At 53.2% G+C, this 455,048-nt stretch carries 442 protein-coding genes, 4 tRNA genes, 2 pseudogenes and 2 riboswitches (1 of these 450 running past the window's edge); of the genes and pseudogenes, 198 read left to right on the top strand and 250 right to left on the bottom strand.

What is annotated here, in order from left to right:
• Nucleotides 1–1,126: 1,126 nt before the first annotated feature.
• Nucleotides 1,127–3,121: a methyl-accepting chemotaxis protein gene (locus G549_RS21515; RefSeq protein ID WP_051213863.1), complete on the bottom strand. Its 1,995-nt coding sequence runs from the start codon at nt 3,119–3,121 to the stop codon at nt 1,127–1,129.
• A 289-nt stretch (nt 3,122–3,410) separates the two neighbouring features.
• Between G549_RS21515 and G549_RS0113910 the strand changes: the two genes are divergently transcribed.
• The 3 genes from G549_RS0113910 (at nt 3,411) to G549_RS0113920 (ending at nt 6,553) form a co-directional block, all read left to right on the top strand.
• Nucleotides 3,411–4,385 carry a tripartite tricarboxylate transporter substrate binding protein gene (locus G549_RS0113910; RefSeq protein ID WP_051213865.1) on the top strand — a complete coding sequence of 325 codons (975 nt, stop codon included), beginning with the start codon at nt 3,411–3,413 and terminating at the stop codon, nt 4,383–4,385.
• Nucleotides 4,386–4,551: 166 nt separating this feature from the next.
• Complete coding sequence (locus G549_RS0113915) at nt 4,552–5,010, top strand: tripartite tricarboxylate transporter TctB family protein (protein WP_027835527.1); 459 nt, start codon at nt 4,552–4,554, stop codon at nt 5,008–5,010.
• Nucleotides 5,011–5,014: 4 nt separating this feature from the next.
• Nucleotides 5,015–6,553, top strand: a complete 1,539-nt coding sequence (locus G549_RS0113920; protein WP_027835528.1) for a tripartite tricarboxylate transporter permease — start codon at nt 5,015–5,017, stop codon at nt 6,551–6,553.
• Nucleotides 6,554–6,654: 101 nt separating this feature from the next.
• Here the strand turns inward: G549_RS0113920 and G549_RS0113925 are convergent, their stop codons facing one another.
• From G549_RS0113925 to eutB, 7 genes are all read right to left on the bottom strand, one after another.
• On the bottom strand, nt 6,655–8,028 hold the full coding sequence (locus tag G549_RS0113925) for an aspartate aminotransferase family protein (protein WP_027835529.1): 1,374 nt from the start codon (nt 8,026–8,028) through the stop codon (nt 6,655–6,657).
• Between the two features lie 17 nt (nt 8,029–8,045).
• Nucleotides 8,046–8,780 (bottom strand): NAD(P)H-dependent oxidoreductase, encoded by a 735-nt coding sequence (locus G549_RS0113930; RefSeq protein ID WP_027835530.1) that lies wholly within the window; start codon nt 8,778–8,780, stop codon nt 8,046–8,048.
• A gap of 12 nt (nt 8,781–8,792) precedes the next feature.
• Nucleotides 8,793–10,289, bottom strand: coding sequence for an NAD-dependent succinate-semialdehyde dehydrogenase (locus tag G549_RS0113935; RefSeq protein WP_036222936.1), 1,497 nt, complete (start codon nt 10,287–10,289; stop codon nt 8,793–8,795).
• A gap of 124 nt (nt 10,290–10,413) precedes the next feature.
• On the bottom strand, nt 10,414–10,893 hold the full coding sequence (locus G549_RS0113940) for an Lrp/AsnC family transcriptional regulator (RefSeq protein WP_210162434.1): 480 nt from the start codon (nt 10,891–10,893) through the stop codon (nt 10,414–10,416).
• 21 nt (nt 10,894–10,914) lie between these two features.
• Nucleotides 10,915–11,913 (bottom strand): cyclodeaminase, encoded by a 999-nt coding sequence (locus tag G549_RS0113945; protein ID WP_027835533.1) that lies wholly within the window; start codon nt 11,911–11,913, stop codon nt 10,915–10,917.
• Nucleotides 11,914–11,924: 11 nt separating this feature from the next.
• The gene (locus G549_RS0113950) at nt 11,925–12,491 is read right to left on the bottom strand and encodes a flavodoxin family protein (RefSeq protein ID WP_027835534.1); all 567 of its coding nucleotides are present in this window, start codon (nt 12,489–12,491) and stop codon (nt 11,925–11,927) included.
• A complete protein-coding gene (gene eutB, locus G549_RS0113955; RefSeq protein ID WP_027835535.1) occupies nt 12,478–13,482 on the bottom strand; it encodes a hydroxyectoine utilization dehydratase EutB in 1,005 nt (334 codons plus the stop codon). Before eutB ends, G549_RS0113950 begins: the two co-directional genes overlap by 14 nt.
• 175 nt (nt 13,483–13,657) lie before the next feature.
• Between eutB and G549_RS0113960 the strand changes: the two genes are divergently transcribed.
• From G549_RS0113960 to G549_RS0113980, 4 genes are all read left to right on the top strand, one after another.
• On the top strand, nt 13,658–14,842 hold the full coding sequence (locus tag G549_RS0113960; RefSeq protein WP_027835536.1) for a M24 family metallopeptidase: 1,185 nt from the start codon (nt 13,658–13,660) through the stop codon (nt 14,840–14,842).
• A 7-nt stretch (nt 14,843–14,849) separates the two neighbouring features.
• Nucleotides 14,850–16,007 carry an acetylornithine deacetylase gene (argE, locus tag G549_RS0113965; RefSeq protein WP_027835537.1) on the top strand — a complete coding sequence of 386 codons (1,158 nt, stop codon included), beginning with the start codon at nt 14,850–14,852 and terminating at the stop codon, nt 16,005–16,007.
• Nucleotides 16,008–16,016: 9 nt separating this feature from the next.
• A complete protein-coding gene (locus G549_RS0113970; RefSeq protein ID WP_084634190.1) occupies nt 16,017–16,724 on the top strand; it encodes a GntR family transcriptional regulator in 708 nt (235 codons plus the stop codon).
• A 257-nt stretch (nt 16,725–16,981) separates the two neighbouring features.
• Entirely contained in the window at nt 16,982–18,019 is a 1,038-nt protein-coding gene (locus tag G549_RS0113980; RefSeq protein WP_027835540.1) for a Leu/Phe/Val dehydrogenase, read from the top strand.
• Between the two features lie 36 nt (nt 18,020–18,055).
• On the opposite strand, the gene mscL is transcribed toward G549_RS0113980, so the two are convergent.
• Complete coding sequence (gene mscL / locus G549_RS0113985) at nt 18,056–18,481, bottom strand: large conductance mechanosensitive channel protein MscL (protein WP_027835541.1); 426 nt, start codon at nt 18,479–18,481, stop codon at nt 18,056–18,058.
• 232 nt (nt 18,482–18,713) lie between these two features.
• Here mscL and G549_RS0113995 point away from each other — a divergent pair, with 232 nt between their 5' ends.
• The 4 genes from G549_RS0113995 to lptB are packed head-to-tail and all read left to right on the top strand — an operon-like array spanning nt 18,714 to nt 21,198.
• Nucleotides 18,714–19,328 (top strand): ribonuclease D, encoded by a 615-nt coding sequence (locus tag G549_RS0113995; protein WP_027835542.1) that lies wholly within the window; start codon nt 18,714–18,716, stop codon nt 19,326–19,328.
• A 2-nt stretch (nt 19,329–19,330) separates the two neighbouring features.
• Complete coding sequence (locus tag G549_RS21935) at nt 19,331–19,972, top strand: hypothetical protein (protein WP_027835543.1); 642 nt, start codon at nt 19,331–19,333, stop codon at nt 19,970–19,972.
• Nucleotides 19,965–20,444, top strand: coding sequence for an LptA/OstA family protein (locus tag G549_RS0114005; RefSeq protein WP_036222939.1), 480 nt, complete (start codon nt 19,965–19,967; stop codon nt 20,442–20,444). The genes G549_RS21935 and G549_RS0114005 overlap by 8 nt, the downstream gene beginning before the upstream one ends.
• On the top strand, nt 20,434–21,198 hold the full coding sequence (gene lptB, locus G549_RS20435) for an LPS export ABC transporter ATP-binding protein (protein ID WP_036222944.1): 765 nt from the start codon (nt 20,434–20,436) through the stop codon (nt 21,196–21,198). The genes G549_RS0114005 and lptB overlap by 11 nt, the downstream gene beginning before the upstream one ends.
• Here lptB and G549_RS22100 read toward each other — a convergent pair.
• Nucleotides 21,188–21,319 (bottom strand): hypothetical protein, encoded by a 132-nt coding sequence (locus tag G549_RS22100; protein ID WP_281491781.1) that lies wholly within the window; start codon nt 21,317–21,319, stop codon nt 21,188–21,190. The two genes, lptB and G549_RS22100, sit on opposite strands and share 11 nt — an antisense overlap.
• A 93-nt stretch (nt 21,320–21,412) precedes the next feature.
• On the opposite strand from G549_RS22100, the gene rpoN reads away from it, so the two are divergent.
• Nucleotides 21,413–22,912 (top strand): RNA polymerase factor sigma-54, encoded by a 1,500-nt coding sequence (gene rpoN / locus G549_RS0114015; RefSeq protein ID WP_027835545.1) that lies wholly within the window; start codon nt 21,413–21,415, stop codon nt 22,910–22,912.
• Nucleotides 22,913–22,921: 9 nt separating this feature from the next.
• On the opposite strand, the gene G549_RS0114020 is transcribed toward rpoN, so the two are convergent.
• Complete coding sequence (locus tag G549_RS0114020; RefSeq protein ID WP_027835546.1) at nt 22,922–23,860, bottom strand: glutaminase; 939 nt, start codon at nt 23,858–23,860, stop codon at nt 22,922–22,924.
• 447 nt (nt 23,861–24,307) lie between these two features.
• Between G549_RS0114020 and hpf the strand changes: the two genes are divergently transcribed.
• Both hpf and G549_RS0114030 read left to right on the top strand, forming a co-directional pair.
• On the top strand, nt 24,308–24,877 hold the full coding sequence (gene hpf / locus G549_RS0114025; protein WP_084634192.1) for a ribosome hibernation-promoting factor, HPF/YfiA family: 570 nt from the start codon (nt 24,308–24,310) through the stop codon (nt 24,875–24,877).
• A gap of 40 nt (nt 24,878–24,917) precedes the next feature.
• Nucleotides 24,918–25,385: a PTS sugar transporter subunit IIA gene (locus G549_RS0114030; RefSeq protein WP_027835548.1), complete on the top strand. Its 468-nt coding sequence runs from the start codon at nt 24,918–24,920 to the stop codon at nt 25,383–25,385.
• Between the two features lie 98 nt (nt 25,386–25,483).
• Here the strand turns inward: G549_RS0114030 and G549_RS0114035 are convergent, their stop codons facing one another.
• Together G549_RS0114035 and G549_RS0114040 are read right to left on the bottom strand one after the other, a co-directional pair.
• Nucleotides 25,484–25,750: a DUF1150 family protein gene (locus G549_RS0114035; protein WP_027835549.1), complete on the bottom strand. Its 267-nt coding sequence runs from the start codon at nt 25,748–25,750 to the stop codon at nt 25,484–25,486.
• 45 nt (nt 25,751–25,795) lie between these two features.
• Nucleotides 25,796–26,218: an Hsp20 family protein gene (locus tag G549_RS0114040; protein ID WP_027835550.1), complete on the bottom strand. Its 423-nt coding sequence runs from the start codon at nt 26,216–26,218 to the stop codon at nt 25,796–25,798.
• Nucleotides 26,219–26,446: 228 nt separating this feature from the next.
• Here G549_RS0114040 and G549_RS21520 point away from each other — a divergent pair, with 228 nt between their 5' ends.
• The 6 genes from G549_RS21520 to G549_RS0114070 all read left to right on the top strand — a co-directional run bounded on the left by G549_RS21520 (nt 26,447) and on the right by G549_RS0114070 (nt 33,018).
• Nucleotides 26,447–27,292, top strand: a complete 846-nt coding sequence (locus tag G549_RS21520; RefSeq protein ID WP_027835551.1) for a glycosyltransferase family 2 protein — start codon at nt 26,447–26,449, stop codon at nt 27,290–27,292.
• A 437-nt stretch (nt 27,293–27,729) separates the two neighbouring features.
• The gene (locus G549_RS0114050) at nt 27,730–29,325 is read left to right on the top strand and encodes an ABC transporter substrate-binding protein (RefSeq protein WP_027835552.1); all 1,596 of its coding nucleotides are present in this window, start codon (nt 27,730–27,732) and stop codon (nt 29,323–29,325) included.
• 64 nt (nt 29,326–29,389) lie between these two features.
• Nucleotides 29,390–30,397, top strand: a complete 1,008-nt coding sequence (locus G549_RS0114055; protein ID WP_027835553.1) for an ABC transporter permease subunit — start codon at nt 29,390–29,392, stop codon at nt 30,395–30,397.
• 10 nt (nt 30,398–30,407) lie between these two features.
• Entirely contained in the window at nt 30,408–31,334 is a 927-nt protein-coding gene (locus tag G549_RS0114060; protein WP_027835554.1) for an ABC transporter permease subunit, read from the top strand.
• Between the two features lie 11 nt (nt 31,335–31,345).
• A complete protein-coding gene (locus tag G549_RS20445; RefSeq protein ID WP_084634225.1) occupies nt 31,346–32,194 on the top strand; it encodes an ABC transporter ATP-binding protein in 849 nt (282 codons plus the stop codon).
• Nucleotides 32,191–33,018: a dipeptide ABC transporter ATP-binding protein gene (locus G549_RS0114070; RefSeq protein WP_027835555.1), complete on the top strand. Its 828-nt coding sequence runs from the start codon at nt 32,191–32,193 to the stop codon at nt 33,016–33,018. Before G549_RS20445 ends, G549_RS0114070 begins: the two co-directional genes overlap by 4 nt.
• A 55-nt stretch (nt 33,019–33,073) precedes the next feature.
• Here the strand turns inward: G549_RS0114070 and G549_RS0114075 are convergent, their stop codons facing one another.
• Nucleotides 33,074–34,318 (bottom strand): FAD-dependent oxidoreductase, encoded by a 1,245-nt coding sequence (locus G549_RS0114075; protein ID WP_027835556.1) that lies wholly within the window; start codon nt 34,316–34,318, stop codon nt 33,074–33,076.
• 52 nt (nt 34,319–34,370) lie between these two features.
• On the opposite strand from G549_RS0114075, the gene G549_RS0114080 reads away from it, so the two are divergent.
• Together G549_RS0114080 and G549_RS0114085 are read left to right on the top strand one after the other, a co-directional pair.
• On the top strand, nt 34,371–35,873 hold the full coding sequence (locus G549_RS0114080) for a protein adenylyltransferase SelO (RefSeq protein ID WP_425528543.1): 1,503 nt from the start codon (nt 34,371–34,373) through the stop codon (nt 35,871–35,873).
• A 62-nt stretch (nt 35,874–35,935) separates the two neighbouring features.
• The gene (locus G549_RS0114085; RefSeq protein ID WP_036222949.1) at nt 35,936–37,159 is read left to right on the top strand and encodes an APC family permease; all 1,224 of its coding nucleotides are present in this window, start codon (nt 35,936–35,938) and stop codon (nt 37,157–37,159) included.
• A gap of 46 nt (nt 37,160–37,205) precedes the next feature.
• On the opposite strand, the gene G549_RS0114090 is transcribed toward G549_RS0114085, so the two are convergent.
• The 6 genes from G549_RS0114090 to G549_RS20455 form a co-directional block, all read right to left on the bottom strand.
• Complete coding sequence (locus G549_RS0114090) at nt 37,206–38,825, bottom strand: TRAP transporter large permease (RefSeq protein ID WP_027835559.1); 1,620 nt, start codon at nt 38,823–38,825, stop codon at nt 37,206–37,208.
• The gene (locus G549_RS0114095) at nt 38,825–39,514 is read right to left on the bottom strand and encodes a TRAP transporter small permease (RefSeq protein ID WP_027835560.1); all 690 of its coding nucleotides are present in this window, start codon (nt 39,512–39,514) and stop codon (nt 38,825–38,827) included. The genes G549_RS0114090 and G549_RS0114095 overlap by 1 nt, the downstream gene beginning before the upstream one ends.
• A gap of 82 nt (nt 39,515–39,596) precedes the next feature.
• Nucleotides 39,597–40,592 carry a DctP family TRAP transporter solute-binding subunit gene (locus G549_RS0114100; RefSeq protein WP_027835561.1) on the bottom strand — a complete coding sequence of 332 codons (996 nt, stop codon included), beginning with the start codon at nt 40,590–40,592 and terminating at the stop codon, nt 39,597–39,599.
• Nucleotides 40,593–40,780: 188 nt separating this feature from the next.
• Entirely contained in the window at nt 40,781–42,145 is a 1,365-nt protein-coding gene (locus G549_RS0114105; protein ID WP_027835562.1) for a sigma-54-dependent transcriptional regulator, read from the bottom strand.
• Complete coding sequence (locus tag G549_RS21525) at nt 42,142–43,905, bottom strand: sensor histidine kinase (RefSeq protein ID WP_156905565.1); 1,764 nt, start codon at nt 43,903–43,905, stop codon at nt 42,142–42,144. The genes G549_RS0114105 and G549_RS21525 overlap by 4 nt, the downstream gene beginning before the upstream one ends.
• 173 nt (nt 43,906–44,078) lie before the next feature.
• Nucleotides 44,079–44,564 (bottom strand): MgtC/SapB family protein, encoded by a 486-nt coding sequence (locus tag G549_RS20455; protein WP_051213871.1) that lies wholly within the window; start codon nt 44,562–44,564, stop codon nt 44,079–44,081.
• Between the two features lie 161 nt (nt 44,565–44,725).
• On the opposite strand from G549_RS20455, the gene G549_RS0114120 reads away from it, so the two are divergent.
• The 4 genes from G549_RS0114120 to G549_RS0114135 all read left to right on the top strand — a co-directional run bounded on the left by G549_RS0114120 (nt 44,726) and on the right by G549_RS0114135 (nt 49,008).
• Complete coding sequence (locus G549_RS0114120) at nt 44,726–45,382, top strand: YqiJ family protein (RefSeq protein ID WP_027835563.1); 657 nt, start codon at nt 44,726–44,728, stop codon at nt 45,380–45,382.
• Nucleotides 45,383–45,408: 26 nt separating this feature from the next.
• Entirely contained in the window at nt 45,409–47,280 is a 1,872-nt protein-coding gene (locus tag G549_RS20460; RefSeq protein WP_084634193.1) for a flotillin family protein, read from the top strand.
• Between the two features lie 102 nt (nt 47,281–47,382).
• Nucleotides 47,383–48,147 carry a MauE/DoxX family redox-associated membrane protein gene (locus G549_RS0114130; protein ID WP_425528544.1) on the top strand — a complete coding sequence of 255 codons (765 nt, stop codon included), beginning with the start codon at nt 47,383–47,385 and terminating at the stop codon, nt 48,145–48,147.
• 147 nt (nt 48,148–48,294) lie between these two features.
• Nucleotides 48,295–48,383: riboswitch (yybP-ykoY riboswitch) on the top strand.
• A gap of 100 nt (nt 48,384–48,483) precedes the next feature.
• Entirely contained in the window at nt 48,484–49,008 is a 525-nt protein-coding gene (locus G549_RS0114135; RefSeq protein ID WP_245985771.1) for a manganese efflux pump MntP, read from the top strand.
• Here G549_RS0114135 and G549_RS0114140 read toward each other — a convergent pair.
• The 3 genes from G549_RS0114140 to G549_RS0114155 all read right to left on the bottom strand — a co-directional run bounded on the left by G549_RS0114140 (nt 49,001) and on the right by G549_RS0114155 (nt 50,144).
• Entirely contained in the window at nt 49,001–49,477 is a 477-nt protein-coding gene (locus G549_RS0114140) for a GNAT family N-acetyltransferase (protein ID WP_051213873.1), read from the bottom strand. The genes G549_RS0114135 and G549_RS0114140 overlap by 8 nt on opposite strands.
• Nucleotides 49,478–49,560: 83 nt before the next feature.
• A tRNA-Ala gene (locus G549_RS0114145) sits at nt 49,561–49,636 on the bottom strand.
• A gap of 100 nt (nt 49,637–49,736) precedes the next feature.
• Nucleotides 49,737–50,144, bottom strand: a complete 408-nt coding sequence (locus tag G549_RS0114155) for a TIGR02300 family protein (RefSeq protein ID WP_051213875.1) — start codon at nt 50,142–50,144, stop codon at nt 49,737–49,739.
• 169 nt (nt 50,145–50,313) lie between these two features.
• Here G549_RS0114155 and aroA point away from each other — a divergent pair, with 169 nt between their 5' ends.
• The 11 genes from aroA (at nt 50,314) to G549_RS0114210 (ending at nt 61,275) form a co-directional block, all read left to right on the top strand.
• Entirely contained in the window at nt 50,314–51,666 is a 1,353-nt protein-coding gene (gene aroA / locus G549_RS0114160; RefSeq protein WP_027835568.1) for a 3-phosphoshikimate 1-carboxyvinyltransferase, read from the top strand.
• A 12-nt stretch (nt 51,667–51,678) separates the two neighbouring features.
• On the top strand, nt 51,679–52,320 hold the full coding sequence (cmk, locus tag G549_RS0114165) for a (d)CMP kinase (RefSeq protein ID WP_027835569.1): 642 nt from the start codon (nt 51,679–51,681) through the stop codon (nt 52,318–52,320).
• A gap of 197 nt (nt 52,321–52,517) precedes the next feature.
• Nucleotides 52,518–54,212 carry a 30S ribosomal protein S1 gene (rpsA, locus tag G549_RS0114170; protein ID WP_027835570.1) on the top strand — a complete coding sequence of 565 codons (1,695 nt, stop codon included), beginning with the start codon at nt 52,518–52,520 and terminating at the stop codon, nt 54,210–54,212.
• A 155-nt stretch (nt 54,213–54,367) separates the two neighbouring features.
• Nucleotides 54,368–55,321 carry a signal peptide peptidase SppA gene (gene sppA / locus G549_RS0114175; RefSeq protein ID WP_027835571.1) on the top strand — a complete coding sequence of 318 codons (954 nt, stop codon included), beginning with the start codon at nt 54,368–54,370 and terminating at the stop codon, nt 55,319–55,321.
• A gap of 69 nt (nt 55,322–55,390) precedes the next feature.
• Entirely contained in the window at nt 55,391–55,669 is a 279-nt protein-coding gene (locus G549_RS0114180; RefSeq protein ID WP_027835572.1) for an integration host factor subunit beta, read from the top strand.
• A 56-nt stretch (nt 55,670–55,725) separates the two neighbouring features.
• Complete coding sequence (locus G549_RS20465; RefSeq protein ID WP_051213877.1) at nt 55,726–56,070, top strand: LapA family protein; 345 nt, start codon at nt 55,726–55,728, stop codon at nt 56,068–56,070.
• 36 nt (nt 56,071–56,106) lie between these two features.
• A complete protein-coding gene (locus G549_RS0114190; protein ID WP_027835573.1) occupies nt 56,107–56,739 on the top strand; it encodes a phosphoribosylanthranilate isomerase in 633 nt (210 codons plus the stop codon).
• A gap of 30 nt (nt 56,740–56,769) precedes the next feature.
• On the top strand, nt 56,770–57,990 hold the full coding sequence (gene trpB / locus G549_RS0114195) for a tryptophan synthase subunit beta (protein WP_027835574.1): 1,221 nt from the start codon (nt 56,770–56,772) through the stop codon (nt 57,988–57,990).
• A gap of 19 nt (nt 57,991–58,009) precedes the next feature.
• Nucleotides 58,010–58,831 carry a tryptophan synthase subunit alpha gene (gene trpA, locus G549_RS0114200; RefSeq protein ID WP_027835575.1) on the top strand — a complete coding sequence of 274 codons (822 nt, stop codon included), beginning with the start codon at nt 58,010–58,012 and terminating at the stop codon, nt 58,829–58,831.
• Nucleotides 58,832–58,965: 134 nt separating this feature from the next.
• Nucleotides 58,966–59,961, top strand: a complete 996-nt coding sequence (accD, locus tag G549_RS0114205) for an acetyl-CoA carboxylase, carboxyltransferase subunit beta (RefSeq protein WP_027835576.1) — start codon at nt 58,966–58,968, stop codon at nt 59,959–59,961.
• Nucleotides 59,962–59,970: 9 nt separating this feature from the next.
• Nucleotides 59,971–61,275: a bifunctional folylpolyglutamate synthase/dihydrofolate synthase gene (locus G549_RS0114210; protein WP_027835577.1), complete on the top strand. Its 1,305-nt coding sequence runs from the start codon at nt 59,971–59,973 to the stop codon at nt 61,273–61,275.
• A gap of 41 nt (nt 61,276–61,316) precedes the next feature.
• On the opposite strand, the gene trxA (G549_RS0114215) is transcribed toward G549_RS0114210, so the two are convergent.
• The 12 genes from trxA (G549_RS0114215) to G549_RS0114270 form a co-directional block, all read right to left on the bottom strand.
• Nucleotides 61,317–61,640: a thioredoxin gene (gene trxA / locus G549_RS0114215; protein ID WP_027835578.1), complete on the bottom strand. Its 324-nt coding sequence runs from the start codon at nt 61,638–61,640 to the stop codon at nt 61,317–61,319.
• 111 nt (nt 61,641–61,751) lie between these two features.
• Entirely contained in the window at nt 61,752–65,129 is a 3,378-nt protein-coding gene (gene addA, locus G549_RS0114220) for a double-strand break repair helicase AddA (RefSeq protein WP_027835579.1), read from the bottom strand.
• Complete coding sequence (addB, locus tag G549_RS0114225) at nt 65,129–68,155, bottom strand: double-strand break repair protein AddB (RefSeq protein ID WP_169449657.1); 3,027 nt, start codon at nt 68,153–68,155, stop codon at nt 65,129–65,131. The genes addA and addB overlap by 1 nt, the downstream gene beginning before the upstream one ends.
• An 8-nt stretch (nt 68,156–68,163) precedes the next feature.
• Complete coding sequence (gene tsaE / locus G549_RS20470) at nt 68,164–68,670, bottom strand: tRNA (adenosine(37)-N6)-threonylcarbamoyltransferase complex ATPase subunit type 1 TsaE (RefSeq protein WP_051213879.1); 507 nt, start codon at nt 68,668–68,670, stop codon at nt 68,164–68,166.
• On the bottom strand, nt 68,671–71,073 hold the full coding sequence (locus G549_RS20475; protein WP_051213881.1) for a sensor histidine kinase: 2,403 nt from the start codon (nt 71,071–71,073) through the stop codon (nt 68,671–68,673).
• A 214-nt stretch (nt 71,074–71,287) separates the two neighbouring features.
• A complete protein-coding gene (gene ahcY / locus G549_RS0114240) occupies nt 71,288–72,691 on the bottom strand; it encodes an adenosylhomocysteinase (protein WP_027835581.1) in 1,404 nt (467 codons plus the stop codon).
• A gap of 91 nt (nt 72,692–72,782) precedes the next feature.
• On the bottom strand, nt 72,783–73,292 hold the full coding sequence (locus G549_RS20480) for a DUF2937 family protein (RefSeq protein ID WP_051213883.1): 510 nt from the start codon (nt 73,290–73,292) through the stop codon (nt 72,783–72,785).
• A gap of 68 nt (nt 73,293–73,360) precedes the next feature.
• Nucleotides 73,361–73,681: an HPr family phosphocarrier protein gene (locus tag G549_RS0114250; protein ID WP_051213885.1), complete on the bottom strand. Its 321-nt coding sequence runs from the start codon at nt 73,679–73,681 to the stop codon at nt 73,361–73,363.
• Between the two features lie 9 nt (nt 73,682–73,690).
• The gene (locus G549_RS0114255; RefSeq protein ID WP_027835584.1) at nt 73,691–74,092 is read right to left on the bottom strand and encodes a PTS sugar transporter subunit IIA; all 402 of its coding nucleotides are present in this window, start codon (nt 74,090–74,092) and stop codon (nt 73,691–73,693) included.
• A 90-nt stretch (nt 74,093–74,182) separates the two neighbouring features.
• On the bottom strand, nt 74,183–74,650 hold the full coding sequence (locus G549_RS0114260; RefSeq protein WP_027835585.1) for an HPr kinase/phosphorylase: 468 nt from the start codon (nt 74,648–74,650) through the stop codon (nt 74,183–74,185).
• Between the two features lie 11 nt (nt 74,651–74,661).
• A complete protein-coding gene (locus tag G549_RS20485; protein ID WP_246778383.1) occupies nt 74,662–76,470 on the bottom strand; it encodes a stimulus-sensing domain-containing protein in 1,809 nt (602 codons plus the stop codon).
• 5 nt (nt 76,471–76,475) lie between these two features.
• A complete protein-coding gene (locus G549_RS0114270) occupies nt 76,476–77,192 on the bottom strand; it encodes a response regulator transcription factor (RefSeq protein ID WP_027835586.1) in 717 nt (238 codons plus the stop codon).
• 374 nt (nt 77,193–77,566) lie between these two features.
• Between G549_RS0114270 and G549_RS0114275 the strand changes: the two genes are divergently transcribed.
• Nucleotides 77,567–79,159, top strand: coding sequence for a phosphoenolpyruvate carboxykinase (locus G549_RS0114275; protein ID WP_051213887.1), 1,593 nt, complete (start codon nt 77,567–77,569; stop codon nt 79,157–79,159).
• Between the two features lie 120 nt (nt 79,160–79,279).
• The gene (locus G549_RS0114280; protein ID WP_027835588.1) at nt 79,280–80,074 is read left to right on the top strand and encodes a MerR family transcriptional regulator; all 795 of its coding nucleotides are present in this window, start codon (nt 79,280–79,282) and stop codon (nt 80,072–80,074) included.
• A 21-nt stretch (nt 80,075–80,095) separates the two neighbouring features.
• Here the strand turns inward: G549_RS0114280 and G549_RS0114285 are convergent, their stop codons facing one another.
• Nucleotides 80,096–80,848: a GNAT family N-acetyltransferase gene (locus G549_RS0114285; RefSeq protein ID WP_027835589.1), complete on the bottom strand. Its 753-nt coding sequence runs from the start codon at nt 80,846–80,848 to the stop codon at nt 80,096–80,098.
• Between the two features lie 8 nt (nt 80,849–80,856).
• Nucleotides 80,857–81,405 (bottom strand): cell wall hydrolase, encoded by a 549-nt coding sequence (locus G549_RS20490; RefSeq protein ID WP_162889067.1) that lies wholly within the window; start codon nt 81,403–81,405, stop codon nt 80,857–80,859.
• Nucleotides 81,406–81,667: 262 nt separating this feature from the next.
• On the opposite strand from G549_RS20490, the gene G549_RS0114295 reads away from it, so the two are divergent.
• Nucleotides 81,668–82,942, top strand: coding sequence for an MFS transporter (locus G549_RS0114295; RefSeq protein WP_036222958.1), 1,275 nt, complete (start codon nt 81,668–81,670; stop codon nt 82,940–82,942).
• Here the strand turns inward: G549_RS0114295 and G549_RS0114300 are convergent.
• Nucleotides 82,939–83,748: a hypothetical protein gene (locus G549_RS0114300; protein ID WP_036222960.1), complete on the bottom strand. Its 810-nt coding sequence runs from the start codon at nt 83,746–83,748 to the stop codon at nt 82,939–82,941. The genes G549_RS0114295 and G549_RS0114300 overlap by 4 nt on opposite strands.
• Nucleotides 83,749–83,857: 109 nt before the next feature.
• On the opposite strand from G549_RS0114300, the gene G549_RS20495 reads away from it, so the two are divergent.
• Complete coding sequence (locus G549_RS20495) at nt 83,858–84,277, top strand: GNAT family N-acetyltransferase (protein WP_051213890.1); 420 nt, start codon at nt 83,858–83,860, stop codon at nt 84,275–84,277.
• Nucleotides 84,278–84,430: 153 nt separating this feature from the next.
• On the opposite strand, the gene G549_RS0114310 is transcribed toward G549_RS20495, so the two are convergent.
• Nucleotides 84,431–84,637 (bottom strand): DUF3955 domain-containing protein, encoded by a 207-nt coding sequence (locus tag G549_RS0114310; RefSeq protein ID WP_169449658.1) that lies wholly within the window; start codon nt 84,635–84,637, stop codon nt 84,431–84,433.
• A 67-nt stretch (nt 84,638–84,704) separates the two neighbouring features.
• Nucleotides 84,705–87,557: a DNA polymerase I gene (gene polA / locus G549_RS0114315; protein ID WP_051213892.1), complete on the bottom strand. Its 2,853-nt coding sequence runs from the start codon at nt 87,555–87,557 to the stop codon at nt 84,705–84,707.
• A gap of 222 nt (nt 87,558–87,779) precedes the next feature.
• On the opposite strand from polA, the gene G549_RS0114320 reads away from it, so the two are divergent.
• From G549_RS0114320 to G549_RS0114345, 7 genes are all read left to right on the top strand, one after another.
• Nucleotides 87,780–87,856 (top strand) — tRNA-Arg (locus G549_RS0114320).
• Nucleotides 87,842–88,120 (top strand): DUF6538 domain-containing protein, encoded by a 279-nt coding sequence (locus G549_RS22155; RefSeq protein WP_425528545.1) that lies wholly within the window; start codon nt 87,842–87,844, stop codon nt 88,118–88,120. Before G549_RS0114320 ends, G549_RS22155 begins: the two co-directional genes overlap by 15 nt.
• Before the next feature lie 69 nt (nt 88,121–88,189).
• Complete coding sequence (locus G549_RS0114325; protein WP_027835594.1) at nt 88,190–88,441, top strand: hypothetical protein; 252 nt, start codon at nt 88,190–88,192, stop codon at nt 88,439–88,441.
• A 292-nt stretch (nt 88,442–88,733) separates the two neighbouring features.
• The gene (locus tag G549_RS0114330; protein ID WP_027835595.1) at nt 88,734–90,158 is read left to right on the top strand and encodes a circularly permuted type 2 ATP-grasp protein; all 1,425 of its coding nucleotides are present in this window, start codon (nt 88,734–88,736) and stop codon (nt 90,156–90,158) included.
• A gap of 1 nt (nt 90,159) precedes the next feature.
• Nucleotides 90,160–91,101, top strand: coding sequence for an alpha-E domain-containing protein (locus tag G549_RS0114335; protein WP_027835596.1), 942 nt, complete (start codon nt 90,160–90,162; stop codon nt 91,099–91,101).
• Nucleotides 91,102–91,899, top strand: coding sequence for a transglutaminase family protein (locus G549_RS0114340; RefSeq protein ID WP_027835597.1), 798 nt, complete (start codon nt 91,102–91,104; stop codon nt 91,897–91,899). It abuts the gene before it with no gap.
• A gap of 33 nt (nt 91,900–91,932) precedes the next feature.
• Nucleotides 91,933–92,664 carry a proteasome-type protease gene (locus G549_RS0114345; protein ID WP_027835598.1) on the top strand — a complete coding sequence of 244 codons (732 nt, stop codon included), beginning with the start codon at nt 91,933–91,935 and terminating at the stop codon, nt 92,662–92,664.
• A 280-nt stretch (nt 92,665–92,944) separates the two neighbouring features.
• Here the strand turns inward: G549_RS0114345 and G549_RS0114355 are convergent, their stop codons facing one another.
• Genes G549_RS0114355 through G549_RS0114390 form a run of 8 tightly spaced genes read right to left on the bottom strand, consistent with a single transcriptional unit; the run spans nt 92,945 to nt 100,417 of the window.
• Nucleotides 92,945–94,477 (bottom strand): trimethylamine methyltransferase family protein, encoded by a 1,533-nt coding sequence (locus tag G549_RS0114355; RefSeq protein WP_027835599.1) that lies wholly within the window; start codon nt 94,475–94,477, stop codon nt 92,945–92,947.
• 4 nt (nt 94,478–94,481) lie between these two features.
• A complete protein-coding gene (locus G549_RS20500) occupies nt 94,482–94,979 on the bottom strand; it encodes a GFA family protein (protein ID WP_084634198.1) in 498 nt (165 codons plus the stop codon).
• Nucleotides 94,930–95,832, bottom strand: a complete 903-nt coding sequence (locus tag G549_RS0114365) for a methyltetrahydrofolate--corrinoid methyltransferase (protein WP_027835600.1) — start codon at nt 95,830–95,832, stop codon at nt 94,930–94,932. The genes G549_RS20500 and G549_RS0114365 overlap by 50 nt, the downstream gene beginning before the upstream one ends.
• Before the next feature lie 11 nt (nt 95,833–95,843).
• On the bottom strand, nt 95,844–96,917 hold the full coding sequence (locus tag G549_RS20505; protein ID WP_084634199.1) for a methylenetetrahydrofolate reductase: 1,074 nt from the start codon (nt 96,915–96,917) through the stop codon (nt 95,844–95,846).
• Nucleotides 96,910–97,350, bottom strand: coding sequence for a methylenetetrahydrofolate reductase C-terminal domain-containing protein (locus G549_RS0114375; protein WP_027835601.1), 441 nt, complete (start codon nt 97,348–97,350; stop codon nt 96,910–96,912). The genes G549_RS20505 and G549_RS0114375 overlap by 8 nt, the downstream gene beginning before the upstream one ends.
• Nucleotides 97,337–97,999: a DUF1638 domain-containing protein gene (locus G549_RS0114380; RefSeq protein WP_027835602.1), complete on the bottom strand. Its 663-nt coding sequence runs from the start codon at nt 97,997–97,999 to the stop codon at nt 97,337–97,339. The genes G549_RS0114375 and G549_RS0114380 overlap by 14 nt, the downstream gene beginning before the upstream one ends.
• Nucleotide 98,000: 1 nt before the next feature.
• A complete protein-coding gene (locus G549_RS0114385; RefSeq protein ID WP_027835603.1) occupies nt 98,001–98,684 on the bottom strand; it encodes a corrinoid protein in 684 nt (227 codons plus the stop codon).
• A 17-nt stretch (nt 98,685–98,701) separates the two neighbouring features.
• Nucleotides 98,702–100,417, bottom strand: coding sequence for a formate--tetrahydrofolate ligase (locus tag G549_RS0114390; RefSeq protein WP_036222965.1), 1,716 nt, complete (start codon nt 100,415–100,417; stop codon nt 98,702–98,704).
• 305 nt (nt 100,418–100,722) lie between these two features.
• Between G549_RS0114390 and G549_RS20510 the strand changes: the two genes are divergently transcribed.
• Nucleotides 100,723–101,724 (top strand): GlxA family transcriptional regulator, encoded by a 1,002-nt coding sequence (locus G549_RS20510; protein WP_036222973.1) that lies wholly within the window; start codon nt 100,723–100,725, stop codon nt 101,722–101,724.
• Between the two features lie 9 nt (nt 101,725–101,733).
• Here the strand turns inward: G549_RS20510 and G549_RS0114400 are convergent, their stop codons facing one another.
• The 15 genes from G549_RS0114400 to G549_RS0114470 all read right to left on the bottom strand — a co-directional run bounded on the left by G549_RS0114400 (nt 101,734) and on the right by G549_RS0114470 (nt 121,671).
• Nucleotides 101,734–102,309, bottom strand: a complete 576-nt coding sequence (locus G549_RS0114400) for a sarcosine oxidase subunit gamma (RefSeq protein WP_051213896.1) — start codon at nt 102,307–102,309, stop codon at nt 101,734–101,736.
• The gene (locus tag G549_RS0114405) at nt 102,299–105,274 is read right to left on the bottom strand and encodes a sarcosine oxidase subunit alpha (RefSeq protein ID WP_036222976.1); all 2,976 of its coding nucleotides are present in this window, start codon (nt 105,272–105,274) and stop codon (nt 102,299–102,301) included. Before G549_RS0114405 ends, G549_RS0114400 begins: the two co-directional genes overlap by 11 nt.
• Nucleotides 105,271–105,573 carry a sarcosine oxidase subunit delta gene (locus G549_RS0114410; RefSeq protein ID WP_027835607.1) on the bottom strand — a complete coding sequence of 101 codons (303 nt, stop codon included), beginning with the start codon at nt 105,571–105,573 and terminating at the stop codon, nt 105,271–105,273. Before G549_RS0114410 ends, G549_RS0114405 begins: the two co-directional genes overlap by 4 nt.
• Before the next feature lie 12 nt (nt 105,574–105,585).
• Nucleotides 105,586–106,839: a sarcosine oxidase subunit beta family protein gene (locus tag G549_RS0114415; RefSeq protein WP_027835608.1), complete on the bottom strand. Its 1,254-nt coding sequence runs from the start codon at nt 106,837–106,839 to the stop codon at nt 105,586–105,588.
• Complete coding sequence (locus G549_RS0114420) at nt 106,836–109,271, bottom strand: GcvT family protein (RefSeq protein WP_027835609.1); 2,436 nt, start codon at nt 109,269–109,271, stop codon at nt 106,836–106,838. Before G549_RS0114420 ends, G549_RS0114415 begins: the two co-directional genes overlap by 4 nt.
• A gap of 10 nt (nt 109,272–109,281) precedes the next feature.
• On the bottom strand, nt 109,282–109,998 hold the full coding sequence (locus G549_RS20515; protein WP_036222978.1) for a TetR family transcriptional regulator: 717 nt from the start codon (nt 109,996–109,998) through the stop codon (nt 109,282–109,284).
• Between the two features lie 230 nt (nt 109,999–110,228).
• Nucleotides 110,229–113,615, bottom strand: coding sequence for an error-prone DNA polymerase (locus G549_RS0114430; RefSeq protein WP_027835610.1), 3,387 nt, complete (start codon nt 113,613–113,615; stop codon nt 110,229–110,231).
• Nucleotides 113,612–115,204, bottom strand: coding sequence for a Y-family DNA polymerase (locus tag G549_RS0114435; protein ID WP_169449660.1), 1,593 nt, complete (start codon nt 115,202–115,204; stop codon nt 113,612–113,614). The genes G549_RS0114430 and G549_RS0114435 overlap by 4 nt, the downstream gene beginning before the upstream one ends.
• On the bottom strand, nt 115,086–115,979 hold the full coding sequence (locus G549_RS21940) for an ImuA family protein (RefSeq protein ID WP_169449661.1): 894 nt from the start codon (nt 115,977–115,979) through the stop codon (nt 115,086–115,088). Before G549_RS21940 ends, G549_RS0114435 begins: the two co-directional genes overlap by 119 nt.
• A gap of 265 nt (nt 115,980–116,244) precedes the next feature.
• Complete coding sequence (gene hpaI / locus G549_RS20520; protein WP_036222989.1) at nt 116,245–117,018, bottom strand: 4-hydroxy-2-oxoheptanedioate aldolase; 774 nt, start codon at nt 117,016–117,018, stop codon at nt 116,245–116,247.
• A gap of 10 nt (nt 117,019–117,028) precedes the next feature.
• Nucleotides 117,029–117,832, bottom strand: a complete 804-nt coding sequence (gene hpaH, locus G549_RS0114450; protein WP_027835613.1) for a 2-oxo-hept-4-ene-1,7-dioate hydratase — start codon at nt 117,830–117,832, stop codon at nt 117,029–117,031.
• 1 nt (nt 117,833) lies between these two features.
• Complete coding sequence (locus tag G549_RS0114455) at nt 117,834–118,706, bottom strand: fumarylacetoacetate hydrolase family protein (protein WP_036222992.1); 873 nt, start codon at nt 118,704–118,706, stop codon at nt 117,834–117,836.
• Between the two features lie 13 nt (nt 118,707–118,719).
• Entirely contained in the window at nt 118,720–119,700 is a 981-nt protein-coding gene (gene hpaD, locus G549_RS0114460; protein WP_027835615.1) for a 3,4-dihydroxyphenylacetate 2,3-dioxygenase, read from the bottom strand.
• A 61-nt stretch (nt 119,701–119,761) separates the two neighbouring features.
• A complete protein-coding gene (gene hpaE, locus G549_RS0114465; protein WP_027835616.1) occupies nt 119,762–121,276 on the bottom strand; it encodes a 5-carboxymethyl-2-hydroxymuconate semialdehyde dehydrogenase in 1,515 nt (504 codons plus the stop codon).
• Nucleotides 121,273–121,671, bottom strand: coding sequence for a 5-carboxymethyl-2-hydroxymuconate Delta-isomerase (locus tag G549_RS0114470; RefSeq protein WP_027835617.1), 399 nt, complete (start codon nt 121,669–121,671; stop codon nt 121,273–121,275). Before G549_RS0114470 ends, hpaE begins: the two co-directional genes overlap by 4 nt.
• Before the next feature lie 138 nt (nt 121,672–121,809).
• Between G549_RS0114470 and hpaR the strand changes: the two genes are divergently transcribed.
• Nucleotides 121,810–122,232 carry a homoprotocatechuate degradation operon regulator HpaR gene (gene hpaR, locus G549_RS0114475; protein ID WP_027835618.1) on the top strand — a complete coding sequence of 141 codons (423 nt, stop codon included), beginning with the start codon at nt 121,810–121,812 and terminating at the stop codon, nt 122,230–122,232.
• Here the strand turns inward: hpaR and G549_RS0114480 are convergent.
• The 9 genes from G549_RS0114480 to G549_RS0114520 form a co-directional block, all read right to left on the bottom strand.
• Nucleotides 122,229–122,663, bottom strand: a complete 435-nt coding sequence (locus tag G549_RS0114480; protein ID WP_027835619.1) for a MaoC family dehydratase — start codon at nt 122,661–122,663, stop codon at nt 122,229–122,231. The genes hpaR and G549_RS0114480 overlap by 4 nt on opposite strands.
• Entirely contained in the window at nt 122,660–123,796 is a 1,137-nt protein-coding gene (locus G549_RS0114485; protein ID WP_027835620.1) for a thiolase family protein, read from the bottom strand. Before G549_RS0114485 ends, G549_RS0114480 begins: the two co-directional genes overlap by 4 nt.
• Nucleotides 123,793–125,187, bottom strand: coding sequence for an AMP-binding protein (locus G549_RS0114490; RefSeq protein WP_027835621.1), 1,395 nt, complete (start codon nt 125,185–125,187; stop codon nt 123,793–123,795). The genes G549_RS0114485 and G549_RS0114490 overlap by 4 nt, the downstream gene beginning before the upstream one ends.
• Nucleotides 125,184–125,612 carry a DUF1284 domain-containing protein gene (locus tag G549_RS0114495; RefSeq protein WP_027835622.1) on the bottom strand — a complete coding sequence of 143 codons (429 nt, stop codon included), beginning with the start codon at nt 125,610–125,612 and terminating at the stop codon, nt 125,184–125,186. The genes G549_RS0114490 and G549_RS0114495 overlap by 4 nt, the downstream gene beginning before the upstream one ends.
• Nucleotides 125,605–126,231: an energy-coupling factor transporter transmembrane component T family protein gene (locus G549_RS0114500; protein WP_027835623.1), complete on the bottom strand. Its 627-nt coding sequence runs from the start codon at nt 126,229–126,231 to the stop codon at nt 125,605–125,607. The genes G549_RS0114495 and G549_RS0114500 overlap by 8 nt, the downstream gene beginning before the upstream one ends.
• Nucleotides 126,232–126,234: 3 nt before the next feature.
• Nucleotides 126,235–126,897 carry an energy-coupling factor ABC transporter ATP-binding protein gene (locus G549_RS21945; protein ID WP_027835624.1) on the bottom strand — a complete coding sequence of 221 codons (663 nt, stop codon included), beginning with the start codon at nt 126,895–126,897 and terminating at the stop codon, nt 126,235–126,237.
• Between the two features lie 15 nt (nt 126,898–126,912).
• Entirely contained in the window at nt 126,913–127,455 is a 543-nt protein-coding gene (locus G549_RS21950) for a biotin transporter BioY (protein WP_027835625.1), read from the bottom strand.
• Between the two features lie 165 nt (nt 127,456–127,620).
• Nucleotides 127,621–127,806, bottom strand: coding sequence for a DUF3008 family protein (locus G549_RS0114515; protein WP_027835626.1), 186 nt, complete (start codon nt 127,804–127,806; stop codon nt 127,621–127,623).
• A 59-nt stretch (nt 127,807–127,865) separates the two neighbouring features.
• Nucleotides 127,866–128,234 carry a PRC-barrel domain-containing protein gene (locus G549_RS0114520; protein WP_027835627.1) on the bottom strand — a complete coding sequence of 123 codons (369 nt, stop codon included), beginning with the start codon at nt 128,232–128,234 and terminating at the stop codon, nt 127,866–127,868.
• A 139-nt stretch (nt 128,235–128,373) separates the two neighbouring features.
• On the opposite strand from G549_RS0114520, the gene G549_RS0114525 reads away from it, so the two are divergent.
• Nucleotides 128,374–128,586, top strand: coding sequence for a hypothetical protein (locus tag G549_RS0114525; protein WP_162889074.1), 213 nt, complete (start codon nt 128,374–128,376; stop codon nt 128,584–128,586).
• Between the two features lie 103 nt (nt 128,587–128,689).
• On the opposite strand, the gene G549_RS0114530 is transcribed toward G549_RS0114525, so the two are convergent.
• From G549_RS0114530 to G549_RS0114550, 4 genes are all read right to left on the bottom strand, one after another.
• Nucleotides 128,690–129,907: a TsoY family (seleno)protein gene (locus G549_RS0114530; RefSeq protein ID WP_036222996.1), complete on the bottom strand. Its 1,218-nt coding sequence runs from the start codon at nt 129,905–129,907 to the stop codon at nt 128,690–128,692.
• Nucleotides 129,908–130,318: 411 nt separating this feature from the next.
• Nucleotides 130,319–130,834, bottom strand: a complete 516-nt coding sequence (locus tag G549_RS0114535) for a fasciclin domain-containing protein (RefSeq protein ID WP_027835630.1) — start codon at nt 130,832–130,834, stop codon at nt 130,319–130,321.
• A 366-nt stretch (nt 130,835–131,200) separates the two neighbouring features.
• Nucleotides 131,201–131,653 carry a MaoC/PaaZ C-terminal domain-containing protein gene (locus G549_RS20525; protein ID WP_051213898.1) on the bottom strand — a complete coding sequence of 151 codons (453 nt, stop codon included), beginning with the start codon at nt 131,651–131,653 and terminating at the stop codon, nt 131,201–131,203.
• Nucleotides 131,650–132,540 carry a LysR family transcriptional regulator gene (locus G549_RS0114550; RefSeq protein ID WP_027835632.1) on the bottom strand — a complete coding sequence of 297 codons (891 nt, stop codon included), beginning with the start codon at nt 132,538–132,540 and terminating at the stop codon, nt 131,650–131,652. The genes G549_RS20525 and G549_RS0114550 overlap by 4 nt, the downstream gene beginning before the upstream one ends.
• A 190-nt stretch (nt 132,541–132,730) precedes the next feature.
• On the opposite strand from G549_RS0114550, the gene G549_RS0114555 reads away from it, so the two are divergent.
• From G549_RS0114555 to G549_RS0114600, 10 genes are read left to right on the top strand one after another with little or no spacing between them, the layout of a single operon-like run.
• Entirely contained in the window at nt 132,731–134,230 is a 1,500-nt protein-coding gene (locus G549_RS0114555) for a CoA-acylating methylmalonate-semialdehyde dehydrogenase (protein ID WP_027835633.1), read from the top strand.
• A gap of 6 nt (nt 134,231–134,236) precedes the next feature.
• Nucleotides 134,237–135,379, top strand: coding sequence for an acyl-CoA dehydrogenase family protein (locus G549_RS0114560; protein ID WP_027835634.1), 1,143 nt, complete (start codon nt 134,237–134,239; stop codon nt 135,377–135,379).
• Nucleotides 135,376–136,416 (top strand): enoyl-CoA hydratase/isomerase family protein, encoded by a 1,041-nt coding sequence (locus G549_RS0114565; RefSeq protein ID WP_027835635.1) that lies wholly within the window; start codon nt 135,376–135,378, stop codon nt 136,414–136,416. The genes G549_RS0114560 and G549_RS0114565 overlap by 4 nt, the downstream gene beginning before the upstream one ends.
• Nucleotides 136,417–136,448: 32 nt before the next feature.
• The gene (gene mmsB / locus G549_RS0114570; RefSeq protein WP_027835636.1) at nt 136,449–137,333 is read left to right on the top strand and encodes a 3-hydroxyisobutyrate dehydrogenase; all 885 of its coding nucleotides are present in this window, start codon (nt 136,449–136,451) and stop codon (nt 137,331–137,333) included.
• A gap of 39 nt (nt 137,334–137,372) precedes the next feature.
• The gene (locus tag G549_RS0114575; protein ID WP_246778392.1) at nt 137,373–138,146 is read left to right on the top strand and encodes an enoyl-CoA hydratase-related protein; all 774 of its coding nucleotides are present in this window, start codon (nt 137,373–137,375) and stop codon (nt 138,144–138,146) included.
• Nucleotides 138,147–138,148: 2 nt separating this feature from the next.
• Nucleotides 138,149–138,919, top strand: coding sequence for an SDR family NAD(P)-dependent oxidoreductase (locus G549_RS0114580; RefSeq protein ID WP_027835638.1), 771 nt, complete (start codon nt 138,149–138,151; stop codon nt 138,917–138,919).
• Between the two features lie 9 nt (nt 138,920–138,928).
• On the top strand, nt 138,929–140,113 hold the full coding sequence (locus tag G549_RS0114585) for an acetyl-CoA C-acyltransferase (RefSeq protein WP_027835639.1): 1,185 nt from the start codon (nt 138,929–138,931) through the stop codon (nt 140,111–140,113).
• A 17-nt stretch (nt 140,114–140,130) separates the two neighbouring features.
• A complete protein-coding gene (locus G549_RS0114590) occupies nt 140,131–140,880 on the top strand; it encodes an electron transfer flavoprotein subunit beta/FixA family protein (protein WP_027835640.1) in 750 nt (249 codons plus the stop codon).
• Entirely contained in the window at nt 140,880–141,812 is a 933-nt protein-coding gene (locus tag G549_RS0114595) for an electron transfer flavoprotein subunit alpha/FixB family protein (RefSeq protein WP_027835641.1), read from the top strand. The genes G549_RS0114590 and G549_RS0114595 overlap by 1 nt, the downstream gene beginning before the upstream one ends.
• 1 nt (nt 141,813) lies before the next feature.
• Complete coding sequence (locus G549_RS0114600) at nt 141,814–142,608, top strand: enoyl-CoA hydratase-related protein (RefSeq protein ID WP_027835642.1); 795 nt, start codon at nt 141,814–141,816, stop codon at nt 142,606–142,608.
• A 13-nt stretch (nt 142,609–142,621) separates the two neighbouring features.
• Here G549_RS0114600 and G549_RS0114605 read toward each other — a convergent pair whose 3' ends face one another.
• Nucleotides 142,622–143,524, bottom strand: a complete 903-nt coding sequence (locus tag G549_RS0114605) for a LysR substrate-binding domain-containing protein (protein WP_027835643.1) — start codon at nt 143,522–143,524, stop codon at nt 142,622–142,624.
• A 73-nt stretch (nt 143,525–143,597) separates the two neighbouring features.
• Here G549_RS0114605 and G549_RS21955 point away from each other — a divergent pair, with 73 nt between their 5' ends.
• From G549_RS21955 to mauJ, 3 genes are all read left to right on the top strand, one after another.
• Nucleotides 143,598–143,777 carry a hypothetical protein gene (locus G549_RS21955; RefSeq protein ID WP_169449662.1) on the top strand — a complete coding sequence of 60 codons (180 nt, stop codon included), beginning with the start codon at nt 143,598–143,600 and terminating at the stop codon, nt 143,775–143,777.
• 73 nt (nt 143,778–143,850) lie between these two features.
• On the top strand, nt 143,851–144,603 hold the full coding sequence (locus G549_RS0114615) for a DUF1028 domain-containing protein (protein WP_027835645.1): 753 nt from the start codon (nt 143,851–143,853) through the stop codon (nt 144,601–144,603).
• A gap of 110 nt (nt 144,604–144,713) precedes the next feature.
• On the top strand, nt 144,714–145,535 hold the full coding sequence (gene mauJ / locus G549_RS0114620; protein WP_027835646.1) for a methylamine utilization protein MauJ: 822 nt from the start codon (nt 144,714–144,716) through the stop codon (nt 145,533–145,535).
• Between the two features lie 56 nt (nt 145,536–145,591).
• Here mauJ and G549_RS0114625 read toward each other — a convergent pair whose 3' ends face one another.
• From G549_RS0114625 to G549_RS0114660, 8 genes are read right to left on the bottom strand one after another with little or no spacing between them, the layout of a single operon-like run.
• Entirely contained in the window at nt 145,592–146,380 is a 789-nt protein-coding gene (locus G549_RS0114625) for a crotonase/enoyl-CoA hydratase family protein (RefSeq protein WP_027835647.1), read from the bottom strand.
• A 2-nt stretch (nt 146,381–146,382) separates the two neighbouring features.
• Nucleotides 146,383–147,438 carry a S66 family peptidase gene (locus G549_RS0114630; protein WP_027835648.1) on the bottom strand — a complete coding sequence of 352 codons (1,056 nt, stop codon included), beginning with the start codon at nt 147,436–147,438 and terminating at the stop codon, nt 146,383–146,385.
• Between the two features lies 1 nt (nt 147,439).
• The gene (locus G549_RS0114635; protein ID WP_210162436.1) at nt 147,440–148,294 is read right to left on the bottom strand and encodes a hydroxymethylglutaryl-CoA lyase; all 855 of its coding nucleotides are present in this window, start codon (nt 148,292–148,294) and stop codon (nt 147,440–147,442) included.
• Nucleotides 148,281–150,254, bottom strand: a complete 1,974-nt coding sequence (locus G549_RS0114640; protein ID WP_027835650.1) for an acetyl/propionyl/methylcrotonyl-CoA carboxylase subunit alpha — start codon at nt 150,252–150,254, stop codon at nt 148,281–148,283. Before G549_RS0114640 ends, G549_RS0114635 begins: the two co-directional genes overlap by 14 nt.
• A gap of 9 nt (nt 150,255–150,263) precedes the next feature.
• Nucleotides 150,264–151,868, bottom strand: coding sequence for a carboxyl transferase domain-containing protein (locus G549_RS0114645; RefSeq protein WP_027835651.1), 1,605 nt, complete (start codon nt 151,866–151,868; stop codon nt 150,264–150,266).
• On the bottom strand, nt 151,865–152,614 hold the full coding sequence (locus G549_RS0114650; protein WP_036223004.1) for a flavodoxin family protein: 750 nt from the start codon (nt 152,612–152,614) through the stop codon (nt 151,865–151,867). The genes G549_RS0114645 and G549_RS0114650 overlap by 4 nt, the downstream gene beginning before the upstream one ends.
• Before the next feature lie 39 nt (nt 152,615–152,653).
• On the bottom strand, nt 152,654–153,802 hold the full coding sequence (locus G549_RS0114655) for an isovaleryl-CoA dehydrogenase (RefSeq protein WP_486187548.1): 1,149 nt from the start codon (nt 153,800–153,802) through the stop codon (nt 152,654–152,656).
• Between the two features lie 16 nt (nt 153,803–153,818).
• Nucleotides 153,819–154,424, bottom strand: a complete 606-nt coding sequence (locus G549_RS0114660) for a TetR/AcrR family transcriptional regulator (protein WP_027835654.1) — start codon at nt 154,422–154,424, stop codon at nt 153,819–153,821.
• 198 nt (nt 154,425–154,622) lie between these two features.
• On the opposite strand from G549_RS0114660, the gene G549_RS22120 reads away from it, so the two are divergent.
• Nucleotides 154,623–154,988: a DUF6693 family protein gene (locus tag G549_RS22120; protein ID WP_051214026.1), complete on the top strand. Its 366-nt coding sequence runs from the start codon at nt 154,623–154,625 to the stop codon at nt 154,986–154,988.
• 52 nt (nt 154,989–155,040) lie between these two features.
• Nucleotides 155,041–155,474: pseudogene (rpiB, locus tag G549_RS20530) on the top strand (ribose 5-phosphate isomerase B).
• Between the two features lie 233 nt (nt 155,475–155,707).
• Here the strand turns inward: rpiB and G549_RS0114680 are convergent.
• The 9 genes from G549_RS0114680 to G549_RS0114720 form a co-directional block, all read right to left on the bottom strand.
• Nucleotides 155,708–157,534 carry a hypothetical protein gene (locus G549_RS0114680; protein WP_156905567.1) on the bottom strand — a complete coding sequence of 609 codons (1,827 nt, stop codon included), beginning with the start codon at nt 157,532–157,534 and terminating at the stop codon, nt 155,708–155,710.
• Nucleotides 157,535–157,695: 161 nt separating this feature from the next.
• Complete coding sequence (locus tag G549_RS20535) at nt 157,696–158,769, bottom strand: DUF2332 domain-containing protein (RefSeq protein ID WP_036223006.1); 1,074 nt, start codon at nt 158,767–158,769, stop codon at nt 157,696–157,698.
• A 136-nt stretch (nt 158,770–158,905) separates the two neighbouring features.
• On the bottom strand, nt 158,906–160,153 hold the full coding sequence (locus tag G549_RS0114690; protein WP_027835657.1) for a phenylacetate--CoA ligase family protein: 1,248 nt from the start codon (nt 160,151–160,153) through the stop codon (nt 158,906–158,908).
• A gap of 11 nt (nt 160,154–160,164) precedes the next feature.
• The gene (locus G549_RS0114695) at nt 160,165–160,992 is read right to left on the bottom strand and encodes an ABC transporter ATP-binding protein (RefSeq protein ID WP_051213902.1); all 828 of its coding nucleotides are present in this window, start codon (nt 160,990–160,992) and stop codon (nt 160,165–160,167) included.
• A gap of 30 nt (nt 160,993–161,022) precedes the next feature.
• Nucleotides 161,023–162,255 carry an ABC transporter substrate-binding protein gene (locus G549_RS0114700; protein WP_245985777.1) on the bottom strand — a complete coding sequence of 411 codons (1,233 nt, stop codon included), beginning with the start codon at nt 162,253–162,255 and terminating at the stop codon, nt 161,023–161,025.
• A gap of 84 nt (nt 162,256–162,339) precedes the next feature.
• On the bottom strand, nt 162,340–163,404 hold the full coding sequence (locus G549_RS0114705; RefSeq protein ID WP_027835660.1) for a branched-chain amino acid ABC transporter permease: 1,065 nt from the start codon (nt 163,402–163,404) through the stop codon (nt 162,340–162,342).
• Nucleotides 163,405–163,416: 12 nt separating this feature from the next.
• Complete coding sequence (locus G549_RS0114710) at nt 163,417–164,313, bottom strand: branched-chain amino acid ABC transporter permease (protein ID WP_027835661.1); 897 nt, start codon at nt 164,311–164,313, stop codon at nt 163,417–163,419.
• Nucleotides 164,310–166,298 carry an AMP-binding protein gene (locus G549_RS0114715; protein WP_036223008.1) on the bottom strand — a complete coding sequence of 663 codons (1,989 nt, stop codon included), beginning with the start codon at nt 166,296–166,298 and terminating at the stop codon, nt 164,310–164,312. The genes G549_RS0114710 and G549_RS0114715 overlap by 4 nt, the downstream gene beginning before the upstream one ends.
• 2 nt (nt 166,299–166,300) lie before the next feature.
• Nucleotides 166,301–167,092, bottom strand: coding sequence for an ABC transporter ATP-binding protein (locus G549_RS0114720; RefSeq protein WP_051213904.1), 792 nt, complete (start codon nt 167,090–167,092; stop codon nt 166,301–166,303).
• Between the two features lie 190 nt (nt 167,093–167,282).
• Between G549_RS0114720 and G549_RS20540 the strand changes: the two genes are divergently transcribed.
• On the top strand, nt 167,283–169,241 hold the full coding sequence (locus G549_RS20540) for a hybrid sensor histidine kinase/response regulator (protein ID WP_051213907.1): 1,959 nt from the start codon (nt 167,283–167,285) through the stop codon (nt 169,239–169,241).
• Complete coding sequence (locus tag G549_RS0114730) at nt 169,238–169,957, top strand: winged helix-turn-helix domain-containing protein (protein ID WP_036223010.1); 720 nt, start codon at nt 169,238–169,240, stop codon at nt 169,955–169,957. Before G549_RS20540 ends, G549_RS0114730 begins: the two co-directional genes overlap by 4 nt.
• Here the strand turns inward: G549_RS0114730 and G549_RS0114735 are convergent.
• Together G549_RS0114735 and G549_RS0114740 are read right to left on the bottom strand one after the other, a co-directional pair.
• Complete coding sequence (locus G549_RS0114735; protein ID WP_027835665.1) at nt 169,954–171,471, bottom strand: alpha/beta hydrolase family protein; 1,518 nt, start codon at nt 171,469–171,471, stop codon at nt 169,954–169,956. The two genes, G549_RS0114730 and G549_RS0114735, sit on opposite strands and share 4 nt — an antisense overlap.
• 108 nt (nt 171,472–171,579) lie before the next feature.
• Complete coding sequence (locus G549_RS0114740; RefSeq protein ID WP_027835666.1) at nt 171,580–172,044, bottom strand: Lrp/AsnC family transcriptional regulator; 465 nt, start codon at nt 172,042–172,044, stop codon at nt 171,580–171,582.
• A 231-nt stretch (nt 172,045–172,275) separates the two neighbouring features.
• Here G549_RS0114740 and G549_RS0114745 point away from each other — a divergent pair, with 231 nt between their 5' ends.
• The 9 genes from G549_RS0114745 to ade all read left to right on the top strand — a co-directional run bounded on the left by G549_RS0114745 (nt 172,276) and on the right by ade (nt 184,356).
• Entirely contained in the window at nt 172,276–173,538 is a 1,263-nt protein-coding gene (locus tag G549_RS0114745) for a 3-methyl-2-oxobutanoate dehydrogenase (2-methylpropanoyl-transferring) subunit alpha (RefSeq protein WP_169449663.1), read from the top strand.
• A 3-nt stretch (nt 173,539–173,541) separates the two neighbouring features.
• The gene (locus tag G549_RS0114750) at nt 173,542–174,558 is read left to right on the top strand and encodes an alpha-ketoacid dehydrogenase subunit beta (RefSeq protein WP_027835668.1); all 1,017 of its coding nucleotides are present in this window, start codon (nt 173,542–173,544) and stop codon (nt 174,556–174,558) included.
• Nucleotides 174,558–176,186, top strand: coding sequence for a 2-oxo acid dehydrogenase subunit E2 (locus G549_RS0114755; protein ID WP_084634203.1), 1,629 nt, complete (start codon nt 174,558–174,560; stop codon nt 176,184–176,186). The genes G549_RS0114750 and G549_RS0114755 overlap by 1 nt, the downstream gene beginning before the upstream one ends.
• Before the next feature lie 154 nt (nt 176,187–176,340).
• A complete protein-coding gene (locus G549_RS20545) occupies nt 176,341–177,750 on the top strand; it encodes a methyl-accepting chemotaxis protein (RefSeq protein ID WP_169449664.1) in 1,410 nt (469 codons plus the stop codon).
• Nucleotides 177,751–177,867: 117 nt separating this feature from the next.
• Nucleotides 177,868–179,406, top strand: coding sequence for an ABC transporter ATP-binding protein (locus G549_RS0114765; protein ID WP_027835670.1), 1,539 nt, complete (start codon nt 177,868–177,870; stop codon nt 179,404–179,406).
• Nucleotides 179,406–180,491: an ABC transporter permease gene (locus G549_RS0114770; RefSeq protein WP_027835671.1), complete on the top strand. Its 1,086-nt coding sequence runs from the start codon at nt 179,406–179,408 to the stop codon at nt 180,489–180,491. The genes G549_RS0114765 and G549_RS0114770 overlap by 1 nt, the downstream gene beginning before the upstream one ends.
• Nucleotides 180,491–181,411, top strand: coding sequence for an ABC transporter permease (locus G549_RS0114775; RefSeq protein ID WP_027835672.1), 921 nt, complete (start codon nt 180,491–180,493; stop codon nt 181,409–181,411). Before G549_RS0114770 ends, G549_RS0114775 begins: the two co-directional genes overlap by 1 nt.
• Before the next feature lie 46 nt (nt 181,412–181,457).
• Nucleotides 181,458–182,531: a BMP family ABC transporter substrate-binding protein gene (locus tag G549_RS0114780; protein ID WP_027835673.1), complete on the top strand. Its 1,074-nt coding sequence runs from the start codon at nt 181,458–181,460 to the stop codon at nt 182,529–182,531.
• 118 nt (nt 182,532–182,649) lie between these two features.
• The gene (gene ade / locus G549_RS0114785; protein WP_210162437.1) at nt 182,650–184,356 is read left to right on the top strand and encodes an adenine deaminase; all 1,707 of its coding nucleotides are present in this window, start codon (nt 182,650–182,652) and stop codon (nt 184,354–184,356) included.
• 237 nt (nt 184,357–184,593) lie between these two features.
• Here ade and guaD read toward each other — a convergent pair whose 3' ends face one another.
• The 6 genes from guaD to uraH are packed head-to-tail and all read right to left on the bottom strand — an operon-like array spanning nt 184,594 to nt 192,117.
• Nucleotides 184,594–185,907 carry a guanine deaminase gene (guaD, locus tag G549_RS0114790; RefSeq protein WP_027835675.1) on the bottom strand — a complete coding sequence of 438 codons (1,314 nt, stop codon included), beginning with the start codon at nt 185,905–185,907 and terminating at the stop codon, nt 184,594–184,596.
• A gap of 11 nt (nt 185,908–185,918) precedes the next feature.
• The gene (locus G549_RS0114795) at nt 185,919–187,142 is read right to left on the bottom strand and encodes a urate hydroxylase PuuD (protein ID WP_027835676.1); all 1,224 of its coding nucleotides are present in this window, start codon (nt 187,140–187,142) and stop codon (nt 185,919–185,921) included.
• Nucleotides 187,132–187,974, bottom strand: a complete 843-nt coding sequence (gene xdhC, locus G549_RS0114800; protein WP_084634205.1) for a xanthine dehydrogenase accessory protein XdhC — start codon at nt 187,972–187,974, stop codon at nt 187,132–187,134. The genes G549_RS0114795 and xdhC overlap by 11 nt, the downstream gene beginning before the upstream one ends.
• Nucleotides 187,974–190,280, bottom strand: coding sequence for a xanthine dehydrogenase molybdopterin binding subunit (gene xdhB, locus G549_RS0114805; RefSeq protein WP_036223015.1), 2,307 nt, complete (start codon nt 190,278–190,280; stop codon nt 187,974–187,976). The genes xdhC and xdhB overlap by 1 nt, the downstream gene beginning before the upstream one ends.
• Entirely contained in the window at nt 190,280–191,761 is a 1,482-nt protein-coding gene (gene xdhA, locus G549_RS0114810; RefSeq protein WP_425528547.1) for a xanthine dehydrogenase small subunit, read from the bottom strand. Before xdhA ends, xdhB begins: the two co-directional genes overlap by 1 nt.
• Entirely contained in the window at nt 191,761–192,117 is a 357-nt protein-coding gene (gene uraH, locus G549_RS0114815) for a hydroxyisourate hydrolase (protein ID WP_036223017.1), read from the bottom strand. The genes xdhA and uraH overlap by 1 nt, the downstream gene beginning before the upstream one ends.
• Nucleotides 192,118–192,305: 188 nt before the next feature.
• Here uraH and puuE point away from each other — a divergent pair, with 188 nt between their 5' ends.
• The 3 genes from puuE to G549_RS0114830 are packed head-to-tail and all read left to right on the top strand — an operon-like array spanning nt 192,306 to nt 195,077.
• Nucleotides 192,306–193,751 (top strand): allantoinase PuuE, encoded by a 1,446-nt coding sequence (gene puuE / locus G549_RS0114820; RefSeq protein WP_036223022.1) that lies wholly within the window; start codon nt 192,306–192,308, stop codon nt 193,749–193,751.
• Nucleotides 193,752–194,576, top strand: a complete 825-nt coding sequence (locus G549_RS0114825) for a bifunctional allantoicase/(S)-ureidoglycine aminohydrolase (protein WP_027835682.1) — start codon at nt 193,752–193,754, stop codon at nt 194,574–194,576.
• On the top strand, nt 194,577–195,077 hold the full coding sequence (locus tag G549_RS0114830) for an ureidoglycolate lyase (RefSeq protein WP_027835683.1): 501 nt from the start codon (nt 194,577–194,579) through the stop codon (nt 195,075–195,077).
• Nucleotides 195,078–195,286: 209 nt separating this feature from the next.
• On the opposite strand, the gene G549_RS0114835 is transcribed toward G549_RS0114830, so the two are convergent.
• Nucleotides 195,287–195,730, bottom strand: a complete 444-nt coding sequence (locus tag G549_RS0114835) for an Lrp/AsnC family transcriptional regulator (RefSeq protein WP_036223023.1) — start codon at nt 195,728–195,730, stop codon at nt 195,287–195,289.
• A gap of 242 nt (nt 195,731–195,972) precedes the next feature.
• On the opposite strand from G549_RS0114835, the gene G549_RS0114840 reads away from it, so the two are divergent.
• From G549_RS0114840 to G549_RS0114870, 5 genes are all read left to right on the top strand, one after another.
• Nucleotides 195,973–197,088 carry a saccharopine dehydrogenase family protein gene (locus tag G549_RS0114840; RefSeq protein ID WP_027835685.1) on the top strand — a complete coding sequence of 372 codons (1,116 nt, stop codon included), beginning with the start codon at nt 195,973–195,975 and terminating at the stop codon, nt 197,086–197,088.
• 484 nt (nt 197,089–197,572) lie between these two features.
• Nucleotides 197,573–198,352: an ABC transporter ATP-binding protein gene (locus G549_RS0114855; RefSeq protein ID WP_027835687.1), complete on the top strand. Its 780-nt coding sequence runs from the start codon at nt 197,573–197,575 to the stop codon at nt 198,350–198,352.
• Nucleotides 198,353–198,400: 48 nt separating this feature from the next.
• Nucleotides 198,401–199,123: a transporter substrate-binding domain-containing protein gene (locus tag G549_RS0114860; RefSeq protein ID WP_027835688.1), complete on the top strand. Its 723-nt coding sequence runs from the start codon at nt 198,401–198,403 to the stop codon at nt 199,121–199,123.
• A gap of 134 nt (nt 199,124–199,257) precedes the next feature.
• Nucleotides 199,258–200,061 carry an ABC transporter permease gene (locus tag G549_RS0114865; protein WP_205468053.1) on the top strand — a complete coding sequence of 268 codons (804 nt, stop codon included), beginning with the start codon at nt 199,258–199,260 and terminating at the stop codon, nt 200,059–200,061.
• Nucleotides 200,058–200,897 (top strand): ABC transporter permease, encoded by an 840-nt coding sequence (locus G549_RS0114870; protein WP_027835690.1) that lies wholly within the window; start codon nt 200,058–200,060, stop codon nt 200,895–200,897. The genes G549_RS0114865 and G549_RS0114870 overlap by 4 nt, the downstream gene beginning before the upstream one ends.
• A gap of 11 nt (nt 200,898–200,908) precedes the next feature.
• Here the strand turns inward: G549_RS0114870 and G549_RS0114875 are convergent, their stop codons facing one another.
• The 3 genes from G549_RS0114875 to amaB form a co-directional block, all read right to left on the bottom strand.
• Nucleotides 200,909–201,763, bottom strand: coding sequence for an SMP-30/gluconolactonase/LRE family protein (locus G549_RS0114875; protein WP_027835691.1), 855 nt, complete (start codon nt 201,761–201,763; stop codon nt 200,909–200,911).
• Nucleotides 201,764–201,923: 160 nt separating this feature from the next.
• Nucleotides 201,924–203,153 carry a pyridoxal phosphate-dependent aminotransferase gene (locus G549_RS0114880; protein ID WP_027835692.1) on the bottom strand — a complete coding sequence of 410 codons (1,230 nt, stop codon included), beginning with the start codon at nt 203,151–203,153 and terminating at the stop codon, nt 201,924–201,926.
• 93 nt (nt 203,154–203,246) lie between these two features.
• Nucleotides 203,247–204,767: an L-piperidine-6-carboxylate dehydrogenase gene (amaB, locus tag G549_RS0114885; RefSeq protein WP_027835693.1), complete on the bottom strand. Its 1,521-nt coding sequence runs from the start codon at nt 204,765–204,767 to the stop codon at nt 203,247–203,249.
• Nucleotides 204,768–204,939: 172 nt separating this feature from the next.
• Here amaB and G549_RS20550 point away from each other — a divergent pair, with 172 nt between their 5' ends.
• On the top strand, nt 204,940–205,878 hold the full coding sequence (locus tag G549_RS20550; RefSeq protein ID WP_051213910.1) for a LysR family transcriptional regulator: 939 nt from the start codon (nt 204,940–204,942) through the stop codon (nt 205,876–205,878).
• Nucleotides 205,879–205,904: 26 nt separating this feature from the next.
• Here the strand turns inward: G549_RS20550 and G549_RS0114900 are convergent, their stop codons facing one another.
• Together G549_RS0114900 and G549_RS0114905 are read right to left on the bottom strand one after the other, a co-directional pair.
• Entirely contained in the window at nt 205,905–206,273 is a 369-nt protein-coding gene (locus tag G549_RS0114900; RefSeq protein WP_027835694.1) for a hypothetical protein, read from the bottom strand.
• Between the two features lie 79 nt (nt 206,274–206,352).
• Nucleotides 206,353–206,934: a PAS and helix-turn-helix domain-containing protein gene (locus G549_RS0114905; RefSeq protein ID WP_084634206.1), complete on the bottom strand. Its 582-nt coding sequence runs from the start codon at nt 206,932–206,934 to the stop codon at nt 206,353–206,355.
• 161 nt (nt 206,935–207,095) lie between these two features.
• On the opposite strand from G549_RS0114905, the gene G549_RS0114910 reads away from it, so the two are divergent.
• Nucleotides 207,096–209,039: an acetoacetate--CoA ligase gene (locus G549_RS0114910; RefSeq protein ID WP_027835696.1), complete on the top strand. Its 1,944-nt coding sequence runs from the start codon at nt 207,096–207,098 to the stop codon at nt 209,037–209,039.
• 27 nt (nt 209,040–209,066) lie between these two features.
• On the opposite strand, the gene G549_RS0114915 is transcribed toward G549_RS0114910, so the two are convergent.
• On the bottom strand, nt 209,067–210,167 hold the full coding sequence (locus G549_RS0114915; protein WP_084634207.1) for a M24 family metallopeptidase: 1,101 nt from the start codon (nt 210,165–210,167) through the stop codon (nt 209,067–209,069).
• 179 nt (nt 210,168–210,346) lie between these two features.
• Between G549_RS0114915 and G549_RS0114925 the strand changes: the two genes are divergently transcribed.
• Entirely contained in the window at nt 210,347–210,529 is a 183-nt protein-coding gene (locus G549_RS0114925) for a hypothetical protein (protein WP_027835698.1), read from the top strand.
• Between the two features lie 17 nt (nt 210,530–210,546).
• On the opposite strand, the gene G549_RS0114930 is transcribed toward G549_RS0114925, so the two are convergent.
• The 5 genes from G549_RS0114930 to hutI all read right to left on the bottom strand — a co-directional run bounded on the left by G549_RS0114930 (nt 210,547) and on the right by hutI (nt 218,316).
• Entirely contained in the window at nt 210,547–212,979 is a 2,433-nt protein-coding gene (locus tag G549_RS0114930) for a hypothetical protein (protein WP_036223027.1), read from the bottom strand.
• A 110-nt stretch (nt 212,980–213,089) separates the two neighbouring features.
• On the bottom strand, nt 213,090–214,760 hold the full coding sequence (gene hutU, locus G549_RS0114935) for a urocanate hydratase (protein WP_027835700.1): 1,671 nt from the start codon (nt 214,758–214,760) through the stop codon (nt 213,090–213,092).
• Nucleotides 214,757–215,572 carry an N-formylglutamate deformylase gene (gene hutG, locus G549_RS0114940; protein WP_027835701.1) on the bottom strand — a complete coding sequence of 272 codons (816 nt, stop codon included), beginning with the start codon at nt 215,570–215,572 and terminating at the stop codon, nt 214,757–214,759. Before hutG ends, hutU begins: the two co-directional genes overlap by 4 nt.
• Entirely contained in the window at nt 215,573–217,102 is a 1,530-nt protein-coding gene (gene hutH / locus G549_RS0114945) for a histidine ammonia-lyase (RefSeq protein ID WP_027835702.1), read from the bottom strand. It abuts the gene before it with no gap.
• Nucleotides 217,099–218,316 (bottom strand): imidazolonepropionase, encoded by a 1,218-nt coding sequence (gene hutI, locus G549_RS0114950; RefSeq protein WP_027835703.1) that lies wholly within the window; start codon nt 218,314–218,316, stop codon nt 217,099–217,101. The genes hutH and hutI overlap by 4 nt, the downstream gene beginning before the upstream one ends.
• A gap of 90 nt (nt 218,317–218,406) precedes the next feature.
• Between hutI and G549_RS0114955 the strand changes: the two genes are divergently transcribed.
• The 5 genes from G549_RS0114955 (at nt 218,407) to G549_RS0114975 (ending at nt 224,009) form a co-directional block, all read left to right on the top strand.
• Entirely contained in the window at nt 218,407–219,777 is a 1,371-nt protein-coding gene (locus G549_RS0114955; RefSeq protein ID WP_027835704.1) for a formimidoylglutamate deiminase, read from the top strand.
• Between the two features lie 8 nt (nt 219,778–219,785).
• Entirely contained in the window at nt 219,786–220,514 is a 729-nt protein-coding gene (locus G549_RS20555; RefSeq protein ID WP_051213914.1) for a histidine utilization transcriptional repressor HutC, read from the top strand.
• A 67-nt stretch (nt 220,515–220,581) separates the two neighbouring features.
• Entirely contained in the window at nt 220,582–221,181 is a 600-nt protein-coding gene (locus G549_RS0114965; RefSeq protein WP_027835705.1) for a response regulator, read from the top strand.
• Nucleotides 221,182–221,276: 95 nt separating this feature from the next.
• Nucleotides 221,277–223,430, top strand: a complete 2,154-nt coding sequence (locus tag G549_RS0114970; protein WP_027835706.1) for a methyl-accepting chemotaxis protein — start codon at nt 221,277–221,279, stop codon at nt 223,428–223,430.
• A 111-nt stretch (nt 223,431–223,541) separates the two neighbouring features.
• The gene (locus tag G549_RS0114975) at nt 223,542–224,009 is read left to right on the top strand and encodes an MmcB family DNA repair protein (RefSeq protein WP_246778384.1); all 468 of its coding nucleotides are present in this window, start codon (nt 223,542–223,544) and stop codon (nt 224,007–224,009) included.
• Here the strand turns inward: G549_RS0114975 and G549_RS0114980 are convergent.
• From G549_RS0114980 to G549_RS0114990, 3 genes are all read right to left on the bottom strand, one after another.
• Nucleotides 224,006–225,595, bottom strand: a complete 1,590-nt coding sequence (locus G549_RS0114980; RefSeq protein ID WP_027835708.1) for an MBL fold metallo-hydrolase — start codon at nt 225,593–225,595, stop codon at nt 224,006–224,008. The two genes, G549_RS0114975 and G549_RS0114980, sit on opposite strands and share 4 nt — an antisense overlap.
• Nucleotides 225,596–225,696: 101 nt before the next feature.
• Nucleotides 225,697–226,251 (bottom strand): ActR/PrrA/RegA family redox response regulator transcription factor, encoded by a 555-nt coding sequence (locus tag G549_RS0114985; RefSeq protein WP_027835709.1) that lies wholly within the window; start codon nt 226,249–226,251, stop codon nt 225,697–225,699.
• Between the two features lie 78 nt (nt 226,252–226,329).
• Complete coding sequence (locus G549_RS0114990; protein WP_084634208.1) at nt 226,330–227,643, bottom strand: ActS/PrrB/RegB family redox-sensitive histidine kinase; 1,314 nt, start codon at nt 227,641–227,643, stop codon at nt 226,330–226,332.
• A 174-nt stretch (nt 227,644–227,817) separates the two neighbouring features.
• On the opposite strand from G549_RS0114990, the gene G549_RS0114995 reads away from it, so the two are divergent.
• The 4 genes from G549_RS0114995 (at nt 227,818) to G549_RS0115015 (ending at nt 230,484) form a co-directional block, all read left to right on the top strand.
• Nucleotides 227,818–228,273 carry a DUF2852 domain-containing protein gene (locus G549_RS0114995; RefSeq protein ID WP_027835711.1) on the top strand — a complete coding sequence of 152 codons (456 nt, stop codon included), beginning with the start codon at nt 227,818–227,820 and terminating at the stop codon, nt 228,271–228,273.
• A gap of 163 nt (nt 228,274–228,436) precedes the next feature.
• The gene (locus G549_RS0115005; protein ID WP_027835712.1) at nt 228,437–229,168 is read left to right on the top strand and encodes a M48 family metallopeptidase; all 732 of its coding nucleotides are present in this window, start codon (nt 228,437–228,439) and stop codon (nt 229,166–229,168) included.
• A 105-nt stretch (nt 229,169–229,273) separates the two neighbouring features.
• On the top strand, nt 229,274–229,783 hold the full coding sequence (locus tag G549_RS21530; RefSeq protein WP_027835713.1) for a TetR/AcrR family transcriptional regulator: 510 nt from the start codon (nt 229,274–229,276) through the stop codon (nt 229,781–229,783).
• 11 nt (nt 229,784–229,794) lie between these two features.
• A complete protein-coding gene (locus tag G549_RS0115015) occupies nt 229,795–230,484 on the top strand; it encodes a DUF1295 domain-containing protein (RefSeq protein WP_027835714.1) in 690 nt (229 codons plus the stop codon).
• On the opposite strand, the gene G549_RS0115020 is transcribed toward G549_RS0115015, so the two are convergent.
• Complete coding sequence (locus G549_RS0115020; protein WP_027835715.1) at nt 230,478–231,368, bottom strand: LysR family transcriptional regulator; 891 nt, start codon at nt 231,366–231,368, stop codon at nt 230,478–230,480. The genes G549_RS0115015 and G549_RS0115020 overlap by 7 nt on opposite strands.
• Nucleotides 231,369–231,507: 139 nt before the next feature.
• Between G549_RS0115020 and G549_RS0115025 the strand changes: the two genes are divergently transcribed.
• From G549_RS0115025 to G549_RS0115035, 3 genes are read left to right on the top strand one after another with little or no spacing between them, the layout of a single operon-like run.
• Nucleotides 231,508–232,071 carry an ester cyclase gene (locus G549_RS0115025; protein ID WP_027835716.1) on the top strand — a complete coding sequence of 188 codons (564 nt, stop codon included), beginning with the start codon at nt 231,508–231,510 and terminating at the stop codon, nt 232,069–232,071.
• Complete coding sequence (locus tag G549_RS0115030; protein WP_425528546.1) at nt 232,068–232,736, top strand: NADPH-dependent F420 reductase; 669 nt, start codon at nt 232,068–232,070, stop codon at nt 232,734–232,736. Before G549_RS0115025 ends, G549_RS0115030 begins: the two co-directional genes overlap by 4 nt.
• Before the next feature lie 50 nt (nt 232,737–232,786).
• Nucleotides 232,787–233,764, top strand: a complete 978-nt coding sequence (locus tag G549_RS0115035) for a glutathione S-transferase family protein (RefSeq protein ID WP_027835718.1) — start codon at nt 232,787–232,789, stop codon at nt 233,762–233,764.
• Here the strand turns inward: G549_RS0115035 and G549_RS20565 are convergent.
• The gene (locus G549_RS20565; RefSeq protein ID WP_051213916.1) at nt 233,761–235,824 is read right to left on the bottom strand and encodes a transglycosylase domain-containing protein; all 2,064 of its coding nucleotides are present in this window, start codon (nt 235,822–235,824) and stop codon (nt 233,761–233,763) included. The two genes, G549_RS0115035 and G549_RS20565, sit on opposite strands and share 4 nt — an antisense overlap.
• A 163-nt stretch (nt 235,825–235,987) precedes the next feature.
• Between G549_RS20565 and G549_RS0115045 the strand changes: the two genes are divergently transcribed.
• A complete protein-coding gene (locus G549_RS0115045) occupies nt 235,988–236,470 on the top strand; it encodes a GNAT family N-acetyltransferase (protein WP_036223031.1) in 483 nt (160 codons plus the stop codon).
• Nucleotides 236,471–236,519: 49 nt separating this feature from the next.
• Here G549_RS0115045 and gyrB read toward each other — a convergent pair whose 3' ends face one another.
• From gyrB to mutM, 6 genes are all read right to left on the bottom strand, one after another.
• The gene (gyrB, locus tag G549_RS0115050; protein WP_027835720.1) at nt 236,520–238,949 is read right to left on the bottom strand and encodes a DNA topoisomerase (ATP-hydrolyzing) subunit B; all 2,430 of its coding nucleotides are present in this window, start codon (nt 238,947–238,949) and stop codon (nt 236,520–236,522) included.
• Between the two features lie 147 nt (nt 238,950–239,096).
• Nucleotides 239,097–240,230 carry a DNA replication/repair protein RecF gene (recF, locus tag G549_RS0115055; RefSeq protein ID WP_027835721.1) on the bottom strand — a complete coding sequence of 378 codons (1,134 nt, stop codon included), beginning with the start codon at nt 240,228–240,230 and terminating at the stop codon, nt 239,097–239,099.
• Between the two features lie 37 nt (nt 240,231–240,267).
• A complete protein-coding gene (gene dnaN, locus G549_RS0115060) occupies nt 240,268–241,392 on the bottom strand; it encodes a DNA polymerase III subunit beta (protein ID WP_027835722.1) in 1,125 nt (374 codons plus the stop codon).
• 194 nt (nt 241,393–241,586) lie between these two features.
• Nucleotides 241,587–243,023 (bottom strand): chromosomal replication initiator protein DnaA, encoded by a 1,437-nt coding sequence (dnaA, locus tag G549_RS0115070; RefSeq protein ID WP_027835723.1) that lies wholly within the window; start codon nt 243,021–243,023, stop codon nt 241,587–241,589.
• Between the two features lie 901 nt (nt 243,024–243,924).
• On the bottom strand, nt 243,925–244,191 hold the full coding sequence (gene rpsT, locus G549_RS0115080; protein ID WP_027835724.1) for a 30S ribosomal protein S20: 267 nt from the start codon (nt 244,189–244,191) through the stop codon (nt 243,925–243,927).
• 165 nt (nt 244,192–244,356) lie between these two features.
• The gene (mutM, locus tag G549_RS0115090; RefSeq protein ID WP_027835725.1) at nt 244,357–245,238 is read right to left on the bottom strand and encodes a bifunctional DNA-formamidopyrimidine glycosylase/DNA-(apurinic or apyrimidinic site) lyase; all 882 of its coding nucleotides are present in this window, start codon (nt 245,236–245,238) and stop codon (nt 244,357–244,359) included.
• Between the two features lie 134 nt (nt 245,239–245,372).
• On the opposite strand from mutM, the gene ubiE reads away from it, so the two are divergent.
• The 8 genes from ubiE to G549_RS0115130 all read left to right on the top strand — a co-directional run bounded on the left by ubiE (nt 245,373) and on the right by G549_RS0115130 (nt 252,390).
• Entirely contained in the window at nt 245,373–246,140 is a 768-nt protein-coding gene (gene ubiE, locus G549_RS0115095) for a bifunctional demethylmenaquinone methyltransferase/2-methoxy-6-polyprenyl-1,4-benzoquinol methylase UbiE (protein WP_027835726.1), read from the top strand.
• Nucleotides 246,125–247,684, top strand: coding sequence for a 2-polyprenylphenol 6-hydroxylase (gene ubiB, locus G549_RS0115100; protein ID WP_246778385.1), 1,560 nt, complete (start codon nt 246,125–246,127; stop codon nt 247,682–247,684). The genes ubiE and ubiB overlap by 16 nt, the downstream gene beginning before the upstream one ends.
• A 37-nt stretch (nt 247,685–247,721) precedes the next feature.
• Entirely contained in the window at nt 247,722–248,930 is a 1,209-nt protein-coding gene (gene coaBC / locus G549_RS0115105; protein WP_027835728.1) for a bifunctional phosphopantothenoylcysteine decarboxylase/phosphopantothenate--cysteine ligase CoaBC, read from the top strand.
• Nucleotides 248,930–249,385, top strand: a complete 456-nt coding sequence (dut, locus tag G549_RS0115110) for a dUTP diphosphatase (RefSeq protein WP_027835729.1) — start codon at nt 248,930–248,932, stop codon at nt 249,383–249,385. The genes coaBC and dut overlap by 1 nt, the downstream gene beginning before the upstream one ends.
• Nucleotides 249,386–249,413: 28 nt before the next feature.
• Nucleotides 249,414–250,148 carry a DUF2259 domain-containing protein gene (locus tag G549_RS0115115; protein WP_051213918.1) on the top strand — a complete coding sequence of 245 codons (735 nt, stop codon included), beginning with the start codon at nt 249,414–249,416 and terminating at the stop codon, nt 250,146–250,148.
• Nucleotides 250,149–250,151: 3 nt separating this feature from the next.
• Entirely contained in the window at nt 250,152–250,892 is a 741-nt protein-coding gene (gene moeB, locus G549_RS0115120; protein ID WP_027835731.1) for a molybdopterin-synthase adenylyltransferase MoeB, read from the top strand.
• Nucleotides 250,893–250,921: 29 nt separating this feature from the next.
• Entirely contained in the window at nt 250,922–251,884 is a 963-nt protein-coding gene (locus G549_RS0115125) for a Gfo/Idh/MocA family protein (protein WP_027835732.1), read from the top strand.
• A 92-nt stretch (nt 251,885–251,976) separates the two neighbouring features.
• Nucleotides 251,977–252,390 carry a VOC family protein gene (locus tag G549_RS0115130; protein ID WP_027835733.1) on the top strand — a complete coding sequence of 138 codons (414 nt, stop codon included), beginning with the start codon at nt 251,977–251,979 and terminating at the stop codon, nt 252,388–252,390.
• Between the two features lie 23 nt (nt 252,391–252,413).
• Here the strand turns inward: G549_RS0115130 and G549_RS0115135 are convergent, their stop codons facing one another.
• The 3 genes from G549_RS0115135 to fabA all read right to left on the bottom strand — a co-directional run bounded on the left by G549_RS0115135 (nt 252,414) and on the right by fabA (nt 255,098).
• Nucleotides 252,414–253,142, bottom strand: coding sequence for a metallophosphoesterase family protein (locus G549_RS0115135; protein WP_027835734.1), 729 nt, complete (start codon nt 253,140–253,142; stop codon nt 252,414–252,416).
• A gap of 176 nt (nt 253,143–253,318) precedes the next feature.
• Nucleotides 253,319–254,545 (bottom strand): beta-ketoacyl-ACP synthase I, encoded by a 1,227-nt coding sequence (gene fabB / locus G549_RS0115140; RefSeq protein WP_027835735.1) that lies wholly within the window; start codon nt 254,543–254,545, stop codon nt 253,319–253,321.
• A gap of 40 nt (nt 254,546–254,585) precedes the next feature.
• Nucleotides 254,586–255,098, bottom strand: coding sequence for a bifunctional 3-hydroxydecanoyl-ACP dehydratase/trans-2-decenoyl-ACP isomerase (gene fabA / locus G549_RS0115145; protein WP_027835736.1), 513 nt, complete (start codon nt 255,096–255,098; stop codon nt 254,586–254,588).
• A gap of 269 nt (nt 255,099–255,367) precedes the next feature.
• On the opposite strand from fabA, the gene G549_RS0115160 reads away from it, so the two are divergent.
• Both G549_RS0115160 and irrA read left to right on the top strand, forming a co-directional pair.
• Nucleotides 255,368–256,171 carry a PhzF family phenazine biosynthesis protein gene (locus G549_RS0115160; RefSeq protein WP_027835737.1) on the top strand — a complete coding sequence of 268 codons (804 nt, stop codon included), beginning with the start codon at nt 255,368–255,370 and terminating at the stop codon, nt 256,169–256,171.
• A 118-nt stretch (nt 256,172–256,289) separates the two neighbouring features.
• A complete protein-coding gene (gene irrA / locus G549_RS0115165; RefSeq protein ID WP_084634209.1) occupies nt 256,290–256,736 on the top strand; it encodes an iron response transcriptional regulator IrrA in 447 nt (148 codons plus the stop codon).
• On the opposite strand, the gene G549_RS20575 is transcribed toward irrA, so the two are convergent.
• Nucleotides 256,733–257,302, bottom strand: coding sequence for an SH3 domain-containing protein (locus G549_RS20575; RefSeq protein WP_051213922.1), 570 nt, complete (start codon nt 257,300–257,302; stop codon nt 256,733–256,735). The two genes, irrA and G549_RS20575, sit on opposite strands and share 4 nt — an antisense overlap.
• Nucleotides 257,303–257,446: 144 nt before the next feature.
• Here G549_RS20575 and G549_RS0115175 point away from each other — a divergent pair, with 144 nt between their 5' ends.
• The gene (locus G549_RS0115175) at nt 257,447–258,448 is read left to right on the top strand and encodes a 2-hydroxyacid dehydrogenase (protein WP_027835739.1); all 1,002 of its coding nucleotides are present in this window, start codon (nt 257,447–257,449) and stop codon (nt 258,446–258,448) included.
• A 162-nt stretch (nt 258,449–258,610) separates the two neighbouring features.
• Here G549_RS0115175 and pnp read toward each other — a convergent pair whose 3' ends face one another.
• From pnp to rimP, 9 genes are all read right to left on the bottom strand, one after another.
• Entirely contained in the window at nt 258,611–260,740 is a 2,130-nt protein-coding gene (gene pnp, locus G549_RS0115180) for a polyribonucleotide nucleotidyltransferase (protein ID WP_027835740.1), read from the bottom strand.
• Between the two features lie 236 nt (nt 260,741–260,976).
• Nucleotides 260,977–261,246 (bottom strand): 30S ribosomal protein S15, encoded by a 270-nt coding sequence (gene rpsO, locus G549_RS0115185; RefSeq protein ID WP_027835741.1) that lies wholly within the window; start codon nt 261,244–261,246, stop codon nt 260,977–260,979.
• Nucleotides 261,247–261,375: 129 nt separating this feature from the next.
• The gene (gene truB / locus G549_RS0115190; RefSeq protein WP_027835742.1) at nt 261,376–262,302 is read right to left on the bottom strand and encodes a tRNA pseudouridine(55) synthase TruB; all 927 of its coding nucleotides are present in this window, start codon (nt 262,300–262,302) and stop codon (nt 261,376–261,378) included.
• Nucleotides 262,303–262,317: 15 nt separating this feature from the next.
• The gene (gene rbfA / locus G549_RS0115195) at nt 262,318–262,719 is read right to left on the bottom strand and encodes a 30S ribosome-binding factor RbfA (RefSeq protein ID WP_027835743.1); all 402 of its coding nucleotides are present in this window, start codon (nt 262,717–262,719) and stop codon (nt 262,318–262,320) included.
• A 39-nt stretch (nt 262,720–262,758) separates the two neighbouring features.
• Nucleotides 262,759–263,304 carry a hypothetical protein gene (locus G549_RS0115200; protein ID WP_027835744.1) on the bottom strand — a complete coding sequence of 182 codons (546 nt, stop codon included), beginning with the start codon at nt 263,302–263,304 and terminating at the stop codon, nt 262,759–262,761.
• A 101-nt stretch (nt 263,305–263,405) separates the two neighbouring features.
• Nucleotides 263,406–266,036 carry a translation initiation factor IF-2 gene (infB, locus tag G549_RS0115205; RefSeq protein WP_027835745.1) on the bottom strand — a complete coding sequence of 877 codons (2,631 nt, stop codon included), beginning with the start codon at nt 266,034–266,036 and terminating at the stop codon, nt 263,406–263,408.
• An 11-nt stretch (nt 266,037–266,047) separates the two neighbouring features.
• Nucleotides 266,048–266,761, bottom strand: a complete 714-nt coding sequence (locus G549_RS20580) for an RNA-binding protein (RefSeq protein ID WP_084634210.1) — start codon at nt 266,759–266,761, stop codon at nt 266,048–266,050.
• On the bottom strand, nt 266,694–268,316 hold the full coding sequence (gene nusA / locus G549_RS0115215) for a transcription termination factor NusA (RefSeq protein WP_027835746.1): 1,623 nt from the start codon (nt 268,314–268,316) through the stop codon (nt 266,694–266,696). Before nusA ends, G549_RS20580 begins: the two co-directional genes overlap by 68 nt.
• Before the next feature lie 27 nt (nt 268,317–268,343).
• Nucleotides 268,344–268,973: a ribosome maturation factor RimP gene (gene rimP, locus G549_RS20585; RefSeq protein WP_051213924.1), complete on the bottom strand. Its 630-nt coding sequence runs from the start codon at nt 268,971–268,973 to the stop codon at nt 268,344–268,346.
• Nucleotides 268,974–269,191: 218 nt separating this feature from the next.
• Here rimP and G549_RS20590 point away from each other — a divergent pair, with 218 nt between their 5' ends.
• Nucleotides 269,192–270,049, top strand: coding sequence for a DUF6544 family protein (locus G549_RS20590; protein WP_036223037.1), 858 nt, complete (start codon nt 269,192–269,194; stop codon nt 270,047–270,049).
• Between the two features lie 3 nt (nt 270,050–270,052).
• Here the strand turns inward: G549_RS20590 and trmB are convergent, their stop codons facing one another.
• From trmB to G549_RS0115340, 20 genes are all read right to left on the bottom strand, one after another.
• The gene (gene trmB / locus G549_RS0115240) at nt 270,053–270,766 is read right to left on the bottom strand and encodes a tRNA (guanosine(46)-N7)-methyltransferase TrmB (protein WP_027835748.1); all 714 of its coding nucleotides are present in this window, start codon (nt 270,764–270,766) and stop codon (nt 270,053–270,055) included.
• A gap of 19 nt (nt 270,767–270,785) precedes the next feature.
• Entirely contained in the window at nt 270,786–271,955 is a 1,170-nt protein-coding gene (gene metK / locus G549_RS0115245) for a methionine adenosyltransferase (RefSeq protein ID WP_027835749.1), read from the bottom strand.
• A gap of 141 nt (nt 271,956–272,096) precedes the next feature.
• Complete coding sequence (locus G549_RS21535; RefSeq protein WP_051213926.1) at nt 272,097–272,528, bottom strand: helix-turn-helix domain-containing protein; 432 nt, start codon at nt 272,526–272,528, stop codon at nt 272,097–272,099.
• Nucleotides 272,529–274,148 carry an apolipoprotein N-acyltransferase gene (gene lnt, locus G549_RS0115255; RefSeq protein ID WP_027835750.1) on the bottom strand — a complete coding sequence of 540 codons (1,620 nt, stop codon included), beginning with the start codon at nt 274,146–274,148 and terminating at the stop codon, nt 272,529–272,531.
• A 115-nt stretch (nt 274,149–274,263) separates the two neighbouring features.
• Complete coding sequence (locus tag G549_RS20600; RefSeq protein WP_051213930.1) at nt 274,264–275,382, bottom strand: hemolysin family protein; 1,119 nt, start codon at nt 275,380–275,382, stop codon at nt 274,264–274,266.
• Between the two features lie 62 nt (nt 275,383–275,444).
• Complete coding sequence (ybeY, locus tag G549_RS0115270; protein ID WP_027835751.1) at nt 275,445–275,930, bottom strand: rRNA maturation RNase YbeY; 486 nt, start codon at nt 275,928–275,930, stop codon at nt 275,445–275,447.
• Nucleotides 275,931–275,936: 6 nt separating this feature from the next.
• Nucleotides 275,937–276,953 carry a PhoH family protein gene (locus G549_RS0115275; RefSeq protein WP_027835752.1) on the bottom strand — a complete coding sequence of 339 codons (1,017 nt, stop codon included), beginning with the start codon at nt 276,951–276,953 and terminating at the stop codon, nt 275,937–275,939.
• A gap of 60 nt (nt 276,954–277,013) precedes the next feature.
• The gene (gene miaB, locus G549_RS0115280; protein WP_036223041.1) at nt 277,014–278,351 is read right to left on the bottom strand and encodes a tRNA (N6-isopentenyl adenosine(37)-C2)-methylthiotransferase MiaB; all 1,338 of its coding nucleotides are present in this window, start codon (nt 278,349–278,351) and stop codon (nt 277,014–277,016) included.
• A 110-nt stretch (nt 278,352–278,461) separates the two neighbouring features.
• Nucleotides 278,462–279,262, bottom strand: a complete 801-nt coding sequence (locus G549_RS0115285) for a lysophospholipid acyltransferase family protein (protein ID WP_027835754.1) — start codon at nt 279,260–279,262, stop codon at nt 278,462–278,464.
• Nucleotides 279,263–279,276: 14 nt separating this feature from the next.
• Nucleotides 279,277–279,738 carry a Fur family transcriptional regulator gene (locus G549_RS0115290; protein ID WP_027835755.1) on the bottom strand — a complete coding sequence of 154 codons (462 nt, stop codon included), beginning with the start codon at nt 279,736–279,738 and terminating at the stop codon, nt 279,277–279,279.
• 28 nt (nt 279,739–279,766) lie between these two features.
• Nucleotides 279,767–280,252 carry a ribosomal protein S18-alanine N-acetyltransferase gene (gene rimI, locus G549_RS20605; RefSeq protein WP_051213934.1) on the bottom strand — a complete coding sequence of 162 codons (486 nt, stop codon included), beginning with the start codon at nt 280,250–280,252 and terminating at the stop codon, nt 279,767–279,769.
• The gene (tsaB, locus tag G549_RS0115300) at nt 280,249–280,944 is read right to left on the bottom strand and encodes a tRNA (adenosine(37)-N6)-threonylcarbamoyltransferase complex dimerization subunit type 1 TsaB (protein ID WP_027835756.1); all 696 of its coding nucleotides are present in this window, start codon (nt 280,942–280,944) and stop codon (nt 280,249–280,251) included. Before tsaB ends, rimI begins: the two co-directional genes overlap by 4 nt.
• A 78-nt stretch (nt 280,945–281,022) precedes the next feature.
• Nucleotides 281,023–281,586 carry a NifU family protein gene (locus tag G549_RS0115305; protein ID WP_027835757.1) on the bottom strand — a complete coding sequence of 188 codons (564 nt, stop codon included), beginning with the start codon at nt 281,584–281,586 and terminating at the stop codon, nt 281,023–281,025.
• Nucleotides 281,587–281,708: 122 nt separating this feature from the next.
• A complete protein-coding gene (locus G549_RS0115310) occupies nt 281,709–282,215 on the bottom strand; it encodes a universal stress protein (protein ID WP_245985779.1) in 507 nt (168 codons plus the stop codon).
• A 57-nt stretch (nt 282,216–282,272) separates the two neighbouring features.
• Nucleotides 282,273–283,310, bottom strand: a complete 1,038-nt coding sequence (gene trpS, locus G549_RS0115315; protein ID WP_027835759.1) for a tryptophan--tRNA ligase — start codon at nt 283,308–283,310, stop codon at nt 282,273–282,275.
• 101 nt (nt 283,311–283,411) lie between these two features.
• Nucleotides 283,412–284,977, bottom strand: a complete 1,566-nt coding sequence (murJ, locus tag G549_RS0115320) for a murein biosynthesis integral membrane protein MurJ (protein WP_027835760.1) — start codon at nt 284,975–284,977, stop codon at nt 283,412–283,414.
• Nucleotides 284,977–287,808: a [protein-PII] uridylyltransferase gene (locus G549_RS20610; protein WP_051213936.1), complete on the bottom strand. Its 2,832-nt coding sequence runs from the start codon at nt 287,806–287,808 to the stop codon at nt 284,977–284,979. Before G549_RS20610 ends, murJ begins: the two co-directional genes overlap by 1 nt.
• Nucleotides 287,801–290,611, bottom strand: coding sequence for a DNA mismatch repair protein MutS (gene mutS / locus G549_RS20615; protein WP_246778387.1), 2,811 nt, complete (start codon nt 290,609–290,611; stop codon nt 287,801–287,803). Before mutS ends, G549_RS20610 begins: the two co-directional genes overlap by 8 nt.
• An 88-nt stretch (nt 290,612–290,699) precedes the next feature.
• Nucleotides 290,700–291,506 carry a l-ornithine N(alpha)-acyltransferase gene (gene olsB / locus G549_RS20620; protein WP_205468055.1) on the bottom strand — a complete coding sequence of 269 codons (807 nt, stop codon included), beginning with the start codon at nt 291,504–291,506 and terminating at the stop codon, nt 290,700–290,702.
• Nucleotides 291,507–291,801: 295 nt separating this feature from the next.
• The gene (locus G549_RS0115340; protein ID WP_027835761.1) at nt 291,802–293,217 is read right to left on the bottom strand and encodes a helix-turn-helix domain-containing protein; all 1,416 of its coding nucleotides are present in this window, start codon (nt 293,215–293,217) and stop codon (nt 291,802–291,804) included.
• A gap of 162 nt (nt 293,218–293,379) precedes the next feature.
• Here G549_RS0115340 and G549_RS0115345 point away from each other — a divergent pair, with 162 nt between their 5' ends.
• Complete coding sequence (locus G549_RS0115345) at nt 293,380–293,631, top strand: hypothetical protein (RefSeq protein ID WP_027835762.1); 252 nt, start codon at nt 293,380–293,382, stop codon at nt 293,629–293,631.
• Between the two features lie 111 nt (nt 293,632–293,742).
• Entirely contained in the window at nt 293,743–295,032 is a 1,290-nt protein-coding gene (gene aceA / locus G549_RS0115350; protein WP_027835763.1) for an isocitrate lyase, read from the top strand.
• 98 nt (nt 295,033–295,130) lie between these two features.
• Here aceA and G549_RS20625 read toward each other — a convergent pair whose 3' ends face one another.
• Entirely contained in the window at nt 295,131–297,209 is a 2,079-nt protein-coding gene (locus tag G549_RS20625; protein ID WP_210162438.1) for a S9 family peptidase, read from the bottom strand.
• 186 nt (nt 297,210–297,395) lie between these two features.
• Complete coding sequence (locus tag G549_RS0115370; protein WP_027835764.1) at nt 297,396–298,301, bottom strand: LysR family transcriptional regulator; 906 nt, start codon at nt 298,299–298,301, stop codon at nt 297,396–297,398.
• Nucleotides 298,302–298,449: 148 nt separating this feature from the next.
• Here G549_RS0115370 and G549_RS0115375 point away from each other — a divergent pair, with 148 nt between their 5' ends.
• Complete coding sequence (locus tag G549_RS0115375) at nt 298,450–299,427, top strand: zinc-dependent alcohol dehydrogenase family protein (protein ID WP_027835765.1); 978 nt, start codon at nt 298,450–298,452, stop codon at nt 299,425–299,427.
• 100 nt (nt 299,428–299,527) lie between these two features.
• Here the strand turns inward: G549_RS0115375 and G549_RS0115380 are convergent, their stop codons facing one another.
• Nucleotides 299,528–299,950, bottom strand: a complete 423-nt coding sequence (locus G549_RS0115380) for a GNAT family N-acetyltransferase (protein ID WP_036223050.1) — start codon at nt 299,948–299,950, stop codon at nt 299,528–299,530.
• 56 nt (nt 299,951–300,006) lie between these two features.
• Between G549_RS0115380 and G549_RS0115385 the strand changes: the two genes are divergently transcribed.
• The gene (locus G549_RS0115385; RefSeq protein ID WP_036223053.1) at nt 300,007–300,573 is read left to right on the top strand and encodes a hypothetical protein; all 567 of its coding nucleotides are present in this window, start codon (nt 300,007–300,009) and stop codon (nt 300,571–300,573) included.
• A gap of 6 nt (nt 300,574–300,579) precedes the next feature.
• Here G549_RS0115385 and G549_RS0115390 read toward each other — a convergent pair whose 3' ends face one another.
• The 3 genes from G549_RS0115390 to G549_RS0115400 form a co-directional block, all read right to left on the bottom strand.
• Nucleotides 300,580–301,125: a DinB family protein gene (locus G549_RS0115390; protein ID WP_027835768.1), complete on the bottom strand. Its 546-nt coding sequence runs from the start codon at nt 301,123–301,125 to the stop codon at nt 300,580–300,582.
• A 6-nt stretch (nt 301,126–301,131) separates the two neighbouring features.
• Nucleotides 301,132–302,652 carry a YifB family Mg chelatase-like AAA ATPase gene (locus tag G549_RS0115395; protein WP_027835769.1) on the bottom strand — a complete coding sequence of 507 codons (1,521 nt, stop codon included), beginning with the start codon at nt 302,650–302,652 and terminating at the stop codon, nt 301,132–301,134.
• A 68-nt stretch (nt 302,653–302,720) separates the two neighbouring features.
• Nucleotides 302,721–302,912 carry a hypothetical protein gene (locus G549_RS0115400; RefSeq protein ID WP_027835770.1) on the bottom strand — a complete coding sequence of 64 codons (192 nt, stop codon included), beginning with the start codon at nt 302,910–302,912 and terminating at the stop codon, nt 302,721–302,723.
• Nucleotides 302,913–303,010: 98 nt separating this feature from the next.
• On the opposite strand from G549_RS0115400, the gene G549_RS0115405 reads away from it, so the two are divergent.
• The gene (locus tag G549_RS0115405) at nt 303,011–303,919 is read left to right on the top strand and encodes a LysR family transcriptional regulator (protein WP_027835771.1); all 909 of its coding nucleotides are present in this window, start codon (nt 303,011–303,013) and stop codon (nt 303,917–303,919) included.
• Here G549_RS0115405 and G549_RS20630 read toward each other — a convergent pair.
• From G549_RS20630 to rsmI, 7 genes are all read right to left on the bottom strand, one after another.
• Entirely contained in the window at nt 303,916–304,554 is a 639-nt protein-coding gene (locus G549_RS20630; RefSeq protein WP_051213943.1) for a hypothetical protein, read from the bottom strand. The two genes, G549_RS0115405 and G549_RS20630, sit on opposite strands and share 4 nt — an antisense overlap.
• A 622-nt stretch (nt 304,555–305,176) precedes the next feature.
• Nucleotides 305,177–306,016 carry an S-formylglutathione hydrolase gene (fghA, locus tag G549_RS0115415; protein WP_036223245.1) on the bottom strand — a complete coding sequence of 280 codons (840 nt, stop codon included), beginning with the start codon at nt 306,014–306,016 and terminating at the stop codon, nt 305,177–305,179.
• A 229-nt stretch (nt 306,017–306,245) separates the two neighbouring features.
• On the bottom strand, nt 306,246–307,355 hold the full coding sequence (locus tag G549_RS0115420; RefSeq protein ID WP_027835773.1) for an S-(hydroxymethyl)glutathione dehydrogenase/class III alcohol dehydrogenase: 1,110 nt from the start codon (nt 307,353–307,355) through the stop codon (nt 306,246–306,248).
• Between the two features lie 61 nt (nt 307,356–307,416).
• Nucleotides 307,417–308,061 (bottom strand): MarC family protein, encoded by a 645-nt coding sequence (locus G549_RS0115425; protein WP_036223062.1) that lies wholly within the window; start codon nt 308,059–308,061, stop codon nt 307,417–307,419.
• A gap of 47 nt (nt 308,062–308,108) precedes the next feature.
• Complete coding sequence (gene gshB, locus G549_RS0115430) at nt 308,109–309,056, bottom strand: glutathione synthase (RefSeq protein ID WP_027835775.1); 948 nt, start codon at nt 309,054–309,056, stop codon at nt 308,109–308,111.
• Nucleotides 309,057–309,066: 10 nt separating this feature from the next.
• A complete protein-coding gene (locus G549_RS0115435) occupies nt 309,067–309,444 on the bottom strand; it encodes a YraN family protein (protein WP_027835776.1) in 378 nt (125 codons plus the stop codon).
• The gene (gene rsmI / locus G549_RS0115440; RefSeq protein WP_027835777.1) at nt 309,441–310,331 is read right to left on the bottom strand and encodes a 16S rRNA (cytidine(1402)-2'-O)-methyltransferase; all 891 of its coding nucleotides are present in this window, start codon (nt 310,329–310,331) and stop codon (nt 309,441–309,443) included. The genes G549_RS0115435 and rsmI overlap by 4 nt, the downstream gene beginning before the upstream one ends.
• A gap of 183 nt (nt 310,332–310,514) precedes the next feature.
• On the opposite strand from rsmI, the gene G549_RS20635 reads away from it, so the two are divergent.
• Together G549_RS20635 and G549_RS0115450 are read left to right on the top strand one after the other, a co-directional pair.
• A complete protein-coding gene (locus tag G549_RS20635) occupies nt 310,515–311,795 on the top strand; it encodes a penicillin-binding protein activator (RefSeq protein WP_169449665.1) in 1,281 nt (426 codons plus the stop codon).
• Between the two features lie 21 nt (nt 311,796–311,816).
• The gene (locus tag G549_RS0115450) at nt 311,817–312,314 is read left to right on the top strand and encodes a P-loop NTPase family protein (protein WP_246778388.1); all 498 of its coding nucleotides are present in this window, start codon (nt 311,817–311,819) and stop codon (nt 312,312–312,314) included.
• Between the two features lie 263 nt (nt 312,315–312,577).
• Here the strand turns inward: G549_RS0115450 and hemW are convergent, their stop codons facing one another.
• Genes hemW through rph form a run of 3 tightly spaced genes read right to left on the bottom strand, consistent with a single transcriptional unit; the run spans nt 312,578 to nt 315,098 of the window.
• Nucleotides 312,578–313,741 carry a radical SAM family heme chaperone HemW gene (gene hemW / locus G549_RS0115455; RefSeq protein WP_027835779.1) on the bottom strand — a complete coding sequence of 388 codons (1,164 nt, stop codon included), beginning with the start codon at nt 313,739–313,741 and terminating at the stop codon, nt 312,578–312,580.
• Entirely contained in the window at nt 313,734–314,372 is a 639-nt protein-coding gene (gene rdgB / locus G549_RS0115460) for an RdgB/HAM1 family non-canonical purine NTP pyrophosphatase (RefSeq protein WP_027835780.1), read from the bottom strand. The genes hemW and rdgB overlap by 8 nt, the downstream gene beginning before the upstream one ends.
• Complete coding sequence (gene rph, locus G549_RS0115465; protein ID WP_027835781.1) at nt 314,373–315,098, bottom strand: ribonuclease PH; 726 nt, start codon at nt 315,096–315,098, stop codon at nt 314,373–314,375.
• A gap of 297 nt (nt 315,099–315,395) precedes the next feature.
• Between rph and hrcA the strand changes: the two genes are divergently transcribed.
• The gene (gene hrcA / locus G549_RS0115470; protein WP_036223064.1) at nt 315,396–316,469 is read left to right on the top strand and encodes a heat-inducible transcriptional repressor HrcA; all 1,074 of its coding nucleotides are present in this window, start codon (nt 315,396–315,398) and stop codon (nt 316,467–316,469) included.
• Between the two features lie 84 nt (nt 316,470–316,553).
• Nucleotides 316,554–317,171 (top strand): nucleotide exchange factor GrpE, encoded by a 618-nt coding sequence (gene grpE / locus G549_RS0115475; protein WP_027835783.1) that lies wholly within the window; start codon nt 316,554–316,556, stop codon nt 317,169–317,171.
• A 50-nt stretch (nt 317,172–317,221) separates the two neighbouring features.
• Here the strand turns inward: grpE and G549_RS0115480 are convergent, their stop codons facing one another.
• On the bottom strand, nt 317,222–317,641 hold the full coding sequence (locus tag G549_RS0115480; RefSeq protein ID WP_027835784.1) for a GFA family protein: 420 nt from the start codon (nt 317,639–317,641) through the stop codon (nt 317,222–317,224).
• 210 nt (nt 317,642–317,851) lie between these two features.
• Between G549_RS0115480 and G549_RS21540 the strand changes: the two genes are divergently transcribed.
• The gene (locus G549_RS21540) at nt 317,852–319,834 is read left to right on the top strand and encodes a putative bifunctional diguanylate cyclase/phosphodiesterase (protein ID WP_169449667.1); all 1,983 of its coding nucleotides are present in this window, start codon (nt 317,852–317,854) and stop codon (nt 319,832–319,834) included.
• Nucleotides 319,835–319,843: 9 nt separating this feature from the next.
• On the opposite strand, the gene G549_RS0115490 is transcribed toward G549_RS21540, so the two are convergent.
• Nucleotides 319,844–320,458, bottom strand: a complete 615-nt coding sequence (locus G549_RS0115490; RefSeq protein WP_027835785.1) for an alpha-ketoglutarate-dependent dioxygenase AlkB family protein — start codon at nt 320,456–320,458, stop codon at nt 319,844–319,846.
• Nucleotides 320,459–320,747: 289 nt separating this feature from the next.
• Between G549_RS0115490 and dnaK the strand changes: the two genes are divergently transcribed.
• From dnaK to G549_RS0115525, 8 genes and pseudogenes are all read left to right on the top strand, one after another.
• Nucleotides 320,748–322,661, top strand: a complete 1,914-nt coding sequence (gene dnaK / locus G549_RS0115495) for a molecular chaperone DnaK (protein WP_027835786.1) — start codon at nt 320,748–320,750, stop codon at nt 322,659–322,661.
• A gap of 71 nt (nt 322,662–322,732) precedes the next feature.
• A complete protein-coding gene (dnaJ, locus tag G549_RS0115500; protein ID WP_027835787.1) occupies nt 322,733–323,881 on the top strand; it encodes a molecular chaperone DnaJ in 1,149 nt (382 codons plus the stop codon).
• Nucleotides 323,882–323,960: 79 nt separating this feature from the next.
• Nucleotides 323,961–324,506, top strand: a complete 546-nt coding sequence (locus G549_RS0115505; RefSeq protein ID WP_027835788.1) for an NADPH-dependent FMN reductase — start codon at nt 323,961–323,963, stop codon at nt 324,504–324,506.
• A gap of 48 nt (nt 324,507–324,554) precedes the next feature.
• Nucleotides 324,555–325,088 (top strand): histidine phosphatase family protein, encoded by a 534-nt coding sequence (locus G549_RS20645; RefSeq protein ID WP_246778389.1) that lies wholly within the window; start codon nt 324,555–324,557, stop codon nt 325,086–325,088.
• 318 nt (nt 325,089–325,406) lie between these two features.
• A pseudogene (gene pyrF, locus G549_RS22055) lies at nt 325,407–326,102 on the top strand (orotidine-5'-phosphate decarboxylase); the annotation flags it as partial.
• Between the two features lie 90 nt (nt 326,103–326,192).
• Nucleotides 326,193–326,624, top strand: coding sequence for a GNAT family N-acetyltransferase (locus G549_RS22060; RefSeq protein WP_246778393.1), 432 nt, complete (start codon nt 326,193–326,195; stop codon nt 326,622–326,624).
• A 65-nt stretch (nt 326,625–326,689) separates the two neighbouring features.
• Complete coding sequence (gene dapB, locus G549_RS0115520) at nt 326,690–327,496, top strand: 4-hydroxy-tetrahydrodipicolinate reductase (RefSeq protein ID WP_027835789.1); 807 nt, start codon at nt 326,690–326,692, stop codon at nt 327,494–327,496.
• 3 nt (nt 327,497–327,499) lie between these two features.
• Nucleotides 327,500–328,114, top strand: coding sequence for a 2,3-bisphosphoglycerate-dependent phosphoglycerate mutase (locus G549_RS0115525; protein ID WP_027835790.1), 615 nt, complete (start codon nt 327,500–327,502; stop codon nt 328,112–328,114).
• A gap of 386 nt (nt 328,115–328,500) precedes the next feature.
• On the opposite strand, the gene G549_RS0115530 is transcribed toward G549_RS0115525, so the two are convergent.
• Both G549_RS0115530 and G549_RS20655 read right to left on the bottom strand, forming a co-directional pair.
• On the bottom strand, nt 328,501–329,376 hold the full coding sequence (locus tag G549_RS0115530) for a bifunctional helix-turn-helix domain-containing protein/methylated-DNA--[protein]-cysteine S-methyltransferase (protein ID WP_051213951.1): 876 nt from the start codon (nt 329,374–329,376) through the stop codon (nt 328,501–328,503).
• A gap of 269 nt (nt 329,377–329,645) precedes the next feature.
• Nucleotides 329,646–330,140, bottom strand: coding sequence for a DUF2244 domain-containing protein (locus G549_RS20655; RefSeq protein WP_051213953.1), 495 nt, complete (start codon nt 330,138–330,140; stop codon nt 329,646–329,648).
• Between the two features lie 59 nt (nt 330,141–330,199).
• Here G549_RS20655 and nth point away from each other — a divergent pair, with 59 nt between their 5' ends.
• Nucleotides 330,200–330,865 carry an endonuclease III gene (nth, locus tag G549_RS0115540; protein WP_036223067.1) on the top strand — a complete coding sequence of 222 codons (666 nt, stop codon included), beginning with the start codon at nt 330,200–330,202 and terminating at the stop codon, nt 330,863–330,865.
• 423 nt (nt 330,866–331,288) lie between these two features.
• Here the strand turns inward: nth and coaA are convergent, their stop codons facing one another.
• From coaA to hisB, 8 genes are read right to left on the bottom strand one after another with little or no spacing between them, the layout of a single operon-like run.
• Nucleotides 331,289–332,245, bottom strand: a complete 957-nt coding sequence (gene coaA / locus G549_RS0115545) for a type I pantothenate kinase (protein WP_027835793.1) — start codon at nt 332,243–332,245, stop codon at nt 331,289–331,291.
• 11 nt (nt 332,246–332,256) lie between these two features.
• The gene (locus G549_RS0115550) at nt 332,257–332,574 is read right to left on the bottom strand and encodes a phosphoribosyl-ATP diphosphatase (RefSeq protein ID WP_027835794.1); all 318 of its coding nucleotides are present in this window, start codon (nt 332,572–332,574) and stop codon (nt 332,257–332,259) included.
• A complete protein-coding gene (gene hisF / locus G549_RS0115555) occupies nt 332,575–333,351 on the bottom strand; it encodes an imidazole glycerol phosphate synthase subunit HisF (RefSeq protein ID WP_027835795.1) in 777 nt (258 codons plus the stop codon).
• Nucleotides 333,344–333,673 carry a hypothetical protein gene (locus tag G549_RS0115560; RefSeq protein ID WP_036223073.1) on the bottom strand — a complete coding sequence of 110 codons (330 nt, stop codon included), beginning with the start codon at nt 333,671–333,673 and terminating at the stop codon, nt 333,344–333,346. The genes hisF and G549_RS0115560 overlap by 8 nt, the downstream gene beginning before the upstream one ends.
• Nucleotides 333,674–333,678: 5 nt before the next feature.
• Complete coding sequence (gene hisA / locus G549_RS0115565) at nt 333,679–334,407, bottom strand: 1-(5-phosphoribosyl)-5-[(5-phosphoribosylamino)methylideneamino]imidazole-4-carboxamide isomerase (protein WP_027835797.1); 729 nt, start codon at nt 334,405–334,407, stop codon at nt 333,679–333,681.
• Between the two features lie 12 nt (nt 334,408–334,419).
• A complete protein-coding gene (hisH, locus tag G549_RS0115570; protein ID WP_036223080.1) occupies nt 334,420–335,067 on the bottom strand; it encodes an imidazole glycerol phosphate synthase subunit HisH in 648 nt (215 codons plus the stop codon).
• The gene (locus G549_RS0115575; protein ID WP_027835799.1) at nt 335,064–335,492 is read right to left on the bottom strand and encodes a DUF2628 domain-containing protein; all 429 of its coding nucleotides are present in this window, start codon (nt 335,490–335,492) and stop codon (nt 335,064–335,066) included. Before G549_RS0115575 ends, hisH begins: the two co-directional genes overlap by 4 nt.
• Nucleotides 335,493–335,501: 9 nt before the next feature.
• Nucleotides 335,502–336,089, bottom strand: coding sequence for an imidazoleglycerol-phosphate dehydratase HisB (hisB, locus tag G549_RS0115580; protein WP_027835800.1), 588 nt, complete (start codon nt 336,087–336,089; stop codon nt 335,502–335,504).
• Nucleotides 336,090–336,288: 199 nt separating this feature from the next.
• Between hisB and hslV the strand changes: the two genes are divergently transcribed.
• Genes hslV through hslU form a run of 3 tightly spaced genes read left to right on the top strand, consistent with a single transcriptional unit; the run spans nt 336,289 to nt 338,673 of the window.
• Nucleotides 336,289–336,852: an ATP-dependent protease subunit HslV gene (gene hslV, locus G549_RS0115585; RefSeq protein ID WP_027835801.1), complete on the top strand. Its 564-nt coding sequence runs from the start codon at nt 336,289–336,291 to the stop codon at nt 336,850–336,852.
• Entirely contained in the window at nt 336,852–337,343 is a 492-nt protein-coding gene (locus G549_RS0115590; protein ID WP_027835802.1) for a GNAT family N-acetyltransferase, read from the top strand. The genes hslV and G549_RS0115590 overlap by 1 nt, the downstream gene beginning before the upstream one ends.
• 19 nt (nt 337,344–337,362) lie before the next feature.
• On the top strand, nt 337,363–338,673 hold the full coding sequence (gene hslU / locus G549_RS0115595) for an ATP-dependent protease ATPase subunit HslU (RefSeq protein ID WP_027835803.1): 1,311 nt from the start codon (nt 337,363–337,365) through the stop codon (nt 338,671–338,673).
• A 136-nt stretch (nt 338,674–338,809) separates the two neighbouring features.
• On the opposite strand, the gene G549_RS0115600 is transcribed toward hslU, so the two are convergent.
• The 8 genes from G549_RS0115600 to G549_RS0115645 form a co-directional block, all read right to left on the bottom strand.
• Complete coding sequence (locus G549_RS0115600) at nt 338,810–339,352, bottom strand: fasciclin domain-containing protein (RefSeq protein WP_117394700.1); 543 nt, start codon at nt 339,350–339,352, stop codon at nt 338,810–338,812.
• A gap of 321 nt (nt 339,353–339,673) precedes the next feature.
• Entirely contained in the window at nt 339,674–340,189 is a 516-nt protein-coding gene (msrB, locus tag G549_RS0115610; RefSeq protein ID WP_036223270.1) for a peptide-methionine (R)-S-oxide reductase MsrB, read from the bottom strand.
• 87 nt (nt 340,190–340,276) lie between these two features.
• Entirely contained in the window at nt 340,277–340,849 is a 573-nt protein-coding gene (locus tag G549_RS0115615) for a fasciclin domain-containing protein (protein WP_051213954.1), read from the bottom strand.
• A gap of 249 nt (nt 340,850–341,098) precedes the next feature.
• Nucleotides 341,099–341,836 carry an anti-sigma factor gene (locus tag G549_RS0115625; protein ID WP_027835808.1) on the bottom strand — a complete coding sequence of 246 codons (738 nt, stop codon included), beginning with the start codon at nt 341,834–341,836 and terminating at the stop codon, nt 341,099–341,101.
• A complete protein-coding gene (locus G549_RS0115630; protein ID WP_051213956.1) occupies nt 341,826–342,392 on the bottom strand; it encodes a sigma-70 family RNA polymerase sigma factor in 567 nt (188 codons plus the stop codon). The genes G549_RS0115625 and G549_RS0115630 overlap by 11 nt, the downstream gene beginning before the upstream one ends.
• An 83-nt stretch (nt 342,393–342,475) precedes the next feature.
• On the bottom strand, nt 342,476–342,853 hold the full coding sequence (locus G549_RS0115635; RefSeq protein ID WP_027835810.1) for a helix-turn-helix domain-containing protein: 378 nt from the start codon (nt 342,851–342,853) through the stop codon (nt 342,476–342,478).
• Nucleotides 342,850–343,392, bottom strand: coding sequence for a Smr/MutS family protein (locus G549_RS0115640; RefSeq protein ID WP_162889088.1), 543 nt, complete (start codon nt 343,390–343,392; stop codon nt 342,850–342,852). The genes G549_RS0115635 and G549_RS0115640 overlap by 4 nt, the downstream gene beginning before the upstream one ends.
• A 99-nt stretch (nt 343,393–343,491) precedes the next feature.
• Complete coding sequence (locus G549_RS0115645; protein WP_027835812.1) at nt 343,492–344,241, bottom strand: Tim44/TimA family putative adaptor protein; 750 nt, start codon at nt 344,239–344,241, stop codon at nt 343,492–343,494.
• A 146-nt stretch (nt 344,242–344,387) separates the two neighbouring features.
• Here G549_RS0115645 and G549_RS20660 point away from each other — a divergent pair, with 146 nt between their 5' ends.
• Entirely contained in the window at nt 344,388–344,861 is a 474-nt protein-coding gene (locus tag G549_RS20660; RefSeq protein WP_036223081.1) for an FxsA family protein, read from the top strand.
• A gap of 97 nt (nt 344,862–344,958) precedes the next feature.
• Nucleotides 344,959–345,453 (top strand): protein-export chaperone SecB, encoded by a 495-nt coding sequence (gene secB / locus G549_RS0115655; protein ID WP_027835813.1) that lies wholly within the window; start codon nt 344,959–344,961, stop codon nt 345,451–345,453.
• Between the two features lie 6 nt (nt 345,454–345,459).
• Here the strand turns inward: secB and dnaQ are convergent, their stop codons facing one another.
• Genes dnaQ through G549_RS0115675 form a run of 4 tightly spaced genes read right to left on the bottom strand, consistent with a single transcriptional unit; the run spans nt 345,460 to nt 348,234 of the window.
• Nucleotides 345,460–346,158 carry a DNA polymerase III subunit epsilon gene (gene dnaQ, locus G549_RS0115660; protein ID WP_036223082.1) on the bottom strand — a complete coding sequence of 233 codons (699 nt, stop codon included), beginning with the start codon at nt 346,156–346,158 and terminating at the stop codon, nt 345,460–345,462.
• 38 nt (nt 346,159–346,196) lie between these two features.
• Entirely contained in the window at nt 346,197–346,808 is a 612-nt protein-coding gene (gene coaE, locus G549_RS0115665; RefSeq protein WP_036223083.1) for a dephospho-CoA kinase, read from the bottom strand.
• Nucleotides 346,795–347,640: a shikimate dehydrogenase gene (locus G549_RS0115670; protein ID WP_027835816.1), complete on the bottom strand. Its 846-nt coding sequence runs from the start codon at nt 347,638–347,640 to the stop codon at nt 346,795–346,797. Before G549_RS0115670 ends, coaE begins: the two co-directional genes overlap by 14 nt.
• Nucleotides 347,641–348,234 carry a Maf family nucleotide pyrophosphatase gene (locus G549_RS0115675; protein ID WP_027835817.1) on the bottom strand — a complete coding sequence of 198 codons (594 nt, stop codon included), beginning with the start codon at nt 348,232–348,234 and terminating at the stop codon, nt 347,641–347,643. It abuts the gene before it with no gap.
• A 438-nt stretch (nt 348,235–348,672) separates the two neighbouring features.
• Here G549_RS0115675 and hemE point away from each other — a divergent pair, with 438 nt between their 5' ends.
• From hemE to G549_RS0115720, 8 genes are all read left to right on the top strand, one after another.
• Entirely contained in the window at nt 348,673–349,707 is a 1,035-nt protein-coding gene (hemE, locus tag G549_RS0115685) for a uroporphyrinogen decarboxylase (RefSeq protein WP_343251116.1), read from the top strand.
• A gap of 4 nt (nt 349,708–349,711) precedes the next feature.
• Nucleotides 349,712–350,137, top strand: coding sequence for a protoporphyrinogen oxidase HemJ (hemJ, locus tag G549_RS0115690; RefSeq protein ID WP_036223084.1), 426 nt, complete (start codon nt 349,712–349,714; stop codon nt 350,135–350,137).
• Nucleotides 350,138–350,287: 150 nt separating this feature from the next.
• Entirely contained in the window at nt 350,288–351,553 is a 1,266-nt protein-coding gene (gene rho, locus G549_RS0115695) for a transcription termination factor Rho (RefSeq protein ID WP_027835820.1), read from the top strand.
• An 18-nt stretch (nt 351,554–351,571) separates the two neighbouring features.
• Nucleotides 351,572–352,873: a tRNA uridine-5-carboxymethylaminomethyl(34) synthesis GTPase MnmE gene (gene mnmE / locus G549_RS0115700; protein ID WP_027835821.1), complete on the top strand. Its 1,302-nt coding sequence runs from the start codon at nt 351,572–351,574 to the stop codon at nt 352,871–352,873.
• 54 nt (nt 352,874–352,927) lie between these two features.
• Complete coding sequence (mnmG, locus tag G549_RS0115705; RefSeq protein WP_027835822.1) at nt 352,928–354,808, top strand: tRNA uridine-5-carboxymethylaminomethyl(34) synthesis enzyme MnmG; 1,881 nt, start codon at nt 352,928–352,930, stop codon at nt 354,806–354,808.
• A gap of 56 nt (nt 354,809–354,864) precedes the next feature.
• Nucleotides 354,865–355,467 (top strand): 16S rRNA (guanine(527)-N(7))-methyltransferase RsmG, encoded by a 603-nt coding sequence (gene rsmG, locus G549_RS0115710; RefSeq protein WP_027835823.1) that lies wholly within the window; start codon nt 354,865–354,867, stop codon nt 355,465–355,467.
• Between the two features lie 24 nt (nt 355,468–355,491).
• Nucleotides 355,492–356,292, top strand: a complete 801-nt coding sequence (locus tag G549_RS0115715) for a ParA family protein (protein ID WP_027835824.1) — start codon at nt 355,492–355,494, stop codon at nt 356,290–356,292.
• 11 nt (nt 356,293–356,303) lie between these two features.
• Entirely contained in the window at nt 356,304–357,197 is an 894-nt protein-coding gene (locus G549_RS0115720) for a ParB/RepB/Spo0J family partition protein (protein WP_027835825.1), read from the top strand.
• 24 nt (nt 357,198–357,221) lie between these two features.
• On the opposite strand, the gene G549_RS0115725 is transcribed toward G549_RS0115720, so the two are convergent.
• The gene (locus G549_RS0115725) at nt 357,222–358,100 is read right to left on the bottom strand and encodes a LysR family transcriptional regulator (protein WP_027835826.1); all 879 of its coding nucleotides are present in this window, start codon (nt 358,098–358,100) and stop codon (nt 357,222–357,224) included.
• A gap of 163 nt (nt 358,101–358,263) precedes the next feature.
• On the opposite strand from G549_RS0115725, the gene G549_RS22160 reads away from it, so the two are divergent.
• A complete protein-coding gene (locus tag G549_RS22160) occupies nt 358,264–358,383 on the top strand; it encodes a YjiS-like domain-containing protein (protein WP_425528548.1) in 120 nt (39 codons plus the stop codon).
• 152 nt (nt 358,384–358,535) lie between these two features.
• Here G549_RS22160 and holA read toward each other — a convergent pair whose 3' ends face one another.
• Genes holA through leuS form a run of 3 tightly spaced genes read right to left on the bottom strand, consistent with a single transcriptional unit; the run spans nt 358,536 to nt 362,663 of the window.
• Nucleotides 358,536–359,558 (bottom strand): DNA polymerase III subunit delta, encoded by a 1,023-nt coding sequence (gene holA / locus G549_RS0115735; RefSeq protein ID WP_027835827.1) that lies wholly within the window; start codon nt 359,556–359,558, stop codon nt 358,536–358,538.
• Complete coding sequence (locus tag G549_RS21545; protein WP_027835828.1) at nt 359,555–360,058, bottom strand: hypothetical protein; 504 nt, start codon at nt 360,056–360,058, stop codon at nt 359,555–359,557. Before G549_RS21545 ends, holA begins: the two co-directional genes overlap by 4 nt.
• Complete coding sequence (gene leuS / locus G549_RS0115745) at nt 360,045–362,663, bottom strand: leucine--tRNA ligase (protein WP_027835829.1); 2,619 nt, start codon at nt 362,661–362,663, stop codon at nt 360,045–360,047. The genes G549_RS21545 and leuS overlap by 14 nt, the downstream gene beginning before the upstream one ends.
• A 159-nt stretch (nt 362,664–362,822) precedes the next feature.
• On the opposite strand from leuS, the gene G549_RS0115750 reads away from it, so the two are divergent.
• The 3 genes from G549_RS0115750 to G549_RS0115760 all read left to right on the top strand — a co-directional run bounded on the left by G549_RS0115750 (nt 362,823) and on the right by G549_RS0115760 (nt 364,781).
• On the top strand, nt 362,823–363,491 hold the full coding sequence (locus tag G549_RS0115750; RefSeq protein WP_027835830.1) for a YggS family pyridoxal phosphate-dependent enzyme: 669 nt from the start codon (nt 362,823–362,825) through the stop codon (nt 363,489–363,491).
• Between the two features lie 119 nt (nt 363,492–363,610).
• Nucleotides 363,611–364,294 carry a response regulator transcription factor gene (locus G549_RS0115755; protein WP_027835831.1) on the top strand — a complete coding sequence of 228 codons (684 nt, stop codon included), beginning with the start codon at nt 363,611–363,613 and terminating at the stop codon, nt 364,292–364,294.
• Nucleotides 364,295–364,325: 31 nt separating this feature from the next.
• On the top strand, nt 364,326–364,781 hold the full coding sequence (locus G549_RS0115760; protein ID WP_027835832.1) for a cyclic nucleotide-binding domain-containing protein: 456 nt from the start codon (nt 364,326–364,328) through the stop codon (nt 364,779–364,781).
• 3 nt (nt 364,782–364,784) lie between these two features.
• On the opposite strand, the gene G549_RS0115765 is transcribed toward G549_RS0115760, so the two are convergent.
• The 5 genes from G549_RS0115765 to G549_RS0115785 form a co-directional block, all read right to left on the bottom strand.
• A complete protein-coding gene (locus G549_RS0115765; protein WP_027835833.1) occupies nt 364,785–365,588 on the bottom strand; it encodes an exodeoxyribonuclease III in 804 nt (267 codons plus the stop codon).
• Nucleotides 365,589–365,728: 140 nt separating this feature from the next.
• On the bottom strand, nt 365,729–366,352 hold the full coding sequence (locus G549_RS0115770; protein WP_027835834.1) for a LolA family protein: 624 nt from the start codon (nt 366,350–366,352) through the stop codon (nt 365,729–365,731).
• 90 nt (nt 366,353–366,442) lie between these two features.
• On the bottom strand, nt 366,443–369,040 hold the full coding sequence (locus G549_RS0115775; RefSeq protein WP_084634216.1) for an FtsK/SpoIIIE family DNA translocase: 2,598 nt from the start codon (nt 369,038–369,040) through the stop codon (nt 366,443–366,445).
• Nucleotides 369,041–369,202: 162 nt separating this feature from the next.
• Nucleotides 369,203–370,507, bottom strand: coding sequence for an ammonium transporter family protein (locus G549_RS0115780; protein ID WP_027835836.1), 1,305 nt, complete (start codon nt 370,505–370,507; stop codon nt 369,203–369,205).
• A 28-nt stretch (nt 370,508–370,535) separates the two neighbouring features.
• Nucleotides 370,536–370,874, bottom strand: coding sequence for a P-II family nitrogen regulator (locus G549_RS0115785; protein ID WP_027835837.1), 339 nt, complete (start codon nt 370,872–370,874; stop codon nt 370,536–370,538).
• Nucleotides 370,875–371,149: 275 nt separating this feature from the next.
• On the opposite strand from G549_RS0115785, the gene G549_RS0115790 reads away from it, so the two are divergent.
• Nucleotides 371,150–372,385 (top strand): FAD-dependent monooxygenase, encoded by a 1,236-nt coding sequence (locus G549_RS0115790; RefSeq protein ID WP_036223087.1) that lies wholly within the window; start codon nt 371,150–371,152, stop codon nt 372,383–372,385.
• Nucleotides 372,386–372,437: 52 nt separating this feature from the next.
• Here the strand turns inward: G549_RS0115790 and G549_RS0115795 are convergent, their stop codons facing one another.
• The 3 genes from G549_RS0115795 to trxA (G549_RS0115805) are packed head-to-tail and all read right to left on the bottom strand — an operon-like array spanning nt 372,438 to nt 374,211.
• Complete coding sequence (locus G549_RS0115795; protein WP_036223089.1) at nt 372,438–372,632, bottom strand: Trm112 family protein; 195 nt, start codon at nt 372,630–372,632, stop codon at nt 372,438–372,440.
• Nucleotides 372,632–373,258: an LON peptidase substrate-binding domain-containing protein gene (locus G549_RS0115800; protein ID WP_027835840.1), complete on the bottom strand. Its 627-nt coding sequence runs from the start codon at nt 373,256–373,258 to the stop codon at nt 372,632–372,634. Before G549_RS0115800 ends, G549_RS0115795 begins: the two co-directional genes overlap by 1 nt.
• 11 nt (nt 373,259–373,269) lie before the next feature.
• Nucleotides 373,270–374,211: a thioredoxin gene (trxA, locus tag G549_RS0115805; RefSeq protein ID WP_246778390.1), complete on the bottom strand. Its 942-nt coding sequence runs from the start codon at nt 374,209–374,211 to the stop codon at nt 373,270–373,272.
• A gap of 232 nt (nt 374,212–374,443) precedes the next feature.
• On the opposite strand from trxA (G549_RS0115805), the gene G549_RS0115815 reads away from it, so the two are divergent.
• Nucleotides 374,444–374,518, top strand: a tRNA-Gly gene (locus G549_RS0115815).
• 94 nt (nt 374,519–374,612) lie between these two features.
• Here G549_RS0115815 and G549_RS0115820 read toward each other — a convergent pair.
• The 4 genes from G549_RS0115820 to G549_RS0115835 all read right to left on the bottom strand — a co-directional run bounded on the left by G549_RS0115820 (nt 374,613) and on the right by G549_RS0115835 (nt 378,072).
• The gene (locus G549_RS0115820; protein WP_027835842.1) at nt 374,613–374,810 is read right to left on the bottom strand and encodes a DUF2783 domain-containing protein; all 198 of its coding nucleotides are present in this window, start codon (nt 374,808–374,810) and stop codon (nt 374,613–374,615) included.
• 11 nt (nt 374,811–374,821) lie between these two features.
• Nucleotides 374,822–376,435, bottom strand: a complete 1,614-nt coding sequence (locus G549_RS0115825) for an FAD-dependent oxidoreductase (RefSeq protein ID WP_027835843.1) — start codon at nt 376,433–376,435, stop codon at nt 374,822–374,824.
• A 24-nt stretch (nt 376,436–376,459) separates the two neighbouring features.
• Nucleotides 376,460–377,410 (bottom strand): MBL fold metallo-hydrolase, encoded by a 951-nt coding sequence (locus G549_RS0115830; RefSeq protein WP_027835844.1) that lies wholly within the window; start codon nt 377,408–377,410, stop codon nt 376,460–376,462.
• Between the two features lie 230 nt (nt 377,411–377,640).
• A complete protein-coding gene (locus tag G549_RS0115835) occupies nt 377,641–378,072 on the bottom strand; it encodes an Lrp/AsnC family transcriptional regulator (protein WP_027835845.1) in 432 nt (143 codons plus the stop codon).
• A gap of 150 nt (nt 378,073–378,222) precedes the next feature.
• Between G549_RS0115835 and rocF the strand changes: the two genes are divergently transcribed.
• Nucleotides 378,223–379,149: an arginase gene (gene rocF / locus G549_RS0115845; protein ID WP_027835846.1), complete on the top strand. Its 927-nt coding sequence runs from the start codon at nt 378,223–378,225 to the stop codon at nt 379,147–379,149.
• 47 nt (nt 379,150–379,196) lie between these two features.
• On the opposite strand, the gene G549_RS0115850 is transcribed toward rocF, so the two are convergent.
• Nucleotides 379,197–379,634 carry an Lrp/AsnC family transcriptional regulator gene (locus G549_RS0115850; protein WP_027835847.1) on the bottom strand — a complete coding sequence of 146 codons (438 nt, stop codon included), beginning with the start codon at nt 379,632–379,634 and terminating at the stop codon, nt 379,197–379,199.
• 149 nt (nt 379,635–379,783) lie between these two features.
• Between G549_RS0115850 and putA the strand changes: the two genes are divergently transcribed.
• Entirely contained in the window at nt 379,784–383,347 is a 3,564-nt protein-coding gene (gene putA, locus G549_RS0115855; protein ID WP_036223093.1) for a bifunctional proline dehydrogenase/L-glutamate gamma-semialdehyde dehydrogenase PutA, read from the top strand.
• Between the two features lie 414 nt (nt 383,348–383,761).
• On the opposite strand, the gene rplS is transcribed toward putA, so the two are convergent.
• From rplS to ffh, 6 genes are all read right to left on the bottom strand, one after another.
• The gene (gene rplS / locus G549_RS0115860; RefSeq protein WP_027835849.1) at nt 383,762–384,277 is read right to left on the bottom strand and encodes a 50S ribosomal protein L19; all 516 of its coding nucleotides are present in this window, start codon (nt 384,275–384,277) and stop codon (nt 383,762–383,764) included.
• Nucleotides 384,278–384,460: 183 nt separating this feature from the next.
• Entirely contained in the window at nt 384,461–385,156 is a 696-nt protein-coding gene (gene trmD / locus G549_RS0115865) for a tRNA (guanosine(37)-N1)-methyltransferase TrmD (protein WP_027835850.1), read from the bottom strand.
• On the bottom strand, nt 385,156–385,698 hold the full coding sequence (gene rimM, locus G549_RS0115870) for a ribosome maturation factor RimM (RefSeq protein ID WP_027835851.1): 543 nt from the start codon (nt 385,696–385,698) through the stop codon (nt 385,156–385,158). The genes trmD and rimM overlap by 1 nt, the downstream gene beginning before the upstream one ends.
• Before the next feature lie 44 nt (nt 385,699–385,742).
• On the bottom strand, nt 385,743–386,141 hold the full coding sequence (rpsP, locus tag G549_RS0115875; RefSeq protein WP_027835852.1) for a 30S ribosomal protein S16: 399 nt from the start codon (nt 386,139–386,141) through the stop codon (nt 385,743–385,745).
• A gap of 48 nt (nt 386,142–386,189) precedes the next feature.
• A complete protein-coding gene (locus tag G549_RS0115880; RefSeq protein ID WP_051213963.1) occupies nt 386,190–386,711 on the bottom strand; it encodes a GNAT family N-acetyltransferase in 522 nt (173 codons plus the stop codon).
• Complete coding sequence (gene ffh, locus G549_RS0115885; RefSeq protein ID WP_027835854.1) at nt 386,711–388,282, bottom strand: signal recognition particle protein; 1,572 nt, start codon at nt 388,280–388,282, stop codon at nt 386,711–386,713. Before ffh ends, G549_RS0115880 begins: the two co-directional genes overlap by 1 nt.
• A 313-nt stretch (nt 388,283–388,595) precedes the next feature.
• On the opposite strand from ffh, the gene dapF reads away from it, so the two are divergent.
• Genes dapF through G549_RS0115910 form a run of 5 tightly spaced genes read left to right on the top strand, consistent with a single transcriptional unit; the run spans nt 388,596 to nt 393,906 of the window.
• Nucleotides 388,596–389,462, top strand: a complete 867-nt coding sequence (gene dapF, locus G549_RS0115890) for a diaminopimelate epimerase (protein WP_027835855.1) — start codon at nt 388,596–388,598, stop codon at nt 389,460–389,462.
• Nucleotides 389,459–390,721: a tRNA (N(6)-L-threonylcarbamoyladenosine(37)-C(2))-methylthiotransferase MtaB gene (mtaB, locus tag G549_RS0115895; RefSeq protein ID WP_027835856.1), complete on the top strand. Its 1,263-nt coding sequence runs from the start codon at nt 389,459–389,461 to the stop codon at nt 390,719–390,721. Before dapF ends, mtaB begins: the two co-directional genes overlap by 4 nt.
• 9 nt (nt 390,722–390,730) lie before the next feature.
• Nucleotides 390,731–392,212, top strand: coding sequence for a signal recognition particle-docking protein FtsY (gene ftsY / locus G549_RS20670; protein ID WP_051213965.1), 1,482 nt, complete (start codon nt 390,731–390,733; stop codon nt 392,210–392,212).
• Complete coding sequence (locus G549_RS20675; protein ID WP_051213967.1) at nt 392,212–393,306, top strand: threonine aldolase family protein; 1,095 nt, start codon at nt 392,212–392,214, stop codon at nt 393,304–393,306. Before ftsY ends, G549_RS20675 begins: the two co-directional genes overlap by 1 nt.
• Nucleotides 393,307–393,906, top strand: a complete 600-nt coding sequence (locus G549_RS0115910) for a septation protein A (RefSeq protein WP_027835857.1) — start codon at nt 393,307–393,309, stop codon at nt 393,904–393,906.
• Here G549_RS0115910 and G549_RS0115915 read toward each other — a convergent pair.
• The 5 genes from G549_RS0115915 to ccmA are packed head-to-tail and all read right to left on the bottom strand — an operon-like array spanning nt 393,903 to nt 396,705.
• Nucleotides 393,903–394,454: a DsbE family thiol:disulfide interchange protein gene (locus G549_RS0115915; RefSeq protein ID WP_027835858.1), complete on the bottom strand. Its 552-nt coding sequence runs from the start codon at nt 394,452–394,454 to the stop codon at nt 393,903–393,905. The two genes, G549_RS0115910 and G549_RS0115915, sit on opposite strands and share 4 nt — an antisense overlap.
• Before the next feature lie 6 nt (nt 394,455–394,460).
• Nucleotides 394,461–394,643 (bottom strand): heme exporter protein CcmD, encoded by a 183-nt coding sequence (gene ccmD / locus G549_RS0115920; RefSeq protein WP_027835859.1) that lies wholly within the window; start codon nt 394,641–394,643, stop codon nt 394,461–394,463.
• The gene (locus tag G549_RS0115925) at nt 394,640–395,425 is read right to left on the bottom strand and encodes a heme ABC transporter permease (protein WP_051213969.1); all 786 of its coding nucleotides are present in this window, start codon (nt 395,423–395,425) and stop codon (nt 394,640–394,642) included. The genes ccmD and G549_RS0115925 overlap by 4 nt, the downstream gene beginning before the upstream one ends.
• Before the next feature lie 3 nt (nt 395,426–395,428).
• Nucleotides 395,429–396,094, bottom strand: a complete 666-nt coding sequence (ccmB, locus tag G549_RS0115930) for a heme exporter protein CcmB (RefSeq protein ID WP_027835861.1) — start codon at nt 396,092–396,094, stop codon at nt 395,429–395,431.
• Entirely contained in the window at nt 396,091–396,705 is a 615-nt protein-coding gene (ccmA, locus tag G549_RS20680) for a heme ABC exporter ATP-binding protein CcmA (protein WP_169449668.1), read from the bottom strand. Before ccmA ends, ccmB begins: the two co-directional genes overlap by 4 nt.
• 221 nt (nt 396,706–396,926) lie before the next feature.
• Between ccmA and acnA the strand changes: the two genes are divergently transcribed.
• Nucleotides 396,927–399,602 carry an aconitate hydratase AcnA gene (gene acnA, locus G549_RS0115940; protein ID WP_027835862.1) on the top strand — a complete coding sequence of 892 codons (2,676 nt, stop codon included), beginning with the start codon at nt 396,927–396,929 and terminating at the stop codon, nt 399,600–399,602.
• A gap of 55 nt (nt 399,603–399,657) precedes the next feature.
• On the opposite strand, the gene G549_RS0115945 is transcribed toward acnA, so the two are convergent.
• Nucleotides 399,658–400,257, bottom strand: coding sequence for an NAD(P)H-dependent oxidoreductase (locus tag G549_RS0115945; protein WP_027835863.1), 600 nt, complete (start codon nt 400,255–400,257; stop codon nt 399,658–399,660).
• Between the two features lie 81 nt (nt 400,258–400,338).
• Here G549_RS0115945 and G549_RS0115950 point away from each other — a divergent pair, with 81 nt between their 5' ends.
• The 3 genes from G549_RS0115950 to G549_RS0115960 all read left to right on the top strand — a co-directional run bounded on the left by G549_RS0115950 (nt 400,339) and on the right by G549_RS0115960 (nt 402,334).
• Nucleotides 400,339–400,902 carry a TetR/AcrR family transcriptional regulator gene (locus G549_RS0115950; RefSeq protein ID WP_027835864.1) on the top strand — a complete coding sequence of 188 codons (564 nt, stop codon included), beginning with the start codon at nt 400,339–400,341 and terminating at the stop codon, nt 400,900–400,902.
• A 54-nt stretch (nt 400,903–400,956) separates the two neighbouring features.
• Complete coding sequence (locus G549_RS0115955) at nt 400,957–401,691, top strand: DUF1223 domain-containing protein (RefSeq protein ID WP_027835865.1); 735 nt, start codon at nt 400,957–400,959, stop codon at nt 401,689–401,691.
• Nucleotides 401,692–401,986: 295 nt separating this feature from the next.
• On the top strand, nt 401,987–402,334 hold the full coding sequence (locus tag G549_RS0115960) for a DUF2794 domain-containing protein (RefSeq protein WP_051214034.1): 348 nt from the start codon (nt 401,987–401,989) through the stop codon (nt 402,332–402,334).
• Nucleotides 402,335–402,694: 360 nt separating this feature from the next.
• Here the strand turns inward: G549_RS0115960 and G549_RS0115965 are convergent, their stop codons facing one another.
• Complete coding sequence (locus G549_RS0115965) at nt 402,695–403,462, bottom strand: Bax inhibitor-1/YccA family protein (RefSeq protein WP_027835867.1); 768 nt, start codon at nt 403,460–403,462, stop codon at nt 402,695–402,697.
• A gap of 221 nt (nt 403,463–403,683) precedes the next feature.
• Between G549_RS0115965 and thpR the strand changes: the two genes are divergently transcribed.
• On the top strand, nt 403,684–404,223 hold the full coding sequence (gene thpR, locus G549_RS0115970; RefSeq protein WP_027835868.1) for an RNA 2',3'-cyclic phosphodiesterase: 540 nt from the start codon (nt 403,684–403,686) through the stop codon (nt 404,221–404,223).
• Between the two features lie 404 nt (nt 404,224–404,627).
• On the opposite strand, the gene G549_RS0115980 is transcribed toward thpR, so the two are convergent.
• Nucleotides 404,628–405,095, bottom strand: coding sequence for a low molecular weight protein-tyrosine-phosphatase (locus G549_RS0115980; RefSeq protein ID WP_027835869.1), 468 nt, complete (start codon nt 405,093–405,095; stop codon nt 404,628–404,630).
• Between the two features lie 223 nt (nt 405,096–405,318).
• Between G549_RS0115980 and G549_RS0115985 the strand changes: the two genes are divergently transcribed.
• The 3 genes from G549_RS0115985 (at nt 405,319) to rlmN (ending at nt 407,780) form a co-directional block, all read left to right on the top strand.
• A complete protein-coding gene (locus G549_RS0115985) occupies nt 405,319–405,834 on the top strand; it encodes an invasion associated locus B family protein (RefSeq protein WP_169449669.1) in 516 nt (171 codons plus the stop codon).
• Nucleotides 405,835–405,965: 131 nt separating this feature from the next.
• Nucleotides 405,966–406,505: an invasion associated locus B family protein gene (locus G549_RS0115990; RefSeq protein WP_027835871.1), complete on the top strand. Its 540-nt coding sequence runs from the start codon at nt 405,966–405,968 to the stop codon at nt 406,503–406,505.
• Between the two features lie 78 nt (nt 406,506–406,583).
• Entirely contained in the window at nt 406,584–407,780 is a 1,197-nt protein-coding gene (rlmN, locus tag G549_RS0115995; protein WP_027835872.1) for a dual-specificity RNA methyltransferase RlmN, read from the top strand.
• A gap of 1 nt (nt 407,781) precedes the next feature.
• On the opposite strand, the gene G549_RS0116000 is transcribed toward rlmN, so the two are convergent.
• From G549_RS0116000 to G549_RS0116010, 3 genes are all read right to left on the bottom strand, one after another.
• On the bottom strand, nt 407,782–408,795 hold the full coding sequence (locus G549_RS0116000) for a GlxA family transcriptional regulator (protein ID WP_051213976.1): 1,014 nt from the start codon (nt 408,793–408,795) through the stop codon (nt 407,782–407,784).
• Nucleotide 408,796: 1 nt separating this feature from the next.
• On the bottom strand, nt 408,797–409,351 hold the full coding sequence (locus tag G549_RS0116005; protein WP_027835874.1) for a cysteine hydrolase family protein: 555 nt from the start codon (nt 409,349–409,351) through the stop codon (nt 408,797–408,799).
• A gap of 134 nt (nt 409,352–409,485) precedes the next feature.
• The gene (locus G549_RS0116010; protein WP_084634231.1) at nt 409,486–410,160 is read right to left on the bottom strand and encodes a LysE family translocator; all 675 of its coding nucleotides are present in this window, start codon (nt 410,158–410,160) and stop codon (nt 409,486–409,488) included.
• Nucleotides 410,161–410,323: 163 nt separating this feature from the next.
• Here G549_RS0116010 and G549_RS0116015 point away from each other — a divergent pair, with 163 nt between their 5' ends.
• Both G549_RS0116015 and G549_RS20685 read left to right on the top strand, forming a co-directional pair.
• Nucleotides 410,324–411,544 (top strand): argininosuccinate synthase, encoded by a 1,221-nt coding sequence (locus G549_RS0116015; protein WP_027835876.1) that lies wholly within the window; start codon nt 410,324–410,326, stop codon nt 411,542–411,544.
• Nucleotides 411,541–412,143: a VOC family protein gene (locus G549_RS20685; RefSeq protein WP_051213978.1), complete on the top strand. Its 603-nt coding sequence runs from the start codon at nt 411,541–411,543 to the stop codon at nt 412,141–412,143. Before G549_RS0116015 ends, G549_RS20685 begins: the two co-directional genes overlap by 4 nt.
• A gap of 187 nt (nt 412,144–412,330) precedes the next feature.
• Here the strand turns inward: G549_RS20685 and G549_RS0116030 are convergent, their stop codons facing one another.
• On the bottom strand, nt 412,331–413,530 hold the full coding sequence (locus G549_RS0116030) for a benzoate/H(+) symporter BenE family transporter (protein WP_027835877.1): 1,200 nt from the start codon (nt 413,528–413,530) through the stop codon (nt 412,331–412,333).
• Nucleotides 413,531–413,719: 189 nt separating this feature from the next.
• On the opposite strand from G549_RS0116030, the gene G549_RS0116035 reads away from it, so the two are divergent.
• Nucleotides 413,720–414,310, top strand: a complete 591-nt coding sequence (locus tag G549_RS0116035) for a carboxymuconolactone decarboxylase family protein (protein ID WP_027835878.1) — start codon at nt 413,720–413,722, stop codon at nt 414,308–414,310.
• Between the two features lie 175 nt (nt 414,311–414,485).
• Nucleotides 414,486–416,303 (top strand): translational GTPase TypA, encoded by a 1,818-nt coding sequence (gene typA / locus G549_RS0116040; protein ID WP_027835879.1) that lies wholly within the window; start codon nt 414,486–414,488, stop codon nt 416,301–416,303.
• Between the two features lie 22 nt (nt 416,304–416,325).
• Here the strand turns inward: typA and G549_RS20690 are convergent, their stop codons facing one another.
• Entirely contained in the window at nt 416,326–416,820 is a 495-nt protein-coding gene (locus G549_RS20690; protein ID WP_051213980.1) for a hemerythrin domain-containing protein, read from the bottom strand.
• Nucleotides 416,821–417,002: 182 nt separating this feature from the next.
• Between G549_RS20690 and ccoN the strand changes: the two genes are divergently transcribed.
• Genes ccoN through ccoP form a run of 4 tightly spaced genes read left to right on the top strand, consistent with a single transcriptional unit; the run spans nt 417,003 to nt 420,411 of the window.
• Nucleotides 417,003–418,619, top strand: a complete 1,617-nt coding sequence (gene ccoN / locus G549_RS0116050) for a cytochrome-c oxidase, cbb3-type subunit I (protein WP_027835880.1) — start codon at nt 417,003–417,005, stop codon at nt 418,617–418,619.
• A gap of 11 nt (nt 418,620–418,630) precedes the next feature.
• On the top strand, nt 418,631–419,359 hold the full coding sequence (gene ccoO, locus G549_RS0116055) for a cytochrome-c oxidase, cbb3-type subunit II (protein WP_027835881.1): 729 nt from the start codon (nt 418,631–418,633) through the stop codon (nt 419,357–419,359).
• 13 nt (nt 419,360–419,372) lie between these two features.
• A complete protein-coding gene (locus tag G549_RS21550; protein ID WP_051213982.1) occupies nt 419,373–419,543 on the top strand; it encodes a cbb3-type cytochrome c oxidase subunit 3 in 171 nt (56 codons plus the stop codon).
• 4 nt (nt 419,544–419,547) lie between these two features.
• Nucleotides 419,548–420,411, top strand: a complete 864-nt coding sequence (gene ccoP, locus G549_RS0116065) for a cytochrome-c oxidase, cbb3-type subunit III (protein ID WP_027835882.1) — start codon at nt 419,548–419,550, stop codon at nt 420,409–420,411.
• 88 nt (nt 420,412–420,499) lie between these two features.
• Here ccoP and G549_RS0116070 read toward each other — a convergent pair whose 3' ends face one another.
• Nucleotides 420,500–421,081 (bottom strand): flavodoxin family protein, encoded by a 582-nt coding sequence (locus G549_RS0116070; protein WP_027835883.1) that lies wholly within the window; start codon nt 421,079–421,081, stop codon nt 420,500–420,502.
• Between the two features lie 246 nt (nt 421,082–421,327).
• Here G549_RS0116070 and G549_RS20695 point away from each other — a divergent pair, with 246 nt between their 5' ends.
• On the top strand, nt 421,328–421,687 hold the full coding sequence (locus G549_RS20695) for a winged helix-turn-helix transcriptional regulator (protein ID WP_051214035.1): 360 nt from the start codon (nt 421,328–421,330) through the stop codon (nt 421,685–421,687).
• A gap of 1 nt (nt 421,688) precedes the next feature.
• Here G549_RS20695 and G549_RS20700 read toward each other — a convergent pair whose 3' ends face one another.
• The gene (locus G549_RS20700; protein ID WP_051213984.1) at nt 421,689–422,582 is read right to left on the bottom strand and encodes a LysR family transcriptional regulator; all 894 of its coding nucleotides are present in this window, start codon (nt 422,580–422,582) and stop codon (nt 421,689–421,691) included.
• A gap of 90 nt (nt 422,583–422,672) precedes the next feature.
• Here G549_RS20700 and G549_RS0116090 point away from each other — a divergent pair, with 90 nt between their 5' ends.
• A complete protein-coding gene (locus tag G549_RS0116090) occupies nt 422,673–423,431 on the top strand; it encodes an SDR family oxidoreductase (protein WP_027835884.1) in 759 nt (252 codons plus the stop codon).
• 27 nt (nt 423,432–423,458) lie between these two features.
• Here G549_RS0116090 and G549_RS0116095 read toward each other — a convergent pair whose 3' ends face one another.
• The 4 genes from G549_RS0116095 to msrB (G549_RS0116110) all read right to left on the bottom strand — a co-directional run bounded on the left by G549_RS0116095 (nt 423,459) and on the right by msrB (G549_RS0116110) (nt 426,166).
• Nucleotides 423,459–424,058, bottom strand: a complete 600-nt coding sequence (locus tag G549_RS0116095; RefSeq protein WP_027835885.1) for a GNAT family N-acetyltransferase — start codon at nt 424,056–424,058, stop codon at nt 423,459–423,461.
• Nucleotides 424,055–425,278, bottom strand: coding sequence for a cation:proton antiporter (locus G549_RS20705; RefSeq protein ID WP_036223097.1), 1,224 nt, complete (start codon nt 425,276–425,278; stop codon nt 424,055–424,057). The genes G549_RS0116095 and G549_RS20705 overlap by 4 nt, the downstream gene beginning before the upstream one ends.
• A 68-nt stretch (nt 425,279–425,346) precedes the next feature.
• The gene (locus G549_RS0116105) at nt 425,347–425,703 is read right to left on the bottom strand and encodes a cupin domain-containing protein (RefSeq protein WP_027835886.1); all 357 of its coding nucleotides are present in this window, start codon (nt 425,701–425,703) and stop codon (nt 425,347–425,349) included.
• A gap of 10 nt (nt 425,704–425,713) precedes the next feature.
• Nucleotides 425,714–426,166, bottom strand: a complete 453-nt coding sequence (gene msrB / locus G549_RS0116110; RefSeq protein ID WP_027835887.1) for a peptide-methionine (R)-S-oxide reductase MsrB — start codon at nt 426,164–426,166, stop codon at nt 425,714–425,716.
• Nucleotides 426,167–426,360: 194 nt separating this feature from the next.
• On the opposite strand from msrB (G549_RS0116110), the gene ccoG reads away from it, so the two are divergent.
• From ccoG to G549_RS0116135, 5 genes are read left to right on the top strand one after another with little or no spacing between them, the layout of a single operon-like run.
• On the top strand, nt 426,361–427,929 hold the full coding sequence (gene ccoG, locus G549_RS20710; RefSeq protein ID WP_051213986.1) for a cytochrome c oxidase accessory protein CcoG: 1,569 nt from the start codon (nt 426,361–426,363) through the stop codon (nt 427,927–427,929).
• 17 nt (nt 427,930–427,946) lie between these two features.
• Complete coding sequence (locus G549_RS0116120; RefSeq protein ID WP_036223302.1) at nt 427,947–428,426, top strand: FixH family protein; 480 nt, start codon at nt 427,947–427,949, stop codon at nt 428,424–428,426.
• Between the two features lie 4 nt (nt 428,427–428,430).
• Nucleotides 428,431–430,719, top strand: coding sequence for a heavy metal translocating P-type ATPase (locus G549_RS20715; RefSeq protein WP_051213987.1), 2,289 nt, complete (start codon nt 428,431–428,433; stop codon nt 430,717–430,719).
• Entirely contained in the window at nt 430,716–430,889 is a 174-nt protein-coding gene (ccoS, locus tag G549_RS0116130; protein WP_027835889.1) for a cbb3-type cytochrome oxidase assembly protein CcoS, read from the top strand. The genes G549_RS20715 and ccoS overlap by 4 nt, the downstream gene beginning before the upstream one ends.
• Nucleotides 430,890–430,897: 8 nt before the next feature.
• A complete protein-coding gene (locus G549_RS0116135; protein ID WP_027835890.1) occupies nt 430,898–431,185 on the top strand; it encodes a 4a-hydroxytetrahydrobiopterin dehydratase in 288 nt (95 codons plus the stop codon).
• Between the two features lie 3 nt (nt 431,186–431,188).
• Here the strand turns inward: G549_RS0116135 and G549_RS0116140 are convergent, their stop codons facing one another.
• Nucleotides 431,189–431,713 (bottom strand): hypothetical protein, encoded by a 525-nt coding sequence (locus tag G549_RS0116140; RefSeq protein WP_027835891.1) that lies wholly within the window; start codon nt 431,711–431,713, stop codon nt 431,189–431,191.
• A 110-nt stretch (nt 431,714–431,823) separates the two neighbouring features.
• On the opposite strand from G549_RS0116140, the gene G549_RS0116145 reads away from it, so the two are divergent.
• The 3 genes from G549_RS0116145 to G549_RS20720 all read left to right on the top strand — a co-directional run bounded on the left by G549_RS0116145 (nt 431,824) and on the right by G549_RS20720 (nt 433,270).
• Entirely contained in the window at nt 431,824–432,270 is a 447-nt protein-coding gene (locus G549_RS0116145) for a tellurite resistance TerB family protein (RefSeq protein ID WP_027835892.1), read from the top strand.
• Between the two features lie 367 nt (nt 432,271–432,637).
• Nucleotides 432,638–432,928 carry a YggT family protein gene (locus G549_RS0116150; protein WP_027835893.1) on the top strand — a complete coding sequence of 97 codons (291 nt, stop codon included), beginning with the start codon at nt 432,638–432,640 and terminating at the stop codon, nt 432,926–432,928.
• A gap of 9 nt (nt 432,929–432,937) precedes the next feature.
• Complete coding sequence (locus G549_RS20720) at nt 432,938–433,270, top strand: DUF167 domain-containing protein (RefSeq protein WP_051213990.1); 333 nt, start codon at nt 432,938–432,940, stop codon at nt 433,268–433,270.
• 16 nt (nt 433,271–433,286) lie between these two features.
• On the opposite strand, the gene G549_RS0116160 is transcribed toward G549_RS20720, so the two are convergent.
• Nucleotides 433,287–434,015 carry a Crp/Fnr family transcriptional regulator gene (locus G549_RS0116160; RefSeq protein ID WP_027835894.1) on the bottom strand — a complete coding sequence of 243 codons (729 nt, stop codon included), beginning with the start codon at nt 434,013–434,015 and terminating at the stop codon, nt 433,287–433,289.
• A gap of 300 nt (nt 434,016–434,315) precedes the next feature.
• Between G549_RS0116160 and G549_RS0116165 the strand changes: the two genes are divergently transcribed.
• From G549_RS0116165 to G549_RS0116185, 5 genes are all read left to right on the top strand, one after another.
• Nucleotides 434,316–434,888, top strand: a complete 573-nt coding sequence (locus tag G549_RS0116165; protein ID WP_027835895.1) for a helix-turn-helix domain-containing protein — start codon at nt 434,316–434,318, stop codon at nt 434,886–434,888.
• Nucleotides 434,889–434,974: 86 nt separating this feature from the next.
• Entirely contained in the window at nt 434,975–436,174 is a 1,200-nt protein-coding gene (locus G549_RS0116170; RefSeq protein WP_027835896.1) for a glycine C-acetyltransferase, read from the top strand.
• Nucleotides 436,174–437,202: an L-threonine 3-dehydrogenase gene (gene tdh / locus G549_RS0116175; protein WP_027835897.1), complete on the top strand. Its 1,029-nt coding sequence runs from the start codon at nt 436,174–436,176 to the stop codon at nt 437,200–437,202. The genes G549_RS0116170 and tdh overlap by 1 nt, the downstream gene beginning before the upstream one ends.
• A gap of 24 nt (nt 437,203–437,226) precedes the next feature.
• Nucleotides 437,227–437,973, top strand: a complete 747-nt coding sequence (locus G549_RS0116180; protein ID WP_027835898.1) for an SDR family oxidoreductase — start codon at nt 437,227–437,229, stop codon at nt 437,971–437,973.
• A 76-nt stretch (nt 437,974–438,049) separates the two neighbouring features.
• Nucleotides 438,050–438,286, top strand: a complete 237-nt coding sequence (locus G549_RS0116185; protein ID WP_342773369.1) for a DUF1858 domain-containing protein — start codon at nt 438,050–438,052, stop codon at nt 438,284–438,286.
• 10 nt (nt 438,287–438,296) lie between these two features.
• On the opposite strand, the gene G549_RS0116190 is transcribed toward G549_RS0116185, so the two are convergent.
• Entirely contained in the window at nt 438,297–439,001 is a 705-nt protein-coding gene (locus G549_RS0116190) for a Crp/Fnr family transcriptional regulator (RefSeq protein ID WP_027835900.1), read from the bottom strand.
• A gap of 95 nt (nt 439,002–439,096) precedes the next feature.
• Between G549_RS0116190 and G549_RS0116195 the strand changes: the two genes are divergently transcribed.
• Nucleotides 439,097–439,546, top strand: a complete 450-nt coding sequence (locus G549_RS0116195) for a pseudoazurin (RefSeq protein ID WP_156905570.1) — start codon at nt 439,097–439,099, stop codon at nt 439,544–439,546.
• Nucleotides 439,547–439,614: 68 nt separating this feature from the next.
• Nucleotides 439,615–440,820, top strand: coding sequence for an NnrS family protein (locus tag G549_RS0116200; protein ID WP_027835902.1), 1,206 nt, complete (start codon nt 439,615–439,617; stop codon nt 440,818–440,820).
• A gap of 14 nt (nt 440,821–440,834) precedes the next feature.
• Here G549_RS0116200 and G549_RS20725 read toward each other — a convergent pair whose 3' ends face one another.
• The 3 genes from G549_RS20725 to G549_RS0116215 form a co-directional block, all read right to left on the bottom strand.
• On the bottom strand, nt 440,835–441,752 hold the full coding sequence (locus G549_RS20725; protein ID WP_051213994.1) for a formylglycine-generating enzyme family protein: 918 nt from the start codon (nt 441,750–441,752) through the stop codon (nt 440,835–440,837).
• Nucleotides 441,753–441,827: 75 nt separating this feature from the next.
• Entirely contained in the window at nt 441,828–442,934 is a 1,107-nt protein-coding gene (gene nirK / locus G549_RS0116210; protein WP_027835903.1) for a copper-containing nitrite reductase, read from the bottom strand.
• Between the two features lie 198 nt (nt 442,935–443,132).
• Nucleotides 443,133–444,059 carry a DMT family transporter gene (locus tag G549_RS0116215; protein WP_027835904.1) on the bottom strand — a complete coding sequence of 309 codons (927 nt, stop codon included), beginning with the start codon at nt 444,057–444,059 and terminating at the stop codon, nt 443,133–443,135.
• Between the two features lie 106 nt (nt 444,060–444,165).
• Nucleotides 444,166–444,316: riboswitch (FMN riboswitch) on the bottom strand.
• Between the two features lie 160 nt (nt 444,317–444,476).
• Here G549_RS0116215 and G549_RS0116220 point away from each other — a divergent pair.
• The 3 genes from G549_RS0116220 (at nt 444,477) to G549_RS0116230 (ending at nt 447,487) form a co-directional block, all read left to right on the top strand.
• Entirely contained in the window at nt 444,477–445,295 is an 819-nt protein-coding gene (locus tag G549_RS0116220) for a hypothetical protein (protein WP_027835905.1), read from the top strand.
• 99 nt (nt 445,296–445,394) lie between these two features.
• Nucleotides 445,395–446,576, top strand: a complete 1,182-nt coding sequence (locus tag G549_RS0116225) for a BaiN/RdsA family NAD(P)/FAD-dependent oxidoreductase (RefSeq protein WP_036223098.1) — start codon at nt 445,395–445,397, stop codon at nt 446,574–446,576.
• 125 nt (nt 446,577–446,701) lie between these two features.
• The gene (locus tag G549_RS0116230; protein WP_027835907.1) at nt 446,702–447,487 is read left to right on the top strand and encodes a DUF2189 domain-containing protein; all 786 of its coding nucleotides are present in this window, start codon (nt 446,702–446,704) and stop codon (nt 447,485–447,487) included.
• 1 nt (nt 447,488) lies between these two features.
• Here the strand turns inward: G549_RS0116230 and G549_RS20730 are convergent, their stop codons facing one another.
• A complete protein-coding gene (locus tag G549_RS20730) occupies nt 447,489–447,962 on the bottom strand; it encodes a GNAT family N-acetyltransferase (RefSeq protein ID WP_051213997.1) in 474 nt (157 codons plus the stop codon).
• 106 nt (nt 447,963–448,068) lie between these two features.
• On the opposite strand from G549_RS20730, the gene G549_RS20735 reads away from it, so the two are divergent.
• A complete protein-coding gene (locus G549_RS20735; protein WP_051213999.1) occupies nt 448,069–448,959 on the top strand; it encodes an alpha/beta hydrolase in 891 nt (296 codons plus the stop codon).
• Between the two features lie 127 nt (nt 448,960–449,086).
• Nucleotides 449,087–451,633: an autotransporter domain-containing protein gene (locus tag G549_RS0116245; protein ID WP_084634219.1), complete on the top strand. Its 2,547-nt coding sequence runs from the start codon at nt 449,087–449,089 to the stop codon at nt 451,631–451,633.
• 28 nt (nt 451,634–451,661) lie between these two features.
• Here G549_RS0116245 and G549_RS0116250 read toward each other — a convergent pair whose 3' ends face one another.
• Complete coding sequence (locus tag G549_RS0116250) at nt 451,662–452,222, bottom strand: dienelactone hydrolase family protein (RefSeq protein WP_027835909.1); 561 nt, start codon at nt 452,220–452,222, stop codon at nt 451,662–451,664.
• A 25-nt stretch (nt 452,223–452,247) separates the two neighbouring features.
• Nucleotides 452,248–452,323: transfer RNA gene (locus tag G549_RS0116255), tRNA-Thr, on the bottom strand.
• A 364-nt stretch (nt 452,324–452,687) separates the two neighbouring features.
• Between G549_RS0116255 and G549_RS20740 the strand changes: the two genes are divergently transcribed.
• Both G549_RS20740 and G549_RS0116270 read left to right on the top strand, forming a co-directional pair.
• Nucleotides 452,688–453,125 carry a MarR family winged helix-turn-helix transcriptional regulator gene (locus G549_RS20740; protein WP_051214001.1) on the top strand — a complete coding sequence of 146 codons (438 nt, stop codon included), beginning with the start codon at nt 452,688–452,690 and terminating at the stop codon, nt 453,123–453,125.
• A 24-nt stretch (nt 453,126–453,149) separates the two neighbouring features.
• Nucleotides 453,150–453,866, top strand: coding sequence for a deiodinase-like protein (locus G549_RS0116270; RefSeq protein WP_027835911.1), 717 nt, complete (start codon nt 453,150–453,152; stop codon nt 453,864–453,866).
• A gap of 5 nt (nt 453,867–453,871) precedes the next feature.
• Here G549_RS0116270 and G549_RS0116275 read toward each other — a convergent pair whose 3' ends face one another.
• A protein-coding gene (locus tag G549_RS0116275) for a heme biosynthesis protein HemY (RefSeq protein WP_027835912.1) crosses the window boundary here: on the bottom strand, nt 453,872–455,048 show its 3' portion. Its footprint extends 215 nt past the window's final position; 1,177 of the gene's 1,392 nt are visible here — the last part of the coding sequence; the start codon falls outside the window, past its right edge — the gene reads right to left on this strand; its stop codon occupies nt 453,872–453,874.

The raw sequence follows: 455,048 nt of genomic DNA on the forward strand, positions 1-455,048 counted from the left end.
CTTAGGAGTCAGACATAAAAAGGTGGGGTTTCCCCTTAGAGATTCTATAGGAAGACGAAGGCCCACCTTTATGAGATCATGATGCGACATGAGAGGCATGATGATACCCTAAGGGGTCTCACTCGATCACTTGTAGTAAATCTAGCTTAGGACAAATCCAGTCTTATGAGATGTCTTAGTTGTAGACCTCTCTAGGATATCTATGGGTATGTGACAGTTCCTAATTGAAGATTTAATCAATGTACTGGTGTACTCTTAGGTTTATCACTGTGTCTCTCTATCTTAATGTCTTGTTGTGTTGCTTCTAGGTGTTCTGGGAGGGCTTTAAGTTCTCCGGGCACCTTAAAGAGGACACTTCATCTGTATGGGTTGCTGGCGTGTCGCAGCTAAACGCAAGTTGTTTGAGCTGAATGGTATTTAGAGGCTCGCTGAGGACTCAAGAAGGGCGATCCTCCTGGGTTTAGTGTCTGTCTCAGAGGCATCCCGAGGCGGCTCTGGCAAGGCCTCTATGGCCGATTAGTTCCTTATGTCTGCCTTGAGGGTTCTCGGCATTTTGTACATTGGCTCCACGAGACAAATAAATGGCCTTAGAGAGTCCATTCAGCTTGTTCGGTACCCCCGTTGCCGCACACACGCTAAGAAAGCAGCTGAGGGAGTCTCTGAGAGCCACCTGGAGGATACGGAGAAGATGCCAGACCTGTCAAAAAATGTGGGAGAACACACAAAGGGAAATCAGAAAAAATCTGAAGCCCCAATCGTATTGATTAGCTTTTGTATCTTCCCCCGGTGGGGGTGAGGTACCCTGAGAAATCCATCCTATACCGCGCGACAATCTCGAGGGTCCCCAGCGATTAATCAAGGGGCCTTTAGGGTAGACCAAATGGTAGACCAAAAATGCCCCTTTACATCGAACTGCGTCTTAGCTAACTTATTGAAATCGTTGGATATCAGTTATTTTGAGATGCCTGTGATGAGAAACTAACTTCTCCAGGGCACCAATTCTCTAATCGCATTGTTATTCTTTCAGCACCCAGCTGCTGAAATGCGAAAGGCTGCAGGCCACTTCTGGTCGCCTACAGCCTTTGTTGATTGGATCTGTTGCGGCCGACAAGTGGCCGCAATGAGTTTAAAACTCAGACCATTCTTCTTGAAGAGCCGCATTGCCCTGAGTGGCCAGGGCTGGCTTCGCAGTGGGCTTTGCCGCTTGCATGCTCTGGCCAGCATTGGCATTGCCCACCAATTTGAACACTTCAACGATGCGATCAAGCTCGGAGGCTTGGGCTTCGGTTTGCTCAATCGCTGCGTTGGTTTCTTCAACCAGTGCGGCGTTGTGTTGGGTCATCTCGTCCATTTGATGCACAGCGGTGCTCACTTCACCAATCGCTGAAGATTGATCGTTTGAAGCTTGCGCGATATCGGCCATCAATTGCGCATTGTCCCGCACAGCAACCAACATGTCTTCGAGTTTGCTTGAGGCGTCGGTGACCAGCTTGCTGCCGTCCGACACTTCATGTGCGCTTTGCTCAATCAACTGCTTAACTTCGCCCGATGCCTCTGCCGCACTTTGGGCCAAACGCCGCACTTCAATCGCCACAACAGCAAAGCCTTTGCCCGCCTCGCCAGCACGCGCGGCCTCGACCGATGCGTTCAATGCCAGCAAATTGGTTTGGAACGCAATGTCATCAATTAGGCCAATAATATTCGAGATTTTGGCGGAAGAAGAAGTGATGCGCTCCATCGCTTTGGTTGCCTCAGTCATGGCATCGCCACCTTCTGAAGCCAACCGCGAAGCATGCGCGGTTTTTTCCGTTGCTTCTTGTGCCTTTTTCGCGTTGTCAGCAACAGTGCCTGACAATTGTTCCATGGCGGCTGAGGTTTCCTCGATGGTTGCGGCCTGACGCGTTGAGCGCTCGCTCAAATCGTTTGCCCCTTCAAGGATTTCACTGGTTGCCGTTTTCAGGCCGCCTGATGTTGTCCGCAATTGTGAAACAATTTCGGTCAATCTGTCCGCCACTTCATTGGTGTCGCGTTTTAGCTTTTCAAAGGCGCCATCATATTGCCCGGTCACCCGTTGGGTCAGGTCAGTTTTGGCCAGCGACGCCAACACAGAACCGGTCTCGTCCAATCCGCGCTCGACGGTTTCCACCAATCGGTTCACGCTTTCACCCAACGCATTCAGTTCTTTATCGGGGAATTGCAAATCAACACGATTTGTAAAGTCACCATGGGTTGCAGCATCCACAACTTCGCCGAAGGCTGCTTGCAGCTCTTGCATCATTTGGGCGCGTTCTTGCTGTGCCTTTTCTTGGCGCTCAAGTTCTTCGTTGCTCAAATTGGCAACGCGTGCGCCATTTTCGCGGAACACTTCAACAGCGCGCGCCATTTCGCCGATTTCATCGGTCCGGTCTGTGCCATCCACATCAACATCATGCTCGCCAGCCGCAATCGTACCCATCACATTGGTCAGGCGGGTGACGGGCTTCGTGATAGAACGGGCGATGAAGAAGGCCACCAGAAACAGAATGCCCGCAATTGCAGCTGTGATGCCAAGTTGGCTGAGCAATGTTTGCTGGTTGGCTGCGCGCAAATCGTCGATATAGATACCGGTGCCCACAATCAGGCCCCAAGGCTCGAAATAGTGCACATAGCTGTTCTTATCGACGGGCGTTTTTTCCGCGCCGCGTGGCCACACATATTGAAGATAGCCTGCGCCCTCTTTGGTCGCCAGATCAATCATATCTCGGAAGATCTCTTTGCCATTGGCATCTTTCATTTCCAATTGATTGCCACCCACCAATGCCTTGGCAAATGGGTGCATCACCATCACACCCTCTGTGTCGACCACAAACATATATTCATTGCCACGATATCGGATGTCTTCAATGGCGCGCAGCGCAGCCGTAAGGGCCGCTTCTTTTTCCACTTCGCCAGCTTCAACACGATCATAGCTGCCTTGCAAAATGCCAACGGCTGAATCCGTGATCGAACTCAACTCTTGAGCGCGCAGATTTGTGCGGGTTTCGATGATGTTGGAAATGCCGACATAGGCAAGGACACCAGCGGTCAACAAGGAGAGCGCGACCAAAGCGTAGATGCGCGCTGATATTTTTAGCTTAAGCATGTTTGTCTCCGAGACAAATAGTTACAAAGCTTGGCGAATAAAGGTTCAACAAACTGTTCTTCACTAATTTTGCCGCACTCGAGTAAATCAAATATAAATAAATTCGAATTTGATGATGTGCTTTGTTTTCATTGATGAAATCGATGTCGTGGCGGGTGCAATGTCGATTGCAAATTGGTGATCGGCACGAATAACCCTTAAAATTCGAGCGTATGTCAGGTTCATGTCAGTGCGCTTTGCTATGGCTTTTCTCGTATCAGTTCGTTTTGAACTTTTCGGGAGGAAAAGAATGTTCAAACAATTCAAAGCTGCATTGGCAGCAACCGCTTTAACTTTTGGTGTGGCTGGCGCTGCAATGGCAGATGGCCACCAAAAGGTTGAAGACATCCACTTCTTGATTCCTGGTGGCGCCGGCGGCGGCTGGGACGGCACAGCACGTGGCACAGGCGAAGCCCTGACCAAATCAGGCATTGTGGGACAAGCAACTTATGAAAACATGTCTGGCGGCGGCGGCGGCAAGGCCATCGCGCATCTGATCGAAACGGGTGATTCCGGCACATTGATGGTCAACTCAACACCAATCGTGATCCGGTCATTGCAAGGGGTGTTCCCACAGTCGTTCCGCGATCTGACCCCGATTGCCGGCACGATTGGTGACTATGGCGCGATGGTGGTGCACAAGGATTCTCAGTTTGAGGATATGCAAGCTCTACTTGCGGCCTATGCAAATGATCCATCCTCAATGGCCATCGGTGGCGGCTCGGTTGCCGGTTCAATGGACCATTTGATCGCCGCGTTGGTGATGAAAAATGCTGGCGCCAACCCAATGGATGTAAAATACATTCCATATGATGCTGGTGGTAAAGCCATGGCTGGTTTGCTTTCTGGTGAAATCGCTGCATTGACCACCGGTTTTGGCGAAGCCATCGAGCTGGCTCGTCAGGGTGAGGTGAACATTTTGTGTGTGACCTCAACCGAGCGATTGGACACAGCACCAGATACGCCAACTTGCGATGAAGCTGGCTCTAAAGGCACCGAGTTTGTGAACTGGCGTGGGTTCTTTGCCGCACCAGGCTTGGATGAAGACACCAAAGCCCAATATATCAGCGCGCTCAATGCGATGTATGACACTGAAGAGTGGGCCACGGTACGTGACCGCAATGGTTGGGTCGACATCTACAATGCAGATTCTGATTTCGTTGCCTTCTTGGAAAAGCAAGAAGAAGAAATTGCAGGTCTGATGCGCGAACTTGGCTTCCTTTAAGCGCAAGGTTAAACTGTCGCTGCTCTTATAGAGCAGCGGCGAGTTTACGGCGAATAAAGCCAGAAAATGCGCCTGCCTGTCAGGCGCATTTTTCTCGAGGGCTGATCTGATCACCGCGAATAGCCGACAAGATCAGCGCCTTATCAACTTCCTTGGGAGGGGTTATATGTTTTTCACCAAACGCAGAATCGGCGCTTTCCTGCTGCTCGGCTTTTGCATCACATATGCAGTGCTTTCGCAGCGTATTCCCTTGCTGCCGTTCCAACAGGATTCAGCCTTTCACGCACGTACAATGCCTGAGATTTTGTCCGTATTGGCCATCGGCATTTGCATTTTGATCATCGCTCTGCCCTCACCTGCCGAATATGTCGAGCTCAAAGGCAAAAACTGGATTGTTGGCTTTGCCTTTTTGGTGCTGATGTCCATTTATGGCCTCACCATTCGACCCTTCGGTTTTATTTTGGCGTCCACCATGCTGCTCGGCGTTGGCTATTGGCTGCTCGGGGAGCGCAAATTGTGGCTCCTTGCGATCACGTCAATTCCTGTCGCTGTTGCCTTTTGGGCGCTCATGTCAATTGGTCTTGGGGTGTTTATCGAACCCCTGCCGTGGTTTTTAAGAGGGTAGATGAATGCTTGATGGTATTATGATCGGGCTGACGACAGCCCTAAATCCAACAAATCTCCTTTTCGTGGTTTGCGGCTGCTTGGTGGGCACCTTTATCGGCATGCTGCCGGGGTTGGGGCCCATGTCCGCGATTGCGTTGATGATCCCCATTGCCGCCAGCCTCGACCCGTCTGCGGGCATCATTTTGATGGCGGCCGTTTATTATGGCGCAATTTTTGGCGGCTCCACGTCCTCCATCTTGATCAATGCGCCGGGCGTGGCCAGCACCGTGGCCACCTCATTTGATGGGTATCCAATGGCCAAGAAAGGCAAAGCTGGCAAGGCGTTGGCGATTGCTGCCTATTCATCATTTTCCGGGGGCGTTATTGGTGCGATCCTCTTGCTCATTGCGGCCCCTTCATTGGCCAAAGTGTCGCTCTCGTTCCATTCCACTGACTATTTTGCGTTGATGGTATTGGGCTTGACGGCGGTGGCTGCATTTTCCGGCCAAGGCAATATGCTCAAAGCCATGTTGATGACGGTGGTGGGGTTGATGCTTTCAACCGTGGGCACCGACCAGACCCAAGGCATCCAGCGCTTTACGCTTGGCATGATCGATTTGCTGGACGGCATCTCCTTCCTGTTGCTGGTGATGGCCACGTTCGCGCTGTCGGAAGCGCTAATGGCTATTTTGCGGCCGGCAGGCAGCGATGAGGACCGAAAACGCGAGCAGGAAGCCCATAGTAATCTAGGCTCGATGAAGGTCAGTAAAGAGGAAGTGAAAGAACTAGCCCCCGTTGTCGGGCGCTCTTCAATCCTTGGCTTTTTGGTGGGCGTATTGCCCGGCGCCGGGGCAACCATTGCCAGCTTCTTGGCCTATGGCACGGAGCAACGTTTGGCCGGACCAAAGAAGGGCAAATTGTTTGGCACTGGCTCGATCCGCGGTCTTTCAGCGCCTGAAACCGCCAACAATGCGGCGGCCACAGGTTCATTCGTGCCGTTGCTCACCTTGGGTATTCCCGGCTCGGGCACAACGGCGATCATGTTGGGGGCGTTGATTGGGTATGGCATTCAGCCCGGCCCACGGCTCTATATCGACCAGCCGGATGTGTTCTGGTCGGTGATTGTGTCCATGTGGATTGGCAATATCATCTTGCTGGTGCTGAACCTGCCGCTGATCCCATACATCGCCAAGATTTTGGCGATCCCGGCCCGGTTCTTGTTGCCGCTGATCCTGTTCTTCTCTTTGATCGGGGTTTATTTTGTCAGCTTCAACACGTTTGATATTCAGTTGATGATCATCTTTGCGGTCGCCGCGGTGACACTCAGATTGCTCGACTTTCCGCTCGCCCCGATGATCCTTGGGTTCATTTTGGGCGGCATGATGGAAGAGAATCTACGTCGTGCACTGTTGATCAACAATGATAGCTGGTCATTCCTTTGGGAACGGGGGCTCACCCTCACAATCCTTTCGATTGCTGTTCTCACCCTTATCGTCCCGATGCTGCTGCCCTATTTCCAGAAATGGCGCAAAGATGCAGATCGCGCAGGCGAAGGCGGTTAGGCTCTCCTCCCTAGCTTCCAAAAGGAAAGGGCGCCATTGCGGCGCCCTTTTTTGCTCATCCGTGAGGATAGTGGATGAGCGTGGGTCTGGTTGTTTGTGGCTTATGAAAAGTCCATCGTATTGACCACATCAGCGGTTTTTGACACCACTTCGTCTGCCTCTTGCTTGGTGAGGCAGAATGGCGGTGCAAAGCCCAAAATATCGCCTTGTGGCATGGCCCGACCAATGACTTTCTTCTGTCCCAACGCGCCCGCAATTTGCGGCCCGATTTTCTGGCTGGGGTCGAAGAAGGTGCGGCTGTCTTTGTCTTTCACAAATTCCACCGCACACAGCATGCCTTCGCCGCGGATATTGCCCACATGCGGGTGATCATCCAAGGCAGCGTGCATTTGCGCGTTCAGATAGCTCCCGACTTCGCCTGCATTTTGCACCAGGTTCAGATCGTCAATCAGCTTCAAGTTCGCGATGCCTGCCGCTGCGCCGATCGGGTGCGCTGAGTACGTCCAGCCATGGCCGATGGGGCCATATTCGTCGGTACCTTGCTCGAACACTTTCCACATTTTGTCGCCCACAATGGAGCCAGACAATGGTGCGTAAGCTGAGGTGAGACCTTTGGCGATGGTGATCAGGTCCGGCTCAATATCATAATGGTCAGAGCCCATCATGGTGCCCAAACGGCCAAAGCCTGTGACCACCTCATCTGCCACCAACAAAATATCATGCTTTTTCAGCACTTTTTGGATTGCTGCCCAATAGCCTTCTGGTGGCGGCACAATGCCACCGGTGCCCAAAATGGGTTCACCGATAAAGGCCGCGATGGTGTCCGCGCCTTCGCGCTCGATCAATTCTTCCAGCTTGGCCACACAATGCTCAACAAACTGCTCTTCAGTTTGGTCAAGATTGTCGCGACGATAATAATAAGGCGCTTCAGTGTGCAGCACTTGGGCGAGTGGCAGATCGAACTTTTTGTGGAACAGTTCGAGGCCTGTCAAAGACCCTGTCATTAGGCCCGAGCCGTGATAGCCGCGCCAGCGTGAAATGATCTTTTTCTTTTCCGGGCGGCCCAAAATATTGTTGTAATACCAGATGAGTTTGACGTTGGTTTCGTTGGCGTCAGAGCCGCCCAAGCCAAAGTAAACTTTGGACATGTTTTTTGGCGCGCGATCCAAAATCATTTTCGACAGGGTGATTGACGCTTCTGTACCGTGGCCGACATAGGCGTGGTAATAGGCCAATTCTTTGGCTTGCGCGGCAATGGCATCGGCGATTTCTGGACGGCCATAGCCCACATTCACACAGTAAAGCCCAGCAAATGCGTCGAGCAATTTGTTGCCGTCGCGATCTTCAATATGGGCGCCGGAGCCGCCGGTCACAATCCGGTTTGGGCTTTCGCCACGGGCGTGTTGCGCCAAGTGAGTTGAGGGGTGGAAGAAATTCTCCCGATCCCACTGGTCGAGCTGATCATTTTTAAGCATATTCTGGCTCCCTTTTCTTAGGCATTTGCCATTTTTGGTTGTCCGAGGTCGTCCCAATCATCCCATCCGGGGTAGGCCATCGGCGTGTCAGATTGGATTGAGCTTAACCGTTCAATCCAGTTTTGTTTGAGTGTCGCAAACTGCTTTTCGAACGCATCGTCCGCGACGTAGGAATATCCATGGCCCGATACACCAAATGACGCGTGGGGCGGCAGTACATCAAAGCCCATATAGTAAAGCGAGAATTGCATGGACCAGAGGATCTGGTCCAACTCGCCACCGCGTCCGCCGGCCACAAAGGCCTCCCCCGGTGCGCCAGATGTGACAGAGCACATGGCGCGTTTGCCGCGGAAATAGCCGTTGTCATACCGCATCTTGCTGGTGTAGAGCCCACCGCTGACAAACACGCGGTCGCACCACCCTTTCAACATTGCCGGCACCGAATGCCACCAGATTGGGAACTGGAAAATCACCAGATCAGCACGCTCGAGCATTTCGATTTGCTGTTGGATTTCTGGCGCCAATATCCCTTCCTTATAGGCGTGGCGCTGTTCGGCTAATGGGGCAAACTCCTTTTCATTTATACGATCTGGGTAGTTTGCGGCCTTCTCCACCGGATCAAAATCCAACGCATAAAGGTCGCTTACTTCCACATGGTGGCCTTGGGCTTCAAAATGGTCTTTGCCTGTGGCGACCAACTGGCCGTTAAAAGATGTTGGTTCCGGGTGGGCCAGAACGAACAGGATATTCATAAAAACTCCAACTTATGCCCAATCGCGGCATACATATTTGATTTCAGTGTAGGCTTCCATGCCCTGACGCGCGCCTTCACGTGCCAAACCAGATTGTTTGTAGCCACCGAAAGGAATCGGCGCACCAGTCACCTTGGTACGGTTGACCGCGACCATGCCAAATTGCAAGGCCCGGCTCATCCGGTAGATCCGCTTCGGATCAGCCGTATGCAGATAGGCCACCAAGCCATATTCCGTATCATTGGCCTTTTGGGTCACGTCCTGTTCGTCGCTGAACTTTTGGATCGCGGCCACGGGGCCAAAGGTTTCTTCGCTCATGATTTTGGCGCTGTCGGGCACATCGGCCAAAACGGTTGGCTGGAAGAACAATGCGCCCATTTCGTGCCCCTCACCACCGGTGAGCACTTTGGCGCCTTTCTCTACAGCGTCATTGACATGTTCGATTTGCTTGTCGACAGCGTTCTGGTTCATCAATGGCCCGATCATCGGGTCGTCCATGCCAAAACCAACGCTTAATTTGGCTGTCGCGGCAGCAAATTTCTTGCAGAACTCATCGTAGATTTTGTCGTGAATATAGAAGCGGTTTGCGCCCAAACAATCCTGACCTGATGTGGCGAATTTGGCCTTGATGGCTTCCGCCACCACATAGTCGACATCGCAATCATCAAAGGCGATGAAAGGAGCATGGCCGCCCAGTTCGAGCACCAGCTTTTTCACTGTGTCGGCGCTTTGGCGATAGAGCAAGCGACCAATTTCGGTGGACCCGGTGAAGGACAAAGCCCGCACGCGGCTATCTTTGGTCCACGGCTCAACCACCACTGACGCGCGGCCCGTGATCACGTTGAAAACGCCTGGCTCCAGCCCTGCCCGTTCGGCCAACTCGGCCAGCGCCAAGGCAGAATATGGCGTTTCGTGGGAAGGGTGCGCTACAACGGTGCAGCCGGCTGCAATCGCTGCAGCGGCTTTGCGGGTCAGCATGGCGGCAGGGAAGTTCCACGGGGTGATCATGGCGGCGACGCCAATCGGCTCACGCCAAAGTTCCACTTCCGCGTCCACAAGGTGCGAGGTCACCCCTTCAATATTCGGGCGCTTTGTCTCTTCGGCATAGAATTCAACAAAGGACGCTGCATAATCGATTTCACCCATGGCTTCAGACAAGGGCTTGCCCTGCTCCAGCACCATGATGCGGGCCAAATCTTCTTTATTTTCAATGATCAAGTCAAACCAACGGCGCAGGCAGGCCGCGCGATGTTGCGGCAGGCTCATCGACCAAACGCCAAAGGCCTCGTGCGCAACATTGACCGCATCAGCGCTTTGGGCGGCACTCAAAGAGGCCACTTCGCCGAGCCATTCGCCATTTGCTGGATTGCTCACTGGAATGGTCGCGCCATCTTCGGCCCCGACCCATTTGCCACCAATATAGGAGAATTGGCGCAGCAGGCGGCTGTCTTTGAGATAAGGCGTGATGCCTTTTAGATCGTCATGGGTTTGCAATAGTTTTGACGGCATGGATAACCCCTCCTTTTCGTGTTGGGTACACTATGGAGGTGCCTGAGCAGAATTTGTGACCAAAAAAAGCGTAATCCGCAGTCAGAATTACGGAAATATTACCGTAATAAAGTGGAATCTTTTGCTATTCTTCCAACAATTGCGCGATGGGCGGTGGTGAGCCTTGCTTTACCGGTTTGGTCACAAAATAGGTGAAATATCGCGCCAGCCCGATTTTGGCTTCCAGCAGCTCATCAATCAGGCGTTGATAGGCATCAATGTCCTTTGTGACCACTTGCATGAAATAATCCAACCCACCGCCAATGGCCCAGCAGGCAACGATCTCTTCATAGTTTTTCATGGATTGCTCGAACAATTGAAAACTTGCGGCGCGGTGATTTTCCAGCTCCACCGCCACAAAGATCGTGACGCAAGGCGCAATCTTATGCAGGGCAATCTCGGCGCGGTAGGACTGGATGACGCCAGATTTTTCCAGCCGCTTCAACCGCTCCCAACAGGGGGTGGGCGACAGATTAATCCGCGCCGCCAAATCAGATTTGGAGATTCGGCCTTCCTGCGACAAGAGCCGCAATATCTCAATATCTCGCGCATCAAGTTTGATCATTTATTGTTCCGTATCAAGGGCCTAATCGGTTTTAATCTTCGTGCCGAAGTTCAAGCTATATGCCAACTCAAGCGCGTGGTTACCGATAGCCGTATCCTGCGCGCCGGTGCCGGTCAAATCGCAAATTGTGATGGTGGCATCACTGGTTCTGCCCGTCGCGCCGCCCGTGATGATTTGCCCCAATTCCGGCGGGGTTTGATCTGACGGCCAATTGCCGGTTTGCTTAGCGGTGCGCAGTTCGCCCAACAGCTCGCACTGACTGACGCGGTCGCATACATACAAATCGGCTTGGGCTGCAATTTCCGGGTCCAGCTCGTTTTTGCCTTCTTGGTCCGACCCCATGGCCGTGATGTGGAGATCCGGGTGCATCCAATCGGCATCAATCAGCGGTTCGCGCGATGGCGTGGTGGTCACCACCAACTGGCTTTCCTTCACCACCCGCTCCGCACTGTCGACGGCCGTGGCCTCGACGCCAATTTCTGCGGCGATGTCTTGAGCGCAAGCTTCCGCGTGATCGCGATTGCGGCCCCACACCAAAACCTTTTTAAAAGGACGTTCGATATGGGCGGCTATGATTTGCAAACGGGCCTGCACCCCGGTGCCAAAAACGCCTGCCGTTTCGACCTTTTGCGGTGCCAGATGTCGCGCCGCTACGCCGCCTGCAGCGGCTGTACGCAAATCGGTGAGATACCCATTGTCGAGAAAGACCGCGCTAGCGAGACCGGTTTGGGCGCTCAACAACATCATCAACCCATTCAGGCTGGGCAATCCCAATTTAGGATTGTCAAAAAAGCCCGGCGACACTTTGATGGCAAAGTGCTCAAAGTCTGGAATATAGGCGGTTTTCACATCAACCTCGGCGTTGACCATGGGCAAATCCATTGAAAGGATCGGTGGCATGATCACCTCGCCCGTCGCCAATGCGGCGAAAGCCCTTTCCACCAAGTCATTGACCGATCGTCCCAATTTGAGGGTGCGCTTGAGTTCACTTTCCGTGACAATCAAAATCTCATGGGACATGAAAATCTCCTTTATGCCGTGGTTAGGCTTTTGGCCAACGCATCCACTTGAGCCAATGCATCGGCATGGGACAGGATGTCCCCAATGTCGCGCACGCCACAGGCGCGCACCATGTGCCGTTCCGCAAACCCCAGCTTGTCGAGCGCCGGGCCATATTGCTCCAATAGGTTACCATACCGCGCAGCGGGTTCGCCTTGGGTTTGCAGCAAAACCAATTGCTTGCCGGGCGACAGCTTGGACGGCTGCGGATTGGTGAGATAATCGCTTTTTAAGAAATCAAAGAAGCGATCCAGCGCCCCTTTGAGCAATCCCGACATGTTGCACAAATAAATTGGTGTGCTGAGCACAACAATGTCGGCATCATAGATCTTGTTTAATGCGTCGCTAAGGCCGTCCTGATGATCATCGGGCACCTCGCCAAACGGCACAAAGGAAAGATCGCGCAGCGCATAATCATTTACGGCACAGCCTTGCGCCAAAGCTGTTTCGCAAAAGCGATCTGCCATTTGGTCACTATTGCCGTTGGCACGCGGGCTGCCGCGCAGCACCACAATTTGTTTTGCCTTAGGGGCGGACATAAGCGGCCCCTTTGATCTGATAATCACCCAATTGAATATCCTGCCCTGTGACAATTTTTGTAAATAGATCCATATCGAGATTGCGCCCTGTGATCACGGTGGCCACCGGCCCCTTGGGCACAAAATGGCCGCCCAGCAGAGCAGCAATGCCCACAACACATGCGCCTTCGGCAACAATGCGATCTTCATAAAAAAGGCATTGCATGGCGCGATATATCTCTTCTTCGCTGACCAAAATGGTCTCATCCAATAGGTCGCGACAGATCGGGAAGGAGAATTTGTTGTCCATGCCAATGCCGCCACCTAAGCTATCCGCCAGGCTGGCCACTTCGACGACATCAACAGGGTGGCCCGCTTTTATTGAGGCCGCCATCGCCGCGCCGCGATCCATTGAGATGCCGATAAGTTTGATATCGGGCTTGATCGCTTTGGCTGCCAAGGCAATGCCTGCGGCAAGACCACCACCGGAAAGTGGCACCAGCAATGTTTCGAGATCAGGCCGCGCCGAGAGCATCTCCAAACCAATCGTACCTTGGCCCGCAATGACATAGGGATCGTCAAAGGGAGAGATTTCCACCAACCCTTCCTCGCGACATAGGCGTTGGCTTTCCGCCATCGCATCATCCTGGCTGTTGCCTTTAACCCAAACTTCGCCGCCCAATTGCTGGATGCCCTCAACTTTGGCTTTGGGCACCAGCTCCGACATACAAATCACCGCGCGAAGGCCGCGCAGTCTGGCCGCATAAGCGACCCCACGCCCATGATTGCCGGTGGAGCAGCAAGTGACCCCTTTTGTGCCTTCGGGCAAGTTCATCACCGCATTCATTGCGCCGCGCAATTTGAATGCACCAATGGGTTGCATGTTTTCCAGCTTGAGCAGCACGTCGACACCAAATTTGTCACTCAAGAAGGGTGATGGCACGAACGGCGTGTGATCGGCCTGTCCTTTAATGATGTTCTGCGCCGCCAAAATATCGGCTAAATCAAGCATTGCACGCCCCCACTTTACACGGCCCCTTCGCCGCACTTCAAACTTGTTGTGTACATCATGCCCATCAACACCCAGCTGTCAACGCAAGCAGCTTGATAAATCTTTGATTTTTTTGTTGACGGGGAACGCGAATTGCACTGATGTATACATCTTCGTGATTTTAGGGGCACTGTCTATGGCGAGCAAAAATCTACCCTTTTCTAAACATGAGTATGAACGTCGACTGGAAAAGGTGCGTCGTTCCATGGAAAACTTCGAAATTGATGTGCTGTTTATTGAAGATCCATCGAATATGGGCTGGATCACCGGTTATGATGGCTGGTCATTTTATGTGCATCAGGGCGTTTTGGTTTTCATGGATGAAGACCCCATCTGGTGGGGCCGCTACCAAGACACCAACGGCGCACAGCGCACCGTTTGGATGGACGATGACCGCATCACCTATTACCCCGACCATTATGTGCAATCGACCCTTTGCCACCCCATGGAAATGCTTGCGGCGATGATCCGCGACCGTGGGCTGGGCAACCAGCGCATCGGGGTGGAGCTTGAAAACTATTATTTCTCAGCCAAAGCCTATTTGACCCTTACCCACGAACTGCCCGACGCAGTGTTTGTGGATGCCACCGGCCTTGTGAACTGGCAACGCCTGGTGAAAAGCGAAGATGAAATCGGCTATATGCGCAAGGCCGCGCGCATTTCAGAAAAAATCATTGATGGCATTGTCGAGCGCGTGGAACCGGGCGTGCGCAAAAGTGACATTGTGGGCCAGATTTATGCCGATGCCATTTCCGGCATTGACGATGATTGGGGGGACTATCCCGCCATTGTGCCGATGTTGCCCAGTGGCTCTGACGCGGCAGCACCGCATTTGACGTGGGACGGCCGCATTTTTGATGCGGACACCCCCACCTTTTTTGAGATCTCCGGCTGTTTTCGCCGCTATCACGCGCCGCTGTGTCGCACGGTGCATTTGGGCAAACCACCCCAATATTTGCTGGATGCCGAAAAGGCGCTGGTTGAAGGACTTGAAGCCGGACTTGAGGCAGCCGTGCCCGGCGCGCGTGCGAAAGACATTGCCCGCGCTTTGGCCATTCCGCTGGAACGTGCCGGCATTTATCGCGCGTCCCGCGCGGGCTACCCGATCGGTATTTCCTATCCCCCGGATTGGGGCGAGCGCACCGTTTCGATCCGCCTTGAAGATCGCACCATTTTGCAACCGGGCATGACGTTCCACTTTATGCCGGGCATTTGGGAGAATGATTGGGGCCTTGAGATTACCGAGAGTATTTTGATCAAAGATAAGGGTCCCGCAGAGACGCTGTGTAACCGCCCGCGCAAACTTTATGTGAAAGACTAGGGGCTAAATGCTTGATCAAACCGAACATATTTTGCGCCAACTCATTGGCTTTCCGACGGTGTCGGCCGACAGCAATCTGGAGCTGATCCATTATGTCGCCAGCCTGCTGGAGGATGTGGGCGCAAAAATTGAACTACAGCATGATGCAACCCGCAAAAAGGCCAATTTGTTTGCCACCATTGGTCCGGATATTGCGGGCGGCATTGTGCTTTCCGGCCACAGCGATGTGGTGCCGGTGTCCGATCAGAACTGGCGAACTGACCCGTTCACCTTAGAAAAAGAAGACGGGCGCTATTATGGTCGCGGCACCTGCGACATGAAGGGATTTATTGCCGCGACACTTGCCATGGCCCCGACATTCGCCGCGCATCAACTCAAGCGACCGATCCATTTTGCCTTCACCTATGATGAAGAAGTGGGGTGCCTGGGCGCACAGGATCTTGTGCAGATTCTGGGCCACCGCCCCCATTTGCCCGCGGCCGCGATCGTGGGTGAACCCACGGACATGAAAATCGTTGAGGGACATAAGGGGTGTTGCGAATATAGCGTTTATTTCGAAGGGCACGCGGGCCATGGGTCCATGCCCGACCACGGCGTAAATGCGGCGGAATATGCCACCCGCTATGTCAGCAAATTGCTGGAATTGCGCGAGGCGCTGAAAGGCCGCGCACCGAAGGACAGTCCGTTTGATCCGCCTTGGACCACCATCAATGTGGGGCGCATTGAAGGCGGCACCGCTCACAATGTGATCTGCAACCATGCGGAAGTGGATTGGGAAATGCGGCCGATTGCGCAAGCTGATGCCGATTGGGTCAATGGCATTTTGCAAAGCTTTTGCCAGGACGATTTGTTGCCCAATATGCGAAAGATCTGGCCAGATTCCAACATCACCACCCGCACCATTGGCGAGGTGATCGGCCTGACACCGCTGCGCTCCAACGAGGCCCGCGACATCGTTGTGGCCCTGACAGGCAGCAACGACAGCCATTTTGTGCCGTTTGGCACCGAAGCAGGCTTGTTTCAGGAACTGGGCATTGCCACCATTGTGTGCGGCCCCGGTTCGATTGAACAAGCGCACAAAGCCGACGAGTTTTTGGAAATCGGGCAGCTCAAGCAATGCCTTTCCATGCTGGACAAGCTGGCCCATTCAATGAAGGCGGCATAGCGCAAGAATATGGAACAGGATGACATTACTCTTTTGCGCTTGAGCGAGCCAGACGCCAATGAAAGCGCGGCGGGCCGTCGGTTTCGTGAGTTGCACGATGAAATTCGCTCTCGCATTTCCCTGTTGGACTATCCGCCGGGTATGCGCTTGAGCGAAGAGGCTTTGGCGGAAGAATTTGGCGTAAGCCGCACCCCGCTGCGGCGGGTGCTGTGGCAGTTGCAGGCCGAGGGGTTGCTGCAATCGGTGCAGGGCGTGGGCACCATCGTTACCGACATCGATATTGGCGCGCTCTATCAAGTTTATCAAATGCGCATGGAGCTTTCGCCGCTGCTGGCCCGCCTTTCTCCACGCACAATCAGCCCGCAAGATATGAAGCGCTTTAAAGTGCTGCATAAAAAATGTCTTGAGCTCACAGACAATCCAAGCGCGCGTGGCTATTCCGTGGTCAATATCGCAACATTTCATGCGCTGGCCGACCTGACGACAAATGAGCCGTTGCGCGAGACGATGGAACGGTTGTTTTACCAAACTGCGCGCATTTGGCTGAAATCCCTGACCGATCAAGATGTGATGCGGGAATGCAAAAGCCTTTGCCAAGAGGTGCGCGATTATCGCGATGCGGCCTGCCTGGGCGACATTGATGCGCTGGCGCATTTGTGGCGTGCGCACACATCGGCCAGCATGACGCGGCTACAGCAAAAAGCTGCGGCGCAATAGGGCTTTCACAGGCCTGTTTGCGCGCTCACGGCTGAACGACGCCCGCGGCGTGACTAAACAGACCAGCGCCGCGCGATCCCCGCTCCCCCCCTCTCACCCACCAGCCTGTGCGTTTTTGGGGTGGTGTCGCTGGTGTAGGTGAACGTTTTTACCCAAATGAGTTCGATAAATTGCGCACCAACCATTGACGTTTGGCGCAAAGAGGGGCCAAAACACTTAAAAAAACGAAAAACAATAATCATCTCTGGGATAGATCAATGAAACTTACACCCCTTGACGCGCCGGGTTATGAAAAGGTCGTTTATGCGGAGGACGAGGCGAGCGGCCTGAAGTCCATCATCGCTGTGCACAGCACAAAGCTGGGCCCGGCGGCGGGCGGTTGCCGCATGTTTGCGTACCCCGATTTTGAGTCAGCGAAGATTGACGCTCTGCGGCTTTCCAAAGGCATGACCTATAAAAATGCCGCCGCATCTTTGCCGCTCGGGGGCGGCAAGTCGGTCATTATCGCGGACCCTAAAACACAGAAAACACCCGAATTGATGCAGGCATTCGGTCGGTTCGTGGAAAGCTTTGAGGGCATGTACACCACCGCTGAAGATGTGGGCATCAGCGTTGAGGATATTGAAGAAGCCGCCAAATATACCAGCCATGCGGCCGGGCTAAACAAAGGCGCTTTTGCGTCGGGCGATCCATCGCCGGTCACCGCCCGTGGGGTTTATCTTTCGTGTGTGGCTGCTGCCAAACATGCGTTTGGTCACGGCGACCTGGAAGGCAAGATAATCGCATTGCAGGGCCTTGGTCATGTGGGCATGTATCTGGCTGAACATTTGCACGCGGCAGGCGCGCAGCTCATTGTGTCTGATATTAATGCAAGCTCTGTTGCAAAAGCACGGCAGGCTTTTAGTGCGCGCTCGGTCGCCCCGAATGACATTTACGATGTGGAGGCCGATATTTTTGCCCCCTGTGCTATGGGCGCCATCTTGAATGCGGATACTATTTCGCGGCTGAAGGTGAAATTGGTGTGCGGTGCGGCCAACAACCAACTGGCCGATGATGCAGCTGGCGACGCATTGATGGCACGCGGCATCCTTTACGCACCGGACTATGTGGTGAATGGCGGCGGCATCATTAGCGTATCCACAGAAATCTTGAAAATCACAGATGAAAAATGGGTTGACCAAAAGCTGGAACAACTGGCGGTGACAACCGACAAGATTTTGACAAAAGCCAAGGCACAAAACGCATCGCCCCATAAGGTGGCAGATCAATTTGTGGACGAGATTTTAGCCCAATAGCCAAGAAGAAAGGGGAGCCTGCGGCTCCCCTTTTTGTTATTTTTTCGCCAATAGATCGCGAATTTCGGTGAGCAAGGTTTCTTCCTTGGTCGGAGATGGTGGAGCGGAAGGCTTCTCCTCCTCCTTGCGGCGCAAGGAATTGATGCCCTTCACCACGAAGAACAGCACCCAAGCGACAATCAAGAACTTCACAACAGCATTGATGAACAACCCGATATTGAGCGTTGCCACGCCCAATTCTTGTGCCTGTGCCACCGACGCGATGGTTTCACCGCCTGTGTCAGACAGCACGATAAACCAGTTTGAAAAATCGAGTCCCCCGAAGATCAATCCGATGAGCGGCATCATCACGTCCGCCACAAGTGACGAAACAATGGCACCAAATGCTGCACCAATGATCACACCAATGGCCAACTCAACCATGTTGCCTTTGATGGCAAAGGACTTAAATTCTTTGAGCATTTCTTTCCCCATATCAGCCCACAATTACCTGCCGCGCAGAACAACTATTCAGATGCGTCATCGACAGAAGGATTACTTTAAGAAAGAATTAACCAAAGGCAAGTGAATTGTAATGCTGGATGAATTTGCGCCCCGCCATCGAAAAGACGCAAAGAATTGATGAAACAGACTTTGCGTTGGCGCGCGTGTATGGCACAAGAGAAATTATACTCAATAAAACTAGGCTATTTGCATGACCATTCGTTTGCACAAGGGCGACCTTCCCCACCTCAATGACTACGGCAAATCTGTTGCTATCGACACCGAAACCATGGGCCTGAACCCCATGCGGGATCGACTGTGCGTGGTGCAGCTTTCGCCCGGCGATGGCACCGCCGATGTGGTGCAGATTGCCCAGGGGCAAACCGAGGCGCCTAATCTGCAAAAGCTGCTCGCAGATGAAAATGTGACCAAGCTTTTCCATTTTGCCCGCTTCGACATCGCGGCGCTGCAAAATGCTTTTGGCACCGTGACCAAGCCAGTTTACTGCAGCAAAGTTGCCTCAAAGCTGGTGCGCACCTATACGGACCGTCACGGTTTGAAAGACCTGTGTCGTGAGCTTTTGGGCGTTGATTTGTCCAAACAGCAACAAAGTTCTGATTGGGGCGCTGAAGATTTGAGCAGCGCACAAATGGAATATGCCGCAAGCGACGTGCTCTATTTGCACGATCTGAAACGTCACCTCGACCGGATGCTGAAACGCGAAGGCCGGATGGACATGGCCAAAGCCTGTTTTGACTTTTTGCCCTACCGCGCCGATCTTGACCTGAAAGGCTGGGCTGAAACAGATATATTTGCCCATAGCTAAACATGAGCGAAACGGCCACTGCTTCACACTTCAACGATTTGTTTGCCGGCGTTCAGCGGCGGCAGCGCATCGTGAAATGGTTGCGGTGGACCATCCCCCTGCTTGGGGGCGCGATTTTTGCTGCTTTGATGATCCCCCTTTTGATCGACAATCTTTTGCCGTCAACTCAATTTGAAGGCATTCGGCTGGAACAGGATAAATTGGTGGTGGACGAACCCCGGGCAACTGGCGTTTTGAGCGATGGCGGCACCTATGAGATGACGGCGAAAAGCGCCACCACCAAAATTATCAACCAAGATATGATTGATCTGGTGGAGATGCAGGCGACCCTCAATTTTGTGGATGGCGACAATGTTGTGGGGACTTCAGAAACTGGCACCTTTTCGCTTAAGCGCAATATTTTGACCATGACCAGCGAGATCGATCTTTTGTCCAGCAAAGGCGATACCGGATTGATCGGCAATGGCGTTGCTGACCTGAATACAAAGATTTTTGATGGCGATGATGGCGTTGCGTTTGATTTTGCCAATGGCAGCACGCTACGCGCTAAAAATATGCATTATGATGGGCCAGGGAACTATTGGAAATTTGAGCGCGCGACACTCACTTTGGCGCCACAGGAAGGGCCAACCGCAGATGAATAGAATTTCAACATTCTTGCTGTTCATATGCCTAGCCAGCTTCGCCATGGTCGGCAGCGCGATGACGCAATCAAAAGGCCCCGTAAACATCACCGGCGATGTCTTTGAAATTTTCGAAGACAAGCGGGAGGCCGTGTTCACTGGTGAAGTGGTTGTCAAACAGGACGACTTTATCCTCTATTCGCCCAAAGTCATTGCCTATTACGGTGAAGGTGGTGCGTCTGACCTGAAGAAAATGACCGCTGCCGGCCGCCTTACGCTTCATTTTGGGCCTAAAACCGCCAAAGCGGATTTTGGCACCTATGATCCAAAGACTGAGATTTTGCACCTGACGGGCAATGTTGAAGTTACGGAAGATGGGACATTGGTGACCAGCAAGGATTTGTTTGTTGATGTCACGGACAATAGTTCCCGATTTACATCGGACCCCAATTCCAACTCTCGGGTGACAGGGGTTTTCTCCAGTGGCGGCTAACACGGCAGAACAGAGCCAATCACTTGATCCAACCGGCTGGCTGGTGGCCCACTCGTTGGCCAAAAGCTACGGCAAAAAGGTCGTGATCCGCAATGTATCTGTTGCGGTCAACCGCGGCGAAGCCGTTGGCCTTTTGGGCCCGAACGGCGCTGGCAAAACCACAGTGTTCTCGATGATCATGGGCATCACCCCGCCGGATAGCGGTGAAGTGTTGTTGCATGGCAAGCCCATCACCAAGTTTCCACTTTTTCAGCGCGGTCGGCTGGGCATGGGCTATCTGCCACAAGAACCGTCCATCTTTCGCGGCATGAGCGTCAAAAACAATATCATGGCGATCTTGCAAGGCCATGTGCGCGGCCGCAAGGCACAGCAGGCGCGTCTTGATGATTTGCTCGAAGAATTCACCATCTCGCATCTTCGCGATGCAGATGCTTTGGCCCTGTCAGGTGGTGAACGTCGACGCGTGGAAATTGCGCGCGCCCTGGCGGCAGACCCGCAATTTATGCTGCTCGATGAACCCTTTGCCGGGGTCGATCCGATTGCTGTGGGTGAAATTCGTAAACTCGTGCGGCAACTCACAAGTCGCGGCATCGGCGTTTTGATCACTGACCACAATGTGCGCGAGACGCTCGGTCTGGTTGATCGCGCTTACATCATCCATGGGGGACAGGTGATGATCCAAGGTCGCCCCGAAACCATCACCAATGATGAACAAGCCCGTCGGGTTTATCTGGGCGAAGATTTTACGCTTTAGGTTTGAGCTCACGGCTGAGCGGCACTGTCGGCACTGCCTGTTTTTCCACATCGCTGACATTTGGTGCTTGCGTTTGGCTTTTCAAATAGGTGCGACAGCACAGAAGTGTTAAGATTGGCACGGATTTTGTATAGTGCGGCTTGAATGTGTGCGATTACCTATGGCAATTTAGCACAACACCACGCTGATTTGCCCGGAAGGAGCGATGATCGACATGGCCATTGGCCCCAGATTGGATATTCGGCAATCGCAAACGCTTGCGTTAACGCCCCAATTGATGCAGTCGATCAAGCTGTTGCAGCTTTCGCATACCGAGCTTTCCCAATTTGTCGAAGAAGAGCTGATGCGCAATCCGCTGCTCGACCGTGACGATGGGGGCGAGGAACGCACCGTCGAAGAAGAGCCCGCTGCAAAAGCTGACGATCGCGCGGTTGACGTTTCAAGTCGAGGCGAACAGTTGGGCAGCGCCGTCTCGGTGGCGCAGGAGATGGACACGGATGTGGCCAATCTCTATCCCGAGCAGGTTGGGCAGGACAGCCTATCGCAATCCCTCTCCTGGCCTGAAGGCAAGCACACGAGTGGCGGGCAGGAAACAGGTGATTTTGAGCAATTCGCTGCAGGCGAAAAATCCCTCAATGATCATTTGATCGAACAAATTTCGCTTATTCTCAGCCATCCCGGCGACATGTTGATCGCCAGCGCCCTGATCGAAAATCTCAATGAAACTGGCTATGTGGATGTGCCTTTGGATCAGATTGCGGATCAGCTGGGCACCGAACTTGGCCATGTGGAAGCGGTGCTCGAAGCGGTTCAAGGGTGTGATCCGCTGGGCATTTTTGCCCGCGATTTGACCGAATGTCTCGCGATACAATTGCGCGAAAAAGACCGGCTGGACCCAATGATGCAAATGCTGCTGGATAATCTCGATCTGCTGGCGGCGCACAAAATTACCGAATTGCAAAAACTGTTGGGTGCCGATGCCGAAGATTTGGGCGACATGCTCGCAGAAATCCGACGGCTGGACCCACGTCCGGGCCGCGCATTTGAGGGCAGCAATGTGCAAGCCATTGTGCCCGACGTGTTTGTGCGACAGGGCAACAGCAAAGAATGGGTTATTGAACTCAACCAAGAGGTGCTGCCCAAGGTGTTGATCAACCGCACCTATTTGGCCAGCGTGAGCGCCAGCGCCAAGAAGGGCGAGGACAAAACCTATTTGAGCGAGTGTTTGCAAACCGCCAATTGGCTGACCAAGAGTTTAGATCAACGGGCGCAAACCATTTTGAAGGTGACAAAGGAAATTGTGCGCCAGCAGGATGGTTTTTTGCATCATGGCGTATCGCAATTGCGACCGATGACGTTGAAAATGGTGGCTGAAGAAATTGAAATGCACGAAAGCACGATTTCGCGGGTGACCAGCAATAAATATGTCAGCACCCCGCGCGGGCTATTTGAACTGAAATATTTCTTCACTTCGGCTATTCACTCCGCCAGCGGCGAGGCCGACCATTCCGCCGAATCCGTAAAATACCGGATCAAACAATTGATTGATGCGGAAGATCCGCGGAAGATCCTCTCGGATGACAAAATTGCGGCGATATTGAATGACGAGCAAAGCATGAACGTGGCGCGGCGTACCGTGGCGAAATATCGTGAAGCGATGAACATTGCCTCTTCGGTGATCCGGCGGCGACAAAAGCGGGAATTGGTGCGCTAGAACCTCCCTTTAAGAAAACACCGTCCAATCCATTTCATTGGTAACATATTCGAGCATTTGCGTGCCGATGTGGGAATTGCCATTGCGGTCCAACCCGGGGGACCACACAGCTATGGAGGCAATTCCTGGCACCGCCGCCAATATCATGCCGCTCACGCCGGACTTTGCGGGCAAACCAACACGATAGGCAAAATCGCCAGAACCATCATAATGGCCGCATGTCAGCATGATTGCGGCGATCCGGCGGGCGCGCTTCATCGACACCATTTGCTGGCGATTTGGCCCCAACGTGCCTGCAAATGCCAGAAATCGGCCCGCGCGCGAAAGCTGGGCACAATCCATGGTCAGTGCGCATTGGTTGTAATATACGCCGAGGGTGTGCGCGACCGGATTATATAGATTGCCGCACGACGCCAAATAATGCGCCAAGGCGCGATTGCGGTGGCCGGTTTCTTCTTCGGACTGGGCTACACGCCCATCAATAAAGATTTGATCATCGCCCGTCAGGCCCTGCACAAATCGAACAATTTCGCCCAAAGCCTCTTTTGGCTGGTAGGTGGCCAAGATCGCATCGGTCACCACGATCGCCCCGGCATTGACGAAGGGGTTTCTGGGGATGCCATTTTCATGTTCGAGTTGCAAAATAGAATCAAATGCGGAACCTGAGGGTTCACGTCCGACCCGCCGCCATAAATTGTCGCCCAATGTGCCCAAACACAGCGCCAAAGTGAACACTTTTGAGATCGATTGGATCGTGTTGGGTTGTTGCCAATCCCCCGCGCCGATTGTTTCGCCATTATCCAACGTGACGGCAATGCCCGCTTTTTGCGGGTCCGCTTTCGCCAGCTCCGGGATATAGTGTGCCACCCGTCCGCGTTCCGTTGACGCGCGGGCGTGATCCACAGCTTGATCCAAAATAGCTTGCAGTTTTTGCTGATCGCTTTTCATAGATTTCCTTTGTTGCCCTCATATTCATCAAATCCAACGCCAAACAGCAACCCAACTGTTCGGATTTATTGATAGACGGGCAAAGAACCGTCGCGGTCTCGAAAACGGAAAAAATTTTTGGGACGAATAATCGTACGAATCTAGCACAAATTGGCCACACTTATTGCGTGAGGTGGACGGCGCAAGCGCGCACAGAAAGCAAAGACAATTACTTAAAGAGATTCGGGCGGAACATCGCAGAAATGCAGGCCTTGGAGCCATAACGATTCATCCCTATGTGGGGCGAATGTTAGTGCTTTTCTTCACCATTTGGAAGGCCTTGGGAAGCGATAATCCGTATTACAGGTGATTGCATCCGACCGCGAAGCGGCGTTAAAATGATTGACAGAGGTCAATTCACCTCGGCGAAAACGCCCTTATATAAGCAATAGAGAAAGGGGTATACTTATGAGCCTACGTGTTTCTGGAAAAAATATGGATGTTGGCGATGCACTTCGCACAAAAGCGCATGACCATTTGGAGTCCGCGATCACTAAATATTTTGATGGCGGGTATGATGGTCATCTCACCCTTGAACATGAAGGCAGCCGCTTTAACGCGGATGTTGTAGTACACCTTGATACAGGCGTTGTTCTGCAAGCTGGCGCTGACGCTGGCGATGCCACTTCTGCTTTTGAAGATGCTGCAGGGCATATCGAAAAACGGTTGCGCCGCTATAAGCGCAAATTGAAGAATCACCGTCGCAATGCGCAAACAGACAAGTTCAAAGCGCAGTCTTATATTCTTGCCTCACCCGAAAAAGAGGAAGAAGTCGAAGAAGATTTCAATCCAGCGATCATTGCCGAAACAACTGATAATCTTCACACAATGAGCGTTGGCGAAGCTGTTATGGAGCTTGACCTCGCCCAAAGTGACGTAATTGTGTTCCGACATGCTGGACATGGCGGCGTTAATGTGGTTTACCGTCGCGCTGACGGGAATGTTGGCTGGATCGACCCGGCCCTTGAGAACAAGTGAGCACTTGTCCCCTTCGTTGATCACAATGAAAGGCACATAAATGGAAATCGCACAGATTCTGGCGAGCAAGGCGATCGTGCCTTGCGCGAAAGTCACGTGCAAACGCCAGCTTTTGCAGCTTGCTGCTGAGCGTGCAAGTGAAGTGGTGGGCCTCGACGCCCACCAAATCTTTGAGACGCTAAAAGAGCGTGAACAATTGGGTTCCACGGGTTTGGGTGATGGCATTGCCATTCCTCATGGCAAGCTCAAGGGGCTCGATGGCGTACACTGCATTCTTATTCGGCTTGAGCATGGAATCGAGTTTGAAGCTGTGGACGACAAGCCTGTTGATTTGGCATTTGTTTTGTTGGCGCCCCAAGGGTCTGGCGCAGACCATTTGAAAGCCCTATCGCGGATTGCACGGCTGACACGCACACCGGGCCTTATGGAACGGTTGCGCAAAATGCAAAGCGCAGAAGATATTCATGAGTTTTTGACGCGTGAAGCGGAAGAAACCAACGCCGCGTAATTCACTTCGCGACAATACACATTAAAAAAGCACATTCACTGGTCACAGCGAATGTGCTTTTGTTTTTTTAGATCCTGCGGAAACGCAGCGCGTTCCACTTAGTGACGCAACGCCATATCCATGCCGGCTTCATCGAGCCAATCGGTCAGTGATCTTTTATCATCGGTGACCAATAAAGGTGTGCCATCGGCGCCGAACAAAGCGTCAAAAATCTGATTTTCCGGCGCATTTTTCGCTTCAGGCAAAAAGTCTTTTAGCTGTTTGCCCGTCAGGCGGCGGCGATAAACGATGTCTTCACCACCAAGGGCCAAGAATTCTTCTACGCTCAATGGGGCGTAGGCTTCGGTTTTTTCGATATGTGTCATAGGACACCTCCTCAAAACGCACTACTGTATAATATACGCAACAAGTTACTCAGCGGTTTTAATTTCAATCCGCCGCGCAACTTTTTCGACATTGGGGCGCACAAGTGAAATGTTCAGCAGCCCATCTTGCAGGGCTGCCCCTTCCACACGCATGCCATCAGCCAGTAAAAAACTACGTTGGAACTGGCGTGCTGCAATGCCGCGATGCAAAAATTCGCGGTTGGGGTCATCTTGCTGACGCCCACGAATGAGGAGTTGATTGTCTTCTAACGTGATTTCCAATTCGTCTTGGGTAAAGCCCGCAACTGCCACCGAAATGTGGAATTGCTCGGCCCCATCATCATTGGAGATCCGCTCAATATTGTAGGGGGGATACCCATCCGCCGCTTTCGCCAATCGATCAAGGCGCTGCTCAATCTCGTCAAAACCAAGCAAGAAGGGCGATGAGAAAAATGACATTCTGGACATAATCATCCTTTCAATTGCAGGCCGCATCGGCGCACCTACACGCGTTCTTTAAAAGCAACAATGACCAAATGACCCAAACAGGCGCCGTATGGCCGCTTAGGGGAAATATGGGCATAGCCATTATTGAATTCAAGAGTTGAACACAATTGGGATGAACCTGATTGACGCTTTGATGCGTATCATCACACTATTTACGCCGTACAATCCGCCTGAAAGGCTCCCAGTTTTATGTCCGCCCCCCTCATCTCCATTGTGATGCCCGCTTTCAAATGTCGCGAAACACTTGCTGAAAGCGTTCAAAGCGTTCTGACCCAAACCTATAGCCAGTGGGAATTGGTGATCAGCATTGATGATGGCGAGGATTATGAGCGACTTTTGGGGCTCGCGGGGTTAAAGGACCCGCGCATTCGGTTTACCAGCACCGGCAGCGTGGGCACGGGGTCGTCAAATGCCAGAAATGCGGGCGTAGATGTCGCTCGATCTAACTTTATTGCCGTGCTTGATGCGGACGATCTGTTTGCGCCCGAAAAACTTGAGATAACCGCTCCCTTGCTAGCGGAAAACCCGCTCATTTCGACCGGACTCCAGGTTACAGATGCGGCCCTCAATCCCATTCGGCAAGTTGGTACGCGAGGGACGCAACGGCGGCTTAGCGCGGATATTTATAAAGCCACCAATATCTCCATGGACAGCATGATCCTTTATGACCGCGCCCGCTTGCCAATTGAATATGATGTCAATCAACCCTGTCTTGTGGATATGGATTTGATTTTTAAGGCGTTCTGCCACACGGCATATTGCCTGCATCTCCCGTTGCCCCTGCACACCTACCGCAAGCAAGCGGTTTCAATAAGCAATGGGCCCGCCGCCGCCGACAAATTTGCCAAGATGAAACGCACCCTCCTCGCGCGCCTCGAAGCAGGATATTACGATTTTGTCGAACCTGATGCGGCAAAACAGGGTTTCAAAGAGTTTTTGCGCACTTCGCTGAAGACCGAGCTTGAATTTGCGACGCAGAACAGCACTTCACCGCATAAATTGTTCGAAGATTTATTGGAATCCAAGCTGGGATAAAGTCTAAATGAGAGCCGGCTTATTGGAAAACGGCCCCAAGACTTAGCCCACACCTGCGTTTTATCAGTTTCAGGCCGATTTGATCACGCCCTAACTTTAGCGGCGCCCAAAGTATCGAATCAAAATACTGATTATTGGAAATATATATGCCATCAAATTGAGGCTCGTCCTGCGCCTGGTGTTAAAATGGCACTATTATTCAACATCATAGCGGTAAACCGACCACGATAGGCGCCGATTGTTTCACATGCCGCCCGAATCGAGGTTAGATTTTTGAACATCCGGTCAAGATTCAGGCAAGAATTTACAAAAAGTAAGGCTCGTCGGACAATTTTGGCAAAATTTTTTTGATTTGCTGTTGCAACTCAAGGCAAAACCGTCTTTTCTCTCCCCTGCACGCACTAACTGCGTGCAATGATATTGGAGGGAACATTATCATGAAAAAATTCGGAAAGTTGCTGGCAGCAACAGCCCTTATGGGGTTGATGGCTGGTAGCGCTTACGCAAAAACACTAGTATACTGCTCTGAGGGTTCACCAGAAGGTTTTGACGTTGCACCATATACTGCTGGTACAACTTTTGACGCGTCTTCTAAGCCGCTTTACAACCGTTTGGTTGAGTTTAAGCGCGGTACTTCACAAGTTCAGCCTGGTTTGGCTGAAAGCTGGGAAGTGTCAGAGGATGGCCTTGAGTACACTTTCAACTTGCGTAAAGGCGTGAAGTTCCATACGACGAGCTTCTTTACACCTACACGCGACTTTAACGCTGATGACGTGTTGTTCTCATTCAACCGTCAGCGTTTGGCTGATCACCCTTGGTACGAATATGTACCAGGCATCTCATGGGAATACTTTAACGGTATGTCCATGCCAGATCTGATCGACGACATTGTTAAAGTCGACGATTACACTGTTAAGTTCGTACTGAAGCGCCCTGAAGCGCCAATGATCGCGAACCTTGCGATGGACTTTGCGTCAATCGTATCTGCTGAATATGCAGAACAGCTTGCAGAATCTGACAGCAAGGAAATGTTGAACCAAGAGCCTGTTGGCACTGGTCCGTTCCAGTTTGTTGCTTATCAAAAAGATGCTGTGATCCGTTATGCTGCACACCCTGACTATTGGCAGGGCAAACAGCCTATCGATGATCTTGTGTTTGCGATTACAACAGATGCTGCCGTGCGCGCTCAAAAGCTGAAAGCTGGCGAATGTCACGTAGCACCTTATCCAAACCCAGCAGACATTGAGACTTTGGCCTCTGATCCAAACTTGATGATGATGGAACAAGAAGGCTTGAACGTTGGTTATTTGGCGTACAACACACAAGTTGCTCCGTTTGATAACACCAAAGTGCGTAAAGCATTGAACATGGCGATCAACAAGCAAGCTATCTTGGAAGCTGTTTTCCAAGGTGCTGGTACTGCTGCCAAAAACCCAATTCCACCTACCATGTGGTCTTACAACAATGCGATCGAAGACGATCCATATGACCCCGAAGCTGCTAAAGCTATGCTTGAAGCAGAGGGTGTAACTGGCCTCGAGATGGAAATCTGGGCAATGCCTGTTCAGCGTCCATATAACCCGAACGCACGTCGTATGGCTGAAGTTATTCAGGCTGACTTTGCGAAAATCGGTGTGGACGTTCAGATTGTTTCTTACGAGTGGGGTGAATATCTTGCACGCTCGAAAGAAATTGATCGTGAAGGCGCTGTATTGCTCGGTTGGACTGGTGACAACGGTGATCCAGACAACTTCCTAGCGGTTCTTTTGGGCTGTGATGGTGTTGGCGGTTCAAACCGTGCTCAGTGGTGTAACGAAGAGTTTGAAGCTTTGATCCAAAAAGCGAAAACTATTTCTGACCAAGAAGAGCGCACCAAGCTTTATGAAGAAGCACAGGTTGTGTTTAAGCGTGAAGCACCTTGGGCGACAATTGCACACTCAACAGTGTTCATGCCTATGTCCAAGAAAGTCGAAGGCTATGTGATGGACCCATTGGGCGGTCACTGGTTCGACGGTGTTGATCTTGCCGAATAAGGCAAATTAGGAAGAGGTTGATTGCAGGCGCCCATTTGTGGCGCCTGCTTTCTTTTGAACGCACATGCTAAAATTTCTGCTCAACAAATTGGTACTTATTGTACCCACATTCATCGGCATCACGATCGTCGCCTTTGGCTTTGTTCGTGTGCTGCCCGGCGACCCGATTCTCGCGCTTGCGGGGGAACGCGGCGTTGAACCGGAACGTTATCAACAATTGCTGACGCAATTTGGCTTTGATCGCCCGATATGGGAACAATATTTCACTTATGTGGTGGGTTTGTTCCAAGGCGATTTTGGCACCTCCATTGCCACCAAGCGACCCGTGTTGAACGAGTTTATGACCCTGTTTCCAGCAACGCTGGAATTGGCAACTTGCGCCATTATTTTTGCCATTGTGATCGGCATACCTGCCGGCATTATTTCAGCAGTGAAACGCGGCTCCTGGTTTGACCAGCTCACCATGGGCACGGCGCTTGCCGGGTACTCCATGCCGATTTTCTGGTGGGGTCTTTTGCTCATTATCCTGTTTTCCGGCATCCTCGGCTGGACACCGGTTTCAGGTCGTATATCGCTTATGTACTTCTTCCCGCAGGTTACCGGCTTTATGCTGATCGACAGCTTGCTTTCCGGCCAGCCCGGGGCATTCCAATCGGCGGTCAGACACCTTATCCTGCCCACCATTGTTTTGGGCACCATTCCTTTGGCGGTGATCGCGCGGCAAACCCGCTCGGCAATGCTTGAGGTTTTGGGCGAGGATTATGTGCGTACGGCGCGTGCCAAGGGCTTAGGCCAATTGCAGGTTGTGGGCGTGCATGCGCTGCGCAACGCGCTGATCCCCGTGATCACGACAATTGGTTTGCAGGTGGGCGTCTTGCTCGCGGGTGCGATTTTGACCGAAACCATCTTTTCGTGGCCAGGCATTGGCAAATGGATGGTCGACAGTATCTTTAGACGCGACTACCCTTCGGTGCAGGGTGGCCTTGTGTTGATCGCTTTGATCGTGATGGTCGTTAACCTGACAGTTGACGTGCTTTACGGTTTGATCAATCCGCGCATTAGGCATCAGTGAGGACACGCTAATGACTGATCCTACTCTTAAAAATATCGACCAAGATGTCGTTAAAGAAGAAGCGCGCAAAGCGCGTTGGTCCGTGCTTAACGAGTTCTGGCACTATTTCAGTGCCAATAAGGGCGCTGTCATCGGCCTGTGCATTGTGGGCTTTATGATCCTGATGGCGGTTATCGCACCGGTGCTCGCGCCCCACGGCCCTAACGTTCAAAACCGGGATGCGTTTTTGACGCCCCCTGTTTGGGAAGAGGGTGGCACCTGGACCTACATACTGGGCACCGACGCGGTAGGGCGTGATATGCTTTCCCGCTTGATGCACGGGGCACGGTTCTCGCTGTTCATTGGCGTGGTCGTGGTGACCATTTCCTTGATCGGTGGCATCATAATTGGTTTGGTTGCGGGTTATTTCCGCGGCTGGGTCGATGCCTTGATCATGCGGGTGATGGACATCATTCTTGCCTTCCCTTCATTGCTGATGGCGTTGGTGCTGGTGGCCATTTTGGGACCAGGCCTGGTGAATGCCATGATCGCGATTGCGGTTGTGTTGCAGCCTCACTTTGCGCGGTTGACCCGTGCGGCCGTGATGTCAGAAGCCAACCGGGAATATGTGACCAGTGCAAAAGTTGCTGGTGCAGGACATATGCGTTTGATGTTTAAGACCATCTTGCCCAACTGTCTGGCGCCACTCATTGTTCAAGCCACTTTGTCGTTCTCCACTGCGATTTTGGATGCGGCTGCCCTTGGCTTTTTGGGCATGGGCGCACAACCACCTACCCCTGAATGGGGCACCATGTTGGCGGAAGCGCGTGAATTCGTGCTGCGTGCGTGGTGGGTTGTGACCTTCCCTGGCCTTGCTATTTTGATTACTGTTTTGGCGATCAATCTGGTGGGCGATGGTTTGCGCGACGCGCTTGACCCGAAACTCAAGCGGAGCTGATCATTATGACCATGGTACTTGATATTGAAAATCTGACAGTGACGTTTGATACCGCCGATGGCCCGTTCAAGGCTGTTGACGGGGTCAACTTTAAGGTCAATCAAAACGACATTCTCGCCATTGTTGGCGAGAGTGGCTCTGGCAAATCAGTTGCGATGCTGGCGGTGATGGGGCTTTTGCCCAACACGGCGACCATCACAGCGGATAAGCTTGAATTTGAAGGCAAAGACATTCGCGCACTGAGTGATCGTGATCGGCGCCATATTATCGGCAAAGATATTTCCATGATCTTTCAGGAGCCGATTGCCAGCCTGAACCCGTGCTTTACGGTGGGGTATCAGATCTTTGAGATGCTGAAAACACACACCAAACTGGACAAAAAAGAGCGGATTGCCCGCGCACATGAATTGTTCGATTTGGTGGGCATTCCTGACCCTGAGAAAAAACTGAAAAGCTTTCCGCACCAATTGTCCGGCGGCCAGTGCCAACGGGTAATGATTGCGATGGCCATTTCATGTAACCCCAAATTACTGATCGCTGACGAGCCAACGACCGCGTTGGATGTGACCATCCAGAAGCAAATTCTTGATCTGCTGATGGATATTCAGGCGAAAACCAACATGGCGTTGATCATGATCACCCACGATATGGGTGTGGTGGCGGAAACGGCACACCGGGTTGTGGTGCAATATAAGGGCCAACAAATGGAAGAAGCCAATGTGCTTGATCTGTTTGAGAACCCTCAAAATGCCTACACCCAGGCTTTGCTTTCGGCGTTGCCGGAACGGGCCGTAGGTGATCGTTTGCCAACCGTCTCTGATTTTGCCGACAGCTTCGAAAAAGGGGATGCAGCGCGATGACCCACTCAGTGATTAAAGCAACGGATATCTACCGTGACTATGTCACCAAAGCCACCATGTTTAAAAAAGGCGATGTGGTGCATGCCCTCAAGGGCGTCAGCTTTGAGCTGAAAAAAGGGGAAACCCTTGCGCTTGTGGGTGAATCGGGTTGCGGCAAGTCGACATTGGCCCGGATTCTCACGCTCATCGATGCGCAAACATCCGGTGAGTTGGAAATTGATGGGCAAAAAATCGACATCCGCGAGAACCCACCGACCAGCGAGATGCGGCAGCATGTTCAAATCGTATTCCAAAACCCTTATGGCTCGCTAAACCCGCGCCAGAAGGTTGGTGAGATTTTGGAAGAGCCGCTCATCATCAACACCAAGATGCCTGCTGAAGAGCGGCGCGAATTGGCGATGGCGATGTTGCTTAAAGTGGGCTTGGATGCGGTACATTATGGTCGCTATCCGCACATGTTCTCCGGCGGTCAACGCCAACGGATTGCGATTGCACGGGCACTGATGATGCGGCCTGACATTTTGGTGCTGGACGAACCCGTCTCGGCGCTCGATTTGTCAGTTCAAGCGCAAATCTTGAACCTGTTGGCGGATTTGCAGGACGAGTTCAATCTCTCCTACATCTTCATTTCCCACGATCTATCTGTGGTGAAATATATCGCTGACCGGGTGATGGTGATGTATTTTGGTGAAATTGTTGAGCAAAATACGCGAGATGAGATTTTCAACAATCCGCAGCACGACTACACCAAGACCCTTTTGGCGGCAACGCCACGGGCAAGCATTGATGCGATCAAAAAGCGTTTGGGCGTCGACGCCGCGTAGATCTCATTTTCAGTGAAGCTTTTAAGGGGCGCTGCATATGCAGCGCCCTTTTTTGTTAGCGTACCTCTGCCATGATCTGGCGCGCGACACGATCTGCGCTGCCTGCGCTTAAGGCCCAGCCAAACATGCCGTGCCCTGTGTTGATATATCCGTTCTTCTGGGTCAGGCGCCCGATCACGGGCTGGCTATCTGGCGTGAGGGGGCGAAAGCCCATCCAGGGCGACAGGTCACCACTGTCCTCAGCGACCAGCGGAAACCGTTCGAACAAACGCGCTTTAAACGTGTTGAGCCGCTTGGCCGATATGCCGCGCTGTTGCGGCACAAAATCGGCATAGCCAGCATAGCGAATGCGGTCGCCCAGCCGCGTCACCACGGCTTTGTTTTCTGTGTCCGTAATCGCCAGATCTGGTACCGCTTTGCCCATGGGCAGCGACAGGCTATAGCCCGCCATTGGAGCCAAGGGCAGGTTTTTGCCCAATCGTTCGCAAAGTTCGACCGATTGAAGCCCAGCACAAATCACAAATGCATCAGCCTCAACCCGGCCCTGATCGGTGATTAGATAGCGCATTTCGTCCTTGTCCATAATCACATCGAGCACTTTTTGATTGGGCAAGAACTCGCCAGCGCCTTCTTCAAGAATAGATCTGAGCGCCTCACGGGCAAACTTGCGGGCATCCCCCACCGCATCTGTGCCGCTATAGACCCCGCCATTGCAACGCCCTTGGAACTGGATGAATGTCGGTTCTTTGCGCACTACGCCTTCGTGATCGAGCACTTCAATGTCCGCGCCCATTTTCTTTTTCTTGTCTGCCCACAATTGGGCGGCGGTCAGGTTTGCGCCCGGCCCCAACAAGGAGACTTTGCCCGACGCGCGATAATCAAAATCAAAGTCATAAGTCTCCAACCATTCTTGAAACACCGCCTTTGACGTCAAACTCAGCTCAAGATTGGCAAAGCTGTTTTTTTCATATTGGCTGGCCTTGGCCTGGGTCAAAAACTTTAGCGCCCAGGCAAAATAGTCTTTCACCCAGAGGGGGCTGACCTTGCTGCTCGGGGATTGGCCCAGTATCACTTTCGGCATCAATGCCATCAGCGCCGGAGATGCCACCGCATCTACTGCTGAATAACTCAATTGGGCTGCATTTTGGGCGCTGGTGGCTGTGGCTGCATCTGGTGCGCTATCAAGCAACACGGGATAAGCACCCAACTCTTTCAGGCGCAGGGCGGTCGTTACCCCCACAATACCTGCACCGATAATGGCCACCCTTGGACCTGTTTGCGCGGTTTGCTCTTGTGCCACGTTTGGCCTTTCTGACTTGAACTGCTAATAATTGCCACAAAAGTGCGCGATTATGGCGCAAATTTCAAATCATTGTTGCGTGGTTCTTATGGATATCCCCACAGCCCCTTTGGGGCAAAGCTTTGCTACTCTGCCGGACAGGTTTTTCGCCCCTGTGGCCCCCAGCCCAGTAACGGCCCCTGCATGGATGAGCTTCAATCAACAACTTGCTGCTGAATTGGGGCTCGACCTTGACTATTGGCAAGGTGAAGAAGGCCTGCACGTGCTGGCAGGCAACAAGATTGCGCCACAAAGCCAACCCGTGGCCATGGCCTATGCCGGGCACCAGTTTGGCAATTGGGTGCCGCAATTGGGTGATGGGCGCGCACATATTTTGGGCGACGTCACCAACGCGTCGGGGCAGGTATTTGATCTGCAGCTTAAAGGCTCCGGCCCGACGCCGTTTTCGCGCAATGGTGATGGCCGCGCCGCCATCGGCCCGGTCCTGCGCGAATATGTGATGAGCGAAGCGATGCATCATTTGGGTGTGCCAACCACGCGCGCCCTTGCGGCTATTTCAACCGGTGAGCGAGTGCAACGGGAAACGGGTTTGCCCGGCGCGATCATAACCCGCATCGCCACCAGTTTTGTGCGGGTCGGTACGTTTCAATATTTTATGGCCCGGGGTGAGCATGAGGCTTTGGCACAACTGGCAGATTTTGTGATCCAACGTCACTACCCAGCGCTTGAGGGTGACGCCCACAAATATCCCAAACTGCTGGAAGCGATTATCGCGCGCCAAGCTGAACTGATCGCCAAATGGCAATTGATCGGCTTTATTCACGGGGTGATGAACACAGACAATATGGCAGTTTCTGGCGAGACGATTGATTATGGGCCGTGCGCTTTTATGGACCATTATCACCCGGAAACTGTGTTCAGCTCCATTGATGAATTTGGGCGTTATGCCTATCACAACCAACCGCGGATCGCCCGGTGGAACCTTGGGGTACTGGCCCAATGCTTCTTGCCGATCTTGCATGAAAATGAAGATGCGGCGGTGCAGTTGGCGCAAGACGCTATCAATGAGTTTGCGCCGCTTTATGATCAAGCCTTTCAAACGGGGCTTTGCCGGAAAATTGGCCTGCGTTTCACTGAAGACAATATGGCGTTGGCAGTGGCCTTTCTTGATTTATTGCAAAAGCACAATCAGGATTTCACCAATAGTTTCCGCGCACTTGCGACCCTTGATCCGGCAGAGATTGAGGTCAATTCAAATCGGTTTGAGGGTGAAGGCTGGCGCGATTGGCTGGGCAAATGGGCTGCCGCGCATGACAATGAAGATGCATCGCTTGCCGCACGTCAAGACATGATGCGCACCAGCAATCCGCGCTTTATTCCGCGCAACCATTTGATGGAACGCATGATTGAAGAGGCCAAAGGTGGCGATCTCAGCCTGTTCAACACGCTCAATCAAGTCTATCAACGCCCCTATGACGACCAGCCGGAATTTGATGACTTCACTGCGCCTCCCACAAACGAAGAGCGGGTGTTGAGAACTTTTTGCGGCACCTAATCTAGATCAATTTGCTGGTTGGTCTTCTCCGGTAATGTGCGGGCATCAATGGAGGCAAATTGATGCGCACACCGGAAAATGCTCAGATTAAACTGAAACGTACATTATCGCTGCCCATGCTGGTTTTTTACGGCGTGGGCGTCACCATCGGCGCGGGCATATTTGCGCTGATCGGCGAGATTGTCGGCCTTGCAGGGCAGCAAGCGCCCCTCGCCTTTTTGCTGGCAGGGATCATCGCCGCCGCCACAGGGCTCAGCTATGCCAAGCTCGCGGCTGTATATCCGAGAGCGGGTGGTGAAGCCGTTTTTGTCAATATTGGCATCGGGTCGTTTTGGGGCCGTGTGGTTGGCCTCGGCGTCACAGCCACTGCCATCATTTCAAGCGCGGTTGTGGCCCTCGCTTTTGCCGGATATTTCCAACAATTGCTGCACTTGCCCACGCCGCTCATCACCAGTGTGGTGATTCTCACGCTGGCGGGCATTGCCTGGTTTGGGGTGCGGGAAAGTGTGATTTTCGCGGCGATTATCACCCTTTTGGAAATCGGCACGCTTGTGGTGATCGGTTTTATGGGTGCGCCCAACTTGAACGATATTGGTTTTTTAGCACAAAGCCTTAATCCGTTTGCCGTAAACGCCAATATGGTGGCCGTGAGCACGGCGGCCATGATCGCGTTTTTCGCCTTTATTGGGTTTGAAGATATTGAGAACATGGCTGAGGAAACCAAGGACGCGCATAAAAATGTGCCTCGCGCCATTTTGCTGACGCTGGTGATCACGGTGATTGTTTATATGCTGGTGGCGCTGGTGGCAGTAACCAGCATGGATCAAGCGCAATTGGCAGGCAGCAAGGCGCCGATTGCCGACCTTTTCACTGCCCTCACCGGCCAATCTGGCGCGCCGATTGCTGTGATCGCCACCATTGCCATGGTCAATGGCATTCTGGTGCAAATCATTATGGCCTCGCGGGTGCTTTACGGCATGGCACAAGAACAGCTTGTGCCGGGTATTTTTGGGCTGCTGGATGCCAAACGCCAAACACCGCTGTTTTCCACCTGGTTTGTGGCCGGATTGACCATCATTCTGGCGGTCAGCTTTCCGTTGGTCCATCTGGCGCAGGCCACCAGTGCCATTATTTTGTTTGTCTTCAGCTTGGTGAATTTTTCCCTGTGGCGGATTGCCCGTCGCAAAGACGCGCCGGCCTCCTTGCGCAATTGGCAGTGGTTGGGCTTGTTCGGTGCCCTGATTTCCGCCGGACTATTGCTGAGCGAGGCGCTTAAGCTGGTTTAGGAAAAATACCCCGCCAATCCATTGATGGACTGGCGGGGCAAAAGGTCTAGCGGGAAACAATCTCCGGCCCCATCAAAGCATAAGGGAGCGTGATGGAGAGCTGTGGCACGTAGGTGACGATCACCAAGAACACCAGCAACACCGCCACAAATGGCGCGGCGGCCTTGACCACCTTGAGCAAGCTCATCCCGGTTATCCCCGAGGTCACAAACAGGTTGAGACCAATGGGCGGCGTGATCATGCCGATTTCCATATTCACCACCATGATGATGCCCAAATGGATGGGATCAACGCCCAACTCAATGGCAATGGGGAACACCACGGGGGCTACGATCAGCAACAGGCCGGATGGCTCCATAAACTGGCCACCAATCAACAACAGAATGTTGACGGCGATCAGGAAGGTAAACCAGTTAAAGCCTGCATCCAGCATCAGGCCGGTGATGGCCTGCGGAATCCGCTCCGAGGTGAGCACATGGGCAAACAACAGCGCGTTCACGATGATGAACATCAACATCAACGTCGTTTTAGATGCATCGACCATCACTTTGCGCGTGTCCTCGTGGAACATGGCGCCAGGGAACCGACGCACGATCAAGCCGAGATTGCGGCCCCAGATGGGCAACCCTGCAACCAAATGCCCCGGCACGCGTGCCAAACTGGATTCGGGGTCACGCCAAATCGTATAGGCGACCATCGCGGATAGTCCGGCAATAACACCGATCCAAAAGCGCAGGCCAAGGCTCATCGCTTCACTTTCGCCAAAGGCGAAGAAGCTCAACGTCATCCACAAACCAAACAGGGATAGACCATAAACCGTTGCCGAAAAGCCGATCCGGGTTTTGGTTGGCGCATCTTCGGGCACCCAAGGGATATCGCGCAAGGGGCCCATATCGCGATAAACGAAGATGGCGATCAAGAACGCATAGACGGCGGCCACGGCGGCGGCTTCAGTTGGCGTAAACACGCCGCCATAAATACCACCAATAATGATCACGATCAGAAACAGGCCCCACCCAGCTTGCTTGCCGCCTTGCAAGATTTCGCCAAAGCCGCGCCATGGTTCGGCGGGGAGGTTTTTGATGCGCGCCACAATGTAAATGGTGATCATCAACATGCCACCGGCCACGAGGCCGGGAATAACCCCAGCGAGGAACATGCGGCCCACAGAAACGTCGGTTGCTGCCGCATAAACCACCATCACGATGGATGGCGGGATCAAAATGCCCAATGTACCCGCATTGGCGATGATGCCCGCTGCGAACTCCTTGGAGTAGCCCACCTGCATCATGCCGGCGATGGCAATGGTGCCGATGGCGACCACGGTTGCCGGAGAAGAGCCGGACAGGGCCGCAAACATCATACAGGCCAAAACCGATGCCATGGCGAGGCCACCACGAAAGTGGCCCACGGTGGCAATGGCGAAGCGGATAATGCGCTTGGCCACACCGCCCGTGGACATAAAGCTGGCCGCAAGAATAAAGAAGGGAATGGCCAGCAAGGTATAATGCTGGGACGCGTTGAACAATTGAAGCGCCACAGAAGACATGGAATCATGTGACAAAAAGGCGATCACGATGATGGATGACAGCCCGAGCGAAATAGCCACGGGCACGCCCAAAAACAAAAGGCCAAGGACCAGGGCGAAAAGAATTGCAGCCGCCATTATGCGTCCTCCCCTTTCAATACATTTTTGTTTTCTGCCACCAGATCTTCGGCTTCGTGGCCAGCGATGATCAATTCACGCTCGCCACGTGCGATGTGGACCATGGCTTGCAAGGCGCGGAAGCCAAGCAGGCTGAGACCAACGGGCAAAATGAGATAGGCTATCCAGCGCTTTACGCGCTCTTCGAGCCCCAAGGGCTCGGAAAACCATGCGGGGTACTTCAAATCTTCCAGCCCCAATTGCAGCTGGTACATTTTGGACCAATAGACAACAGCTCCGCCCTTGGAGCTGGCGCCAAAGACTTGTGCCCAATCCACTGAAATCAACATGGCGGCATAGAGGAAAGTGGCCCCGGCGCCGAATATGGCAACCGCGCGCATGGCTTTGGCAGGCAACATGCGGATAAAGGCGTCCACGCCCAAATGGGTGCCCATTTTGACGCCATAGGACATGCCAAAAAGAATGAGCCAGGCAAATAAAATGCGGGTCAGTTCCAACGCGCCATTGAAGCTGGTGTTAAAGCCATAGCGCATAATGACTTGCACAAAAGAAATGATGGTGATCAAGGCCAACAATGTGGCCAGCACATTTTCTTCCAGCCGTGTCACCGCTTCCGGCCAACGCCGTTCCGCCAAAAACAACAATGCAATCAGCACTGCCATAAAGATATAGAGCCCCGTCGCGGCCATATCTCACTCCCCCCAACAAATCGATCTAAGGATCTGGTCGAAAAATGGAAAAGGGCGTAATCGCCCTTTTCCAGCTTGATGATTATTCGCCAGCTGCTACAGCGGCGTCGATCACATCTTGACCGATATCGTCTTTAAACTGATCCCAAACTGGGCGCATTGTTTCGACCCACACTTGACGCTGTTCTGGTGTCAACTCGCGTACAACGCCACCTGCGGCAACGATGCTTTCGCGGGCTTCTTCGTTCAACGCCGTTGCTTTGGCATTCGCCGCCACAACTTCTTCATTGAAGATGGTGAGGAACTGCTCACGCACGTCTGGATCAAGGCTATCGAGCCACTCTTTGGACGTGATGGCCAAATAGGTCAGCAATTGGTGGTTGGTCACGGTCACGCCATCTTGTACTTCAAAGAATTTCTTTGAGTAGATGTTGGACCAAGTGTTTTCCTGACCGTCAACAACGCCAGTTTGCAACGCGCCATAAACTTCTGAGAAGGCCAGTTTCTGCGCTGAAGCGCCCATGGCTTCGATCATGGCCACGGCCACGTCAGATGTTTGCACGCGGAACTTTAGGCCTTCCGCATCGGTTGGTGCGATCAATGGGCGTTTGGCAGAGAAGTGCTTCAGGCCGTTATAGATATAGCCCAAGCCAACATAGCCTTTGTCGTTGATTGCGTTCAGCAAATCTTTGCCCACAGGGCCTTGCGTGAAATTGTTCACCGCATCCATGTCTGGGAACAGGAATGGCAAATCAAATACGCGATATTTTTTGGTGAAGCTTTCAAACTTTGACAATGACGGCGCGGCAATTTGCACGTCACCGAGCAACAAAGCTTCCATCACTTTGTTGTCGTCAAACAAGGTTGAGTTGGCGAACACTTCCATACAGGCGGTGCCGTCCATTTCTTCATTCACGCGCTTGGCGATTGCCGCTGCCGCTTCCCCTTTGGGGTGACCAGTTTCCGCGGTTACGTGGCTAAATTTGATGACCATCTCGCCAGGATCGCAATTGGCGAAAGCTGGTGTGACCATAAGGCTAGCGCTGACGATGGCGCCAGCTGCGAGTTTTTTAAACATATATCCCTCCCAAGGATTTTAGAGTCACGGCCCTCCGACCGCTCCCTCTGAACATTGCAAGGGACGTGCCAAACACGAAAGTAGGAAAATATTACATATATTTCAAAAGCTTACTTATTTTCGACATCCGAAGCACCTCTCCAGATGTGTAGATTTTCACCCGCATCGCTTGGCGAATGTGTAGATTTCTACACATTATCGCCCTCAATATCCGTGTCCAGTCCATATTTTTTTATCTTGTCATAAAGCGTCTTGCGGGAGATGCCCAACGCCTCATAGGTCGGTTTCAGCGCCCCTTGATTGCGTGAAATCTCCTGCGCGATGACCGATTTTTCAAACCGCGCCACCTGATCACCTAAATGATGGGTAACTGCCTCATTTTCTTGCGGTGTCTCTGCTTCACCCAACCCTAATCCCACGCCCAGCACAAACCGATCCGCGCAGTTGCGCAATTCGCGCACATTGCCGGGCCAATCATGGGCGTGCAGCGCGGCGACGATATCCGGGGTGACCTCAGGGATTTCTTTCCGAAACCGCGCCCGGGCTTGTCGCGCCAAGCGATAAAACAGCATCAAGATATCTTCAGATCGATGACGCAGTGGCCACATATTTATGCTGGCCACATTCAAGCGGAAATATAGGTCCTGTCGAAACGTGCCCTGGGCACTCGCTTCGGCCAGATCTTCCTTGGATGCGGCAACAATGCGGATATCCAGCGGAATGGTTTTGTTGGACCCCAGGCGCTCCACCCCACGGGTTTCCACCACCCGCAGCAATTTGACCTGCAAATCAAGTGGCATGCTCTCAATTTCATCCAGGAATAGCGTGCCGCCATTGGCATATTCAATTTTGCCGATACGCTTTTGGGTCGCGCCCGTAAATGCCCCTGGCTCATGACCAAACAATTCACTCTCGATGATCTCGCCGGGCAAAGCACCGCAATTCACCGCCACAAAGGGTTTGCTTTTGCGGGCCGAGTGCTCGTGCAGCGCACGCGCGACCATGTCTTTGCCGGCGCCGGTTTCGCCATTGACCATCACATCAATATCGGCCCCTCCGAGCATTTTCACCTGTTGCCGGATTTGCACCATATGGGCAGAGCGGCCGATCAAGGTTTCATCGAGCAGTTCTTCGCTGTCGATTTCCTCGCGCAGCACGCGATTCTCGAGCACCAAGCGGCGCTTTTCCACCGCGCGATTGATCACAAGGGATAATTGGCTGGTTGGAAAAGGCTTTTCGATAAAATCATAGGCCCCGTCACGCATGGCCGATACGGCCATCGCCACATCGCCATGGCCAGTGATAAAGATCACCGGCAGTGCCGGGTCAATCTCAATCACTTTTTTCAAAAAGTCCGGCCCCGACATTTCCGGCATGCGCACATCGCACACGACCACGCCAAAAAGCTGGAAATGCACTTGCGGCAAAGCCTCGGCCGCGCGGCCAAAGCTCATCACCTCATATCCGTCTAGTTCCAGCGCTTGTTCCAACGCGTGGCGCAAATCATTGTCATCATCAATGAGAAATATTTGGGGAGATTGGGAGATGGTCACGCGCGTTCTTCCTTTGTCGTTTCGGCGTGGTGATGCCGCGGTAATTTGACGTAAAAGGCCGCGCCACCGATTGTGCTGGCACCCACGTCAATCTCGCCATCAAAATCATGGACGATGTTGTAGGCAATCGACAGGCCAAGCCCAAGGCCCTCGCTGATTTCTTTTTGCGATACAAAGGGGTCAAATATACTACGTCGATCCGCTTCGCTGACGCCCTCCCCGCTATCTTCCACCCGCAATATGACTTCCTGCTCATCGAAATCAACAGACAAAAACACCAGGCTTTTTTCCGTATTGGCAGCAGCGTCGATGGCATTGGACAGCAAATTGACCAGCACTTGTGACAAGCGCAAGCTGCCCCCTTTCACCATAATTCTTTCGAGCGGCAGGGTGAAATCCAGCTCAACCTTTTTGGCTTTGGCATGTGGATCGACCAGAATGATCGCCTCCTGCATAAGCGGCCCCACCTCGACAGCACGCAACTTCGTGCCCGGTTTACGGGCAAAGCTTTTCAACGTTTTTGAAAGCTTGGCCATGCGGTCCGTCATATGGGTGATGCGTTCAAGATTTTCGTCCGCCTTTTCACTGCGGTCACGCTCTAAAAACGCACGTGCATTATCTGCATAGGCGCGAATGGCGGCGATAGGCTGATTATATTCATGGGATAGGGCGGCAGACATTTGCCCGATTGAAGCCAGTTTTGCAGACTGGGTGAGATCAAGCTGCGCTTGCCGCAATGCTGCTTCGGCTTGGATGCGCTCATCATATTCACGGGCGAGTTCTTTGGTGCGTTCGACCACCCGACGCTCCAACTCTCGAGCGATGTCACGCTCTTGTTCGTAGCGCAGGCGGATAATATGCCAGCGCTGAATCAGCAAAAACAGCATACCGCCCAACACAATCGCCGACAGCACCACAATAAGTTTGAATTGATTGCGGGCATTGGCGACGGGGTCATAGCGTTCAAAAACATTCAGATGCCAATCATAAAGCGGCAGATATTCTGAGCGGGCCAAATAGGGGATGGGGCGACCGCTGCCGCGATTGAGCATGAATTGGGTGAGCGCCTCAGGATAGGTTTTGACCATTTCGGCTTGTAGATTATTGGCCAGTTGATTGCCGACGACCAAACTGCCATCCGGCTTGGTGACAAACACCGGCTCGTTGATCAGGGCCCATGCAGTGCCCAGCGTTTGCAAATCGACATAGACAGTGACGGTGCCAAGCGTGTCGCTCAGACGTTTCACCCGTGAGGAGAAGACGTAAGCAATTTGATCATCGCTGGTACGCAGGGTTTTGCGACCCAGCCGACCTTCCATCGCGGCACGGTGCAAATCGGCATCGATTTGTGCTGGGGCAAACTGTTCTGATTGGAACTGGGCAAACACTTCACCCGTCTCGTCGGCCAATTGAATATTGGCTGCGCCGGAAAGGCCGGCAAGCTTATTGAGCAATTGTTCGGTGCGGTGATCGCCCAACCCCGCGCCTTGCGCTGTGAAGAGAAAGGCGACATCAGGCTCACGCGCGACAATGCCCGTGAGCAGCCGATATTTATCAAACAAGCCGTTGATCGCTTCTTGTTGCAACGCAAAGACCTGATTGATTTCGCGTTTCACTTCTTTGAGCGCGCGATCCTCAATCAAAGGCAGCCCAACGGTGAGGATAATCGCGACAATAATCGCCACACCGCTGACCAAGGTCACAATCTGGGTGCGAAACGAATGGGACAAAAAGTGTATGGCGCGCGATAAAAACTGCATGAAGCAGTTTTTGCGCCCAAACCGGATAAGGTCAAGCGCGCGTTGCGCCAATCGGCCTTTTAGCGATTAAACTGATTTGATCAAATAGCTTTGGTTTTCACATTTATGCGTTTCAGAATGAGAGTCAGCTTCTTATTCGACGGGCGCACAATAAAGGGCTTCATGGCAGTTCCTCAATATTTGTCACTTTGATCAAAGATCGGTTTTCTCAATACGCCAAACAAAACAAGGACGACGAGCAATACGGCAAAGCCGAGCAGGGCAAGACTGTAAAATCCAAAACCGAGCATCATGCCAATCGCGCCTGAACTCCAAATGCTGGCACCTGTTGCGGTGCCAATTATTCTGGGTTCATCACCGCCGGACTTAATAATCGCGCCAGCGCCCAAAAAGCCGATGCCGGTAAGAACACCTTCTACAATACGCAACAGGCCGAGCTTTAGATTAGTATTGCTGCCCGCGTAGTAGGCGACAATTTCTTGCCCCATAATGGCGAGCAGGCATGTGGTCGACGCCACAATCATAAAAACACGGAAGTCTATGGGCTTGTTTTTCAAATTCCGATCGAGGCCGACGCAGAACCCGAAAAGAAGCGCCAGCGCAACACGCGCCACCGCGTCGGGCCATGTCAGGGTCTGAAATTGCAAAAACTGGTCCATAAACGCCCAAGTTCAGATTTAGCCTTGCTATTGCAGTGCAATCAAAACGAGCCAGGCGGTGAATGGTTCCCAATTCGTTAATTTTTTAGTGGGGCTGATGGACTCTTACAAAAATATCTGCTCAATAAAGCGAAGGTTTAATTTATTTTTTATTGAGCAATATGTTTGAGTTTATTTTTTCCGCGGCCAATGTGCCGTTTGGCGTCGCGTTGGCGATTGTGTTTTTCATTGCATTGCTGGAGGGCGTGGGCGCACTATTTGGTGCAGGGCTCAGCCAATTTGTTGACAGCATGCTGCCCGAGATGGATTTTGACCTCGATATTGCAGGCCCTGAAATTGAATCCCCAGGCATTTTTGTTCAGTTCTTAAGCTGGCTCCGCTTTGGCCAAGTGCCTTTTATCATCCTGCTGATTGTGATCCTCACCCTGTTCGGGCTCACCGGCTTTGCCCTACAGACCTTTATGGCGGAAACACTTGGTGCTCCGCTGCCCGCATGGATCGCCGCCCCGTTGGCTGGTGTGGCCAGTTTGCCGCTAATCCGTGGGTGTGCCGGGCTTTTGAACCGCATTATGCCGCGGGATGAAACGGATGCGATTTCGCGCACCGAATTGGTGGGACATCACGGGGTGATCACGTTGGGGCGAGCCGAGAAAGGTTCCCCTGCGCAAGCCCGCATCAAGGACGCACTAGGCAACAGCCATTATGTGATGGTGGAACCCTATGAGGGCGAACACGCCTTAGAGCAAGGCGATCAAATTACACTTTTGCGGCAAGACGAAACCCGTTTTGTGGCGATGAAAAATCAAACTGAAAACTAAAACTTAAAATCCTTTGGGGAGGACCCATGAGTAGTTCTGCACTTCAAATACTGGTGTTTGCCGGTATCATTCTGGTTGCCTTATTGACGATCGGCATCATTGTTTCACGACTTTATCAACGCGCATCGAAAGAGATGTCGTTTGTACGCACAGGTTTTGGCGGCCAAAAAGTCATTATGAATGGTGGGGCGCTGGTGTTGCCGGTTTTGCATGAAATCATCGCCGTCAACATGAACACGCTGCGCCTTCCGGTGCGCCGGGCAGACGATCAAGCCCTGATCACGAGAGACCGGATGCGGGTTGATGTGGTGGCTGAGTTTTATGTGCGCGTGCAGCCTACAGCTGACTCAATTGCAAATGCGGCACAAACTCTTGGTTCGCGCACCATGCGGCCCAGTGAGCTGAAAGATCTGATCGAAGGTAAATTCGTAGATGCTTTGCGCTCCGTCGCGTCTGAAATGAGCATGGAAGAATTGCACGAACAGCGGGTCAGCTTTGTTCAAAAAGTGCAACAAGTTGTGTCTGAGGATTTGTTGAAAAACGGGCTGGAACTGGAGAGTGTATCGCTCACCGGGCTGGACCAGACCAGCATGGAATATTTCAACCCTAACAATGCGTTTGATGCCGAGGGTTTGACCCGGCTGACGCAGGAAATTGAATCTCGCAAAAAAATCCGCAACGACATTGAGCAAGACACTGGAGTTCAGATTCAAAATAAGAATCTGGAAGCCGCTAAATTGAAGTTCGATCTGTCGAAAGAAGAAGAATATGCTCGCTTGCATCAAGAGCGGGAAGTTGAAGTGCGTCGTGCGCAACAGGCGGCGGAAATTGCTGTTGAGCAGTCAGAAAAACGCAAGGACGCGGAACGTGCACGGATCGAAGCTGAACAGCAAATCCGTCAATCCGAAATCACATCAGAGCGCGCGGTTGAAGAGGAACGCATTGCCAAAGAGCGGGTGATTGAAACTCAAGATATTGAGAAGCAAAAGACCGTTCGTATTGCCTCGCAAGATCGCGAAATTGCCATTGCTGAAAAGTCAAAAGAGGAAAGCTTGTCGCGCGCGACTGCGGACGAAGCCCGCGCTAAAGCTGTTGAGGCGGAAGAAAAAGTTGTTTCTGCCCGTGAGCGGGAAATCGCTGAACGGCAAAAGCAAATCGAATTGATCGAAGCGGCAAAGGAAGCGGAGCGTGACGCGATCAGCCTGAAGGTGGTGGCGGAAGCCCAGAAGGTGGCCGCGGCGGACAATGCTGAGGCTGTCCGCGAAGAAGCACGTGGTGAGGCCGACCGTGTCACCATCAGCGCAAATGCGGATGCGGAAGCCGAGAAAACCCGCGCGGCCGCGTCTGAAATTCGCTACGCGGTGGAAGCGACAGGTAACCGCGCTTTGAACGAGGCGGCGAACCTGCTTTCCAATGACCAAATTTCCATGAAGATTAAGCTGTCTTTGATTGAGAATTTGGAAAACATCATCCGTGAAAGCGCCAAGCCAATGGAGAACATTGAAGGCATCAAGATCATCCAAGTTGATGGGCTGACCAGCGCTCCTGCAGGTGGCAGCAATGGCCACGCCAATGGCGGTTCCGGCGGCAATTTGTCAGATCAGGTCGTGAATAGCGCTCTGCGTTATCGTGCTCAGGCGCCGCTATTGGATTCGTTGTTGAAAGAGGTTGGCCTTGATGGACATGACATTAATGGGCTGACCAATGCGGTGGATGATTTGATTTCTGCGCCGAAAGCATCATTGCAAGAGGATGGTCCAACCGAAGAGGACATTGAGCAAGCCGCAATGGCTGATCGTGCCAACAAGGCCGCCAAAGCCCCAAAGGCAAATGGCGCTGAAACGCGAGAAGCGATTGGGGAAAAGCCCAAGTCAGATTCGAAAAACAAGAAATCATAACCTCCTCCACCTTCGTTGGTTTTAAAGGGCGCTTCGGCGCCCTTTTTTTGCGCGGTGGAACAGTTTCGGCCTGCAAATCGTTGATTAAATAAGAGTTTTTAAATGCAGAGGAGAACCATGAATATGCACGCGCAGAAAACGGCCGTTCTTTATCGCATGGTGACCCCCGATCACATTTGCCCGTTTGGTGTTAAATCAAAGCATTTGTTGGAGAAACACGGGTATGAGGTGGAGGATCATCACTTAAAAGATCGCGAACAAACCGATGCCTTTCAAAAGGAACATCAGGTCAAAACCACACCGCAAACCTTTATTGATGGCAACCGTGTGGGCGGCTTGGACGAACTGCACGACTATTTGGAAGAGCCGTCCATGAAGCAGGAAGGCACCACCTATCAGCCTGTGATCGCCATTTTTGCCACCAGCTTTTTGATGGCCCTCGCCATTGCCTATACGGCCAACAGCTTTTCAGTGGCGCGGGTGATTGAGCTGTTTGTGGCCACCAGCATGGCGGTGTTGGCGGTCATGAAACTGCGCGACCTGTTCAGCTTTACCAACCAGTTCGTCACCTACGACTTGCTGGCGCGCCGTTATGTGCCTTACGGCTATTTTTATCCGTTTGCTGAGGCAATGGCTGGTATTTTAATGGTGGCGGGCGCTCTGATTTGGGTCGCGGCTCCCCTTGCCTTTTTCATTGGTACGGTTGGCGCCATTTCGGTTTTCAAGGCGGTTTACATCGACAAGCGCGAACTTAAATGTGCCTGTGTCGGCGGCGACAGCAATGTGCCGCTGGGCGCGATTTCGCTCACCGAGAATTTGATGATGGTGGGTATGGCCATTTGGATGGTGTTCAGCCGCTTGCTCTAGCGGTTGCTCACTTCAGGCGGGCGCCAATTTCAGTTCAGCAGTGCGCTGAAGGGATGACGGCCCGCGCGTTTGCGTCGCCGCACACACCCTTTGCGTGATGAAATAAAAGCGGCTGATCGCTTGTTTTTTCGTTCAGACTCGCCTATGTCCCCAAGCATTGGGGAGTAGCCTCCTTTACCGGGATTCAGTCAACACACTTGCGCTCATCGCATGGCTGGATCGACGCTTCGGCGTTTGGCGAGACCAATATTGTCCATGTGCGTCCGCCATGGGCGAATATTGTGTAGATCGCGAAAGGCCACTCCCATGCTCTCCAACAGTTTGATTGCTTTCAGCATGTCAGCTGACGCATTTGCCGCGTCTTTAAGCAAAGGGGCCGCTATTGGGCGTCCGCGTCTGGTTGAAGCGTTGCGCATCGGCCTTATTTTCGGGGTGGTGGAAATGATCACCCCCATTATCGGTTGGTCCTTGGGCAATTTGGCCCACGCGATGATTACCTCAATTGATCATTGGGTCGCGTTCGGGCTGCTGGGCTTGATTGGTGCCAAGATGATTTATGAGGCCCTGCACGAAAAGCCGGCACCACAGCCAGATTATCACCGCGTAGGTGTGCTGCTGCTCACCGCAATCGGCACCAGCATTGACGCGATGGCCGTGGGGGCGACCTTGGCCTTTTTGGAGGTCAATATTGTGTATATGGCCCTGCTCATTGGCGGCGCGACCTTCGTGATGGCCACCATTGGCACAATGACCGGGCAGATTGTTGGGGCGAAAGCGGGACGGATTGCCGAGATTATTGGTGGCCTGATCCTGATTCTGATCGGCACCCATATTCTTATCGACCATTTGGGCGTTATTTAAGCTGCAAGCGCATAAAGACACTTTCGGGATCTTCGCGATAATCGCCGAATGGGCCGCAATAGGCAAAGCCGAACTTTTCATACATGGCTCGTGCGGCGGCAGAAGCATCCCGGCTGCCGGTTTCCAAATAGATCTCACTGATCTGGAGCTCATTCGCCAACTTCAAAATATGATTGATGAGTTTGGTACCAATGCCATGGCCGCGTCCGCTGGCAAGCACGTGCATTGATTTCACCTCAGCGGCATCAGCGCCGAACGGCTTGAACCCGGCCATGCCCACACATTGGTCGTCCAACCACGCGGTGAATAACTGCATCTCGTCAGCAGCTAATTCTTCGATGCTCAGCTCATGATTGCTTTCCGCCGGGTAATGGGCTGCGCCATAAGCGTGATGTGCTTCGACCAAGTGGCGAAGCTGCGGATCGTTAAAATCTGCAGGGCGAATTTCAATTTGGGCAGTTTTGGACATGATGGCGAATCCGCAGGAGAGAACTTTTGCGCACAAGACTAGCGCACGAAAAAAAAGACGACCAACAAAATTTTAGGAGAAATTGGTGGAGCCTAGCGGGATCGAACCGCTGACCTCTTCGCTGCCAGCGAAGCGCTCTCCCAGCTGAGCTAAGGCCCCTAAAGGGAGCCGCAAAATGATTTGCGGCTGATTTGTTGGCGCAAATTAGTCAACTCGCGCGCGAGTTGCAAGACCGAAAATTGCGCCAACACGAAAAAATTTATTCTGTTTCTTTTTTGATTGGAACATCGATGCCGATATTGTCGTCATCGTCGTCATCTTCCAAAAAGACATCATTGTCATCGGTGTTGATGTCATCGTCATCATCTTCCAGATCTACGTCCGGCAGATTTTTGATGTCATCATCGTTTTCATCTTCTTCAGCTTCATCCAAAGAAACAACTTCAGCGCCGGCAGCTGTTGCCGCGCTATCTGTTTCCACTTCATCTGCCACTTCTACAGTCTCTTCGATTTCCGGCTCAACAACTTTGGCAGCTGCCGCTTCGGTCACAAATTCAGCCCCACATTTAGGGCATAAAATTGGATCGCGATTAAGATCATAGAATTTGGTGGCGCAGCTTAAGCACTGGCGCTTTGTTCCGCGGTCGGTCTTGGCCACTTCAATCACCTCTTTAAGTTCATCTCAGTATTGGCAGGTTGGGTTAGAAGCTAGAACACAATCTGTCAAATGAAAACGGTACTTTTTTGTTTTCAATGCACCTGTTCACATTGTCAAAATTATGAAAGCCATGCTAGGAGTGCTGTTGCGTACCGTTAACTCCAGATAGAATTTACATATGTCACATTCTCGATCTGCCCCGATCCCATTGGCCTCAATGCGATCTCAAGGGCTCACGGGCGCTATCACCATGCCTGGTGATAAGTCCATTTCTCACCGCGCACTGATGTTTGGTGCCATGGCACAAGGCGAAACCATCATTTCCGGCCTTTTGGAAGGCGAAGATGTGTTGGCCACTGGCCGCGCCATGGCTCAATTGGGCGCAAAAATTGAAAAACGCGGCAATTATTGGCACGTTGAAGGCGTGGGCGTGGGTAATTTTAAACAACCCAGCGAACCGCTCGACTTCGGCAATGCCGGCACCGGCGTGCGTTTGGCCATGGGCCTTGTTGGCACCTATCCGTTTGTCTCACGCTATGAAGGCGACGCATCCTTATCCGTGCGCCCCATGAACCGCGTGTTGAACCCCTTGCGCGAAATTGGCGTTGAGGTGGTGGAAGAACAGCCGGGCGGCAAATTGCCGATTGCCCTTAAAGGCCCCGCCAACCCTGCCCCCATCCATTATAAGACGCCCATGGCGTCGGCACAGGTCAAATCAGCCATCATGCTGGCTGGCCTGATCATCCCGGGCACCACCACCGTGATCGAAGAGGTGCACACCCGCGATCACACAGAAAAGATGTTGCAGGGCTTTGGCGCGAAGGTAGATGTCACCACGGATGCCGATGGGGTACGCACGATCAAAGTTGAAGGCCTGCCCGATTTACGCGGCCAGGAGGTTTTGGTGCCGGGCGATCCAAGCTCTGCCGCTTTCCCCATGGTGGCTGCACTGATTGTGCCGGGTTCGGATCTCACGATCGAAAATGTGCTGATGAATCCTACGCGTACTGGCCTGATCACCAGCTTGATTGAAATGGGCGGCGACATTGAGTTGACCAACCAGCGTAAATCTGGCGGCGAAGATATTGCCGATATTCGGGTTAAACACTCCCAACTCAAGGGCGTTACGATTCCGGCTGAACGCGCGGCCTCAATGATTGATGAATATCCGGTGCTGGCGGTTGCGGCTTCTTTTGCCCGCGGCGCCACGCATATGCCCGGCATTGATGAATTGCGCGTGAAAGAAAGCGACCGTTTGGCTGCGGTGGCCAATGGGCTGAAAGCGAATGGCGTAGACTGCATTGAAGGCGAGGACTTTTTGACCGTCGAAGGCATGGGCGATCAGGTGCCGGGCGGCGGCATGGTTGAAACCCATCTCGACCATCGGATTGCCATGTGCTTTTTGGTGATGGGCCTTGCGGCGCAAAATGCCGTCAAGATTGACGACAGCGCCATGATTGCCACAAGCTTTCCAAGTTTTGTGCCGGATATGACACGACTGGGCGCGCAATTTAGCAAGCCCAATCACTAGGGAAACCAAGATATGATCATCGCGATTGATGGCCCAGCGGCCTCGGGCAAAGGCACCATCTCCAAACGTTTGGCAAAGCATTTTGACTTGCCGCACATGGATACGGGGCTTTTGTATCGCGCCGTTGGATTTGCCATGCGCGATGATCTTGACCACCCAAATTGGGAAGAAAAAGCGGTAACGACTGCGCAGACATTAGAGCTGAGCCACTATCACGAGGATGATTTGACCACGGCGGAAGCCGGGATAGCCGCCTCCAAGGTGGCGCGCGTGCCAGAAGTGCGTGCGGCCTTGCAAACGGCTCAAAAGCACTTCGCCCATCAAATAGGCGGTGCCATTTTAGACGGCCGCGACATAGGCACCCGCATTTGCCCTGATGCAGACGTCAAACTCTATATCACCGCAGACGCCCATGCCCGCGCCCAGCGGCGCACAAAGCAACTTAACGATCGCGGTGTGGACGTGACTTTTGATGAAATATTGGCCCAAATTGAAAAGCGCGACGCGGATGACCGTGATAATCCGGCTGGCGCATTTTATGTTGCGCCCGATGCCCACTTGCTTGATACGACAAAATTGTCTATAGAGACCGCATTCCAAGCGGCTTTAGAGCTTGTGAACAGTGTTTTGGCGCAAAAGAAAAACACCCCATAAGCGGTGTTTTAAATCCAACTTTTGATCCACACACTTTTTCGCAGCTCGGCAATTGGGCTTTTGGCCATTTGCACCGCTTAGACACATCGCATGAAAGACAAGAACAAGACCCTTGTGCCGGGAGTGCAAGCTCCGGGTCTTATTTTTGGTTTTGATGCGCGTTTTAACAAAAGAACGGCACGTTGATCGGAGAATACATGACAGATACCGCTGTCACACAGGAAGATTTCGAAGCACTTTTGTTCGAAAGCTTTGAAGTTAACGAACCTGCTGAAGGTAACGTTATTAAAGGCAAGATTGTTGCCATTGAAAAAGACCTCGCTGTTATCGACGTAGGTCTTAAAACCGAAGGCCGCGTGCCTTTGAAAGAATTTGGCGCTGCTGGCCGCGATGGCTCATTGCAGGTCGGTTCTGAAGTTGAAGTTTATGTTGATCGCGTTGAAAACGCGATGGGTGAAGCTGTTCTTAGCCGTGAAAAAGCACGTCGCGAAGAAAGCTGGGTTCGTCTTGAAGGACTCTTCAACAAGAATGAACGCGTTGAAGGCATCATCTTTAATCAGGTTAAAGGTGGTTTCACCGTTGATCTTGATGGCGCGACGGCATTTTTGCCACGCAGCCAAGTTGATATCCGCCCCATCCGTGACATTGCTCCATTGATGAATGTGGCGCAGCCGTTCCAGATCCTGAAAATGGACAAGCGTCGCGGCAACATCGTTGTGTCTCGTCGTGCGGTTCTTGAAGAAAGCCGCGCAGAGCAGCGTTCTGAAATTGTTGGCAAGTTGGAAGAAGGCCAAGTGGTCGAGGGTGTTGTTAAAAACATCACTGACTATGGTGCATTCGTTGACTTGGGCGGCATTGATGGCCTGTTGCACGTCACCGACATCGCATGGCGTCGCGTGAACCACCCATCAGAAGTGCTGTCTATTGGCGAAACCATCAAAGTTCAGATCATTCGCGTGAACTTGGAATCGCACCGCATTTCATTGGGCATGAAGCAGCTTGAAGCTGATCCTTGGGAAACAATCGATCAGAAATACCCATTGAACAGCCGTTTCACAGGCCGCATCACCAACATCACCGATTACGGTGCGTTTGTTGAGCTTGAGCCAGGTATTGAAGGCTTGATCCACGTTTCAGAAATGAGCTGGACCAAGAAGAACGTACATCCAGGTAAAATCGTTTCTACCTCTCAAGAAGTAGAAGTGAAAATCTTGGAAGTCGATCCTGAGAAGCGTCGTATTTCACTTGGCCTTAAGCAGTGCCTCGACAATCCTTGGGAAGCCTTTGCGGCTAAATTCCCAGCGGGGACTGAAGTTGAAGGCGAAGTTAAGAACAAAACTGAATTTGGTTTGTTCATTGGCCTGGAAGACGATGTGGACGGCATGGTTCACTTGTCTGACCTCGACTGGAACCGTCAGGGTGAAGAAGCTTTGGAAGATTATAATCGCGGCGACGTTGTTAAAGCGGTTGTATTGGATGTTGATGTGGACAAAGAGCGCGTTTCTTTGGGCATCAAGCAGCTTTCAAACGATCCATTCACCGAAGCAACAGATGGCATGCGCAAGGGTTCAATCGTAACCTGCACCGTGAGCCAAGTGAATGATGGTGGCATCGAAGTTCAACTTGCTGATGGCGACATGACAGCCTTCATCAAGCGTTCTGACTTGAGCCGTGATCGTTCAGAGCAACGCCCAGAGCGTTTCGCTGTTGGCGACAAGATCGATGCACGTATCGTTCAGTTCGATCGCAAGACACGTCGTATGACTCTTTCCATCAAGGCGTTGGAAATCGCTGAAGAAAAAGAAGCTGTGGCCCAGTATGGTTCAACAGATTCTGGCGCTTCATTGGGCGATATTCTTGGCGCAGCCTTGAAGCAGAACTCAGACGACTAAGTCTTTTAAGACTTTATGATTTGGGCCCGCCCGGCAAAATTGCCGGGCGGGCTTTTTTTGTGCCTACGCCCAACAGGCTGTTGCCCGATTGCGTCTTGCCAATGCGCCCCGGTTTGCCTTAGGACATGGGAAACAGTTTTTTGAGGATACGCGCGGTGACCACACCTTCCGAGTTCGAACAAATTGATCAAATGATGAGCAAACGGGCGCTAAAAAAGTCCCGTCGGAAATGGCGTTTCATAGCATTTGCGGCACTCGCGATTGCAGTGGTCGCGCTAGTGGGGCGCAGCTTGGGTGGATTTTCCAACCCCGTCGGCAATGAAGGCCCGCACATCGCCCGCGTGGTGATTGACGGGGTGATCACCTCAGATCCCCAGCGGCGGCAAATTTTGAATGATCTGGCGTCGGACGAGAATGTCACGGGCGTGATTGTGCAAATCAATAGCCCCGGCGGCACGACCGCGGGGGGCGAAGAGCTTTATGAAGGGTTGCGGGCCATTGGCGAAAACAAGCCTGTGACCGCCGTGATCAACGAGTTGGGCGCGTCAGCCGCTTATATGACGGCCATTGGGGCGGACAAAATTTATGCCCGCCGCTTGTCCATTGTCGGCTCGATCGGCGTGTTGATCCAGCATATGGACGCCTCAAAGCTGCTGGATACCATCGGCATCGACTATGACAAGGTCGCCACCGGACCGCTGAAGGCTGAACCCGACATCGATGAACCTATGTCACCCTTGGTGCGGCGCTCTTATCAAAAGCTTGTGGATGATTCTTTTGCATGGTTTGTGGATATCGTGGCCGAACGCCGCAACCTGCCACGTGATGAGGTGTTGCTGTTGGCAGATGGCCAGATCATGACCGGCCGTATGGCGCTCGAAAACAAGCTTATTGACGAAATCGGCGATGAAATAACCGCCAAAGCTTGGGTGGAGAATGAGGCTGAAACGGCTGATCAGAAGGTGCACACCTATTATCCATTGCCCCAAGAGCCTTGGGAAAATATCGGCTATTGGATGAGCACGCAGCTCGGTTCACTATTCATTAACCGTTTGAATAATACGCAAACGCTTGACGGTTTGGTTTCCGTTTGGCAACCTATAGAGTAGCTTTTGGCCCTGAAATTGCCAAAAATATGATTTTAATTCAGGGCATTAGCGCACTCGGGGAGGCCCAAATTGATTAAATCAGAACTCATTCAAAAACTTGCAGATGAAAATCCGCACCTGTTCCAACGGGACATTGAGAATATTGTAAATACGATAATAGACGAGATTGGCGATGCCCTCGCCAATGGCGGGCGTGCTGAGTTGCGCGGATTCGGCGCTTTTTCTGTGAAGAATCGCCCTGCGCGGGTTGGTCGCAACCCACGGACCGGGGAAAAGGTTGAAGTTGAGGAGAAATATGTGCCTCAATTCAAAGCGGGCAAAGAAATCCGCGAACGGTTGAACAAATAGAATTTAGACGTGCTTTTATGGGGTGCGTTTAACTGAACGAAAGGCGCCGCACCATTATGCTGAAGCGTGTTGTGACGTGGTTTTTTCTTATTCCACTCGCTCTGTTGTTTGCCTTTTTTGCATTGGCAAACCGTCAAGAAATCCTGCTGGGCGTTGATCCCCTTTCACCAGATTCACCCTTTGTCGGCCCCTTTCCAGTGCCGCTTTTTATCGTGATTTATGGCGCGTTGATGCTGGGCATTGTTTTGGGCGGCGTGGGCGCCTATGTGGGGCAGCATAAAAAGCGCGCCGAAGTGCGGGCATTGCGCAAGCAAAATACTGAGCTCAAGCAGCAGTTGGATGCGCGTGCGCCGACAACCGATAAAGATGATGGCTTGGCCTTGTTGGATGATCGGGTATAAGGTGCGGCAACGCTTTTTGAATACGAGTTTAGCTTCATGCCTTTGCTGATCAAAATTTGTGGCTTGAAAACACCTGAGCTGGTCGATGTGGCCATTGAGGCTGGTGCCGATGTGATCGGCTTTGTGCATTTCGCACGTAGCCCGCGCCATCTGGACTTTTCCGATATCGGCAAGCTGATCCGCCATGTGGACGGACGGGTGAAAACGGCAATATTGACCGTCAACCCTGACGAAGACCTGCTCGAACATGCGGTCTCCCTCTCGCCGGATTATATTCAACTACATGGTCAGGAAACCGTTGAACGCGTTGAACATATTCAGCAAATGGGTGTGGACGTGATCAAGGCGTTTTCCATTGGCGCTGAAGAAGATTTGGCCCCTGTGCCCGCCTTTGCGGGAAAGGCCGACCTCATCATCCTTGATGCCAAGCCCCCAAAAGATGCGGCTCATCCGGGTGGCAATGGCGAGGTTTTTGACTGGTCAATTTTGAAAGCGCTTGACCCGAGCATAAAGTTCATGCTTTCCGGTGGTTTAACGATTGAAAATGTTCAGCAGGCCGTCAACCAAGTGCGCCCCTTTGGCCTAGATGTTTCATCAGGTGTGGAAGTGCGCAAGGGCGAAAAAGACGCCGACATGATCAAAGAATTTATGCGCCGTGCGCGGGATTAACACCGCAGCACGACAAGGGAGATTGAATAAATGACTTCAACTGCAAATAGTTTGCGCCAAGGGCCGGATGAAATGGGTCGTTTTGGCATGTTTGGCGGCCGATTTGTCGCCGAAACATTGATGCCGCTGATCCTTGAGCTGGATGAAGCCTACAAAGCCGCCAAAGCCGATCCGAGTTTTCAGGACGAGTTGGACTATCTCAACAAGCATTATATTGGCCGACCCTCGCCGCTCTATTTTGCCGAGCGTTTGACCGAGCATCTGGGTGGCGCGAAAATCTATTTCAAGCGCGATGAGCTGAACCATACTGGCTCACACAAAATCAACAATTGCATTGGGCAGATCCTTTTGGCCAAACGCATGGGCAAACCGCGCATCATTGCGGAAACCGGCGCCGGTCAGCATGGCGTGGCCACCGCCACCGTATGTGCCCGTTTTGGGTTTCCCTGCGTTGTCTATATGGGCGCAAAAGACGTGGAGCGCCAAGCGCCAAACGTTTTCCGCATGAAGCTTTTGGGCGCGGAGATCATCCCCGTGACCGCCGGGCAAGGCACGCTGAAAGACTCCATGAATGAAGCGTTGCGCGACTGGGTGACCAATGTGGATGACACCTATTATTTGATCGGCACCGCTGCCGGTCCACACCCCTTCCCGCAAATGGTGCGCGATTTTCAGTCTGTGATTGGCCGCGAAACCAAAGAGCAAATGATGGAAGCCGAGGGGCGTCTGCCCGATATGTTGGTGGCTGCGGTTGGTGGCGGGTCCAACGCCATCGGCCTGTTCCACCCCTTCTTGGACGATAAGGACGTGCAAATTGTGGGCGTGGAAGCTGGTGGCAAGGGCCTTGATGGCGACGAGCATTGCGCCTCACTCACCGCGGGCAAACCTGGCGTATTGCACGGCAACCGCACCTATTTGTTGCAAAATTATGATGGTCAAATCGACGAAGGGGCCTCCATTTCCGCTGGATTGGATTATCCCGGGATTGGGCCTGAGCATTCGTTCCTGAAAGAAAGTGGTCGCGTTGAATATGTGCCGATCATGGATGATGAAGCGCTGGAAGCTTTCCAGCTGCTCACCCGCCTCGAAGGCATTATCCCAGCGCTTGAACCCAGCCACGCTTTGGCGGAACTGGTGAAGCGCGCTCCGAAAATGGACAAAGACCAAATCATCGTGATGAATTTGTGTGGCCGTGGGGACAAAGACGTGTTCACCGCTGCCAAGCATCTTGGCGTTGATCTAGAGCAATAATCACTAAGGACCTGACGATATGACCCAGCGTATGGATGACGCCTTTGCCGCAACGCGCGCGGAAAACCGCCCGGCCCTTGTGACCTTTGTGATGGCAGGTGACCCGAATTTTGATACGGCGAAAGAGATTGTATTGGGCCTGCCCGATGCAGGGGCCGACGTGATTGAACTGGGCATGCCCTTTTCTGACCCCATGGCCGATGGCCCCGCCATTCAAGCCGCGGGCCAACGCGCCCTTAAGTCCGGACAAGACATGAAAAAGACATTGGAACTGGTTCGCCAGTTCCGCGCCCAAAACAGCGGCACGCCGATTGTGTTGATGGGCTATTACAACCCCATCTATATTTATGGTGTTGACCAGTTCTTGGCCGATGCACTTGAAGCAGGCGTTGATGGTTTGATCGTTGTGGACCTACCGCCGGAAGAAGACGAAGAATTGTGCCTGCCCGCGCTGAATAAAGGCTTGAACTTTATTCGCCTGGCGACACCAACGACAGACGACAAACGGCTGCCGCAGGTTTTGGCCAACACATCTGGCTTTGTTTATTATGTCTCAATGACCGGGATCACCGGCTCAGCCCTATCCAACCCCACCAATATCAGCGCAGCGGTCGAGCGGTTGAACAAACATACGGATTTGCCGATTTGCGTGGGCTTTGGCATTAAAACAGCGGACGACGCCAAGCGCATTGGCGCGAATGCGGATGGCGTTGTTGTCGGGTCAGTTTTGGTCTCTGCCGTGGAGGATGGCGTGGCCGCCAATGAACAGCCGAGCCAGATTGCTGCGCGTGTACACAAGATTGTACGCGATTTGGCCGAAGGGGCACGCAGTTCACGTTAGGCAAAAACTCGCAATTTTGCCGTAAAACGATTATAATAGGTTTAGACTGGCGCGGCTAAAGCATGACTCGCCAATCATTGAATGATCGCTTATAAGGCGGCAGAAATTTTTATGCAGGAAGGCTAAGAGGTCTCATGAACTGGATTAATTCCGTCGTTCGCCCAAAAATTCAGTCATTTTTGAACAAGCGTGAAACCCCAGACAATTTGTGGGTGAAGTGCCCGCAAAGTGGCGAGATGGTTTTTTATCGCGACCTTGAAGCCAATCAGTGGGTGGTGCCAAATTCTGGTTACCACATGAAAATCAAAGCACGGGACCGCCTGAAAGCGTTTTTGGATGACGGTAAGTTCACCGAAATTGAAACGCCCGAAGTGCCGGTTGATCCGCTGAAATTCCGTGACAGCAAAAAATATACTGATCGCTTGCGCGAAAGCCGCGCCAAGACCGACATGAAAGATGCAGTTTTGGTGGCCGCGGGCAGATTGCTTGGCCGTGATGTGACCGTTGGGGTGCAGGATTTTGATTTTATGGGTGGCTCGCTCGGCATGGCCGCAGGCGCCGCTATTGTAAAAGCTGTCGACACCGCCATTAAAAACAAAACCGCCTTTGTTTTGTTCACCGCTTCAGGCGGTGCGCGGATGCAGGAAGGCATGTTGTCTTTGATGCAAATGCCGCGCACGACAGTTGCGCTGCAAAAGCTGAAAGAAGCTGGTTTGCCTTACATTGTGGTGCTGACCAACCCAACCACAGGCGGCGTTACCGCCTCTTACGCCATGTTGGGTGACGTGCAAATTGCTGAACCGGATGCCTTGATTGGCTTTGCGGGCCAGCGGGTGATTGAGCAAACCATTCGTGAGAAATTGCCCAAGGGCTTCCAGCGCTCAGAATATCTTTATGACCATGGCATGATCGACATGGTGGTGCACCGCCACGATTTGCGCTCAACCATTGGTCGTTTGATCGGTATCTTCACCAAATCCGAGCTCAATGAGATTGAAACCACAAGCGCTAAGCGCAAAAGCGTGCGCGATGCGGTTGCGGAAAGTGAAGGCGAGCAGGCCAAAAACAATGAAGGCCCAGCGGAAGGCGATTTGCGCCTTGAACAACCGCCAGTGGCCCACGCTGAATAGTCGCGGTACGTGACCGAAACCGAACAGATTATTAAGCGCCTGATGGCGCTACATCCCAAAAAGATGGATCTGTCCTTAGGACGGATTGAACGCTTGTTGGATCAGGCAGGCAATCCGCATGATCGCCTGCCCCCGGTGATCCATGTGGCGGGCACCAATGGCAAAGGCTCCACCATTGCTTTTATGCGTGCCATTTTGGAAGCCATGGGCAAGCGAGTGCATGTCTATATTTCGCCGCACCTTTCCCGGTTTCATGAACGGTTTCGCCTGGCTGGCGAGCTGGTGAGCTCAGAGCGGCTCAATGAGACCATGGAGCGGCTTGAGCGCATCAATGCGGGTCAACCCATCACCTTTTTTGAGCTGACCACTGTGGTGGCCTTTGACCTATTCACACAGGTGGAAGCTGATGTGGTGCTGCTGGAAACCGGCCTTGGTGGCCGGCTGGACAGCACCAATGTGGTCAAACAGCCTTTCGGCACAGTGATCACGCCGATTTCCATCGACCATGTTCAGTTTTTGGGCGACACAATTGAAAAGATTGCCTTTGAAAAAGCGGGCATCATGAAGGCTGGGGCAAAGGCGGTTTTCGCGCGGCAGATGCACGACGCCATGGGCGTTTTGGAACGGCGCGCGATGGAACTGGGCATTACGCCTTTTGTGGGCGGACAAGACTTTGACGGCTACGCGGAAAATGGCCGCTTCGTCTATCAAGACACAGAAGGGCTTGAGGATTTACCAACGCCCAATTTGCGCGGCCACTATCAATTGAGCAACGCTGCAACCGCGATCGCGGCTTTGCGTCATTTCGGTTTGAACCCCACATCTGAGGCGATGGAAACGGGTTTGCGCACGGTGACATGGCCCGCTCGGTTCTCGCCGCTAAAGGGCGAACTCAATCAATATCTGCCCCCGGAAAGTGAGTTGTGGCTTGACGGCGGGCATAATGTGGATGGTGCCAAAGTGTTGGCGCAAGGGTTGGCCGATTTGAACGAGAAAAGTTCGCGGCCGCTGACCTTGGTTCTGGGTATGTTGGCCAACAAGGACATTCGCGGCTATCTTGCCGCGTTTGATGGGTTGGCCCATCGCATCATCACTGTGCCTGTGCCTGATGATGATTTGGCCACCAATGCCGGATCGACACCAGAGGGGTTGGCGCAAACAGCCGGAGAGCTTGGTTTTGCCGCCACGCCCGCACACAGCATTGTTGAGGCACTGCAAGCTGTCAGTCGCGACGGCCCTCAACGGGTGGTGATTTGCGGCTCGCTTTATCTGGCAGGTGACGTGTTGCTGCAAAACAAAACGCCGCCCCAATAATTGGCGCGGCGTTTCAATTCATTGCTATCGCTAGATAAGCGTTAAGCTGCGTGGCCTTCGAGCCATTTCACCAAGCCTGCTTTTGGCTCGCCTGCACCGATTTTCATATCGGCAGCCGCGCCATCTTTAAACAGGATCATGGTTGGAATGGAGCGAACGCCATATTGTGCCGCAACGTTTGGATATTCATCCACGTTCAGCTTCACAATTTTCACTTTGCCGTCCATCTCAGATGAAATTTCGTCCAATACAGGCGCAATCGCCTTACATGGGCCGCACCATTCTGCCCAAAAGTCAACCAATACAGGCACTTGAGCGTTTAGCACTTCGTCAGAGAATTGTTCTTCAGATACTTGGGTGGTCATAGCCAAATCCCCTTTCATATTTCGTTGCACCGAATGTAAGAAGAGTCGGATAAAGATTCAAGCAGATCACGCCGGGGTGATTAAATTTGCGTCACCTTTGAAATTCTTTTCTCAAACAGACACTAAACGCGCATTTTGGGTCCATAAAATGGCGGTTTTTAAGGTGTGATCTGGGAAGTTTGGCGCCAATGCTTTGGCATATTGGGCCAGTTGGTGCTTATATTTGGGACTGATCTGTGCCGCCGTTTCGGGCACATTTTGATCGGACTTGAAGTCGACGATCAAGATTTCGTCTTCGCTAATCACCAGGCGGTCAATGCGCCCCGTGATGCGCGCCGGTGCGCCATCGATCTCCATATCTGCTGCGATGGCGACTTCGGCGCGGCTATCGTCAGCAAACAAAAATTTCAGCGTGTCTGCGCCCAATATATTGAGCGCTTTTTCAATGATTTCTTCATGTAATTCAGGGGCTTCTGGCAATATCAACGGCAATGCAATTTTGGCCAGGGCCTCCCGCTCGTCTTCGGCATAGTCGGGCAAATATTGCAACAGGGCATGCAGCGCATTGCCGCGCGCCATCGCCAATTTCGGCGGCAAGCCGACCGGACCATCTGTCGGCGCAATTGCGACGGACAACGATTCTTCCCCTTTCGATGGCTCGATGATGTCGCGCTTCACCGGTGGGGCTACAGGGGTCGAAATCTCCTTCGGCATGGTAGATCGAAGGTGCGCGATGGGTGTCGGCGTTGCGGGCACGTGTGTGACGCTGCCTTTGGGATAGATGGTGCCTTCCTCGCGCTCGTCACTGTGGTCATTTAACGCACCCTTGGCCATGTCATACCAGCTGGCGGGGCCGGATTTGGACGGTTTTTTCTCAACGCCTGTGAGATAGAGCTCGTCCTCAGCCCGTGTTAGCGCCACATAAAGTTTGCGGCGATATTCATCGAACTCTTTTTCCGCACGTTTTTCTTTCAGCATTGCCGCGGCTTCGGGCAGATTGGTCGCGCCGCCAATATTCCAGGCCAAAAAGCTTTGGTGCGGCAGTTCGGCAGGCACGTCGAGAAAGACGGGTGACGAATAATTGCGGCTATCCGGCACTTGCGTCGCGTCCAAGCAGATCACAATCGGTGCCTCAAGGCCTTTCGCCCCATGCACGGTCATCACCCGGATATTGTCTTTCACGTCGCTCAGCTCGCGCTTCACCTCTGCCGGAGACGCACGCATTTTGGTGAGAAAACCGATCAGACTCGATTGATCCTGCCGCTCATGCGCCAGCGCCATGGTCATAAACTCGCCGATCACATCGTCGATTTCCGGCCCCAAGCGGGCGTGCATTTTTTGCAAGCCCTTGTGCGCGTATAGGATAAAGGCGAAAAACTCGTATGGGCGGTCCACATCCAAGTGTGTGCGCCATTCGCGCAGGGTGGCATAGGCCTTTTCCGCCCAAACATGTGTTTTGGCAAATTGGCGCAAATGCGCCCAAAGCGGTCCTTTGGGGCGGTCGTGGCATAACGCGAAGAGTTGCTGCTCGCTGATGTCGAACAGGGGCGAGCGCAGCACTGTTGCCAGCCCCAAATCATCGGCCGGGTTGACCATCACGTCGCCGAGCACCAGTAAGTCCTTGACTGCGATATGATCGTTTACGACCAGCTTATCTTCGCCCAGATTGGGCAAATTGCGCTGTTTCAGCGCTTTGATCATTTCCTTGAAGAGCTTGCCGCGCGTTTGCACCAAGATCATGATGTCATCGGGCTTTACTGCACGATCATGGCCCGACAATTGCCGCCCCTTGGTCAACCAATCTTCAATTGTGCGTGCAACTTTTTGCGCCAGTTTCGCTTCCGGGCGCTGCTCGTGCCGAGATGCTTCGATGGGGTATTCATCCCGCGGCTCTGGCTTTTCGGCCGCAGGCTCGATTGGCCAAAGCGCAACAAACCCGGCTTTTGTGGTGCGGGCGGCGCGGTGGCTGGGCGCGGCCGCCACCCCGGCAAGACCTTTATGGTTTTGCTGCGCTTCAAACACCAAATCCACCGCGTCCAGAATTGGGCTTTGGGTCCGAAAAGAGGTTTGCAGCGGCACATCATGCCAAATCTGTTCGACTTCGCGGGCGCGGCGGGCAAAGCGTCGCCCCATTTCGCCGAACAGGCGCGGTTCCGCCCCTTGGAAGCTATAGATGGATTGTTTTTCGTCCCCCACCGCAAACAGGGTGCGCTTTTTTTGCACGGCCCCTTCGCCCGCAAAAAACTCTCTGGCAATGGCTTCAATAATGTCCCACTGCTCGGGGTTCGTGTCCTGGCTTTCATCCACCAGAATGTGGGTGATGCCTGCATCCAGTTTGTAAGCCACCCACGGCCCGTAGGCTTCATTGGCAAACAGGCGCTTTAATGCCAGAATCAAATCGTCAAAATCCAACTGCGCTTTGGCCTTTTTGCCCGCTTCATAAGCACCCATCACCGCTTCAGCCAGAGTGAGCAGCACTTTGGAATTGTCCAGCATGCGCGCCAGCTTTAGCTCTTCAAACAGGTCCGCCAATCGGTTCGCTTCATCTTCGATTTGCGCCGCTACTGCCGGATCTTTTTTGGCGATGCCGGCTGTGCCCTTCTTCGGTGTGCCCTTTTGCGTGAGCAGCGCACTGAAGGCTTGATCGATATTTGGCTGTGTGGGGTCGGCTGCCAACAAGCCGTCGGCGATGGTTTTGGCCAAATTTTGATGGCTCAGATGCTGGCCGACTGCGTGATATTCTGACTGCGGCAGAATCGCTTCGTTGATCACCTGATTGGTGACGGCATTTTCGCTCAGTTGCGGATCAATGTTCAAAAACCGGGCAAGATTGCCGATGGCCTTCTCTTTGAACATTAATAGCGTTTTCAGTTTCGCGCCTTCAGAGAGCAGTCGATCCAATGCTTCTTCGATCTGTGCATCGCTTGCCCGGGCAAATAGGACGTCTAGGAGGGGCGCAATCTGCTCCTTGCGATATCGCCCCGCCAGCACCCGCTCCCGCGCCTCCTGCATCATTTGTGTGCGATCGGCGTCTTCAATCACTTCAAAGTCAAACGGCACCCCCGCTTCCAGCGGAAAGCGGTGCAACACAGATTCGGCAAAGGCGTGAATGGTGTTGATTTTCAACCCGCCGGGGGTTTCCAATGCGAGGGCAAACAGCTGTTTGGCGCGGCGCAATTTGTCCGCGTCAGGACGATGGCCCGTCAGGTCCAACAGTTCGCTGCCCAGTTCAACATCGTCCATCAAAGCCCATTCGCCCAGCTTGTCGGTGACGCGAGCGCGCATTTCGGCAGCAGCGGCTTTGGTGTAGGTCAGGCACAAGATTTCATCTGGCGCGACGCCGTCGAGCAAAAGGCGCAGCACACGACGCGACAGCACGAAAGTTTTGCCCGATCCAGCATTGGCCGCCACCCAAGCATGCGCCTCGGGATTGGCGGCGCGTTTTTGCGCGTCAACTGTTTCTGGCGCGATATGAAGATCCTGCCGCATTATTGATCCTCCCCCTCAGGCGCCCATTCTTTGGCGCGGGCCAGATGATCATAATCGCCCTCAAACCGTTGTTCCGGCTTCGGATTGAGCTGCGCCACCATCGCGATATCATCGCGCAGCAACATCAATTCAGCAAAGCGCGAGAACCGTTCCCAATATTGATCCACCCAGGCGTCGGCATCCTGATTGGAAGGGAAATTGCTCACATTTAGCGTATCCGGTCCATGGGCCAGCTTGATATAGCGAAAAGCGCCGCTTTTGGCCCGCTCGACCCCTTCAAATCCGCCTTGCCGGGCAATCAGGCCCGCCATGGGCAATTGCGGGGCCATAAAGTTTTCCATGTCCTTCTTGCCCGGCACACCGCCGGTTTTAAAGTCGACAATTTCTAACGTACCGGACTGTGTTTGATCGACCCGGTCGGCGCGACCATGCAAGGTGAATGGTGTGCCCGCAATCTCCAGGGTAGCCTCACCGCGAATTTCGGCATGGCGCATGGCCAGATGCACATTATTGGTGGTTTCGTGGGCAAGGAAGGCCCTGGCGATGGCGTCAAACCGCTTAAGCCAAATGTCGCGTCGGTCCGCGACATCGGCCAAGCGTTCATATGCAACCGCGGCCAACTCCATCATTTTGGCGTGCGCGTCCGGCGCGGCACAATCATGCCCGTCGGCGATAAAGTCACCCAACACATCGTGGATCAAATTGCCGCGTTCGGCAAAATCAGGCGGCGCGCCCAACGGATCAAGCGGTTTTAGGCGAAGTACATGTTTGGCATAGATGGCGTAAGGATCGCGGAGCAGCGTTTCAATTTCAGTGATCGAAAGGCGACGTGGGCGCAATTCGGCGGGCGGCTGCGGCACAGGGCGCTGGGCGGGAGCTACCGTTTCCACGGCATCAATTTGCATGGCCCATGCTTTCAAATGCGCTGATCGCTCAGCCAGTTCAGCCTCACATTCTTTGCCGACAAATGCCAACAGACGCTTTAGGAAGCGCGACTGATCCGCGGGTGACGTGCCGCGCCGTTCGGCAAAGCACAACACAATTTCAGGTGAGCTGAGCGCCAGCAAAAAGTCGTGGGCGGCCAACCCCACTTTGCGTTCCGGCGGTTCGAGGCCAACAGCGATCTTCATACCGCGCGACATCCATGGTCCTGGATCTGCATCTTCGGGCCAAACGCCTTCGTTCAACCCCGCCAAAATCATCACATCTGCACTTTGCAATCGCGCTTCAACGCGGCCCCATATCTGCACGTCGTGGCGAGCCTGTTCCAAGGGGCGCACGGAAACTGAGCTCATTAAGAGCGTCATGGCAGACACGAACTGGCTGCCCGCAATGCGACTAAGGTCAATGCTGCCCGCGGCCAACTCCTTTAGCCAATCTTGCAATTGATCATAGCCGTGCGGCAAGTGCGGCTTGCCCTGATCATCAGCGATCACTTGCGCAATAATATCGGGCAGCGCCCGTGCAATAGACAAGAGCCCCGGCGTACCCGCCGCAAAGGGCGCGATCAGAGGCGCCAGGATGCGTTCCATATCGGTCAACAGCACGGTAAGCGCTTCTGCCTCTTCAGCCGACAAGCGCCGTTGACGTGGGGCTGGATCGTGATGGGCTTTATGCACGGCGTCCATCAGACCATCAAGGCCGGGCTTCCCCCGCATGCCGCGCAGGATTGAGAGGTCGATTGTTTCGCGCAAGGCGGACAATGTGCCACGATCCCGCCCGAAACAGACAGACGAATGGATCAGTAGTCCCACCACATCAATCGCAGTAAACTCGGCATGCACCATTTGCAACAATTGCCGCACCAAGCGTCCAGCCGGACTTTGGCTCAACGGCACACCGGCGCTATCGTCGACAGAGATGTCAAAGCGATGCAGTTCAGCAATGATTTGGCGGGCCTGATCCCGATCCGGCGCGATGATGCCGACAGATTTACGATTGGCCAAAGCCTCGCGCGTGGCCATCGCGATGGCGCGACTTTCCAACGCCTCATTGGGCATCGACAAGAGACTGATTTGATCTGTGGCGGCGACCATCTCTTCCCCGATTTCGCCGCGCTGATCATGCCATTGCGCCGTATTTTCGGCACTGGCCAGCGCGCGATGCAGCACCTGCGCGCGGCCCCGCCCGGCATGGAACAGTTCCTCAACATCCGCCGGCCCGGCATTAAAACTGCGTAAAAGCTTGGCCATGCCAAATTGCGGATGGGCGTGGGCTTTGTTCTGCGGCTCCAGCAAATAGCTAAAATCGTCCACTGACATCGCGGCGTCAAAACCAGGCAGGACCAGCGCACCATTCGGCAATTGGCTGATTTCGGCCAGAAAGCGGGCATTGGCCGGCACCGAGCCGGTGGAACCGGCCGCGATTACAGGCCGATTGCCATACCGCAATTTTAAGGATTGTTGCGCCAGCGCGAACTTTTCGCGACGCACGGTGGCAGCTTCCTGTACGCCTAATTCTTCGAGATATAGCGGCCAGTTTTCGGTGACGATCTGAATGAAATTGAGGCTTTGCTGCCAATTCTCTGCCAGCTCATCAGGCACCAATTGGCTTAGCGCGCTGTAATCAATTTCTTCGGTGAGAAAATCATCCAACAATTGCCCAAGTGATTGGGCCATGGCCAAAATTTCCGCAGCACTTGGGGGAGAAGCAAACCCGACTTGCTTCGCCTTTTCAGCTTGGTGTGCCCACCCCTCAATCAAGCGCGCGAGAAACAAGGTCCGCTCGGTTTTTGACGCGGCGTTGGTTGTGCTTAAATCTGGCTCTGCGAAGAACGCGTTTTCCACTTCATCGCTTTCGCCCAATGTATAAATATTGGGCAGCAAAGCCGCGCCACCCAGCTGCTCGAGTAAAATGTCGATCAGCGCCAAACGCGCACGTTTTGTGGGTAAATAAATGGTAATGTCAGACAGCCAGAACGGCCCCTCGCGCGGCCAATCAGGCGTAAGGGTGCCTTGCATTATATGCGTGGCCAGCACCTTGAGAAAAGGCGCATCTGGCGCGATGGTGAAAAGCGAGCGCCGCATCATGTCCTTTAGATTAGTTTGATGCCGCTATCTGATCCGGATTCGACAAGATGAGCAAGGGCTTCAAGGCGCGTTGGATCGCCCCAGACATGTAATGTGCGGCCTTCCAACATTTCAGAAATCAAATGCAGGGACAGGTTGAAGGTCGCCCGCTCGACAAGACCAGGCAAGCGTTCGGGCCACTCGATCAACAAGACCGCCTGATCATCATCAAATAAGCCCAGTTCTTGAGCTTCGCTTTCGTCACTCAAACGATAAAGATCAGCATGAAGAAAAGATTGATTGGGCAATTGGTAATTTTGCACCAACGAGAAAGTTGGGCTCGGCACTTCTAACTCAGGATCATTTGCAGCGTGGCGCAGCAGTGCGCGCGCTAAAAAGCTTTTACCAGCTCCTAAATCCCCGGTGAGGGTGACGATATCTCCCGGTTGCATCAGGGAATAGAGCATCTTTGCAAAGTCGAGCGTTGCGCGTTCGCTTACAAGAATTATTGATAGTTGGTCATCATGGATCATTTATTCGGCTGCGCCTTTGGCCACCTGTTCCGTTGGTAGGTTGACCGTAACTTTAGTGCCGCTCGGCTGCAAGCGTTCAATCGCGACAGTGCCGCCATGCATATGCACAAAGGTCTTTACAATCGAAAGACCCAGCCCTGCTCCACGCTGACGGCCTTCAACGGCACGGCCTTCGAATCGGTCAAAGACCGAGGCAATAATGTCGTCTGGAATGCCTGCGCCTTCATCCTCCACAACAAACAGGATGCGGCCGCCGCGCTCAAACACATTCAAGCTCACCCGCGCACCTGGGTCCGAATAGCGCACCGCGTTGGACAGAAGATTATAAAGTACCTGCACAATCCGCGTGCCGTCGGCAACAAAAGTCGGCAAATTGTCGGCAATGGAGATCTCAAGATTGATCGGCACCTCATCGCGGCCCACTTGCAATGCGGCCAGCACGCCTTTGCGCGCCTTTTCAACCAGCGACGGCACATCAAGCACTTCGGTCTGCAATTCGGCAATGCCCGCATCAATCGTTGTGAGATCCAAAATATTGTCGATCAGCAAGCCCAATGAGCTTGAGGACGCGCGGATAAAGTCGGTGTAGTCTTTTTGCTTTTCCGTAAGCGGGCCGGCGGCTTCGCTGGCCAACAGATCGGCAAAGCCAATAATATTGGTCAAAGGTGATCGGAACTCATAAGAGATATTTTGCACGAATGCATCTTTGAGCTTATCCGCTGTCTCCAGCGCCTCATTGCGTTCCTTCAGCACTTTTTCGAACGATGCCCCTTCCGTCACATCAACGAAAGTGACAAGGGTTTGGCTGTCGGGCAGCCGCACAATGGCATAGTCGATTAGCCGATTATCTGAACGTACAATGCGGCCCTTTTTATCGTGGCGCTCTGTGTCTAAATCCAAAATATCAGATTTTAGATCGCCCCAAATGCGCGCGCCATCCTCGGGCAGTGTTTCAGCGCTGATGGAGGCGATGTCGGCGATATGGGTTTGCTTATCCAGCTTGTTCATCGGCAATTTCCAAATGCGCGAGAGCTGCGCATTGTGGAGCTTCAAACGCCCGTCTGTGCCGAACACCGCCACTGCCTCGGACAAGGCGTTCAATGTTTCGTCCTGCACATGAATGAGCGCATTGTACCGACTTTCGAGGGCAAGCTGCTCGGTCACATTGTGATAAACATAGATGACGCCGCGCTCATGTGGCGCGGGTGAAGCGATGACATTCAGCGCTTGGCCACTGGGCAAATGCCACATGGTTTCGCGGGTTTTCTTCAACCCATAAGCTTCCAAATGCTGCGCACGCCACTTTTTGTAATCCGGTTCCATCGGCAATTTGCCTTGGGTGCGCAGGCGATCCAAAATGGCCTTTTCGCTCGGTTGCGTTTCGAGCCATTGAATATCCATTTCCCAAAACTCAGCAAACGCCTTGTTGAAATGGGTCAGCTGCGCGGCACCATCGAATACGGCGACAGGCGTGCGCAGTTCGTTGATGGCGGCGGTGAGAAAACTTGCTTTGGGATCGTTGCGCTCTTCATTGGAGGCAAGGCCCTGCACCGCATAGCCTGCCGCGCCGTCCGAAAGTTTGAACAAAGTCACGTCAAGCACGCCAAACTCTTCGTGCTCCTCGGTAACCGAAAGTGGTCCACCATCCAGCGGATCCAAACGACGATGTCGTGCCAACGCCTCATCATCAAACAGTTCTGGAATCGGTTGATCTGGTTCCAGACCAGCGCCGCCCAAGGCGAGCTTGAGATAGGCGGCATTGACTTTGACCAACTGCCCTTGGAAATTGCGCACCCATGCGGGGTGGTTAAACTTATCGATGAGCGCCGCATAGGTTTCGATGGTGGGCACATTGTTGCGTGTTTCCGCCAATACATATGGCTCATCCACTTCAACCTCGCGTGGCGAAATGCGGATCAGCGGTTTGCCCGCAACCACGCGACCGGAAATGCGATAATCCCGGTCCCCTAAACCCGGTGCACGATATTCAAATTCGCGCCCTTGCGCTTGCAACTCGTCCAATTTGAACGAGACTTCAATCGCCGCTTTTGAATCGAGCCAGGCCTTAAAGTCCAATACATCATCAACTGTGGTGCATGACGGAATTGTTGCATGGATGGGGCCGATTGAATCCGCTTTTTTGGCTTCACCGCGCCAAATCAGAGTCACCTCGCGCATGCCATGCAAGATTGCGCCTTTTTCATCCAAAGCTGCGCTTAGCTCAGCCAATTGACGCTGGCTCTTTACGCGCATTATCTCCGCTTTTCGATATTGCCGAAGCGCCAGATATGTGGTGACACCGCCACATAGGAGTGCCCCCAGCGCTATTGCTAGCGGTGTGGTGGAAATCAGTTGTGCTGTGGAGATGTCTGTTTGGGCAAGGGCTGGTTTTGCCGCCAGCATAGCAAGGGTTGCGCAACCAAGTTTCGCGACTCCTTTGTTAATCCGGAATGTGACCGGCGTCATTTCTTGCCCCTTAAAAACAAATCGCTGCCCGCTCAGCGAATCACTTCACCATACCGCCTCGGCGAATCTGCCAACAAGAGTCAAAATGCGTTTTGGCCAAAAAAAAGGGACGTTTTACACGTCCCTTTTAATAAATCTCTGCAAATGAATCTTAATAGCGATATTGCTCTGATTTGAACGGGCCGTTTTGCTCAACGCCGATATAGTCGGCCTGCTCTTTTGACAATTTGGTGAGCTTTGCGCCCAACTTATCCAAATGCAGCGCAGCAACTTTTTCATCCAAATGCTTGGGCAGCACATAGACCTTGTTGTCATATTTATCGCCATGGGCGAACAGTTCAATCTGCGCCAATGTCTGGTTAGCAAAAGAAGCGCTCATCACAAAGCTAGGGTGGCCCGTAGCGTTGCCCAAATTCACCAAACGGCCTTGCGACAACAAGATCATCCGGTTGCCCTGTGGAAACTCAATCATATCCACTTGTGGCTTGATGTTGGTCCATTTTTGGTTGCGCAAGGCAGAGACCTGAATCTCATTATCAAAGTGACCAATATTGGCAACGATCGCCATGTCTTTCAGGCGGCGCATATGATCCAGCGTCAGAATATCCTTGTTGCCGGTCGCAGTGACCACGATGTCGGCGCGTTGAATATCGTCTTCCAAAGTCACCACTTCGTAGCCATCCATGGCGGCTTGCAGCGCACAAATCGGATCAACTTCGGTGACCATTACGCGGGCACCAGCGCCACGCAATGAAGCGGCAGAGCCTTTGCCCACATCGCCATAGCCGCAAACGATGGCAACTTTGCCTGCCATCATCACATCGGTGCCACGACGGATCGCATCAACCAAGCTCTCGCGACAACCATATTTGTTGTCGAATTTCGACTTGGTGACGCTGTCATTCACATTGATCGCAGGGAACGGCAATTCGCCTTTTTCCTGCAGCTGATACAAGCGGATCACGCCGGTGGTGGTTTCTTCGGACACGCCCTTAAGGCTCTCACGAACGCGGGAATAGAAGGTCGCGTCTTTGGCCAGGCGCTTTTTGATGGTGGCCACGAAAACTTCTTCTTCCTCGTTGGACGGATTGTCCAATACAGAGGGATCTGTTTCGGCCTTGGCCCCATTAAGGATCAACATGGTGGCATCGCCGCCATCGTCCAAAATCATATTGGCCAGTTCGCCATTGTCGAATTCAAACAAGCGGTCTGCAAAGTCCCAATATTCTTCCAGAGTTTCGCCTTTGTGGGCGAACACCGGAATACCTGCCGCAGCAATTGCTGCTGCTGCGTGATCTTGTGTTGAGTAAATGTTGCAAGATGCCCAGCGCACTTCTGCGCCCAATGCCACCAATGTCTCAATCAAAACAGCGGTTTGAATGGTCATGTGCAATGACCCGGCGATGCGTGCGCCCTTAAGCGGCTTGGACGCGGCAAACTCTTCACGGATGGCCATCAAACCAGGCATTTCTACCTCAGCCATTTCGATTTCCTTGCGGCCGTAATCAGCAAGGCTCAGGTCTTTTACGGCATATTCTTGGGTCAACGCGCTCATTCACGGGTCTCCTTAAAATCAATTTGCCCGTGTTATAACCTTGAAAGGTTGACCATTCAATAAAGATATAAAGATTTATTTATATGACCTACTAATCGCTGAATTTGAGGCGGTTGCGGCGGCGAAAGGGTAGCCGTGCCACACCCCATCCAAAAGCCGCGGTGAGCCAAGCCAGCGCCCCGCCTATGGCACCAAAAGCACCCCCTTCAGCATTTAGCGGCACCGAGATGTCATATTGCGCCCAGGTTGCCTCAGCCAATTCGGGATCGAAATATTGTACAAAGCCAGCCGCCTGTTCAAAAGCGTTGGCGTTTTGCAATGCTTGCTGGTGGGCAGTTAGCTTATCGTAGCGGATAAACACTTCGCGCATGGAGAGACCTTGCTTGACCAAAAATTCATCGCCAGCGCGATCATAGGTTTCCAGCGCGTCTTGGCGTGACAGGTTTTGCTCGGCGGCATCCTGATCAAAGCGAAGAATAATTGTGCGCAATTCGTTGATAGCCCCATCAAGGCGCTGTTCATATTGGCTGGTAAAGCCGGGGAATTGCGCCCCTACCACCGCACCAATTGAGAAAAAAACGATATAAAACAAGCCGCGCATGCGCTCTCCAATCTGCTTCGATTTACATATTGGCACGCAATGAGGATAATTCAAATATGGATCGCGCGTCAGGAAACGCCTTGGTCGTCAGCCTCGGTATCTTCATCAAAGCCATTTTCGACCAATTGCACCAGAGCATCCAGTGCTTCGCGGGCTTGCCTTCCCTTGGTTTTGACCAAGATGGTGGAGCCCGGCCCCGCCGCCAAGAGCATTAATCCCATGATGGAACTGCCGCCCACTGTTTGGCCATCGCGGGTGACGCTGATCTCTGCATCAAAACATTCAGATGTGCGGGCGAAGCGCGCCGATGCGCGGGCATGAAGCCCGCGTCGGTTGCATATGCGCAGGAGTTGCCCAAATGATTTTTCTGGATGCGACGAATTTGGCATGCGCTCGGACTACACACCTCCGAGCACGTCATTGGCCACGTTGATATATTTGCGCCCGGCTTCTTGCGCTTCGTGCACCGCAGTGTTCATATCCAGATCAGGACGCACACGGGCCAGTTTCACCAACATTGGCAAATTGACACCGGCAATCACTTCTACTTCCCGGTTTTCCATCACCGAAATAGCGAGATTGGATGGCGTACCCCCAAACATATCGGTGAGAATCACCACACCCTGGCCAGAATCCACATCGTGCACCGACGTTAAGATATCCTGCCGCCGCACCTCCATGTCATCGTCGGGCCCGATGCACACTGCTGCGCATTGTTCCTGCGGTCCCACCACATGTTCCAGCGCAGCCTTAAACTCATCCGCCAATGCCCCATGGGTCACAAGCACCATACCGATCATATTTTTTGCCCCTTGATCACGCCGCAGCGCCGTTTACTCACTTCGAAAGTCTAGCGGCAATCCGTGATGACACCAACTTTTTTTTGCAGCCTAATTGCCGCGATTTTTGATCTTGCGCAAGGCCTCAAGCACCAGCAGGCGTTGATGGACAGAATCAATCAAGCCACGCGATGGGACCGGCACACGGTCTAACTTGACGCCCAAAAGCTCAGTTTCAAATTCTTCATTTTCTGGCATCCTGTCCATTTCACTTGAAATATCGACGACAAGTTGAATGGAATGTCGCTCGATCACGGGCCGGTCCACAATGCCAAAGCCCCGCAATTCTATTTGGCCTTTAATCTGCTCCGGTGCACTAGCAATAAGCTCACCATTGTCCGCTTCAATGAGAATGCGATCATCGGAAATCAGCCCTGATTCTTTCCCCCGAGATTCTGCTCTGTCCATCAAATCGAAGGACAAAAGCGATTTGCCTGCGCCGCTTTCTCCACGGATCAAAACCCCCGTGCCGTCATAAACAATTCCAGTCGCAAAAATATTTTCAGTATGTTCCGCCATTAAATCCCCTCCTATTCGGCGCGTGGTAGTCTAACAATAAACACTGCACCAGACCTATCGTTGCGGTTATGGGCGTTAATATCCCCTAAATGTGCATCCACGATCTGCTTGGAAATAGATAGGCCCAGACCTGAATGATCGCCAAAGCTCTCACCGTCTGGCCGATCCGTATAAAAACGTTGAAAGACCTTGTTGGTATCTCCCCGAATGCCACGGCCCTCATCCAACACGCGCAACTCGACCCAATTGCCATCTGCCGCCAATTGCACGGTTACAGTCGCGCCTTCTGGCGAAAATGAAACTGCATTGTCGACCAAATTGGTCACGACTTGTGCCAACCGTGAATCATGGCCAACGATTTCGCAAGAGGCGCCATCCAGATTATTTTGCAACTCAATCTTCACCTGGCGTTTCGCCGCATTATCCTCTTGGATGCTGATGATGGTTTCGGTCAGGTTTAAAAGATCCACTTTGTCGGCAGTTTCCCGCGCCAATTCGGCATCCAACCGCGACGCATTGGAGATGTCAGAAATCAACCGATCCAGGCGCCGGACATCATGCTGGATGATGCTGGCCAATCGTTTTCGATCTGCGTCCTTTTTCGCCAAAGGCAAAGTTTCCACCGCGCTGCGCAACGAGGTTAGCGGGTTTTTCAACTCATGGGCGACATCGGCAGCAAAGCTTTCAATGGCTTCAATCCGATTATAAAGGGCGTTGGTCATCTCACGCAGGGAACCCGACAGGTGGCCGATTTCATCGGGCCGTTGCGTATAGTCGGGAATTTCCTCGCGATCTTTGATTGAGCGGCGCACCCTTTGGGCAGCCGCAGACAAACGCCGCATCGGCCCTGCAATGGTGCTGGCCAACAAGAGCGACACCATGGTTGTGATGGTGGCCGCAATCATAAAGATACGCACCACGTTCCAGCGCTCTTTTTCGACGATGATATCAATGGTGCCCGGTTGGGTGGAGAGGAGCAACACCCCTACATTGGCCCGCAACCGTTTGACCGGCACGGCCACAGACACGACCAACCGATCGCTTGCATCCACGCGCACAATGGAAGCAGCCGCGCCAGACATGGCAGAGGCCACTTCTGGATATTTGGTGCCCTCAGTGGAGCCATATTCTTGATAGCGTGGGAACTCACGCGCGGCCAGGCTGCGGAAGAAACGGTTGACCCATTCGATCAAAAAGAAACTTTCCCGCTGGGCCGCTTGCGGCGCGGTGCCCAGCACCTCGCCCTGGATATAAAGATCTTCACTGTCCAAAATCATCAGCCCATTGCGGTCATAAATGCGGGCGCGCGTGCCCGTCGGCGTGATCAAGTTGCGCAATAACGGCGCCACGCGCTCGGGGTTGATGGGGAATTCCAAACTGGGATCAAAAAAGCTCAGCGTTGAAAGTGGTGCATCGCCTTGCAGCTGCAGGAATTTATCTGGATCAAGGGTGATCACATCGCTATCGACCGTGGCCGATGCAGCGATGGCGCCTGCGATGATTTCGCCTTGCACGCGCAAACTATCCACTTGCGCATTGATGAGGCCAGAGCGCCACTGCGTCTGGTTGATGATGGCGCCGACCAACGCCGCCAACGCCACCACATTGAGAATGACAATGCGGCGGGTGAGCGACGAAAAAATGGTGAAAGACAGCCAACGGCGCACAGCGCGGTAGGTCAGGATGAGTGGATTGGTCTTTTTGGGTCGGCGTGCGGGTTGATCAGCATACCCGTCGTCGTTGGCATGGGCCGATGGCTTATCATGCTCATGGCCCGGGGTGTTATCGTCTTCACCGTGTGCTGATTTTTCCAGCGTCAAAAAGCCTATTGCTCCTTAAATCGATAGCCAACCCCGTAGAGGGTTTCGATCATATCGAATTCTTTGTCAACGACGCGGAATTTTTTGCGTAAGCGCTTGATATGGCTATCAATCGTTCTGTCGTCGACATAGACCTGATCATCATAAGCGGCATCCATTAAGCTGTCACGGCTTTTCACCACGCCGGGGCGTTGCGCCAAAGCGAACAGAATCAAGAACTCGGTCACTGTCAGCGTTACGTTTTTCCCATCCCATGTGCAGGTATGGCGCTCCTGATCCATGGCCAAGCGTCCACGCTCGATCATCGATTTGCCTTGTGGCTGGTCGGCATTGCCGCCCGCAGATTGGGTTTCATTGCGGGCTTGGGCGCGGCGCAAAATGGCTTTTACGCGCTCCACCAGCAAACGCTGCGAGAATGGTTTGGTGATAAAATCGTCTGCACCCATCTTGAGGCCAAACAACTCATCAATCTCATCATCCTTTGAGGTAAGGAAAATTACAGGCACGTCCGATTTTTGGCGCAGACGGCGCAACAATTCCATGCCATCCATACGTGGCATCTTAATGTCCAAAATCGCCAGGTCCGGCATGTCCGAGGTAAGGCCCTCAAGCCCGGACGCCCCGTCGGTATATGTGTTAACGCGATAGCCTTCGGCTTCCAATGTCATGGACACGGAGGCCAGAATGTTTTGGTCGTCATCAACCAATGCAATTTTAGGCATTTATCGTCCCTTTCGTTCGGCTCAATGGAACATAACATAAGCCGTGGCTTTTCGTTCCAGCCTGCAAGCCGAATTTTTTTAATTCTCTTCGCCTCTTAGCTCACAAAATGCGCACAAATTGTGTCCTTTGCAATGATTGGCGCACGATTTACCGCAGCAATTTCTCTAACGACATTGTGGTTAACCGTCCAAACTTTGACTAAGCCTTTATAATTACAAATATTTTTTCGCTCAAATTGACCTTAGACGAAGGTATTAAGACCTATCTCTAAATGAAAAACGATGCCTGCATCTGTAGGTTGGCAGCAGGAACTGGGCTTTGGCATTTTTAAAATTGTCCCAGCGAATTTTCAACAACCACATGGAATAGAGCGATGAGCACGATCACGCGGGCCGACGTTAACGCAAAAATCAAGTCACTGGCGGCCAATCTCTCGTTTAACGACAAGGCGCCCAAACTGGTTGAAAAAGCCTTGGCGCGAAATGAAGTAGAGCTGAGCGCAGATGGTGCGGTTGTGGCGACAACAGGTCAGCATACTGGCCGTTCTGCCAACGACAAATTCATCGTTGATGATGCGCTGACCCACGACACGGTGTGGTGGGACAATGCGAAATCCATGACGCCAGAGAAATTCGATATTTTGTTGTCAGACATGCTGGCGAGCGCAGAGAACAAAGATTTGTTCGTGCAGCAGCTTTACGCCGGTGCAGATGTGAGCCAGCAATTGAATGTTGAAGTGTTCACCGAGAATGCCTGGCATGCTCTGTTCATCCGCAATTTGTTGATCCGCCCAGCGCTAAACGCACTGAGTGACTTCGATGCCAATGTGACCATTGTGCATATGCCATCCTTCAAAGCGGACCCAGCGCGCCATGGCACGCGGTCTGAAACAGTTATTGCGCTCGATTTCAGTCGCAATATGGTGGTGATTGGCGGCACATTCTATGCCGGCGAAATCAAGAAGTCCGTATTCTCCCTGTTCAACTTCCATGCGCCACAAAATGGCGTGTTGCCGATGCACTGCTCTGCCAACATTGGTGAAGCGGGCGACACTGCCCTGTTCTTTGGCCTTTCCGGCACTGGCAAAACCACGCTTTCAACCGATCCAAATCGGGTGTTGATCGGCGATGATGAGCACGGCTGGACTGCTGATGGCGTGTTTAACCTTGAGGGCGGTTGCTACGCCAAAACCATCAATTTGTCGCGGCAAGCTGAACCTGAAATCTTTGCTGCTACGGAACGTTTCGGTACGGTGCTGGAAAATGTGATTTTGGACGAAGAGACATTGAAGCCTGATTTCAATGACGGGTCCCTGACTGAAAACACACGGGCAGCCTATCCGCTCACCGCGCTCGACAATGTGTCGCGCACCGGCATTGGCCCTGTGCCCAAAACAGTGATGCTGTTGACGGCTGACGCGTTTGGCGTCTTGCCTCCAATTGCACGGCTGACACCTGAGCAAGCAATTTATCACTTCTTGTCTGGCTACACCGCAAAAGTGGCGGGTACTGAGCGTGGTGTTACTGAGCCACAAGCCACTTTCTCCGCGTGCTTTGGCGCCCCGTTCATGTCCTTGCACCCAAGTGTTTATGGCAAGATGCTGAAGAAACAAATTCGCGATAGCTTGGCGGAATGCTGGTTGTTGAACACCGGCTGGACCGGCGGCGCCTATGGCACAGGCAAGCGGATCTCTATTAAAGACACACGCACATTGCTCTCTGCAGCATTGACTGGTGAGTTGGTGAACGCGGAGATGCGGGTTGATCCGATCTTCGGGTTTGAGGTGCCAACAGCAGTCGATGGTGTTGCCCCTCAATTGCTGACACCACGTGCCACATGGGCCGATGTTGATGCCTATGATGCGCAAGCTGAGAAGTTGGTCAAATTGTTTGAAGAAAACTTCAAGAAGTTTGGGGCCAGCGCTATTGAATTGGCCAATGCCGGACCGAAATTGGCCGCTGCATAATTTTACAACAGTTCATCCTCCCTTAATATGGCTCCTTCGGGAGCCATTTTTTTACGCCCACGTCTTGACCCTCACGCAACGTCAGCCCCTATTTGATGTGTCAGCGGAAGGAAAGGACCAATGAAATCCTATTTGATCAAGCAAGTTGCTGAAATGGCGGGCATCACCGTGCGCGCGCTGCGCCACTATGATCAGGTGGGTTTGTTGCACCCTGCCTATGTTGGCGAGAATGGCTATCGCTATTACACGCGCGATGAATTGTTGCGATTGCAGCAAATCATGTTTTTTCGCGAAATGGATATGCCATTAAAGGATATTCATAAAGTGATGGCTGGCACTGATTATGAGCGTTTGCGGCACATGAAGCTGCATCGGGATAAGCTGGCGCAGAACCTTCGTCGTCAACAAGAATTACTGACGGTGATTGACCGCTCAATCGCTGAATTGGACGGAGATATCAAAATGAACAATGACGAACTGTACAAAGGCTTTTCACCGCAAAAGCAACAAGCCTATCAAGATGAGCTTGTGGCCAAACATGGCGGCATTATGCGGGACAGAATAGCGAAATCGAACCAACAATATGCTCACGATGCGCAAGCGCATGCGGGCGGCGAGGATGGTCTTGTGAAGGAACGCATGGATCAGTTGCAGCAAATTGAAGGCGATTTGATCTTGATGATGCAAGCGGGCAAAGATCCATCCGACAAAGAGGTTCTTGAGCTTGTGGCTCTCCATCATCGTTGGGTTGGCCAATGGTGGGGACAGCAGCCCGATGCGCAAAGCTATGCCGGGTTGGCGGATATGTATTTACACACGCCTGACTTTGAAGCCCGCTACGAGCAATTGGCAGAAGGGTTCGCCGTTTATTTGGCGACCGCCATGAAAGATTTTGCGAAATCTCGATTGAACTAGAATGGGGGCGCTGCGGCGCCCTTATTTTTTGACGCGGTAATGATATCGATAAAGCTCTTTGGAAAACCCAAGCTTTGTATAGAGCGTCGTTGCAGGCTCATTCTCTGCCACAACCTGCAACGCCGCTGCGGTGCAACCGTGTTTTGCCGCCCAGACCAAAAGGCTGTTGATGGTTTTTTGCGCCATGCCCTTTCGGCGAAAATCAGGATGCGTGGCGACGGATTCAATAATGGCGATTCCATCTACGGCCACTACATAGGCGATCGCGGCCACTTCATTCCCATATGTAAACTGACCAAAGGCACAGGGCATCGCGATTTTGCCGAGCATGTCTTGGAAAGTTTTTCGCTGCGGCTCGCCTTTGTCCGACTGGCTAAAATAGAAATCGAGCCAACTGGCAGGCACATGATTTGGCGCGACATACACATCACGATCTGGCTGCATCTTTGACAAGTCTGAAGCGAAAAGCGTGATGGTTTCAGCTTCGCGTTGATAACCCAAACTTGCCAAATCAACGTCCAACTCGTTGGCGATATCCGGCAAACGAAAACAGGCCCGCATATGGAAATGATCGAACACACCTTCAGCCAAGGATACGAAATGCGTGCCACGGGCGCGTGGGCCATTGAGCGGATTAAGTGAATTGGCGCGTCGGGATCTGTTTGATCCGCTATAGCGCAAAATATAGCCGCCAAATTGTTGCGCATGCAAAGCTGGCCAAGCCAACTGGCAAGCTTCTTCAACCCGCCAGCAAAGTGCCAAATCTTCGTGCATATTGCGCTCTAAAGGGGGGTGTAGAAAATATGAGCGCCGATCTTTTTCACCGGCTGATAGGCTGTGGCCCAATTGGGCGACACCCGCGCCGCGTGATAGTAAAGCGCGGTAACAGGCAAGGTATCCAAATGGTCGCGCTGTTGGAACCGTTTAAAGGCGGTGTTGGCGATCAGTCCGGCGCGCACCCAGCTTTCCCGCACGATGCGGTTGCCCTTGCCGCCATTGTCCGACTTGCCATCGCAGGCAAATGAGAACTGGCAAGAGTGCAAACGGTGGGCATTTTGAAACACAACCCCGCAAATGCTGTTGGGATATTTTGGGTGCTGCACACGGTTGAGAATCACTTGCGCCACAGCCCATTGGCCATCTTCTGGTTCACCGCGCGCTTCATGATAAATTGCCTGCGTCAGACAAATCTTTTCTTTTGAAGCGATAGCGATTTTTTCTTCGGTGGGTTTGAATTTGGTTTTGGCATATTTCGCCAACAATTCAGGTGTGAGCGGGTTGGCCGCCTGCTGTGAGGCAGCAGGCAGTGCGGCAAGGAGCAAAAACGCCACAGCCAACCCGTATTGCAAAATAGATTTTGCCACCCTTAACAACCCCGTTTCCCCGAAAGCTTTGCAGCTTGAATGGACGTTAATAAATCTTTTACCGGAAATCGAGCCGTTTGTTAAGTAATGGTTAACCGTAAAAATTTGCATTTTTTTCATAAATCAGATCAACTGTTTTGGTCCAACCACATATTTTTCTTTCACGCATGGCGACCTGACCTGTTGCGGGTTCAAATTTGCTTGCAAGAAAACACAGAAAGAGATTCAAATGTCCCTTATCTCCCCGAGCCCGCCATTGTCGGAGCTAAACCGACGACAAGTGCAATGGATTGGCGCTGGCTTTATTATGACGTTCGCCTCCATGGGTGGGCAGACGATTTTTATCGCGCAGTTCAACACGGAGATACGCAGCTTTTTCAATCTGACTGACGGTCAGTTTGGCCAACTCTATATGCTGGCGACGCTGGCAAGCGCGATTCTCATTTCGATTGTGGGCAATTTGGCCGACCGGATTGGGCCGCGCCTGTTGGGCATTTTATGCATGGTGGGCCTTGCGGTGATGACCCTCGTCATGTCGCAAGTGGGCAATTTGGTCATGTTGGTGTTGGCGCTTTTTGGCCTGCGTTTCTTTGGCCAAGGCATGTTGCCCCATGTGGCGCAAACGGCGATGGCGCGGTGGTTCAACCGTTTCCGGGGCCGCGCCCTGGCTTTTTCACAAATGGGCTATACGTTGGGCGAAGCAATTCTGCCGTTTTCGGTAACGGTGGGTATTTTGGCTGTTGGCTGGCGCAATGTTTGGATCGCCGTTGCAGGCATTTTGATTGTCGCCTTCATTCCCATCATCACTTTTTTGCTGCGTGACCCGCCAGATGGCAAACGCGCAAAGGCGCGTGGTGATGTGAACCCGGACGGCGGTGAAGAAGGCAAAGTCACTGGCGAACATTGGACCCGCGCGAACGTGCTCAAAGATCCGCTATTTTATTTGTTGGTCTTTGGGGCCATGACGCTGCCTGCCCTGGCCACCATTTATTTTTTCCACCAAGCTCATTTGGTGGGAATTAAAGGCTGGTCCGTTTTAACTTATACCGCGTGGTTGCCTCTCATGTCAGCGACCAATGTGATCATGGCCCTGGCCACAGGCTTTTTGGTAGATCGATTTGGCGCATTCCGCATTTTGCCCTTTTTCTTGCTGCCCATGGGCATTGCGAGCCTCGTGATGGCCAGCTTTAACGCCCAGTGGGCGATCCCGCTCTTCTTTATGTTTGTGGCGCTTTCCGGCGGCATGGCTCCCTCAGTTGCAGGCGCGCTATGGGCGGAGATTTATGGCACCGCCCATATTGGTGGCATTCGCGCCTTGGCCATTGCGGGCATGGTATTTGCCTCCGCCGCCGGTCCGGGCATTTCAGGCATGTTGATTGATGCTGACATCAATTTGGCGCAACAGAGCTGGGGCAACGCGATTTATTGTTTCGCCATTTCAGCGCTCTATTTGGCATTGCAACCGAAACTCGCCGCCCGGCGAAACGAAATGATGGCGAGTTAGCAGCCTGCAAAATGGTTGGTGAGGAAGTTTGTCCACCCTTTCTCACCACCCTTTTGGGTCGATAGCAGATCGAGCTTAAAATCTTCATAGCCGAGATGATTGGGCATATTGAGCTCCGCCAACTCCAAATGGCCATGCATCGAGTTAAAAATCAGCTGGCCAATTTCGGCATCATCACCCACAAAGCTCAGACTAAATCGATGCGATAATGCGGTATATTTATCATCGTAACTCGCCTTCACCGTGCCCAGATAGGTCAGCGGTTCATCCAATGATGGGTCGGCCAACAGCAAGGGCAAACCAAATTCAAAATCGGCCTTTGGATTGTTGGCCGCTTGGTGCGCGATGGTGAGGCTGGCGAAATCGAAATCATATAAATGCCAAGGGGTGTGCTCCACCTGCGTTGATTTTTCAATCACTGGCATATTGGGCAATTCCACACGAATCGACAGCTCCTTTGCTGCTTCATCGTAGGTGAGGAACGCAAAGTCCCGATGCTGGGCATCAGGCAAAAGCCGTGCGCCAGTGATCGATGCGGCCACGCCGCTTTCCGGGTCCAATTTGGCATGAACAAACGCGGCATCGGTGCATTTTTCACGCGCCTTATAAACTTCAACCGCATCCGCTGCCGCATAGAAAACTGAAACCTGCTCCGGCAAGCTGCCATCCTGATTGGTGCGCTCATAGTGATAAATGGTCCCCACCTGATCAGATGCGGCCAATGCAGCTGAAGTCGTGCCCATCGTCACGACGGCCAATAAGCCCACGCAACCCTGCCTAATCATGCTTGATGTTTGTTTGCCCATGCTTGGTCCCTCTTTCAGCTGCACTTTGGATCGCTTTGATATGGGTGTGATTGATCGGCGTTCAAGATTACGGCATTCTTCATCCTGCCCAAGAACGGAGGAATTAGCTTTGGCTTTTGATATTCACCCCATCAGTGATGCCAATAGTGCGTTGCTGGATATGGTGGCACCGGATGTGTTCGATTCCCCCATACACCCCCAAATGCTCGCCGCATTCTGCAATCAGCCGGGACATTTTTTGGCCGTGGCAACGATAGATCGCCTTGTGGTGGGGCAAGTGCGCGGCATATTGCACCTAAGTCCGGATGAGCCCGCCGTGCTCTATATCGATAATTTGGGTGTAACACCGAAACACAAACGCAAAGGCATTGCCCGCGCATTAATGCAATCTGCCTTGGCGTGGGGCCACGCCCGCGGGGCACGCAGTTTTTGGGTTGCAACTGAAATTGACAATGCAGAAGCCCGTGCGTTTTACGCCTCATTATCGCTCGACGAACAACCGGTGGCCTACTTTGAAGGCCGCATTTAGAAAACATCGTCTCAAAGGGCGAACCACATTTTGGGGACATACAGGCAGCGACCACGGTGTCGCCAGCTTCAATCTTTTTTTGCTGGAGGATGCCCTTAGATCAGATCACACTTTCGATTGACTCGGTGACCTGGCTTGAGCGATCAGCCCGGGTTATTTTTTGAACCATTGTCGTGCGCCAAGCACAACAAAGCTGATCAATGCCAGCGCGATCAGTATAAAGGTAAGCGGTAGGAAAAAGCTTTCTTGCACCACGTTGTTTTGATCCAGCCGACTGCCATAAAAAACAGATTCAGCCGTGGCTGACGCGGCGGCCAACACCAGCAAAACCAACGGGGCGATGATATAAGATTTTCGCATTTTCATATCCACTTTGAGGAACGTCTAGCGGAATTTGCTAGGCCCTCAAAGTGGCAATTCGGTGGCGCTAGTGCGCGTCATTCCAATTGTCCGCCGCGCGGGCGTCCACTTCCAACGGCACGCTCAAATGCACTGCCGGCAGCGACGCGTCACACATAACCCGTTGAATAAGCGGTATAGCTTGATCGACGGATTCTTTTGGCACCTCAAAAATCAATTCATCGTGCACTTGCAGCAGCATATCCGCTGGCACTGAACTTTCCTGCAGCACGGATTCCATTTTAATCATGGCGCGGCGGATAATGTCCGCAGCAGACCCTTGGATCGGCGCATTGATTGCCGCCCGCTCATAAAAGGCGCGGTGGCCCTGGTTCTTGGTGTTGATTTCGGGGAAAAACGCTTTGCGCCCAAACAAGGTCTCCACATATCCCTTATCGTGGGCAAACTTTTTCATCTCATTCATATAGTCCTGGATGCCGGGGAAACGCCCAAAATATTTCTTGATATATTCGCTGGCTTCCGAGCGTGAGATGCCTAACTGGTTGGCCAAGCCAAACGCTGAAATACCATAAATGATGCCGAAATTGATCGCCTTGGCTTGGCGGCGCACCATGGGGTCCATGCCTTCAATCGGCACATTGAACATTTCCGACGCGGTCATGGCGTGAATATCGAGCCCATCTGAAAACGCATTTTTCAACGCATCGATATCCGCGATATGCGCCAACACGCGCAGCTCGATTTGGCTATAGTCAGCCGAAATCAGTTTCTTGCCCTTTTCCGCCACGAATGCGGTGCGGATCTTTCGGCCATCTTCAGAACGTACGGGGATATTTTGCAAGTTTGGATCAGATGAAGACAGGCGACCCGTGGCCACTGCTGCTTGGGCATATGATGTATGCACCCGGCCCGTGTTTGGATTGATAAATTCCGGCAGCGCGTCCGTATAGGTCGATTTCAACTTGGACAGTCCGCGCCAATCCAGCACTTTTTGCGCCAACTCGTTGCCTTCTGCCGCCAAATCATCCAGCACGCTGGCACCGGTTTGCCACGCCCCGGTTTTGGTTTTCTTGCCGCCGGGCAATTCCATTTTACCAAACAAAATGTCACCCAATTGTTTGGGCGAGCCAACATTGAACTTCTCACCCGCCAGCTCATGCGCTTCCGCCTCAATTGCCGCGGCGCGTTGGGCAAATTCGCCCGACAATTGGCTCAGAATTTGGCGGTTTACGTGAATGCCACGGGCTTCCATACGTGCCAATACTGGCACCAATGGCCGCTCAATAGTTTCATAAAGCGTGGTGGCTTTTTCAGCGACCACCCGCTGCTTGAGAATGTGCCAAAGGCGCAGGGTAATGTCCGCATCTTCCGCTGCATATTTGGATGCAGATTCAATTTCGAGCAGGTCAAATGTCTTTTGCTTTTTGCCTGTGCCCGCCAAATCTGTGAATTTGATTGGCGTGTGGTTCAGCCATTTTTCCGACAGTGCATCCATGCCGTTATTTCGCGCACCATCGGTTGTGTAAGACATCAACATGGTGTCATCAATGGGCGACATTTCAATGCCATAGCGCATCAACATGCCCATGTCATATTTCATATTTTGCCCGATTTTGAGTATCGAACGCGCTTCCAAAACAGGCTTTAGCGCGTCGAGCACATCCGCCAGCGGCAACTGATCTGGTGCCTTGCCGCCGCCCAGCAAATCGTCCTCGCCAGATTTGTGTTGCAAGGGAATATAGCACCCCTCGCCCATTTCAGTGGCCAGGCAAATGCCCACCAAATCCGCTTGCTGGTTGTCCAGCCCGGTGGTTTCCGTATCGATCGCCACATAGCCCTTGTCCCAAATGGCATCCACCCATTTTTGCAGCGCTTCAGGGGTGCGGACAATTTCATATTTGTCATGATCAATCGGGATGGCTTGCACTTCTGCCAAGCGTTTTGCAAACAAACCTTCGGGCGTATGTTCCCCCGATTCTGCGCTTGCTGTCGTTTCCACTTCGCTTTCGTCTGCGGCCAGGTTTTCGTCCGCTTCAATCTCGTCGGCATCCGCTTCCAAGGCCGAAGCCACACGCTTGGTGATGGTGGTGAACTCCATGGCTTTCAGAAACGGAATCACATCGCTGGCGCTGATGGGTTGCCGCGCCAAATCATCCAGCGGCACTTCCACTGGCACATCAGCTTTCAAGGTCACCAAATCGCGCGAAATTCGGGCCTGATCAGCAAATTCGATCAGCTTTTCGCGGCGCTTGTTCTGTTTGATTTCGCCAGCTCGTTCCAACAGCGTATCGAGATCGCCATATTCGGCGATCAGCTGCGCCGCTGTCTTAATGCCGATGCCAGGAACACCGGGCACATTATCTACGCTATCGCCCGCCAGTGACTGAATATCGATCACCTTATCCGGGCCGCAGCCAAATTTTTCCTGCACCTCATCATAGCTGATCCATTTGTTTTTCATGGTGTCGAGCATAGAGATTTTGTCCGACACCAGCTGCATCAAATCCTTATCGCTCGATACAATCGTCACCCGCATGCCTTTGGCCTCGGCTTGACGGGCATAGGTGGCGATCAAATCGTCAGCCTCAAAGCCTTCCTGTTCAATGGACGCGATGCCGAATGCGCGGGTTGCGTCGCGCGTCAGCGGAAATTGCGGCACCAAATCTTCTGGCGCAGGCGGTCGATGGGCTTTGTATTCAGGATAGAAATCATTGCGGAATGTTTTGCCGGAATGGTCGAAAATCACCGCCATGTGGGTGGGGTTTTCTTCCCCTTCAAAATCTAACGTCAGCTTATAAAGCATGTTGCAAAAGCCGGAGACGGCGCCGACGGGCAGCCCATCCGACTTGCGTGCCAGCGGTGGCAAGGCATGGTAAGCACGAAAAATATAGGTGGAGCCATCGACCAGCAAGAGATGCATTTTGTTTCCTTCAGACCATAAGAGCGATATGGGATTCGCTCATCAGGCGCTCATGTTACCTGCCCCCCCGGCCCATTCAACCCGAAATTTCAAATGGTGAAGCGCAATCGCCAAATTTATCCCAAATTGGGTGAAATTGAGCATTGTCACAGGCCAAGGCTTGGTTTAAGTTCCCGGCACATTCGCGCCGTGGCAAACATTGCCACTCATAGGCGCACCGGCGCACCCGTAGCTCAGCTGGATAGAGCGCTGCCCTCCGAAGGCAGAGGCCACACGTTCGAATCGTGTCGGGTGCACCAATTCCTCAAGTAACCCACCGACATCTCAGCGTTTTCATTCGGAATAATGCTGGAGAGTTGACCAAAACATCTCACTATTTATTCGAAAAACGCGGGTATTATTATTTCTCGCGACGAATTCCATCTGATCTACGCGGGTCATATAAAACGCTGCGAGTCGTTCTCTCGCTTAAGACAAAATCTCTAAACCTGGCGCATTCACGTGCTATTTCTCTTTCGTCAAAGCTCGAAGAAGAATGGCACACGCTGAGGTTTCTGAATTAAGAAAGTGTTCTTTCGCGTTTCTTGATTACACGCAGCAAGTTTGACGGCACTCCTTCCTCCGCTCGCCAGATGAGTAAAGCGAAGAAACTTTATCTTGATGATAAGTCGGAAGGGAAATCGAAAACATTCCGGCAGGTTGCACGCATACGGTCCAAATTCGATGCGGACGTCATCAACACGTGGCGGGCCCTCAAAACACTTTCTGCCGGTGATGCCGTTTGGAACAGTGCCGCTGCCCACGCGCTCAATTTTCTGGCGCTGGGGATCGTTTTTCTTGACGGTGATAACCATGTGGTTTTTGCCAACGAAGCGGCAGGCTGACCTTGTCGCCAAAATTCTAGTTGGTGTCGGGGCTCTTTCCTTACCGAAAGGATTAGAAAAACCGCAAGAAGCATCCGGCGACTAGCTGCATTGTGTTGGCACTTTTGGCATGAGCCAAATCGCTCGAAGGGGAGCAAACAAATTAGTGCAATTTGCTTCTAAAAAAGCCCGCTCTGATTTGCACACATTTGGAGATCCAAGGATCGTTTTGTAAGGCTGCCGCCAGGTCGGTCACGTAAAAGTTGACAGGACTACATTTGCAAAGACGCGCAAACTCTGTACTCTATTTAGGATGAGCTCACAAAAAAAGCACTTCAGTGAAATGATGTCAGATGATGGCATTAGATCAACTTACCGCTCTTATAATGAGTGGTTTTCTGAGCAGGACAATCGTCGTCTCGCAAAAAAATCAGCACAAGCGGAAGCGCTGTTTAAGCGCACCGGCATCACGTTCAATGTTTATGGTCAGTCAGATGCCGAAGAACGTTTGATCCCGTTTGATTTGGTGCCCAGGATCGTCTCCAATTCTGAATGGAGCAAGCTGGCAAGAGGCATCGATCAGAGGGTGCGCGCGATCAATGCGTTTTTGCACGACATCTATAATCGGCAGGAAATATTGCGGGCCGGAGTTTTGCCGGTAAAGCTGATTGCGCAAAATGACGCGTTTCTGCCCCAGATGATGGACTTCAGCCCACCGGGGGGTGTTTACACGCATATTGTGGGGACAGACATTGTTCGAACGGGCGAAGATGAATTCTATGTTCTGGAGGACAACGCCCGGACCCCCTCAGGCGTCAGCTATATGCTGGAAAATCGTGAAACTATGTTGCAAATGTTTCCCGAGCTATTCAGCAAGATCAGGGTTCAGAACGTTGGTAATTACCCCAAAAATCTACGACGCTCCCTGGAAGCCAGCGCGCCCGCCTCATGCAACGGCCGGCCAACCGTGGCGATCCTTACGCCAGGCATTTATAATTCGGCCTATTATGAGCACAGTTTCTTGGCTGACCAGATGGGCGTTGAATTGGTTGAGGGCCATGATTTGCGGATTGTTGATGGGCATGTCGCCATGCGCACCACGCAAGGATACCGGACGATCGATGTGCTCTACCGCCGGGTAGATGACGAGTATCTTGATCCATTGACATTCAACCCCAACTCGACGCTGGGCGTGCCCGGCATCATGGATGTTTATCGCGCCGGCAATATTACAATCGCAAATGCCCCTGGCACCGGCGTGGCCGATGACAAGGCGGTTTATAGCTATATTCCCGATATAATCGAGTTTTATACTGGCGAAAAAGCCATCCTTAAAAATGTGGAGACCTATCGCTGTTCTGAACCGGACGCGCTGAAATACACGCTGAGCAACCTTTCTGAATTGGTTGTGAAGGAGGTGCACGGCTCTGGCGGATATGGCATGTTGGTTGGTCCGGCTGCCAGCAAGCGTGAGCTTGCCGATTTTGCCGACAAGCTTAAAGCACAACCGGAAAATTATATCGCGCAGCCAACGCTGTCGCTCTCAACCGTACCCATCTTCACAAAGAAAGGGTTGGCGCCGCGCCATGTTGACTTGCGCCCTTTTGCGCTTGTGTCGCCTGATGGCGTGGACATTACGCCCGGTGGCTTAACGCGGGTTGCGCTCAAAGCCGGAAGCTTGGTTGTGAATTCCAGTCAGGGCGGCGGCACAAAAGACACATGGGTATTGGAAGACTGATATGCTGGGAAAAACTGCAGGTGGTCTCTATTGGATGTTTAGGTTTCTCGAGCGGGCAGAAAACACCGCCCGCTTGCTTGAAGCCGGGTTTCGAATTGCGCTGACCAGATCTACGGATGCGGAAGCCGAATGGAAATCGGTGATTATCACGTTGGCGGCCCAACAAGGGTTTGAAGCGAAATACGACACATATGACAGCACACATGTCATCAATTATTTGCTGCGCGACGCTGACAATCCAAGTTCTATTCTTTCCGTTGTCAATGCGGCGCGTGATAATGCGCGGCTGGTGCGCACAGCACTGACTTCTGAAGTTTGGATGTCTGTCAACGAAACATGGATGCAGCTTTCAGACATCCTGAAGCACCAGGTGCGCGAGGTGGACCTGCCCGACGTGCTGGCCGCCATTCGGCAGCAAACTGCACTCGTGCGTGGGGCACTTAATGGCACCATGCTTAGAACAGATGTCTATCGCTTCTGCCAGGTTGGCATTCACATTGAGCGCATCGACAATACAGCGCGGATCATTGACGTTAAATATTACTCATTGCTGCCCGCCACCTCAATTGTGGGCGGAAGGCTTGATAATGTGCAATGGGAGACGCTGCTCCGTTCTGTTTCCGCCCACCGCTCATTTCGCTGGGCTGTTGATGAGGGCTTTACCGGTCCCGCGATTGCCAATTTTCTAATATTGGACACCCGCCTGCCGCGTTCGCTTATCTTTTGCAGCAAAGAAATCGTGTCAAATCTTGCTTTTATTGAGCAAGCCTATGGGGAACGGGCCATATGCCACGATCAAGCGGATAAGCTTTTGCAGCGGTTTAGCAATCGCGAAATTTCGACAATTTTTGAGGAAGGTCTTCACGAGTTTATTGGCTCAGTTCTGGGCGATACAGCAAATCTTGGATACCAGATCGAAAAAGATTATAGGTTCAACATATAGATGCAGCTCCAGATTTCACACACCACGCATTATCGCTACGACAAGCCGGTTGATTATGCTTTGCAACGGGTCCATCTGCGCCCCATGACTATGGATATCCAAGAGGTTGGCTCTTGGAACCTCGAGATTGAGGGTGGGCGGATTGAAGCCAGCTACCGTGACCACTACGGCAATCATAGCGATTTGATCAGCACCGATCCCGGCGTGCAAACACTCGCCATTACGGCGACCGGATCGGTTACAACCCGCGATACGAGTGGCGTTGTTGGCAAAGTCTATGGCCGCGCACCATTGTGGCATTTTTTGCAATCCACGCCATTAACGGTAGCCGGGCCAAAAATCCGCGCTTTATCCAAAATCATCATGCAAAGCGACGATCAACTGAGTGGGCTTCATGCCCTTTCAGCCGCCATATTGGAAGCTACCCCTTATAAACTGGGCGAGACTGATACGAACTCAACGGCTGAGGATGTTGTTGGCATCGGCAGCGGTGTTTGTCAGGATCATGCGCATGTTTTCACAGCAGCGGCGCGAGCTGCGGGCATCCCTGCTCGATATGTAAGCGGCTATTTGATGATCAACGATCAGATTGACCAGGACGCCAGTCATGCTTGGGCCGAGGTTCACCTTGATGAGCTCGGGTGGGTTGGTTTCGATGTTTCCAATGGTGTTGCGCCCGATGACAAATATGTGCGCCTCGCCGTCGGCCGAGATACGCGCGACGCGGCCCCAATCAAAGGCATGCGCCTGGGCGATTCAGATGAAACTATGATTGTATCTTTGCAGGTTCAGCAGTAAATAGGTGTGTAATAACCTCATTGGATCTATGAAATGACATATTGTGTTGGCATGCGATTGAATCGCGGACTGGTGTTGATGTCTGACACCCGCACAAGCGCTGGCGTTGACAATTTCTCGGTCAGCAAAAAAATGTTCACCTGGGCCAGCCCAGACGAATATGCAATCACCATCATGACTGCCGGCAATTTGGCCACCACCCAGGCGATGATCAGCTTGTTGGAGGAGCGCTCAAAAACCGCAGAAGAGCGCGATCCAAGCATTTTGCGACAGCCAACAATGTTTCAGGTTGCGCGCCTTGTTGGCGAGACCCTTAAAGAAGTGATCGCAGGGAGCAGCCCAAATGGCCAAACCTCGGATGACCAATTCCGGGCCTCCGTGATCTTGGCGGGCCAGATCGCAGGCGGGCAGCCGACCGTATTTCTGATCTATCCCGAAGGTAATTTTATTGAAATTACCGATGACACGCCGTTTTTTCAGATTGGCGAAACCAAATATGGTAAGCCAATTCTGGTGCGGGCATATGATGCGGACATGACTTTTGATGATGCTGTGAAGCTGTTGCTCGTTTCGTTTGATTCAACCATCAAATCCAACCTTTCTGTTGGGATGCCTTTCGATGTACTCGTTTACGAAAATGACGCCTTCGACGTTGGGCGTCAAAAGCGGGTCGAGGCGACAGATGAGGTTTTTCAGAAAATCTCAACGGGCTGGAGCAAAGCCTTGAAAGACGCCTTCCAGGAGCTACCGCGTTATTCGGTTTAAGTGGAGAATTGCGCCCTGTAATGCCCGCCTAATTGGAAAGGGAATAGCTCTTATTATACAGAACCGATGCCGCAAATGATGTTGCGATTATGCTTGCGCAACTCGACAAAGCCGCGAACGACCATTTTCTGATCGCGGTCTGCGTAATTCGCGTGCGCCTGCTTGAACTCTATGCTGTGAGATCAAAGCATTTCAAAGCTCCGGTATTTTTCCGGAGACCTTGACCCGATTGAAGCTGGTGCCGTCAGAGCGCTCATGTCTTTGTCTTCAAATAAATCCCTTAAGCGACGTTTGAATCGGGGAAGCTGGTTTTTTTGGCGGTCATGAAGCTGATCAGGCGCTCGTCGATTTCCGGGTCAAGTTCCGGTGGCTGGTACGCCGCCAGCATCGATTTATAGAGCTTTTCAGCGCGCACCTCTGCTGTCAGCGCCCCATCTTCCAGCCATTGTTCATAGCTATTATTGTCGGCAATTTTCGAGCGATAAAAGGCGGATTTAAAGTTTGCCTGTGTGTGCGCACAGCCGAGGAAATGCTGTCCCGGCCCCACTTCACGCAACGCGTCGAGCGCTTGCCCGTTCTCCGACATGTCGACCCCATTGGCATAGACGGCCAACATATTGGCCTGATCGGCATCCATCACGAATTTTTCGTAGCCCATGGCCAAACCACCTTCGAGCCAGCCTGCGGTGTGCAGCATGAAATTCACGCCCGCAATTAGCCCCTGCTGCAGCGTGTTGGCGGCTTCATAAGCGGCTTGTGCGTCAGGCACTTTTGAGGCTGTGAAGCCACCAGCGCTGCGGAATGGCACGCCCAAACGGCGCGCCAACGCGGCACCGACATTGATCACCATGGAGGCTTCAGGCGAGCCAAAGGTTGGCGCCCCTGACTGCATCGACATGGAACTCACAAAGTTGCCGTAAATCACCGGCGCGCCTGGTCGGGTTAGTTGGGCCAGCGTCATGCCACAAAGGCCTTCTGCCAGGCTTTGCGCTGCAACTGCGGCTGAGGTTACAGGCGACATCGCACCAGCCACAACAAATGGGCTGACCATGGCCGCCTGATTGTGCCGCGCATAAACCTTTAGTGCGCCAAGCATTGTGGAATCAAAAGTCATGGGCGAATTGGCGTTGATCAAATTGACCAGTACGCAATTTTCTTCAACAAAGTCATGACCAAAGACGATTTTGGCCATATCGACGGAATCTTGCGCCCGCTCTGGCGCCGTGACGGACCCCATGAACGGCTTGTCAGAATATTTGATGTGGCTATAGAGCATATCATAGTGGCGTTTGTTCACCGGCAAATCCATGGGCTCGCACAGGGTGCCGCCGGAATGGTGCAATCCCTCGCACATATAGGCGAGCTTTACGAAATTGCGGAAATCCTCAATTGAAGCATAACGTCGGCCGCCTTCGCGGCTATAGACGAACGGCGAGCCATAGGCGGGCACCAGCACCGTGTTGTTGCCACCAATGACAACATTCCGCGCTGGGTTGCGCGCATGCTGGGTGAACATGCTCGGCGCGCTTTTCTGGATGATCTCCCGGCACATGCCGCGCGGGAACCGCACGCGTTCACCATCGGCGCTCGCCCCTGCCGCAACAAAGGTCGCAATAGCGTCCGGATCGTCCTTAATGTCGATGCCGATCTCTTCAAGAATGGTATCCGCATTATATTCGATGATTTGCAGATCCGCATCGCTGAGGATTTCATAAGGGGGAATCTTGCGGGTGATAAAGGCCTGTGCCGGGGCTTCAGTTGTGCTCCCTGCCGTGCGTCCGCGGCGTCCGCCTTCGCGTCCTGGTCTGGGCATGTGACTACTCCTTATTCGCTCGCTTTAAATTGTGCGCCTCATGGGCGTTAAAATGATCTCTGACGCCATCGCCTGGCGGGTGGCGCTCAAATTGCGGCAAACCGTCAGTAATCTGGTAATAGTCGCCTTTTTCGCCAACAAACATGTGTCCCTTGACCGCCAGCCCATCTGTGTGCGTCAAGCTGCCCGCAAATATCGAGAGTGTGCGTCCATTTGTTTGCCGCCAGAAAAGTGGCGTGCCGCAAGCAAGACAAAACGCATATTCGGCGGTGGCGGTGAACGGCGTCCATTTTAGCGGGCCTTCCATTTTCACATTTTCGCGCATCACCGCGGCAGCAGCCACAAAATGTCCGCTCAAATACCGACATTGGCGGCAATGGCAGAACCAAATGTCGGCGAGGCCCAGTGCTTCAAATTGCACAGCCCCGCAAAGGCACCCGCCCTTATGGCGTTCAGGCGCGCCGGCGGCCACGACGACGTCCTCCTCGACCTTCACCATCATTTTCGGCCGGGGGTGCACGAAATGTGTGAATCCAATTGGTGCAATGCGGGTCGACCCCGTTCAAGACATCCGCTGCTTTAATGGCTGGCACAAGCCCCTCATGTAGCGGGTTGAGGATGGCCGAAGTCATGCCTGCGGCGGCGATCATTGGTAGAAATGCGTTGTTGATCGCGTGTCGGTTGGGTAAGCCAAAACCGATATTGGAGGCGCCGCAGGTTGTGTTGACTTTGAGTTCCTCGCGAAGCCGTCGCACGAGGTGAAAAACATCTTTCCCGGCCCGATTGATCGCCCCAATGGGCATAACAAGCGGGTCCACGACAACATCTTCGGCTTTGATCCCATAGTCCGCTGCGCGCTCAACAATGCGTTTGGCAATTTCAAAACGCACATCGGGGTCTTCGGAAATGCCAGTTTCGTCATTTGAGATGGCCACCACCGCTGCATCATATTTTTTCACCAGCGGCAAAACGCGCTCCATCACCTCTTCTTCAGCGGTGGTGGAGTTAACCAGCGCCCGCCCCTGGTAAACCGAAAGCCCGGCTTCAAGGGCTTCAATCACGGAGGAATCGATGGAAAGTGGCACGTCCGTTATTGATTGAACAAGCTGGATGGTCTCGGCGAGGATTTTGGGCTCGTCAGCCAAGGGAATGCCGGCATTAACGTCGAGCATTTGCGCCCCAGCGGCCACTTGGGCCAGCGTGTCCCGTTCAACGCGGGAATAGTCGCCTGCCTTCATTTCAGCAGCCAGAAGTTTGCGGCCTGTGGGGTTGATGCGCTCGCCAATCATAACGAAAGGCTGATCGAACCCGATACGCACTTCCTTGGTTGCTGAACTGACTATCGTTTGCGTCATGGGCTGTTTCCTTAGCTTACTGTGCTTGTCAAATTATCCAGCATTTCATCGTTGGGCGTCACAACACCAATGGTGGAGTCCAGCGGTTCAGGTGCCCAGGGTTTTCGATCCCCCAGCACACCGGATGCTTTGACGATTTCGCCCACCCATTTTTCGTGGCGGTACGCCATTAGGTGCACGCCAGAAACGCCGGGCGTCTCTTTGATTTGCTGCATCAAATCAACGGCAATGCGACGACCTTCTGCCTTCGGGTTGGGCGCATCTTCCAAGCGCTTGATGATGGCATCGGGGATATGAACCCCAGGCACATTGGCGCGGAGCCAGCGCGCGGTTTGTGCCGAGCCCAGAACACCCACACCGATGATAATATAGCTTTTCTCATGCAGCCCAAGGTCGCAGGCGCGGGCCATAAAGGTGCGTAAACGCTCTATGTCGAAACAATATTGAGACTGAATAAATTCAGCGCCGGCGCGAATTTTCTTTGCCAATTGATCAACGCGGTTTTCCAACGGCGGCACAAACGGATTGATGGACGCGCCCACGAACAAGCGCGGTGCCGTGTCGAGCTGGCGCCCGCTCAAAAACCGCGATTCATCGCGCAAAATCTTTGTGGTTTGCAGCAACGAAATACTGTCCAGATCAAACACGGGCTTGGCTTCAGGATGGTCCCCAGCGCCCACATCATCGCCCGTCAGGCACAGCACCGAACAAACACCAAGGGCGGCCGCGCTCAACAGATCGCCTTGCATGGCGATACGATTGCGGTCACGACAGGAAAACTGGATGATCGGCGAATAGCCCGCGCGGGTAAGAATGGCGCAAACGCCAAGGCTCGACATATGACAATTTGCACCAGACCCGTCGGTGGCGTTGATGGCATCGACATAGCCATCAAACAAGTTGGCGCGGGCCAAAACTTCGTCAGGGTCAACTGAGTCAGGCGGGGCAATCTCTGTGGTCACCACAAAGTGGCCCGACCGCACGACGCGCTCAAACCGACCGTGCGATACGTGACCGGGCCGCTGGGTGAGCGGATCGCCCGGGTTAACACCGAATTCTTCAACAAAATCGAGATCATCATTCATCGCGCGCCAGCCTTAACCAAGAGGATTGTCCAATGCGGGAATGATCAACGGCAAATTCCAAATCTTTGATCGCGTCGCCGTCTTTCATCTTTGCCGCGCCATTCCAGGCATCCACCCAAACGCAGCGCATTTCGGGCTTCACCTCGCACATGCCATTTTCCCGAACGCCCCCGCACGGGCCGTTGCGAATGGACTTCGGGCAATTCATGGGACAGGTCATGCCAGTTTTGGAGAGAACGCAATCGCCACACATCTGACAATCAAAGACCACTCCCTTAACCAGCCGTTCAGCGGCTGTGATCGGCGTGTCGAGCCTGCGCCCAAAAAGCCGTGTCACCCCGCGCAATCCAGCAAGAATACCCGGCCGTGTCGCCGTGTAGATACGTTCTAAAAACCGGGCATGGGCACTTGACCAGCGTCTAATCGCGTACATGGTCATGCCCTCCATATTCAACAATTGCGTCGGTAGCGGCTTTTATTGCGGATTTGAGTTCGCCATAGCCGACATAACGATAGTCAAACTCCAGCCCAAGCTTGTCCGCCGCGTCAGCTGCCGCAGACTCCAAACTGATATCATGCGTCTGCGCCAGATAGACGACACGCCGATAATTGCCAAAATAGAGATCCCGCAAGTGAGGGTACCGATCGAGACCCAAGCCACGGATCACCAAACGGTCGAAATTTCGCACCAGATAATCGGTGAGGAAGAAGCTGCCAATCTCTTCATCAGTGATCTGAGCAAAGAGCGGGGAGCCGGCAAAAAACTCATAACAGTGTGCGAACGGCAGCCGCTGAGCGTCATGCTTTTCCAGCACCTGATCCAAAGCCCCGCCGGTGCCGCACTCACCATAGCTAACCAACACCTGATCAAACTCGTCGCGGCGCTCGGTGAGGATCATATCAATGGCGGGTGCAATTTTTTGCGGGGCGTTGTGATATTCAGCTGGCAGGCATTGCAGCGTCATCGCGCTTGCGCCATCGCCCATTTGCGCGCGCAAGGCGACGATTTCTTTCGCCAGCGCACCGCAGGCGATCACCAAAAGACGCGGACTATCGGGCTTATGTCCACGCATCGCACCCATATTAGTGGTTCCTCCCGACAAGGGCTTTCGCCAATTCAGCGCTTCTTGCGGCATCCCGGCCATAGGCGGTTGCGTTTATGGCATCGGCAAATTCCTGGTTCAGCGGTGCGCCGCCCACCATGATGGGCAATTCTTTCAAAATGCCCCGCTTGTCGAATTCTTCAATCACCACGCCCATATAGGGCATGGTTGTGGTCAGCAGCGCTGACATGCCAAGTACGGTCGGCTCATGTTCGTCAATGGCCGCAAGATAATTCTCGACAGGGTTGTTGATGCCAATATCGATCACTTCGAAACCCGCACCTTCGAGCATCATGCCCACGAGGTTTTTGCCAATGTCGTGGATATCGCCCTTCACCGTGCCGATGACATATTTCCCGATCTTTGCGGAATTCTCCGTTGCGGACAGGATGGGGCGCAATATCCCCATGCCGCCTTTCATGGCGTGGGCGCATTGCAACACTTCTGGCACAAACAGAATGCCGTCGCGAAAATCGACGCCGACAATCCGCATTCCTTCCACAAGCGCATCGCTGAGAACTTGATTGGCGTCCCACCCGCGTTCAAGCAGGATTTTTGTACCTTCAAGCACTTCGTCGGCCATGCCGTCATACAGATCGTCTTTCATCTGCTCGACAAGGTCATCGTCGCTCAATTCGCGGAGGACAATTTCGTCGTCACTCATCTTTATTATCTCTCTTCCTATGCAAGTCCGACGATGTCGCCGTTTTCATCCAGGCCAATATCCAACGCCGCGGGACGCTTCGGCAGCCCGGGCATCGTCATGATGTCGCCGCATACAATGACGACAAATCCAGCCCCCGCAGAGAGGCGCGCTTCGCGCACTTCCAGCGTGTGGCCTTCCGGCGCACCAGTAGATTTGGGGTTGGTGGAAAAGCTATATTGGGTTTTCGCGATGCAAACCGGCAAATGGCCGTATCCAAGCTTTGAAAACTCATCGAGGCTACGGGATGCCGCGCTGCTAAAGTCAACGTGCGCCGCCCGGTATATTTCACGCGCCACCGTTTCAACCTTCGTTTTCAGCGGTGCATCATCAGGATAAAGCAAGTTGATTTCTGGCGTGCCTTGATCCAATTGATCCTTGACTGCTTGGGCAAGATCTTCCGCCCCAACGCCGCCTTCGGCCCAGTGCTTCGCCACGGTGCAACGCGCGCCCAGCTCATCACAAACCTTCTGAACAACGGCGATTTCCTCATCGCTATCCAGAACAAAATGATTGAGCGCCACAATTGGTGTCACGCCAAATTTTTGCAGATTTTCGATGTGACGCCGCAAGTTCGCAACGCCACGTTCAACAGCTTCAGGGCTGGAGTCGCCGAGGTCTTTTTTCGCGACGCCGCCTTGCATTTTCAAGGCACGGACTGTCGCCACGAGCACAACGGCATCCGGACGCAGTCCGGACTGTCTGCACTTAATGTCCAAGAATTTCTCTGCGCCAAGGTCTGCGCCAAACCCGGCTTCCGTCACCACCACATCGCACAGCGAAAGCGCCGCCTTGGTGGCCATAACTGAATTGCACCCGTGGGCAATATTGGCGAACGGTCCGCCATGGATAAAGGCTGGGTTGTGCTCGATGCTTTGCACCAGATTGGGCTGAAGCGCATCTTTCAGCAACACGGCCATCGCGCCATCGGCCTCAATGTCTCGCGCGGTCACCGGTGATTTATCATGCCGCCGCGCAACGATAATATCGCCCAAGCGACGCTGCAGATCAGCAAGGTCCGTCGCAAGGCAAAGAATAGCCATGATTTCAGAAGCGACCGTGATGTCAAAGCCGGTTTCGCGCGGTATGCCATGGGCCACACCACCAAGACCGACATTGATGTTGCGAAGTGCACGGTCATTCATGTCGACAACACGGCGCCACACTATGCGGCGCGGGTCGATATCTTGTTCATTGCCCCACTGCAAATGGTTGTCGATGATTGCTGCCAGAAGGCTGTGCGCTGAAGTGATGGCGTGGAAGTCACCATTAAAATGGAGATTGATATCCTCCATCGGGATGACTTGCGCACGACCACCACCAGCTGCGCCGCCTTTCATGCCGAAGCATGGGCCCAGGGAGGGTTCACGCAGACACACCATTGAGTTCAGGCCAATGCGGTTCAGCCCGTCATTCAAGCCAACACTTGTGGTTGTTTTGCCTTCGCCTGCGGGCGTGGGGGTAACAGCGGTTACCAAAACTAGCTTGCCTTTTGGCGCCTCCGCTTTGGACGCAATATAATCCAGCGATAGCTTTGCCTTATAATGCCCGAAGGGGATGAGCGCTTCTGCGGGCACGCCCAAGCGGTCTTCAGCCAACGCCACGATGGGGCGCATGCTGGCCGCGCGCGCAATATCAATGTCCGGGGATCCCGGGGGCGGCAACTCCTCTTCGATCATGATGTCCAATGCCATGAGCGCGTCCTCCCTATTCGTCAATTTCGCCGTGGTCTACGGCGCCTCCGTCGCTGGATAAAAACCCCGCGCTGACTACAAATCATGATCTCTTTTCAAATTGGCGGCTGTTCCAAATTCGACTTCAAATCTTCAAAAAACGACAAATAGAGGCACAAAAATGCTTGGCGTTGTCGAATTGGCGGTGAATAATGCGTTGGGAAATGCAGAACGATTGGTGCGTGTAGCCGACGCTAAGCGATTGTTTTTGCGATCGCTCCAGGGTTCGAAATTATCGCGCTCGATTTGCGATTGGGGGAGGAAAGATGTTCAGCACGGACGCCCAGAAGGAACCTAAAACAATCGGTTTCTTGCTCGTTCCCGAATTTTCAATGTTGGCGTTTACGTCCTCCATTGAACCCTTGCGTACGGCCAACAGGTTGAGCGGACGGACGCTTTATTCATGGAAGATCATCAGTCTTGACGGTGACATTGTTTATGCCAGTAGCGGTGTTGGGGTTGCGGCGGATGCGGCGCTGACCGAAAAGCCACCCGTCGACACTTTGATCGTTTGCGCGGGTTTACAGGCCGGTGCCCATAGCACCCCGGCCCTTCTTGGCCTTTTGCGCGATTATGCCCGCACCGGCGTGACCATTGGCAGTGTGTGCACGGGCAGTCACCTTTTGGCGCGGGCAGGTTTGCTCGACGGGCACCGCTGCACGATCCATTGGGAAGATGTGGAGGGCTTTGCCGAAAACTTCCCTGACCTCGACATCACCGCGACGCTGTTCGAAATCGATCGAAATCGATATACTTGTTCCGGCGGCACAGCGCCGCTTGATATGATGATTTTCGGCATCGCACAGGATCATGGCCGGGAACTTGCCATCAGCGTTGCGGAGCAGTTGTTGCATAATTTTGTGCGCGTGCCACACGATACGCAACGCATGCCCATCAAGCACCGCACGGGACTAAATCAACCCAAATTGCTTGCGGCGATTGCCCATATGGAGGCCTATATCGAGACCCCTGTCTCCATCAATGACATTGCTGAGGCGACGCAAGTGTCTGTGCGACAACTTGAGCGACTGTTTCGGGTCAAACTCGGCAAAACGCCGACACGCTATTATCTCGAAGTTCGGCTCAATCGGGCCAAGCTCCTTCTTGCGCAAACCACAATGCCCATCATTCAAGTTGCGGTGGCAACAGGCTTTACGTCCGCCTCGCATTTTGCCAAATCGTATAAAGAGCTTTTTGGCCGATCGCCCTCAGCTGAACGCTCAGACTCTCTGGTGCTGTCGCCCTCCCATGCTCACGGGACTGCCTAGCGCCGTTCCCTATTGGGCTTGGCCACCATTGGAGAGCACAGAGAGAAAGTACGGCGCAAATGATCGCCATATCTCGATGTGAAAAATCGTTTCTGTTTCGCGAAACAGCACAATCTCCGCGCGCTCAAAAATGGTGCGCGTACATTTGCCCACCGGAAATGTGGCCAAATCCAAATCAAGCGGACAGCCCACATTGATCAGCTGCGCTGCTCCCTCGCCACCAATATGGAACGCGACGTTGCGATGCGACACGTCAACAAGGCTGAAGGGCGATGCCGTATGGCGTTTGCACTTCTCTTGAAGTGTCGCACCAACCTCGGGTGCTGCGATGATCAACCATTCGTCCGGCGCCAAGCACATGATAAGCGCATCATCGTCACGATAGACTGTGTTGATCTTGGTGGGCAGCGCCAGGCCAGTTGCCTTGGCAAAAGCCGCCACATTGCTTTCGCGCAAGCGGAGGCTGAAGCGAGACTTTTCACCCATAAGCTCGACGGTAAAAGATTGGCCAGGATGGTCTAGGCTCTGGCCCATCGTCACGCCCTGATCCATTTCCAAGGTGCTGTTGGTCGCATCAGATGACATTGAGCCGCTCCCCTTGCTTATCGTAGAAAATCGTCTCGACAATTTCTGCTTTGATCATTTTATCGGGCATCGGCACATAAATGGTTTCGCCCTTCAGCGCATGGCCGTTAGCCACAAGCGCCAGGGCGACTGAGCAGCCCAATGTCTCGCTCCAATAGGATGAAGTGACATGCCCGACCATATCCATGGGGATGGGCTGGTCCGGGGTCATGACAATTTGAGCCCCCTCTTCCAACACAGTCTTTGGATCACTGGTTTTGAGGCCCACCAATTGTTTGCGCCCTTCGGCGACAATGTCAGGCCGCGCAAGCGATCGCATGCCCACAAAGTCGGTTTTCTTTTTGCCGATGGCCCAAGACATGCCCGCATCATAGGGCGTAACCGTGCCGTCCGTGTCCTGACCGACAATGATAAAGCCTTTCTCTGCCCGCAATACGTGCATGACTTCGGTGCCATAGGGCGTGATGTCATATTGCTTCCCGGCTTCATAAAGCATTTCCCACAGGGCGCGGCCATAATGGGCAGGCACGTTGATCTCAAAGCCCAACTCGCCACTAAAGCTCACGCGGAACAGGCGCGCATCGACGCCACACACTTTACATTCGCGCACCGCCATGTGTGGGAACGCGTCTGGCGACAGATCAACCCCTTCAACAAACGGCTCAATCAGCTTGCGGGCATTGGGACCGTTCAGGGCAATTACCGCCCATTGCTCGGTGATGGAGGTCAACCAGACATCAAGGTCCGGCCACTCTGTTTGTAAATAGTCTTCCATATGCGCCAAAACGCGCGGTGCCCCACCTGTCGTGGTGGTCACATGGAAACGATCTTCCGCCAGTCGCCCGATTACCCCATCATCCATGATGTAGCCATCTTCGCCCAGCATCAGCCCGTAGCGACAACGCCCGACACCTAATTTGGTCCATGGGTTGGTGTACATGCGGTTCATAAATTCGGCGGCATCTGGGCCAACCACTTCAATTTTGCCCAGCGTGGATGCATCAAATATGCCCAACGACTCGCGCGTCGCCTTGCATTCGCGGGCCACGGCTTTATGCATATCCTCGCCCTTTTGGGGGAAATATCGCGCGCGCCGCCACAAGGCGACCGGCTCGAAAACCGCGCCATTTTCCTCCGCCCAACCATCAATCGATGTTTTGCGCACCACATCAAAGGCTGCGCCGCCATTATTGCCCGCCAGTGCACCGAACGTGGTTGGGGTGTAAGGCGGGCGAAATGTGGTCAGGCCCACTTGCGTGACGGGGCGATTGAGCGCGCGCGAGGCAATTTGCAACCCGTTCAGGTTTGATGTTTTGCCCTGATCGGTTGCCATGCCGGTTGTGGTGTAGCGTTTAATATGCTCAATCGATTTGAAGCCTTCGCGCACGGCCAAGCGGATGTCTTTCGCGGTCACATCATTTTGAAAATCCACAAAGGCTTTGACGCGTGACTCGTCGCGGTGGGTTGGCAAAATTTCCAAGGCCCCGTCGCCAGTCCATGGTGCAGGTTCAACCACTTCAAAACTGTCATTGCCACCGCCTGCGTTTGCGCCTGTTTCAAGTGCAACGCCAAGCCCGAAATCGCCGTTGCAAGCACCGACGCAAACAGCATTTTCATTTGCTTGGTCCGGCACATAGGCAGCGAGGTCTTCACGCCATTTCAACGAGCCCTTGGAATGGGACCAAAGATGTACGCTGGGCGTCCAGCCGCCCGACATAATCACCGCATCGCACGAAAGGGTTTCACCCTTCGGATCAACTTGATCTCCGTTCACCTTATTTGTCGTGACACTGCTCACACGATGACGACCGGCGGTCGCCGTCACTGTCCACCCGACGCGAACTTCAATGCCGCGTTTTTCCGCTTCTGCCTGCAAGTTTTCATCGACTTGAGGACGGCAATCAATGATCGACACAATTTGGCTATTGGCATCTGCCAAATCGAAAGCAGCCTGATAGCCGCTATCATGGCTGGTGACCAACGCGATGCGTTCGCCCACCGCCACGCCGTAGCGATTAAGAAAAGTTTGTGCGGCAGAAGCCAACATAACACCGGGACGGTCATTTCCGGCGAAAACCAACGGCCGTTCGATGGCGCCTGTCGCAAGTATGATTTTTTTGGCCCACACGCGGTACAACCGTTCGCGCGGCCCGTCTGCTTCTCCATCTTTCAAATGGTCAGTTAGACGTTCGGCAAGACCGAGGAAATTGTCGTGATAATAGCCGATCGCTGTGGTGCGTGGCATCAAGGTGACATTTTCCGCCTTCTCCAGCTCATCCAAGCTACGGGCCAGCCAGTCTGCCGCGGGCAAGCCGTCGATCATTGCCTCCGGCGTGGACAAGAGTGACCCGCCGGGTTCGGCCTGCTCATCAACAAGGATCACACGGCCCGCCTGTTTGGCGGCCGCAAGCGCCGCTGCAACACCTGCTGGCCCTGCACCAACAATCAGCGTTTCACAATGGGCGTAACAGGCTTCATATTTATCGGGGTCTTCTGCCTTTGGCGCTGGCCCCAAACCTGCTGTGGCGCGGATGACCGGTTCATACACTTTGTCCCAGAAGGATTTCGGCCACATGAAGGTTTTGTTGTAAAACCCGGCCGGGAAAAAAGCGGAAAACACATCATTGAGCGATGTGACATCAAACTTGAGCGAGGGCCAATTGTTCTGACTTTGTGCCGTCAATCCGTCGAACAGTTCCAGCGTTGTTGCCCGCACATTGGGCGTGACACGCCCCGGCCCCCGATCAAAGGCGACAAGGGCATTTGCCTCGTCTGATCCCGCCGCCAAGATGCCGCGCGGGCGGTGATATTTGAACGAGCGCCCCACCAAATGCACGCCATTGGCCAGCAAGGCCGAGGCGAGCGTGTCCCCCTCATAGCCTTGATAAGTTGCCCCGTCGAAAGTGAATTCAACTGGTGCGTTTTGATTGACCCTGCCGCGTCCAACACGTCTAAAATTGTTCATGATGACCGCTCCGCGATGGTTTCGGGTGAGGGTCGTTGTTCGCCGCATTTATAGGTCATGACAAACTTGTCGCTCACCGTGTCGCGTACCGCATTGAAAAATTTGGCGCACCCATGGGCATGTACCCAGCGTTCGAAATGGGTGCCGCGCGGATTGTTGCGTATGAATAGATATTTCGCCCATTCGTCATCGCTTAAAGCGGATGGGTTTTCCGGCCGCGCGATATGCGCCTCGCCCGCATAGCGGAACTCCAATTCGGGCCGCTTTTCGTTGCAAATGGGACATTCAATCATCATCATGGCGAAAACTCCCTAGTGCGCTACTGCGGCGGCTGCCGCTTCGTCGATCAGGCGGCCCGTTGTAAAACGTTCCAACGTAAATGGCGCATTGATCGGGTGTGGTTCATCTTTGGCGATGGTGTAGGCCAGCAAATCTGCTGCGCCGGGCGTGGCTTTAAAACCGCCTGTGCCCCATCCACAATTGACGTAAAGCCCGGGCACCGGGGTGCGGCCCAAAATACAAGAACGATCTGGTGTCACATCGACCACGCCACCCCAGCTGCGTAGCATGCGCATGCGTTTAAAGATCGGGAAAATTTCGCATATTGCGGCCAGCGTGTGTTCGACAATGTGCAGCGCCCCCCGCTGGCTATAAGACACATATTGGTCTGTCCCCGCCCCAATCACCAGCTCGCCTTTGTCCGATTGGCTGATATAGGCATGCACGGAATTGGACATGACCACACAAGGGAAAATCGGCTTCACAGGTTCCGATACGAGCGCTTGCAAGGGGTAGCTTTCCAGCGGAAAATCGAGCCCGGCCATATTCATTATGATGGATGAGTTGCCAGCTGCAGACACGCCGATCTTCTTCGCGCCGATAAATCCTTTTTCCGTTTCAACGCCTTCCACTGCACCATCGGCCCCGCGCCGAACGCCGGTGACAGCGCAATTTTGAATGATGTCGACGCCCAGTTTCGCCGCCGCGCGGGCATAGCCCCACGCCACAGAATCGTGGCGGGCAACCCCGGCCCGCTGCTGTAAGGCACCGCCCATCACCGGATAGCGTTTGGCTGAGGAAATATCGAGCGGCGGACAGAAGGCTTTGCATTCTTCCGGCGTCATCCATTTATTATCAACACCGTTCAATCGGTTGGCGTGGATATGACGCTGAAAGCTTTGAACGTCGTGCACATTGTGCGCCAACATCAAAACGCCGCGCTTGGAAAACATCACATTGTAGTTCAGCTCTTGCGACAACCCATCCCACAGATCAACCGCGTGATCATAGAGCCGCGCGCTTTCATCATAAAGATAGTTAGAGCGGATGATGGTTGTGTTGCGCCCGGTATTGCCGCCGCCGAGCCAGCCTTTTTCAATGACGGCGACATTGGTGATGCCATATTTGCTGGCAAGATAATAGGCCGCGCCGAGGCCATGCCCACCTGCGCCAACGATGACCACATCATAGGCACTTTTGGGCTGGGCATCAGGCCATTGCTCTGGCCAGTTTTTATGGCCGGAGAGCGCATTGGCAAAAAGAGAGCGCGCAGAATAACGGATCACGAGCGCAACCTTTCATTTGTGGGATCATAGGGGCTTTCTTCCAGCACAGCGGCCTTATAGCGCTGACCCAGGATTTCAATCTCAAGCTCCTGACCTGTTTCAGCCAGATCTGGACGAACCATGGCGAGTGCGAGGGACTTATTGAGACGGAACCCAAATCCACCCCCTGTCGCCCGGCCCACAACTTCGCCATCAAGGTAGATCGGGTTATTGCCGATGACATCGGCATCTTCACACCCTATCACCTCAAGCGTGGCGAACGCGTTCTTCGCGCCACGTTCTTTCCATGCGATCAGATTGTCTTTGCCGACAAAGTCGCCCTTCTTCAACGCGATAAAGCGATCCAAGCCTGACTCATAGGCCGAATATTCAATCGACATTTCCGTGCCGACGAGGCGGTATGATTTCTCAAGCCGCAAATTATTCATGGCGCGGATGCCAAACGGTTTAAGGCCATGGGCATCGCCATTTTTAAAGATCGCATCAAAAATATGATTTTGATATTCGATCGGATGGTGGATTTCCCATCCCAGCTCGCCAACAAAATTGACGCGCAGCAGTTTGACCGGCGCATGGCCAATTGAGGTCTCCTGCCCTGTGAGCCATGGGAAAGCTTCATTGGACAGATCCGCACCGCAAATGGGCTGCAGCAAATCGCGCGCCTTTGGCCCGGCGACCACAAGAACGCCCATAGCGCCGGTAAGGTTTTGGAATTGCACGGAGCCATCTGTCGGCATTTGTTTTTTCAGCCAATCATGGTCAAGCCGCTGCCAGGCACCTGCCGACACGACATAAAAGCTGTCCGGCCCTTCGCGTTGCACCGTAAATTCGGAATGCACGCCGCCGAGTGGCGTTAGCCCATGCAGCAAGCCAACCCGCCCGATCTTTTTCGGCAAACGGTTCGCCAAAATTCGATCCAGAAACGCTTCGGCGCCCGGCCCGCTTATGCGCGCCTTGGCAAATGCGGTCATGTCCAACAAGCCGACATTTTCTGCCACATTGCGACATTCATTGCCCACATGTTCAAACCATTTGGAGCGACGGAATGACCAATCATCTTCCTGCGGCACACCTTCAGGCGCGAACCAGTTTGGTCGTTCCCAGCCAAACAATTGACCAAAAACGGCGCCTTTCTCCTTCATCCGGTCATAGCAAGGTGAGGTCCGCAATGGCCGCGCCGCGCCGCGCTCTTCATCCGGATAATGCACTTTGAAAACGTGATCGTACGCTTCCTCGTTTTTCTTGATGAGGTATGATTTTGTGGCGTAATCCCCAAATCTGCGCGGATCAACACCGAGCATATCAACGCTTGGTGTGCCTTCAACAATCCATTCAGCAAGCTGCCAGCCCGCACCGCCCGCTGCGGTGATGCCGAAGCTGTGGCCTTCGCTCAGCCAGAAATTCTTTTTGTCCCATGCGGGTCCAACAATCGGGTTGCCATCCGGCGTATAGGCAATCGCGCCATTATAGACTTTCTTGATGCCGAGCTCTTCGAAAATGGGTACGCGGCGGAACGCCGACTCGATGTGCGGCATCAGGCGCTCGACATCTTCTTGAAACAGTTCATATTCGCTCTGGGCATCCGGCCCATCTACATAGCAAGCTGGCGCCCCGGCTTCGTAAGGCCCAAGCAAAAGCCCTCCCGCCTCTTCGCGCATATACCATGACCCATCAGATTCACGCAGCACGCCCATTTCAGGCAATCCTTTTTCGCGCCGCTCGAGGATCGCTGGATGAGGCTCCGTCACGATAAATTGGTGCTCCACGGGAACAACAGGAATATCGAGACCAACCATAGCCCCGGTCTGGCGGGCAAAGTTCCCTGTGCAAGAGATGACATGTTCGCAGGTTACCGACCCCTTGTCGGTTTCGATTGTCCATTCGCCATTCGCTGCCTGACTAATGCCGTTCACGGTCGTGTAGCGGTGGATTTTAGCGCCCATGGACCGCGCGCCGCGGGCGAGCGCTTGGGTGAGATCAGCAGGTTGCACATAGCCATCATTTGGATGGCGAATGGCACCGACGAGATCATCCTTGACCGCCAAAGGCCATAGGTCAACGACCTCGTCTGGCGTTAGAAATTCAACGTCCACGCCGATGGTTTGGGCGACGCCCGCATATTGATGATATTCATCCATCCGGTCCTGGTTGGTGGCGAGGCGAATGTTTGAAACCGTGCTCAGGCCCACATCCATGCCGACCTCGGCGCCAAGGCGTCCATATAGATCCACCGAATATTTATGCAACTGGCCCACGGAATAGCTCATATTGAACAGCGGCAGCAGCCCGGCAGCATGCCATGTGGAGCCAGATGTCAGCTCCTTCCGTTCGATCAGGATGACATCGGTCCATCCCTTTTTCGCCAAATGATAAAGTGTTGAAACACCGACGACCCCGCCGCCGATCACCACAGCCCGTGCCGATGACGGCAGGGCCTGCTCGCTATTTTGATTGGTCATGGTCCGCTGCCTTTTGTTGAGAGCCAGTAGAAGAATCCGGGCGGTCCATTGCATTGGTCTTTGCATTGAACTTGGGGGCCGTCCGGCCGGTTTCCTTTGCGATGGCGGCTAAGGCTGTTTCCAAAATCCGCCAACATTCCTCTTGTCGTACGCTCAGCGCCAAGCGGCGCTCGATCCACAATCCGCGCTGCAATGCACTCAGCTCAATGGCTTTCATGCGGGCGGCGGCGCGCGAAAAACCCAGTTCGCGCAAATCTGCTGTGCTGTTTGAAATCATTCTGCTGCTAAAAATGTGCATCAGCCGGGCAACGCTTTTGTCGGCGCCGGAATAGGCCCAGAATTGCGGCCATATGATCGAAATATCGGCCATAAAGTGAAATGGGCTGAAATGCACTTCGAGCGAGCGCGCAATCCGCTTGAGCGGATCAGGCTCGGTGCGCCGGATCGCAATTGTCTCTTCACGCAGGGTGCGCACCATATAGAGGAAGGCCTGATAAATCAGCGCATCCTTGGTATCGAAGAAATAGTGGATTGAGGCGGTCGACACGCCCGCGCGTTTGGAGACCAGTTTGGTGGTGAGGTTGGCGATGCCTTCCTTTGCCATCACCGAGAGCACGCCATCGATAATCGCTTGCGGCGTATCCCTTGCGATGCTCGCGTTTTTACCTGGCTGATCCATATTGCCCACCACCCTGCTCATGGCTGCTCAGCGCGGCCTTTGACCACTAACTGATTAGTTAGTCAGCTTATGACCAACTATTTGCAGTGTCAATCCATAGTCGCCTACATTTGTTTGGTGGGCATCAAGTCGCTCTGTTTAGCACCTACCGTAGCGCTCATTGTGAGCTGACCGTTGACTGGCGCAATTATGCTCAGGACCCGACAGCGAGAGCAACTGCCCAATGCCGACGGGTTCGGATGCCTCTGCGCCTAATGGAAGTCGCGGGAGCGGGGGATAACGCGGACATTTCGCGGATGCCGAGCCGTGTCAGGTTTTACGCGGCTATCATATTCCACGTTTGAGACCACTTCATCTGCGGGCGCATAGGCGGGGCGCACAAAACCATCGGACAATTTTTCCAGCCAGTTTGTGCGGTCAATCAATTTGCGTGCAATCAAATGCAAAACATTATCTTCTGTTTGCACTTGTCCATGCACTTCAATCAGTTTTGCGCCCATCACCACTTTTCGATATTTCTCCAAAACCTTTTTCCACACGATGATATTGGTGACCCCTGTTTCATCCTCCAGCGTTACGAAAACGACACCTTTGGCTGTGCCTGGCCGTTGACGCACCAACACCACCCCTGCCGTGCTGGCCCAGCGATTATTGTTTAATTTTCTGATCTCTTGTGCCGTTACAAGACGACGCTGTTGCAACTCTTCACGTAGGAATGAAAGCGGGTGTGCTTTTAAAGAAAAGCGGGTGAATTGATAATCGGCAAAAACTTGTTCAGACAAGCGCAATTGCGGCAGCTGGGTTTCTTTTTCCTGTTGCTGTTCAGGTGCTTTGGCGTGATCAAACAAAGGCAGTGGTTTGGCAGGCGTCAGGGCGCGCGCCGCCCATTTGGCCTGCCGCCGATCCATACCAATGGAGCGTAATGTATCTGCATCGGCCAACCGTTCCACATCAAACAACCGCAAGCCTGCGCGGTGGTGAAGGTCCTCAATTGTGGTAAAGGGTTTTTGCTGTCGTGCCGCCAGCACTTGCTCGGCATATTGTTTGTGGAACCCATCAATTTGCCGCAATCCAACCCTGATGGCCCATTTGGGCTTGGGATAAAGCGCCGCCCATAATTTAGAGTTTTGATTGATCGCTTTGCCCCAATGTTCCGGCGCAACTGGCTTTGGTTCTTTAGCTGTGGTCTCGGGGTAATTTTCAATGGGTTCGAGCGTATAATCCCATTCAGAATGGTTCACATCCGCAGGCAAAATTTCAACATTATGCTCTTTGGCATCACGCACAATTTGGGCAGGTGCATAAAACCCCATCGGTTGCGCATTGAGCAGGGCCGCCGCAAAAATTTCCGGGTGATGATGCTTCAGCCAACATGACACATAAACCAGCAATGAAAAGCTGGCCGAATGACTTTCAGGGAAGCCATATTCAGAAAAGCCCTTAATCTGATTAAAGCAACGCTGGGCAAAGTCGCGGTCATATCCTCGCGCCACCATTCGTTCGACCATGCGCTCTTCCAATGTATGAATGGTGCCCGACCGACGGAAAGTGGCCATGGCATGGCGCAGCTCGTCCAGCTCACTTGGGCTGAACTTGGCGGCTTCCATGGCGATGCGCATGGCCTGTTCTTGAAACAGAGGTACACCCATGGTTTTTTTCAAAATACGCGACAGCTCATCGGGTGGCCCATGTTCAGGCGCGGGCGACGGCATTTCGATGGGTTCAATCCCTTTACGTCGTCGCAAATAAGGGTGCACCATATCGCCCTGAATCGGGCCGGGGCGCACAATCGCCACCTCAATCACCAGATCATAAAATTTGCGCGGTTTCAGCCGGGGCAACATGCTCATCTGCGCCCGGCTTTCAACTTGAAAGGTGCCCAACGTATCGGCCCGGCAAATCATGTCATAAACCTGCTGATCATCGTGGGGGATGGATGCCAGATTATGGTCGATACCATAATGGGCGCGCAGCAAGTCGAATGCCTTGCGGATACACGTCAACATGCCCAAGGCCAGAATGTCGACCTTTAGGATGCCCAGCACGTCAATGTCATCCTTATCCCACTCAATAAAAGTCCGATCATCCATGGCGGCATTGCCGATGGGCACCGTTTCAATCAGCGGTCTTTGGGTCAGCACAAAGCCGCCCACATGTTGGGACAAATGGCGCGGGAAGCCGATCAGTTCGCGCGTTAATTCCACCACTTTAATGAGGTAGGGATCAGAAAAATCCAACCCGGATTCACTCAAATGCTTGTCGCCGCCACTGCCCCATGAGCCCCAAATGGTGGACGCCATGGCAGAGGTGAGATCTTCGGTTAGCCCCATGGCTTTGCCCACTTCACGTATGGCAGATCGGGACCGATAGGTGATCACCGTGGCGGTGAGCCCGGCCCGGTGGCGGCCAAAACGATCATAAATATATTGGATGACTTCTTCGCGCCGTTCATGTTCAAAATCCACATCAATGTCTGGCGGCTCATTGCGGTTTTCCGTGATAAACCGCTCAAACAGCAGATCAATTTCATTAGGATCCACCGAGGTGATGCCGAGGCAATAACACACTGTGGAGTTGGCGGCAGACCCCCGCCCCTGGCATAAAATTTCATCCATCCGCCCCTTATCGGGCTGCGGTGTGCGGGCATATTTCACAATGTCATAAACGGTGAGGAAATAAGGTGCATATTGCTTTTTGGCGATCAGTTTCAATTCACTTTGAATATTGATTTTGATCTTTTCCGGCACCCCATCCGGGTAGCGCCATTTCGCCCCCTCCCACGCGATCTCTTCTAGATAGGCTTGCGGGGTTTTACCTTCGGGCACAGTCTCGTCTGGATATTCATATTTAAGCTCACTCAGATCAAACTGACAGGCCTGCGCAATTTCCAACGTTGCCTGCAATGCGTGGGCATATCCCTTGAATAACTGCGTCATCTGTTCAGGTGTTTTGAGGTGGCGTTCCGCATTGGCGCTCAACAAAAACCCTGCTTTATCGATTGTTTTCTTCTCGCGAATACAGGTCAGCACATCCTGCAGGTCGCGGCGTTCTGGTTCGTGATACAGCACATTATTGCTGGCCAGCAGGCGGGTGCCCAGTTGATTGGATATATTATCAAGTCTGGCGATATGCGCCCGATCATCGCCGCGATAGAGTGCGCTGGCGACAAGATAAACAGGCTTGGGCAGGGCTTTGACCATATGCCGCATCCGGTCCATTTCGGCAGCGCCGATATTTTTGGGTGGGATCAGCGCAAAAACACTACCAGCGCAATGCTCTTTCACATCGTCGAAATCGAGGTGACATTCTCCTTTTTCCGCCCGCATTTTACCCAAGGACAGCAAGGTGCATAAACGGCCAAAGGCTTCTCTGTTTTTGGGGTAAGCAAGCAGGCTATAGCCATCGTCCAAATCAAGACGCACGCCTGCAATCAACCGGAAGTGATTGTGCGCATCGCCCTCACGAATATGCTTGGCTTCTCGATAGGCCCGCACAATGCCGGCAAAACTATTGCGGTCTGTGATCGCGATGGCGCTTTGCCCCTTAAGGTAACTGGTGGCCACCAATTCGCTGGGATGCGATCCGCCGCGTAGAAACGAAAAATTTGAGGTGGCTTGTAGCTCTGCATAAGCGCTCATGCGTAAACCCCATGCAGCCACCATGAGAGATCTTCTTGCGGTGACATTTTGTGGGGATGTTCACGATAGACCCAAAAGCGCAGCCCTGCCTGGTCCTCTATTTCATAATAATCGCGCGGCAGCCGGCGCCCTGCTAGATCATCCCACCATTCGGGCAAAATACGTTCCGGCCCCTGCGCATAAATGATCTGATGGAGCAATTTACGCCAAATAAAATGCAAAGGCATATCGCTGCTTTGCATCAACGCAACTTTGATTGGCTCAGGCGTCGCCAATAAGGTGGTGGGACGGCGCGAGGCCAAGGGCCAATCGTGCCATTTCTGCCCCTTTAACGGATGCGCCTTTTTTTGTGACTTTTCCGGCAAATGGCTTTCAACAGGCGACAGGCAATAAACCGTGCCCTGCCCCAATCGGTTGGCCAATCGGTCCAGTAATGACGCCACATTATGGTCCTGCCTTTTTGTGTTTTTATGGCTGTCCAGTTGCAATTGGCTGGGGGCAAGATCGCCAATCTTGTTGGCCGTCAAAATCAAAGCATCAATGCCAAAACCGGGATCTATATCGTTGATCTTTTCATCCAACAGGCGCTTCACATGCGCCTTAGATCGGGTGGGCTGTGCCAGTCTAATGGCAAGATTTTTCACCTTGCCGTCGCTGTAAAACAAATCAAGGCAGAGATGCAGCACCCCTTGTTGCGCCTGATCCAACACAGCAAAAAGCTGATCCAACAGCTGATAAAAATGCTGTTCGATATTGGCCTGATCAATCAAAGGCTCGACTGGCGCTGCGGTGAAACGAAGGTCTGGCTGTCCCTCGATATGTGTTAGCGGCTCTTCTTGCTGCCCCAAGGCTTGCTCTAATCTTTTGAGCACGGCTTCGCCCTGTTCCACATCAGGAAAACGACGATAAAGCGCCGCTCTTGGCAGTTCAAAAAGCTGACCGATCTTTTTAAATCCTAAATGATAAAGCGCATTTGCATGCTCCTTATGCAGCCGTAATGCCTCCACAGGCAGCGGTGCCAAGCCTTGCCGGGCTTCATTTGGCGGCAGGATGGTGAGGGCACTGGGCGCATAATGCGCCACAGCCCAGGCCGCCCCGATATTGTCCCCCAAACCAAGTCGAACCTTATGTCCCATGGTTTTTAAAGAGGCCGCAATTTGGGTGAGCATTTTTTGTTCACCGCCAAACAGGTGATCGCAGCCTGTGATGTCCAAAAAAATGGTGTTTGCATCGCGCGGCACAACAATGGGCGAAAAACTTTTCAACCAGGCCGCACGTTGATTTAAAAGCGCACGATCTGATGCGGGATTATGAAAAAGCGCCTCCAATTGATGGCAAAGCGCTTTGGCATCGGTGAGGCGCATGGAAGGATAAACCCCCATCTCCCGAGCCTCGTCATTCACCGCCACAATATGAATGCCCGCCGTGTTCTGCGCGATCAACGCAAAAGGCTTTTTCCCTTTTTGTGCTTTATTCGCCGCCTGCAAATCCGGGTTGGAGATGTTCGCGCGGTTTTGCCGCCACGCGATCCGCAAATGTTCGATTGGCAGGTTGGGAAACCATATACAAAGGATACGACGTGGTTTCATATTCAAGGCTCCATGAACCGGTTTGGCCTGTACGCGCACGCACCAGGTGCGCTTGAATCTTGCGGGTGCCCGGTGCCCGCGCATCAAGTGGATTTGTGGCGCTGGGTTGGCTTTCAATTTGCCAGCGAGAAAACGCCGTGCTGGTCCCATGGCAATGGTGAGGCCGATGTAAAAATAGAGGGGTGGCGCCCTTTTGACAGGCCAGCGACAACCGGCGCGTTTGCGTGAATGTGGGGTCTTGGGCATAGCCAACGATCGCCGCAAAACTCTTGCTGTTGGCGGCCTCTTCCAGCGCCCACAATATGTCCTGCTCACTGCTGGGTTTCACAAAGATAAATTGGCCGGGATCAAGGCCAAAATCCAATAAGCCGGGGGCATATAAATGGCCTAAATCCCGCATGTGATATCGGGGCTCACACCATATGATCGGGCTTTTGGTTTTGGTGTCTTGCAGCATCATTTTAAGGGTCAGCAAGATAAAGCTTAAACTGGCCATGTCCCCATAAGTTTTGGGATAGATCTCATGCACTGTTGGCCGTTTTAAAATGTCTGACGAATAGGCTTGCCGCCACCATTGCAATAAAGGGTCACGCCGCTGCAGCGGCAGGGGCGGCAGCGAAAATGGCTGGCGGGGAGCTGCCTGATCATTCGCAGGCTTCAACCCAGATGGTATGCTGGTATCGGTATAAGCATGCAGCCCATGGGCCTGCATATTTGATTGCTCAATCTGGCGCAGCTTTTGCTGTAATTGCAAAAACTTTTCCTTTTTGTCCATGCGCATCATCCACCTCACTTCAAGACTCATAAAAGTGGCTTTACGCCGCTAGACTCCTTAAATGTTCACTTTTTGTTCTTTTTGTCAAGTCAAGATGGGCAGTGAGCGCCGTGCAAAACGCCGCAAACGACCTCGCAATTCTTGACGCTATTGAAAGTCCCGACGGACCGACGGCACCGGAAAAGGCAACATTTTATACCCGCGCAATGTCGCGTGGTTACCACAACATCTCGCCTAGTAGGTTTATCACTGCTCGGTGCGGCTCTTAGCTTGCGCCCGTGAACTCTTCTGCCAGTTTGCTGGTGACACCAGAGAATAGGGTCACGTCTGTCCCCACTGCCACAAAACTTGCCCCTTGGTCGAGGCACGCCCGGGCGAAGACCTTGTCTGCGCTTAGAACGCCTGCTGCTTTACCTGTGGCGACAATTTTTGCAATGCCATCAAGCACCGCATCCTTGACCACTTGTTCACCGGGACGGCCCAAATAGCCCATATCAGCGCCCAAATCCGCTGGCCCGATGAAGATGCCATCTACGCCTTCGACTTGGCCAATCTCTTCAATGGCGTCAATACCGACTTGGCTTTCGACCTGCACGATCAAGCAGGTTTGCTCATTGGCGGTTTGCAGATAATCACCTATGCGGTTGAACTGCGAAGCGCGGGCCAATGCCGCGCCGACGCCACGCACCCCTTGAGGGGGGTATTTGATCGCCCGCACCAATTCTTCGGCTTGTGCGGCGCTTTCCACCATGGGCACCAAAATGTTTTGCGCGCCTAAATCCAGCACCTGCTTGATCAACCATGTTTCGCCAATTGGCACCCGCACCACAGGGCTCACAGGATAAGCGGCCAGGGCTTGCAACTGTGCCAATGTTGATTGCAAATCATTGGGTGCGTGCTCGCCATCAATCACCAGCCAATCAAAGCCTGCGCCCGCGCAAATCTCTGCGGTGTAAGCGTTGGTCAGGCCCATCCAAAGACCAATTTGCTTTTCGCTCTTCTGAATGGCGGCTTTAAACTTATTGATCGGGGTTGGCATGGTTTCTTCCTTATTCAAAATAGGTGCTGACGGTGCCCAGGGGACCAAAGTCGGCCATGATGGTGTCGCCATGGTTGGTTTCAACTGGGCGGATAAAAGAGCCAGACAAAACAATCTCTCCGGGCAACAGCCCAATGTCAAATTGCGCCAAACGCTTGACCAGCCACACGAGGCCCATGGCCGGATGGTTCAACACCCCGGCGCCAAGTCCGGTTTCTTCCACCACCCCATTGCGCTGCACGATGGCACCGATCCAGCGCAAATCCACTTCATCCACACGCATGGCGCGGCCGCCTAAAACGAGCCCAGCATTGGCGGCGTTGTCCGCGACAGTATCGACAATCGTCCGCATTTGGCCAGTGTCCGCATCTTTGCGCACAACCCGCGTGTCCAAAATTTCGAGGGACGGGATCACATAGTCGGTGGCGTTGAGCACATCGAACATGGAGACCTTGTCGCCCTTGAGCGGCGCTTTCAAAATGAACGCAATCTCCGCTTCAACCCGCGGTTGGATAAAACGGGTTTTGGGAACGGTCGCGCCGTCTTCAAATGCCATATTGTCGAACAGCACACCCGAATCGGGAGTGGTGATATTTAGCGCCGCTTGCATGGCTTTTGAGGTCAGGCCAATTTTCCAGCCGATACGCTGGTGACCCAAGCCGTATTTGTGGGCCACCCAAGCGTCTTGCACCTTATAGGCGTCGGCCAATTCGGCCTCCGGAAAGCGCTTGGAAATCAGGGGGATTTGCTGCCGCGTTTCCTCCGCACTATGCAATTCTTCCGCCAGCTTTTTGGCATCACCCGCACTGATCATTTTAAACCTCATCCCGCACGGTGTTGCGCAACACGCCTATGCCTTCTGCTTCCACTTCGATCACATCACCGGGCTTTAGCCATTGTGGTGGATCAAGCCGTGCCCCCGCACCTGTTGGTGTGCCGGTGACGATCACATCCCCCGGTGCCAAAGTGGTGAAGGTCGAGATGTAATTGATCAATTTTTTGAAGCTGAAAATCATCCGCGACGTGCGATCATTCTGCCGCAGTTCGCCATTTACTTTGGTGGTCAGGCGGATGTCAGCCAGTTGCTCTTCGGCCTCATAGGGCACCAACCATGGGCCGATGGCCCCGGTGGAATCAAAGTTTTTGCCTTGGGTCACGTTGAATTTGGCGTGGCGCACCCAATCGCGAATGGTGCCTTCATTGCACAAGGACAAGGCGGCCACATGATCCAGCGCGTCCGCCTCCGCAATGTGCCGACCGCCCTTGCCGATCACCAACACGATCTCGCCTTCATAATCCAATTGTGGCGATGCATGAGGCCGCACCAAAGGCTGGTCGTGGCCGGTAAAAGAACGCGGAAACCGAATGAACAGCGATGGGTTTGGCGGTGCCTCCTGCCCATCCTTATATTCTTCATTGCGGCTGGGGAAATTCACGCCAACGCAAATCAATTTCTCTGGATTCTGGATCGGAATTTCATAAGAAATCTCGTCCAAGCCAAAATCATCTGGTTGGTCCTTGGCAGCTTCAGCCAGTTCGGGCAATGCGCCCGCTTCAATCACTTCGCGCAGCCCGGCATATTGGGCGCCAAAGCGGGCAGAAAGATCGACAACGCCAGTGTCGGTGATGGCGCCATAACCCAGCTTATTGTTGCGCTTAAAGGTGGCGAGGCGCGTGCGGTTTGACATGATTTATCCGTCCTTATGGCGCAACAATTGGTTGTGCGGCCAGTTGGCTGTCGCAGATCTCAGTGTCGGCAAAGGTTGTGCCCTCTTCAAACCAGCTGCGCGGGGCCGGTGCCCCCCAAAGCGTTTGTCGCTGCGGGTCTTTCAAATCCCATTTGATCGGCTCCATATCTGGATCAACGGTCATATAGTCCGAACAATAAATCTCGATCCGATGGCCGTCCGGGTCGCGGATATAAAGGAAAAATGCATTTGAAATGCCGTGGCGGCCGGGACCGCGTTCAATATTTTCGAGATAGCCGGTGGTGGACATCAAATCGAGCAAATCGATGATCGCCATGGGGTTGGGCACCCAAAAGGCGGTATGGTGCAGGCGTGGGCCACGGCCATTGGTGAAGGCGATATCGTGCACACCGCCTTTGCGGTGCATCCAGGCGGCCCAGAGCTTTTTGCTCTCTTCATCTTCAGTATATTCGGTGACGCGGAAGCCGAGATCATTATAAAAGGCCACGCTGTCATCCACATTGCTTGAAAAGCAATTGAAATGGTCAATGCGTAACGGCCGCACGCCTTTATAGAGTTTATAGTGCTGATGAATGGGGGCGAGTTGCTCCATGCGGGCATAAAATTCCAGCGGAATGCCGTGCAAATCGCGGGTGCGCAGCGTGCGGCCCTGATGTGGGCGCTCTATCCACTCGGTCGGCAGCCCTTTGTCGTTGAAGTAGGTTTCTGCCTTGTCCAAATCCGGCTCATCATAGACTTTAAAGCCCAGCACATTGGCTTCCGCTTTCTGCCCTTTGCGCAAGATGATGCAATGGTGATTGCGTTCTTCCAGCGCGCGCAAATACACATTTTCGCTGTCTTCGTGCGTGATCTGCAACCCAAGTGTGTCCACATAAAAGGCTTTGCTCGCCGCCAGATCGGTCACCCTAAATTCCACATGGGACAAACGGACAATATTAAAGTCAGGATAGAGATTACTCTTGGGTACAGGCATCTTAAAAGTCTCCTCAACGCGGCATCCTACCGCAAAATCTTACAGGGCGGCGCGGCTTTGGTCAGCCACCCAATTTCGGAATGGCATGGGCCGTTGTTGCAAACGCAATATTCTTTGTTTCCATGTAGAAATCAAAGGACCAATCGCCGCCATCGCGGCCAATGCCAGAGCTTTTCATGCCGCCGAAAGGTGAGGGCAAATGGCGCACATTTTCTGAGTTCACCCAGATCATGCCCGCTTCAAGTTTATCCGTGAAGCGCAGCGCCCGGGTCACATCCGAGGTCCAGACATAACCTGTCAGGCCATAGTCGGTATCGTTGGCAATGCTCAGCGCTTCTTCTTCGCTCTCAAATTTCAAGGCGCTCAATACGGGGCCAAAAATCTCTTCCCGCGCGATTCTCATATCATTGGTGACATTGGTGAAAAGGGTTGGTTCCACATAGCAGCCCGTGAAGCCTTCTGCCTTTTTACCGCCCACCGCAACCGTCGCGCCTTCCTGGGGCCCGATCTCGAGATAGTCCAGCACCTTCTTTTCATGCACGGGATGGATCAGCGGGCCGACAACCGTCTCTGGATCAAGGGGATGCCCCACTTTGATGTTTTTGGCTTTTTCGGCGACCTTGGCGGTGAATTCCTCATATATCGAGGCCTGTACCAATAGGCGCGAAGATGAGGTGCAGCGCTCACCATTCAGCGAGTAGATCATAAACACCGCTGCATCCGCCGCGCGATCCAAATCCGCATCGTCAAAAACCACCACCGGATTTTTGCCGCCCAATTCAAAATGAAACCGCTTTAGCGTGTCCGCCCCCTGCTTCATGATCATGGAGCCAGTGCGGCTTTCGCCCACAAAGCCCACGGCCTTGATGTCAGGATGTTCGGTAAGCGCCTTGCCGGCATCTTCACCAAAGCCGTTCACCAGGTTCCAAACACCTTTGGGCAGACCCGCCTCTTCGGCAATCTCGACTAGAAGCCGTGCGGTCAATGGTGAAAACTCGGCGGGCTTATGCACAACAGTACAGCCTGCGGCTAAAGCCGGTGCGATCTTCCACGTGGACAGCATAAAGGGGGTGTTCCACGGGGTGATGATGCCCACGGGGCCAATAGGGGTTCGGCTGGTGACATTGAGTTGGTTGGGTGCACGTAAGGATTCACCGTCTCGGGCCATCGGCGCACGATCAGCAAAGAACCGAAAATTTTCCGCACCACGCAGCGCGGCTTTGGACATGAAGCGGATTGCCTGTCCCGTGTCTACGCTTTCCACAAAGGCAATCTCTTCCGCCCGCGCTTCGATGGCGTCTGCGATGCGGTGCAACAAATTCTTGCGCTCTTTGCCCGGCATGGCCGCCCATTCAGCAAAGCTCGCCTTTGCCGCTTTTGCCGCCTTGTCGATATCCGAGGCGCCCCCACGCGCCACCTTTGCAATCGGCTCAAGGTCAATAGGTGAAATTACGCCGAACTGCTCGCCGCTATCGGACCCAACGGCCTGCCCATCAATATGGTTTAAGACTCCATCCTGGCGAAAGCGCGCCAAGTAGGATTGTGCCTTTTCGATATTGGTGTTCAGGTCGGTCATGAATTCGGTCCTGTTGCTCGAATGCGTTTATGGATCGTGTTGTGCTTCCAGCTCAATTCGGCGTCGATCTCGCGAATTTCCAAAGAGAGGGCAAAATGTTCGGTTTCGAAAAGCGGCGCCAGCACGGTCTGCGCGCGCTCCATCAGCGCATCGCCAACTTTCTTTTTGTCTTCAAGGCTGCGGCCTTTACCGATACGCAAATTGAGATCAACAAATCCGTTTTCCCCCTGCAGATCGGCAATGGCATAATGCGCCGCACTAAAGGCGCGCACGCGGATGCCCCCTAGCTCAAACAAGTTGGATGACACCATCACCGATTGCAGTTCACGGCAGAGATGATCCATGTCGGTTTTGTCAGCTAAATTGGCTGAATGTTCTATAACTAGATGCGGCACAAAGACCCCTCCCGCCTATTGTTTAACATGTTAAGCATTTTTGTTCGCTATTGTCAAATCAGCAAAAACACTTGCCGCACATCAACAATCCCGCGATAAAGGGAACCAAATGTTTGGAAGCTGAATTGGACAGGACCTATGTTTCCACAAAGTACCCGCCGTTCTCTGCCCATGGCCCTTTTGCGTGCACGGGAATCTGTCATGTCGAGGTTTCGCCCGATGTTGGCGGCGCAAAATGTGACAGAACAACAATGGCGCGTGCTGCGGGTTGTTGATGAAGGCGGGCCGTTGGACGCAACTGAAGTGGCCAAACGTGCCTCGGTTTTGGCGCCCAGCCTAACCCGCATCATCAAAACGCTGGAAGATCGCGGCTTTATCCAGCGCCGCCGCGCTGATGATGATGGTCGGCGCGCAGTGCTCTCGGTAACTGATGGGGGTAAGCGGTTTATTGCGGATATTTTGCCCGAACAACGCCGTATCTATAAAGCGCTTGAGGAACAATATGGTGTCGAGCGGATTGAAACATTGCTCGACCTGTTGGAAGAGTTTGTCGACGACTAGCCACCCGGTTTGAGGGCATAATAGTCGCGCATATCTAGCGCCATCACCAATTCGTCGCCCGCCCCTCGGCAGCTCACCGCATAGGTCACATAGACCCCGGCTTTTTGCGTCCGCACATGGCGAACCTCCGCCTTAAAATAGAGCGGATCCCCAACGCGCGTCGGAGCTTTAAAGCGCACCCTGTCATAGCCAACACTCATGCCGATAATGCCCGGCGGCAGTTCTAAATGCTGCTGCAAGAAGTGCGGCACAAGGCTCAGCAACAAATTGCCCGGCACGATGGCGTCGCGCCCCTCATGAAGATTATTTGCATCGCCAACGGCGCGCAAGAAAGCCTCAAGCTGAGACGCCGAGATCACAAACGGCTCTACGCTTTTAATGCTTTTGCCGACATGGTCAGGCCAATCGTTCAATGTTGAAATCTTGATCATTTCTGCATCACCAAAGCTGCGCCCAACCCGCCTGCACCTGCAATAGCGGCCAGGCCATAAGCGCCAATTTCGGCCCGTTGCAATTCATGAAACAGCCGCACCAGATTGATCGCGCCGGAGGCACCAATCGGATGCCCCCGCGCCAACGCACCTCCGCCAAGATTGGTGCGGGCAAGCGGCAAATCAGTCGCTTCAAGACAAGCCATGGCCTGCGCCGCGAAAGCTTCCATCATCTCAACAATGGCAATGTTTGCACAAGACAGATCGAGTTGGTGCAAGAGCTTTTCAATGGCTGCAATCGGCGCGAGGCCGGGCAAGGCAGGATCGCTGCCAACGCTTAAAGCGCCACGCAATTTTATCGCATGAGGTTTCAGTTCCGGATGATCATTAAGTGCTTTTTCCGACAACAGCACGCAAAGTCCGGCACCGTCGGCTTCCACAGCGGTGGTCGCCGCGGTCAAACCAGTGTCTTTGTCCCCTGCCAAAAGCGGCAGCTTGGCGCACAATTTTGGCGAAAGGGTACGGGTAAAAGCATCCTCCGCCACATCCGCTATGGCCACTATTTCAGATCGCAAACCGACCTGCGCCGCCTGCGCCTTTTGATGGCTCTTTATCGCAAATTCTTCTTGCGCTGTGCGCGATATTTGCTTGTATTTGGCCAAATGTGCTGCTGCTGCAATCATATCCGGATCACGTTCTGGCCAGGGCGAAAAAGGCGGACGGTGATATTCTTGATCTGGCGCGCCATCACGTCCGCGTTTTATCCGGCGCGGCGCGGTGCTGAAACTCTCCACGCCGCCGGCCAATATAATATCTGCCGCCCCGGCGCTCAGCATATGCATGGCCATTTGCACGGCATCGACGCCGCCGCAACATTGGCTGTCCAACGTTATAGCAGGCACGGCTTCGGGCAGTCCTGCGGCCAGCGCCACCATGCGCGCCACGTTGCCGCCGCCAGCCAAACCATTGCCCAACAGCACATGATCGATTTGGGTTGGCGCAATCTTGGTTTCGGCCAACAGGGATTTGATAAGTGGCGCGCCCAGTTCATGCGGCTGCAAATGTGCGAATGCGCCGCCGCGTGGCACCACAGCGCTGCGTTTGGCAGCCACCATATAGATCGTGTTGCTCATGTGAGCTCCTGCACGCTGTTGGTTCGCCTTGCCGCCGCCAGCTTTTGCAAATCGGTTTTGCCCGAACTGGTGTGCGGCCAACTATCACATAGATAGAAGCGCTGGGGCATTAAATAGGGGGTGAGGTGCGGACGCAAGGCTGCGGCCAACGTTGCTCGATCCACCGACTGCGCAAGCTGGACCACGGCCACAATGCGATGGCCGCGCTTGGCATCCGTTTCGCCGAATATTGCGGCGCGATTCACTTCGGACAGCGCCAGCAGCGCGGCCTCAATTTCCTCCGGTGCAACATTGCGACCGCTCACTTGAAACATACGATCCGCTCGGCCCTGCAAATGCAACTGGCCCTGTTCGTCCATAAATCCGGTGTCGCCAACGCTGATGTTGTCAGCCGCGGGGGCGAACCCACCTTCGGTCAGATAGCCTTTGAACGCCATGGGGCTGCGCACAAAAACCTGGCCAATTTCGCCCGCTGCCAGGGTTTGCATTTCCGCATCCAAAATTTCGATCTGCACCGACGAAAGTGGCTGGCCAACCAGGCTGGGCGCATCATCCGGATGCACGGACCGGGCTGCCACATAGCTCAATTCGGACGTGCCATAAAATTCGATGAGATCGGCATTGGGGAAACAGGTTTTGACCTTGGCCGCCAGTTCAGGCGACAATTTGGAGCCGGTGGTCAGGATTTTGCAAAATTGTGGTGCAATCTGTCCAGCCTCGGTCAGGGCCACCAATTGGGTGGGCACCGCAAATAACACCGCATTGTCGTGGTTGGCGGCGTGTCGAAAAATCGCGCCCGGGTGAAAGCTTGGCAGCAGCAAGATTTTCGCGCCTGCCACCAGGCCGCGCAGGGCGGCATAAGTAAATAGCGAGTGGGCAAAGCTACCAGCCACAATAATTATCGACTGCGGCGTGATGTTTGAAAAATCCTGATCTGCCTCAAAGCTGTTGAGCCAGGATTGCTCAGTGCGCATGCAGCCCTTGGGGAGCCCGGTGGAGCCGGAGGTAAAGCAAGTATAATGCGTTTCACGATCCACCCGGCGAGATGATGACCCACACAGTGATAATTCGCCTTCCTGATCGATCACCAGATCCGGGGCAATTTGGCGCTGAATTTTGGCGCGGGTTTCGGCGGCCCAGTTTGGGTCGAAATAAATGGTGTTTTCGCCAACATTCAGCGCTGCGATAAAGAAGGCGAGCGCCTCGGTGCTGGTGGGCAGCGCCAGCGCAATTTTTTGCGGCGCCCCGGCGGCAATCAGCTTTTCTTCAGCCGCATCAATACGGTCCAACAAGTCACCAGCGGTCAGTGCCTCTTGCCCCGCAAACAGAGTTGGCCGTGCCCTGTCCGCGCGCAGATGTTTTTTTATGCGAGCGACAATAGCGGCACTCATACGCTCTCGGCCCGCAGCAAAGTGTTGGCAAACCCATCCGCAGCGATTTGGTCGCAAAAAACGCGCCATTGGCAATCAAAACACCCCCGGCGGATATGGTTGTCGCGAAAGGCTTTGCGCGTGTCATCGGTAAAAATGTCCGCAGGCACAAGTGTATCGCCAACCTTCAACTCACGCCCGAGCAATTCAGAAATATCGGCCAGCGCCAACGCGTCACGCTGATCGATGCGCGGTTCGAAACAATGACTGCCGTCGCAATCCTTCACGCTTTGGCAAATCTCGTCGGGCCGATCAATAATCTGCATCATTTCATTGGCGCGCATACGTTTGATGATGGCGTGAAAATCACGTTCAAACTGTCGGCTATAGCCGCGTCCCGCGAAGGTGAGCGCACACAGCAAATGATGGCCGCGAATTCTAATCATGATGCCGCTCGTCTTTCGCCAACGGTGCCCCGGCCGAGCGGGCATCAATGGCTTGTGCAATATCATCGGCTGACTTGAGGGTGCGGATCATTGTGGGCGTGATCAGCGCTCGCCAGTTGCGGCCCAACCCTCGTGCTTTTTGCGCTTCGCGCACCTCTTGATAGGTTTCGCGTACCATTGGGATAAAGCGCAGCGAAAGCGAGAAGGCAAGGCCAACTTTTTCCGCCACATCGGCGCCAAACACTTTGCCTACGCTGCGTTCAATGCCTTCGATCATTTCGCTGGTTTTGCTGGTAAGGGTCAACAAGGTTGCCGCCACGATCATGATCGCAAAGCGCAAAACCACATAAAGACCGAACTGCCAATCATTGAGCCATAGCTGCACCAGAAAGATCAGCACCAGCACCCACAGCGCCGGTCGCATCGCCTGCCACGCGAGGGTGAGCGATAATTTGGCCAATAGATAGGCCGCCAGCACCGCAGCGATCGCGCCCGCAAGAAACCACCAGCTTTGCAGCAAAAACAGTAGGGTGCAAAAGATGAAAAGCAGCACGATTTTCAAGCCTGCCGGGGTGCGGTGCACGGGGCTGTTTCCGGGCGTATAAAGGCTGATCAGCATCGTTTAAACCGACAGGTCGCGATAGGTTTCAATGATTTGGGACGGGTCGCCATCTGCATGCAACCGCCCCTCGTGGATCAGCAATAACCGATCCATTTGCGCCATCAAATCCAGATCATGGCTGACGATAATCAATTGCTGCTCCAGCTTATCCAACATGGCGAGCAGAATGGCGCGATTGCGCAAATCAAGCAAGGTGGTTGGCTCATCCAGAATGATATGTTCGGGCTGCATGATCAGCACCCCGATCAGGGCGATCAGTTGCTTTTCACCGCCGCTTAGCTCGTGGGTCAGGCGTTCGCGCAGATGCGCCAACCCGAACTTTTCCAACAGCGCGTCGCTGCGGCCGTTGATTTCGGATTTGCTGAGGCCGGACTTTTTCAAGCCAAAGGCGATGTCCTCCTCCACCAGCGGCATCACCAGCTGGTTATCCGGATTTTGGAACACAAAGCCGACGCGGGCGCGGTGTTCGCTTATGTCAGCGCCGCCCACGCGCACTTGCCCCGTAGTACAGGGTTCCAGCCCATTGAGCAATTTGGCAAAACTTGATTTGCCCGAGCCGTTATGGCCAATAATGCCAATGCGGCTTTCGGTCAGTTTGACGGAAATATCGGACAGGATGGTCCGTTCATTCTTGATCAAACTGGCCTTTGTTATCTCAATCATGGGCGGAAAAAGCCCTTACTTTTTGATGATGGGGTAGGATTTCGCGACAGTCACAATCACCAAAGCGGCAATCACAGCTTTTACCACATCTCCGGGGATAAAGCCCATAGAGCCGGTAAAGGCTTGTCCCAATGAAATACCTGCCACAACAGAAATCCATGGAATGCCCAACGCATAGAGCACCACAATGCCCCCCACCACGCTGGCGATGAAGGCATTGATATAATTCAAACTTTCCCAGAAACGCTCAACCAGCAGGCCAACCACAAAGGCGGCCACGATCCAGCCGAGCAAAAAGCCGCCACTGGCGCCAAAGAAAACGCCAATGCCGCCACGTCCACCGGAGAGCAACGGCAGCCCCACGGCCACAAGGGCCAAGAACAGCACCATTGAAAGCGCTCCGCGCTTTGCGCCCAAAACGCCCCCGGCGAGCATAACGCCCAGAGATTGTGCGGTGATCGGCACAGCGATCACGGGCAGTGTGATTGGGGGAAACACCCCAAGAACAGCCATGATGGCGGCAAAAAGTGCGATCAGAACGATATCACGGGTGGTCATGCTTTCTTCCCCTTAAGCAAAATCATTGGCTGGGGTGTTATCGCATTTAACCACGCCTGACAATTTCAATCGGCAATTCTTATTTGACCAATTGGACAGGAGGAAGCGCTGGTCGCAGGCGTTTTATACCGTGAAGCGAGCAACTAACCGATTGAGTATGTGGGATTAATTGTCCACATGCTCCGGTTTATTGGCATGTTTGGTTTCGGCAAAATCGCGCAATTCATCTTCGTCCATCGTCTCATACATCTCCTTGGCGGCACCTTGCAGTTCGCTCACTCTCATTTCGCCACGCTTGGCCGCGAGCGCCATGCCAGCCGCTTTTTGCTGAGCTTTGGATTTTGCAGGCATAAGGGCCTTCCATAATGTTGGCGCCACCGCGCCGAATGCGGCGCAGTGGGCTGAGTTGGTTAGATAAAATAAGGCGGTGTACCGAAGTGATGGTAGACGCGGTGCTCAAACTCACGGTCGTTGAGCGCGGTCACTTCTTCGGCAGAAAATGTTGGCGCCGACTTAAGCTTTTCCTCTGAGACATCAAGCTTATAACCACCAAGCTCGGTATCGTAATCAAGCTTTTCCCACGGCACGGTGTGGTAATCCTCTCCCATGCCCAAAAAGCCGCCGATCGACAGAATCGCGTGTGCGACCTGGCCGGTCTGCTTGTTGATCATTAGGGATTTCACTGTACCCATTTTCTCGCCGGAGGCATCGTAAACCTTTGTTCCGTCTACTTTTTCCGCCGCAATCAGATCGTGTGTTTCGTCCAATACAATTTGCATATCATCCTCCTTTCGTCACGCATGGTGACAGATGATGAGTAAGAGTAACGCGTTTGACCCGGGCAAAGTTCCACTTGTCGCCGATCTGGGAACAAAATCGAGGATTGTGCGTTATCTGTTCAAACAAAGGAGCAGACAAATGACTAATAAATTCATCATGTTAGGAATTGTTGCGCTGCTTTTATCCGGCGCAGCCTTGATAACAGAAGTCGTTTTCTTCGGCAGTAGTGTGAGCACCAGCGCGCTTGTCTCAGAAAGCTTTTTGATGCCACTCAGTTTTATCTTTTTTCTGATCGCAGGTGCCTTCTTAATTGTCGGTTCGATGATTAAGGTGGCCGAGATTAGCGACTAATAGTTCCATAAAAACTGGAATCCGCCCGACATTTTAGGCGGATTCTCAAAAATTATACATAAATGTGTAAAACCGCCCCTTCACATTGAGGGGCGGTTTTCATCTATTCTGCCGCTGCGGGATGTGGCAGAATTTTGGTGGTGGAGAAGTGCTGTTTGTTCAGCCTGACCACCAGCACAATCATGGCAATCTGGAAGGCAAGTGCGGGCAATGTGAACGCCCAGTAGGCAACACCGAACTTGGCGATCAGACCCGCGCCGACCAATCCCTTATTCACGAAGAAATGAATCATGACGGAGAGCGCCACGCCCGGGCAAACCAGCGCATATGCGCCAGCAGACTTCTGCCCCTCTTGCGACAGAAATGAGGCCGCGTAATTCTTTGCTTTCAGGGCGTTCCAGCCGACCAGGGCAATAAGCAATTGCACCGCAAGCAGGCCGCCGAGCATGACAAAATTGTGCGCGGTGTCGAAATGCATATCAAACTGGGTGTGCATGCCGTGATTAATGCGCAGACTTGCGATGCCCAACACGGTCAATAATGGGATGATGACAAGCAATGTTGGCGCGGCTTCTGCGGCCAGACCATTTTGCAAAATTGAGTTCAACCCAATGACGACCGCAACCAGCGCGACAAGCACCGCGGCGATAAAGAATAACCCTGCCAAGGCAACGCCCACGCCCACAATGATTTTGGATTGGGACAAAGCGGCAGGTGCGGCGAAGCCAACCGAAATCATGGCAAATGCGAAGGCCGGCAACACTTGGGCAAAGGAGTTGTTGGCCCTTTGGTCAAACCCGCCCTCAGCGAAGATTCGCGCGAGAAATTTGCCAAACAAATTGAGCGCCAAAAGACCGATCAATGCGAAAGTGGCAATGGCTGCGGGGAACAGAAACTCAACAATGGACCAAAGCCCCGGCACAAACACCAAGCCCACAATAAATGCGACATTGACTGCCATCGCGAGGGTGAGCGGCAGCGCCATCAATTGGGTTTCAGCGTTCGAGTTTTTCAACTTGCGAAAGGCCTCGGTTTCGCGAAATTTTGAATATTCGCGCAAGTTCCAAGCCAGCAAGCGAAAGTGCAATATGGCCAAGAGGGCAATGCCCATCAAGGCAATGGTGATCGCGATTTGCAACGGCATATTGGCGGAGGCATAAGCCCGCACAATATCTTCAAACACCGGCACCGGTTGCCCAGGGTGGGGCACCCAGAACATCAAATACATAAAGAATGTAACAACCAATCCACCAGCGCCAACGCTGGCCAGAAAATACAATGGCGCATAGCGCTCTTTCAGGTTTTTCGGCATAGATAGCATTTCCCAACTCCATCTTATTAAATATATAAGCATATACTAATATTGATAGTTGGAGTTGGCTAGATGGGTGTTGGGGATAGATTGTCGCAGGGGTGAGAAAAGCCTGTGAACTCCTGCAAATCCTCATGGGGCGGTGCCCACAATTCGTCGCGCAAGGTCGCAGATTGCGGTCGAGGCCTATTTCCCGAGAGTTATTTTGTATGCGCAGCAAATGCGAAACTGAATGCTGATTTTGCAGGACGTTGCCATTGCACGGAGCGAACATGGCCCCATCAGTTGATCGCTTAGCAACAAGGAAAATTCCCAATGTGCTCTCGACCTTCTGCTCATCTTCGCGTCAACGAACAAAAAAGACCGACCACATGGCGGTGTGGCCGGTCTTTTACTTCGGTCTTGGGAGGAACCTAAAGTTTAGTGGCAGGCAGGGCGTGTGCCGGGCAGCAGCACTTTGTCGATGACGTGGATCACGCCATTGTCCGCATGGATATTGGCGACGACCACATTGGCCATATCGCCAGTGCCGTCAGCAATAGTGACTTTGCCACCATCTGAGGTGATGCACAGGCGCTCGCTGGTCAATACTGGTTTGAAATAGTTTGAGCCGTGGGGGAAATCGGCGGCGCGGAGCAACCGGTCATCCACGTGGTAAAGCAGCACATTGGTGAGCTGGTCTTTGTTTTCCGGCTTAAGCAATGTCTCAACTGTGCCTTCGGGCAATGCATCAAATGCTGAGTTGAGCGGGGCATAGACGGTGAATGGACCGTCGGAGTTCAAAGTATCGACCAGGCCAGCGGCAGAGACTGCGGCGACGAGGGTTGAGAAGCGGTCATCGCCTGAGGCGATTTCGACGATGGTTTGCGCTTGAGCGGCTGTGGTGAGCGCTAAAGCTGTGGCCATCGTGGCTGCGATCTTGCGAATTGATTTCATTGTACTTACCTTTGATTGGCTAAGCGCCGTAATTGATGTTTGCAGACCAATTAACGGCGATGCGCGGGTTCTGGATCACGGAACCCGCGCCCTTTGCGCTCAAAACCTTGTAAACAATCTGTTGCTTAATTGGCGCATTGGGTTGATTTTGGTTGACGCATTCATGTTGATCGGCAGCGCGCTCGCGTCCCCTGTTGCGTGTATTCTCAGCCAGGTTTTGCGGAACAAACAGCCCGCCCTGCGCCCGCCAACACTGTATGGATCCCCGGGTCAAGCCCGAGGATGACAGTGGGTGGGTTTGATGACGTGGCCTAGTCGTTTATGCAGGCGAGTTAGACGGGCTTGTGGGCGCTTTGGAGGGAAATATTATCCCTCCCGACAGGGCACCAGGCAGGTCCATTTTTGGGTGGCGACGAGTTTGCCGGTGTCGAGATTGATGGTGTTCAGTAAAATGCCAACATAGCCACGCGGGGCGGTGCGGGATTTGGTGAGGTCGACGATTTCGCCCTTCACGGTGACGCTTTCGCCCGGATAGACCGGGGCGGCGAATTTTAGGTCGTCGATGCGCATGCCGATCAAAGGGTTTTGGCCGAAGGGCTTGATCAGCGCCATCAGGCGCATGGTGACGGAAAGGGTTTGCCAGCCGGAGGCGATGATGGTGCCGAACGGGCCGTCTTTCGCCTCGTCCTCATTCACATGGATAAATTGCGGGTCATATTCTGAAGCGAATTCGTGTACCTTTTCGGCCGTCAGCGTGTAGGTTTCGGTTTCGAATTTTTCGCCGAGGGTCAAATCTTCAAAATATCTTGTCTCTGTCATGCTCTTGCTTTCAGGCGCTGTTGCACATCTTTGGTGATGAAATCGGCCACCGTGCGCACACGGGTCAAATGGGCCAAATCTTCGTGAATGGTGAGCCACAGATCGCGCTTGATCTCCACCTCATCGGGCAAGATGGGGATCAGGTTGGCGTGATCTTTGGCGATATAGTCGGGCAGGATGCAGACCCCGGCCCCGTCAACTGCCAATTGCAATTGCACATGCAGGCTGGTGGCGGTGAGGTGGGCTTTGAGCGACGGGTCCACGCTGGGGATATAATCCAGCTCCTTATCGAAAATCATATCCGGGATATAGCCGATGCCGCGCACGCGCTTCAGGTCGCGGCGGGCGACAATTTCCGCATGATTGTCGAGATAGGATTGCGCGCCATAAATATGCAGGGCATAGGACGCGATTTTGCGGATTTTCACGCGGCCTGTTTGCGGCCGTGAGCCGGTGATGACAAAATCGGCCTCGCGCTTGGACAGGGAAAAATTGCGCGGCACGGTGATCAATTGCACTTCCAATTGCGGGTGCAGGCGGCAGAGTTCTGCTGCGCCCTCGGCCAAAAGAAAACTGGCGACGCCTTCATGGGCGCCGATGCGCACGGGGCCGGACAGGTCCGAGCGCTTGTCGCTCAATTCATCAATGGCGCGCATGGCGTCGCTTTCCACCTGCTCGGCGATGGGCAGCATTTTCAGCCCGGCATCGGAAAGGGCATAGCCTTGGGGCGAGCGGTGAAACAGCTTTGTTTTGATATTGTCTTCCAACGCGGCAATACGGCGCGACACGGTGGCGTGATCGACGCCCAGCTGGGCGGCGGCCAAAGTGAGCGTGCCATGGCGGGCCACAGCGAGGAAAAACCGAAAATCGTCCCAATTGGTGCGCATAATGGCGTGAGATTAGCTGATGTGTTACACTATAGCTACTGTATTTTTGCACAATGGTTTTGCTTGATTTGTTGTTGAACGCCCATTCACGCACAATATGATGCGGGCGATATGTTTTTTAAGGCGCAGTTTGCGCAGCGCACAGCGATAGCTGATTTTGCGCGCAAGGGATCTGGAGGAGGCCCGAGCAATGAACGAGATCACCCACTTTATCAATGGCGAACATGTTAAAGGCACATCTGGCCGTTTTGCTGATGTGTTGAACCCCGCAACTGGCGAAGTGCAGGCCAAAGTGCCGCTGGCCAGCAAGGACGAATTGGCCAAGGCCATCGAGATTGCCAAGGAAGCGCAAATCGCTTGGGGCAACACCAATGCCCAGCGCCGTGGCCGCGTTATGATGAAATTTGTTGAGCTGTTGCATCGCGATATGGATAAGCTGGCCGAAGCCCTGTCACGCGAGCACGGCAAGACCTTACCAGACGCGAAAGGCGATGTGGTGCGCGGGTTGGAAGTGGCTGAATTTTCCATCGGTGCGCCGCACTTTATGAAGGGCGAATATAGCGCCGCCGCTTCGACTGGCATTGATATTTATTCCATGCGCCAGCCTTTGGGCGTTGTGGCAGGCATTACGCCGTTTAACTTCCCGGCCATGATCCCGATGTGGAAATTCTGCCCCGCAATTGCGGCGGGCAATGCGTTTATCCTAAAGCCGTCCGAGCGCGATCCATCTGTGCCGAACATGCTGGCGGAATTGATGATTGAGGCTGGTTTGCCCAAGGGTGTTTTGAATGTGGTGCATGGGGACAAAGAAGCCGTGGACGGCATTTTGGACCATGAAGATATTCAAGCCATCGGCTTTGTGGGGTCTACCCCGATTGCGGAATATATTTATTCGCGCGGTTCTGCGAACGGTAAACGCGTACAATGTTTTGGTGGCGCGAAAAACCATATGATTATCATGCCGGATGCGGACATTGAACAAGCGGTGGATGCGCTGGTGGGCGCAGGTTATGGCGCGGCGGGTGAACGCTGCATGGCCATTTCAGTTGCCGTGCCGGTGGGCAAGGAAACTGCCGACAAATTGGTGGCCGCTTTGAAACCCCGCGTGGAAGCGCTGCGGGTTGGCCCTTACACAGAAGGCGACAATGTAGACTTTGGCCCGCTGGTAACCGGCGATGCGCTGAAGCGCGTGACCGGGTTGGTGGATAAAGGCGTTGAAGAAGGCGCTGACCTTGTTGTGGATGGGCGTGGCTTTAAGCACAGCACCAATCCCAACGGGTATTTTATCGGCCCTTGCCTGTTCGACAATGTGACCGAGGGCATGGACATCTATAAAGAAGAGATTTTTGGCCCTGTGCTTTCCGTGATGCGGGCGGAAACCTATGAAGATGCGGTTGGCTATGCCATGCGCCATGAATATGGCAATGGCGTTGCGATATTCACCCGCGATGGCGACACGGCGCGTGACTTCACCCACCGGATCAATGTGGGCATGGTCGGCGTGAATGTGCCAATCCCTGTGCCGCTGGCTTATTACACCTTTGGTGGCTGGAAACGCTCTGGCTTTGGCGATTTGAACCAGCACGGCCCGGATGCGTTCCGCTTCTATACGCGCACCAAAACCGTGACCTCGCGGTGGCCTTCTGGCGTAAAAGAAGGCGCGAGCTTTACTATTCCTGTGATGGAGTAATCCGATATGGATTTTGCATTAAGCGAAGAACAAAGCGCCATTTTTGATATGGCACGGGAGTTTGCCGCCGAGAATATTGCACCCAACGCGGTGGAATGGGATCAGGCCAAGCATTTCCCCTTGGATGTGATCAAGCAAACAGCCGAATTGGGCATGGCGGGCATTTATGTGCGCGACGATATTGGCGGGTCTGACCTGACGCGGTTGGATGCGGCGCTGATTTTTGAAGCCCTGTCTCATGGTTGTCCGGCCACAGCCTCGTTCCTCTCCATCCACAATATGTGTGCCTGGATGATCGACCGCTTTGGCAGCGAAGAGATGCGTCAAGAGTGGGGGCCGCAGCTTTGCACCATGGATAAGGTGGCCAGCTATTGCCTGACCGAGCCGGGTTCTGGCTCGGACGCGGCGGCGCTGAAAACCACGGCCAAGCGTGACGGCGATGAATTTGTGTTGAATGGCACCAAGAGCTTTATTTCCGGCGGCGGTGTGTCTGACCTTTATATCGTGATGGCCCGCACCGGCGAAGAAGGCCCGAAAGGCATTTCCGCCTTCTTGGTGGAAAAAGGCACAGAGGGCCTCAGCTATGGCGCCAATGAAAAGAAGATGGGCTGGAATGTACAGCCCACTTCCGAAGTGGTGATGAACAATGTGCGTGTGCCAGCCAGCAATTTGCTGGGCACGGAAGGCGACGGGTTCAAATATGCCATGAAGGGGCTTGATGGCGGGCGGTTGAACATTGCCGCCAGCGCCTTGGGCGCGGCGCAAGCGGCGCTCGACAAGACACTGAGCTATATGGAAGAGCGCAAAGCCTTTGGCAAAAGCATCAACCAGTTCCAAGCGCTGCAATTCCGCCTGGCCGACATGGAGATTGAGCTGCAGGCCGCACGGGTTTTTCTTTACAAGGCGGCATGGACTTATGACCAGCAATTGCCCGAGGCGACCAAATATTGCGCCATGGCCAAACGGTTTGTGACCGACACGGCCTTTGATGTGGCCAACCAGGCGCTGCAATTGCATGGCGGCTATGGCTATCTGGCCGATTATGGCATTGAGAAAATTGTGCGGGATTTGCGGGTGCACCAGATTTTGGAAGGCACCAATGAGATCATGCGCATGATTGTGGCGCGGCAACTCTTGAGTGCATCATGAGCGAAAAAGAAGTTCTGATTTCGAGCCAAAATGGGGTTGGGCACATGGTGCTCAACCGCCCCAAAGCCCTGAACGCTTTAAGCCACCAGATGGTGCTGGAAATGCTTGAAGCCATGAAGGCATGGCAGGGCGATCCGGGCATTCATGCGGTGCTGATTGAGGGCGCGGGTGACCGCGCCTTTTGCGCTGGCGGCGACATTCAAGCGGTTTATGAAAATGGCCGCACCGACCATGATGCGGTGATGCAGTTCTGGCGCGACGAATATGAATTGAACGCGCTGATCGAGAATTACACCAAGCCCTATGTGGCCATGATGCATGGCTTTATTATGGGTGGCGGTGTGGGCGTTTCCGCCCATGGCAGCCACCGGATTGTGACCGACAATTCCATCATCTCCATGCCGGAAACGGGCATTGGATTTTTGCCCGATGTGGGCGGCACCTATTTGCTGTCGCGCACACCGGGCGGCTTAGGGTATTTCTACGGGTTGACCGGCGGACGCATGACTGCCGATGATGCCATCTATTGTGGATTTGCGGATTATTACGTACCGGAGGACAAGTTTGACGCGCTGAAAGAAGCCATTTTGGCCGGCGGCGATGTGGACGAGTTGATCAAAGCCCATGCGGCAACACCGCCAGAGGGCGATGCGCGCTGGCACCACACGCAAATTGCCGACTGGTTTGCGGATAAGAGCTTTGACGACGCGATGGCAGCGATTGAAGCGGATGAGAGTGAGTTTGCACAAAAGGCTTTGAAGGTTTTGAAGCGGCAATGTCCGCTTTCGGTGAAATCGACCTTTCACGCCATCAATGAAGCGAAGCAGATGGACAGCATTGAGCCCTGCTTAGGTCAGGAATTCCGCTTCGCCGATGCATCGCTTTATGACGTGAATTTTTACGAGGGCATTCGCGCCGCGATCATTGAGAAAGATCGCAACCCGCAATGGGTGCCCGCCACGCTCGACCAGGTGAGCGACCAAATGGTGTCAGCCATGTTCAAGCCGCTTGGGGAAAAAGAGCTGAGTTTAAAATAGCCGTTGGGACGGCTTGTCTTTGGGAGGACAACATGAAGATCGCATTTATCGGACTGGGCAATATGGGCGGCCCTATGGCCGCAAACCTATCCACCGCCGGGCACGAGGTGCTGGGCTTTGATTTGAACCAGGAGATTGCGCAAAAAGCGGCGGCCAAGGGCGTGCAGCTGGCCCATAGCGCCGAAGGCGCAGTGGAAGGCGCCGATGTAGTGATCTCCATGCTGCCCAATGGCAATATTGTGCTGAGCGTTTATAAGCAGCTTTTGGGGCTGGCCGATAAGGGCACGGTATTTTTGGATTGCTCCACCATTGATGTGAAAAGCGCCGAAGAAGCACATGCCTTGGCGAAAGAGGCGGGCATGTTGAGCCTTGATGCGCCGGTTTCCGGCGGCGTGGGCGGCGCGGAAGCAGGCACGCTGACCTTTATGGTGGGCGGCAGCGACGATGCCTATGGCAAGGCCAAGCCCTTGTTTGACATTATGGGGCAAAAGGCCGTGCATTGCGGCGCTGGCGGCGCCGGACAGGCGGCCAAAATCTGCAATAATATGCTGCTGGCGATTTCCATGATCGGCACGGCGGAAGCCTTTAATCTGGCGGACAAGCTCAACCTCGATAAATCTGCATTATTTGATGTCATTTCCACATCATCCGGCTCTTGCTGGAGCGTGAATACTTATTGTCCCGTACCGGGCGTTGGGCCGGAAAGCCCCGCTGACCGGGACTATAAGCCGGGTTTTGATGCCAGCCTGATGCTGAAAGATCTGAAATTGAGCCAGGACGCTGCTAGCCAAACGGATAGTGCCACCCCCCTTGGCGCGCACGCCACATCATTGTATGAAAAGTATGTCGAAAAACACGGCGTGGGGCACGATTTTTCCGGCATCATCAACGATTTGGATGCGCTTAACAAAGCTTAAGCGCACCCATTTCCAATTTTGATCGAGGTAAAGGATAGCGTGATGACCGATGTTATTTTGGTGGAACAGGTCGAGCGGGTGGTCAAAATCACCCTCAATCGCCCGGACGCGCTGAATGCGCTGAATCTGGATGTGATGGAGGCGGTGGCCACCGCGCTCGAAAAATATGACCGCGACCCAAGTGTAGGCTGCTTTGTGATCACCGGATCCGAAAAAGCATTTGCCGCCGGTGCGGACATCAAGGAAATGCAGGACAAGAGTGCAACCGACATGCTGAACGCAGACTGGTTTGCCGGGTGGGACCGGCTGTCGCGCATTCGCACGCCTATTTTGGCGGCGGTGAACGGCTATGCCCTTGGCGGTGGTTGTGAACTGGCGATGATGTGCGACGTGATTTATGCAGGCGACCGCGCCAAGTTCGGCCAACCGGAAATCAAGCTCGGGGTGATCCCCGGCATGGGCGGGTCGCAACGGCTGACCAAGGCCGTGGGCAAATATAAAGCCATGGACATGATTTTGACCGGCCGGATGATGGACGCCACGGAAGCAGAGCGCTGCAATTTGGCAGCACGGATATTTGACGCCGATAAGCTGGTGGATGAAGTGATGAACATTGCCAAAGAGATTGCTGGCTTCGGCAAACTCTCGGTGATGGCGGGCAAGGAAGCGGTGAACCGTGCGCTTGAGGGCGGCTTGACCGAAGGCATTTTGTTTGAACGCCGCAGCTTCCATGGCCTGTTTTCCAGCCACGACCAGAAAGAAGGCATGGCTGCCTTCAGCGAAAAACGCGACGCCAACTTCAAGGGTGAATAGATATGCATATTGATGATGAACTGACCGTTGTCGTATCCGGCGGCGCGTCTGGCCTGGGCGAAGGCGTGGCGCGGCACCTGGCGATTTTGGGCGCGCGGGTCGGTATTTTCGATCTGAATGAAGAAGATGGCCAACGGGTGGCCGACGAGATCGGCGGCGCCTTTGCCAAGGTGGATGTGTCGGATGCCGACAGTGTTGATCGCGGCTTTGAACATGTGCGCGGCCAATTGGGGCAAGAGCGGGTGATGGTGAACTGCGCCGGCATTGCGCCGGGCGCCAAAACCGTCGACCGAGAAGGCAACCCGCATGACGCGGGCCTGTTTGCCAAAACATTGGGCGTCAATCTAATCGGCAGCTTTAACTGCGCCTCACAATCTGCCGCAGGCATGGTGAAAATGGATGCGCTTTCAGGCGATGGCGAACGCGGGGTGATCATCAACACCGCCTCTGTGGCCGCCTATGAGGGCCAGATTGGCCAGATCGCCTATTCCGCCTCAAAGGGCGGTATTGTGGGCATGACCCTACCTATGGCGCGGGATTTGTCGCGCGACGGCGTGCGGGTTTTGTCGATTGCGCCGGGCATTTTTCTAACACCGATGATGCAAGGTTTTTCACAAGAGGTGCAAGATTCACTGGCGGAAAACACCCCCTTCCCCAAACGGTTGGGCCATCCGGAAGATTTTGCCAAATTGGTGGAACATATCATCATCAACAGCATGTTGAATGGCGAGACCATTCGGCTTGATGGCGCGGTGCGCTTGCAGCCGCGATAGGAGCATTTCATGACAGACCATATTGTGATTGTTGACGCAGCCCGGACCCCGATGGGCGGGCTGCAAGGTGATCTGGGTGCGGCGAGCGCGCCCGAATTGGGCGCAACGGCGATTAAAGCCGCGGTCGAACGCGCTGGGCTTTCGCCAGAAGATATTTCAGAAGTGCTGATGGGCAATGTGCTCAATGCGGGCATTGGCCAAGCACCTGCGCGGCAAGCTGCTTTGGGCGCCGGGCTTAAACTTGGCACCGCCTGCACCACCATTTCCAAGGTGTGCGGCTCGGGCATGAAGGCAGTGATGCTGGCCCATGATCAGCTGAAAGCGGACAATGGTGACATTGTTGTGGCTGGCGGCATGGAAAGCATGACCAACGCGCCTTATCTGCTGCCGAAAATGCGCAGCGGCGCCCGCATGGGCCACACCCAAGCCATTGACCATATGTTTTTTGATGGGCTGCAAAACGCCTATGACAAGCATGAATTGATGGGCGAATTTGCTGAAAATTGCGCGAGTAAATATAGCTTTAGCCGCGAACAACAAGATGAATTTGCCCTCGGGTCGCTGAACAAGGCACTTGCGGCGCAAGAGTCAGGCGCGTTTGACAAAGAAATTACCGCGGTAACGATCAAAGGCCGCAAGGGTGACATCGTTGTGGACAAAGACGAGCAACCCGGCAATGCCCGCCCGGACAAAATTCCACAATTGCGCCCGGCCTTTGCCAAGGATGGCACGGTGACTGCGGCCAACGCGTCCTCCATCTCTGATGGCGCGGCAGCGCTTGTGCTGATGCGCGAGAGTGACGCCAAGGCCAAGGGGCTGAAGATCCGTGCGCGGATCATCGGCCATCAAAGCCATGCGCATGAGCCAGGCTGGTTCACCACAGCGCCTGTGCCGGCGATGCAAAAACTGATCGACAAGATTGGCTGGGCTGTTAATGATGTTGATCTTTGGGAAATCAATGAGGCCTTCGCCGTTGTGACTCTGGCGGCGATACATGACCTCAAGATTGATGCGGACAAGGTGAATATTCACGGCGGCGCTTGTGCCCTTGGCCACCCAATTGGCGCTTCTGGCGCACGAATTTTGGTGACGCTCTTGCACGCGCTTGAACACACCTCTAAGAAACGCGGTGTTGCCTCGCTTTGTATCGGTGGGGGTGAAGCAACGGCCATGGCAATTGAGATTGCCGACTAACTTACGGAGAGCCAAAGATGAAAATTCTTGTACCCGTGAAACGGGTCGTTGATTACAACGTCAAGATCCGCGTGAAGGCGGATGGAACGGGCGTTGATCTCGCCAATGTGAAAATGAGCATGAACCCCTTTGACGAAATTGCCGTTGAAGAGGCGTTGAAGCTGAAAGAAGCCGGCAAGGCGGAAGAAGTGATCGTTGTGTCGATCGGCCCGGAAAAGGCGCAGGAAACCTTGCGCACAGGCTTGGCCATGGGCGCGGATCGCGGCATTTTGATCAAAACCGACGAGACGGTTGAGCCGCTTGATGTGGCCAAATTGCTGAAAGCCGTTGTGGACGAAGAGCAGCCAAAATTGGTAATTTTGGGCAAGCAGGCCATCGATGATGATGCCAACCAAACCGGCCAGATGCTGGGCGCGTTGCTCGGCTGGGGCCAGGGCACTTTTGCTTATGATGTTGAGCTGAGCGATGATGGCGTGGATGTGACCCGCGAAGTGGATGGCGGTTTGCAAACCGTATCGCTTTCTCTGCCCGCAATCATCACCACAGACTTGCGGCTGAATGAACCGCGCTATGCCTCTTTGCCGAACATTATGAAGGCGAAGAAAAAGCCTTTGGACACCAAAGAGCCGGGCGATTATGGCGTTGAGATCAAAAACCGTTTGACCGTTCTTGAAACCACGGAACCGCCAAAGCGCGCGGCGGGCATTAAAGTGGGTTCTGTTGCAGAGCTGGTTGATAAATTGAAGAACGAAGCGGGGGCAATCTAATGACGACACTTTTGATTGCTGAACATGACAATAAAGCCTTGAACGAAGCCACCTTGCGCGCCGCCAGCGCGGCAGCGCAACTGGGCGACGGGTTCGATGTGTTGGTGGCCGGTGAAGGCGCTGGTGATGTGGCGGCAGAAGCGGCGAAAATCGCCGGTGCGGGCAAAGTTTTGCACGCGGACAACGCTGCATTTGCCAACCAATTGGCCGAGCCTGTGGCCGATCTGATCGTCTCCTTGGCCGATGGCTATGATGCGATTGTGGCCCCGGCAACCTCCAACTGGAAAAACGCCCTGCCCCGCGTGGCAGCCTTACTTGATGTGATGCAGATTTCTGACATCACTGAAGTGGTGAGCGGCGACACATTTGTGCGCCCGATCTATGCGGGCAACGCGTTCCAGAAGGTACAGACCAGCGACGCCAAAAAGGTGATCACTGTACGCACCACAGCCTTCGAAGCGGCGGCCACTGATGGCAGTGCCAGCGTTGAAGCGGTGGACAATGCACCGGACAATGCCATCTCCAGCTTTAAGAGCGAGCAATTGGCTGGTGGTGATCGGGTGGACCTGGCCAGCGCCAAAGTTGTGGTCTCCGGCGGTCGGGCATTCGGCTCCAAGGAGAAGTTCAACGAGTTGCTTGAGCCCTTGGCCGACAAGCTGGGCGCCGCGCTTGGCGCGTCTCGCGCGGCGGTGGATGCGGGCTATGCCCCCAACGATTGGCAAGTGGGCCAAACCGGCAAGGTTGTGGCACCCAAGCTTTACATCGCCATCGGCATTTCCGGCGCGATCCAGCACTTGGCGGGCATGAAAGACAGCACCACCATTGTCGCGATCAACACTGACGAAGATGCACCAATCTTCTCCGTGGCTGACTATGGCCTGGTGGGCGATCTGTTCGAGCTGGTGCCTGAACTGACTTCGGCGCTTGACTAAGATGCGCTTGCCCACGCTCACCGATGCCAAGCTGGAATTGGATGCGGGCGTGGCCACGCTGACCTTTTGCCGTGAGGACGTTTTGAACGCCCTCACCGGCACCAACCTGATCGACGATATTATCAATGTGCTCGACTGGGCCGAGGCCAGCCCGGACGTCGGCTGTGTGATCCTCACCGGGACGGGCAAGGGCTTTTCCTCTGGCGGCAATGTGAAAGACATGCACGAGCGCACCGGCATGTTTTCTGGCGGGGTGGACGATATCGCGGCGGCCTATAAGGCCACCATTCAGCGCATTCCGATGAAATTTGCCGAACTCAGCGTCCCCGTGATCGCTGCGATCAATGGCGTGGCCGTGGGCGCGGGGTTTGACCTGACCGCCATGTGCGACATCCGCATCGCCGCCGACCATGCCCGCTTTGGCGAAAACTTCGTCAATATGGGGCTGATCCCCGGCGATGGCGGCGCTTACTTCTTGCAGCGTGTCGTCGGCTATCAACGCGCTGCGGAGCTGACCTTTACCGGACGGCTATTTGACGCACACGAAGCCAGAGAGATCGGCTTTTTGCTCGATGCGGTGCCAGCGGATCAATTGATGGACCGGGCCACCACCTTGGCGCAAGAAATAGCGGCAAAGCCGCATTATCAAGTGCGACAATCGAAATTGCTGATGCGCAAGGCGCAGCAGATGAACTTATCGGACTTTTTGGACCATACCGCCCTTGTGCAGGGCACCTGCCACCATTCAGACGCCCATAAGCAGGCGGTGGCGGCCTTTGTGAACAAGGGCAAATAGTCACATTCTTTGTTCAATCCTGTTGCCATTTTTGATTTGCGCGACAGAGTGTTTGCTCCAACCATTGGCCGAACTTTTTCATCGCCGGTTTGTTGCGCGAATTCTCGCGAAAGACGAGCCAGTATTTCTGATCAGTTTCAACGCGTCTTGCAAAAGGCGCAACCAGTTTTTCCGTTTCCAAGGCTTGGCCAGCAAGCGTTTCCCAAGCCATAAAAACGCCCTGGCCCGACATGGCCGCATCCAAACATATGGAACCATCCGCATAGGTTGGACCTCGCGCCAAAATGTCTGGCGTCAAATTGTAGCTGGCTAACCATTGTTTCCAACCAAACAGTTCTTGATTTATTCGAATAATGGGCATCTTGGAAAATTCAGCTGGCTGCTGGATTCTCTTTGCCACTTCCGGCGCACACACCGGAAAGACACGTTGGGTGAGAAGCTGCTTTACCCGCAGATTTGGCCAGGGCCCGACGCCCACCCGGATGCAGGCATCAACATCTTCACGATTGGGGTCGACATATTTCGCATCCGGCTCAATCTGCACATCAATGTCCGGATATAGCGCCTGAAATTCCGGCATATGCCAAACCAGCCATCGTGTGGCAAAGATTGGTGCCACACTCAATTTGATCTGGTTCGGGTTTTGCTGCGTGAATACAGCAGCGACATCATTCATGTCCGCAATTGATTTCGTGAGTTTGGGCATCCATTTGGCCAACTCATTATTCGGCTGCAACCCTTTTGGCGTTCGTACAAAAAGCTCCTGTCCAAATAGTTTTTCTATATTGCGGACCCGTTGGCTTAATGCGCCAGATGTAATCCCCAGCTCATTCGCCGCCGCCGCGAGAGAACCCAATCGCCCGATCGCCTCAATAGCCCGCAAGCCAGATAATGGAACATTGTTCAAACTTCTCATTTAGATAAACTAAACACGTGTGCTGGCAATTTCAATTTATTTGGCCGGGCTGAAATTTTATGCTCCTGCCATTATGAACATTTTCAGCAAGCTTAAATCCTTCCTTCTATGCGCCACACCGGTTGAACAGATCGATTGGACACACGATCCAATGTCACATCCGGACATCGTGGCCATGTCTGAACGGGAAAAGGGGGATTTGCCGCAAATAAAATACTGCGCCGAAAGCGACAGCACGTGCGAAACGAAATAGGCTTGAGAAAGCGACGTGACATCAGATAGGCTGATTTGGAGGCCGAACATTTATAAAAAAGAGCAGAGACCATATGACCTATTCCATCGTTGCCAAAGACAAAGAGACGGGCATGGTGGGGGTGATTGTGGCGAGCCGCTTTTTCGCCGCTGGGGCGATGGTGCCCTATATGGGCGCGGATTTTGCGATTGCGTCGCAGAGCTGGGTGAACCCGCTTTGGGGCACGGGGGGGCGGCAGATGCTGGCGCAGGGCGAAAGCGCGCAACATGTGCTCAATTGCATGGTGGCCAAGGATGAGGGCCATGCCACCCGCCAATGCCATATGCTCGATCAAAGCGGAAGCTCAGCCGCTTTTACCGGCGACGACTGCATCGATTTTGCCGGGCATGAGATTGGTGATGGTTTTTCGGTGGCGGGCAATATGTTGGCGGGGAAAGAGGTGGTGAGCGAGACCGCCCGCGCCTATCGCGACCATCTGCATTTGCCCTTTGCGGAACGCTTGATGACCGCCATGGAAGCCGGAGAAGTGGCGGGCGGCGACAAGCGCGGCAAGCAATCAGCCGGACTGGTGATCCATCGCGGCGAAGCCTATCCGTGGCTGGATATCCGCGCCGACGATCATGAAGACCCCCTGGCCGAGTTGCGCCGACTTTATGATGTGGCGCAGGAGACCTATTTGATCGTGGCCGACTATTTGCCGACGCAAGAACACTTTGGCGGGCGACCCGACGAGGCCGATCTAGAAGGCAAGATCGAAGCCAACAAGGCGCGGCGGGAACAGGATGGCAAAAAGAGCCAATCCCACGCTACGGGCACGGAGATGTGAAGCGGTCTTGTTGACGATGTCATTTGTTTAGACTGATAACACCCTATAGCATCCTGCCAATTCAACTCCATTGTTGTTTCCGGTAGCTGGGGGCAGAAAAGGGCCGTGCAATGTCAATCCGCATCAGGAAAGTTGACGAGGAGATTTTTTATGAAAGAGGAAACTGGAGTACCGCAGGCCTCAAAGGGATAGCAATACCGACATATCCGATAGTAATTGATTTTTCTGGGAAACAAATATTTTTGAAGCCCGGCAACGCCCGATCACCTGATCACAATTTCACCTTTCATACGGTGGCACATCGTTGCCCCCCAGGAGTATCACTTCACGATCAGCACAATGTAATCTGTGAGTTCGCCAATGCGCTATCTTGGACCAAGGAATTACCAATAGAAGTTGTTGATTTTACCGGCAGCGACTTGCCAACATCTGTGGGCAGCATATTTGAGACAACGTTAGGATTTAACGATGATTTCTTTATCGAGTATCTTCCGGAGCCAACAGAACGCAGCGTAAAACTTGCACTGGCGATCTACAGAGAAGGTCAATTGCTGAACATTCCTGCCTATCAATGCCTTTCATATTTTAGAATTCTGAATTTGGCGTATGGCCGGGGCGGTAAGCTTAAACAATGGATCAGGGACCACTATGAAAAGGTCCGAGAGTATTGGCCGCATCGGCTCCATGATTGGATGCCATTGAATTCGCCAACACCAAAGCAATCAATTGAAAACTATTTCATCTCTTCCAATAGGTGTGCTGTCGCGCACGCTAGTGACAAGGAACCTACAATTAACCCAAATGACTTGGATGACCTGCAACGAATGCGCCATGACTTGCCATTTGTGAAGGCAATGGCTGCATATACGATCGAACATACGTTTCTCGTACCCTCTACACAAACCATTTTCAGAAAGCGGCGTTCGCCGTAATTGGATTACCGGGGTATGTCCGGCAAAAACGTCGTGAACTTGAACAAGCTGATGACCTATTTCACCCAACTGGGTTTGCGCTTGTCAAAAAAAGCGCCAATGCCTTCTTGAGCGTCCGGGGTTTCCCAAGTGTCGGCCAGTTGGCGGATGGTGTCATCAATCAGCGCTTCATCAAGGCGGGGGCCGAGCTGGCGAGCGAGTTTTTTTGCGGCGGTGACCGCTTGGGGTGAGGTAGCGAAATAGGGTTTGATTTCAGCTTCCACGGCTTCATCCAGCATTTCAAACGGCACTGATTTAGCCACAAGGCCCAATTGTTGCGCCCGATCTGGTCCGAACAGGGCGGCAGAAAAAAAGACCTGACGGGCATTGCCCTCGCCCATGCGTGCCAGCACATAGGGGCTGATGGTGGCCGGGATTAGCCCAAGCTTGGTTTCCGTGAGGCCGAATTTGGCGTGGTCGGCAGCCACCACAATATCGCACACCGCCATCATGCCGACGCCGCCGCCAAAGGCATTGCCATTGACCTTGCCGATCAGCGGTTTTTCCAGCGTGTTCAGCGCAAACAGCATCATGGCCAGCTTCTTCGCTTCGGCCATGCGCGTGGCGCGATCCGCATCAAACTGCTCGCGCATCCAGTTGAGATCACCCCCAGCACAAAAGCTCTTGCCCGCGCCCGTCAACACCACCACGCGGATCGCTTCATCCTTATTGATCTCGGCGGTAGCGTCGGTGAGTTCAGCAATCATTTCCGCGCTCATAGCATTGTGTTTTTCGGCACGATTTAGCGTGAGCGTGGCGACGCCTCGGGCATCGGTTTCCAGAGAAATGGTGGTGTATTCGGGCATGGTCAATCCTCGCGGCAAGCGGGTTCAAGAATGGAAAATTGGAGATTGTCGCAATCTATTTCGGCCAAGGCGCCATAGGGCAGCACGCACATTGGATCGGTGTGGCCGAAATCCAATTGCGCCATGATCGGCAGGGAGGGCTGGGCAAATTCATCGCGCACCACCTCTTGGGTGGCGCGGTCATATTGGCGTAAGTCTTTTACGCCGCCGCCGGGCCGGCCGATCAAAATACCGTTCAACCTGTCGAAGATGCCCTGCACGCCCAGATTGCGCAAGATGCGTTTGATCGCATTAGGCGCGGGGGCTTCTTCAGAGGTTTCAATAAACAGGATGGCGTCATCAAACATGTCGCTGTCGGGCCAGATGCTGGTGCCGACCAACATCGGCAGCACATCGATACACCCGCCGACCAATCGCCCCTGCACTTTGCCGCTGCCTTGCAGGCAGGTGCGGCCCAAGGCGGGTTGTAGTTTTCTTTTCTGGCTTTGCAGTTCGGGCTTGGCCCAGTCGAGCATTTCGACGGTCCATTCCGCTGCGGCGGGCACCGCGCCAACAGGTTCGCTGGAAAACAGGCATTTGCGCACTGCCTGCTCCATATAGGGAAAGAGGCCGCCATTTTCGCCAAATCCGGCCATGATTGCCGGGCCATAGAAGCTGGACAGGCCGGCTGTCAGACACGCGAAATGCAAAATGGTTGTGTCGGAGTAACCCATAAAGATTTTTGGGTTGTCGGTGATCACGTTCAAGTCGAGATAGGGCAGCAATCGAATAGAATCATCGCCGCCAATGGCGGTGATGATCGCTTTGATCGACGGGTCCGCGAAGGCGACCATAATGTCTTCCGCCCGCGCCTTGGGGTTTTGCGCCACCCATGCTGCCAGTTTGGTGGCATGGGGCATGTCCACCACTTGCACATTAAAGGTCTCGGCCAACTGGCGCTTGCCCGCCTCATGTCGATGGGGAAACTGCCCCGCACCGCCCCAGGAGGGTGAGACCACCGCGACCTTATCGCCGGGAGCAAGTTTTAAAGGTCTTACGAGCTCAGCAAGATAAGCCATTTTATCCCTTCAAGCTTTGGGCAAATTGGCTGGCTTTGGCGAGTTTTTCAAGGTCGAGGCCAGTGGCGAAGCCTTTGCTGTGTAGGAGCGTGGCGACTTTTTCGGTGGCGACATTGCCTTTGGCGCCGGGGGCATAGGGGCAGCCGCCGAGGCCGCCGACGGCGGCATCGAAGGTGCGGAGGCCATAGCCGAGGCACACTTCGATATTGTCCAGCGCGCGGGCGTGAGTGTCGTGGAAGTGGCCGGCGAGGTTGGCGATCGGCACGACCTGTTGCACTGCTTGCAACATCAGGGATGTGGTTTCCGGCGTGGCAGCGCCGATGGTGTCGCCGAGGCTGATTTCATAGCAGCCCATATCGTAAAGCGCTTTGGCGACGCGGGCGGTGCTTTCGGGCGGCGTGGGGCCATCATAGGGACAATCGGTGACGCAGGAGACATAGCCGCGCACCGGGATATTATCGGCCTTGGCGGCGGCGAGCACGGGGGCGAAGCGCTCCAGGCTCTCATTAATGGAGCAATTAATGTTTTTCTGGCTGAACCCTTCCGAGGCAGAGGCGAAGATGGCGACCTCGTCGGCGCGGGCGGCTTTCGCGCCTTCATAGCCGCGCAGATTGGGCGTGAGCGCCGCATAGGCAATGGCCGGATTACGATTAATGCCCGCCAGCACCTCGGCCGCGTCGGCCATTTGCGGCACCCATTTGGGCGAGACAAAGCTGGTGACTTCGATTTTGTTGAAACCGCACGCGGACAGGAGATCGACCAGCTTGATCTTATTGGCGGTGTCGATCAGCTTCTTTTCATTTTGCAGCCCGTCGCGGGGGCCCATTTCAAACAGGGTGACCTTATCCATCTTCATGCTCCAGCGTGATCAGCATGGCGCCATCTTGCACCTGATCGCCCATATTGACCAACACCTCGGCAATCACGCCGTCGCGTGGCGCAGCGAGCGCGTGTTCCATTTTCATGGCCTCGATGGTGATCAGCTTGTCGCCCTTTTTCACCGCCTGCCCGGGTTTGGCTTTGAGGTCAACAATGGCCCCCGGCATGGGCGAAATCACATTGTCGCCGCTAGTGGCGTCTTCGGCCAGTTCCACTTCGACAATGTCAAACTGGTGGCGTTGTCCATCGGCAAACAGGGTGAGCTGATTGTGTGCCTGATGGATGCGCATTTTTTGCTGGTGGTCGCCGAAATTCAGCACCAATTTTTCGCCGTCCAGTTTGGCCGATTTCACCTCAACAGTTTGATCGTCGAACGCGACTTCATAGGCGCCCTCCAGAAGCTGGATACGGCCAATAATCTCGCGGTCGGCATGGTGCAAATGCAGGGGCAGGCTTTCGCCGGGCCATGCGCGATAGGCGGGCAGGCTCTGCCAGATATCCATGCTTGGTTTTTGCGCCAGATTGCTGGCCACGATGAACGCGGCAGCGATGGTTTCGGCGGGAAGCGCGACCGGTTCGATCAACGCGTCGAGATCGCGGTCAATCAGGCCGGTATCCACTTTGTCTCGAGCAAAATCCTGATGCTCGGTGAGGGCTTTCAAAAAGTCCCTATTGGTGACCAGCCCAACAATCTCGCTATTGCCCAGTGCTTTGTTGAGCTTTTGCAGCGCTTCGGCGCGGTCATTGGCGTGCACCGTGATTTTGGCGATCATCGGATCGTAGAAGGGCGAGATTTCATCGCCTGTGGCCACGCCGGAATCAATGCGGGCGGTTTGGTCATCCAGCGCCAAATGCTGCAAGGTGCCAGTGGCGGGCAGAAAGCCCTTGGGTACATCTTCCGCATAGAGCCGCGCTTCGAACGCCCATCCATTGATCGACAAATCATCCTGCGCCATGGGCAGATGTTCGCCGCTGGCGACGCGCAATTGCCACGCCACCAGATCTTGCCCGGTAATCAGTTCGGTGACCGGATGTTCCACCTGCAGGCGGGTGTTCATTTCCATAAAATAGAAGCCGTTCGGGTTGAGCCCATTGGCGGCGTCGACGATAAATTCCACCGTGCCAGCGCCGGAATAGTTGATCGCTTTCGCGGCCTTGACCGCCGCCTCGCCCATGGCGTTGCGCATCGCCTCCGTCATGCCCGGCGCGGGGGCTTCTTCGATCACTTTTTGGTGGCGGCGTTGCAGCGAGCAATCGCGCTCGAACAGGTGCACGGCGTTGCCATGATCATCGCCAAAGACCTGAATCTCGATATGGCGCGGGGTGGTGATGTATTTTTCGATCAGCACCCGCGGATCGCCAAAGCTGGATTGGCCTTCGCGCATAGCGCCTTCCAACGCTGACTTGAACTCTTTCGGGTCATCAACCCGCCGCATCCCCTTGCCGCCGCCGCCCGCGCGGGCTTTGATCAGCACCGGATAACCAATCTTTTCGGCTTCTGCCGCGAGGAAATCTGCGTCCTGATTGTCGCCATGATAGCCCGGCACCACGGGCACGCCTGCTTCTTCCATCAAGGCTTTGGCCGCATCCTTAAGGCCCATTTTGCGGATCGCATCGGCAGAGGGGCCGATAAAGCGGATATTTTTGGCTTCCAGTGCTTCCACAAAGTCAGGATTTTCCGAGAGGAACCCATAGCCCGGATGCACCGCTTCTGCGCCAGTACGCTTAACGATCTCAATGATCTTGTCGGCCTTCAAATAGCTTTCCGCCACGGGGCTGGGGCCAATATGATAGGCCTCGTCGGCCATCTGCACATGCTGAGCATTCGCGTCTGCATCGGAGTAAATGGCGACACATTGGATGCCCATTTGCTGCGCTGTGCGCATGACGCGGCAAGCAATTTCACCCCGGTTGGCAATCAGAATTTTCTTAAACATGCGCAACTCCTACATTCTGAAGAGGCCGAATTGCGTGTCCGCAATTGGGGCGTTGAGGGCAGCACTGAGCGAGAGCGCCAGATGATCGCGGGTGCGGCCGGGGTGGATGATGCCATCGTCCCAAAGGCGGGCGGATGCGTAGAGTGGGTGGGACTGCTCTTCGAATTGATCGATGATCGGTTGTTTGAATTGTTGCTCTTCTTCCGCTGACCAGTCGACGCCTTTGCGCTCCAATCCGTCGCGGCGGACGGTGGCGAGAACGCCTGCGGCCTGTTCGCCGCCCATCACCGAGATGCGGGAGTTGGGCCAGGTCCACAAGAAGCGCGGCTGATAGGCGCGGCCGCACATGCCATAATTGCCTGCGCCGAAGGAGCCGCCGACCAGCACGGTGATTTTCGGCACCGAGGTGGTGGCCACGGCGGTGACCAGCTTGGCGCCATTTTTGGCAATGCCTTCATTTTCATATTTGCGACCGACCATAAAGCCGGTGATGTTTTGCAAAAAGACCAACAGAATTTTGCGCTGAGAGCACAGCTCCACAAAGTGTGCGCCTTTGACGGCGCTTTCAGAAAACAGCACGCCATTATTGGCGATGATGCCCACGGGCATGCCGTGAATATGGGCAAAGCCGCAGACCAGCGTGGTGCCATAGCGGGCCTTAAATTCTTCAAAGCGCGAGCCATCCACTACGCGAGCGATCACTTCGCGAATATCGTATGGGGTTTTCAAATCGCCGGGCACCACACCGATGATCTCGTTGGGATCATAAAGCGGGTCTTCGGGCGATTGGGTGAGTAGGCTTGACGGTTTTTGCCGATTGAGATTGGCCACGGCTTCGCGGGCCAGTTGCAGGGCATGTTCGTCATTTTCGGCCAAATGATCGGCCACACCGGACAGGCGCGTATGCACATCGCCACCGCCCAAATCTTCCGCCGTGACCACTTCGCCAGTGGCAGCTTTCACCAAGGGCGGGCCGGCCAAAAAGATAGTGCCTTGGTTTTTCACAATGATGGTTTCGTCCGACATGGCGGGCACATAAGCACCGCCTGCGGTGCAGGACCCCATCACCACCGCGATCTGCGCGATACCTTTAGCGGACATGTTGGCCTGATTGTAGAAAATCCGGCCAAAATGATCTCTGTCGGCAAAGACTTCGTCTTGGTTCGGCAGGTTGGCGCCGCCACTATCCACCAGATAAACGCAGGGCAGATGGTTTTCGAGGGCGATTTCTTGCGCCCGCAAATGTTTTTTGACGGTCATGGGATAATAAGTGCCGCCCTTAACAGTAGCATCGTTACACACCACCATCACCTCCTGCCCGGCCACGCGGCCAATGCCAGTGATCAGGCCCGCGCCGGGGGCGTCTCCATTATAAAGGCCATGGGCAGCCGTGACGCCGACTTCAAGAAAGGGCGAACCGGGATCGAGCAATTTGGCCACCCGATCACGCGGCAGCAATTTGCCGCGCGACACATGACGTTCGCGCGATTTTTCGCCACCGCCCTGCCGGGCGATTTCAACCGCTTCTTCGATTTGCGCCATCTGGTCCAGCAGCGCTTTTTGATTGGTTTTAAAGCTCTCTGACGCGGTGGAGATTTGGGATTTAATGATCATTCGCGATATCCAGGATTTTGATGATCAAAGCACGTGCCCGCTTGCAGCGCTTTGCGATCATTGCCGTAATTTGGGATGCCGCCCGCGTCTTTGAGCATGCGGGCCATATGCATCAGATTCCAAGTCATGATGGTGGTGTTGCGTTGGGTGAAATCATTGTCGAACCCGACCTGTCCGCCATCCTCTTTTTCGTCGCCATAGGAGGGGCCAGGGCCGATCTCGCCAATCCAGCCGCAATCGGCCTGGGGCGGAATGGTCAGCCCCAGATGCTGCAGCGCATAAAGAATGGTCATGGAAGAATGCTTCACGCCATCTTCATTGCCGGTGATCACGGCGCCACCCACCTTATTGTAATAGATGGATTGGTTTTTCGCATTGAGCTCACCGGACATGGCATAGAGCCGTTCGATGATCACCCGACATAGCGAGCTTTCTTCGCCCAGCCAGATGGGGGTGCCGATCACCAGAATGTCGGCATCAAGCACTTTGGGCCATAATTGCGGCCAATCATCCCGGTCCGCGCCATGTTCGGTCATGTCCGGGTAAACACCAAAGGCAATGTGATGGGCGGCGGCGTGGATGAACTCCACCTCAATGCCATGCTTGCGCATAATGTCTGCTGACGCCTGCATCAACAAAGCAGTATGACTCTCACCTTCTGAATGCTTCAGAGACGTGTTGATATAGACCGCTTTGAGGTCATCAAAGCGGCTGTTTAATGCTGGTGTTTCGGTCTGATCGGCCATGATTTTCTCCTTCTCCTTTCAAAGAAGAACGATGGGGCGCTATTTTGTTTCCACAAACATTTCGCGGCCGATCAGCATGCGGCGAATTTCGCTGGTGCCCGCGCCGATTTCATATAGCTTCGCGTCGCGCAGCAAGCGGCCTGTTGGATATTCGTTGATATAGCCATTGCCGCCCAAAAGCTGGATGCCATCCAAAGCGCATTGGGTTGCTTTTTCCGCCGAATAGAGAATACAGCCCGCTGCATCTTTGCGGGTGGTTTCGCCGCGATCGCATGCTTGCGCCACGGCATAAACATAGGCGCGGCTGGCGTTCATGGTGGAATAAATATCGGCCAATTTGCCCTGTACCAATTGGAACTCGCCAATGGCCTGGTTGAATTGCTTGCGCTCATGCACATAAGGCACGGCCACATCAAGCACGGCATGCATGATGCCCACAGGACCTGCGGCCAGCACCACGCGCTCATAATCCAACCCGGACATCAGAACGCGCACGCCTTTGTTCAAGTCGCCCAGAATATTTTCTTCCGGCACAAAGCAATCTTTGAACACCAGCTCACAGGTGTTGGAGCCACGCATGCCCAACTTGTCGAGCTTTTGCGCGGTGGAAAATCCGTCCATGCCTTTTTCGATGATAAAGGCGGTGATGCCTTTGGAATTGGCTTCGGGATCGGTTTTGGCATAAACCACCAGCGTATCCGCATCGGGGCCGTTGGTGATCCACATCTTGTTGCCGGTGAGGCTATAGCCGCCGTCAACCTTTTTGGCGCGCAATTGCATGGACACCACGTCTGACCCGGCGCCGGGTTCGGACATGGCCAAGGCCCCCACATGATCGCCAGAGATCAGCTTGGGCAGATATTTCTCTTTTTGCGCCTGGGTGCCATTGCGATAAATCTGGTTGACGCAGAGATTGGAGTGCGCGCCATAAGACAAGCCGACAGAGGCCGAGGCGCGGCTGATTTCTTCCACGATTACACAGTGGGCCAGATAGCCCATTTCCGCTCCGCCAAACTCTTCTGACACGGTGACGCCCAACAGGCCCAGATCGCCAAATTCTTTCCAAAGCTCGTTGGGAAACTCATTGGTTTCGTCGATCTTTGCCGCCATGGGCGCAATGCGATCTTGCGCGAAGCGGTGCACCATTTCGCGCAAGGCTTCAATATCTTCCCCAAGGGCGAAATTCATACCGGTTGTGAACATTTCAGTGTCCTCCACTTAAGGTGATGCCCACAGATTGGCACACCAATTGAACGTAAATATCTTCGATTTTTTGTTGGCTCAGCCGCCCCTGCTCGCGATACCAGGTGGTCACCCCGGTGAGCTGGGCGAGAATGGCCATGGCGGCGACATGGGTGTCGGCCAGATTGAACTGGCCCGCCATTTGCCCGGCGGCGAGAATGTTTTTCGGGATCGCCTCATATTGGCGGCGAAGAGCTTCAATTTTCTTGAAATTGTCCGGCTCAAGATTGCGCAATTCCATATAGGAGATGAACACCTGGTCGGGCCGTTTCAGGTGATATTGGATATGGAAGCGGACAAAGGTTTCGAGCTGCTGCGCCGGGTCTTTCGGCAGCTCCATGTCGCCCCACGCATCCAACAGCGCCTGCATATGATCGGCCAGCAAATTGGTGAGCAGCGCCTGCTTATTGGGGCAATGATTATAAAGCGCGCCCGCCTGCACCCCGACTTCCAAGGCAATCTCGCGCATGGACACGGCGGCATAACCCTTCTTCGCAAAGAGCTTCAGCGCCACTTCATCAATGCGCTTTGCGGTTTCTTCACCTTTAGAGCCGTGCGTGCGCGCCACTTTCACCTCTAATAATTAAATGAACGTTTGTTTATTTAACATGGGATGGGGCGGGTGGCAATAGGGATGAAGGGTTGTTGGATGTTAAAGAGGCCCGCGCTTTTGAGAAGGACTGACCTGGCCTTTCGGTGGGGCCACTTGACTGCAGACCAATTACAACACTTAATTAGATTTTGGTTTAAACGAAGTAGGTATTTTATGGAATTGGCACAAAATGATATTCGGCAAGGTAGCTTTCAAAAATTGCAATGCGAATACTCAATCCCTGAAGCACTGGGATTTGCAATCCTTTGGCTTATTTTAAGTGTGATTACATTGGGAATTGGCAGCTTTTTTGCAATTTATTATTTTTACAAGACCATTTTAAACAAGACCTACGTCGTCGACGTTGACGGCCACAGAATCGGAAAACTCACGTGTGACCTGAATTTAGCAGAAGTAATCGGACATATTCTCATTTGGATTTTGCTTACAATAATAACACTAGGTATTGGCTTGATTTTTTACGCTTTCCGAACATTCCGAATGGTAATAAACCGTACTGAGATTACATCACTGCGCTAGGTGTATTTTGACTCCCCTAGCAAGCACTATCGCCTGATAAGGGAGAGTTAGAATGAAAATCGCTATTGGCACCGATCACGCGGGATATCGCTATAAAGAGAAGATCAAATCCTTTTTGACCGCAGCTGGGCATGAGGTACAGGATTTTGGCACCTTTAGCGATGAGTCTTGTGATTATCCGGACTTTATCTTCCCGGTCGCCAAGGCGGTGGCTGCGGGGGAATTTGAGCGCGGGATCGTGTTGGGCGGATCGGGCAATGGCGAGGCCATTGCCGCCAACAAGATCAAAGGCATTCGCTGCGCCGTGTGCTGGAATACGCTTTCAGCCGAAATGGCGCGACGACACAATGATGCCAATGTGCTCTCGCTGGGGAACGCATGATCTATGAAGATCAGCTTGAAGCGATTGTGCGCATATGGCTGGAGACGCCTTTTGACGGTGGTCGCCACGCACGGCGGGTCGACAAGATTGAGGCCCAGAGCTAGGGCAAAGACTGCCCTATAGCAAAACCATATTCTGCGCCTTTGAGATCGCAGGAAAGAGCAACATCACATGGACCATCACGAAGAAAAATAGTGCGGCAAAAAAGCGAGTCATAAATGGCTCCGAAACATCACTTAAAAAAATATGTTAAGTCTTATGCCGGAATTCGCAGTGATTTACAAATAAAAAGGCCGCCCGACGAGGGCGGCCTTTTGTAATTGTCCATGCGCAAGGACTATTCGAGCGTTGAATTGAGATCAACGAAGTTCAATAGTTTGGTTGGATCAGACTGCAACATCATCATCTGTGGCATGCCAACACCTGTGGCGGCTTTTGCTGTCAGATTAATGTTGATCTTCTTGTTGCCGCCCAAAAAGCCTGCAACATCCTCGCCCAGTTGGACCGCTGAATCTGCGCCACCAAGCATACCCACAATCATGCCTTGCGACATGGCGGTGATTTGGTTGGTAAAGGCTTCAACTGGTGCGCCCTGCTCGGCGGCAGCTTGAGCCAGGGCAAGTTTCACCAATCCTTCATCGTCGATCATCACATTCAGATCGGTCACAGCAAGGGACATGGCTGACATCATGGCCATTTGAGGATCATTCGCAAACAATGCCTCAGTGGCCCCCGTAATGGTGCCCTTGATCTCGGCAGTGCCCATATCTTTGATGGCCGCAGTCAAAGTATTTACATTGATCGCCTGGGCTTCAGCATCCCACTCCAAATCGGCAACAAAGCCCATATTGATCTGGTCATAACCTTCATCAATGAGCATTTGCACCCCTTCTTCATCGCTGTTGGCTGGCAGATCAGCCTGGATGGCTTTTGCCTCGATGCGAATGTCGGCGGGGATGCCGTTTTGATATTGTGCCAAGGTGACATCAAACAGATCAATCGAGCCTTTGATGCGTTGTTCTTCGTCATCTTCATTTGGCACATCAAATGCCATGCCGCTGAAGGAGAAGCCTTTAATTGAGGGGATCAGGCCCCGCATATTGGCTTCAAACCACTCTTCGGTATAGTCAGATGCTTCGCCCAGTTTTTCGAAAGTCGGGCCGAAATCAATTTCTTTGAAAGTGAAATTCTCGATTGAGAATGATCCTGCATCGTCACCTTCGACAACAACATCAATATTGCTCACGCTGAATTCTGGGTAAACGCCATTGCCAAAAGACCCGACGGAGATTTCGCCGGTCGACATGGTGAAGGATTGTTCATCATCCTGCCCCTCACACGCGATGCCATCCATGACTGTGGCGCCCGATTCAAAGCCATAAAGCAGCTGGGCATAGAAATTGATGATGTTGCTGATTTGGGCTTGGGTTGGCTTGCTGTCTTCAGCGGCCTCCAAATCTTCAATCATGCTGGACAATTTGGCCATGTCCATTGCGGATGGCTTCGCCCGGAATGTGCCGGACTTTGCTGCGCCAAAGGTGCACGAAAACACTTCGGATGAAATGCCGCCGCCCGCAAGGCTATAGCTTGAATAGATGGTTTCAAATTCGTCGCTTTTCTCAACGTCTATCATACCGTAGGCGCCGAGCAATGCGTGCACGTTCAATTCCAGAATTTCGCCTGCACCATAGGTGAGTTCGATTTGCTCAACTGGACTTTCATCCATGCCGTCGCCTTCGAACATGCCCAGCATCTCACCAATGGATGCGCGTGCGGCAACGCCGTCTTTGACATTTTCCAAGACAATCTCTTTAAACACCATTTCGTTGGTGCTGGTTTGGTCCTCTACGGTGATTTCATAAGAAAAGCGCAGCTCTGGAATGCGCACACGGTCCGCATTGAGATTGGCCAATTGTTCGGCGTTTTCCGCCAGCTTGCCCGTGAGGATCTCACGCAGCGTGACCTCATCAATATTGGCGTTGGTCAGGTCGATTGCGCCCACTTCCACTTTATGGGTGATGCTCGATATAGTTGTCGACATTTCCGTATCGGTCGCGCTGTCTTGCGCGATCACTGGCGTGGCCGCGCCAATCGATATGGCGGCGACTGAAGCGACGAGCATTGATTTTAGCGGTTTCCGACCGCGGACGAAAAATTGCGGCATGATGTAGTCTCCCTTAAGGCGCAGCGAAAAATTTTTCTGTTTTTTGTTTAGCAAACAATTATGACGCCAGATTAGCAAGTGATCGGGCAGTAATTTGTCCATACACCGACTGATATGGTTCTCAATTCTTAAACGTCAACTTATTATATCCTAAGCTGTTTTCACGCCTGATGCCAAGTCACCCAGCGACCGTGGGCATCTATGCGCGCCAATTCAACCATGTCACCGCCAGGCCAAACTTGTTGTGTGATCGCAAAACCGGGCGCTTTATTGTCTGCCTCGATCTGAAGCCAAACCAATTGCATATTGGGGTTGGCTGTTCGCCCCTTTTCGACCAGCAACGCGCGAATCTCATTTTGGGCCTCGGTGGGGAAATATTGAAAGGCCACGGTGTTATAAACCACATGCAAATGGCCCGGCGTCATTGAGGCGAGTTGATGTTTGAGCCATGTCGCGGCATCTCGCTTATCAACCTTCACCCCCAAATGTGTTGCCAATTCTATCGCGTGCTCTGTTCGCTCAACGCGCTCCATCTGATCTGGCCAGATATAAGACATCAGCCGCTCTTTGCCATCGCGTGTGGACACATCAAGTGGGTTCAGGTCGCACCCCGCGCGATGGACTATATCGATATTCGCATGTGGAGGCGTGGGGCCCTGCCAGTCTGGCTGCAAGGTGAAGGGTGCGCTTTGGGGACCATAATGCTCGTCAGCAAACTGGTAGGCAAACTGATCCAAAACGAGATTCAGCCCCGCGCTCGCGCCCATTTCATATAGCTTGATGGGCCGATCAAAGGCGGCGGACAAATGCAGCAAAGCGGGCATCAGCCCATTGGCGCGGCGCACTTCGTTGGTTTGCGGGGCAAATTCAAGCTGCGTCAAAATTTGCTCTTCAAACTCTACCACTGCGCGATCAAGCACCTGCCAAAACGCGGCATCCAGCTTTTTGGCATGATGGGGCGGATAAAGCGCGGTCAATGCGGGCGCTTGGCCAGAACGGGCCAAACTGTTGAGTGCACCGCACATGCGCAACGGCACTGAATGGGTGCGGTAGGTCACATCGCCCGGCCAGTTGGCGAGCTTTTCTTCTATCTTCGCCGCAGAGAAATGGTGTTTCGCCATCAGCGTGCAAAGCTGCGCTGTGAAAGGAGAGCCGAGCGCGGCACATGCCTCTGCCTGCATCTCACACGCTTGATTGAATTTTGCGTGACGGGCCAAAATTTGCGAATTGTTCATGTGCCATCTCCTTTGCTTGATGCGCGGAGCATGGCGGAAAACAGCAAAAGATCAATTTGATGACAGCGTATTTATACTAGTACCCGGCCGAATATTCGGCAATATATGCATATAGCATGGTATTTATACGCAATTATTAGACGCCCAGCACCCTCTTATCTTCAATCACCTTGCCATCATTGGGCAGGCTATCCGGCGCAACCACCTGAATATCGGCCCGCAGTCGCGTTTCGGCGCGCATGGTTTGTGCGATGTCGTCCAGCAAGCCAGGTGCGACGTTCGCGATTTCGCAAAGCAAGGACATTTGATCCTTGCCATCGGTTTCTGTCACTTCAAGCCGAGCACGGCCAATCTCAGGATAGGTTTTGACCACACGCGCAATTTGTTGCGGATGCACAAACATGCCGCGCACTTTTGTGGTTTGATCTGCGCGGCCCAACCAGCCCTTCAGCCGCCCATTGGTGCGGCCACAATCAGCTTGACCAGGCAGTGTTGCGGACAAATCGCCCGTCGCAAAGCGGATCAGCGGATAAGTTGGATCAAATGTGGTGACCACCACTTCGCCCACCTCGCCATCATTGACTGGATCGCCGGTACCCGGACGCACAATCTCGACAAGGCAATCCTCGGCCATCACCATGCCGTCGCCCTCAGTTTCATAAGCGATCAGCCCCAATTCAGCGGTGCCGTAGCATTGGCGCACAGCGATGTTTTCACCTTCATAGAACTCACGCATGGCCGGAAACAACGGACCACCAGACACCAACGCATGGCGCACACAGCTGATATCTTTGCCCAAGCCTTTTGCTTTTTCCAAAATGATTTGCAAAAAGTCTGGCGTGCCAACATAGCCGGAAATCTGGAAATGATTGAACGCATCGACCAGCGTTTCCGTGTTGCCCACGCCTGCAGGGAAAACCGTTGCGCCCAATTTGGCGGCCGCCTCGTCAAACATAAAGCCGGCCGGGGTGAGGTGATAGGAAAAGCAATTGGCGATCAGGTCACCCTTGCGCATTCCAGCGGCATAAAGGGCAGATGCCATGCGCCATGGATCGGGCACATCAGCTTGCGGTTCAACAATTGGCCCAGGCGAAAAGAAGACGCGCTTGATCCGACCTTGGTCGGTGGCGATGCCACCGAATAAATCATCCCCCGCTTGCAACGTCACCAGATCGTTTTTACGCAGGATGGGCAGACGCGCCAAATCCTCACGCGACTGGATGTTTTCCGGGTCAATATCGGCCAGCGCGTTCTGCCAATAGGGCGACGAAGATTTGGCGTGCCCCAATTGCTTGCGCAGCTTGGCCATCAACCCAGTTTGCCGGAACAGCGGATCTTGGATTTCAGCCTTGTCAAAAAAAGTGGTTGTTGCTTGGTTTTCCACGCGCGCACCCATTATAACCAACGCTTGCGGCGTTTGTAGCTTTTGATGTCTTTGAACGAACGGCGTTCGCCGCCGCCGCCCAGATAGAATTCTTTTACGTCCTCATTGTCCATCAGCTCTTGCGCCGAGCCATCGAGCACGATTTTGCCGTTTTCCATAATGTAGCCTTCGTCGGCCACGTGCAGCGCCATATTGGCGTTTTGCTCCACCAGCAAAATGGAGATGCCCAATTCGCGATTGAGCCGTTTGATGATGCCGAAGACCTCTTTCACCAATAGGGGCGAAAGGCCCATGGAAGGTTCATCCATTAAAATCAGTTTTGGTTTGGCCATCATGGCCCGGCCAATGGCCAACATCTGCTGTTCGCCGCCGGACAAATAGCCTGCCAAGCCCGTGCGCTCTTTCAAGCGCGGGAAGAAGCGGAACACTTCTTCAATCTCTTCTTTCAATTTGGCTTTGGGGCGCGAATAGGCACCCAAGCGCAAATTCTCAATCACGGTCATATCTTGCAAAATGCCGCGACCTTCCATCACCAAAAATACGCCTTTGCGCACCAGCGCTTCGGGGCCGATTTCGGTAATGTCCTCGCCTTCATATTGAATGGAACCGCGTGTGACTTCCCCATCTTCAGAGGCCAACAAATTGGTGATGGCTTTTAAGGTGGTGGATTTGCCGGCCCCATTGGTGCCCAACAGGGCGGTAATTTTACCCCGTTGGACATTGAGGTTGAGGCCGCGCAGCACGAGGATCACCTCGTTAAACACCACCTCAATATTATTGACGGAAAGGATGGTATCAGTTGCCATCGCTTCACCGGTTGCGGCTATTTGTGGTTTCATTTTTACGCCTCCTTTCCGTCAATCAGCTTCTTACAGGCCCAACCAGTCGTCACGACGTGGCAATGTGGTTTCATCGATACGCTCGATTTTCACTTCACCATCTTCGTAAGACCCTTGGTTGATCGCCACGGTCATCAGGCCGCGGTGGTCTTTATCTGTCCAAGTTGAAGGCAAGCACACGCCCTCAAGGCCTTCAGGCACCCAATCTTGCTTGGCGTACATGCCCTTTTTGATGTTCTCGCCGGTGATGCCGCCATTGGCTTTCGCCCATTTCATGGCGTCCATCATGTAGTAAGCCGAGCAAATGCCACGGATATAGTGGTGGGTTGGCTTGCCGCCGTCAGAAAACTCACCTGACTCAGCGATTTCGGTGACCAAATCCATGCCCGGTACGTCTTGACCGTAAAATGGTGTTGATGATGGGAAGATCATGTTCTCTGCCTGTGAGGCTTCGATGGTCACATAGTCACCAGCCCACACATTGCCCATATAGTTGGCTTCAACGCCTACGGTGCCGCATGATTTAAGCAGGGCCACAACAGAACCGCCCAAATTGGCGAGGTAGACATATTGTGCGCCGCTTTCCTTGATGGTCAGACACTGGGCTTTAAAATCACCCGGCGCCATTGGCACCACAACGGGCTCAGCTACGGTCATGCCAAGCTCTTCAGCGTAAGACTTACACGCTTCTTTTGGCGCATTTGGATAGGGGTGGTTGTCGCCCGCGTGCAAGAAGGTTGGGTTTTCAATGCCCTTAGATTCCGCATCGGTTGCCGCCCACTGTGCTAATGCCCGGCAAGTATCAGAATAAGATGGGCCATAGAAGAAGTTATATGGCGCAGGCTTTTTCGTCGCTGGGTTTGACCCTTGTGGATCGGTTAGGTGCGCAGAATAAGATGCGGAATATACCGGGATTTTATCTTTCGCCACAAAGGAAATCAGCGCCTCTGTATCGGCAGTGCCCCAGCCCTGCATGGCGACCATGCCACGACCAGCCCATGCTTTATAAGCGGCCAATGCTTCTGGCACTTTGTAAGCATAATCCACTTGGGTGAGTTCGATTTGCGTGCCGTCAATGCCGCCATTGGCGTTCACATATTGAATGGCATCATAAACACCAGGGCCATAGGCTTTACCCACAAAGGCAGTTGGGCCCGTATAGTCAACCAAATGGCCAACAAAGACGCTATCTTGCGCCATTGCGGCAGAACTCATCAGCATGGATGCTGACAGAGCCAGTAATGTCAATTTATTGCGTTTCACTTTTGTCTCCTCTTTACCCTCGGCAATATTGTTTTTGTTGGCGCTTCATAGCCGGGGATGAACGCCTTTTGATCTACCTTCGCGCTATCGCGAGAAGGGGAAGAGTTTCCAACTGGCGCGGATTTGCTGCCAGCGGTGGATGAGCCCTTCTGGCTCAAAAATCAAAAACAGGATGATGGCGGCACCGATGGACATTTGCTTCACATAGGATTTGCCGCTTTCCATGGCCGGAAAGACATAGGCTGCCATTGTGGTGAGGCTTTCCATCACTTGTGGCAGCAGCAAAATGAACGCCGCGCCCAGAATGGCCCCATAGACCGACCCCAGACCACCAATAATGATCATGGCCAAGAATTGGATCGACAACAGAATGGTGAAACCTTCCACCGACACATATTCGAGATAGTGACCGAACAAGGCGCCAGCCAAGCCCGCAAAGAATGATGAGATGCCGAATGATAGAATACGATATTTGGTGAGATTGACGCCCATCACTTCGGCGCTCAAATAGTGATCGCGCACCGCCACAAAGGCCCGGCCATCACGAGAGCGCAGCAGATTGGTCACGGCCACCGCTGTCACCACCAACCAGAACATCACCAGATAAAAATAACGCAGATCACTATCAAAGGCGAAGCCGAAAATACTGGGCCGCTCGGCGAGTGCGCCGTAAACACCGCCGGAAAACCAGTCTGCCCGCGAGAAAAAGTCGGTCAGGATAAACTGGGACGCCAGCGTGGCAATGGCCAAATAAAGGCCCTTAATGCGCGCGGCCGGCACGCCGAAAATCATCCCCACGGCTGTGGTCAAAACGGCGGCGGCAGGCATGGCGATAAGCACCGGCACCCCGAAAGAGTTGGCCAACCAAGCGCTGGCAAAAGCGCCGAAGCCGAAGAACGCAGCGTGCCCCAAAGATATCTGGCCAGTGGTGCCGACCAGAATATTCAAGCCAATGGCAGCGATGGCATAGATGCCGATCAGGATCAGCTGGGTGAGCCAATAGTTGCCGATAAATGGCGCGGCCACAATTACCACCGCCAGCAACACCAGAGCGGAGCGCGTTTCGAAGTGGGTTTTGAACAGGCGATTATCGTCCTTATAGGTGGTGCGGAAATCGCCAGCAGGTCGCGGATTAGGTACGTATGACATAATTGTTTTCCTTTAGATCCGCTCGATGTCTTTGGTGCCGAACAGGCCATAGGGTTTGATCATCAAGATGATGATCAGCACATAGAATGGCGCGATCGTGTAGAGGTTGCCGAGGTGTAGATATTGCCCATCGGCAAATTCGGCGAGGTTTTCCAAAACCCCCACAATGATGCCGCCCACAACAGCCCCAACAATGGAATCAAGGCCGCCCAGGATCACTGCCGGGAACACTTTAATCCCAACAAAGGCAAGCGAGTTGGACACTGAGTTCACAATGCCAATCACAATGCCCGCCACGCCGGACACCATGGCTGAGATGGCCCATGCCATGGCAAATGTTTGCTTGACCGAAATGCCCAAGCTTTGGGCGATTTGCTGATCAAACGCGGTGGCGCGCATGGCCAGACCGTGCCGGGTGAAGCGGAAGAACCAAAAGAAGACGGCCATAATCACAACCGACAAGACAAGGGAGAGTAAGTAGGCCACTTCCACATTCAACCCGGCAATATTGATCACATCGGTGGTGCCGAACACATCCGGGAACCGTTTTGCATCATTGCCGAAAATCCAGTTCATCAGCGCCTGCATAAAGATCGACAGACCGATCGTGACCATAATCACGGAGATGATGGGTTCACCAATTAAGGGCCTTAAGATCACCGTTTGCACAATGATACCGAACGCCACCATGAAAATCAGGGTGAAGATGAAGGCCAAAAAGAATGGCAATTGCATATTGGTGACCAGTGCTAAGCACACCCATGCGCCGAGCACGAGAAATTCGCCCTGAGCAAAGTTCACCACTTGGGTGGATTTGTAGATCAGCACAAAGCACATGGCGACAACGCCATAAAGCATGCCCACGATGAGGCCATTGATCAAAAGCTGGAAGAAGAGTTCCCATTTCATGAGGCAAGGCTCCTTTGTTCAGCCGCTTTCGGGGCTTGGCTTAGATTTTCCACCTTGAGTGAGGTTTTGATGCGCTGCTTGGTGCCATCCTGGAAGGAAATCACCGTGTCGATATCGACGCGCTCATCGTCGGAATAAAGCTTACCGATAATGTCGGCATATTTTTCGGCGATCACGCTGCGCCGCACCTTTTTGGTCCGGGTCAGTTCGCCGTCATCCGCATCGAGTTCTTTATAGAGCAGCACGAATTTTTGGATGCGCTGGGCTTCGGGCAATGTCTCATTCACCCGCTCAACTTCTTCGCGCATCAATTGGTAAATTTCAGGCCGTGCAGCCAAATCGGTATAGGTGGTGAAAGCAATGCGCCGCTGCTCCGCCCATTTTGACACAATCGGATAGCGAATACAGATCATGGCCGCGATATAGGGTTGGTCTTTGCCCAAAATCACCGCTTCGGCCACAAAGGTAGAGAACTTCAATTTGTTCTCAATGAATTGTGGGGAGAACCGGGTTTGCGTGCTGGTTTCTGACAGATCCTTGATCCGGTCGATCACCACCAGATGGCCTTTGTCATCCAAATAGCCCGCATCACCAGTGAGGAAGCGGCCTTGGTCATCAAAGGCCTCTTCGCTTGCTTCCTTGTTCTTATAATAGCCGCTCATCAAATTCGGGTGGCTGACAACAATCTCGCCCAACCCCTCATGATCGGGATTGATGATGGAGATTGTGCATTCGTTCATTGGGTAGCCCACTGAATTATGGTCGACCTCGTCCCATTTATGGATCGTATAGGCACCCAAGCCTTCTGTTTGGCCATAAAGCTGCTTAAGCGGCACGCCCATGGCTTGGAAAAACTTGAACGTATCGGGGCCCATGGCCGCGCCACCCGTGGCCGCGGATTTAAGCCGCGAAAAGCCCAAGCGGTCGCGTAAAGCACGGAACAAAATAAGCTCTGCCACTTGATCGCGTTCGCCCCTATCGAGCGCCGCAATGCCGCGTTCAACGCCCCAATCGAAAATCTTTTGTTTCCATGGGGAGCTTTCCATCATGCGTGAACGGATATCAGCAGCCACCACTTCCCACACACGCGGGCTAAGCAACACAAAGTGTGGCCCAATCTCGCGCAGGTCGGACATGGCTGTGTCTTCACTTTCGGGGAAATTGACGATCATCCGGGCGACCAAATTCCACGCCACGGAATACATTTGCTCCATCACCCAAGACAATGGCAGCACGGCGAGATATTCATCGCCGGCGCTCATTGGGTCCGCCTTCAAATAGTTCACCGCATGGCCGAGGAATGCCGAATGCTTCCACATGGACAATTTTGGATTGGATGTGGTGCCCGATGTGGTGCACAAAACCGCCACATCATCTGTTTTGGTTGCCGCAACCATATCTGCATAAGCATTTGGGTTTTTGGCCAGTATATCAGCGCCGATTTTTTCGACATCCGCCAAATAGATCAGCCGCGGATCATCATATTTCTGCATGCCGCGGGTGTCGTGATAAATGATCTTTTTGATGGACGGGATTTTGTCCCCGAGCATCAAAAACTTATCGACCTGCTCTTCATCTTCCGCCACCACGATTTTGGGTTCGGCATAATTGATGAGGTAAGCAATTTCATCTTCCAGCGCGTCGCGATAAATGCCAAGGCTCATGGCCTGATTGGCATGGGCGGCCACCTCGCCCCATACCCATTCAGGGCGGTTGTCGCCAATCAACGCCACAACATCGCCCGGCACCACGCCAAACTCTTTAAATGCCAGCGCCATTTTGGCCACGTGATCGTTAAACTGGCTCCAGGTGATTTCATTCCAGATGCCGAAATCTTTTTCGCGCTGAGCCACCTGATTGGGGTGCGCTTTGGCATTTGCCGCCAGCAATTTCGGCAGCGTATCGGCATCCGTGACCGCTTTAAGGTGATGAGACCCGTCAGCCCATTGGATGTCGTTGCCTGATTTTTCCGTGAGGTTGGCCATGATTATCCGACCTCCTTCTCATCATCCATAGAGAAATCATCAATGCCGAGATAAGCGGTTTTCACCTGTTCATCTTCCACCACTTCTTCTGGCAGGCCTTCAGCAATCTTCTGCCCAAAATCGAGCACCGCAACCCGGTGGGAAATGTCGACCACCACGCCCATATCGTGCTCAATCATCACCACGGTGATGCCATATTGCTCATTGAGTTCGATGATGTAGCGGGCCATGTCCTCTTTTTCTTCGAGGTTCATGCCCGCCATCGGTTCGTCGAGGAGAATAAGTTTTGGTTTGATCGCAATGGCGCGTGCCAATTCCACCCGCTTGCGCAACCCATAGGATAGCGAGCCTGCAGGTTCGTTCCGCACATGCTGAATTTCCAGAAAATCGATAATGTCTTCGATCTCGGCGCGGGCAGCCGCTTCTTCTTTTTGTGCGCCCCCCACCCAATAGAGCATGCCAGTGAGAAAATTGTTCTTCATCATATGGTGGCGCCCCACCAGAATATTGTCGATCACCGACATATGAGAAAACAACGCCAAATTTTGGAAAGTTCGGCCAATGCCGATTTTCGCCCGGTCATTGATAGAGCGCGACAGCAAATCCTTGCCATCAAACAGAATTGAGCCTTCCTGCGGCTTGTAGCGCCCGGAAATACAGTTGAGCATGGATGTCTTGCCCGCACCATTGGGGCCGATCAGTGAGAAAATCTCACCTTCATCAACATGAAACGAAATATCGGTGAGCGCTTTCACGCCCCCAAAACGCAAAGAAATGTCGGTTACATCCAACATCTTTGTTGGTTCTGTCACAATTTTCCTCCCCAAAGGCGCTTGACCTCAAATCAAATTGAGTTTCGTCTATAAGCTCAATCAAGTGCAATGCCTTTACCCAAGTTTTAACCAAGGGGGGTTGCCAGATTATGCCCGAATTGTACGCAATTGTGACAAGTGCGTTTTGCGGGCTGAGGAGGACAGATACGCCATGGGCGATCACGACATCAGCGATAGCCAAGCCGTTGAATTATTGATGCAAATTGAAGCTGGCCTTGATAATATTGATCAGGGCATTTCTGTATTTGATCAGAATTTGGAGCTGGTTTTTGCCAATAAAAGACTGGGTGAATTGCTGGATGTGCCGGAACGGCTTTTGAACCGTGGCACCAAATTTGAAACCCTGATCCGCTACAATTCTGAGCATGGCGAATATGGCCCCGGCGATGTGGAGGAACAGGTGGCGGAGCGGGTGCGCGTGGCGCGGGAATTTCGTGCCCACACCGTGGAGCGGGTGCGGCCGAATGGGCGGGTGATCCGTGTTTCCGGCGCGCCTTTGGCCATGGGCGGCTTTGCCACCATTTACACCGACATCACCCAGCAAAGGCGCTATGAAATTGAGCTGGAAAAACGAATCAATGCGCAAACGCGCGATTTGCGCCGGTCGGAAGAACGGCTGCGCCTGATCGCAAATGAAGTGCCTGCGGGCATCGCTTATCTCGATCAAGACGAGGTGTTCCAGTTCGTCAATCGCCGGTTTGCCCAAAGCTATGGCCAATCGGTGGACGACATTGTGGGGCATAAAAGCCAGGAGATTTTATCGCCGCATATGCATGAAGATTCGGCTCCCTATTTTGCCCGCGCCAAGGCGGGGGAAGCGGTGGAGTTTGATCTTGAATTTGACCATGAAGATGGGCGGAAGCTGGAAATTCGTGTGTTTTTGCGACCCGATTTACGCACCGATCAAACCGTGCGTGGCTTTTATGTGCTGTCGATCAATTTCACCCGCCATCGGCAAGCGGCAGCGGCGCTATCGCAGGCGCAAAAAATGGAAGCGATTGGACGATTGTCCGCCGGGATTTCTCACGATTTCAACAATTTGCTGACGGTGATTTTGGGCAATTTGCGGCCTTTGGCCGAGCAGATGGACGATAAACATTTGCGCGACGAAATGGTGGCCCCGTCCCTACGCGCGGCAAAGCGCGGCGCGGAGCTGACCCGACAATTGCTGGCCGTTGCGCGGCGACAACCGCTGGACCCAAAGGTCGTGAATTTGAACGAAGCGGTGCAAGAGGTGGCCAATTTGCTCAAGCCTTCCCTGCCCGCCACCACGCAATTGCGGCTGGAGCTGCCCGATCAAAAATTGTGGGCCAAGGTGGACCCCGGTGCCCTGGAGAACGCCCTGCTGAATCTGGCGCTGAACGCGCAGGCCGCGATTGAAGATAGTGCCCGCAAAGAAAATGGGTTGATTGAATTACGGCTGGAGACCGATCAAGATCAGCGCATTAAAATTCAGTGTCGCGATAATGGCACGGGCATGAGCCAAGAGGTGCAGAAGCAGATTTTTGATCCGTTCTTTTCCACCAAGGTGCACTCAGGCGGCACCGGGCTAGGACTTTCTATGGCGCAAAGTTTTGCCCAGATGTCGGACGGGGACATTGCCGTGAACAGCGCCATGGATTTGGGGACCGAATTTGAAATTGTGATCCCCTCGGTTGAGCCCCCCACCCAAGCAGAAGCAGCGATGGATGTGCCCAACCTGCCGCATAAGCAAGGGGCGCTGGCGCTATTGGTGGACGACCAGGAAGAAGTGCGCGCGGTGTTGCGACGTGAATTGGTGGGGCTTGGCTATGCAGTGTTAGAAGCGGAAAACGCGGCTGAGGCCATGGAGCTGATGGATGAGGTGAGCGGGATAGAATTGGTGCTTTCTGACATTGCGATGCCCGGCGGCATGAGCGGCATGGAGCTGGGGCACCATGTGCGGGCCAATTTCGGGCATATTGGGCTGATCCTGATGACAGGGCACGCCAATCTGGCCAAAAGCGACTTTGACCAAGGTCTAAACTGCCCCATATTGCGCAAACCGTTTGAGCACAATAGTCTCGCCCGCGCGATCCTCGCCGCTGAGGCACAGGCATCGCCGGCACGGGAGGAGCAAAGCGCCATATGAATCAGAAGCTGATTTATATCTTAGAGGATGATGCAGATGTGCGTGCGCTATATGCCCGCGAGCTGACGGCGCAAAAATTTGCCGTGCGAGCTTTTGACACAATCAAAAGTTTTGACGCGGCGCTGCTGGAGCAAACACCGGACCTGTGCATTTTGGACCTGTCGCTGCCCGATGGCGACGCGCTGATGTTGCTGCGCGATACGGTGGGGCAATTGAACATCCCCACCATTGTGGTGAGCGGGCGCGGCGCGTTGGGCGACCGGGTATTGGGCCTCGATTTTGGCGCCGATGATTATCTGGTGAAACCCGTCAATACGATTGAGTTGGCCGCCCGCGCCCGCAGCCTGTTGCGGCGGGTGGAAAAGGCGCAACCCCGCGCCAATGCGAGCCTTGGCGACAAGCTGAAGTTTGGTGATTGGCAGGTGGATTTTTCCACCTTTGAGCTCAGCTATAAGGACGGCAGCTCCGAGATTTTAAGCGCCGCCGATGCCCGGCTCTTGAAGGCCTTTTTGGGCATGCCGGGCAAAGTGTTGTCGCGCGAACAATTGATGGATCTTTACGATCAGGATGGGGATGGCAGTTTTGACCGCTCCATCGACGCACAGGTCTCGCGCCTCAGGAAAAAGCTGAAAGATACGGCCAAAAACCCCAAGCTGATCCGCACCGTCTATGGCGCGGGCTATATGTTTACCCCGCAGGTGGAGCCGGTTGCCTAAGACGTGCTGGCGGACAGATTGTCCGCTCGATATTCCACTTCGGGAAATTGCTTTGCCGGCGCGTCCAGCATCGGAACCTGAACGCCCTTCAGATGCTTGTCGAAGAATGAGTTCACATAAAGGTTTTCAATCTCGGTTTTGCGCGCGTGCGGCATTTCGCCGAAATAGCCAACAGCCTGAAAGACATTCGAGGCAATCGCTAAATCGGTGAAGCTCGCATGGGCTGTGTCTTGCAATCGAGCGGAATAGACTGGTGCTTTTGATTTATCATGCAAAATGTCGGTCAGTTTATTTTCGATGTGAGTGATGAACATAAAGGGCTTTTCCAGCGCCGGGGCCACCAGGCTGGCGAAAATCATGCCGTCGATATTGATGCCTGCTGCACATCTTTCGTCGACCAGACAAGTTTGAAGGCTGGCATAGCCGCCGGAAGAAAAGCCAAATACGCCAATATTTTGCAGGTCCAGTCGATTCTCAAACGGGTCACCTGCCTGCTTGTTCAGCGCTTCAACTTTATCCAGCACTAGCATCTGGTCCGCCGCCAGCCGGTCAACTTCCTCTTGCTCCAGCGCCACCATTCCGGGGGCAATTTGGGGGATTTGTTCGATGGCATCTAACTGTTTTTTCCGATCATCGCCTTCATATAAATAATGATTGAGTTTGGCCACTTCGGGGATGCTTTCAAACTGACCCATCGGGTCCTCGCCCATGCCATCGGCATATTCCTTGAAGGTGGCGATACGACCGTCGGGCAAGAAGGTGGCGAGGCTGGTATAAGGGTGATTGATCGAAAAGATCACATAGCCTTGGCTGGCCAATTCTTCCATCATGATCGTGCTTTGCTCGGCCATCAGGCCAGAACCATGGCTAAAGATCAGCACAGGTAGTTTTTCATCGCCCGGCTTTAGCTTTGCACCAGACATCGCGTTGGTTTTGACCTGATCCAGGTGCGCGAGAAGAAATGGGGGCAAGGGCAAATTCAATCCCTTGATCATTTCCGCGCTCATCACATCCGACTGTTGCCAATAGGGTTTGCGGGGCGCAGCCGGGTCGGGCACAGCGGGATACCAGACTTTTACCATCAGTTCGCGCACATCGTTTGGATCAGCGGTCATATCTTCCGCTCGATCTTTATCCGCGACGTAAAATTCGCGATAGCCGATGGCATTTGGACCACTGGGCGCAGGCAGCTCAAACATGGGGAACGCCCAGTTGGCCAAAAGGGTCAACCCGATGCCTAGGGGTGCTAGAATATAGGCCATTCGGCGTAGAATTGTCTGCATAAAGTCCGGCGCGAATTTTGAGCCGAGCGCCCAGAGCGCCGCCAGGACGACAGCGACATATACTGGCATAAATTGCCATCGCGCCGCGCCAAGTCCCCAATGCAAAAGAACAACCAGATTCGCCGCTAAAATAAGGCCATAGACCAGATTAGTGGGCATGGAATTGCGCCATATAAGCGCGCCCAATGCCAAAACTGAAAACAGAATTATAGTAATTTCTAAAATAAACACGGGAGTCTCCCCACAAATCAAATGTAAATCGTGGGCAGGCGCCCACAGCAATTAAACGTGGTTTGTTAAATGGGGGAGCGCCGCAACATTACAAGAGCGGCGAGGCAACTATGTGAGGTTGGGCAAGCGATCACGTTTGATGATGCGGCGAAGGGCGAAGCGGGAGCGGATGGAGCGGATGCCGGGGACGCGGGTGAGTTTTTCCTGCAAAAACCGTTCATAGGAGCCCAGATCTGCGGCAACCACACGCATCAAAAAATCCTGACTGCCGGTCATGATGAAACATTCCATGATCTCATCAAAAGTCTGCACTTCTTTTTCAAAAAGCTGCAGCGCTTCGGCGCGTTGATTGTCGAGCTCGACCGAAACGAAAATGGAGATGGGCAGACCCAGCATTTCCTGATTGACCGACGCCGTGTACCCAGTAATCACGCCCCGATCTTCCAGCGATACCACCCGGCGCGCGCAAGGGGTTGGCGACAGGCCGACCTTTTCCGCCAGCTCATTGGTGCGCATGCGCCCTTCTTCCTGCAAAATGGCAACAATCTTACGATCAATAGCGTCGAGCTTCATTTTTTCTCCAAAATCGACATCTATATTGAGATTAATCGCTAATGAGCGTATAGTTCAAGCTGTATTTTAGTGAGAAACTGCGCAAAGCTTGTGCCAATATATGCATAATTGGGGGGAGCTAGGGTTTAAAATAAAGTCAGCATAACTGACCAATCTCCCCAAACCATACAGTACCGCGTTCGGTCATATTGCGCGCGATGCCAGGCACTTTGAGTGCCGGAGGAGATTATCATGTCTGACGATAAAATGCCGGAAGCCACCGGCCCGCTATCCATTTCCATTCCCGAGCCGCCCACACGCCCGGGTGACGCGCCGGACTTCAGCTATATTGAAGTGCCCAAGGCTGGGGCTGTCGACTGCCCCCCTGTGGACACCAAACCCGAAGATATGCGCGACCTGGCCTATTCCATTGTGCGGGTGTTGAGCCGCAAAGGCGAAGCGGTTGGCCCCTGGGCCGAGTTTTTGGGCGATGATCTGAATGATGAAAGCCTGTTGCGCGGCCTGAAAGATATGATGAAAACCCGTGTGTTTGACGCACGGATGCTGACGGCGCAGCGGCAGGGCAAAACCAGTTTTTACACCCAATGTCTGGGTGAAGAGGCGATTGCCACCGGCTTTCAGCGCATGATGCGCAAGGGCGACATGAATTTCCCCACCTATCGACAGCAGGGCCTTCTGATCGCGGATGGGTGCTCGATGTTTGATATGATCTGCCAGATCTATTCCAACGAAAAAGACAATCTGGACGGGCACCAATTGCCGTGCCTGTATTCTTTTAAAGACCATGGCTTTTTCTCCATTTCCGGCAATTTGGGCACCCAATTTGTGCAAGCCGTGGGCTGGGCCATGGGGTCGGCCATTTCCGGCGATGACAAAATCTCCGCTGCATGGATTGGCGATGGCTCCACCGCAGAAACGGACTTTCATTCCGGCATGTTGTTTGCCTCGGTCTATCAGCCACCTGTGGTGTTGAACATTGTGAACAACCAATGGGCCATCTCCTCCTTTAACGGCTTGGCCGGTGGGCGCAATGCCCCCTTTGCCGCCCGTGCCCATGGCTATGGCTTCCCGTCGCTTCGCGTCGATGGCAATGATTATCTTGCCGTATTGGCCGCCTCAAAATGGGCGACCGAGCGGGCGCGGCGCAACCTTGGCCCAACCCTGATTGAATGGGTCACCTATCGCGTGGCCGCCCACTCGACATCAGATGACCCCTCTGCCTATCGCCCGAAAGAAGAGAGCGATGCATGGCCCTTGGGCGATCCGCTGGAGCGGTTGAAGCTGCACCTGATCAAGAAAGGCGCCTGGTCTGAAGAGCGACACACCCAGGCGATGGCTGAAATTGAAAGCGAAGTGATCGCGGTGCAAAAAGAGGCCGAGAAATATGGCACGCTCAATCGCGGCAAAGGCCCCGATCCTGAGAAGATGTTTGAGGGCGTTTATAAAGAAATGCCCGATCATCTGGTCCGTCAACGTTTGGAATTTGAGGCATAGACCATGGCACGCATGACGATGATTGAAGCCATCCGCGATGCGATGGATGTGAAAATGGGCATGGACGAAGATGTGGTCGTGTTCGGTGAAGATGTGGGCTATTTCGGCGGCGTGTTCCGCTGCACCCAGGGCCTGCAGGAAAAATATGGCAGGCATCGCTGCTTTGATGCGCCGATCAATGAAAGCGCCATTGTGGGCGCGGGCATTGGCATGGCGACATATGGCAAGCGACCCTGCATTGAAATTCAGTTCGCGGACTATGTGCTGCCCGCCTATGACCAGATTGTTTCGGAAGCGGCGCGTATTCGACACCGCTCCAACGGGCAGTTCACCGCACCGATTGTGATCCGCATGCCCACGGGCGGCGGTATTTTTGGCGGGCAAACCCACTCGCAAAGCCCTGAAGCGATTTTCACCCATGTGAGCGGGTTGAAAACCCTGATCCCGTCCAACCCGTATGACGCCAAAGGCATGTTGATCGCGGCGATTGAAGATGATGATCCGGTGATCTTTTTGGAGCCGAAGCGGCTTTATAATGGCCCCTTCGATGGTCACCATGAGAATGCGGTGACCTCTTGGGCCAAGCACGAAAAGGGCGAGGTGCCAGAAGGCCATTACACGGTGCCGATTGGCAAAGCCAATGTGGTGGAGACGGGCATGGATGTGACCATTCTGGCCTATGGCACCATGGTTTATGTGGCGCAGGCCGCGGCGCGGGAAAACAATATTGATGCGGAAATCATCGATCTACGTTCGCTGTTGCCGCTGGATTTGGACACGATTGTCAACTCCGTGCAAAAAACCGGCCGCTGCGTGGTGTTGCATGAGGCGACGTTGACCTCCGGCTTTGGCGCTGAATTGACCGCACTGGTGCAGCAGCACTGTTTCAAACATTTGGAAGCGCCGGTGCTGCGGGTTGCGGGGTGGGATACACCTTATCCGCACGCGCAGGAATGGCACTATTTCCCCGGTCCTAAACGAGTTGGCAAGGCGCTGAAACGCGTTGTGGAGGCACAATAATGGGTACGCATATTATCAAACTGCCCGATGTGGGCGAAGGCGTGGCCGAAGCTGAATTGGTGGAATGGCACGTTAAAATTGGCGATGTGGTCAAGGAAGACGAGGTGATCGGCGCGGTGATGACTGACAAGGCCACCGTGGAAATCCCCTCTCCCGTGCAAGGCGAGATCACCTGGCTGGGTGCGGAAGTTGGTGATACGGTCTCTGTAGGGTCGGAGATTGTGAAACTGGCCACCCTTGGTGACGAAGATGACACCAGCGACGCCAAGATTGATCCAACCGAGGACGCGGCGGAAAAGCCTGCTGAAACTGAGGCCGCCACCGCACCGTCAGACGATTTTGGAAAAGGCAGCGGCAAAGGCAGCTATGTGATCAAACTGCCGGATGTCGGTGAAGGTGTGGCTGAAGCTGAACTCGTCGAGTGGAATGTCAAAATCGGCGACATGGTCGCTGAGGATGAGGTGCTGGGCGCGGTGATGACCGACAAAGCCACGGTTGAAATTCCCTCACCGGTTCAAGGCGAAATCACCTGGTTGGGCGCGGAAGTTGGCGACACGGTGTCGGTTGGGTCCGAGATTGTAAAGCTGGCCACATTGCACGGCGAAAGCGGTGCGCATGATGCCGACATTCATGTGATTGAAAAAGACGACACGCCAGAGGCAAAGCCGGGCGCTATGCCCGCCGCGACACCCGAAGCGGACAGCAAGGCCGAAGTTTTGCCGCCGCGCACGTCTGGCGAAAAAGTGTTGGCGGCCCCGGCCGTGCGCAATCGTGCCAAATTCCTCAATCTGGATTTGAGCCAATTTACTGGTACTGGCCCGGAAGGCAGCATCAGCCATGAAGATCTGGACCGCTATTTGCTGAGCCAGCAGGCAAAAGGCGGCGGCGCTGCCGCATCAACGCCTGCTGCGCCCTATGCGGGCACCGGCAATGAACCCACAAAGGATGTAAAAGTGGTGGGCCTGCGTCGCCTGATTGCGGAAAAGATGAGCGTGGCCAATGCCCGCATTCCGCACATCACCTATGTGGAAGAAATTGATGTCACAGAGCTGGAAGGCTTGCGCCAAAGCCTGAATGCACAAAAGGAAGAGGATCAGACCAAGCTGAGCCTGTTGCCGTTTTTGATGAAGAGCATGGTGACAGCCCTTTCTGAGCAGCCCGGTATCAATGCCCACTTTGACGATGACAAGGGCGTGGTGCATCAGTTCGAACATGTGCATATGGGCATCGCGGCACAGACCAATAATGGCTTGATGGTGCCAGTGGTGAAAAATGCGCAAAATCACGGCCTCTGGTCGAGCGCTAAAGAAATCGCGCGCTTGGCACAGGCGGCCAAGGATGGCAGCGCCAAGCGCGAGGAGCTGACCGGTTCGACGATCACGATCACTTCGCTCGGCGCCTTGGGTGGCGTGGTGAACACGCCTGTCATCAACCACCCAGAAGTGGCAATTGTGGGCGTCAATAAAATGATGACCATGCCAAAATGGGATGGCGAAAAGTTCGTGCCGCGCAAGATCATGAATCTGTCGTCAAGCTTCGATCACCGTGTGGTGGATGGGTATGACGCTGCAGTGTTCATCCAGCGGGTGAAATCACTATTGGAAAAGCCATTGATGATCTTTTCTTGAGGCAACTAAGCCGTTGAGTTTAAAAGAAGGCCGCCCATGAGGCGGCCTTTCTATTTAAGATTAATTAACGTAAACGTTTCGTTACCACTCTTGCATTACACTGACGCGTGCATGTGCGGGGGAGAAAGCCTTTATGGTGAGCGCGACAGCAAAAATGAACTCGAACCGAGTCGACGACCAGACCATGGCGGATATTGGCCATCGGGTTGAACGGCTGGGCATTGAGATTGCCGATGTCAACGGTGTGGCCAGCGAGTTGGCCGCCCTTGGTGTGCAGCAAGCGCAGAATATCAGCACGGTTGCCCGCACGTCAAATCAGGTGCTGTCGACCAGCACCAAGATGGCCAATTCGATGGCCGAAGCGGCACAATCTGCTGAGCAGGCACAAGAGATACTCACCGCGAACACCGCCCAAATTCAAAATACGATCACGAAAAATAGTGATCGGATGCAGGAACTGAGTGCCAATAGCCTCAATTTGAAGGAAAGCCTCACAAGTGTTGACGGCAATGTGCAGGAAGTGCGCGTGGCCAGCCGCGCCATTGGCCAGATCGCGCGTGAAACACAACTTTTGTCGCTTAACGCAAGCGTGGAAGCCGCGCGGGCGGGCGATGCGGGCCGCGGTTTTGCAGTGATCGCCGCTTCGGTGAAAACACTTGCCGATCAAATTCAGGGTTTTGCCGACCAGAACGCCCAGAGCCTGGAAGAGTTGGTTGGTGTGCTGAGCGGCTTGCAGGAACGCAGCCAAATCAGCGCTGAGACCGCCACCCAAGCCATTGATGAGACAGCTGCGGCGCAAGAGGCCAGCGCCCAACTCACCAGCCTTTCGCAAAGTGTGTCGAAATTGGTGCACGATATCGATTTGTTGCGCGCTCCGGTGGAGGAGAATATTGCGGCATCCACATCGATCAATGAAGAGCTCAGTAGCCTTGATCAGAGTGTGAAACATTTTGAACGCCAATTGGAGAAGTTGCAGTCGCGTTCAGATTCCATTTTGGATATCTCCGAGGATCTGATGGTGTTTATTGCCCAATCGGGCGTGGAGACTGGCGACACCAAAATCATTCGTCTGGGCGAAAAGGCTGCCCGACGCATCGAAGCGATGATGCAGGATGCCATTCACCAAGGGACATTGCGCCCCCGCGCTGCGTTTGATCGGCAATATAAGCAAATCCCACATACCAACCCGACGCAATATTTTACCGAATATGTGGATTGGACTGATCGGCACTGGCAGCCCATTTTTGAAAAGGTGCAACAGGCAGATCCACGCATTGTGTTCAGCGCGGCTGTTGACGTGAATGGCTATTTGCCGACCCACAATGTGGTCTATTCGCAACCGCAGGGTGATGATCCGGAATGGAATGCGGCCAACTGCCGAAATCGGCGCATTTTTGATGATCGCACAGGTCTGGCGGCTGGACAAAACACCAAACCATTTTTGGTGCAAACCTATCGCCGGGATATGGGCAATGGCGAATTCGTGTTGATGAAAGATGCATCTGTACCGATCTATATTGAAGGGCAACATTGGGGCGGCTTGCGGATCGGATATAAGGTTTAAAACTCGAACAATCTTTTGCCATTTGGTCAAATTATCCACAATTGTTTTCAATGCGCTTGCGCAAAAAACATGAAAACGTCATAATCTCACCCAACGAGGGAATTTGGGTGGGATCACATGACGCAAAAAAGCGCGGAGCATCTGCTTCAGCTTGACGGCATTTCCAAATATTATGGCAGTTTCAAAGCCAATGATCGGATCGACCTTTCGATCATGCCGGGCGAAATTCATGCGCTCCTGGGCGAAAATGGCGCCGGCAAATCAACTTTGGTGAAAATGCTCTATGGCAGCCTGCAGCCAGACGAGGGCCAAATATTGTGGCAGGGCCAAAAGGTCAATATTGCCAACCCAGCAGAAGCCCGCACCCTGGGCATTGGCATGGTTTTCCAGCATTTTTCTCTTTTTGACGCGCTAACGGTGGCAGAAAATATCGCCCTCGCGATGCCGAAAGATCAAAAACTCTCTGACATTTCCAAGCGGCTCGAAGCCGTATCGCAAGAATATGGGCTGCCGCTTAAGGCGGGTGCGCGCATTCACGATTTGTCGGTGGGCGAACGGCAGCGGGTGGAAATTGTGCGTTGCTTGCTGCAAGAACCAAAATTGTTGATCTTGGACGAACCGACCTCGGTGCTCACCCCGCAGGAATCGGAAGATTTGTTCAAAGTGTTGCGGCGGCTTTCTGATGAAGGCACTGCCATTCTTTATATTTCTCACAAATTGGCCGAAGTGCAGGCACTTTGCCAGAACGCAACGATTTTGCGCCATGGCGAAGTGGTGGCCGACTGCATCCCCGCAAATGAAACGCCGTTAAGTTTGGCGAAGATGATGGTGGGTGATGACATTCATGAGATTGCCCCACGGGCCACAGGCAGCGACGACGCCAAAGTAATATTGAAAGTGACTGGGCTTTCGGCCACCGGCCTTACAGGCTTTGAAACCAGCTTGAAGGACGTCAATTTTAGTGTCCGTACCGGCGAAATCGCCGGCATTGCCGGCATTGCGGGGAATGGGCAGAACGAACTATTTGCCGTGCTTTCCGGTGAACGGACCACAGCACCCGATATGGTGCAAATTGATGGTGAACCAGTTGGTGGCTTGTCGATTTTGCAGCGACGCAAAAAGGGCGCCATGTTTGTCTCTGAGGAACGGCTGGGCCATGCCGCTGTGCCGGAAATGAGCCTTTCTGACAATGTGGTGCTGACCCGCCATGGGCTTGAGGATGATTTGCAAACCGGGCCGTTTGTGCGCCATGGCACCGCGCGCAAGCTCAAAGATAAAATCACCGAAATGTTTGATGTGCGCAAAGGCAATGATGATCCGCCTGCCATGTCGCTCTCAGGTGGCAATTTGCAGAAATTTGTGCTCGGACGTGAAGTAATGGCTGGGGCAAAATTGGTGATCGTGAACCAGCCGACATGGGGTGTAGACGCCGGTTCTGCGGCGCAGTTGCGGCAAAACCTGATCGACCTCGCGGCCACTGGCGCGGCCATTTTGGTGATCTCACAAGATCTGGACGAACTGTTTGAGATTTCTGACCGTCTGGCCACCATGGCCGCGGGCGAGTTATCTCCTTTTGTCCCGACAGCAAAAACCAACCGCAATGAAGTTGGTTTGAAAATGACAGGCGTATTTGCGCCAGCGGAAGGGGCACATTGATGCGATTGGAACTGATTAAACGCAGCGCCCCTGCCCCCGCCATGCGCTTTTTGTCGCCATTGTTGGGGCTGGTTTTGGCGGTGATCGCCGGGGCAATTATGTTTTCGGCGTTGGGCAAAGCACCAGACCGGGCGCTATATGCCTTCTTTATCGAACCTGTTTCCGAGATGTGGAGCGTGCATGAGCTTTTGATCAAAGCCGCGCCATTGATTTTGATGGGGGCGGGACTTTGCATCTGCTTCCAATCGAACAATTGGAATATCGGCGCCGAGGGGCAAATGATTGTCGGTGCAATTTTTGGCGCCGCGCTGCCGATCTTACTCCCGGATGTGCAGAACTTTTTAATCCTGCCTTTGATGCTGATTTTCGGCATTTTGGGCGGCATGCTTTATGGCTTTATTCCGGCTTTGTTGAAGGCCAAGTTTAAGACCAATGAAATCCTCACCAGCTTGATGCTGGTTTATGTGGCCCAAATGTTGCTCGATTGGATCGTGCGCGGCCCTTGGCGGAACCCGGAAGGATTGAACTTTCCAGAATCGCGTCGCTTTCATGAATGGGCCCGTATCCCGGAAATGTTCCCAGCAGATGGCCGCGCCAATTGGGGCTTTGTCATTGCCGTTGTGGTCGCCATTGCCTTGGGTGTGATGTTGGCGAAAAGCCTTAAAGGCTTTGAGGTGAAGGTGATCGGCACCAGCCCGAAAGCGGCGCAATTTGCGGGATTTGATTCCAAAAAGATGATCTTTTTTGCCTTTTTGCTGGCCGGTGGCTGTGCGGGGCTGGCGGGTATAATTGAAGTGGCCGGAGCCACCGGGCAATTGCGTCCCACGGTTTCACCCGGCTATGGCTTTACTGCCATCATTGTTGCCTATTTGGGGCGGCTAAACCCGATTGGCGCAATTGTAGCCGGGCTGGTCCTCGCCCTCACCTATTTGGGCGGCGAAGCGGCGCAGATCAGCCTTGGGCTTTCAGATAAGATCGCCCGGGTGTTCCAAGGCCTTATCCTGTTTTTCGTGCTCGCTTGCGACACGCTCATTCTTTATAAAATCCGCCTCAGTTTTGGCGCTGCAACTAAGGGAGCCGCATAATGGGCATGACAGAAGCCATTTTGTTGACCATTGCCACCGCGGCAACCCCGCTTTTGATCGCCGCCATTGGCGAATTGGTGGTGGAACGCTCCGGCGTATTGAACCTTGGTGTTGAAGGCATGATGGTGATGGGGGCCGTGGGCGGCTTTGTCATTGCCAACCTTACGGGCAACCCTTGGATTGGCATACTTGCCGCGATCGCGTTGGGTGCCCTCACTTCGCTGCTATTTGGTTTTCTCACGCTGACATTGGCCGCAAACCAAGTTGCGACAGGCTTGTCGCTGACGATTTTGGGTTTGGGTGTATCCAGCTTGATGGGCGAAAAGTTTGTCGGCCAAGCCGGAGAAAAAATGGGCAATTTAGACATCCCCATTTTGACAGATATTCCCCTTGTTGGCCCTGTTATTTTTGGACAGGACCCCATTTTTTACCTCTCAATCCTGCTGGTTGTGGCGGTAAGCTGGTTTCTGTTTCGCACCCGCGCCGGGCTGACACTTCGTTCGATTGGCAATAACCACCATTCAGCCCACGCCTTGGGCATTCCTGTGTTGCGTTATCGCTATTTGGCTGTGATGTTTGGTGGGGCCTGTGCGGGTTTGGCTGGCGGACATTTGTCGCTGGTTTACACACCACAATGGGTGGAAAACATGACTGCTGGCCGTGGCTGGATTGCCCTGGCGCTTGTGGTGTTCGCCTCTTGGCGACCAGCACGGGTTTTGGCTGGCGCATATTTGTTTGGTGCGGTATCTATTGGACAATTACACGCGCAAGCGTTGGGAATTGCAGTGCCCTCACAATTGCTCACGGCTTTGCCGTTTTTGGCAACTATTGTGGTGCTGGTGCTGATTTCACAGAATGTTCGGGCGACATTGATCAACACGCCCGCAATGCTTGGTCGGCCGTTTGTGCCCGACCGTTAAACAAAAAGATTTCGGCATGTTGCCGGGTCAAACATTGGAGGTAGAGATGAAGAAACTGCTGATTGGACTTGCTGGCGTTGCCGCAATGTCGCTTGGCATGGCGGCTTCTGCACTTGCAGAAGATCCCATGAAAGTGTGCTTTGTGTATGTTGGCTCAAAAACTGATGGCGGCTGGACACAGGCGCACGATATTGGCCGCCAAGAATTGCAAGCGCATTTTGGTGACAAAATCGAAACTCCGTTCATTGAGAACGTGGCTGAAGGCCCTCAGGCAGAAGGCGTTATCGAACGGTTTGCCCGCTCTGGCTGTGAAATGATCTTCACCACCAGCTTTGGCTTTATGGATCAAACCATGGCTGTTGCGGAGCGCTTTCCAGACGTGAAGTTTGAGCACGCCACTGGCTATAAAACAGCTGAAAACGTGACCAGCTACAATTCACGCTTCTATCAAGGCCGCTATATTCTTGGTCAGATCGCAGCAGAAGTGAGCGAAAAGGGCGTGGCAGGCTATATTGCGTCATTCCCAATTCCAGAAGTTGTGCAAGGCATCAACGCCTTTACACTGGGTGCCCAGAGTGTGAACCCAGATTTCAAACTGAAAGTGGTTTGGGTGAACTCATGGTTTGACGCCGGTAAAGAAGCCGATGCGGCCAAAGCCTTGATCGACCAAGGCGTTGACATTTTGACCCAGCACACTGACTCCACTGCACCAATGCAAGTGGCAGCAGAGCGTGGCATCAAAGCGTTCGGTCAGGCTTCTGACATGATTGCAGCCGGCCCAGAAACACAATTGACTGCGATTGTGGACACTTGGGGTGCCTACTACATCAAGCGCGTGCAAGACGTGATGGATGGCACATGGGAAAGCCAGTCAACCTGGGATGGTTTGGCAGAAGGCATTCTTGAAATGGCGCCATACACCAACATGCCAGACGATGTGAAAGCCATGGCGGAAGCCACAGAGGCTGCCATTGTTTCAGGTGAGTTGAAGCCATTCACTGGCCCTGTGAACAAGCAAGACGGTTCTGTTTGGCTTGAAGAAGGCGAAGTGGCCGAAGATGGCGTATTGCTTGGCCTCAACTTCTATGTTGAAGGCGTTGATGATCAATTGCCGCAATAAGGGCTGAATAGCTTTTTATGATTTGAGGGCGGGTCGTATGATCCGCCCTTTTCTATTGGTGCTGAAACCGCTATAATATTTGACCAAAAGATAAAAATAGAACGCTGGGGGAATGGTGATGAACAAGGCGGAATTGGCCAGGATGATCCAAGCGGGCGCGGGCCAGCGCAAAGCGGATCTGGTGATCAAAAATGTGCGCCTGCTCGATATCATCACGGGTGAAATTACCACCAGCGATATTGCCATTGTCGGCAACCGGATTGTGGGCACTCATTCCACTTATGAGGGCGAACGCGAAATTGATGGGGCAGACCGCTTTGCTGTGCCGGGGTTTATTGACACCCATCTGCATATTGAAAGCTCGCTGGTGTCGCCGATGGAGTTCGACCATTGTGTGTTGCCTTACGGGCTGACCACCGCTATTTGCGACCCACATGAAATTGCCAATGTGCTGGGCGCGGCCGGAATCAAATATTTTCTCGATGCGTCAGAACGCAGCCTGATGGACATTAAGGTCAATCTGTCCTCCTGCGTGCCCGCCACGGCGTTTGAAACATCTGGTGCGGAATTGCTGATTGAGGATCTGCTGCCCTATCGCGACCATCCGAGCGTGATCGGGTTGGCGGAATTTATGAACTTCCCCGGTGTGATCAACACCAATGATGAGGTGCTCGACAAGCTGCTGGCATTTCAGGATGGGCATATTGATGGCCACGCGCCACTGCTGCGCGGCGATGATTTGAACGGCTATTTGGCCGCAAAAATTCGTACCGACCATGAATGTACCACAGCCGATGAAGCGCGGGAGAAGATGCGCAAAGGCATGGCGATTTTGATCCGCGAAGGCTCTGTGTCGAAAGATTTGAATGCGCTCGCGGAAGTGCTGACCGCGGAAAGCTCCAGCTTTGTGGCGCTATGCACCGATGACCGCAATCCGCTGGATATCCATGAGGAAGGCCATTTGGACAGCTTGATCCGTCGTCTGATCGCCAAAGGCTGCCCGATGCATCATGTTTATCGCGCGGCGAGCCATTCGGCGGCACGGATTTTCGGCCTCGATGATCGGGGTATTGTCGCCCCAGGCTGGCTGGCGGACATTGTGTTGCTGGATGATTTGGAACAATGCGCGGTGAGCGATGTGATCAAATCCGGCCAGTTGGTGGATGATGCCGCTTTTGCGGCGCGGCCTTCGCTTGAGCCGATTGGTCTTCATTCGATGAAGGCACAAAAGACCACCCCTGATCAGTTTAAGGTGCCGGCCAGTGAGGGCAAAAACCTGACCCCGATGATGGGGGTGAAGCCCGGCCTGATCCTCACCTATCGTGAAGAGGGCGTGTTGCCGCGCGAGGACGGCATTTTGCAGCCAGACACGGCACAGGACGCCATCCAAGTGAGCGTGGTGGAGCGGCACGGCAAGAATGGCAATATTGGCCATGGGTTTGTGAAAGGTTTCGGGCTGAAACAAGGGGCGATTGCCTCTTCGGTGGGCCATGACAGCCACAACATCACTTTGGTGGGCACCAACCCGGACGATTTAAGCGCCGCCGCCAACCGCATTATTGACATGCGCGGCGGTTTTTGCGTGGCGCATGAGGGCAAGATTTTGGCGGAGCTGTCCTTGCCCATTGCCGGGCTGATGAGCGAACTGCCGTTTGAAGAAGTGGCCCATGCGTTGGAGAAGCTGCGCGATGCGGCACATGGTTTGGGGTGCACGCTGCCTGAACCGTTTTTGCAAGTCGCGTTTCTGGCATTGCCGGTGATTCCACATTTGAAGATGACGGATTATGGGCTGTTTGATGTGGATGCGTTTGATTTTGTGAAGTGAGGGGCGCGTCGTTCAATAAGTGACGCTCCTGTGTAACCGTTGGTGCTGCATGGATTACCGGATCAAGTCCGGTAATGACGGTGGAGTGTAGGCAGATGATTTACACAGAAACAAACTCACATGAGCCGCTGAGCGCACAAAACCCACTAGGCCGCCCCGGACCTGATCCGGGGCCTACTTGCCTATATTTGCGATGATATTCGGACCCGGCTCAAGGCCGGGAGGCCGCTAGAGGTGTTACCCTGCCAGTTTAGACTTTAGCGCTTCCCCAGCGACATATGTTTCCACGATGGCGCGGTCGTCGCCCATGGTTTGCAGGAGAAACAGCTCTTGTTCCAGATCGTGCACTGTTTCCATGCGCAGCTTCATCACAGGGGTTGCTGTGGCGTCGAGGACGATAAAGTCGGCATCGCTGCCTTCGTCCAAAGTACCGATACGGCTTTGCAGGGAAAGGGCCTCAGCGTTGCCTAATGTCGCTTGGTAAAAGCTAACCAGAGGTGGCAGGCGTTGGCCTTGCAATTGCAAGACTTTGTAGCCCTCATCCATGGTACGCAGCATGGAGATGGAGGTGCCGCCGCCAATATCGGTGGCCAAGCCAATGCGGCCCTGTTTGTGGTCACCTTCCATATTTTGCCAATCAAAATGGCCGGAGCCGATAAACATATTTGAGGTGGGGCAGAAGACCGCCACGGACTTTGTGTCAAACATGGCGTCGCGCTCGCGATCGCTCATATGGATGCAATGGCCGAACAAGGATTTGTCGCCCACCAGCCCATATTTTTCATAGATGGCAAAATAGTCGCCAGCGTCAGGATAAAGCTCGTTGGTGAAGGCGATTTCGTTTTTGTTTTCATTCAAATGGGTTTGAATGTGCAGGTCTGGAAATTCTTTCGCCAAGGCCCCTGCGGCTTCCAATTGCTCTGGCGTGGAGGTGATGGCGAAGCGGGGGGTGATCACATAATAATTGCGGCCGAGCCCATGCCATTTTTCAATGCCGGCTTTGGTGTCGTCATAGGATGATTGTGGCGTGTCAGTGAGCGCTTCTGGCGCTTCGCGATCCATCATCACTTTGCCGCCCAGCATCAGCATATTGCGGTGGGAGGCGGCGCTGAAATAGGCATCAACCGAGCCGGGATGCACCGAACAAAAGGCACTGGCGGTGGTGGTGCCATTGCGGATAAACTCGTCCATCAAATGGTCTGCAATCCGCGCCGCATGCACGGAATCGCTAAAGCGTTGCTCTTCCACAAAGGTATATGTGTTCAACCATTCCAACAGTGACCCGGCATAAGACGCCAACACCTGCATTTGCGGGAAATGCATATGCGGATCAATAAAGCCGGGCATAATCAGCTTGCCGCAATGGTCATGGATTTGCACGCCATCGTCTGCTTGCGTTCGCACCTCGTCAAAACTGCCCATAGCGGCAATGGTGCCGTTGCGCACCAGCAGAGCGCCATCTTCAATATAGCGATAGGCGCTGTCATCATCGCGCGCCTGCGGTTTCGCGTGGAAGCTCAGCAAGCGCCCACGGACTAGTTTTTCACTCATATTGATCGGTCCTACTGATTTACGCTTTCATACCATGCCACAAGCAGCTCGCGCTCTTCATCTGACATGTAGGTCACATTGCCCGGCGGCATGGCGTGGCTGCGCCCGGCCTGGATATAAATCTCCTTGGCGTGGGCGGCAATGGCCTGGTCATTATCCAAAATGACATTTTTCGGCGCTTGATGCACCCCATCCCACACCGGCTCTTCGGTGTGACACATGGAGCAGCGGCCCATCACCGTGTCGCGCGCCTCTTCAAATTGTGCGGACGCCATAAAAGGCGCGGCATTGAGGGTGGCCATTTTATCTTCGGTGAGGCCGGAGATTTTCGGATTGGTGGAGAGCCACATGATCAGGATAAACAACACTGCCGAAATAAACCATGTCCAGCTCAAGGACTTGCCGGTTTCGTGCTTGGTGTTGAAGAAATGACGGATCAGCACGCCGATCAAAAAGATCATTGAGGCGATCACCCAATTATATTGGGTGGCGAAGGCCAGCGGGTAATGGTTCGACAACATCAAAAAGATCACCGGCAGGGTGAGATAATTATTGTGCACCGAGCGCTGTTTCGACTGTTTGCCCAAGGCTGGGTCCGGCTCTTTACCGGCCTTCAAATCCGCCACAATCACTTTTTGATTGGGGATGATGATGAAAAACACATTGGCCGACATGATGGTGGCGGTGAAGGCCCCCAAATGCAGCAGCGCGGCGCGGCCGGTGAATATTTGGGTGTAGCCCCAAGCCATAAAGACCAGCACGCCAAACAGCAGCACCATCAGACCCGTATCGCTTTTGCCGATGGGGGATTTGCACAAGAGATCATAAATGATCCAGCCCCCGGCGATGGAGGCGACCGACAGGAAGATGGCGAGCGGCACGCCCATATCCATCACATTGCGGTCGATCAGATAAAGATCCGCGCTGACATAATAGACAATGGCGAGCAGGGCAAAGCCGGAAAGCCAGGTGGTGTAGGCCTCCCATTTAAACCAGATCAGATGCTCGGGCATATGTGAGGGCGCGACCATATATTTCTTGATATGGTAGAAGCCGCCGCCATGGACCTGCCACTCCTCGCCGCGCACGCCCTTGTGCAGTTTCGGGTTGGGCTTGAGACCTAGGTCCAAGGCGATGAAATAGAAGCTGGAGCCGATCCACGCAATGGCGGTGATCACATGCAACCAGCGCATGCCAAAGGCGATCCATTCGTAAAAAATTGCACTATCTGGCATATTCGCCCCCCAAATTCACCTTGGCGTTCTGTGCATTCGCCGCCTGTTGTTCAATCAATTCTGCCGCCACCAACGCCGCAATCACTTCGGGCCGTTTATCTTTGACTTTGGCGCCACCTATGGGCAGCACCAATTGATCAAATGAAGCATCTGAATAGGCATCGGCCAACCAGGAGCGGAATGTGTTGCGCTTTGATTTTGAGCCGATCATGCCGACATAGAAAAAGCGGTTCATGGCCAAGGCTTCGCCCGCGATCATAAAGTCCAAGGCGTGATCATGGGTCACCACCACCACGCCTGCCCCATCTGGCGCGACGCGCAGTTCGGCTTCCGGCAGCGGGCTGAGGCGTTTTTCAATATTGTCGATTTTTGACAATTCTTCGGCACGTTGATCGATCAGGATCGGCCTGAACGGCAGCGGCTTTAACGCTTGCGCCAAAGCGCGGCCCACATGGCCTGCCCCGAAAATATAGATTGGTGTGCGAGCGTCCGCTTCGCTGCGTAAGCTCTGTTCGAAAATCTGTGCGGCGCGCGCATCGAGGCGACGCAGGGAGAAAGTGAAATGTCCGCCGCAGCATTGGCCGATTTGTGGGCCGAGCGGCAAATCGATCTCGCGATGATCCTGGCCCTGACGCAGCATTTTGCGCGCTTCGTCCATCATCATATATTCGGCTTGGCCGCCGCCAATGGTGCCGAACATTTCTGACGCGCTAACCACCATTTTTGCGTCCATATCGCGCGGGGTTGAGCCTTTGATGGCCAAGATCTCGACCAGAATGGCCTCGCCCTTTGCCAGCGCCCAGAATTGTTGCCAAGTGGAAATCGCCCCCATCAGCGCTGTCCCTTCAGCCTTTCCACCGCCATCAAAATGCGCTCCGGCGTGGCCGGGGCATCTAGGCGCGGGCAGGTTTTATAGTCGGCAACGCTGGCCACCGCCATGGAGAGGGCTTCCAGCACCGAAATGGCAAGCATAAAGGGCGGTTCGCCCACCGCTTTTGACCGTTTGATGGTGCGCTTTTCATTTTTCGACCAGGTGACCAGCTTGGTGTTGAAGGTGCGGGGCCGGTCGGACGCCAGCGGGATTTTATAGGTGGAGGGCGCGTGGGTTTTCAGCTCGCCTTTATCGGAGAACCAAAGCTCTTCGGTGGTGAGCCACCCCATGCCCTGAATAAATCCACCTTCGACCTGGCCCATATCGATGCCTTCATTAATCGAGTTGCCCACATCATGGAGCAAATCCACACGGTCCACAAAATATTCGCCGGTGAGCGTGTCGATCACGACTTCGGACACGGCGGCGCCATAGGCATAATAATAGAACGGCGTGCCGCGCCCGGTTTCCCGGTTCCAGTGAATCTCGGGGGTTTTGTAAAAGCCGGCGGCAGACAGATGCACGCGCTCCATATAGGCGGCGGCGATCAGCTCTTCGAATGGCACTTGCTTGCCTGCGCAGTCCAAATGCTCGTAGCCGAACTTCACGTCCGCTTCTTCGATCTGAAACTTGTCGGCGGCGAAACGCACCAGCCGTGCTTTCAATTGCCGTGCCGCATCGGCGGCGGCCATGCCGTTTAAGTCCGTGCCGGATGACGCGGCGGTGGCAGAGGTGTTGGGCACTTTGTCGGTGCGGGTGGCGCTGACTTTGACGCGGGCCGGATCGACCTGCAACTCGTCCGCCAGCACTTGTGCCACTTTGGAATATAGCCCCTGCCCCATTTCCGTGCCGCCATGATTGAGCAGAATGGAGCCATCCTTATAGATATGCACCAAAGCGCCCGCCTGATTGTACCAGGTGGCGGTGAAGGAAATGCCGAATTTAACCGGGGTGAGCGCAATGCCGCGCTTCAGGTTCTTGTGGGATTTGTTGAAATCCAGCACCTTTTGGCGACGGGCCTGGTAGTCGGCGCTTTCTTCCAGCTCGTCCACCACTTTGGTGATGATGTTGTCATCAACAATCTGGTGATAAGGCGTGGTGTTGCCCGTGTTTGGGCCATAAAAATTGGCGCGGCGCACCTCAAGTGGGTCTTTGCCCAGCTGATAGGCGATCTCTTCGATCACCCGTTCACCACCGATCATGCCCTGCGGGCCACCAAAGCCGCGGAAAGCGGTGTTGGAGACAGTGTTGGTTTTGAGCGGGCGCGAGCGCAGCTCGACATTTTCGAAGAAATAGCAATTGTCCGCATGGAACAGCGCGCGGTCCGTTACCGGACCAGACAGATCAGCGGAGAAGCCGCAGCGGGCGGCAAAGTCAGCATCCAGCGCGTGGATTTTGCCGCTTTCATCAAAGCCCACCTCATAAGTGGCGAGGAAATCGTGGCGCTTGCCGGTCATTACCATATCATCGTCGCGGTCCGGACGAATTTTCACCGCGCGCTTATATTTTTTCGCCGCGATGGCTGCGACGCAGGCGAACAAAGCACCCTGGGTTTCCTTACCACCAAAGCCGCCGCCCATGCGCCGCACTTCCACATTCACCGCATGCTGATGGGTGCCCAAAGCGTGGGCCACCATATGCTGCACCTCAGACGGGTGCTGGGTGGAGGAGATGACTTTGACCGTATCGTCTTCCCCCGGAATGGCCATGGCGATATGGCCCTCCAGATAGAAGTGATCCTGACCGCCAATTTCCATTTCGCCTTTAAGGCGCATTGGGGCCTTTTCCATCGCCGCTTTCACGTCACCATTTTTCAAAGTCAGTGACGGGGTCACAAATTTTCCGCCTGCTTTTTCAGCGGCGCGAATATCGATGAGGGCGGGTTTTTCTTGATAGCTGATCTTGGCTTTTTTCGCCGCACGACGCGCGGCATCGCGGTGGGTCGCGATCACGGCAAAGACGGGTTGGCCGAGGAATTGCACCTCTTTATCGGCGAAGATCGGATCATCATGCAGCGCCGTGGGGCTGACATCGTTCTCGCCCGGAATATCGGTGGCAGTGAGCACGCCGAGCACGTCCGGGTGCGCCAACACATCAGTGAAATCCACGCCTTCAATTGTGCCTGCCGCGATGGTGCTGAGGCCGATATAGGCGTGCAGCGTGCCCGCCGGTTCATTGATGTCATCAAGATAATCAGCAGCGCCTGCCACATGTTTGTGGGCGGATTCGTGCGGTTTTGGGCCGAGGGCAGATTGCTTTTGGCTCATCAGTTCACCTCCACCAGTGCAGCTTGGCGCAATGTATCTAAACTTTCCGCTTCGCCAAAATGTTGATCATAAAAGCGCAGCAGCAGATTTTTCGCCACTTGCTGGCGATAGGTGGCACTGGCACGCATATCGGTGAGCGGGGTGAAATCCTGATCGAAAGCATTGAGCGCGTTTTCAAATGTGTCGCGGGTGAGCAGCTTGCCGTTCAGCGCTGCTTCTACGTGAGAAGCGCGTTTGGGCACGCCCGCCATGCCGCCATAAGCAATGCGCAAGGCACCGATCTTGTCGCCGCCCATTTCGAGATAGAAGGCAGCGGCGACCGACGAAATGTCTTCGTCGCGGCGCTTGGAAATTTTGTAGGTGGCGAAATGCGCTTCGGGTTTGGGCAGCGGCACCTGAATCTGCGCGACAAATTCGCCGGGCGCCCGGTCCTGCTTGCCATAGTCTATAAAGAATTTTTCCAGTGGCAGCTGGCGAGTTTCCTCGCCCTTTTGCAAGGTGATGGTTGCGCCGAGCGCGATCAGCGGCGGTGGCGTGTCGCCAATGGGGGAGCCGTTGGCAATATTGCCGCCAATGGTGCCCATATTGCGCACTTGGGCGCCGCCAATGCGTCGCCAATAGGTGCTGAGTTGCGGCAGTTTTTCATCAATCAGCGGCAGCAAGTCGGTGTAGGTCACACCCCCATCAATGATTAGCTGACCGTCTTTTTCCTGGACCGCGTCAAAATCATTGAGTGCGGTCAGAAAGATGGATGGGGAGATGGGGCGCATAAATTTGGTGACCCAGAGGCCGACATCTGTGGCCCCGGCCACCAAAGTCGCGTCTGGGTGGGCGGCATAAAGCTCTGCCAATTGCGCCTTGGTTTTGGGCACAAAGACTTGATCGTCGCCCTGCGATATGGCGATCGGCGTATTATTTTCCAACGCCTGCAAACGGTCGATATTTTGCTGGCGCTCTTTGACCAGGAAATCCTGCTCCAAGCTGCCAAATTTTGCGATATTGCGGGCGGCTTTGACGATCGGTTGATAGCCAGTGCAGCGGCAGAGATTGCCTTGCAGCGCCTCTTCAATTTCAGCCGTTGTAGGGTCCGCATTTTCCATCCACATGGCGTAAAGCGACATGACAAAGCCCGGCGTGCAAAAGCCGCATTGGGAGCCATGATGTTCGACCATGGCCTGCTGGATCGGGTGCTGTCCCTGATCGCTTTTCAAATGCTCAATCGTGACGATATGGGTGCCATGCAGGCTGGCGACAAAGCTGATGCAGGCATTGACGCCCTGATAGCGCAGCTTGCCCTTTTTCAGCCGTCCCACCAGCACGGTGCACGCACCGCAATCGCCTTCAGCGCACCCTTCTTTGGTACCGCGGAGCGTTTTTTCAAGCCGTAAAAAATCAAGTAAAGTCTGGTCTGAGTTGAGCTTATCCAGCTCGATTTTTTCATCGTTCAGCCAAAAAGAAATCTTTGAATCAAAATCCAATATCAGCTCCCGCGATAGGTGGAATAGCCATAGGGCGACAGCAAAAGCGGCACATGATAGTGCTGGCAGGGTTTAGCGATCACAAAACGCACGGGCACCTCATCCAGAAATGCGCCATGCGGCTCTTCAATACCTTGCGCTTTGAAATATTCCGCCACCATAAAGCGCAGCTCATAGGTGCCGGTTTTCAATGTCCCTTCCATAAGCGGATGATCCACGCGCCCATCGGAATTTGTGCGCGTGTCCAACACTTTTTCCGTGGCGCCATTGTTCAACTCGAAAAGGCAGAGTTGCAATCCCGCTGCCGGGCAGCCGCGCGATGTGTCCAACACATGTGTTGTGAGTTTGCCTGAAGCCATAATTCTTCTCCCCCAATTGGTGTATTTTAGCAGTGTTTCCGGGCGTTTTGTCAAGAATTTTTAACAATTGGTCAAAAAATTGATTGGCGCGCCTATTTCCCCCTAGGCGCAAATCACCGCTTCATGCATAGTGCATGGATAAATGCCATTCGCCAATGGCCAATCAATAGCAAGATATTGAGGGAAAAATGACGCAACATCCTCAGCGCTACGAACGGGATATGCGCGGCTATGGCCGCCGCAAGCCTGCCGTTAAGTGGCCGAACGGCGCCAAAATCGCGGTGCAATTTGTACTCAATTATGAAGAAGGCGGCGAGAATTGTCTGCTGCATGGAGACAAGGCATCTGAAGCGTTTTTATCCGAAATTGTCGGCGCACAGCAATGGCAGGGGCAACGCCATTGGAACATGGAATCAATCTATGAATATGGTGCACGGGCTGGGTTTTGGCGCGTGCATGAGCTGTTCACCCAATTTGATCTGCCGCTGACCATTTATGGAGTTGCGACCGCCCTAAAGCGCTCGCCCGAACAAGTGGCCGCCATGCAGGAAGCGGGTTGGGAACTTGCGTCGCATGGGTTGAAATGGATCGAATATAAGGACTTCACCGAAGCCGAAGAACGCGATCATATGAAGCAAGCGATCCAGCTGCATTATGAGGCGACAGGCGAATATCCCAAAGGCTGGTACACCGGGCGCTGCTCGGATCATACCGTAGCGCTGACCCAGGAAATGGGGTGCTTTGATTATGTCTCGGACAGTTATGCCGACGATTTGCCCTATTGGCGCGCACCGATGGGCGACGCACAAGTACCGCAATTGATTATCCCCTATACGCTGGACACAAATGATATGCGTTTTGCCGCGGTGCAGGGCTTTAACAGCGGCGATCAGTTCTTCACCTATCTCAAGGATAGTTTTGATGCGCTTTATGCCGAAGGCGAAGCGGGTGCACCGAAGATGCTCAATATCGGCTTGCATTGTCGGCTGATTGGCCGCCCCGGGCGGATTATGGCGCTCAGGCGTTTCCTCGACTATGTCCAATCCAAGCCCGATGTGTGGGTGCCGCGCCGCATTGATATTGCCCGCCATTGGATGGAGCATCACCCCTATGCTGCGCCAATATTTGATGTGGTCAAAATGAGCCGCAAAGCCTTCGTCGATCAGTTTGGCGGTGTGTTTGAGCATTCGCCCTGGATCGCGGAACGCGCTTTTGAGGCGGAGATGGGGCCAGCGCATAATTGTGCCACCGGGGTGCATGCGGCGCTGGCGGCGCAATTTAGAAAAGCGCGGGAGAGCGAGCGACTGAAAGTGTTGAACGCGCACCCAGATTTGGCAGGCAAGCTGGCCGCAGCAAAGCGATTGACCGCTGACTCCACCAAAGAACAAGCGAGCGCCGGGCTGAACGCGCTCACCGATGAAGAACGCACCACATTCACCGCGTTGAATGAAGCCTATACGGCCAAATTTGGCTTCCCCTTTATCATCGCCGTAAAAGGGCTCAACAAGGATCAGATCCTTGAACAGTTTCAACAGCGCGTGCATCATGAGCGCGATCAAGAATTCACAACGGCGTGCCAGCAAGTGGAGCGCATTGCGCTGTTGCGGCTAAAAGATATGTTTGAAGAGGAATAGATGAGCAATTATTACACGCCGAAAGGTGGCTTGCCGCCGCAAACCCAATTGCTGACGGACCGCGCAAAATTCACCGAATCTTACGCGGTAATCCCCAAAGGTGTGTTTAGAGATATTGTGACTTCTAACCTGCCGCACTGGGACAAAACCCGCGCATGGATTATTGCGCGCCCCTTGAGCGGCTTCGCCGAAACATTTGCCCAATATGTGATGGAAGTCGCCCCCGGAGGCGGGAGCGAAAAGCCGGAGCCTGATCAAGCCGCCGAAGGCGTTTTGTTTGTGACCGATGGCGCAGGTGAGCTGGTTCTTGATAGCGACACGCATCAGCTAAGCGCAGGCTCTTATGCCTATCTGGCAGCAGGCGCGGCGTGGCAATTGCAAAACAATTCAGACGCGCCGCTGCGTTTTCATTGGATTCGCAAAGCGTATGAAGCCGTTGGCGGCATCGCGCCGCCGAAAAGTTTTGTGACCCATGAAACAAATCACGATCCAATCCCCATGCCGGACACAGATGGCGCTTGGGCAACGAGCCGATTTGTTGACCCCAATGATGTGGCGCACGATATGCACGTGAATATTGTGACGTTTCAGCCGGGTGGCAGCATCCCGTTTGCCGAAACCCATGTGATGGAACATGGGCTTTATGTGTTGCAGGGCAAGGCGGTTTATCGGCTGAATGAAGATTGGGTGGAAGTGGAAGCAGGCGACTTTATGTGGCTGCGCGCCTTTTGCCCGCAAGCCTGCTATGCGGGCGGGCCGGAGCCGTTCCGCTATCTGCTCTACAAAGATGTTAATCGGCATATGAAACTGACATTGGGGGCGTAAATGGAAGTTCCTTTCATCCCCATCAAGCCGCTGAGTATTGAAGCTTTTGCGCCGTTTGGCGAAGTGATCGATCTGGATAAGGCCGAGCACTTTCCGATCAATAATGGCATGTGCACCCGCTATAATGATCTGGCGACAGTGGAACTGGGGGGCGTCGAGCCGCGCCCCTTGGTGAATATTTTCCGCGGCAAGCCTTATGATATTCCATTGCATTTCAAAATGGTGGAACGGCATCCGCTTGGTTCACAGGCCTTTATCCCGATGACCAAACGACCCTTTTTGGTGATTGTTGCGCCAGATGAAAATGGCACGCCGGGTACACCCTTGGCATTTCTCACCCAATCCGGTCAGGGCATCAATTTAAAGATGGGGTGCTGGCATGGGGTGCTCACCACTCTGGAGCAGACCAGCGATTTTGTGGTGATCGACCGGGGCGGACCGGGCGAAAACCTGGAAGAATATTTTTATGAGCCGGGCTTTTTGGTCGGGTTTGATGATTAGGTTGGATTAGCTGCTTGCTTCCAACGTCACCCCGGACCTGATCCGGGGTCCACGCAGAAGTTGAGACGAGGTGCAGCCTCGGCGTTTTTTCACTACAGCTTTGCCGTTTGGCCACGGCTACATGGATTACCGGATCAAGTCCGGTAATGACCGCGGTGGAGGTGGTTATTTGTGCTTTAGCCAGATTTCTTGATGCGGCGAAAGTGGGATTATCGCCGATCAAATTTGCGCCCCAGCACCAGAGACGTTTGGGTGCGGCGCACGCCGGGGATGAGGGCGATTTCGTCGATGATCTCGTCAATATCTTCGAGCTGCGGCGCTTCCACGGACAGGTGCAAATCATATTCGCCATTGATGGCGAGGCAGAGTTTGACCTCAGGAAAGTCTTTTAGCTTGTCGGCAATCTGCTTGCCCTGCTGCTGGTGCACTTCGATCATCACAAGCGCTTCCACATGCTGGCGACCCGGATCTTCTGCCAATTGCACCGTGTAGCCTTTGATATAGCCCATGCGCTCTAGTCGGGCGATCCGCTCGTGCACCGTGGTGCGGGCAATGCCCAGTTTTTTGGCAATGTCGGATGTTTTGGCGCGGGCGTTGAACTGCAATTGCGCGATCAATTGCCGGTCCAATTCGTCCCGAATGGCTTTATCCATGCCGCTGCTCCTCACCGACAAAAAGACAATAGATTGATAAAATGACGATGGTCCAGATTTGGGCGATATGCAAGTTCCTCATTGCGTTAAGACCTTTCTCAAATATTAAATTCCGTCATTTTGTCGGCAAATTGCCTCCAAATTCGTCGTTATGTCATCTTTATGGCGGTTCCGATTCTAGGCACTGACAGTTCCCGCTGTCACACTTTCGGCAGAACAAAAATCAAGCCAGAGGGATAGATATGAATTGGGATGTTTTGATTGTCGGCGCGGGCAAAATTGGCCGCATGGTAGGCGTGGTGTTGGAAACACAGCCAGAATATAGCGTGACCATTGCCGATACCAATGAAGAGAATTTGGCTGAAGTGGCTAAATTGGGGCTGAAGACCGCGAAAGTGGACGTGACCAAGGAAGATGAATTGGTGGCCGCCCTTCAGGGCAAGCAAGCCGTATTGAGCGCTGCGCCCTACTTCTTGACGCCAGCCATCGCCTCTGGCGCGAAAAAAGCCGGCACCCATTATTTCGACCTGACGGAAGACGTTAAGGGCACCAAATTCGTGCGGGATTTGGCCAAAGACGCGGACACGGCCTTTATGCCACAATGTGGTTTGGCGCCGGGCTTTGTGGGCGTGGCCGGTTATCACCTTGCCAAGCAGTTCGACAAGGTTGAAGATTTGTCCATGCGCGTGGGTGCTTTGCCGCGCTTCCCTACAAATGCGCTGAAATATAACATCACCTGGTCCACCGAAGGCATGGTCAATGAATATTGCAACCCATGCGAAGCTTTGGTTGATGGAAAGCTGGTGGAAGTTCCACCGCTCGAGAATTTGCAGACATTTACCCTAAACGGCACTGAATTTGAGTGCTTTAACACATCAGGCGGTTTGGGCACATTGTGCGAGACGTTGGCGGGCCACGCCCAAAACGTATCCTACCGCTCCATCCGCTATCCGGGCCACCGCGACATTTTGAAAATCTTGCTACAAGATTTGAAATTGCAGAATCGTCAGGATCTAATGTGCGAAATCTTCAACACCGCACTGCCTGTGACCAAGCAGGATACGGTGACGGTTTTCTGTACCGCAACGGGCACCATCAATGGCCGCTTTGAGGAAAAATCATTCCTCAATGTTTCAACCCCCATGGAAGTGGCCGGGCAAGAATGGACCGCCATTCAAATCACCACAGCTGCTGGCGTGACAGCGGCAATGGATTTGGTGCGCACGGGCAAACTGCCGCAAAAAGGGTTCTTGAGCCAAGAGCAGATTGATCTGGATGAATTCCTCGACAATCGGTTCGGCGGCATGTTCCTCGGCAAGCCGCTCAAGACAGCGACAAAAACCGACAAAGCTGCATAAATATTAAAGGGTGGGCCAAGGCTCACCCTTTCTCATTTTGGTGGATTGGCCTGCACAAAGTGCGAAAAGCACGTTAAATTTTGCACAAAAAAGTGACTATTCAGTCAAAAAAGAATAGGCCATACTGAAACTGAACATATCGCAAAAAGTGAATTTGCGGATAAGACGTTGTGAGGACAGCGCAAATCGGGCCCGAGAAATTGGACCTGATGTAAGGGAGGTAGTTTTGATGCTTTTGAACCTGGTCATCAGACCGGCGGAGCTGTTGAGCGCGTTTGCGCGGTCATTCCAGATTCTTGTTGTCAGCTTGATCGTTGCGTCACTTCGGCGTGCATTTGATCTTTCATCCTATATTTTTACCGCGTCTCGTATTAATTCGGGACGCGCACACCCCCCATTTGGGGCATTGGCCTAACAAAAGCCAATTGTGTACCAGCTCATTTTGGGCTAGATCGTTGGTAGCGACCAAAGAATGAAAGAAAATATGTCGGACACGCAAACACCTGTCATTGAAGTACGTGATCTTCATAAGAGTTATGGCCAATTGGAAGTGCTCAAAGGCGTTGATCTTGTTGCCCACAAGGGCGATGTGGTGAGCCTGATTGGGTCTTCAGGGTCCGGGAAATCGACGCTGTTGCGCTGTGTGAACCTTTTGGAAGACAGCCAGCAGGGCGACATCATTTTTGACGGTGAGCCTGTGCACTGGAAAGGCGAGGGTCTTAATCGTCATCCGGCTGATAAAGCACAAGTGATCCGCATCCGCACCAACCTGACCATGGTGTTCCAACAGTTCAATCTTTGGGCCCATATGTCGATTTTGCAAAATGTGATGGAAGCACCCGTCACTGTGTTGGGCGAAGACCTTGCAGTGGTTGAAGAGCGTGCCCGCAAATTGCTCGACAAGGTGGGCATTGGCGACAAGTGTGACAATTATCCAGCGCAGCTTTCTGGCGGCCAACAGCAGCGGGCGGCGATTGCGCGCGCCTTGGCCATGGAACCGCAAGCGCTTTTGTTTGATGAACCCACCTCCGCGCTTGATCCTGAATTGGAGCAAGAGGTGGTGAAGGTGATCAAGGATTTGGCCAAAGAAGGCCGCACAATGATCCTTGTCACCCACGACATGCGGTTGGCAGCCGATGTGTCGGACCATGTTATCTTTTTGCATCAGGGACGTATTGAAGAACAAGGTACGCCTGATGAGGTGTTTAAGAACACCAAAACCGAGCGGCTACAGCAATTCTTGAGTGCGACCGTTTCGGACTAAAATCAACTCAAGATCTCTTTTTAAGAGGTTAAACCAAGGGAGACTAAAATGAAAAAACTTTTGCTTTCCGTTGCCGTATTGGCAATGAGCACAAGCTTTGCGATGGCGGACACTGTGCGCCTTGGCACCGAGGGCGCTTACCCTCCATATAACTTCATCAATGATAATGGCGAAGTTGACGGCTTTGAACGCGAGTTGGGCGATGAGCTTTGCAAGCGTGCCGAAATGGATTGTGAGTGGGTGACCAACGATTGGGATTCAATCATTCCAAACTTGGTATCTGGCAACTATGACGCGATTATCGCCGGCATGTCGATCACGCCTGAGCGTCAAGAAGTTGTAGATTTCACACAAAACTACACACCTCCATCACCTTCTGCATATGCAGCCTTGAGCGCAGATGTTGATCTCGATGGCGGCGTTATTGCAGCGCAAACTGGCACGATCCAATCAGCGCACATCACCACAACTGGTGCGACTTTGCTTGAGTTCGCAACGCCTGACGAAACTGTTGCTGCTGTGCGCAATGGTGAAGCAGACGCCGTGCTTTCAGACAAAGACTTCTTGATCCCATTGGTCGAAGATTCAAATGGCGACATGGTTTTTGTTGGCGAAGACATCCCATTGGGTGGCGGTATTGGCATGGCCTTCCGCAAATCTGATCCAGAGATGCGCGCCAAGTTTGATGCAGCGATCCAAACCATGAAAGATGACGGCACATTGAACGAGCTGATCATTAAATGGTTGGGTGAAGATTCACCACGCTTCTAAGTTAGCTATAACAGGGCGGGAGTGCGCTTCCGCCCTGATTTGATTGTAGATCTAATATGTTTTCATTCTGCGCAACTCCGGACCAAATTGAAGGTCTCACCTGGCTGACCTGTTATCTGACAACAGGCAAGCACATGAGCTTTTACGCCTCGTTTGGCACCGTGCTGATGTTGCTGGCGGTTACAGCGCCAACCGCCCTATTGTTCGGCTTTTTTGGCGCCACAGCTGCGCGGTCGCACATTGCGCCGCTGCGCTGGTTTGGCAAAGGCTACACGGCCATTGTGCGCGGCGTGCCTGACATTGCCTTCTTCCTTTTCTTTGTGATCGCGCTCGATCAAGCCTTTGAATATGTGCGCCATAAAACGCTGTGTTCTGATTGGACGGAGCCTGTACGGCAAGGCAGCGACTTTGTGGTTTGCGCTGCTGCGAAACTGCCCTTGTCGAGCTCACCTCAATGGGTGCACGAGGCTTACGGGTTCCTTTTGGCCGTTTTGACATTTTCGATTGTTTTTGGCGCGTTTGCCGCCAACGTTTTATATGGCGGCATGCGCGCTGTGCCCCACGCCCAGCTGCAAACGGGCGAAGCTTATGGCATGAGCCGCCGACAAGTGTTTTGGCGCATTTTGATGCCACAAATGTGGATTTACGCCCTGCCCGGCCTTTCAAACCTTTGGATGATTTTGATCAAAGCAACCCCGCTGCTGTTTCTGCTGGGCGTTGAAGATATCGTTTATTGGGCGCGGGAACTGGGCGGCTCAAAAAGCTCCGCCTTTTCGTACCCCCATCCCGACTGGCGGATCTATTATTTCCTTGGCCTTTTGGTGTTCTATCTGGCCATGACCAAGATTTCGGAAATTGTGTTTGAAAAGCTGATGACCAAACTCAGCTTGGGACAAGCCACAACCGGCGGCGGGTCCGCTGCTGGAGGTGCTGCATGAGCTGCTTAGAAACCATCCAAAATTACGCCTTCCGTTCAATGGGATTTGGCGAGCGGCTTTTGCCCCGTTCGGATTTTACCCTTTGCGACCAGTTCACCCTGATCGGCTCAGGGCTGATTTGGAACGTTTATTTTGGTGTGATTGCGCTTGGCCTTGGCTTTTTCCTCGCGGTGGCGGTTGCCACAGCAAAAGCCAGCAAAAACCCGCTGCTGCGGAAGCCTGCTGAATGGTATATTTTCATTTTCCGCGGCTCACCGCTATTTATTCAGTTCTTCTTCGCCTACGAGCTTTTTGTTTTGCTGCCTCGACTGGGCACCGACATCAATCTTGGCTTTGTGGAAATCACGGTGGAGACACGTTGGTTGACCAAGGCCTGGCTTGGGGCTTTGTTCGTGTTGTTCCTCAACACAGGGGCTTATTCCGCCGAGATTTTTTATGGCGCCCTACGCTCTATTCCCAAAGGGGATGTGGAAGCGGCAGATGCCTATGGCATCACAGGTTGGCCTCGTTTTAGAAAGATCATCTGGCCGACCATGTTGCGCTTGGCGTGGCCCGCCTACACCAATGAAGCGATCTTTTTGTTTCACGCGACAACTTTGGTGTTTTTCTCAGGCTTTCCAAGCTGGCAACAGCGAGGCGATGCGCTTTATTACGCCAGCTACTTCGCGGATAAAACGTTCAACCCGTTTGTGCCTTATCCAATTTTGGCGTTCTATTTTATTCTGCTCACGCTTTGCGTGATCGGGGTCTATGGCGCGATCAACAAACGGCTGAATAAACATCTGCCTGAAAACCAGGCTGCGAAACTGAAAATCAAGCCCCAAATATTGCGTTAGAATCGGTGCGGTCAGTCAAGGCTGACCGCATATTCTGCGCGGCCTTGCACCGCATCAGCAAACTCAAATATTTGCCCATCCGCAGCGCTCGGCGCATCAAGGTTCTCCGCCGCCGAGGTGAGATAAAGCGTTGTAAAGTTCTCACCACCAAAGGCTGGGCAGGTTGGCTGCTTTGCCGGCACATCAAGGCGCTGTAGCTCACGCCCTGTTTTGTCAAACTGCACAATGCATGACGCGCCCCACATGGCGATCCAGATGTTGCCTGCAGCATCGATCAATGCACCATCGGGATTGAGATCTGTTTCTCGCAAATCCACATGAATCGTCGGCTCACCGACGGGCCACCCCTCACCATCCAGGGCTTGCTTCCAAACAATCTGCGTTGGCGTGTCCGTGTAGCAGGCGAAGGATTTGTCGTGCGCAAAACAGATGGAATTTGGGATTGCCACTTCCGGCACCAGCAGACGTAGCTCGCCTTGATAAAAGCGGTAGATCCCACCTTTTTCGCTGCTTGGATCCGTCTTGGACATGGTGCCAATCCAAAATCCACCCCAGGGGTCGATCCGTCCATCGTTGGAGCGACGCGACGGCACGTTTGGTTCCAGATCAACGAGATGCTTTTTTTCTTCTGTTTTCAGATCGAACGCGAACAGTTTGGTTTCTGATGCGATGATCAGCGTGCGTTCGTCTTTCCACCCTGCGGCGGTCACGATTTCGTCGAACGCCCACTCGAGCGGCGCACCGTTTATTTGCGACCGCAATTTGCAATTGGGAATGTCGAACCAAAAAAGCTGTTGGCGCAATGGGTGCCACAATGGGCCTTCACCCAAAATGTTTTGCCGTGAATCAAAAACTGCTGCTGCCATGAGACCTTCCCCTACTTGTTCTCTCCACTAGCTATCAAACCAAACCATGCTGACAAGCCCGTTGGTATGCAGATTGTACATTCAGATTAAAAAAACCCGCCAGAACAAAGTCTGGCGGGCAAGAAAAGGTCCTTAAAAGAACCCTTCTGTGGGAAGTCTTTTAAGTCAAAGCGCTTGCCGCTTTTTGTATGCGGGATATCGCTTCGACCAATTCTGATTTCGCTGCCGCATAAGATATACGAAAATAAGGCGAAAGTCCAAAGGCTGAGCCGGGCACGATGGCCACATGGCTTTCTTCCAAAATATAGCGGCAGAAGTCGCTATCGCTTTCGATGGTCTTGCCGCTGGGCGTCGTCTTGCCGATGAGACCTTCGCAGGAGGCAAAGGTATAAAAGGCGCCTTCGGGCACACGGCAGGTTACCCCATCAATTTCGTTGAGGCCCGCAACCACCAGATCGCGCCGCTCTTGGAACGACAAGCGACGTTCCTCGAGGAATGAATTGTCGCCATTCAAGGCTTCGATTGCTGCAGCTTGCGATACCGACGAGGCGCAGGACGTGGATTGGGATTGCATCACGGCCATGGCCTTGATCAGCTCCACCGGCCCGGCGCCATAGCCGATGCGCCACCCGGTCATGGCGTGGGATTTGGACACACCATTGACCACCAGAATACGATCCCGCAATTCAGGCGCCAATTGTGCTGGGGTGACAAATTCAAAATCATCATAGGTGATGTGCTCATAAATATCGTCGCACACCAGCCAAACATGGGGATTGCGCGCCAGCACAGCCAAAAGAGGTTTTAGTTCTTCAGCCGAATAGGCCGCGCCGGATGGGTTGGATGGCGAGTTGAGCATCAGCCATTTGGTCTTTGGCGTAATTGCCGCTTCAAGCTGGTCAGCCTGCAGCCGGAAGCCTTTTTCACCCGGACATTTGACCAGCACAGGCTCGCCGCCGCACACTTCTACAATGTCGGCATAGGTGGTCCAGAACGGGGTCGGGATTATCACTTCGTCGCCCGGATTGATGGTCGCCATAAAGGCGTTAAACAGCACTTGTTTTGCCCCTGCCGAAACCGAAATATTGGCGGGCTGATAGTCCAGTTCATTTTCTCGGCTCAACTTGTCGCAAATGGCTTGCTTTAATTCAGGTGTGCCATCAAGCGGGGTATATTTGGTTTGCCCTGCATTAATCGCGGCGATGCCAGCCTGTTTGACATGTTCCGGCGTGTCAAAATCCGGTTCTCCAGCGCCCAGAATGATCACTGGCTTGCCTTCTGCCCGCAGTTCGCGGGCGCGGGTGCTGATTTTGATGATTTCAGAAACCGATAGTTTGGCAATGCGGTTAGCCCGGAAAAAGCCCGGATGAGAAACCAGATCGGCGCACATATTTTATCTTCCCCTAAAGCCGAGCGCATATGGCGCGTTTTTGCCATATGCGCTCGAATATGTCCTTACATTTCCCTTTGGAAACGCATCGGTTTAGTCGATATCAAAGCTTACGCCCTGTGCCAATGGCAAGGCTGTGCCGTAGTTCACCGTGTTTGTGGCGCGGCGCATATAGGCCTTCCATGCATCGGAGCCGGATTCGCGGCCGCCACCAGTTTCCTTCTCGCCGCCAAAGGCACCGCCAACTTCAGCGCCTGACGTGCCGATATTGACGTTTGTGATGCCACAATCTGACCCGACTGCGGAAAGGAATGTTTCAGCTTCGCGCACATTCAGGGTGAATATGCAGGAGGAAAGGCCTGCGCCCACCGCATTTTGCATGGCGATGGCATCCTCAAAGTCAGAATATTTGGTGACGTAAAGGATTGGAGCGAATGTTTCTTCCAGCATTGGGCCAGTTTGTTCTGGCATTTCCACCAAAGCCGGGCGGAAATAATAGGACGCATCGCCATTCACATCGACGCGTTCACCACCAGTGACTTTGCCGCCAACGGCTTTTGCCGCTTCAAGCGCTTTCTCCATATTGTCGCCAGCCTCTTTGTCGATCAATGGACCGACCAAAGCATCAGACGACAAAGGATCGCCAATGGTGACGCCCAAATAGGCTTTTTTCAACTGCGCCACCATATCGTCATAAACGCTCTCATGAACGAACAAGCGACGAGTGGTTGTGCAGCGCTGGCCTGCGGTGCCCATGGCACCAAATGCGATGGCGCGCACGGCCATGTCCATATCCGCAGACGGACAAACGATGCCCGCATTGTTGCCGCCCAGTTCAAGAATAGTGCGGCCGAAACGTTGGGCAACGCGTGGCCCAACCTGACGCCCCATGCGCGTAGAGCCTGTGGCGGACACAAGTGCCACTTTTTCATGGTCAACCATAACTTCGCCACCATCGCGCTCAGCGATAAAGGTGGTGATCAAGCCTTCAGGCGCATCGCCGAACTTCTTCAGGGCGCGATCCAAAATCGCCTGACAGGCGAGCGCGGTCAAAGGTGATTTTTCAGATGGCTTCCACACCACGGCATTGCCGCACGCCAAAGCCAAAGCCGCGTTCCAAGACCAAACCGCGACAGGAAAGTTAAAGGCAGAGATGACGCCCACAACACCCAAAGGATGCCATGTTTCCATCATGCGGTGATCTTGACGCTCGGTGGCGATGGTCAAGCCATAAAGCTGGCGAGAAAGGCCGACCGCAAAATCGCAAATGTCGATCATTTCTTGTACTTCGCCTGCGCCTTCTGACGGGATTTTACCTGCTTCAAGGCTCACCAACCGGCCCAAATCATCCTTAGCGGCGCGCAACTCTTCGCCCAACAGCCGCACCAACTCACCCCGGCGAGGGCCGGGTACAGTGCGCCACTTTTTAAATGCTTCGTGTGCTTTTTCGATTTGAGCGTTGATTTCGCTTGCGCTGGATTTTTTGACGTCCGCGATTTTTTCGCCGTTGGTTGGGGAATAAACGGCCAAGTCGCCGCCTTCTAGGGCTTCTGGCTTAACGCCCAATTTGCCCATCAATTCAATGGTTTCGGATTTGCGTGACGATGCTGACATATTCTATCCCCTTTGGCCGCGGCCAATGTTCGTTGTGGATCGACTTTTGCGCTGGGCGAACCCAATGCTCAAATTGAGGCTGGTCAAGTCGAAAAAATTCATTATTCTCATGATAGCTTAGGCAAACACCCTAAAGAAGCAATGTTTTTTCATTACTTCATGAGGAAATTTTATGCATACCAGTCGCCGCAACTTTCCCTCGATCAACACGTTGAGCGCTTTTGAATGCGCTGCGCGCCACCTCAATTTTACCCGCGCTGCGGAAGAAATGAACCTCACGCAAAGCGCAATTTCGCGTCAAATCCGCGATTTGGAATTGCAGTTGGGGGTCACTTTATTTGAGCGGGTGCGTAAGCGCGTGGTGCTGACTGAAGCGGGCGCCCGATTTTTGGCTGACGCGCGTTATTTGATCGAGCAAACTGAAGGGCTGGTTTATCGCACCATGGCGGCGGCAAAGGCAGAAGCCATGTTGTCCATCGCCACGCTGCCGACGTTTGGATCGCATTGGCTGGCGCCACGACTGCCCGACTTTTTGTCGCAAAATCCTGATTTGGCCATCAATATTGAAAGCCGGTGGTCACCCTTTGCCATGCAAGATCAGTTTGTTGATGTGGCGGTGCATTTTGGTCGCCCGATTTGGGCTGGCGCCACCTGTCAGCCGCTTTGTGCAGAAATGATGGTGCCAGTGGCGGCGCCAAGTGTGGTGCGCCAATATCAATTGGATAAACCTGAGCACTTGGTCGAGACCCCTTTATTGCATCTGCAAACACGACAAACAGGGTGGCGCGATTGGTTTGAACAACAGGGCATGGAGAACAAGGAACCGTTTAAGGGGCATCGCTTTGATCAATTCTCCATGATCATCGAAGCCGCTGTTGCGGGCATGGGCGCGGGGTTATTGCCCTTTTACCTGATCGAGCAGCAAGTGATGCAAGGCAGCCTCAAGGTCATTGATCCGACCCCGCTCAACACCGAAGATGCGTATTTTCTCGCCATCCCAGACGACAAGGCGGAGAAACCCGGTGTCATCGCCTTTACCACGTGGATTCGTAAGCAGATCAAAAATCCAGTGATGCATTTGGATGAGGTGGACAGCCCCATCGCCAATTGATGGCGCTGCCCAACTTTATGTTCGATCTATTCGAAATAGATTTCGTTGTCTGCCAGATAGACTTCTGACGCATCGCAAATATCAATCCTGATCGGGTCGTCTAGAACTTCGCCATCATCGGCACCGAGCCAACCCACTTGAAATGTTTGGTCGCAAGATCCCGTTGTTGCGAAGAATTCCGCTTGTGCAGTTTCGCCTGGATTCATCTCTTCTGACAGCCAATTGGTGCTCCAGCCGCTGCCATCATTGGTGTAGAATCCGACAACGATATTGCTTTCCGTAATGTTGTGCAGCGTGAACAACCCGCCTGCGCCCGACTGGGCAAAAGCCGACCCTGCAAGCAGCCCAGCACCTAGCGCGCCGATCACGGCACACCGCTTCAATAGATTTTTCATGAAATGTCCTTCCCCTCTAAAGCCACATGATATGAGGAAAAATCATGCTTAACAAGCGGTTAATGGACTTCTTGAGGTATTAGCGCGCCGAATGGTGGGCGGAAAACCATGCAATCAATTCCGCCGTGTTTTTCACGCCAATCGCTTTCATGATCCGCGCCCGGTGGGCCTCCACGGTGCGCTTGGACAATTCGAGTTCATCTGCGATCACGCCATTGGTTTTGCCTTGTGCCACCAAAGCGACAATCTGGCGTTGGCGATCAGTCAGCTCATATCCCGAGGCAGCAATGGCCCGCGGCAATGGTTCAAAGCAATAAACCGCTTTGGCAAATGGGTTTGCCGAGGTCATCGACCGCCCGCGCACCTTGCACCAGAACCGGGTTTGGTCCGCCTTGATCATGATCCGCTCATCATAATAGGTGATGCCCATGGTCATGTTCGTGGACCACATTTGCCCAGTGCGCACAAAGTCTTCAAAATTTGGATAGAGCAGATGAAAACTTTTGTTGCGCAGTTCCGCCCGGCCATAGCCGAACAATCGCGCGAATTCTGCATTACATTCCAAAATGATGCGATGCTCCGCATAGGCCAATGGCACGGGCATTTCATGCAGATTGAAATTATATTTTGACTGGGATTGAACCGTTGCGTTGAGTACCATTTGTTGCCATCAGCTGCTTATGAGTGACCCGATTGTGTTTGGCGTGATGCAGGCGACGCCACACCGCCTACAGTATAAATACGACTAACGCTTGGCGAATGACAAGCATTATAATTTAATCCTGCGAAAATATACCGAATAAGTGGTCTCAGGGAGGACAAATGCCCAATCCAGTTTTGTGGACACCGTCCAATGAACGCCAACGCGCCTCAAATCTTTATGCGTTTGCCGAAAAGACCAAGGCGCTGCATCAGTGCGCGCCGGACGATTATGATGGCCTGTTGCAATTTTCAATTGACGAGCCGCAAGCATTTTACAATTCCCTTTGGGATGAATTGAACATTATCGGCGAAAAGGGCGAACGCGTCCTGATCGATAATCCTGATATTCGTAAGGTACGTTTTTTTCCTGACGCCAAACTGAACTACGCCGAGAATGCCCTGAAGCAGCCCGATGATCGCCTGGCGATTATTGGTCACCGGGATGATGGCACCCGCCGTGAAATAACCCGGCGACAGCTTTATGATCTGGTGAGCCAGTTGGTTCAGGCCATGCGGGCGAAGGGCGTTGAAAAGGGTGACCGCGTTGGCGCCATCGTCACCAATGATATTGAGGCGATTGCGCTTTATTTGGCCAGCTCGGCCATGGGCGCGATTTGGGCCTCTTGCTCGCCGGATTTTGGCCCCGAAGGCGCGACCGATCGGTTGGCGCAGGTTGAGCCCAAAATCCTTTTTGCGGTGCCGCATTATAATTATGCGGGCAAGCATATTGATGTTGCGCCCAGCATTAACGCGGTGGCGAAAGCTGCGGATATTGAGCATGTGGTGCTGTTGGACAACCCAAAAGCGGATGCCCAGTATGAGGTTGATGTGCAAACGCTTGATGCGTTTGTCGCGCCCTTTGCCCCTGCGGAAATTCAATTCGAACGGATGGAATTTGATGCGCCGATGGTAATCCTGTTTTCCTCTGGTACCACTGGCAAACCTAAATGCATCATGCATCGTGGCGCGGGCTTGTTGATCCAACATTTGAAGGAATTGGTGCTGCACAGCGACGTTAAGCCAAACGACAATTTCTTCTATTTCACCACATGCGGTTGGATGATGTGGAACTGGCTTGTTTCTGGCCTGGCGGCGGAGGCGACCCTGATCACTTTTGACGGCAACCCGTTTTACCCCAAAGCGCCACGATTGCTGGATTTGATCGACAAAGAGCAGATCAATATTTTTGGCACCTCTGCGAAATATATCGACGCGCTGAGCAATATGAATGTAAAGCCGCGCGAGACTCATTCGTTTGCCAGCTTGCGCACCATCTTGTCGACAGGCTCGCCGCTGCTGCCTGAAAACTTCGATTATGTCTATCGCGACTGGAAAGAAGACGTGCAACTGGCCTCCATTTCTGGCGGCACGGATATTTGCGGCTGCTTTATGGGCGGTGTGCCCACCAAATCTGTTTATCAAGGGGAGTTGCAAGGTGCGCAGCTCGGCCTGGATCTCGATATTTTGGATGATGACGGGCAGTCGGTCGTCAATCAACCGGGGGAATTTGTTTGCCGCAATGCGCATATGACCATGCCCACAGGCTTTTGGGGCGACGAAAGCGGCGAAAAATATCACAGCGCTTATTTCGACAAATATGACAATTTGTGGGCTCATGGAGACTTTGTCGAAAAGACCGACAATGGCGGCTATATCATTCACGGCCGGTCAGATGCGACGCTCAATCCCGGTGGCGTGCGCATTGGCACAGCAGAGATTTATCGACAGGTGGAAACCATTGATGAAATCGAAGAGGCCATTGCGGTGGGGCAAGATTGGCAGGGCGATCAACGGGTCATCCTGTTTGTGCGCATGAAAGATGGCGTCACCTTGGATGACGACTTGATCAAACTGGTCAAAACCCGCATTCGCAAGGGGGCAACCCCCCGACATACGCCCGCCAAGGTGATTGCGGTTAAAGATATTCCACGCACCCGCTCGGGCAAGATTTCAGAGATTGCCGTGCGTGATGTGATTCATGGCCGAAAGATCAAAAACACAACTGCCTTGGCCAATGTGGAGTGTTTGGAGGACTATAAAAACCTGCCCGAACTGCAGGACTAAAAAAGGGGCCATGCGGCCCCTTTTTATTTAGTTTTTGGCAATCACGACATCGCGCGAGCGTTCGGACAGCACTTCCGGGCCATCGGCGCGGAGATAGACAATCTCTTCCAAGCGGACGCCAAATTTGCCTGGGATATAAATGCCGGGCTCGATGGAGAACACCATACCCTCGTCCAAAATCACATCTGACGAGGCAGAGAGGTAGGGTTCTTCGTGAATTTCAATGCCAAGGCCGTGACCGGTGCGGTGGGTGAAATATTCGCCGTACCCCGCATTGGTGATCACATCGCGGGCAGCCTTATCAATATCTGATGTTTTAACGCCGGGCTTGCACGCCGCCAGCGCCGCCTGCACTGCGGCTTCCACCACGTCATGGACTTCTTGATAGTCATCGCGCAAGGTTTCAACCGCCACCATGCGGGTGATATCGCTCGGATAGCCTTTGGTCGTGCCGCCAATATCGACAACCACAACATCACCTGATTTAAGCACACGGTCTGAGGTGTGGTGATGTGGGAACGCGCCATTTTCGTTGGCCCCAACAATGTCGAAAACAGGTTTGGCGCCCTTGGAAATAAAATGCTCTTTCACGGCTTCTGCAACGTCGTTTTCGGTGACGCCGGGCCGCGCGGTTTTGGCCGCCACTTCTTGCGCTTCATCAGCGATCTGAGCGTTCAATTTGAGCAATTTATACTCGTCTTCGGTCTTGCGCATCCGCAACGCGCCAACAGTGGATTTTGTGAATTGATGCGCAGCACCGTCCAATTTATCCAACAGGTTGAGCGCAAAATCGGCACGCATGGTTTCGTCAAGCACCACCTGCTTCACACCTGCGCCAGCGACCTTTTCAAGTGCGGCATTGAGGGCATCAAATGGTCCGTGATCGTCCGCCCATTCAAAGAACTCAATGTTCGTGTGTTCACGCACAGCGTTAGCATTAAGGGCTGGCATGACAAAAGCTTCGTTAGTTTTGCCGATCAACAACAGGCACATGCGCTCGTCAGGATAAGGGGTATAACCCAAGAGCCATTGGGTGTGAGCGGTGGGGCCGAGCGCCACCAGATCGATGTTTTGCGCCGCCATTTCCTGCCGCAAGCGTTTGAATTTTTGTGCTACGATTTCGTTCATACGTCCCCCTTGAATCCAACTGATAATCGGATACTAAAATTATTTTAGTATAAGTAATATTTATTTTTTAGCTGGTCAATGACCTTAGGGGGGAACGCAAAATCAATTGACCAAGGTCAAACCGCGCCCGCCAAAACTGCGCTATAAAGTGCAGGCTTTATTTCAGTTGGGGGAAGAAAATGAATAAACTGATTGGCATGTTGTGGATTATTTCTGGCTCTGCAATCGCAGGGGCGCTGGTGATCGCTGTTCTGGTCACACAAATGGTGCCCAATATGGGGCTCGGCATCGCCGCTGCTGCCATTTTGGGATATGTGCTGGCCATCCCGTTTTCCTATTACTTATCTAAGAAAATCAAATAGCCAGCACTTTGTTTGGTTTATCGCGCGCGGCAAGATAGGCGGGTTGTTCCGCCTTCTTCCAACACCAACTCTTGGTTGGTGATTTTAGCGCGCACATTGCCCCACACATTGGCAAAGCTTCCGTTCACACGGGCGCGGTGCAGGGCATATTGTCCATCCACCAAAGCGGTGCCCTTGTTTGGCTCGATCAGCGCCACCACTTCGCGGCCAGAGCATTTGTAGCTTTTGGCCACAACGTCAGGATCAGCTTCGCCCATGCTGGGATTAATGCGATATTCAATATCTGCATTGGTCGCAACCATTGTGGTCAAGCATCCGCCATTGGGTGAGCGCACTTCAAACCCCTGCCCCGCATTGCGCGTAAGCTGCAATCGAGCATTTGGGGGCACATCGCGCACATATTGGCGCTGGCCATTGCCCGCAATCTCATAGACTTCGACGGGCCGTCCGCGATCATTTTTGAACCCGATTGAAACCGCACGATTGCCCATCGGCTGGCTGCTGGCAGACAGGCCGCACATATAATTTGGGTCGGCCCGATAATTGTTGAGGGCCTGACGTGCCGCTGCGCTTTGGGTGGTGATATTGATGTTCACGTTTGAATCGGACTGCTGATTGATCAGATCGAAAATATTGATGATCGTATCAACAGCTTCATTGCCGGTTGTGGGGCGATCAGGGTCTACGCCGAAATCGCTGTCCCCACCATCGCCAATATCTGGTTGGGAGGGTGGGCGACACCCATTGAGGAACCGACGGATCGCTGCGCCACTGCCTTTGAGCGAATAGGTGGCCGTTTGCTCATCATTGATTGACCACCGCACAATATTGCCGAGCGCGAGTGCCCGCCACATGGGATCTCGCGTGTCGATTGCGGCGACTGGCAGCGCCCCCCAATCATATCCCTCAACCGTGCGCGTGGTGGCCCGCACGCGACCATTATCATCGCCAACGCGCCATTGCACATTGACGTTGCGACCGCTGGTCAAGCCGCGCGGAGCGGAGGCAAACATAATGCGCACCACGTCTTCTTGTGGAGTGCAGCGCGCCTCTAGTCCGATACGATCCGTTGTCACGTCGCCAAAGACCAAGCGCAAATCACCATCGCGACGCGACGGCGGTGTGCTCCATTTCAAGCTGGAATCGTCGGTCACATCGCCATAAACTGAAGGCCCGTTAAAGCGGGTGTTGCAAGCCTGCAAAAACTCACGCACTGGCCCGGCGCTGCCATTCAAGGATAGCGTTAGCCGATGGTTGTCGTTGGCAATTCCAGTGAAATTGGCGCCGGAAATCAACCCTTTCCACAAGCGGTCATCTGTCGACTTAGAAAAGCTCGGTGCGGGGCCGGACGCCAAGGGTGACTGGCCACGATCGCCGTTGACCACACCATTATAGCGACCCGTTGTCCAATTGATCCGCGTGCGCCGCGGCAAATTGGCCCGCGCGGGAAACCCATCAAGATAAATGGTGGCGCGGCGTGAGCCTGGTTCGCATACTGCGCTGAACCCCGTGCGATTAAAGCTGCGCGCTTTGAATTCGAGCGAGGCAATATCTTCCTCTGATTTTGGGGCGTTAAAGCGCCAAGTGTAACCAGCGCGTAGATTTGTATCCGAGGCATATTGCGGTTTCGGCGTGATGGTCACATCAAAGTTTGAGCCACAAAGATCCAATTGGCCTTGTCCTGTAGCGCCAGATGCAAACTCCACTTCCAGATTGCCGGTGCAATTGATGCCTGAATTGTCGGCAAAAACTCGAGTCCTCGCATCGTTGCCGATATGGCGAATGATGTTCAGCTCTTCGCCATTCAGTTTGATGCCAATTATTTTATCGTCGCCGCCAGAGCGTACGGTGAGAATTTCATAATAGCGTGTCGGTTCGACATCCAAAATCACTTCGTTACCGAAAGAGCAAAGGTCAACGGTGCGCTCGAAATCGTCCGCACCGGACAAGGCTGCCGACAATTCGCCCACACATTTGAACCCAGACGGCCCGCGACGAATATCAAATTCGACGCGGTTTGAATTCGGAAATGCGGTAAATGGCTGTGGCTCTCCATCAAAACTCAGGGCGAGAATGCGGACATTATCTTGTGATGGGACGATCGTAATCGTGCGCACCGACGGGCCAGCGCCAGTGTCGCCAAAGTTGAGTGCCACTTGCCATTCTGCATCACACAAATTGAGCTGCTTGCGCAAAAAGCGGCCATTTTCAGCGATGAGCGAAAGGGTTGCATAGCATTGTGCACCGTCCTCCAGCTCAATAAAGGCATATTGATCGGCCTGTGCAACAATCTCAACCCGCTGGCCATTGATAAAGGCTGATTGCAGTTCGACTGATGCTGGGTCTTTTTCGATGGTGAGAATGCGCGCTGCTGCCGCACCTTGCACCAACAACAGAATGGAAAATATCACAACGCCAATTTGAGCGCTGATGGAAGTGAGCCTATGCATGTCCGTCTCCTCAAGCGCCCCCGCGCTTTACCCAACCCTACTATGCATCAGCAAATTTGTCGAAATTATGTAGATGGGGCGGAAGCTTAGCGCCTCCGCCCCGGTAATAACTAAAGAATGCCAGGCAAGTTCAATCCTTTTTCCCGCGCACACTCTTGTGCGATCTCGTAACCTGCATCGGCGTGACGCATCACGCCGGTCGCCGGGTCATTCCACAAAACACGCTCTAGGCGCTTGGCCGCTTCAGGCGTGCCATCCGCTACGATCACCACGCCCGCATGTTGCGAATAGCCCATACCTACGCCGCCGCCATGATGGATTGACACCCAAGTGGCCCCAGAGGCCGTGTTGAGCAAAGCATTAAGCAATGGCCAATCGGAAACGGCGTCCGACCCATCCCGCATGGCTTCGGTTTCCCGGTTGGGCGACGCCACGGACCCGCTGTCCAAATGGTCGCGACCAATGACAACTGGCGCGTCCAGCTCGCCATTGGCAACCATTTCATTAAAGGCCATGCCAAGGCGGTGCCGGTCACCCAACCCCACCCAGCAAATGCGGGCGGGCAGGCCCTGGAATGAAATGCGCTCACGCGCCATATCCAACCAATTATGCAGGTTTTTATCGTCGGGCAGCAGCTCTTTGACCTTTTGATCGGTCTTATAAATATCTTCCGGATTGCCCGATAGCGCCGCCCAGCGGAACGGTCCGATGCCGCGGCAAAAGAGCGGGCGAATATAGGCAGGCACAAAACCGGGGAAATCAAAGGCATTTTCCAAGCCTTCATCCTTGGCGACCTGGCGAATATTGTTGCCATAATCGACGGTGGGAATGCCCTGGGCGTGGAAATCAAGCATGGCTTGCACCTGCACTTTCATGCTGGCACGGGCTTCTTTTTCCACCAATTTAGGATCGCTCTCGCGCTTGTCACGCCATTCCCCCATGGACCAGCCGATGGGCAAATAGCCATTGATCGGGTCATGGGCCGAGGTTTGATCGGTGACAATGTCGGGCCGAACGCCGCGTTTGACCAATTCGGGGAATATGTCGGCCGCATTGCCCAAAAGGCCAACAGATTTCGCTTCACCCGCCTTGGTCCAGCGGTCGATCATTTCCAGCGCTTCGTCCAAGCTGTCGGCTTTTTCATCGATATAGCGCGTACGCAAGCGAAAATCGATACTGTCGGGGTTGCATTCCACCGCCAAGCAGCAGGCCCCAGCCATCACCGCCGCGAGCGGTTGCGCGCCGCCCATGCCGCCAAGGCCGCCGGTCAAAATCCATTTGCCTTTCAGATCGCCGCCATAATGCTGGCGTCCAGCTTCAGCAAAGGTTTCATAAGTGCCCTGCACGATGCCTTGCGAGCCGATATAAATCCAAGAGCCCGCCGTCATTTGGCCATACATGGCCAAGCCCTTCTTATCGAGTTCGTTGAAATGATCCCAGTTGGCCCATTTGGGCACCAAGTTTGAATTGGCGATCAACACGCGCGGCGCATCTTTGTGGGTTTTAAAAACGCCCACGGGTTTGCCAGATTGCACCAACAAGGTCTCGTCGGTGTTGAGGGTTTTGAGGCTATCCACAATCTTGTCGAAATCGCCCCAAGTGCGTGCCGCGCGGCCAATACCGCCATAAACCACCAATTCATGGGGATTTTCCGCCACATCGGGGTCGAGATTGTTCATCATCATGCGCATGGGCGCTTCTGTGGTCCAATCGCCGCAAATCAAATCCGGCCCGATGGGCGAACGTACGGTGCGGGCATTTTTGCGTGGATTTTCGGTCATGATTGTTCTCCCGTTTGCGCGAAAGCGTTTGCCGCCTCGTCCAACAACGCTTCTAAGATCAATTTCAGGATGGGGCGCAATTGCGCGCACTTTTGGTCGTCCAATGCCCAAGGGGCCAGCTCGGCCTTCAGGTAGGCACATTGGGCAATTTCCATTTGAAAGGCACAGATGTTTTTATCCGGCTGCCCATAATGGCGCGTGGTCCAGCCACCCTTAAAGCGGCCATTCAAGACACTTTCAAAGCCAGACTGATTGGCGATCTCGAGGGCGCGTTTTTCCATTGCTGGCAGTAGCGTCGCGCCGTCATTGGTGCCCAGATTAAGGTCTGGCAGCTTGCCCTCAAACAAAAATGGCAATTCGCTGCGAATAGAGTGGCCATCATAAAGCACTGCAAAGCCATGTTCCGATTTCACTCGGGCGATTTCTTGACGAATAGCCGCATGGTAAGGCGTGTGAAAAGCGATGCGCCTCGCTTCAATTTCACCTGGACTTGGTGCTTGCCCCTCATGATAAATCGGTTGCCCTTCAAAATCGATGGTGGGGCACAGTGTGGTGGTATTTTGGCCGGGATAAAGTGATGTGCCTTCCGGGTCGCGGTTGGCATCAATCACATAGCGGGAGAACGTGGCGCGGATCGTGGTCGCATCCGGCATCAACCCGTCATAGACTTCATCTATAAACCAATCTGTATCCACCAGTGCCGTGCCGCGTTCGTTTAGGCGCCCGGCAATATCGGCGGGCACAAAGGTGCCCACATGGGGAAAGGCCAAAATGAGGGGGCTGGTGCCGCGGTGAAGGGCAAAGGGTTCCATCTAAACCTCCAGCGCCAGATCAATGCTGGCCCCGTCAAGCAGCGAGGGTTCACGCACCAGTGCGCCAGCCTTCACCAGATCGGGCGAGATGTAGCGATCATCATCGAGCGCGCTCACCTGTTGCCGTACAAGTTTGATGGCCGCTTGCAACTTCGTTGAAGTGGCAAGGGGCGCGCGCAAGCGAATACCCTGCGTGGCGGACAGCAGCTCAATGCCCAAGATGTGAGCCAAGTTCTGGTTCATCTCCAACAGGCGCCGGGCGGCGTGGCAAGCCATAGACACATGGTCTTCCTGATTGGCGCTTGTGGGGGTAGAATCGACTGAACAGGGCGCTGCTTTTTGCTTGTTCTCAGACATCAGCGCCGCTGAGGTCACCTCGGCAATCATAAAGCCAGAATTGAGGCCCGGGTTTGGCGTCAGGAATGCGGGGAGGCCAAAGGACAAAACCGGGTCAACCAGCAACGCAATGCGGCGTTGCGCAATGGCGCCCATTTCTGAGATGGCCAAGGCAATCTGGTCCGCTGCAAAAGCAACCGGCTCAGCGTGGAAATTGCCGCCCGATATGATTTCATCGTCGCCAACCACCAAAGGATTGTCGGTCACCGCATTCGCTTCAATGCGCAAGGTATCGCCCACTTGTCGCAACATGCCAATCACTGCGCCCATTACCTGCGGCTGACAGCGCAGGCAATATGGGTCCTGCACCCGTTCGTCATTTTCCAAATGGCTGTCGCGAATTTGCGACCCTTCCAGCAAGTTGCGCAATTGCGCCGCTGCATCGATTTGTCCCTGATGGCCGCGTAGGGTTTGGATTTTTTCATGGAACGGCGCATTTGATCCCATCGCCGCGTCAGTTGACATGGCGCCGGTCAGCAACGAAATTTTGGCCAAATGCCATGCCTCGAAAAGGCCCGCGAGCGCCAGCGCGGTGGAGGTTTGCGTGCCATTGATCAGGGCCAGACCTTCTTTGGGTCCGAGCACCACAGCTTTTAAGCCTGCGCGGCGCAACGCATCTGCACCGCTCATACGCTGGCCTTGATAATCTGCCTCGCCTTCGCCGATCATCACCGCCGTCATATGCGCCAATGGCGCAAGATCACCTGACGCGCCGACAGAACCCTGACCCGGCACAATAGGCGTGACACCTTTTTCCAGCATCTCTTCCAGCAACTCAATCAACGCCCAGCGCACGCCAGACGCGCCGCGCCCCAAAGAGAGCAATTTGAGCACCATCATCAAGCGGACAATATGAGGTGCCAATGGTTCGCCCACGCCGCTGGAATGCGAGAGAATCAAGTTGCGCTGCAAGGTGGCAGTGTCCTCGACGGCAATCCGGGTTTTGGCCAGTTTGCCAAAGCCTGTGTTCACCCCATAAACCGCCGCATCGCCTTTCGCAGCCTTTGTGATAATGGCGGCGGCGCGTTCAACGTCCGGCTTGACGCTACGGTCCAATTGCACGGGCGTGGCGGCCCGGAAAATCTCTTCTAGCTGAGTGAGGCTAACCCGCCCCGGCTGCACGATCATGCTCACAATTTTCCTCCGAAAATACGCGCTTTGAGTGGATTAAACCCAATGCGATAACTTAGTTCTGCGGGGTGTTGAATGGCCCAAAGGGCAATGTCTGCGCGCTGACCAACGGCCAGCGTGCCGCGATCATCAAAGCCGAGGGCTTTGGCCGCATTGCGCGTGGTTGCTGCCAAGCATTCATCCGGTGTCATCCGAAACAAAGTGGCGCCCATATTCATGGTCAGCAAAAGCGACGTGAGCGGCGAGGAGCCGGGGTTACAATCGGTTGCTAAAGAAATGGGCACCTGATGATCTCGCAATAGCTGCACGGGAGGCATTTGGGTTTCACGCAAGGTATAGAAGGCGCCGGGCAACAGCACAGCGGCACTACCCGCCGCCGCCATGGCTTTGGCGCCCGCTTCATCCAGATATTCTAAATGATCGGCCGAAAGCGCTTTGAATGAAGCGGCCAGAGATGCGCCGCCAAGATTGCTCAATTGTTCTGCGTGAAGTTTAACGGGCAGACCCAGTTCGGTGGCCGCGTTGAATACAATTTTTATCTGCTCGGGGGAAAAGGCAATGCCCTCGCAAAAGCCGTCAACAGCGTCGATCAGGCCCTCTTTGTGCAATTGCGGCAGCATCTCGTCCGCGACCAGATTAATGTAATCGTCGGCGCGATCCTTGAATTCTGGCGGCGTGGCGTGGGCACCAAGAAATGTGGTGCGCACATTGATGTCGCGCAATTCGCCAAGCTCACGTGCCGCAAGCAGCATATTGCGCTCGCTTTCAAGCTCTAGTCCGTAGCCGGATTTAATCTCGATAGTTGTGACGCCTTCGGCGATCAAGGCATCAAGGCGCGGCAAGGCGTCAGCCACGAGTTCTTCAACACTTGCCGCGCGCGTGGCTTTCACCGTTGAAATGATGCCGCCGCCAGCGCGGGCGACCTCTTCATAGCTTGCGCCCTCGAGCCGCATTTCAAATTCATTCGCGCGGTGACCACCGAAAACAATATGAGTGTGGCAATCGATGAGGCCGGGAGTGGCCAATGCGCCGTCGCATTCCCTTGTTGGCCATTCGCGATAATCGATAGGAATATCAGCAACTGGCCCCACCCAAGCGATCGTCTCACCGTCAATGGCGATGGCGCCATTTTCGATCAAACCGCCATAGTTTTCACCATTCGCCTGCATGGGTGCGACGCGCAAATTGGTCAGCACATATTGGGTTGAATTCGCCATGTGAGAGCACCTTTTGCCGGAATTAGGATTGCGCTTTAATCGAATATGTATATGCTTAATTATATTATGTCCATACATATTAGGTGAGTAATGACTTCGCTTTTTGTCAAATCAGCATTGTTGCAAACTGGCTGGGCCCAAAATGTTCGGGTTGTGTGGGAGAACAGCCGCATCATCCAGACGGAAGCAAATACTGTCGCCCACGCGGACGATTTGGATTTGGGCGATCAAATCTTGCTGCCTGCAATCGGCAATTTGCACTCTCACACGTTCCAACGGGCCATGGCGGGGCTGACCGAATATCGCGGCGAAGACCGCGACAGTTTTTGGAGTTGGCGGCACCTTATGTATCAGTTCCTTGACCAGCTGACGCCGGGCGATCTTTATGTGATTGCCCGCTATGCCTTTATGGAAATGTTGGAAGCAGGCTATAGCGCGGTCGCTGAATTTCATTATGTGCATCATCAAGTGGGCGGCGCAGCCTATGACAGCTTGGCCGAAACATCCCATTCGATTATCCACGCGGCGCAAGATGTGGGCATCGGGCTCACTCACTTGCCCGTTTTTTATGCCTATGGCGGTGTCGATCAGCGCCCGTTGCAAGGTGGGCAAAAGCGGTTTGGCAACGCGCTTTCTCAATTCGAAAAACTGCTTGAGCAATGTAGCGATCTGCTGGGCAAAATGCCTGAAGACTATCGGCTCGGCTTGGCACCTCATTCTCTGCGCGCGGTGAGCAAAGACCAGCTCGATGCGTTGGTCGCCCTGCGCCCGCAAGACCCCATCCATATGCATATTGCCGAACAAGTTGCCGAAATCGAAGAAATCGAAGCGCAATATGGCCAACGACCCATGGCCTGGTTGTTTGATCATGCTGAAGTGGATGAGCGCTGGTGCCTGATTCATTCAACACATTTGACGCAGGGTGAAACTCAAAAGCTGGCGCAATCTGGCGCAGTGGCGGGACTTTGCCCGATCACGGAGGCCAATTTGGGCGATGGCATTTTCAACGGCGTCAACTATTTGGGCGCGAATGGCATATTCGGCATTGGCTCTGATTCCGACATCCGCATTTCATTAAGCGAAGAATTGCGCGTGTTGGAGCATTCCCAACGTTATCGGCACAACGGTCGCGCCATGTTGGCGCCCAAAAATGGGTCGAACGGCGCGACCCTGTTCAAGGGCGCAGCCAATGGCGGTGCGCGTGCCTTGGGGCGCGATCACGGCGTTATCGCGCCGGGGAAGCTGGCGGACTTTTTCTCGCTGGATCGCGATCGCATGCTTGGGCAGGGGCTTACGGGCGACAAGCAGCTTGATCATTGGATTTTTGCCAGTGATGATCGGGCGATCGATCATGTGTGGTCCGCCGGGCGACATATGGTTGCGCGCGGTCAGCACAAAAATCATGCGTCCATTCGCTCAGACTATATTGCCTGTTTGAAAAAATTACGCAGTGACCTATAAAACGCCCCATGACAGAACGTAGCGCCGCTTCTCCCTATCTCACCATCAAAAACGATTTGCTTGCTCAAATTCGGGCCGGGCAATTGCGGCCAGGCGATGCGGTGCCGCATGAAGAAACCATTGCACAAAATTATGGCGTTGCACGGGCCACGGTCCACCGCGCCTTGCGGGAATTGGCCGAAGAAGGATTTGTGGAACGAAAGCGGCGCGCGGGCACCCGCGTTGCGGCGGCTGGTGGGCGCACCACCAAGGTGGATATTGCCTTGGTACGCACGGAAATCGAACGCACCGGTGCACCCTACCGATTTGAAATTGTAAGCCGCAATGTGGTGCAAAATGATGCTTTTGCGCAGCGTATCTTGCGCGTATCGGCCACCCAGCCGGTGCTGCATCTGGAGGTTTTGCATTACGCCGGTGAGCGGCCCCACCAGTTGGAAGAACGCTGGATTAATTTGGATGTGGTGCCCAGCGCGAGAGATCAGGAGTTTACGGATTCCAACCCCAATGAATGGTTGATTGCAACCATGCCCTATGCCGAGGCGGAGCATAAGTTTTCGGCGCTTAACGCCAATGCACATCAGGCGCAGGCCCTTGGTGTGCCCGAAGGCGAAGCCTTGTTTGTGATCGAACGCCGCACCGCCTTGGACGCGAAAACGATCACCTATGTGCGCATGCTGCATCCGGGCCAAACCTTTGCCATGGCAGCAACAAATTTCTCTTTGTCGACAAAAAATTAACGCCCGAATGATAAGAACTTGGTTCGGCACATAAGAGTGGGATTTTGTGTGCTGATAGGGGAATCTTATGAGTTTTTTTGATGTTGCGACCAATATGGGCGGCAACAGCGCCCAGATTGCGCTGATCGATGATTTGGCGCGCGATTTGGGTTTTCGGCAGGTCACGCACTATTCCGGTTTGGTGGCAACGGAAGAATTGACTCGAAAAGTGCCGAACAATTTCTTCCTTTTTGCCAGCGATGGCGAATTAGAGCCCATCAAAACCCAAGTCCAAAATATTCGCAGCAGCCCACGACCCCGCGTGCGCTATTCACCTCTTATCTGCTTTGTTGAGGTGCCGTTGCCCATGCTGGTTTCACAATGCATTCAAATTGGCTTTGACGATATTCTCACCCTGCCATGGGACCCCAAGCAGATGATGCCCCGTTTGCGCCGTCAGCTCAACACGCCAATCACTTACTTTGAGACGTCGACCTATTTTGGGCCGGATCGGCGTCGTTTTGGCAAAAAACGACCGTCGACGGACAAGGTTTATCATAAAAGCCAAGGCTATCGCCGCATTGATATTCGGCGCGATCTTGCTCACGGCGTGCAAATTCTGGGCGACACGACGGTGGGAAATATTTCTAAACGACATAGCCATGTCTCGTGGAGCGCCGCTGGCTAGGCTAAGCATTATTCCGTACACATGCCGGAAACAGCAATTAACCAAAGCTGCAAGATAATGGCCGCATAGATTTACTCTTATTGCGAGCCATTGCCATGTTCAAATTGCCAACCCTCAATATTGCTGCCCGTTTGCCACTTGCTTTATCCATATCTGCCTTGGCCATTGGCCTTGGCGTCGGGGTCGCCAGCTTCTTTATCAGCTCCCAGACCGTCAACTCCATGACAAAAGAAAAGCTGGAAGCGATTGTCGAAAGTCGCGCGATCGCGCTTGAACGCTATTTCGCACAGGTCGAAGATGATTTGTTGCTGCAATCCAAAAATCCCACCGTCATTGAAGCCGCGAAAGATTTTGCGACCGCATGGAGCCGCATCGAGGGAGATGCTCAAACCATTTTGCAGCAGGGCTATGTGGCGCAAAATCCATTCCCCCTCGGCGAAAAGGATAAACTGCAACAGGCCAATCTGGGCATTTGGTATGATAGCGTGCACGAACGATATCATAGCTATTTCAGCGAGTTGATGACCCAAAACGGGTATTACGATGTGTTCCTGTTCGACCTCGCTGGCAATCTGACCTACACAGTGGCCAAAGAAAATGACTATGCCACTAACTTCAAAGAGGGAGGTGGTCGTTGGTCTTCCTCTGACTTGGGGAAAGCCTATCGGGCGGGGGAATCGCTTGCACCGGGCCAAACAGCTTTTTTCGACATTGCGCCCTATGCGCCCAGCCAGAATTTGCCCGCGACCTTTATGTCGACCCCCTTGATTGACAAAGCTGGCACCCGCATTGGTGTCTTGGCTTTCCAACTGCCCGTGGAAGAGTTCACCACCATCATGCACGATAAAACTGGCCTGGGCCAAACAGGCGAAACCTTTATCGTTGGGGCAGATCATCTGTTTCGCAATGATTCAGACTTCACCGAAGAAAATGACATTTTAACCACCAGCCTGGACTATACAGCGATCGATGAAGCTATTCAGGGTGAACGTGGCTTCACCACCACAGATGATTATCGCGGACAAGAACTCTATTTGCTCACGGTGCCGTTTAGCTTTGGCGGGGTCAATTGGGCGGTGACTGGCGTGAAGGGCGTTGCCGAATCCAACCAACCCGTTATCGCTTTGCGCAATGCCATGATGATGATTGGGGCGGGCTTTCTCGTGGTCATTGTTGTGGCCGGGGTTCTTTTTGCCCGCACCATCACGCGCCCCATCGCACGGCTTTCCACCACAATGAAGGACTTGGCGGAAGGCCAACTGGACGTGGACATTGAAGGCACGGAAGGTAAAGATGAGCTCGGAGACATGGCCCGCGCTGTGGATGTGTTCAAGCAAAACGCCATCGAACGTCAACGACTTGAAACGGAAAGCGAAGCGGAATCCAAAGCGCAGGCAAAACGTCAAGCACGGATTGAGGAGCTGATCACGCATTTCCGCACAACCGTTGGAGACGCCTTGGAGTTGGTCACCAAAAACAGCGCGCAAATGACCGAAACGGCGAATATGCTCAATGACATTGCCACCAACACATCCGGTCAGGCAGGCGATGCAGCCAATGCCTCCAAAGAAGCCTCTACCAATGTGAAAGCGGTTGCGGCGGCGGCCGAGGAACTAGCCGCCTCGATTGAAGAGATTTCACGGCAGGTGTCGAAAACCAACACCATTGTCAATTCCGCTGCCGATGCCGCACAATTGACCAATGGTCGCGTCACCCGGCTTGCCGCCGCTGCGCAAAAGATTGGCGATGTGGTCGCCCTCATTCAAGACATTGCCGAACAGACAAATCTTTTGGCCCTGAACACCTCAATCGAAGCCGCACGGGCGGGCGAAATGGGCAAAGGCTTTGCTGTTGTCGCCACGGAGGTCAAATCTTTGGCCAACCAAACCGCCAGCGCCACGGAAGAGATTTCGGCCCAGATCACCGAAATTCAAGATTCGACCAAGGATGCCGTTGCCGCCATCGAGCAAATCGCGGGGACCATGACAGAGGTGACCCAGTACACAACCTCGATTGCTTCTGCGGTGGAAGAACAAGGTGCCGCCACGGCGGAAATCAGCCAAAGCGTCACCCAGGCCGCGACAGGCACCGAACAGGTGGCGGGCTCCATCAACACCGTGACCAACGCCGCAGACGAGACCAACCAAAGCGCAAATCAAGTGTTGGTTGCTTCTCAAGATATGGCGCAACAGGCCAAAACGCTAAGGACCACGGTAGACCAGTTTTTGACCGAGGTCGCGGCGGCCTAGCGCACGTCACATCAATAAAAGCTAGGGGCGCTTTTGGGCGCCCCTATTCTGTTGTGTTTTGCTTGTGCGTTGCTTCAATTGGGCTAAACTTGCCTGATGAACTCGGATTCGATGCAAAATTTGCCCCCCATTGTGGATGGCCGACAATCAGAAACCGCCTTGCGGGTGCAGCGCGGCTGCATGCGCTTTTTGCGGGCACAACATGATATTACCTGTTTTGCTGAAGTGCCCTTGGCCAATGGAAGGCGCGCAGATTTGCTGGGTGTGACGCCAAAGGGCGAAGTTTGGATTGTGGAGATCAAATCCAGCCTTGAAGATTATCGGGTTGACCAAAAGTGGCCCCAATATCATGAGTTCTGCGACCGTTTTTTCTTTGCCAAACCACCGGAGCTGGCGGCCGAGATTTTCCCTGAAAGTGAAGGCCTTATCGTTGCCGACGGGCATGGCGCAGATATGATGCGGCCCGCATCCCTAGATAAAATGGCACCCGCCCGCCGCAAAACGCTGATGATCAAACTGGCACGGTTGGGCGCCGACCGCATTCATCAGTTGATGGATCCGGGGCCAAGCGCGCTTTAGACCTTATCCAATTCGGCATGCAGCCGCTTCATCAGCTCGAGGCGTTTTTTGTCGCTCGATTCCTTGGCCAAAGCATGGCTCAGTTCAATGGAGAAACGGGCAAATTCAGCAGACCAATCTTGCGTGAATTGTTGCGGATCGATGCGCAAATGCTCGGGTTGATGCACCGCGCCAACGCCATTGGCGCGCAGTTCAAACTGATCATCCAATTGTGGCGCAATCACTTTATCCGGGCCCAAGCCTTTTGCTGCTAGGGCTGTTTTCATGGCATCGCGCCCCTCATCCTCGCCATGGGTGAGGAAAATGGCCCCATGCGCCGGCAAGCGTTCAGCAATCCAATCCATAAGCTCGGAATGGTCGCCATGGGCGGAATAATTGCCGATGGAGCGGATGGCGGCGCGCACAATATGGTTTTTACCATGGATGCGCACTTCATCTTTGCCCGATTTGATCACATGGCCAAGGGTGCCGGGCGCTTGATAGCCTACAAACAAAATGGTCGATTTGGGATCGGAGATATTGTTGCGCAAATGGTGTTTTATGCGCCCTGCATCGCACATGCCAGACGCGGCCATTATGATCGCACCGCCATTGATGCGATTGATGCCTTTGCTCTCCTCCACCGATTCGACAATGCGAAAACGGTCGTCAGCGAACAATTCTTCTGGGTCCAACTCCACGTCCTGCAATTCAGCAGCGTGGCGCTTAAACACGGACGTGACACGGCGTGCCAACGGCGAATCAAGAAACACCAATTGCGGATCGATTTCCCCGCGTTTGATCAGCACGCCGATATCATGCAGCAATTCTTGACTGCGCTCTACGGCAAAGGCAGGGATCACCAAATTGCCGCCATTGCCCAACGCCCGATTGATTTCTTTTTTTAGCGCGGCGCGCCGTTCGTCCAGCGAGTAATCGTCACGATCGCGGCCACCATAGGTGCTTTCGCACAGAATATAATCAAAGCCGGAAGGGGCATGCGGCTCTAGATAGAACACTTTTTCGTCCGGCCCGAGATCGCCGGAGAACAGCATTTTGATGGTTTTGCCATCATCATCCTGCACATGCACTTCAATGGAAGAACTACCTAGAATATGGCCCGCGTTCCAAAACCGTGCCTTTACGCCAGGGCCGGGCTCAAACCATTCTTCATAAGGGTGGCCCTTGGTCCGCTTGAGCGTTTCTTCTGCGTTCTCACGCGTATATAGCGGCTCAACCAGTTCTTCGCCTTTGCGGGCGCGCTTGCGGTTATGCCGCTCTGCCTCATATTCCTGGATGCCCGCGCTGTCGGGCAGCATATAATCCAACAGGCCCGTGGTGGCGGCTGTGCTGTGGATTGGCCCCTCAAATTTATGTTTGACCAGCTTTGGCAACAAGCCTGCATGGTCAATATGAGCGTGCGTCAACAACGCATAATCGAGCTTCGCTGGATCAAATGGGAAGGGCTTATAATTGAGGGCGCGGACCGTCTTGTTGCCTTGAAACAGACCACAATCGACAAGGAATTGGCCCTTGGGGTGGGTAACCCGATAGCAAGAACCTGTGACCGTGCCCGCGGCCCCGTGAAATGACAAAACTACGCCCATGAATTTACCCTCTGTGCCGAATTTCTTGCTGTATAGACATCAGCTTAGCAGCAGGTGGCAACAGACAAAAGCCAAACAGGAGTGCGGCCCGATCTTTTTTTCTACCGTGGCGCGCGCTTTGCCAAAATGCGCTGCAATGTGCGTCGATGCATGTTCAATCGACGCGCCGTTTCCGACACGTTGCGATCACACAATTCGTAAACCCGTTGGATGTGTTCCCAACGCACCCGGTCGGCCGACATTGGGTTTTCCGGTGGGTCCGCTTTGATCTCGTCCTCATGCGCCATCAACGCTTTGAACACATCGTCCGCGTCCGCTGGTTTGGCAAGATAGTCGACTGCACCCAATTTCACGGCGGTCACCGCGGTGGCAATATTGCCATATCCGGTGAGCACGACTGCGCGGGCGTCGGGGCGTCTTTCTTTGAGGGTTGAAACCACCTCCAACCCGTTGCCATCTTCCAAGCGCATATCAACAACGGCAAAAGCGGGTGGATTGGATTTCACCTGCGCCATACCGGCAGCAACGCTATCTGCGGTTCGCACATCAAAGCCACGCTTTTGCATGGCCCGCTCAAGCCTGGTCAAAAAAGGTTTGTCATCATCGACAAGAAGTAAGGACAGGTCTTTGTCCAAAAGTTCTGGGACGCTGGTCATCTTGGTATCCTCGCAATTGATGCTATATGGCATCATTTCAACCGAAAGGTCAAAACCATCTCATTTTGTACGTTTAAATCACCTGGCCAGTTCAATCACCTGTCTTGGCCATGCTATTTTGACGCAGGCGTGGCGCCCTTCATCACGGTTGAAAAACGCCAATTGAGCGCCCGTGCGTTCAAGCAAAGTCTTGGCAATAAAAATGCCAAGGCCTAGCCCGCCGGGTTCAGTCGGGTCGCTATCATTCATATCCTTAGGGCGTGTCGTAAGGTAAGGCTCGCCCATGCGCATCAGCATATCCTGAGTGAAGCCGGGACCATCATCACAAATTGATATCTCCAACGTTCGATCAGTCCATCGCACACTGACTTCAACCCGTGATTCGGCAAAATCAACCGCATTTTCGATCAGATTGCCCAGCCCATAAATCAACCCAGAATTACGAGCCAAATTCGGCTGCGTGCCTTCGCCTTTTGCGTCCACGTCAATATCGATGCCAAAAAAGCGCTGTGGTTCGGAAACTTCCGCCACCAAGTCGCTGGCCGTGAGCTCAGAAAAATGCTGCTCCTGGGTGTTGAGGTTGCGCAGTTTTTGCAAAATCTCGCGACAGCGCGTGGCCTGCTCGGTGATCAGTTCCAAGTCTTTCTTCAAAGATTGCGGATCGTCGAGATCGGTTTGCATTTCCTTTGCGGCCAAGGCGATTGTCGCCAGCGGAGTGCCCAATTCGTGCGCCGCCGCCGTGGCCAGCCCATCAATTGCGGACAAATGCTGCTCGCGGGCCAAAACCAGTTCGGTAGCGCTTAAAGCATCTGCCAATTGTCGCGCTTCATGCGCGACGCGGTTGGTATAGGCGGACGTGAACACCACGCCACACACCAAAGCCACCCAAATGCCAAATACATATAGATTGTTGATCAAAAACGGCTCGCTGCCGGACCAAGGCAACGGCATATGGAAAAGGCCCAGCAACGTGATGATGGCAATCGCCAAGCCGCTAAGCCCCAATGTCCATCGATAGGGCAATGTGGTGGCGGATACGCTAACCGGAGCCAACAACAGCAAAGCGAACGGGTTATAAAGACCGCCTGTCAAATATAATAGCCCACCCAACTGCAAGGAATCATACGCCAATTGGGCGGCTGAGAATTGCGACCGAAGCCGCAGGGTCGCGGGATACCGCACCAAGAAAAACACATTCAGCCAAGCGGACATGGCAATCAAGGTGAAACAGGCCGCCAACGGCACATCATATTTAAGGATGAAGGCCACCACCAAAACGCCGGCGCTTTGCCCGGCCACGGCCAACCAACGCAGGCGAACCAACGTGTCGAGCCGCAATCTATGGTGCGCGCTATAGGCCAAAATCGGTTCTGATTTGTCAGTTTCGGTCAAATTTCGCTCCTATTGGTGGCGATTTCGCGTGGAAAAAATATGCAAAAATCCCCATTTTCCGGCGCTCTGGGCCTTACGTGATGTGTTTTCAAGACCCTTTTTGCAAAAAATTGCGGCTTGAAGCCAGCAAAATCCCCCCCAAATCTAAGTCATCGTTGATGAAGAGGTGATAAAATGAGCACACAGTTGATTAAACCAGAATGGTCCCCCCTGACCATTGGTCTTATGGTTCTTGGCTTTATTGTTTTCTGGCCGCTTGGCCTCGCCATGTTGTTCTACATTTTGTGGGGCGAGCATTGGGGCGGTTCAAGCGACAAAGCCGAAAAGTGGATGCACAAGCAGAAGCATAAAATGAAGGGCTGTCGTGGCAAGCGCTACCGTCGCCACCACGCCACAGGCAATGCGGCGTTCGACGAATATCGCGAAGCTGAGTTTCGCCGGATTGAGGAAGAGCGTGCACGCCTAGAGCAAGAACGTGAAGAGTTTGAAGAGTTTTTGCGCAATCTGCATATGGCCCGTGATCGCGAAGAATTTGACCGCTTTAAATCGGATCACCGTGCGAAGCGTCATGATGATGAAGATGATCGATCTTCACGCCGCGACGACCGCAAGGATCGGGACGACTATTAAGATTTAACAGCCTTCTCCCCGCCCTTGCGCTTTTGCCCCCGAACAAATTGCGCAAGGGCCCCTGACCCCCAAAAACTTAGATCTGATCTTGATCTGGCGCTCCAAAAATCTGGAGCGCCTTTTTTGTTGCCAAATCAGTCCCAATTGAGGGAAAATCACATCCATGATGTTGAAACGTCGCGCAGCGATTCCCGAAAAATTGCAGATTGATCTTGCCACAGGTGAACTAGAGATTGTGGTGAGCCAGAATGCACGTGCCAAGCATTATCGTTTGTCGTTGCATCCGAAAAAGGGTGTTGTGCTGACCGTGCCTAAACGCGGCAATTGGCGCGATGCGCAAAATTTTGTTCATCGGCATCATGATTGGTTGAGCGACCGTCTTGACCAAATTCAAAGCCCCGCGATTTTGGCCCCCGGCATGGCGCTGCCGCTGCGGGGCGAACCGCACCACCTCATGTCGACAGGCAAGCTTCGCGGCCTTGTCGCCCAAGACACGGGCAACCAACAGATCATGGTGCCAGGCGCGCCAGAGCATTTTGCACGAAAGCTCGGCGATTGGTTGAAGGCAGAAGCGCGACGGGATTTATCCACCCAGGTTGCAGCGCACGCTGAACGCCTATCCCTATCACCAAAGGGGATCACCATTCGCGATCAAACCAGCCGGTGGGGCTCGTGCAGTTCGTCGGGCCAGCTCAATTTTTCATGGCGCTTGGTTTTGGCGCCACCATTTGTGCTTGACTATGTTGCCGCCCACGAAGTGGCGCATTTGCGCGAGATGAACCATTCGCCGCGCTTTTGGCGTACGGTGAAAGAAACATTGCCCGACATGAAGCGTGGCCATGATTGGCTCAAAGTGCATGGACGTGATTTGATGCGCTATCAAGTACATCGCTAATCGCACCAGCAATTTTCACAAATTGAGATGGTTGACTTGACGTAGGCCTATTCATTTCCTACATACATACCGACCAGTCGGTCTGTATGTAAATTGGAGTTTGAGATGCCTACTACCACCAAGGAACAATTGCTCGAGATCGCCTTTGATATGTTTTTGGCGCATGGATATGACGGTGTGGGGATCAGCGAAGTTATCAAAAGAGCGGGGGTCTCTAAGGGCGCGCTCTATCATCATTTTACATCGAAAGACGATTTGATCGCTCAAATATTACAGCGCTATTTTCTCGATGGATTTGCGCAGATGGACTTTGAGGCGCTGGCGCAACAGCCTGCGCACTCGCAACTCGGCCAGTTGGTGGACGGCTATCAAAACCTTTTCGGCCCAACAGCCGCGCTGCGCAAATATGGGCTTGCACGTTATTTGGCTTTGTTTTTCGACAGCTTGTCGCGCAACGAACAGTTCGCTGCGGCTGTTGCGCGCTATTACCGACAAATAGAAGCCGCGCTTCATCCTGATGCACAGCCTTATTTACGGCAGATCGAAGGAGAGATTTATCTCTCCACCGTCTTGCAGCGCGATCCTGAATTTTCGTTTATTCCGGCCACATTTTAGGAGCACATCCCATGGAACTTTATGGCTCGAAATCCAAATCCATTCCGCAAAAAATCACCCTTACCCTTATTGAGCTGGCCCTTATTGGGCTTTCAAGTTGGATCATGTTTGGCAATGGCGGCCAAACTTTCGCAAGTCTTTTTGGGTGGACGCTGCCCGCCCAAACGCCTACGCGCTATGGGGTGATACTTGCCTTTAACATCGTCATTTTATTGCGTATGGGCTTCATGATGTTTTACCTGATGAAACGCACTTTGCCCTGGTCAGAGGCATTCACGGTGCCGTCTGCTTTCGCCATCTATTATGTGGGCTTTGCTATTTTGGTGCTGCCCAATGGGGCACCGCTGGGGCCTGTGGATTTTTTCGCCATTGGCCTATTTGCACTGGGGTGCATTTTAAACACAATGTCCGAATTGCAGCGGCATATCTTTAAAAAAGACCCCGCCAACAAAGGCAAGCTTTATACTGGTGGACTGTTTGCCTATTCAATGCACATCAATTTCTTTGGCGACATTGTTTGGGTCGCCGCCTATGCACTGGTGGCGGGCCATTGGTTGGGCGCAGCCATCCCGGTGATGCTGTTTTGCCTGTTCGCGTTTTACAATGTCCCCATGCTGGATGATTATTTGCGCGACCGCTATGGCGACGCTTTCAAAGATTATGAAGCGCGGACCAAAAAGCTGATCCCTTTCATTTATTGAGAGCGGGACAAGGCGCGGGCCAGAAAATCGATTGCGGCCCGCACCCGTGCCGGGCGATTCCGGTTGAGCGGCAGCACAGCCTGGATTGGCAAGGTCAGCGAGGGATAGTCCGGCAAAAGCCGCACCAGCTTTTCCGCCGCCACGTCCGATTGCACAACAAAATCCGGCACAAGCGCAATGCCTTCACCCATCATTGCCAGATTGCGCATGGCGGTAGCGCTGTTGGTGACAAATTGCGGCTGAATCGCAATATTGCGGGTTATCCCGTCTATCTGAAAAGGCCAGCGCGCCCCGCCGCGATAGTTGGCATCCTGCAAACAAATATGATCGCTCAAATCATCTGGCGATTTCGGCGTCCCATAATGATCAAGATAGGCCGGGCTTGCGACCAGCCATAAGTGCGATTCGGTGAGTTTGCGCGCCACCAAATTGGAATCACTGAGCGCGCCGATACGCAGGGCGAAGTCAAAGCCGCCTTCGATCAGATCGACATAGCTGTCTGATAAGCGCACATCAAAGCTAAGGTCCGGATGCTCTCGCTTAAGTTTGGCGAGCAATGGCAGTAGAACCACTTCGCCAAAACTCACTGGCGCTGAAATGCGCAAATGCCCGATTAATTGTCCCTCAGCCTGCTTCAGCGCCGAATGGCTTTCATCAATGCGGGCAATTATGTCCTGGCAATCAAGATAATATTGCTGACCGGCCACTGTCAGGCTTTGGCTGCGGGTCGTGCGATTGAGCAGCTTGACGCCAACCTGCGTTTCAAGCGCAGCCAAATATTTGCTGGCCAGTTTTTTTGAAATGTTCAGTCGGTCTGCTGCGGCTGTAATTGTGCCGGCTTCCACCACCGCAAGAAAGGTCCGCATACCATCAATCATATCCATATTATTGTGAATATACCGGCGACAATATTTCGTCAATATCTATGTTTTTCGGAATAAAGATTTCAATCATATTCCTTTCAACGCCGCACAACACAAGCCTCCAAAATGATGCGGTGCAACAAACTGAAAGGAAATAGACATGTTGAAACAAACTCTTATAACAACACTTCTGGCCACCGGCCTCACCGCAAATGCATTTGCTGAAACGCAAGAAGCCATTCCGGGCGGGATCACACAAGAGCAATATTATACCGGCGGTGGTGCCGCCACTGAGGTGGATGAAAAGCACCTCGAAAAGTTCGATGCGCTCGATTTTGAGATTTTCTCTAATCAGGAATGGGACCGGGTCCACGAAAGCCATGATGAGGACATTATTGTCACCTGGCCCGATGGGCACTCCACCCGCGGTATTGATGTGCACATTGAGGATCTGAAGCGCTTATTTGTCCATGCGCCAGACACACAGATCCGCTTCCATCCCGTGCGCCTGGCCACCGACAATTGGACCGCCGTTGTCGGGGTAATGGAAGGCACCTTCACTGAGCCCCTGCCTATTGGCAAGGGCGAATTTATCGAACCTACCGGCGAATCTTTTGAACTGCAGATGGCCACCATCGCCTTCTGGCAGGACGGTCGCATGATCCATGAATGGCTGTTCTGGGACAATGAAACCTACGCCCGTCAACTTGGACTGATCGAATGACTTTACTCAACAAACTCCTCAGAAAGGATAGAAAAATGACATATGCAATTATTGGTACAGGCAACATCGCCAGCGGTTTGGCCCGCACATTGGCCGCAAAGCACAAGGTATTGGTTGCCGGACGCGACGCTGACAAGGCGGACAAACTGGTCAGCACCGTGAAAAATGCCAGCGCGGTAGCCATAGATGAAGCGCTCGACACCGCCGAGATCGTATTTCTCGCCGTGCCGTTTGATGCGGTGAGTGAATTGGCCGCCCGCTATAATTTTGACAACAAGATTGTTGTCGATGTCACCAATCCATTCAAGGCAGACTTCTCCGGGCTGACCTTTGGCTATGATTCCTCAGCTGCCGAAGAAATTGCGCAGCTTTTGCCCAATGCCCATGTGGTCAAGGCGTTGAATACGATCTTTGCCCAGGTCTATGAGCAGGGTCTGATTTTTGAGGGCCGGAAAGTGCCCGCCTATGTGGCGGCTGATGATGATGCGGCCAAACAAAAGGTGGTCACATTATTGGCTGACGTCGGGTTTGACGCGGTGGATGCGGGCGGCCTGCTCAATGCGCGCTATCTGGAGCCGCTCGCCTATCTGAATGTGCAGTTTGGCTATATGTTGGGCCAAGGCACACAAATCGCGCCAGCCTGGCTTTCCCGCCAGCCTGCCTAAGTGCAACAGGGCGCGATCTTTTGGGTCGCGCCCTTTTTAAGGAGCTTACTATGCTTGTTGATGGAAAATGGCAGGGCGATTGGCACCCTTATCAGGCCAAGGACAAAAAGGGGCGCTTTGTGCGTCAGGAGTCGGCGTTTCGCAACTGGATCACACCCGATGGGGCGCCAGGGCCCACCGGTGAAGGCGGCTTTGAGGCGGAGCCAGACCGCTATCATCTTTATGTCGCCTTGATCTGCCCCTGGGCGTCGCGCACCTTGATGGCACGCGCGCTCAAAGGCCTTGAGGATGTGATCAGCGTAAGCGTGGTCAACCCGCAGCTCAGCGCAGAGGGGTGGTCCTTTGGCGGTTTTGAAGGGGCCGATTTGGACCGGCTCAATGGGGCGAAATATATGCACCAGATTTATACAAGGGCTGATCCCAATTACACCGGGCGTGCCACGGTGCCTGTACTTTGGGATAAAAAGCGCCAAAGGATTGTGAACAATGAGAGCGCGGATATTTTGCGCATGCTCAATCATAGTTTTTCCGCGCTAGTGCCTTCCAAAAATGACCTTTATCCAGAAGAACTGGCGGATCAGATCGAAGACCTGAACAGCTGGCTTTATCACGGGCTGAATAACGGGGTTTATCGCGCTGGCTTTGCACAAAGTCAGGATGCCTATGAAGAGGCGTTTGATGAAGTCTTTGCCACGCTGGATCGATTGGAAGAACGCTTGGCAGCAGATGGGCCATACCTATTTGGCGAGCAACTGACCGAAAGCGATATTCGATTGTTTGTAACGCTTGCGCGGTTTGATGTGGCCTATTTCGGCCTGTTTAAGACCAATCTGAAAAGGGTGCAGGATTATCCGCATTTGCTGCGCTTTGCCCAACGCATATATGCGTTGGACGGTGTGGCTGCGACCGTCGATCTTGAGCATATCAAGGCGGGGTATTATTCGGTCAAAGCGCTCAATCCGCGCCAAATAATTCCGGCTGGTCCAGACGATATCGGCTTTGCCATCAACACGAAAAGCGCTGCTTAACGCGAGAATATCTCGTTAATCAGGTCGCCCAAATTCCGGCGCTGGCCTTCTTGGGGCCGCTGGGTCATTGGCTCAAGGCTTTGATTGTCAAACCGCACATTGCCGCCGGGGATTTGGGCGACAGCGAGCCCTTCATGGGCTTTTTGCATAAAATCGTGCCAAACTTGAACCGGCACATTGCCACCGCTGGCATTGGTGGGCGTGTCATCATCATTGCCCACCCATACGCCGGTGACCAAACGGGCGCTGTAGCCGACGAAGAGCGCATCGCGGTTCTTCTGAGAAGTGCCGGTTTTGCCAGCGATCGGCCAATCGCCAAATCTTGCTTTGCGGCCTGTGCCTACTTCGACAGCATGGGCCAACATATCGTTCATCATTGGGATATGTTCGGGCGCCACGACCCGACCGGGGCCCGCTGGCTGATGATTATAAAGCACTTCACCTTCGGCGGTTTCGATGCGCGAAATCACCCGTGCAATGATGCCTTCGCCACCATTGGCAAAAGGGGCGTAGGCTGCGGTCAGTTCCAAAAGCGAAATGCCCGTGGTGCCCAGTGCGCTTGAGGGCACGGGGTCGATATTGCTGGAAATCCCAAGCTTATAGGCGGTCTGCGCCACATTTAGCGGCCCCAGTTCGATGGCCAGTTTAGCGGCCACCAAATTGGACGACACCGCCAATGCGTCGCGCAGTTGCATGGTGCCACGGGTTTTGCCACCAGCATTTTGGGGCGACCAGCCCTTATAGGTGAAGGGCGAATCGTCAACCACGGTCTCAGGCCGATAGCCATTTTCCAAAGCGGTCAGATACACAAAGGGTTTAAACGCGGAGCCAGATTGTCGCCGCGCTGTGACCGCGCGGTTATATTGGCTTGTGGTGTAATCAATGCCCCCGACAATGGCCTGCACTGCCCCATCAGGCGTCATCGACACGAGCGCCCCTTGGCTAAACGCACGCTCTTCGCCCTGTTCGCGCACAATTTCTTTGATTAAAAACTCGGCCTGTTTTTGCAATTCCCAGTTGATGGTGGTGTAAACAATCACATCCTGTTCCACCTCACCAAGATAATTGTCCATCAAGGTTTCCACCCAGTCAGCGACATAATATTCGGTGCCGGTGACACGTGTCCGGATCCGCTTGTTGGGGTCGATCGCGGCGGCCTTGGCCTCTGCTTCAGAGATATAGCCTTCCTCCGCCATCGCGTTCAGCACCACGCGGGCACGAGCGGCTGCACCTTCCGGGTTTTTGTTGGGCGCGAGGCGAGACGGCGCCTTCAGCAGGCCCGCCAGAATTGCAGATTCACCCAAGGATAAATTGCGCGCTGACTTGCCAAAATAACGCTGCGACGCCGCTTCAATCCCGTAAGACCCCGCACCAAAATAAACCCGGTTCAAATAGAGCTGCAAAATTTCATCTTTGGTGAAATTTTGTTCCAGCCAAACCGACAGAAGCGCTTCCTGGATTTTCCGACCATAATTCTGATCCGGCGTCAAAAACAGATTTTTGGCCACTTGTTGGGTGATGGTCGATCCACCGCCGGTAATCCGGCCCTCAATGGTGTTGTTCACAAAGGCGCGGGCGATACCGATGGGATCGATGCCGAAATGGTCATAAAAACGCCGGTCTTCAATCGCCAACACGGCTGCGGGCACAAAATGGGGCAATTCATGGATGGATATGGCCTCGCCGCCCATTTTGCCGCGATTGGACAAAAGCTGTCCATCGGCCGCAACAATGCGGATATTCGCCGGACGATCAGGGATGGCCCACGTGTCTGATGATGGCAGCTGCATGCCGTAATAGGCGACAATGCCGCCAACGGCAATCAGCGCCCATACGCCCAGCACAACGCCCCAATAAAACAGACGACGGAACACACGCCAGAACGTCCATTTCTGCTGCTTCTTCGCCTTACGACGCGTCACTTTCTTTTTGGGATTCGCCTTGCTGCTGGCCGCAGTTTTGGCCTTGGTGCGCGCACGCGTCTTCTTGCCCTTTGTGCCGCCAATACGGTCAGCATTGGTCAATTTCAGGTCTGACGATTTGGAAGGTTTACGCGCCACCAATTACCCTCACGGATTTGATTAAAAGTCGAGAAAAGTGCTTATTCACTTTAAATGTGGCCGGTTTATGGGGTGTAAACATTTTTGCAACAGCCCAGACTTACCAGTTTCATTGCATTGCTGAACGCTGAATCAATGTCTAAATGCATGTTTTGACCAAATTATGAGTATTGTTGTGACTTTTGAAATTAGACGCGCCTTGGTTGAAGATAAGCCCGACATCAAAGGCATCTTGCTTTCAACCTTCACCCACACGTGGAAACCGCAGCTCAATGAGCGCGGATTGGCCAAGGCTGCGCAATTCGATCAACGGGTCGATGACTATCTTGATCAATATTGCTCCCACATTTTTGTGGCGGCGGAAGGCGGCAAAGCTATAGGCATGGTGCATTGGTTTGGTGATTTCGTTGCGGCGCTGCACGTGTCTCAAGAGGCTCAGGGGCGTGGCGCTGGTAGCGCGTTGCTGTGCTATGTAGAAAATGAAATCCGACAGGCTCATGACAAGGTGCGGTTGGAAACAGACACGTTTAACACGCAGTCGCGCGCCTTTTACAAAAAACACGGGTTTGAAGAGATCAAACAATATCCTGATGAGGAATGGGACAGCGGTCTGACCACAATTTTGCTCTGCAAACGCTTGTCCTAAAAAAAAGGCGCCAATCGGCGCCCTTTTTTGCTTAAATATCGAGGTCCACCTAAACGTCGAGGTTGGCGACGCTCAGCGCATTATCTTGAATAAATTCGCGCCGTGGTTCCACCAGATCGCCCATCAATTTAGAGAAGGTTTCGTCAGCAACGTCACTTTCCTTCACATGCACGCGCAGCAGTGAGCGGGCATCTGGATCAAGTGTTGTTTCCCACAATTGATCGGGGTTCATTTCGCCCAAGCCCTTATAGCGCTGCATGGAGATGCCCTTGCGGCCAAAGCTGGTCATCGCATCATAAAGGGTGAACGGCCCGAAGATTTGCTGGCTTTGATCCTTGCGTTCCAATTTGGCCAGTCCCTCGAACAGATTTTCGAGATAGCCTGCCAGCTTTTCCAAATTGCGCGCATCTGTTGAGCGCAGCAATGCGCTGTCGACTTTGTGGCTTTCTAGAACGCCGCGCACGGTGCGCGAGAAGACGTAGCCTTCTGTCGGATCGAACGTGCCTTCCCAGCCCTGCTCGGTCTCCGCAGAGACCAAATCCAATCGCTGTGCGACGGTCTGAGCCATTTTTTCGCCTTGGGCGGGATCTTCAAAAACGGAAAGGTTCAACGCGCCAGAAATGGCACATTGCTCGACGATCTGCCGATCATAGCGCGCATTTAACCCGTTGATGGTGTGCACAATATCGCGACTTTTCGAGGCCAAATCCATCAAATCCTGGCCGGTGTGGGTCACGCCTGCGGCGGTAATCAACGCCGCATCTTCAAGGCCAGCATTGAGGAGGTATTCTTCCAGCGCGCGTTCGTCTTTCAAATATTGCTCAGACTGGCCGCGCCGCACTTTGTAAAGCGGTGGCTGCGCGATGAAAATGTGGCCATTCTCGATCAATTCCGGCATTTGCCGATAAAAGAAGGTCAGCAAGAGCGTACGAATGTGTGCGCCATCCACGTCCGCATCGGTCATGATGATGATTTTGTGGTAGCGCAGCTTTTCAATGTTAAATTCTTCACGACCAATAGATGTGCCAAGGGCCATCACAAGGTTGCCAATTTCCTGGCTCGACAGCATCTTGTCGAAGCGCGCCCGCTCCACGTTCAAAATCTTACCGCGCAACGGCAATACGGCCTGGGTGCCCCGGTCACGGCCTTGAGTGGCCGATCCGCCCGCACTATCACCCTCCACCAGGAAGAGTTCTGATTTGGTCGGGTCTTTTTCCGAGCAATCTTTAAGCTTGCCGGCGAGATACGATACGTCCAGCGCTGTTTTGCGGCGGGTCAGTTCGCGCGCCTTACGTGCGGCTTCCCGCGCGGCAGCAGCTTCCGCCACTTTCGAGACGATCGTTTTGGCTTCAGCAGGATGCTCTTCAAACCATTGGTTCAAGCGGTCATTGACCACTGATTCCACCACCGGACGCACCTCGGAAGACACCAATTTGTCCTTCGTCTGAGAGGAGAATTTGGGGTCTGGCACTTTCACCGACAGCACACAGGTGAGGCCTTCACGGCAGTCATCACCCGTCAATGAAACTTTCTCACGCTTCAACACGCCGGAACGATCAGCATAGCCGGTGACCTGGCGCGTCAGCGCGCCACGCAACCCGGCCAAGTGGGTGCCGCCGTCGCGCTGCGGAATATTGTTGGTGAAGCACAGCACATTTTCGTGGTAGCTCTCGTTCCACCACAGGGCCAGCTCAACGGTGATGTCATCTTTTTCAACGGTGATGTAGATCGGGCTTTCGATCAGCGCTTGTTTGGATTTGTCCAAATAGCGTACGAATGCTTCCAGCCCACCTTCATAATAAAGCTCGACAGACTTGTCTTCGCCGTGGCGCAAATCTTTCAAAATGATGCGCGCGCCAGAGTTCAGGAACGCCAATTCACGCAAGCGGTGCTCCAGCGTGTCATAATCAAACTCAACCATGGTGAAGGTTTCAGTCGACGGCATAAAGGTCACTTTGGTGCCTGTTTCGTCGCCTGCATCGCCCACCACTTCCAGCGGTGCATCTGACACACCATGGGTAAAGCGCATCCGGTGCACTTTGCCTTGGCGGCGAATTTCCAGCTCGAGCCATTCCGACAGCGCGTTCACCACCGACACGCCCACGCCGTGCAAACCGCCAGAAACCTTATAGGAATTTTGGTCAAACTTGCCGCCAGCGTGCAGCTGGGTCATGATCACTTCAGCGGCCGACATGCCTTCTTCTTCGTGCATATCGGTTGGAATGCCGCGCCCATTATCGGTAACAGAAACTGAGCCTTCGGGGTTGATGGTGACGGTCACATAGTCAGCATGGCCAGCCAGCGCCTCGTCAATCGCGTTATCAACCACCTCATAAACCATGTGGTGCAACCCGGAGCCATCGTCGGTATCCCCGATATACATGCCCGGACGTTTGCGGACCGCGTCGAGCCCCTTGAGCACGCGAATGCTTCCCGCACCATATTCATCAGTTTTTGGGGTTTGATTTTCTTCGCTCATTTGCACCGAATCACAATCTGTTTAGCTTCTCTTTTTCTAGACCGTTTTCAGCCTAAACCAAAGGGTTGTGGCGGTTTTTTGCCGCTTTTTCTTGGGATTGTTGCGCCAGGGAGCATGGTTGCGCTTATTTGGCCGGATTTAAGGGCCTTAAAGCGTCAACTGCGCGTCTTTCACGCTGACAAATTGCGCTTCGTCGCCCAGCGCATCAAACAGCATTTTGTCGGTACCCGTCATCCAACACTGAGTGCCAAGGCCATTGAGGATTTCAAACAGGGCCGCGCGGCGCGACAAATCCAGATGCGCCGCGATTTCATCGAGCAACAAAAGCGGTGAAATGTGGGTGATTTGGCGCACCAGCGCGGCCTGCGCCAAAATAAGACCGATCAAGAGCGCCTTTTGCTCCCCGGTTGAGCACAGGGCGGCGGGCATTTGTTTATCCAGATGGGTAACCTGCATGTCTGTACGGTGCGGCCCAAGGGTCGTGCGCCCCGCCACGCGGTCAATGGGGCGACGATTGCGCCAGAGATCGGTCAGAAACGCCTCTAAAGCGCTTGAGGATACAAACTCTTCGGTCAGCTCCTCTTGCGACGCAAGCGCCACATGGGCACCGGGAAATGGCGCGTCGCCGCGCGTTTTCTCCAGCAATTGATTGAGATGGGTAATCATATCGACGCGGGCAAAATGCATCGCCGCGGCATGGGTGGCCATTTGCGCTTCGATGGCGCTCATCCAACTGGGATCGAAGTCAGTTTCCAGCAGCTTGTTGCGTTGGCGCATGGCCTTTTCAAAGGCATTGGCCTCAGCCCCATGGCTGGGAATGAGCGTCATCACCAGCCGATCAAAGAACCGACGGCGGTCGCCCGCGGCGCCGGTAAACAGCCCATCCAAGGAGGGTGTCAGCCAAAGAATGCGGGCATATTCGCCTAGCTCTTCCACCGATTTGGCGGCGCTGCCATTGATGCGCACCTTGCGTCCGGTCTGCACGCCTTGATCAAGCCCTGTGCCCATATCTACTGGGCCAACGGGTGTTTCCAAGCTTGCCGCCACGGCCCAGCCCGCCTCACTGGCATGCAGTGCCAATTGCTCAAACGCGGCGCGGCGCAGGCCACGCCCCGGTCCGAGCAGAGAAATCGCTTCCAAAAGATTTGTTTTGCCCGCCCCATTTGGCCCGGTCAGCACCACATGGCGCGGGTCCGGGTCCAATGCCGCACTTGCATAATTGCGGAAGTTTGAGAGCCGCAATCTGGAAATGTAATGGGTGGGCAGTTCACGATGTGCCATTTAAGGCCTGCCCCTTTCTGCCCCGGCGATAACGCGACTAAACGCGCATCGGCATCAAAATATAAAGCGCTTGATCGGCGTCATCTTCTGATTGCACGATGGTGGGTGACCCGCTGTCCGAGAACATAAAGATCGCCTGCTCCGAATGCACCTGCTCGATAATGTCCAGCAAATAGCGGGCATTAAAGCCGATTTCAAAGCCTTCATGCTCAAACTCGATGGGCAATTCTTCACGGGCTGTGCCGTGGTCCGGGTTGGTCACGCTCAATTCAAGCAGACCTTCGCTCAAGCCCAGCTTCACAGCCTTGCCGCCCCGGTCGGACGCGATGGTGGACACACGGTCCACGGCCTGCTTCAGAGCATTGCGGTCAACCGCCAAGCGTTTGTCATTGTCCTTCGGAATCACGCCTTCATAATTGGGGTAAGTGCCCTCAATCAATTTTGACAACAGCACCACGCCGCCCAATTCAAAACGGATTTTGCTGTCCGACAGTTCAATCGCCACGTCCTGATCATCATCGCCCAGAAGCTTTTGCACTTCGGCCACAGTTTTGCGCGGCACGATGATTGAAGGCATGCCTTCAGACCCTTGCGGCGCTGCCGTTTCGGCACGCGCCAAACGGTGGCCGTCTGTCGCCACGGCGCGCAGGATCACGCCATCATCTTCACTCATGGTGTGGAAGAAGATGCCGTTCAAATAATAGCGCGTCTCTTCGGTGGAGATGGCAAACTGGGTGCAATCAATCAGATTTTTGAGCGCGCCAGCTTTTAGGCTAAATTTGTGACCGAAATCGCCTGATTTCAAATCAGGGAACCCATCCGGGGACAAGCAGGTCAAATTGAAATTTGAGCGGCCTGAGGTGATTTTCATCTGCTCATTTGCACCGTCTGTTTCCAGATTGACTTCGGCGCCATCTGCCAATTTACGCACGATTTCATAGAGCGTGTGCGCAGGCACCGTGGTGGTGCCGGCAACGCCAACCATGGCGGGCACACTTTCGGTGATTTCAATGTCCAGATCGGTAGCCCGCAATTCGAGCTGCCCATCATGCGCATTGATCAAAACGTTGGACAGGATGGGGTATGTGGTTCGCCGCTCCACAACACGGTGAACATGGCCCAAAGATTTGAGCAAATGGTTGCGCTCCAAAGTGACCTTCATCTGACGTCTCCCATGCTGCCATCGTTTTTTTCGATGGCGCTTATCATTGATCTATTCGGGGTTGCGAAACTGGCTTTTTCTGGCGCAAAAGGCAAGGCCTAACTCGCCCAAAAGCTGCAATAACAACAGAAAACGGCGCATCTTCTGTCAAGATGCACCGTTTTATCCTCCCCCGAGAATTTCTGCGCGGTCGTCTATTCCTCGATCATACGCTTAAGCAGTTCAACTTCTTGCGCAAATCCAGTATCGCCGCCCATCAATTGTTCCACTTTGCGCACAGCGTGCAACACGGTGGTGTGATCGCGATTGCCAAAGCGGCGCCCAATTTCTGGCAATGACCGCGAGGTCAAAATTTTCGACAAATACATGGCAATTTGGCGCGGGCGCACCACAGAACGCGAACGACGCGATGACAAAAGATCCGGCTTAGACACCTTGAAGTGTTTTGCCACAGTTGTTTGGATTTCATCGATCTTCACGCGGCGTGTATCACGGGTGCGCAAAAGGTCGTGCAATGCTTTTTCGGCCAGCTCGATGGTGATTGGCTCTTCGGTGAGTTGGTTGGCTGCCACCAAGCGGTTCACTGCACCATCCAAATCTCGACCATGGGACAACACGTTGCGGGCCACATAATCGAGAACTGGCGCCGGAATGTGCAGACCTGGGAATTTCGCTGCCGCTTGTTCCGCGCGCTTTTGAACGATCGCACGGCGCAATTCTTCATCCAATGATTGGATGGGCACAACGAGACCACCGGAAAGGCGTGACCGCAACCGATCATCCAACATGTCCAAATCGCGTGGCGGCGCGTCGCCTGCCACCACAACTTGTTTGGCCCCCGTGAGCAAGGCGCTCAACGCTTGACCCAACTCGGTAACGGACTTGCCTTGCAAGAACTGCATATCATCGATCAACAACACATCGATCGAGCGGAGCCATTCTTTAAACGCGATGGCGCTTTGACGCTGCACGGCGGTGATGAAGTGATACATAAAATGGTCGGCGGTGAGATAGACGATATTGCGGTCCTTATCGCCAGCGCCGGCGGCCCATGCAATCGCGTTCAACAGGTGGGACTTGCCCAAGCCAACGGAAGAGTGAATATAAACCGGATTAAAGGCGGCTGTGCCTTGGGCGGCGGCCTGTGCAACTTGCTTGGCGGCAGCTAAAGCCATTTCGTTGGCTGACCCTGTCACAAAGCTATCAAAGGTGAGCTTGGGATCAAGCGCTGATCCTGAAAGCGCATCGCCGGCCTTAATACGCGCATTATGCTGCACGCCTGTGCGCAAACCCTGATTGGTGGTGGACTTGGCTTGCGGCTTTTGTGCCTCAGAACCATTATTCTGCTGGATTGTGGCGCGTGGCTTGCCATTTACCCGCACGGTCAAATGCAATTGAGCCACTTGATCTGTTTCGGCGGTAAAAGCCTCCAAAATGCGATCTTGATAATTTGATGTAATCCAAGAGCTCAGAAAGCGGGTCGGCACTGATAAATGCGCAACCCCGTCGCGGATTTCCTCCATCTCCATCGACGCGAACCATGATGAAAACACATCTTCGCCCACACTTGCCCAAAGTCTTTTCTTCGCGCGTTCCCAAATCTTAGACTGATCCGCCCCCAAATCTGTCATTTGCTCTCCGCCCATTTGTCCTGATTGATTGGTCGCAACATCTAGTTGTTCTGTTTCTTGATTGATGTCGCGCGCCAAAAGCGATGTGTGGTTCATATGTGCCTCTGTTTGCCCAAATCTTACCCGTCTCCAACCCCGCAAGGTTGGCCGCACGACGGGCTGTTTTTGCCCCGTAAACATAACAATATCGCTCGCCGAAAGTATTCGCCGCTTCAATTGTCATTTTATTTTGTAGTTTAGCGATTGCCGCCAGAAAGTTTTCTATTGAAACTCACAAGACATGGTGAGCTAAGAAAAAAATGATGCGAAATGCTTAAAAGTATTCCGAAACTCGGGCCCCGATCGCCCGTTTTTCTTGTGCCGCATCACAATGCCCCCGGTTATATTGATATGTGTGTTTTTATTATTCACATATCTTTAGTCTTCGTTCCAACGAGGATCATATTAGCCTTGAAAAATTTCGGTTTCAACCGTGGAATCTCGCAAAATGGGGATTGACTCTTTAATCAAAAGTGCGGGTGAGCAGGGGTGAGTCTACCCCCCTCTTTTTAAGGCTTTGACTCTCCTTACAAATTCATAAATCAAGCCCTAAAAGCACGTTAATAAAAAATTTACTTTTTCTGGTTTTTCGGTCGTTTTTTATATTTTTTGCCGAAATTCGCCGCAGAGGAGACTTCGGTAAACATCTGAAAATAAATATTTTTTCGGGCTGCATGTCGGTTTTACGACAGATTCATAAATAGATTCAATAATTTGCAGGCGTTTGTTATCAAGGCAGATAGTCTCAAACGCAACAATTTCAATGCGCCGATATTTTTCCGCTCGCGCAGGCACGCAAAAAGCCCTTCCTTGATCACTCAAAGAAGGGCTTTCAAATCTGCAATGTCAAAGTGTGATCTGCTTAAGCAGAAACAGCTTTCACACGGGCTGCCAAACGCGAAATTTTGCGCGAGGCCAAATTCTTATGAATAACGCCTTTGTTTGCAGCGCGCATAATTTCAGGCTGCGCAGCTTGAAGCGCTTGCTTCGCTGCAGCATCGTCGCCTGATGTAATCGCTTCTTCAACCTTGCGGATGAATGTGCGCATGCGTGAACGACGTGCTTTGTTGACTTCGGTCTTACGCTCGATCTTGCGTACAGCCTTTTTTGCTGACGGAGTATTTGCCATGCTTTTCCTCGTAATGCGTTTTCGGCTCAAATTCTCAATAATTCAAACCGAAATAAAAGCGGCGGCACAGCTGCCGCCAAAATTTCGTTGGCGCGTTATAGAGCGCCTAGGCGATCACGTCAATATCAAATTAGGTGAAATAGCGGGCAAACGCCCGCACTCGGCCTAAGTCTGACAGGCGGGACACATAAAGGTGGAGCGCCCAGATTGCACCCGACGTTCAATTGATGTGTCACACCCCTCATTAGCACATAATTCGCCCTCGCGGCCATAAACCTTAAACTGATGTTGAAAATAGCCTAAATCGCCTTGCGCGTTCTTGAAATCTTTCAAGGTAGAGCCGCCCGCCGCGATCGCGATTTGCAAGGTGCGTTTGATGGCTTGGGTGAGCCCCTCCAGCAGTGCCGGGTCGCGCCCATAGTCGGATGCCAACTGCGCCATGGGCTTAAACGGGTCTATTCCCATTTCATAAAGGGCTTCACACACATAAATATTGCCTAAGCCCGCCACATTGCGTTGATCCAGCAGGCCGGTTTTGACCGGGCTTTTCTTATTGGCGAAGCGCTGGGCCAAATGATCGGCATTGAACTGGTTGGACAAGGGTTCAGGCCCCAAATGGTCCAAATGCTTGTTGGGCGCCCCTTGGACGATCAAATCCATATAGCCGAAACGGCGTGGGTCATTATACACGAGCTCAACCACGCCCTGTGTGGGATGGGTGAGTTGCATCACCACATGATCATGCTTGGTCGATAATTGTTGCTTGTGCACCCGCGCGGCCGCGTCAGGAACATATTGGCCGACCTTGAAACTGCCGCTCATGCCCAAATGGGCCAACAGCACCTCAGGGCTCGACAGCCCAAGCACCAGATATTTGGCGCGCCGCCCCACATGGATAATGGTTTGGCCGATCAACCGATCCGCCATATTGTCGGGAAACGGAAATCGCAAGTCAGGCCGATTAAGGATCACCTTCTCAATCGTGGCCCCAGCCAGAAAGGGCTCGAGCCCTCTTTTCACGGTTTCAACCTCTGGTAATTCGGGCATTTTCTCTTTCACTTTCGTCGGTGGCCGCAGGTGTGTGCCTGCGTCAATCCACTGCAGCCATATCATGGCGTCTTTTATTGGAAATCCAAAACGGCTTGGGATATGGTGCCGGAAATTGAAGGAATATCGAAAAGATGACTGACGCACAACAAACCACACATTTCGGTGAACGCGAAGTGCCTTTGGGCGAAAAGCAGGGGCTGGTGAATGATGTGTTTCATAAGGTGGCTGACCGCTATGATCTGATGAACGACATGATGAGCGGCGGCTTGCACCGGGTGTGGAAGGATGCGTTTGTGGCCAAGCTCGCGCCACCCAAACTGGGCAATGACCATTATCATGTGTTGGATATGGCAGGCGGCACGGGCGATATTGCCCAGCGCATTTTGGCTGCCTCCCACGGCAACGCAAATGTGACCGTTTCGGACATCAATAGCGATATGTTGCGCGTGGGGGCGGAGCGGGCAAAAAATTGGCGCTATCAAGAAGGTGTCGACTTTGTTGAAGCCAACGCTGAAGAGCTGCCGTTCGACGACAAGATGTTTGATGCCTACACCATCGCTTTTGGCATTCGCAATGTGCCGCAGATCGATAAAGCCCTGCGGGAAGCTTATCGCGTGCTCAAACGTGGCGGCCGTTTGATGGTGCTTGAATTCTCAACCGTCGATGTCCCCGGTCTCGATAAAGTTTATGAGCTGTTTTCTGACCATTTGATCCCGCCGATGGGCAAAATGGTGACCGGTGATGGCGACCCCTATCAATATCTGGTGGAGAGCATTCGGCAGTTTCCAAAGCCCGAACCGTTTGCGCAAATGATCCGCGATGCCGGATTTGAGAACGTCAATTATACGCCGCTTACCGGCAACATTGCCACCATCCATTCGGCTTGGAAAATCAGATAGGCACAACATTTATGGGACTTTCAGCCTATTTTCGCTTGCTTCGTGCAGGCTATGTTTTGGCCCGCGAAGGGGCGCTGTCGATCACGGAAGGCCAAGGCATCAAGGGGCCTGCAGCACGTGCGATCAAGCTGGCACGCCTGATTGAACGGCGCTCTGTGCGCAAAACCGGGCGGGTGGAGCGCTTGTCCAAAGCGTTGCAAAAGCTTGGCCCAACCTATGTCAAGCTAGGGCAAATGCTGGCGACACGGCCTGATATTGTCGGCGCCCATGTGTCCACTGACCTGCAAGGGCTGCAAGATCAAATGCCGCCGTTTGACCAAAAGCTGGTGCCCGAAATTTTGAAGCGCTCACTAGGCAACGGTGCCGACAAGCTGTTGGATGTTTCCGAGCCCATTGCTGCAGCCTCCATTGCGCAGGTACATCAAGCCTATATTGAGGGGCCAACCGGCCGACAAAAGGTGGCCATAAAGCTTTTGCGTCCGGACATTGAGGAACGTTTTTATAAAGATTTAGCCTCCATGCGCGCCGCCGCCGGCCTTGTGGAACGCATGGTGCCGAAAGCGCGGCGCTTGCGGCCTTTGGACGTGATCAAAACGTTGGAACGGTCTGCGTTTTTAGAGATGGATTTGCGGCTGGAAGCCGCCGCCATTTCCGAAATGCGTGAAAATACAGAACAAGATCCCGGCTTTGAAATTCCCACCGTGGTTTGGCCGCAAACCGCACGGGAGGTGATGACCACTTCCTGGATGGATGGTATCCCAATTCGCGATCACGCCAAGATTGATGCGGCGGGCTTGGACCGCAAAAAGATCGCCAAAGATTTGCTGCAAAGCTTTTTGCGCCATGCCATTCGCGATGGCTTCTTCCATGCAGATATGCACCCGGGCAATTTGTTTGTCGCGCCTGATGACGGCACGGTTCGGGCAGTTGATTTCGGCATTATGGGCCGTATCGGCCCGGAAGAACAAAAATTTCTGGCCGAGATTCTATACGGTTTTATTACCCGCAATTATCGACGCATCGCCCAGTTGCATTTTGACATTGGCTATGTGCCGAAGACCCAGTCAGTCGACGATTTCGCGCAAGCCCTTCGCGCCATTGGCGAACCGCTGGTGGGACGCGCGGCCAATGAGATTTCCATGGCCAAGGTGCTCACCCAATTGATGGATGTTACCGAATTATTTGATATGGAAACCCGCACTGAATTGGTGATGCTGCAAAAGAATATGGTGTTGGTGGAAGGGGTTGCGCGTTCGCTTGATCCCGAACTGAACATGTGGACCACCGCCGAGCCGATTGTGTCTGAGTGGGTGAAGCGCAAAGTGGGGCCGGAAGGCATCATCAAAGACGCGATTGCGACGGGCAATGAGTTTTTGCTGGCCGCAAAAAAACTGCCTGACCTGCTTGGGCGGTATGAGCGCATGTTGGAACTATCAGAGAAACACCGCGATCAAACGCCGTTTTTTATGAAACGTTGGTTTGCGATTTTGAGCGTGACGCTTATGCTTTTGCTGGGCGCTGCGGCGCTGAACTCGCTGTTCTAGGCGCAAAGACAGCCCTAACGGGGCTTAAGGAGATCATATGCTCGAAGGCCGCAAAATTTTATTGATCATTACGGGCGGCATTGCCGCGTTTAAGGCGATTGATGTGATGCGCCTGATCCGGAAAGCGGGCGGCGAGGTGCAGCCTTTAATGACCCGCGCGGCACAAAATTTTGTGACCCCGATGACCGCGAGCACCGTTTCGGGCAAAGCCACCTTGACCGAGTTGTTTGATTTGAGCCGCGAGGCGGAGATCAATCATATTGAACTGGTGCGTGACGCGGATCTCATTGTGGTGGCTCCGGCCACGGGTAATTTTATGGCCAAGATGGCCCTTGGCCTTGCTGATGATTTGGCCTCCACCGCCATTCTGGCGCGCGACAAGGATGTGATCGTCGTGCCCGCCATGAATGTGCGCATGTGGGAATCGGCGGCCACCCAGCGCAACTACAAGCAATTGCTGGCGGATGGCATGCAGTTTTTGGGCCCGGTTGAAGGCAGCATGGCGTGCGGCGAATTTGGCCCTGGCCGTTTGGCAGAGCCGCCAGAAATCTTTGACGCCATCTGCGCCTATTTCGAAAAAGGCCAAAGCCTCAAGGGCAAGCATTTTATCGTCACCTCCGGCGGCACGCGCGAGCCAATTGATCCGGTGCGATATATCTCAAATGCCTCCTCCGGCAAGCAAGGCACCGCCATTGCCCAAAGCCTGTTGAACCGTGGTGCCAAAGTAAGCTTTATCTATGGCGCATCTGACGTGCCGCCACCCGCCGGGGTCGATGCCATTGCCATCGGCAGTGCCCAAGACATGTATGACGCTGTGCATCAGGCTTTGCCTGCCGATGGTGCCATTTTTTGCGCCGCTGTAGCCGATTGGCGTCCCAAGCAAGCGGGTGCGGAAAAGATCAAGAAAAAGCATGACGGCACAACACCCTCGATTGAAATGGTGCTGAACCCCGACATTTTGAAGTCGGTTGCGGAGCTGGACCAGGCCAAACGCCCGGCATTGGTGGTCGGCTTTGCCGCAGAAACTGAAAATCTGGTGGAGCATGCGCGCGCCAAGCGCCAACGCAAGGGGTGCGATTGGCTGCTGGCCAATGATGTCAGCCCGGAAACAGGCACCTTTGGTGGCGACCAAAACAAGATCACATTCTTTGCATCTGATCAGCCTGAAGATTGGCCAAAGATGAGCAAGTCTGATGTGGCGGAAAAACTGGCTGATGCCATCTCAAAGCATTTTGGAGACGCGTAATGGTCGACGTTCAGTTCAAAATTTTACCCCATGGCGAGGGTCTAGATGCACCACAACAGGCCACCACGGGTGCAGCCGGGTTGGATTTGCGCGCGGCGGTGCCCGCTGACACGCCGATGGTTCTTGAGCCGGGCAGTCATGATATTGTCCCGACAGGCTTTTCGTTGGGATTGCCCGAAAATTACGAGGCGCAAATTCGGCCTCGGTCGGGGCTTGCTGCAAAGCATGCGGTGACCACGCTAAACGCGCCGGGCACCATTGATGCCGATTATCGTGGTGAGGTGCGGGTCATCCTGATTAATCACGGGAAAGCGCCGTTCACGATCAATCGCGGTGACCGGATTGCACAAATGGTGATTGCACCCGTTGAAAAAGTGGTCATGATAAAGACAGAATCTCTGTCTAGCACTGATCGAGGTGCGGGCGGGTTTGGTTCAACTGGGGTGTCGTCATAAGCGGCACGCTTTGCAAAGAGGTGCTCAAATGACCTTAACTTCGCTAATCTCGCGCTTTGCGCTTGTCCTCGCTCTTGTCTTTTCCTTTAATTCCGCTGGCCTTGCAGGTGATCGCGCCTTACTGAATGCCATCGGCTATTCAGAAGATGGTCGCTATTTCGCCTTTGAAGAATTTGGTGTGCAGGATGGATCAGGCTTTGCCTATTCCAATATCTATCTGATCGACCTGGCCGAAGATAAGTGGGTGGAGGGTTCGCCCTATCGTGTGCGCTCCGAAGAAGAAATGACGCCACTACATGTGATCCGCGCCCAAGCGGCCAGTGAAGCGTTTGCGGATTTGGAAGCCTATGGCATCGTCACCCCTGCCGATATGATCGCCTTTCAGGCCGAAGGCGAACCCGAGATCGACCAGACCAGCATTGAGTTTAATGTGCCTGGCTTTATGGGCCCCGCGCCGCGCGATGACATGTATGAAATCGCTCTGGAAATCTTCAAGGCCCCCTCCACCGAACCTTGCGTGGATTATATGGGTCAGGAACCGATGGGGTTTGCGGTCAATTTGACTGATCTTCAGGGCAACACTGACCGTGTTTACGAAGATGGGCATATTCCTAAATCGCGTGGCTGTCCGATCACCTATCGACCCACTGCGGTGTTTATGCCTTTCCAATCCTACAATCTGGATCATGCAGTGCTGTTGGTGTCTGTTTGGGCGCATGGCTTTGAAGGGCCGGACCGTCGCTTTATCGTGGTGCCACTCTAGCCCATGCCCCTTAGTGCCGACGAAACCGCCCGTTATGCCCGCCACATCGTGTTGAAAAAAATTGGCGGCATTGGGCAACAACGGCTCAAAGCTGCCAGAGTGCTGATCATTGGCGCAGGCGGCTTGGGCAGCCCGGCTTTGGCTTATCTAGCTGCGGCAGGGGTCGGCACCATCGGCATTGTGGATGATGATCATGTGTCCCTGTCCAATTTGCAGCGGCAGATTGTGCACCGCACGGTTGATGAGGGGCTGGCTAAAACCGACTCGGCTCAGCGTTTCGCCACAGCGCTCAACCCACATATATCGGTCAAAGCCCATCCGGTGCGGCTTACGGCTGAAAATGGCGCGGACATTATCGCATCATACGATCTTGTGTTGGACGGTTCCGACAATTTCACCACCCGCAAATTGGTGGCAGATTTCTGTGCGCGACAGGAAAAACCCTTGGTGGCAGGTGCGGTCAATCTGTTTGACGGTAATCTTACGGTTTTTATGCCCTATGAAAACGACAATCCGTCCTTTGACGACCTATATCCAGAACCGCCACAAAACGAGGCGCAGTTCTCCTGCGAAGAAGTGGGTATTTTAGGCCCGATCACCGGGGTGATCGGCAGCTTGCAGGCACTTGAGGCGATTAAACTGATCGCCAAAGTGGGCAAACCCTTGGTCGGGGAAGTGCTGATTTATGACAGCCTTGATGTCACCACCCGTAAAATGAAATATCGACGCCGCACCAAAGCTTGATTATCTTTGCCCCAAAAAAGGGGAACAAGATGACAAAATCAATCGCCGTGATCGGCTTGGGCATTATGGGCCAACGCATGTTGCAGGCGCTCAGCACCTATCCCGCATTTGACGTCACCCATATGTGGGACCCGAGCGACGCGGCCCAAAGCGCAGCGCTTGCCATTGCCCCCAATGCCACCATTCCCGACACCGCCGAAGCGGCAGTAGATGCCGTAGATCTGGTCTATTTGGCTTGCCCGCCCGCTCCCCGGCACGTTTATGCCAAATATGCAGCCGATCTGGGCAAGCCGCTCTTTTTGGAAAAACCCTTGGGCACCGACATATCCGCCAGCCGCGAGCTGGTCCGTCATCTTGAGGCGACCAAGGTGGCTGCAGCGGTTAATTTTGTGCAGGCCACTGGCGAGCCGCTCGCCCACATTCAATCCGCCAAATCTTCCAGCGGCATGGGTGCCTTGGCAGGAATCGATATTTTTGTCTCCTATGCTCAATGGCCGCGCGCCTGGCAAGTGAAAGCCGATTGGCTACGGTTTCGTCCCGAGGGCGGCATGACCAGGGAAGTGATTTCCCACTTTATGTTTTTCGCCGAGCGACTGATGGGCCCGGTGGAGTTGGAGTGGGCGCATGTGGATTATCCCGATGCCGAACTCTGCGAGACCAATTTGGCGGCGCGACTGACCAACCGCGACGGCATCAAACTCAATGTTTTTGCCGCTGTTGGCGGCGCACAGCCGGACCGTCAGGAGATTTTTGTCAAAGGTGAGAAGCAGAGTTTTTCTGTCCGCCAATTTAGCGAGCTTTGGGTGAGCGATGGCGGTGAATTCAACCAGATTGTTGACCCGGGAGACAATGCGCGAATTGACGGTTTGCATGCCCAATTGGATGACTTTAAACAATTGATCGACGATCAGCCGCATCTTTTGGCCACACCACAAGAAGCCCTCAGTGTTCAGGAAAAAATTGAAGGGATGTTGCGAGCAGGCCGTCGCTAAGAAAAGCTCAACCAAATCAACAGGCTTTGCTTGACGGTTCGATTAAAAATCACAACAATCGTGCATATTCTATTTGAGGTAGGTTGTCCCTTATGAAATCGATTTTCCATCTTGCCTATCACGTGACTGATCTCAACGTGGCCCGCTATTTCTATGGTGAGATTTTAGGCTGTCATGAAGGCCGCAGCGCCGAAAGCTGGGTTGATTTTGACTTTTTCGGGCATCAGATTTCATTGCATGTGGGCATGCCGTTTAAGACGGCACGCACTGGCCTTGTGGGCGACCACAAAGTACCGATGCCACACTTGGGTGTGATCTTGGAGCATGGCGATTGGGAAAAGCTGGCCGAACGGTTGCGCCGCGCCAATGTGGACTTCATCATCCCACCGCAGGTGCGGTTTGAGGGCGAGCCGGGTGAGCAATGGACGATGTTTTTCACCGATCCTTGCGGCAATCCGATTGAGGTTAAAGGCTTCAAAGATATGGATGGCGTGTTCGCCAGTTGATCCAGCAAAGGGCGTCGCCAGCCTTACGGTTTGAGCGGCGCACGCCCTTTATCTGTTAGCACCCAACTTTCCTGCCCTTCGAAAACAGCGGCCGTGAGTGGATCGCCATACCCTGCCCCCGAATCAAGATTGACCCGATTGCCATAATGGGTGGCAGCGGGGACGGTGGTGTGGCCATGCACGACAAGCCAGTCATGGGGCTGAGGGTCATCCAGAAAACCTTCTCTGATCCAAACGAGATCGTCTTCTTCTTGCTGTTCTAGCGCCACCCCTGGCCGAATGCCCGCATGGACAAACAGCGTTCCATTTTCAATATGAGTCAACGGCAACTTGTTTATAAAGTCGAGATGGTCTTGTGGAACCGATGCTTTGGCATCCTCATGAATTTGGAAAATGCGCCGATCCTGATCTGCCTCGATACCATATGAGGCCATGGTTTCAACGCCGCCAATGCGTTCGTGGAACCAATCATAACCCGGCTTTAGCCGATAGTCCGTCCGCGGATAATCTTCCATAAACATGGAAAACATGCGGTCATGATTGCCCAAAAGGCATGTCCAGTTTTTGCCAGCGTCGACTCCATTCGCCAGATATTCGATCACGCCTTGGCTGTTGGGTCCGCGGTCCACATAGTCGCCGAGAAAGACGATTTTTGCGTTTGGCCCACCATCGCGCTCAATCTTTTCCAGCGCGTGCTGTAACATTTCAAGCTGCCCGTGTATGTCGCCGATGGCGTAGATGGGGTCGTTCATCTGTCTTCCTCAAAGCAATTTGATCAGGTGCAAAACACCAAGGCTGGCAAGTAAAAGGGGCCAAAAGGCCCCTTAAATCATTTGCGCCGCATCGGCGCATCTTCTTGACGCGCCGTCGTTCGCTGCGCGCTTACTACCCTGACACCGCCGCCATTTGGTGCCTCGGATAGGCGTGGTTAGGCATCCGGGTGTTTAAACACCAAGGTGGCGTTGGTGCCGCCAAAGCCGAAGGAGTTGGACATAACGCACCCGATGTTCTGATTGTCACGGCGCTCACGCAAAATCGGCATATCTTCAAATTCTGGATCGAGTTCGAAGATGTTGGCGCTTTCACACAGGAAGCCTTCATTCATCATCATCACGGAATAAATCGATTCTTGCACACCCACAGCACCCAAAGAGTGGCCGGTCAGTGATTTGGTGGCGGACAATGGCGGACATTTGTCTTCATTGCCGAACACTTTGCGAATCGCTTCAATTTCCTTGATGTCACCAACCGGTGTCGATGTGGCGTGCGGGTTGATGTAATCGATGGGGCAATCCACCGTCTCCAGCGCCATGCGCATGCAGCGCTCGGCCCCTTCGCCTGATGGGGCCACCATGTCATAGCCGTCAGATGTGGCGCCATAGCCCACGATTTCAGCCAGAATGTTCGCACCGCGCGCTTTGGCGTGCTCATATTCTTCCAAAACCATGACGCCTGCACCACCAGCGATGATGAAGCCATCGCGGTTTTTATCGTATGCACGTGAGGCTGTTTCTGGCGTGTCATTATATTTTGAGGTCATCGCGCCCAACGCGTCGAACATGTTGGACATTGACCATTCAAGGTCTTCACTGCCGCCAGCAAACACGATGTCTTGCTTGCCCATTTGGATTTGCTCATAGGCGTTGCCGATACAATGCTTTGAGGTCGCGCAAGCAGACGTGATGGTGTAGTTCACGCCCTTAATTTTAAACGCAGTCGCCAACGTCGCAGATGCCGTTGAACTCATCGCCTTTGGCACAGCCAATGGGCCGATACGCTTCGGGCTGAGTTTTTCGCGGGTGATGTCCGCCGCCTTGATCAAAGTTTCCGTTGATGGACCACCAGAGCCCATCACAATGCCGGTGCGCGGGTTGGAGATGTTTTCCTCTTCCAGCCCAGCCTGCTCGATCGCTTCTTGCATAGCAACATAGTTCCACGCCGCACCACGCGCCATAAAGCGAGTGGTCCGACGATCTAGAACGGAAAATGGATCAAGGGTCGGCTCGCCATGCACTTGGCTGCGAAAACCATATTTGACATGGCTTTCAGCGGTTGTAATGCCAGGTTTTGCGTCGCGCAGGCTCTGCAGCACTTCCGCTCGGTTGTTCCCGATGGAAGAAACAATTCCCATGCCTGTGATGACAACTCTTTTCATTTTGTCCTCTTTAAATCTTGCGGCTCAAAATTGGCGTCGACTATTTGTCTTCAAGGCCGATCAAGCCCACGCGCAAGTTTTCGGCTTTGTAAATGATCTCACCGTCTGCTTTGACCCAGCCATTGGCAACGCCAAAGGGCAACGGAGACCGCATGTGCTTTTTAATATCAACATGATATTGCAGCAATTTTTTGTCATTTGTGGCTTGGCCAACAAACTTGATGGCACCGCCCAGGGCACGTCCGCGGCCGGGAGACCCGGACCATGACAAGAAAAAGCCAATCATTTGCCACAACGCATCAAGGCCCAAACAACCCGGCATAACTGGATCGCCGATAAAGTGGCATTGATAGAACCACAAATCAGGGTTCAAATCCAATTCGGCTGTTACACTGCCTTTTGAGTATTCACCGCCATCGGAATCGATGTTGGTGATGCGATCAAACATCAACATTGGCGGCGCAGGCAATTTGGCGTCGCCTTGCCCTGGCAGCTCGCCGCGTCCATGCAAAATCAAATCATCGTAACTAAACTGATGGGCGCGCTCTGTCATAAGCCCTTTTTCCCTTATTCATGTCATTGTGCGGTGCCTCTTGATGCCGCCGCCATTTCAAAACCCAAAACAAATTTGCTCGTCCATAGCATTTTTGGGCGTTTGCGCAAAGCTATTGCAATTGTTTAACCCATATAGGGCGTAAGGAAAAACGCCAAGCCCAAAGGGGGCAATTGCCCGGCTTTTTTGCGAATTTGTGGCTTGTCACCCTTGATTGGTCGCGGCATCGTGTGCTGTTTTTGGCGCGAATGTAGCTATGGGGTATTTAAATGCAGATTTTTCAGGTGGATGCTTTTACATCCGAATTGTTCAAAGGCAATCCAGCCGCGGTGATGGTGCTCGACCAATGGTTGGATGACGCGCTGATGCAGCATATCGCCATGGAAAACAATCTGTCGGAAACCGCCTTTGTGGTGCAACGGGCGGACAAATCGGGTTGGGACATTCGCTGGTTTACCCCATCGCACGAAGTGAGTTTTTGCGGCCACGCCACTTTGGCCAGCGCCCACATCCTTCACACGGAATATCAAGCGGAGCGGCCAATCCAGTTTTTTGGCAAAGTCGGTGCACTTCAGGTCGACTTGCATGAACCGCATGATCGCTCGCCCAGCTATTTGCTGGATTTTCCCGTTATTGCCCAGACGCCGATGGACGCCTTGCCGAAGGAAATAGCGGCCAGTTTTGCCGCAACGCCGTTAGCATTGTTTAAAACCTATGAGAACTATTTTGTGGTTCTTGAGAATGAAGACGCCGTGCGCACTTTTGAACCCGATCTTGGCGCCTTGGCCAAACTGGGCACAGACGGGGTGATCATCACCGCCCAGGGCGACGATGTTGACTTTGTGTCGCGCTACTTCGTCCCCGGCAGTGGCATTGATGAGGACCCGGTGACGGGCTCAATCCACACCACACTTGTTCCCTATTGGGCGCAGAAGCTGGGTAAAAACACGCTGGCGGCACATCAGGCCTCCGCACGGGGCGGCAATTTGTCGTGTCGTCTAGTGGGTGATCGTGTGCATATAGTTGGGAATGCAACAACTTACTTGCGCGGTAATTTGTGTCTAGAGGCTTAATCTGGCCCAAAGTACCGGATTTGTTGCATTCGGGGCGTTAATCTTGTACATGGGAAATTGTTGAAGCCCGTGTGAGACGCACCTATAGTGCGTTTGACTAAGATAGGGATGGGTGTGAATGAACCAGTTGCAAAAATCTAGTTTTCGTCAGCCGAGCTCGCGTGGACCTTGTTTGACGGCCGTTTTGCGTATGGCAGGTTTGCGGCCCACACGTCAGCGTTTGGCGCTTGCGGATTTGATTTATGGCAATGGTCATCGCCATGTGAGCGCGGAAGCCTTGCATGCCGAAGCCGATCAAGGCGGCGTCGCTGTGTCTTTGGCCACGGTCTACAACACGTTGCGCCAGTTTAAAGATGCGGGTTTGTTGCGCGAAGTGACCGTTGATGCTGCTCGCACTTATTTTGACACCGACACATCAGATCACCACCATTTTTATATTGAAGATGAAGATCGGGTGATTGACATTCCATCGCATGAAATTGTCATTCAGGGGCTGCCTGATGCGCCCAAGGGCATGAAAATTTCTCACGTCGATGTGGTTGTGCGGGTGCGGCGCGAGAACTAGTCGAACGTTTCGTCGCTATAGACGCCCCAAACAAATTGCTTTTCAACCCAGCCTTTAAAGTTTTGCTGGCGGTCGTCTTCGCCTGGCTGAAAGCGACCGGCCACTTCACACCAGCTTTGATCGCATTCTTCGACGGTCACCAGCACTTGCGGCGCCAATTGCGCCCGCAAAGGCGCACCACGATCAGCTCGGGCATATAGGGGAATGGCTTGCGACTGTGCATTTAACCACGGCGCAATCAACCCTGTGCGCCGACCGGACAAAAGCGATTGGTGAATCCACCCCTCATCCCCTTCCGAATCGCGCACCTTGCGCCAGGTGTCAAACTCTTGGATCACTTCAACGGGCAAACCTGATTGGGTGAAAATCCATGCAATCTGATATTTTTGGCCCGGGCCATGGCGCACATTGATCTTGGACGACCCGAGTGACACAAACCGCGGCAAAGGCAGGCCGGAAGGCCCAGAGGTTTGAGCATAGAGCGGCGCAACACACAGCCAAACAGCGCAAAGCGCGAGGCAGAAGGATTTGATCTGGCGGTGGGATTGGGCAGCAATAAAACGCATTGCAATTTCATCTCTTGTTATTGGGGCCAAGGCTCGATATTTTACCCGCAAATAGGCAAAGACACCTTAATGTTAAGCTAAAACGACACTCAATTGCGCAATTGTTTCGCACTGGGTGATCTAGTACGGGTTGAAAGGGAATATATGCCTCACACGAACGCCCGTGTTCTGGTTACGCGGCAATTGCCCACCCAAGTTGAGGCGCGCATGTCCGCGTTGTTCAAGGTGGCATTTAACACAGAGGACACAGCCTTTACCACCCAGCAATTGATTGAGGCGTCGCAAAATTGTGAGGTGCTGGTCTCCACCATCACTGATGATCTAAATGCCGATGTGATTGCGCAATTGGGCAACGATGTGCGCCTGATCGCCCAATTCGGCAATGGGGTCGATAATGTGGATGTGAATGCCGCGGCGGCGCGCAACATCACGGTCACCAATACCCCAAGTGTTTTGACTGACGACACCGCCGATATGACCATGGCGCTGATTCTTTCGGTGCCCCGCAGGCTGATTGAAGGCAGTCAGGTGCTGCTTAAAGATGGGTCGTGGCCCGGCTGGTCGCCCAATTGGATGCTGGGTCGGCGCCTATCCGGCAAGAAGCTGGGCATTGTGGGCATGGGCCGCATTGGCACCGCCGTTGCGCGGCGCGCCAAGGCCTTTGGGCTGGATATTCATTATTACAGCCGCTCCAAGCGCCCGCAGAGCCTTGAAGCTGAGTTGGGCGCCACCTATTGGGATAATCTGGAAGATATGTTGGCGGATGTGGATATTGTGACCCTGCACACGCCGGCCACCCGCGCCACCAGCCATTTGATCAATCGCGACAATATTCAATTGATGAAGCCGGATGCCATTTTGGTGAATTTGGCCCGGCCGAACTTGATTGATGAAGACGCGCTGATTGACGCTATTGAAAGCGGCAAGATTGGCGGCGCTGCGTTAGATGTGTTTGAACATCACAAACCCATCAATCCAGCGCTGTTGAATCTCGCTCGCGCCCACAAAGTAGTGCTCACCGCCCATATGGGCTCTGCGACACTCGAAAGCCGGATCGAAATGGGCGAAACCGTTTTGGTCAATATCCGGACGTTCCTGGACGGACACCAACCGCCACATCGCGTATTGCCCGACCATAAAGGCTGACGAGTTTGGCGATGGCACGAAGATAAGCGCACAGCAATGATGATTGCCGCGCATGTAGCTATGCTGTTTTGGAAGACGCTGGTCCCAAGTCCGATAGGACACAAAAAAGCCCGACGCTGACGAAGCAGGTCGGGCTTTCTTTGTTTAGATTAAGTTGACGACTTACTCGTCGTCTTCTTTTTCGATTTCTTCGCCAGTTTCCTGGTTCACCACTTTCATGCTCAAGCGCACTTTGCCGCGATCATCGAAGCCCATCAGCTTCACATAAACGCTGTCGCCTTCTTTGATGATGTCTGTGGTTTTCTCAACGCGCTTATCCGCCAATTGAGAAATGTGCACCAGGCCATCGCGTGGGCCGAAGAAGTTTACGAACGCGCCAAAGTCCACGGTTTTCACCACGGTGCCTTTGTAGATTTCGCCAACTTCTGGCTCATCGGTGATGGATTTAATCCATTTCACGGCCGCTTCGATGGCTTTGCCGTCAGATGAAGACACTTTGATGGTGCCTGTGTCATCAATGTCGACTTTCGCGCCTGTTTTCTCAACGATCTCACGGATCACTTTACCGCCAGCACCAATCACTTCACGGATTTTGTCGGTTGGGATCTGCAACGTCTCGATGCGTGGTGCAAATTCGCCCAGCTCTTCACGTGCGCCTTCAAGGGCTTTCGACATTTCACCCAGAATGTGAGAGCGACCGCCATTGGCCTGTGCCAATGCCGTTTTCATGATCTCTTCGGTAATGCCTGCGATTTTGATGTCCATCTGCAGCGACGTGATGCCTTCAGACGTACCCGCCACTTTAAAGTCCATATCGCCGAGGTGATCTTCGTCACCCAAGATATCAGACAATACAGCAAAGCGCTCGCCTTCAAGGATCAAGCCCATGGCAATGCCAGAGACGGGACGAGCCAACGGCACGCCTGCATCCATCAATGCCAATGATGTGCCACAAACGGTCGCCATTGAAGATGAACCGTTTGATTCAGTGATTTCAGACACAACACGCAATGTGTAAGGGAATTCTTCCGTTTTCGGACGGATCGGGTTTACCGCGCGCCAAGCCAATTTACCGTGGCCGGTTTCGCGACGGCTTGTGCCGCCCATGCGGCCAGCTTCACCCACTGAGTAAGGAGGGAAGTTGTAATGCAGCATGAAGTTTTCTTTGCGGGTGCCGTCCAAGCTGTCGATGAACTGCTCGTCATCGCCAGTGCCCAATGTGGCCACAACCAAGGCCTGGGTTTCACCACGTGTAAACACGGCTGAACCGTGGGTCCGAGGCAGAACGCCAACTTCAGCAACGATCGGACGCACTGTTTCCAGATCACGACCATCAATACGACGACCTGTGTCCAAAATATTCCAACGAACGATTTTGGCTTGCAAAGATTTGAAGACCGCGCCGATTTGCTCTGGCGTATATTTGGCATCTTCATCTTCGTTTTCAGGCGTGAAGTGTTCTTTTACTTTGGCTTTCGCCGCGTCAACCGCTTCATAGCGCTCTTGCTTGTCGGTGATTTGGTAGGCTGCGCGCAAATCATCTTCAACAACTTTAAGCATTTCAGCTTCAAGCTCTGAATGATCTTCAGGCACATATTCGCGTGGCTCTTTGGCTGCCAATTCAGCAAGCTTGATGATCGCGTCGATCACTTTTTTGCTTTGCTCGTGGCCATACATAACCGCGCCAAGCATGATGTCTTCGTCAAGCTCTTTGGCTTCTGATTCCACCATCAACACAGCGTCTTGTGTGCCGGCCATGATCAGGTCAAGTTTGCTGTCCGCATTTTGCTCAGGGGCAAAGTTCAACACATATTCGCCGTCAATGTAGCCAACGCGCGCTGCGCCAATTGGGCCCATGAATGGAATGCCGGAAATGGTCAGCGCTGCAGAAGCGGCTACCATGGCCAAAACGTCCGGCTGGTTTTCCAAATCATACTGCAACACAGTGATGACCACTTGGGTCTCGTTTTTGTAGCCATTCGGGAACAAAGGACGGATCGGACGGTCGATCAGGCGACAAATCAATGTCTCTGATTCAGTTGGACGACCTTCACGTTTAAAATAGCCACCCGGAATTTTACCGGCAGCATAGAATTTTTCTTGATAGTTCACGGTCAGTGGGAAGAAATCCACGCCCGCTTTTGGTTCTTTGGCTGAAACAACCGTGGCCAAAACAACAGTTTCGCCCAATGTGGCCAAAACAGCGCCGTCTGCCTGACGGGCCATTTTGCCAGTTTCAAGGGTCAGCGGTTGGCCGCCCCAGTTCAATTCAACTTTATGATGATCAAACATATTTTCGTCCTTTAAATAGGCCGTTGGCGCCCGTTCACTCCAAGTCAACGCAGCACCCGACCATTTTGATATTTTAAAGGAACAAACCAGCAAGCAAGATGGCAAGGCGCTTTTATCTGACCTGTGCGATGCACCTATGGTCACGTAGAAAAAGCGTCCGACGATCCTGCTCCGGCATTGCCCCTTTCGTTCAAACAATATGGAGGGCCAAAGCCCTCCATATCAAGTCTATTGCCTTAGCGACGCAAGCCCAAACGCTCAATCAGCGATTGGTAGCGTGACACGTCTTTGTTCTTAACATAGTCAAGCAAACGACGACGTAGGCTAACCATTTTCAAAAGGCCACGACGAGAGTGATTGTCTTTCTTGTGGTCTTTGAAGTGTTCGGTCAAATTTTTGATCCGCTCAGTAAGAACTGCAACTTGCACCTCAGGAGAACCAGTGTCCCCATCTTTGGTGGCATATTCTTTGATCAATTCTTCTTTGCGCTCAGGCGTAATCGACATCGGCCAATCCTTTCTAAAATGAAAGCTAAAAGGTCACCCATGCGCCGAGATGTCGTCCAGCACAGGGTCATTATCCCGCAAAGGCGGTTGCGCGGGTATATATAGGAAAATCCTATAAAAGAAAAGACTTCAATTGCGGATGGGCGAATCGGGCAAAATCACACGGCTCGGCTTGAACTGCCCTTTTTCCACCCGGCCAATGGCCAGTACATCGCCGCGATGGGTAGCATAGGCGACGTCGAGGTGAATTGGGGCGTTGCGGCCCAGCAACAAAGCCGGATTGCCCATGCGCACCGCTTGCGCCTGCTTTTGATCCAAGCTCACCTCATCAATGTGCCCCAAGGCGTCCGCAATGGGGCGCAGCATTTGATCGCGCTCCAGCGTCGTTTCAAGTGCTTCAAGCTCTTCGATGGTCACTGCATCTTGATCGGTGAAATTGCCGACCGCAGCGCGGTGCAAGCGCGACACATGCCCAACAGTGTCCAGCTTTTCCGCAATATCGCGTGCAAGCGCCCGCACATAGGTGCCTTTTTGGCACGTCACCCGCAGGGTTGATTGTTTTTCGCCATGACTCAACACCTCTAGCGATTCCACCTCAATTTCTCGCGGTGGCATTTCAACTTTTTCGCCAGCGCGGGCCAAATCATAGGCGCGCTCACCTTTGATTTTAATGGCCGAGAAGGCAGGCGGCACTTGGGTGATGATTCCCGTGAAACAATGCAGCACATTATCGAGTTCTTCAGCGCTCGGGCGGTGGTCAGATGTGGCGATCACCTCGCCTTCCACATCGTCGGTGGTGGTGGCGCTGCCCCAGGCAATATCGAACTCGTAGACTTTGGTGCCATCTTGCACGAAAGGCACGGTTTTGGTGGCCTCGCCCAATGCAATGGGTAGGATGCCGGTTGCCAAGGGATCAAGGGTGCCCGCATGGCCAGCCTTTTTGGCCTCGAATAGCCATTTGATTTTGCCCACCGCCTGTGTGGAGGTGAAATCATAGGGTTTATCGAGAATCAGCCAGCCGGAAATGGCGCGCTTCACGCGTTTTTTTTGCGACATTGTTTTTAAGTGGCTCTACTGGTCTTGATCATCGTCGTCATGATCAAGATCGCGGGCAACGCGATCCGACCGCAACAATTCATCAATGCGCCCGGCTTCATCAAACGTGTCATCCACAAAGAAGCGGAATTCAGGGGCGTATTTCAAATCGATGCTCGGCGATACTTGGCCGCGAATAAACTTCTTATTGCGGTTCAAGGCCGCCACGACAGTCTCGGCATTTTTGCCGCCCAAAGGCATGATATAGACTTTGGCCAGTTTCAAATCCGGCGACATGCGCACTTCAGGCACCGTGATGAAAGCGCCAATGAGGTCATCATCCATAATTTCATCGCGGGACAAAAAGCTCGACAGAGCATGTCGCACCAGTTCGCCCACGCGCAATTGCCGCTGGGAGGGGAGTTTTTCACCGCTCATAATCTTTGCCTTGTTTGTTCTGAAGAAAACGATAGGGCATCATAGAAGGCATCTTCCTGCAAAATAACCTGTGACATCTGACACCTGTTCGCTTGTGTCAACGAATACACTGAGTTGAAACCAGCGAATACATCCGAAGCCTGGCACCTCTTTTTCATAGACCAACGGTAGACCTTCTGCCAGCGCTTCGCTTATGTTTTTCGGGCCGGAAAGGCGTTTTTTGTACCCTGCATCGAGCACTTGCGTCTCTGCTTGCTGGAAATCTATGTTATCCTCAAACACTTCTGGTATCAGTGACATCGGGGCCGAACACGAGTTACAGTTCCAGTAGTAGTTTTTTGCCAAAACTCGATCGATGTTATTGAAATGAAAATCCGGTCTTGTGGAAATCCAGGCAATATAGACGACCGCTTGAATGAAGGTTGTGGCCACAACTAGCCAGACGCAGATCTCGAGGAATAGTTTAAGGACAGCCTTTTGATCAACGTTGGTTTCTGACGAATAGCCCACGATAGACGCGAATAGCCCATATATTCCAGCTATCGTAATCAACGCAACGGCAAAAAGCTGTACAGCAACGTGCAATCTTTAAACCTCGAAACAGGTAAGAATAGATGTCAGTGACGCCTAAATAGAGATGGCGCCTGATGGCGCCATACTCCATGTTCATAAAGTAATTGAGCCGCCTAAAGCGTCCGCTCAATCTCTTCCACGCGGTAACATTCAATCACGTCGCCGGCGCGCATATCTTCATATTTTTCAAATGCCATACCGCACTCCTGGCCCGCATTCACCTCTTTGACTTCGTCTTTGAAGCGCTTGAGGGTGGAGAGCTTGCCTTCGTGGATCACCACATCGTCGCGGATCAAACGCACACCTGCGCCACGCTCCACGATGCCATCGGTAACGCGACAACCAGCCACACGGCCCACTTTGGTGATGTTGAACACCTCAAGGATTTCCGCATTACCGATGAAGGTTTCACGCACCTCAGGTGACAACAGACCAGACATGGCCGCTTTCACATCGTCCACGAGATCGTAGATGATGTTGTAATAGCGGATTTCGACGCCTTCGCGGGCAGCTGCTTCGCGTGCCTGCTTGTTGGCCCGCACGTTAAAGCCGATCACGATGGCTTTTGATGCCGCTGCCAAGGTCACATCTGATTCGGTGATACCACCAACGCCACCAATCAACACTTGGGCTGACACTTCGTCAGTGGCCAATTTGTCGAGGGCGCCGTTAATCGCTTCAACAGAACCTTGCACATCGCCTTTAATGACCAATGGAATTTTGGCCATATCTTCGGTTTTGAGCTGGCTCATCATTTGTTCAAGCGATGTCACGCCACCAGCAGCAGATTTTTCACGCTGCTTGCGCTGACGATATTCGGTGATTTCACGCGCTTTGGCTTCGTGTTCCACCGCGCCCATCAAATCGCCTGCGTCCGGCACGCCGGTAAAGCCCAAAATCTCCACTGGAGTCGATGGACCCGCGGTTTTGATTTGCTCGCCCTTATCGTTGATCAAGGCCCGCACTTTCGCCCATTGAGCGCCCGCAACAATGATGTCGCCCACGGCCAGTTCGCCGTTTTGTACCAACACGGTTGCAACGGCACCACGGCCTTTGTCGAGCTTGGCTTCCACCACAATCCCGCGCGCACGGCCCTTAGGATTGGCTTTGAGTTCCAAGATTTCAGATTGCAGGATAATCGCGTCGAGAATGCCTTCAAGGTTCTGCTTTTTCATTGCAGACACTTCAACATCCAAGATTTCGCCGCCCATGCTTTCCACAAACACTTCGTGTTGCAGCAATTCGTTGCGCACGCGGTTTGGGTCAGCTTCTGGCTTGTCCATCTTGTTGATCGCCACGATGATCGGCACTTCGGCCGCTTTTGCGTGTTTGATCGATTCAATGGTTTGCGGCATAACACCATCGTCCGCCGCAACAACCAAAACGGCAATATCGGTGGCTTGCGCCCCGCGTGCCCGCATGGCGGTAAAGGCTTCGTGGCCCGGCGTATCCAGGAATGTGATTTCCCGGCCATCGCGGTTTACCTGATAGGCGCCGATATGCTGGGTGATGCCCCCGGCTTCACCAGAAACCACATTGGCTTCCCGGATCGCGTCCAGAAGCGAAGTTTTACCATGGTCAACGTGGCCCATGATGGTCACAACCGGTGCACGTGGCTCCAAATCTTCAGGGTTTTGCTCGGTGTCTTCGCCAAACAAGCCTTCTTCCACGTCAGATTCCGCCACCCGTTTCACTGTGTGGCCCAATTCTGCCGCAATCAGTTCGGCGGTGTCTGCATCCAACACATCGTTGATGGTGGCCATCTGGCCCTGTTGCATCAACAATTTGATCACATCAACGGCGCGTTCCGCCATCCGGTTGGCCAATTCCTGAACGGTAATAGCCTCTGGAATGGTTACCTCACGTGCGATCTTCTCTTTTGCTTTTTGCGGACCGCGACCCTTTTGCTTCTCACGACGACGCTTCATCGCAGCCAGAGATGGCCCACGATCACGTTCGCTATCACCGGAAAGCGCTGTGGTTACAGTCAAGCGTGTTTTACGACGATCATCCGCGGCTGGCTTTTTCGAAGGTTGTGGCCGCGCAGCCCGTTTGGCGCGCTCCAGCTCTTCTTCATTGACCAAGCTCTTATTGCGTGGGCCGTCATGCTTGTTGCCGCCACCTTTGCGGTTTGGATCAGCCGCAGGTGCGTTGGCAACAGGATCAGCTTTGGCCTCAACAGGTGCCTCCGCTTTGCCTTTTGGCTTGTCCGCTTCTTTTTTGCGCTCAGCTTCTTCACGTGCAACGCGTTCGGCTTCAAGACGCTCTTCTTCTTCAATCCGGCGCCGTTCAGCTTCCTCACGCTCTTGTTTGCGGCGTGCATCTTCTTCAGCGCGGCGACGCGCAGCTTCTTGTGCCTGACGCGCTTCATCATCCGCACGGGCCGCGGCTTCGCGCAATGCGCGTTCGCGCGCAGCAGATTCTGAACTTGTCAGCCCTTGCTGTGCTGGCGGACGACCACCACCTTGCTGGGGACGACGGTTTTGAGGCCGCTGTCCGGGCTTCTTGCCGCCACCTTGCTGTGGACGATTTTCACCTTGGGCTGGCCCACCTTGCTGGGGCCGCGCACGATTGGCGCCCGCTGCTGGCGGGTTAATCCGGCGGTTGCGTGTTTCCACCACGACGGTCCTGGACGACCGTGTGCCACCTGGCCGTGCGCCGCCACCGGGCGCACCTTTAAGCGTTAGGGTCTTTTTGCCCCCGCCACCAGGTGTTGCATCTGATCCGTTGTCCTTATCACTCATATATCCGTCACTCACCCATTGTTCTCAGCCATAAATCGATCCAATTGATGGTACCGATCCAAAGCAGATTTTGTTGCGGCGCCGCCTACCAGCGCTGCATGTATCACATTTTTGCCGCCCAATGCCAAACTCAATTGTTCGGCATTTAATAAATCAATTTGCGGCACCTCACCTTCCAGCTCCAAAGCGCGTAGAAGTTGGGTCATTTTTTTCCGCCCATCCATGCTGCCATCACTGGCAGCGATCAAAGCGTCAATCTTACCCTTTTCGATTGCGGAGCGTACTTTGGCATAGCCGGTGACCAAATGGCCGCCTTTCATGGCTAGTCCGAGTGCGCCCAACAATCGCTTTTCCAAATGCGCCTGGGTGATCTCCACCAAATTATCAGGCACATTTACTTGTGCTTTTAAGGCGCGGGCAAAGGCGTTTTTCGCCACCGCCTGCGCCAAAATTTGTCTATTTGCAGCCACCCATACGCCACGTCCGCCTGCTTTTCCAGCAATATCGGGTAAAATCTCACCATTTGGGCCCAGTGCAAACCGAATAAGATCGGCTTTGGGTAAGGATTCGCGGGTCACACAACAGGTGCGCAAATTCTTATTCACTTTTTCGCCCATGGTGTGTTCACCTTGTGGCATTAGGGGTGTTTCCAGCGTCTTACTCCTCTTGCGCTTCTGCGTCATCCGCTGTTTCAGCTTCTTCGTCCAGGTCTTGGGTGTCGCCATCAAGCTCTTCTTGAGTGATCCAACCCACCTTGACGCGTGCGAACATGATCATGTCCTCAGCTTCTTCACGGCTTACAGGGAAATCTTTGAAAACGCCGTCAAAAAATTTGACTTCGCCATTTTCACGCTCTTTCCAGCCCACCAAATCATCAGGTGTGTAGCCGGCAAAATCTTCGACCGTTTTCACGCCATCTTCGCCCAACGCCACCAACATGGCTGCGTTCAGACCGTCAATTTCGTAAAGCTCGTCTTGGACGCCCAATTCGGTCCGCTTTTGATCGCGTTCCCGCTCGGCCTGTTCCAAAAACTCTGACGCACGGGCCTGAATTTCGGCTGCCGTTTCTTCGTCAAAACCTTCAATCGAAGAAATCTCGATTGGCTCAACATAAGCCACTTCTTCCAAAGACGCAAAGCCTTCTGATGCCAAAAGCTGTGCCACCATCTCATCAACGTTCATGGCATTCATGAACAAATCAGAGCGTTCGGTGAATTCTTTCTGGCGACGTTCGCTTTCTTCCTGCTCGGTGAGGATATCAATATCCCAGCCGGTCAATTGCGAAGCCAAGCGCACATTTTGCCCGCGACGGCCAATCGCCAAAGACAATTGCTCATCTGGCACCACAACTTCAACACGCTCAACTTGCTCATCGAGCACCACTTTCACCACTTCAGCGGGCTGAAGGGCAGACACCACCAAATCGGCAATGCTGTCGGTCCATGGGATAATGTCGATCTTTTCGCCTTGCAACTCGTTGACAACGGCTTGCACACGCGACCCGCGCATACCCACACAGGCACCAACAGGATCAATGGACGAATCGTTTGATGTCACCGCAATTTTCGCACGCGAACCTGGATCACGGGCGATGGAGCGGATATTGATTACGCCATCATAGATTTCAGGCACTTCCTGGGTGAACAATTTCGCCATGAATTGCGGGTGTGTCCGAGACAAGAAGATTTGTGGCCCGCGCTGCTCTTGGCGCACATCGTGAATATAAGCACGCACACGGTCGCCATAGCGGAATGTTTCGCGAGGGATCAGTTCATCGCGACGGATAATCGCTTCGCCACGGCCCAGATCGACAATCACATTGCCATATTCAACACGCTTGACGGACCCATTGATGATCTCGCCGATGCGGTCTTTATATTCTTCATACATGCGCTCGCGTTCAGCATCGCGCACTTTTTGCACGATCACCTGCTTGGCAGACTGCGCTGCAATCCGGCCAAATTCGATGGGCGGCAATGGCTCGGTGACATAGTCACCCAGTTGCGCTGCATCGTTGCGGTTGCGGGCATCTTCAAGGCTGATTTGGCGGCTATATTCTTCAACCGTTTCCACCACTTCCAACAGGCGCCACATTTTCAGTTCGCCCGTTGATGGATTGATTTCCGCCTTCACCTCAGTCTCAGCGCCATAGCGCGAGCGAGCTGCTTTTTGAATGGCATCCTGCATTGCTTCAATCACGATCATCCGATCGATTGATTTTTCGCGCGCAACCGCGTCGGCAATTTGTAGCAATTCAAGCCGGTTTGCACTGACAGCCATTAGTTTGTCTCCTTAAGAGGCATCAAATTAAGCTTCATCTGTCCCATCCTTATCGTGGTCAGCTTCATCAATTTCCGTTTCCACATCAGGACTATCCAGCGGGCTTGCCGCTTCCTGACGGGCACGTGCTTCATCAAGCAATTTGTCGGTCATGATCAATTTGGCTTCCGCCAAATCTTCAATATTCAGGGCCCAAACAGGTTCTTCACCCTTGGGCATATCCGGAATATGGATCAAAATTTTGTTCTCTTCGGTGCCTTGCAAGATGCCGCGAAACTTTTTGCGGCCATTTTGCAATTGGGCCAATTCAACCTTGGCTTCGTGGCCGGCCCAAAGTTCAAAATCTGAAAGGCGCACCAATGGGCGATCAACGCCGGGGGAAGACACTTCCAAGTGGTAGGCCCGCTCAATGGGTTCTTCCGCATCCAGAATAGGCGAAATCTCGCGAGAGAATTTTTCGCAATCCTGGATGGTGAAATCACCTTGTGCGTTTTCCGCCATGATCTGCAGGGTGCAGCCATTGTCGCCGGTGACGCGCACGCGCACCAAACGATAGCCCATATCTTCAGCCACAGGCGCAAGGATTGCCCAAACCCGCTCTTCGACGGGACCGGTGCGGCCATAGGCTGTTTCATTTAAGTCCAAAAGCTGTTTCATGGGACCCTAATATTAAAAAAGAGCGGGACCGGCTGGACCCACTCTCACATTTTCAACTGTGATTTTGAGGTCTTTATAGTCCGAATCTCGCCCGTTCGCAACCCATTTGCGCGTTTGTGGGGTATGCCTCGACAAAATTGCACCGCGGCAAACACACTTGATGCGGATCAAGGCCTGGACCGACACGCGCGTTAGGATCGATCAACGAGGAAATACATATGTCGTTTAAGCTCATCTATATTTGGTTTTTGCCGCCCTTGGTGCTGGTCTTGGCTGCCGGCACGCTTTACGCCCTCAACGTGGCTGACAAGTGGCAATTGCAACGCATTAATTCAAGTGCACAAGTCATGGCCACACCAACTGTCGAACAGTATGATCCGCAAATGGTGGCCGATCTGCCCAAGGCTGCGCAGCGATATTTCGCCTTTTCGATCCAACCCGGGACCAAGTTACAAACAAGGGTACGCCTTCAAATGCAGGGTGAGCTTGGCTTGGGGGACAATGACACGCCCAACTATTTTGCATTCACGGCGCGTCAAATCATCGTTCCGGAGAAGGGTTTTACATGGGCGTTGCGCTCGAAGGGCTTTCCCATGGTGATTGGGGGCAGCGATGTCATGTGGGGCGACCAATCTTGGACGCGTTTCTGGCTTTATGGTTTGGTGCCTGTTGCGCGCGAAGGTGGCACTAAAGATCATTTTCGGGCGGCAGAAGGGCGTTATTTGATTGAGTTGGCGGCGTGGTCGCCTGCTGCCTTGTTGCCGCAATATGGCGTGGAATGGGAAGAGATCGACACCAATAAGGCTCGTGCTTGGGTAACCACATCAACGGGCCGCCATGGCATTGAGATCAGCATTGATGAGCGCGGCGCCCCAACTGCTTACAAGATTGAGCGATGGAGCAATGCCAATCCGGCAGGCCAATTTCAATATCAGCCTTTTGGCGGCACGCCAGAGCGTTTTGTCGATATTGATGGGATGCAGATTGCGCAAAAGGTGATCGTGGGCAACCATTTCGGCACCCCCGACTATTTTCCGTTTTTTAAAGCCGAGCTGACAAAGATTGAATTCTTTTGAGGTCTATTTGCGGTAGAAACTGAAATAGAATGAGGCGCGACCTTCGCGCTTCGCCTTTTGCTCATAGCGAGTGGGTTCCCAATCGGCCCACGGCGTGCGCCATTCACTGGCGGCTTTCGGGTGCCAATGAAAATCGTCAATGCGCACTATATGGGCCAACACCCAAGTGGCGTAATCCTCAATATCGGTGGCCACACGGAACTCCGCGCCTGGCTTTAGAATGCGCGCCAACTGTCCCAATGTCACCGGATTAATAAAGCGGCGTTTATGATGCTTCTTTTTCGGCCATGGGTCTGGGTAAAGCAGATAGGCACCCGACACCGCATTGTCCGGCAGCGCCCGCAAAAGATGCAGCGCATCTTCGCGGTAAAGCCGCACATTTTCCAAGGCTTGACGATCAATGTAAGAGAGCATTTTGCCGACACCGCCCATAAAGGGTTCGCAGCCAATATAGTTGTTTTCCGGATGAGTCTGCGCGTGGCGGGCCAAATGCTCACCGCCGCCATAGCCAATTTCCAAAAACAGCGGCGCCTGAGCGCGGTCACCAAAAAGCCTATTGAGGTCTGGCTGACCTTTTTCAACGTCGATCTCAATATGCGGCAATAGCTCCTCCACCAGCTTTTGCTGGGTGGAATAGAGCTTATGGCTAGAACGGCGGCCAAAAAAGGCGCGACGTTCCGCTTCCAAGCCAAACTCGTTTTTGGTTTTTTCAGTCATGCCCGGCGATGTAGCGCCTTTAAGTGAGTTCGGCCAGAATTTTTTCGGCCAAATCGGTGCGCTCCCATGAAAAACCACCATCCGCATCGGGTTGGCGGCCAAAATGACCGTAAGACGCGGTGCGTTCAAAGATCGGCTTGTTCAGCTCCAACGCTTCGCGAATGCCGCGCGGCGACAGGTTCATCACCTTATTGAGCACCACTGCCAGCTTATCTTCTTCAACTTTGCCCGTACCAAAAAGGTCAACAAAAATTGACAATGGCTTCGAAACGCCAATGGCATAGGACAATTGGATCACGCATTTGTCGGCCAAGCCAGCGGCGACCACGTTTTTCGCCAAATAGCGCGCGGCATAAGCGGCCGAACGGTCGACCTTGGTGGGGTCTTTGCCAGAAAATGCACCACCACCATGCGGCGCGGCGCCGCCATACGTATCCACAATGATTTTGCGTCCTGTCAGGCCCGCATCGCCATCGGGGCCACCAATCACAAATTCGCCTGTGGGGTTCACATAAAACTCGTCCTCAGGGCACATCCAGCCTTGGGGCAACGCGTCCATCACATAGGGCCGCACGATCTTGCGCACATCATCTTGGGTCAAGCCGCGCTCATGCTGGGTGGACAAAACGATTGAGGTCGTGCCCATGGGCACGCCATTTTCATAGCGCAAGGTGACTTGGCTTTTGGCATCGGGCCGCAATTGCGGGACATCGCCATTGTGGCGCGCATCGGCCAAAGACCGCAAAATCTTATGGGCAAATAGGATAGGCGCCGGCATCAGTTCTTCGGTTTCATTGGTGGCAAACCCAAACATGATGCCCTGGTCACCAGCGCCCTCGTCCTTATTGCCAGCAGCGTCAACGCCTTGGGCAATTTCGGGCGATTGCTCATGCACATAGCAATCCACTTGTGCGTTTTGCCAATGGAAGCCCTCTTGTTCGTAACCGATATTTTTGATGCATTCGCGGGCAATTGCCTCCATGCGATCCGCATCCATCGTTTTCGGTCCGCGTGTTTCCCCAGCCAGCACCACTCGGTTGGTCGTGGCCAATGTTTCCACAGCGACACGCGAATAGGGATCTTCTCGCAAAAATCCATCCAAAATCGCGTCCGAAATACGGTCGCAAATCTTGTCTGGATGGCCTTCAGAAACTGATTCGGAGGTAAATAGATATGAAGAAGACGCCACGCGCACAACCTTTCGTCTAATAACTCAGTGTCTTACCTTTAAGGCAAAACAGTTGCCAAACCCTAAGCACTCACTTTGGGTCACCTTCTTAAAGGTTGGTCTTCTGTTATGCAACAAGGATATAAAGAAAACGTTATATCGTCAGCGTCGTCGACTTTTGGCCATCGGCGAAATATTGCCATCTCCATTTTTGGCCATTTGCTCGGCCAATTGCACCAACGTGTCACGGGCGTGATCGCTATTGATCAGGTCATAGGCTTTGAGCAAACGGATGCGCTCATCTGCCGGGCTGCCAATAAAGCTATCCTGCCCGTCCTCAGCAAAGCCGTTGGCTTCACTTTCCTGATAAAAGCGGCCCGGGTCGACACCCAAAATTCTGGCCAGAACGGCCAGTCGAGAAGCGGGCACACGGTTGGTGCCCGTTTCATATTTTTGAATCTGTTGATATGTCACACCCGCTGCGTCTGCGAGTTTTTTCATCGACATGCTGAGTTCTTTCCGCCGTTGCCGCAAAAAAGCGCCAACTTGTGCGTCGATCGCATGTGGTTGCCGGGGGGGTGGTGTTTGTCCCAACTAAGTCTCCCATGTGTGGCGCCAGCGATTTCGCAATAAAACGGCAAATATAGATGCGCCAAGAATAATATAAAAAACGAGGTAATTGTATTGTGAAAACAATGTATACTCAAGGGGGTATGGTATTTGTACGATAAGTTGATCGGGCGTATTCGGCGGCAATTGTGCGTTGATACGACCGATGGAGTCTGTCACCAGCGTGTAGCCCGTGTTGGCGACCCGCACCAGCGGCAAACCTTGCTCAACCGCCCGCACGCGCGCATGGTGTGCATGTTGAGCGGGACCAATCGTGCCTTGGAACCACGCATCATTGGTCAGGTTCAAAATCCATTCTGCGTTGGCTGTTTTTTCGCCAAGGGCGCCAGAAAAAATAACTTCATAGCAAATCAGTGGCAAAAGCGACGGGGTGTTTTGCGGCGCAAAGGCCAACCCTGTTTCCTTGCCCTTCACAAAACTATCTGCAGCCGCCACAAACTTGCGCAAGCCCAATTGGGTTAATAGCGGCTTGAGCGGCAAATATTCGCCGAAAGGCACCAGACGCTGTTTGTCGTAGGAGGCGATGATTTCACCCTCATCATTAATCGCCAATATGGCATTAAAGACATCGCCGCCCGCCTCGGAAAATCCGCCAAAATCATAATTGCGCCGCGCCGCGCCGGTGATCAACAATGTGTCCTTTGGCAACATGCGGGCAATGCGGGCCAAGGCTTCGGGCTCTTCAGCCACGTAAAAAGGAAATGCACTTTCGGGCCAAATTAGATGGGTGGTGCCGATCAGGCCAGGGTCGTTGGCGTCAATTCGGGTTTGGGACAAGCCTAATAAGGAATTGAATATCGCGTCTCTATATTGCGGGTCCCATTTTTGATTTTGCGGAATATTGGGTTGCACCAATCGCAACCGCATTTCTGGCCGCATTTCAAATGTCGGCTGATGATAGCGCCACGCGCCCAGCCCAGCCATTACGGTCAGTGCCACGAGGCTCAACACGGGCAAATATTTTGCCCGATCCTGCGCCAAGGGCGAAAACCACAGGGCAAAGCTGGCCCCAATCAACAGCGCGAAAAAGCTTAGCCCATGCACCCCGAAAAAAGCCGCTGATTGCATCAAATAGGGATGTGCGGTCAGCACATAGCCGGGCACATTGAAGGGCAACCCGGTCAAGACGATCCCGCGCAAAAACTCAAACAGGGCGATAAAGGCCGCTAGGGCGAAGATGCGCTGGGCGTAGTCAGACCAGAGCAAATGCGCGGCAGCGGTGGCCAAACCCCAAAATAGGGCAAGAAACGCGGGCAGTCCCAAAACCCCCAATGGGAGCGCCCACAAAAACAGATCGCCATCGATAAAGAAGGCTGCACCAAGCCAATGCAACCCCACGGCGAAATAGCCAAAGCCAAACGTCCATCCAGTCCAAAATGCCGGGCCGAAGAGCCTGCGCCAACCAGATTGAAACTCAACCCCATCGAGAAACCACACCAACGCCGCGATGCCGAAAAAGAATAGCGGTAGAATATTGAACGGGGGCAGCGCCAATGCCGCCAACGCCCCCGCACTAAACAGGGCCGCGTAGCGCTTTGGCCCGTGGGACAACATACACCAATCGGCAATCGCGCTTAGTCTCACGACGCATTCCCTTCCCTATGGCCACAGCCAAATGGGCCATTTGCATGGCCAGTCTTGCTTTAATTTGCGGGCAAGTGAATCCTGATTTGGCGCCAACTTCAATGGCGAAAATGGCCTAACCTGCGGCAGAGGCCTTTTCTTTTTCCGGATCGTTGCTGGCTTCGGGGGTTTTGGACCGCCGCGCGCGCGTTGCGTCAATATGCTGGGTGGTCGTTGCATATTCGCCCATGGTGGTGCTCCGACCACGCCCTCTAAGGCCGCGACGACGACGAGTGATCTTGATTTTCTTCACACGCCGGGGGTCGGCCTGCAAGATTTCGAATTCAAAACCACGCACTTTGGCAATCACTTCGCCGCGCACCGGCACGCGATCCACCAGATTGATGATCAATCCGCCAAGTGTGTCCACTTCGTTAGCCGCTTCGCCGGGTTGGAAATTTGGGCCCAATTCTTCAGCCAAATCTTCCAGCTCCACCCGCGCGTCGGCAATCACCGTATTTTCATCTACGCGCCGAACATGGCTGACTTCGGCTTCATCATGTTCATCTTCAATGTCGCCCACAACCGCTTCGAGCAAATCTTCGATGGTCACCAAACCATCCGTGCCGCCATATTCATCCACAACGATGGCCATGTGCACGCGGGTGGTCTGCATGCGTTGCAGCAAAGTCGCCACAGGCATAGAGGGGGGCACAAACAGCACGTCGCGCACCATTTTGCGTTGTTTGGAAATCTGCGTGCGCAAAAGTGGGCTTTTCAGCTTTTCCGGTTGATCCGGCTTTTCAGCTTCATTTTGCGGCTCGGCAAGAGACAAAAGCAAATCCTTAATATGGATCATGCCGATAATGTTATCGAGATTGTCGCCATAGATGGGCAGGCGCGAGTGACCCGCTTCGCGGAAACGCGCGATCAAATAGGACATAGACGCATTGTCTTCACACGCTTCAATATCGGCGCGCGGCACCATCACATCTTCCACGCGCGTGTGCGCCAAATTCAAGACATTCTGAATCAGCGCTTTTTCACCGGCGGAAAAGGCGCCATCGCCTTCGGTGTGGTTATTATCATCCAGCGCGACTTGCAAATCTTCGCGCAACGACGGGGCTTTGCCAGTGAGCTTGGCGCGCAAACGCGCCCAGAATGAACGGGGGACTTCTTCGGTGTGAGAAGTATGGTCGCCATTTTGGCGATGCGGCCGATCCGCCGCGGCGATAGATTGATCTTTGTCGTTCATGTCGATCGGCTTTAAAAAGCCGTTTTATCTCCGTCCTTGTGGCCCATACAATTTACGGCCAATTATTGTTCAACTATGTCGGCATAGGGGTCGGCAATGTCAAGTCGCGCCAGGATTTTACGCTCCGCTGCTTCCATTTCCTCTGCCTCACGATCCGTCAAATGATCGTAGCCTAGAATATGCAAGAAGCCATGCACAAGCAAATGGGCGAAATGATGGTGGAATTGCTTATGTTCCGCCTCGGCCTCTTTTTGCACAGTTTCAAAGGCAAAAGAGATGTCGCCCAACATGCCTTCAATGGCCTCATCTGGCTCAATTTGCGGAAAAGACAGCACATTGGTGCTTTGCTCTTTTGCGCGCCAGTCGGTGTTCAGCTTTTGCTGCTCTTCGTCATTTGTCAGCAGCAGGGAAAGCTCCGCGGGCCCTTCTGCTTCAAGCGCCAATGTGTTCAAAACCGTGGCCACAATTGCGTCGACATCGTCTGCGAAATGTTCGGGCCACCGCTCGTCATTCCGCAAAATATCGATCTCGATATTATGGTTCGCCATCTGGCGCTACGCCTCGTCGTCTTGTGATTTGCCATCATAAGCGCGGATGATCCGTGCCACCAGCTCATGGCGCACCACGTCTTTATCGCTAAAGCGGGTGATTTGAATGCCTTTGACGCCATTGAGCAAATCCAACGCCTCAACCAGGCCGGACCGCACGCCACGAGGCAGGTCGATCTGGCTCGGGTCGCCCGTGATGATCATTTTTGAATTTTCGCCCAAACGGGTCAAAAACATCTTCATTTGCTGGGTGGTGGTGTTTTGGGCTTCGTCCAAAATCACAACGGCGTTCGACAAGGTGCGGCCCCGCATAAAGGCCAAAGGTGCCACCTCAATGGTTTGGCTTTCCAAACAACGTTCCACGATTTCAGGCTGCATCATATCGTATAGAGCGTCATAGAGCGGGCGCAGATAGGGATCGACCTTTTCCTTCAAATCACCGGGCAAAAAGCCCAAATGCTCGCCCGCTTCCACAGCAGGGCGCGACAGGATAATGCGGTTGATCTCCCCACGCTCCAGCAAGGTGGCTGCATAGGCCACGGCCAAATAAGTCTTGCCGGTGCCCGCAGGCCCGACGCCAAACACCAATTCCTGCCGATCCATGGCGCGGATATAGCCATCCTGCGCCGGCGAGCGGGCAACAATGGTCGATTTTCGGGTGGCGATTTGCGCCATGCGCACGCGGCCCCGTTTTTCAAATGTGGGCAGCGTCAATTGGCTATCTTCAGTCAAAATCATGCGGATGACCCCGTCCACCTCACCAGGGGTGACGGCCTGACCCTTCTCCAGCATTTCATAAAGCGTTTCCAGGGTGCGACGGGCTTGATCTACGGCCACATTGCTGCCGGACAAAAACACATGATTGCCGCGCGAAATGGTTTGGATGCCCAGTTTTTGTTCGATCAGCGCAAGATTTTGGTCAAATTCACCATAAAGCTGGGATACCAGCCGGTTATCTTCAAAAGCAAGTTCCACGTCATTGGTGGTGTTTTGCTGGCCCTCAGGCGACCAAGTTTTTGTCAATCAGCGCTCCTGTCGAATCAAGTTTAAGCCCTATCCTAACTATACGTATTATTGGGATTATTATGTGACAATCTTACCAAAGAGTGAAAATTTGCCCGTATCATGCATAGAAACTTGCTGAATTGTGCCAATTAGAGACAAATCTGCATCAACTTGTACCGGTTGCAGATAGGGCGAGCGCCCCACGATCTGCCCCTCATCGCGGCCTTTTTTCTCAAAAAGCACAGGGAATGTCTGGCCAACACAGGATTGGTTGAACTCTTTTTGCTGGGCGTTGAGCAATTCTTGCAAGCGCTGCAACCGCTCATATTTCACGTCTTCGGGCACTTGCTCGTCCATCTCGGCGCCCGGGGTGCCGGGGCGGGTAGAATATTTGAACGAATAGGCCGCGGCGTAATGCACGTCTTTCACCAATTGCATGGTGGCTTCAAAATCTTCTTCCGTCTCGCCGGGGAAGCCGACAATGAAGTCGCCTGATAGCGCCAAGTCGGGCCGCGCTGTGCGAATGCGATCGATCAAATCCATATATTCTTTCGCCGTGTGCTGACGGTTCATGCTCTTCAAAATTTTGTCAGACCCGGCCTGAACCGGCAAATGCAGATAAGGCATCAGCATATCAAGGTCACGGTGCGCCTCGATCAAAGCGTCATCCATGTCGCGCGGATGCGACGTGGTGTAGCGCAGTCGATCCAGCCCCTTAATATCGGCCAAGCGATAGATCAGGTCAGCCAGCCCCTTGCTGTTCCCCATTTCGTCGAGCCCGTGATAAGCGTTCACATTCTGGCCCAACAGGGTAATTTCCTTCACCCCGCCATCCACGAGGTTTTGCGCCTCGGCGACCACTTGCGCGATGGGGCGCGAAACTTCAGCGCCACGGGTATAAGGCACCACGCAGAAAGAACAGAATTTGTCGCAGCCTTCCTGCACCGTCAGAAATGAGGTCAGGCCACGCGCAATGGTGGTTTCCCTTTTGGCTTTGGGCAAATGCTCAAACTTGTCTTCGGCGGGGAAATCGGTTTCCACCACTTTTTCATTGGCGGCGCGGCCCACCAATTCAGGCAGCTTGTGATAGGATTGCGGGCCAAACACCAAATCGACAACCGGCGCGCGGCGCATAATTTCTTCGCCTTCGGCTTGTGCCACGCAACCGGCGATGCCGATCATCATTTTCTTGCCCTTGGCTTCTTGTGATTTGCGCAAAATGCGCAGGCGGCCCAGCTCTGAATAGACCTTTTCAGCCGCCTTTTCGCGGATATGACAGGTGTTGAGCACCACAAGATCAGCATCGTTGATCTCGGTGGTGGCTTCATAGCCAGATGCGGCCAGCGCGTCGCTCATGCGATCGCTGTCATACACATTCATCTGGCAGCCATAGGTTTTGATAAAGAGCTTTTTCATCGCAGACACAATAATTCACCACATTCGGGAAGTTCAGGAGCGAGTTGTTACACCATATTTGCCCGGCTGCAAACCACCGTCCGTGTGACCAATTTTCAACTGTTGTAAAATTAGCCCTTATGGGCCTTGGGCAACGGCAAACCCCGGTTCAGCGCCACCAGCATTTCGCACACCTGCGCGTGGGCTTGCTGGGTAATTTTTTTGCGGTCCATCGTGCCATCAATGAGCATGGGTTCGCCAAACATGATCGAAACCGATTTTGTGCCGGAAAGCAAAATGTCGCTCATATTGTCGGTTAGCCCCATATCCCCAACCCATGCGATCTTTGTGCGTTCAGCGCGGGAAATGGGCAGCCCATTCAACTTGGTATAGGCAATGCACATGGGCTGAATGTAGATTTCCGTAGCATCACCGGCTTTCATAGCGGCTTGGGTTGCCCCGACAAGTGCCGAGCGGAACGGCAGCACATGGCTGCCAATGTCGGATGTGCCTTCAGCAAAGAGCACAACGCCGCGCCCTTCATTCATGCGGTCGCTCATTTCAGTGACCACGCGGCCCGTATCGGTTTTACGGGTGCGGTCTACAAAGATGGTTTTTTGCAATTTTGCCAATGTGCTGACGATGGGCCATCGCCCCACTTCAGCCTTTGCCACAAAGCTAATCGGCACAATGCTGCCGATGGCGGGAATATCCATCCATGAAATATGGTTGGAGAGCAAAAGCGTTGGTTTGCTTGCCGCGGGGGCGCCAATTTGGGTGACCTTGATGCCCAGATAGGTGCACACCACCTTGTGCGCTAGCATCGGCACCGCGTGCCAAAATGGAAGTTTCACCCACAGGATGATCTTTTGAACAATGCCCAGCACCAGCAGGATGGGCACCACCACCAGGGCGAATATTAGCGTGCGCATGATCATAGAATTGTTCAGTCTTCCTGAGTTGGCTCTTTTTCAGCCGGGTCATTGAGGGGCACGCCATAAAGCTCCAAGCGATGATCGACCAGCTTGTAGCCCAGTTTGCGGGCAATCACTTCTTGAATGGCTTCAATTTCTTCATTGCGAAATTCAATCACCCGACCTGAACGCACATCGATCAGATGGTCATGATGTTCATCGGGAATCGGTTCGAACCGGGCGCGGCCATCTTTAAAATCATGTTTGGCCACCAATCCCGCTTCTTCAAATAGATTGACGGTGCGATATACGGTTGAGAGCGAAATCCGCTCATCTATTCTGGAGGCGCGGCGATAGAGCTCTTCCACGTCGGGGTGGTCGGTGGCGCCTTCGAGCACCCGCGCGATCACGCGGCGTTGTTCGGTCATGCGCATGCCAGATTTTTCACACATGGTTTCAAGATGACTGACGCTATCGTGGCCGTTATCGCTCATTGAAACCTCTTAGAATTTGCAAACAGTGTTATTCGGCGTAGCCGAGATCGGCGCGCATGACAAGTGCAGTGGCCGTATGACCATCGGGCCGTGGGTAGTAACCTTGGCGGGTGCCAACTTGTTGAAACCCATAGCTGGCATAGAGTTTATTGGCGGCCTGGTTGTCTTCATCCACCTCCAAAAACATCTTGGTGACCGGGGAATAATAAAGATCCTGCCACATGGCCTTCATTAAGGCGTTGGCCAGTTTTTTGCCCCGAAACCGCTTGCCCACAACGATGGTCAATAATTCGCATTCATCTTGCTGCAGCCGCAACATTGAAAAGCCTGCAATCTTGCGGTTTTTGTCACACGCGATGTAGATCGGGGTGTCTTTATTGCCAATATAGGCGACAAAGTCCTGCACCGACCAGCCGCGGAAAAAGCCTTCTGCGTGCAGTTTGGCCAACTGCTCTGCATCCTGGCTTTCTGCCATTTCAATATGCAGCCCGATGGGCGCTGACCAAACTTTCATGATCCCGTCGCCTCCCGCGCTATCGATTTTCCTGTTTGTGGCTTGGCATCCGCCGACCGGACATAAAGGGGTTCCGGCGCATAGGCGCCCTGATCATCCAACAAGGCCCCATAGCGGGCCAAACGGGCAATATCGAGCCACTCTGGTGCCGCTTCATCGCCTTTGGCATCGCAATGCGCCTGCGCGAATGTGGCCCCGGTGCCCAGCACCAAATCGGTGGGGCCGATATGATCGCCAAGGTCTGCATTTTCCACCAATTTTGGTGCGCCATTGGCCACACCGGGGGCGGAGAAATTTTGCAAATAGTGCTGGTCGCGGCGGGCATCAAACACCACCTTATGGGGCGTTTGTGGCGGGGCGGACAAGGACATGGCTTCAAGGGTGGACACACCAAAAACGGGTGTGTTCAGCGCAACACCGAACCCGCGTGCAGCGGCCAGCCCGACGCGCAGACCGGTAAAGGAGCCGGGGCCTGTGGTCACCACAAAACGTTCAATCTGTTTGATCGAGAGGTCGGCCAGCGCCAAAAGCTCGTCCACCATGCTGATGATACGTTCAGCATGACCACGACTGCGCGGCTCGATAATTTGATGCAGTTCACCATTGGCGCACACAATCGCACCCTGACAATATTGATGCGCTGTATCCAGCGCTAAAATGACAGGGTGTTGGGGGCGAAGCTCATGTTCCATAGGCAAATGGTTTGTCGATTCCCCGCCCGCAAATCAAGTTAAAAAATGTGCGGTGGTGCACATCTGGCCAGCAAAGGCCTAGATTTGCTGGACATCCTCAACGCCAGGTACGAAATGACGCAGTAGATTTTCAATGCCGTTTTTCAACGTCGCTGTGGACGATGGGCAGCCAGAGCACGCGCCTTGCATGTGCAAATATACGGTGCCTTGCTTGAACCCTTTAAAGATAATGTCGCCACCATCCATGGCCACTGCGGGGCGAACACGTGTGTCCAACAATTCTTTGATCACTTCGACCATTTCTTTGTCGTCTGCTTCAAAGAATTCTTCAGTTTGTCCGCTTGGCGCAGCCGATTCCCCATCATTGATCAGGGGTTGGCTGGACATGAAATGCTCCATGATCGCGCCCAGAATAGCAGGCTTAAGGTGGGCCCAGTCGCTATCGCCTTTGGTCACGGCAATAAAATCAGCGCCAAAGAAAACCCCGGTTACACCATCGATGGTGAACAGGGCGCTGGCGAGAGGAGAAATCTTAGCCGCCTCTTCGTCGCGAAAATCCTTCGGCTCACCGGGCATAACATCTCGCCCCGGCAAGAATTTCAGGGTTTGCGGATTTGGCGTCGCTTCGGTTTGAATGAACATGACCGATTTCTCCAATAATCTATCGGGCGGCAACCACCCGAACTTAGTTTAGAATGATTATAAAATAGTCTTTTGTGCGCCAAAGGCAAGGCTGAATCCAACAAAATTTGATAAATTCTGCGTTACGCCAATTCAGCGATCTGGCTATCGGTCAGAATGCCGGGGACGATGGCAACCGGGATCGGCAACGCGTTGGCGCCACGTGCGGCCAGCGTGCTGACCAAGGGGCCGGGGCCATCGGTCGAGGTTGAGGACGCCAAAACCAAAATGGAGATGTTTTTGTCTTCGCTGATCAATTCTTCAATTTCATCAGCGGTGCGCCCCTCGCGAATTTCGCGCTCCACTTCGATATTGCCGATTTGAGCGATTTTTGCCTCGGCTTCGTCGAGCCATTGGTTGGCTTGCTCATAGGCTTCCGCCCGCATCACATCTTCAACACCAATCCAGTGTTGGAAATCGTCAGGCTCGATCACAACGAGCAATTTCACAATGCCGCCCGTGCGCTTCATGCGATAAGCGGCAAAGGTTACGGCCACCCAGCATTCCTCGGTGCCGTCCAAAACAGCCAAAAATTTGCGCCCGCCAAAGTCTGGCATTTGGGCCGTTTGTTCTGCGTGTTCAACCATCATGGCGCCATGCTGCCACCGAAATGCACTTTTGCCAAGCGCATTTCGGCGGAACAGATTTTAGCTCACAAAACCAATGATTTGACGCACATGCTTCATGGTTTCTTCGGCGATTTCGCGGGCACGATCGGCCCCATCTCGCAAAATATTGTCCACTTCAGCCGGGTCCGCCAACATGCGTTTTGTTTCTTCAGAAATCGGGGCGAGTTTTTCCACCGCCAATTCCGCCAATGCCGGTTTAAACGCGCCGAAGCCCTGACCGCCATACTCTTTGAGAACATCTTCAGAGGAGATATTGGCCAACGCCGCATAGATCTCGACCAGATTGCGCGCTTCAGGACGCTCCGCCAAGCCATCAAGCTCTGAAGGCAAGGGTTCCGGGTCCGTTTTGGCCTTGCGCAGTTTCTTGGCAATCTCGTCTGCACTGTCCATCAAACCCAGACACGCCATTTCTGACGGGTCAGATTTTGACATCTTTTTCGATCCATCGCGCAGTGACATGATCCGCATGGCCGGACCAGAAATAAGCGGCTCGGTCAGTGGGAAAAATTCACCGCTTTCAAAGCCCTCCTCAATGATTTGTTTTTTAAAATCATTGTTGAATTTTTGCGCGATGTCGCGAGTCAGTTCCAAATGTTGTTTTTGGTCGTCGCCCACAGGCACGTGGGTGCCGCGATAGAGCAAAATGTCCGCCGCCATCAGGCTTGGATAGGCATAAAGACCCAAAGACGCGTTTTCGCGGTTTTTGCCCGCCTTGTCTTTGAACTGGGTCATGCGGTTCATCCAGCCGATCCGGGCCACACAATTAAACACCCAAGCCAGTTCCGCATGTTGCAACACTTGGCTCTGGTTGAAAATAATGGATTTTTTCGGGTCGACGCCTGTGGCCATATAGGTTGCCGCAATTTCCCGAATTTTGTGGCGCAAAACTTCAGGTTCTTGCCAGACCGTAATCGCATGCATATCGACCACGCAAAAGATGCAGTCAAACTGCTCTTGCATGGGAGCAAAACGACGGATCGCGCCCAGATAATTGCCTAAATGCAGATCACCTGAAGGCTGGACACCTGAGAAAAGGCGGTTTTGAAACTCGGTCATAGATCAACCTATTTGGTTACTTGATATGATTTAACGCGCATACTTATAGCGAAATAAAACAAAAGGTGAAGTGGCGCGCGAGGGAAAAGGCCCGTTTGGGTTTAGCCTTTGGTTGGGTTGCTGGCAATTTGCCGCCATCGGCGCAAATTATAGATGCCGAAAACATGAACCAAGCCAAAATAGATCACCGCCCCACCGCCGATCAGAGCGAAGAGCGCGAGAAAGCGAGTTAGCACAAGGTTGGTGGCGTCAAAATAGGGCGCCAACAGCCATTGGCCACCCACCAGCGCCCAGCCCATAAGCGCCGCCCCAAGGCCAAGCAATAACAGCTTGTCGCGGGTGGATTGAGTCAGGCTCAATTGCTTATTGCGGATCAGCCCCCCAGCGAGCAAGACCACATTGGTCCAGCCCGCAATGGTTGTGGCGGCGGCAATACCCACATGTTTGAACGCCGGGAACAGGGCCAATGAAAAGCCGATATTCACCGCGACGGTGACCACCGCAAACAGCGCTGGGGTGGCGGTATTTTCGCGGGCGAAAAAGGCGGGCTGCAAGATTTTTGCCAATACAAAACTGGGCAGGCCGAGCGCAAAAACCGCCAGCGCCATGGCGCTCTGTTCCGCCGCAAAGGCGGAAAATGCGCCATATTCAAACAATGTCTTGATGATCGGCTCGGCAATCACAAAAAGCGCCACCGCCGCTGGCACCGTCAACAGCATGGCAAACAGCATGGACTGATCTTGCACCTGCGCGGCCCCATCCAAATCATTCGCTTTGAGGCGCCGTGACAATTCAGGCAGCAACACCACGCCGATGGCGATACCAATAATGCCCAAGGGCAGTTGATAGAGGCGATCCGCATAGTAGAGATAGGATACGGCGCTGGCCTCATTTGACGCGATATTGGTGCCCACCAAAATATTGATTTGAGTGACACCGCCGGTGAAAATCGCTGGTACGGCCAAGGTCCAAAAGCGGCGCAAATCCTTGTCTATTTTGGGCAAGGATAGCGGTGGCAAGAAACCTGTGCGCACCAGGGCGAAGATGATCATTCCCACTTGCGCGATGCCGCCGCCTAACACGGCGATGGAGAGCCAAAAACCCGACTGTTCGATCTCCGGGCGGGTGAAAGCGAGGGCTGCCAAGCAGCCCACCATCACCACATTGAGCAGTACCGGGGCAAGCGCCGCAGCCAAAAACCGCCGCAACGAGTTTAATATGCCGGCATAGGCTGCCATGATCGACATGCAGGCGAGATAAGGGAAGCAGATCCGCGCGAACAAAACGGTGAGGTCATATTTTTCAGGATTTTCCTGAAATCCCGGCGCCAAGACCATCACCAATTGCGGCATAAAGATTTCGGCCAACAAGGTGAGCACCAGCAATAGGCCAATCAATGATGAAATGATGTTCTTGGCGAAGTTTTTTGCCGCTTCATCGCCTTCCGTTTCCAAGGCCTTGGCAAATAGCGGGATAAACGCGGTGTTGAATGCGCCTTCGGCCAGTATCCGCCGAAACATGTTGGGCAAACGGAACGCGGCGACGAATGCGTCGGTCACCGGGCCAGCGCCCAAAATTGCGGCCATCATGATGTCGCGCACAAAGCCAAGTATGCGCGACAAAAGCGTCGCCCCGCCGACCGAGGCGAAGTTTTTCACCAAGCTCATTAGGCAAGACCCTTAAGCGACTCGCCTGCGCGCAGCTTTTTGTGGCGTTTGGCGCGCTGGGCTTTTTTCTCGCGTTCGAACCCGGCAAACACTTCCAAAAGGCTCTCTTTGATCTTTTTCTGCCGCGACTTGTCGGTGATTTTCATGCCCGTCAGGTCGGTAACGTAGAAAACGTCGATGGCTTTTTCACCATAGGTGCCAATGTGGGCCGATTGAATGGTCAGGCTTAAATCCGCAATTTCCTGGGTGAGATCATGCAGCAGGCCAGTGCGGTCCAATCCCGAAATCTCGATCACGGTGAATTTTTTTGAAAGCGAATTGGAGATGTAGATATCCGTCGGCACGGAGAAAGGCTTGAGCCGTTTATTGAGCTTGGAATCGCGCCCTAAATCCTTGGGCAGATATTTCTCGCCCGACAGTAATTTTTGCACCGTTTCGATGATTTTAAGAGCGCGAATACGCTCATCTTCATCTGCGGTGAACGTACGTTTCAGGCGCAGCGTATCGAGTGCATGGCCGTCACGCATCATCGAAATTTGCGCGCCCATAATGTCTGCATTGGCTAAGGTGCAAGCCCCGGCAATCAATGCCAGCAAGCGCGGATGATCGGGGGTATAAATGGACAGTTCGGTGATCGCCTCAAAGGCCTTCACACTCACACAGCCTGCAAATGATTGGCCCAATTGATTGGCCTTGCGGATCATTTTGGCGTGTTCCATTTGCAACTCAAACTCAGAGCGCACCCAATAGGTGGAATAATGGCTATCAATATAGTCTTCGCGCTGGTTTTTAGGCCAGTCGCGCAAGGCCTGATTAAGGCGCTCTTTCGCCGCTTCAATGCGCTCGGCCTGGCTGATTTGCGAATGACCGCCTGATAGGAGCGGCTCTGTGGCGTAATAGAGCGCCCGCAAAAGCGACCCCTTCCACCCGGTCCACACACCCGGCCCCACGGCGCGGATGTCGCACGCGGTCAGCACCAGCAGCAAAGAAAGTCGCGCTGGGCTTTGCACAATATCGGCAAAGTTGGTGGCGGTTTGGGGGTCTTGTACATCGCGGGATTGCGAGATCTCGCTCATCACCAAATGATTCTGAATGAGCCAAGCCACCGTGTCGGTTTCGGCAGGCGTCAAGCCAAAACGCGGACACAGTTTACGCGCCACTTTTGCGCCAGCGGTTGAGTGATCTTCCGGCCGTCCTTTCGCGATATCGTGCAAAAACAGGGCCACAAACAAGAGTTTGAGGTCGGCCAGATGTGGCAGCAATTCATGGGTGAGCGGCAGCTCGTCTTTTAACCCGCCCTCGACAATTTCGGCCAACACGCCCACGGCGCGGATCAAATGCTCATCCACCGTGTAATGGTGATACATATTGAATTGCATCAGCGCGACGATGCGGCCAAATTCGGGGATGAACTTGCCCAAGATATCGGCTTCATTCATGCGCCGCAAAATCCGCTCTACCGATTGTGGATGGGTGAGAATTTTGAGGAAATATTCATTGGCCTTTTTGCTCTGGCGCACCTCTTTGCCAATCATTTGGCGCGAGCGGGTCAGTTCCTTTAAGGCATCAGGGTGAAACAACAAGCCTTCGCGCCCGGCAACCCAAAACACTTTGATTAGATTGACGGGATCGCGTTCAAACACCTGCTTATCGGCAATATTGATCCGGCCGCGATCCACCACAAAGTCTTTTTCGCCCTTGATTTTGCGGCGGCCCGAAAGGCTTTTGCGCATCCGCCCCAACACGTCCACATCTTTGGCGTGGTTAAATTCGAGCGAGGTGCAAAAAATACGGGTCAGATCGCCCACATCTTTAGCCACCGAGAAATAGCGCTTCATCAAGCGCTCCACGGGTCGCAGTCCGGCGCGGCCGCTCACATGCAAACGTTGGGCAAGATCTTGTTGCAGTTCAAACGACAGCTTTTCTTCGGATCGCCCGGTGAGAAAATGCAAATGACAGCGGATGGCCCACAAAAAGTCCTCAGAGCGTTGGAAACGGCGAAATTCGGCGCGCGAGAACACACCTTTCTTGACCAGTTCGGCGCTGGTGCGCACGCGATAAAAATATTTCGCGATCCAAAACAAGGTGTTCAGATCGCGCAAGCCGCCCTTGCCGTCCTTGATGTTTGGCTCCACCACAAAGCGGGTATTGCCGATTTTTTCGTGCCGCTCATCCCGCTCCGCCATTTTGGCCGCGATAAATTCTGGCCCGGAATTGGCAACAATTTCATCGGCAAAGCGTTGCTGCAACTCGTCATAAAGCGCCAAATCGCCAATGATTTGGCGGCTTTCCAGCGTGGCGGTGCGCACGGTCATATCTGCTTTGGCCATGCGGATGCATTCATCAATAGAGCGCACGGCGTGGCCAACTTTTTGGCCCAAATCCCACAGCAAATAGAGCACATATTCAGTGACGCTTTCGCCCCAAGGGGTTTGCTTGTAGGGCAGGATAAACAGCAAATCGATGTCGGAGCCCGGCGCCAGCGTGCCCCGGCCATAGCCGCCCACGGCAGCGATGGTGAGGGTTTCTGCGTCCGATCTGTTGACCACTGGAAACACATAGCCCGAGGCGAATTTGAACGCCATTTTGATGATTTCATCCTGGGCCGCGCAAAGGTTTTTGGCGCAGCGCTTGCCCTTCCCATCTTCCAGCAAATCCTGCTCGCTTTGGCTGCGGGCATCTGCCAGGGCCTTTTTGGCGGTGGCCAGCACGATATTGCGCGCGTCATTGCTCGACGGCGACAGGTCACCCAACTGACCGAGAATATGTCCGATCAAATCGTCTGCTTTTCGCAGTTTAAATGCTTTGGGCACACGATTGGATTCAGGCATTGTTCCTCGATAGTTTTTTGAGTTCGTAAATCAATTCAATTGCTTGACGGGGCGTCATTTCGTCAGGATTTATGCTTTTCATTTTTTGTGCAAGCAAATCTTTGTGTTTTTCCGGTTTTGGCTGCGGACGTGCGGCAAAAAGCGGCAATTGGTTCATGCCTTCTTCCATGCTGCCAGCCTCGCGTTTTTCCAATATATCCAAAACTTCTTGCGCCCGGGTTACCACGTGATCCGGCAATCCAGCCAATTTGGCCACTTGAATGCCGTAAGATCGGTCCGCCGTGCCCGCGCCCACTTCGTGCAAAAACACCACTTCGCCTTCCCACTCCCGCACCTTCATGGTGTGGTTGCTCACCCGATCCAACCGCTCAGAAAGGGCGGTCAGCTCATGATAGTGAGTGGCAAACAGGGCGCGACACTTGGTGTTTTCATGCAAAGCTTCAACAGCGGCCCAGGCGATAGATAAACCATCAAATGTGGCGGTGCCGCGGCCAATTTCGTCCAACACCACCAGTGAACGGGCTGTTGCACGATTTAGAATAGCGGCGGTTTCCACCATTTCCACCATAAAGGTTGAGCGGCCATGGGCAATGTCATCGGCGGCGCCAACACGGGAGAAAATCCGGTCCACCACACCGATATGGGCCGAACGGGCGGGCACATAAATGCCCATTTGCGCCATGATGGCGATCAACGCATTTTGTCTCAGATAGGTTGATTTACCGCCCATATTGGGGCCGGTGATCAGCCAAAGCGAGCCCATTTCGCCCTTATCTTCAGGGCCGGACAAGTCGCAATCATTGGCGACAAAATTGGTGGTGCCTTCTTTTTGCAACATCATTTCCACCACCGGGTGGCGCCCTGCATCGATATCAAAGGCGGTGCTTTGATCAATTTTGGGGCGCACATAGTTGCGCTCTAAGCCCAAAAGCGCCATGGCGCTGGCGAAATCCAGTTCCGCCAGTGCGTCGGCCACATCTTGCAATGGTTTTGTCTGCGCCAATATTTCATCGCGCAACTGGCCAAAAATGCCTTGTTCAATGGCCACTGCGGCCTCGCTGGCACGGGTGATCTTGCCTTGCAATTCCGACAATTCAGCCGTGGTGAAGCGCACCACATTGGCCAGCGTTTGCCGGTGAATAAAACTTTCATTGAGTGGGGCACTCATCATTTTTTCGCCATGAGCGGCGGGCACTTCAACAAAATAGCCCAGCACATTATTGTGCTTCACCTTAATGGATTTGATCCCGGTCTTCTCAGCGAATTCGGCCTGTAATGCAGCGATGATTTGGCGGCTTTCCGTCGCCAAACTGCGATATTCATCCAATTCTTGGCTGTAGCCCTTGGCCACAAATCCGCCGTCGCGCGGCAATAGCGGCAATTCTTCGGCGAGGGCCCGCGCCAAATGGTCGGCCAAATCCTGCGGGGCGGCGTCTAACGCGCCCAACAGTTTTTGCACCCCTTGGCTCGGGTTGTGAATTTGGCTCAGCGGGGCCAATAAATGCCCGGCGGCGATCACACTTGCGCCGATCGCGGCCATGTCGCGCGGGCCACCCCGATCCAATGACAAACGTGTTAAGGCCCGCACCAAATCTGGCGCGGCCTTTAGCCTGCCGCGTAAATCGGTGATCAACAGGCCATCACGGGCAAAATCGTCCAGCATATCCAAGCGGTCATTTATCGATGCCGGATCGGCCAAGGGCGCGGCGATGCGGGCGGAGAGCAAGCGCGACCCGCCAGCGGTGACGCAATTGTCGAGGCAATGGCGCAACGCACCTTTGGTTTCCCCGCGATTGGTGCGCAACAATTCAAGCGATGCGCGCGTGGCCGCGTCAATCATCATGGTGTTGGCGCCGCCGATGCGGGGCAAGCGCAGTGGCACTTGCGCGCCACGCTGGGTCTCGTCGATATAGCCGATCAGCGCGCCGATGGCCGCCCGTACCAAACGGGAATAGGCTGAGGGATCGAGCTGATCCGCCGCAAAATATTTGGCGATCCGATCGCCCGCCAGATCAGAATCAAACAACTCTGCGCGTTCTTCGGCCAACTGGATATCTGCACTTGGCGGCAGCCCGCCTGCCTCGATCAGCGCGTCGCGGGTCGCGGCGGTCAGCACCAGTTCGCGTGGCTCAATGCGCGCCAATTCGTCGGTGACCGCGCTGGGCTCCATCTCGGCATAAAACATATCGCCGGTGGAGATATCGGCATAGCTGATGGCGAACGTGTTTTCGCCATGGCGCAGCATGGCGAGCGTTGCGACATAATTGTTGCTGCTGGTGGGCAGCAGATCATCTTCGGTGATGGTGCCGGGCGTGACCAGGCGGACCACGTCGCGCTTCACCACAGATTTGGAGCCGCGCTTTTTCGCCTCTGCCGGGTCTTCCATTTGCTCACAAACGGCAACGCGATAGCCTTGGCCAATCAGCCTTTTTAAATAATCCTGCGCCGCATGCACGGGTACGCCGCACATGGGGATATCTTCATCCAGATGCTTGCCGCGTTTGGTGAGGGCAATGCCCAGTGCTTTGGAGGCAATTTCGGCATCTTCAAAGAACAATTCGTAAAAGTCGCCCATGCGGTAAAACAACAGGCAACCCGGATTGACGGCCTTGATTTCCAAAAACTGCGCCATCATGGGCGTTGGTTGGGCACTGCTGGTGGTCTTTTTCGGCTTTTTCTCTGGATCGCCTGCGCCATATTCTTCTTGCTCAATATCATGAGCCAGGCTTGGCGCGCCGTTTTGGGCAGCGGCCTCATCTTTATGGTTTTGTTGGGGTGCGTCTTTATTGACGTCTTGGGTCATGGGCAAATAATCACAATTTTGAGGCGAATGAGCTCAAAACACTAGGACATGAGGGATCCGCTTGCCAACAGCCATGACGGGCATATTCTCAGTTTTTCCGGTCTAATCCGGTCAGGTTGCGGAAATGTTGCTTATAGCGCTCGGGCATTTGATCCAAAAGCGTGATGATCATCACATCTGTGGTGCCAAATTGTTTGTCGACAAAGATGCCATCCCCAATATAGGCGCCGATGCGCAAATAGCCTTTGATCAGCGGCGGCAGCTTCTTGATCACTGCGCGTTGGTCAATTTCGTCTTTGGGCAAATAGTCCAGCTCGCCCGCCACTTCCGGCTGCGGCGATACCCGCCATTCTTTTGGCGCCTGGCAGTAATGGCGCAAATAGCTGAGGGCCTCTTGGTGTTCATCCGGCTGGGTGCCTTCAAAGCTGGCGACGCCGAAAAATACATCAATATTGTGCAGGACCGCATAAGCCCAAAGGCCGACCCACAATGCTTCCATTGTGCGCTTGTCCCGATATTCAGGCAGCACGCAGGAGCGACCTACCTCGCAAAAGCCCTGCTGCCAATGGGTGGCCAGCATTGGCTTCAAATCAAATTCCGCTGCCGAATAAAAGCCGTTTGACGCCAGTGCCACATCCGAGCGCAACGCGCGATAGGTGCCCACAATTTTTGGCCGTCCGGCCATGCCCTGCAAATTCTCATGATCGACAACAATGATATGGTCACAAAGGGGATCATATTCATCAGCGTCGCGTTTGGTGCGGCGGGTGCGGCCATCAGGTTGGGCCGACATTTCTTCGTAAAACACCTTATAGCGCAATTCCTGCGCCTTGCGCACTTCACTGGCGCTCATGGCAACACGCACCTCAAGCGACCCAATGCGCGCCAAGGTCATGGGCATCGCAAAAGTTGACTTTTGATCCAGTGCGCTAATAGGCGAACTCTGCCCACTGCTGAGGCCGGGCATCGCAGCAAAGATATTATGGTACCATTTCGGATTTGGTCGGTGCTGCGGAGCAGTCTCCCTGCCCTTTAGATCGAACATAAACATTTTTGCGCGTTTTACCCCTGCAACTCCGTGCTTCTGAGCGCACGGTTCAAGCCCTTTTGGACACTATAAGCGGTTTAAAAAGAAGGTGCAAAAGATTTGGTGTCCAATGGTGAATGGGCAGGCGGCGGGGCGCATGCATCTAACTCATTTTTGCATAAAGGTTTTCCAGTTTTTGCGAGCTGTCGAGATGGAAACGATGGTCCGCAGGCGGGTGGGCCCGCTGGCCACATTCCAGCCGCGGGCAAATGCGGCAGCCCACCCCGATGGGCACCACTTGGCTCATATCTTTGAGGTCCATCCCATCGGCGTAAATCATCTCCTTGCCGTGAGAAATATGGCACCCCAACCCGATAGACAGGTGGCGGCGGGGCGCATTGTGGCGATAGCCGCCCTTGGCAATGCTTTTGGCAATGCAGAAATAGGTTTCGCCGTCCGGCATTTGCGAGATTTGAATATTGACTTTTTCCGGCTGCAAAAAGGCGGAATAGATGTTCCAACGCGGGCAGGCGCCCGAATGGCGCGGAATATGAATGCCGGAAAGCGAGAAGCGTTTGGAGATATTGCCGGCAATATCGGTGCGCACCAAATGCATGGGGATGCCTTGTGCGCCGGGGCGCTGCAACGTGGTCATGCGGTGGCAGACCTGCTCAAAGCTGGCGCCAAAACGCCGGGAAATCCGCTCCACGTCGTAGCGGAATTCGCGGCACGCCCGCAAAAACGGCTCGTAGGGCATTACCAAAGCGGCACTGAAATAGGACGCCAACACATTGCGCGCCAAAAGCGGCGCATCGCCCTCTTCGGGCAAGGTGGATTGGTCGATGATTTCGTTAATCTGATGTTCTGCCGACAGGATTGCCAAGCGATGGGCCACAGCAAAGAGCGCAGTTTCGGGCGCTAAAACGTCGGAGATGAACAGCCGTGATATATTTTCATCGAAGCGCTGCGCCACGCCATGGGGCAGCGACGCCAACTTGCATTCGATGCCAAACACATTGGCCAAATAGGATTTCATGCCATATTCGAAATTGTCGGAGGCCTGGTCAATATCGTGGCGCACGCGCTCGGCGGCGGCTTCCAGCGCAGGAAAATGGTTGGCGTTTTCTTGGATGAAATCGGAAATCGCCTCGGTCGCCATATGATAGCCGGTGGGGGCGGGTTGATCCGTCCGCGGCGTTTGACCATTGCCGCCGCGTGTTTCCTGATATTTATCAAACAGCCGCAAAATGGCGCGCGACGCATTGGGGTTGGAAAAGGCCAGATCACGGATTTCATGGTTGGTGAGATCGCTATCGGCAAAAAGATCGTCGCCAAACAGCTCCATCAAATCACCAACCAATTGGCCTTCATCGCTTTCCACCAGCTCACCCGGCTCAATGCCAAAATGGCCCGCGAGCTTAAAAAGCAGCGGCACCGTTATGTTGCGGCGGTTGTGTTCCAGAAGGTTCAAATAGCTCGCAGAGATGCCCAGCGCGTTGGCCAGATCAGCTTGGCTCACATGCTTTTGCCGCCTTAAGCGCCTGATTTTACCGCCAATTTGTGGCCCAGCCTTGTCCATTTCGCCCTCCCGAACTTTACAGAAATTTACAATAATTCCTGCGTCACTTTACAAGGATTTACACCTTAACACCTTGATATTACGAATTATCTTGCATTTTGAGCCCATTTGTCAAATCTTTACATTGTCACTTCGGGATTGGCCCGAACATGGAGAACAACAATGACACACACAATCGAAATGCCCCACACGCAAACGCAAGATCAGTACATCACAATCATTGCGCGCACTGTGGCTGACGCCATGCGTCAGTTTAAGGCGCGCGGCCTCGATACAGAGGGCTATGCGATTGTGGGTCCTGTCGACAAACATCGGTTTGCCCTTGCGGATGGCGACAATCCAAGCACCGATATGTTTGAAGGCGCGCAAATGATCGCCGCCACATTCCGCCGCTCAATGCCACGCCAAGGCTAAACACAAAATCTACTGAATAAACTTCCCTCCAAAAGATGCCGTAGCTCATGCGGTGTCCACCGCCGAGACCTTCTCGGCGGCTGGGAGGTGTGTATCTAAAGGGAGAAGATAATGCTCGACCGCAACCAACAGAACCAGTTCAAAGCCCCCGAATGGGCACCCGACCGCTGGAAAAATATCAAACGTAATTACACGCCAGAAGATGTGGCTAAATTGGCCGGCTCACTGCCCATCCAGCATTCATTGGCTGAAAATGGCGCCAAGAAATTGTGGCATCTTTTGCATACGGAAGATTATGTGCCCACCCTTGGTACCTTCACCGGCAACCAAGCGGTGCAGCAGATCAAAGCGGGTTTGAAGGCCATTTATTTGTCAGGTTGGCAGGTTGCGGCGGACGCCAACAATTCGGGCAATATGTATCCCGACCAATCGCTTTACCCGGCAGACAGCGTGCCTGCGATCGTCAAGCGCATCAATAAAGGGTTGCAGCGGGCGGATCAGATCCAAACGATGGAAAAACTGTCCGGCGAAAGCACAACCGATTATGATTTCTTTGCGCCGATCATCGCCGATGCGGAAGCTGGCTTTGGCGGCCAGTTGAACGCCTTTGAACTGATGAAGGCGATGATTGAAGCAGGTGCTGCAGCGGTTCACTTTGAAGATCAGTTGGCGTCTGAAAAGAAATGCGGCCATTTGGGCGGCAAGGTTCTTGTGCCGACAAAAACCTTTGTCCGCACATTGAACGCGGCGCGCTTGGCCTCTGACGTTATGGGCGTACCGACACTGATTATGGCGCGGACCGATGCGGAAGCCGCGCGCTTGATCACCTCAGACGTTGATGAATATGACGCACCGTTCGTCACCGGAGAGCGCACCGAAGAAGGCTTTTATCGCTTGAAAGGTGGCTTTGATGCTGCGATTGCCCGCGGTTTGGCCTATGCGCCTTATGCGGATTTGATCTGGTGTGAAACGTCAACGCCAAATCTGGATGATGCCCGCCGCTTTGCCGAAGCGATCAAGGCTGAATATCCGGATCAGATGCTGGCTTATAATTGTTCACCATCGTTCAACTGGGCGAAACATATGGGTGAAAATGAGATGGCGAAGTTCCAAGCTGAACTGGGCGCGATGGGCTATAAATATCAGTTCATCACCTTGGCCGGGTTCCACAATCTCAGCTACACCACATTCGATCTGGCGAGCCGCTATAAAGAGCGGGGCATGGCTGCCTATTCAGAATTGCAGCAGGCCGAATTTGGGGCGGAAAGCCGCGGCTTTTCTGCCACACGGCACCAGCGCGAAGTGGGCACCAGCTATTTTGATGCGGTTTCCATGGCGGTTAGCCAGGGCTCCAGCTCCACAACTGCGATGAGCGATTCGACGGAAACGGCGCAGTTCTAAAGACCAACCCTTTGACGAAAGGTCGTCGTCCCCACAGCTGGCGACCAGCAGTCAAAACTCAACCGGCGGGTTTTCCCGCCGGTTTTTTCATGTCAAATTTAGTCGGCTTTTTGCCCCGGGGCCAATGCTTTGGCCGCCGCCTCCAGGCCTTTCACCCCTTCAATACCCGCCAAAATTTCAGCGGAAGATCCTTTAAAGGCATCGCCAATTGGCTCAGCGCGGCCACCCAGACATTCGGCCAAAAAGCCTTCCATGGTGGCGAAAAAGCTCAAGCGATTTTCCGGGCGTTGGAAACCGTGGCCTTCGTCCGTGTAATTCAAATAGGTCACCGGAAGGCCCTTTTCCTGCATCGCGTCTGCGATTTGGTCAGCCTCGATTTTCGTTACACGCGGATCGTTTGCCCCTTGGCCGATCAAAAGCGGCACTTTGATCTCATCCACATGGGTCAATGGCGATTGGGCCACAATGCGCTCGCGATCTTCTGGCTTGGCCGGGTCACCAATATGACGATAAAAGGTGCCTTCCAAAACAGGTCGCCAATAGGGTGGGAAGCTCTCCATCAGAGTCACGAGATTGGACGGGCCGACAATATCAACGCCACAGGCAAATTTGTCTGGCGTAAACGTCACGCCTACCAAAGTGGCGTAGCCGCCATATGAGCCGCCGCCGATGGCGACTTTATCTGGATCGGCAATGCCTTTTTCAATCGCCCAATCTACCGCGTCGATCAAATCATCATGCATTTTGCCTGACCATTCGCCAATGGCACTGTTTACGTGATTTTTGCCAAAGCCGGTGGAGCCGCGATAATTTACGCTCAACACGGCATAGCCCCGGTTGGCCATCCATTGGTGGGTGGCATTATAGCCATAACCATCGCGTGCCCAAGGGCCGCCATGCACCCACAGAATCGTCGGCACAGGTTGATCAGGGATGCCATCGCCATCTTCGTCTGTGCCCGGGGGCAAGGTGTAATAGCTCACCAGTTCCAACCCATCACGGGCTTTAATCGCCACAGGATGCATTGGCTGCAACGGCGCGTCGGCCAGAGCGGGACGACTGGAAAACAGCTCGGTCAATGTTTTACTGTCCCGATCATAGAGCTGATAGGTCCCCGGCGCTTCGGCTGCATCATCAACCACCACCCATTTGCGATTGTCGCGTGTGGCGCTGGTGATGCTGATCTGGCCCTTGAACTGCGACTTCAGAAATTCGAGATCGCCTTCAATCGATGAATCCAAGGCGGTCCATTCTGATTTCAAATGGTTCACCGCATAGGCGAGCGGCTCCAAGGTTTCCGGGTCGGTTGCCACATTGGAAATATCAGCGAGGTCACTGCTGGCAAGTTCCGTCACCTTGCCGCTTTCAATCTCGACCTTGGTGAAGGCGGCTTTGTCGCGCCCACGGCTGTCGAGCATATAGATGCTCTCATTATCCTTTGAAAATCCGATGAGATGTGTATTGAAGAAGTCATCATTTTCAATGGTTTGAAACAGATCGCCTTTTTCGCCCTTCTCATTCACATGATAGATGTTGGCGCCGCCGCCGGGAATGGTTTCCACCCCAAAACGCGGGGTAAGGCTATTATCAATATCCCAGCCGCCATAGCCTGGATTCTCCGCCAACAGGCTCATTTCGCCCGTGCGATAATTCAGGTCAAACAGGTCAAAAAACTGCGGGTCGCGTTCATTGATACCAATAATTGCGCGACCGGGATAATCCTTATTCATTTTGAGCATTTGCGCCCGCGCCCCATCCTTGATGGGCGTTAGGTCGCGGGTTTCTGCGGTTTCGATATTGGTGGCGTAAAGATGGAAATTCTCATCGCCGCCCTTATCTTGCTGGGTCAGAATATAGGCGCTATCGGGTGTCCAGAAATGGGCATTGATGCCACGCTTCTTATCCTGGGTGATCACGCGGGCCTCGTCTGGCGTGTCTGCGGGCGCAACCCACACATTCATCACCCCATCTTTTGGGGCGAGCCAGCTTAGCCATTTCCCATCAGGGCTGATGCGGCCTTGTGATTGGGTGGGATTGCCCAACAGCGCTTCACGCGGAATAAGGTCATATTGGGAAGATGATGCAAATGCGGGTGCCATTGTGCCTCCGGCCATTGAAAGTAAGATTGAACAGGCTGCCGTGGCGGCCAGCCCAGATGATTTGATTGAATATGACATATAAGTACTCCTTGGCAGAATGCCAAAGAGATGTGGGCTGGATTTTGTCAGACAATGCAAAAATTGTCTTTTTTTATCGCGAATTGGCCTTGAAGTTTAAAACCAAAGCGCTAAGGCCGCCACAGGTTTTCCGCTATCGATGATTTGACTTTCCTGCGGCTCCGATAGGCGGGCGGCGGCCACAGATCATTTTGCGAGATGCGTCAGCAAAAAATCAACGCTCGTTTTGATCTTGTTTAGCCGGTATTTGGGTTGATGATAGAGCAGATAAATGCCGGATTGATCATTGCGGGACGGGGCAAGTTCTGCATCCTCCAATGACAATGGCTTCAACGCACCCGTCGCAAGCTGCTGTTCGATACCCCACCGGGGGAGCAGCGCCAGGCCCATTCCCGCCTCGGCTTCAGCCACCATTTCTGCACCTGCATTGCAGATGAAGCTTGGATGGGTCATCACTTCTTTCCAACCACCGGCAATCAGCTTGGCTTGCCAATGGATTATTCTTTGTGGCCCGCGATAGAGCAACGTTCTGTGGTGGTCCAGATCCGCCAGAATCTTTGGGTTGCCAAAACGCTCAAGATAATTTGGTGCGGCCACCAGGGTAAATCTATTGTCGGTCAGCTTTCGTGCAATGGCGCGTTCTGGCGGATCAGCTGTGGCACGAATTGCCAAATCCACATCATCACTCGCCAGATTTGACACTTGGTCGGTCAGTTCCAGATCCACAACCAAATCGGGAAATTTGGTCCGCATTTTTCTCAAAACCGGCATCAGACAAAAACTGCCATAGCTGGGCGTGCATGTTATGCGCAAAAGACCTGTTGGCGCGCCGGGTCGATCTCGAACAACGCTTTCCGCCGCATCCAGTCCGGCTACGGCGCCACGCACCTGTTCGAGATAAATCTCGCCCAATTCTGTCAGCTTCACCACGCGTGTGGTGCGCGTGAGCAAGCTGATGCCCATATCCGCTTCCAGGTCTTGAATGCGCCGTGAAACGGAAGAGGCGGGCACCCCCAGCGCCTTAGCCGCCAGTGTAAAATTATGGGTCTCCGCCACCTTAATGAAATATCTGATGGCGCGAAGCCTATCCATAGCACCCCTCCGATCGTCTTTCGTAGTCTCGCCTTTTATTGCCTAAAAGACAATACAATTGTCAAAAAGCGCCCAATTATCAGGGGCATGCTGGGCTGTTATGTTCAGTTCTGCAACAATTAACGCCCTTCGGGCCATGGAGCATGAAATGAAAACTATCGAAATCACAGAAATTGGAAATCCGGCTGACGTCTTGATGCTTAAAGAAACACCCACCCCGACAGTGAAGCCAGGTGAAGTTCGGGTGGAAGTTTTGGCGACACCAATTCACCCGTCCAACTTGCTGTCGATTGCCGGGCAATATGGTGAGAAACCGCAATTGCACTCCGTTCCCGGCGTTGAAGGCGTTGGGCGTGTGGTTGAGCTGGGCGAAGGCGTCACCCATTTAGAGGCAGGTCAAAATGTATTACTTGCCGGCGGCTTGGGCACATGGCGCGACGAAATGGTAGGCCCTGCCGATGGCTTTATTCCCCTGCCACCAGGTGATGTTGAGCAATTGTCCATGGTCGCCCTAAATCCGGTCACCGCACATTTGCTGCTCACCAAATTCAGGACACTTAAGCCAGGTGACTGGATCATTCAAAGCGCCGCCAATTCGGCTGTTGGTGAACTCATTATTCAACTGGCGGCACAGCGTGGCATCAAGACCGTTAATATTGTCCGGCGGGAAAGTCTAATTCCCGCGTTAAAGGCGTTGGGAGCAGATATCGTGCTGGTGGATCAGGAAGATCTGGCTGAGCGCGTGAAAGAAGCCACTGGCGGCGCCCCAATCGTTTACGGCATTGATTGTGTGGGCGACGAAACATTTGTCCGCATTTTGGATGTGCTTGCCTATGGCGGCACCCTCACCACCTATGGCGCGCTGTCTATGCGTTCACCCGCATTGAATCTGGGAGCCGCCATTTTTAAGGAGATCAGCATTCACGGTTTCTGGTCAGCCAAATGGTTCGAAACGGCCAGCCCGGCAGAAAGGCAGGACGTTTTTGGCACCCTTATCCCGATGGTGGCCAATGGGAAACTGAAAACAAAAATCGATTCACGCTTTCCGCTGGAAGAGATTGGTCAAGCGGCTGATCGCGCCGCCGAGGCAGGCCGTGATGGTAAAGTGCTTTTGGTGCCCAATTGAGCCAACGCGCATACGGATCAACGCCCCACTTAAGGCGAATCAATCCCGTTTGAGAACTAGGCCCGCGCCTTGTGGCGTGGGCTTTTCGGCCCTTTGCGGCCTAGCCCTGCTGCCGCAAACGAAAGGCCATGCCCTGGCTTGTTGGCGCGGTCATTTCAAAACCAAATTTCTTGTAAAGATGGTGGGCGTCGCCATCGGCAAACAGATTCACCCAGGTCAAATCCGGCATATGGGCATGGATATGGTCCACCAGTGCCTGCATAATTTGCTGGCCCAACCCCTTGCCCTGATGCGCTGGGTCCACGGCGATATCGCAGATTTGCACAAAGCAGCCACCGTCACCGATCAGGCGGCCCATGCCCACCAATTGTCCTGCTTCGTCGCGCAAACTCACGCCGTAAAGGGAGTTGGCCATGCCGATCGTGGCGCCTTCCAGGCTTTTGGGCGACAGGCCCGTTTTCACCCGCATGTCGCAATATTCTTCAGGCGTGGGTGTCTTGTGTTCAATTTGAATTTTCGTCATTGTGATTTCATATATTTTTGGTTGAACTTCCAACAGATGGAAATTGGATTTTTTAAATGATTTTAGCCAGATACCTGCTTCGGCCTGTCCTATTTATCGGCCTCTTGCTCGCCTTTGCTGGAATGGGCACCTCCCCTTCATTGGCGCAAGCGCCAAAAGGAATCAATGAAGAATTTTTGATCGAAAATTCAGCGCGTGTCAGCAAGGTCAAAGCTTACTATAAAGGCAACACGGTGATGAGTTACCAAAAGCCCTATGGTACGCAAATCGAATATTTTACACCGGGCGGGAAAACGTTTCTTTGGTATCCGGGGAACCGCGACGTGGTGCGCGGCGAATGGAAAGTGGGCACAGGCAAGGATGGCTATCCGCAAACATGCTTCCGATACCAAGCCAATAGCGTAAATCCCTTTACAAAGGTTCCCGGCGGCAAGTGGCAATGCGCCCAATCGATCTACATGATGTTCACGGACAAGCAGCGCATCAAAGGCGATGCTTTTGGCCTCAGCCAACAGATGCCGTTCAAATTGTCAAAGCGAAAGACGAGCTTTAAACGTTTGGCAAAGAAAGCAAAGATTGATGCCCGTGGTCTGCGCTATCTGCCCACGGCAAGCGACAAGTAATCAGCGCTAAACCAAATCGGCTTCGGTCCACCCAATGGCAGCCAAATCTGCGGTGCGGTAGGGCTTGTCGATGGCAAACAAAAACTCATCCAGTTGCGGCGGCTTAACAGGGCTGCCGGCCAGCATGGCATGGGCTTGTCCGCGATGGTGAATTTGGTGTTGGAACAGGTGCAAAAGCACATTTTCTACCGGCTCAGTGGTTTTGTTCAGCTGCACAATCTGATCGAGCTTTTCTGTGGTCAGTTGTTTGCAAAATTGAATCAATCGCTCATCAACCTCGCTTTGGGCTTTGCGCAGGGCGAGTGGGTCTGCAAATGGCGTCTCGTCCTTCCACGCATCTGCCCCCAAATCACCGCCTTCCAGCGCGTCCACATAAAACCAATCCACCACAAGGTTATGATTCAAGGTCTGCCACAATGACGGGAAAAAAGAGGTGCGCTCCTTTTTAAACTCTGCCGCCTCCATGGTCGAAATTGCCGTGAGCAGCCGATAATTGGCCAGCCGATTATTCTGCGCCAGCTTGACGAACGGTCGCGCGATATTGTCTGTCATTTGCGTTTATCCCAAATTGAAATTCAGTCGATAGCCCAGCGCCTCGGCCACGTGCTGTCGCTCCACCTGTGGTTGATTGTCCAGATCAGCCAAGGTCCGCGCCACCTTGAGCACTCGATGATAGGCCCGAGCGGAGAGATTGAACTTTTCTGCCGCGTCCACCAAGAGTTTTTTGGAATTATCTTTCAGCTCCACCACTTTTTCGATTACATCGGCGCTGGCCCTTGCGTTGGTGTGGGTGGTCACCGCGCCCATCTGGGCAAACCGTTCATGCTGCAATTGTCGCGCCCGCGCCACCCGCTTGGCGATGGCTTCGCTTGGTTCGCTCTTGCCGCCATCGATCATATCCAGCGCCGACACAGCAGGCACATCAATGCGAATATCGATGCGGTCGAGGAAGGGACCCGAAAGCCGCGCTTGATAGTCTGCCGCGCAGCGCGCGCCACGACGGCATGTGTGCCCCGGGGTCCCGGCCATGCCGCATTTGCACGGGTTCATGGCCGCCACCAATTGAAATTGTGAAGGGTAGGTCACCCGATTGTTGGCGCGGGCGATGATGGTCTCACCGCTTTCCAACGGTTGCCGCAAACTGTCGATCACTTGCGGCGAGAATTCGGGCAACTCGTCGAGAAACAAAATACCATTATGGGCCAGAGATACTTCGCCCGGCTTAACCTTTAAGCCACCGCCGACCAGCGCCGCCATCGAGGCTGAATGGTGAGGGGCCCGAAAGGGACGACGGTCTGACAATTGGCCGCCCGCCAATTGCCCCGCCACTGACTGCACCATGGATACATCCAACAGTTCGCGGGGATTGAGCGGCGGCAAAATTGACGGCAACCGCGCCGCCAGCATGGATTTGCCTGCCCCGGGGGGGCCGACCATCAAAAAATTATGCGCCCCGGCTGCCGCAACTTCCAATGCGCGTTTGGCGCTTTCCTGGCCTTTAATGTCAGCCATATCAGGCAGGTCTGCGCCCAGTTCTTGACGCTTTGGTTGGGGCCGCACACACATTTGCGTGCCCTTCAAATGATTGACCAGCGCCAGTAGGCTTTCTGGCGCCACAATATCCAATTCGCCCCCGGCCCATGCCGCTTCTGGCCCAGCCACTTTAGGGCAGATAAGCCCAAGCTCCATGCTTTGGGCGGCAATCGCGGTCGGCAGCACACCCGCCACAGGGGAAATCCGACCATCCAGCGCCAATTCGCCCAACACCAAATAACCATTGGCCATATCGGGCGAAATGGCACCGATGGCGGCCATCAGCCCAAGGGCGATGGGCAAATCATAATGGCTGCCTTCTTTGGGTAAATCTGCGGGGGCCAAATTGACCACGATCCGCTTTGGGGGGAGGGACAGGCCCGATGCGTTCAACGCCGCGCGCACCCGCTCTTTGCTTTCGGCTACGGCCTTATCGGCCAGTCCGACAATATTAAATGCAGGCAACCCATTGGCAACCTGCACTTGTACATCAATGGGCACCGTATTGATGCCCTGAAACGCCACCGTTTGAATGCGCGTGACCATAAAAATCCAATAGCTTTAAGTATAATTACAAAAACCTATCAGGGGAACGGGTCACGCGCAAGAACGTTTCAGGAACGCCGACCTAGTGCGGAGGAAAACATGCCGCCCATCAAGCCGATGTCCCGCTGCATGCGAGGGGGGAGAGGTTGTGATTCATAGGTCGCCACAGGCTTTTTATGCGCCATGGCTTGCTCTGTTTCAGTTGTGAACTTGCGCCAACGGCCAAGAAGGCGACGATTTTTTGATGCTGTACCGTTCATCTTCAGCTCCTTTAGAAAAATGGTTGCGTCGAATATGAACCTGTTCCAAGCTTTTGACCAACAAAAGCTATGGCCTCTGGCATAAGGAGATTTTATGTATGGCGCTGGATCCCCTGCCTCCGCTCACCGCGCTGCGCGCATTCGATGCCGCCGCGCGACACAACAGCTTCACCAAGGCGGCTGAAGAGCTGAACATGAGTCAGGCCGCGATCAGCTATCAGATCAAACTGTTGGAAGATCGGTTTGGCGAGCGCTTATTTATCCGCAGTGCGCGGCAGGTCACACTGAGCGAGGCGGGCGCACGGCTTGCGCCATCAGTGATGGAAGCATTTGAAATTATCCGGCGCGGCTTTGCCGAAGCAAAGGGCCAGCGTGATGATTTGTTAACCATTACCATGGTGCAAACCTTTGCCAGCGCGTGGCTGGCGCGGCATTTGGGTGGCTTCCACATCTATAATGGTGATGTGGCAGTGAAGATCGATATTTCGAGCCATCTGATTCATGATTTTCAGGGCTCAGGGATGGATATGGCGATCCGTTCCGGACATGGAGATTGGCCGGGATTGGTCTCGAAAAAGCTATTTCATTTTGATTATACAGTGATGGCGGCACCTGGTTTTCTGGAGGAAAACCCCATCTCTACACCTAAGGATATTTTGGGCTTATCCATGGCCAGCCCGCATGACCCCTGGTGGGCCACATGGTTCGAAGCGCAAGGCATCGATGTGCGGGAATTGCCCAGGCCGCGGGGGCCGGTTTTGGATGTGCAGTATATTAACGGCATTGCCGCCTATGCCGGCCATGCGCTGGCGCTGCTCACGCCTGCTTTGTTTTATACCGAATTGTCCAACGGCACCCTGGTGCAGCCCTTTGATTATGTGCACCGGGAGGAGAAGGCCCTCTGGCTATGCTACCCCAAAGGGCGTGAAAACTGGCCAAAGGTGAAACGTTTTGAAGAATGGCTCTTCGCCAAGCTGGACGAAACCATGCCCAACCGGCGAGTTTAGAATTTGTACCGAAAGCCAACCATGGCGGCATTTGCGCCATCCACGGGGGCCAATCCTGTGGTGCCCCAAGCGCCAGAGCGATGCTGTGCGCGCCAGAACACTTCATATTCTGGGTTGTCTACATGGGAAAAGCTGATTTCCGGTCCGACATAAAACAGCAGCTTGGCAGACTTGTCTTGTGCTTCTTCTCGCTCTTTGGCGATGCCAAATGTGTCGGTCACCACGCTCAGGCCCAAGGTAAGTGAAGGCGACACACGAATAGAATCACCAAGCACCCATCCATTATAGCGACCAACGCCCCCGGCCCAGAGCTCTGCTGTTGCAGGGTCCTCGCCAAAGCGGCCAGCCACACCTGTCTCTAAGCCCCAGTTCCAGCCAGTGGGATCAGTTTTGAAAAATCTTTGGTACCCAACTGCGATACCATAGTTGTTTTCAGGAATAGGATTTGGGGTAAAGGAATGACCGAAGTAGCCTTTGTGATAGCGCCCCCCGAATATGAATACCGATTCGTCGAAATCAGGAACGACAGTATTATATTCCGAATAATTTTGTGACTGCGCGGTGGCTACGCTCACTAGACTTGGCAGCACAGCAAAGGCTGCGATCAAAATCGCTGAACCACTAATTTTACGCATAATTCCAAAACACCTTTTTGCCTCACAACAAGGCCGATTTGCCACTCCCGGCGGGACAATAACACTGTTAAAAGTCAGAGTCATCGCTTGATAAACGCAGCGTCAAAAAGATTGTTCCCATTTTAGATTGATTGGGCATCGGGTATCACAACGGTACGCATTTGATACTCCCGAGTCGTCTCCACTCCAAACTGTCTCCATGCTATCGTAGATCCAGAATTTGCAAATATGCCGGCAAGCACGTTTTACATTTAACTGAGGATATTATTTAACTAACCATTGAATCGAAAGTCGTTCGTTCCTATATTGTTCTGATCCTCTGGGAAGTTGAAAGGAGGCCTTTATGGCCAAGTTGATATACTCCCTTAAACATCAGGTTTTCGAAGCACCGTTGATGGGCTAAAATGGGGATAACGTGATATTGACGAATAGGATGCCAGAGATGTGCTTATCTTTGGCCGCAAACAGGCAAATGGGAGTCGTTTAATCGACCAACCCATGGCGTCCTGGCCCAGCGATAAGTCGAGAAAAGGCGGGCGAATTGGCCCGGATGGGGAGGACCCTATTCGATACCCCAATTTGCCAGACTGATGATAGTGTCCGCCCTGCACACTTTTGTAACTTACCCCAGCCGCGCCGCGTGCCAGCGCAAATGATCATCCATAAAGCTGGAGATAAAATAGTAAGAGTGGTCGTAGCCCTCGCGCATATTCAAAGTCAGGCCAATGCCTGCTTTCTCGCAGGCTTCGCGCAGCAGCCAGGGCTTTAGCCCGTCGTCTAAAAACCCGTCGGCTTCACCTTGATCCACCAACAACGCATCATAACGGGCGCCATCTTCAATCAAATGCACCGCATCATATGCGCGCCAGGCGTCTTTATCGTCTCCCAAATAGGCGGAAAGTCCTTTTATGGACCAGTCGCAGCTTGACGGGTTCACAATCGGTGCAAAGGCCGAACAGCTTTTAAATTTTTGCGGATTTTTCAGTGCCAAGGTCAACGCCCCATGGCCACCCATGGAGTGCCCAAAAACGCCGATACGCGCTGGATCAATGGGGAAATTGGCCAGCACCAGATCATAAAGCTCGTCGCGCACATAGGTTTGCATTTGATAATGGGCGGCCCATGGCGCTTGTGTCGCGTCGAGATAAAAGCCCGCGCCCTTGCCCAATTGCCAATCATCGGGGTCATCCGCCACCTCATCGCCGCGTGGTGATGTGTCTGGGCACACAATGATCATCCCCAATTCCGCGGCCATGCGTCGATATTCGCCCTTATCCAACACATTTTGATGAGTGCAGGTGAGACCTGATAGATAAAACAGGGCGGGGCACTTCTGGGTTTTCGCCTGCGGTGGCAGAAAAACGGCAAAAGTCATCGCGCAATTGGTGGAGATGGCCTGATGGCGATAAACGCCTTGGATGCCGTCAAAAGCTTTGGCTTCAGAGATGGTTTCTAGTGTCATATTGATAAGTTCTTTTCTGTTCATCCCAATGGATGCGCGTTCGCTCTTACATATGCCCACGTCACAAACGTCATCCCTGTGAAAACGGGGATCCAGTCGTGCGTATGCCAAGGCGCACCGCCATTATCATTGTGCCACAACGACAGTCCAATCTGGATTCCCGCCTGCGCGGGAATGACAAGTTGAGGGTCTCCCTACATCGTAATGCGCTGTTTGGCACAAACTACCTTTAATACACCACCACAGAACGGATGCTCTCGCCGCTATGCATCAAGTCAAAGCCTTTATTGATTTCATCAAGGCTCAGCGTGTGGGTAATCATCGGGTCAATTTCAATTTTGCCCTGCATGTACCAATCTACAATTTTTGGCACATCGGTGCGGCCGCGGGCGCCGCCGAACGCGGTGCCTTTCCAGGTGCGGCCGGTCACCAATTGGAACGGACGCGTTGAAATTTCAGCACCTGCAGGGGCCACGCCGATAATGATGCTTTCGCCCCAGCCTTTGTGGGCTGATTCCAGCGCCTGTCGCATCAAATTGACATTGCCGATACACTCAAAAGTGTAATCCGCGCCGCCGCCCGTCAAATCCACAAGGTACGGCACCATATCGCCTTCCACCTCATTTGGATTGACAAAATGGGTCATGCCAAAGCGCTCGCCCCATTCTTTTTTGGCGGGGTTGGTGTCGACACCAATAATCATGTTGGCCCCGGCCAACCGAAGCCCTTGGATCACATTGAGGCCGATGCCGCCCAGGCCAAACACCACGGCGTTTGCGCCGGGTTCCACCTTGGCGGTATTGATCACCGCGCCAATGCCTGTTGTCACGCCACAGCCGATATAACAGACCTTATCAAAAGGCGCGTCCGGGTTGATTTTCGCCAAGGCGATTTCCGGTACCACGGTGTAATTGGCAAAGGTTGAGGTGCCCATATAGTGGAAGATTTTTTCGCCATTGATGGAAAAGCGCGAGCTGCCATCGGGCATCAGGCCCGCTCCTTGGGTGGAGCGAATTTTTTGGCACAAATTGGTTTTGGGATTGAGGCAATATTCGCATTCGCGACATTCCGGCGTATAGAGCGGAATCACATGATCGCCGGGCTTCAGCGACGTGACGCCTTTGCCCACTTCCACCACAACGCCCGCACCTTCATGGCCCAAAATGGCGGGGAAAATGCCCTCCGGGTCGGCGCCCGACAGGGTGAACTCATCTGTGTGGCAAATGCCGGTGGCTTTGATTTCCACCAGTACCTCGCCATCGCGTGGCCCTTCCAATTGTACAGTTGTTACTTCCAATGGCGCGCCCGCTTTGGTCGCGATTGCAGCTCTCACATCCATTTTGGCCTCCTCAATTTTTGACGAGGCTACCTCAGATTCGCAAAGCTGACGAGAGAGAAATTTACAGACTCATGCGCCCCAGCAGGCCGCTGGTCATCAAGCCATCAAAAATGAACTGGACAGACAAGGCGGCCAACAGCACGCCAACAATGCGCGAGATCACATGCAGCACGGTGAAGCCCAGTATGCGTTGCAATTGCGTGGCGCCCAGCAAAAATAAATAGGTGAGCATCAAAATCAGCAGCAAGCCTGCAACTACTGCTACTTGCCGGGACGGATCGCCGCTGGCATCGGCCATCAAAAGGATCGTTGCGCCAATCGCCCCCGGCCCGGCGATCAGTGGTGTTGCCAAGGGAAAGACTGAAATGTCGGAAGAAGATGCCGCTTCGGCGTTTTCTTCATCTGTGGTGGAGGTGCCGCCGGATGAGCGGGCAAAGACCATATCGATGGAGATCAGCAGCAATAAGATGCCGCCTGCGGTGCGCAAAGCAGGCAAGCTAATGCCAAAAATAGACAATAGCGGTTCGCCGAAAAACACGAAGAACAACAAAACGGCGCCACCGATCACCACGCCTTTAAACACCATGGCACGGCGTTCCGCCGCCGTGGCCCCTGCGGTCAGTGCGGCGAACAGCACCACAATGTCCGCCGGCCCGATGGTGGCGAAATAGGTCGTGAATGACACCAGAAATGTCTCAATTGGCATGCGCGATCAGCCCTTTGATGCCCCCAAACAAATGAAGTCTGGCACGCCTAGCGGCGTTTTTCAATCGCATCCCAAATCAGCGCGGCAATGTCCGGTCCGCCAAAGCGTTTGATTTCGCGAATACCGGTGGGCGAGGTCACATTGATTTCGGTGATATAATCGCCGATCACATCGATGCCAACAAAGATAAAATCGCGCTCTTTCAAAGCCGGGGCAATTTTGGCGCAAATCTCGCGTTCCCGGTCCGTCAATTCGCTCAGCTCTGGCCGCCCGCCCACATGCATGTTGGAGCGGCTTTCACCTTCCGCGGGGATGCGGTTCAGGCCGGCCACAGGCTCGCCATCAATGATGATAATGCGTTTGTCGCCCTTGCGTACATCCGGCAAATATTGCTGGATCATAAAGGGTTCGCGGAAGCTGGATTCAAAAATCTCCAACAGCGAGACCAGATTGTGATCATCCTGACGCAGCATAAAAACGCCCGCGCCGCCATTGCCGAACAATGGTTTGACGATGATGTCGCCATGACGCTTGCGAAAATCAACAATTTGCGCCCGATCGCGGGTCACCAGGGTCGGCGGCATAAGTTCTGGAAACTCGGTGACGAGAATTTTTTCCGGCGCGTTGCGTACATGATCAGGCTGGTTCACCACCAGGGTTTTGGGATGCAACCGCTCAAGCATGTGGGTGGTGGTGATATAATGCATGTCAAAAGGCGGGTCCTGCCGCAGCAAGATCACATCGAACTGGCTGAGATCGATCAAGCTCGCCTCGCCCATCTCAAACCAATGATCCACATCATCGAACAGTTTGACTGACGCAACTTCTGCTTTCACCACGCCATTCTCAAGGCTGAGTGTGGCTGGGGTGTAATAGTGAACCTCGTGGCCGCGCTGCTGCGCTTCCAACATCATGGCAAAGCTGGAATCGCCTCTCGGGTCAATGTCGGCAATCGGGTCCATTTGCACAGCAATTTTCAGTTTTTTGTCGGTCATAGCGCCGGTGTCATCCTTCGTAAATATCTTCAGCCTGAAAGGCATTTTGGATATGGATGGGCCAGCGCCATGGCGCAAGACCGATCACATCGAATTGTTTTTGATGGCTAGCATATTGCTGATTTCTGGCCAACCAATATTGTGCCGCGCGGCGGTGACGGTGCGGCTTGATTTGGGCCAACGCCATCTCCAGCGCGCCCACGCCGCGGCGGGCTTTGACCTCGACAAAAACCAATGACTGGCCCCGCTGCGCCACCAGATCCAGCTCGCCAACCGGCGTTTTTACCCGTCGCGCCAAAATGCGACAGCCTTTCAGACGTAAAAACAGTTCCGCCACCCCTTCACTTTTACGCCCAAAGCGCTCGGCTTGTTGGCGGCGGTGGATCATTTTTTCATCTCCAGCGCCGCTTGATAGACTTGCTTGCGCTTCAGCCCGAAACCTTGGGCCACCTCATCAACAGCGGTGCGCAGCGGCAGTTCTTTGAGCCGTTCAGCCAACACGGCTTGCCATTCATCCTGATCGGGAACGGCTTCTGCGCTGGCGCCCTGCACCAAAATCACCAATTCGCCCTTTACGCTCTGGCCGTCAAAATCGCTGGCCAAATCCGCCAAATTGCCGCGATATAGGGTCTCAAATTTTTTGGTGATTTCCCGCGCCACAACGGCCTGTCGATCTGCGCCAAATATTTTGGCCATCGCCGCCAAACATGCGGCGACACGCTTGGGCGATTCATAAAAAATCAGGGTTTCGGTGCGGCCTAAAAGGTCGGACAAACGTTCCTCACGTGCCATTTGCTTTGGCGGCAAAAAGCCTAAAAATGAAAACTGGTCGGTGGGCAATCCGGCGACGGCGAGCCCGGCCAGTAGTGCTGAAGCGCCGGGCAAGGCGATAATATCAATGTCAGATTTCGCAGCTTCCCGCACCAGTGGGAAACCAGGGTCCGACAGAAGCGGCGTGCCCGCATCTGAAATCAAGGCAATGGCCTGGCCGTTTTGCACCTGCTGCACAACATGTTGAGCCATTTGGCTTTCATTATGCTCATGCAGTGCTTTGCGGGGTGTTTTGATGCCATAGGCGGATAAAAGCTTGGCGGAAGTGCGCGTATCCTCGCACAGAATCAAATCAACGCCTGCCAAAATCTCCAGCCCTCGCAGGGTCATATCCTTTAAGTTGCCGATGGGTGTGGCCACAATATAGAGGCCAGGTGGGGCTTTGGGCGCATTCAAGCCATGTTCGCCGATAAAATAGCGTCGATCCGGGGATAATTGCGCCATACAATTTGCTCAATTCCTAAATATATGTTGATTTCAGCTGTTAAGCGCTCACACTATAGTGTATCGCGCATCGGGGACAAGCATCGTGATTTGGCCAATTTGGCGGAATGCATGGCAATGATGATGCAAAAAGATTTGTGCCAAACGGCAGATAACGCGCACAAATCAAATAGGAGTTTGGGCATGGCATTTATTCACGCTACAGCCAGCAATATCACACACAAAAATTCAATTTCTCGCGGTCTCAGATGGCTGGCCAGTATTGGCGCCGGGATCGCGTTGCTGGGCTGCACGCCTGATTTTAATTTTGGCCCCTCGTCCGGGCTTGATCGTGGTGTAGACCGCCCTGATTTGAGCAGCCAAAGCAATTTGCCCCCCGCTCTGGGCGAAGTGATTGGCGAAGGCAATGTCCGCGTTGCGCTGCTTTTGCCCCTCAGCGGCAATGAAGGCTTGGCCAGTGTGGGCACCTCCATGCGCAATGGCGCAAAGATGGCGATTGATAAGATCAATAGCTCGGCCGGGTTCCCGCGCAATGTCCAAATCGTCATCAAGGATACACAGGGAAATGCAACCACCGCTCGCTCTGCTGCAGCGGAAGCTATCACTGAAGGCGCAAGCTTGATTTTGGGACCGCTCCGGTCTGATGGGGTGCGCGCCGCGGGCGCAGTTGCCCGTTCATCGGGTGTGCCATTGATTGGCTATTCCAACAATTCTGGCGCAGCCGCTTCCGGCGTCTATTTGCTGAATGTTTTGCCGGAGACCGAAGTGAAACGTTCCATTCAATATGCGCAAAAATTTGGTCGCCAGAGCTTTGCTGCAATTGTGCCGCGCACCGCCTTTGGCCAAATTCAGGAAGGCGCATTCCGGGTTGCGGCCTCCCAATCGGGGGCCAGCATTCAAGGCATTTATCAATTCTCTGACGAAACAGAAGCCCGCACCGCTGTGGAACAAGTGGTGCCGTTCCTGATCTCCGGGCAAATTGATACGCTGTTTATTCCAGATCGGGCCACGGCCCCTTCCATCGCGGTCTTGCTCGAATCTGCACAGATCGACAAAAGCAGCATCACCATTTTGGGGTCTGCCGACTGGGATGGCGACGAACGCATTAGCCAAACACCCTTTTTGGCGGGCGCGTTCTTCCCGGCTGTGGATGGCGCAGGCTATGACAAGCTCAAGCCTGAATATGAAGCCATTTATGGCACAACACCGCACCCCATGGTTACCTTTGCCTACACGTCTGTTTTGTTGGCCAATTCTTCAAGCCTAGCCACCTCAACACCGCCCTATAATCGCCAGCAACTGACCCGCGCCAGCGGCTTTTCCGGACAGGACGGGGTGTTCCGCTTTGAGGACAATGGCACCAACGCACATGCTTTGGTGATGAAGCAGGTGGAATTGGGGGGCAGCCGCGTGGTGGACGAGGCCAAAATACCTAGCGCAACGGCTGTTGTGACGACACGGTAGCGGCATTTGACCCGAGTCAGCGTGATTGGAAATGCAGGTGGTGGCAAGTCTAGGCTGAGTGCTGCCATCTGTGCCAAACACGACTTGCCGAATATTTCGATAGACCATTTACAATGGCAGCCCGGCTGGGTGCCCACACCACCAGATCAGTTTTCCGCGGCCCACCACGCAACCTTGGCACAATCCCGCTGGTTGATTGATGGCTATGGCCCGTGGGAAAGCGTAGTCGAGCGGTTGAACGCGTCAGATACAATCATTTTTGTCGATTTCCCCCTATGGCGGCATTATTGGTGGGCCACCAAGCGGCAGATCAAATCCGTGTTTGTCGGCCGCCCAGACGGCCCCGAACGCTGTCCGATGCTGCCAGTAACGTTCAAGCTTTATAAAATGATGTGGCACGTGCATCAAAAATCTCGGCCCCGACTGCTGAACGAACTCCAGAAACACGCACAAACCAGCCGGATCATTCATATCCGTTCACCCAACGAGCTGAATGCATTCAAGCGCACTCCGGTTTAAAGAGCGTCGCATGTGCGATCTCAGAGGGCCCGCACCGGAGAAGGCAAGCTTTCAGTGCTTATGTACGTTTGTTTGTTCTGTCTCACGGCTATTCGACGCTGCGCATCGGCCTGCGACGGCGCGAAACCTGAAGGTTTCGAGGTCCTCGCTGCGCTCGTCCACTCTTTTCCCTCACTTGCTCAAAATTTGTGTGGGGTACCAATCGGCGGGGGTGCCGGGGTAGTGAGCGCAGCGAACGACGGCGGCGCGTAAAAATGGCCAGATTAAGCCGCGAGATCAGCGACCACCGCGTCCAGCACGGGGAAGCCTTTGTCGGTCACTCGCAAATTGCCATTGTCGAGATATTCGATAAAGCCGATGCCCATCAAATGCTCGATTTGCTCAGACTTCAACGGTTTACCGGTTAGTCTTTCATGGCGCTTGGGGTCAATGCCGGTTTTGAGCCGCAGGCCCATCAGCAAATATTCGTCGCCCTGCTCGGTGCGCGACAATGCATCATATTCCACAAAGCCTACGCCTTTTTCATCCACCCGCTCGGCCCATTTAAAGGGCATGCGTTCGGTTGAGGTCGCGACGCGTTTGCCGCTCACCACCAACCGCCCATGGGCGCCGGGGCCGATGCCCGCATATTGGCCATAGTGCCAATAGATTAGATTATGACGGCTTTCTTCGCCGGGCTGGGCATGGTTGGAAATTTCATAGGCGGGCAGCCCGTGATCTTCGCAAATTTCTTGCGTCAGCTCATAAAAATGTGCGCCCAGATCGCCATCCGGCATTTGCAGTTTGCCCGCTTGGAACAGGTCGAAATATCGTGTGCCTTCTTCAATGGTGAGCTGATAAAGCGAGATATGTCGATCCGCGATGGAAAGGGCTTCCAGCAGCTCTTCTTCCCACTCTTTCAGTGTTTGATGCGGCCGGGCATAGATCAGATCGTAGGAAAAACGGTCAAATGTGGTGCGCGCTAAATCCAGCGCTTTTTTGGCTTCGTCAACCGAATGAAGACGCCCCAGGGCTGCCAACGGTTCGGCACGCAAGGACTGCACCCCAAGTGACACCCGGTTCACCCCAGCCAAACGATAGTTTTGAAATTTTTCCTGCTCAACGCTGGTGGGATTGGCCTCGAGCGTGATTTCCACCTGGTTGGTCAACCGCCAGTTTTGATTGATGGCAGAGATGATTTTTTCGACGCTGCGCGGGTCCATCAAGGACGGGGTGCCGCCGCCAAAAAAGATTGAGCTCACTTGCTGGTCGGGCACCAACTGCGCCTGATGTTCGATCTCTTTGATGTAGCGGTCCACATAGACCGTTTCATCAAACGGGCCATGGTGCACATGCGAATTGAAGTCGCAATACGGGCACTTGGACGCGCAAAACGGCCAATGGACATAAACGCCAAACAATTCTGGATCTGTGGCGAAATCAGCCAATGCAGCAGGCCTCTACAAATTTGGAGAACGCGCGCGAACGGTGGGACAGGCCAATTTTATCCGGTGCCCATGCGTGCTTTTCATCTTCGGTCATTTCACCGAAGGTGCGGTTGTGGCCCTCGGGCAAAAACATGGGATCATAGCCAAAGCCTTTGTTACCCCGTGGCGGCCAGACCAAGCTGCCAGACACGCGACCTTCAAAACAGGCCGTTTCCCCCTCAGGCGTGGCCAAGCACAACACGGCCACAAAGGCTGCGGTGCGCTGGCCTGGGCCCATGGCCCCCTTTTGCATCAGCTCGGTATGCACCTTCACCATGGCATTGCCAAAATCGCGTTCGGGGCCGCCCCAGCGGGCTGAATAAATGCCCGGTGCGCCCTCCAGCGCATCCACGCTTAAGCCCGAATCGTCGGCCAGCGCCCAAAGCTTTGCGCCCTTTGCGGCGGCCAGGGCCTTGAGTTTGGCGTTTTCTTCATAAGTAGTGCCGGTTTCTTCTGGCTCAGGCAGATCCAATTCTGCCGCCGAGACAAGCTCCAAACCAAATGACGACAACAAGGTGCGCAGTTCGCGTACCTTGCCTTCATTGTGGCTGGCCACCACCAATTTTTGTCCGCGCTCTAACGTTAGTGCCATCTAGATCGTTTCTCCGTTTAACACCCGCTTTTGCATTTCAACCAACTCGCTGATGCCTTTTTGCGCTAAGCCAATCAGGCTTTGCAGCTCATCCGCGCTGAAGGGTTCTTCTTCGGCCGTGCCTTGAATTTCAACAAATTTGCCTGCACCCGTCATGACAAAATTGGCGTCGGTTTCCGCGGCGCTGTCTTCGTCGTAATCCAGATCAAGCACAGGTGTGCCTTGATAAACCCCACATGACACGGCGGCCAGATGATCGCGGATCACATTGTCGCCAACGATTTCGCGTTCCTTCATCCACGCCACGGCGTCGCTCATGGCAATGAACGCGCCGGTGATGGCAGCGGTGCGGGTGCCACCATCGGCTTCGATGACATCGCAGTCGACAGTGATTTGGTTTTCGCCGAGCGCTTGCATATCGACAACGGCGCGGAGCGAACGCCCGATAAGCCGTTGAATTTCTTGCGTGCGACCAGATTGTTTGCCCGCTGTGGCCTCGCGGCGCATGCGCTGACCTGTTGAACGCGGCAACATGCCATATTCGGCTGTGACCCAGCCCACGCCCTGGCCGCGCCGCCACGGCGGCAGATTTGTTTCAACGCTGGCCGTGCACAAAACCCGTGTGTTGCCAAAACTGATCATGCACGAGCCTTCGGCATGATTTGAGACATTGCGTTCAATTTTGACAGTGCGCAGTTGATCGGGGACGCGTTTTGAGGGTCGCATGTTTTTTCCTTGTGCTCGCGGCGTTTGATCCAGCCTCTTAGCGGCTTCATGGCTCAAGGTAAAGGGAAGGTTAATCCCCAATGGCCCCCATCGTCCACCAAATGGTGAAAAAGCTAAATCTTTCCAACAGATTCCACAAAGATTACTGTAATTTTATCGTAATTTTACACATCGATTTCAGTTTGTGGATAGCGACAAACAAACAGTGCGGTGGCAGGGGGGCTTGGCGTTGAGAGCAAGTGCGCTTAAATAGAGTGCACAATGATAAATTAAGTGATGAGCAACTTTGGGATATCGATGACCAACAACCAAGATTTTCTATCTGTGCTGAACGCACGTTCGCAGGGCATTTTCCGGCGGCTGGTTGAACGCTATTTGGAAACTGGTGAGCCGGTTGGGTCGCGACAATTGTCGCAAGCCCTTGATATTTCCTTGTCTCCCGCTTCGGTGCGCAATGTGATGGCGGATCTGGAAGATCTCGGCCTGATTGCTGCGCCACACACGTCAGCCGGGCGGGCGCCGACGCAATCGGGCTTGCGCTTTTTTGTCGATGCCATGCTGGAAGTGGGCGCGGTGAATGAAGAAGAGCGCCGCGCCATCACGCAAAATTTTGAAGGCGTTGCCCACCATGAAAAGGTGGAAGATGTGCTGACCCAGGCCAGCCAGGTACTCTCCGGCCTGTCCCGCGGGGCGGGGCTGGTGATGGCGCCCAAGGCCGATGTGGTGCTCAAGCATATCGAATTTGTGCAGCTGGAAAAGAACCTCGCCATGGCCGTGATGGTGGGGGAAGATGGGCATGTGGAGAACCGCGTTTTCTCCACGCCGCCCGGTTTGACCATGAGCGAGCTGGCGCAGGCGTCAAACTATTTGTCCAGCTTTGTGGCAGGGCACACGCTGCGCGAAGCCTTGCAGCAAATGGAAAAGGCACAACAACGCCAGCAATCAGAATTGGACCATTTGACCAATAGTTTGGTCGAAGCGGGTCTGGCCACCCTGTCAAAAGACAATAATGATGCCAGCCCAACCTTGATCGTGCGCGGGCGGGCCAATTTGATCAATGACACCATGGCCAATGAAGAATTGGACCGGGTGCGGCAACTGTTTGACGAGTTGGAAAGCAAGAAGGCCATTATCGACCTGTTGTCCGACACGCGCGATGCCGATGGAGTGCGGATTTTTATCGGATCGGAGAATAAGCTTTTCTCCTTGTCCGGTTCTTCCGTCATCTTGTCGCCATTTACGGACCATAATGACAAGGTGGTGGGCGTTGTGGGCGTGATCGGTCCGACGCGCCTCAACTATGCCCGGATCGTGCCTGCTGTGGATTATACGGCCCATGTGGTGTCAAAATTGATCCATAAGCGGGGCTGAACCCAAGACAAAGCTTGAAATTGATCGCATGATGGTCGATATGCGGGGCAACAGCGATTTTCACAATATAGAGTTAGAAGCCAAATGATGAGCGACGACGAGAAAAAAGTGGACGAAACTGAAGTTCAGGATGGCGCCGACGAAGCGCAAAGCGAAGCAGACGCGCCTGAGGCGGCCGACCCTATCTCAGCTTTGGAAAGCGAAAATGCCAAACTGAAAGATCGTTTATTGCGGGCGGTTGCGGAAATGGAAAATTTGCGCAAGCGAGCTGAGCGCGACGTGAAAGATGCGCGCCAATATGCGATTGCCAATTTCGCCCGTGACATGCTGACGGCGACAGACAATTTGTCTCGTGCGCTGACGATCATGCCACAAGAAACGCGCGATGAGGCCACAGGCACATTCCAGTCTTTGATTGAAGGCGTGGAAATGACCGAACGGGAAATGATCCGCCTGCTTGAAAAGAACGGCATTACAAAGATTGAGCCTAAAGGCCAGAAATTTGACCCGCACTTCCACCAAGCCATGTTTGAAGTGCCCAACCCTGATGCGGTTGAAGGCACTGTGACCGAAGTGGTGCAGGCTGGCTATGTGATCGGTGAGCGCGTGTTGCGCCCAGCGATGGTGGGCGTGGCCAAGGGTGGCCCGAAAAGCGCTCCAGCCGCCGCGGACCAAGGCGACAATTTGGATAAGTCGGTCTAAATCCCGACTCAATCGTTTTTGACTGATCAGACGGCGCTTAGGGGCTCACCCTAAGCGTCGTTTTTATTGACCTCATCAAAGACCTGCTGCGTGGTCTTTTTGACGCTGTTTTCGCTTAAAAAGCCCATATAGTCAGGTTTAGCATCAACGAATATCTCGCTGGTGATTTCAAAGTCCGCATTTTCAAACAGCCCGGCGGAATAAATATAGTCCTGGCTGCCGACGGTGAGGTGATAAAAAAGCGTTGTGCCGCATTTTTTACAAAATCCCCGTTCGGCCCAATCCGATGAGGCATATCGCTCAATATGCTCCTGCCCGCTGGCCCTCAGTTCGCTATTGCCATGCAGACCAAGCAACGGTCCGCCACCGTTTATTTTGCGGCAGGTGGCACAATAACATGCCCCGATTTTATTCATTTTGTCCGGCGCCTGGATTTCTACGGCACCACACTGGCATTTGCCGATTTGCATTTAAATTTTACCCCCTCGTTAATCGATGGTTCACCCTAAAGATAAGTTCGCACAACTGGTGTTTTGTTTTTAACTCAAATTGAGGGGGGTGTCCTTTACTTTACTTGCTCTACGATTAAGGGGTGCCTGATGAGATTGAATTCTAAGGGTAAAAGTCTATTCATTATTGCGAGCTTGTTCACGATTTCGATCGCTGTAGCGAGCATATTCATGACTCAGACGATCATGGATCGGTTGTTGCGGCAGGATGCGCGGACCGACGGCATGGGATGGGCGCAAAGTGTGGCGGACCAAACCCATAATCTTGACGCCCTGCTCACAGGTGAACCTTCATTTTCGCTTACGGAACGTATTTTGGGCCGCTTGAGCACAGTGGGTAACATTTATTCGTTTGAGTTTCTGGCTCCAGACGGCACCCGATTGTTTAAAACAGGCTCTTACCACCCCGCCACAGGCGCCGATGCTGCAGCCTATCACGCGCATGAACATGCGGGCCCCAGCCCGGTAGCCACCGCAAGCACAACGCCAATGACAGACATGACGGCTGAACACACGCAGGGTGCGGAAGCAGGCAATGCCCATGATCATTCATCGCCAAAGGTTCAAGGCGACCATGCCAAACATATGGTGCGATTGGCCACGGGCAATGGCTTTAACGACCCTTTGCATTTTGCTGAGGTGACACATCCAATTTTAAAAGACGGGGAACTGGCCTATTCCTTGCGCGTGCGCGTGGACCAGACCGAACGCTTTGATCTTTATCAGGCAGCTGTATGGCAAATTACGGCGGTCTTGGCCGCCACGGCCTTGTTGGTTGTCGGCATTCCCGCAATTTTCCACATGCGCAGTCGCAAACAGGCCGAGCTCGCGGATAGGCGGGCCCACTATTTGGCCAAGCATGATCCGATGACCGGGTTGGCCAACCGCACAAACTTTTTAGAAAAAATGCAAACGGCCTGCGCCGAAATTGGCGATGGTGATGGCATTATTGTCCTGCTTTCGATCGACGTGGACAATTTCAAAGAAATCAATGACGGCTATGGCCATGATGTGGGCGATGAATTGCTGGTGCAATTTGCCGGACAACTCAAATATGAGTGCGAACATTTTGACTCCATCGCCCGCATTGGTGGCGATGAATTTGCGGCATTTTGTCGGTTCGATAGCGAAGCCGAAGCGGATGAATTTGTTGAGGCGCTTCAACGCGCCTTGTCACACCCCTATGAAGTCAAGGGCCACAATATGATCGCCACGGCCAGCATTGGGGCCGCCTATTTTCCAAGCAAAGCTGAAAATGTCACCGATTTGATGAAAAAGTCAGACATTGCGCTTTATGCGGCGAAAACAGAGGGGCGCAATTGTGCCGCCATATTCGCCGAACATATGGAAGACGAAATTGCCGAACGCCGTGAATTAGAAGCCATTTTGCGCCGCGCGGTGCACAATAGCGATTTCGAGCTCTATTTCCAACCGCTCTATTGTCAGCTTAAGTACCAGGCCTGTGGCTTTGAGGCCCTGATGCGCTTGCGTGATGCGAAAGGCAACTTCATTCCGCCAGACAAATTCATCCCTGTGGCCGAGGAAATGGGCATCATGGATGAGTTGGGCTTTCAAATTTTGAACAAAGGCACAAAAGCCGCCATGAAGTGGCCTGACCACATGCGCTTGGCTGTAAACCTTTCTGCCGCGCAGTTTGAAAGCGGTTCGCTTGTGGACCATGTGCATGCTGCGCTGGAGGAATCAAAGCTGCCCGCAGCTCGACTTGAGTTGGAGATCACGGAAAGCTTGCTGATGCAAAACACCCAGCGTAATTTGCGCCAATTGAACGCGCTGCAAGAGCTGGGCGTGTCTATCGCGATGGATGATTTCGGCACCGGTTACTCTTCGCTTGGTTATTTGTGGCAATTCCCGTTCGACAAGATCAAGATCGACAGGTCTTTTCTTGGCGGCGACGAAAAAGACAATGCCAAGGCCATGCAGGTCATCTCGACCATCATTGCCTTGGGTCACTCGTTGGAAATGCGCGTTACCGCAGAGGGCGTGGAAACCGAACGGCAGGTGGAAATGCTCAATAAGCTGAAATGTGATCAACTTCAGGGCTTCTATTTGGGTCGCCCCGCCCCTGAAGCAGAGCTTTCAAAATATTGGGAGAAGGATACCATTTCGCCAACAGAAAAGCTGAAGGCGGTTTAGCCCCATTTGCTAAAACGGCGTCACCCGCCTGAGGGTTAAATTGACCCGGCCACCGTCGGGGAAAACGGTCGGATGTGTATCCAAAAGCATTGAGCTTTGGGGAATGACCCGATCTATGCCGTGATAGGCCAACCGCGTGTCACCATCGAGCATGACAATATCACCTGAGGACAGCTCAAAGCTGGAGGTTTTGTCTTTGCGCGATTTGCCCCCAACGCGAAAGCGCGCCCGATCTCCGAGTGAAATTGAGAGCACTGGCGCCTCGAACGTTTCCTCATCGCGATCCTGATGCAACCCCATTTTGGCGCTGGTGGCATAATAATTGACCAAACAGGCTTCGGGATTAGCGGAGCATTTGGTCAAATCCGCCCAAATATCAAGCAGTGTTTGCGGCATTTGCGGCCAGTTTTGCCCTGTTTCAGGGTGCGTAGATTGATAACGATAGCCGTTTTCTTTGTCGGCCACCCAGCCCAACGGCCCCAGATTCGTCATGCGGACAGAGAAAGCCTTGCCGGTGCGGGGCATGCGGGGCACAAAAAATGGCGCCGCTTCAATGGCGCTAACCAATTGGTCGAGCAAATCTTTTTGCTGTTCAGTGGACAAATAGCCCGGAAAAAACTTCATTTTTGTCGCTCCTGCCATCGCTTTTCGATGCAATTGTCGTTATATAGCCCCGTTTGATAATTCGGGGACAGGATTACCTGTCATTGAATCGATAAAAAGGCGCGAGAATTTTTTAGTTTTTCTCGGTTAAACGCTTGAAGCAGGCATACGGCCTTCTTATATGTCGATCAATACCAAGGGATGTGCGGCGGCGCATTCCAAATCTTACGGGACCCGAGCGGCATTAAGCCGGTTTAAGACTGCTGGAAACGGGGTCAGACGCGGGTCTGCCAACAAAGAGGTTGAATAAATGGGTAAAGTAATTGGGATTGACCTTGGGACCACCAACTCATGCATCGCCGTGATGGATGGTTCCGAGCCTAAAGTAATTGAAAATGCGGAAGGCGCCCGCACCACCCCTTCAATGGTGGGTTTCACAGAAGATGAGCGCCTTGTTGGTCAGCCGGCGAAACGCCAGGCGGTGACCAACCCTGAAGACACGCTTTTTGCCATCAAACGCCTGATCGGTCGTCGGTTCGAAGACCCAATGGTGGAAAAAGACAAAAAGCTTGTCCCATACAAAATCGTGAAAGCCGACAATGGCGATGCGTGGGTGGAAGCCCGCGGCGAAAAGCATTCGCCATCGCAAGTGTCTGCCATGATCTTGCAAAAAATGAAGGAAACAGCTGAGAGCTATTTGGGTGAAGAAGTGACCCAAGCCGTGATCACTGTGCCTGCCTATTTTAACGACAGCCAGCGCCAGGCGACAAAAGACGCCGGTAAAATTGCTGGTCTGGAAGTTTTGCGGATCATCAACGAGCCAACAGCTGCAGCGCTTGCCTATGGCTTGGACAAGAAAGAAGCGGGCACCATCGCGGTTTATGACCTTGGTGGCGGTACCTTCGATATCTCGATCCTTGAAATTGGCGATGGCGTTTTTGAAGTAAAATCCACCAATGGTGATACCTTCTTGGGTGGTGAAGACTTTGATATGCGCATGGTCGATTATTTGGCCGATGAGTTTAAACGCGAAAACGGCATTGATCTGCGTGGCGACAAGCTGGCCTTGCAGCGCTTGAAAGAAGCAGCTGAAAAAGCCAAAATCGAATTGTCTTCAGCCACACAAACTGAAGTCAACTTGCCGTTTATCACTGCCGACCAATCTGGTCCAAAGCACCTTCAGTTGAAACTGACCCGTGCCAAGCTTGAACAGCTTGTGGCGGAATTGGTGAAGCGCACCGTTGAGCCTTGTAAAGCCGCATTGAAAGATGCGGGCATCACAGCTGGCGAAATTGACGAAGTTGTTTTGGTTGGCGGGATGACCCGTATGCCGAAAATCCAGGAAACTGTGAAAGAATTCTTCGGCAAAGAGCCTCATAAGGGTGTGAACCCTGACGAAGTTGTTGCGATGGGCGCGGCCATTCAGGCTGGCGTGTTGCAAGGCGACGTGAAAGACGTGTTGTTGCTTGACGTGACACCATTGTCTTTGGGCATTGAAACATTGGGCGGCGTGTTCACACGCTTGATTGACCGGAACACAACCATTCCGACCAAGAAAAGTCAGGTGTTCTCAACTGCGGAAGACAATCAGTCAGCGGTGACCATTCGGGTTTCACAAGGTGAACGCGAAATGGCTGCGGACAACAAATTGCTCGGCCAGTTTGATTTGGTGGGCATTCCACCCGCACCACGCGGCGTGCCACAAGTTGAGGTGACATTCGATATCGATGCCAACGGCATTGTGAATGTTTCTGCCAAAGACAAAGGCACCGGCAAAGAGCAACAAATCCGCATTCAAGCTTCTGGCGGTCTTTCCGATGATGAGATCGAAAAAATGGTCAAGGATGCTGAAGCCAACGCGGACGCAGACAAGCAGAAACGCGAATCTGTGGAAGCGAAAAACCAGGCGGAAGCCTTGGTGCACTCCACCGAGAGCTCCTTGTCTGAGCATGGCGACAAGCTGGATGACGAAACCAAATCAGCCATCGAGGATGCTTTGGCTGAATTGAAAACAGCGCTTGAAGGCGACAATGCTGAGGTGATCAAAGAGAAAACCGCAGCGCTTGCTCAAAGCTCCATGAAACTTGGCGAAGCCATGTACCAAGCCTCACAAGATGAGGAAAATGGCGACCAAGATGATGCTGGCGACGACAATGCAGATGACGTTGTTGACGCAGATTTTGAAGAGGTCAAAGACGACGAAGACGATAAGAAGTCTTCATAAACACCTCTCACGCAAAAATGGCGGGTTCAGTCTAAGGCTGTGCCCGCCATCAATCTTGGAGCTTAAGCGCCATGGAAAAACGTGACTTTTACGAGGTTTTGGGCGTCGACAAATCTGTTGACGACAAGGCCCTCAAGTCGGCTTACCGCAAATTGGCTATGAAATTTCACCCGGACCGTAACCCCGGGGATGACGAAGCGGAAGCTAAATTCAAAGAAGTTTCTGAAGCTTACGACACGCTGAAAGACCCGCAAAAACGCGCGGCTTATGACCGATTTGGTCATGCAGCGTTTCAAAATGGCGGCGGCGGCGCTGGTGGCCCCGGCTTTGGCGCGGATTTTTCTTCATCAATGTCAGACATTTTTGAAGATATTTTCGGCGACTTTATGGGCGGCGGTGGCCAACGGCGCGGACGCAACTCACAATTGCGCGGTTCTGACCTGCGCTATAATCTGGAAATTGATCTGGAAGAAGCCTATGAGGGGCGCACGGTTGAAATCGACGTGCCCACCATGGCCGAATGCGACACCTGTTCAGGCTCTGGCGCCAAGCCGGGCACCGGCTTTTCTACCTGTGGCACCTGTTCGGGCCACGGCAAGGTGCGCGCCGCGCAAGGCTTTTTCACCATTGAACGCACCTGCCCGCAATGTCATGGCCGAGGCGAAACCATGGATCAGCCCTGCACAGATTGTTCTGGGCAAGGCCGACGGCAGGAAAACCGCAATCTCAGCATTGATGTGCCGCAAGGCATTGAAGATGGCACCCGCATTCGCCTCTCGGGCGAAGGGGAAGCCGGGATGCGCGGTGGGCCTTCAGGCGATCTCTATATTTTCATTTCCATTCGACCGCATGAATTGTTCCAGCGCGATGGCGCGGATTTGTTTTGCCGTGTCCCCATCTCGATGACCACAGCGGCCCTGGGGGGCGAGTTTGAGGTGCCCGGGCTCGATGGCAGCCGCGCCCGCGTGAAAGTGCCACAAGGCACCCAGGCGGGCCAGCGTGTGCGCCTTAAAGGCAAAGGCATGCCCGTGCTGCGCGCGTCGCAGGTTGGCGACATGTATATTCAGATGGATGTGGAGACCCCGCAGAATCTGACCAAACGTCAAAAAGAGCTTTTGCAAGAGTTTGACGACCTGTCGACCAAGGAAAACAATCCGTCCTCAAACGGCTTCTTTGCAAAGATTAAAAGCCTTTTTGAAGGCTTTGCTGACAGCAAATAAAAAAGAAAAAACTTATTAAAAGGCTTGACGCAGGCTTTGGAATGAGTTTGTTTGCCGCCAGACGGAAAGAGAGATCATTATGGGTACTTTTTTGGCGGTGTCAGGCTCCATTCGGCAAGGCTCCTACAATGCAGAGCTGGCGCACTATATGGTGCGCCGAGCCAAAGAAAAGGGCTGGGATGCGGAATATGTCGATTTGGCCGACTACGACATGCCCCTGTTCAATGAAGATTTAGAACAAGCTCGAAAACCTGAATGCGCCCTGGAACTGGCCAAGAAATTTGCGCAAGCAGATGCCATTTTCCTCGCCACGCCAGAATATAATGGTTCAATCACCCCGCTTTTGAAAAACACCATCGACTGGCTGACCCGGCAGGGCCAAGGCGCGTTTTCTCATGCCATTTTTGGCATTGGCTCTGTGTCCTCAGGGGCGCTGGCTGGCGTGATGGCGCTTTCGCATATGCGCGATATTCTGTCCAAGCTCAGCGCCCTGATGGCGCCAACACCCCTCGGCATCGGCATGGGCGCCACCGCTTTTGACGAGGATGGCGAAATCGCCGACCCCCGCGTGAAGGCGCGAGCGGATAAGCTGGTGGATGAGTTGACGAGTATTAAGCGGGGATAAGAGGTTTATCTCACCCATCCGGAAGTTGTAGTTGACCCTCATTTGGACGTGACCAAATGGGGGCTTTCTTTTAAAGGGCAGGCACGCATTGAGGCCACCATTGATCGGGGCATATTCGATCATGTCGAAAAGATCATTTCCAGCGACGAGCAAAAGGCCATCGATGCGGCCACGCTCATTGGCGATCATCTAGGCATACAATTTCAAACTGATTCATGCTGCGGCGAGAATGATCGGTCTGCCACCGGCATTTTGCCAAAAGAGGAATTCGAGGCGGTAGCCACCCAGTTTTTCGCGCAGCCAGCCCAATCTATTCGGGGTTGGGAACCAGCGATAGACGCGCAACAACGGATAGTAGACGCCGTGCACAGCCATATGAAGGTGGCGGTTGAACAGCATATTCTGTTTGTTAGACATGGTGCCGTTGGCACGTTGCTTAAATGCCATCTGGCACAACGCCCCATTTCACGCGATGAAGATCAGCATTATTTCGGTGCACCCGGCGGCGGCAATATGTTTGCTTTTGACTGGACGGGACAGCACCTGCTCAGTGATTGGGTCGCTCTGGAAAACTGGACCTAACGCAACCGCTACATGGATTACCGGATCAAGTCCGGTAATGACGTGAGAGGGTGTTGCTACGACCTGAACAGCAAAAGAGCAGGGCACCCATCGGCGGGGGTGCCCGGGGTAGCGAGCATAGTGAGCGACGGCGGCGCGCAAAAAAGCGCCGGGGTGCCGGGGACGGGAGCCTGCCTGCGCCGCGTGAGCGCTGCAAAAGAGCTACCGGTTGCGGCGCTTAACAATGCCGGCAAAACATAAAGCACCAATAAAACTTGCCGTTTTCCCCGAACTGTGCGATGCCGTAACTCCGACGCCACCAGCCGCCGGAGCCCCCAAATGAGCAATGCGACCCCCCAATTGATCACCGCCCTTGATGTGCCGACCCGTAAGGAAGCGGAGGCGTTGGTGGAGCGGATGGATGATCGTGGGGTGTTTTTTAAAATTGGCTATCAGCTGATTTATGGCGGTGACGGCCTGGGGCTGGCGCGCGAGTTGAAGCGGGCGGGCAAAAAGATCTTTATGGATGTGAAGCTGCTCGATATTCCCAACACCGTGGAAAAAGGCGTGGCGGGCCTCGCCGAGTTGGGCGCGGACTTTGTGACCATCCACGCCGAACCCCATTGCATGGCCGCCGCGAAACGCGCGGTTGAAGGCACCGACACCAAGCTGCTTGGGGTGACGGTGATGACTTCGCTGGATGATGAAGATCTGAAGGCCTCTGGCTATGCTTATGGTGTGAGCGATCTGGTGGCGCGGCGGGCGGAACAGGCGACGGAAATCGGCATTGACGGGGTGATTTGCTCGGCCCAGGAAATTGAAATGGTGCGCGACTTGTCGGGCGGCAAGCTGATGGCGGTAACGCCAGGCATTCGCCCCAAAGGCAGCGCGGCGGACGATCAGAAGCGGATTTTCACCCCCTATCAGGCCATTGAAGCGGGCGCGGCGCATCTTGTGGTGGGGCGGCCGGTTTATAAGGCGAATGATCCTTACGCCGCCGCCGGGGCGGTGAATGATGAAATTCATGCCGCCAATGATGCGGTGACCCGCATTCGCCCGGCAGACCCGGAGGATGCGACTGTTCTGTCCGATATCGACAATGACGCCTCAAAACGCTTTGCCAATATGGGCGGGGCCTTTTCCAGTGCGCATTTAACCGGGCTGACCGCAGCCCAATATGCGGAAAAATTTCGCCAAAATGAATTGCTCTGGCTTATTGAGCATTGCGACCTGCCCGTGGGCTTTGTGCGCGCCAAGCCGGTGGATGATCTGCTTTATATTGCGGAAATCGGTGTGGCTCGCGCCCATCAGGGTAAAGGGCTGGGCCGCCGTCTGCTGGCACATATGCGCCGCTATGCGCGGGAAAATGAGTTTAAGGGATTGGCGGGTCTTACTTGGAAAGATGTGCCCTTTAATGGCCCCTATTATCTCCATAACGGCTTTCAAGCATGGTCCTTGGACCAAGCGGGACCGGAATTGCGCACCCTTGCGGCCAGTTCGGACGAGCAAAAACTCAACACCATTGGCGAGCGGATGATTTTTGGCGAACGGTTTTAGGTCACCTCCCCTTTCCACCACCCCGTTTTCTGGCTATCAAAGGGCCAGCAATGGAGAGTTTCTCAATGAGCGATCTTAAAATTTTGATTCTGGGTGCGGGTGGCCGCATGGGCGGCGCCAATATTCGCGCCATTCACGCCACCAAGGGTGCTGTGCTGTGCGCTGCGGTTGAGCGCGCAAACAGCCCGCATCTGGGCAAGGATGCCGCACAATTGGCCGGGCTGGAGCCGCTGGGTGTGTTGATCAGCGATGATCTGGATGAAGCAATTGCGCAAAGCGACGCAATTGTTGATTTCACCACACCGGACGCCTCTATCGATGTGGCCAAGCGGGCCAAAGGCAAAGTGCATGTGGTGGGCACCACCGGCTGGACCGCCGAACAAGATGCTGAAATTGAAGCCCAGGCTGGCCATCTCACCTTGGTGAAATCAGGCAATATGTCGTTGGGCGTTAACTTGCTGGCGGCGCTGGTGGAGAAGGCCGCGCGGGCCTTGCCAAAAAGCTTTGATATTGAAGTATTGGAAATGCATCACCGCATGAAGGTGGATGCGCCTTCCGGCACCGCTTTGCTGTTGGGCGAAGCCGCTGCCAAGGGGCGCGATGTTGATTTGGCTGAACAGGCCGTCCGCTCCCGCGATGGCATCACCGGAGAACGCGAAGAAGGCACCATTGGTTTTGCAACACTGCGCGGCGGCACGGTGACCGGTGAGCATGATGTGATTTTTGCGGGCGAAAAAGAGCGGATCAAATTGGGGCATATTGCCGAAGACCGTTCGGTTTTTGCGCAAGGTGCTATTCACGCCGCCCTTTGGGCGAAAGACAAGCCTGCTGGGCTTTATTCAATGATAGATGTTTTGGGATTAGAGGAATAAATCATGGATCGTAGATTGATTTTGGTGCGTCACGGCCAAAGCGAATGGAACTTGAAAAACCTGTTCACCGGCTGGAAAAACCCAGGCCTCACCGACAAAGGCATTGAAGAAGCCAAAGCCGCAGGCGAATTGCTGAAATCGCGCGGCTATGAGATCGAACTTTGCTACACGTCAGCCCTAAAGCGCGCGCAGCATACGCTTGATTTGATGCTTGAAGAAATGGGCATCACCAATATGACCATTATCCGCAATCAGGATTTGAATGAGCGTGACTATGGCGATTTGGCCGGGCTGAACAAAGATGACGCGCGGGAAAAATGGGGCGACGAGCAAGTGCATATTTGGCGTCGGTCCTATGATACACCCCCTCCGGGTGGCGAGAGCCTCAAGGACACAGCAGACCGCGTGTTGCCATATTATAAGCGCGAGATTGAACCCCGCGTTTTGGATGGCGGCACCATCTTGGTGGCCGCCCATGGCAACTCGCTGCGGGCTTTGGTGATGGCGCTTGAAGGTCTTTCACCAGAAGAAATTTTGAAGCGCGAAATCGCCACCGGCAAGCCGATCATTTATGATCTAGATGAAAACGGCAAAGTGCTGAACGTGGAAAATATCTAATGTAAGAGAGCCCCGATTGGGGCTCTTTTTTTCGCCGACGGCAATAACGCGCCGCCGTCGTTCGCTGCGCGCACTACCCCGGCATCCCCGCCGAATAGTGCCACACGCCAGCGTTTTTCGCGCCCTGTCATCCCCTCCAGCGTCACCCCAAGACTTGATCTTGGGGTCCATTTCACACTGGCCAAAATGCAGAGTGGTCTTGATGTGATCAATTCAGCGGGTGTTTCCTACCAAACAATTAGGTGCCCCGCCGCTACCCTCAAATGGATTGCAAGATCAAGTCTTGCAATGACGGGAGTGGTGGTTGGGACTTAGGCTCTTCTCTCACCTTGCTTGAATTTCTCGACGACGCTTAGAACGAGGATATGTTTCGATACCCCCTGAGATCAACCAGCGCCACCCTGCAACTGCCCAGCTTCCCAGCCCAGCATAGCTTTTTTACGAGTCAGGCCCCAATGATAGCCCGTCAGGGCGGCGTTTTTGCCGATCACACGGTGGCAGGGCACCACGAAGGAAATCGGGTTGCGGCCCACAGCGGCGCCCACGGCGCGTGCGGCTTTTGGGGAACCAACCTCTTCTGCAATTGCGCCATATGAATTGGCTTCGCCCGGCTTGATTTTCAGAAGGGTTTGCCACACGCGCACTTCAAAGTCTGTGCCGATCATCGCCACGCGAATTGGCTGATCTTGCTGCCATTGGTGGGGCAGAAACACCCGGTTAGCCCAGCGCCCTATTTCGGCATCGTTTTGAACGTAGGTGGCTTTGGGCCAGCGTGATTGCATATCTTCCAGCGCGGGCTGCTCCTGGCCAGCATCGGCAAAGGCGAGGCCCGCCAAACCATAATCTGTGACCATCAATAGCGCTTGGCCAAAAGGCGATGGATGAAAGCCATAGCGGATTTCCAATCCTTCGCCCTTTGCTTTGTATAAGCCCGGCGGCATGGCTTCATGAGTCACAAACAAATCATAAAGCCGCGCGGGCGACGACAAGCCGAGCTCCAAAGACGCGTCAAAAATCGGTAAATCTGCCTTGAGCATTTGGCGTGCCCGATCGAGCGTGATGCAGTGGGAGAAGGCTTTCGGCGTTAGCCCGGCCCAGCGACGAAATAGGTCTGTCAGCTGCCGCTGCGTCATGCCCAGATCGGCAGCGATGCGGTCAATCTGATGCTCGTCAGCCGGGGTTTCGTGCAGCTGTTCGACCACCTGCCGCACAATTTCATAATCAGAAGCGCAAATTTCGAGTTGGTGCATGGTCTGGTCCATTTTCAAGCTCCTGCATTTGAACGTGGACCGAAGGATAGCGCAAGGTGGATTTGAGCATCGACCCGATTTTGACGATTTTACGCGCCGCCGTCGCTCACTGCGTTCGCTACCCCGGCACCCCCGCCGATGGGTGCCACACACTAACTCTGAACAAGCGAGCGACAAGAGTGGACGAGCGTAGCGGGGACCCCGGCCAACTTTTTGGCCGCGCCGTCGCAGGCCGATGCGCAGCATCGAATGGCCGTGAGACAGCACGCCCCCAAAAACCCCTACCGTTTCGCCCGTGAAAGCTCCTGCCCGAAGGTGCGGGCGAAGCTGGTTTTGTCAGCGGGATTGAGGAATTCGCCTAAGGCAATGCGCTGTTGTCGGGCGATCAGGTGCAGGCTTTCGACTTCATTTTCGGCGTTCAGCTTGGTCACCAAACGGGCCCAGAAGGGATTGAGTTCAATCTCATTAATGCGGCCTTTGATATCCACCTTGCGGATGCGGATGGCATCATGCCAAAGGCCAATCTCCTCATATTGTTTTTCACCGCGTTTGGAGCGGGTGAGGGCCCAATAGAGCAGCAAAATATCGAGGCCCATAAAGCCGACAATTGGCCAAGCACCCATCAAAAAGAAGGTGAGACCGGGGATCAGCGCCAGCGTGCCTGCAATAATGGTCACCACCAATATCCCGCGCTCACTTAAAGAGCGGTGGGGCCGCAGGGTGGCGCGGAACAGGGGTGGGTCTAGCTGGTCATCAAATTGGTGATCGGCAGACATTTGCGCTTTTCATTCCTTTTTGATCATGGCCTATTAGACCTAACGGATAAGAGGACCAAATGGCTCAACGGACACGACTGACAAAGCAAACGATAAATGACATGTTCGCCAAATTTGAGGCGAACAATCCGCATCCTGAAGGGGAATTGGATTATGTCAATATCTTCACCCTGCTGGTGGCGGTGGTCTTATCCGCGCAGGCCACGGATGCGGGGGTGAACAAGGCGACCAAGGCCCTGTTTGAGGTCGCCGATACGCCGGAGAAAGTGTATGCCTTGGGCGAAGACAAAATCCGCGATTATATTAAAACCATTGGGCTTTATCGCAACAAGGCGAAAAATGTATATGCCCTGTGTAAAGCATTGATTGAGCAGCATAATAGTGAAGTGCCGGAAGACCGCGAGGCGCTTGAGGCGCTGCCGGGCGTGGGGCGCAAAACGGCGAATGTGGTGCTCAATATCGGGTTTGGTCATCCGACCATTGCCGTGGATACGCACCTTTTCCGCATCGCCAACCGCACCGGGCTAGCCCCGGGCAAAAATGTGCTGGCGGTTGAAAAACTGTTGCTGAAAACAATTCCAAAGGACTATTTGCTGCACGCCCACCACTGGCTGATTTTGCATGGCCGCTATATCTGCAAGGCGCGCAAACCGGAGTGCTATCACTGCATTATTGTGGAGGAGTGCAAGTTCAAGGACAAGGTGATGGAAGCGGGGAAGAAGTAGGGGTTGGTTTTTGGCGTGCCGGCATTATTTGAGCCGACGTCATTCGCTTCGCTCTAGTTTTCTGTCCTCACGTCGGACGGGCTGGCCCGGCACCCCCGGTGTTTTTATGCGCCGCCGTCGCTCACTTCGTTCGCTACCCCGGCCCCCGCGCCGATTGGTGCCCCGCTCTTATGCTGTGCAAGGCGCAACGACAGCCTCTCACGTCATTACCGGACTTGATCCGGTAATCCATGTAGCGGTTGAGATTTGGCAGAGCAACGCTTATGCCCCGTAACTGCACTCACGCTGCTTGGCCCCCGGATCAGGTCCGGGGTGACGGCGGTGGGTGGGTGACAGGTCGTGCACAAAACTAAATCTGGTCACCAATCGGCGGAGGTGCCGGGGTAGAGAGCGCAGCGACCGGTGGCGGCAAGAAAAAAGTCACTACAACTTCCGCAATTGCACCTTGTTGATCGCGTGGTCGGCGCCTTTGGTGAGCACAAGGTCGGCGCGGCCGCGGGTGGGGAGGATGTTTTCTTGCAAATTGGGCAAGTTGATCTGCTCCCAGATGGAGACGGCCAGTTTCTTCGCCTCATCAATATTGAGCTTTGAGAATTGGTGGAAGAAGCTTTGCGGGTCCATAAAGGCCGTTTCACGCAATTGCAGGAACCGCTCCACATACCATTGGCGCAGATTGGCCTCTGCGGCATCAATATAGATCGAAAAATCGATAAAATCTGACGCGAACAGGATGGGGCGGCCATCGCGGGGCAGATCGCCTGGCTGCAAGATATTGAGGCCTTCCACGATCAGAATATTGGGGCGGTCAATGACCACCTCCTCGCCTTCCACCACGTCATAAACAAGGTGGGAATAGGTGGGTGCTTTCACATTGGGCATGCCCGCCTTGATAGAGGCCAGAAATTTCAAGAAGGCCGGGCGATCATAACTTTCAGGAAAGCCCTTTTTCTCCATCAGGCCGCGTTTTTCCAGCTCCGCATTGGGCAACAAAAATCCATCTGTGGTGATCAAATCGACCTTGGGGGATGAGGGCCAGCGTTGCAGCAAGGCGTGTAGCACACGGGCAGTTGTCGATTTACCCACCGAAACAGAGCCCGCAACGCCGATAATGAAAGGCGTTTTATCGCCATTTTGCTGCAAGAACTTGCCCGCAGCGGTGTGGAGCCCCTGCACCGCTTCGACATAGAAGGCCAAAAGCCGTGTCATGGGCAAATAGACCTGTTGGGCTTCCTCCAAGGAAATCGGGTCATTGAGCGCACGCAAGCGTTTCAAATCGTGCAAATTCAACGTCATGGGCTCGCCATGGCGCAGCGCGGCCCATTGCTCGGTGGTGAACTCGTGATAGGGGGACAGGTCCGGCCCCAATGACAAAGGATTCATACCTTTTCCCTCTATTCCGTACGGCTGGCTTTTTCCTCAAGCCCGGATTGGCCCGTGCGTTCGGCCAACACCGCTTCCACCTCATCAAGGCTGATATTGTGGGCTTTGAGCACCACAAGTAAATGATACAAAAGGTCAGCACTTTCGGCCTTTAGCTCGTCGCGGTCGCCCTGAATGGCGGCAATGACAGTTTCCACTGCCTCTTCGCCCATTTTTTTGGCAGCACGCGCGCCACCATTGGCCAAAAGCTGAGCGGTGTAGGATTTTTCTGCTGAGGCATTGGCCTTTTCGGCAATGATGCGTTCCAGCGCTTTCAGGTCAAAGGTCATCTATCCATCCAATCGGGTTGGTACACCCTGCTGGGCCATATAGCGTTTAGCCTCGCCAATAGAATAGGTGCCAAAGTGGAAAATTGAGGCCGCCAGCACAGCGCTGGCATGGCCCTTTTTCACCCCATCCACCAAATGATCAAGATTGCCCACACCGCCAGAGGCGACGACAGGTACGGGCACCGCGTCGGCAATGGTGCGGGTCAATTCCAGGTCGAAACCGATTTTGGTGCCGTCGCGGTCCATGGAGGTGACCAGCAACTCCCCTGCCCCGCGCTTGACCATATCCGTGGCAAAATCCACCGCATCAATGCCCGTGGCGTTGCGGCCACCATGAGTGAAGATTTCCCAGCGCGGGGTTTCCCCCTCTTTGTGCGCGGCTTTCGCGTCTACAGACACCACAATGCATTGGTCGCCAAATTTGTCGGCGGCGCGGTTGATAAAATCCGGGTCGCGTACCGCGGCGGAATTGATCGACACTTTGTCAGCGCCGGACAGCAGCAGCTTGCGAATATCATCGACTGTGCGGATGCCGCCGCCTACCGTAACCGGCATAAAGCAATGTTCTGCCGTGCGCGCCACCACATCATAGATGGTTTCGCGCTCTTCATGGCTGGCAGTGATGTCCAGAAAACACAATTCGTCGGCGCCAGCGGCGTCATAGGCGATGGCGGCTTCCACAGGGTCACCTGCATCCACAAGGTCAACAAAATTGACGCCTTTGACGACGCGTCCGTCTTTGACGTCTAGGCAGGGAATCAAGCGGGTTTTAAGCATTTCGTTTTACGACCCTTCTTAAAATGCGCAGCACCACATGCAGGAAAAAGACAATCAGCCACACGAAAAACGCAGCGGCGGCGAACGGGAGCGTGAAGTAGCTGAACCAAAACATCATGCCCATCTCATAGAGGGTGTCGCCCCGATCAGCGCCCCAAATGACACAAGGATTAACGTACCCCTCATGCAAGGTGCAACCATTGGCCTCGGCAACCATACCAGCACCCAATGTCAACAAAATTGGCCCGATGCCCACCAAGATGATGATGCCCAGCACAAGGGCATATTTTAGCAGCAGAGAACGGGTTGTTGAGCGCTGCATCTCTGTCAGACCTTGTTGAGCTTTTCGAGCGCCGCAGGCACATCAATGCGGCCATCATAAAGCGCCCTGCCGGAAATGGCGCCTTCCAGCGCCTGCATTTCCGGCTTGGTCATCATTTCAATATCGTCCATTGAGGCCAGGCCGCCCGAGGCAATCACGGGAATGGTGGTGGCTTTGGCAAGCTCCAACGTGGCGTCCCAATTGATGCCGGTGAGAATGCCATCGCGGTCAATATCGGTGAAAATGATGGCGGCAACGCCCGCGCCTTCAAATTTTTGCGCCAGTTCGATCACGTCCAGTTCAGACGTTTCGGCCCAGCCTTCCACAGCAACCTTGCCGCCGCGTGCATCAATGCCCACGGCGATTTGGCCGGGATAGAGCTCGCACGCCTTATAGACCAGATCAGGATCACGCACAGCGATGGTGCCGAGAATGACGCGGGTCAGGCCGCGATCGAGCCAGGCTTTGATGTGATCGAGTGTGCGGATGCCGCCGCCTAATTGCACCGGCATATCCACGTCGCGGATGATTTTTTCCACCGGATCGCCATTGACGCTTTCGCCCGCAAAGGCGCCATTGAGATCGACCATATGCAGATATTTAAAGCCCTGAGCATGGAACTGCTGGGCTTGGTCCACTGGGTCATCATTAAAGATGGTGGCCTTGTCCATATCGCCTTTTTGCAGGCGTACGCATTTGCCGTCTTTCAAATCAATGGCGGGAAAAAGGATCATCAATTCGTCTTTCTAGATTTTCCAATTGAGGAAATTTTCGATCATGGTCAGGCCCACCGCTTGTGATTTTTCCGGGTGGAACTGGCTGGCGACAATATTGTCGCGGCCAATCGCGGCCACATGCGGGCCATCATAATTGAAGGTGGCGATCACATGGTCCGGATTGTCGGCCAGATAGTGATAGGAATGCACAAAATAGGCGTGCGGATGCCCCGCCATATGGTCAAATACCGGGTGGGGCCGCAACAGATCCAGATTGTTCCAGCCCATATGCGGCACTTTCAGCGTCGGGTCATTGGGGGTGAGAATTTCCACCGTGCCGGGAATCCAGCCCAGGCCCTCTGTGACCTGCTTTTCCAGCCCCTTGCTGGCCAAAAGCTGCATGCCGACGCAAATGCCCAAAAAGGGCTTCATCTTTTTGTTAGCGTGGTCTTCCAGCGCGTCGACCATGCCGTCCAGCCCGAACAGCGCGTTGCGGCAATCGGCAAAGGCGCCCACGCCGGGTAGGATCACCCGGTCGGCGCTTTTAACATCCTCGACCTTGTCGGAGACGCGCACATCAAAGCTACCATTGGCGGTTGTGGCGGCGCGTTCCACCGCCTTATGGGCCGACTTCAGATTGCCAGCGCCATAATCGACAATAATGATCTTTTCACTCATAGATTTTGCGTCTCCGCGAATGGCGACATAGGCGCAGCAGGCCGCTGTTTTGGCTCCTGCCGTTGCGCAAAGACCCGCGTAGCGGTGTAGCGATAGGCCGCATCGTCACTGGAAGATGAGGGCACGATGGCTTTGAGTACATAACCCTTCCGCTCCAAAAAGCGGCCGCGGATCGACCCGGCTTCCAAACCAATTAGAATGGCCACCAATATGCCGATCCACCATGAGGCATCTTCACCGACGAAAAAGGTGACAAAGCCAAGGATAAACGCCACGCCAACATAGGCCAGCAGCTCAAGCCACATCAAATGCACGATGCACCAGACTGGGGTGAGCAGCGCCGCAAACCACGAGAATTTGTCCGGCACCACGACGAGCTCTTGCTCGTCATCGATCATTTTTTCATAAATTGAATATAGCCGCATGGGACAATCCTATAGCGCGCCCTTGGTTGAAGGCACGCGCCCTTCAAGCTTGGGATCAATTTCAACCGCCTCGCGCAAAGCGCGGGCCAAGGCTTTAAAGCAGCTTTCGGCAATGTGGTGATTGTTGCTGCCATATTCATTGCGCACATGCAGGGTGATGCCCGCATTCATGGCGAAGGCCTGGAACCATTCCTGAAACAGTTCCGTGTCCATATCGCCCACCTTGTCGCGGGAAAATTCAACCTGCCACACCAAAAAGGGGCGGCCAGAAATATCCAGCGCCACACGAGATAGAGCTTCATCCATTGGCAAATCACATGAGGCATAGCGGCGGATGCCCTTTTTGTCGCCCAGCGCGTCTTTCACCGCCTGGCCCAGAGCAATGCCCACATCTTCTGCCGTGTGGTGCATATCAATGTGCAGATCGCCTTTGGCTTTGATGGTGATGTCCATCAGCCCATGGCGAGCAATTTGATCCAGCATATGATCCAAAAAGCCGATGCCGGTTTCAATTTTGGCGGTGCCCTGACCGTCCAAATTCACCTCAACCGCAATATCGGTTTCGTTGGTTTTGCGAGAAATTTTTGCACTGCGCATAAAAATGCCCCTCGAATTAAACGCCGCGACATCTGCCTTGTGGCCCATCCATTCGGGCTTTGATGCCGATTTTCCCCTTCCTCTTATCAGGTTGAATCGAAATGGGGAAGGTCGACAAAGGGTCAAAAGGTTGCCTCACAATGATTGTAATCATATCGGAAGTTCTTAAATATGAGGTCGCAATAACGGAGACGATTATATGCCAGAAAACCAACAAGGTTCTGCCGGATGGCGGGGAACCACTATTTTGACCGTGCGCAAAGGCAACAAGGTTGTTGTTGCTGGTGACGGTCAAGTCTCACTTGGACCAACTGTTATTAAACATGGCGCGCGTAAAGTTCGGCGCTTGGCAGGCGGCAAAGTGATCACAGGATTTGCCGGCGCGACCGCAGATGCTTTTACTCTATTTGAGCGCTTGGAAGCCAAACTGGAACAATATCCGGACCAATTGATGCGCGCCTGCGTGGAATTGGCCAAGGATTGGCGGACTGATCGCTATTTGCGCCGTTTGGAAGCCATGATGATTGTGGCCGACAAGAAGGACAGTTTGGTGTTGACCGGCACGGGCGATGTGCTTTCCCCCGATAGCGGGGTGATGGGCATTGGCTCGGGCGGCAATTATGCGCTGGCGGCGGCCAGCGCGTTGATGGACACCGATTATGACGCGGAAGAGATTGCCCGTCGGTCCATGAAAATTGCGGCAGAGATTTGCGTATACACCAATGAAAGCCTCACCGTCGAAACCATTGACTTGGACGAGTAATGGCCTCCATTCGTCGCCTTACGCCAAAAGATGCGGAACGGTTTCGAGAAATCCGCATTGAGGGATTTCGCCAACATCCGGCGGCCTTTGGCTCTGGCTTGGCCAATGTGATTGACCAGCCACTGAGCTTTTTTGAAAGCTGGCTCGCTGACCTCAATGCCTATGGGGTGTTTGAGGATGATGAGTTGGTGGCGGTGGCTGCTTATGCCCGTGGCAAAGGTGTCAATGTGCGCCACACCGCCAATTTGATCGCCGTTTATGCCCGCCCGCAAGCGCGCGGAACAGGCATTATGGCGCAAATGATTGAGGCGATGTGCGAGGATGCCCGGCAAGAGGGCATTGAGCAGATCACGCTTTGCGTGACGGTGGACAATCAGGCGGCGCAAAAGACCTATCGCAAGCTCGGGTTTGAGCGGTTTGGCACCGCGCCCAAGGCCATTTTGCATGATGGCCACTATTATGATGAAGATTTGATGGTGCGCTTTTTATAAGGCACCGGAAGGAAAAATGATGAGTGAACTAAGTTTTTCTCCGCGCGAGATCGTTTCTGAACTGGACCGCTATATTGTGGGCCAAAAAGACGCCAAGCGCGCTGTGGCCGTGGCCCTGCGCAACCGTTGGCGCCGCCAGCAACTGGACGCTGAGATGCGCCAAGAGGTCAGCCCAAAAAACATTTTGATGATCGGGCCAACCGGCGTGGGTAAAACTGAAATTTCCCGCCGCTTGGCGCGGTTGGCGCAAGCGCCTTTTGTGAAGGTGGAAGCCACCAAATTCACTGAAGTGGGCTATGTGGGCCGCGATGTGGAGCAGATTGTGCGCGACCTGGTGGAAGCCGGGATTGGGCTTTTGAAGGATAAAAAGCGCAAGGAAGTGCAAGCCAAAGCGCATTTGCAGGCGGAAGAGCGGGTTTTGGATGCGTTGGTGGGCAAATCTGCCAGTCCTGCAACCCGTGACAGCTATAGGCAAAAGCTGCGCAATAACGAGCTTGACGATAAAGAGATCGAAGTAGAGCTGACGGGTCAATCTGGTTCGCCCATGTTTGATATGCCGGGCATGCCGGGGGCGCAAATGGGCATGATTGATCTTTCGGACATGTTGGGCAAAGCCTTTAACCAAAAAGGCGTGAAGCGCACGGTGAAAGTGGTCGACAGCTATGAGTTGCTGATCAATGAAGAGGCCGACAAGCTGCTGGATCAGGACAAGATTATCGCTGAAGCCATTGAGCTGGTGGAAAATCACGGCATTGTTTTCCTCGACGAAATCGACAAAATTTGCGTGAAAGATGGCCGTTCTGGTGGCGAAGTGAGCCGCGAAGGCGTGCAGCGCGATTTGCTGCCCTTGATTGAAGGCACCACCGTTTCGACCAAACATGGCCCGGTGAAAACCGACCATATTTTGTTTATCGCCTCGGGCGCCTTCCATGTGGCCAAACCATCGGACTTGCTGCCTGAATTGCAGGGGCGTTTGCCGATTCGTGTGGAATTGCGCGCCCTCACCCATGAGGATTTTGTGCGGATTTTAAACGACACGGACGCCAGCCTGATTAAGCAATATGTCGCGTTGATGGGCACGGAGGGTGTCACCCTTGATTTCAAAGATGATGCGATTGACGCCATTGCCGAGCTCGGGGTGGCGATCAACGCCAAAATCGAAAATATCGGGGCGCGACGGCTGCAAACCGTGATGGAAAAACTGCTGGAAGATATTTCATTCAATGCGCCAGATAAGAGTGGCGAAACCATTGAAATTGATGGCGCTTACGTGCGCAAAGCTGTTGGCGAGTTGGCTGAGGACACTGACCTCAGTCGGTTTATTCTCTAGCTCTTATCTTCAAAACAAAAGAAAACGCCCTGATCATTGATCAGGGCGTTTTTGCCTATGTCAGTGTTCTATGGATGGGGAAGAAGGAGTTGGCTTTGTGGCCAACCTACATCTGACATCACGGCATTACTAAAGCTTATTTTGGCACCAAAACGGCGTTTACAACGTGGATCACACCGTTGGTCTGGGCCAAGTCGGCTGCTGTTACCTGACCTGCATTGCCATTCTCATCGATGATGAACACATTGCCGTCACGGATTTCGGCTTTCAGCGTGTCGCCGCTTACGGCTTCAAACTCATATGAACCGCCATTGGCTTCAATCGCTGCAATCAAATCAGCAGCGCGTACATCGCCTGCAACAACGTGTGCTGTCAGCACTTTTGTCAGCATGTCTTTGTTTTCAGGCTCCAACAATGTCTCGACAGTGCCTTCAGGCAAAGCGGCAAATGCATCATTGGTTGGCGCGAACACGGTGAATGGGCCGTCGCCTTGCAATGTTTCAACCAAGCCAGCAGCTTGTACAGCAGCAACCAAGGTTGTGTGGGCGTCAGAAGCAATTGCTGTTTCAACAATGTTCATTTTCGCGCCATGGCCATCAGCCAAGGCAGGAGCGGCAGCAAAGCCAAGTGACATTGCAACAATAGCGGCGGAAGAAGTCTTCAAGATTGATTTAAGCATGATGTTTCTCTCCAGTTAAAAGGTTTCTATCCGCTGGCCAACGGTCAGGATAGAAACGGCGGGAGATTGAGACTCGATCATTTGCAAAAGGTAACGTTTTTGTGAGTATATATTTCAATGACTTACGCCGAAATTTTTGAGAAAATTTTCAAAAATCAGGTCTCGCGACAAAGCGCCATCCACAAGAAAAACGCCCCTGAACTCAATCAGAGGCGCTTTGGTTGAACCTGTTCGGGGCGGGAACATGGTTCAAAAGGGGGTCAAAGAAGAAAGTTGGAAACTTCTCGATTTTGGAGGATGACTTCTGACCCCGATCTCGGTTTAGGCCGCTTTGAAATTCAACGCGACGCCGTTTAGGCAATGGCGCTTGCCGGTAGGCTGCGGTCCATCATCAAAGATGTGTCCCAGGTGTCCGCCGCAGCGGCTGCAATGCACTTCGGTGCGGGTCGCGAACAACGAATTGTCTGGCTTGGTGCCGATGGCTGCCTCGTCGACGGGCGCCCAAAAGCTCGGCCAGCCTGTTTTGCTGTCATATTTTGTGTCTGAGGGATAGACCGCTTGGTCGCACCCGGCACAATGATAAATGCCGGCCCGCTTTTCTTCTAATAAGTCAGATGTATAGGGCCGCTCTGTTTGTTCTTCACGCAAAACCGCGAATTCATTATCTGTCAGCAGCGCCCTCCACTCTTCCGGCGTGCGGGTGATTTCAAATTCGCCTTGGTCATTGGCATTGGCCTGATCTCCTGCGCGCCAGAAATATGTGCCTGCACCGACACCAGCGACCGCAAATGCCCCCAGACCCAGCCCGATCTTTTTCAAAAATCCGCGACGTTCTATTTTGGTTTCGTTAGACATTTGCCGAACTCCTTGTTGGGGGGATGAAAATGGGCTGGCCCGAAGGCCAACCCACCGCTCACGATAAGCTTATTTTGGAACCAAAACTGAGTTCACAACGTGGATCACGCCGTTTGATTGGTTCACATCGGCGATGGTTACTTTCGCAGCATTGCCATTTTCGTCGATGATATAGACGTTGCCGTCATTCAACTGGGCAGATAGTGCGTCGCCACTCACAGCTGTGAAATTATATGTGCCGCCATTGTCCTCGATCATTTTGATCAAGTCTGCAGCTTTCACGTCACCGGCCACAACGTGGGCGGTCAACACTTTGGTCAGCATGTCTTTGTTTTCAGGCTTCAGCAATGTTTCAACTGTGCCTTCTGGCAATGCTTCAAATGCCGCATTAGTTGGGGCAAACACTGTGAATGGGCCTTCGCTTTGCAATGTCTCAACAAGACCTGCGGCTTTCACAGCAGCAACCAATGTGGTGTGGTCTTTTGAGTTAACAGCGTTTTCAACAATGTTTTTATCTGCGAACATTGCTGCGCCGCCTACCATTGGGTTGTCGTCCATGGCGAACGCCGCGCCTGCTGACGCAAAGCCGATGGTTGTGGCTACAAATAGGGCTGATGATGTTTTCAAAATTGATTTTAGCATGATTACCTCTCCGTTGTTTTTAAACACCCTCATCAAAAGGGTTACTGCAGATACGGGAGGGTTTTCGGCTTTGTTTCAGAATGTGTCGATTTTTTTGAAATTTTATGAATTATTGTTTTATTTCAGACGCTTACATTTAAATTTTCTTCATGTCTTTTTTCCGGCGCGAGATCTATTTCCGTTCAACACGAAAAAACCGAGATGGTTTGACCATCCCGGTTTGCAGAGTTTGGCAATAAATGGCGTGCCCTAGATGGTGCGCAACTGACCGGACGCGATCACTGGGCCTGTTGGCAATCCAGTTGGCGACCCGCCAAGCGGCTCGACGGAGATGGCGAAAGTTGCGCCTTCATCCAATTGCGCCAGCAAGGCCTCGTCCAAATCCAGTGTAGTTGTGCCTTGTGCCTCAACCAAAGCGATGGACACGGGGTTGCCTTCAGCCGGCACCAGCCATAATTCATGGTCATGTTCAGCACTGGACTGCATGGCGGTCAAAATTGTCATTTGGCGCTTGGCTCGATCCAGTCGCGCCACCATGGCAGGGCTTGTGCCTTCGCTGGTGAGCGTCGCTACCAGTTCCTGCGTCGTCAATGTAGGTTGGGTTGGTGCAAGTGGCCCGCCATAAATCAACATCGCAAGTGCAATCGCAGCCACGGCGCTGGTACCCAGGCTCAGACCGCGCCAAAGATTGACGCTTTGCCACCAGGCGGCCAAACCTTTCGGCGCGGTGGACGGTGTTTCAACAAGGCCCAAGCGATGTTCGATCTGCGACCACACTGCCGGCGATGGCATTTGTGGTTCCACATCATCCAACATGGGGGTGAGACGCGATGTCCACCCATCCACTTCGTGCTGAAAACTGATGTTCTGATCATAAAGCATAGCGGCCTTGTCATGTTCGTCTTTTTCCAAAACGCCCATGGCAAATTCGGCGGCCAGCCATCGCTCTTTTTCAGTTAGATCAGAATTGTTCACGCTATTGCTCATTTCCTAGACATTCCTTTAGCGACAGCAGCGAGCGCCTTATCCATGTTTTCACCGTATTGATCGGCACTTTTAATTCATCCGCCGCCTGCTGATAAGACCAGCCGCTCAAATAGGTGCGGCGCACACATTGGGCATGGTCTTGTTTTAACTGCTCAAGGCACAGGTCGATTTGCTTGGCCACTTGGCCCGAAATTGTTTGTTGCTCGGGCGATGGTTCTGCGTCCGGCAAATCGAAATGATCATCAATTTGCTCTGTTGGCTTCCCCCGGGATCGCACACGGTCAATTGCCTGATTGCGCACAATGGTGGAAAGCCAAGCCACTGGCGTTGCGCGCCCCATGGCATATTGATCCGATTTTTGCCAAATTTTTACAAACGCATCTTGGAGCACGTCCTCTGCCTCTTGCTTCTCCCTTAAGATACGGAAACACACGCCAAAAAGTTTCGGCGCCATCAAAGAATAAAGCTCAGAAAATGCAGATTTGTCGCCCAGGGCGGTACGACCAATTAAATATTCGAGGGTTTGGGCACTGATATTGCGGTGCGCGTCAGTCATTTATCCTCACCTTTGGCCAATATGAGCCACAGACTAAAAAGGGCTTAGTCTAGTTTACGGTGCGTTTGCAAAACTGGATCATATTACTTTTTCGCGCGCGCCCGCGCACCACGCTGTTCAACTTCTTGGATGAGAAATTCCAAGTCTGACGGTTCGAGCGAATTGATGTTATGCGCCAATTTGTTGCTCAATGTCGTTGCCTTGGGATCAAGACCGGCCGTATCGATGGTGATTTTTGGATCAGATAGATCCGCCAAACGCTGCAATTCCTCAGCTTCATCCCAAATGACGTTAAAATAAGCGATGATGCGTTGCAGCATATACCAGGTGGGCTTGCCGCGATGGCCGTGTTCGAGCGCCGACAAATACGCGCTCGATACATTTAGATCTGCCGCCATCTGCTTCAGCGTGATCTTACGGTCACGGCGCATTTGGCGCATTTTTGCGCCGAGAGGGGTCATTTTGAATTCCGTTTCAGCCTGATATAAAGCGCACCTTCGCCACCATGTGATTGGCCAGCCCCCTCAATACCAGCAATCATGCCACGCAAATGAGGTTCTTCGAGCCATTGGGGTACACGATAGCGCAACACACCCTTTTGCTCAAATTGGGCAAAATCCGTGCGGCGCACGCCCTTACCCGTAATCACCAGCAGATTGCGGCGCCCGCGCGCAAATGCGCTGGCGATAAAATGACTGAGCGCACCGTGTGCTTCATGCTGGCGCATGCCGTGCAGATCCAATGTCGCCTCGATCGGGGTTCGGCCGCGGCGCAATTTACGCTGTGTTTTGGCGTCAATGCGCTTATCGGCCACTTTGGCCCGGATCACCGAATTGATGTGCGGCTGTGCATTTAGTTGTTGCTGTGGGGTGTGTGGCACCAGCGGCGCCCATTCGCGCTTGCCCGGCGCGTTCTGTGCTGCGCTGGTTTTTAAGTTGTCTGGCTTGCTTTTCAGCTTGTCAGTTGCATCTGGCGGCGTAATTTTGCGCAAAGATTGCATTTTTTCAGGCTTTAAAGGCGATACGGACCGAGTCACCTCGGTCCATAAATGCCAATCGCCCAAGTCTTGCGCTTTTTTTTTGCCGCCTCGCCCCATTGATCAGTCCAACTGATCGGTGCGGACCAATTTCCAATTCGGATCGCGTGATTTGATGGGACGCGCAAAGGTCCACTCATCGGCAATATCAACGATAGCTTCAAGATCGCCTTCAATCACCTCACCTGACTTGTCGCGCACCGCGCTAACCACTTGCGCCCGATAATCGACGGTGACCAGAGCGTCTTTGCCCTCAAATTCCACGTCAACAATTTCGACATTTTTAAAGCCGACAAAAGTGAACTGATTGGTTTGGCCTTCAGCTTCACGGGCATTAATCGCCTGCTCAAACTCGTCATAAATTGACCGATCAAGCAGCATTTTCAGGGTTTTCTTATCACCTTGCGCGAAGGCCACCACGATCATTTCATAGGCTGAGATCGCCCCGTCGAGGAACTGCTTTGGCGAAAAGTCACGATCTAAATCGGCCAACTCCTGCAGCCCTTTGGCGACATTGGTACGTTCGCCTGCGATGCGTTCAATTTCAGCTTCCGTTTTCAAACGGCGTTTTTGTGCATCCAATTGAGGGCGCGAATTGTTATTTTCACGACGGCCCAAATCGATCACATTGCCAGCGTCTTTTTCGCGGGCACTTTCACCGTCGGGCGCATTTTCTTTGTCGTTTTTATCCTGTTGCTGGTATGGCGGGCGTTCTTCACCGGTGCGTGTGCCCAATACGGACCGCAGCCGGAACAGCACAACCACAGCAATAATCAAGAAGATAAGGGTGGTTGGATCTAAAAAGTCTTGCATATTTGCCTCGTCATGCGCCGGAGCGCGCTCGCAATTTCATTGTTTCTCCCTATATATATGGCAAGATACGCTTATGGCCAGCTTTGAGACCATCGATTGGCCAAAGAAATGTCATTTTGTCACATGAACGCCTATAAGGAGCCACCTTGTCCCGGATTTTATTTGCCCTGTTTGTTGTGGTGCCCATCATTGAAATTGCTATTTTTGTCGCTCTTGGCGGCTTAATCGGGTTTTGGTGGACCATGGGCGGCATTGTTTTCACCGCGATCTTGGGGTCGTTCCTGTTGCGGCAACAGGGCATGTCGGTTTTATTTTCCATTCAGAACAAGCTCAATGCTGGCGGTTTTCCGGCGCAAGAGATTGTTGATGGGGTCATGTTGGCGATTGCGGGTGCCTTGTTGCTGACCCCAGGGTTTTTCACCGATGCGGTTGGTTTTTCGCTGTTTGTGCCGCTGGTGCGCCAAACTTTGTTCACCGAGTTGCGCAAGCGGGTGAAAATCGTGTCCGCCACATCCTATCAATCTTACCAACAGCGGCCCCCTCACGATGGGCCGCGACGCAAAGACGACGAAGACGTGATCGATTTGGACCGCGATCATTGGCGCGATGATGAGCGTTGATTTAGCGCAGGATTTTGCCCGCTGCAGGCTTCTTGTCGTCTCGGCCTAAAAGTGATAGCCACTTGTTCGATTAATTTTAAACGAAATGGGCAGGAACATGGCCGAAGAAGAAAACAAAGCAGCCGCAGGGGATCAACCTGCGCCTTCACTCAATATCGTTGGGCAATACATCAAAGATTTGAGCTTTGAAAACCCAAATGCGCCAGCATCGCTTAGCGCTGGCCAAGCACCACAAATTAGCATTTCCATCAATGTGGGCGCGCAAAAGCAGCAAGATGAGCTTTATGCAGTGGAATTGACCATCAATGCCAAAGCAGAGCGCGACGAAAAAGTCTTGTTCAGTGTTGAATTGGTTTATGGCGGGTTGTTCGCGATCAAGAACTTCCCTGAAAACCAACTTCATCCTTTGGTGATGATCGAGTGCCCGCGTTTGATTTTCCCATTTGCGCGTCAATTGCTGGCCACAGTGACACAAACTGGTGGTTTCCCACCATTGTTGATGGAACCTGTCGATTTTTCATCGATCTATCGCCAGAATTTGGAAGCCGCAGCGCAACAGCAGCAGCAAAATGGCGAAGCCAAGCCAAACTAATTCAGGTTAAGACCAATATTTGGCCCACAACGCTTCATCATTCATGTGAAGCACAAAATCTTTGTGGCGCTGAATTTGATCTTCGCTTAGACGAGATGGCAAAGGGGTCGGGCGCTGGCGCGCGGCCTCTTTTTTTATGGTTTTGCCCGCCTCCTCGTCGCTTTGCGATTGTGCGGCCAAAGACAGGCCAACTTGGCGCCCGCCAATCAATTCCAAATAGACTTCGGCCAAAATCTCACTATCGAGCAGTGCGCCGTGCAAGGTGCGGCGGGCATTATCGATGCCATAATGACGACAGAGCGCGTCCAAATTTACGCGGGCGCCGGGATGTTTTTTTCGCGCCAACATCACGGTGTCGATCACTTCATTTTCAAGTCGACGCTTGCTGGCCCATTCCAGTTCTGCCTGCAAAAAGCCCATATCGAACGGCGCATTGTGGATCACCAACACCGAATCAGAGACGAAATCGAGGAAATCGTCGGCCACATCTTTAAATAGGGGCTTGTCGGCCAAAAATTCGTTGCCCAACCCATGCACCTTGAAGGCTTCTTCCGGCATGTCCCGCTGGGGATTGCAATAAACATGATAATTGCTGCCTGTGGGGATGTGGTTAATCAGCTCCACGCACCCGATTTCCACCAACCGGTCACCCGTGGCCGGGCTTAACCCTGTGGTCTCTGTATCCAGCACAATTTCGCGTTTCAAAGCACTCGCCTTTATCCATCATTCGGTGAGCCATCAGTTTAGTCGGCTTTTGCGGCCAAACAAGCTTTGATGATCTCATCCACAGCCGATTGTGTTTGCTCCAGGCTGGTGCCCGTATCGATTTCAAAATCAGCCCGTTTACGCTTTTCACTTTGCGGCATTTGACGCGCCAAAATCGCCTCAAATTTTTGTTCATTCATGCCCTGGCGCGCCAGCGCCCGTTGTTTTTGAATGTCCGGCGCGCAAAAAGTAACCGCGATAAAGTCGGTGGGGTAGGATTTGCCCGTTTCGAACAGCAACGGGATTTCAAGAATGGCCAATTTTTCTTTGTTTTCAGTCGCTTGATCCAGAAAATCGTGCATCTTTTGTTGCACCATCGGATGGATCAGGGCCTCAAGCTTGGCAAGATTTTCTGGTTGGCCCAGCACTTTTTTGGATAGAGCCGCCCGATCGATCTTGCCGTCAACAATTGCGTCGGGGAAAAGATTGCCCATGGCGGCAACTGCCTCACCGGCATAAAGCTCATGCACCGCTTTATCTGCATCGTAAATGGGAATATTGCGCTTGGCGAACATGCCGGCCACGGTGGATTTGCCGGTGGCAATAGAGCCGGTCAGGCCCAGCACCACTGGTTTATCAGCGCTCGTCATTTTCAACCTCACCATGAATATAAAGGAACAGATCCCGGTCCACTTCAGGTTTTTTGCCGAACCAGCGTTCAAACCCAGGCACAGCCTGATGCAGCAGCATGCCGAGGCCCGTGGCAATGTTCAGGCCGCGATCTTGTGCCTCTTGCAGCAAAGGTGTCATGAGCGGCGTGTAGACAATGTCAGTGACCAAAGCTGTTTTGGGCAATTTATCCACATCGAGATTTTCAAATCCCGTGCCGTTCATGCCGATGGAACTGGTGTTGACAACGAAGTCCGCTTTTTTGGCAAGTTCGTTAAATTTATCAAGGGGTTGTGGCTCTATCGGACCATCGAATTCATCCGCCAACTCTTCGGCACGGGCAAGGGTGCGATTGAGCAGATAGATGGTTTCAAAGCCTTTTTCCACAAGTGCATTGAGGATAGCGCGGGCAGCGCCGCCTGCGCCCAAAACAATCGCGATATTTTTGTGGGTGTCCCAGTCGGGCACCTGATCATCAAGATTGGCTAAAAATCCATAAGCATCTGTATTGTCGCCGAAAATCTGTCCATCCTGCTGCCAAATCGTGTTGACCGCGCCAATTTTGCGGGCCGTGTCGGTCAGTTGATCACACAGCTCAAACGCCAATTGCTTGTGGGGCAGGGTGATGTTGCCGCCTTGCCATTGGCCCGCGCGCACCGCGCTGAATAAATCCCGTAACCCGGCCTCATCAGTTTCAACGGCTTCATACTTACCTTCAAGGCCATATTTTTGCAGCCAATAGCTGTGCACCCGCGGTGATTTTGAATGTTTAATGGGGGAGCCAGTGACGAAGGCGCGTTTTGGTTCAGTCATTTATAGGGCCTCTAGATTGCGAAGGGCTTTAAGAAGGGGCAACAAGGGTAAACCAAGCACCGTGAAATAGTCGCCATCGATTTTTTCAAACAGATTTATGCTTGGTCCCTCCAATTGATAACCGCCCGCGCATTGCAAAAGGTTTTCTCCGGCGAGATCAATCACTTTTTCCATCTCTGGATCGGTAAAATCGCGCATGGTGAGCTTAACGGTTTGGCTGGTTTCAGCCAAAATCTGGTTATTTTTGGCGATCACAGCCGCACTCACCAGGCGATGGGTCTTGCCGCGCATCATTTTTAATTGCTCGCGCAAATGGCTCATGTCGCGCGGCTTATGCAGCGGCATCTGCCCGAGCATGATGGTTTGATCTGCGCCAATAACGAAACAATCGGGATGGTGTTGCGCTACGGCATATGCTTTTGCTGCCGCCAAATGGGCGGTGCGGGCGGCTTGATCCAGCTTTGAAAGCTGGTTATCCCGTTCGATGGCACGTTCATCCACACGCGCCGCGACTACATCGAAATTGACGCCTGCATTGCGCAATAATTGTTGGCGATACACACTTTTAGAAGCTAAAATAATATTATTTTTCATAGGCTTAGTCAGTTATCCCCAATGGACTGTGGGCAAATGTGTGAAGAGGCGCTCAATCGGCCTCGTTGGCCTGTTTTTCGCATCTTTTCCCCCACTGGCTCAAATTTCATGCACAGCTTTTGCCGTGGTTAAAAAAGAATTAAGGAAAATGTGGATTTCGGGCATAAGACTCCTTATCCAAAACTGTACCCGATTTATGCACAGCATTTCCACCTGTTATCCAGTAACGCTTTTTTAACCGTTAATCCTTTGTTAACGGGCAAATTTTACGTTTCGTTAACTTTTTGTCGTTGGATGCAAATTTTTGATCAACATAAAAGGGTCCATGTGCCGCATGTGGATTAGGGTTGTGGGAAAGAAAGAATTCCTGCAAAACACAGATAAGAAGAAAAAGAAGAAAGAAATATGACTCTTATCTATTAGATTTATAGGGAAAAGGTGGACCGATTGACCGACCGGAAATTGCTTCAATGCGTGTTAGGACAGAAATTTGATGTGCCCCCCATGTGGATCATGCGGCAAGCTGGACGTTATTTGCCCGAATATCGTGAAGTTCGTGCCTCAACAAAAGGGTTTTTGGATCTTTGCTATACGCCAGAAAAGGCAATCGAGGTCACCTTACAGCCTTTGAGACGTTTTGATCTGGATGCAGCCATTCTGTTCTCAGATATTCTGGTCATTCCAGATGCTTTGGGACAGTCTCTGCGCTTCCAACCAGGCGAGGGACCTTTGCTTGAGCCGTTAGAGGGTATGGATGATGTGAAGGCATTGTCCGTGGATAGGGTGTTGGATCACCTCAACCCAGTGCTGGAAACCGTTTCCGGCTTGCGGTCAACGATTGATGATGACAAGACCTTGATTGGGTTTTGTGGTGCGCCTTGGACCGTGGCAACCTATATGATCGGCGGCAAAGGTTCGGCTGACCAAGCCGCGGCGCGTTTATTTGCGCTGCAGCAGCCTGAGGCGTTTACGGCATTGATGGATGTTTTGGTGGAAGCCAGCGCACAATATTTGATCGCGCAGTTTAAAGCCGGTGCCGATGTGGTGCAGATTTTTGAAAGCTGGGCCTTGAATTTGGATGAAGTGGCGTTTGATTCATATGTGATTGCGCCGACGGTTAAGCTGATCAATAAAGTTCGGGCTGAAATTCCGAATGCGCCTATTATTGGCTTTCCACGTGGCGCGGCCGCAAATGTGCCGAAATATATCAAAGCAACAGGCGTAAATACGGTTGGGGTGGATTATGCCACGCCGCTTCACTATGCAAAGGACCATATAGCGCCTCTGGCCACCGTACAGGGCAATTTGGACCCACTGAGGCTGGTGGCAGGCGGAGACCAAATGAATCGCGCTGTAGATGCCATCCTAGAGGCTTTTAGCGATACGCCACATATCTTCAATTTGGGCCACGGTATTGTGCCGCAAACCCCGATTGCGCATGTGGAACAATTGGTCCGCCGGGTAAAAGGCTAAAATTATGCTTTGGGTGAAGTCATTACACATTATTTCCATCATCGCCTGGATGGCGGGCATGCTCTATTTGCCGCGTTTGATGGTTTATCATGCAGATGCTGAAAAAGGCTCCACCCAAAGCGAAACCTTCAAAATAATGGAACGCCGGCTGCTGAAAGCGATTATGACACCTGCCATGATTGCCAGCTGGGTATTTGGTTTGTGGTTGGTGTTTGGTTTTCAAATGGCCAGTTTCACGGACATTTGGTTTTTGATTAAGTTTGCGGGTGTTTTGCTGCTGTCCGGCATGCATGGCTTTTTGGCCCGGCAAGTAAAAGACTTTGCCAAAGATCAAAATCAAAATAGTGCGAAGTTCTTTCGCATGATCAATGAAGTGCCAACTCTATTGATGGTCATTATTGTTATTATGGTGGTTGTGAAGCCGTTTTAGTTAAATTGGTTGAGCCAATAGTTTTCTTGAACCGCCAAAGGAATTGCGTTATAGCTGTCCCACTTGAGGCGAACTGATTTGTTTCATTCAGTTCCTCACCTCGAAAATCCCACCCTTAGTTTTATCTGCCCACACTAGGATACGTCCTTCATGCAGAATATGAAGCTCCGCGAGCTTAAGGCTAAAACACCAGCCGAACTTTTGGCATTTGCCGAAGAAGTTGAAGTCGAAAATGCAAGCACCTTGCGCAAGCAAGAATTGATGTTTGCGATACTTAAACAATTGGCGGAAAATGACGTCGACATCACCGGGGAAGGCGTTGTTGAAGTTTTGCCGGATGGATTTGGCTTTTTGCGCAGTCCTGATGCCAATTATTTGCCCGGTCCCGACGATATTTATGTCAGCCCGTCGCAAATCCGTAGATTTTCCCTGCGCACCGGGGATACGGTTGAAGGCCAAATTCGGTCTCCCAAAGATGGGGAACGCTATTTTGCGTTGCTGAAAGTTAATTCCGTTAATTTTGAAGAGCCTGATCGGGCGCGTCACAAAGTCAATTTTGACAATTTGACGCCGCTTTACCCGGATGAGCGTTTCAATATGGAAGTGGCTGATCCCACCACCAAAGATAAAAGCGCTCGGATCATTGATCTGGTTGCGCCTTTGGGCAAGGGCCAACGGGCTCTGATTGTGGCGCCACCTCGTACGGGTAAAACCGTATTGCTGCAAAATATTGCGCAATCAATCGCTACCAATCATCCAGAATGCTATTTGATCGTGCTATTGATCGATGAGCGCCCCGAGGAAGTGACCGACATGCAGCGCTCTGTGCGCGGTGAAGTGATCTCTTCAACATTTGATGAACCTGCCTCTCGCCACGTGCAAGTGGCTGAAATGGTTATTGAAAAGGCCAAGCGCCTAGTTGAGCATAAACGCGACGTCGTGATTTTGCTCGATTCGATCACCCGTTTGGGCCGTGCTTACAACACAGTTGTTCCATCGTCCGGTAAAGTTTTGACCGGTGGTGTGGATGCCAATGCGTTGCAACGGCCGAAACGCTTCTTTGGTGCGGCACGGAATATTGAAGATGGCGGCTCGCTGACCATTATCTCCACTGCATTGATCGATACGGGTAGCCGTATGGATGAAGTGATCTTTGAAGAATTTAAAGGTACAGGTAACTCTGAACTTATTCTTGATCGCAAAGTGGCAGATAAGCGCGTCTTCCCAGCAATTGACATCACCAAATCTGGCACACGCAAAGAAGATTTGCTGGTCGACAAGGATACATTGAAGAAAATGTATGTATTGCGTCGCATTCTCAATCCAATGGGCACGGTGGATTCCATCGAGTTCTTGTTGGATAAGCTGCGTCAGACCAAATCCAATGCTGAATTCTTCGATTCTATGAACACATAGGATAGGGCGAGGCTGCGAATGGAAACCATTATTGCGTTATCCAGTGGCGGCCTGCCATCAGGTGTTGCGGTGCTCAGATTGTCTGGGCCCGCGGCGCTAGAAGTCCTTGCAGGCTTCGGCATAAGCAAGCCCAAGCCCCGCTATGCCACCTTTTGCACCCTCAAGGATGATCAGGACCGACCGCTCGACGAGGTCGTAGTCCTTTACTTCCCTTCCCCCCACAGCTTTACTGGTGAAGACGTTGTTGAGCTGCAATGCCATGGCAGCCAGGCGGTGGTGCAAACCATTTTGCGCATCGCCACAACACATAAAGATGTCCGGTTGGCAATGCCGGGAGAGTTTTCGCAACGGGCATTTGAAAACGGCAAAATGGATCTGACAGAAATTGAAGGTCTAGGCGATCTGCTCGATGCAAAAACGGAAAGCCAGCGGGAACTGGCTATTTCGCGGATGCGCGGGGGACTATCTCAAAATGTTGAGCAGTGGCGTGGCCAGATTATCGACTTGCTGGCAGAAGTTGAGGCGCGGCTTGATTTCAGTGACGAGGGAGACGTTGATGACAGCTTGCCCCCAGCATTTCAACATGATCTCAACAGGCTTATCCAAAGCGTTGAACAAGGTTTAAGTGGCTTTGAAAGCGGTCAAATCATCAAAGACGGGTTCAAGGTTGCCCTTGTGGGGCGGCCCAATGTGGGCAAATCAACCTTGTTGAACGCACTGTCTCAAACGGATCGTGCCATTGTGACGGATATACCAGGTACGACACGGGATGTGATCGAAGTTGACATCGACATTGGCGGGCAGCTGTTCAGTTTCTTTGATACAGCAGGCATTCGTCAAACCGACGATGTAATCGAGCTGGAAGGTATTACTCGGTCTTATAAAGCCATTGAACGGGCCAATCTGGTCATTGAATTGGTAGATAGCACAAACGGCGCGGAAATGGTTTACCCACTTGCGGACTGGGTGATCCGCACCAAACACGACCTTGTAGAAAATCAAGGTAAGGATTCACGTGAAACGCTGAGTATTTCGGCGACCACTGGAGAAGGCATGGACGCTCTTTTGAGCAAACTGACCGATCTTGTGGACCACCATATGGATTCAAGTGAAACCACATTGATTTCCCATCAACGTGATCGCTCTGCTTTAGAAGACGCACTTTCACACTTGCGTGCTGCGTCAGATTTCACTAAACCTCTCGAATTCATCGCGGAAGATTTGCGGCAAGCGACATTGCCGCTTTCCAGACTTATTGGTCTGGTAGATGCCGAAGACATATTGGATCGGCTTTTTGCGGGCTTTTGCATAGGGAAATGATTCACGTGAAACATCCACCAGTTGGATTCACGTGAAACAAAAGGTTAGCTCATCATGAGACAGACTATGGACTATGATGTCATCATTGTTGGCGGAGGACATGCGGGCTCCGAAGCTGCTGCTGCTTCTGCGCGGGTAGGCGCACGCACAGCCCTGATCACACATCAATATGCAAAGATTGGTGAAATGTCCTGCAACCCCGCAATCGGCGGATTGGGCAAAGGCCACCTTGTGCGCGAGATTGACGCGCTCGATGGCTTGATGGGGCGTGTGGCGGACCAGGCGGGCATTCAATACCGCATGCTCAATCGACGCAAGGGTCCTGCAGTGCGCGGACCTCGCGCGCAGGCGGATCGCAAACTTTATAAAGCAGCAATGCAAGCTGCCATTGATGCACAGCCCAATCTTGATGTGATTGAAGGCGAAGTCGATGATATCATTGTAGAAAATGGTATTTTAACGGGTGTTGCGCTTGGCAATGGCACCACTATTTCCTGTGCGAAGGTGGTCTTGACGACGGGTACGTTCCTGCGCGGCCTTATCCATCTTGGCGAAAAGAAAATTCCTGCTGGACGAGCAGGGGAAGCACCGGTTTTGGGGCTTTCGGATCGGTTGGAAAGTCTTGGACTACAGCTTGGACGGCTTAAAACCGGCACGCCACCGCGTCTGGATGGCCGCACCATCAATTGGGATGTGCTCGAGGTGCAGCATGGAGATGCGGATAAAGAGCCGTTCTCAATGTTGACCGACGAAATCACGGTGCGGCAGGTGCCTTGCTACATCACCCGAACTGACAAGGCGATGCACCAGATCATTGAAGATAATCTGCATTTGTCAGCTATGTATTCGGGGCAAATCGACAGCAAAGGCCCGCGCTATTGTCCCTCAATCGAGGATAAGATTGTTCGGTTTAACGATCGCGAAAGCCATCAGATTTTTCTGGAACCAGAAGGACTTGATGATCATACGATCTATCCAAATGGTCTTTCAACGAGTCTGCCTGAGACTGTACAGGAACAATTTATTCGCGCGTTGCCAGGGCTTGAAAACGCTGAAATTCTGCAACCGGGGTACGCGATTGAATATGACTTTGTAGATCCGCGAGAATTGACCCACGAACTGGAGCTGCAAAAGCAATCGGGGCTTTACCTAGCCGGGCAAATCAACGGCACGACCGGGTATGAAGAGGCTGGCGCACAGGGGCTTTTGGCGGGGGCCAACGCGGCCCTTGCCGCGCTGGGGCGTGACGGCATGCATTTGTCGCGCACCGAGAGCTATCTTGCTGTGATGATTGACGATTTGGTGACACGGGGTGTAACAGAGCCTTACCGGATGTTTACATCGCGGGCAGAGTTTAGGTTACATTTGCGCGCCGACAATGCGGACCAACGGCTGACGCCAATTGGCCTGGCCTATGGTCTCGTTGATCCGACCCGTGAATCTGTATTTACCGCAAAGATGGTGGCGCTTGATCACGCGAGCGCGCTATTGAAATCATTAACCATTACCCCCAACGAAGCTGCAAAGCATGGTCTGAAGGTAAACGCGGACGGTGTCCGTCGCAGCGCGTTTGAGCTTTTGTCTTACCCCAACATTGATCTTTCGGATCTGCAGGAGATTTGGCCTGAGCTTAACGATATCGATCCTAAGACAGTTGAGCAGGTTAGCGTTGATGCGCAGTATGCTGTGTATCTTGAACGGCAAAAAGCGGACGTCGATGCCATGCGCCGTGATGAGAAGCGGGCTATCCCTGACTGGATGGATTATGGGCAGCTTTCTGGTCTGTCGGGCGAAATGCGACAAAAGCTGGAGATTGCGCGGCCTAAAACCATTGCACATGCACAAAAGATCGAAGGCATCACACCGGCCGCCATCACCTTAATCCTCGCGGTGATCAAGCGGGGATATTTGATCAAGAATACAGGCGCTGCATAATGCTACAAGTTCGTGAGCCGGTCGCGCTCTTTCTATCCGGCCTTCCTGCGGACATGATGGCTGGCGCTGAAGCTGCAGAGATCGTGGATTCGCTGGCATTTTATGAATCTGAGCTCATTAAGTGGCAAAAAGTGCAGAACCTTGTTTCACGTGAAACATTGGCCGAGATTTGGTCAAGGCATTTTTTGGACTGCCTCCAACTCATCCCCATGATTCCCATCGAATCGCGACGTCTTCTTGACCTCGGCAGTGGTGGTGGATTCCCTGCGATTCCCCTCGCAATTGCCCTAAAAAACCGCGATTTGACGGTACATATGGTGGAATCTAATGGTCGAAAGGGTTCATTCTTGCGGCAAATTGTGCGTGAGCTGGGTCTGCAAGCAGAGGTGCATACAATGCGGGTAGAAATGCTCAAACCTGCAGAAATCGGGCCTATAGACGTGTTTACGGCGCGCGCATTCGCGTCACTTTCGGATATTTGCGGCTATGTTGAGCCACTTTGGCAGCAAAAATCTGTGGGCTTATTTCAAAAAGGCCGGGGATATAGCGAAGAAATAGAAGAATCTTTGCAAAAATGGCGCTATACTTATTCAACAGTGAAGAGTAAGACCCTCAAAGATGCGGCGATTGTGCAAATGTACGATTTGAAGTCGAACTAGGGTAATTGTTGACAGGAGGCGCCGATGCGGCCGCGTATTCTGACTTTAGCGAACCAAAAAGGCGGTGTGGGTAAGACCACTACAGCAATTAACCTCGCGACGGCTTTGGCCGCGATTGGTGAGCGTGTCTTGATCGTTGATATTGATCCGCAGGGCAACGCCAGTACAGGTATTGGAGTTGAACGCAGCACCCGGCAATATTCAGCTTATGATCTGATGACAGGCGAAGTTGAGCTGGAAAAGGCGATTTTGCACACAAATGTGCCAAATGTTGCCATTGTGCCTTCAACCATGGATTTGCTGGGTCTTGAACTGGCGATTGCGGAGAAGGGTGATCGGGCTTTCCGTTTGCGTAATGCACTTGAGAATGCCGGTAGCCTTTACCATGAAGGCAAGCCAATTACCTACATTCTGGTTGATTGTCCGCCTTCACTTAACCTATTGACGATTAATGCGCTAGCCGCTGCAGATGCCGTGCTTGTGCCGATGCAATGTGAGTTTTTTGCGCTAGAGGGTTTGAGCCAACTGCTTCAAACCATTGAACAAATTAAGACCAACCTGAATCCAGGGCTTTATGTTCAAGGCGTGATTATGACCATGTTTGATAAGCGCAACAATCTGTCGATGCAGGTTTTGGAAGATGTGCGGGAGCATTTGGGCGAATTGGTTTATGATACGGTTATACCGCGAAATGTAAGGCTGTCTGAGGCACCTTCGTATGGCAAGCCAGCATTGCTCTATGATTTGCGATGTGCGGGCTCTCAGGCGTATCTACGGTTGGCGACTGAAGTGATTAAGCGTGAACGCCAGTTGAAGGCGGCATAAGGGTTGAAACGATGAACGAAAAAAATTCAAGCGCCCGATTGGGACGGGGTTTAGCAGCTTTAATTGGTGATACACCGCCTATAGACGCGCCGCGCCATGCGGATAGCTCTGGCATTCGTCGATTGCCTGTTGAGTTTATCGTCGCCAGCCCCAATAACCCACGGCGTCATTTCTCTGCGGACGAATTGGAAGATCTAACCAATTCGATCAAAGAAAAAGGTATCATGCAGCCGATTTTGGTGCGGCCGAGCCAGGTTGAACCCGATCAATATGAATTGGTGGCGGGTGAGCGGCGTTGGCGCGCGGCACAACGTGCTGGGCTGCATGAAGTGCCTGTTATTATTCGTGAGCTCGATGACCGTGAGGCACTTGAGCTGGCGATTATTGAGAACGTGCAGCGGGCAGATCTAAATCCGTTAGAAGAATCAAGGGGTTATGATCAGCTATTGCAACAGTTCGGCTATACACAGGCCGACTTGGCACAAGTGATTGGCAAAAGCCGTTCTCATGTGGCTAACACGTTGCGGCTGATGAAATTGCCAGAAAGTGTGCAAGGCTATGTTGCTGATGGCGCGCTTTCCGCAGGACATGCACGCGCCCTGATTACTGCAAAAGACCCCTCGGCTCTGGCCCAACGCATTGTTGAGGGTGGTTTGAGCGTTCGCGAAGCAGAAAATCTGGTGCAAAAGCAATTGCGGGCTGATGAAGAAGCCGGCGATACACCTGCTAGCGCCAAAAAGAAGCAAAAAGATTCAGATACGCTGGCGCTTGAAAAAGAGCTTTCAGACCGCTTGGGCCTAAAAGTATCGATTGATCATAAAGAGCGCGGCGGTAAAATTGAGATTAAATATCGTACATTGGACCAGCTCGATGATGTGTGCGCGCGCTTGCAGCGCAATGGCTAGCATTTTGATTGAAAAATGAGTGCATTAGGCGGGCTTTATGTCCGCCTTTTTTGTTGCTTCAAACAGCGTTTGATAGTGTTGCAGCAAATTGACAAGACGATCTGCCACTTTGCGTATAGCGGGTCGGTGCCGCTCGTCATGATGCATTACCAGCCAATGTTCTGTACGCAATGCATCGATCAATTCACTTGAGCGCTTCAAGCGCGGGTCCTGGTCACCAATAAAGCAGGGCAAAACGGCTTGGCCGATTCCAGCAGCGGCCATTTCGCGCACACTCATAGAATCGCTGGCGCGCAGAACGACGTTGTCGCTGTGATTTTGATCCAACCATTGGGCAGAGCGGGCGCTCGACATTGTGTCAGTGACGCCAATATAGCGCGTTTCATTGTATTCACTTCCATCCGCACGGGCATATAAGGCGTATGCGACCTCGCCAAGTTTGCGCCCCGCCAACCATTGCTCGTGGGGCCGGACATTGCGTACGCCCATTTCGGCGTGACGATGGCCAATATCTACGCGCTCTAGTCCAGAAACCAATTGAATCGTGAGGTCAGTATCCTGCTGCCAAAGGTCAGCCATGTGTTGTGCCAGAAAAAACGACGTCCAGGGCCCAGCGGAGATACGCACTGTGGGTTTTACGCTTAACTGCTCGCTCCAGCGTTGAAGTGCGGACATGGAATTTGACACATTTTGCGCATGGGCCAGCAGATCCTCACCCAAAGGGGTGAGTTGATAGCCGCGCGGCGAGCGATGAAACAGTGAATTCCCAACTATGTTCTCCAATGCGGAGATATGGCGACCAAGTGTGGCCGGGCTCATTCCCGTTTTCGTTGCTGCGGCTGTTAGGCCACCCGCCTCGGCCACTGCGACGAAGAGTTTAATATCGTCCCACTCGAATTTCATTTTTCATTCCTGCAAAAGAAGTTGCATTCTTGTCGCTGTTTTAGCGGAATTCCGGCTCATATGCTTGCTTAATCAAATGTAATTGAAAAATGAGTTTTTGACCATGCGTCACCACAGCAAGTTTCATGGGTTCATTCTGTTACTCGCCCGTCCATTTCGAATCATGTGCCTAAGGCATGAGCTGGGTCGAAAGAGCGATCGCCAACTTGAGGACATCGGGTTGCGTCGAGATCAAATTGTGCGCATTTCGAAAAAGTGGATCAGGCCGATGTCGGAAAAATAGGATTTGGGCCGAAAAAGGACCAAAAATCTCGTTTTTAGTGCGTTTCTCTCGTGACCTTCAGCGTGCAATGACCCGACCTTCGGCCCTGAAGGCGACCACAGAAACGCACCAAAAACGTCAATTTTGCATGATTTCACGTGAATCTTTGATTTTTAGTGGCGTGCGGCGATGGTTGCGATTGCCAAAAGCGCTTGGCGTGTGTGGGCAATGTCCAATGAGGCGTTCTTCCGGGTCTGGGCGATGGCATCAAAAATGCGGGTACAGGCGGTGGCGAGGTTGCCCGATGACCAGGTCCGAATTTGTGTTTGCACCTTCGCCTTGCGTGAAAAGTGAATGGGCGGTCGCGCCCCATTTACAAGTTGATCTAACGACGCACCTTCCTCCATTTTCGCCCGTTGGGTGCGCAGCCAGGTAAAGTGCATAAGTGAACGGGTGAGGATCGCCGACGAATGAATGCCACTATCAAAGGCTCGGGACAGGGCCTGATCGAGTTTTTGCACATGTCCGGTGCCCGCACTATCAATAATCTCATCAAGCGCTAGCATGGCATTGTCGCCACATAGGGTCATGACATCTTCAAGGGACACTTTTTTCGTGTGGGCGGCAAAGAGGATGAGTTTTTCAACCTCTGATCGGGTGATTTGCCGATCATTACCGAGCTGATCTTTGAGCGCCTGCAGCGCATCATTGTCAATTTGCACCTGATTTTCGCGAAACATCTCGCGCATCAATTGGTCAAGACTGCGGGCGTCGTCTGCGAAACAGGGCAGGGCACGGGCAGATTTGGCCTTTTCTAAGACTTTGCGCAGCTTGTCCTTGGGCGTTAAATTGCCCGCCTCCACCAGAATAATGGCGGGCACATTTTCTGCAGCCAACCGTTCAAGTGTTGGCGCGGCCGCATTTGTGGCGCCACGCACCCGCACAATTCGCTGGCCACCGAACATGGAACTGGTGTTCGCCTCGGTTTCGATGGTCGCGTCTGGATTATCAAGATCAGCATATTGCAAGCTGATCAAATTCATCGGGTCGGCATCTTTACCCTGAAAGTACTTTTGCAGTTGATCCGTTGTTTCCCGAACGCGGCCAGCATCTGGCCCGTAAATCAAGATAATGCCTGATTTGAGATCCGGCTGGTTCAAAAATCCCGAGACATCACGCGCTTTTAGGGCGGTCACTGTGTGTTGGCCTCATTGAAAAACTGCAAAAGGTCGATTTCGACGAGTTTGGCCGCTGCTTCGCTGGCCCGTTTTTCAGCATCCTGCACTGCGGCTTTATCCGCAACGAGTTGACCCGAGGTCTGGTAGGTTGCGGTGGCAAAACGGGAGCCAGAAAGGACGGTTTCTTCAGTGTTCACGTCGATCAGCTTATAGCTGACGGTTGCCTTCATCTCTTTTTCATTGCGGGCAAATTGAGAGCCAGCCTTAAAGAGGCTACGGGCAGAAGCGCTGACACCTAGATCAAGTTTGTAAGCTGCGGTTTTGGTCTCGCCCAAATCAAAGCGAATCTTTTGTATCACAATTTGCTCAAGCCGTGTGTCCGGCTCTGCATAGGTAATATCAAAGTTCGCTTGAGCTTGTCCGTCCGCCTGATAGGCCGGGCGCAAGGTGCATCCGGCCAATAGGGCGGCAGAAAGGGCGGCCAATGCGGCCAGCTTAAATGATCTAAATAACAACATTTACAATTCTACCTGGTACCACGATCACCTTTTTGGGTGCGTTGCCGTCTAGCATGCGCGCAATCGGTTCTTCTGACAAGGCAGCTTGCTCGATTTGCGCTTTGGTTGCGTCTTTGGCGATCGTCAATTCACCGCGTTTTTTGCCGTTCACCTGAATTGGCAGCATGATGGTGTCGTCAGACAAATAGGCTTTGTCGGCTTCCGGCCATGCTTCATCCACCAGCAATGTGTCGTGACCAAGGTGGGCCCAGCAGGTTTCTGACAGGTGCGGCACGATGGGATTGGACAATTTTACCAATGTTTCGATGGCAAATTTCAGTGCTTTGCGCTCATCGCTGGTCGCATCACCTTTGATCTTGGCCATCGATTTGGACAGAGCGTTGGCCAATTCATAGATTTGTGCGATTGCGCGGTTGAACCGCAAATTATCATAGGCATCGGTCACCTGGGCGATGGCGCGGTGGGCCGATTTCAACAAATCTTCGGTTTCAATATGGGCTTTCGAACCCACATTTTCATTCGCCAGCTTTGCAGTTGTGTCATCCACCAAGCGCCACACCCGTTGGATGAAACGCCAAACCCCTTCAATGCCAGATTCGGTCCATTGCACATCGCGCTCTGGCGGCGAGTCTGACAATACGAACCAACGTGTGGCATCGGCGCCGAAGCTTTCGGCCATTGACGACAAGTCGATAACGTTCTTTTTCGACTTCGACATTTTCTCAATGGAGCCAATTTTCACGGGCTTGTCGGTGCCTTTCAGAACGGCTTGACGATTGCCATCCTCACCCTTGAGATCAATCTCGGTTGGGGCAACCCATTCACCAGCTTCATTTTTGTAGGTCTCATGGGTCACCATGCCCTGAGTGAAGAGGCCTTTGAAAGGTTCCGTCACGGACAAATGGCCTGTTTCTTTCATGGCGCGGGCGAAAAAGCGCGAATACAGCAGGTGCAAAATCGCGTGTTCCACGCCACCAATATACTGATCGACGGGCAACCAATGGTCAGCCAATTCTTTGACGGTTGGTGTTTTGGCACGCGGCGCAGTGAAGCGGGCAAAGTACCATGAGGAATCGACGAATGTGTCCATGGTGTCGGTTTCACGACGCGCCGGGCTATCGCAATTTGGACAGGTGGTGTGTTTCCATGTGGGGTGACGGTCCAATGGATTGCCGGGCTCGTCGAATGTTACATCGTGGGGCAATTCCACGGGCAATTGTTCGTCTGGCACATGGACGACGCCGCAATTGTCGCAATGGATAATCGGGATAGGGCAGCCCCAATAGCGTTGGCGGGAAACGCCCCAATCGCGCAACCGGTAATTGACCTTGCGCTCGCCTTGCTCGCGATTGTTGATGGAGATGTTTTCCAAGCGGCGGGCCACTTCCTCAAATGCTTCTTCGGGTGTCATGCCATCCAAGAATTGGGAGTTGATCATCACACCATCATCTGTGAAGGCCTCATCTCCAATCTCGAAGCTGGCAGCGTCTGCCTCTTCAGGCATGACCACTGGCACAACAGGCAATTCGTATTTGCGGGCAAAGTCCAAGTCGCGCTGGTCTCCAGAGGGACAGCCGAAAATGGCGCCGGTGCCATAGTCCATCAATACAAAATTGGCCACATAAACGGGAAGGGTCCAGCTGTCGTCAAACGGGTGTTTCACGTGAATCCCAGTGTCGAAGCCTTTTTTCTCGGCGGTCTCCAATGCGGCGACGGAGGTCCCCATGCGGCGACATTCCTGGATGAATTCTTGCAGCTCAGGATTGTCTTTGGCAGCAGCTTGCGCCAAAGGATGGTCGGCGGCGACAGCCATAAAGGACGCGCCGAAAATTGTATCGGGACGTGTAGTATAGACTTCCAACTCCGAATGGTCGGCAGGGGCGGTCTTTTCGTCCAATGCCCAGCGGATCAACAAGCCTTCTGATTTGCCGATCCAGTTGCTCTGCATCAGGCGCACCTTGTCAGGCCAGCCCTCCAGATTGTCGATCTCATTCAACAAGTCTTCGGCAAAATCAGTGATCTTAAAAAACCATTGGGTGAGTTCTTTTTGCTCCACCAACGCGCCTGAGCGCCAACCGCGCCCATCGATCACTTGCTCATTGGCCAACACGGTGTGGTCAACTGGGTCCCAATTGACCTTTGAACTTTTGCGATAGACCAAGCCTTCGCTCAAAAAATCGAGAAACAGCTTTTGTTGCTGATGGTAATATTCAGGATCACAGGTGGCGAACTCGCGGGACCAATCAAGGCTCAACCCCAAGGCGATCAATTGCTCTTTCATGGACTCGATATTTTTGTAGGTCCATTCTTTGGGGTGGGCATTGTTTTGCATGGCGGCGTTTTCGGCGGGCATGCCGAATGCATCCCAACCCATCGGGTGCAACACATTGTAGCCCTTGGCGCGTTTGAACCGCGCGATCACATCCCCCATAGTATAGTTCCGCGCATGGCCAACATGGCAGCGGCCAGAAGGGTAGGGGAACATCTCAAGGACGTAATATTTCGGCTTGTCGCTGTCCTCATTTAGAGCAAAGCTTTGGTTATCCGCCCAAACTTTTTGCCAATGGGGTTCGCTCTCACGCGGGTTGTAACGTTCCGAAGTCATACCGGTTTCTTTTGTCCTTGAATAATATTGATCTGTGGTTCAAACCTTGATGTTGACCTTCACCAGAATTTGCCTTGTCGGTCAAGCTTTCATCGGGCTGAGGGGTCCAATGCAAGCGTCGGTTATGATAGGGCAGGGACATTGAAAAAGAGGTAAAAGATGGGCGCGAAAGAGTTAGATGAAGTTCGGTCAAATATGGCCCGTGCGGCCAAGCGATTTGATGGGGTGGAGCGAGAGGCACCACAACTGATCGCCGTTTCTAAAACCTACGGCGCCGAGGAGATTTTACCGATCCTTGAAGCAGGGCAACGGGATTTTGGCGAAAACCGGGTGCAAGAGGCACAGAGCAAATGGCCCGCTTTGTGCGAGCAATTTCCCGATCTGACCCTGCACCTTATTGGTCCTTTGCAAACCAACAAGACCAAAGAGGCCGTTTCTCTTTTTGACGTCATTCACTCATTGGACCGTGAAAAGCTTGCGCGCTATTTGAAAAAAGAAATGGAGGCGCAAGGCAAATCCATCCCCTTATTCGTACAGGTCAATATTGGCGAAGAAGAGCAAAAGAGCGGGATCGCACCGGATCAAACGATCGAATTTGTGCGCTATTGCCAACAAGATTTGGGCTTGGATATTCAAGGGCTGATGGCCATTCCGCCGGTTGGTGAACCGCCGGCGCCATTTTTTGCCCGCTTGGTGGAGTTGGGCAAGGATGCGGGTTTGGCCAAATTCTCCATGGGCATGAGCGCCGACTATGAAACGGCCATCGAAATGGGGGCAAGTTATGTGCGGGTTGGGTCGGCGATTTTCGGTGCGCGGGATTACACGTGAGTGCGCCTGTTAACTACACAAATTGCTAACGCCCTTGTGATGAGCATGTTAAGTGCGCATGATGCTAGACAGAGTTATTGCTGATTTGCCCTTAGGCTTGAACATTTTGGACTGGACCTATGAATAAACGTCGTTTGTTGATTGTTGATGATGAAGCTGAATTGCGTCAAAGCCTGGTGGACCAACTGGCGCATTATCGTGAATTCGAAATTGTTGAAGCCGAAAACGCCAATAGCGCTTTGCAACTCGCGAAAGAGGGGCATTTCGATTTGCTGGTCTTGGACGTGGGCCTGCCGGATATGGATGGGCGCGAGGCGGTCAAGATCTTGCGGCAGGACGGTGTGAAATCACCAATCCTAATGTTGACCGGGCACGATAGTGACGCGGATCAGATCCTTGGACTTGAAAGCGGTGCCAATGATTATGTGACCAAACCGTTTCGGTTTTCAGTGTTGCTGGCGCGGGTCCGGGCCTTGTTGCGGCAGCATGATCAAAGCGAAGATGTGGTCTTCTCCATCGGGCCTTACCGGTTCCACCCATCGACCAAAACCCTTGAAGCAGATGATGAGCGCAAGATCAGGTTGACCGACAAAGAGACCTCAATTTTGAAGTTTCTTTATCGTCAGGGCGCGAAAACTGTTTCACGTGATGTGCTGCTGCAAGAGGTTTGGGGTTACAATAATCGGGTGACCACCCACACATTGGAAACCCACATTTATCGTCTGCGGCAAAAAATCGAACGTGATCCTACCCATGCCCGCTTGCTTGTGACCGAAGAAGGGGGCTATCGTTTAGTCCCATAAAAGCTGTGAAACGTTTTGGGGGACGTTGACGATGGCACTTGAAAAAATGATTGAAGTTTTGGGGCAGGTGTCCTTTTTCCAAAACTTCTCACAAGACCAGATCAAATTGGTGGCATTTGTTTCCGATTTTCGCCATGTGCAACAGGGCGACTTGCTGGTGCAGGAAGGTGACGTGGCCGAGGGGGCCTTTATTTTGGTGTCCGGTCGATTGGCTGTAGAACACAAAGGCGGCACCCATCATGATAGCGTAATTGAAGATGCCGGTGCTTTGATTGGCGATATGGCTTTGTTGGCAGCCACCCCACGCGCCGCGAGCATGCGTGCCCTCACCGAATGCGAGGTGGTGTTTGTGCCGCGCACCCATTTCAAAAAATTGATTCAGACTTATCCTGAACTGGGCGAAATGATGTCGAGCCACATACGCCAATCGCTTTCCAACTATGTGGGCAATCTGACTTCTATTCGGGCGAAACTGAAAAGCGGTTGAACCTTATTTCAGATGTGTGATGATCGGCACATGATCAGATGGCTTTGGTTGCCATCCCCGCGCATCGCGCAGCACTTCAGTTTTATGGGCGTAGGGTGCAACATCTTTGGTGGCCCAGATATGGTCCAGTCGACGGCCCCGATCTGATGCAGACCAATCCTTTGAACGATAGCTCCACCAGGAATAAAGCCGCTCGTCATGTGGAATATGCTGGCGGACCAAATCAGCCCATTCGCGCTTGGCCTGAATGGCGTTGAGCTTTTCCGTTTCGATTGGTGTGTGGCTTACCACTTTGAGCAATTGCTTATGTGACCACACATCATTTTCGTGGGGCGCGATGTTAAAGTCGCCAACAATGACATGGCCCGCGTCAAACTCCGGTCCGTTGAACCATTGCTCCATCTCATCGAGAAAATCGAGCTTATGCTTGAATTTTGGATTGGCGACAGGGTCCGGTTCGTCGCCGCCGGCGGGCACATAAAAATTGTGAATGTTCAGGGGGGCGAATCCCGCATCAAGTTTCACGGAGACGTGACGGGCATCTCCCATTTGGCAAAATTCGCGCTTGTCCTGATCAATGATCGGTAGGCGCGAAATTGTCGCTACCCCATGATAGCTTTTTTGTCCGTTCACGGCTTGATATTCATAGCCTGCTTTGGCGAGTGCCTTTGCTGGAAACTGCTCGTCCTGGCATTTGATTTCTTGCAAACACAGAATATCAGGTTGGTGCTTTTGCAAAAACTCTAGCACCATGGGCAGGCGCAATCGCACCGAATTGATGTTCCATGTTGCAATTGAAAGCGCCATTAAAATATCCTCTTTATGATGTTGCCGTGGTCACGAACGCTGTTCGTAACAACGGCATCCCCGCCAGATCGTTCGAATCATGAATGAACATAATGACCGATCAGGGCGGGGGAGCAACCCGGAAATTTCAGGCGAGGTTTCTATTCGTTGCGCGATTTATAGTCGGCAGGGATATAGAAATATGATTTTGGAATGTCGATGTCCGTGGTGACATCGTAAATTGAAAATGTCACTTCATTGCCGTTCGGTTCGGTTAGCGTCCATTGGTTGAGCTCTTTGGTGGCGAGATCAAAAATCATTGTGACCGAGACCAAGCCAATCGGTGTTTCGTCTGATACGGAAATGGCGATCATTTCTTCGGTTTTGGTGACATTGGTAATGTTGGTTTGGAACAGATCGATTTGGTCGGACAAGAACTGACGCAGCGGCACACGGTGTTGCGGGTAGGCGAACTTTGTTTTTTCCTTGCGGTCCAAAACATAGAAACCGCGGCCGACGGAGACAACTTCTTCGCGTGATGGGGGCGCATATTTAAAGCGGATTTTTTCTGGCCGCTTGATATAAAAAATACCTTCGGCGCGATTGCCAGCGCTATCGAGTTGGATAAAGCGGCCAGCCATTTGTTCAACGGCTGAATGGTGCGCGCTAATCTCGTTGATGATGGCCACTTCTTCTTCGCTCAATGGCCGATCAAGGGCATGAGCAGAAAAGATGGCGCCGATGGAAAATACCAAGGCGGCGATGCTAAGCTTGAAAAAACGCATGAAGCTGTCCTTTGTCGCACATTTGCTTTTTGCCAGTATGTTTAAACAATGTGGCGAACACATGAGTAAATGATGATGAAACTATAGCTTTTAAAGGGCCGATTCGTCATCGCCGACCAAGACTTCGCGTTTGCCAGCATGGTTGGCGGGGGAGATGACCCCTTCTTCTTCCATGCGTTCGATCAACGTGGCGGCCCGGTTATAGCCGATGGAGAGGCGGCGTTGAATATAGCTGGTGGATGCTTTGCGATCTGTCAGCACAATGTTGACGGCCTTGTCATAAAGCTCGTCGCCGGAATTGCCCAAATTGGAATTGCCGGGGCCGCTATCGTCTTCGACTTCCTCGGTGACATTTTCCAAATATTCAGGCGCACCTTGAGATTTGAGATGCTGCACCACCGCTTCCACTTCGCCGTCGGCCACAAAGGGACCATGCAATCGACGGGTGCGGCCACCGCCTGCCATATAGAGCATATCGCCCATGCCGAGCAATTGCTCCGCGCCTTGCTCGCCCAGAATAGTACGGCTGTCGATTTTTGACGTAACCTGGAATGAAATCCGGGTGGGGAAGTTGGCTTTGATCGTGCCGGTGATCACGTCCACGGATGGGCGCTGTGTCGCCATGATCAAGTGGATGCCTGCGGCCCGTGCCATTTGTGCCAAGCGCTGGATGGCGCCTTCAATGTCTTTACCGGCGACCATCATCAGGTCAGCCATTTCATCGACAATCACCACGATGAAGGGGAGTGGCTCGAGATCAAACTCTTCGCTCTCAAATATCGCTTCCCCGGTATCGCGATCAAATCCGGTTTGTACTGTGCGGGTGATCACTTCACCCTTCTTTTTTGCTTCAGCGACCCGCTGGTTAAAGCCATCAATATTTCTGACGCCGACCTTTGACATTTTCCGGTAGCGATCTTCCATTTCGCGCACGGCCCATTTAAGGGCTGTCACAGCTTTGGACGGATCGGTGACCACCGGGGTGAGCAAATGGGGAATTCCGTCATAGATCGAGAGCTCGAGCATTTTCGGATCGATCATGATCAACCGGCATTGCTCTGGCGTCCAGCGATAGAGAAGCGACAGGATAAATGTGTTCACGGCCACGGATTTGCCCGAGCCTGTCGTTCCGGCGATGAGCAGGTGCGGCATGCGGGCTAGATCAGCAATGATCGGCTCACCGCCAATCGTTTTGCCTAAACAGAGCGGCAGCTTGCCTTTGACTTTTTCAAAGTCCTGCGATGCCAGCAATTCACGCAAATAAACAGTTTCGCGGGTTTCGTTGGGCAATTCGATGCCGATTGCATTGCGACCAGGCACCACTGCGACCCGCGCCGAGATGGCGCTCATGGAGCGGGCGATATCGTCAGCCAAGCCAATCACGCGTGAAGATTTAATGCCGGGCGCAGGTTCCAATTCATAAAGCGTGACGACTGGGCCGGGGCGCACATTGATGATGTCGCCCTTAACGCCGAAATCTTCCAACACCCCTTCAAGCCGCCGCGCGTTTTCTTCCAGCGTTTCGGGCATATGTTCCTTGGCGGTGCCGGTGTTGGGCACATCGGCCAGATAGGACAATTCTGGCAATTCGAATCCGTCATCCCGCAGCAAAGATGTTTGCGCTTCTTGGGTGACACGACGGCCGGGCGCTGGGCGCGGCGCGGGCGCGGTAACGCGTGGCTTGGCCAGCGGCGCTGCGTTGGCAGGTTGGTGTGCCGCGGCGGGCTGGGCCACATGCGGCTCAATTGGGTCGTCGTCCAGATCTGGATAGTCGATATAATCTTCAGCGAAATCGCTTGGGGCTTGATTGCCCTCAACATGGCTTTGGGCGGTGCGGGCCATGTCTTCCTCGAACCGTGGTTCAATTCGGCGCTGAGGGGCGTGGACTTGTGGTGTGGCGGCGTCTGCGAAAACGGGTTCGATGTTTTCACGTGAATCATTTTGCTGTGCACGTTTTTCCTGTTGTTTTGCGCGTGCTTTTTTCAACGCAATGTTGGCAGAAAAAATCGAGTGGGTGATCGCGCCGAGGGTGATCGCGCCCAGATTGCCCACGGCGGACAAGATGGCCATGGTCACCGATTTGGGCGAATCTGACTTCCCCTTGGATTTTGGCTGATGCATTTCGAATGGATCAATGCTGCGCACCGCCAGCCAAAACGATACGGCCGCCGGGGTGAACAGGATTAAGGCAAAAAGCCAGCCGGCTTGCTGCACGACGAGGTCTCCGGCCACAAATGTTGCAAGCGCAGAAAAGCCCAGACCAATTATGCCGCCCAATCCTGAGGGGAGGGGCCACGTTTCCGGCGCGCTGAAAAACGCCAACATGCCGCAAATCAACATCGAGGCAATAATCCACAATAGGCTGCGCAGCGCCATATGGGTGGGCAATTGGCGTTTGATCATTTTCATGGACCACAGCACGGGCGGGACCATCAGCGCCAAAATGCCAAGGCCGAAAAATTGAAAACCAATATCGGCAATGACTGCGCCGGGAAAGCCGAGCCAATTTGAAACTGGCGAATCGCTGGCAAAGCTCAAGCTGGGATCATTGACCGACCAGGACATGAGCGCCAAAAAGATGATGGCGAGGGCGCACAGTGAAAGAATTCCCATAAGGCGTAAGGGAATTTTCACGGCAATGGCCGCGTCGCGTTTTTCTTTTTTTTCAATGGCAGTTGACGTTGGCATGCGGGTTCAACAGATCTCTTTTGACGCAGTTACTCAAACGATAAAGCTAGAATGCTATAGTTAATTTGAGCCTAATTTTATTCAAAAAAGCGTTGATCGTATGGCACGAAAAAGCCCGGCCAAAATGGCCGGGCCTTGGGACATGGTTTGTTTGTTGTTTAATTAGAATTCAGGGTAGGCTTCCACCCCAACTTCAGCTTTATCCAGTCCCAAAGATTCGTTTTCTTCAGAAACACGGATACCCATTGTGACTTTCAGCGCCATCCAAACCAGCGTAGATGCCACGAGGGTAAAGGCACCGATGGCCAAGATGCCAACCAGCTGCACGCCGAAATTGCCGGAACCGCTTAGTGGGGTAACCATTGTGCCCCAGATACCCGCAAGCAAGTGAACGGGGATAGCACCGACCACGTCGTCGATTTTCAACTTATCGAGCATCGGCACAGCGAATACCACGATCGCGCCACCAACAGCACCGATGAGCAAGGCTAACGGCACGCTTGGTGCCAATGGCTCAGCGGTGATGGACACAAGGCCAGCCAATGCGCCGTTGATCACCATGGTCACGTCGATCTTTTTGTAGATCAACTGCATCAGGATGATTGTGGCGACAGCACCTGCAGCAGCTGCGAGGTTTGTGTTCACGAAGATACGTGAAATGTCGCCGGCGTCAGCAATGGTACCCATGGCCAACTGCGATGCACCGTTAAAGCCGAACCAGCCGAGCCATAGGATGAACATACCCAAGGTTGCTAGCGGGATAGACGAGCCTGGCATTGGCGTGATGTGACCATTTGGTCCGTAGCGTCCTTTACGTGCACCCAGAATAACTGCACCAGCCAAAGCTGCCCAGCCGCCAACGGAGTGGACGAGTGTTGAACCTGCAAAGTCAGCAAAGCCCATGCCAGCCAACCAGCCAGCGCCCCACTGCCAGGAACCGGTAATCGGATAAAGAATGCCAGTCAGAATTGCAGTGAAGATAAAGAACGGCCAGAATTTGATCCGTTCAGCCAATGTACCCGACACAATTGAAGCCGTGGTGGCACAAAAGACCATTTGGAAGAACCAGTCTGAGGCCACTGAATAGCCAGCACTGCCATCGTCAGCGCCAGGGGCTGGGAAATCATAAGGGCCGAAAGAGCCGATAAAGCCGCCATCAACGCCGGTGTACATCAGATTGTAGCCAGTGAGCCAAAACATGATGCCCGCGATGGAGTAAAGGGCGATGTTTTTGAGGCCTTGCATGGAAACGTTTTTGGACCGCACTAAGCCCATTTCCAACATGGCAAAGCCAGCGGCCATCCACATGACCAAAAAACCACCGATCAGGAACAGCAAGGTGTTAAAGATCATGGCATATTCAGGGGTCGGCGCAGCTTCTTGCGCTTGCGCTGCCGTGGGCAACAAGAGGCCCAAAGCGATCAGCGGCGCAGCTTTGAGCGCGCGATTAAAAGACAAGCGAGTCATTTTCTTCTCCAGCATGATTTTTCTTGAGTTAAAGCGCTTCTACGCCGGTTTCGCTGGTGCGAATGCGCATGGCTTCTTCGAGATTGAGGACAAAGATTTTGCCGTCGCCGATGCGCCCGGAGCGGGCGGCAGTGGCAATGGTTTCCACAACATCGCTGCTGGCTTCATCAGAGACAGCAATGTCGAGCTTGAGTTTAGGCATGAAATTTACCGCATATTCGGCGCCGCGATAAATCTCGGTATGGCCTTTTTGCCGTCCATAGCCGCGCACTTCCGCAACGGTCATCCCATGGATGTCTTTATCGCTCAAAGCGGTGCGTACATCTTCAAGACGGGACGGTTTGATTATGGCACTTATCAGTTTCATGATCGGTTCCTCTTCGTTGATTGCCCGGCGGGACAATTCTCGTCATCAAAGGAATCAAGATGCGTGCCAGTTTTTGAATGCAAAGTAAGTGGCTGATTCTACTAGCGAATCAAAAAGTTGTCTGACGATCAATTTACCGTCTGCTTATTTTACATGCACAATAAATGTGCAGAATCGCATGCGTGCCTAAAGATTCATCGGCTGCGACAAGGGGGAACTTGTTTTTCTGTCGGGTTGGGTTCAAAGTGCGGCCAACTCAAATCAATAGGTGCAATATGGCGCGGGCAAAAAACAAAGCACAAAAGCTGGATATCTTGATTGTGGGGGCAGGCCCGGCTGGACTTACCCTGGCGCTGGCGCTTAAGCAGGCCATGCCGGAGTTGCAGGTGGGCCTTAACGATGTGCACAAGATTGAGGTGCCACAAAAGGATGGCCGTGCCTCTGCCTTGGCTTTGGGCGTGACCTCCGTTTTTGAAGCCCTTGGCGTGTGGGCCGATATGTTGCCTGATGCCAGCCCGATTGATGGCATGCATATTACCGACAGTTCCGACAATGATTTGACCCGTCCGCTGTTCTTGCGGTTTGAAGGCGATGTGAAGCCCGGGCAACCCTTCGCCCATATGGTGCCGAACAAAAGCACAATCGGCGCACTGCTCAATCGGCTCGATGAGTTTGATGTTGAGATGATCGCGCCGGATAAGGTCACTTCAATTGTGCCGGGAGATGCATTTTCCACGGTGGAATTTGAAAGTGGCAAGTTGGTTGAAGCCAGTGTGGTTGTTGCCGCGGATGGGGCCCGCTCCATGGTACGCGAGATGATGGGTATTGCCACAACGGGTCATGATTATGGCCAGTCCGGTATCGTGACCACCATTGAGCATGAGCTCGACCACAACAACATTGCGTATGAGCATTTTTTGCCCCATGGGCCTTTTGCCAGCCTGCCGTTGCCCAATAAAAGATCCAGCTTGGTATGGTCCGAAAAATCGAATTTGGTGCCTGAAATTCTGGCGATGCCAGAAGAGAAATTGGCACGGGAAATCGAGCGCAAAATGGGCTCAAGTCTGGGGAAAGTCAAAGTACTCGCCCCGGCACAAGCCTTTCCGCTGCGGCTACAAATTGCCAAGGAATTTGTGGCAGATCGGGTTGCCCTGATTGGAGATGCGGCACATGTGGTGCATCCGATTGCCGGGCAGGGGATGAATCTGGGCTTAAAAGATGTGGCGGCGCTCGCTGAAGTTCTGGTTGAAGCTGTGCGCCACGGCCAGGATTTGGGCTCGGTAGAGGTGCTCGAGCGCTATCAGCGCTTGCGCCGTTTTGATACGGGACTTATGGCCTTGGCCACAGATGCGCTCAATGTGCTGTTTTCTAATGACCAGCCTGTGGTGCGCGTTGCGCGCGATGTAGGGCTGGGGCTTGTGGACCGCGCGCCATTTTTAAAGAATGCCTTTATTGGCCATGCGGCTGCAGCAAATGATGAATTGCGCTTGCTCAAAGGTTTGCCGCTTTAGTGGGATCAGCCTGGGGGCGAGGTACAGCGGACAGGATTGAGATCAAATAGGATTAGCACAACTCGTCCTCTTTGAGGTGGCGGGCGCCATCGAGCACCATGAGGGGAACGCCCTTTTCGATGGGAAAGGCCAGCCGCGCGGCGTGCGACACCAATTCTTTCCCATCTGCTGAAAGTTCCAACCGCGTTTTCGTAAACGGGCAGACCAGCATTTCCAGCATTTTGGGATCGATATTGTGATTTTCCATTATTGCATCGTTTGGGTTGGGTCGCTGCGGGACATTTCAACCTCGGCCAAAGCCATCAACATTTCCGCGCGTTCTTTTAGCGTTGCGGCTTCGAGCAAGGCTTGACGTTCGCGCGGCTGATATGGACTGGCCATCACACAGCTATTGACCAAATCTTCTGTGTCCGTGTCTTTAATTTCAGACCAATCGAGCTCAAATTCCGCAAACTTGGCGTAATTTTTCAAAACCTTTTCGAACCGCTTTCGGTCAAGCTCGCTTAAATCTTCTGGCATTTCCAAGTCGTCGCTAAAGCTTTTATAGTTGACATCGGCCACACGGTAGGGCACATCGCTCAGATCTTCGATCTCTTGCACCAAGTTAAAGCGCGAAATGCCTGTCAGTCCGATCATATACCGATTTTGTGGCAGTTCCTCGAAATGGCTGATGCGCCCCAAGGTGCCCACAGCGGACAGGGCATCCTTATCGTCGAGCGCGGGCTGGATCACACCAATATGCCGATCTGCTTTCAAGGCAGCGTCCACCATGGCCACATAGCGCGGCTCAAAGATGTGCAATGGCAGCACCGCACGCGGGAACAGCAATAACCCCTCTAACGGAAATATCGGTATGGGAGAGGGTAGCGGCATAGATTTTGATCCTAACTGAACAACAGGCCGGACAACATCCGACGGGCTTTGGCGGTGTCTGGGTCCGCAGGGCCCCACGCATCAAACAGTTCGAGCAGTTTGGTGCGCGCACCATCATCATTCCACTCGCGATCCGTTTTGATGATGTGCATGAGCATTTCTGCCGCCTTCAATTTTTCACCTTGTGCATTATAGGCCAATGCAAGGTCGAAACGTAATTGATGGTTTTCCGGATCATTGGCCAGCTCGGCTTCCAGCTTGGCCGTATCGCCCAGATTGGCGGCTTCTTCGTCGAGCTTAAAGGCCGCTTCCAGGCTTTTGTAGGACGCGCTTTGTTGTCCCTCTTCGGAGACTTTGGCCATGGTTTCTCGTGCATTGTCGTCATTGCCCATTTTGTGGTGAATGGTGGCAATGCCGATAATCGCTGCATCATTTTGTGGATCAAACTGCAGGATTTGCGAATAGATTTGTGAGGCGGTGCCAAAATCTTCCGCATCGAGTGCGCCCTGGGCCTGTTCCAACGCCGCTTCGATCTGGGCGGCGGGGTCGTTTGGATTTTGTGGGGCTTGCGAGGTGATCTTATCGATGAAGGCCTTGATTTCACTTTCGGGCACAGCGCCCATAAAGCCATCAATTGGTTGGCCGCCAACAAAGGCGATTACGGCTGGAATGGATTGGATGCCCAATTGGCCGGCGATGGCTTGGTTTTGGTCGATATCAATTTTGACCAGTTTCACCTTACCGCCAGCTTCGGTGACCGCTTTTTCGATCATCGGGCCCAATTGTTTACATGGTCCACACCAAGGCGCCCAAAAATCCACCAATATGGGGGTGGTTTTTGAAGCTTCCATCACGTCTTTTGCAAAATTTGCTGTGTCTGAATCTTTAATCAGATCATTTGGCGTGGCTTGACCATTTTGTGGGGTCAGATTGGCCTGCATTGAGAATTCCATAAAACACCTGATGGGTTGGTCGCGATTGAGATGAATGTGGCGCGGGCGATTCTGAAAAACAAGAGAAAAGCGCTAAATACCGCCCGGGAAGCCGCAAAATTCATCAGCGAAATTTAACGTTAGATCAGCGGATAACATAAAAGTTTCACAGATGCCAATTTTTGACTTGCAATTGCGTTCCTCATTAGGCATATAAGCGCCGAACGTTGATCGCAGGATCATTGTTCCGGAGGCGGGCGTAGCTCAGGGGTAGAGCACAACCTTGCCAAGGTTGGGGTCGTGAGTTCGAATCTCATCGCCCGCTCCAAATATTCGGCAATTACCCCAGCCGAAAAAAATAAAGCGCCACTAGGGCGCTTTTTTTATGTCTTGTTTCATGTGTTGGCGAAGATGTCGTTTTGCTAGTCTTTGGCCTTTGCTGCGTCGAGTGCATCGGCAAGGACATTGCGATCGCCAATATGGTTGGCGAGAATCAGCAATAGCCTTGCATTGAACGCGTCGCTTTCATCTTTGCTCAGCCCTTCATGTGCCGCCAACAGGTCAGCGTAGAAATCGTCTGCATTGGGGATGTTTGGGCTTAGGTTCAGTGTGCTGCTCATTTTGGTCTCCCTCAAACTGATTTGCCGATGGCACGGCGCACAGCGTTCGCAAAGTAATCTTTATCGAACTGTTGATGACGGGCGGCCACATGTTGGTCCGGCCGGATCAAATAGACGGCGCCGCTTTCCATGCCCAAATAGCGGGCAGCCAGCGCGTCGCTTTCCATATCGGCGCTGGATAGGGCCAAATGCTTGATCTTTATGCCATCAACCTCGAAATCATCGGGGGCTTCAGCATCAATGCTCAACAGGGTGAACGCGTCGCCCAGTTGGTTGAGCAAATATCCATCGCCCACCGGGGCATCGGGACAAGGAGAGCCGGGGCGGGTACGTGCAGGACCGTCCAGCATATCCTGAGAGTTAAGTTGGGACTGATCGTAGGTGCAGGGCACTGACAGGCGACCCGAATTCACCAGCGGACGGGCAAATTCATAATGCTCGGACAAATCCAGCACCGCATCGCGCAGCAAGCGTGACATTTCAGATTTCGGGGTGATGAAATCGGTAGAGCGGGATGAATTCAGAATATTCTCATCCGCGCCATAAATCCGCTCATCATCATAGCTGTCCAAGAGGCTTTCCGGCGCCTTGCCTTCCATCACCAGTTTCAACTTCCAGCACAGATTATCAGTATCTTGCAGGCCTGAATTGGCCCCGCGGGCGCCGAAGGGCGAGACCTGATGGGCCGAATCGCCGGCAAACAGCACGCGGCCGTGGCGGAACTTTTCCATGCGGCGACATTGGAAGGTGTAGATTGAGACCCATTCCAATTCAAATTGCACATCATCGCCCAACATAGCTTTCAGGCGCGGGATGACATTTTCCGGCTTCTTTTCTTCTTCTTTGTTGATGTCCCACCCCAATTGCAGATCAATGCGCCACACACCATCTGGTTGTTTGTGCAGCAGTGCAGATTGGCCTTTATTGAATGGGGGATCGAACCAGAACCAGCGTTCAGTTGGAAAATCGGCATCCATGATCACGTCGGCGATCAGGAAATTGTCCTCAAAGACGCGACCCACAAAATCGAGCCCCAACATTTGTCGGGCTGGAGAGGCAGCGCCATCGCAAGCGATCACCCAATCGGCTTGCAGCTGGTAAGGGCCGTCAGGTGTGCCAATGGTGAGGTCCACATGGTCGGCATGAGGTGTCATTTCGATCACCTTATTGCCGCCGCGAATTTCGATGGGTGCGCCCTGCTGCTCAAGTTCACGGGCGCGATTGACCAAATATTCTTCGAAATAATATTGCTGCAGATTGATAAAGGCTGGGTACTTATGGCCCTTCTCGGGGAGCAGGTTAAAATCATAGACTTGGCGCTCGTCAAAGAACACTTTGCCCAAATTCCATACCACACCTTTATCCACCATCGGATCGCCGCAGCCCAAGCGGTCGAGAATTTCTAAGGGGCGTTTGGCAAAGCAAATGGCGCGGGAACCAAAGCTGACCTTATCATTGTCATCAACGATGACGGCTTCAATGCCCTGTTGCGCCAAATCGATGGCGGCCGCCAGCCCAATAGGGCCAGCGCCAATGATCACCACTTTGCGCCGCACGGGTGGTTGCGCAGACTGATCAGCATGCCGCACATAAGGATAGAGCGGCGTTTCAAAAATCTTGGTCATTTGGTCTCCCCCCAAATTTGTGGCTTAGCCTTGCAAAGCTTCCCACATTTCCATGTCGCGTTCGGCGGTCCAGATGCGTGGTGTGTCGAGGCCGCGGGCTTCGTCATAGGCGCGGGCCACGTTGAACGGCAGGCAATGCTCATAAATGGCATAGTCCGCAAATTTTGGATCGCACTCGGCGCGCACTGCATCCCATGCTTCTTTTAGGCTGCCGCCACGAGCCGCAATTTTTTGCACCGGCTTATAGGTTGAAGCGACAAAATCACGAGTGTTTTCAATGGCGGCATTGACCATTTTTTCGCCCACCAATGCATCACCACGGCCTGGGGCAATGGCGTCGACATTATAGGCTTTGATCGCATCAAGCGTTGGCCCCCAATCGGCAAAATGGCCGTCGCCGCAATAGCAAGCGGAGTGATATTCCACGATGTCACCGGTAAACATAACATTTTGGTCCGGCACATAAATTACCGCGTCACCTGCCGTGTGGGCGCGGCCCAAATGCATGATCTCAACTTTGCGATTGCCGAGATAAACGGTCATTTTGTCGTTAAAGGTGGTTGTGGGCCAAGTGAGGCCGGGAATGCTTTCGTGGCCTTCAAATAGACGTGGGAAGCGTTGGAACTCGCTGTCCCAATCCTCTTGACCCCGCTCAACCACCATGGAGCGGGCTTTGTCCGACATGATGATTTGTTGCGCACCATAGGCCGAGGCGCCGAGCACACGTACGGCGTGATAGTGGGTGAGCACCACATGCGAGATGGGCTTATCGGTAACTGTGCGCACGCACTCAATCACTTTATTGGCCAAGCGCGGCGTTGCCTGCGCTTCGATGATCATGACTGACTCATCGCCAATGATCACACCGGAGTTTGGGTCGCCTTCTGCGGTGAAGGCATAAAGACCGTCGCCTACTTCGGTAAAGGAGATTTTCTTTTCAGTTGTGTCCCCTTGGGAAGCGAATGCTTTGGCCATTATATACTCCTTTGAACTGGCTGGTTGCGACGTGCCTGACGCACGTTTGTGCATCCATAAATAGCATGCAGGGATGGTATGAGAAACCATATGCTTATCGCGTTAAGCGTTAATAGTTGTTTTTGTAACTAACAAGGTGCCTTGCCGTCAATGCCGTACGCTCAAGGGCAAAATTTCTTATTGGCGGCGGCGGGCCGAACCTTGACGCATTTGTGAATCGCGTGGCTGCTCTAGTCGAGGCGAGATTTTCGCGGGGCGAGCAATATATTGGTTTCGGTGAGGCTAACGCCTTCGATCAGGCGGATGCGGCGGAGCACGTCGTCGAACTCAATCAGATCTTCGGTTTCCAGTTGGGCAATGATGTCCCATTTGCCGTTTGTCGTGTGCAAGGTGCGCACTTGCGGCAGTCCGAGCATGGTTTTGATCACGGCTTCAGCGGACCGGCCTTCAATTTCAACCAAGGTGATGGCGTGAATGCTTTTGTCATCGCGCGGCGAGCCGGTGATGATGGTGAAGCCTTTGATGACGCCATTTTTCGTTAAGCGATCTATGCGCGCCTTGATGGTGGCGCGGGACACATTGAGTGTCTGGGCCAAACTGGCCACGGGGGTGCGGGCGTCATGGCGCAAAAGGGCAATTAGGCGGGTGTCGAGCTCATCCATTGAACAAAATGCACATTAATTGGTTTCGATTTGCGAAAGCCTATCGCAATTTTGCACATATATCTATCTTTTCGTTGATCATCGGCGGCGGCATACTGCGCAAAACGCCGAAAAATGGCGAGAGCTAGGGTAAAATTTTAGGATCATAGTATGGCAAAACGCTCAATTGCATTGATTGGGGCGCCAGTTGACGGTGGCGCGGGCATGTCTGGCTGCATTATGGGGCCAGCGGCCCTACGGGTCGCCAATATTGGTGGCGCGCTTAGTGATCTGGGCTTTGCTGTCGAAGATTGGGGCGATGTGACGCCCGAACAGGTTAGTTTGAGCCTTGGTGGCCAAACTCACCATGAAAATGAAGTGGCTGGGTTTGCCCGGGCGCTTTATAAAAATGGCGTTGATGCCTTTTCCAAAGGCATGTTGCCGATATTCCTTGGCGGGGATCATTCCTTGTCTATGGGGACGGTGACCGCAGCGGCGCGCCATGCGGCGGCAATGGGCAAGACATTGCATGTCTTGTGGCTCGATGCGCACCCTGATTTCAACCGTCCGGATACCTCGCATTCGGGTAATATGCACGGCATGTCAGCGGCCTTCTTTTGTGGTGAGCCTGGATTTGACGGCATTTTAGAGCAACCGATTGATCCGGTGGATCCGCGACATTTTCATGTGTTTGGTGTGCGTTCTATTGACCAAAAAGAAGGTGAATTGCTGCGCGAACGCGGTGTCGACGTGATGGATATGCGTCATATCGACGAGAGGGGGGTCGCCAGCCTGATCCGGTCAGTGCTTGAAGCGGTGAAGCGCGATGATGCGATGTTGCATGTAAGTTTGGATGTGGACTTCCTCGATCCGGCCTGTGCACCGGGCGTCGGCACCACCGTGCCGGGCGGCGCGACCTATCGCGAAGCCCATTTGGCCATGGAGATGATTTGCGACAGCGGTTTGATGACTTCACTCGATCTCGTGGAGCTCAACCCTTATCTGGATGAGCGCGGAAAAAGCACACGCATGTTGGTCAATTTGACCGAGAGCGGCTTTGGGCGTCGTGTCTTCGATCGGCCCACCACGGCTTATTAGAATTGTTGCACCGGTAAAGTCATTTAAACCGGTACGTGGGGTGCCGCCTAAATGTCTTTCACCGTCTCCATCGCCACAAAGGTGGAGGTTTGTGCAACATGGGGGAGGGCTGAAATGACCTCCCCCAATATCCGCCTATAGGCTGAAATGTCCTTGGTACGCACTTTCAATAAATAATCGAAGCTGGCCGCAATCATGTGGCATTGTTCAATTTCCGGCGTCGCTCGCACGGCATCATTAAAACTATCAAGCGCTTTGGCGCGGGTGTCCGAAAGGGTTACCTGCACAAAGGCGATATGGCCGTTGCCCAATTTTTCATGATTGACCCTTGTGTGATAGCCTAAAATAATGCGGTCTCGCTCTAGCTTTTTGACGCGCATTTGCGTTGGCGTTTTTGACAGGCCGATTTTGTCGGCCAAATTGGCCATGGACATACGGGCATTTTTGGCCAGCGCGTTGATGATTTTATGATCGATGGAGTCCATTTGATCTGCCTTGGCGAGATATGCATGCTAAAAGTAGCTCTTTCTATCATGTTTATAGTTTTTTGTACTGAATAATTTATCTCTATAGATCAATGATCTTTTACGTATCGGATAGACTGGGCAAAACAAGCAAGGTTCTGGGAGGTCACATGTTGGACCAAATTCGTGAGACGATGCGGGCAAATCATATGCCCAATGAGGCCGAGGCGGTAAAACGCCTTGTGGACATGGCGGCGCTGAGCGCAGCTGACCGGGAAAAAATCAGCGATGAAGCCGCGCGACTGGTGCAGCAATTGCGCGATGAAGCGCAACAGGGGCTGATGGAGACATTTTTGGCCGAGTATGGCCTGTCTACCGATGAAGGCATTGCCCTGATGTGTTTGGCTGAAGCCATGTTGCGGGTGCCTGATGGCCCAACCATTGATGATTTGATCAAAGATAAGATCGTTGACGAAGATTGGTCAAAGCATTTGGGGGCCGCCGAAAGCCTGTTGGTTGAGGCCTCGACGCTGGGGCTGGTAGTCACCAAAACATTGTTGAATGACAAGCGCGCACCAAGTGTGCTCAAGCCATTGAGTTTGCTGGGGCGGCGGATGTCTGAGCCGGTGATCCGCACAGCGGTGGGCCAGGCAATGCGTATTATGGGCTCGCAATTTGTGTTGGGCCGCACGATTGAAGAGGCCCTTTCAAACGGCGCCAAACCCATGGCCAAGGGATATACATATTCCTTCGATATGCTTGGGGAAGCTGCGCGCACCGAAAAAGATGCGCAGCGCTATCACGCCGCCTATATGGATGCGATCCAACGTTTGGTGAAAGATGCGGTGCACGGCGATGTGCGGAAAAATCCAGGTATTTCCATCAAACTATCGGCGCTTCATCCGCGTTATGAATTTGGCAAACGCGAGACCATGGTGGATGAAATGGTCGCACGGGTGCTTGAATTGGTGAAACCAGCGGCCAACGCGCAAATGGGCTTGAACATTGACGCGGAGGAGGCTGATCGCCTCGATCTGTCGTTGGAGATCATTGAAAAAGTGTTGGCCGATCCGGCGCTGGAAGGCTGGGAAGGCTTTGGCGTTGTGGTGCAGGCCTATGGGCCGCGCGCCTCTTATGCCATTGATTGGCTTTATGCGCTGGCAGAAAAGCTGGACCGTAAGATTATGGTGCGGCTTGTGAAAGGCGCCTATTGGGATACAGAAATCAAGCGTGCGCAGGTTATGGGCCTTGAGGGTTATCCGGTGTTTACCCGTAAGGTGAACACGGACGTGTCTTATTTGGCCTGCGCCCGCAAATTGTTGGATATGCGCGACCGAATTTATCCGCAGTTCGCCACGCACAATGCCCATAGCGCCTCGGCCGTGTTGCACATGGCTGGGAATGATCGCGAGGGTTTTGAGTTCCAGCGGTTGCATGGCATGGGCGAAGGCTTGCACGAATCATTGCGCAGCCAAAATGATACCCGCTGCCGGATTTATGCGCCGGTGGGCGCCCACCGTGATCTGCTGGCCTATTTGGTGCGGCGGTTGCTGGAAAATGGGGCCAACTCCAGCTTTGTGAATCAGGTTTATGATAAAAAGATTCCGCCCAGCATGATTGTTTCGGACCCCATTTCTGAAGTGCAGGAATTGGACCAAATCGCCAATGACAAAATCCCCATGCCGAAGGATTTGTTTGGTGAGAAGCGATTGAACGCCAAGGGCTGGGACATTACCGATCCGCTTGAATATGCCGAGTTGGATGCGGCGCGTTCGAAATTTGCCCATCCACATCAATGGAAGTTTGCGCTGGATGAAGCGCTGGGCGCGAAGGGCAAGGTTCAAAAGCTGATCAACCCTGCTGTGCCGGATGATCAAGTGGGCGAAATTGCCAACGCAACACCTTCAGTGGTTGAAAAGGCCATCAAGCTGGCGACGAAAGGGCAAAAAGCCTGGGGCAGCAAAGCCCCGGCCGACCGTGCTGCCGCATTGCGCAAAGCAGCGGATCTTTATGAAGCGCATGCCGCTGAATTGTTCGCCCTGGCATCGCGTGAAGCTGGTAAAAGCCTGTTGGACGGTGTTGCCGAAGTGCGCGAAGCCGTCGACTTTTTGCGGTTTTATGCCAATGAGGCCGAGCGCTTGGGCGAGCAGGATGAAGCACGGGGCGTGATCGCCTGTATTTCACCCTGGAACTTCCCGTTGGCCATCTTTACGGGTCAAGTTGCCGCTGCATTGGTGGCGGGCAATGGCGTGGTGGCCAAGCCGGCGGAGCAAAGCCCCTTGATGGGTGCGCGCGCCGTTGAGCTGTTGCACGAAGCTGGCGTGCCGAAGGATGCCCTGATTTTGGTGCCCGGGGCAGGCGATATTGGTGCCGCATTGACCTCGCAACCCGATCTGGGCGGCGTGTGCTTTACCGGGTCGACCGAAGTGGCCAAGCTAATTGATAAGCAATTGGCCAAAACCTCAGACAGCGACGCGATGGTGATTGCGGAAACCGGCGGGTTGAACGCTATGATCGTTGATAGCACGGCGCTGCCGGAGCAAGCCATTCGCGATATTCTGGCGTCGTCTTTCCAAAGTGCGGGTCAGCGCTGTTCGGCGTTGCGCATGCTCTATGTGCAAGAAGATGTAGCTGACCATGTGCTCGAAATGCTCTATGGCGGGTTGGAGGCCATGCAGGTTGGCGAGCCTTGGGACATCAGCACAGATATTGGTCCGGTGATTGATGCGGAGGCGCAAAAAGAGATTTCGGATTATTGCGCAAAGCTGACCAGTGAAGGCCGCTTATTGAAGAAGATCAAAGCCCCAAAGGACGGTCATTTCGTGGAGCCGCACATCTTTAAGGTGAGCGGCATTGAAGAACTGGAACGCGAAATCTTCGGTCCGGTGCTGCATGTGGCGACCTTTAAGGCAAAGAACATCAATAAGGTTGTTGACGCGGTGAACGCGAAAGGATTTGGCCTGACCTTTGGTTTGCATACCCGCATGGACACGCGGGTTGAAGAAATTGGCAAGCGGATCAAGGTCGGCAATTTCTACGTCAACCGAAACCAGATCGGGGCGATTGTCGGTTCGCAACCATTTGGTGGCGAAGGCCTTTCGGGCACGGGACCAAAGGCTGGCGGCGCAAACTATTTGCCACGCTTCCGTGTTGCCAAACATGATCATAAGGTTGAACAAACCGGGCAGATCGGCGCGATCGATATTGCAACGGCTTTTGAGGAGATTTCCTCAATTGAGTGGGTTGATCGTGATGATCGAGCCGAAATTTTGGGGGCGGCAGAGCCGCAAATGGCGAAAGAGCTGCCCGGCCCGACCGGTGAGTTTAACCGGATCAGCTATTCCCCACGCGGCCGCATCTTGGCTGTAGGTGGCGGCAATGATTTGATTGAGCTGTCGCAGGCCGCTTTGTTGTGGGGCAACAGGTTAGTGGTTGTTGGCACGTCATTGCCATCCGAGTTGGCCCGACTGAAAGCCGCAGGCGCACCGATCAGTTTAATTGAAGGTGCTGTTGATCCTGAAAAGCTGGATGGCTTGGCTATTGATGGCATCGCGCTTGCGGGGCAGGGTGAAGGCATCGCTCAGCTGCGCCGGGCCGTTGCCCAGTTGGATGGCCCGATCATCTCCTTCGTCACCAGCCCGAATGATATTGCCGGATTTGTTCATGAGCGGGCGGTGTGTATTGATACCACTGCCGCGGGCGGCAATGCGTCACTGTTGGCGCAAACGAGCTAAGGCTGACGTTAACTGAGAATTGAAAAGGCGGCCTTCGGGTCGCCTTTTTTGCGCCTCTGGTGGGTGTTGCGTAGGCTTCCGCATCGGCGTCGCCGTTGTTGCACTGGACACGACGTGCCCGTTGCTGGCGCCCTTGTTTTTTACGCGCCGCCGTCGTTCGCTATGCTCACTATCCCGGCACCCCCGCCGATGGTTGCCCCTTACAAATGCTGTGCAAGTGAGGGAAAAGAGTGGACGAGCATAGCGAGGACCCCGAAACCTTTAGGTTTCGCGACATCGCAGGCCGATGCGCAGCATCGAATAGCCGTGAGACAAGGCAACCGCGTAGGCACCCAAAGTTGCCGTTCTTCCCCCTAAAACAAAAAACCCGGCGCAAAGGCCGGGTTTTTCAAAAGGAGAGAGAAAGAAATCAATCTATTCAGATTTGGCTTCTTCTTCTGCAGCGCTTGCTTCGGCTTCGGCCTTAGCAGCAGCTTCTTGTGCTTCTTTTGCAGCAACTTTATCTGCTTCGCGTTGGGCGCGGGCATCAGCGGCAGCTTGACGCTCACCATCTTGAATGCGCTTTGTGCGGGCATTTGTTGCTTCGAAAATACGTGCAGATTTACCGCGACGCTCACGCAAATAGTAAAGCTTCGCGCGACGGACTTTACCGCGACGCAGCACTTCGATGCTATCAACGATCGGTGAATAGATTGGGAATACACGCTCAACGCCTTCGCCGTAAGAAATCTTACGAACGGTGAAGCTCTCATGAAGGCCTGAACCTGAACGGGCAATCACAACGCCTTCATAGGCCTGCAAACGTTCTTTGTCGCCTTCACGTACGCGTACCCATACTTTTACGGTATCGCCGTGAGAAAAATCTGGAATTGCGCGCTTTGCTTCAAGCTCTTCGCGCTGCTCTTTTTCGAGCTGCTGAATAATGTTCATTTTTTCGTCCGATTGTTTTCATGCCAGTCAGAGCGTCCCGCAATTCTCATTGCCCGAGGGCCGGAAAAAGGGACGAATACACCGGTCTTGGTGTTTAAAGACAAAATTAGTCTGGCGGGCTATAGCGCAAAAAACGGACAGAGTCTATGGGTTTTCTGGCGAAAAGCGCCAAAAAGCGGGGCTTTAGGTCTTTTTATATTTGTCCCATAAATCCGGGCGGTTTTGTTTGGTCAATTGCTCAGATTGTTCTTGTCGCCATTTGTTGACCTTTTTGTGGTCGCCGGAGGTGACGATTTCGGGGATCGGTTCGCCTTCAAATTCTGCGGGGCGGGTATATTGCGGATATTCCAGCAGGCCGTTTTCGAAACTTTCGTCGGCTTCGCTTTCGGCAGATCCCATCACGCCGGGGAGCAAGCGCACGGTGGCTTCCAGCATGGTCATGGCCGCCACTTCGCCACCGCACAGCACGAAATCGCCCACTGAAACTTCGGTGAGATTGCGCTTGTCGATCACCCGTTGGTCGACGCCTTCAAAGCGACCGCATATGATCACCACGCCGGGGCCAGCGGCCCAATCGCGGGCCATTTGTTGATCAAAGGGTTTGCCCCGAGCGCTCATCAGAATGCGTGGGCGCGGATCGTTTTCCGGGGAGATATGGTCAATGGCTTTGGCCAGAATATCGGGCTTGAGCACCAGACCAGGGCCACCACCAGCGGGGGTGTCGTCCACCTTTTTGTGCTTGTCGGTGGCAAAGTCGCGCAACTGCGTGGCTTTTAGGGACCATGTGCCTTTTTCGGCGGCGCGGCCAAGAATTGATGCGCCCAAGGGGCCGGGGAAAAGGTCAGGAAATAGCGTGATGATGTCGGCTTTAAACGCCATCACTCAAACGCCTCATCATCGTCCACGATCACTTCGACAGCAGGTACAATGATCAAATAGCCTTCGGCCAAATTGATGGTGGGCACGCTTTGCTTGGTGAAGGGATAAAGATCGGTTGGGCCTTTGGCGGGGCGGATTTCCAGCACGTCGCCAGCGCCATAATTTTGCACCGCAGCAACCAAGCCAAGTTCTTCGCCATCCGGTGTGCGGGCCTTTAGCCCGATCAAATCTGTATAATAAAACTCATCTTCATCTTCGGTTTGCGGCAGGCTTTCGCGCGGCACATAGAGTTTGGTGCCGTTCAGCGCTTCAGCATCGTTGCGGCTTTTGGATTCTTCAAGCACCGCGACAAGCATGTTTTTTTGCAAACGCGCTTTTTTGATGGTGATGGTTTGGTTTGCCCTGTTGGTCAACAGCGGCGAATAGGCGGCCAGATCAAGTGGATTTTCAGTAAAACTCTTGATCCGCACTTCGCCTTTGATGCCGTGGGCAGCACCGATCTGACCCATAAGAACCAGATTATCGTTTTTTGTACTGCCCATGGCGTATTCCTTATGCAGTCAATTTCTGAAAAGGTTCAGAAGACTTACTCTGCAGCGTTTTCTTCTGCTGGTGCTTCGGCTTCAGCTTCAGCAGCAGCCTTCGCATCTTCTTCAGCTTGACGCTTTTCTTCCAAACGCTCTTGCGCTTTTTTACCTGGAAGGGCTTTTTTCGGGTTGTTGCGCGCTTCGCGCTTCAACAAGCCTTCTGCGTCCAAGAAGCGGTGCACACGGTCTGTTGGCTGGGCGCCAACGCTCAACCAATGCTCAACGCGCTCTTTGTCCAGCTTGATGCGGTCTTCTGAATCTTTTGGCAACATAGGGTTGTATGAGCCGATACGCTCAATAAAGCGGCCGTCGCGCGGTGCGCGAACGTCAGCAACAACAACATGATAATAAGGGCGCTTTTTAGAACCGCCGCGTGACAAACGAATTTTAATGGCCATTGAACTTCTCCTAATTTGGCTTTTAACCGCTTTCGGGCGGTAATTTCGTTAGTTGACTGTTTTGTTTGGATTTGGATGGCGGTAAACCCGCACATCTTCATCCTTGAACTCGATATTCTTTTCGTGAAAAGCGCCGACCCGTTCGGCCACTTTTTGCGACGGCACATTGGCCGGCGCGATCAGGCTGATTGCCGTGTCCCACTTCAGCGTGTTGAAGGTGTGGTCCAGCAATTTGGTCACCGCTTCAGTGGCATAGCCTTTGCCTGCGGCATTTTTCATCAGGCTCCAGCCCATTTCCGGCTCAGGCCAGCCTTCAGGATACCAATTGCCAGCAAGACCGACGAAATCACCGCTTTGCTTTTCTTCTAATGCGAACATACCAAAGCCGTGATATTCCCAATGTCCGAACTGCACCATAAATGACCGCCAAGCATCGTTGCGATTCAGCGGTCCGCCGATGAACTTTGACCACTCTCCATCGCCCATCAGTTCAGCCACCGCCTCAAAGTCAGCCGGCTCAAAGCCGCGCAAAATCAGACGTTCTGTTTCCAGGCGAGGGGCGGTGACCACTATTTCTTGCCCCCTTTGGGTCCAAGACCGGGCAGGCCGGGGAAGCGCGGTGCCGCGCCGCCTTTGAGCAGATCATCAACGCTTTTGGGCAATTCCTTTTTGCCGCCTGTCTGGTCCTGCAATTGCTGCAAATCCGGCATATCGCCGCCTGCGCCCATTTGCTTTTCCATCTCGGCGAGCATTTTGGGGTCCAGCTTTGAGGGGTCGATATTGGGCATGCCGCCCATACCGCCGGGCATCATGCCTCCAAGCATACCGGCCAAACCGCCTTTGCCTTTGGACATTTTTTTCATCATGTCGGCCATTTGGCGGTGCATTTTGATCAGCTTATTGATGTCTTGTACTGAGGTGCCAGAGCCGGCGGCAATGCGCTTGCGGCGCGAGGCATTCAATAAGGCAGGTGTGGCGCGTTCTTTTTTGGTCATGGACTGGATGATGGCCACTTGGCGGTCGAAAACTTTTTCGTCAAAGTTTGCGCCATCAAGCTGCTTTTTCATTTTGCCCATGCCAGGCATCATGCCCATCAGGCCGCCTATGCCGCCCATTTTTTTCATCTGAAGCAGTTGGTTTTTCAAATCATCGAGATCGAAAACCCCCTTCTTCATTTTCTTGGCCATTTTGGCCGCATCTTCTTGCGACACGGTGTCGGCGGCTTTTTCCACCAGCGACACAATATCGCCCATGCCCAAAATCCGGTCAGCGACGCGGGATGGGTAGAAATCCTCTAGATCTTCAAGTTTTTCGCCTGTGCCGAGAAACTTGATCGGCTTGCCGGTCACCGCACGCATGGAGAGGGCGGCACCGCCGCGGCCATCACCATCAATACGGGTCAGCATAATGCCGGTTACGCTCACACGTTCATCAAATGAACGGGCGAGGTTTACCGCGTCTTGACCTGTCAGCGCGTCAGCAACGAGCAAAATTTCGTGTGGGTTGGTGGCCGCTTTAATTTCGGCGGTTTCCGCCATCAAGTCTTCATCAATGTGGGTGCGGCCCGCTGTATCGAGAAACAGCACATCATAGCCGCCCAGTTTGGCTTCCTTTTGTGCCCGCTTGGCGATCTCAACCGGGTTTTGGCCCTGAACGATCTCCAGCGTATCCACGTCGATCTGCTCGCCCAACACCCGCAATTGTTCCATCGCGGCGGGGCGGCGTGTATCGAGAGAGGCCAACAAAACCTTTTTGTTTTGCTTTTCCTTGAGGCGCTTGGCGATCTTACCTGTGGCTGTGGTTTTACCCGCACCTTGCAAACCGACCATCATAATGGCGACGGGAGCCGGGGCGTTTAGATCAAGCGGCACCGCCTCATTGCCCAACACGGCGACCAATTCGTCATTGACGATTTTGACCACTTGCTGGCCCGGGGTGACCGATTTGGTGACTTCGGCGCCGACAGCCCGGTCGCGCACTTGTTCAACAAAGCCGCGCACCACTTCCAAAGACACGTCAGCTTCAATCAGGGCCCGGCGCACTTCGCGCAGGGCTGCATTCACGTCGCTTTCAGACAGATTGCCGCGCCGTGTCAGCCCATCAAAAATGCCGCTTAACCGATCGCCCAGACTTTGAAACATGGTCACCTCTTTATATGTCGCTTGTGCTTGATCTTCCCAAAGTGGGTCTTTCGCTGTGCAAAATCAAATTTTGCAAACAAAAATAGCATCCACGGGCGCAACGCGCTGATGGATGTTGACCCCCAAAATCGTTTAATTCGCTTTGGGTAGTGACTCGAGCACAACTCGACACGGTAAATATCGGGTGTTGCTTTACGGCAAGCTGACAAAAGAGTCAATCTCTGCGCGCTGCTAAGGGTAGTAATTTAACCCAATCTGCGCCATATAGGGCGGTGAATTGATGCAAATCCTGATCAAGGGTTGGGTAAAACCGATGACTGATGCAGTCCAATATTTGAAAATGAATGGTTTGGGGAATGATTTTGTGGTGCTGGATGCACGGCAGAAACCGCTCAAGCTGTCTCATGATCAAGTGCGCTGGATTGCCGATCGGGAGCAGGGCATTGGCTGTGATCAGCTGATCGTTTTGGAATATAGTCCGCTTGATGGCGTGGATGTGTTTATGCGCATCTATAATGCTGAGGGCGGCGAGGTGGATGCCTGTGGCAACGCCACGCGCTGCGTTGGCTATTTGGTGGCGGAAGAGCTGGGCAAAAAAGCGGTGACCATCCACACTAATGCTGGCCTTTTAAATGCTGAGCTGAACGGCGATGTGGTGAGTGTCGATATGGGCACGCCGCGTCTAGAGTGGGATCAGATCCCGCTGGCCGAAGAATTTGAAGACACGACTAGGATTGAATTGCAGATCGGGCCGATTGATGCGCCTGTATTGCACACGCCGAGCGTGGTGAATGTGGGCAATCCGCATGCGATTTTCTGGGTGAAAGACCTGGATGCGCATGATTTGGAACGGTTCGGGCCGATGCTTGAACATCACCCTATGTTTCCAGAACGGGCCAATATCTCATTGGCGCAGGTGCTTGATCGGGATCACATCAAAATCCGTGTTTGGGAGCGCGGGGCCGGGTTGACCCAAGCCTGTGGCACGGCAGCGTGTGCTGTGGCTGTGGCGGCGGTGCGCAAGGATTTGACTGACCGCGAAGTGACGATCAGTCTGCCCGGTGGTGATTTACAACTGGAATGGCGCGCGAGCGACCATCATATTATCATGACAGGCCCGTATGAATTGGACGGGGAGGGGACATTACCGGCCGAACTTTTTGAGGAAAGTGCTGCATGAGTATTGAAACCCTCACCTTCGGGTGTCGGCTCAACGCTTTTGAATCTGAAGTGATGAAAGATCATGCCGGATCGGCGGGGCTCGACAATATTCTCATCGTCAATAGCTGTGCGGTGACGCAGGAAGCTGTGCGCCAGACCCGTCAGGCCATTCGCAAGGCGCGGCGGGAAAATCCGGACGTCAAAATTGTGGTGACCGGCTGCGCGGCGCAAACCGATGCGGAAAGCTTTGCCGAAATGGGCGAAGTGGACCTTGTGGTCGGCAATGGCGAGAAAATGAAGCGCGAGACCTATGAGGGTCTTAAGTTCGGCATAGGCGGCAATTCGAAAATCCTTGTCGATGACATTATGAGCGTCAAGGAAACCGCAGGCCATTTGATCGAGGGTATGGACGGGCGCGCCCGCGCCTTTGTGCAGGTGCAAAATGGTTGTGACCATCGCTGCACCTTCTGCATCATTCCTTATGGCCGGGGGCCTTCGCGCTCGGTGCCCATGGGCGTGGTGGTCGATCAGATCAAAAAGCTGGCCGACAATGGCATTGGCGAAGTGGTGCTGACCGGGGTGGACATCACTTCTTATGGCCCGGATTTGCCAGGCAATCCCAGCCTTGGCGCGTTGACCCAAGCGATTTTGAAACATGTGCCGCAATTGCCGCGCCTGCGCATTTCGTCCATCGATTCCATTGAAGCGGATGGGGCGTTGATGGAGGCGATCAAGTCTGAACATCGCTTGATGCCGCATCTGCATTTGTCGCTTCAGTCGGGCGACAATATGATTTTGAAGCGCATGAAGCGGCGGCATTTGCGGGAGGATACGATCCAATTTGTAAATGACGCAAAAGCGATGCGCCCGGATATGGTGTTTGGCGCCGACATTATCGCCGGGTTCCCCACGGAAACCGATGAGATGTTCGCCAATTCCATGGCGATCGTAAAAGAATGTGATCTGACTTATTTGCATGTGTTCCCCTATTCGCCACGTCCGGGCACCCCGGCGGCGAAAATGCCGCAAGTGGAAAAAAAAGTGGCCAAGGACCGGGCGGCGAAATTGCGGGCCTTGGGCGAGCAGCAGTTCGACGCGTTCTGCGCCAGCCAGATTGGGGACACCAAATCCGTGTTGATCGAGCGCGATAATGTGGGGCGCACCGAACAATTTGTGCCGATCAAAGTTGAAGGCGCACCCGGCGAGATTTTGGATGTAAAAGTGACTGGCCAGGATCAGCATGGGCTGATCGGCGAAAAGCAACTGGCAGTGGCGTAAGAGGGCTTTATGGCGGAGAAGAAATCAGGCGGGGGTGCCGGGGACGGCTCCAAAGGAGCCGACGGCGGCAAAAAAAGAGGCTTTTGGTCGCGACTGTTGGGGGGCAAGGATGAGCCGCAACCCAAAGAGACGCCGAAAGACCAAAGTGAAGATCAGACTTCTGCCGATGTGACGCCAGAAGAAGCTGCGGCGCTTGAAAAAGAACAGCCTTGGCAAGAGCCGAAAGACAGTATTGATGAGTCCATCGACAAGGCGCTGGATCAGATTGAAGAAGATCTGAAGGAAGCACCGGACGCCGAGCCGCCCACACCTGCGCCAGAAGAGGCTGCGGCTAAAGCGGTTGAAACGGTGGAAGAAGAGCTGCAAGAGATTTCCGAGCTGGAACAGGCTGCGCAAGCTGCCTCTGAGCCTGAGCCTGAGCCTGAGCCTGAGCCTGAGCCTGAGCCTGAGCCTGAGCCTGAGCCTGAAAGTGAAAGCGTTGTCACGACGGACGGTGGCGACGATACATCCGGCGGGGGTGCCGGGGACGGGAGCGTAGCGACCGGTGGCGGCAACAAAGAAGACTCCGGCGAGAAAAAAGGCTGGTTCGCTCGGTTGCGCGATGGGCTGAAACGCTCATCCGATCAGCTTACGGACAATATTTCGTCCATCTTCACCAAGCGCAAGCTGGATGATGAAGCGCTGGAAGAGTTGGAAGATACGCTGATCCAGGCGGATTTGGGTGTGGAAACTGCAATCCAGATCACCGAAAAACTGGCCAAAGATCGCTTTGATAAAGAAATCAGCGTCGAGGAAATTCGCTCCGTCTTGCGCGATGAGGTTAGTAAGGTTTTGGCACCGGTGGCGGTGCCGTTCGAGCTGGGCACTGCGCACAAACCACATATTTTGTTGATGGTGGGTGTGAACGGGTCCGGCAAGACCACCACCATTGGCAAATTGGCGGCAAAATATAGCCGTGAAGGCAAAAAGGTGATGTTGGCGGCGGGCGACACGTTCCGCGCGGCAGCGGTTGAACAGCTTACGGTTTGGGGCGAACGCTCCAATGTGCCGGTGATTACGCGACCAACAGGGGCCGATGCATCTGGTCTGGCTTATGACGCGGTGAAAGAAGCGCAGGCGCAAAATTGCGACCTGTTGATCATTGATACGGCGGGCCGTTTGCAAAACCGTGATGAGCTGATGGCGGAACTTGAAAAGATCATTCGGGTGATCAAAAAACTTGATCCCGAAGCGCCGCACACCACCTTGCTGACGCTGGATGCGACCACTGGGCAGAATGCGCTTAATCAGGTGGAGATTTTCGGTAAACGCGCCGGGGTGACTGGTTTGGTGATGACCAAATTGGATGGCACGGCGCGCGGCGGCATTTTGGTGGCGATTGCGCAAAAGCATAAATTGCCAGTGCATTTTATCGGTGTCGGCGAAACCATCGAAGATTTGGAGCCGTTTGAAGCTGATGATTTTGCGGCCGCGATTGCGGGGGCGCAATAATGGTGGCGCGGGAAAAAATGCTGGCGTGCACCCATGTGTTGCATGCCTTTGCGCCGTTTAAACCGGCAGATTTGTTCGCAAAATTGGCGCAGTCGGACTATGCGCAATTGCCCAGCGATGTGTATGGTGCGGGCGGCGCGAGCGATTTGGTGGTGGAGCGGCTGAAAGAGCTGTTCGGCACCAGCGGCGCACGCTTCTGCATCAAGGGCATGATTGCGCAAATGGCGGCCTTGCGGGCGGCTGTGGAGCGGCAGGGAAATAATCTGGTGGCCATTCACCGCATGACCCATTTCGATATTGATGAAATGGAAGCGGTGGAGATTCTGCATCCGATCCAGTTTCGGCGGCTGGGCACAGCCTATCAGCCCTTTACGGTCGATGATCTGGACAAGATGGGTGAAGTGCCAGGCGTGGTCAGTGTGGAACTGCCGGTGCGGCGGGCAGGTTATAAGCTGACCCCCCTTGAAGAATTGGTGAAAATTTCGGATTGGTGCCGTGAACGGGGTGTGCATTTCCATCTCGATGGGGCGCGGGTTTTTGGTGTGGCTGAGGCTTATGGCAAAAGCCTTAAAGAGATTATGGCGCTGTGCGACAGTCTTTATTGCAGCTTTTACAAAGAGCTGGCCAATATTGGCGGTTGTGGTTTGCTGGCGGATGAGGAATTTTTGGCCGAAAGCGATGTGTGGTTCACCCGCCATGGGGCCAATGTGCCGTTTGAATTTCCGCAAGCGATCACAGCGTTGATCGGGTTGGACGAGTTTTTGCCGCGTATCGGCGAGTTTACTGCTTTTGCCAAGAAATTGGCCGTTGAGTTCAACAAAATTGATGGGGTGCGTACGGTGCCTTTGGTGCCCGAGACGCCCAATTTCCAAGTGCATATTGAAGCCCCAAAGGCGGCACTGGAAGCGGCCTTTGAAAAGCAGATTGAAGCGGATAAGGTTTGGCTATCGGGTCATGCTTTGCCCACTATTTATGATGAAGTGCAGGCGATTGAAGTGGCCATTGGCGCGGGCAGCATGTCGCTGAGCGTTGAAGAATGGGCCGATTATTTGTCGCAAAGTGTGGGCACAGCCCGGAACGAGATTGAGGTTTAGATGAGCGAAGAGAAAAATCCCGCAGAAGAGCTGAACTGGGATGAGCTTAAGCCGCAGCTGATCAAGTTGGGTTTGGAGCTTGGCCCTTTGGTGCTGTTCTTTATTTTGAATGCGCGCGCGGGCATTTTTGTCGCCACCGCTTGGTTTATGGGCGCCATGGTGCTTTCACTTATCTTGAGCTGGTTGATCCTCAAGCGCGTGGCGGTGATGCCGCTGGTCACTGGCGTTGTGGTGCTGATTTTTGGCGGGCTGACGCTTTATTTGCAGGACGATACCTTCATCAAGCTCAAGCCGACCATTGTGAATGTGCTGTTTGGCGGTGTGTTGCTGGGTGGGCTGCTTTTCGGCCATTCGCTGCTGCGCTATGTGTTTGGCGATGTCTATAAATTGCGTGACGAAGGTTGGCGCATTCTCACATGGCGCTGGACGATCTTCTTTTTCGTTTTGGCGCTGATCAATGAGATTGTGTGGCGCAATTTCTCAACCGACTTTTGGGTTGCGTTCAAAGTGTGGGGCATTATGCCGCTCACCTTGATTTTCTCATTTGCGCTGGTGGTGCCGGTGTTGAACAAATATGCACCAAGCGGCGAAGAGGCTTAAGACGCCTCTTGCGCCTCTAAGGCTTTAGCGATGGCGGGCAGCACTTTGTTTTGGAAGCTGTCTTCGCTCATCGGGCCGGTGTGTTTGTAAACAATCACCCCGTCCTTATTGACGAGATAGCTCTCCGGCACGCCATAAACGCCCCATTCCAGGCTGACGCGGCGGTTCCGGTCGTCGCCGACAGCGTCGAAAGGATTGCCCAGCTTGCGCAAGAAGTCGCGCGCATTTTCGGGCTGGTCGTTATAATTGATGCCGAACAATTTGATGTCATCGCGCTCGGCTAAACGCATCAAAAATTCATGCTCTTCCCGGCAGGGCACGCACCAGCTGGCCCATACATTCACCAGACTTAGCTGACCTTTCAGATCGGCGCTGGAAAAGCCCGGCTGATCATGGCCTTCGACGGGCTGAAGGGTGAATTCAGGGGCAGGCTTGTTCATTAAGGCCGAGGGCAGCAGGTCCGGATCGCGATTGATCTGGCTGGCAAAAAGCGCAAATAGCGCAATGGTCAGCACCAAGGGCAGGGCGAAAATCAACGTGCGTTTCATGGTGCGCTACTCCGGCTTGATCTGCGTGCGTTCAGACCGCCGTTTCAACCCCATGGCTTTCAGGGTGTCCAAACGGTTCTTCTGCTTTTTGTAAGACAGGACTACCCAGATGCTCAGCAACACAATCAGGAGTGCAGACAGGCCATAGGCCCCGAATATATATTCGAGATGTTTGCCGGATTCGATCATGGCTTTTGGGTCCTTAATTGTTGCGCATATTGCCGTTCAATCGCGCGGGCGCGGCGGCGCAAAATTTCTGTGCGCATGGAAATGAAATGCAGCAGCAAAAACAGGAATGAGAAGGCAAAGAACATCACAAATAGCGGCAGCAGAATGGAGGGTGGCATGGTTGGTCCATCCAAACGGAACACAGACGCGGGCTGATGCAGCGTGTTCCACCAGTCCACCGAGAATTTGATGATGGGCACATTGATCGCTCCAACCAAGGTGATCACCGCGATGATGCGACCCGCGCGCACCTGATCTTCAAAAGTGCGCCACAGGGCGATAATGCCAAGATAAATAAAGAGCATGATGAGGGTGGAGGTCATGCGCCCGTCCCACTCCCAGAAGGTGCCCCAAGTTGGTGCGCCCCAAAGCGCGCCGGTGATCAAAGCGATGGCTGTGAAGGTTGCGCCAAGAGGTGCAGCAGCTTTGGCTGAGACGTCGGCCAATGGATGACGCCATACGAGTGAGCCGATGGCGGCCGCGGCCATGATCGCATAGCAGAACTGGGAGAGCCAGGCGCTGGGCACATGTACATACATGATGCGCACGGTTTCGCCCTGCTGATAATCAGCCGGTGAATTAAAGAAGGCGAGATAAAGCCCATAGGCCATCAAAATGGCGGCGATGCCCACGAGCGGCCAAATGAAATAGCGGGACCATTCAAGGAAATAGCCGGGATGGGCGATCCGCGAGAAAAAGCCCAAATCTTGTGGCGTTGGTTCTTGAGATTTTGACTCTGTCATAGACTATTCTGCTGCCATTTTTAATGCGAGTGCCGCCGCAAACGGGGTGAACACTAAACTGAGCAGGGTAAACCCTGCAAGGAACAAAAGTGCCGCATCCTGTGCGTTGGCGATTGCGCCGCTGGAGACCGCGCTGACCCCGAAAATCAATGTAGGGATCGAGAGCGGCAAGATTAAGATCGGTGCAATCAAGCCCCCGCGTTTGATGGATACGGTCACCGCCGCGCCGATGGCCCCAAAGCAAATGAGCGCCGGTGTGCCAACCAATAGGGTGAAAATCACCCGAAGGGTTTGATCTATCTCAAGATTGAGCAATATCGCCAAAACAGGGGTGGCGACAATCAGGGGTAACGCAGTTGTGACCCAGTGGGCGCAGATTTTGGCGACCACAATCATCTCAAGCGGCAGGCTGGCCTGGCGCATGGCCAACAGCGAACCGTCCTCATGATCCATGCGAAACAGGCGGTCGAGCGCCAACAAAAGCGACAGCAAAGCGCTGATCCAGATGATGGCCGGGCCGAGCTGGGCCAATTGGTCCTTATCCGGGCCGATAGCAAAGGGCATGATCGCGCCGGTCATGATGTAAAACAGCAGCACAGTCAGGCTGTCGCCGCCAATCCGGGTGGCCAGTTTCATATCGCGGGTCAACACAGCGAGAAATGGTTTCATGAGGCATGGTCCATCGCTGTCTGCCCGATCATCACTGTTTTCACGGCCTCTGGCGCGAGATGCGGAATTTCCAAATGGGTCGCGGCGATCACAATGCCGCCTTCGGCGCAATGGTCCGCGATCAATTGCCCCACCCATTGGTCGCCTTGTTTATCAAGAGCCGAAGTAGGTTCATCCAAAATCCAGATCGGGCGGTTGGCCACCAATAGCCGGGCAAGGCCCAATCGACGGGTTTGACCTGCGGAGAGAATAGAGGCTTCGGAATCCTGAATGGCGTCTAACCCGGCGGCCTCGATGGCGGGCAGCACATTTTCGGTGCCGCCATAAAGCTGCGCCCAGAAACTGAGATTTTCTTTTACGGTGAGGGTGGTTTTTACCCCAGGCACGTGGCCCACAATGTGCAGATATTCCCGCGGCTCGCGTTCAGGATCGATATTTTCAAATGAAATATCGCCGGCAGATTTGGGCAAAACCCCATAAAGTGTGGCCAGACATGTGGACTTGCCTGCGCCGTTCGGGCCGCGCAAAAGAATCACTTCACCGGGCTTTGCCGTGAAGGAAACATTGGCAAAAATCTCAAATCCGCCGCGCTCGCAGGCCAAATCTGTCACATTTAATGCAATATTTTCAGGGTTTTTGCCGTTTTTTCTCATGAGAAGCACATAATGGCATTAAGTTGAGGCTGGCAAGAGGCGGTGTTATTCTTTATAAAGCGCGCGAGCGCCATTTAGGGGACAATGGTAACTCGTTTCACGCTTGTTGGTTTTTGTCGAGAATTTTTGGCAAAATGACCAGGGCTCAGGTTGAAACTCCGAACATACAGGCAATGCACGTGACACAGACCTCGTTGAACAGCTTTAACGCCAAACAGACCCTACAGGTCGGCGATAAAACTTATACATATTATTCCTTAATTGAAGCAGAGAAAAACGGCCTTGAAGGCATTTCGCGCCTGCCGCATTCTTTGAAAGTGGTGCTCGAAAACCTTTTGCGTTTTGAAGATGGCCGTACGGTCACCAAAGCCGATATCGAAGCTTGCGCCGCATGGTTGAAAGACAAATCCTCTTCCCATGAAATCTCATACCGTCCAGCACGGGTGTTGATGCAGGACTTTACCGGCGTTCCAGCCGTTGTTGATTTGGCCGCCATGCGCGATGCCACCGCCAACTTGGGCGCTGACCCGCAAAAAATTAACCCGCAAGTACCTGTTGATCTGGTGATTGACCACTCTGTGATGGTTGACTTTTTCGGCACAGGGACAGCCTTCACCCAGAACGTGGCGCGCGAATATGAGCGTAATGGCGAGCGTTATGAATTTTTGCGCTGGGGCCAAGAAGCGTTTGATAATTTCCGCGTTGTGCCTCCCGGCACAGGCATTTGTCACCAGGTGAACCTTGAATATTTGGCCCAAACTGTTTGGACCAAAGAAGAGAATGGTGAAACCGTTGCTTACCCAGATACGCTGGTGGGTACAGACAGCCACACCACCATGGTCAACGGCTTGGCCGTTTTGGGCTGGGGTGTTGGTGGCATTGAGGCGGAAGCGGCCATGTTGGGCCAGCCGATCTCTATGCTGTTGCCAGAAGTGATTGGCTTCAAGCTTGAAGGCGAAATGCAAGACGGCATCACCGCAACTGACTTGGTGTTGCGTGTTGTCGAAATGTTGCGTGAGCGCGGCGTTGTGGGCAAGTTCGTTGAATTCTTCGGCCCTGGCCTCGACAATCTGACCTTGGAAGACCAAGCGACCATCGCCAACATGGCACCGGAATATGGCGCGACATGTGGTTTCTTCCCTGTCGACAATGAAACATTGGCTTATTTGCGCACCACTGGCCGCGAAGATGACCGCGTGGCTTTGGTGGAAGAATATTCCAAAGCGCAAGGCATGTTCCGCACCACCGACAGCGCGGATCCAGAGTTCACCGATGTGCTCTATTTGGATCTGAATGACGTTGATCCAGCGATTTCTGGTCCAAAGCGTCCGCAGGATCGTGTTGTGCTGGCTGAGGCGAAAGAGAAGTTCGCGAAGGCCTTGGCGGGTGAGTTTGCAAAAACTGATCAGCCTGCAGCCAAAGTTGAAGGCACAGACTATTCCATCACCCATGGTGATGTGGTGATCGCGGCGATCACGTCATGTACCAACACCTCAAACCCTGCTGTTTTGGTGGCGGCTGGCCTTGTGGCCCGCAAAGCGCTTGAACTTGGGTTGGAAGTGCAGCCTTGGGTGAAAACATCATTGGCACCTGGGTCACAAGTCGTAACCGACTATTTGACAGCATCTGGCTTGCAGGATGATTTGGACAAGCTTGGCTTTAACCTTGTTGGTTATGGTTGCACCACCTGTATTGGTAACTCTGGCCCATTGCCTGAGCCTATTTCTGCTGCCGTACATGCCGAAGATTTGGTGGCGTGTTCAGTGCTTTCTGGTAACCGGAACTTTGAAGGCCGGGTCAACCCAGACGTGAAAGCCAACTATCTGGCGTCTCCGCCATTGGTTGTGGCCTATGCGTTGGCGGGCAAAATGACCACAGACATCACAACTGAGCCTTTGGGCACAGGCAAAGATGGACAACCCGTCTATTTGAAAGATGTGTGGCCAAGTGCACAGGAAATCGCTGACATCGTTCGCGAAACAGTGACACCTGAAATGTTCAAAGGTCGCTATTCAGACGTGTTCAAAGGCGATGCCGGGTGGCAGAACATTAAAGTTGAAGGTGGTGAAACCTATGCGTGGAACTCTTCTTCAACCTATGTTCAGAACCCGCCATACTTTGAAGGTCTGAGCAAAGACATCAAGCCAATCGAAGATGTGCGTGGTGCGCGTATTTTGAGCTTGTTTGGTGACAGCATCACCACTGACCACATTTCACCTGCTGGTTCGTTCAAGGCGGATACGCCTGCGGGTCAATATTTGAAGGACCGTCAAGTGGCGCCAAAAGACTTCAACTCTTATGGCTCTCGTCGGGGTAACCACGAGATCATGATGCGCGGCACATTTGCCAATATCCGCATCAAGAACCAAATGGTGCCCGGCGTTGAAGGTGGCTTCACCAAGGGTCCAAATGGCGAAGTTGCTGCAATGTATGACGCTGCGATGGATTATGCCGAACAAGGCAAGCCATTGGTTGTGTTTGGCGGCAAGGAATATGGCACAGGCTCTTCACGGGACTGGGCGGCGAAGGGCACACGTTTGCTCGGCGTGCGTGCGGTGATCGTGGAAAGCTTTGAGCGTATTCACCGGTCCAACTTGGTTGGCATGGGCGTTTTGCCATTGCAGTTTAAAGATGGTGCGAGCTGGAAGAGTCTCAATCTTGAAGGTGACGAAGAAATCACCATTGAGGGCTTGGACAAGATCACACCGCGTTGCGATGTGACCGTCAAAGTGAAGTCTCCAAACGGCACTGACAAAGAGTTTGTTGCTCTTTGCCGGATCGATACCGAAGACGAGATGGAATATTACCGCAATGGCGGTATCTTGCATTACGTGTTGCGCAATCTGGTTGCCTAACGCAATGCAACTCGGCCCAATGTGGCCGAGCATTTGTTGAATTAAGAAGCGCGGTTTAGGCCGCGCTTTTTTTGTGCTTGGCCACAAATTTTTTCGCCATATCTTCAATCTTATTTAAATGCATCTGGCGCTTTGGCGCGGGCATGTTGTGGATCGGCGAAATATGGGTGAAGCGTAGCGGCTTCAATCCGACAAATTTTAAAATCTGATTTTTCATCAATTTGGTTTGGGCCTTGCCATAGGCCAAACGGTAATACCAGTCTGGCGTGTCCGACGTCATGATCACCTCAGCGCTTTTGCCTTTGAGATGACCGACAGGCAGCGGGCTGCCCTTTTTGTAGCTATAGGCGAGATTGGGCAACAGCAGCCGATCAAACAGATTTTTCAATTCAGCGGGCATACTGCCCCACCACAAGGGGTGTGCCACCACGATGTGATCCGCCTTTTTGATCGCCGTCCAAAGGGCGCTAATTTCGTCATTCCAGTTTTCTTTGCTTGGGCCGCTGACCATGGGTCCTGTGTTTAGATTGCCCTGCGAAAGAGAAAAGAGATTTGCCTTTGCCCCGCCTGCTTTAGCCCCTTGTTGATAGCTTTGGGCGAGGGCGTGGGTAAAGCTATCGGCACGGGGGTGGCCGGAGATAATCACAATATTCATGTCGAAACCTTTCAATAATTGACCGTGGTCAACTTACATATTTTACTTTTTGACCGCGGTCAATTGTGCTAAGCAAAATTTATGAATTTACGTGTTGAAGGCAAACAGAAGCGGGCGCAGGCCACCCGCGCGCATATTTTGGAAAGTTTTGCCGGCCTGATGCGCCAACAAAGCTATGACGAAATTTCAATTGCGCAGATCGCGGCAGAAGCTGAGGTGGGCAAAGGCACAGTGTTGGCGCATTTCAGCGAGAAGCTGGCTTTGGCTGCAACGCTGTTCGCTGAGGAGCTGGGCCAATGTCTCATCCGCACTGAGGCAGAATCGAAGCTGCAAAGCGCAGCGCAGGTGCGCAGGATCTTTGACCCCTTCTTCGCCTTCATCATGCAAGATGATGTTTATATTCGGCTGATTGTTGGTGAAGGGCAAAATATTTGTCGCCAATTGATTGAGCCGGTGGAAGCCGAGCTGTTTGAAGCATTGGCGCAAAAACTCGGTAATCGCGGCGACGGGGGTGGCTTGGATATTGTTGCGGTACGCGCCTTTTTCGTGCATGCGGCGGTGATGTATCGTGCGTGCGACGGCGGTGAAGCCGTGGTGGATGAATTTGCCGCCCTGTTGGACGCTTATATATTCAAAAACCGGTAGAGCTCACTCCAATGTGACTGGTTTGTTACGCTTGCTTGGCGTAATAAAATGGCTATGAAGCACATTTTTTCAACATTGTTGGTGGCAGCGCAATTGGCAGGGTTTTCCGCTGTGGCGACGGCCATGGAAATGAAAACCAATCCCAAGGCGGTTTTGGAGTTGTTCACCTCGCAGGGATGCTCATCTTGCCCCCCAGCAGATGAAGCCTTGCGCCAATGGGGTGAGCAGGATGATCTAATCACCATCGCCTACCATGTGGATTATTGGAATTATATCGGCTGGAAAGATGTGTTTTCAGCACCAAAATATTCCAAATTGCAACGGGATTATGCCAAATCCTTTGGCGCAGGCCGGGTGTATACTCCCCAACTGATCGTCAATGGCAAGGGCGATGCGGTTGGGTCACGGCGCACCGATGTCGAACAGTTGGTGGAAGACGCGCAGCTCGATGTACAGGTCGATTTGGCGGTTGCAGATGGCAATTTGACGATTGATCTGACCAGCGATGGCGCGGAAAGCGTTGATGCGACCATTTGGGTTATTCCCTATATTTCCCGAGCAGAAACTGATATCCGCCGCGGGGAAAATGAAGGCAAAAAACTGACCTATAGTTTTATCGCCCGCAACCGCTTGCCTGTGGGCATGTGGCATGGGGAGGCCCAGCATCAGCTGGAACTGCCTTTGCGTGACATACTGGTTGATGGGGCGGACGGTATGGCCGTTTTGGTGCAAACCAAGCGTGACGGCGGCCCTGGCCCAATTCTGGGTGCAGCATCTATCCAAAAATAAAGACGCCCCCGAAAGGGGGGCGCAAAGGGTATCTGGAGGCCATCCAAACTGATTTTGGAGGTCCAGCGCCCTGAGCAGGCTTATTTGGGGGCAAACCGCTCAGGGGCTGGGTACTGGAGGCTATGATCTCTTTCTACCGATGTAATTCGGCAACAGTTTGCCGGAAATGTGATTAAATTGGGGCCAATTTTGGGGCTTGTCACATTTGCGAATTGGCGCGATCATTCGCTGAAGTGATTTGAACCATAAGGTGTGAAATTTGGCGTCATCTCGAAGCAAAGGCGAAAGCCAGCACATTCGCTTGGTCCACTCCAACGAATCCTCCCACAAATCCGCCCTTGCGCCCATGAATGTCAGCTTCGATCGGCGCGAGCTTTCTACCATTCTCAATGTTTACGGTCGAAATGTCGCCAACGGTGAATGGCGGGATTATGCCATCGACATGTTGAAGGATCGCGCGGTGTTTTCGATTTTTAAGCGTGCAAGCGAGATGCCCGTGTTCCGCATTGAAAAGGACCCCAGCCTCCGCCGGAAGCAGGGACAATATCGTGTCGTGGGACAAAACGGACAGATTTTAAAGCGCGGCCATGAATTGGTGCAGGTGCTCAAAGTGCTGGATGGGGACATCAGCTTGGTGCGGTAGCTTCTTTTGTCTCACGGCTGCTCGATGCTGCGCATCGGCCTGCGACAACCCAGTGCAAAGTACGCAAAGCTGTTTTTCGCTCACGGTTGAGCGGCGGCTACGCCGCCTAACCTGCGCGGACGCGAAACCTAAAGGTTTCGAGGTCCTCGCGGTGCTCGTCCACTCTTTTCCCTCTCTTGCGCAGAATTTGTGTGGGGCACCAATCGGCGGGGGGGCCGGGGGAGTGAGCGCAGCGAACGACGGCGGCGCGTAAAAAATGCCGGAGGTGCGGGCTGACGGCGGCAAGAATAGAGCCCCCATAAAAAATCCCCGCCTCGAATGAAGCGGGGATTGTTGTTTCAGCATTGTGATGTTGGGTCGCTATTCGCGATTGCCGAACAAGCGCAACAACATCAAGAACAAGTTGATGAAGTCCAGATAGAGGGCCAAAGCGCCCATCAGCATTTTCTTGCCCATGGTTTCAGACCCGTCGCCTTCATAATAGTTCTCTTTGATCTTTTGCGTGTCGTATGCGGTCAAGCCAACAAATACCAACACACCGATCACAGAAATGGCAAACGCCAACATGCTAGATGCGAGGAAGATGTTTACGATTGACGCGATGATGATACCGATCAGGCCCATCATCAAGAAAGAACCCCACGCGGTCAGATCACGTTTGGTGGTGTAACCATAAAGGCTCATGGCACCAAATGTACCCGCGGTAATGAAGAACACGCGCGCAATGCTTTCGCCTGTATAGACCAAGAAGATCGATGACAGCGAAAGACCCATGGCGACGGAGAAACCCCAGAACACCAATTGTGCGGTCGCAAACTTCATTTTGTGGATGCCAAAGCTTAAGGCAAACACAAAGCCCAATGGCGCAAGCGCTACAACCCACTGCAATGGTGAACCATATAGAGTGGCGCCCAAAGATGTGAGGTAGTGTTGGCCCATTTGGACCACAGCAGCATCAGGATTATTGGTGGTGGTGAGCATCGTCAAGAAATAGGCAACCACACCGGTGATGCCCAGGGCGATGCCCATATAGTTGTAAACGCCCAACATATAGGCGCGTAGGCCCTCATCGATTGCGGCCTGAGCGCCGCCTCGTGAGGCCATTGTTTGACGATCATATTCTGCCATAGATGAGTTCCCTTTCAGCAAATTATTGTGGCGTGATGCCTTGTCTATACAATCTTGCCCGTAATATGGCGATCAAATTCGACAATTTCAAGATGTACGTGTGCGACGCAATGTCGGTTTAGTGCTTGAGGTAACATATAAAATTTTCGCCAAATTGTCACACGAATCATGGTAGCTTGGATTTAGGCGATGTTTTTTACATCAGAAGGTTGGGAGGTTTTATGCCCCGTCTCTTCACTGGCCTGGAACTTCCGGGCGATGTTGGTTTCGCGCTTTCCTTAAAACGAGGCGGCCTACACGGCGCGCGTTGGATCGATCCCTCAAATTATCACATTACATTGCGTTATATTGGTGACGTTGATCATCGTACCGCACACGAAATTGTGTATGAGCTGGGTCGATTGTCGATTGAGGAGCCGTTTGACATAACCCTTTCGCATCTTGGCGTGTTTGGTGGTAAGCGGCCGCGAGCTCTGTTTGCAGGTGTCGACCCGGCGCCAGAGTTGATGCAATTGCACGACAAGCAAGAACGGGTGATGCAACAATTGGGGTTGGAGCCGTCGGGGCGCAAATATGCGCCACACGTCACCTTGGCCCGCCTTCATGATACGACGCCTCAGGACATGGCGCATCATTTGGAAGTGTCCAGTGCCTTCTATCCACTTCGGTTCCGTGTGCGCCAGTTTGTGCTGTATTCGGCCAGAGAGTCGATTGGCGGTGGCCCTTATTTGGTGGAAGAAGCCTATCCTCTGGCGGCTTAGGTTGCCTTGCGGTTGAGCGGGGGGCTTGCCGCCAATGTGTGCTATGCGCCCTTTCTCTTAGCACCCCGGTTTTTTTACGCGCCGCCACCGGTCGCTTCGCTCCCGTCCTCGGCACCCCCAGTTTTTTACGCGCCGCCGTCGTTCGCTGCGCTCACTACCCCGGCACCCCCGCCGAGTGGTGCCCCACACTAATTCTGGGCAAGTGAGGGAAAAGAGTGGACGAGCATAGCGAGGACCTCGAAACCTTCAGGTTTCGCGTCCGCGCAGGTTAGGCGGCATAGCCGCCGCTCAACCGTGAGCGAAAAACAGCTTTGCGCACTTTTGCACTGGATTGTCGCGGGCCGATGCGCAGCATCGAATAGCCGTGAGGCCGCACCGTCCATACGAGAGCAACCCGCGTAATATTATCCCTGATACCGCGCCAAAATCTTGCGGCTCGCGTTTTCGATCAGGTCAAGCACATGGTCAAAGCCGCCTTCGCCGCCAAAATAGGGGTCTGGCACTTCTTCGGTTGCGCTGTCGCCATAGGGCAGAAATAGCTCGACTTGCGCCGTCGCATCTTTGGGGGCCAGCTTCTTCAGGTTTTTGAGATTTGAACGGTCCATCGCAAGGATCAAATCATAGCGGTAGAAATCGTCGGGTTCCACCTGTCGGGCGCGCAGTTGTGATAAATCATAGCCGCGGGATTTTGCGGCGTTCATCGCGCGTTCATCCGGTGTGTGGCCAATATGCCAATCACCCGTACCGGCACTATCAATGGTCAAATTGATGCCTTGTTGTTGTGCCATTTGCTGCAACACAGCGTGCGCGGTGGGTGAACGGCAGATATTTCCAAGGCACACCAGCAAAATTGAGGTAGGAAAAGTGGGCATTTTGGCTCCTTTACCAGCGGGTTTTAACGCTTCGTTCACTTTGAATTGTGAAACAGGGTGTATGGATAGACATATGCCAAAATAAGGTCAAATTTCCGCTTATGTTGAGAATTTGATTAAAAAGCTACAAATGTTTGCGGCTTGGTAACCCTCATTGGCGGATAATAAGCGGGAACGTGGGTAATTGGACAAAGGACCCAAAGGAATGATTGAAGCAAAACAAATGAAAAAATTTGCGCTTAAAGCAGGTGTTGCGCTGATGGTAGGCGTGCTTTCAACGGGCGCGGCGCAAGCAGCGGCGACCAAGATCGGCACGTACAATTTTTGGACCGCGTGGACCGATCAGGACAGCAAAGGCAAGATTTGCTACATCTCCTCGCAACCTCAAGATGCGCAACCGACCAATGTAAAACGCAGCCCGATCCATTTTCTGGTGACGCACCGCATGGGAAGTGGCAAGCGCAACGAAGTGGCCACTTTGATTGGCTATCCCTTCAAGCCTGGGGCAGAAGCCAGCGCCACAGTGGATGGCAAAGCTTACCCGATGGTCACTGACACCGAACAAGAAGCAGGTTGGCTTGCCTCAACGGCAGACGAGCCAAGTTTTGTTGGCGCCATGAAACGTGGATCTGAAATGGTGGTGCGCGGTATCTCCACGCGGGGAACCCGCACAACAGATACTTATTCATTGTCCGGCGTGACCGCCGCGATGAATGCCATCGACAAAGAATGCAATTAATTCTTGATTGAATGATCTGAAGAGCCCAAAGCGCGAACTGGTTTCGCGCTTTGGCGCGTTTTGGGGTGCATTTTACCCAAAGCTGTGGTTTAACCCCATGCTAGTCGATCTTATGAAATAGGGCAGGTTATATGCGCACCGGTAAATTTTGGTTTTCTCACTGCGTGCTGATCAAATTTGGTTTTCTGGCCATGATTATGGTGCTGGCGATGGGACAGGCTGGGTTTGCCCAATCTGTGCAATCGTTGGGTGATTTTAAAGCTTGGTCTGCCTATTCCACGGTGAAATCTGCGACAAATCTTTGTTTTGTTCATTCAAAGCCGGTTGAGATCGAACCGCAAATTGAGGGCATGGATGATCCTTATTTTTACGTGACGCATCGGCCGAATGAAGGCGTGCGCCACGAAATCAATCTGGTGGCGGGCTTTGATTTTCAAACCGATAGCTTGGCAGCCGCACGGATTGGCAACCAATCTTATTCCTTGTTTACACAAGGGGATTCCGCCTGGTTGGAAGATATCAGCCAAAGCGCGGATATGGCCGCGGCCATGCGGCGCGGGTCGACCATGGTGGTGGAAGGCATTGATGCACGCGGCACCAAGGTACGCATGGTGTTTTCGCTTTCGGGGGCCACGGCCTCCATGCGGGCCATTGATAACGCCTGCAACTAGCGGGTCAAACTCCAAAATTCTTTGCCTTTTGGCCTAGGGTCTGGTATTGGCTCGCCTCTGAATTGATGAGGTTATAACATGTCGATCAGCCTAGATATCGCCAATGCCAATGTGAAAACCGCCTCCAAACCGTCTTTGGTGGGGATGGATCGTGACGATCTGATGGCCGCGTTGGAAGAATTGGGTCTGCCTGAAAAGCAGCGCAAGATGCGCGTGGCGCAGCTGTGGAACTGGCTTTATGTCAATGGCGCCAGCGATTTTGATCAAATGACCAATATCGCAAAAGGCTTGCGGCAAGATTTGGCCGACAAGTTTGACCTATCTCGTCCAGAAATTGTGTCTGAACAGGTGTCCACCGACGGCACGCGCAAATGGTTGTTTCGGTTTAAAGACCCTATGCAGCCCAATATGCCGCCTGTTGATGTTGAGACCGTTTATATTCCTGAAGAAGACCGCGGCACTCTGTGTGTGTCGTCGCAAGTTGGCTGCACGCTCACCTGTACCTTCTGTCACACGGGCACGCAAAAGCTGGTGCGCAATTTGACCGCCGGTGAAATCGTGTCGCAGATCTTGATGGCGCGGGAGCGTTTGGGCGATTATCCCGGCGGCGAGCGCCCAACAGATGGCATTGTGCCGCGTGCAGGCATTCGCTCGGTCACCAATGTGGTGATGATGGGCATGGGTGAGCCGCTTTACAATTATGACAATGTGAAAAAAGCCATGTTGCTGATGTCAGACGGCGAAGGGATTTCTCTGTCGCGTCGTCGCATCACCTTGTCGACTTCTGGCGTTGTGCCTTTTATTCCGAAAATTGGTGAAGAAACCGGCGTTATGCTGGCGATTTCGCTGCACGCGGTGAATGATGAGCTGCGCAATGAGTTGGTGCCGATCAACAAGAAATGGCCGCTCGAAGATTTGTTGGAAGCGTGCCGCAATTATCCGGGCCTGTCCAACGCCAAGCGCATTACCTTTGAATATGTGATGCTCAAGGATGTGAATGACAGCGTGCAGGACGCCAAGAAATTGGTGCGCATGCTTGATGGTATTCCAGCCAAGATCAATTTGATCCCGTTCAATCCATGGCCGGGCTCACAATATGAATGTTCGAGCTGGGCGCAAATCGAGAAATTCGCAGATATCGTCAATATGGCCGGCTATGCCAGCCCGGTACGCACCCCGCGCGGTCGAGATATTTTTGCCGCATGTGGTCAGTTGAAATCTGAAACTGAGCGCATGAGCAAAAAAGAACGCGATGCCATTGCGGCGGCTGAATAGGCTAAGCCTCAACCGCCTGTTCGCGCTGCCATTGACGGGGCGACTTGCCGTGCCGCTGTTTCCATGCGCGGTGGAATTGGCGCGTTGAATTATAACCCAGCCTGTCCACCAGATTTTCAATGCTCACATGTTGGGCCTTGAGCATATTCTCCGCCATGGCGATGCGTAGCCCATTGATGTAGTCGGGCACGGTCACGCCAGTCTCCTTGTTGAACAGGCGTGAAAAATGCCGTGTGCTCATGTGCGCTTCGTTGGCCAAACGCTCCACGGTCCAATCCTTGGTGGGGTTGGTTGTGACCTGATCCTGAATGCGGTGAATGGTGGGGTGCAGATGGCTGCGGCCCTGCAAGAAGGGGGACAATTGCGGTTCGTTGCCGCTACGTCGGTTAAACACCACCATGTGTTGGGCGATTTGCGCCGTGGCCGCCAGACCCAGCCTTTTGCCCACAATATGCAACATCAAATCAATGCCTGAAGTGATACCAGCGCTGGAAAAGCGGTGGCCATCTTCAACATAGAGACGGTTTTCCTCCACTTTGATTTTTTGGGAGATGGCGCGCAACTCATCCAGGCATTTATGATGGGTGGTGCAGTGTTTGCCATCAAACAAGCCCGCGCGGGCTGCATGTAAGGCCCCACTGCACACGGTAACAAGCTGATGGCTGGACGCGATGGTGCGGCGCAGCCAAGTTTCCAATTGCGTGTCGGCAGATCGGGTATCCTGATTGGCGGGCATGTTGGCAAAGCCGGGCATTTCGCTGGCATTGCCGCACACCACCACCATGGCGTCTGGTTCAATATGCTCCGGCAATGGGGCAACATTTTCAAGGGCGTATCCCAGTGAGGTGGGGGCGTTAGGCGTGGCACTGACAAATTGCACCTCATAGCGCCATTGATTTTGCACCATATTGGCGCCGCGCAACACCTCGCAAGGGCCAGCAATATCCAGCATCAACGCGTTAGGACCTAAGGCAAAATAGGTTTTGATGGGGATCGGCGCTGACCCTCTATCCATTTTAGTCTCCGAAATGGCTGATCGCGTCATCCAAGCTGCGGATGGTGGCGAAGCGTTTGGACAATACGGTTTCTGTACGGTGCTTGATCTGGTCGGCAGAAAGAGACGAGTCGTCCGGATGTTGCATATCAAAGGTGAGCGTGGCATCGGTCACGTAATTGACCTTATAGCCGATGTCGCTGGCATGGCGCGTGGTGGTTTCGCAGCATTGCTCGGTGCGGATGCCGCAAATGGTCAGCTCATTGATCCCATTTTCTTTCAACCAGATGTCCAGCGCGGTGCCCGCAAAGGCGCTGTGCCGTGTTTTTTCGATCACCAGATCCGGGGTGATGGTGATGGGTGACAGGGTTTTGACAAAACCGGAAGATTTGGAAAACACACCTTCCGGCTCCGTATGGAAAATTTGGACCAGCTTTATGCCTTCCTGTTTTGCTGCAGTGATCAGCTTTTGGATGTTGTCGATAAAATCCGGGAGATAGTGCTCCTGGTAATAATCGCGATGGCGGAAGCTTTCCTGCACATCAATGATGAGCAAAGCGTGTGAATTATATGACATTTTACGCCTTTTGGTTTGAGTGATCGTCAAACCTTACGCGCTTATCATGAAGCATAATACGCGCTACACCGACATGTTTAGGACAATTTACGCCAAAAAATCATGCGTGCCAATGTCGGATGAAGTTCGGGGTCTTAGTGTCGCGCTTGTGCGGTTAGGATTGTTGCGGCGAAGGCAGTGAATACGGCGGCAAAGGAATAGTTGAGTGCCCGGCCAATCCATTTTGATTTTTGCAAGGCTTTGGAGAGCCAATCCGCTCCGGCAATCATCGCCACAGTGAGCGGCAATGAAATCACGATGAACAGGATGCCGAGGGTGAATAATTTATGGGCGGCGTATGGATCGCCCGCCACTACAAATTGCGGCAAAAAGGTCATAAAGAACAAAACGATTTTCGGGTTCAGCAAATTGATACCAACGCCGGTCAGATAAGATTTTTTGAGGCTTGGCTGTTTGGTGCTTTTGCCAAAGTTGAATTGCACATTATTGCCAGCGCGCAGGGCGCCGATGGCCAGCCAGATCAAATAGAGCGCACCGACGATTTTCAGCACCAAAAAGGCGGTGGGTGCGGTGGCGATCAGCACGGAAATGCCCAATGCCACCAGCAAAGTATGGATCAAGATGCCGGAGCAGGCGCCAGCGAGTGCGGCAAAGCCATGGGCGCGGCCAAAGTTGAGGGCGCGAGATAAAAAGAGGGCCATGTCCGGGCCGGGGGTGATGGCCAAAACAATGGTGGCGAGGGCAAACGCTGCCAGCAGCGCCGGGTTGGGCAGCAGTATGGTGCTTAAATCAGCCAGATATGCCATCATGTCGAATGATCCCCCCTTTATGCAGGCCTTCGAAATATATGCCCTGCTTTTGTTGGCTTGTCCAATGATTGAAAGGGCCAATTTTGTGTTGAATGGCTTTTCATTTGGCCCGCGCAAATCTATAAGGGGCGCGAGATAGCATAAAAGCAAAGAGTTTGAGCCGATGAGCAAGAAAATCAATAAAGTGGTGTTGGCCTATTCTGGCGGTTTGGACACCTCAATCATTCTGAAGTGGCTTAAAGTAGCCTATGATTGTGAAGTGGTGACCTTCACAGCCGATTTGGGCCAAGGTGAAGAGCTAGAGCCTGCCCGCAAAAAAGCGGAAATGATGGGCATCAAGGAAATCTTTATCGAAGATGTGCGCGAAGAATTTGTGCGCGACTTTGTGTTCCCCATGTTCCGCGCCAACGCCCTTTATGAAGGGGTTTATCTGCTCGGCACATCGATCGCCCGCCCGTTGATTTCGAAACGTTTGGTGGAGATTGCCCGTGAAGTGGGCGCGGATGCGATTTCGCATGGCGCGACCGGCAAGGGCAATGACCAAGTGCGGTTTGAATTGGCAGCCTATGCGCTTGACCCGAACATTAAGGTGATCGCACCTTGGCGTGAATGGGATTTGCAATCGCGCACACGTTTGCTTGAATTTGCTGAGCAGCACCAAATTCCTGTGCCGAAAGATAAGCGCGGCGAAGCGCCGTTCTCGGTGGATGCAAACTTGTTGCACACCTCATCAGAAGGCAAAGTGCTGGAAGACCCAGCTGTGGAAGCGCCGGACTATGTGTATCAGCGCACGGTAAACCCGGAAGATGCGCCGAACACGCCTGAATATATCACCGTGGAATTTGAAAAAGGTGATCCGATCGCCATCAATGGTGAAAAGCTTTCTCCAGCCATGTTGCTGACCAAACTGAACGAATTGGGCGGCAAGCACGGTATTGGTCGCTTGGATTTGGTGGAAAATCGCTTTGTGGGCATGAAGTCTCGCGGCATCTATGAAACGCCGGGCGGCACCATTTTGCTTGAAGCGCACCGGGGCATGGAATCCTTGACCCTTGATCGCGGCGCTGCGCATCTTAAAGATGAGATCATGCCACGCTATGCCGAGCTGATTTATAATGGTTTTTGGTATTCACCCGAGCGTGAAATGCTGCAGGCCTTGATCGATAAGAGCCAGGAAATGGTTGCTGGTGAAGTGCGGTTGAAGCTTTATAAAGGCAGCGCCACAGTGGTTGGCCGTTCCTCACCATTCTCGCTTTATTCTGAAGATCTGGTGACCTTTGAAGAAGGGTCTGGCACCTATGACCATCAGGATGCCCAAGGCTTTATTCAGCTCAATGGATTGCGGTTGAAAACCTACGCGGCGCGCCGCGACCAGAACAAATGAAATTGACGCTGGATCATTTGGTGTTGGGCACTGCCGACTTGGCGCGCGGTGCCGCACAACTTACCGAATGGTTTGGCGCTGCACCCTTTGGGGGTGGCGAACATGATTTGTTTGCCACTCACAACAAATTATGGCGGCTGGAGGCGTCCGGCTATCCCCTTTATCTTGAATTGATTGCTCCCAATCCTGCGGCGACGCCTAAACGCGCCCGATGGTTTGGGCTGGATGATTTCACGTTTGAATCCGACGAGGTGGGGTATATTGGTTTGGTGGTGCGCACCGACGATATCGCGCAAGCGACACAGAAGTTGGGCGCGGATCAGTATGAAGTGGTTTCGTTGGCCCGTGGCGCACTGACTTGGCAATTCGGGTTGCAAGTCGGTCCCTATCGCTTTCCTAGTCCGACCCCCAATTTGATTGAATGGACCAAGGGTCACCCATTGGACAATGTCATCTCGCAGGGCCTGACCTTGACGCAGGTAAGCTGGCCGCACGATTTGGCCTTGGACTTAGATTGGCCTTGTTCGCAACAGGGTAATTTGCCGGACAATTCGGGCCTTCAGATCCGGAATTCCATTGGTCAAACCATTCAATTCTAAATCAAATTTGGCACAATAGCTGTTCTGCAATGATTTCAGCGCGAAAGCGCGTTGGTATCATTTGGGTCATCTTGAGCTTTATGGGGGAGTTCAGGCACTATGTCCTTGATTTTTCAAGCATCGTGGACTCCCGTTTCACTGCTGATCAATCGAATTAAAAGGTCTCCCAGCGCCAGATGGGAGGCCTTTACTTTTTGGCGGATTTGTCTCGCCGACGGCGCACCAGATTATTTGCGGTTACGATAAAGATGCCCGCCAACAGCCCCCAAAACGCCCCGGCAACGCCAAAAAAGCTCACCCCGGATGCGCTGATCAAAAAGGTGACCGCCGCGGCCTCGCGATGGTTTTCTTGCTCGAAGGCGGCTTTGGCTGAACCGGCGAAAGCGCCGATGAGCGCCAAGCCTGCCACCGCTTCAATCAAGATGGCAGGCGCCAGCGTGATGAATGTGGCGGCGATGCCGGCAGCCAGCCCCAGCAAGACGTAGGCGATGCCCGCAACAATTGCGGCCCAATAGCGTTTGCTCGGATCCGTATGGGCATCTTCGCTGGCGCACATGGCGGCAGTGATGGCCGCCAAGGTGACCCCATGTGCCCCGAAGGGGGCTGAAAACAAGCTGAACAAGCCCGTTGTCGAGAATAAATTGCCCGAAGGCGGATCGTAATCATGCACACGCAGAACTGTAATGCCGGGTATATTTTGGCTGGCCATATTGACGAAGAATAGGGGCAGCGCCAGCCCAAACAAAGCGGGCCAGCTAAAGCTGGGCATCACGATCGCCACATTTGGGGGAAATGACGCGGCCAGCAACTCGGCGCTGTTGTCGGGCAACTTAATGGCCAGCACCACCACGATCACAAAGGCAATCAACGCGGCTGGCACAGCGAGCACTTTGTTGAACCGCCCGACGATCAACCAGGCCAGCACGATTGGCAAGCCTAAAGCCGGATTGAAGGCGATGGCCTTAAAGGGGGCAAAACACAGGATCACCAGGATACCAGCGAGCATTGCGTTGGCGATAGCGCTTGGGATTTTGTTGATCAAGCGTCCAAAGGGCCTCACTTGCCCAGCGATGATGACCAAGATGGCGCTGATGATAAACGCACCGATAGCCGCCTCGAAGCCACCATCTACGGGGCCTGAATTGATCAGGAGCGCTGCGCCAGGGGTCGACCAGGCCACCGAAATGGGCATGCGATATTTGCGTGCTAGGTAGATGCCGCCGAGGCCCATGGCAATGGAAAGAGCCATCAATCCGGTGGCAGCTTGTGCGTCTGTTGCCCCGGTGGCGCGCAGGCCTTGTAGCGCGACGGCAAATGAGCTGGCGAAGCCAACAAAGGCAACCAGAATGCCCATGAACAGAGCTTGCGCGGAAAAGTCTTTGAGCATGATGGTGGGCCAGAGTGCGAATGAAGATTATCACACTCTACATAAAATTTGCCGTCTGCATAGTTCAAAGGCAGCCCAATTGTAGGGGCGCGTGAGGGCAAAAACATGCCAAAAATTGCATGTTGCCATTGCTTCAAGGACTCGGTAAAAATTGTCAGACAATTCTATGAGCTACTAAAGGGGGGGAATATGCCGTTGGTGACGCCGTTGGCGCGAGATCACGATAAAGACGTGATGGAGCTGGCTGAGTTTTTTAACGAAACCTTGGGCTTCCCGCCGAATTCCATATTGACCATGCAGCGGCGCCCCCGCATTGCGAAAGCATTTATCGAGCTGAACAAAGCTGTGATGGAAAATCAGGGCGGTGTCACTGCTGAGCAAAAGCGATTGATTGGCTATATTGCTTCAACGACGGCAGGCTGCCGCTATTGTCAGGCCCACACGGCGCTAGCGGCTGAACGCTATGGGGCATCGCAAATGCGGATAGAAAATGTTTGGTCATTCCGCGACAGCGACCTTTATACGCCAGCCGAAAAAGTTGCATTTGAGTTGGCAATTGCTGCGGCGAGTGTGCCCAATCGGGTCGACGCGGAGTTGATAGAGCTGGTCCGGACCTATTGGGATGAGGGTGAAATTGTCGAAATACTGGGCGTAATTGCGCTATTCGGCTATCTCAATCGGTGGAACGATTCCATGGGCACCACGTTGGAAGAAGACGCGGAAGCCGCCGGTGACAAACTGCTGGCCAAGCAAAATTGGAACAAGGGCAAGCACATTTAAACTTTGCTTTGGGTGTGGGTTGCTGTTGCGCAAGGCCCACATATTTACCTAAAACAACAAATGAAGCCGCTTAAGACCCGGTTTTTCAGCTGTTTGGGCAAATATAACTTGCTCCAAAGCCAGATCAGCAGTAAAGCAGCCTCAGATAAAACTCCCAATAGATTGGATCTATAAAATGGCTTTGCGCAATATCGCCATCATCGCGCACGTTGACCATGGCAAAACGACTTTGATTGACGTGCTTTTGAAACAGTCAGGCTCCTTCCGCGAAAACCAACGCGTTGAAGAACGGGCTATGGACAGCAATGATCTGGAGCGCGAACGTGGCATCACCATTTTGGCCAAAGTTACTTCGGTTGATTGGAAAGACACGCACATCAATATTGTGGATACGCCAGGCCACGCCGATTTTGGTGGTGAAGTTGAACGTATTTTGAACATGGTGGATGGGGCTATCATTTTGGTGGATGCCGCCGAAGGCCCAATGCCACAAACCAAGTTTGTGTTGTCGAAAGCGCTGAAAATTGGCTTGAAGCCGATTGTGGCCATCAACAAAATTGATAAGCCAGACCAACGCGCCGACGAAGTGCTTGACGAAATCTTTGACTTGTTTGTGGCGCTGGATGCCACCGAAGAACAGTTGGATTTTAAGGTGCTTTATGGTTCTGCAAAGCAGGGCTGGATGGCAGACGATCCAAGCGGTTCGCAAGAGAGCATGACCCCATTGTTGGACATGGTGATTGATCATGTGCCTGAGCCGCATGTTGAGCCAGGTGAGTTCAAAATGTTGGCCACAACGATTGAATCCAACCCGTTTTTGGGTCGAATTTTGACGGGCCGGATTGTATCTGGTTCCATCAAGCCAAATGATCAAGTGCATGGCCTTTCGAGCGACGGCACGGTGATTGAGCGCGGACGTGTTTCTAAAGTGTTGACCTTTAAGGGGTTGGAGCGCGTGCCAGTGGAAGAAGCCAAGGCGGGCGACATTGTGGCGCTGTCTGGCCTTATGACCACAACGGTTGCGGACACCATTGCGGCGCCAACTGTGAAGGAAGCTTTGCAAGCGCAGCCGATCGATCCGCCAACCTTGACCATGTCGTTCCGTGTGAATGATGGGCCATTGGCTGGCCAAGAAGGCGACAAAGTGCAATCGCGCGTTATTCGCGATCGTTTGCATGCGGAAGCTGAAGGCAATGTGGCCTTGCAAGTGACTGATGGCGTTGATGGCGACAGCTATGACGTGGCTGGCCGTGGTGAATTGCTGTTGTCCGTTTTGATTGAAACCATGCGCCGCGAAGGTTTTGAATTGTGCCTTGGGCGTCCAAAAGTGGTTTACCGCGAAGAAAACGGCGTCAAGCTGGAGCCGATTGAAGAAGTCATCATCGATGTGGATGAAGAATTTTCTGGTCCTGTGGTGCAAAAACTGGCGGAACGTAAGGGCGATTTGATCGAGATGAAGCCTTCTGGCGGTGGTCGCACCCGTTTGGTGTTCCATGTGCCCACACGTGGCTTGATCGGTTATCAGCCAGAACTGTTGTCGGATACGCGCGGCACTGCCATTTTCAACCGTGTGTTCCACGAATATGCACCGTTCCGGGGCAAAATGCAGGGTCGACGCACGGGCGTTCTGATTTCCAACGGTACGGGCAAAGCGGTTGCGTTTGCCATGTTCAATCTGGAAGATCGTGGGCCGATGATCATCGAACCAGGCGTTGATGTTTATGAAGGCATGATCGTTGGTGAGCACTCACGTGGCAATGATCTGGAAGTGAACGTGCTTAAAGGCAAGCAGCTGACCAATATGCGTGCATCCGGCAAGGATGAAGCAGTGAAGCTGACCACGCCGAAAAAGATGTCGTTGGAGCAAGCGCTTTCTTACATCGCTGACGATGAGTATGTGGAAGTGACGCCAAAGAGCATTCGCCTGCGCAAGATTATGCTTGATCCAAATGACCGTAAGCGTGCATCGCGCGCTGCGGCAAAAGCCTCATAATTGAGGCTTTCAAGCTAGGAAGTTAAGAAGCGTCGGGTCCGCCTGGCGCTTTTTTTTGTCTCAGGCTGGCGGTGAGGTGGCGTTCATAAGCCATGTGGCGACGCAGCTTTTCGAAAAAACCGCGCAACATATATCCGGTCGCATTGGCTGACTGAGTGGGTTCGCCCTCAATGATTGTGCGCAGATTTTCACGGATTTCTTCGGCAAAGCACAAATCTTCATAATGCTCGTCGCGCAATTGTGCGATGATTTTGCTCATGTCCGACTCTAATGCACCGACCGCCTCAAGCGCTGGAAAAAGCTCTTTTTCTTCAAATGTTTGTGCATCTGAAAGCGTTTTAACCATGCCGTCACTTGTGAATTTGCACAATGTCGGATCTGCCTGATCAGGCAGCAAATCCGCGATCAATTCCAGACGACCGCACAGCACTTCCATTTGATGCTGGTGTGCGTCAAAATCGTCAAGCATCGATTGCGATCTATTTTTCTGCCGTGCGGATGTGCTATCGGTTTTCATGTTGCTTTGATTTGTTCTTTAAAAGGGTTGTACCAAACTCAGCGTATGATGACGCTGAAAATTGCATTTGGCCTTGACCTAGATCAACGAGGTAGCAACCGCATCTCGATAAGTTGCGGATGGGGCAAACCGGGTCGACTTTCCGGTTAAACTTAAACCGAGATTATTTTCTGCGGGGAAATATGAGAAATTTAGGCTGGACGATCTTGCTGGCATTTGGGGCCGTTTTGTCGCTTTTGGCGGCGGGCTTTGCACAAGACGTATTATTTCAAACACATGCGTGGGTGGTGTTTTTTGCGCTCGCGCTGAGCACAATTTATGTCCTTCGCAAGGTAGATTTTGCGGGCGATGCGGCACCGGTTGATAAATCGGGCTATTTTGACGACCCTATTCGGGCAGGTGTGATCCTGACCACATTCTGGGGCGTTGTGGGCTTTCTGATCGGGGTTATTGCCGCATTGCAGTTAGCTTTCCCGGTGCTCAATATTGAACCCTATTTGAATTTCGGCCGTTTGCGCCCCTTGCACACCTCCGCGGTGATTTTTGCATTTGGCGGCACGGCGTTGATCACCTCCAGCTTATATGTTGTGCAGCGCACCACCAGTGCCCGCCTGATATCTGACGGTCTGACGCAATTTGTATTTTGGGGCTACCAGCTTTTCATTCTGATGGCGGCCACCGGCTATTTGCTCGGCATTACCCAGGGGCGCGAATATGCAGAGCCTGAATGGTATGTCGATCTCTGGCTTACCATTGTTTGGGTAGGCTATTTGATCTTGTTCATGGGAACTTTGTTTAAACGCAAAGAGCCACACATTTATGTGGCCAACTGGTTCTATCTTGCCTTTATCTTCACAATCGCCCTGCTGCATGTGGTGAACAATCTGGCGATGCCGGTCTCTCCCTTCTCCATCAAGAGCTATTCAGCGTTTGCTGGTGTGCAGGATGCGTTGACCCAATGGTGGTATGGCCACAATGCGGTGGGCTTTTTCCTGACCGCCGGCTTCTTGGGCATGATGTATTACTTTATGCCGAAACAGGCTGAGCGTCCGGTTTACTCATACCGCTTGTCCATCATCCACTTCTGGTCACTGATCTTTATGTATATCTGGGCTGGGCCACACCACTTGCACTACACAGCGTTGCCTGATTGGGCACAGACTTTGGGCATGGTGTTCTCCATCATGTTGTGGATGCCTTCTTGGGGCGGCATGATCAATGGTTTGATGACGCTTTCTGGCGCATGGGACAAATTGCGGACCGACCCGATTATCCGGATGATGGTGATTGCGGTGGCGTTCTACGGCATGTCCACTTTTGAAGGACCAATGATGTCCATTAAAGCGGTGAACGGCTTGTCTCACTACACTGACTGGACCATTGGACACGTGCACTCTGGTGCGTTGGGCTGGGTTGGTATGATCAGCTTTGGCATGATCTACTTCTTGGTGCCACGTCTTTGGGGCCGTGATCGGTTGTATTCAATGCGCATGGTCAACTGGCACTTCTGGCTCGCCACACTCGGTATCGTTGTTTATGCCGCTGTGATGTGGGTTTCTGGCATCACTCAGGGCCTGATGTGGCGCGAATATGATGCTGAAGGCTTCCTGGTTTATTCCTTCGCGGAAACTGTGGCTGCGTTGAAGCCATACTACATCCTTCGGGCTGTTGGCGGGGCCATGTACCTCGTGGGCGGTTTGGTGATGGCGTACAATGTGTACATGACCATCAAAGGCAAAACCCGCAACGAAAAACCAATCGCTGTCGCGCACGTTGCCACAGCGCAACCAGCAGAATAAGGGGTTGAACCATGGGATTGTTAGATAAACACGGTGTTATTGAACGTAACGCAACCCTATTGCTGGTCGCAGGCCTGGTGACAGTGTCCATTGGTGGTATCGTTGAGATCGCGCCTTTGTTCTACTTGGAAAACACCATTGAAGAGGTGGAGGGCATGCGGCCCTACACCCCGCTCGAACTGGCTGGCCGGAATATTTACATTCGTGAAGGGTGCTACAATTGCCACTCACAAATGATCCGTCCTTTCCGGGATGAGGTTGAGCGTTATGGCCATTATTCATTGGCTGCAGAGTCGATGTATGACCACCCCTTCCAATGGGGGTCAAAGCGGACCGGGCCTGACTTGGCGCGGGTTGGGGATCGATATTCAAATGAATGGCATGTCCAGCATTTGAAAGATCCACAATCGCTGGTGCCAGAAAGCGTGATGCCAAGTTACAGCTTCTTGGCGGAAGCGGATCTGGGCTTTAGAGCACAGGACCATCTGGTGGCTAACCAGCGTGTGGGCGTGCCCTATACGCAAGAAATGGTTGATAATGCCGACGCTGATCTGAAGGCGCAGGCCGACCCGGATGCAGACTGGGATGGTTTGGAAGCGCGTTATCCTAAAGCGGTTTTGGGTGACTTTGATGGTGACCCAACACGTTTGACCGAAATGGATGCGTTGGTGGCCTATATGCAAATGCTCGGTACGCTGGTTGATTTCAGCTCATACGACGCGCAAGCAAACTATCGCTAAGGGAGAAAAGACAATGGATTACAATGCTTTTCGACACTTCGCGGACAGTTGGGGGCTTTTGTATTTGTTCGTGGTTTTTGTTGGGGTGGTGCTGTTTATGTTCCGCCCTGGCGCCAAAAAACACGCGGAAATGGCAGCCCAGATTCCTTTAAAAGATGATCGTTCGCCTCAAGGAGAGGAATAGGCCGATGAGTAAAAAAGAAATTGATGAAATCAGCGGCGTTGAAACCACCGGTCACGAGTGGGACGGGATTAAAGAGCTTAACACACCTATGCCTCGTTGGTGGTTGTGGACGTTTTACGGCACAATCGTTTGGGCGGTGATTTACTGCATTCTCTATCCTGCTATTCCGCTGATCAATGGTGCAACACCAGGCATTCTTGGCTATTCAAGCCGGGCTGAATTGGCCCAAAATGTTGCGGCGGCGGATGAAGCGAAACAGGAGTTTGTCAGTCAGATCAACGATATGGAAGTTGGTGCGGTTCTCGACAATTCAGACCTGACCCGCTTTGCGGTTGCAGGTGGCGAATCTGCCTATAAGGTCTATTGCTCTCAGTGTCACGGTGCTGGTGCTGAAGGGGCCGTTGGCTTCCCGAACTTGAATGATGATGAGTGGATTTGGGGCGGCACGATCGATGAGATCTATGCCACGATCTCTCACGGGGTGCGCTACGAAGCTGACGACGATACACGCGTTGGTGAAATGCCCGCCTTTGGTGAGTTTTGGGAACGTGATCAAGTTCGCGCAACTGCGCATTATGTGGCCAGCCTTTCCGGTGACGAACATGACGAGGCCTATCTTGAAGAAGGTAAGACCTTGTTCGAAGAGAACTGCACAGCCTGCCATGGTGAAGATGCTGGCGGTATCGCTGAACTTGGTGCACCAAGTTTGAATGATGCCATTTGGCTTTATGGTGGTGGCGTTGAGGCGATTTCTGCGCAAATCAACAATCCACAACATGGGGCAATGCCTGCCTGGCAAGAGCGCTTGGGTGACGCAACTGTTAAGCAATTGGCGGTTTATGTGCACTCACTGGGCGGTGGACAGTAGGCTTTCGCTATAACAGATCACAGATCGAAGAAAGGGCCCCAATTTGGGGCCCTTTTGATTTGGTAAAGAGGTTGAGGTTCTGCCCGGGTTAGGCAGCAATCTTTTTCGCGGCGGCGAATTGACGGGCGATTGTGGCGACGCGTTCGCCCAAATGGGCTGCAGTTTCCAAATCTGACGGAATGGGACCATGTTCGGGGCCTTGGTCTGCGTTGGATTGGGCCATCGCGCCAAGGGATGCGCCCAGGCGGTTCAAATCTTCTTCCGAACCGGTGGACGAATTGTTGCCCGGCATCAGGCCCAAGCTCACCCAATGCATGCCGTGCTGGGCGGCCAGCAATGAAAGCTGTTGCAGGGTGGAGTGCTTGTCACCATTCAAGCTGGAGGAGTTGGTGAAACCTGCGGCGACCTTGTCTTTCCAGCCTTGTTCGAACCAAACTTTGGAGCTTTTGTCGGCGAAGGCTTTAAACTCGCCGGAAACGCTGCCCATATAGGTGGGGCTGCCGAAAATGATGGCATCGGCGTCTTTGAGATCATCCCAATGATTGTCCGCTTCTTCCACGGGGATCAAAATAGGGTTTGCGTTGGTGCGGGCAACACCATTGCGCACGGCTTCAGCTTGTTTGGCGGTGTGGCCATAGCCAGAGTGAAAAACAATTGCAACTTTCGTCATTTGAACATTCCTAATTGGTCAAAATTTCTTGTCGCCAGATGGGGATAGTCCATCAATTGGTGGCGGCGCTTGACCTAAATGGGGGCATTGGGATAAAAATCGCAAGAAGGCACTATTTTGATATGTAGGTACATAAAGTATACTTACAAAAATGTGCCTAAAGCAAAGCTGGGCCATTGCGCCGGGAAAAGCGCAAAATGTGCGGAGAAAAAAATGTGCGATAATTTACATATCCATGGGCTCAAGATGCCCGAATCGATGGATGAGGAGACAAGAAGTCAGCTTTGCCCCGTCGTTTATGCGGTGTCAAAATTGGGCGGCAAGTGGAAATTGATTGTCGTACATAATCTGATTGATGGGCCGCTGCGCTTTGGCGAATTGCGGCGCGCCATTCCCGACATCACCCAACGCATGCTGACCTTGACCCTTCGCGAACTGGAAGAAGACGGCATTGTGAACCGCCACGTGTTTGAGGTGGTGCCGCCGCATGTGGAATATTCTCTAACTGAGGTGGGCCAAGGCCTGGAGTCGGTGATGAGCTCATTGGGCGATTGGGGCCGCGCGAATTTTGCCCAAAAGCGCAACGCCGTCGCGCAAACCGCCTGATCTATTGCCCGCCGATGTGATTAATCAAAAAGTCCCTTACAAGGCGAATGGTGAAGGGCATATGGCGATGCGGGTGGTGCAGGAGCCATAAATGCGTTTGCGCTTCGTGCATCTGCCCCTGCCACTCCGGCAATAAATTTACCAGATCTCCAGTTTCCAGGGCCGACTTTGTTAGCCAGTTTGGCAATAGGGTCGGGCCGTGTCCCGCACAGGCCGCTTTCAGCACGGCCAATGGTGCGGACAGCGATAATGTGCCTTTGGCATCAATGGTGCACTTCTGATTGGTGGATTTCTTTTTGAAATGCCATGGGGTGAGCGCCGGCGGCAAATCCAGCAAAAGGCAATCGGCGTTCGACAAATCTTGTGGCGTGTTGATTTTGTCTCGCCATGCAGGGCTGCCGACGCAATGATAAATTGGCGACAATAATTTGGTGGCGTGCATATTGCCGCGGGGTGTGGGGGCAAAGCGCAAAGCCATATCGATCTGCCGCTCCAGCAGCGGCATATTATCATCGGTCATATAGATCTTTAGGTCGATGCGCGGAAATTTGGCCCGAAATTTTTGCAAAACTGGCAGCAGCACTTCTTGGCCAAATGCGGCGGAACAGGTGAGGCGCACTTGGCCTTCCGGCTCCAGGATTTGAGCTCGGGCGGCGCGTTCGGCGTCTTTCAACCCAGCTAAAAGCGGGGCGATCTGATCCAGATATTGCTGGCCCTTATCGGTGAGATTCACCCGCCGGGTAGAGCGCTGAAACAATTGAAAGCCCAAGCGATCTTCCAGCCGTGCTACAGCGCGTGTCACATTGCTGGGGTCCATATTGTGGTCGCGCGCAGTTTGGGCGAAGCTTTTGCTGCGGGCCACGTCTAGTGCGATGTCTAAATCTTCAATCTGCATTATTGCAAATATAGCAATAAAATCATGTATGCGAAGCTATTTATTGCGCAATCACGCTTTGCTAACGTCGATGCAATTGAGGAGTATGTGATGAATTTTCAAAACAAGACAATTTTGATCACTGGGGCCAGCCGGGGCATCGGCGAAGCCGCGGCGCGGCATTTGTTTGAGCTTGGCGCCAATTTGATTTTGCTGGCCCGATCGCAAGACAAGTTGGAGGCGCTTGCCAAGGCGTTGGACCCGAGTGGCGAGCGTGTGGAAGTTGTCGCCTGTGATGTGGCGGATTATGACGCGGTGCGGGCGGCGGTTGAAAAGGCCGAGTGCTTTGGTGGCGTGGATATTGTGGTCAATAATGCAGGGCTGATCGACCCCATCGCCCGCATTGGCGATAGTGACCCTACCGCCTGGTCACACATGGTCGATGTGAATTTGAAGGGCCCCTATTATATGATGCATGCGGCGCTGCCGCAGATGCTGGCGAAAAAGGGTGGCACTTTCATCAATATCAGCTCCGGCGCGGCCTATGGCGCGCTTGAAGGGTGGAGCCATTATTGTGCCACCAAGGCGGGCTTGCTGCAGCTGACCCGCACATTGCACAAGGAATATGCAACACAGGGCATCCGTTCGATTGGGTTGAGTCCCGGTACGGTGGCAACACAGATGCAAGTTGAGATCAAAGCCTCTGGCATCAACCCGGTCAGCGCATTGGACCCATCGGTGCATATTTCACCCGAATGGGTGGCCAAGGCCATCGCCTTTTTATGTGGCCCCGCTGGTGACGATTATCTGGGGCAGGATTTCTCCATGAAAACCGAAGAGGGCCGCGCTGCCCTGGGGCTGCCAAGCTGAGTGCAAAATTGATTGGATTGGCCACGCCTAGTCGCGCGGCTTGTCCAATTGCCATTGCAGGTTGGCTTTTATGGCGGGCCATTCGTGGGGCAACACTGAATAGACCGCCGTGTCGCGCAAGCTGCCATTGGGCATGATCATGTGGTTGCGCAAAATGCCATCCAGCTTTGCGCCCAATCGCTCAATGGCGCGTCGGCTTTGATGGTTTAAATGGTGGGTGCGGAACTCCACCACATTTACTTTGATGTCCTTAAAGGCGTGGGTGAGCAGCATCAGCTTGCATTCGGTATTGATGGGTGAGCGTTGGGCCGCTTTGGCATACCAGGTGGCGCCAATCTCGGCGCGGCGATTCGTCGAATTAAGATTGAGAAATGTGGTCTGGCCGATGATTTTACCCGTGCGCTGATCGACGACGCTGAAAGGGAGCATCATGCCCTCGGCCTCCAAGCCCAGCCGTCGATCAATTTCCGCTTCCATTTTTTCCGGCGCGGCTATGCTGGTGTACCAAAGTTTATGCAATTCACCTTCGGCGCTGGCGGCTTGCAAGTCGGCCAGATGGTCGTGGCTCAGCGGCACCAATTTTGCGGTTTGGGCTTCAAGGGTGATGGGGGCGAACCATTTGCTCATGGTTTTTTGACTTTCTGCATGGTTTTTTCAAAGTGATGGGCAAGGGGTTTGGCGCTTAGCCCATGGGCCAGAATGGACAGGCCAACGGTCAATACGGTGCAGGCCAGCATTTCATCAACAAAGGGCAGCTCATATTGCTCGGCGACAAACAGCGCGAATAGAATTGAGGCCAATCCTTTGGGGCCAAACCAACCCAGAATAAAACGCTCATAAAGGTGCAGCTTTTCGCCAATCAGGCTGATGGCGATGGGCAGCATGCGCACAAGGGTTAAAAACCCAATGGCGATGAGCAGTGTGGTCCAATTGGCATGGGCCAACCCGATGGGGGCCAGCACGGCGCCAAAAATCATAAAAGTGAGAATAGTAAGGAACGTGCTTTCGCCTTCCAAAAACTCGGTGATGAATTTGTGGCGCGTCATTTTCACATTGCCGAAGGTCAGCCCGGCAACAAAGGCGGCGATAAAACCGTTGCCGCCAATGGTTTCAGCGCCGAAAAAGGCGGCCAGCCCCACACTGAGGAAGAAGATGCCTTCATAAATGGGTTGGGTGAATTTGTGATGGGTGGCCAAATCGAGCAATTTGGCACCGAGATAGCCGATCATAATGCCCGCCAGCGGGCCAAAAATGATTTGCGCGCCGACAAATTGGCCAATGGCGATAGGGGTGAGGTTGATGCTGCTGCTGGCTTCATTGGCCATCAGCAATGCCGCGAACACCACCACGGGCAGGGCCATGCCATCATTGAGGCCGCTTTCCACATTGATTGCCTCTGAAAGGCGCATGGGCACATCTTTATCTGCCAAGATCGGTTGGGCCAGCGCTGCATCTGTCGGGGTTAAGATGGCAGCCGTTAACAGTGCCATGGCCCAGGGCAGGTCTGGGGAGAGCAGGATGATCAAAATTGTGCCCAAGGCGATGGTGAGCGGCATGCCAATCAACAACATGCGTGCGGGCAAGCCATAATGGGTTTTAAGATTGCGTAGCCGGATTTTTGATGCGTCGAGAAACAGGGTGAGAATCAGCGTGATTTCGACCACGGTGTGGATGGTGCTGTCGTCAATTTCAAGATTGATGATGCCTAACCCGGCTGGACCAAGGCCAAACCCCAACCCGGCAAAGAATATCGGCAGGGTGATCCATGACTTTTCAATCGGCCGCACAAAAAGGGCAAAGCCCATTATGCCGATCAAGATCAGGGCGAATTGAAATTCATGGGGCATGAACGTGCCTTGGCTGACGAATGAGTTGTGCGGCCATTATGAGGGCAAGATTGTTTAAAACAAGTGGGTTAGACCAATTCTTTGGTCGCCGCCGTGGCCGGGTCGCCTGTGTTGGGCACACCTGCTGGTTCAAACAGCATGATCTTGGCTTCAGCCTTGGCCACCGGGCGGTGCTGTTTGCCTTTGGGCACCACATAAAGCTCGCCGGGACCAAGGGTTACGTCGCCATCTTTCATTTCAATGGTAATTTCACCCTCAATCACCATAAACATTTCATCGGTGTCAGGATGATTGTGCCAATTAAACTCGCCTTCAACCTTGGCGATCAGGATGTCATAATCGTTGAGTTGGGCGACAATTTTGGGCGACCACTGTTCGGTAAAGGTTGAGAATTTTTCGCTTAGATTGATTGCTTTGTCGCCCATGACTTGATCCCTATGTGTCGAGTAGCTCTAAATACTCACCATAGCCCTCTTCTTCCATTTTGGAAGAGGGGATAAAGCGCAATGCGGCGGAATTGATGCAATAGCGCAAGCCGCCCATTTCTGCTGGCCCGTCATCAAACACATGGCCCAAATGGCTGTCGCCATGGTGGGAGCGGACTTCGGTGCGCACCATGCCGTGGGTGGTGTCGGTATTTTCCTTCACCCAGCTTGGGTTGATGGGCCGCGAAAAGCTGGGCCAGCCGCACCCGGCATCGAACTTATCGGATGAAACAAACAGCGGCTCACCCGAGACGATATCGACATAAATGCCTTTTTCATTATGGTCCCAATATTCATTTTGGAATGGGCGCTCAGTGCCATTTTTTTGGGTCACATAGAACTGCTCCTCAGTCAGTTTTTCGAGGGCGTCTTGGGTCTTTTGATAGTCTTTGTGATCTGCCATGATGGTCACCATACTTCTTGCAAGGAATTTGAACTATAATCGGTGCTGGATGCGCCTCACAATCATAATTTGGTGAGCAAGGTCTTTGTTCCGAGACTGACAAATTGTCGCGAGGGGAATTGACTCATATCAACACTCGTCTGGGTGGAATAATCTAGTCTTGCCTCTAATGCGATGGATAGGGATCATTTAGCATGACAGATACAGCCACCTCCAAGGGTGAAACCCACGTTGAAGACTATGACGTGGAAGCGGTTAACCGCGCCGGGCAACGTGCGCCACTTTATGCTGCGCGAAAAAAAATTCACCCCAAACGGGTAAATGGTAATTTCCGTCGGTTGAAATGGATCATCATGATCGTGACCTTGGGCATTTACTATATCACGCCATGGCTGCGATTTGACCGCGGCGAATATGCCCCGGATCAGGCCGTGCTGGTGGATTTGGCCAATCGCCGTTTCTACTTCTTTTTCATCGAGATTTGGCCGCAAGAATTTTATTATGTTGCCGGCCTTTTGGTGATGGCCGGGGTGGGGTTGTTTTTGATCACCTCCACCGTTGGCCGGGCCTGGTGTGGCTATACCTGCCCGCAAACCGTGTGGGTTGATCTGTTTTTGGTGGTTGAGCGCTTTTTTGAAGGCGACCGCAATCAGCGGATGAAGCTCGACGACGCACCTTGGTCCCTAAACAAGATTTGGCGGCGGGTGGCCAAACACAGCACCTGGCTTCTGATTGGCGTGGCCACGGGCGGCGCGTGGATTTTCTATTTCGCCGATGCGCCGACGCTGTTTATGGACGTGATCCGATTCGAAGCGCCGATGGTGGCCTATTTCACCATTTTGATCTTGACGGCGACGACCTACACTTTTGGTGGGCTGATGCGCGAGCAAGTGTGTACCTATATGTGCCCTTGGCCGCGCATTCAGGGCGCGATGCTCGATGAGCACTCGCTGACGGTGACCTATAATGATTGGCGGGGTGAGCCGCGCACTAAACATTCCAAAAAGGCGTTGAAGGAAGGCAAGACCGTTGGTGATTGCGTCGATTGCAACGCTTGCGTTGCGGTGTGTCCAATGGGCATTGATATTCGCGATGGGCAGCAGCTTGAATGCATCACCTGTGCGCTTTGTATTGATGCGTGTGACAATGTGATGGACAAGTTGGACCGCGAACGTGGCCTGATCTCCTACACAACGCTGAATGACTATAACGAAAACATGCAGTTGGCGACGACAGGTTCTGCCACGATTGATCCCACCAAAGTGCGGGATGACAAGGGCAAGTTGCTTGATCGGGTGAAACGCACCAATTGGCGTTCGATCATTCGGTGGCGCACGCTGGTCTATTTCTGCTTCTGGGCCGCGATTGGTTTGGGCATGTTGATTGCATTGTCCTTGCGCGATCGGTTGGATGTGAATGTGCAGCATGACCGGAATCCGCTCTATGTGCAGCTTTCAGATGGTGCGGTGCGCAATGGTTATGACGTCAAGATTTTGAATATGACGCCCGAACCCCGGACGATTCGCTTGTCGATTGAAGGCTTGCCGAGTGGCGAAATGACCTTGGCGAGCTCTGTTGACGAGCCGCAGACCGATATTGTGTTGGATGTTGAGCCAGACCGGGTTTTGCCGCTGCGTGTTTATGTGCGGGCAATGCCTCAACAATTGAATGAAAATCCTGTACGGTTTGACTTTGTCGTCGTTGATGTGTTCGGCGAAGAAAGCTCACGAGAAACCGTGAAATTTGAAATGCCACGGGAGTGAAGATGATGGAGCAAACAATGGCGCAGACGAAAAAGCCAAAAGAGTTTACAGGCAAGCATATGTTGATGGTGATCGGCCTGTTCTTCGGCACCATTATCACCGTTAATCTGATCATGGCCTATTTCGCCACGACCAGTTGGACGGGGCTCGTGGTGAAAAACTCATATGTGGCCAGCCAGCATTTCAATGAGAAGCTGGAAGCCAATCGGGTGCAGGATGCACTGGGCTGGACACCAAGCTTTGCGATTGAAGGTGGTGTTTTGCGGTATCGCCTGTTGGACGCAAAAGGGGCGCCGGTTTCTGCGTCGGAAGCTGAAGTGAAATTGATGCGCCCAAGCCATGAGCGTGAGGACCATATGGTCACCATGTTGCCCGCTGCCAATGGCGATTTCACAGCTGAGCATGAGCTTGCCAAAGGCGCATGGGATGTGGAAGTGCAATTGATCAGTGCCAACGATATTCCGTTCACTTATCGTGAGCGGCTAATAGTGGACTAAGCAAATGAGCTGCTGTGCACCTGGGGTGGAAGCGGGTTCGCAAATTGTTGCGGATGCTGACCACCAGATAAGCAATGAAGCGATCATCGCCGCCGCCGCTGACCTTGGTGAGGGACAGCGGCAGGTCGAATTTGGCGTGCCGGATATGCATTGCGCCGCCTGTATCAAATCCATTGAAACGGAATTGAATGGGTTGGACATGGTGCAATCAGCGCGGGTGAATATGTCCACCAAGCGGGTGAAGGTGGTGTTTACCGCTAAAAACGGTGCGGCCCCGATGGATTTGGTAGCTGCCATTGGCCGCGCTGGCTATCGCTGCTTTTTGCTTGATGCAGAGGAGCCGGGCAAGGACAAGAGCCTTTCTAAGCTGATTTTGGCGCTTGCGGTGGCGGGCTTTGCCGCCATGAACATCATGCTGTTTTCCGTGTCCATCTGGTCGGGTGCCAACGAAAGCACCCGCGATTTGTTTCACTGGATTTCGGCGTTGATTGCTGTACCCACTGTGTTTTTCTCAGGTCAGGTCTTTTTCAAATCTGCGTGGGGCGCTTTGCGCCATGGGCGGTTGAACATGGACGTGCCGATTTCATTGGCGGTGTTGCTGGCGCTGGGTTTGAGCCTTTATGAAACGATCAATTCCGGCGAACATGCCTATTTTGACGCTTCAGTGAGCCTTTTGTTCTTTTTGCTGATTGGGCGCACATTGGACCATGTGATGCGTGAACGGGCACGCTCTGCGGTGCGCAGCCTGGCTTCATTGGCACCGAAGGGGGCCGTGCAGATTCTGGCCGATGGCCGCCGCGATTTCATCAAACTGAACGACGTACAAGTTGGCATGATTTTGGAAGTTGCCGCCGGGGAGCGCATTCCAGTTGATGGCCGTGTCATTGAAGGCAAAAGCGATTTGGATATGTCGTTGGTGACCGGAGAGACGGTGCCAGAGCGGTGTGTGCAGGGCGCGTCGGTTTTAGGCGGCGCGACAAACCTGTCGGGTGCACTGAAGATCGAAGTGGAAAAGGCGGCACACCAGAGTTTCTTGGCGCGGATGATCGAACTGATGGACGCCGCTGAGGGCAGTCGTGCGGGCTACAAACGTATTGCGGATCGGGCGTCTGAAATTTACGCGCCTTTTGTGCATTTGCTGGCGCTGTTCACATTTCTGGGCTGGGGCCTTTACAATGGCGATTGGTATCATGCCACCGTCACCGCCATCGCTGTTCTCATCATCACGTGCCCCTGTGCCCTGGCCTTGGCTGTACCTATCGTGCATGTTGTTGCCGCGGGCCGTTTGTTTGAACGTGGTGTGATGATGAAGGATGGTGCGGCGCTTGAACGCCTGGCACAGATCACAAGTGTCGCTTTTGACAAAACTGGCACGCTTACCTTGGGATCGCCGATATTGAAAGGTCAGATTTTTGGTGAGCCGAAGCATGTCGAGCGGGCGCTACAATTGGCACAATTATCGCGGCATCCATTTTCAAAAGCCTTCGCCCGCGCCTATTCGGATCAACATGTGACGTCTCTGACAGATGCGGAAGAAGTGCCCGGAGCTGGCGTATTGGCGCAAATCGACGGGCATGAGTGGCGCTGGGGCCGGGCGGATTTCTGCGACCCGGACTATAAAGGCTCTGATGCAGCGCAAAGCGAGGTTTACCTTTCCTGCGATGGTAAAATGGTTGCCGGTTTCGGTTTTGAAGATGTGTTGCGGCCAGATGCACAAGCGGCCTTGGCGCAGCTAAAGGCCAACGGGTATGATTTGGCGATCTATTCGGGGGACCGCCAACAAGTTGTGGCCAGCATTGCGCAGGCTTTGCAGGTGGAAAACGCCCATGGCGCGCTAACCCCAGATCAAAAAGTTGAAGCGATTGCTGCGGCCGGTGATCGGGGCGAAAAAGTGCTGATGGTTGGCGATGGCATTAATGATGCGCCGGCATTGCGGGCGGCACATGTGTCCATGGCGCCATCAAGCGCCGCCGACGTCGGGCGAAACGCGGCAGACTTCATTTTTACCCATAACCGTTTGGCCGATGTTAATTTTGCGGTTGAGATCTCAAAGCGGGCATCGCGTGCGGTGAAACAGAACTTCGGCTTGGCACTGTGTTATAATGCGGTTGCCATTCCCTTGGCGGTGATGGGGTTTGCAACGCCATTGTTGGCAGCAATCGCCATGTCTTCCTCCTCTTTGGTGGTCACCTTAAATGCATTGCGCTTGCGTTTGGGCCAACAAAATGGAACCAAAGAACTCCCGACGCATTCTACAAATGCGTCCAAATTGAAAGCGGTGGCTGCTGAATGACCCCTCTACTGATTCTTATTCCAGTTGTTTTGATTATTGGCGTGCTGGCTTTAGGCGCGTTTTTGTGGTCTTTAAAAAGCGGCCAATATGAAGATCTGGACGGTGCGGCGATGCGTATATTGGAAGACGATCAAGATGATCGGCCACGCCGCGCGGAGAAGAATGAATAGGGAGTTTTATGGTAGAGCCATTAGATATTGAAGGCCGCGAACATGCCTTGGGCCAGTTGCCGGATTGGGTATTTAACCCTGTGAAGAACGGCATTGAACGCGATTTTAAGTTTGACGATTTTGTGCAAGCATTTGGGTTTATGAGTTCCGTTGCGATTTTGGCGGAAAAGCAAGGCCACCATCCTGAGTGGTTTAATGTTTACAACAAGGTGTCTATCTTGTTGACCACGCACGACGCCAATGGCTTGTCCGAGAAGGATATTGAGTTGGCGCACGCAATCGAGAAATTGGTTTAGGCGTCAGCGAACGCGATCATTCAAACGATTTGCAGCGACAAATAAAAGGCTGAAGCTCCACAAGAGGCTGGTGACAAACTGCCAGTTGAGGGGCAAAGCTTGCAAGCGTGCACCCACAAAAAGCAGTGTTGTGAGCGCCAGCAACAATGGGGCAGGGTGCCAATCCTGCATATCCCGCGTTTGCCAATGAGCAAATGCCAGCACCAGGGCGCTGACAGCCAGACCAAGATGTGTGGCCCAAAACAGATAATTGTCATGGTGCAAAAACAAGCTGGTGCGCCCGTAGCCCAACAGATCAAAAGCAAGAAATGCCAACAAAAAGCAACTGCCGACCCACATCAACCCGGCATTGCGCTTGATTTTGGTGTTTTCCGGCCCGAATGCGACTGCCAAAAATCCAATTGAAAGCAGCAGGGCGGCGAGGAGTTGCACCCCGGCATTTGCGGCATCGATTTCATGCGCCAGAACACGCATCAGCTCAGACATTAAAAAAAGAAATGCACCGATGGCCATGGTGATGCGTAACATAGAAATCGCTTTGACGTTTGAGGTTAGGGATTGAGGTTAAAGGACAATTCCCTTTTTATTGGAATTATTCTACCCTTAATCTGAGTCGCTTGGAAGGAAGATGCACAGATATGTTTGACGCCATTACGAAATTGTTTTCGGCTAAGAAGAAGGCCGATATGCCCAATTTGGAGCCAAAATTGTGTGTGGCCGCATTGCTGGTTCACCTTTCCGCTGTGGACGGGGAAAGCAGCGACGAGGAAAAAGAAGTAATCAAAAAGACTTTGCAATCCTACTACGGCCTCGACCCGCATGAGGTGAAAGATTTGTTTAAGTTGGCGACTGAGCAAAACAGCGAAGCGGTTGATTTATATGCGTTCACCTCAGTGCTGAACCAGCTTGAAGTGGAAGAAAAGCACGCCATTATCAATATGATGTGGCAGGTGGTGTTTGTGGACCAGCACAATCATGAGTTGGAAGACAATATGGTTTGGCGGGTTGCTGAACTCATCGGGGTTTCGGCACGAGAACGCACAATGTTGCGCGCGGAAGTGCGTCATGCAGCGAAAATCAGATAGTGCAATCTGCAAGTGGAGGTTTGCAAATTGCAACTTCACTCGCAAAATGCGGGCTGAAAAGTCTTAAGATCTCTTCATAAACAGGTGGTCTAGTAGGTGTGGCCGGTAAACGGCCCCTACATATGGACATTTACTTGCATTCCCCGGGTTGGCACAGTTTGTGCACTTTAATTGACGTGATGGGAATTTAGTTTTGCGTATCCTATCTAGGTATTTAGTATTTGAACCCGCGTGGCCCTGTTTGGGGTGCGCGGGTTTAATTTTGTTGAGCTTGTTTACTTTGATTGCTGCCAAGCTGTTCGGACCCTTGTGATGTGCGGTGCAAATGGCTACATAGGAAGAGAAAAAGCGCAAAGCGGAGACATCTATGCGGGTTTTGTTGGAAATTATTATGCTGGTGCTCAACCTTTATTGGTGGGTCGCGATCATTATGATTGTGATGAGCTGGTTGTTGCAGTTTAACGTCATCAACTACTCTAACCAGTTCGTGGCGACCGTTTGGCGGATTGTGAACGGGTTGACAGAGCCTGTGCTCAACCCAATTCGTCGTGTTGTACCAAGTATCGGCGGGTTGGATATTTCGCCCATCGTGCTGTTTATCGGCATTTTTGCGCTGCAACGAATTATCGTGCTTTATTTATATCCGTACGCGTTCTAGTCGAGAACAATGACGGAACCGGATTTGAAAGCCTGGCGCGAAACAAGCGCTGGGCTTTTATTGTTTTTGAAGGTGACACCCAATGCCGCCAAGGATGAAATTGGTCCTGTGGTTGCTGACGTGGACGGGCAGGGGCAATTGGTGGTGCGGGTGCAGGCCGTGCCTGAAAAAGGCAAAGCCAACAAGGCTGTCACCAAGCTAATTGCAAAAACTGTTGGGTGTCGCCCCAGTGCTGTCGACGTGGTGCGCGGTGAAACCAGCCGTCATAAACAGCTGGTGATCGCAGGGATGACTTGCGTTGAGTTTGAAAACGTCTATTTGGCGGCTGGACGCAAGGATTGATAGCGAATTGGTCAGCCTAGCCGCAGCGATCTTCAAGCCGCTCTAAACTTGGCACGAAAAAGGTGCGGTTATTCTCGATCTCAATGACCCCGTCCTTACGCATTTTTGTGAGCTGCCGGGAAATTGTTTCCACGGTCAGACCCAAAAAGTCAGCAATATCGACACGCGTGAGGGGCAGGTCAAATTTGATGCTGTCCATTTCCTCAATATCTTTGGTGGGGTCGATATGGGTGGCAATCAAATAAAGGAAGCTGGCCACTTTTTCTGAAGCGGTTTTGCGCCCCAAAGTCACCATCCAATCACGAGCCAAATCAAGTTCTTTGAGCGTTTGCATCAGCAAGCGATGCTCAAGCTCTGGCGACGTTTTGATCATCGATTCGAGCGCGGAGCGCGGGATTTTGCATAAATTGACGCCCGAGGCGGCTTCGGCACTGAGGCGGCTTTCCTCGGCGAAGGGGCGGCCCAAAAAATCAGGCGCAAATTGCAGGCCGATTACTTGCTGGCGACCATCAGCGAGCATTTTTGTCAGTTTCACAACGCCCGAAATTACGTTCGCGTAGGATTTGACCTCTTCGGTGTCGCCAATCAGCTCTTCGCCTGGTTTATGACGCACCTGTCTTGTGTGTCGCGCCAGCTCGACCAATTGTTGCGGCTCTAATGCACCGCAGATGCCTTTATGTCGTGCCTCGCAAGATTGGCACAGTATCGGAATATCCGAATTATGAATGTCTTTACGCGAACTCATTTTCATCCCCAGAGGTTATCCTCCAATCAGAATCATAACATAAATTTTTTGATTTTCGACCCATTTGACGATTCGTCGCAGCGCAAATGGTCGCGATAGGCGTAAATCCGTCGGAATTGTGGAGTTTTTCACGCCTGATTCATTGCGGCGTAGTGAAAAAAACGTGACTTTTAAACCGTAGATGCTGCATGTGCACTTTTTCGAGGTGTTCCACAGCCGGAATAGAATCACTTGTAACCATTGTTTGCGGCAGAATTCCGCTATATTGTATTTTTGTTTCAAACGGTAAAAGGCGTGTCTATGTCCCGATCACTGATGCCACCCCCACATTTGGGCGAGATGGTGCGCAAGGCGCGCAAAGAACAGGGACTAACGTTGGAAATGCTGGCTGAGCGGTGCGGCGTATCCAAGTCAATGTTGAGCCAGATTGAGCGGGGGGCCGTGAACCCGACCTTCACTTTGGTCTGGAATTTGGCGCAGTCGCTTGGTTTGGATTTGTCCACTTTGGGTGAGCAAGCCGCAAGTGATCACATGATTACGCATATTCCGGCCTATTCAACCCCGTCAAAGGGAAGTGAAGATGGCAAATGCATTGTGAAGCTGCTGAACCCGCCGCGCACGCCCATGCCCATCGAGTGGTATGATTTTAGCGCGGCGCCTGGCGGCGCGTTGCACTCGCAGCCCCATGCGGCGGGCACATTTGAGCATTTGACCTGTTTGGTGGGCACATTGGAAGTTAAAGCGGGTGACAAGCGCGCCAAAGCGGAAGAAGGGGATACGTTGCGCTATCGTGCTGATCAGCCCCACACAATCCGTAATATTGGCAATGTGGACGCAAAGGCGATTTTGGTGGTGGCGCAACCGCAGCATTGAGTCATATTTCTTGCCCACACGATGTTGGCAACTAGATAAATTTCCACTATATTGGATTTAGTCCAATATATAGAGATTTATCTGTTATGTCGAAAAAGCTGATCGAAGATACCGAACAGGCGCTAAACCAATTGCGCGAAGAAGGCTTGTTCAAATCCGAATATGGAATCACCAGCCCCCAATCGGCCAACATCACCGTGCGCGGTGAAAATGGCGAAGATGTGCCGCTGCTCAATATGTGCGCCAACAATTACCTTGGCCTAGCAGACGATAAGCGGTTGGAAAAACGGGCGATTGAAACCATTGAAAGCGAAGGCTTTGGCATGGCGTCGGTGCGCTTTATCTGCGGCACCCAGGCGATCCACCAGCAGCTCGAAGCGCGGCTCTCAGAGTTTTTGGGCACTGAAGATGCCATTCTGTTTATCGCGTGCTTTGATGCCAATGCGGGTGTTTTTGAAGCGTTGCTGGGGCCGGAAGATGCGATTATTTCTGATGCGCTGAACCACGCTTCGATCATTGACGGGGTGCGTCTGTGTAAGGCCCAGCGTTTCCGCTATGCCAATAATGATATGGATGCGCTGGAAGAACAGCTTAAGGCGGCGCAGGATGCGCGACATCGCTTGATCGTCACGGATGGCGTGTTCTCTATGGACGGGATCATGGCCAACTTGCCGGGCATTTGTGATCTGGCCGAAAAATATGATGCGCTGGTGATGGTAGATGACAGCCACGCGGTGGGCTTTATGGGCCCGAACGGCCAAGGCACACCACATCATTTTGGCGTTGAAGATCGCGTGCATCTTTATTCGGGCACTTTTGGCAAGGCCCTTGGTGGCGCAGCGGGCGGCTATATCGCTGGGGCGAAACCACTGGTGACCATGTTGCGGCAAAAGGCGCGGCCTTATTTGTTCTCCAATGCCTTGCCGCCTATGATCGCGGCAGCCACTTTGGAAGCGCTGGATATTGTGGAGCAGTCGCCCGATCTGCGGGAAAAGCTGTTTGATAATGCGAAATATTTCCGCGCAAAAATGGCGGCATTGGGCTTTGAACTGGTGCCTGGCGAACATGCGATTATCCCGGTGATGCTGAATGATGCGGTGCTGGCGCAAAAATTTGCCAAGCGCATGCTCGAGCTGGGGGTTTATGTCACCGCGTTTGCGTTCCCCGTGGTGCCGAAAGGATTGGCACGGATCCGCACGCAAATGTCGGCGGCACACACGACCGAAGATTTGGATAGAGCTATTGCGGCCTTTGAACAGGTTGGCAAAGAATTGGGAGTGATCTGATGCGCGCATTGGTGAAGGCAAAGGATGAACCGGGCCTCGAACTGCATGAGGTGGAAAAGCCTGATGTGGGGCCGCATGATGTGTTGATCAAGGTGAAGAAAGCCTCGATCTGCGGCACGGACATGCACATTTGGAAATGGGACCAGTGGGCGCAAAATACCGTGCCTGTGCCCATGGTGGTTGGCCATGAATATATGGGCCTTATCGAGGAGATCGGCGACGAGGTGAAAGACCTAAAGGTCGGCCAGCGTGTGTCTGGTGAAGGGCATATTCCGTGCGGCAAATGCCGGAACTGCCAGTCCGGTCGGGCGCATATTTGTGCAGAGACCAAAGGGATCGGGGTCAACCGTCCCGGTGCATTTGCCGATTATGTGGCGATCCCGGAAGCCAATGTTCGGCCTTTGCCAGACAGTGTGAGCGATGAAGTGGCCTCGATCCTTGACCCGTTGGGCAATGCGGTGAACACCGCGCTGACCTTTGATGTGTCGGGCGAGGATGTGTTGATCACCGGGGCGGGGCCAATTGGCTGCATGGCTGCGGCGGTGTGCCGCCATGTGGGCGCGCGGCATATTATTGTGACCGATCTGAATGACGAACGATTGGCATTGGCTGAAAAGATGGGTGCCACCCGTGGCGTGCGGGCTGACAAGGAAAATTTGCGCGATGTAATGGGCGAACTGGGCATGCGTGAAGGCTTTGATATTGGCCTTGAGATGTCCGGTGCGGCACCAGCTATGGATTCGATGATTGAGCATATGATCACCGGCGGTCGCGTGGCACTTTTGGGCCTTTTCCCCGGCAAGGTGGAAATGGATTTGAATAAGGCGATTTTTAAAGGCCTCACTCTTGAAGGCATTTATGGGCGTAAAATGTTTGAAACCTGGCATAAAATGCTGGCCATGCTGGAATCGGGCTTGGATGTGACCCCGGTCATTTCGCATCATTTGCCGTTCGAAGATTTTGCCAAAGGCTTTGAAGCCGTTGGTAAAGGCGAGGCCAACAAGGTGATTTTGGACCTAGACAAATAGGCCCAGCCATCACACAAATGGTGGATGGACAAAACAGTTTTGATCACGGGCGGCACCGGGGGAATCGGTGCCGCGCTTTGCACCCTTTTTTCGTCACGCGGCTATGATGTTGATTTTTGTTTTCAGCGCGATAGGGCACGCGCTGATGAATTGGAGCAGGCATGTGTGGCCCACGGCGTGAAATGCTTGGCGCATCGGTGTGACATCGCCGATCCAATGCAGGTGGCTGGGTTGTTTGATGGTGTGCAGGCGCAGCTGGGGGAAATCCGCGTGCTGGTCAATAATGCAGGCATTATTGGCGGGGCCAGCAAATTAGTGGATCTTGATCCGCAGCAATTGTCCAACGTGTTTGATATTAATCTGTTTGGTGCGGTTTATTGTTCGCAGCAGGCCGCGCGGCGTATGGGGCATTCTTTTGGCGGCAGCGGCGGCACCATCATCAATATCAGTTCGATCGCGGCCCTGTTGGGCAGCCCGAATGAATATGTGCATTATGCCGGGTCCAAGGGCGCGTTGGATAGCTTGACGGTGGGTCTTGCGAAAGAATTGGGGCCTGATGGTGTCCGGGTCAATGCGGTGCGCGCGGGTACCGTGGATACGCCGATCCACCAAACGCAGGGCAACCCCAACCGTCCGGCAATGGTGGCGCAGAATAGCCCGCTTGGGCGCGTGGCCACACCTGACGATATTGCCGAGGCCGTTTGGTGGTTGGCGCAGCCAGAAGCGTCCTATGTGAACGGCGCGATTTTGCCCGTTCATGGGGGCGGCTAGAGTTTTTTTCTTTGCGCTGGCGCAAAGTTGTTTCCGCAACGATTGTTTAATGTGATGAGATGAAGGGATTTGTCTTATGATGTTTGCATCGTCAAAGCCAAGCGCTATCGATCCAGATATGAGCCTGGACGAAATTATGCGTCGATGGCCGGTAACTGTGTCTGTGTTTATGAAACGACGCATGTCTTGCGTTGGGTGTCCCATTGCGAGCTTTCACACCATTGTGGACGCCGCGGAGGAATATCACCTCGACGAAGATCAGTTTGCCGAAGAACTGGCCCTGGCCATTGCTGGTTCCGCCAAGCGCTTCTAGGCCGAAATACTTAGTGGCCTTGTGCCAATAGCGCCAGTTTGTGCGCTTCCAGCACTTCAATCTTTTGCCGACCCACTTGCATCAAGCCCTTGGTGCTCCACGCGCTAAACAAGCGCGATACAGTGTGCAAAGTGGTGCCTGTCATCTCCGCGATATCCTGCCGGGACACCGGAAAATCAATCAAAATGCCAGATTCTGTTTTTACACCACATTGGTGGGTGAGGCGCATGACCGCGTGTGCGACACGACGTTCTACTTGCTCGGTAGACATTTCTACGATGCGCTCTTGCGATTGGGCCAGCCTTTGGCCAATGGCGCTGTAGGCATTTTTGATAAATTGTGGATGCTCTACCAAAAACAGATCCCAAAATTTGTTTTCCCAAAGGATGGCAACGCAATCGACCAAGGCGCGCGAGGTGGCGGGATAGTTTTTCTGGGCGATGGCGGGCGCCACGCCAAACAATTCGCCCACGCCAAAATGCCGCATGATGACTTGTGAGCCTTCCTCGGTGGTCTTGCTCACCTCCAAATAGCCATCCAACATCAAAAAGAAGTGGGTGGCTTCATCGAACTGGTCAAAGAAGCGGTCGCCCTTCTTATAGTGCTTGGCGACGCCTTTTTCCAAGATGTCGCCGATGTCTTCTTTCTTCATGTCGTTGAAGAGCGGGAAGTCTGCCACAAGGCTTGGATCTATCTTTGGTGCTTTTTTTTGCATGGCCGTCCATTTGTTTGATCTAACGCAAATAATCAGTTTTCCAGATCAGTTACAAGATTGGTCAACGCACAAAGATTTCTTGAAAGGATATCAAAATGAAAAACGGGTTCAAAAAAGTAATCGCTGTTTTCGGTCTTGTCGCTGCAACTGGCATGGTATTGAGCCCAGCCTTGGCTGAAGAGTTCGAAGTTCAAATGCTCAACAAAGGCGAAAAAGGCACAATGGTTTTCGAACCTGATTTTGTGGCCGCTCAGCCTGGTGATACCATCAAGTTTGTACCCACAGATAAGGGCCACAATGTTGAAAGCATCAAAGGCATGCTGCCCGCAGGTGTCGAAGAGTTCAAAAGCAAGTTTAACAAAGAATACGTGCTTACAGTGGATAAAGAAGGCGTCTATGGTGTGAAATGCACACCTCACTATGCCATGGGCATGGTTGCGCTGATCACAGTTGGTGAAACCAGCAATCTGGAAGAAGCCAAAGAAGTGAAGCAAAAAGGCAAAGCCAAGAAAGTGTTCGCAGAATTGTTCGAACAAGTTCAGTAAGCAGCAGCTTTTTGGGGCAGGCAGAAATAATGCCTGCCCTTTTTGTATCTACTTGAAGGAATTTCGAAATGGCAATCCCCCGCACCAATGCCTATTCGGGTCCAACCCTTTTTAGCTATGGGTTCCGCCCGTTCTTTTTGTTTGGCGCCTTTTATGCTGGCCTCACAATCTTGTTGTGGGTGCCATTTTATTTTGGCGAGATCGAGTTGCCCATTTCGATGGGCATTGCTGACTGGCACATGCATGAAACATTGTTTGGTTTCGTGCCGGCTGTGATTGCGGGCTTTTTATTGACGGCGGTGCCCAACTGGACTGGGCGATTGCCGGTGAATGGGACCGCATTGATCGCGTTGGTTTTGGCCTGGGCATTGGGACGCGTGGTCACCAATATTTCGGCGCTGATGCCCTTGTGGAGCGTGGTGGCGTTAAATCTATTGTTCCCCACGCTATTTGCAGCAGCTGTGTGCCGAGAGATTTTGGCAGGGAAAAACTGGCGTAACCTGAAAGTGCTCGTCATGTTTGGCCTGTTGGTGATGGCGCAAATCTGGTTCTACGTTGCCTGGGCAAACGGGTTCAGCACGCGTCCTGCTGCCTATTTGGCGCTAAGTGTGGTGCTGATGCTGATTATGCTTATTGGCGGGCGGATTGTGCCCAGCTTTACGCGCAATTACTTGGTGAAACGCCAAAGCGAGACGCTGCCCCATCCCTTTGGTGGTTTCGATAAAATCACTGTCTTATCCAGTGCGGTGATCCTTTTGGGTTTTGTGCTGCAAAGCACGGGGCTATTTAATTGGCCAATATTCTTTGCTTTCGGTTTTATGTTGTTGGCTGGCCTGCATCTCGTGCGCCTGATGCGGTGGCACCCAGAGTTGATCTGGCGTGACGGGCTATTGCTGGTGTTGCACACTGGGTATGCGTTTGTGCCAATTGGCTTTTCCTTGATGGCGCTGAGTTTTCTGGATGATGGATTGGTGCCTATTGTTGCCGCGATTCACGCGTTGAGCACGGGCGCTGTTGGCTTGATGGTGATTGGCGTGATGTCGCGGGCTACCTTGGGGCATACCGGGCATCCATTGGTGGCGACGCGCGGCACGCTCATTTTATTTGCGGCGATTCTTTTGGCATCCATTTTGCGGATTTTGGCGGCGTTTGATTCAGACGCCAGCGTCATGCTGATGCGTGGCTCGCACCTATTCTGGGTCATCGGGTTTTGGGGATTTGTAGCTCTTTATGGTGGCAAACTGATGCGCCCCAGGGCACAGCCGAAGCGCTGACCGCATTAAAGCGGTTACCCGAAGGGGGACAGGTTGCGCAAAAGGCTCCAGAAGCTGGGCTGCTCGGCCCCCTTCACAAGACGAATGCCTAAGTGACTTGGTGGATCACCCACAGTGCATCCACCACCTTGTGGGTTGGAAATAAACACGGACAGATAGGTCCGGTGGGCACCTTCCACCACCCTTGCGCCGCAGCTGGTGGCGCTAGATTTGGTGCCGCCCGCGTCCACATTGATGCGTTCATAGCAGGTAGAGGTCCATACCCACACATTTTCCGCCACATCGTTGACGCCCAGGCTGTTGGCGCCAAAAAGGCCAACAGGCCTCAGGCTTTGACGGGGTGCTTCGCCTTTGCTTTTGGATTTGGCGCGGTAGTCTGACAGCCAAGCCACAGCAGGGTTGTTGGGGTCGGATTGAATATCTTTTTCGGGGTCATCATATTTTTCAGCCGCAAATTGTGCCCATTCCAAAGCGGTGGGCAATCGCCAATTGTCGCCGGTTTTAATGCTGAGCCATTCGGCGTATTTCGCGGCCATTTCATAATTGATGCCCACCACGGGATGATCATCAATGGGCGTTTTAACGGTGATGGCAGGCGCGCAATATCCTTCCACCACACACGCACGATATTGCTTATTGGTTACAAGGTCTTGAGTGACTTCAAGCTGTGTTTGCACCTTTGCGTGCACCAATGGAGAGATCTGCGGCAATTCATTTTCGATATAGCGAGTGGGGTCGCGATATTCGAAGTTGCGCGGGGGAATGGTCACCAGCGCTGGCGTATCGATCGTGGTATCTGTGGCAATGGTTGGATGTGGCAAGGTGGATTGTTGTGGCGTTGTCAGGCTTTGGATCAGCCAAAAACTTGCCCCGGCCAACAAAGCCATGGGCAGGAAAATGGAACTTGCAGTTTTCAAACGATCAGCGGTCATCTCACCACTCCTTGAATAAAAAGCCCGGCCGAGGAGAAGTCGGCCGGGCAATCAACAATTCGCTATTTGTCAGCTTTATTTGCTGATTGGGCCGGGTGCTTTGACCTGCTTCATCAGATCATCGTCCCAATCGCCTTCCACCAACACGTGGGCTGTGGCGCCGAGTTCAACTGCCTCGATGAGGTTGTGGTTCACATAGGCGTAAACCCCAGGCTGCAAGAACTCATAGAATGCTGCACCGGCAGAGCCGCCGCGGATGAGCCATGTTTCGAGATCTTTTTCAGGGGCGTTGTTGAACTTGCCTGTTTCCCAAACATAGTCACCATGACCACCAATCAAGTGTGGACGTGTGTCGCGGTTGGCTTGTGAGTGCACGAACAAGACTTTCTCGCCCACTTTGGCTGTCAGCGCATTTTCGCCTGTAAGTGCGCCTTTTTTACCGTTGAACACCACATGGGTTGGGATCAAGCCACGCATGGTTTCAATTTGATCTGAAAAGCTCTCAGACACGGTTTCGTAGGTCTTGTATTCGCCATTTTCATCGCGAGGAATATAGAAGTCGTTCTCACCGATGTTGTACACACGGTCATAACGCAGTGGGTTGCCTTTATCATCTTTCAGGCCTTCGCGAGGCAGAACCATAATGGTGCCGCTCATGCCTGAGACAACGTGCCATGGGATCATAGAACCGCCAGGGGCACAGTGATAAACAAAGGTACCTGGGCGAGTGGCTTTAAAGCGCAACACGCATTGTTCGCCAGGGGCAACTTCTGTCAATGCACCGCCGCCCAACGCGCCTGTTGAGGCGTGGAAGTCGATATTGTGCAGCAGTTCGTTGCTTTCTGGGTTGATGAGGGTCAACTCAACATAGTCGCCTTCATGCACCACCATCATAGGACCAGGCACAGAGCCATCATAAGTCATGGCGTGAGTTGTTGTACCTTCATCATCCACTTCCCAAACTTTTTCTTGGATGGTCATTTCAAATTCAACGACCTGTGGAGGACCTGAAGCAACTTGCTCGTGCTCATGTACGAATGGAGGAGGTACCAACTTCACTTTTTTGCGAGGCATCTCATCTACGTTATCCGCAGCCATTGCTTGCGGTGTAAGGTTGGCCACTGCGGTCAGCGCTGCTGCTGTGCCGAGGGCTCCAAAGATTGTTTGACGACGAGTAACCATGACATTCTCCTTTAAGATCTCATTGTTGGTCTTGATGAGGAGAAGGTAGGCGAAGTTTTGAGAGGTTTCTTTGTTCTAGATCAAATAGACACGCTCAAAAATTGAAAAAAATTTTATAAATCAAAAAGATAACATGTGTTTTATTGATCTAGATCAATAAAGGGGGCGCTTAGTCCCCCTTTATTGTTTGTCTTTGCTTTAGGGCCTGCGTTTCGCTTCGCGCTGGGCAATATATAAAGACGCGACAATAATCAAGGCCGCCCCGACCCATAGATTGCCCGTAGGCACCCAGCCAAACACCAAGAGCCCACCCAACACGTTGAAGGGCAGTTTCAGATGATCAAATGGCTGCACATAAGCGGCATCGGCAGTGGCATAGGCTTTGGTGATCATAAATTGCGCCAGCGCCACCAACAGGCCTGCGGCAATAATATAGATCAGCGCCATATTGTTTGAGATGGCGAAACCGTCGAGCAGGCCCATTTCGGGATTACCTTGGGCGGCGGAAAAGGCAAATAGCGCATTGGCAGGTGCGGTGAGGAGCAGCAAATAAAGAGTGATGGAATCTGAGTGTTCGGTTTTGGTCAGCTCTTTGGTGAACAAGGAGGTGATGGCCCAAAATAGGGCAGCGCCCACGGGCAGTAGCGAATTGATCGTGAAACCTTCGGCCCATGGCTCCAAAATGATCATGCCGCCAACAAAACCCAAAAGCGTGGCGGCCCAGCGGGCCCAGCCCACGGTTTCACGCAAAATGAGTGCGGCACCGATGGTGACAAAGAAGGTGGAGGTCATAATTAAGGCGATGGCCTGCCAAATGGGCACGCCCTTGGCGAGGCCCAGCACCCAAAGCTGCACGCCGATAGATGCGGCAATCACCCGCAATACATGCATGACAGGGCGCTTGGTTTTCAGCGCACCGGAGCCAAGTTGACTGACCATGGGCAGCATAATGAAAAAGGCCAGCAAATATTGCCAGAAGGCGGCAGCCGTGGAGGGCGTGCCGTGGGTGAGGGTGGCCAATTGGGTAAGCGAATTGACGGCGGCGAACGCAATGCCAGCGCCCACCATATAAAGCCCGGCCAAAATCGCAGGGTTGCGCAATGTTAGATTTGCGGACTGATCCATGTGTCGAGTTCCTTTCCGAACCGATATGAATCAGGGCGTGATGAGGGTGACCCGAACAAGCACCAAACGAAATCCCGACAGGGGCAATCGTGTGGCAGGCTATTCGACCCCTTCTCTTCCATCCGGACTTTGACCGTCGGCTCTGGAATTGCACCAGATCTGCTTGACCCTTTTGGCGGGACCAAAAGGCGCTCGCGGGCTTATGGGTTGCTCCATTCACCGCCGGTGGGGAATTTCGCCCCGCCCTGAGAAGGTTTTGCCCCCGGACCATTCCGAAAGCGCGCTGTTTTAGCATGGGGGATTTGACGATGGCAAGGAAATTGAAAGGCAAGGTTTACCTTAAAAGCATTCAATGTTTGTAGACAAAGAATAAGATGCGATAGTTGAGCAGATTTTCTCGAATTTTTTGATTTGTGTATGTTTAAAATATTCTTTGTTCACGCCCGCGCAGCGACTGCAGTTGTATTTATTCCTGCTCTATTGTTTTGCTTTTTTGAATTGTCTCGGATCTTTGTTCTTCCGAGGGAGACATTCGATTCCAGTTTTATTAATTGGTTCGTTTTAAAGCGTTATTTTCTTCTGGTTTTAGTAACACTCATCGTTAGCAATTGGACAAGATATTGGGTTACAGGCACTCAGCCCAGATGGATTCTATATAACAAAAACTCTTTCCCGTCAGTGCCTGTGGTTCTCGCGTTTTGTATCGCTGCGATCTTTATTTTTGTGTCGCCAATGATCTGGAAGAGTGCCGTTGTTAAGCCGCTGATAGATCAATTCAACGTTCTTGGCTTTCTCTTTTCAGTGCGTATTCTCGGCTTTGCAGTGATCTTGATATTCACATTTATGGCTTACCGAGCGTTTGTAGATAAGAATATTCCACTCTTTTCCATTGTACTACTTTGTGCATTTGTATTTGCGACCACCTATCTAATCCACCATCTTACCGGGTATTCTTTTGACATTAGGGATAAACTTTATGCGGTATCGGTTACTGCGGTTTTCGCACCCATTGGCTTTTTGTTAGAATTATTGGGCGGATCTGGCTCGAGTGAGTTTTTGGGCTTGGCGATGATGATATTCTTTTATGTCGCAACGCCTATAGGTTGGGTTCTCTCTTTCTTTTTATATTGGTACCTCTTCCTTTTTGTTTTCACTTTGGGATTTGAACTTCTCGAATGGAGTGGTTCTCGGCTAAGTCTGAAAAATAAAACAGCTGAAAGTTATGATCAAAAATAGCTGATTGCTTGGCAGATTCTTGATATCGCACAGCGAGGATTTTCTTGCCTTTAATTGTCATTTCCGCGTAAGGCTCGCTTCAACCAAGGAGTGAGCCTTTTGCATAAAGTGGATGTGTTGATAATTGGCGCCGGGGCGGCGGGGATGTTGGCGGCGGCGGAGGCGGGCAAGCGCGGGCGCCGGGTATTGCTGGTGGACCATGCCAAGAAGGCGGGCGATAAGATCCGCATTTCGGGCGGCGGGCGATGCAACTTCACCAATGTGAACACCAGCTTCAAACAGTTTTTGAGCGAAAACCCACATTTCGCGATTTCGCCGCTCAAACGGTTTTCGGCGCAGGACTTTATTGGCCGCGTGCGGGAACGCAAAATTGCGTTTCATGAAAAAACCCTGGGGCAGTTGTTTTGTGATGAGAGCGCGCAACAGATCATTGACATGTTGCTGAACGATTTGCGGGATGCGGGCGTTGAGCTGCGGCTGAAAACCAGTGTGCATGGGGTGCAAAAAACTGGCGATAGATTTGTTGTTGAGCTGGATGATGGACAGGTCGAGGCGGAAAAACTGGTGGTGGCCACCGGTGGCAAATCGATTCCGAAAATGGGGGCCACCAGTTTTGGTTATGATTTGGCCAGCCAATTTGGGTTACGGGTGGTGGAGACGCGACCAGGGCTGGTGCCGCTGACGTTCGATCAATCCACTTTAGCGCCGATCAAGGAATTGGCCGGGGTGGCGCTGGATCCTGTGCAGGTGAGCCGCGGTAAAGTGCAGTTTAATGAGGCGCTCTTGTTCACCCATCGTGGGTTGAGCGGTCCGGCAATTTTGCAAATCTCGTCGTTTTGGCGCGAGGGCGATCAAATCAAGGTCAATATGCTGCCGGGACAAGACATATTTGACCAGTTGCGCGCCGCGCGACAGGATAATGGCAAGCGTGCCGTGCAGACGGTTTTGGGCCAGTTTTTGCCCAAGCGTGTGGTTGAGTTTGTGATCAACGAACAGAATATCAGCGGTAATCTGGCGGATATGAGTGACAAGAAGCTCAAAAATCTTTCGGACCGTTTGGCGCAATGGGTGTTGAAGCCCACGGGATCGGAAGGTTATCGCACGGCCGAAGTGACGTTGGGGGGCGTGGCCACCGACGAGTTGGACAACCGCACCATGGAAGCGAAAAAAGTGCCGGGGCTTTATTTTATCGGCGAAGTGGTGGATATGACCGGCTGGCTTGGTGGGTATAATTTCCAATGGGCCTGGTCTTCGGCGTGGGTGGCCGGACAAGCGGTTTAAAAACAAATTGCCAGCGGGCCTTTTCCTTGATTTGATGCGCAAAGGGATGATCAATCCGTGCTGAATGCGCAGGCATGATGCATTGGGATTGGCGACTGTTTTCATCTGTTCGGTTGGGGGGAGACATGACCGAAGATACACAAGTTGCAACGCGACCGGGTGGGTTGCCGCAAGTTAATAAAATTGGATTTTCCGACATTGGCGAGGCATTGGGCCAGGGGTGGCACGACTTTATGCGCGCCCCACAATATGGGCTGATCTTTGGTGGCTTTTATGTTTTGGGTGGCTTTGCCATTCTGGCAGCGCTCGCGGTTTACGATATGCCGTGGATGATCATACCTGTTGCCATTGGCTTTCCGCTGTTGGGGCCGTTTATCGCCGTGGGGCTTTATGACGTGTCGCGTCGATTGCATGCAGGCGAACCGCTCAAAATGGGCGAAATATTTGGGCTGATGTTCCGGCAAAAGGATCGGCAATTGGGCTGGATGGCCTTTGTGGTGCTGTTCATTTTCTGGATTTGGGTCTATCAGGTGCGGTTGCTGCTGGCCCTGTTTCTGGGGTTCAAGAGCTTCTCGTCAGTGGGCATGTTTCTAACGGTGATCACCACCACGTCCGAAGGGCTGGGCTTTTTGGCGGTTGGCACCTTGGTGGGCGCTGGCCTTTCCTTTGTGTTGTTCGCCTCCACTGTGGTGGCTATGCCGCTTTTGCTTGAACGCGAGTTGGATTTCGTTTCAGCGATCATCACCAGCTTTAAAGCGGTGACCAAGAATTTTCTGCCCATGATTGCCTTTGGGGCACTGATCGTCTTGTTCACCTTTGTGGCGATGGTACCAGCGTTTTTGGGTCTTGTGCTTGCCTTGCCGATTTTGGGCCATGCCACATGGCATCTTTATAAAAAGCTGGTGGTATAAATTAACGCAGGCGCAGGGTCAGGCCTGTGGCGGGCACATTATTTGTGCCTTCAATGTGGCCCTGCGTTCGCTTATAAATCTCAAAGCCCATATGCTGATAAAGCCGTAAGGCGCGGCGATTGCCATCCAGCATTTGCACATCTAACGGGCGGTCGGTTCGGGCCAGTATGTGGCGGATCAGTTGTTGGCCGATGCCTTCGCTAAAATGGTGGGGCGTTACATAAAGCCAGACAAGTTGGTGCGATGAATATGCGGCAAAACCGAGGATTTTCTGGTCGCGCTCAGCGACGATGATTTTGCTGCCCACCAGTCTTTTATCTTGTGCGCATTTTTCAAGTGGCAGGAACGCGCCCGCCTTTATGTTGGCCTCTCCGAGCTCTGTTTTGCGGGCGGCGTCATGGATGCTGCAAAGTTGCGGCCAATCTGCCTCTTGGTAGGCGCGTATTGTGACCATGGTGTAGTGCGCTGCCGTCATGAGCTAATTGATTGGATATTTGCGCAAACGCGTCAAGAGTTTGGTTTTTGGCGAAACCTTTTGCGGCCTGTGGCCGTATATAGGTTAAATAAGCTTTGGAGGCCGTGTGCGCATTTTGATTTGGTTTTTTGCGATTTCAGCAATTGTGGTGGGGATGTTGGCAGTTATTGCGCTTTATCCGCCTGCGCGCGATCAGGCCCTTATTGCGACGAATGCAGCGATTGCCGATAAGAATATCCAGATCGAAAAGAATATAAGCTTTGGACCAGATCCGATGCACAGACTGGATATTTACGCCCCCTCTGATCGTCACCCCGCTTATGCGCAAAGCCTGAAGAATCCCATTGTGATTTTCTACTATGGTGGCGGATGGCGCATGGGCGAGAAGTCGTTTTATCAATTTGCGGGAGCCGCGTTGGCGGCGCAGGGTTATCGCGTTGTCATCCCCGATTATCGACTGTTTCCGGAGGTTCAGTTTAAAGGCTTTATGGGTGACGCTGGCCGCGCCTATCAATGGGTTTGGGAGCAGCTGGCCGAACCCGCTAACAAAGAGATTGTGGTGATGGGCCACTCTGCCGGGGCCCATATGGCAGCATTGTTGGCTTATGGCGAGCAATATCGATTGGGGGAAGCGCCGCGACCAGCGGCGATGGTGGGGCTGGCCGGGCCCTATTCGTTTGATCCAACTGATTGGCCGAGCACCCAGGATATTTTTGCAGACGTGGATCAGGCGGATGCGGCACGACCCGTTGCGTTTGTAAATGATAATAGCCCGCCAAGCCTAATGTTTCACGGTGATCGCGATGATGTGGTCAAGCTGTGGAATCAGGAAGAACTTGCAAAAGCGCTGAACGCCCACAATGTGCCGCACGACACCCATGTGTTGCCGGACACGGGCCATTATAAAATCCTGTTTTCACTTAGCCGACCGTTGCGGGAGAAAATGGCGGTTGTTGAGCGGATCAAGTCCTTCATTGACCGGCATGTTGACGAATAGGAATGTCCTCAACAACAAACGTTGCTTTTCTGGTTAACGTTTTATAAAACCCGAATGAAGGAGTTAGTGCGCCTAGCACCTTGATAAATCTTTATTTATCTCTGTTTTGTGTTGGGTAGGGGGCAAAATGCTAACGACATCGAATTCGTCAATTGGGCTGATTGGTGCCCTGATCTGGATGTCACTTAGCGTTAGCGCACATGCTCAAACAATACTTCCACCCAGTTCAGGCCCATGTGTCGTTAATGGCAGCACCGCCGTTTGCGAAGGGGATCTGTCTGCTGGCGTCGAGGTGGATGGATCGGTGATCGATCACCTCATTGTGCAAAACCTCACCCAGAATATTACTCCAGCGTTTGACGTTGAAGGGATCGACTTTCGCGATGGTGGTGCGGCAACCGGCATCATGATTGATGCGGATTTGGGCCGTTTCGGCATTAGTGTGGATAGCGAGCCGGCAATTTATATTGTTGAAGATGGCGCTGGCGATGTGGTGGTGAATTTCAAGGGCGATGTTGTGGCCACCAACATCAGAGGTGGTGGCATCATTGTTCTAGAGACGGGTGATGGCGGCGTTACGATCAACCATGAAGGTGATATTTCGACCAGTGGCAGCGTTCTCGCAGATGCAATCTATGCCGAAACTTCCGGGGGGCCCGGAAGTATCTCGATTACCCATGAAGGTGATATCCAGACTGCCGGCGAAACGAGCGACGGCATTCAGGCAGAGGTGTTCGATCAAGGGGACATTCTTATCGACCAAAAGGGCTCAATCAATACAACGGGTCTGGATGCATATGGTATATTGGCTGATACCAATGATGGCTTGGTTAGCATCCTTAATGAGGGGGACATAAGCAGCACTTCGGGTGAAGGTATTTTTGGCTATTCTCGTGTTGGCGACGTTGTCATCAACAGCACTGGTAATGTCTCAGCCGGCCTTTGGGGAATTGCCGGCCAGGCGATTGATGGCAATGTGACCATCAATAGCGTTGGCGATATCACGAGCCAGCTGGAAGACGGCATAGAAGCGTATAGTGAAGGCGGCAATGTCAGTATTTCGTCCAACGGCAATGTTTTGTCCAATGGTGGCGAGGGCATTGATGGTGAGATTGTGGACGGTGATGGCAATATCACTATTGTCGCGCAGGGCGCTATTACCGCAGAAGATGAGACGATCGATGCCAGCATCAAGGGTGCTGGCAATGGCAATATCACGGTGCTCAATAGTGCGGTATTGGTCGGCCAAGACATTGGCATTGACGCGAATATTGCCAATGATGGGGCGGTTACCATCAATAATTTTGGCAATATTGATGCCGTTGATGAGGGGTTGCGTGCGGGCGTTGAGGGCACAGGTGCAATTTACATCGCCAACCATGGTGATGTGCTCGCTGATGTGGGCATATTGGTGCGTGAACGCTTTGATGTGGCGGCGGCGCAGGTGGTGAATTCAAGACGGTTAGAGAGCACAGGCACTCACGCGTTGGATTTGCAATCGGACGGCAATGATGTGCTCAATCTGCTCAATGGTACGGTGATTGTCGGGGCGCTTGATTTCGGCAATGGCAATGACGGCGCGGGCGGCACAAATCCTGATGATATTGATACGCTGAATATCGAGACCGGTGTGAGCGCGGTTTTAGATTTTGCGGACACAGGTGGCACCGGTCAGGGTGATAGCGATTTGGAAAGTGCGCCTGAAACCATCAATTATGATGGGTTTAGCATTTTGCTGAATGGCGGCACGCGCCTCGCCACCATTGACCCGACGATTTTTGCGCATCAGGATCGGTTATTGTTCAATTTGAACCGGCAGGCCATCGGCAATCTTGATGGTGGGCAACCCGGCTTTGAACCGGAGGCGGGTATGGCTCGACTTTGGGGCAAGACCTTTGGCGGGTTGGGCCATGTTGGTGCACGCACGGGCACTTCCGCGTTCACTGAAACAGAGTTTGGCGCGGTCGGTGGCTTTGAAAATAATCTAAACGCGGAAAGTGGGCAGTTCGGCCTGTTTGCTGGTGTTGGCCAGTCCAATTTCAAAGTTGGCGCCAATGACGATCATACGCGCGCTGAAGGCATCTTTGGCGGCGCCTATTGGACGCAAGATTTCAATGATTTGATCTTGTCGGCGCAAATGGTGGCTGGTGTCGTATCGAATCAAACAGAGCGATATGTGAATGGCACGGCAGCAGATGGCGCGTTCTGGGGACAGTTTTTTGCCCCGACATTTGCAGTGACCATGCCAATCGATGTGTTGGATCAACGCGGCTATATCAAAGGGCAAATTGGCTATAGCTATATGCACCTCGATGGGTATGACGAAACAGGCGGTCCTGCCCCACTGTCGGTGGAGGCACGGCACGTGGCGAAGCTGAATTTGCGCGGCGAAGTTGGCGCCCCGATCGAGTTGAGCAACCTTGAGATGAATTGGCGTGCCGGTGTGGATGGCGTCATTGACGCAGGGTCGTCGCAAGTGAATGCCACGCTTTTGGGAACGGATATTGGCTTTAATGGCAATCTTGCCAATAGCATTTCTGGCTTTGTCGGCTTTGTTGTCAGTCGACCCTTTGCCGATGGGCAAGGCCAACTGACTTTTTCAGGTGAAGTGGCCAGCTCTCTGGCTGGTGATTTGAGCGCAAAAGCATCAGCGAAGGCGGCAGTGAATTTTTAGCGTCGCCACACGGGCTAATGATTTGAAATCAGAATTGCGCGAGAAAGGCTTTGGCCCGCTGCATGCAGAGGGAAGCGGCCTCGGCATTATAATCGGGCAGGCTCGGGTCCAGAAAGTAATGGCCGGCATTTTCATAGCGGTAGAGCGCAATCTGAGGGCCATCGGCCGCGTTCACCCAATTTTCAAAATAGTCTTCATCGTCAAACGGATCAGGTTTGGCAATATGAGCGGAGATTTTCACCTCACTTCGGCGGGGCGTCATCCATTCGGTGATGCCGGCGAAGAGTAAGGTGCCGGGCATTTGCGGACGAGAGGACCAAAACTCACCCACCAGCGCGGCCCCGAATGATACGCCGGACAAAATGGCGGTTGCCGGGGCGGCGTCCACCGCGCTTGTGGCGCGTTTCATAATGGTGTCATTGTCGATCTCGCGCCGCATAGCAAATGCGTTTTCATAGGTTTCTGCAGTTTGCCCACCAAACAGGTCGGGCAAAATCACCGTATGCCCCGCCGCTTCAAACTGCGCTGCAATCTGCTTTTCGATGGGACGCAAACCCAGGATAGAATGAAAAAGGACGATATGTGCCATTGAATGACCTGTTTATTTGGGGAACTGGTGCCGCTGATAGGACTTGAACCTACGACCCCATCATTACGAATGACGTGCTCTACCAACTGAGCTACAGCGGCCTAACGGCAATTTACATTTTTTCGTGTGATGCAGACAAGGTGTTTGTGGAGGGACGGTTTCTCGGTGGCAGAAATGAAAAAGGGTTGCACGGGGAAACCCCGGCAACCCTTCGTCGATATATATCAGCATAAAGGTACTTTTGCGCCTTTTGGCTGCTTGGAAGAAGATGTTAGCGGTGCGTTGGCTCCTCTAACAGCACCTCACTTCCAAAGCCCTTTTTCTGATCTTGATATCGAATAGACAATGGATCACCTCCTTCCGAATTGTTGAAACTATCTCAGATTCTGCTCTCCAAAACTGAATCGGTCAAGCGCAAAATATGTAGTTGATTGTATAATACAACTATTGTATATTGCACATATTATGGAAAATTATGAAGATGTACCCATTCATTGGGTGAACAGATTGAGCTTTTTATCTCGACGCGAACTTGGGCAGCGATTTGCCGAGGCAGGGCACAAAATCTCGGCCGAGGAATGGGCCGTGTTGTTGATGTTGTGGCAGGAAGATGGGCGGTCGCCCAGTGGCTTGGCGGACATAACATTTCGAGACCGGACCACAGTCACTCGGCTCTTGGATGGCATGGTAAAGAAGGGCCTAATTGTTCGGAAATCCGATGCGCAAGATCGCAGAAAATCCAAGGTATTCCTGACAAATCACGGTCAGGATTTGGAAGGTAAACTCAAGCCCATCGCGCAAGAGCTGATCGCCAAATCCTTGCGCGGTATGAGCGCAGAAGAAGTCGAGCAGCTCACCTTTTTGCTGCGAAAAGCCACGCAAAATTTGTTGGCCAAAGCATAGGCTGACCTGCCAAAGGAGGCACGAATGACCAATTACAATTATGCAGAATTTTCAACGGGTGATTATGATCTGGACAATTTTCGCGGGCCGCAAATTGGCCAGAAGGCGCCCGATTTTGATTTGCAGGATGTAAATGGTGCACCGCATCGTTTACTCGATTTTGACGGTGAGTTTCTGGTTTTGGAACTTGGGTCGATCACGTGTCCCTTGTTTCAGGGGCGGCGCAAAAGTATGAAACGGCTGAAAGACCAGTTTCCGCATATTGATTTCAAAATCCTTTATGTGCGAGAGGCGCATCCGGGCAAATCCATTGGCGCTCACCGAAATTTGGAAGCCAAACAGCAGGTGGCGAATAAGCTGCGCACTGAAGATGGCGAACTCAGGACCATTGTTGTGGACGGGATCGAAGGCAGCGCCCATATGGCCTATGGCGGTTATCCGAACGCGGTCTTTATTATCAATAGGAATGGGTGTGTTGTGTTCAACGCGGATTGGAACAATCCGGAGGCAACAGCCAAAGCATTGAAATTGTTGCTTAAAGGCAAGCCTGCCAATGTGAAAAGCTATTTTATGCCTGTGCCACCACCGGTTTTGGCTCGCACCATGGGGCGCAGTGGTAAAGGTTCATTTTTTGATTTCGTCAAAGGCCTCCCGGTTCTGATTTGGAAAAACCTTATCCGCAGAAACATGCTGCTGGCGCTTAATCGACGCGGGGCAGTGATGCCCGACGCCGATTGTTGAAATGATTAGACGCCTGCGGGATTTGGCGGCGCCGGAAGGGGCTCTGGCGCCGTTGCTTTTTTCGGCTCAGCAGCAGCGCTCGTTTGGGCAGGTTTGTGCGTGCCTGTCGGCTTGGCGACGCTGCGTGATGGCGTGGTCCAAGTGAATTTGTCCAACTTGCCGGTTAGCGGCGATGTTGGTTCCCACTCATCAGCACTAATGCCATCGGCGATCCAAGTGGCGTCGGGCTTGGCTGTGACCGCGCGGGACAGCCAAGCGCGGGCCTTGCCCTGATCGCCGCTGTCGCCCTGTTCAACCTCTGCCATCAGTGTGCACACTTTTTGAGTGGCCCGCTGATCGGTGAAGGGTTGCAGCGCGGCGCGGGCATCCGACCATTCATGGGCAGCAATTGCGGCGCTGGCCAAAAGGATTGCGCTTTCCAAATGGTCGGGATGTTCGACCACCATTGTTTTGGCGCGTTTAAGCCGTTCCACGGCTGACGCACCAGTTTGGGCGTGGATATAAAGCTCCCCAATATGTGGATGTGCACTGGTCCGCCAAACCCGGCGCAAGAGGCCAGAGGCTTTGCGCACTTCGCCGGATGAAATATAAAGTCGCGCCGCGATCAATGCTGCAGGCACAAATTCGGGCTGCTTTTTCAGCGCTTCGTTGGCAAAGGTGATGGCCCGCTGTGGTTCGGTTTCTTCCAGTTCTTTGGCCAGGGCTGTGCGCAACACGGCGTCGAGGCGCTTTTGCTCGTCGCGGGCACTGCGATCGAAGGGGATTTGGTCCAATTGGGCGAGGGCATCTTCGTAATCCCCTTGCTTGGCCATATGGGCAAAAATTGCTTTTTGCGCCCACGCCAATTTGGGCGACAGGCTGGCGGCCTTTTGGGCAAATTGTACCGCAGCGTCTTCTCTGTTTTGCCGACGTGCTTGCTCGTAAAGTCCAGAAAGCGCAGCAATGGCCGTTTTCGGGTCTTCAATCATCTCCCGATATTGCAATCGCGCTTGTTTGAGTTCGCCCAACTGCATATTTGCTTGGGCTTCCAGCAATTGGGCGGCGGTGTTGCCTTCCAGTTTCAGCCGCGCTTCCCGCGCCAATTGTCGGGCTTTATTTGGGTCGCCCGTTTGCAGGGCGATGATGGCATTTGATAGCGCATCCACGCCTTTGCGTTGTTTGCGCTTTTCATTAGCGCGTGAG

It is taken from the genome of Maritalea myrionectae DSM 19524 (genome assembly GCF_000423365.1).
Classification (GTDB): domain Bacteria; phylum Pseudomonadota; class Alphaproteobacteria; order Rhizobiales; family Devosiaceae; genus Maritalea; species Maritalea myrionectae.

Excerpts from the sequence above, each read along its gene's own strand:
- G549_RS21515 (WP_051213863.1), bottom strand. The coding sequence starts at position 3,121 with ATGCTTAAGCTAAAAATATCAGCGCGCATCTACGCTTTGGTCGCGCTC.
- G549_RS0113910 (WP_051213865.1), top strand. The coding sequence starts at position 3,411 with ATGTTCAAACAATTCAAAGCTGCATTGGCAGCAACCGCTTTAACTTTT.
- G549_RS0113915 (WP_027835527.1), top strand. The coding sequence starts at position 4,552 with ATGTTTTTCACCAAACGCAGAATCGGCGCTTTCCTGCTGCTCGGCTTT.
- G549_RS0113920 (WP_027835528.1), top strand. The coding sequence starts at position 5,015 with ATGCTTGATGGTATTATGATCGGGCTGACGACAGCCCTAAATCCAACA.
- G549_RS0113925 (WP_027835529.1), bottom strand. The coding sequence starts at position 8,028 with ATGCTTAAAAATGATCAGCTCGACCAGTGGGATCGGGAGAATTTCTTC.
- G549_RS0113930 (WP_027835530.1), bottom strand. The coding sequence starts at position 8,780 with ATGAATATCCTGTTCGTTCTGGCCCACCCGGAACCAACATCTTTTAAC.
- G549_RS0113935 (WP_036222936.1), bottom strand. The coding sequence starts at position 10,289 with ATGCCGTCAAAACTATTGCAAACCCATGACGATCTAAAAGGCATCACG.
- G549_RS0113940 (WP_210162434.1), bottom strand. The coding sequence starts at position 10,893 with ATGATCAAACTTGATGCGCGAGATATTGAGATATTGCGGCTCTTGTCG.
- G549_RS0113945 (WP_027835533.1), bottom strand. The coding sequence starts at position 11,913 with ATGTCCCATGAGATTTTGATTGTCACGGAAAGTGAACTCAAGCGCACC.
- G549_RS0113950 (WP_027835534.1), bottom strand. The coding sequence starts at position 12,491 with ATGTCCGCCCCTAAGGCAAAACAAATTGTGGTGCTGCGCGGCAGCCCG.
- eutB (WP_027835535.1), bottom strand. The coding sequence starts at position 13,482 with ATGCTTGATTTAGCCGATATTTTGGCGGCGCAGAACATCATTAAAGGA.
- G549_RS0113960 (WP_027835536.1), top strand. The coding sequence starts at position 13,658 with ATGGCGAGCAAAAATCTACCCTTTTCTAAACATGAGTATGAACGTCGA.
- argE (WP_027835537.1), top strand. The coding sequence starts at position 14,850 with ATGCTTGATCAAACCGAACATATTTTGCGCCAACTCATTGGCTTTCCG.
- G549_RS0113970 (WP_084634190.1), top strand. The coding sequence starts at position 16,017 with ATGGAACAGGATGACATTACTCTTTTGCGCTTGAGCGAGCCAGACGCC.
- G549_RS0113980 (WP_027835540.1), top strand. The coding sequence starts at position 16,982 with ATGAAACTTACACCCCTTGACGCGCCGGGTTATGAAAAGGTCGTTTAT.
- mscL (WP_027835541.1), bottom strand. The coding sequence starts at position 18,481 with ATGCTCAAAGAATTTAAGTCCTTTGCCATCAAAGGCAACATGGTTGAG.
- G549_RS0113995 (WP_027835542.1), top strand. The coding sequence starts at position 18,714 with ATGACCATTCGTTTGCACAAGGGCGACCTTCCCCACCTCAATGACTAC.
- G549_RS21935 (WP_027835543.1), top strand. The coding sequence starts at position 19,331 with ATGAGCGAAACGGCCACTGCTTCACACTTCAACGATTTGTTTGCCGGC.
- G549_RS0114005 (WP_036222939.1), top strand. The coding sequence starts at position 19,965 with ATGAATAGAATTTCAACATTCTTGCTGTTCATATGCCTAGCCAGCTTC.
- rpoN (WP_027835545.1), top strand. The coding sequence starts at position 21,413 with ATGGCCATTGGCCCCAGATTGGATATTCGGCAATCGCAAACGCTTGCG.
- G549_RS0114020 (WP_027835546.1), bottom strand. The coding sequence starts at position 23,860 with ATGAAAAGCGATCAGCAAAAACTGCAAGCTATTTTGGATCAAGCTGTG.
- hpf (WP_084634192.1), top strand. The coding sequence starts at position 24,308 with ATGAGCCTACGTGTTTCTGGAAAAAATATGGATGTTGGCGATGCACTT.
- G549_RS0114030 (WP_027835548.1), top strand. The coding sequence starts at position 24,918 with ATGGAAATCGCACAGATTCTGGCGAGCAAGGCGATCGTGCCTTGCGCG.
- G549_RS0114035 (WP_027835549.1), bottom strand. The coding sequence starts at position 25,750 with ATGACACATATCGAAAAAACCGAAGCCTACGCCCCATTGAGCGTAGAA.
- G549_RS0114040 (WP_027835550.1), bottom strand. The coding sequence starts at position 26,218 with ATGTCCAGAATGTCATTTTTCTCATCGCCCTTCTTGCTTGGTTTTGAC.
- G549_RS21520 (WP_027835551.1), top strand. The coding sequence starts at position 26,447 with ATGTCCGCCCCCCTCATCTCCATTGTGATGCCCGCTTTCAAATGTCGC.
- G549_RS0114050 (WP_027835552.1), top strand. The coding sequence starts at position 27,730 with ATGAAAAAATTCGGAAAGTTGCTGGCAGCAACAGCCCTTATGGGGTTG.
- G549_RS0114055 (WP_027835553.1), top strand. The coding sequence starts at position 29,390 with ATGCTAAAATTTCTGCTCAACAAATTGGTACTTATTGTACCCACATTC.
- G549_RS0114060 (WP_027835554.1), top strand. The coding sequence starts at position 30,408 with ATGACTGATCCTACTCTTAAAAATATCGACCAAGATGTCGTTAAAGAA.
- G549_RS20445 (WP_084634225.1), top strand. The coding sequence starts at position 31,346 with ATGGTACTTGATATTGAAAATCTGACAGTGACGTTTGATACCGCCGAT.
- G549_RS0114070 (WP_027835555.1), top strand. The coding sequence starts at position 32,191 with ATGACCCACTCAGTGATTAAAGCAACGGATATCTACCGTGACTATGTC.
- G549_RS0114080 (WP_425528543.1), top strand. The coding sequence starts at position 34,371 with ATGGCGCAAATTTCAAATCATTGTTGCGTGGTTCTTATGGATATCCCC.
- G549_RS0114085 (WP_036222949.1), top strand. The coding sequence starts at position 35,936 with ATGCGCACACCGGAAAATGCTCAGATTAAACTGAAACGTACATTATCG.
- G549_RS0114090 (WP_027835559.1), bottom strand. The coding sequence starts at position 38,825 with ATGGCGGCTGCAATTCTTTTCGCCCTGGTCCTTGGCCTTTTGTTTTTG.
- G549_RS0114095 (WP_027835560.1), bottom strand. The coding sequence starts at position 39,514 with ATGGCCGCGACGGGGCTCTATATCTTTATGGCAGTGCTGATTGCATTG.
- G549_RS0114100 (WP_027835561.1), bottom strand. The coding sequence starts at position 40,592 with ATGTTTAAAAAACTCGCAGCTGGCGCCATCGTCAGCGCTAGCCTTATG.
- G549_RS21525 (WP_156905565.1), bottom strand. The coding sequence starts at position 43,905 with ATGCAGTTTTTATCGCGCGCCATACACTTTTTGTCCCATTCGTTTCGC.
- G549_RS20455 (WP_051213871.1), bottom strand. The coding sequence starts at position 44,564 with ATGGACCAGTTTTTGCAATTTCAGACCCTGACATGGCCCGACGCGGTG.
- G549_RS0114120 (WP_027835563.1), top strand. The coding sequence starts at position 44,726 with ATGTTTGAGTTTATTTTTTCCGCGGCCAATGTGCCGTTTGGCGTCGCG.
- G549_RS20460 (WP_084634193.1), top strand. The coding sequence starts at position 45,409 with ATGAGTAGTTCTGCACTTCAAATACTGGTGTTTGCCGGTATCATTCTG.
- G549_RS0114130 (WP_425528544.1), top strand. The coding sequence starts at position 47,383 with ATGCAGAGGAGAACCATGAATATGCACGCGCAGAAAACGGCCGTTCTT.
- G549_RS0114135 (WP_245985771.1), top strand. The coding sequence starts at position 48,484 with ATGTCAGCTGACGCATTTGCCGCGTCTTTAAGCAAAGGGGCCGCTATT.
- G549_RS0114140 (WP_051213873.1), bottom strand. The coding sequence starts at position 49,477 with ATGTCCAAAACTGCCCAAATTGAAATTCGCCCTGCAGATTTTAACGAT.
- aroA (WP_027835568.1), top strand. The coding sequence starts at position 50,314 with ATGTCACATTCTCGATCTGCCCCGATCCCATTGGCCTCAATGCGATCT.
- cmk (WP_027835569.1), top strand. The coding sequence starts at position 51,679 with ATGATCATCGCGATTGATGGCCCAGCGGCCTCGGGCAAAGGCACCATC.
- rpsA (WP_027835570.1), top strand. The coding sequence starts at position 52,518 with ATGACAGATACCGCTGTCACACAGGAAGATTTCGAAGCACTTTTGTTC.
- G549_RS20465 (WP_051213877.1), top strand. The coding sequence starts at position 55,726 with ATGCTGAAGCGTGTTGTGACGTGGTTTTTTCTTATTCCACTCGCTCTG.
- G549_RS0114190 (WP_027835573.1), top strand. The coding sequence starts at position 56,107 with ATGCCTTTGCTGATCAAAATTTGTGGCTTGAAAACACCTGAGCTGGTC.
- trpB (WP_027835574.1), top strand. The coding sequence starts at position 56,770 with ATGACTTCAACTGCAAATAGTTTGCGCCAAGGGCCGGATGAAATGGGT.
- trpA (WP_027835575.1), top strand. The coding sequence starts at position 58,010 with ATGACCCAGCGTATGGATGACGCCTTTGCCGCAACGCGCGCGGAAAAC.
- accD (WP_027835576.1), top strand. The coding sequence starts at position 58,966 with ATGAACTGGATTAATTCCGTCGTTCGCCCAAAAATTCAGTCATTTTTG.
- trxA (WP_027835578.1), bottom strand. The coding sequence starts at position 61,640 with ATGACCACCCAAGTATCTGAAGAACAATTCTCTGACGAAGTGCTAAAC.
- addA (WP_027835579.1), bottom strand. The coding sequence starts at position 65,129 with ATGCGGCAGGATCTTCATATCGCGCCAGAAACAGTTGACGCGCAAAAA.
- addB (WP_169449657.1), bottom strand. The coding sequence starts at position 68,155 with ATGCGGCGCTCGCTTTTCACCATCGCGCCAGATGCGCCTTTTCTCAAG.
- tsaE (WP_051213879.1), bottom strand. The coding sequence starts at position 68,670 with ATGATCCATGATGACCAACTATCAATAATTCTTGTAAGCGAACGCGCA.
- G549_RS20475 (WP_051213881.1), bottom strand. The coding sequence starts at position 71,073 with ATGCTGGCGGCAAAACCAGCCCTTGCCCAAACAGACATCTCCACAGCA.
- ahcY (WP_027835581.1), bottom strand. The coding sequence starts at position 72,691 with ATGAGCGCGTTGACCCAAGAATATGCCGTAAAAGACCTGAGCCTTGCT.
- G549_RS20480 (WP_051213883.1), bottom strand. The coding sequence starts at position 73,292 with ATGCGCGGCTTGTTTTATATCGTTTTTTTCTCAATTGGTGCGGTGGTA.
- G549_RS0114250 (WP_051213885.1), bottom strand. The coding sequence starts at position 73,681 with ATGCCAAATTCGTCGCATCCAGAAAAATCATTTGGGCAACTCCTGCGC.
- G549_RS0114255 (WP_027835584.1), bottom strand. The coding sequence starts at position 74,092 with ATGATCGGTATGGTGCTTGTGACCCATGGGGCATTGGCGGATGAGTTT.
- G549_RS0114260 (WP_027835585.1), bottom strand. The coding sequence starts at position 74,650 with ATGGCGGAACATACTGAAAATATTTTTGCGACTGGAATTGTTTATGAC.
- G549_RS0114270 (WP_027835586.1), bottom strand. The coding sequence starts at position 77,192 with ATGCCTAAAATTGCATTGGTTGATGACGACCAAAACATTCTGGCCTCC.
- G549_RS0114275 (WP_051213887.1), top strand. The coding sequence starts at position 77,567 with ATGAGCACGATCACGCGGGCCGACGTTAACGCAAAAATCAAGTCACTG.
- G549_RS0114280 (WP_027835588.1), top strand. The coding sequence starts at position 79,280 with ATGAAATCCTATTTGATCAAGCAAGTTGCTGAAATGGCGGGCATCACC.
- G549_RS0114285 (WP_027835589.1), bottom strand. The coding sequence starts at position 80,848 with ATGCACGAAGATTTGGCACTTTGCTGGCGGGTTGAAGAAGCTTGCCAG.
- G549_RS0114295 (WP_036222958.1), top strand. The coding sequence starts at position 81,668 with ATGTCCCTTATCTCCCCGAGCCCGCCATTGTCGGAGCTAAACCGACGA.
- G549_RS0114300 (WP_036222960.1), bottom strand. The coding sequence starts at position 83,748 with ATGGGCAAACAAACATCAAGCATGATTAGGCAGGGTTGCGTGGGCTTA.
- G549_RS0114310 (WP_169449658.1), bottom strand. The coding sequence starts at position 84,637 with ATGCGAAAATCTTATATCATCGCCCCGTTGGTTTTGCTGGTGTTGGCC.
- polA (WP_051213892.1), bottom strand. The coding sequence starts at position 87,557 with ATGCATCTCTTGCTGGTCGATGGCTCCACCTATATTTTTCGTGCTTAC.
- G549_RS0114325 (WP_027835594.1), top strand. The coding sequence starts at position 88,190 with ATGAGTAAAGCGAAGAAACTTTATCTTGATGATAAGTCGGAAGGGAAA.
- G549_RS0114330 (WP_027835595.1), top strand. The coding sequence starts at position 88,734 with ATGAGCTCACAAAAAAAGCACTTCAGTGAAATGATGTCAGATGATGGC.
- G549_RS0114335 (WP_027835596.1), top strand. The coding sequence starts at position 90,160 with ATGCTGGGAAAAACTGCAGGTGGTCTCTATTGGATGTTTAGGTTTCTC.
- G549_RS0114340 (WP_027835597.1), top strand. The coding sequence starts at position 91,102 with ATGCAGCTCCAGATTTCACACACCACGCATTATCGCTACGACAAGCCG.
- G549_RS0114345 (WP_027835598.1), top strand. The coding sequence starts at position 91,933 with ATGACATATTGTGTTGGCATGCGATTGAATCGCGGACTGGTGTTGATG.
- G549_RS0114355 (WP_027835599.1), bottom strand. The coding sequence starts at position 94,477 with ATGCCCAGACCAGGACGCGAAGGCGGACGCCGCGGACGCACGGCAGGG.
- G549_RS20500 (WP_084634198.1), bottom strand. The coding sequence starts at position 94,979 with ATGATGGTGAAGGTCGAGGAGGACGTCGTCGTGGCCGCCGGCGCGCCT.
- G549_RS0114365 (WP_027835600.1), bottom strand. The coding sequence starts at position 95,832 with ATGACGCAAACGATAGTCAGTTCAGCAACCAAGGAAGTGCGTATCGGG.
- G549_RS20505 (WP_084634199.1), bottom strand. The coding sequence starts at position 96,917 with ATGAATGATGATCTCGATTTTGTTGAAGAATTCGGTGTTAACCCGGGC.
- G549_RS0114375 (WP_027835601.1), bottom strand. The coding sequence starts at position 97,350 with ATGTACGCGATTAGACGCTGGTCAAGTGCCCATGCCCGGTTTTTAGAA.
- G549_RS0114380 (WP_027835602.1), bottom strand. The coding sequence starts at position 97,999 with ATGGGTGCGATGCGTGGACATAAGCCCGATAGTCCGCGTCTTTTGGTG.
- G549_RS0114385 (WP_027835603.1), bottom strand. The coding sequence starts at position 98,684 with ATGAGTGACGACGAAATTGTCCTCCGCGAATTGAGCGACGATGACCTT.
- G549_RS0114390 (WP_036222965.1), bottom strand. The coding sequence starts at position 100,417 with ATGGCATTGGACATCATGATCGAAGAGGAGTTGCCGCCCCCGGGATCC.
- G549_RS20510 (WP_036222973.1), top strand. The coding sequence starts at position 100,723 with ATGTTCAGCACGGACGCCCAGAAGGAACCTAAAACAATCGGTTTCTTG.
- G549_RS0114400 (WP_051213896.1), bottom strand. The coding sequence starts at position 102,309 with ATGTCATCTGATGCGACCAACAGCACCTTGGAAATGGATCAGGGCGTG.
- G549_RS0114405 (WP_036222976.1), bottom strand. The coding sequence starts at position 105,274 with ATGAACAATTTTAGACGTGTTGGACGCGGCAGGGTCAATCAAAACGCA.
- G549_RS0114410 (WP_027835607.1), bottom strand. The coding sequence starts at position 105,573 with ATGATGATGATTGAATGTCCCATTTGCAACGAAAAGCGGCCCGAATTG.
- G549_RS20515 (WP_036222978.1), bottom strand. The coding sequence starts at position 109,998 with ATGAGCAGGGTGGTGGGCAATATGGATCAGCCAGGTAAAAACGCGAGC.
- G549_RS0114430 (WP_027835610.1), bottom strand. The coding sequence starts at position 113,615 with ATGAGCGCTTATGCAGAGCTACAAGCCACCTCAAATTTTTCGTTTCTA.
- G549_RS0114435 (WP_169449660.1), bottom strand. The coding sequence starts at position 115,204 with ATGAAACCACGTCGTATCCTTTGTATATGGTTTCCCAACCTGCCAATC.
- G549_RS21940 (WP_169449661.1), bottom strand. The coding sequence starts at position 115,979 with ATGGACAAAAAGGAAAAGTTTTTGCAATTACAGCAAAAGCTGCGCCAG.
- hpaI (WP_036222989.1), bottom strand. The coding sequence starts at position 117,018 with ATGCCAACCCCGATCAATAAGTTTAAAGCCGCCATTCAGAAGAGCGAA.
- hpaH (WP_027835613.1), bottom strand. The coding sequence starts at position 117,832 with ATGATCAGTGCGGGTGATGCCAAAAAGCTGGCGGAAGAATTGCATAGT.
- G549_RS0114455 (WP_036222992.1), bottom strand. The coding sequence starts at position 118,706 with ATGTCAAACCGCACGCGCCTCGCCACCTTTAAGCGCAACAATAAGCTG.
- hpaD (WP_027835615.1), bottom strand. The coding sequence starts at position 119,700 with ATGCCTGTACCCAAGAGTAATCTCTATCCTGACTTTAATATTGTCCGT.
- hpaE (WP_027835616.1), bottom strand. The coding sequence starts at position 121,276 with ATGACCGACCTGAACACCAATATCGAAAAGGCACAATCCTACTTGGCG.
- hpaR (WP_027835618.1), top strand. The coding sequence starts at position 121,810 with ATGTTTCCACAAAGTACCCGCCGTTCTCTGCCCATGGCCCTTTTGCGT.
- G549_RS0114480 (WP_027835619.1), bottom strand. The coding sequence starts at position 122,663 with ATGATCAAGATTTCAACATTGAACGATTGGCCTGACCATGTCGGCAAA.
- G549_RS0114485 (WP_027835620.1), bottom strand. The coding sequence starts at position 123,796 with ATGAGCAACACGATCTATATGGTGGCTGCCAAACGCAGCGCTGTGGTG.
- G549_RS0114490 (WP_027835621.1), bottom strand. The coding sequence starts at position 125,187 with ATGAGTGCCGCTATTGTCGCTCGCATAAAAAAACATCTGCGCGCGGAC.
- G549_RS0114495 (WP_027835622.1), bottom strand. The coding sequence starts at position 125,612 with ATGATTAGAATTCGCGGCCATCATTTGCTGTGTGCGCTCACCTTCGCG.
- G549_RS0114500 (WP_027835623.1), bottom strand. The coding sequence starts at position 126,231 with ATGCTGATCAGCCTTTATACGCCCGGAAACAGCCCCGTGCACCGCACC.
- G549_RS21945 (WP_027835624.1), bottom strand. The coding sequence starts at position 126,897 with ATGATTGAGATAACAAAGGCCAGTTTGATCAAGAATGAACGGACCATC.
- G549_RS21950 (WP_027835625.1), bottom strand. The coding sequence starts at position 127,455 with ATGACCACCCGTGATATCGTTCTGATCGCACTTTTTGCCGCCATCATG.
- G549_RS0114515 (WP_027835626.1), bottom strand. The coding sequence starts at position 127,806 with ATGCCTGCAAAATCCAAAGCTCAGCAAAAAGCGGCTGGCATGGCGCTC.
- G549_RS0114520 (WP_027835627.1), bottom strand. The coding sequence starts at position 128,234 with ATGCAAATTGTATTGGACGAAACACACGATCTGATTGCGGCGGAAAAA.
- G549_RS0114525 (WP_162889074.1), top strand. The coding sequence starts at position 128,374 with ATGACTAATAAATTCATCATGTTAGGAATTGTTGCGCTGCTTTTATCC.
- G549_RS0114530 (WP_036222996.1), bottom strand. The coding sequence starts at position 129,907 with ATGCTATCTATGCCGAAAAACCTGAAAGAGCGCTATGCGCCATTGTAT.
- G549_RS0114535 (WP_027835630.1), bottom strand. The coding sequence starts at position 130,834 with ATGAAATCAATTCGCAAGATCGCAGCCACGATGGCCACAGCTTTAGCG.
- G549_RS20525 (WP_051213898.1), bottom strand. The coding sequence starts at position 131,653 with ATGACAGAGACAAGATATTTTGAAGATTTGACCCTCGGCGAAAAATTC.
- G549_RS0114550 (WP_027835632.1), bottom strand. The coding sequence starts at position 132,540 with ATGCGCACCAATTGGGACGATTTTCGGTTTTTCCTCGCTGTGGCCCGC.
- G549_RS0114555 (WP_027835633.1), top strand. The coding sequence starts at position 132,731 with ATGAACGAGATCACCCACTTTATCAATGGCGAACATGTTAAAGGCACA.
- G549_RS0114560 (WP_027835634.1), top strand. The coding sequence starts at position 134,237 with ATGGATTTTGCATTAAGCGAAGAACAAAGCGCCATTTTTGATATGGCA.
- G549_RS0114565 (WP_027835635.1), top strand. The coding sequence starts at position 135,376 with ATGAGCGAAAAAGAAGTTCTGATTTCGAGCCAAAATGGGGTTGGGCAC.
- mmsB (WP_027835636.1), top strand. The coding sequence starts at position 136,449 with ATGAAGATCGCATTTATCGGACTGGGCAATATGGGCGGCCCTATGGCC.
- G549_RS0114580 (WP_027835638.1), top strand. The coding sequence starts at position 138,149 with ATGCATATTGATGATGAACTGACCGTTGTCGTATCCGGCGGCGCGTCT.
- G549_RS0114585 (WP_027835639.1), top strand. The coding sequence starts at position 138,929 with ATGACAGACCATATTGTGATTGTTGACGCAGCCCGGACCCCGATGGGC.
- G549_RS0114590 (WP_027835640.1), top strand. The coding sequence starts at position 140,131 with ATGAAAATTCTTGTACCCGTGAAACGGGTCGTTGATTACAACGTCAAG.
- G549_RS0114595 (WP_027835641.1), top strand. The coding sequence starts at position 140,880 with ATGACGACACTTTTGATTGCTGAACATGACAATAAAGCCTTGAACGAA.
- G549_RS0114600 (WP_027835642.1), top strand. The coding sequence starts at position 141,814 with ATGCGCTTGCCCACGCTCACCGATGCCAAGCTGGAATTGGATGCGGGC.
- G549_RS0114605 (WP_027835643.1), bottom strand. The coding sequence starts at position 143,524 with ATGAGAAGTTTGAACAATGTTCCATTATCTGGCTTGCGGGCTATTGAG.
- G549_RS21955 (WP_169449662.1), top strand. The coding sequence starts at position 143,598 with ATGAACATTTTCAGCAAGCTTAAATCCTTCCTTCTATGCGCCACACCG.
- G549_RS0114615 (WP_027835645.1), top strand. The coding sequence starts at position 143,851 with ATGACCTATTCCATCGTTGCCAAAGACAAAGAGACGGGCATGGTGGGG.
- mauJ (WP_027835646.1), top strand. The coding sequence starts at position 144,714 with ATGTCAATCCGCATCAGGAAAGTTGACGAGGAGATTTTTTATGAAAGA.
- G549_RS0114625 (WP_027835647.1), bottom strand. The coding sequence starts at position 146,380 with ATGCCCGAATACACCACCATTTCTCTGGAAACCGATGCCCGAGGCGTC.
- G549_RS0114630 (WP_027835648.1), bottom strand. The coding sequence starts at position 147,438 with ATGGCTTATCTTGCTGAGCTCGTAAGACCTTTAAAACTTGCTCCCGGC.
- G549_RS0114635 (WP_210162436.1), bottom strand. The coding sequence starts at position 148,294 with ATGAAGATGGATAAGGTCACCCTGTTTGAAATGGGCCCCCGCGACGGG.
- G549_RS0114640 (WP_027835650.1), bottom strand. The coding sequence starts at position 150,254 with ATGTTTAAGAAAATTCTGATTGCCAACCGGGGTGAAATTGCTTGCCGC.
- G549_RS0114645 (WP_027835651.1), bottom strand. The coding sequence starts at position 151,868 with ATGATCATTAAATCCCAAATCTCCACCGCGTCAGAGAGCTTTAAAACC.
- G549_RS0114650 (WP_036223004.1), bottom strand. The coding sequence starts at position 152,614 with ATGGCCGATCAGACCGAAACACCAGCATTAAACAGCCGCTTTGATGAC.
- G549_RS0114655 (WP_486187548.1), bottom strand. The coding sequence starts at position 153,802 with ATGAATTTCGCCCTTGGGGAAGATATTGAAGCCTTGCGCGAAATGGTG.
- G549_RS22120 (WP_051214026.1), top strand. The coding sequence starts at position 154,623 with ATGGAATTGGCACAAAATGATATTCGGCAAGGTAGCTTTCAAAAATTG.
- G549_RS0114680 (WP_156905567.1), bottom strand. The coding sequence starts at position 157,534 with ATGCCGCAATTTTTCGTCCGCGGTCGGAAACCGCTAAAATCAATGCTC.
- G549_RS20535 (WP_036223006.1), bottom strand. The coding sequence starts at position 158,769 with ATGAACAATTCGCAAATTTTGGCCCGTCACGCAAAATTCAATCAAGCG.
- G549_RS0114695 (WP_051213902.1), bottom strand. The coding sequence starts at position 160,992 with ATGAAACCACAAATAGCCGCAACCGGTGAAGCGATGGCAACTGATACC.
- G549_RS0114705 (WP_027835660.1), bottom strand. The coding sequence starts at position 163,404 with ATGTCATACGTACCTAATCCGCGACCTGCTGGCGATTTCCGCACCACC.
- G549_RS0114710 (WP_027835661.1), bottom strand. The coding sequence starts at position 164,313 with ATGAAATGGGAACTCTTCTTCCAGCTTTTGATCAATGGCCTCATCGTG.
- G549_RS0114715 (WP_036223008.1), bottom strand. The coding sequence starts at position 166,298 with ATGGCCAACCTCACGGAAAAATCAGGCAACGACATCCAATGGGCTGAC.
- G549_RS0114720 (WP_051213904.1), bottom strand. The coding sequence starts at position 167,092 with ATGTTGGATGTAACCGACATTTCTTTGCGTTTTGGGGGCGTGAAAGCG.
- G549_RS20540 (WP_051213907.1), top strand. The coding sequence starts at position 167,283 with ATGGGCGATCACGACATCAGCGATAGCCAAGCCGTTGAATTATTGATG.
- G549_RS0114730 (WP_036223010.1), top strand. The coding sequence starts at position 169,238 with ATGAATCAGAAGCTGATTTATATCTTAGAGGATGATGCAGATGTGCGT.
- G549_RS0114740 (WP_027835666.1), bottom strand. The coding sequence starts at position 172,044 with ATGAAGCTCGACGCTATTGATCGTAAGATTGTTGCCATTTTGCAGGAA.
- G549_RS0114745 (WP_169449663.1), top strand. The coding sequence starts at position 172,276 with ATGTCTGACGATAAAATGCCGGAAGCCACCGGCCCGCTATCCATTTCC.
- G549_RS0114750 (WP_027835668.1), top strand. The coding sequence starts at position 173,542 with ATGGCACGCATGACGATGATTGAAGCCATCCGCGATGCGATGGATGTG.
- G549_RS0114755 (WP_084634203.1), top strand. The coding sequence starts at position 174,558 with ATGGGTACGCATATTATCAAACTGCCCGATGTGGGCGAAGGCGTGGCC.
- G549_RS20545 (WP_169449664.1), top strand. The coding sequence starts at position 176,341 with ATGAACTCGAACCGAGTCGACGACCAGACCATGGCGGATATTGGCCAT.
- G549_RS0114765 (WP_027835670.1), top strand. The coding sequence starts at position 177,868 with ATGACGCAAAAAAGCGCGGAGCATCTGCTTCAGCTTGACGGCATTTCC.
- G549_RS0114770 (WP_027835671.1), top strand. The coding sequence starts at position 179,406 with ATGCGATTGGAACTGATTAAACGCAGCGCCCCTGCCCCCGCCATGCGC.
- G549_RS0114775 (WP_027835672.1), top strand. The coding sequence starts at position 180,491 with ATGGGCATGACAGAAGCCATTTTGTTGACCATTGCCACCGCGGCAACC.
- G549_RS0114780 (WP_027835673.1), top strand. The coding sequence starts at position 181,458 with ATGAAGAAACTGCTGATTGGACTTGCTGGCGTTGCCGCAATGTCGCTT.
- ade (WP_210162437.1), top strand. The coding sequence starts at position 182,650 with ATGAACAAGGCGGAATTGGCCAGGATGATCCAAGCGGGCGCGGGCCAG.
- guaD (WP_027835675.1), bottom strand. The coding sequence starts at position 185,907 with ATGAGTGAAAAACTAGTCCGTGGGCGCTTGCTGAGCTTCCACGCGAAA.
- G549_RS0114795 (WP_027835676.1), bottom strand. The coding sequence starts at position 187,142 with ATGCCAGATAGTGCAATTTTTTACGAATGGATCGCCTTTGGCATGCGC.
- xdhC (WP_084634205.1), bottom strand. The coding sequence starts at position 187,974 with ATGGGGGCGATTTCCACTTGGCAACAATTCTGGGCGCTGGCAAAGGGC.
- xdhB (WP_036223015.1), bottom strand. The coding sequence starts at position 190,280 with ATGAGCCAAAAGCAATCTGCCCTCGGCCCAAAACCGCACGAATCCGCC.
- uraH (WP_036223017.1), bottom strand. The coding sequence starts at position 192,117 with ATGGCTTCAGGCAAACTCACAACACATGTGTTGGACACATCGCGCGGC.
- puuE (WP_036223022.1), top strand. The coding sequence starts at position 192,306 with ATGACGCAACATCCTCAGCGCTACGAACGGGATATGCGCGGCTATGGC.
- G549_RS0114825 (WP_027835682.1), top strand. The coding sequence starts at position 193,752 with ATGAGCAATTATTACACGCCGAAAGGTGGCTTGCCGCCGCAAACCCAA.
- G549_RS0114830 (WP_027835683.1), top strand. The coding sequence starts at position 194,577 with ATGGAAGTTCCTTTCATCCCCATCAAGCCGCTGAGTATTGAAGCTTTT.
- G549_RS0114835 (WP_036223023.1), bottom strand. The coding sequence starts at position 195,730 with ATGGATAAAGCCATTCGGGACGAATTGGACCGGCAATTGATCGCGCAA.
- G549_RS0114840 (WP_027835685.1), top strand. The coding sequence starts at position 195,973 with ATGAATTGGGATGTTTTGATTGTCGGCGCGGGCAAAATTGGCCGCATG.
- G549_RS0114855 (WP_027835687.1), top strand. The coding sequence starts at position 197,573 with ATGTCGGACACGCAAACACCTGTCATTGAAGTACGTGATCTTCATAAG.
- G549_RS0114860 (WP_027835688.1), top strand. The coding sequence starts at position 198,401 with ATGAAAAAACTTTTGCTTTCCGTTGCCGTATTGGCAATGAGCACAAGC.
- G549_RS0114865 (WP_205468053.1), top strand. The coding sequence starts at position 199,258 with ATGAGCTTTTACGCCTCGTTTGGCACCGTGCTGATGTTGCTGGCGGTT.
- G549_RS0114870 (WP_027835690.1), top strand. The coding sequence starts at position 200,058 with ATGAGCTGCTTAGAAACCATCCAAAATTACGCCTTCCGTTCAATGGGA.
- G549_RS0114875 (WP_027835691.1), bottom strand. The coding sequence starts at position 201,763 with ATGGCAGCAGCAGTTTTTGATTCACGGCAAAACATTTTGGGTGAAGGC.
- G549_RS0114880 (WP_027835692.1), bottom strand. The coding sequence starts at position 203,153 with ATGTGCGCCGATCTGGTTTCTCATCCGGGCTTTTTCCGGGCTAACCGC.
- amaB (WP_027835693.1), bottom strand. The coding sequence starts at position 204,767 with ATGTCAGCATCGTCACGCAAATCCGAAACCATTGAATTGATGGGCAAA.
- G549_RS20550 (WP_051213910.1), top strand. The coding sequence starts at position 204,940 with ATGCATACCAGTCGCCGCAACTTTCCCTCGATCAACACGTTGAGCGCT.
- G549_RS0114900 (WP_027835694.1), bottom strand. The coding sequence starts at position 206,273 with ATGAAAAATCTATTGAAGCGGTGTGCCGTGATCGGCGCGCTAGGTGCT.
- G549_RS0114905 (WP_084634206.1), bottom strand. The coding sequence starts at position 206,934 with ATGGTACTCAACGCAACGGTTCAATCCCAGTCAAAATATAATTTCAAT.
- G549_RS0114910 (WP_027835696.1), top strand. The coding sequence starts at position 207,096 with ATGCCCAATCCAGTTTTGTGGACACCGTCCAATGAACGCCAACGCGCC.
- G549_RS0114915 (WP_084634207.1), bottom strand. The coding sequence starts at position 210,167 with ATGAACGAAATCGTAGCACAAAAATTCAAACGCTTGCGGCAGGAAATG.
- G549_RS0114925 (WP_027835698.1), top strand. The coding sequence starts at position 210,347 with ATGAATAAACTGATTGGCATGTTGTGGATTATTTCTGGCTCTGCAATC.
- G549_RS0114930 (WP_036223027.1), bottom strand. The coding sequence starts at position 212,979 with ATGCATAGGCTCACTTCCATCAGCGCTCAAATTGGCGTTGTGATATTT.
- hutU (WP_027835700.1), bottom strand. The coding sequence starts at position 214,760 with ATGACCGAAAATCCACGCAAAAATGCCCGCACCGTACGTTCGCCCATC.
- hutG (WP_027835701.1), bottom strand. The coding sequence starts at position 215,572 with ATGGAACCCTTTGCCCTTCACCGCGGCACCAGCCCCCTCATTTTGGCC.
- hutI (WP_027835703.1), bottom strand. The coding sequence starts at position 218,316 with ATGGCGAATTCAACCCAATATGTGCTGACCAATTTGCGCGTCGCACCC.
- G549_RS0114955 (WP_027835704.1), top strand. The coding sequence starts at position 218,407 with ATGACTTCGCTTTTTGTCAAATCAGCATTGTTGCAAACTGGCTGGGCC.
- G549_RS20555 (WP_051213914.1), top strand. The coding sequence starts at position 219,786 with ATGACAGAACGTAGCGCCGCTTCTCCCTATCTCACCATCAAAAACGAT.
- G549_RS0114965 (WP_027835705.1), top strand. The coding sequence starts at position 220,582 with ATGAGTTTTTTTGATGTTGCGACCAATATGGGCGGCAACAGCGCCCAG.
- G549_RS0114970 (WP_027835706.1), top strand. The coding sequence starts at position 221,277 with ATGTTCAAATTGCCAACCCTCAATATTGCTGCCCGTTTGCCACTTGCT.
- G549_RS0114975 (WP_246778384.1), top strand. The coding sequence starts at position 223,542 with ATGCAAAATTTGCCCCCCATTGTGGATGGCCGACAATCAGAAACCGCC.
- G549_RS0114980 (WP_027835708.1), bottom strand. The coding sequence starts at position 225,595 with ATGGGCGTAGTTTTGTCATTTCACGGGGCCGCGGGCACGGTCACAGGT.
- G549_RS0114985 (WP_027835709.1), bottom strand. The coding sequence starts at position 226,251 with ATGACCAGCGTCCCAGAACTTTTGGACAAAGACCTGTCCTTACTTCTT.
- G549_RS0114995 (WP_027835711.1), top strand. The coding sequence starts at position 227,818 with ATGAGCACACAGTTGATTAAACCAGAATGGTCCCCCCTGACCATTGGT.
- G549_RS0115005 (WP_027835712.1), top strand. The coding sequence starts at position 228,437 with ATGATGTTGAAACGTCGCGCAGCGATTCCCGAAAAATTGCAGATTGAT.
- G549_RS21530 (WP_027835713.1), top strand. The coding sequence starts at position 229,274 with ATGCCTACTACCACCAAGGAACAATTGCTCGAGATCGCCTTTGATATG.
- G549_RS0115015 (WP_027835714.1), top strand. The coding sequence starts at position 229,795 with ATGGAACTTTATGGCTCGAAATCCAAATCCATTCCGCAAAAAATCACC.
- G549_RS0115020 (WP_027835715.1), bottom strand. The coding sequence starts at position 231,368 with ATGGATATGATTGATGGTATGCGGACCTTTCTTGCGGTGGTGGAAGCC.
- G549_RS0115025 (WP_027835716.1), top strand. The coding sequence starts at position 231,508 with ATGTTGAAACAAACTCTTATAACAACACTTCTGGCCACCGGCCTCACC.
- G549_RS0115030 (WP_425528546.1), top strand. The coding sequence starts at position 232,068 with ATGACTTTACTCAACAAACTCCTCAGAAAGGATAGAAAAATGACATAT.
- G549_RS0115035 (WP_027835718.1), top strand. The coding sequence starts at position 232,787 with ATGCTTGTTGATGGAAAATGGCAGGGCGATTGGCACCCTTATCAGGCC.
- G549_RS0115045 (WP_036223031.1), top strand. The coding sequence starts at position 235,988 with ATGAGTATTGTTGTGACTTTTGAAATTAGACGCGCCTTGGTTGAAGAT.
- gyrB (WP_027835720.1), bottom strand. The coding sequence starts at position 238,949 with ATGAGCGAAGAAAATCAAACCCCAAAAACTGATGAATATGGTGCGGGA.
- recF (WP_027835721.1), bottom strand. The coding sequence starts at position 240,230 with ATGGCACATCGTGAACTGCCCACCCATTACATTTCCAGATTGCGGCTC.
- dnaN (WP_027835722.1), bottom strand. The coding sequence starts at position 241,392 with ATGAAGGTCACTTTGGAGCGCAACCATTTGCTCAAATCTTTGGGCCAT.
- dnaA (WP_027835723.1), bottom strand. The coding sequence starts at position 243,023 with ATGACAGATTTGGGGGCGGATCAGTCTAAGATTTGGGAACGCGCGAAG.
- rpsT (WP_027835724.1), bottom strand. The coding sequence starts at position 244,191 with ATGGCAAATACTCCGTCAGCAAAAAAGGCTGTACGCAAGATCGAGCGT.
- mutM (WP_027835725.1), bottom strand. The coding sequence starts at position 245,238 with ATGCCCGAATTACCAGAGGTTGAAACCGTGAAAAGAGGGCTCGAGCCC.
- ubiE (WP_027835726.1), top strand. The coding sequence starts at position 245,373 with ATGACTGACGCACAACAAACCACACATTTCGGTGAACGCGAAGTGCCT.
- coaBC (WP_027835728.1), top strand. The coding sequence starts at position 247,722 with ATGCTCGAAGGCCGCAAAATTTTATTGATCATTACGGGCGGCATTGCC.
- dut (WP_027835729.1), top strand. The coding sequence starts at position 248,930 with ATGGTCGACGTTCAGTTCAAAATTTTACCCCATGGCGAGGGTCTAGAT.
- G549_RS0115115 (WP_051213918.1), top strand. The coding sequence starts at position 249,414 with ATGACCTTAACTTCGCTAATCTCGCGCTTTGCGCTTGTCCTCGCTCTT.
- moeB (WP_027835731.1), top strand. The coding sequence starts at position 250,152 with ATGCCCCTTAGTGCCGACGAAACCGCCCGTTATGCCCGCCACATCGTG.
- G549_RS0115125 (WP_027835732.1), top strand. The coding sequence starts at position 250,922 with ATGACAAAATCAATCGCCGTGATCGGCTTGGGCATTATGGGCCAACGC.
- G549_RS0115130 (WP_027835733.1), top strand. The coding sequence starts at position 251,977 with ATGAAATCGATTTTCCATCTTGCCTATCACGTGACTGATCTCAACGTG.
- G549_RS0115135 (WP_027835734.1), bottom strand. The coding sequence starts at position 253,142 with ATGAACGACCCCATCTACGCCATCGGCGACATACACGGGCAGCTTGAA.
- fabB (WP_027835735.1), bottom strand. The coding sequence starts at position 254,545 with ATGAAAAGAGTTGTCATCACAGGCATGGGAATTGTTTCTTCCATCGGG.
- fabA (WP_027835736.1), bottom strand. The coding sequence starts at position 255,098 with ATGACAGAGCGCGCCCATCAGTTTAGTTACGATGATTTGATTTTGCAT.
- G549_RS0115160 (WP_027835737.1), top strand. The coding sequence starts at position 255,368 with ATGCAGATTTTTCAGGTGGATGCTTTTACATCCGAATTGTTCAAAGGC.
- irrA (WP_084634209.1), top strand. The coding sequence starts at position 256,290 with ATGAACCAGTTGCAAAAATCTAGTTTTCGTCAGCCGAGCTCGCGTGGA.
- G549_RS20575 (WP_051213922.1), bottom strand. The coding sequence starts at position 257,302 with ATGCGTTTTATTGCTGCCCAATCCCACCGCCAGATCAAATCCTTCTGC.
- G549_RS0115175 (WP_027835739.1), top strand. The coding sequence starts at position 257,447 with ATGCCTCACACGAACGCCCGTGTTCTGGTTACGCGGCAATTGCCCACC.
- pnp (WP_027835740.1), bottom strand. The coding sequence starts at position 260,740 with ATGTTTGATCATCATAAAGTTGAATTGAACTGGGGCGGCCAACCGCTG.
- rpsO (WP_027835741.1), bottom strand. The coding sequence starts at position 261,246 with ATGTCGATTACGCCTGAGCGCAAAGAAGAATTGATCAAAGAATATGCC.
- truB (WP_027835742.1), bottom strand. The coding sequence starts at position 262,302 with ATGTCGCAAAAAAAACGCGTGAAGCGCGCCATTTCCGGCTGGCTGATT.
- rbfA (WP_027835743.1), bottom strand. The coding sequence starts at position 262,719 with ATGAGCGGTGAAAAACTCCCCTCCCAGCGGCAATTGCGCGTGGGCGAA.
- infB (WP_027835745.1), bottom strand. The coding sequence starts at position 266,036 with ATGAGTGATAAGGACAACGGATCAGATGCAACACCTGGTGGCGGGGGC.
- G549_RS20580 (WP_084634210.1), bottom strand. The coding sequence starts at position 266,761 with ATGGCGACACCCAAGACCTGGACGAAGAAGCTGAAACAGCGGATGACG.
- nusA (WP_027835746.1), bottom strand. The coding sequence starts at position 268,316 with ATGGCTGTCAGTGCAAACCGGCTTGAATTGCTACAAATTGCCGACGCG.
- rimP (WP_051213924.1), bottom strand. The coding sequence starts at position 268,973 with ATGAAACAGCTTTTGGACTTAAATGAAACAGCCTATGGCCGCACCGGT.
- G549_RS20590 (WP_036223037.1), top strand. The coding sequence starts at position 269,192 with ATGTCGTTTAAGCTCATCTATATTTGGTTTTTGCCGCCCTTGGTGCTG.
- trmB (WP_027835748.1), bottom strand. The coding sequence starts at position 270,766 with ATGACTGAAAAAACCAAAAACGAGTTTGGCTTGGAAGCGGAACGTCGC.
- G549_RS20600 (WP_051213930.1), bottom strand. The coding sequence starts at position 275,382 with ATGAACGACAAAGATCAATCTATCGCCGCGGCGGATCGGCCGCATCGC.
- ybeY (WP_027835751.1), bottom strand. The coding sequence starts at position 275,930 with ATGGCGAACCATAATATCGAGATCGATATTTTGCGGAATGACGAGCGG.
- miaB (WP_036223041.1), bottom strand. The coding sequence starts at position 278,351 with ATGAAAAAGCTCTTTATCAAAACCTATGGCTGCCAGATGAATGTGTAT.
- G549_RS0115285 (WP_027835754.1), bottom strand. The coding sequence starts at position 279,262 with ATGCGCACGCTAATATTCGCCCTGGTGGTGGTGCCCATCCTGCTGGTG.
- G549_RS0115290 (WP_027835755.1), bottom strand. The coding sequence starts at position 279,738 with ATGAGCGATAACGGCCACGATAGCGTCAGTCATCTTGAAACCATGTGT.
- rimI (WP_051213934.1), bottom strand. The coding sequence starts at position 280,252 with ATGAAAGTTTGGTCAGCGCCCATCGGGCTGCATATTGAAATGGCAGAA.
- tsaB (WP_027835756.1), bottom strand. The coding sequence starts at position 280,944 with ATGGAACATGAGCTTCGCCCCCAACACCCTGTCATTTTAGCGCTGGAT.
- G549_RS0115305 (WP_027835757.1), bottom strand. The coding sequence starts at position 281,586 with ATGTTCATTCAAACCGAAGCGACGCCAAATCCGCAAACCCTGAAATTC.
- G549_RS0115310 (WP_245985779.1), bottom strand. The coding sequence starts at position 282,215 with ATGATGGTTGAACACGCAGAACAAACGGCCCAAATGCCAGACTTTGGC.
- trpS (WP_027835759.1), bottom strand. The coding sequence starts at position 283,310 with ATGACCGAGTTTCAAAACCGCCTTTTCTCAGGTGTCCAGCCTTCAGGT.
- murJ (WP_027835760.1), bottom strand. The coding sequence starts at position 284,977 with ATGAGCTTGGTGAAAAACTTCGCCTCGGTCGGCGGGGCGACGCTTTTG.
- G549_RS20610 (WP_051213936.1), bottom strand. The coding sequence starts at position 287,808 with ATGCCTGAATCCAATCGTGTGCCCAAAGCATTTAAACTGCGAAAAGCA.
- mutS (WP_246778387.1), bottom strand. The coding sequence starts at position 290,611 with ATGACCCAAGACGTCAATAAAGACGCACCCCAACAAAACCATAAAGAT.
- olsB (WP_205468055.1), bottom strand. The coding sequence starts at position 291,506 with ATGACCTTGGCGCGCATTGGGTCGCTTGAGGTGCGTGTTGCCATGAGC.
- G549_RS0115340 (WP_027835761.1), bottom strand. The coding sequence starts at position 293,217 with ATGGACAAGGCTGGGCCACAAATTGGCGGTAAAATCAGGCGCTTAAGG.
- G549_RS0115345 (WP_027835762.1), top strand. The coding sequence starts at position 293,380 with ATGACACACACAATCGAAATGCCCCACACGCAAACGCAAGATCAGTAC.
- aceA (WP_027835763.1), top strand. The coding sequence starts at position 293,743 with ATGCTCGACCGCAACCAACAGAACCAGTTCAAAGCCCCCGAATGGGCA.
- G549_RS20625 (WP_210162438.1), bottom strand. The coding sequence starts at position 297,209 with ATGTCATATTCAATCAAATCATCTGGGCTGGCCGCCACGGCAGCCTGT.
- G549_RS0115370 (WP_027835764.1), bottom strand. The coding sequence starts at position 298,301 with ATGGATAGGCTTCGCGCCATCAGATATTTCATTAAGGTGGCGGAGACC.
- G549_RS0115375 (WP_027835765.1), top strand. The coding sequence starts at position 298,450 with ATGAAAACTATCGAAATCACAGAAATTGGAAATCCGGCTGACGTCTTG.
- G549_RS0115380 (WP_036223050.1), bottom strand. The coding sequence starts at position 299,950 with ATGACGAAAATTCAAATTGAACACAAGACACCCACGCCTGAAGAATAT.
- G549_RS0115385 (WP_036223053.1), top strand. The coding sequence starts at position 300,007 with ATGATTTTAGCCAGATACCTGCTTCGGCCTGTCCTATTTATCGGCCTC.
- G549_RS0115390 (WP_027835768.1), bottom strand. The coding sequence starts at position 301,125 with ATGACAGACAATATCGCGCGACCGTTCGTCAAGCTGGCGCAGAATAAT.
- G549_RS0115395 (WP_027835769.1), bottom strand. The coding sequence starts at position 302,652 with ATGGTCACGCGCATTCAAACGGTGGCGTTTCAGGGCATCAATACGGTG.
- G549_RS0115400 (WP_027835770.1), bottom strand. The coding sequence starts at position 302,912 with ATGAACGGTACAGCATCAAAAAATCGTCGCCTTCTTGGCCGTTGGCGC.
- G549_RS0115405 (WP_027835771.1), top strand. The coding sequence starts at position 303,011 with ATGGCGCTGGATCCCCTGCCTCCGCTCACCGCGCTGCGCGCATTCGAT.
- G549_RS20630 (WP_051213943.1), bottom strand. The coding sequence starts at position 304,554 with ATGCGTAAAATTAGTGGTTCAGCGATTTTGATCGCAGCCTTTGCTGTG.
- fghA (WP_036223245.1), bottom strand. The coding sequence starts at position 306,016 with ATGACACTAGAAACCATCTCTGAAGCCAAAGCTTTTGACGGCATCCAA.
- G549_RS0115420 (WP_027835773.1), bottom strand. The coding sequence starts at position 307,355 with ATGGATGTGAGAGCTGCAATCGCGACCAAAGCGGGCGCGCCATTGGAA.
- G549_RS0115425 (WP_036223062.1), bottom strand. The coding sequence starts at position 308,061 with ATGCCAATTGAGACATTTCTGGTGTCATTCACGACCTATTTCGCCACC.
- gshB (WP_027835775.1), bottom strand. The coding sequence starts at position 309,056 with ATGACCGACAAAAAACTGAAAATTGCTGTGCAAATGGACCCGATTGCC.
- G549_RS0115435 (WP_027835776.1), bottom strand. The coding sequence starts at position 309,444 with ATGATCCACCGCCGCCAACAAGCCGAGCGCTTTGGGCGTAAAAGTGAA.
- rsmI (WP_027835777.1), bottom strand. The coding sequence starts at position 310,331 with ATGGCGCAATTATCCCCGGATCGACGCTATTTTATCGGCGAACATGGC.
- G549_RS20635 (WP_169449665.1), top strand. The coding sequence starts at position 310,515 with ATGGCATTTATTCACGCTACAGCCAGCAATATCACACACAAAAATTCA.
- rdgB (WP_027835780.1), bottom strand. The coding sequence starts at position 314,372 with ATGGCACTAACGTTAGAGCGCGGACAAAAATTGGTGGTGGCCAGCCAC.
- rph (WP_027835781.1), bottom strand. The coding sequence starts at position 315,098 with ATGCGACCCTCAAAACGCGTCCCCGATCAACTGCGCACTGTCAAAATT.
- hrcA (WP_036223064.1), top strand. The coding sequence starts at position 315,396 with ATGACCAACAACCAAGATTTTCTATCTGTGCTGAACGCACGTTCGCAG.
- grpE (WP_027835783.1), top strand. The coding sequence starts at position 316,554 with ATGATGAGCGACGACGAGAAAAAAGTGGACGAAACTGAAGTTCAGGAT.
- G549_RS0115480 (WP_027835784.1), bottom strand. The coding sequence starts at position 317,641 with ATGCAAATCGGCAAATGCCAGTGTGGTGCCGTAGAAATCCAGGCGCCG.
- G549_RS21540 (WP_169449667.1), top strand. The coding sequence starts at position 317,852 with ATGACTCAGACGATCATGGATCGGTTGTTGCGGCAGGATGCGCGGACC.
- G549_RS0115490 (WP_027835785.1), bottom strand. The coding sequence starts at position 320,458 with ATGAAGTTTTTTCCGGGCTATTTGTCCACTGAACAGCAAAAAGATTTG.
- dnaK (WP_027835786.1), top strand. The coding sequence starts at position 320,748 with ATGGGTAAAGTAATTGGGATTGACCTTGGGACCACCAACTCATGCATC.
- dnaJ (WP_027835787.1), top strand. The coding sequence starts at position 322,733 with ATGGAAAAACGTGACTTTTACGAGGTTTTGGGCGTCGACAAATCTGTT.
- G549_RS0115505 (WP_027835788.1), top strand. The coding sequence starts at position 323,961 with ATGGGTACTTTTTTGGCGGTGTCAGGCTCCATTCGGCAAGGCTCCTAC.
- G549_RS22060 (WP_246778393.1), top strand. The coding sequence starts at position 326,193 with ATGGGCGGGGCCTTTTCCAGTGCGCATTTAACCGGGCTGACCGCAGCC.
- dapB (WP_027835789.1), top strand. The coding sequence starts at position 326,690 with ATGAGCGATCTTAAAATTTTGATTCTGGGTGCGGGTGGCCGCATGGGC.
- G549_RS0115525 (WP_027835790.1), top strand. The coding sequence starts at position 327,500 with ATGGATCGTAGATTGATTTTGGTGCGTCACGGCCAAAGCGAATGGAAC.
- G549_RS0115530 (WP_051213951.1), bottom strand. The coding sequence starts at position 329,376 with ATGGACCAGACCATGCACCAACTCGAAATTTGCGCTTCTGATTATGAA.
- G549_RS20655 (WP_051213953.1), bottom strand. The coding sequence starts at position 330,140 with ATGTCTGCCGATCACCAATTTGATGACCAGCTAGACCCACCCCTGTTC.
- nth (WP_036223067.1), top strand. The coding sequence starts at position 330,200 with ATGGCTCAACGGACACGACTGACAAAGCAAACGATAAATGACATGTTC.
- coaA (WP_027835793.1), bottom strand. The coding sequence starts at position 332,245 with ATGAATCCTTTGTCATTGGGGCCGGACCTGTCCCCCTATCACGAGTTC.
- G549_RS0115550 (WP_027835794.1), bottom strand. The coding sequence starts at position 332,574 with ATGACCTTTGACCTGAAAGCGCTGGAACGCATCATTGCCGAAAAGGCC.
- hisF (WP_027835795.1), bottom strand. The coding sequence starts at position 333,351 with ATGCTTAAAACCCGCTTGATTCCCTGCCTAGACGTCAAAGACGGACGC.
- G549_RS0115560 (WP_036223073.1), bottom strand. The coding sequence starts at position 333,673 with ATGCAGCGCTCAACAACCCGTTCTCTGCTGCTAAAATATGCCCTTGTG.
- hisA (WP_027835797.1), bottom strand. The coding sequence starts at position 334,407 with ATGATCCTTTTTCCCGCCATTGATTTGAAAGACGGCAAATGCGTACGC.
- hisH (WP_036223080.1), bottom strand. The coding sequence starts at position 335,067 with ATGAGTGAAAAGATCATTATTGTCGATTATGGCGCTGGCAATCTGAAG.
- G549_RS0115575 (WP_027835799.1), bottom strand. The coding sequence starts at position 335,492 with ATGCGGCTATATTCAATTTATGAAAAAATGATCGATGACGAGCAAGAG.
- hisB (WP_027835800.1), bottom strand. The coding sequence starts at position 336,089 with ATGCGCAGTGCAAAAATTTCTCGCAAAACCAACGAAACCGATATTGCG.
- hslV (WP_027835801.1), top strand. The coding sequence starts at position 336,289 with ATGCCAGAAAACCAACAAGGTTCTGCCGGATGGCGGGGAACCACTATT.
- G549_RS0115590 (WP_027835802.1), top strand. The coding sequence starts at position 336,852 with ATGGCCTCCATTCGTCGCCTTACGCCAAAAGATGCGGAACGGTTTCGA.
- hslU (WP_027835803.1), top strand. The coding sequence starts at position 337,363 with ATGAGTGAACTAAGTTTTTCTCCGCGCGAGATCGTTTCTGAACTGGAC.
- G549_RS0115600 (WP_117394700.1), bottom strand. The coding sequence starts at position 339,352 with ATGCTTAAATCAATCTTGAAGACTTCTTCCGCCGCTATTGTTGCAATG.
- G549_RS0115615 (WP_051213954.1), bottom strand. The coding sequence starts at position 340,849 with ATGCTAAAATCAATTTTGAAAACATCATCAGCCCTATTTGTAGCCACA.
- G549_RS0115625 (WP_027835808.1), bottom strand. The coding sequence starts at position 341,836 with ATGAGCAATAGCGTGAACAATTCTGATCTAACTGAAAAAGAGCGATGG.
- G549_RS0115630 (WP_051213956.1), bottom strand. The coding sequence starts at position 342,392 with ATGACTGACGCGCACCGCAATATCAGTGCCCAAACCCTCGAATATTTA.
- G549_RS0115635 (WP_027835810.1), bottom strand. The coding sequence starts at position 342,853 with ATGACCCCTCTCGGCGCAAAAATGCGCCAAATGCGCCGTGACCGTAAG.
- G549_RS0115640 (WP_162889088.1), bottom strand. The coding sequence starts at position 343,392 with ATGCAATCTTTGCGCAAAATTACGCCGCCAGATGCAACTGACAAGCTG.
- G549_RS0115645 (WP_027835812.1), bottom strand. The coding sequence starts at position 344,241 with ATGCAAGACTTTTTAGATCCAACCACCCTTATCTTCTTGATTATTGCT.
- secB (WP_027835813.1), top strand. The coding sequence starts at position 344,959 with ATGGCCGAAGAAGAAAACAAAGCAGCCGCAGGGGATCAACCTGCGCCT.
- coaE (WP_036223083.1), bottom strand. The coding sequence starts at position 346,808 with ATGACGAGCGCTGATAAACCAGTGGTGCTGGGCCTGACCGGCTCTATT.
- G549_RS0115670 (WP_027835816.1), bottom strand. The coding sequence starts at position 347,640 with ATGACTGAACCAAAACGCGCCTTCGTCACTGGCTCCCCCATTAAACAT.
- G549_RS0115675 (WP_027835817.1), bottom strand. The coding sequence starts at position 348,234 with ATGAAAAATAATATTATTTTAGCTTCTAAAAGTGTGTATCGCCAACAA.
- hemJ (WP_036223084.1), top strand. The coding sequence starts at position 349,712 with ATGCTTTGGGTGAAGTCATTACACATTATTTCCATCATCGCCTGGATG.
- rho (WP_027835820.1), top strand. The coding sequence starts at position 350,288 with ATGCAGAATATGAAGCTCCGCGAGCTTAAGGCTAAAACACCAGCCGAA.
- mnmE (WP_027835821.1), top strand. The coding sequence starts at position 351,572 with ATGGAAACCATTATTGCGTTATCCAGTGGCGGCCTGCCATCAGGTGTT.
- mnmG (WP_027835822.1), top strand. The coding sequence starts at position 352,928 with ATGAGACAGACTATGGACTATGATGTCATCATTGTTGGCGGAGGACAT.
- rsmG (WP_027835823.1), top strand. The coding sequence starts at position 354,865 with ATGGCTGGCGCTGAAGCTGCAGAGATCGTGGATTCGCTGGCATTTTAT.
- G549_RS0115715 (WP_027835824.1), top strand. The coding sequence starts at position 355,492 with ATGCGGCCGCGTATTCTGACTTTAGCGAACCAAAAAGGCGGTGTGGGT.
- G549_RS0115720 (WP_027835825.1), top strand. The coding sequence starts at position 356,304 with ATGAACGAAAAAAATTCAAGCGCCCGATTGGGACGGGGTTTAGCAGCT.
- G549_RS0115725 (WP_027835826.1), bottom strand. The coding sequence starts at position 358,100 with ATGAAATTCGAGTGGGACGATATTAAACTCTTCGTCGCAGTGGCCGAG.
- G549_RS22160 (WP_425528548.1), top strand. The coding sequence starts at position 358,264 with ATGTGCCTAAGGCATGAGCTGGGTCGAAAGAGCGATCGCCAACTTGAG.
- G549_RS21545 (WP_027835828.1), bottom strand. The coding sequence starts at position 360,058 with ATGTTGTTATTTAGATCATTTAAGCTGGCCGCATTGGCCGCCCTTTCT.
- leuS (WP_027835829.1), bottom strand. The coding sequence starts at position 362,663 with ATGACTTCGGAACGTTACAACCCGCGTGAGAGCGAACCCCATTGGCAA.
- G549_RS0115750 (WP_027835830.1), top strand. The coding sequence starts at position 362,823 with ATGGGCGCGAAAGAGTTAGATGAAGTTCGGTCAAATATGGCCCGTGCG.
- G549_RS0115755 (WP_027835831.1), top strand. The coding sequence starts at position 363,611 with ATGAATAAACGTCGTTTGTTGATTGTTGATGATGAAGCTGAATTGCGT.
- G549_RS0115760 (WP_027835832.1), top strand. The coding sequence starts at position 364,326 with ATGGCACTTGAAAAAATGATTGAAGTTTTGGGGCAGGTGTCCTTTTTC.
- G549_RS0115765 (WP_027835833.1), bottom strand. The coding sequence starts at position 365,588 with ATGGCGCTTTCAATTGCAACATGGAACATCAATTCGGTGCGATTGCGC.
- G549_RS0115770 (WP_027835834.1), bottom strand. The coding sequence starts at position 366,352 with ATGCGTTTTTTCAAGCTTAGCATCGCCGCCTTGGTATTTTCCATCGGC.
- G549_RS0115775 (WP_084634216.1), bottom strand. The coding sequence starts at position 369,040 with ATGCCAACGTCAACTGCCATTGAAAAAAAAGAAAAACGCGACGCGGCC.
- G549_RS0115780 (WP_027835836.1), bottom strand. The coding sequence starts at position 370,507 with ATGACTCGCTTGTCTTTTAATCGCGCGCTCAAAGCTGCGCCGCTGATC.
- G549_RS0115785 (WP_027835837.1), bottom strand. The coding sequence starts at position 370,874 with ATGAAACTGATAAGTGCCATAATCAAACCGTCCCGTCTTGAAGATGTA.
- G549_RS0115790 (WP_036223087.1), top strand. The coding sequence starts at position 371,150 with ATGGCGCGGGCAAAAAACAAAGCACAAAAGCTGGATATCTTGATTGTG.
- G549_RS0115795 (WP_036223089.1), bottom strand. The coding sequence starts at position 372,632 with ATGGAAAATCACAATATCGATCCCAAAATGCTGGAAATGCTGGTCTGC.
- G549_RS0115800 (WP_027835840.1), bottom strand. The coding sequence starts at position 373,258 with ATGCCGCTACCCTCTCCCATACCGATATTTCCGTTAGAGGGGTTATTG.
- trxA (WP_246778390.1), bottom strand. The coding sequence starts at position 374,211 with ATGGAATTCTCAATGCAGGCCAATCTGACCCCACAAAATGGTCAAGCC.
- G549_RS0115820 (WP_027835842.1), bottom strand. The coding sequence starts at position 374,810 with ATGAGCAGCACACTGAACCTAAGCCCAAACATCCCCAATGCAGACGAT.
- G549_RS0115825 (WP_027835843.1), bottom strand. The coding sequence starts at position 376,435 with ATGACCAAGATTTTTGAAACGCCGCTCTATCCTTATGTGCGGCATGCT.
- G549_RS0115830 (WP_027835844.1), bottom strand. The coding sequence starts at position 377,410 with ATGGCCAAAGCATTCGCTTCCCAAGGGGACACAACTGAAAAGAAAATC.
- G549_RS0115835 (WP_027835845.1), bottom strand. The coding sequence starts at position 378,072 with ATGGATGAGCTCGACACCCGCCTAATTGCCCTTTTGCGCCATGACGCC.
- rocF (WP_027835846.1), top strand. The coding sequence starts at position 378,223 with ATGGCAAAACGCTCAATTGCATTGATTGGGGCGCCAGTTGACGGTGGC.
- G549_RS0115850 (WP_027835847.1), bottom strand. The coding sequence starts at position 379,634 with ATGGACTCCATCGATCATAAAATCATCAACGCGCTGGCCAAAAATGCC.
- putA (WP_036223093.1), top strand. The coding sequence starts at position 379,784 with ATGTTGGACCAAATTCGTGAGACGATGCGGGCAAATCATATGCCCAAT.
- rplS (WP_027835849.1), bottom strand. The coding sequence starts at position 384,277 with ATGAACATTATTCAGCAGCTCGAAAAAGAGCAGCGCGAAGAGCTTGAA.
- trmD (WP_027835850.1), bottom strand. The coding sequence starts at position 385,156 with ATGGCGTTTAAAGCCGACATCATCACGCTATTTCCTGACCTTTTCCCC.
- rimM (WP_027835851.1), bottom strand. The coding sequence starts at position 385,698 with ATGGGCAGTACAAAAAACGATAATCTGGTTCTTATGGGTCAGATCGGT.
- rpsP (WP_027835852.1), bottom strand. The coding sequence starts at position 386,141 with ATGGCCATTAAAATTCGTTTGTCACGCGGCGGTTCTAAAAAGCGCCCT.
- ffh (WP_027835854.1), bottom strand. The coding sequence starts at position 388,282 with ATGTTTCAAAGTCTGGGCGATCGGTTAAGCGGCATTTTTGATGGGCTG.
- dapF (WP_027835855.1), top strand. The coding sequence starts at position 388,596 with ATGACTGATGCAGTCCAATATTTGAAAATGAATGGTTTGGGGAATGAT.
- mtaB (WP_027835856.1), top strand. The coding sequence starts at position 389,459 with ATGAGTATTGAAACCCTCACCTTCGGGTGTCGGCTCAACGCTTTTGAA.
- ftsY (WP_051213965.1), top strand. The coding sequence starts at position 390,731 with ATGGCGGAGAAGAAATCAGGCGGGGGTGCCGGGGACGGCTCCAAAGGA.
- G549_RS20675 (WP_051213967.1), top strand. The coding sequence starts at position 392,212 with ATGGTGGCGCGGGAAAAAATGCTGGCGTGCACCCATGTGTTGCATGCC.
- G549_RS0115910 (WP_027835857.1), top strand. The coding sequence starts at position 393,307 with ATGAGCGAAGAGAAAAATCCCGCAGAAGAGCTGAACTGGGATGAGCTT.
- G549_RS0115915 (WP_027835858.1), bottom strand. The coding sequence starts at position 394,454 with ATGAAACGCACGTTGATTTTCGCCCTGCCCTTGGTGCTGACCATTGCG.
- ccmD (WP_027835859.1), bottom strand. The coding sequence starts at position 394,643 with ATGATCGAATCCGGCAAACATCTCGAATATATATTCGGGGCCTATGGC.
- G549_RS0115925 (WP_051213969.1), bottom strand. The coding sequence starts at position 395,425 with ATGACAGAGTCAAAATCTCAAGAACCAACGCCACAAGATTTGGGCTTT.
- ccmB (WP_027835861.1), bottom strand. The coding sequence starts at position 396,094 with ATGAAACCATTTCTCGCTGTGTTGACCCGCGATATGAAACTGGCCACC.
- G549_RS0115945 (WP_027835863.1), bottom strand. The coding sequence starts at position 400,257 with ATGAATATTGTGATTATCTCCGGCCACCCCCGTGCCGATAGCTTTACC.
- G549_RS0115950 (WP_027835864.1), top strand. The coding sequence starts at position 400,339 with ATGAATTTACGTGTTGAAGGCAAACAGAAGCGGGCGCAGGCCACCCGC.
- G549_RS0115955 (WP_027835865.1), top strand. The coding sequence starts at position 400,957 with ATGAAGCACATTTTTTCAACATTGTTGGTGGCAGCGCAATTGGCAGGG.
- G549_RS0115965 (WP_027835867.1), bottom strand. The coding sequence starts at position 403,462 with ATGGCAGAATATGATCGTCAAACAATGGCCTCACGAGGCGGCGCTCAG.
- thpR (WP_027835868.1), top strand. The coding sequence starts at position 403,684 with ATGCCCCGTCTCTTCACTGGCCTGGAACTTCCGGGCGATGTTGGTTTC.
- G549_RS0115980 (WP_027835869.1), bottom strand. The coding sequence starts at position 405,095 with ATGCCCACTTTTCCTACCTCAATTTTGCTGGTGTGCCTTGGAAATATC.
- G549_RS0115985 (WP_169449669.1), top strand. The coding sequence starts at position 405,319 with ATGAAAAAATTTGCGCTTAAAGCAGGTGTTGCGCTGATGGTAGGCGTG.
- G549_RS0115990 (WP_027835871.1), top strand. The coding sequence starts at position 405,966 with ATGCGCACCGGTAAATTTTGGTTTTCTCACTGCGTGCTGATCAAATTT.
- rlmN (WP_027835872.1), top strand. The coding sequence starts at position 406,584 with ATGTCGATCAGCCTAGATATCGCCAATGCCAATGTGAAAACCGCCTCC.
- G549_RS0116000 (WP_051213976.1), bottom strand. The coding sequence starts at position 408,795 with ATGGATAGAGGGTCAGCGCCGATCCCCATCAAAACCTATTTTGCCTTA.
- G549_RS0116005 (WP_027835874.1), bottom strand. The coding sequence starts at position 409,351 with ATGTCATATAATTCACACGCTTTGCTCATCATTGATGTGCAGGAAAGC.
- G549_RS0116010 (WP_084634231.1), bottom strand. The coding sequence starts at position 410,160 with ATGATGGCATATCTGGCTGATTTAAGCACCATACTGCTGCCCAACCCG.
- G549_RS0116015 (WP_027835876.1), top strand. The coding sequence starts at position 410,324 with ATGAGCAAGAAAATCAATAAAGTGGTGTTGGCCTATTCTGGCGGTTTG.
- G549_RS20685 (WP_051213978.1), top strand. The coding sequence starts at position 411,541 with ATGAAATTGACGCTGGATCATTTGGTGTTGGGCACTGCCGACTTGGCG.
- G549_RS0116030 (WP_027835877.1), bottom strand. The coding sequence starts at position 413,530 with ATGCTCAAAGACTTTTCCGCGCAAGCTCTGTTCATGGGCATTCTGGTT.
- G549_RS0116035 (WP_027835878.1), top strand. The coding sequence starts at position 413,720 with ATGCCGTTGGTGACGCCGTTGGCGCGAGATCACGATAAAGACGTGATG.
- typA (WP_027835879.1), top strand. The coding sequence starts at position 414,486 with ATGGCTTTGCGCAATATCGCCATCATCGCGCACGTTGACCATGGCAAA.
- G549_RS20690 (WP_051213980.1), bottom strand. The coding sequence starts at position 416,820 with ATGAAAACCGATAGCACATCCGCACGGCAGAAAAATAGATCGCAATCG.
- ccoN (WP_027835880.1), top strand. The coding sequence starts at position 417,003 with ATGAGAAATTTAGGCTGGACGATCTTGCTGGCATTTGGGGCCGTTTTG.
- ccoO (WP_027835881.1), top strand. The coding sequence starts at position 418,631 with ATGGGATTGTTAGATAAACACGGTGTTATTGAACGTAACGCAACCCTA.
- G549_RS21550 (WP_051213982.1), top strand. The coding sequence starts at position 419,373 with ATGGATTACAATGCTTTTCGACACTTCGCGGACAGTTGGGGGCTTTTG.
- ccoP (WP_027835882.1), top strand. The coding sequence starts at position 419,548 with ATGAGTAAAAAAGAAATTGATGAAATCAGCGGCGTTGAAACCACCGGT.
- G549_RS0116070 (WP_027835883.1), bottom strand. The coding sequence starts at position 421,081 with ATGACGAAAGTTGCAATTGTTTTTCACTCTGGCTATGGCCACACCGCC.
- G549_RS20695 (WP_051214035.1), top strand. The coding sequence starts at position 421,328 with ATGCCCGAATCGATGGATGAGGAGACAAGAAGTCAGCTTTGCCCCGTC.
- G549_RS20700 (WP_051213984.1), bottom strand. The coding sequence starts at position 422,582 with ATGCAGATTGAAGATTTAGACATCGCACTAGACGTGGCCCGCAGCAAA.
- G549_RS0116090 (WP_027835884.1), top strand. The coding sequence starts at position 422,673 with ATGAATTTTCAAAACAAGACAATTTTGATCACTGGGGCCAGCCGGGGC.
- G549_RS0116095 (WP_027835885.1), bottom strand. The coding sequence starts at position 424,058 with ATGAGCAAATGGTTCGCCCCCATCACCCTTGAAGCCCAAACCGCAAAA.
- G549_RS20705 (WP_036223097.1), bottom strand. The coding sequence starts at position 425,278 with ATGCCCCATGAATTTCAATTCGCCCTGATCTTGATCGGCATAATGGGC.
- G549_RS0116105 (WP_027835886.1), bottom strand. The coding sequence starts at position 425,703 with ATGGGCGACAAAGCAATCAATCTAAGCGAAAAATTCTCAACCTTTACC.
- msrB (WP_027835887.1), bottom strand. The coding sequence starts at position 426,166 with ATGGCAGATCACAAAGACTATCAAAAGACCCAAGACGCCCTCGAAAAA.
- ccoG (WP_051213986.1), top strand. The coding sequence starts at position 426,361 with ATGACAGATACAGCCACCTCCAAGGGTGAAACCCACGTTGAAGACTAT.
- G549_RS0116120 (WP_036223302.1), top strand. The coding sequence starts at position 427,947 with ATGGCGCAGACGAAAAAGCCAAAAGAGTTTACAGGCAAGCATATGTTG.
- G549_RS20715 (WP_051213987.1), top strand. The coding sequence starts at position 428,431 with ATGAGCTGCTGTGCACCTGGGGTGGAAGCGGGTTCGCAAATTGTTGCG.
- ccoS (WP_027835889.1), top strand. The coding sequence starts at position 430,716 with ATGACCCCTCTACTGATTCTTATTCCAGTTGTTTTGATTATTGGCGTG.
- G549_RS0116135 (WP_027835890.1), top strand. The coding sequence starts at position 430,898 with ATGGTAGAGCCATTAGATATTGAAGGCCGCGAACATGCCTTGGGCCAG.
- G549_RS0116140 (WP_027835891.1), bottom strand. The coding sequence starts at position 431,713 with ATGTTACGCATCACCATGGCCATCGGTGCATTTCTTTTTTTAATGTCT.
- G549_RS0116145 (WP_027835892.1), top strand. The coding sequence starts at position 431,824 with ATGTTTGACGCCATTACGAAATTGTTTTCGGCTAAGAAGAAGGCCGAT.
- G549_RS0116150 (WP_027835893.1), top strand. The coding sequence starts at position 432,638 with ATGCGGGTTTTGTTGGAAATTATTATGCTGGTGCTCAACCTTTATTGG.
- G549_RS20720 (WP_051213990.1), top strand. The coding sequence starts at position 432,938 with ATGACGGAACCGGATTTGAAAGCCTGGCGCGAAACAAGCGCTGGGCTT.
- G549_RS0116160 (WP_027835894.1), bottom strand. The coding sequence starts at position 434,015 with ATGAGTTCGCGTAAAGACATTCATAATTCGGATATTCCGATACTGTGC.
- G549_RS0116165 (WP_027835895.1), top strand. The coding sequence starts at position 434,316 with ATGTCCCGATCACTGATGCCACCCCCACATTTGGGCGAGATGGTGCGC.
- G549_RS0116170 (WP_027835896.1), top strand. The coding sequence starts at position 434,975 with ATGTCGAAAAAGCTGATCGAAGATACCGAACAGGCGCTAAACCAATTG.
- tdh (WP_027835897.1), top strand. The coding sequence starts at position 436,174 with ATGCGCGCATTGGTGAAGGCAAAGGATGAACCGGGCCTCGAACTGCAT.
- G549_RS0116180 (WP_027835898.1), top strand. The coding sequence starts at position 437,227 with ATGGACAAAACAGTTTTGATCACGGGCGGCACCGGGGGAATCGGTGCC.
- G549_RS0116185 (WP_342773369.1), top strand. The coding sequence starts at position 438,050 with ATGATGTTTGCATCGTCAAAGCCAAGCGCTATCGATCCAGATATGAGC.
- G549_RS0116190 (WP_027835900.1), bottom strand. The coding sequence starts at position 439,001 with ATGCAAAAAAAAGCACCAAAGATAGATCCAAGCCTTGTGGCAGACTTC.
- G549_RS0116195 (WP_156905570.1), top strand. The coding sequence starts at position 439,097 with ATGAAAAACGGGTTCAAAAAAGTAATCGCTGTTTTCGGTCTTGTCGCT.
- G549_RS0116200 (WP_027835902.1), top strand. The coding sequence starts at position 439,615 with ATGGCAATCCCCCGCACCAATGCCTATTCGGGTCCAACCCTTTTTAGC.
- G549_RS20725 (WP_051213994.1), bottom strand. The coding sequence starts at position 441,752 with ATGACCGCTGATCGTTTGAAAACTGCAAGTTCCATTTTCCTGCCCATG.
- nirK (WP_027835903.1), bottom strand. The coding sequence starts at position 442,934 with ATGGTTACTCGTCGTCAAACAATCTTTGGAGCCCTCGGCACAGCAGCA.
- G549_RS0116215 (WP_027835904.1), bottom strand. The coding sequence starts at position 444,059 with ATGGATCAGTCCGCAAATCTAACATTGCGCAACCCTGCGATTTTGGCC.
- G549_RS0116220 (WP_027835905.1), top strand. The coding sequence starts at position 444,477 with ATGTTTAAAATATTCTTTGTTCACGCCCGCGCAGCGACTGCAGTTGTA.
- G549_RS0116230 (WP_027835907.1), top strand. The coding sequence starts at position 446,702 with ATGACCGAAGATACACAAGTTGCAACGCGACCGGGTGGGTTGCCGCAA.
- G549_RS20730 (WP_051213997.1), bottom strand. The coding sequence starts at position 447,962 with ATGACGGCAGCGCACTACACCATGGTCACAATACGCGCCTACCAAGAG.
- G549_RS0116245 (WP_084634219.1), top strand. The coding sequence starts at position 449,087 with ATGCTAACGACATCGAATTCGTCAATTGGGCTGATTGGTGCCCTGATC.
- G549_RS0116250 (WP_027835909.1), bottom strand. The coding sequence starts at position 452,222 with ATGGCACATATCGTCCTTTTTCATTCTATCCTGGGTTTGCGTCCCATC.
- G549_RS20740 (WP_051214001.1), top strand. The coding sequence starts at position 452,688 with ATGGAAAATTATGAAGATGTACCCATTCATTGGGTGAACAGATTGAGC.
- G549_RS0116270 (WP_027835911.1), top strand. The coding sequence starts at position 453,150 with ATGACCAATTACAATTATGCAGAATTTTCAACGGGTGATTATGATCTG.